The following is a 459,188-nucleotide window of genomic DNA, read 5'->3' as shown; positions in this document are numbered from 1 at the left end:
CTCACGCAGGTCTTCGCCCGCGCCGAAGGTCCCCCACTTGTCGGCTGACACCGCACCCCAGCGTTCTCGGTCGCCCGGGCGCAGACCGGCGCGCAGGTCGTCTTCCTGAGGGTCCAGGCCGAACACGGTGTAGCCGTTGGTGGATCCGAGCACGCGCAGGCGCGGGCCCAGTTGGGGCGCGACGGCACTCATCCACAGCTGTGACCGGGTGCCGTTGGCGTGGGTGAGGGCGACGAAGGCGTCGTCGTCGGTTTGCACGTCGGGGCGGCGGTGATCGAGTTCGGCGTAGACCTCGACGACCGGCCCGAACAGGGTCAGCGCCTGGTCCACGAGGTGACTGCCCAGGTCGAACAGGATGCCCGCCCCGGCCTCGGCCGCACCGACCTCACGCCACCCGCCCTTGGACACCGGGCGCCAGCGCTCGAACCTGGACTCGAACCGCCGCACCGTACCGAGCTCACCCGCTTCCAGCAGCGCGCGCACGGTCAGGAAGTCGTTGTCCCAGCGCCGGTTCTGGAACACACTCAACGGCAGATCAGCCCGCTCGGCCGCCGTGACCACCGCCTCGGCCTCGCCCACCGTCACCGCGAAGGGCTTGTCCACCACCACCGGCAACCCCGCGGCCAGCGCCTGCAACGCCAACTCCGCGTGCGTGCGATTCGGGGTGGCGATCACCGCCAGATCGACGTCCTCGTCCCCGGCGAACATCTCCGCCGCCGACCCCCACACCCGCACCCCCGGATGCTCGGCCCGCGCCTGCGCGGCCCGCTCCGCCGACGAAGTCACCACCGCCGCCACCCGCATCCGCGGCTCCGCGGCGATCAACGGCGCATGAAACACCGACCCCGCCAACCCGTACCCGACAACCGCAACCCCGAGCTCATCCATCGCTACCCCTTCGTTGGTGGTCTCCGCGATCGAGTATCCACCCGGGCCCGGCAGGGGTGGGGATCCTCACCGATCCGGCAGTTTCCGCACCGCCCGGTGCAGGAAGTCCTCGGCCAGGGCGCAGTAGTCGTTGCGGAAGCCGTCGGCGCCCTGCACCTCCACCTCCACCGATTCCTCCGATTGTGGGGTGCGATAGGCGCGCGTGCACTTGGACCTGGAGCTGATGGAATCGGTGTACATTTCGACGCCGTCGACGATGGTGTCCGCCACCTTCGGGTCCGAGGTGTAGAGACTGGTGCGCGCCAGCTTCAAGCTCAGTTGCAGGCGCGCGTCCCACTGACAGGTGTGCGCGTCGGCGATGGTGGGTTCCGGTGGCAGGATGCCGATCTCGGCCGCGACGGTATCCCGGTCGAGCAGCGTGCACGGATCCAGGGCGGCCAGCGACGACTCCCGGTTCTCGGCGCGGGGCGCGGTCGTCAGCGATCGGGCGATGTTGGCGGCCAGGTAATCGACGCCCGCGCAGTTCTCGTCCTTCATGCTGTAGGGCAGCCGGAGTTCGATGGCGATACCCGCCGCCTGCTCCGCGCCCGGGCTGGCGATGGCCCTGAGGCAGCTCACCGTGGTGCCGAAGATGATCGGTACGCCGTCGACAACGGTCCGGTGCGGCGTCAGGTACTTGTTCTCCTGTCCGAGGCTCAACGCGATGGTGTAGTCGTCCGCCTCGGCACGGCAACCCCAGGTCGTGCTCGGTTCCAGCTCCCACCGGTCGGCAGGCAGGGCGACCGGGGCGACCGGGACGGAGTCACCGATGGCCGAGGCGAGCCACGGGCAGGCATCGATCCGTCGTAGCTCGGCGATGGTCAGCCCGGTGACCGGACCGGAATCGTTGTTCGTCCCTGTCGCGAAGTAGGTGATTCCCGACAGGGCCAGCAGGAGCACCACGAGCCCACCGGCCGTGCCGACACGCCTGCGGGGAGTCGCCACGCTCCATCCGCTACGCGCGGATTCGATGACACCCCTGGCGAACTCGGCGCAGGCAGTACCGCGGGCAGCGACGACCTCGGCGAACGACCGTGCCGGAATGGGCTCGGGGTCGACGCCGGCGGGCGAGGCGGCCAGCAATGCCGAGATCTCGTGCTGGAGTCGGCCGATGTCGTCGAGCACCGGGGCGGGCCACGGCGCGGCGCCAGTCGGCTGGGCGCCCAGATAGTCCAGAATCTGGCCGGGGGTCGGCCGGGCAGCCGGATCCTTGCGCAGGCACGCGGCGAGCATCTCGAACAGCGGTTCGGGCACTCGGCTCAGGTCGGGCTCGCGCTGGGCGATGTTGAACAGTGTGTACGGCACCGACGGGGCGGCGAACGGGGCAACACCGGAGGCGGCGAACGCCAGGACCGCACCCAGGGAGAACACATCCGAGGCCGGTGTCAGGGGGTGCCCGAGCGCCTGTTCCGGTGACAGGAAGTCCGGGTTGCCGATGGCGGTCGCGGTACCGGTGGCCGCCGGAGTCGACGCGCGACTGATCCCGATTTCACCGAGACGCCCGCTGTCCCTGGTCAACAGGATGGTGTCGGCGCGCAGACGCTGGTGCACCAAACCCGTGGCGTGGACTTCACGCAGCGCGGTGGCGAGCGCACCGGCGAGGGCGCGCACGGCGGGTACGGGCAACGGGCCGTGTGCGGCGACGGCGGCGTCGAGACGCACACCGGGGACGAACACCGAGGCCAGCCAGGGTTTCTCGGCATCCGCGTCGACGTCGATCACGGTCGTGTTGGTAGCGCCGGATACACGCATCGCGGCAACGGCACTGTGCCGCATCCGGATCCGGAAGTCCGGTTCGTCGAGCAGTTCCGGTTGCGCCTGCTGAACGACGACCAGGCCGTCGTCGGGACCGGCAGCGAGCACCGACCGGAAGCCCGCGGCGGATTCGAGCGCGCCGATCACCCGGTAGCGGCCGAAGGTCGGCGGATCGTCGGGGCGCGGTGGGTGGATGGTCATGAGGTGGGCAACTTCGTCAGGGCGGGGGCGAGCACGGTCGCGGCGGTATCGCAGGCGGCTGGCTTCGGCTCTTCCGAGTAGTAGGTGGCCCGCACCTGCTCAGCGCGATCGTCGACGGTCGGGCGGATCATCGCGATCAAGGTGCAGTCATTGGTACCGCTGCTGTCGATGTGGACCTCGCGGCCGGCGATCATGGTCGTCGACCGCACCTTTCCGGTGGTGAGGTCGTCCGGGCGGACAGCATCGTCGAGCTCGAGCCAGAAGTAGCCTTCGTGCCCTGACTGCACGCAGCCGTGCCGCGATCGCGAGCGGGCCTGGTCCCCGACCGCCGCCCGCGTCACGGATACGTCGAGTAGGTCACAGGCGTCGAGCAGGAAGATGGAGTCGGGGCCGTAGTCCTTCAGTGGCGGATTGACCGCCAGCCTGCCCACCACCGCGGCGAGCGCACGTTCGGCCACGGGGCAGGTATCGCCCTCGGTGGACGTCGCGTCGATCGTCAAAGCCATCGGCAGGCCACTCTGGGTCAGCACCGACCGAGAGCAGTTCCTGGACTCCCGGTGCCTGCCGAACACCGGCATCCAGTTGATGGTGCTACCCACCATCTGGGTCGAGCGCACGTCGTCCACTGAATTCCACGTGGTGAGGTCGAATCGCACTTCCCGTCCGGTGTGCTCGCGATAGGAGATCGAGCAGTCGGCCACCAGACCGGGATCGAGGCCGCTCACCGGTGTGCCCAGTTCGCCGAGCACCTCCGGTCCGACCAGTTCGCACATGTCGAGTTGCCGGACCTCCGCATCGGTCAGGGCCAGCGGCGGGTCCTCCATCGCCACCGCCTTGCCGTCGACACCGACACCCCACACCGCGATCCCGGCGAGCACCAGCGTCGACGCCGCAGCCGCCGCGACAACCAGGCGAGGCAATCGCCGCTTCGGCTTCTCGGCTGCCGGGGCCGCCGCGGTCCCGTCGGCCCAAGCGGCCGCCTCGGCGCGGTAGTCGGCGATCCGCCTGCGGATCCGGACCGGCCAGACAGGTTCGGCGTCGATCCGGCTCGCCGCGTCGAGCAGCTGTTCCGGTGTCGGACGAGCGGCCGGATCCTTGGCCAGGCAAGCCTGCACCAGGGTGCGAATCGGCTCGGGAACACCGGTGGTGTCGGGCGAGCTGTAGAGCACGTTGTAGAGCACCTGCGGCGTCGATGCCGCGGCGAACGGACTGCTGGCGGTGGCCGCCATCGCCAAGATCGCACCGACTCCGAACACATCGGAAGCGGCGGTGAGCGTGGCGCATTCGGCCTGCTCCGGCGACATGTAGGCGGGCGAGCCGATCACCGCACCGGTCGCGGTGAGGGTGACGTCGTCCTCGAGTGCCCGGGCGATGCCGAAGTCGATCACCCGGGGGCCCTCGTTGGTGAGCAAGATATTGCTCGGCTTCAGATCACGATGCACCAGACCGGTGCGGTGGATCTCCAGCAGTGCCATCGCCAGGCCGACGGCGAGCAGTTTCAGTCCGCTCACCGTCAACGGGCCGAACTCGTCGACCATGTCCTGCAATGACGGGCCCGCGATGTATTCCGAAGCCAACCAGGGTGTTTCGGACTCAGCGTCGTGGTCGACCACGCCCGCGGTGTACGCGCCGGTGACCTGCTGGGACGCGAGAACCTCCCGCCGGAACCTGGCCCGGAACTCCGGATTCCCGGTGAACTGCCGGTGGATCTGCTTCACCGCGACCAACCGCCCGTCGGGCCCCTGACCCAACAGCACCTGACCCATGCCACCACGACCGATCACGGCCAACAGCCGGTACCGGCCCAGCTGATCGGGATCTTGCGGACCCAGCGGCTTCATCATCTCGTTCCCCGCACTCACCAGGTACCACCAAGCAGCGCGTACTGCGCGGCCGCCTGCTGCCACAGATCGCTTTCCTGGTTGCCGTACATGCGCACGACGAACTCGTTGTGCCGCACCAGACAGGCGAATCGCCTGGGGGCGTCGACGGTTGTCTTCGGTCTGCCCGCGCGATAGCAGGACACGCCATCGAGCTTCGACACAGCAGCCGAGGTCACGGTGTAGTCGTCGGCCAGCAGTGCCTCTTCTTCGCGCTCGGCGAATGTTCGCGCGGCCGCACTGTCACCCGCGCGATGCAGGAACTTGTCGTAGGACACGGCCACCGCGCTGATCTGGGCCTCCTCGAACTCGCGCAGCCGGTCCGCGGGGCGGTCGAGGAGCAGCGCGAAAGACCGCGCCCCGTAGACCATGAAGTCCCATCGGTCGGGCCAGTGGTCGCCGGTCTTCACCACCTTGGTGAGCAGCGCGTCGGCGTCCATCTGCAAGTTCGCCACCTCGGCCGCCGGGGTGGGCACGAAGGTGTCCAGTTCGGCCAGTTGCGCGCGATAGGTGCGGGTGAGCAGGTCGGTCAACACTTCGGCGCGGGGTTCGAGGACTTTCGCGAAGACGCGGATCACCAAGTTCTTCCACACCAACCAGCTGCCCACGGTCGGCACTCCCGGACGCCAATGGCTCAGTGCGGCAGGGAACTCCGGCACCGGCAGCGGAGCGTTCGCGAGGTTGGCTTCGAAGTCCGCGGCAGCCATCGCGCGGGCGGCGGCATCGGCCTGCGCCTCGTCGGGCAGCGCCACGATCACGATCGACAGATACTTTTCCCGCTGCTCGTCGCCTGACACACCGTTGCTGCCGATAGCACCGAACCCGGCGAGCACATCGAACGGGTCCAACGCCATCCGCTGCGCACCCGAGAGCATGTCGTTGACACCACGCACACCGGCCACCACGCCACCGCCCTCGCTGTGCGTCAGATCCGGGTCGATGCGGTCGGCGTAGACCAGCCGTTCACCGATGCGTACCGACTCCACCGCTATTCCGCGGGCGCGGCTCGGCACCTCGTCGTATTCGCCGGCCACCGGCGTCAGGGCGTAGTCACCGTGATCGAGCGCGGGGTCACCGCAGGCCGCGGCGAGCAGGGTGAGCGACAACAATGCCGCAAGCCAAGGCACCCGATAACGCACGAACATCCCCCTTTGGCCACGGCTTACGCCGGGCCCTCCCGAACTCAGTCGTGAAACTATCACCCGTCCACCGAACACCGCTACCGTGCGGGCAAGCGCCCCACGGCCTGCTTCGCCAGCGTTTCGGCCACCGAGCATCGCTCGTCTTCGCCGAGTTCGGGGTCGATGACGATTGTTTCGAGGATCTCGCGGTAGGTCTGACCGATCTTGCGGAACTCGTGGGCACGCCGACATTCATCGACCGCCCGTGACACATGGCCGGGGGTCTCGACCAGCACGCCGTCACCGAGGTCGACCACTTTCGCCCCCAACTGGGGCAGTTGCTGCTGCGGCCGCGACAGCGTGACCCGCACTGTGGTCGCGCCCGGCCATTCGCAGGAGTGCGCGGACTTCGCGACCCCGGCACCCAGCGGGCCGGCCGCCGTGGACACCGAATCGTCCACAAGCGCACAGGGGTCCACCAAGGCGAGCGATTGCTGAGCGTCGGGTGCGCTCGGCAGCTCACCGAGGGTGGCGGTCAGTCGATCTACCACGTGCTCGGCGAGCAGGCATTCGTCGCGGGTGAAGGTGTCCACAGTGATCCCCAAGCGGCTCGCCCGGTCGCCGCCCTCGATCGCGAAAGCGCAGTCCTCGCCCCGGCGCGCGAGCGCATAGCCGTTGGCGACCTGGCCCTCGGAGTCGAACCGGTCCAGGCCGGCGCCGATCTCGACGGCGATCCGGCCTGCGCCCGAGGTGCCGTCGCAACCCCAGCTCGAAGTCGGCAGCCAGCGCCAGGACGCAACCTCCGGCGAAGCCTTCGCGGCGGCTTCGGCGGGCAGTGTCGGGCCGAGGGCCTGCCGCACCCAGGCGCAAGCGTCGGTGCCGCGCAGTTGGTCGACTTCCTGGAGGGTTTCGGTCGGTACCGTCGGAGTAATGGGCGGCGCCGCAGTCTCGGCGGTGCTGTCCCGCAAGGCAACTACTGCGGTCCCGGCCACGATCACGGTGAGCAGCGCTGCGGCGAGGCTCAGTATGAGCACGGGCCTGCGCTTCTTCACCGGGGCGGCACCCGGGGGTGGTGTTGTCGGAATGTGCGCCGGGATGATCTGTGTTGCTTCGGGATCAGAGGTGAGCGCGATCAGCTCTCGGGTCTGGTCAGCGATTTCGTTGTGCACCGGCGCGGGCCAGGGGTGTGGCTGGACCGGCAGCACACCCAGATAGTCCAGGATCTGCGCCGGCGTCGGCCTGGCTTGCGGGTCCTTGCGCAGACAACCCGCGATCAGCTCCCGCAGCTGCGGCGGGACCAGCTCGAGCTGCGGCTCGCTGTGGACGATGTTGAACAGGGTGTACGGCGCCGAGGACGCCGCGAACGGGCTCTTGCCGATGGCGGCCATACAGAGCAGCGAGCCGAGGGAGAAGACATCGCCGGCCGAGGTCACCGGTTCGCTCATCGCCTGCTCCGGTGACATGTACGCGGGCGAGCCGACCACCGCACCGACCTCGGTGAGCGCTGCGCCGCCGCCGACCGTCTGCGCGATGCCGAAGTCGATCACACGCGGCCCGTCGGCGGCGAGAATCACGTTGGCGGGCTTGAGATCACGGTGCACCAGGCCGGTGCTGTGAATCGAATGCAGGGCCGATGCCAGACCGGAGGCCAGCGTGCGCAACGCCGGCACCGGCAGTGGGCCGAGTTCGCGCACGGCCTTGTCCAATGGCACACCGGCGATGAACACCGAAGCGAGCCAGGGGGTGTCACCGCTGGTATCGAAGTCGACGACCGCGGCGGTGAACGCCCCGGACACTCGAGCGGAGATGGCGACCTCCCGCTCGAAACGGGCCCGGAATTCACGATCGTCGAGCAGATGCGAATGAATCTGTTTGATAGCGACGAACCGGCCGTCTGGTCCCGTCGCCAGCACGACGCGGCCCATTCCGCCGGCACCGAGCACGCCGCGTACTCGATAGCGGCCGATCGTCGGCGATTCCGTCGGCGACAGCGGCTCGATCACTGCGGTCCTCCCCCGTTCCACCCCGCCGCGGCGGGTGAGCCCGCAACGCTCGTCGGGCGAGCGGCTGGTTCGTCAGCAACCTAACATCCGGTCACGATTCACCGCGCTACGACGCCGGTGAGGAGGTCCTCCACCAGGGCGTGTAGGTATTCGGGGGTGGCGGGCTCGCCCAGGGCCAGCAGCCGGATCCAGAGGGCGCCGACAGCCGGGTGGAAGAGGCGCTCCGCCGCAACGGGTTCGGCGAGTTCGCCACGGGCGTGGGCGCGGTCGAGGACGGCCTGTTCGCGGCGCAGCCGGTCAGTGAGGAATTGCCTCGTCACCGCGGTGATCTGGGGGTTGCCGCGGGCGATGGCGCCGGCCACCAGCTGGCGGCCGACTTCGGATTCGAGGATGCGGGCGATTCCGCCCAGCGCCGCCACCAGGTCGCCGCGCAGGGTGCCGGTGTCGGCGTCGGGGAACTCGATGGTGTCGGCTTCGCGCACCGCGGCGCCGAGGAGGGCGTCTTTGCCGGGCCACCAGCGGTAGATGGTGGTCTTGTTGACGCCCGCGGCGGCGGCGATGCCTTCGATCGTCATGGCTTCGTAGCCGTGTTCGGTGAGCTGTTCCAGGGTGGCGGCGTAGATCGCCTGGGCGCGGCGGGGGGCGGGCATCGCGGCTCCTCGGTTGGTGGTGGGTGGGGATCCGTCCGGGTCGGCGACGGTCGAGTCAGCGGGTCGAGCGCTACCTAATATACAACGCAACGGTGCGTTGCATTATTGGGTGATCGCGCTTAGCTTGAAAGGCATGACCCGAGAGCTTGTCGATAGCGGAAGTGTTCTCCGATCGGTTGATCCCGTGTACGGAGCGGAAGTGGCGCGATATCCGGTCGCGACCAGGGATGAGGTCGTCGCGGCGGTCGACGGCGCGCGACGGGGCCGGATCGAATGGGCTGGTTTGCCCGCGACTGAGCGGCGGCGGGAGCTGTTGCGCTGGAAACGGCTGCTGCATACGCGGCGGGCGGAGATACTCGCGCTGCTCACCCGCGAGAACGGCAAGGTCGGTGCCGACGCGGAAATCGAATTGACGCTCACGTTGCACCACCTGGACTGGGCGGCACGCAACGCCGGCCGGGTGCTGCGGTCGCGTCGGGTGTCATCCGGGCTGCTCATGGTCAACCAGGCGAGCCGGATCGAGCGCCAACCGTGCGGGGTGATCGGGGTCATCGGGCCGTGGAACTACCCGATGTACACGCCGATGGGGTCGATCTCGTATGCGCTCGCGGCGGGTAACGCGGTGGTGTTCAAGCCGAGTGAGTACACACCGGCGATCGGGCAGTGGCTGGCCGACACGTTCGTCACCGCCACCGGCCGGGCCGGAGTGTTCACGGTGGTTCACGGGCCAGGTGCGACAGGTGCACAGCTGTGCCGGGCAGGTGTCGACAAGCTCGCGTTCACCGGGTCGGCTCCCACCGGGCGGAAAGTGATGGCGGCATGCGCTGAATCGTTGACGCCGGTGCTGATGGAGCTGGGCGGCAAGGACGCGGCGATCGTGGCCGAAGATGCCGACTTGCAGCGCGCCGCCCGGGCGGTCCTGTGGGGAGCGACGATGAACTCCGGGCAGTCGTGCGCCGGGGTTGAGCGGGTGTACGTCGTGGCGGCTGTGGCCGAGCGGTTCCTCGAGGCACTGGCCGAGGCGGCACGGGCGGTACAGGCCGGCCGGGATTGGGGTCCGGTGACCATGCCTGGTCAGCTCGCGACGATCACGCGGCACATCGAGAGTGCGCTGGCCGACGGCGGTACCGCACTGGTCGGCGGGCCGGAGTCGGTGCGTGCGCCGTATGTGGACGCTGTTGTGCTGGTGGACGTTCCGCAGGACTCGGCGGCGATCCGGGAAGAGACGTTCGGGCCGGTGGTGACGGTGAACCGGGTGCCTGACCTCGACACGGCCATCGCTGCCGCGAACGCCGTCGACTACGGGCTCGGAGCGGTGGTGTTCAGCAAGCGCCACGGTGCGTCGATCGCGCAGCGGCTCGAGGTGGGGATGGTGAGCGTCAACGATGTGATCAGCTACGGCGCCGTGCCCGCGCTACCGTTCGGCGGCCACGGTGGGTCGGGATTCGGGCGGATCCACGGAGAAGCTGGATTGTTCGAGTTCACTACGCCGAAATCCACCACCCACAGAAGGTTTCACTTGCCGGTCGAGATCTCGGCGCACAATCGGCGACGACGCGACGAGTGGGCACTGACCGCGATATCCCGGTTGGTCGGCATGCGTTGAACTGGTCGGTGCAACCGGCACATCCCACCTCCGAGGTCACCATGATCGCGCCGAGGGCCCGCTCGGCGAACATCTCGCACAGAGCGTGGTGATCACGTGCTGTGCGGAGTGGCGCGCGCGACTCGGCGCTGCTGCCGGGATGGCCGTTGTGGGGAGTTCGGAGTCACGCATCGGGCCCGCGCACGGAAGGTTATGGCGGCGGTGGGTTCAGTGCGTGGGCCGGCTTGCCACCAGGACGGCGCACAGGACGACCACGCAGCTGAATGCCGCGGTGGCCGAGAGCTTTCCGTCGACCGCGTCGAGGAACATGGCCGCTACCAGTTGGCCGGCCACCGAGGTGAGGCCGAGGAGCAGGACACCGATCAGGCCGACGGTGACGGCGGCCAGTGCGATGAAAGCGACGCCGATCAGGCCGCCGGTGTAGAGCCACGGGGCGGTGGGGAATTCGGTGGGGAAGCCGGTGGTGGACAGGATGTAGAGGTCGAGCAGGAACAGGGCCGCCAGGCCGACGACGAAGTTGACCAGCGTGGCGGTGAACGGTCCGCCGACCGTGCCGACCCGGCCGTTGACCGCCTGCTGCCAGGCCAGGCCGATGCCCGCGAGCGCCGGCAGGACGATGAGCAGGGCGGGGATATCGGGAACACCGGTGGTGACCGCGATCGGGACGGAACGTCCGCCCGCGGACAGGACGACCCCGGTGACGCCGAGAATCGCCGCGACCACGCGCCACCAGGTGATCGGGGTCCGCCCGTTCGGCGCCAGCCCGAGCCGGTCGACGACGAGACTGCTGAGGAGCTGACCGGCCACCACCGCGACGGTGAACGCGGTGACACCGATCGCGGCAATGGTGAGCCCCTGCGAGGCCACGAAGAACGCCCCGCACACCCCGCCCAGCAACTGCCACGGCCGCAGCCTGCGCTGCGACACCGCGACGCGCACCTTGCCCACGCCCGCCCGCAGCCTCGAACTGCAGGCGAACGCGATCAGGAGTGCGAGCAGTCCGGTACCGAAACTGATGGTGGCCGCCGCGACACCGTCGGCCAGCCGCGCACCCAGGGCACCATTGATCCGCCCCTGCACGGCGACCCCGGCCCCGATACAGAAACCGAACACCAGCCCGATGCCACGGCGCCCACTCACCACTTCACACCCCCTGCCCAGTCGCTGACCCGGTCGAGCCCTGCCCACGCCCACCATCACACCTGGTCACGACCACACGCACCACCCTAGAGGTGGTGGTCCGAGGCCGGCGACGGCTCATCCGGCGCGGTTCGCGCAGGCAACCAGCTCGGCGTCAGAGCACCGGCGAGCAGCAGGACCGCACCGAGCAGGGCGATGGTGGTCGACATCGAGAGCCACAGGGTCGCGGCGGCGACGAAGCCGAAGACGGCGAGGGCGACGACTTCTGCCAGCAGTCCGGATACCGAGGTGACGGTGGCGCGGGCCGGGCCGTCGATGGCGTCCTGAAGGCGCGCGCCGGCCACTACTTCGGCGTTGAAGTCGATGCCGTAGGCGATGGCGATGCCGATGAATCCGGCCCACAGCAGCAGCGGACTCGCCGCGCCGACCGCCAGTGCACCGGCGATGAACAGCAGGCCGGCGACGAACAGGGCGGCCGCCAACGCCTTGGCCGGCACGGTTTCGGTGCGGCCCGCCAGCAGGGAACCGGCCAGTGACCCGGTGGCGGTGACACCGACGAGCAGCGCGGAGGTGGCGGTCGTCGCACCACCGGAGACGGCGAGCAGACCGAAGTACTCGTCGAAGGCCGTGACACCGTAGAGCAACGCGCCGAGCAGCACGCCGCGACGGACTCGCCGAACATGCAGTGCCTCGGCGATACCGGCCCTGAGCATTGCCACATAGCGGCTCGATACGCCATCTGGGGACGGTGGACCGCTCGGCGGGGGCGCCGGTCGCACGCCGTCCGCCGGGTCGCGGTGGGGGGCCGGCTCCGCAGACGGAGCGGAAGCGGTTTCAGCGGATGCTGGAGAGTACGCGGAAGCCGGCGAAGCATCTTGGAGTTCTTCTGCCACGGTGGTTTTCGTCCAGCCGGGCGGGGCATGGGGGCCGATGGTGTCGGGCTCGTCGTCCAGTTCATCGATCGCGGCGGCGGAGATGGCTACCGGCGCGCTGGGCAAGGCGAGGGCGGCGAGGGTGTGCAGGCCGCCGATCGCGACACTGACCCAACCGACCAGCGCGAATCCACCGAGCGCGTACAGCGGCGCGGCCGCGACGATGGCCACCAGCACGGTCGTTTCCTGCGCGCCGCGCGCCCAACCCATGATCCGGGCGTACGCGGACGGTTCCGCGCGGGCGACGAGGTCGTCGTAGATCAGGGCCTCGAAGGTGCCCGATTCCAGGGCACCGGAGATACCCCACAGGATGAATCCGAGCGCGAAACCCAGCAAGGACGGCGCGAGCATCCAGGTCGCGAAGCCCGCGGCTTGCAGTACAGAGGCCAGGACGAGCAGCGCCCGGCGCGACACCGTGTCGGCCCACGCGCCGGAGGGCACCTCGAGCAGGAACGCGGTCACCGACCAGAGGGCGAGCAGCAGTGAGATCTGCGCGGTCGTCAGCCCGTGGTCGGCGAACAGCACGCCGTACAGGGCGTAGATGGGCAGCAGGTCACGCGAACCCTTGAACAGCACCGCGCGCAGCGCCAGGCCACGCACGCCGACCGGTTCACGGGTCAACCGCGCCACCACCGCGGCGCAGCGCTTGTTGAGGCGGGAGGGTCAACAGCCGTAGATGAGCATTCGCATACCGTCGATAATTCCGCACGAGTCCGCTGTCGTCAATCGATTTCGCCGACCCGATCCGGCAGCCGAGACAGCACCCCGGGTTGTCCGGCGAGACATCCCGGAAGGGCTGTGCGGCAAGACCGATGACCGCTCGACAGTCTTCCGGAGACGCTCTGGATCAGCCGAGCGGGATCCAGCCGTTGGCGGCGAGGGAGTCGTCTTCGTCGGCGGGTGGGGTGGTGGGGTTCGACCGGCCTTCGTTGAGGTCGTTGATGAGGTCGGTGACGGGGTGGGAGTCGCTGTAGTGGTAGCCCTGGGCCAGGGCGAAGCCGAGTTCGGTGAGGACCGCGGCCTGGTATTCGGTTTCCACGCCCTCGGCGATCACCTGCAGGTCCAGCGACTTGCTGAGCGCGGCGATGACGCCGAGCAGCGGCGGAGCGGGGGAATCGGATCGGATGGCGGCGACGAAGGACTGGTCGACCTTGAGGATGTCGCTGGGGATGGTGGCCAGGCGGCTCAGCGAGGAGTAGCCGGTGCCGAAGTCGTCGATGGCGATGCGCACGCCACGGTCGCGCAGGGTGTGCAGGTTGGTGATGGCCGTCTGGGATTCGGCGGCCAGTTCGCTCTCGGTGACCTCGAGGACCAGCTGGTCGGCGGGCCAGCCGGTGTCGGACAAGATGGTCGCGACCCGCTCCGCGTAGTCGGTTTCGGCCAGTTCGAGGCCCGAAACGTTGACATTGAGGGTCAGGTTGAGCGAGGCGAAGCTGTCCTGCAGGCGGGCGGCGTCGGCGCAGGCGCGGCGCAGCACCAGTTCGTCCAGGTCGGCGATGAGGTCGTATTCCTCGGCCACCCGGATCAGGCCCTCGGTGCTCACCTCGGGCTGGGCGTTGGACGACCAGCGCAGCAGCGCCTCGACTCCGACGGCTCGGCCGCCGTCCTCGGTGAGGCTGACGATCGGCTGGTAGTGCACGTCGAGGGCGCCGCTGTCGATGGCCTCCCGCAGTTCCACCGCCAGCGGCAGCTGTCGCGAGGATTCGAGGACGGTGCGGTTGCGACCGGCCTGCTTGGCCCGGTACAGACCCACATCGGCGCGGCTGATCAGCAGCGAACCCGACTCGCCGGGCTGCCAGGAGGTGACACCGGCCGAGCAACCCATGGTCACCGCGGCGCGCAGTTGTTCGGTGAGCAGGATCGCGGCCTGCTCGGTGGTGCCCGGCAGCAGCAGTGCGAACACGTCGCCACCGAAGCGGGCCAGCACCTGGTCGGGGGCGAGCAGGTCGAGCCAGCTGTCGGCCACTCGTTGCAGGACGGCGTCGCCGGCGCGGTGGCCGAGGTGGTCGTTGATCTTCTGGAAGCGGTCCAGGTCGACCAGCACCAGCGACAGGCCCTGACCGCCGCGACTGGCCGCATCGATCGCCGGGTTGAGCTGCTTCTCGAAGCCACGCCGGTTCAGCAGACCGGTGAGTACGTCGATATCGGCTTCCGATGCCATCCGGGTGAGGATGCCGACCACCACCCCGGCGCCGAAGGTGACACCGGCCGGGATCAGGCCGGCCCACCAGGGCAGTCCCCGATCGGGCAGCACCCACAGGCACAGCACCATCGCGAAACCGATGTGCGCGGCGGCCTGTGTCCAGGCGAAGAACAGTGCCGCGTCGCAGGCGACGAACACATAGAACGAGGCCAGGGTGATGCCGCCGACCAGGTTCGGGAAGGAATGCACCGCGACGGTGACCAGCACGGTCGCGGTGGCCAGGTAGAGGTGGTGCAGCGTGTGCGGCATCCGCGGACCCCACACCAGCAGGGTCAGGCCGAGGAACAGCGCGACCGCCGCGGCGGTGCCGACCAGCAGCCGGTTGCCGTCATCGCCCGGTGCGATGGCAGTGATCGTCAGGCCGAGGACACCACCGAGAACGTAGAACGCCCCCGTTGTCCTGGCCATGACCTTTGCCGTCGCCAACGCCGATGCCGCCCGCACCCGGGTTCGGGTATCGCCGCGCGCCCCGATTCCTCGCACGAGCACCAGCCTAGATGTTGTTCGGTTCCGATGATTGCCACATCACACAAATGGTCTGCCAGCAAACAGTGAAGTGCTCTACGGTGTCAAAACCTCGGTGCCGACGAACGGGACGAGCGCCTCGGGCACCCGCACCGAACCATCGGCCTGCTGATGGTTCTCCAGGATCGCCACGATCCAGCGGGTGGTCGCCAGCGTGCCGTTCAACGTGGCGGCGACCTGCGCTTTTCCGTTCTCGTCGCGATAGCGGATCGAGAGCCTGCGCGCCTGGAAGGTGGTGCAGTTGGAGGTGGAGGTGAGTTCCCGGTACGCCTGCTGGGTGGGCACCCACGCCTCGCAGTCGAATTTGCGGGCCGCCGAGCTGCCGAGATCACCGGCGGCCACATCGATCACCCGGTAGGGCACCTCGATCGCGGCGAGCATCTCGCGCTCCCAGGCCAGCAACCGCTGATGCTCGGCGTCGGCCTGTTCGGGGGTGGTGTAGACGAACATCTCCACCTTGTCGAACTGGTGCACGCGGATGATGCCGCGGGTGTCCTTGCCGTAGCTGCCGGCCTCGCGGCGGAAGCACGACGACCAACCGGCGTAGCGCTTCGGGCCCGCGCTCAGGTCGAGGATCTCGTCGGAGTGGTAGCCGGCCAACGGCACCTCCGAAGTGCCGACCAGGTAGAGATCGTCTTCTTCGAGGTGGTAGATCTCGGCCGAATGCTGCCCGAGGAAACCCGTGCCCGCCATGATCTCCGGGCGCACCAGCACCGGTGGAATCATCATGGTGAACCCGTTGGCGACCGCCTTCTGCGCGGCCAGCTGCAACAGGCCCAGCTGCAGCATCGCGCCGAAACCGGTGAGGAAGTAGAACCGCGAACCCGACACCTTCGCGCCGCGTTCCATATCGATCAGGCGCAGCGACTCGCCGAGCTCGAGATGATCCTTCGGCTCGAAGTCGAATTCCTTGGGGGTGCCCACGGTTTCGAGCACGACGTAATCGTCCTCGCCACCGGCCGGGGCGCCGTCCTGGATCACGTTCGAGAGGGCGCGGTGAGCGGCGTCGAGATCGGCGTCGGCCGCGTTCTGGGCGAGCTCGGCCTCCTTGACCTTGGCCGACATGTCGGTGGCGGCGGCCAGCAGCGCGGGGCGTTCCTCTTTGCTCGCCTTGCCGATCACCTTGCCCATGGCCTTGTGCTCGGCGCGCAGGGAGTCGGCCGTGGCGACGGCGGAACGGCGCGCGGCATCGGCTTCGAGCAGGGCGTCGACGAGCGCGGGGTCTTCACCGCGGGCCCGCTGCGAGGCACGGACAGCTTCCGGGTTCTCGCGCAGGAATCGGAGGTCGATCATGAGAAAACAGCCTAGTTGTTTCCGCAATCCGTTATCTTCCGGCCTATGCCGAACCGCCCCGGCAGGGGCATAGTTGCAATGTGAGTACCACTTTCGACACCGCAGCCATCGATACCGCGCTCGCTGATCTGACCGAGGGGGTCAAGACCTGGGCCGCGACCGGCCTGGGCCGCCGCCGCGAACTGCTCGACGAGCTACACGCGCTCACCGCCCGCGACGCCGAGGCGTGGGTGGCGGCGGCGCGCACCATCAAGCAGCTCGACGTCGACAGCCCGCTGGTCGGTGAGGAGTGGATGTCGGGCCCGATGACGATGCTGGGCGGCGTGCAGGCACTCAGCGACACGATGGCCGCGCTGGAGCAGGGCGCCAGCCCGCTCGACGGTGTCGACCTCGGTTCCGCGCCCGGCGGCCGGGTCTCGGTGCCGGTGCTGCCGCACGGGATCTTCGACAAGCTGCTACTCAGCGGGTTCAGCGGCGAAGTGTGGTTGCGTCCCGGCGTCGACGCGGCCACCGCGCGCCGCAAGGCCGGTCTGGCCCAGCTCACCCCGGCCGAGACCAACGGGGTGGGCGCGGTGCTCGGCGCGGGCAACATCATGTCGATCGCGCCGCTGGACACCCTCTACGAGCTCTACGCCAACAACCGGGTCGTCGCGCTCAAGCTCAATCCGATCACCGACCCGCTGCTGCCGGTGCTGCAGGCGATTTTCGCTCCGTTCATCGAGCTGGGCGTGGTGCGCATCCTCACCGGCGGCGCGGCCGAGGGCGGCTACCTGGTGAATCATCCACAGGTCGCGCACGTGCACATGACCGGCGGCGCCCCGACCCATGACGCGATCGTCTGGGGCACCGGCGAGGAGGGCGCGCGGCGCAAGCAGGCGGGCGAACCCGCGCTCACCAAGCCGATCACCAGCGAACTCGGCGGTGTGGCGCCGTGCATCGTGATCCCCGGTGAGTGGAGCGCCGCCGATCTGAAGTTCCAAGCCGAGCACGTGGCCACGATGCGCCTGCACAACGGCGGCTACAACTGTGTGGCCGCGCAGACGGTGGTGCTGAGCGCGGACTGGCCGCAGAAGCAGCAGTTCCTCACCGAACTGCGCGCCGCCATCGATGGCGCGCCCGCGCGCAAGGCGTACTACCCCGGCAGCGACAACCGGGTGGCGGGCGCGCTGGACAGCTATCCGGCCGCCGGCCGGGCGAACGGTCGCGTCCTGGTCGAGAACCTGCCCACCGAGGACACCCCGCTGCTGGGGACCGAGTACTTCTCCCCCGTGCTCGGCGTGGTGGAACTGCCGGGCGAGGATTTCCTCGGCAACGCGGTCGAGTTCGCCAACGACAAGCTGATGGGCACGCTCGGGGCCAACATCATCGCCCACCCCGACACCATCAAGGCCCTGGGCGCGCGACTCGACTCCGCGATCGAGGACCTGCGCTACGGCACCGTCGCGCTCAACAGCTGGACCGGTCTGGCCTTCCTCACCCCGCGGGCCAGCTGGGGCGCCTACCCCGGCCACACCATCGACGACGTGCAGAGCGGCATCGGCGTGGTCCACAACGCCTTCCTGCTCGACGACGTGGAACGCACGGTGGTGCGCGGCCCGTTCCGTCCGGCTCCGCGCTCGATCCTGGCCGGTGAATTCTCCACCACCCCCAAACCGCCGTGGTTCGTCGCCAACAAGACCGGCGCCACCACCGGTCGCAGGCTCACCGAGTTCTACGGTGACGCAAAGCTGCGCAGGTTGCCGGGCATCTTCTGGTCGGCGCTGCGCGGCTGAGCCGACTTCACCGGGGCGGCGGCCGGGCCCGGCATACAATCGCTGGCGATGTCCGAGAAGCAGAGTGAACCAGCAGCGGGATCCGAGACCGCCCCGCGGGGCCGCGTCGCCAGTTCGCTGCACGTATCGGCGCCGAAGCTGCGGTGGGGGCTGCTGCTGGGCGCTCTCGGCGCGGTGCTCGCGGCGCTGGTCACGATGACGGTCACCGGCTTCGACACCGACAAGGTCGAAGCCCACCAGCCCGGTACCGCACCCGTGGTCAGGGACAAGGAGTTCAGCAGCGCCGACGTGGGCGACTGCCTGAACTGGACCAGGACCGACCGCAGCGACCTGCTGAAGGTGAACTGCGCCGACGAGCACCTGTTCGAGGTGGCCGGGGTGATAAACCTGGGCGCCTACCCGGGCCGCGAGTTCGGTGAGGGCACCCGCCACCCGGATTCGCTGCGGTTGACCGAGCTGCGCGACGAGCACTGCCTGCCCGCGGTACAGAACTACCTGGGCGGGCGCCTCGACCCGCGCGGCAAGTATCTGGTGAACGTGATGTCGCCGAGCCCGGCGGGCTGGCAGCACGGCGACCGGACGTTGCGCTGCGGTGTGCAGGTGGCCGCCACCGCGGCCAGCCCGCCGTCCACGGGTTCGGTGGTCGGGTCCGACCAGTCCAAGGTGCACCCGGTGGGCACCTGCCTCGGCATCAACCAGAACCTGCCGACCGACCCGGTCGACTGCGCGCAACCGCACGCGGTGGAGATCGTGGGCAACGTGAACCTGGGGGCCGAGTTCACCGGCGGACCGCCCACCGAGGCCCAGCAGGACAAGTTCGTCGAGGCCGAGTGCAACCGCATGTCCACCGAGTACCTCGGCAGCCCCGACGCGATCCGCAACAAGACACTGACGCTGTTCTTCGACTATCTCGAGCCGTCGAGCTGGCTGGCGGGCAGCCGTCGGCTGGACTGCTGGCTCGGAAAGGGTGTCGATCGTGAGGGTTTCGCGCCGATCGTGGGTTCGGCGCGCGGTGAGATCCTGATCGACGGCCAGGCCCCGGTGCCCCCGCCCAACACCGGTCGTTCCACCCCCGCCCCGCTGCCGGGCGCGGCCCCGCTACCTCCGCAGCCGCAACCGCGATGAGGGCGGACGCGATGTCGCCGGATCGGTTCGACGAGCTCGTCGGCGATGCGCTCGACCTGATTCCGCCCGAGCTCACGGGGGCGATCGACAACGTGGTGGTGCTGGTGGAGGCACGCAACGACGAGGAGCCCTCCTTGCTCGGGCTCTACCACGGGATCGCCCTGACCGAACGCGACAGCTACTACGCGGGTTCGCTGCCCGATACCGTAACCATCTATCGAGAGGCTATTCTCGACATCTGTGACACCGACGACGAGGTGATCGAGGAAGTGGCGATCACCGTGATCCATGAAATAGCACACTATTTCGGGATTGACGACGACCGGTTGCATGAGTTGGGATGGGGTTAGCGAAAATTGGGTGGGGGATCTATGGAACCGAACGACCCGCTCTCGCGTCCTATCACTCGTAGGGGGAATTCTCGTGGTTCCCGATAGTCGCCACCAGAAGGAGTCGGGTCATGGTTGGACACGTTCTCGTTACACCTGAAATCGTCCTCGCCGCAGCTGCCGAGCTGGATCTGCTCGCGGAGCGGCTCGCCGCGGCCGCCACGCTGGCCGGCCCCACCACGCACGTGCTGCCCTCCGGTGCCGAGGAGGTCTCGCTGCTCGCGGCGAGCCACTTCAACCGGGCGGCAGGCACCCACGACGGCGCCATCGCCCAGGGGATCCTCGAGCTGCACCACGCGGCCGCGACCCTGCGCTCGCAGTTGGCCACCCACGTCGGCGAAGACCTGGTCCGCGCGGCCACGATCAACGCCGTTCAGGTGTAGCCGCACTCGATCCGCCGACGATCATTCATTCAGGGGAGAAACAAGCATGACCGCAGGGATCACCGGGGTTTTCTGGCTGCCACGTATGGCCGAAGTCAACTCCACCACACTCAACGCGGGCGCCCACGCGGTCCCGATCACCGCCGCCGCCACCTCGTGGGGCACCCTCGCCGCGGCGTGGGGCGACGCCACGTTCACCATCACCCGCGTGATGGCCGAGGTCGGGGTCGGCCTGCAGGGTGTGAACGGTCTCGCCGTGCTCGCCAAGCTCGGGCCCTTCCTCGCCTGGACCGGTCAGCAGAGTGCGATGGCCGCGACGATGAGCGCGAAGACCGCCGCCAACGCCACCGCCTACACCGTGGCCTCGATCGCCATGCCGAGCCTGCCCGAGATCGCCGCCACCAATGCCGCCGTCGCCGCCTCGGCCAACCCGCCCGGCGTCGTGTCCGGCGCGTTCGAGGTGGCCGAGATCGCGCGCCACGCCATGGACATTCGCGCGGCGCTGGTGATGGAGACCTACGAGGCCGCCACCACCGCCACCGTCACCACCCCCGGTGAGTTCTCGATGCCGCCCTCGATCGCCAGCGGCGCGGGCTCGGCCACCCAGGGCGACTTCGGCGGCAACCCGTTGCAGGCCGCGGTCGGCGCGGCCCAGGCCCTCGTCTCCAACCCGGGCGTGGTCAGCGCGGCCACCCAGGCCGCCAATGTCGCGGGCAGCGTCGTCTCCGGCGGTGTCGGCACCGTCGGCAACATCGGCGCCTCCGCGGTGTCGGCCGCCACGGCCACCGTGCCCGCGGGCGCGACACCCGGACCGGCCATGATGGGCGGCGGCGCGGGCATGGCCGCCGCCGGTGGCATGGGCACCGCGTCGGCCAGCGTCGGCGGGGTGTCCCTCGGTGCGGGCGCGCTGAAGTTGCCCGACGGCTGGGGCGCCGCGGCCAGCGCGCCCGCGGCGGCACCGGTCAGCGAGTCGACCGTGGTCCGGACCGAAGGCGCACCCGCGCGCAGCACCGGCGCAGGCGCCAACCCGCTGATGGGCAACCGTGCCGCCAAGGGCGAGGACGACGACGAGCACGACGCCGTGGACTACGGCCGCTCGGATGAGCCCTTCACCGACGGTCGCTACGCCGCCGACGGCGTGATCGGCGCCGACCTCGCCGGATCGGCCAAATGACGGTGCTCGGCACGGGTGGCGGGGGGTCGCTGCTCGAGGCCGTCGTGCTCTCGCTCGACGACATGCAGTTCCTCTTGGAGACACTGCAATTCGACGAGATGCCCGTGGTGCTCGACGCCCTGGGCCGCTACGACGACGTCACCGCGCACGACGCCGCCATGAAGGCGGCTCAGGCCGCCCTCACCGAACGGGAACTGCTCTTCGGTGACGTGGTGGTGCCCGAGCTCGCCGAGCGCCTGCGGGTGCTCTACCGGCCGCAGTGGATCATCGCGCTGCGGTGGGTGGTCGCCGGTCAGGTGAACCGTTTCTGTCTGGCGCAGGGCGACGACCGCGCGGTCGTCGCCCTGCGCGGGCCGGACTCCTACGTCATCGACGACGCGGGCCTGGATCTGCCGGGTGCGGTGCTGCAAGCCCTCGGGCACACCGACGCGCTCGAGCTGTACGGGATGAACGCTCCCACCGAGGAACTCGCGCCGATCTTCGGCGACACCGGTGACGCCGCGGGTACCGCGAAGCGGCTCAGCGAAGTGGGCAAGCCGCCCACTGATGCGCAGACGCTGGCCTCGGCGCTGGTCGACATCCATTCCTACGCCGAGATCGTGGGCGTCGCCTACGGTGACGGCACCCGCGATGTGCAGGACAACCACATCGCGGTGTTCAACACGCGCGCAGGGCGATTCATCATCACCGCCAGCGTCGCCGACGACGGCGTGAAGTGGTCGTCCATCGCCACCGGCACCAACGCCCGGCTGCGCACCGCGCTGGCCGACCTGATCGAATCCCTGCCGGTCCGAACGGAATTCAAAGCAGCTACGCCCGGCGCCTGATCGGCTCCGCGCGCCGGCGGCGCAGGGCGTTCACCCCATGGGGTCGTCGGGGATGGGATCGGCCTTCACCGTGAACGGTGGGGTGAAGCGGCCCCATCGCAGGCATTCCCAACCGCCGTCGTCGGTGGGGAGCAGTTCGATCGTCTCGGTGTTGTCGAGGTGGTTGTTCGTGGTGAACGGCGGGGCCACCCCGCCCAGCGCCTTGCCGATCAAACGCATTGCGGCACCGTGGTTCACGACCACCACGTCGCCCTCGATGTCGTCGGTGAGGTAGCGCTCGCGCAGGTCGGTGAGCACCGGCAGGATGCGGTCGAGGACTTCGCGACCCGATTCGCCGCCGGGTGTCCTGGTGTCGAGATCACCGTGGTGCCAACCGTGGTACACCTGCTGGAACAGTTCGTGGGCGGCGCGGTCGCTGCGCCCGTGCAGCTCGCCGACCTGCACTTCGTAGAGGTTGTCGAGCACCTGGGCGGCGGTGCCCGTGGCATCGCAGATGTGGCCGGCGGTCTGGCGGGCCCGCAGCGCCTCCGAGGTCACCAGCACCCGGGGCGGTCGAATGAGGGTGGAGCCGAACGTTTTCGCCTGTGCCGCTCCACGTTCGGTGAGCGGCAGGCCGGGCACCCGGGTGTCGAGGATTCTCGCCACGTTGCCTTCGGTTTCGCCGTGGCGGACCAGTACCAGTTTCGCGCGGGTTGTCATAGGTCCGCGACCCCCTCTCGCAATTGCGTCAACCATTCCGCGGCGGGTTCGTCGGCCGGTGGTGGTGTGCCGACCGCCGAGGTCGCGGGCCAGGAACCGAGAAACCGGATGTGGGCCGTGCGATGCAGTGCCTTCAGCGTCTCGGCCACCGCCGCGTCATCGATGTGGCCGACACAGTCCAGATAGAAGCGATAGGTGCCCATTCCGGTGCGGGTGGGACGCGACTCGATGCGGGTGAGATCCACGCCTCGGGTAGCGAATTCGGCGAACGCGCGCATCAGGGAGCCGGGCTCGTTGGGCAGTTCGAGCACCACGGAGGTGCGGTCGGCGCCGGTGGGTTTCGGGGCCGGGCCGGGTTTGGTCACCAGGACGAAGCGGGTGATCGCCTGGTCGTGGTCGGCCACGCCGGCGGCCAGGGTCACCAAGCTCAGTCGTTGCCCGGCGAGTTCGGTCGACACCGCGGCGTCGGCGGTGCCCGCGGCCACATCCTCGGCGGCCGCGGCGTTCGACGCCGAGATGTAGGGCCGCGCGCCGGGCAGGTGGCGGGCCACCCATTCCCGGACCTGCGCCGCCGCCACCGGATAGGCCGCCAGCGTGCGCACGTCGGCCAGTTCGGTGCCGGGTCGGGCGACGATCGAGAAGCTCACCTCGAGTTCGGCTTCGGCGATGATCTGTAGCCGGGGGCCGATGGCCAGGGAGTCGAGGGTCGCCGGGATGGATCCTTCGACCGAGCTCTCGAACGGCACCACCGCGCCGTCGACGGCGCCGGAGCGGATCAGCTCCAGCGCCGCGCCCTGACTGGGCGCGGCCACTCGCTCGACCGGGCCGTGGAAGGCCCCCGAGTTCTCGAACTTCACCAACGCCATCTCGGTGAAGGTTCCGGACGGCCCGAAATACGCAATACGCGGCACACAGAAAGATTAGCTGCCGTGGCGCCGGACGTCGGCCGAGCTCAAGCTTCCAGCACTCGCAGGGCGGCGATGATCGCCTGCTCATCAGTGGTTTCTATACCGAGCAGGACGGTGCGGAGGGCCTCGATAGCCGGTGGCTTGAGCCCCTTCAAGAAGGCGAGGTCTGGATCTGCCAGTGCGGTGAGGATGTCTTCGCCGCACAGCGCGGCGACGGTGCCCGCGACGATGGCGACCGCGCGGGGCCCGCTGCCGGTGCGCGCGACGAAACCGCTGTCGGCGTGGGCGATACCGACGAGGACGGCGGCGAGTGCGGTGTCGGGGATGTCGGCGTCAACGAGGCGGGCGGTGTCCGGTGCGCTGCCCACGGGCTGGACCAGGCCGGCGACGAGGCTGCGGCGGGCGGGCGCGGAGAGGCTGACCAGGACTGGTTCCGCGGGGGTCGAGTGGTCGCCGTGCGTCATCAGACCACCGTAGAGGGAAATGTCGCGCCGATTTCTCGCGGTGTCCCTCTTGCGCAGACGGGCTCGGTAACTTAGCTTAGGTTTACCTAATCAATAGTTCGCGGAGGTTGTCATGTCGAGCCCCACCACGATCCTCGCGCCGACGACCGCGGAGCGGGTGCGCAGCGCGTGCACCCACGCGGAGACGGCGGTGCTCGCGCTTCCCGGTATCGACCCGGTCCCGACGACCCTGCATCACCTGCGCCGATGCGGTGACGCGGTGATCGCCGTGCCCGCAGACTCGCTGGCCGCCGCCCTGGCCGCCACTGCCAACGAAACCTCCGCGGTGCTCGAACTCACCGACCACGCGCCGCTGCCGCTGCGCGAACCGGTCCGCGCGCTGGTGTGGTTGCGCGGCTGGGTACGTCAGGTGCCTGCGGGGGCGCAGCGCGCGCTCGCCGTCGAGATCGCCAAGGACTTCCCGCATCCCGGCCTGCTCGATGTGGGCCACGGGGTGACGCTGCTGCGGGTGGTGGTGAACTCGGCGGTTCTGGCCGACACCTCCGGCGCCGAATCCGTCGACCACGCCGACCTGCGCGCGGCCGACACCGACCCGTTCTGCGAACTGGAAGGTCCCTGGTTGCAGCACCTGGTCGAAGACCACGCCGACGTGGTGGCCCAGCTCGCGCGGCACCTGCCCGCCCGGCTGCGCGGCGGCCAGGTGCACCCGCTGGCCATCGACCGCTACGGCATCACCCTCCGCGTCGAAGGTGTCGACAGCGACCACGACGTGCGCTTACCGTTCGCCTCCCCTGCCGACGACATCGAGTCGCTGAGCCGCGCGGTGCGCATCCTCGCCGGCTGCCCCTTCCTGAACGGATTGCGCCGCATCTGAGTTCGCAGGCCGATCCGGCGCCGACAACGAACCGCGGGAGCCGGCACTGCGCTGCCCGTAGCGGCGGGGCACGCACAGCGACCGGTGTGTGCACTCGGCCGCGCCCCGTTCCTGAACGGGTTGCGCCGCATCTGAGTTCGCAAGCCGATCCGGGGGCCGACAACGACATGCGCGACCCGGCACGACCCTGCCCGTACCGGCGGGGCACGCACAGCGACCGGTGTGTGCACTCGGCCGCGCCCCGTTCCTGAACGGTCGCGCCGCCCCTGAACAGCGGCGTGCCGACCGGGGAGCGAAGGGCCGGCGCAACCCTCTTACACTGCGCGACATGCGCGTGGAACCCCCGGACGAACAGCTGAGCGATCGCGAACGGTTCGGCTTGCGGGTCGAGATCAGCGTTGTGCTGCTGGTGACCTTCGGGCTCAGCGGGATCAGTGCCGGGCTGTCGCTGCTGGACTCGGCGTTGTCACCCGGTGGGGTCGGTGGGCGGACGGTGGCGTTGAACGCCTCGCGGTCGAACAGTTCCCTCATCGACCTGCTGTTCCAGCTGGTCGGAGTGGCACGGTTGCTGGCATGGGCGGCGCTGGGGCTGTATCTGTTGTGGCGCAGCGGGATCGGGCCGCGGCTGATCGGGTTGGCCAGGATCGGGCGCGGCGATGTGGTGGCGGGCCTGGTACTGGCCGCGGTGATCGGGGTGCCCGGGCTGGGGTTGTATCTGGTCGCCCACGCATTGGGGGTGAGCGTCACCATCGTCCCGGATTCGCTGTCGGAGCAATGGTGGCGGTTGCCGGTGCTGATCCTGGCGGCCGGTGCGAACTCGGTGGCCGAGGAGGTGCTGGTGGTGGCCTACCTGATCACCCGGTTGCGCAAGCTGGGCTGGTCGGAGAACGGGTCGCTGCTCGCCTCGGCCCTGCTGCGCGGCAGCTACCACCTCTATCAGGGGCTCGGTGGTGGTCTCGGCAACATCGTGATGGGGATCGTCTTCGGCCGGTACTGGCAGCGCACCAACCGGCTGTGGCCGCTGATCCTGGCGCACGCCACCATCGACGCCGTCGCCTACCTCGGCTACACCGCGCTGCGCGGACGGGTCGGCTGGCTACCGTGAGCGGCGTGTCACAGCCGGACTCGCCACCATCGCGCGTGTCACGCTAACGACGGGTATCTCCCGGGGTATCCCATAGTGACCGAACGCGCAGAACCGACCCGCGTACCCCACGATCAGTAGAGTTTGACGGTGATGAACGGCGACGATCCACGCAGACGCCGGGTGCCGCCACCTGGCGGCCACCCCGGTGGACCTGCGGTGCCGCCGCGAGCGCGCCCCGACGGCAGGCCGATTCCACCCGAGCACGATCCGGCCCTGCGGCGCCGCGGAAACCCGCCGCCCCCGCCCGGCGACCCAGCTGGAGGCCGGCGCCCACGGCGGCCCCAGGGCGAACCGCCCGGGCAGCGCGGCGGCAACCCGAGCTCCTTCCGTAACGATCCGGCCGTGCGCGCCGGCCGAAGCCCGCGTCCGCCTCACGACGATTCGCCCGCGCAGCGCGGCGGCGACCCACGTTCACCCCAGAGTGGACGGGCCGCGCGTCGCCGTGGCACCCCGCCGCCACCCGCGGCAGCCGGTCGTCCCGCCCGGCGTTCGGGCCCGCCGGACGGCCCCACGGCCCGGTACGCTCCACCCGGGCACGGGCCAGAGCCCACCCAGGTCATGCACCGCGACGGGCGCGGCGACGGACCCCTCGCCTATTCCCAGGTGCCCGGTGACAAGACCCGGCACGCGCCTCCGCAGCGTCCGGTCCGCGAGCCGGGCGGGCACGCGCCGACCCAGCGCCCGGTCCCGCACGATCCCGCCCCGCCGCGTCGCCGCCCGCCGCCCGCCGGTGGGGGCAGGCAGCCCCGGCCGCCGCGTCGGCGGCGCAGGCGGCATCCGTTCCGGTGGCTGATGGTGATCGTCGTGTTGCTGATCGCCGGGCTGATCGCGGCGGTGGTGCACCTCGACAATTCCCTCACCCGCATTTCCGCGCTGACTTCCTACAGTGATCGTGTGGCCGATACGCCCGGCACGAACTGGCTGCTGGTGGGGTCCGACGGGCGCGCCGATCTGTCCGAGGAGCAGACCCAGCAGCTGGCCACCGGCGGCGATGTGGGGCCCGAGCGCACCGACACGATCATGCTCGTGCACATTCCCGCGTCCGGGCCGACCACCATGGTGAGCCTGCCGCGTGACTCCTACGTGAGCATTCCGGGCCACGGCCGCGACAAGCTCAACGCGTCGTTCGCGTTGGGTGGCGCCGAACTGCTGGTCCAGACGGTGGAGGTGGCGACGGGGCTGCGGATCGACCACTACGGTCAGATCGGTTTCGGTGGTTTCGCCGACGTGGTCGACGCGGTCGGCGGCATCGAAATGTGCCTGGATCAACCGATCTCGGACCCGCTGGCCGGGCTCGACCTGCCCGCGGGTTGCCAGGAACTGTCCGGCCCGCAGGCGCTCGGATTCGTGCGCACCCGGGCCACCCCGAACGCGGATGTGGACCGGATGAATCATCAGCGGATGTTCATGTCGGCGCTGCTGAAGGAGGCGACGAGCATGGGCACCGTGCTCAACCCGTTCGCGCTGTGGCCGATGGCGACGGGGGTGGCCGGATCACTGAAGGTCGACGACGGCGACCACATCTGGAATCTGGCCGCCCTCGGCTGGGCGATGCGCGGTGACACGGTGACCACCACCGTCCCGATCGGCGGCTTCGACAACACCGCGGTGGGCAATGTGCTGCTGTGGGACAAGTCGAAGGCACCGGATTTCTTCGACGCGCTCGCCAACGACCGGCAGATTCCGCAGGACCTGCTCACCCGGTAACGTCGATGGCATGGCCGACGACGAAAATTTCCTCGCACTGGTGCGCGATCAGGTCCGGCACGGGCTCACAACCGCGCAGCAGTATTTGGCCGCCGCCGTCTATTTCGATACCGAGCGCCTCCCCGAGCTGGCCGCGCAGGCGTATGCGCATTCGCACGACAACCACGGTCACGCGATGCGGATGGTGCAGTATCTGCTCGACCGCGACGCACGGGTTTCCATCGGCGGTCTCGACGAGATCCGCTCCGAGTTCGGCTCACCGCGCGATGCGATCGCCTTCCTGCTCGAACGCGAACAGCGCACCGCAGATCAGATCAGCGCGCTGGCCGCCGCGGCCCGGGATTGCGACGATTACCTGGGCGAACAGTTCACCCAGTGGTTCCTCAAAGAGCAGGTGGGCGATATCGCCGAGATGTCCACTTTGCTCGCGGTGCTGGACCGGCAGGGAAACCTCTTCGATGTCGAGGAATTCGTTCGCCGCGAACTCACCCGTGCGGTGTCGGCCGATAACACGGCGCCCCGAATGGCGGGCCAAGTTAGGAAATACTAGGTTAGGGAATACTGTCCTCAATAAGGCTACACTTGGATGACAAGGCGTCTGACCAGCGTTAATGTTGCGCCATGTCGATTCATCCGGAACCCCCCCGCAGCAAATTCCACAGCCTGCTCCAAGACCAGATCCGGCATGAGTTCAACGCCGAACATCAGTACATCGCGATTGCGGTGTGGTTCGACAACAACGACCTGCCGCAGCTCGCCAAGCGCTTCTACGCCCAGTCGGTGGAAGAGCGGAATCACGCGCTGATGATCGTGCAGTATTTCCTCGATCGCGACATCAGTGTGGAAATCGCCGGTATCGACGCGGCGAAGTCGAGCTTCGAATCCGCGCGCGAGCCGATCGAGCTGGCCCTGGCCCAGGAGAAGACGGTCACCGATCAGATCGTGCGCCTGGCCAGCACCGCCCGGGAAGAGGGCGACTACCTCGGCGAACAGTTCATGCAGTGGTTCCTGAAGGAACAGGTCGAAGAAGTCGCCGCCATGACCACGCTGCTCAATATCGCCGAGCGCGCCGGGTCGAACCTGTTCGATCTGGAGGCTTTCATGTGGCGCGAGCTGAGCACCCCGAAGGATGCGTCCGGCGCGCCTTCGGTCGCCGGCGGCAGCGTCTAGTCAGCAAGTACTGAACGGCTTCGGCTCGCGGACAGCGAGCCGAAGCCGTTGGCGTTCGGAGAATTCTCAGCGCAGGGTGATCTGCCGCGACCGCAGACCGTCGCGCGAGCGCCGCTCCGCGGTCGTCATCGGCGCATCCGAGGCGAGGGCCTCGGCCAGCCGCGCACCGAACTCCTGTGCCGGGGCCGCCCACTCGGCCGGATGACGCTCCGGGTCCAGGTCGAAGACCGGCACCAGCAGGCCGTGCGTACGGAACGAACCGGCGAAGCGCGAACCCTCACCCATGTGCAGCCCACCGGTGGCGTGCACCCGGGCCAGCGCCAGCATCAGCGCGTCCTCGTCCTCGGGACGTACCCAGCGCACGTGCGCCTTCTCGCCCGCGTCGACCCACCAGGCCGCGCCGACGCCGTCAGCGCCCAGATCCAGGCGCGCCGAAGGCATGATGGCCTGCTTGGCCTGCTCGATCGTCGCCGCCACCTGCGGGTCGGGCGTGACACCCTCGGGCACCCACCAGTCGAAGTCCTGGTGCACGGTGAGCTCGAGGTCGGCGCCGGGGTCGATCACGTCGCCCAGGCGCGGCCCGCCTTCGACGGAATCGGCACCGGCGAGCGATTCGCCCGGCTCGGCCGACTGGGTCCACAGGATCGCCGCGGCGATGTCGGCCGACGGGTCGCTGCCCTGCTGCTGCACCTGCGTACCGACGAAGCCGACTTCCTCCTCGCCCGCGCGCACCAGCGCGGCCACCGCGCCGGGTAGCACCGTCGCCAGGACGACCTCGCGCTGCGCGGCCACGCCGGGCGCGAGCTTCAGGGTCGCGGTCGCCGACGGCACGAACTCCCGCAGCGCCACCAGATCACATTCGGCAGCAAGACCCTCGAACGGCCGCGTCACGGCCGCAGATGCCTGCTCCTGCGCCGCACGCCGCTCGGCGAGACGCTGAGCCCGATTACTGTCGGGCTTAGGACTGTTCCGCTTGCTTTTACCCACGTACCGGAGTTTATGGGCGCGCACCGGTTCCCGTCCCCGCGCCCCTGCTATCGGCGCGCCACCGGCCCGGTTCACAGGTCGGCGAGCAACGCTTTCGTCCGGCCGGGATGATTGGTGGCCACCCAGCTCACGCCCAGATCAGCGCACAACTTCACGTCGTCGGGGTCGTCGACGGTCCAGCAGTAGGTGGTCCGGCCTGCCGCGGCCGCCTTGTCGACGAGTTCGGGATGTTCGCGCAAGGTTTTCAGCGACGGCCCCACCGCGGTGGCACCCACCGTGGTCGCCGCGCCCCCGCCGAGGAAGCGGGAGGACTCGCCCAGCAGCACCGTGGGCAGCAGTGGCGCGGCCCGGCGCACCCGCCACACCGCCGTCGCCGCGAACGACATCACCACCGCCCGTGAGTGATCCGCCGAAGCGGGCGTGGCGATGCCGAAACGCTGGAGTTCGGCGAGCACCTTGTTCTCCACCAGGGCGCCGTAGCGCACCGGGTGCTTGGTCTCGATGAAGAGCTTGGTCGGGCGGGTACGCCAGTCCAGTACCAGCCCGATCAGGTCGCTGAGCGACAGCACGCCGGCCGGTGCGTCGTCGGTGCCGAAGTTCATGTCGCGCAGTTCGGCCAGGGTCAGTTCGCTTACCAGGCCGGTGGCGTCGGTGGTGCGGTCGACGGTGCGGTCGTGCAGGCACACCAGGTGCCCGTCACGGGTTAGCCGCACATCGCATTCCACACCGTCGGCGCCTTCGGTGAGCGCCAATTCGTAGGCGGCGAGGGTGTGCTCGGGGCGCGCCGCCGACGCGCCCCGGTGCGCGACCACGAACGGCGCGCGATTGCCCTGGCTCACTTGGCACCGACCTCCTCGAGCGAATCCTTGCCCGCATCCGGCGAATCCTTGCCCGCCCCGGGCGATACCTTGCCCGCCGCAGGCGAGGCACTGCCCACCGCAGACGAATCCTTGTCCGGCTCCGGCGAATCCGCGCGTTCGACCTCGCCCTGCTCGGCGCTCGGCCCACCCGGCTCGACCGGCGCGATAACGGTCGCGACGGGATCGGCGGCCATCACCCAGCGTCGCGCCGACCTGGGCGCACCACGCAGATCCCGGCCCTCGATCAGGTGCACCGTCCACAGCGTGAGCACCGCGAACGCCGCCGCGTACAGGTTGGTGAACGCGGTGAACGAGACGCCGTCGGCCTCGGCCTGCAAAGTGGACGCGTTGCGCCACAACGTGGCGGTGACGAACAGCCCTCCGCTGACAGCCCAGGCCGTCCACCAGATCCGCACGGCGCGCAGGGCGCGCGGATCGGGGTGGGGGCCGAGGAGTTCGGTGAGGAAGACACCCGTCCAGATCAGGTTCACACCCGGGACGAGGCAACCCGCCACGAGCGTCCAGCTCCTGCGTGGGTCGCGTTCACCGCGCGCGGTGAACGCCGCACGGCGGGCCTCGATCAGCCAGGCGACCAGTGCGACCGCGGCGGCCAGCGCGAAGATCGGCGCGAGGACGCCGAAAGTGAGCACCGTGGCGTCGGAGATCCACAGCAGCCAGCTGGGGACGAGGCGGGTGCGGTTCTGCAGCAGGACCAGGTAGCGGCCGTATTCGGCGAGGGCGGCGAACAGGAACGCGACGGTGACCAGACCGAGCAGCTGATCACGCCGGGCCGCCATGCCGCCCAGCGGACGCGGCGGGGTGCGCGGAGCCGGCGGCGGCGGGTCGAGCAGTCCCCAGCGGGGGACCTCGGTGTAGCGCGGCGTCGGGCCCAGCGCGGGGCTCGCGGTCGCGGCGGTGGTGCGGCGGGTGCGGTGATCGGGCCTGCGCGCGATCCAGCGATAGTTGCGTTTGGCGGGCGGGGCGTCTACCGCGGCCGGCGACAGCAGCACGCCACGGCAACGCGGGCACCAGTGCATCGGCGCGCCCTGCACGGCCCACCGCGCGCCACAGCGTGCACATGGTTGCACCACCGAACTCACCCGCGCACCCCGTTCCGGACTAGTAGATCTTGGCTTCGTGCTCGCCGTCGGCGACCACCGGTCGGCCGGTCCGCTGCCAGGCGACCATGCCCCCCGCCACATTGCAGGCGTCGTACCCGATGTGGGTCAGATATTTGACCACCTCGATGGAGCGGCCACCCTGCCTGCACACCACGTACAGTTCGGCGTCGATGTCGATCTCGTCGAGCCGGGCGGGCACATCCACCATCGGGATGTGCACGGCGCCCGGTGCGTGGCCGAGGGCCCATTCGTCGGGTTCGCGCACGTCGAGCAGCTGGGCGCCGGGGACCGGGTCCGCACGGTCGAACCCGGCGGGTACCTCGCCCACCGGCACCGTGGGGATATCGGAGCTCGTCACGCCTCGATCCTGCCATGCCGGAAGCGGTGCCGGGCGGCGTGTGCGCCACAACTTGATCCACTGAACTCAGCTATCGGTCAGCACACCATCGTGCGGGTGCGAGCTTTCGGCGGTGGTGGGGCCGGGAGAAGTCGGTCGGGAACGACCGATCCGGGACTCCCCTCCTCGTCATCCCGGAGCGGTCGTTCGCCGCTGACGTCGGGATTGGCAGTTGCAGCGGTCCCGACATCTACTTGGACGCGAGCCGGGCCGTTTCGGTTCCATAAAAACGACAACACTAGTGAAAATCCTAAATCCTGAGATCTGGGCGGCGAGATCGGTAGCCTGAGCGCATGAACGTGAGCAGGGGGCTACTCGACAGTTTCGACATCAACGGCTTGAATACCGCTTTGTCCGAATCCACCTGTCTCGGGGTAGAGGTGGACGCGGCTGCGGGCCGGCTGCAACTCGCATTGGAGGTGCTGACCCTACCGGCCGACGGACCCGCCCCGGTCGACTGCAAAGTGCGGCTCACCTTCACCGGTGTCACCCGGGTCGCGGCGTCGCTACGTATCCAGCGCTGGGACGATGTCGCTCCCCGCGTACTCCCGCTGAGCCTGGAACAACTCGACGACGCCATCGAGAGCTTCGGCGGCGGCGGCCTGCACGGCTGGGAATTCATCGACCTCGACGACAGCGGCTGGAGCCTGTGGAGCGATCTGCTCAGCTTCGACACCGTGCTCGACCAGCGGATCCCGGCCCACGTCATCGAGTTCTCCCAGGAAGAGGGCATCGACCCGCGCGAACTCGACGTGCGCGTGTGGTTCGACAAGATCACCGTCACCGACCTGAGCGGCAGCGAGATCCCGATGGCGGAGTTCATCGAGGGCGGTCGCCGCTGGTGGGCCGCGCACAACGCCGGCGATGCCCGCGCGGCCAAGGCAGATATCGCGCCGCCGCTGTAATTCCGGGCATCGGCGCTCGAGCTGCGCCGGGGAATGTGGGGGCACGGTTCGCGGGTTGCACCGGGCGGGTGTACGAATGATGGTTGGTGTTGTCGTCCGAACTGGGCGCACACAGCCCGACACACGGAAAGGGACATCGTGGCCGTTTACACGCTGCCGGAACTTGATTACGACTTCGGAGCTCTGGAGCCGCACATCTCCGGCCAGATCAACGAGATCCACTACACCAAGCACCACGCCGCCTACGTCGCCGGCGCCAACAAGGCGCTCGAGCAGCTCGAGGAAGCCCGCGAGTCCGGCGACCTCGCCAACATCCTGCTGCTGGAGAAGAACCTCGCGTTCCACCTCGGTGGCCACTACAACCACACCGTCTGGTGGAAGAACCTGTCGCCCAACGGCGGCGACCAGCCGGAAGGCGACCTGGCCGCGGCCATCGCCGACCAGTTCGGTTCGTTCGACAAGTTCCGCGCGCAGTTCACCGCCGCGGCCAACGGTCTGCAGGGCTCCGGCTGGGCCGTCCTGGGTTACGACACCCTGGGCCAGAAGCTGCTGACCTTCCAGCTCTACGACCAGCAGGCCAACATTCCGACCGGCATCATCCCGCTGCTGCAGGTCGACATGTGGGAGCACGCCTTCTACCTGCAGTACAAGAACGTCAAGGCCGACTACGTGACCGCGTTCTGGAACGTCGTCAACTGGGCCGACGTGCAGGATCGCTACTCCCGCGCAGTGTCGCAGGGCAAGGGCCTCATCTTCGGGTAAGACCCACACACGAAAAGACCTCCCAGCACTCGCTGGGAGGTCTTTTTGCGTGTATTGACCGGTTCTGGCACTCGTTGGTACTTGTGTGCCAGAGGGGTTCAGGGCTATTCCTGATCTATAGGGCATAGCGCCCCCGGGACTCGGGAGGCCATCATGATGACGCAGGGTCCGATCGGGATCACGCCGTTTCAGGCGGGCGGTCGACTACAGGGATTCGTGGTGTCGGGGCGGTGGCCGGACACCACCAAGGAGTGGGCGCAGGTGCTGGTGCTGGCCGTACGGGTGGCGTCGCTGCCCGGACTGCTGGTGACCTCCACCGTGTTCGGGGTGCGCGAGGAGCTACCCGACGACCCCGAACCGGACACGGTGGGGCTGGTGCTGGCCGAGGGCCCGGTGCTCGGTGCGGAGGCGATCGAGCCCGGACGCTTCGCCGAACACGTGCCGCCCGCGCTGATCATGTTGCATCCGCCATCGGAGACCCAGCCGTCACTGCCCGAATGCGCCGGTGCGGCGTCGGGCTGCGTGTTGCTGCCGGGGGTGCCGCATCTGGGTTTGGAGCATCGCGCGGCGTGGGCCGAGGCCGAGCTCGACGGGACCGTCACCTCGCTGGTGAGCCGGGTGGGAATGGATCCGATCAGCCATCCCGATACCGCGGTGCTGGCAATGCTGCTGGCGGCCTGAGGCTTTCGCCGCGGCGGGTGAGCGAACCGCCGGCAACGGGTCTGCGGACGGTTCGGATCAGGGCCACCGAACTATTACCACCGCACAGCCAAACTTATTGTGCGCATTGCGATTTCGACTACACAAGGTTGGCATACCCGGAGCTACCGCGCTAGGGTGGACAGCAGCGAAGGGGAGTAGCCCGCAATCGCCCAGTCGACATACTGATCGCCGCCGGAACCCGGCGCGGTCCGGCTGCGTGAACCGGTCACGATCGGTGGGCGAGACCTTCGGCCACGAACCGATCCATTGACCGGTGTGGCTGAAGGCGTACCCGTCTCAGCCACAGGCCGGAGTTGTTTCCTGGGAGCTGAGTCCATGATCGCCACCATCCTGCTGAGTTTCGGCGTGATCTTCCTCGCCGAACTCGGTGACAAATCGCAGCTGATGGCGCTGACATTCTCGTTGCGCTACCGCTGGTGGGTGGTGCTCGCGGGCATCAGCGTGGCCAGTGTGGCCGTGAACCTCATCGCCGCCGGTGTCGGCCACTTCCTCGGCACCGCGCTGCCGGCGAACGCCATCGCCGTCGTCACCGCCCTCACTTTGCTCGCGGTCGGGCTGTGGACGTTGCGGGACGCACTCGGTGGCCCCGGGGACCCCGAGACCACACCCGAACCGCCGAGCACGCGCAATGCCTTTCTCGTGGTGATCTCCGCGTTCATGCTCGCCGAACTGGGCGACCGCACCATGTTCGCCGCCGCCGCGCTGGCCTCGAACAACAGCTGGTGGGCGGTGTGGGCCGGTTCGGTGGCCGGCATGGTCGCCGCCGGCGGGCTGGCCATCGTGGTGGGCAAGATCGCGGGTAAGCACCTGCCCGAACGCGGCATCGCCATCGCCTCCGGCCTGCTGTTCCTGTTCTTCGCCGCCAAGACCCTGCTCGACGCGTTCGGGCCCGGTCTGGCCGTTTGGGCCACGGTGGGCCTGGCGGCGCTCGCACCCGCCGCGGTGGGGGCCGGTATCGGCGCGTGGCGGCTCGCGCGCCCCACACCCGCCGAGCAGCGCGCCGATCAGTCCGCGAAGGCGTTGCCGTAGACCGACCCGGACCGGCGCGCCAGGTCGATCAGCTGGTCCTTGATCTCCCACAGACTGTCCAGGTCGTCGTCGGCGATCTTGGCGGTGACCATGAAACCGATCGCGGCGGCCAGGGTCGAGCACGCGAACTGCTGCTGCGCGGTCTCGGCGCCGAGCATCGCCGCCGCCACCTCCACGAATCGGTGTTGCAGTGCCATCCGCGACCTGATCGCCGACGGACCCGCCGCGTACACCTCCACCAGGAACAACCTGGCCGCGGCCGGATCGTCGGACAGGTGGGTGAAATAGGCGGTGAGGATGCGATCCATCCTGGTGCACGCGTCGGTGTCGGCGGATTCGGTGATCACCTGGTGCAACCGCGCGGCGAAAGCGGCCGAAGCGCGGTCGAACGCGGCCGCGAAGCAGTCCTCCTTGGAGCGGAACAACTCGTAGAAGGTCTCGCGCGACACCCCCGCGCGCTTGAGCACCGCCGCGACGGGGGTGCCGACGTATCCACGTTCGGTCATCGCCTCCCCCATCGCGACGAGGATGCGTTCACGCTGGGAGGCCACCACCTGCTCACGCGAAAGATGATGGCGTCCGCGCGGCAGCTGACGCAGGGTCGAATCGCTCATTGCCGTTCCATTCTGCGGGGTCGGGCGGGTTGGACGGTGGTGAAGGGCACCTCTTCGACGCGGGCGATCTCGACGGCGCGAGCCACCCGGTTGCCCTGTAGCCGCTGCACCACCAGTTGCGCCAGCAGCCGGAACGGACGCACCAGTACCACCCACCACGGCGACACCACGGTCTTGCGCCTGCGGGCGATCGCCACCTCTATCGCGTCGACGGCGGGCCCGACCGGTGAGGCGCCGGTGAGGCTGGTGCCGCCGAGGATCGTGTGCGCGGCACGGGTGTCGAAGCCGCGAACCGTCATCTCGGTGTCGATCCCGGCGAAGTAGCTGACGCCCACTTTCGCTCCGGTGGAACGCAATTCGCTGCGCAGGGTGGCACCGAGGGAGGCTACCGCGGCCGCGGCGGCGGTGTAGGCGCCGCCCAGCGGATACTGCACGGCGGTGGCGACGGAGGACATCATCAGCACATACCCACGCGGGTGGGCCAGGTAACCGCCCGCGGCCTGCACCACGTACGCGACGCCGAGCACGTTGACCGCCAGCGTCTCCTCGAGCACCGACGGATCGCCGCCGATCATCGCCATCTGCTTGGCGATTCCGGCGTTGGCGACGAGCACATCGAGACCGCCCAGTTCGGCGACCAGCGCGGGCACCACCCGTTCCACCTGCGCCCGGTCGGCCACATCGCAGTAGCGCCACGGCACGTCACCGCATTCGGCGGCCACTTCGGCGAGCAGTTCGGGTTCGATCCCGAGCAGGGCCACGTGGGCGCCGTGCGCGGCGAGTTTACGGGCCAGCGCCGCGCCGATACCGCGGGCGGCGCCGGTGATCAGGACCTTGCGGCCGGCCACCGACGGACCGGCGAACGATCTCATGACGGCACGCTACCACCGGAAAACACCCCTGTTCGCGGTGATTTTGCCACCCCCGAGGTAGGGGTGTCCCACACCACACCGCCACGCGTTAAAGTGCCATTGTTGGCAAGCGGCGAATAACCGCGAACCACCATGTTCTCGGCGCGCCCCCGTCGCTGGACTGACCGAAGGGTGCGACGAAGGAGTACCCGTAGGGAGGGAAGCGGCGGGGTCACAGCGCCGAGAACCGCGGCACCAGCCGCCATTCAACACAGAGAGGACCATCCGTGGAGATTTCGGGTTCCGCAGCCATTGTCACCGGAGGCGCTTCCGGCCTCGGTGCCGCCACCGCCAAGCGGCTGGCCGACGCCGGTGCCACCGTCTTCGGTCTGGATATCCCCCAGTCGATCGAGCGCGCCGGGGACAACGTGCCCGCCGGGGTCACCCTGATCGCGGCCGACGTGACCAGCAACGACGAGGTCGCGGCCGCGATCGCCCAGGTCACCGAAGGCCCGGCGCCGCTGCGCATCGTGGTGAACTGCGCCGGTGTCGGCTGGGCGGGACGCATCCTGTCCAAGAACGGCCCGCACGACCTGGAGCTGTTCCGCACCGTCATCACCGTGAACCTGCTCGGCACCTTCAACGTGATGCGCCTGGCCGCCGACGCCATCACCAAGACCGAGCCGGTCGACGAGTACGGCCAGCGCGGCGTGGTGATCAACACCGCGTCAGTGGCCGCGTTCGAGGGCCAGATCGGCCAGATCGCCTACTCCGCGTCCAAGGGTGGCGTGCACGGCATGACCGTCCCGGCCGCGCGTGACCTGGCCCAGTTCGGCATCCGCGTGAACACCATCGCGCCCGGCATCATCGACACCCCGATGCTGGCCGGTGTCACCGAGGAGTACCGCAAGGGCCTCGAGGCGGGCGTGCCGTTCCCGTCGCGTCTGGGCCGGCCCGATGAGTACGCCGAGCTGGTCGAGTACATCGCCAGCCACGACTACCTCAATGGCGAGACCATCCGGATGGACGGCGCGCTGCGCATGGCGCCGCGCTAGAACCGGCGAATTCGTGCGATCGGGGCCCCGAGAATATGTTTCTCCGGGGCCCCGAACACACGTTTACACCGACGTGGTGGCTCACACACCGCGCGAGAACACAATGACTGCCCGTCCCGGCCCGTTGTAGTCGGCGACCGGCCCGGCCACCGCGAACCCGAGGCTGCGATGGAAGTCGATCGAGGTGTAGTTCGACGGTGAAGTGATGGCCGACACCACTTTTCGGCCTTCGGCGCGCATGATCGCGAAGAAGTCGTCGTAGAGACTGCGACCCAGACCGGCCTTTCGCGCGTCGGGGCGAACCGCGACGAAGTGGATATAGGCGGTGTCGGGGTCCGACGGGGAGCCGAAACCGACGAGGAAACCGGATATTCCGTGTTCGTCGGAGGCGATGAGGCTGGTGCGGTGGAAGTGGTCGAGGAACATGCGCGGCAGGTTGTGTACGACCGCGCGGCCCCACCAATCGTCGATGACACCGATGACGGCGTCGTAGTCCGCCGGCCGCGCCCGCCGGATCCGGTGACCCATCATCTGTCCATGGTGCCGGTCGCCGCCCAGCTGAGCATCCAGAATTCAACGCATCCGCCTCCCCGCGACCGGAAAAATCGCGGGGAGGCGGGCCGCGCTACACCGTGCGGGTCAGCCGATCGGTGAGCAGTTGCGCGAAGCGGGCGGGGTCCTTGAGTTCGCCGCCCTCGGCGAGAACCGCGGTGCCGTAGAGCAATTCGGCGGTCTCGGTGAGCTCGGGGACCTTGCCCTCATCGGCGTCGGACTTGCGTGCGTCGTAGGCCTCACGCAGACCCGTCACCAGGGGGTGGGTGGGGTTGAGCTCGAGAATGCGCTTGGACTCGGGCAGTGCCTGGCCCGAGGCGCGGTACATGCGCTCGAGCATCGGGGTGAAGTCGAAGACGTCACCGACCAGGCAGGCCGGTGAGGTGGTGAGCCGGTTGGTCAGGCGCACCTCCTTGGCGACCTCGCCGAGGGTCGTGCCGAGCCAGGTGAGCAGGTCGGCGTAGTCCTTGTCCTGCTGTTCGCGCAGGGCCTCGGTCTCCTTCTTCTCCTCCTCGGACTCCAGGTCGACCTCGCCCTTGGCGATGGACTGGAACTTCTTGCCGTCGAACTCCGGCACCGAGCCGACCCACATCTCGTCGACCGGGTCGGTGAGCACGAGTACCTCACGGCCCTTGGCCTTGAAGGCTTCCAGGTGCGGCGAGTTCTCCACCTGCGCCCGGTTCTCACCGGTCATGTAGTAGATCGCATCCTGGCCCTGCGGCATCCGCTCCACGTACTGCGCGAGCGTGGTGAGCTCGGAATCGGAGGCGGTGGAGGCGAAAGACGAGACGGTGAGCAAGGTTTCGCGGTTGTCGGTGTCGGAGAGCAAGCCCTCCTTGAGTACCCGACCGAACTGCGACCAGAACGTCTGGTACTTGGTCTGGTCCTCGGCGCCCTGCATGTCCTTGATCGTGGACAGCACCTTCTTCACCAGCCGCTTGCGGATCATCTGGATCTGGCGGTCCTGCTGCAGGATCTCGCGCGACACGTTCAGCGAGAGGTCCTGCGCGTCGACGACACCCTTGACGAAGCGCAGATACTCCGGCATCAGCTCTTCGCAGTTGTCCATGATGAACACCCGGCGCACATACAGCTGCACACCGCGCTTGTGCTCACGGGTGAACAGGTCGAACGGCGCGGTCGAGGGCAGGAACAGCAGCGCCTGGTACTCGAAAGTGCCTTCGGCCTTCATCGGGATGATCTCGAGCGGATCGTCCCAGGCGTGGCTGACGTGGTGGTAGAACTCCTTGTACTCCTCGTCGGTGACCTCGCCGCGCGGACGGGTCCACAGCGCCTTCTGCGAGTTGAGGGTCTGGTCCTCGACGATGGTCTTCTCGACCTTGTCCTCGCCCTCACCCTCGGTCACAGTGCGCTCGACCTGCATGCGGATCGGCCAGGCGATGAAGTCGGAGTACTTGCGGACGATCTCGCGCAGCTTCCATTCCTGCGTGTAGTCGAAGAGGTGATCGTCCTCGTCGGCGCTCTTGAGCGCCAGGGTCACCGAGGTGCCCTGCGGCAGGTCGGCGACGGTGTCGATGGAATAGGTGGAGCTGCCCGCGGCCGCCTCCCAGCGGGTGCCTTCGGTCTCGCCCGCCTTGCGGGTGGTGAGGGTGACCCGGTCGGCGACCATGAACGTGGAGTAGAAGCCGATGCCGAACTGGCCGATCAGCTCCTCGGCGGCCGCATCGGACTTGGCTTCGGTGAGCTTGCGGCGCAATTCGGCGGTGCCGGACTTGGCGAGGGTGCCGATCAGGTCGATCACCTCGGCGCGGGACATGCCGATGCCGTTGTCGCGAACCGTCAGGACCCGGTTGTCCCGGTCGACCTCCAGCTCGATATGCAGATCGGCGGTGTCGGCGACGAGGTCCTTGTCCTGGAACGCGGCCAGCTTGAGCTTGTCCAGTGCGTCGGAAGCGTTCGAGATCAGCTCCCGCAGGAACGTGTCTTTGTTGGAGTAGACCGAGTGGATCATCAGCTCGAGGAGCTGGTGGGTCTCGGCCTGGAACTCGAGGGTTTCGACTGCTTCTGTCACGCCCACGATGTTATTACTGCCCACACCGCGGCGCTCCCGGAGGACCCTGCGTGGTTACGCGGCGCTACCGCTGCCGGGCCCACCGCGGGCGAAGTCCTCGAGCGACGGGACCTCGGCCACCGCCCGCCGGGTCATCCAATCGCGCAGCACCTGGGTGGCCCGCACATCGTCTTCGTTGTATTCGAAAAGCCGGGTGCGCTGGGACAGGTCACTGGCGGCGTCGTAGCCGACGGCGCGGCGGTACCAGCCCATCGACGCCTCACCACTGGCCTCGGCGTCGCGCCAGCCGAAACCGGCCACCGGCGCGATCTTCTTCAGCCCCTTGCCGTTGGGGCAGATGAACTGTTCGGTGACGGCCTGGAACATGTCGACCCAGTCGGACGAGTCGACGAACGCGCGGACCTCGTCGTGGGTGGGCACGCCGGGCAGGCCGGCGAAGCGACGGGCCGACTCGTAGAGCCACTTGTCCTCGGCGGTGCGCGAATAGCAATAGGCGGCGAAGGTCTTGCCCGCGGCGTGCGCGTCGGCCCGCACCCGCATCAGCCAGGTCCAGAATTCGCCGAAGGAGCGGCCCTCGTCGGCGGTGGGCAGCGGGTCCCAGGTGTAGAACGGGCGGTACACGTCGTCGAGCAGGGTGCCCCACAGGTAGGCGCCGTCTTCCTGATAGCTCTCCAGGTCGACGTCGACCTCCACGTCGGCGCGGTGCACGCTCACGGTGTCGAAGCGGCGCACCAGCGGGGCGCCCGCGATCCAGGCTCGGGCGGTGACCACGGTCTCGGCGAACGGGCCGTGCTGCCAGTCATCGGGTTCCTCGCCGGTCCAGGCGGCAAGTTCGTCGACGGTCTGCACGCCGTGCAGGCGCAGCACGTCGGCCCGCGAACCGGGCGCCACCAGGCTGACGTCGCGCATCAGCGCAAGCTGGGCCTCACAGCTGGGCTCACCGCGCCCCCACCACGGGCACTGCCTGCATTCGGGCACCTTCGACGGCTGGGTCGGCAGTTCGCCACGAACCACCGCGATGCGGTCGGCGTAGCGCTGGTCGTAGTCGGCGAGCACACCGGTGAGGTCGTGGACGAGGATGCGGTCGAAGGCCAGGCCGATCGTACCGCCGACCAGCGCGGGGCTGGCCATGCCGTGGCGTTGCAACATCCGGTAGAGGTGGGCCAGGCGTTGCTGGTCGCGCGGTTGCGGACGCAGTTTCACGTGCTTGTCGCGGCGCGGCTGCCAGTGGAACAGATCGGAGGTGAGCGGGTGGAAGTCGGCCGGATCGGGGCGGCGCGGGTCGGTGACCTTGTGGTTGACCACGATGATCGGGATGTAACCGCCGCGCTCGACATCGCGCAGCAGGAATTCGACGCCACCGCGGCGGCCGGTATCGGGTTCCTGGGGCAGCAACCCGCCCCAGATCCGGGGCGCGCCCGCGGCCATCGCGGCCATGGTGTCGGCGACGCGTGCACCGGCGCGGCCCTGCGGGTCGATCACCACCCAGTCGGCGGGGGCGGCGGCGACCAGTTCGTCGCGCACCCGGGTGCGGTAGGCGGTGGCGGCCTCGCGACGCTGCTGCACGCCGGGGTCCTCGCGGACCTCGGCGAGCGCACCCGGCCGGGTGGCGTCCAGGCGCAGGCGGTGCCTGCAACCGATCAGCGAGCGCGCGTCCAGGAAGGCGATCCGGGAGCCGGTCGGCTCGGTATCGGCACCTCGATCGAGCGCAGCGGAAGCGGGGGCCGGGCAACGCACCGGCCCGCCGTCGAAGTCGTCCTCGGCTGCACGCACGCAAGCAGTATGGTCCTTCCCCCCGACACATTGCCCAATCGCTACCCTCATCCCACTACGCTACGAAGTACGGCAGGCCGCTCACCGGCGGCACTGCCTCATGACTTGGCGAGCATGACGGAGGGCCTGATCTCATGGGGTTGTTCAGCAAACGGAAGCGGCGGCCCAACCGGCGCGCTGAGGCGAAGGCGCTCAAGCACAAAGCCGCGGTGGAGGCCAAGCTGAGTGCCAAGAACGAGCGCAAGGCCGCGAAGGCGGGCGAGCGCACCAGCAGGCGCGTGGCCAAGGCACAGGCGCGCACCGAGGCGCAGGTGGCCAAGGCGCAGATCGCGACTTTGCAGGCCGAGCAGAAGGCGGCCGACAAACTCGCCGCCAAGGCCGACCGCGACCTGTTCAGCGCGGCGCAGATCCGCAAGTACATCGGGGTGGCCCGGGTGCTGATCCCGGTGCTGGCCCCGCTGGCCTACCGGGGCGCGACCTTCGTGCGTGGTCAGCTCGACGCGCGCAAGGCACAGCAGCTCGGGATCGGGCTCGACCAGCTCGGCGAGTTCAGCGGGCACGGCGCGCGGTTGCAAGCCCGCATCACCAACACCGAGACGGCGCTGGACAAGATCGCGGCCGACGCGCCCGACAACGACACCAAGAAGTTCGTCGAGTCGGCTCGTACCCGGTTGGCCGATTTGAGCGTCGCGGTGCGTACGGCCGAGCAGATGCCCGCCGCGCGCCGCAAGGCCGTACACGACTCGATCTCCACGGAGCTGTCCGTGCTCGAGAACGACGTGCTCGCCCGGCTCGGCGTGCGCTGAGTCCACTGTGACGACGCCGCAGCTCACCTCCCGCTTGCGCGGTGGTGGCTGCGGCGTACTCGTCGGCGCGCTGGCCGTCGCGGCGCACGGGTTCGGTGGTGGCGGCGTGCCGCGGTCATCGGAAGTCGCGCTGCTGTTGCTGGTTTCGCTGGCGGCGGGGGCGTTCGCCCAAGGTGGCGCGCCCGGTGCCGTCCGGCAGTCGCGCCGTGGCGAACCGGCGGTGCGTGCCGGGGCGGCGTTGGTCGGTGGCCAGTGGGCGGGGCATTTCGCGTTGTCGGCGACCCTCGACCATCACGCGGAACTGCTCCATCTGCCGAGCACACCGATGGTCCTCGCGCACCTGTTCGCCGCCTTCGCCTGTGCCGCATTGATACTCGTCGCCGAGCGGCTGTATCTCGTCGCGTCGAGCGTGGTTCGGTCGGTGATCACCACCCCCTCCCCCGTCGTCGCCACGCGCCCGGCCCGCTGGCTGTCCACCGTCGCCGTCGTCCGCACGGCCCGTCCGAAGGGCGCGCGATGTCCGCGCGCTCCGCCCCTGTTCGCCTGATTCACCACCACATCAGAACTCTTCGGACAGAAGGCATTCCATGCACAACATCATTTCCCGCGGCAGCGGGGCCATAGCGCTGGCAGCGGGCCTGGTGCTCGCCGCCGGTGGTTCGGCGGCCGCGCACGTGACCGTCGACGCGCCCGGCGCCGCCCAGGGCAAATACACCGTCGCCACCTTCAAGGTGCCGACCGAATCCGACACCGCGGCCACCACCGCCCTACGCGTCACCGTGCCGAACGTGAAAAGCGTTCGCACCGAACCGATGCCGGGTTGGACCTCGAAGGTCGAACGCAACGACAAGGGCGAGGCCGTGGCCGTGGCCTGGACCGCCGACCCGGGCAACCCCGGCGTGGGACCGGATCAGTTCCAGCGGTTCGTCCTCTCGCTGGGACCGTTGCCCGCCCAGGACACGGTGGACTTCCCCGCCCGGCAGACCTACAGCGACGGCAGAGTCGTCAGCTGGGATCAGCCCAGCACCGATGGCGCCGAACCCGAATACCCGGCCCCCACCCTCACTTTGAGTGACACGGGCGGTTCCGACGGTGGCGAGCACCACGTGGCCTCGACCGACACCACCGAACCCGAGTCCGACAAGGTGTCGCGCTGGCTCGGCGGTGCGGGCCTGGCGCTCGGCCTGTTCGCCGCGGCGCTCGGTCTCGGCCTGGTCTCGCGTTCGAGGAAGCCGTGATGCGCGCGAGCCGGGTGGCCGGCCTGCTCATCGCCGTACTCACCGTGCTCTTCGCCGCCGTGTTCGCCGCGTCCGGGATCGCGAGTGCGCATTCCGGTGCGGTGAGCAGCGTGCCCGAGGACGGTTCGACCGTCGAGGTGGGTCCGGCGCGGGCCGGCATCACCTTCAACGAGGAACTGCAGCAGAACTTCCCGTCGCTGACCGTGGTCGGTCCCGACGGCCGGTTGTGGTCCAAGGGCGAGGTGCTCGTCGAAGGTGACACGGTGAGTGTGGAAGTGGGTGAACTGGGGCCGGTCGGTGAGTACACCATCGCCTTCCGGGTCACCTCGGCCGACGGTCACCCGGTGAGCGGCACCCGCAGTTTCACGCTGAGCAAGGAAGGTACGGGCACACCCGGACCCAAGCCCGGCGAACAGAATGCCGACGGCGACAACGACTCCGGCGGTGTGCCCGTGTGGGTGTTCGTCGCCGGTGGCGTCGTGCTGTTCGCCGCGGGCCTGGCGGTGGCGTTGCTCGGTGGCCGGCGCAAGAAGTAGGCACCGATGACGACCGGTCGCCGGGCACCGGGCACGACGCCGCGGCAGTGGCGGGTCCTGGCGCCGGTCGTCGCGGCCGCGCTGGCGGCGGTGGTGCTCGCCTGGGCCCTGCGGGCCGCCGGCGGTTTTCCGGCCGTGGCGGGCGCGCGGGTGCTCGCCGACGGCGCGGGTGCCACCGTGCTCGGGCTGGCGGCGCTGCCACGGCTCAACGAGCGCCTGGCCGTGGCGTGGCGGCCGATCGCCGTGCTGGCCGGGGTGTGGCTGGCCACGGAGTTCACCTTGCTGGTGTGCGAGGCCGCCGAGATCGTCGGGGTCCCGGTCACCGCACTGGGCGCCGGCGAGTTCGGGATCTTCCTGGGCAGACTCAGTGGCGGTCAGATCGGGATAGCGATCCTGTTCTGCACCGGCGCGATCGCGTGCTACGCGGCGGTGGCGTTTCGCCGGCCCGGGGCGGCCTCGGCCGACCTGGTGCTGGTGTTCGCCGCGGTCGCGCTGGCGCTGCGCCCGATCACCGGGCACATGTCGCAGCAGATGTTCGGTTCGGTGCTGGCCGCGGTGCACACTCTCGCCGCCGCGCTCTGGTGCGGGGCACTGCTGGCGATGGCGCTCACGTTGCGTTCGCGCGGCGACTGGGCCGCCACCCTGCCCCGCTACTCCGGTACCGCCGCGCCGCTGGTGCTGGTGGTGGCGGCCACCGGACTCATCGACGGGCTGGTGCGCATCGGCGGCCTCACACCGCTGGTGACCACCGGATACGGCCGTATCCTGCTGGCCAAACTGGCCGTGCTCGGCGCGCTGGCCGCACTGGGCTGGTGGTGGCGGCGCGGCTGGGTGCCACGCGCGGGCGATCATCGGGTCACCGCCCGGGTTTCGCTGCGCAACGCGGCCGTCGAGGTGACGGTGATGGCGGTGGCCTTCGGGCTGGCCGCCACCCTGGCTGTCACCGCGTAGCCCGACGTGGTTCACGTTGGACAACGTAAGAACCGATTACAGTGGCCGCTATGACCGAAGTGAGGATTGTCGAAGACTGCGCCGCGTCGGCGGACACGGCGTTCGCGTTCGTCAACGACTACCGCAATCTGCCGAAGTTCATGTACGGCATCGAATCCTTCACCCCCGTCACCGAGCAGACCGACGGTGTGGGCGCGAAGTTCGACGGGAAGATGAAGCTGGGCCCGGCTTCGCTCACCTCCCGGATCGAGGTGGTGCGCTGGGAAGAGGGCGCGGTAATCGGCACCAAGTCGATCAAGGGCTTCGAAATCGTGTCGACATTCCTGTTCCAGGCCAAGGGCGCGGAAAAGTGCACCGTCGACGCGGTGATCGACTACTTCGTACCCGGTGGCATGGCGGGCAAGATGCTCGGCAAGACCATCGAACCGTTCGTCAAGATCGCGGTGAAGCACACCGCCGAGGCGCTGGTCCGCGAGATCGAAAAGGCCCACCGCCAGAGCACCTGACACAATCAGCACCATGACCGAATCAGCGAATGTTGTGGCCACCGCCGATCTGGCCGACGAGATCGGCCCCGAAATCCGCAGCTGCGATACTCAGTTCATCCAGTTCGGTGCTCGCGAAACCTTCGCCGGACGGATCACCACGATCCGCTGCTTCCAGGACAACCTGCTGGTCAAGCAGACCCTGAGCGAGCCGGGCGAGGGCAAGGTGCTCGTCGTCGACGGCGGCGCGAGCGTGCACACCGCGCTGGTGGGCGACATCATCGCCGGCCGCGGCGTGGACAACGGCTGGGCCGGCGTGATCGTCAACGGCGCGGTGCGGGACTCGGCGATCCTGCGCACCCTCGAGATCGGGGTGAAGGCGCTGGGCACCAACCCGCGCAAGAGCACCCAGACCGGCAGCGGCGAAAAAGATGTGCCCGTGGAGTTCGGCGGAGTCACCTTCGTCCCCGGCGAAATGCTCTACAGCGACCACGACGGCGTAGTGGTGCGCGCCGAGGATTGAGTGGTCGCCCCACCGGCGCCCCCCGAACCAACCCGCCCGACCCGCCCCTGAGTCGGGTCGCCGCACAACCCCGGTTCACAAACACCACCCCACCCACGTCGTTCGCAGTCAGACCGGACACTGCGATGCGGGCCTCCGTCGAAAAACCAGCCCCGCCCGCCCCGACCTCGAGGAGGGGCCGCCGCGAAGCGGCGGTTCGCGGCCGTCCCGACGATCAGGCGCCGTTGCGTACGCGACGAAGGAGCAAGCAACGGCGCCTGATCGTCGGGACGTGGAGGCCGCGAACCTCGAGCGCGCCAGCGCTCAAACAAACACAGCCCTACATCCCCGTGACGCGAGCCTTGTGCCCCGCCAGCACAACAACGTCGCCCACCTGCAGTTGCCTGCCGCGGCGCAGCTCCACCTCGTCGTTGACGCGGACCAACCCCTGGGCGATCACCGTCTTGGCCTCCGAACCCGAATCGATCAGGTTGGCCAGTTTCAGAAACTGACCGAGGCGGATGACGTCGTCATCGATCGGCACATCCACTGGTTCCGGCATGGACTAATACTTACTCTGTCGCGAAAATGCGGTCACAACCGGCCCGGCGGTGACGAACACGCCGTGTCGAGCGCTGCTCGCATGGCTGCGCTGCACGCACACTGGTTCGGTGACTCCCACGCAGGCCGAGCGACACCGCAGCACCGAGACACCACGCCTGGTCGCGCCGACCCCCGTCCCGCATCGCGCGCACGGCCGGTTGTCGCAGGTGCCGCATGTCACCGCCGTGGTGCTCGCCGGGTTCGCGGTGCTGTGCGCGCTGTGGAGTCTGTCGCCGGGTCTGCGTCATCTCACTCGCGCACCGCGCCATTATGTGGACACCTATTACTTCGACGCGCCCGACACCAGCCTGGTGTGGGCGCTGGTGGTCGGCCTGCTCGCCGGTGCCGTCGCGAGCCGCAAACGGGTGGCCTGGTGGCTGCTGCTCGGGTATCTGGTGTTCTACGCGCTGGCGAACGTCTTCGACTACGCCGCCGACGGCGATGTGCACGCGCTGGCGGCCCTCGTGGTGCATCTGGGCGTGCTGGCGATCTTGATCGCGGCCCGCAAGGAGTTCTACACACGGGTGCGGCCCGGTGCGCTGTGGAAGGCGCTCGGGGTGCTGGTCGCCGGGGTCGGCCTGGGTTCGCTACTCGGTTGGGGGCTGGTCGAGCTGGTTCCCGGTTCGCTGCCCGCGGGCGCGCAACGGCCGCTGTGGGCGGTGTTCCGCGTGACCGCGGCAGTGCTGCTGGACAACGAGTACTTCGACGGCCGCCCGCCCTCCTGGGTGAACTTCCTGCTCGGCGTGCTGGGCGCGATCGCCCTGCTGGCCGCGGTGCTGGTGCTACTGCGCTCCCAGCGCGCCGACAACGCGATGACCGGACTCGACGAATCCGCTATCCGTGGCCTGCTCGCGAGCAGCGACGTGGAGGATTCGCTCGGCTACTTCGCCACCCGCCGCGACAAGGCGGTGGTGTTCGCCCCGAACGGCAAGGCCGCCATCACCTACCGGGTGGAGCTGGGTGTGTGCCTGGCCGGCGGCGACCCGATCGGGCCGAAACAGGCGTGGCCGCAGGCGATCCGGGCCTGGCTCGAGCTGGCCGACCGCTTCGGCTGGGCGCCTGCGGTGATGGGCGCGAGCGAACTGGGTGCCACCGCCTACCGGCGGGCCGGGCTCTCGGCGCTGCGCCTGGGTGACGAGGCGATCCTCGACACCCGCGCGTTCTCGCTGGCCGGGCCGGAGATGAAGCCGGTGCGCCACGCCGCGAACCGGTTGCGCAAGCACGGCATCGAGGTGCGGGTGCGCCGCGCCGGCGACATCCCCGCCACCGAATTCGACGAGGTGATCGCCCGCGCCGACGCCTGGCGCGACACCGAGACCGAGCGCGGCTTCTCGATGGCGCTGGGCCGCCTCGGCGACCCGCTCGACGGCGACTGTCTGTTGGTGGAGGCCGTCGATCACGACGACCGGGTGCACGGCATGCTCTCGTTCGTCCCGTGGGGACGCACCGGAGTGTCGCTGGAGCTGATGCGGCGCGACCCGCACGGCCCCAACGGCGTGATGGAGCTGATGATCTCGCAGCTGGCGCTGAACGCCGACCAGTACGGCATCACCCGGATCTCGTTGAACTTCGCGGTGTTCCGCTCGGTGTTCGAGGAGGGTGGGCGGATCGGCGCCGGGCCGGTGCTGCGCGCCTGGCGCGGCGTGCTGCTGTTCTTTTCGCGCTGGTGGCAGCTCGAAGCGCTGTACCGGTCCAATGTGAAGTACCACCCGCGCTGGGTGCCGCGATTCTTCCTGTTCGAGGACCGCAGGCAGTTGCCGCGGGTGGCGATGGCCAGCGGCCTGGCCGAGGGGTTCCTGCCGCGCCTGAGCAAGCAGCCCGATGCCGGCGAACACACCGGGACCACCCCGTCGGTGCCCGCCACGATCAACGGCCTGCACAGCGACGGCAGCGCACCCGAACCGGCCGACGACCCCGAAGCGCCCCATCGGCCGCGCCGCCCCGAACAGGTGCGGGTGCGCATGACCAAACTCGACCGGCTCACCGCGACGGGCGTGGACGCCTACCCGGTCGCCTATCCACCCACCCACACCATCACCGCGGCCCGCCGCTGCCCGAAGGGCACCACCGTGCGGGTGGCCGGCCGGGTGCTGCGCATCCGCGACTACGGCGGGGTGATATTCGTGGCGGTGCGGGACTGGACCGACGAGATCCAGCTGGTCATCGACCGCGAACGGGTGGGCGCGGACCGCTGCGCCGAATTCGGCGAACATTTCGACCTGGGCGATCTCATCGAGGTGAGCGGGCGGATCGGGGCCAGCCGCAGCGGGGAACTGTCGCTGCTGGCCCAGGACTGGCGGATGAACGGCAAATGCCTGCACCCGCTGCCCGACAAGTGGCGCGGCCTCACCGATTCCGAGGCCAAGGTCCGGCAGCGCTATGTGGACATGGCGATCAACCCGCAGACCCGCGAACTGATGGCCAAGCGCAGCGCCGTGCTGCATTCCCTGCGTGACTCGCTGCACAACTGGGGTTTCCTCGAGGTCGAGACCCCGATCCTGCAGCAGGTACACGGTGGCGCCAACGCGACCCCGTTCCGCACCCACATCAACGCCTACGACCTGGACCTGTACCTGCGCATCGCCCCCGAGCTGTACCTCAAACGCCTCTGCGTGGGTGGTATGGAGAAGGTGTTCGAGGTGGGGCGCACCTTCCGCAACGAGGGTGTCGACTTCAGCCACAACCCCGAGTTCACCATCCTCGAGGCCTACGAGGCGCACAGCGACTACCTGCGGATGATGCAGCTGTGCCGGCGGCTCATCCAGGACGCGGCGCTGGCGGCCAACGGCGCCGAGGTGGCGTTGCGTCCCGACGGCGACGGCGGTTTCGACACCGTCGACATCTCCGGTGAGTGGCGGGTGAAAACGGTGCACGGGGCGGTGTCCGAAGCGATCGGCACCGAGGTCACCGCCCGCACCGACCTCACCCGGCTGCGGCAACTGTGCGACGAAGCCGGCGTGACCTATCAGCACGGGTGGGACGCCGGCCAGGTGGTGCTGGAGATGTATGAGCACCTGGTCGAAGCGCAGACCACCGAACCCACCTTCTACCTGGACTTCCCCACTTCGGTGTCGCCGCTGACCCGTGCGCACCGCAGCATCGACGGCGTGACCGAGCGCTGGGATCTGGTCGCCTGGGGCGTGGAACTGGGCACCGCCTACAGCGAACTCACCGACCCCGTCGAACAGCGGCGCCGGCTCACCGAACAGTCGATGCTGGCCGCCGGTGGCGACCCCGAGGCAATGGAACTCGACGAGGAATTCCTGCAGGCGCTCGAGCACGCCATGCCACCCACCGGTGGGCTGGGGATCGGCGTGGACCGGGTGGTGATGACGATCACCGGGCGCAGCATCCGCGAGACCCTGCCGTTCCCCTTGGTGAAACCACGCTGATTGTGGGTACTGCTTCCCGCGTGCCGGGCCTCGGGAACCGCAGACGTACCGAAACCCGCACCGGCAGCGTTACTCTCAGAGTCCGGCACCGGGAGGATGCCGGACACGACACCTCGGGATGGGAACACATGTATCTGGACCTGCTCAGCACCGCCGCCCTCGTCGACCCACACGTGGTCACCAGCAGCCTCGACACACTCGCGGGCTCGGACACGGCGGGCACCGTGACCGAGCTGGCCGCCAAGAAGAAGAAGCGCGGCGGCGGCCTGCTGATCATCGGCGGCCTGTGCTGCCTGGTGATCGTGGTGCTCATCGTCGGTGTGGTCTACCTGCTCAAGAACAAGAAGAAGGACGACCAGCCGCCGGCCCAGCCGCCTTACGGTCAGCCGCCCTACGGCGGGCCCGGCCAGGGTGGTCAGCCGCCTTACGGTGGCCCCGGCGAAGGTGGTCAGCCCCCGCACGGTGGTCAGCCGCCCTATGGTGGTCAGCCGCCGTTCGGCAAGCCCTGACCTGATCGCCGGCCTCGCGGCGATATCCTCGCCCGATGACGAGGCAATCCCGCGAGTCCTCGGATCAGCACCTGGTCGCCAAGGGCCTGTCCGCGACCGGTGTCGCCGGGTTGTTCCTGCTGCTGCGCCTGTTCGCGGTCACCGACTACAACTGGAACGCCGCGTTCTCGGTGGCGGGCGCGCTCGGCATCGACGACGTGGCCGCCATGGTGATCGGCACGCTGATGGCCAGTCCCGTACTCGGCGGGATCGCGCTGGCCGTGCTGCTGCCCGAGGCGCTGATCCACCAGATCCGGCTCGGCCGCCCGCGCTGGACCAACGCGGGTAACCTGGCCTGGCTGATCGTAGTGCTGCTGTTCACCGTTTCCCTGCTGTGGACGTTCCGGCTGTGGTGGGTGCTCGGGGTCGCCGCCGTGGTGGGGGCGGCGCTGTATCTGCTGTTGCGGGCAGGCAAGAAGGATCCTGAGGGTTCGCGGTTCGCGCACTGGTTCGTCACCAGTTCCGCGCTCATCGTCACCCTCGCCGCCCTGATCCTCGCCGCGACCGTGCAGGTGCCGTGGGTGGCGCTCGAACACATCCACACCGAGCACGGGCTGGTGAAGGGGTATGTGCTGGAGAATCCGCCCGGATATCTGAAGGTGCTGCTCGACGCGGAACGCGAGATCGTCATCATCGACACCGCCGATGTCACCGGCCGCGAGGAGATCGACCCGGAGCCGTGAGCGCCACCGGCGACCGGAATACGGCACAGTGGTGGTCGTGCAGTTGATTCTCGTGCGTCACGCCCAGCCCGAACGTGTCGTCGGTACCACCGTGGCCGCCGATCCCGGTCTCACCGAGATCGGACGCCGCCAAGCCGAACGTGTGCCGGCGGCGCTGGCCGCGCACGCGATCACCCGCGTGGTCACCAGTCCGCAGCGCCGCGCCCGCGACACCGCCGCACCCACCGCGACCGCGCGCGAACTGCCGGTCGAGGTGATCGAAGATCTGGCCGAGTACGACCGCGACCTGCCCGCCTACATCCCCATCGAAGACGCGAAGACCGAATTCGCCGACGCCTACACCCGCATCAAAGCGGGCCTGCTACCCGAGCAGATCGACGGTCCCGCCTTCACCGCGCGGGTGCTCGGCGCCGTCGACGCCCTGGTGGCCGTCACCCCGCCCACCGAAACGGTGGTCGCCTTCGCCCACGGTGGCGTCATCAATGTGCTGCTCGCCGACATCCTCGGCCTGACCCGCCCACTGACCTTCCCGATCGACTACTGCTCGATCACCCGGGTGCTCTACTCCCGCAGTGGTTCCCGCACCGCGGCCACGATCAACGAGAACGGTCACGTCTGGGACCTGCTCCCCCGCAACCTGACCGGCGCTGCCCCGGCACAGTGAAAGGGCCCGGTGCCGCCATCGCGACACCGGGCCCCACTCACCTGATCAGACGGCCCTGGCGATCCAGTTGTGCATCCAGGTGATGGCGGTGTGGCCACCACCCACCGAGTAACTGCCGTACAGGGTGTGCGCCTGGGACTTGTAGAACTCCTCCAAGTCCTTGGCCCGCTTCTGATTCGCGGAGTCCGAGAGCTGCGCCTGCAGGGTCGGGACGCCGCCGTGCGCCATCAGATCGTTCATGATCGCGCCCGCCTCGAGCTGGTAGCGCCACAGGTTGGCCGGATTGGCGTCCGAGCTCTGGGCCAGGAAACCGGCGAAGCGGGTGACGAAATCGTCGGTGGCGGTGGCGCAGTACAGGTCCTCGACCGCGCAGATCGTCCGGGTGCGGTCGTTGAGCCACCCGAAGCCACCGGGACGCGGACCGCCGGCACCCGCGCCGGGGGCGTGCGGTCCGATCTGGATGTCGGTCGGTGACCGGCGCGGATCCGAGATCAGGCCCACTGCGGCCACCCGGTCCTGTGGGATGCGGCTGATGCCGGTGCCGATCTCGGCCGCGAGATCACCTGCGGCGTCGGCGCCCTGGCTGTAACCCACGAGCGCGACCTCGGTGTTGCCGCAGGCGGCCAGCTTCGCGGTGATCAGCCCACGCGCGGAGTTCACGGCTTGCTTCTTGGAAGCGCCGTACACATCGCCTTCCCACGGAAACGCGGTGGCGGCATAGGTGACGTAGTCGACGTCGGTGTTGCCGGGTAGACCATTGGTGACACCGGACAGCATGCCGGGCCCAGGTTCCTTGTCGTGGCCGGTTTCCCAGGTACCCGGGATGGCCACTACGTACAGATCGGGGCAGCCGGGTGCCGCGCTCGCACTTCCGCTGCCGACCAACATTCCGGACATCATCGCCGCGGACGCTCCCAGGGCCGCGACAACTTTCTTCAACTGCATACCGCTCCAGTTCCACCTTTGCTCTGCCGAAGGCCAGAGCAAACCCCGATACATTTGTGATTACCACCGACCTCGCCGGGGATCACAATAGGCGCACCGGTGCGCCGATGCCACACGAGTCGGGACAACATGTCCGATTTCCGACAGTCCCGATACCCCGGCAACGATGAATCGCGCGTAACAACCCGTCCACCTCGGTAGCAGCACCCCACCCGGCCGAATTTCAAGTGAACAGCGCGGGCAAAGCTGTTGTGTCGGAGTTCATCTCACCCGGTCGCAGCATCGGGGCCGGGCTGGACGGCGCCGCACGGAACGCCGTCGTCGCCCCGCGGAACTACACGTCGAGGTCTTCTTCGATGCCACGCAGGCGGTGACGCGCCATCGCGAGGTTGGCCCGGTTGCGATCGAGGGCGAGGTAGAGAAACAGCCCCTTGGACTTGCGGCCGGTCATCGGACGGATCACGTGGTACTGGCTCGACAGGGTGATCAGCATGTCCTCGATCTCCTCGTTGAGACCGAGCTGTTCGATGGTGCGCAGTTTGGCCCGCACCACCTCGGTGTTGCCGGCCGCGGCGACCTGCAGATCCAAAGACTTGGTGCTGCTGAGCATTCCGAGCGCCATGCCGCTGCTGTAGTCGACGACCGCGGCGCCGATCGCGCCCTCGATCACCATCATGTCCTTGAGCGCCAGATCCATATTCGACATTTCGTGCCTTTCGTCAATCAATCCGCGCCTGGTCGATCCCAGGCGATTGCGCCGCCGCCAGCTGTTCGGCGATGGCGCGAGCTACCGGCCGCGACTCCAGATGGAGGCGGCCGACGTTCACTTCCGGGCCCGCGAGCACGGTCAGCGCGGTGAAACCGGCGGCGTAGATCACCACCTGCCCCTCGGTGCCGTGCACCACGACCTCGTTGAACCCACCGCCGTGCGCGGTGGCCGCCAGCCGATACGACAGCGACAGCTGTGCGGCGGCCAGCGCCGCCATCCCGGCCGGCTCGATGTGGGCGGGCAGGTCGTGTTCGATGAGCATGCCGTCGCTGGAGGCCACCACCGCGCCGGTGAGGTGGGGCACCCGGTCGCGCAACGACTTCAGCTCGGCCTGGACAGCGGGGTTGCCGCGCACAGGTGCGGGGCCGTTGACCGGCCCGGGCGCGTCTCCTGCAGCCGGGGCAACCGGCTTCCGTTCGGGCAGCGGCATCTTGGTCAACCTTCCCCTCCAATCCCCGAGTAGCTTCACGACAGCTCCACCAAGGCGTCCCGGAGCCGGACCAGGACCTCGCGGTCGACTTGCTGCCAGCGCGGCGGCTCGTGACCCGTTTGGGTCACCGAGCTCTCATAGGTCTCGGCGCGCACGGTCTCCTTCCGGGCATGCCTGCCGGATGCTGTCGGGCCCGCGCCGGAGGGGACACGGCGCGGAAGGGCGGGCAAGGACCCGGTGGGCGTCGGCGCGAAGTGGCGACCGGTGATCGGTGCCTGCGCCGAGTAGTGGTCAGGTGTGGGCGCCTCGGACGTCGCCTGGTGGCGTCCTGATGCTGCCGCCTCGGCGGGAGCGAGATCGCACCCCGGTACCGGCGCTTCGGCGGGAGCGGCGACGCGCCCCGGTACCGGCGCCTCGGCGGGAGCGGGGCCTCGACGGGGTGTCTCGGCGGGCGCGAGATCACCACCGGGCGTGAGTGCTTCGGCCGCCCTGAGGTGCCGACCTGGTGTGGGCGCTTCGACCGACTCACCGGTCGCGGGGCGGCGCCTCGGAGCCGGCGGTTCGATCAGGTTCGCGGCGGTGAGGTCGCGGACGGCGACGAGGCAACCGTAGGTGGTGCGGCCCAGGTCGCGGGCGATCTCGGCGATGCTGCGCTCGGCGTCGGCGGCGGCGAGGACTTCGGCTTGGCCCGCGGTGAGCACCACCCGTTTGCGTGGGGCCCGGCGCGCGGGGGCCACCGGCGTCGTGGCCACCATGTCGGCCGACCACGGGCTGTCGCCGGGTCGGCTGCGGCGGGCACATTCGCGCACCAGCGCACGGGGCGCCACCCGGCACACCGGCGCCAGCCAATGCTCCTCGGTGGGCAGGAATTCCGGCTCGTCCGATGTTTCCAGCAGGAAGAAGGCGGCGTCGAATACCGAAAGCCGGGCGAGGGCTTCCAACCGTGGCCGATGCAGCAGCGCACCCGGCTCCCCCGCACCCGCGCGGTGCCAATCTTCGGCGGTGGCGACACCGGCTTCCACGGCCAGCCGGTCCAATCCGATGGTGCGCCGACAGCCTGCCGAGGCGATCGCGCCGCGCGCCAGATGGAATTCTCCGTCGCCCACGCGCAGCACGCCGGTGGAGCCCTGGGCCTCGAGCCGATGCAGTTCTTCGGCGAGCGCGGCGCTCATCGGCCCGCCAATTCTTCGAGAGCCGACCGGAGCTGATAGCGCGCCAGGCCGAGATTGGCCGCATCACCGTCGAAGGCGACGTGCACGAACAGGCGGCCGTCGAAGTCGCCGTCGATCAGATGCAGTAGGTGAAAGCCGTTGGTACGGCACACAACCAGCTCGGTTACGTCGTCGTCGGGTCGCGCCCCGGCCAGCGCGGTGCAGCCGAGCACCGCGCGCACCACATCGGTCGTTCCGGCAGCGTCCTCGTGTTCGTCGACCTGGTCGTGCCCGCCCGCGGCCGCCACCGCCAAGCCGCTGGCGCCGTCCACCAGTGTCACGCTGCGCGCACCGGGAATGTCCATGATGCGTTTGAGGCAGCCGTCGAGAGAATTCACCGCGCCCCCCGGGCCGTCATCGAGTGTTTATCGAAACGAGACGTTATACCCACCCGCTAATCCCCGCATCTCGAACGCGGGAAAATTACTACCGCCAAAATGTTTGCTGGCGGTTGCTGGAAAACCGCTCGGTATCAATACTTTTCAGTAACCTGCCGGTCGATTCGCTAGGTCTTCCCGTCCACCGAGATCAAGCCCCATTTCCAAATCTCAGCGACCACCGGGCGAACTTCGAAAATATCCACTTCGCAGAACTCGCCAATCTTCGCATCGGGTCGCACAGCGCGAAACGCACCGCCGGAGTGCGCGCACGCATCACCCCGGTTCGATACGGAGAAGGACAGTTCGGTCAGCCGGCGGCGCGGCGGTACCAGGTTTCGGCCTCGCGGTGTGCGCCTTGGGATTCCAGTAGGTCGGCCAGGTTCGACATGGCACGGGGGTGGCCGAGATCGGCGGCGCGGCGAAAGCAGCGACGGGCCTCGGTGAGCGCGCCGCGGCGACGCAACAGCAGCCCGAGATTGTTGACGGCGTCGATATCGCCTTGGGCGGCGGCCTCGTCGTACCAGGCTTCGGCGGCGTCGAGCCGGTCGTGGTCCTCGAGCAAGCGGGCCAGGTTGTACATCGCGTCGACGTGGCCGGCCATCGCGGCGTGGTGGTACCAGGTCTCGGCTTCGGCGCGGTCACCACACTGGAAGAGCATCGTGGCCAGATTGAACATGGCGTTGCGGTTTCCCCCGGCGGCCGCGCGCCGATACCAGGACTCGGCCTCGTCGAGCGCACCGAACTGATCGAGCAGCACCGCGAGATTGTTCATCGAACGCGTGTGCCCGGCGGCCGCGGCCTGGCGAAACCAGTACTCGGCGGCCTCGTAATCACTGTGGTCGTGGTAGAAGTGGGCGAGGTTGTGCATGGCGGTACCGTCTCCGCGCTCCGCGGCGCGACGCAGGCTCGCCAACGTTCCCGGCGGCAACGGCACAGCTCCCCCTCGGATCTCCCGTACACCTCGACACGGAAAGTCTATGTGCTGCAGGGAAGATCAGCCACGTCGTTACCGAACCATCTGAAACCCGTTGAGCTCCCGCGCGGTTCACGTCAAACGCACACAACCCGCAAACCTCACATCGCACGCTTCTACCTGGAACGCACAGACACCCACACAGTGGGCGATCTACCCAGACACTACGGCCTGGCCACGCTCAGAGTTTGATGTGCATATCGTAGTCACACCCCTTGACTACAAAAAGGTAGTCAAGTATTTTGACTACTAAATCGTAGTCAGTAGGAGGTGTCGTGGCGTATTCCGGGAAGGTCACCAGTGCCGAATCGCTGGGCAGGATTCTTCAGCAGGCACGGTTACTGAGCGGACTGAGTCAACGTGAGCTAGCCGAACGGCTCGGCACGACGCAGCGCTACATCTGGGAGATCGAGGCCGGTAAGCCCTCGATCTACACCGACCGCCTGTTCGCGATGATGCGGGAGACCGGTATGGAGCTGACCGCAACCATCGACCCGAAGGAAAATCGTGGCTGACCTGGTCGTGGAGCTGTACGAAACCCACATCGGCACCATCACCGGCTCGTGGCGTGACTACGATTTCGTCACCGCCCCGAACGCCATCGAAAAGTTCGGAATCGATAGCACCATTCTGTCGGTAGCGATTCCCCTCGCCGCGATAGCGAACCGGTCCCGCAAGGTAAAGCGGCAGAACTTCTTCCGAGAGCTGCTTCCCGAGGGACGGATGCTCGTCCGGATGGCCGACGAGGCGGGGTGCACCGAGCGCGACACCGTCGGGTTACTCCGACAGTACGGCCGGGATGTCGCCGGGGCCGTGCAGATCTGGGACCCGGACGTTCCCGGCGAACCCAGATCCCCCGCCCTCGAGCCGCTGACCACAACCGGCGTCGCTCGCCTGCTCACGAATGTGCAGGCCAATCCCCTCGGAAACAAGCCGACCGGCGGAAAGACCTCGTTGGCCGGGGTGCAAGACAAGATCGTTCTCGCTCGAACGGCGAACGGATGGAATCGGGTGGTCGACGGCTACCCGTCGACCCACATTCTCGAGCCCGCGTCAGCCGAACATCCGACCCACAACGCTGTCCACCGTGCAGACCGAAATCCCCAACACCAAGGCTCATCCGACGATCGCCGAGGACATAACCCGCTTCACCACTAACCTCCTGTCCGGCCGCGCGGCGGGCGACGACTGACGCGTGGTTCTACCTGGAGTCCACGGCCACCCATACCCTCTCAGTAGTGGAATCGCGCCTGTTGGACGACAACAGTGTCGCCGATGATGACGTAGATCAGGCGATGTTCCTGATTGATGCGTCGCGACCAGGCATTGTCGGCGAGATGTTTGAGCCGTTCCGGTTTTCCGACGCCGTCGTACGGGTCGCGGGTGATGTCGCGAATCAACTCGTTGATCCGCTTCACCATCCGCCGGTCGGTCATCGTCCAGTGGGTGTAGTCATCCCAGCCGTCTTCGGTGAACGTGATCTTCACTCGACCAACGCCCGCTCGGTGTACTCACCGCGGCGGGTCGCTTCGAGGCTGCGCAATAGTCGAGCAGCGTTGGCCGGGCTCGACAGTAGATAGGCGGTTTCCACCATGGCGTCGTAGTCCTCCTTGGACAGCAGAACGGCGTTGCCCTTCTTCGACACGATCTCGATGGCGGTGTGGTCCCGGTTGACCTGCTCGATCAGGGGAAACAGGCTTTTTCGGGCATCGGTGGCGGTCAGCGCGGTAGTCATACATTTACAGTACCACTCTGGTACAGGATTAGGTACCAGTGATGTGAGGTTAGCTGACACGCGGGCACAGCCTCAGTGGTGCGACGCAAAGCGCCCGCGAACCGAGGGTTCGCGGGCGCTTCGGGAATGCGGACGACTACCGCTGGGCGACAGCGGTCGGGGCGATCGGGGCCGGCAGCGCCGATTCGCCTTCCAGGAACTTGTCGACGGCCGACGCAGCGGCGCGGCCTTCGGCGATGGCCCACACGATCAGCGACTGGCCACGGCCCATGTCACCGGCGACGAAGACGCCGGGGATGTTGGTGGCCCAGTTCTTGTCGCGCTGCACGTTGCCGCGGCCGTCGTAGCCGACGCCGAGGTCGGTGAGCAGGCCGGGCTTCTGCGGGCCGACGAAGCCCATGGCCAACAGCACCAGGTCGGCTTCGAGGGTGAAGTCGGTGCCCTCGACCTTCTCGAAACGGCCGTTCGACATCTGGACCTCGTGGGCCTCGAGACCGGTCACCTTGCCGTCTTTGCCGACGAAGCGTTCGGTGTTCACCGAGAACACGCGCTCGCCGCCCTCTTCGTGCGCCGAGGAAACCCGGTACATGAGGGGGTAGGTCGGCCACGGGGTGGAGCCGGCGCGCTCCTCCGGCGGACGGGGCATGATCTCGAACTGGTGGACGGTCTCGGCACCGTGGCGGTGCGAGGTGCCCAGGCAGTCGGCGCCGGTGTCGCCACCGCCGATGATGACGACCTTCTTGCCCTTGGCGTGAATCGGCGGCAGGCCGTCCTCGTCGGTGATGTCGTCGCCGAGCTGCACCCGGTTGGACAGCGGCAGGAACTCCATCGCCTGGTGGATGCCGTCGAGCTCGCGGCCCGGGATCGGCAGGTCACGGGCGATGGTGGCGCCACCGGCGAGCACGATCGCGTCGAAACGCTCACGCAGCTGCTCGGCGGTGATGTCGACACCCACATTGACGCCCGGCTTGAAGATGGTGCCTTCGGCTTCCATCTGCGCCAGCCGCCGGTCGATGACCGACTTCTCCATCTTGAATTCCGGGATGCCGTAACGCATCAGGCCACCGATGCGGTCGTCACGCTCGAACACGGTGACGGTGTGACCGGCGCGGGTGAGCTGCTGGGCGGCGGCCAGACCGGCCGGGCCCGAACCGACGACGGCGATCTTCTTGCCGGTCAGGCGGGTGGGGTACACCGGGCTGACCCAGCCCTCGTCGAAGGCGTTCTCGATGAGCTCGACCTCGACCTGCTTGATGGTGACCGGCTGCTGGTTGATGCCGAGCACGCAGGACGCCTCGCACGGTGCGGGGCACAGCCGCCCGGTGAACTCCGGGAAGTTGTTGGTGGCGTGCAGACGGTCGATGCCCTCACGCCAGGCGCCCCGGTACACCAGGTCGTTCCACTCGGGGATCAGGTTCCCCAGCGGACAACCCTGGTGGCAGAAGGGGATACCGCAGTCCATACAGCGGCTGGCCTGCTTCTGCAGGGTGTCATGGGAGAACTTGTCCTCGTAGACCTCTTTCCAGTCGAGCAGTCGCAGATCGACCGGACGACGGGTGGGAAGTTCCCGCGAGGTGTGCTTCAAAAATCCCTGTGGGTCAGCCACGAGCCGCCTCCATAATCGCCTCGTCCACGTCCTTGCCGCTCTTCTCGGCTTCGGAGATGGCGAGCAGAACCTTCTTGTATTCGCGGGGCATGACCTTCACGAAGTGGTTCACCTGCTGGGACCAGTCGCTCAGGATGCGTTCGGCCACAGCCGAACCCGTCTCGTCGCGATGGGTGGTGATGATGTCGCGCAGCCAGGTGAAGTCGTCACCGGAGAGCTGCTCGATGGCGTCGGCCTGCGCCGGGTTGACGCGCTCGGCGAGCGTGGCGTCGGGGTCGTAGACGAACGCGACACCACCCGACATACCGGCACCGAGGTTGCGGCCGGTGCCACCGAGGATGACCACCCGGCCACCGGTCATGTACTCGAGCGCGTGGTCGCCCACACCCTCGACGACCGCGGTGGCGCCGGAGTTGCGTACGGCGAACCGTTCGCCGACCACACCGTTGATCAGGATGCGGCCGCTGGTGGCGCCGAACATGATCACGTTGCCCGCGATGATGTTGTCCTCGGCGACGAAGCCTTCCGGCGCGGTGAGCGACGGCCGGACCACGATGTGACCGCCGGACAGGCCCTTGCCGACGTAGTCGTTGGCGTCACCCTGCACGCGCAGGGTGATACCGGCTGGGACGAACGCGCCGAAGCTGTTGCCCGCCGAACCGTTGAAGGTGATGTCGATGGTGTCGTCGGGCAGGCCGGCGCCACCGTAGAGCTTGGTCACCTCGTGGCCGAGCATGGTGCCGACCGTGCGGTTCACGTTGGTGATCTTGGTTTCGATCTGCACCGCCTGACCACGCTCGAGCGCGGGCGCGGCCTGCGCGATCAGCTCGTTGTCCAGGGCCTTGTCCAGACCGTGGTCCTGGGTGGTGGTGCACCGGGTGTCCTGGTTCATGAACGCCGTCTCCGGCATGTCCAGGATCGGCGACAGGTCCAGCTTGGCGGCCTTGAAGTGCGCCTTGGCCTTGGCGGTGTCGAGCAGGTCGACCCGGCCCACGGCCTCGTCGAGGGTGCGGAAGCCCAGCTCGGCGAGCAGCTCACGCACTTCCTCGGCGATGAACATCATGAAGTTCTCGACGAACTCGGCCTTGCCGGTGAACCGCTCGCGCAGCACCGGGTTCTGGGTGGCGATACCCACCGGGCAGGTGTCGAGGTGGCACACGCGCATCATCACGCAGCCCGAGACCACCAGCGGAGCGGTCGCGAAACCGTACTCCTCGGCGCCGAGCAGCGCGGCGATCATCACGTCGCGGCCGGTCTTCATCTGACCGTCCACCTGGACGACGATGCGGTCACGCAGGCCGTTGAGCAGCAGGGTCTGCTGGGTCTCGGCCAGGCCGAGCTCCCAGGGACCACCCGCGTGCTTGAGCGAGGTGAGCGGGGAGGCACCGGTGCCGCCGTCGTGGCCCGAGATGAGCACCACGTCGGCGTGCGCCTTCGACACACCGGTCGCGACCGTGCCGACACCCGGCTCGGCGACAAGTTTCACGTGAATCCGAGCCTGCGGGTTCGCGTTCTTCAGGTCGTGGATCAGCTGGGCCAGATCCTCGATCGAGTAGATGTCGTGGTGCGGCGGCGGCGAGATCAGGCCGACACCCGGCGTGGAGTGCCGCACCTCGGCGACCCACGGGTACACCTTGTGCGCCGGCAGCTGACCGCCCTCGCCCGGCTTGGCGCCCTGGGCCATCTTGATCTGGATGTCGGTGGCGTTGGTCAGGTAGTGCGCGGTGACGCCGAAGCGACCCGAAGCGACCTGCTTGATCGCCGAACGACGCCAGTCACCGTTGTCCTCCACCTCGAAGCGAGCGGGGCTCTCGCCGCCCTCACCGGAGTTGGAGCGGCCACCCAGGCGGTTCATCGCGATCGCGAGGGTCTCGTGCGCCTCGGCGGAGATGGAGCCGTAGCTCATCGCGCCGGTGGAGAAACGCTTCACGATCTCACTGGCCGGCTCGACCTCGTCGATCGAGATCGACGCGCGCCGGCCCTTCTTGAACTTGAACAGACCACGCAGCGCGGCCAGCCGCTCGGACTGGTCGTCGATCAGCTTGGTGTACTCCTTGAAGATCGAGTACTGACCGGTGCGGGTGGCGTGCTGGAGCTTGAACACCGTGTCCGGGTTGAACAGGTGGTACTCGCCCTCACGCCGCCACTGGTATTCGCCACCGACCTCGAGCTCACGGTGGGCGCGCTCGTTGCGGTTCTCCAGGAACGCGGTGCGGTGCCGGGTGGCCACCTCTTCGGCGATCTCGTCGAGACCGATGCCGCCCAGCGGGGAGCGCAGACCGGTGAAGTACTGGTCGACCAGTTCCTGCGACAGGCCGATGACCTGGTACAGCTGGGCGCCGTTGTAGGAGGCGAGGGTGGAGATGCCCATCTTCGACATCACCTTGAGCACGCCGTTGCTGCCCGCGGTGCAGTAGTTCGACACGGCGGTGCGGAAGTCGGCGGCCCGGTCACCGGTGCTGTCGGGCATCTGCAGCGAACCACGCTCGAGCATGTCCTCGATGGTCTCGAAGGCCATGTAGGGGTTGATCGCGGCGGCGCCGAAGCCGACGAGGGCGGCCATGTGGTGCACCTCGCGGGCGTCACCGGCCTCCACGACCAGGCCGACCATGGTGCGGGTGCGTTCGCGCACCAGGTGGTGGTGCACCGAGGAGGTGAGCAGCAGCGACGGGATCGGTGCCAGCTTCTCGTTGGACTCGCGGTCCGAGAGCACGATGATGCGCGCGCCACCGTCGATGGCGGCCGAGACCTGGGTGTTGATGGCCTCCAGGGCCTTGCGCAGACCCTCGCCGCCCGCGGCGACCGGGTACAGGCCGCGCACGATCACCGAACGCAGGCCGGGATGGCTGCCGTCGTCGTTGATGTGCACGAGCTTGGCCAGCTCGTCGTTGTCCAGGATCGGCTGCTCGAGCGCGATCTGGCGGCACGACTCGGGTCCGGGGTGCAGCAGGTCGGCCTCGGGGCCGAGGTTGCGCTTGAGACTGGTGACGACACGCTCGCGGATGGCGTCCAACGGCGGGTTGGTGACCTGCGCGAACAGCTGCGAGAAGTAGTCGAACAGCAGGCGCGACCGGTTCGACAGCACCGCGATCGGGGTGTCGGTACCCATCGAGCCCAGGGCCTCACCGCCGGTCTTGGCCATCGGTGAGATGAGCAGGTTCAGGTCCTCGGTGGTGTATCCGAAGATCTGCTGGCGGATCAGCACGCGGTCGTGCGACATGTGCACGTGCGGGCGATCGGGCAGGTCGGCCAGGCGGCTCTCGCCGGCGTCGAGCCATTCCTGGTACGGCTGCGCCGCGGCCAGCTCGGACTTGATCTCGGCGTCGGTGACGATGCGGCCCTGCTCGGTGTCGACCAGGAACATCTTGCCCGGCTGCAGGCGGATCTTCTGGACCACGGTGGCGGGGTCGATGTCGAGCACGCCGACCTCGGAGGCCAGCACGACCAGGCCGTCCTCGGTGACCCAGATGCGACCGGGACGCAGACCGTTGCGGTCGAGCACGGCGCCGATCTTCTTGCCGTCGGAGAAGCAGACCGCGGCCGGGCCGTCCCAGGGCTCCATCAGCATCGAGTGGTACTCGTAGAACGCCCGCAGCGCGGGGTCCATGTTCTCGTTTCGCTCCCACGCCTCGGGAATCATCATCATGATGGCGTGGTGCAGGTCGCGACCACCCAGGTGCAGCAGCTCCAGCACCTCGTCGAAGCGCGCGGTGTCGCTGGCGCCCGGGGTGCACACGGGGAAGATCTTGTGCAGGCGATTGTTGCCCGCCTCGTCCTTGCCGAACACGTCCGAACGCAGCAGCGCCTCGCGCGCCCGCATCCAGTTCTCGTTGCCGGTGACGGTGTTGATCTCACCGTTGTGGGCGACCCGGCGGAACGGGTGCGCCAGCGGCCACGAGGGGAAGGTGTTGGTGGAGAAGCGCGAGTGCACGATGCCGATGGCCGACTCGACGCGCTCGTCCTGCAGGTCCAGGTAGAACGCCCGCAGCTGGGGCGTGGTGAACATGCCCTTGTAGATGAAGGTCTCGCCGGACAGGCTCGGGAAGTACACCGACTCCTTGCCGACCGCGCCCTCACCGGGGCCCGCGTTGCCGAGCTCGTGCTCGATGCGCTTGCGGATCACGTAGGCGCGGCGCTCGAGGTCCATGCCCGAGAGCTGCTCGGCCGAGTTCTTCGGCGAGGCGATGAACAGCTGGCGGAAGGTCGGCATCGCGTCGCGGGCCAGGGCGCCGAGGGAGGACTCGTCGATCGGCACCTCGCGCCAGCCGAGCACGCTCATGCCCTCTTCGACGACGATCTTCTCGACGCCGTAGGCGGCGCGCGCGGCTTCGCGGCGAGCCTGCGGCAGGAAGGCGATACCCGTGGCGTAGGAACCGGCCGGGGGCAGTTCGAAGGGCGCGGCGCTCTCGGCCACGATCGCCCGGAAGAACCTGTCCGGAAGCTGGATCAGGATGCCCGCGCCGTCGCCGGAGTTCGGCTCCGCACCCGCGGCACCGCGGTGCTCGAGGTTCAGCAGTGCCGTGATTGCCTTGTCGACGATGTCTCGACTGCGTCGTCCGTGCATATCGGCGACGAACGCGACGCCGCAGGCGTCGTGCTCGAATGCCGGATCGTAGAGTCCGGTGACTCCGGGTGACCTGTGGCCAGGAAGTTGCGTCATGCCTCTGCCTTCAAGAAAGTCGGCTGTCGATGAGATCGGCCGCTCAGCGTGCTGAGTGGGGCCCTTCGTCGTTTCGCCTCCGTCAAGACTGCGTCCGTACTGACCGAAAAACCAGCTGCGATGATGGTTTTACGGCGTGCAGCCACGTCTCCAGTTGTCCACCCGCTTCGTTGACGTAGTGGGTGCTCAGAGGTAACGGGACATTGGCACATCCCTCACCTCCGCGCGGGGTTTCACTAGCTGGTCTCGGCCCGGTTTCACCGGACCCCGAACAGGTGATAGCGCCGAACATGGGTGCGTTCGGCATAAGAGCAAACGATAAGTCAGACCGCAGACCCAACCAACTAAGGTTGTGCTAAGTAACCTCTCTAGCTGGGCTTTGTAGCAGCCGCCTACTTCGTCGCGCGTGTCGTCCAGTGTAAAGCAGAAAAGGGCCTCGATCGATCCCGCATAACCGGGGCCTACCTGCGTGAACACGGTGGACGAGCAGGGTCGGAACGGCCGTCGGCTCGGAACCGAAAGCTGAACTCACCTGCACCGCAGCAGATTTCCCCGGCAAAGCGCAGGTCAAACCTATCGATCCCGCTAACCGAGGTCAGGGTCGGTGAGATATTCCCGACAACGGCCCCGACATGCTTTGGTAGTCAGCCGACCGTACGGTCTGTAGCACTTCGGTTGTGCCACAGCACACAGCTGGCAAACACCCGGCAGTGTCCTTCGACACAAGCGGGGCGCCCGGTCCGGCTCGCCGGAGCCGACACACCGCGTCGACATGCGGATCCGCGCTCGGCGCCGGTGCCACGTCGATGCGTCGATCCACGGCCTGTGAGGCTGACCACAAACACCGCTCCGGCACTCGGTGTGGCGGCGCCCGGCCTGTCACGCTGACAGCACGAATCCATACCCGGGGAGAAGCTATGACCGGCACACTCGCCTGGCTCGGCGGCGGACTCGCCGCGCCCCTGCGTGCCGCGCACGGCGCCGAATCGCTGCGCCGCCAAGAACACGCCGGCTATGTCGTCACCGGTGCCGCCGTGCTGCTGTTCGCCGTGGTCGCCGGCCTCGTCACCGCCGCCGCCCTGGCCACCGCCGCGGGGATCAGCGCGGTCTTCGTCATCGCGGTCGCCGTACTCGTCACGGTCGCGACGGGGGCGCTCGGACGCGCGCTGGCCACCGCCCGACTCGGCGACGCGGACCGGCGCGGCACGGCGGCCCGGATCGGCGTGGGCGTGCTGGCCGGGGCGTTCGTCGCCGAACTGGCCGCCACTGTCCTGCTCGGCGGCACCGTCGACCGGGAGCTGGACGTGCGCGCGCAGGCCGACGCCGAACACGCGCCCGTCGTCGTCGCCGCCCGCGCCGAACTGGACCGGGCCACCGCCGAACGCACCGCCCTCGACGTGCGCATCGCCGAAGCGCAGGCCGACATCGACCACGCGCTGGTGATCGCGCGCTGCGAATACAACCCGACCCCGCAGTGCCCCCAGACCAGGATCACCGGCGTGCCCGGGCGCGGCCCGGAAAGCCGGACCGCCAACGACATGCTCGACGACGCCCGCCGCCAGCTCGCCGCGGCCCAGGCCCGCATCGAAGGGCTCGACCAGCAGGTACGCACCGAGACCGCCGACCTGGCCACGGCCCGCGACACCGCCTTCGCCGCGGGTGACCGCGGCATCGGCGCCCGCTGGCTGGCGATGAACAGCTACACCAGCGACCACATCGGCGCCGCCACGCTGCGCCTGCTGCTGCTCGTCGCCGCCGTGCTGCTGGCCCTGCTGCCTTTGCTGCTGCGCTGGTGGCGCGGCGAAACCGCGCTAGATCGCCGCGTCGGCGCCGACGAAGTCGCCGACCGGGCCGAACGCAGCGCCGACGCCGCCATCGCGGTGAAGCGCGCCGAGGTCCGCACCGAGGCGGCCACGCTGCGCGCCGAGCACGAGCTCACCGCCGCGCAACTGGCCATCGAAGCCGATACCGTGATCGATCGAGAACGTCAGCGCACCAGGATCATCGCCGCGATCGGCGGTTTCGAGCTCGGGTTCACCGAGCCGCATCGAAAGGACGACTCCGTGGCTCTGGAGCCGAACGTGCCATCGCAGCTGCCCGCCGGATACCACCCGCAGGTGCTGCCGCAGGCGAACCGACCGCAGGCGGGCGCCCTGATGCCCGCCCAGCAGCCACCGCAGCAGCCCGCCCCCGCGCAGGCGCCGACCGGTGGTGGTGGCCTCGAGCTGCCGATCATCGGCACCGTGCCGTTCACCGACACCGCCGCACGCTGGATCCGCCCGCTGGTCCCCTCCTTCGTGGCCAACGCGCTCGACTCGGCCACCCACCCGCTGCGGACCGCGAAGCAGGCTTTCGAGGAGGTGGAGGAGGTGACCTTCACGCTGCGCCGCAGTCGCAAGGTCACCGTCGACACCCAGGACTCGCAGCAGCCGCAGCCGGGGTATCAGTTGCCCACGGGTCAGCCGGTGCAGGGCTACCTGCCGGCCGGGCACCCGCAGCAGTACCAGCCCTACGCCCAGCAGCAGTACCAGCCCTACGCGCAGGAACTCGCCTCGAACGTGGTCGACCCGCCCGCGAGCCGCTACCACCCGGACCCGCGCCAATACCAGCCCGCACCGAACTACAGCGCGCTACCCGCGGGCCAGGGCACCGGCCTGCCCGCCGCCGACGGACACGGCGAGCTGACCGGCCGCGACGCCAACGAACTTCCCGGCGGCAACCCACGTCAGCTGCCGCCCGCGCGCTGATCACCCGTCCGAGCCGCACCCGGACGGGCCAGCGCGGTGCCTGCCTGCACGCGGGTTGGGCACCTGCCGCGGCAGCCAGCACGGCGACTGCTGCACCTAGGTTGCGCACCTCCCGCGGCAGCCAGCGCGGTGCCTGCCTGCACCCGGGTTGCGCACCTCCCGCGGCAGCCAGCACGGCGACTGCTGCACCCGGGTTACGCACCTCCCGCGGCAGCCAGCACGGCGACTGCTGCACCCGGGTTACGCACCTCCCGCGGCAGCCAGCGCGGCGACTGCCTGCACCCGGGTTACGCGCCTGCCGCAGCGGCCAGCACGGCGACTACCTGCACCCGGGTTACGCGCCTGCCGCAGCGGCCGGCGCGGTGCCCGCCAGGTTGCGGACCGCACCCGGACGCGCACGGACCTGCCCGTGTTCAGTGGACACCTGTACTCCTGAATCCGAGCCAGGCTCGGCTCCGGTGGCCGATCACAGTCAAAGCCCTGAACTGTGTACTTGACCGCCTGAAAGCAGGTGACCTGGACAACACTGCGTCCAGCCTGCCCGGATCCGGTTTACAGTGCGAGAGTGATCCACAGCGACGGCCGAACGGGCACCCCGAGCACCGCGCCGTGGGGTTCGCCGCTACTCGGCCCGGCCGAGGAGACCTCCACCATCCGACGGGTCCGGGTGCAGTTGCTGCTCACCGTCCCGCTGCTGATCGCGAATCTGATCGGCATCGCGATGACAGTCGTGCTCGCCGGTTTCGTGTTGCCCGGCCCCACCCTGTTCACCGGTCAGCTGCTGTTGCTCAATGCCGTGGTCACGCCGCTGTGTGCCTTCCTGGCCCTGGCCATCGGCACCGTGTGGGGCACGGTGGCCGGGCTGCGCACGATGCGCTGGGCCACCGACCCCGACCATGTGCCGAACGCGACCGAGCAGCGCGTCACCGTGTCGGCGCCGCGCTGGATGGTGTTGCAGCAGGCGGTGCTGTGGTCGCTGGCGCTGGCGGTGCTCACCATCGCCTACGGAGTGGCCGACACCGCGCTCATCCCCAAGATCATGCTGGCGATCGGCGCGGCGGCGATCGTGGTGTGCGCCAACAGTTATCTGATCGTGGAATTCGCGCTGCGCCCGGTGACCGCGCGCGTGCTGCAGGCCGATCCACAGCGCCGCCGCGGCATCGGCGTGTTCGGCCGGACCATGCTGTCGTGGCTGGTCGGCGTCGGCGTGCCGGTGGCCCTGGCGATGACGGTGGCGGTGTGGGCGCTGGCCGATCCCGCCGTGAGCAAGGCCCGGCTCGCGGTGTGCATGCTCAGCCTCGGCGGCTCGGCCCTGCTGTTCGGAATGGTGCTGATGGCCCAGGTGGTGGCCGCCACGGTGGCCCCGATCCGAGGTGTGCGCCAGGCGCTGCGCCAGGTGGAGAACGGCGACCTCGACACCGAGATCACCCTCTACGACGGCACCGAACTGGGCGAACTGCAGAGCGGTTTCAACCGGATGGTGCACGGCCTGCGTGAGCGCGCGCTGATCGAGGACCTGTTCGGCAAGCACGTCGGCCATGACGTGGCGATGGCGGCCATCGCCTCGCGCCCGGTACTCGGCGGCACCGAAACCGAGGCCGCGGCCCTGTTCATCGACATCGTCGGTTCCACCACGATGGCGGCCACCATGCCCGCGCCCGAGATCGTGGGCATCCTCAACCGGTTCTTCGACATCGTCGTCGACGAGGTGGAAAGCCACGGCGGGCTGCTCAACAAATTCGAAGGTGACGCGGCGCTGGCCGTGTTCGGCACCCCGGCGCCGCTGGCAGACGCCGCGGGCGCGGCCCTTTCGTGCGGCCGGGCCATCCAGCGCCGGTTGCGCGCGGCCTCCGATCTCGACGCGGGCATCGGTGTGGCCGCCGGCCGGGTCGTGGCGGGCAATGTGGGCACGCACAACCGCTACGAGTTCACCGTGATCGGTGACGCGGTCAACGAGGCGTCCCGGCTGTGTGACCTGTCCAAGCAGTACGACGAACGCCTGCTCACCTCGGCGACCACCCTCGCCGCCGCGGCCGGCAGCGAGGCCGCGCACTGGGTGCTGGGCGAGACCGTGACACTGCGCGGCAGACTGAAACCGACCCATGTGGCCCTGCCACTGCCCACCGAACAGGCCGACGCCGAGGTTCGGTCGCAGGGCGGATCCGGCGATCTTGGCTAGACTCGGCCGCGTGCGTCCCGTCGTCGAAGCGGTCGGCGCCGTCGGGGCGGGAGTCGATCCGGCACGAGCGCCGACGGTCCCGATCCGGCCCATGCGTTTGCGCGAATTGCTCGACGAGCCGTTCGCCCTGATCCAGGCCCATATCCGCGCGCTCGCCGCGCTCGGCGGAGTGGCGGTGGCCGCCGCGCTCACCGTGGTGCTCGCGGTGACCGGGCTGGTCTCCCATCTCACCGACGGCTCCGACGCGGGCACCGCCTGGGCGGCGGTGCTGTCGAGCGCGGTGTGCCTGTGGGTGCTGCGGCTGGTCCTGCGCGGCACCACCGTGGCCATCGGGCTCGCCGATGTCAACGGTGTCGGATACGGCGCGCTCGCCGGATTGCGGACCGCGGCCGCGCACGCGGGACCGCTGTTCGTCGCGCAGATCATGTTCACGCTCACCGGGATCGGCGTACTGCTGGTGGGCAGCATCCTGATCATCACCTATCCGCTGGCGCTGGTCTGGCTCGCGCAGGTGCGCGCGCGCCGGATCGTCGTGGCACCGGTGATCATCGGCGAATCCGCGAAATCCGGTGCCGCCGTGGCACGGTCGAAGGAACTGACCCAGGGCGCGGAGTGGACCACAGCCGGGTTGTGGCTGCTGCAACGGTTGATCTTCGCCGTGCTCGCGGTACCCGCGTTCGGTATCCCCTACTTCCTGTCGACCTTCTCGGGCACCCACCGCTGGGCGTTCATCGGGCTGCTGGTGGGCGGGGTACTGCTGATGGTGGCGATCAGCGAGATCGTGGAGGCCGGCAGCCGGGTGGTCTGCTACGTCGACCGGCGGTGCGCGCGCGAAGGCATGGACATCCTCGTTCCCGGTGACCGCCGATGAACCAGCCCACCGAAGGCGTACCACCGCGACCCGAACTCGGCGCGGCCGCTGAACACCGTGCCGCCGCCGAAAACGCCGCACGACAGCGCGATTTCGATCGTGCGCTGCGCGAGCGCTTCCGCGCGGTGCTGCGCGGGCTCGAGCAGGGCGGCAGCCTGCCGGTGCGCCGCTCACGTACCGCACGCGAAACCGCCGCCGACGCCACCATTGCCCTGACACCGGAGCAGTCCACCGAATTACATCCGGCGGCAAGCAGTTTCGACGAAGTCGTCTACGGCGGTCGCACGGCCACCGAGGACGAATACCGCAGACTCGAATACGCCGACCGGTACTCCCAGAGCGCCCCACCACCGGTGCCCGAGCCGAACGAACTCGAGATCACCGAACGCGAACCACGGCGCCGCAGGGAACTCCCCCAGCTGCCCGCACTGTTGCGCAACCCCAGGTTCTGGGCCGCCGTGGCCGGCATCCTCGCGACCGCACTGCTGCTCTACGCCTCGCTGCAGTCCTGCGGTGCGCCCAACGCCCCCGCCCCACCACCGGATCTACCGACCCCGAACGAACCACCCGACCCCGATTTCGATCCCGAGATCGGCAGCGGCCAGGACTCGATCTTCAGCCGGATGCCCGGGTGGCTGGCCTTCGGCGGCCTGCAATTGCTCATCGCCTTCGCCGCCCTGCTCTGGTGGCGTGGACGCAGGCGGGGCGCGCTGGTCGCCGAACCGCGACCGGTGGAGGTCGCCGCGAACGAACTGCTCACCGGGCAGGCTGGGCTGTACCGCCGCTCCGGCGACCTCGCCCATGTGGCACGGACCCTGCGCACGGCCACCCTGCGCCGGATCCGGCCGCGACTGGGGACCGGTGAGCTCACCGACGACCAGCTCGTCGAGGTGCTCGCGACCCGGCTCGGTACCCCCGCCCAGCAACTCGGGACCGTCCTGTTCGGCGCGGTACCCGACGAATCCACCCTGTATCACGTTGCCGCACACCTCGAATGGATCGAGACGGAGCTCGGATGACCGACCAGACTGTTCTGCAGAAGACGCCGGACGCGGCGCGCGCGAGTGCGGCGCTGGCCGCGCTGCGCACCGAGATCGGCAAGGCGGTGGTCGGCAACGATCAAGCCGTGCTGTACCTGGTGCTCGCACTGCTGTGCCGTGGCCACGTCCTGCTCGAAGGTGTTCCCGGCGTGGCTAAGACGCTGCTGGTACGCGCACTGGCCACCTCACTGGACCTCGACCACGCCCGCGTGCAGTTCACCCCGGACCTGATGCCCGGTGACGTCACCGGCTCCCAGATCTACGACCCGCACTCGGCCGAGTTCACCTTCCGCCAGGGCCCGGTGTTCACCAACCTGCTGCTGGCCGACGAGATCAACCGCACCCCACCCAAGACCCAGTCCTCGCTGCTGGAATCGATGGAGGAGCGCCAGGTTTCGGTCGACGGGCAACCGCGGGCGCTGCCCGATCCGTTCGTGGTGATCGCCACCCAGAACCCGATCGAGCAGGAGGGCACCTACCCGCTGCCCGAGGCCCAACTCGACCGGTTCCTGTTCAAGGTCGACATCCGGCTGCCCGAACGCGACGACGAATTCCGCATCCTGCAACGCCACGCCAACGGCTTCGACCCGCGCGATCTCGGCGCCGCCGGGTTGCGTCCGGTCGCCGGGCCCGCCGACCTCGCGGCCGCGCGCGCCGCCATCGCCCAGGTGGTGGTGAGCCCGGAGGTACTGGCCTACATCGTCGACCTGTGCCGGGCCACCCGCTCCTCGCCCGCCGTCGCCCACGGCGCCTCCACCCGGGGCGCCACCGCGTTGCTGGCCGCGGCCCGCGCCTTCGCCTGGCTCAACGGACGCGGCTACGTGACACCCGACGACGTGAAGACCGTGGCGACGGCGGTGCTGCGGCACCGGTTGCGGTTGCGGCCCGAGGCCGAGCTCGACGGGGTGAGCGCCGAGGGTGTGCTGTCGTCGTTGCTGGTCTCGGTGCCGGTTCCGGTGTAGCGGTGGTCGTCACAGGCCGGTTCGTCCTGCTCGCCACGGTGGCGGCGGGGGTGGTGATGCTCGTGGTGCCGTCGTGGGTGGGCGTGCTCGCCGCGTGCGCGGTGCTGGCGGCGGTCCTGCTGGTGGATGTCGCGCGCACCCCGCGGGCGGAAACGCTGGCGCTGAACCGAGATCCGTTGACCGTCGTGCGCTCGGGTCGTAGCGCCGAGGTGGAATTGGCGGTGACCAACACCGGGCCGGGCACCGTGCGCGGGCTGCTGTGGGATTCGTGGCCCGACAGTGTTCGTGCCGAACACCGCGCCCAGCCGCTCGACCTCGCACCACGTACCCGGATGCGGTTACGGACGAACCTGACTCCGAGCTATCGCGGTGATCGCGTGGCCGGACCGGTGACGCTGCGATTGTTCGGACCCCTCGGCATGGCCGGACGCCAGACCCGCGTCGATGTCCCGGCCCGGGTACGCGCGCTGCCCGCCTTCCGCAGTGAGCGGCTGCTGCGGTCGAAGGTCCGGCGGCTGCATCATCTCGAGGGCCGCAATGTCGCCGACACCCGCGGCCAGGGCACCGAGTTCGACTCGTTCCGCGAATACGTGGCGGGTGACGACGTGCGCAGCATCGACTGGCGGGCCACCGCCCGCGCCACCGACGTGCTGGTGCGCACCTGGCGACCCGAACGCAACCGGCACATGCTGATGGTGCTCGACACCGGCCGCACCGCCGCGGGTCGCGTGGGCGATGGCACCCGGCTCGACAGTGCGATCGACGCGGCGCTGCTGCTGGGCGGGCTGGCGTCGGCCGCGGGCGACACCGTCGACCTGCTGGCCTACGACCGCACGGTACGCGCGGAAGTGAACGGGGCCGCGGGCCGGGAACTCCCGACCAAACTCATGCACACCCTGGCCGGGGTGACGCCGCGCCTGGTGGACACCGACACCACCGGGCTGGTGCGCACCGTGCTCTCGCGGGTACGCAGGCGCGCGCTCATCGTCTGGTTCACCGGTCTCGACGGGCCGACCGTCACCGAACACCTACTGCCCGTGCTGCCCACCCTCACCCGGCGTCATCGCGTGCTCATCGTGTCGGTCACCGACCCGGAAATCGCCGCCGCCGCCCGTGATCGCAGTAGTACCGACGCCGTCTACACCGCGGCCGCCGCCGAAACGGTGCTGGCCGAACGGGCGCTGGTGCGGGAATCGTTGCGTCGGCGCGGGGTGTCCGTGGTCGCCGCAGCGCCCGATCGGCTGGCCGAAGCCCTCGCCGACGAGTACCTCGAACTGAAGCAATCCGGGTCGCTCTGAATTGTGGACAACGAGAGTTTCCACCGGCACTCACAGTTCATCCACCGATTCACCAACAGGTTGTCCACAGGGTCAGCGCAGGGAAAGCTGCTGCCGGCGAGCGAGAATCGCGCCGATCACGTGATACGGCGGATACCCCGCCGGCACCTGGCACCGCACCGCCGCGCACATCGCCTCGGCCAGCCGCGCACCGAGCTGATGCTGGGCGGCGGGCGTCAAGGTGCGCAACCTGGTGAGGTACTGCCGCGCCGCGCCGCTCAGTTCGTCGGACATACCGCTCGGGTCCACCTGGGCCGCCCAGCCGGCGAGCCACGGCGGCGTGGCGGCCAGCGCGGGCCGGGGCAGGGTCTGGCGGGTGTGCACGACCACGGTCCCGGCCAGCACGTCGCCCACCCGTCGGCCTTCCCGCGAGCACAGTGCCGTGACGACGGCGACCGAGCCGAAGGCACCGAGCATCCAGAAGTCCACGATCGCGCCGGTCAGGCCGCGGGTGAGGGCGTGGCGGAAGTCGGTTGGCCCCGCGTCGGCCCGCACCACGCGCAGACCGAAGGCCATCTTGCCCAGTGAGCGCCCGCGGGTGAGCGTCTCACTGCACACCGGATAGCCGACCAGCACCGTCACCATGGTGACCACGCCGAGCACCGCGAACCAGGCCGAGTCGGCGCCGGCGAAGGCCAGCCCGAGCAGCCCGGCGTAGAACAGGCAGAACGCGAGGGTGAGCTGCATCAGCAGGTCGAGCAGGAAAGCGCCCGCACGGCTGGGGATACGCGCGATCGGAAGTTCGAGCGCCACCGCTTCGCCGGTGGTGAATTCGGCCATGTGGCTAGCATTCCCGATATGGACACCGATGCCTACAGCTGGGCGCATCAACGGTCGTGGTATCGGCTGGATCAGCTGGTGCGCCAGCGAAAATTGTCCGGCGCCGAGGCCGATGAACTGGTCCGGCTCTACCGCACCGCCTCCCAGCAGCTGGCGAAGTTGCAGGGCCACCATGCCGATCCGGATGTGGTGGCCGGCCTGAGCGCGCTGCTGGCGCGGGCTCGGGGGCGGGTGCTGGCGGCCCGTGCACAACCGTGGCGCGAGGTCGCCCGGTTCTTCACCAGAGGTTTTCCCGAGGCTGTGTATCGAGTGTGGCCGTGGTGGGTGGGGACAACTGTGATTTTCCTGGCCGTGTCGGCGGTGATCGGCGCGCTTGTGGACAACTCCGCGGCGGCCCGGCGCGCGCTGGGGATACCCGACGGCGACACCTCGATCATCACCGGACCTGGGGGTTCGTTCGAGTCCTACTACTCCGAACATCCCAACGATGCCTTCGCCGCACAGGTGTGGACTCACAATTCGTGGGTGGCGGCGATCGCGTTGTTCACCGGTGTGCTGATCCTGCCGGCTGTGTACGCATTGTTGATGAATGCGCTGAATCTGGGGATAACCGGTGGATTGATGGCCGACGCCGGGCGCCTCGATTCGTTCTTCGGCTTCATCCTTCCGCACGGCACGCTCGAGCTCACCGCGTTGTTCGTCGCGGGCGGTGTGGGGCTGAAGCTCGGCTGGACACTGGTCGATCCCGGACGGCACAGCCGGGCGACGGCGCTGGCCCGGCAGGGCCGGGCGACCGCGACGGTGGCGCTGGGCCTGGTGGTGGTGCTGCTGGTGTGCGGGCTGCTCGAGGGTTTTGTGACCCCGAGTGGGTTGCCCGCGCCGGTGCGGATCGCGTTCGGCTTCGCGGCCGAGGCGTTGTTCCTCGTGTATGTCTTCGGCATCGGCCGACGGGTGGCCGAGGAGCAGGACGTCGCGACCGCGCCGCCGGAGGCACTACCCGATCCGTCTCGGCGCTGGCTCGCTCCCGCACCGAAGGCGCTGGACCGGGCGTGATCACGCATCTGCACGTGCATTTGCGAAGCAGGCAACTCCGAGCACACGGTGACGGGACGACGCCGGACAACCGGTAGCTACACAAAGTTACGAGAAGGTATCGAACTCCCCCATTTGAGTTCCGCTGGCCGCAGCGAGTCGAGCTCAGCTGCGGCCAGCGTTGGCGCTAACTGTACACAATCGTTATGCCCACGCAACCCCCTTCGCGCAGGTCCGGCGTATGAAGTGTGACCCTGCGAAGGGTTGTGGAGTCAGTGATTTCCACACCTGTAGCTAACTTCTGGCGCTACCGAAATCTCGCTGCGGGCGAACCCGAGAATTCACCTTCGGCAAACCTCGGGGCGCTCCCCACCTGGCATCGAGCCTCGCGTCGCGCGAGATTTCCCGACGGTTACTTGCGCCCAGCCGAAGGCGCCCACATAGCCGATAACCTGCGGATTCGGCAACAGAATTTCGGTTTGCCGCATCTGCCGAACATTAAAAGAGACCTTAAGTTTGTTTACATGCCTGCAAACATGCTCCGCGCCCAGCAATCAGCCCTGAACACTTGACTAGGGCCTTTAACCGGGCTCGTGACCGGTTGCGAACGGGGCGCCCAACGGCGCGAAATCAGCACGAGAACACCCGGAACACCGCACCGAAACGGATGGTGTGATCTTCGACTCATCAACGTGACCGATCGGCTGGACCGGGTAATCCCGCGCCTCGACGGCCGATGTTTCGCGGTGTCGCGCCCGCAGCGGCCCGGACGCCTACGATGACGGGATGACCGGGGTAAAGGACCGCCTGCTCACCGCCATCGCCGGCCAGTTGGGGAATCCACACGGGCCACTCGGCAAGATCGTGGCCTTCCTCCTCAACCGTACGAACAAGCGCGCCATCACCGCCGCGGTGGACGCCGCCGCACCGGCCACGGGCGCCGATGTGGCCGATATCGGATTCGGCGGTGGCGCCGGGCTGGCGCTACTGCTCGAGCGGGTCGGGGCCGACGGCGTGGTCCACGGCGTCGAACCCGCCCCCGACATGCTCGCGCGCGCCCGCAGCACTTTCGCCATGGAAGTCGCCGGCGACCGCCTCGTCCTCGCCGCGGGCGCACTGGGCGCACTGCCCCTGCCCGATGCGAGTCTCGACGCGGCCATCACCGTCAACACCATCTACTTTCTCGAGGACCTGCCCACCGCGTGCTCCGACCTCGCGCGGGTCCTGCGCCCCGGCGGCACGGCGGTCATCGGCATCGGCGATCCGGAGGCGATGGCCAAAATGCCTTTCACCCCTTACGGATTCAGGCTGCGTCCGGTGCCGGAGGTGGTCGCCGCCCTCACCGCGGCGGGCTTCACCGTCGACCACACCACCCTGGCCGATCCGCCGATCCCGCTGCACCTGCTGATCGCGCACAAGGCCTGATGCGCCCGCCGCGCTCGATTCGCCTACCGCGTCCCCGGAAACGACCAAAGGCCCGATCCCGGAGGATCGAGCCTTGGTCTTTGTGGGCGAAGGGGGACTTGAACCCCCACGTCCCTAAGGACACTGGCACCTGAAGCCAGCGCGTCTGCCATTCCGCCACTCGCCCGAGCGACTGGAAAAATCTAACATGCTACGGCACGGAAAATAAAATCGATCCTCTGACCTGTGGCGATGCCGGTGTGATCAGCTCGGGAACCGGGGCGGCTCGCCGGGAGTTACCTGGGTGGAGGATCGTGGATATCATGCAAGGAACGTGGTCGGGTCCGGACACGCCGTGATCTGCGTGCCGGCCCGGGTGGACACGCGCACCGAAGGGAGGGCTGTGATGGGCATCGTGTCGAGATTCGAGCGTCGCTTACAGGGCGCCGTCGGTGACGTGTTCGCGAGGGTGTTCGGCGGCAGCGTCGTTCCCCAAGAGGTGGAGGCCGCGCTGCAGCGCGAAGCCGCAGATCAGATCCAGGATCTGGGCGGCGGGCACCAGCTCGCGCCGAACAATTACGTGATCACGATCAACGAATCCGATCACGGGAAGTTCGACGCCGATCACGAACTGACGACCAAGGCGTTCGCCAAACATCTGCAGGATTACATCCGCGAGCAGGGCTGGCAGACCTACGGCGAAGTACACGTGGCGTTCGAGGCATCACCTACGCTGCACACCGGAATGTTCAGAGCGAGCGGCCGCGTCGACCCCGACGCCGGTCGTGGGAGCGCCCCACCTCGCCCCGGACCGCCACAACGACCCGCACACCCACCAGGAGCTGGCCCCATGACGCACAACTCAGGCTACGAGCCAAGCCGAGAGCCCGCGGAGTCCGATCCACGCAACCGCGGGTACGCACCGCCGCCCGCTCCGCGCGGTGCGGCGCCAGGGGCTTCCTACCCCGACGAGTACGGCCACCCGGGTGGCGGCTACGGCGCACCCGAGGGGCAGCCCGGTTACGGGGACCCGGCCTACGGTCAGCCCGGCGGTGAGTACCAGAACGGCTACGACCCCGGCGCCCAGCCCGGTTACGGCCAGCAGGGTGGCTACGGCGCACCGCCGCCCGCCTACGGTGAGCCCGGCTACGACCAGCAGGGCGGGTACGGCCAGCAGGCCTACAGCCAGCAGGGTGGATACGGTGCCCCGCCGCCCGCTTACGGTGAGCCCGGGTACGAGCAGCAAGGCGGTTACGGCCAGCAGGGTTACGCCGACCCGCAGCAGGGGTACGGGCAGCAGGGCGGTTACGGGCAGCCCGGTTACGCGGAGCCCGGATACGACCAGCAGGGCGGCTACGGCCAGCCCGGATACGCCGACCCGCAACAGGCTTACGGGCAGCAAGGCGGTTACGGGCAGCCCGGTTACGCGGAGCCCGGATACGACCAGCAGGGCGGCTACGGGCAGCCCGGATACGCCGACCCGCAACAGGGCTACGGCCAGCAGGGCGGCTACGGCGCGCCCGCGCAGTCCAGCTACTCGGCCACACTGCAGCTCGACGACGGCAGCGGACGCACCTACCAGCTGCGCGAGGGTTCCAACATCATCGGCCGTGGCCAGGACGCGCACTTCCGGTTGCCCGACACGGGTGTGTCGCGCCGCCATATCGAGGTGCGCTGGGACGGTCAGACCGCGATGCTGTCGGACCTCGGTTCCACCAACGGCACCCTGGTCAACGGGTCGCCGGTGCAGGATTGGCAGCTCGCCGACGGTGACGTGATCCGGGCCGGACATTCCGAGATCCTGATCCGGATCGTCTGATCCCGTAAGCTGCGCGGTGCAGGTCACGAGTCGACGCTGTCGGCTCTATGATGCTGCCATCACACGCACGGCCCCGACCTCGGGGCCCGCAAGCCAGCATGCTGGTGGGGGTTACTCGGCCCGCACCTGCCGTATCGACGTACCCGGGCTGACAGGAGGTGTAACGCCGTGCAGGGATTGATCCTGCAATTGACCCGCGCGGGGTTCCTGCTGCTGCTCTGGTTGTTCGTCTGGGCCGTTCTGCGGACCTTGCGCAGCGATATCTACGCGGCATCCGGCATTCGGATACAGCCCAAGGCCACCACACGTGGATCCATGGGGCTGCCCTCCTTCAGCCGAGGCCAGAAGGGCGCCAAGTATCTAGTGGTGACTCACGGTTCACTAGCCGGCACACGGATCACTCTCGGCACGCAGCCGGTCCTCATCGGACGCGCCGACGATTCGACGCTGGTACTCACCGACGACTATGCCTCGACCAGGCACGCGCGACTCTCTCAGCGTGGTGACGACTGGTATGTGGAAGACCTCGGTTCCACCAATGGCACCTATCTCGACCGCGCGAAAGTCACCACCGCCGTCCGTGTTCCGCTCGGCACTCCTGTCCGGGTCGGCAAAACAGTGATCGAGCTGCGATCGTGACACTTGTTCTGCGCTACACCGCGCGAAGCGACCGCGGACTCGTCCGGGGCAACAACGAGGATTCGGTCTACGCGGGCGCACGCCTGCTGGCCCTGGCCGATGGAATGGGTGGCCACGCCGCCGGTGAAGTCGCCTCCCAGTTGATGATCGCCGCGCTGGCGCATCTCGACGACGACGAACCGGGCGAGGACATCCTCACCAAGCTCGACCGCGCCACCCGCTCCGGCAACGCCGCCATCGCCGACCACGTCGAGGCCGAACCCGAACTCGACGGCATGGGCACCACGCTCACCGCCATCCTGTTCGCGGGCCGCAAGCTGGGCCTGGTGCACATCGGCGATTCCCGCGCCTACCTGCTGCGCGACGGCGAACTCGCCCAGATCACCCGCGACGACACCTTCGTGCAGTCACTGGTCGACGAGGGCCGCATCACCGCGGAGCAGGCGCACACCCACCCGCAGCGTTCGCTGATCATGCGCGCCCTCACGGGCAACGAGATCGAGCCGACGCTGATCATGCGCGAAGCCCGCGCCGGTGACCGCTACCTGCTGTGCTCGGACGGGCTTTCCGATGTGGTGAGCGACGAGACCATCGGCAACACCATGCGCGAGGGCAGCACCGACGAGTGCGCCGACCGGCTCATCGAGCTGGCGTTGCGCAGCGGCGGGCCCGACAACGTCACCGTGGTCGTCGCCGATGTGATCGATCTCGACTACGGCCAGAGCCATCCGATCGTCGCGGGCGCCGCCTCCACCGAGGACGAGGAAGACGCGCCGCCACCGAACACCGCGGCGGGCCGGGCCGCGGCCATGCGCCCGCCGCGCGCGCAACCGCGGCGGGCCGCCACCCCCGCTCCGCCGCCGGAGACCAAGTCGCACAAGCTGCGCTGGGTGCTGCTGTCGGTGGCGTTGATCGCCGCGGTAGCGGTGGGCCTGGTGGTGGGCTACAAGATGATTCGCAGCAACTACTACGTGGGCGCCGACAACGATCAGGTGGTCGTGATGCGCGGGCTGCCCGGTTCGATCCTGGGTTACTCCATTCACGATGTGGAACTCACCGGCTGCGTGAACAGCAAGGGCGAGCTCACCCTCGTCTCGGTGGGCGAGTCCGCGCCGACCGGCTGCAAGAAACTGATGGTGAGCGACCTGCGCCAGACCGGTCGTGATCAGATGCCCCTGCCGGTGGATTCGCTCGACCGGGCGAGCGAGAGCATGCGACGGCTGGCCAACACCGAACTGCTGCCGCCCTGCCCGAAGCAGGAATCCCAGCCCCAGCCCGGCGTGCTGCCCACCGAGGCACCGCCCGCGCCCACCGGTGACGCACCGCCGCCGCCCGGCCCCGATCAGCCCGCGACCCCGCCGACCACCCAGGCCCCGGCCACCACGACACCCGCTCCGACGACATCCCCGCAGACCTCAGGGGAGAACTGCCGGGTGACGGACTGATGTCCGCACCGCCACCACCGTCGGCTGGGGCGTTCCCCAGTCCCCCTGGCGGCTTCGCGCCGGCGCCACCACCGTCGACCCGGCGCAACCAGGAGTTGCTGCTGTTGGCGGGGGCGGCCGGGATCACGACGGTGTCGTTGTTCATCGTCGAGGCGAGCCAGGAACAGTCGATCACCTGGGACATCGCCAAGTACGGCTTGGCGTTCCTCGCGCTGTTCGGGGTCGCGCACCTGGCCGTGCGCCGGTTCGCGCCGTTCGCCGATCCGCTGCTGCTGCCGATCGTGGCGCTGCTCAACGGCTTGGGGCTGGTACTGATCCATCGGCTCGACCTGGCCGACGCGCAGCAGGCGGTGTACGACTCCGAGCCGATCCCCTCCCCCGACGCCAACCAGCAGATCATGTGGACCGGCCTGGGCATCGTGGTGTTCATCGGCCTGCTCATCGTCTTGCGGGACTACCGCACGCTGGCTCGCTACACCTACACCCTAGGCCTGGTCGGGTTGATCGCGCTGGCGATTCCAGCCCTGCTGCCCGCCAAATTCTCCGAAGTCAACGGCGCCAAGATCTGGATCCGGCTGCCCGGATTCAGCATGCAGCCGGGTGAATTCGCGAAGATCCTGCTGATCGTGTTCTTCGCCGGGGTACTGGTCGCCAAGCGCGACCTGTTCACCGCGGCCGGCAAGCACTTCCTCGGCATGGAGTTCCCGCGCCCCCGCGACCTGGGCCCGGTGCTGATCGTGTGGGTCGTGTGCATCGGCGTGCTGGTGCTCGAAAAGGACCTCGGCACTTCGCTGCTGATCTTCGGCACGGTGCTGGTGATGCTCTACATCGCCACCGAACGGGTGGGCTGGCTGCTGATCGGCGGCGGCCTGCTCGCGCTCGGGTTCTTGTTCGCCTATCAGCTCTTCGGGCACGTGCGGGTCCGGGTCGACACCTGGCTGCACCCGTTCGACGACTACAACAACACCGGCTACCAGATCTCGCAGTCGCTGTTCGGTTTCGCCACCGGCGGGCTGGCCGGCACCGGGCTGGGCAGCGGACGACCGCAGCAGGTGCCCTTCGCCAAGACCGACTTCATCGTCACCACGATCGGTGAGGAACTCGGCCTGGTCGGGCTCACCGCGGTGCTGATGCTGTTCCTGATCTTCATCGTGCGTGGGCTGCGGACCGCGCTCGCCGTGCGCGACAGCTTCGGCAAGTTGCTCGCGGCCGGGCTGTCGTTCACCATCGCGATCCAGATCTTCGTGGTGGTCGGCGGTGTCACCAAGCTGATCCCGCTCACCGGCCTGACCACGCCGTTCATCTCCTACGGTGGTTCTTCGCTGCTGGCCAACTACGCGCTGCTCGGGCTGTTGATCAAGATTTCGGACTCCGCGCGGGCACCGGCACCGAGCCGCAAACGCGCACCGGCGCCGCTCGCGGACGCGTCGACGGAGTTGTTGCGTAGGGCGGAAGGCAGGGCGAACGAATGAACACTCCATTACGTCGCGTCGTCGTCGCCGTGATGGTGATGGTCGTCGCGTTGCTGGCGAACGCCACCTATCTGCAGGTGGTCAAGGCCGACGATCTGCGCGCCGATCCACGCAACGTGCGAGTGCTGCTCGACGAGTACTCGCGCCAGCGCGGCCAGATCTCGGCGGGCGGCACCGTGCTCGCCGGTTCGGTGTCCACCGACGACAGGTACAAGTACCTGCGCCAATACCCGAGCACCCCACCGGCTTACGCGCCGGTCACCGGTTTCTACTCGATGCAGTACGGCAAGACCGGGCTGGAGCTGGCCGAGGACCCGCTGCTGTCGGGCAACGACTCGAGCCTGTTCGGGCGCCGGCTGGTCGACATGTTCGCCGGTCGCGACCCGCGCGGCGCCAATGTGCTCACCACGCTGAACCCGGTGATGCAGCAGGTGGCCTACGACGAGATGACGGCCAAGGGCTACACCGGTTCGGTGGTGGCGATCGAGCCGAGTACCGGCAAGATCCTGACCATGGTGTCCACCCCGAGCTACGACCCCAACGAGCTGTCGGGCCACGACGGCGCGGCGGGCCGGGCGGCGTGGGAGCGGCTCAACAGCGACCCGGACCAGCCGATGCTCAATCGCGCCATCTCCCAGACCTACCCGCCGGGCTCGACGTTCAAGGCCGTGGTCACCGCCGCCGCCCTGAGCAACGGCGTCGGTGTCGACGACCAGTTCACCGCCGCCCCCAACATCACCCTGCCGGGTACGGCGACCACGCTGGAGAACTACAACGGCAGCACCTGCGGTGACCAGCCGACCGCCAGCCTCTACGAGGCGTTCCGGCGCTCCTGCAACACCGCGTTCGTCGAACTCGGGGTGAAGGTCGGCGAATCCGAACTCAAGGACCAGGCCGCCGCGTTCGGCATCGGCCCGCATCAGGGCATCCCGCTGCCGGTCGCCGAGTCGACCATCGGCTCGATCCCCGACAATGCGGCGCTCGGCCAGACCAGCATCGGCCAGCGTGACGTGGCGGTGACCCCGCTCGATGTGGCGGTGATCGCGGCGACCATCGCCAACGGTGGTTCCCGGATGCAGCCCTACCTGGTGGATCAGACCCAAGCGCCCGATCTGTCGGAGTTGAGCGAGACCGAGCCGTTCTCGGTCGGCCAAGCCGTGAGCCCGCAGGTAGCGTCGAGCCTGGTGAACCTGATGATTGCCTCGGAAGCCAACACCGCGGGCGGCGGCCGGTCGCCCTACCAGATCGCGTCCAAGACCGGGACCGCCGAACACGGCAGCAATCCCCGCAACACCCCGCCACACGCCTGGTACATGGCCTTCGCGCCGGCGCAGAACCCGAAGATCGCCATCGCGGTGATCGTCGAGAACGGCGGCGACCGGGCGCTGGCGGCGACCGGTGGCTCCGTGGCCGCTCCGATCGCCCGGTCGGTACTGGACGCCGGCCTGGCAGGGGGCTGAACGAAATGAGTGTGCGAGTGACAACACGGGGGCCCCGATGCTGAACAACGGCGCCATGATCGCCGACCGCTACCGCCTGCAGCGGCTCATCGCCACCGGCGGTATGGGTCAGGTGTGGGAAGCGATGGACACCCGGCTCGACCGCCGGGTGGCGGTCAAGGTTCTCAAGACCGAGTTCTCGGCCGACCCGACGTTCCGGCAGCGGTTCCGGGTGGAGGCGCGCACCACCGCGCAACTCAACGCCCCCGGGATCGCGGGCATCTACGACTACGGCGAGACCACCGACCCGTCGGGCGGCGAGACCGCCTATCTGGTGATGGAGCTGGTACAGGGCGAACCGCTCAATGCCGTGCTCAACCGGATGGGCCGGCTCTCGGTCCTGCAAGCGCTGGACATGCTCGAGCAGACCGGTCGCGCACTCGAGGTCGCCCACGCCGCGGGCGTGGTGCACCGTGATGTGAAGCCGGGCAATATCCTCGTGACGCCGACCGGTCAGGTGAAGATCACCGACTTCGGCATCGCCAAGGCCGTGGACGCCTCCCCGGTGACCAAGACCGGCATGGTGATGGGCACCGCCCAGTACATCGCACCTGAGCAGGCCGTCGGCGAAGACGCCACCGCGGCTTCGGACGTGTACTCGCTGGGCATCGTCGGCTACGAAGCCCTGGCCGGGGTACGCCCGTTCACCGGCGAGGGCGCGATCACCGTCGCGATGAAGCACGTGCGCGACGCCCCGCCGCCGCTGCCCGAGGATCTGCCCACCAATGTGCACGATCTGATCGCCATCACGATGGCCAAGGACCCCACGCAGCGCTACAGCAGTGGTGGCGAGTTCGCCGACGCCGTCGCGGCGGTGCGCGCCGGACACATGCCGCCCGTGCCCGGCGGCGCCGGTCAGTCGATGACCGGGGCCACCCGGGTACTGCCGCCCGGCCCGACCGTGGCGATCCCCGCCGCCGCCGCCGCTGCCGCCGCCGACTACGACGGCGCCACCATGCGTTTCGGCCAGCAGCCCGGTGGTCCGGCCGGTCCGCCCCCCGGCGGTTACGGCGGCCCGCCCACCCAGGCCGCGGGCGCCACGCCGCTGCCGGCCGACAACAGCAAGAACAATCAGAAATGGCTGATCGCGCTGGGTATCGGCGCGCTGCTGCTCGGCGGCGGTGTGCTGTGGCTGCTGTTCGGTGGTGAACCGAACCGTGATTCCGGGACTCCGACGACCACCACGGTGCAGACCACGCAGCCCTCGCCGTCGGCGACCACCACCCGCCCGCTGCCGCCGCCGGTCTTCACCCCCGAGGACCCGACGACCACGCAGGAACCGCGCCCGACCACCACCACCGAGGCCCCGACCACCACGCCCGAACCGACCACCACCACCGAGGCGCCGACCACCACGACTGAACCGACCACCACCACGGCGGCCCCGACGACCACGGTGGCGACCACCACCCGGCCCATCGTGGAGACCACCACGGCGCGGCGCCCGACTCTGCCCACCATCGACCTGCCGTTTCCCGAGAATGACGAAGTCGTAGGCCCGAACATAGGACAGCGATGACGACCCCGAAGAATCTCTCCTCGCGGTACGAGCTGGGCGAGATCATCGGGTTCGGCGGCATGTCGGAGGTGCACCGGGCCCGCGATGTGCGGCTCTCGCGCGACGTCGCGATCAAGGTGCTGCGCGCCGACCTCGCCCGCGATCCCACGTTCTACCTGCGCTTCAAGCGGGAAGCGCAGAATGCGGCCGCGCTGAACCACCCGGCGATCGTGGCCGTCTACGACACCGGCGAGGCCACCGTCGACGGCGGTCCGCTGCCCTACATCGTGATGGAGTACGTGGAGGGCGACACCCTGCGCGACATCGTGCGCGGCAAGGGTCCGCTGGCGCCGCGCAAGGCGATGGAGATCGTGGCCGACGTGTGCGCCGCGCTCGATTTCAGCCACAAGGCCGGCATCGTGCACCGCGATATGAAGCCGGCCAACATCATGATCAACCGCGCGGGCGCGGTGAAGGTGATGGATTTCGGCATCGCCCGCGCGCTCGCCGACAGCTCCAACCCGATGACCCAGACCGCCGCGGTGATCGGCACCGCCCAGTACCTCTCACCCGAGCAGGCGCGCGGCGAAACCGTCGACGCCCGTTCGGACGTGTACTCCGTGGGTTGCGTGCTGTTCGAGATCCTCACCGGTCAGCCGCCGTTCATGGGCGACTCGCCGGTGGCGGTCGCCTACCAGCATGTGAAGGAAGACCCGCCGCTGCCGTCGTCGGTGAATCCAGGTGTGCCGCGCGAGCTGGACTCGGTGATCCTCAAGGCGATGGCCAAGAATCCGGCCAACCGGTATCAGAGCGCGGCCGAGATGCGCGCCGATCTGATCCGCGTGCTTGGTGGGCAGAAGCCGAGCGCGCCGATGGTGATGAACGACGAAGATCGCACCACCATCATGGATTACGAGGACGAACCGCCCCCGCGTCGATTTCACGACCAGGCCGAGAACACCTCCGAGCAGGTCGCCGTCGGCCCGCCCGACGAGGGCCGCAACCGCACGGGCCTGATCGCCATCGGTGTCGCCGCCGCGGTGGCCGTCGCATTCGGCATGTTCTGGGTGCTACTCGGTCCCGGCAGCAAATCCGACCAGATCGCGGTGCCCGATCTGTCCGGGCGCCCCGCTCAGCAGGCACAGACGGAACTGGAAGCGGCCGGTTTCCATGTGGCCGTACAGCAGAAACCCGATGGCAAGGTGGCCACCGGAAATGTGATCGCCACCCAGCCGCTGGGCGGTTCGCGCATCGACAAGGGCAGCACCGTCACCCTGCAGGTATCGACCGGTCCCACGCAGGTGCCGGTGCCCCGGCTGGAGATGATGACCCGCGCCGAGGCCGAGCAGGCGCTCAACGCGCTCGGGCTGCAACTGGACCCGAACGTACAGCGCCAGGCGTCGAGCACCGCCGAGACCGACAAGGTGATCGCGCAGGAGCCCAGCGCCGGCGTGCGGGTCGACATCGATCAGCCGATATTTGTCACCATCGGTACCGGGCCCGAGGAGATCCGGGTACCCGACGTGGTGGGCCAGGACATTTCCGTCGCCCAGCCGAACCTCGAGGACAGTGCGGGGTTCACCGTGTCGATCAAAGAGGTGAAGTCACCACAGCCCAAGGGCGAGGTGCTGTCCACCAGCCCCGCCGGCGGCAGTACCGCGGAGAAGGGGTCGACCATCACCGTGCAGGTCTCGGCCGGTGACCGGATCACCGTTCCGGATCTGGGCGGACTCACTCCCACTCAGGCCCAGGAACGGCTGCGTGAGCTCGGCTGGACCGGTCAGCTCAGCCAGACCACGGTGATCACCCTCGACGGCAACGCCTCCGGCAAGGTCGTCGGGCAGAGCCCGTCGGCCGGGGCGTCGGTGCCGATGAACGGCAATGTGGTGCTGCACGTGGGGGCCTCGCCGATTCCACGTTGAGGTCTCGATTGCGTGGAGAACCTACCCCCGGCGTCGACCCGGGCGCAGAATAGGGCTGCTTCATCCCACCCAGCACAGCTGAACGAGGAGGTAGCCCATGACCACGGCCAGGGACATCATGAAACCCGGTGCGCAGTGGATAACCCGCGACGACACCGTGATCACCGCGGCCGCGGCGATGGCCGAGCTCGGTGTCGGCTCGCTCGTCGTCGCCGATGACGACGAGCGGATGTGTGGCATCATCACCGACCGCGACATCGTCGTGAAGTGCATCGCGCGCGGCCTGGTCCCGGAGACGACCACCGCCGCCGAACTGTGCGAGTCGACCCCGCGCTGGGTCAGCGCCGATGCCGATGTGGAAGATGTGCTCGACCAGATGGAGAATCACCGGGTCAAGCGGATGCCGGTGATCGAGAACAAGCGGCTCGTCGGGATGATCAGCGAGGCCGATCTGGCCCGGCACCTCGACGACAATCAGCTCGGCGAGTTCGTGACCGCCATCTACGGACGGCCCTGAGCGCCGTCAGCCCAGATCGAGATGGGTGTTCATCGACCTGGCCGCCGTGGCCAGGTCGGTGAGCTCCACCACCCGCACGCCGTTACGGCGGAGTTTGTCCACACCTTCGCAGGCGGCGACGAACAGGCTCGGCTCTCGCCACGCGATCACCACGGTGGGGATGCCCGCGGCCAGGATCCGGTCGGTGCAGGGCGCGCGGCTCGCGGTGGCGCGGGTGGAGCACGGTTCGAGCGTGCTGTAGATCGTCGCCCGGCGCAGGCGGGGATCGTCGGGTTCGAGCTTGTTCAGGGCCGACTCCTCCGCGTGTACCTTCTCGTCGGTTTCACGCGAATAGCCGGTGGCGATCTCCACCCCGTCGGCGACGATCACCGCACCCACCGAGTAGGCCGTCGAGCTGGGCGGACAGTTCCGGGCGAGCTGGATCGCCCTGTGCATGAAGCGGTGATCGGTGTCTTCTGTGTCCACGTCTGCCCCTGATGGTCGAGAGTTATCCACAGCTTGCGCGTGTTGTGGAATTCGTCATGTTCAGCTGTGTAATGTCCTCGGCGCCGAACTGTGAACAACCACATTTTCCCAGGTACGACGCATAATTTCGGCTACCGCACCGGTTACTCCACAGACTCAGTGCTGGTACCGACCAGGTACTTCAGCACAGCGACATCCCCAAGTTGTTCCACAGCCGCCAATCGCATCCGACGCTGTGCGCCACCGGGGAACTGCGCGGGTCCGACGAACCGCGGGGCGGCCGCTTCGCCCACCAGGATCGGCGCGATGGCGAGCCGGATCTCGTCGGCCAGACCGGCAGCCAGGAAGGCGGTGTGCATCCCAGTTCCGCCCTCGACCATCAGCCGGTGGACATCGCGAGCGCCGAGATCGTCGAGCAGAGCCGGCAGGCAGAGTTCCGCACCGAGAACGACCACCTCGGCCAGGCCGTCGAGCCGGTCACCCAGCCGAGCCGCGCCCGCGGTGGAGGTATAGACGAGCTTCGCGCCACCGGTGTGCCAGAAGCGCAGCTCCGGGTCGAGCGCACCGGACTCGGTGACGGTGATCTTCACCGGATACTCCGACCGCCCCGACGACACCCGAGTGGCCCGGCGCTCGGCGCTGTTGACAAGCAGCCGGGGGTTGTCGGCCCGCAAGGTCTGCGCACCGATCAGGATCGCGTCGGACTCGGCCCGGATCTCGTCCACCCGATCGAAATCGGCACTGTTGGACAGCAGCAGCCGCTGGGCACTGGTGTCGTTGATGTACCCGTCGATGCTGGTCGCCACCGACAACAACACCCAAGGCCGAGACCCTCCGCTTCGGGGTAGCTGCTGCGCCGTACTGCTCCCCACGCGTGACTCCGCGGCATCACGGCCCCCGGCACGAGACGCCGTCGCTTCACCACCCCCAGCATGAGACTCCGTCGTGTCACGACTCCCAGCACGAGACTCCGCATCTCCACGGCTCCGGGCACGTGCCTCCGTCGCTGCACCACCCCCGGCTCGAGACTCCGTCGCGTCACCGCCCCCGGCACGCAACTCCGCATCGCCACCGCATCGGCCGCTGGATTCCACGAACTCCCCGATGCCCGGCTCCACGCCTTCGCGGTCGACCGTGCCCGGTGCTGCGACGTGACGTCGCCGTTGCCTCGCAGCGCTGTTCAGTGGCTTCCCCTTCGCTCGTCCGGGCCGGGGTGGATCGTTATGTGGTGACGAGCGCCGCGACCTCGGCCTCGAGCGCGCACACCAGCGCCTCGGCCGGACGCTGCCCGCACACCTCAAGCCAGTTGGCGAGCATCCGGTGCCCGCCCTGGGTGAGCACCGACTCCGGGTGGAACTGCACACCGTGGATCGGCAGGCTGCGGTGGCGCATCGCCATCACGATTCCGCTTTCGGTGTGGCCGACCACTTCCAGTTCGGCGGGCATCGTCTCGGGCAGCACGGTCAGTGAGTGGTAGCGGGTGGCGGTGAACGGGTCGGGCAGACCGGTCAACACGCCGGCGCCGAGGTGGAAGACGTCGCTGGTCTTGCCGTGCAGCAATTCCGGTGCCCGGTCCACGGTGCCGCCGAACGCCTCGCCGATGGCCTGATGCCCCAGGCACACCCCGAGTAGCGGCGTCTCGTGTTTCGCGGCGGCGTGCACCAGCGGGATGCTCGCGCCCGCCCGGTCGGGGCTGCCGGGCCCGGGGCTCACCAGTACGCCGTCGAACGCGCCACCTTCGTCGCCGCGGGTGAGCAGGGCGTCCAGGTCGGCGAGGCGGGGATCGTCGTTGCGCCAGACCACGGCCTCGGTACCAAGCTGGCCGAGGTACTGCACCAGGTTGAACACGAAGCTGTCGTAGTTGTCGACGACCAATACACGCATGCGTCGAGGGTACGTGCCTACCCCGTAGGTCGTCGCATTCATTACCTGGTGGGATAGCCTGGGGGTTACCTGTACTCCGATTTCGAGGACATCATGCCCAAGTCCAAGGTCCGCAAGAAGGCCGACTACTCCCCCAGCGCCGCCAGCCGCACCCCGGTGAAGGTCAAAGCGGTGGGTCCGTCGCCGGTCTGGTACGTCGCGATCATGCTTGGCTTCATGCTCGCCGGCCTCATCTGGCTGATCGTGTACTACCTGGCTGCCGAGCACATCAGCTGGATGAGTGATCTGAACGCGTGGAACTTCCTGATCGGGTTCGGCCTGATGGTCGTCGGCCTCATCATGACCATGCGATGGCGCTGACCAGCCGATACGCCCAGGATTACACCGGTGTAATTCATGCACACCTGTGGATGAAGCTGTGGACAACTCGAGGATCAATGGGGGAACACGCCGCGTGAACGCAGGACGGACCGCCGACAGCACGTCCTGGACCACCCCGGTTTCCGCGCTGATCGCGGTGGCCGGCGGCGGCCTCGTGCTGGTCGTGGCGGCGATTCTCGCCCAGGACGGGCCTTCACGGTTGCTCGTGGGGCTGGCTGCGGTGGCGGTACTGGCCCTGGCCGTGCTCGCCGTCCGTCAGCGCCCCCGGCTGACGATGGTCCCGGGTCCGTCGCCGCGCCTGATCGTCGGCACCCTCACCGGCCCCAACGAGTACCCGCTGGACCGGATCGATCGAATTCGGATGGTCTCCTACCGGCGGATCGGGCGCAAAACCGCCATGCTCGAGGTCGACGTCCGGCACAACGACACCGAGCGCCTGCTGATCTTCGGCCGCTGGGACCTCGGCGCCAATCCACACGATGTCTACGACGCGCTCGTCGTCAACGGTTTCGCCTCGGTGGCCACCGACTGACGTTGTTTCACGTGAAGCAAGAAGAACTCCCCGTCACGATGTTCGTGGCGGGGAGTTCTGGTCGGTGGGGGGATATTCAGTCGATGCTGACGGAGGAGATGACAACCGGCTCGGTCGGGCGATCGTTGCGATCGATCTTCACCGAGGCGATCGCGTCGACCACCTTGCGTGAATCCGGATCGACCACCTCGCCGAAAATGGTGTGCTTGCGGTTCAGGTGCGGCTGCGCGCCTACGGTGATGAAGAACTGCGACCCGTTGGTGCCCGGCCCCGCGTTGGCCATGGCCAGCAGGTAACCGCGGTCGAAACGCAGGTCGGGATGGAATTCGTCACCGAATTCGTAGCCCGGCCCACCGCGGCCGGTGCCGGTGGGGTCGCCGCCCTGGATCATGAACCCCGGGATCACCCGGTGGAAGACGGCGCCGTCGTAGAACGGGCCAGCTTCCGTGCCACCGGCGTTGGCGGTGGTGTAGGGCGCAGTGCCGTCGGCCAGGCCGACGAAGTTGCGCACCGTTTTGGGTGCGTGGTTACCGAAGAGCGCGATCTTGATATCGCCGTGGTTGGTGTGCAGCGTCGCCACGGCCGTCTGGTTGGGTGAGGTCACGCAGGTATGGTGCCACGCGGCGGCCCGAATCCGTTTGTGCCACAGTGGACGAATGAAGCTTCGTAACCCGCTGCTCGCCTCGCTCGCGCTCGCCGGTGCCGGTGGGCTGGCCTGGCTGGCCCGTAGCAAGCGTCCCCAGTTGCCCGAGCCCGCCGCCGAACCGCCCCGTCTCGGCTACTCCCGCAACGGTTCGGCGCCGGCCCCCATCGCGGAGACCGGCGCGCACTGAACCGTGCCCGCGGCCTCAGCGGCTCACGGACTTCTTGTACTGCTTCTGCGCCAGTGGCACGAACACGACCAGGATCACCACGATCCAGATCAGCGTCGTGAGCACCGGGTGCTGCATCGACCAGGCTTCCGGCGGCGGCGCCATCGGATTGGTGTTGCCGAACAGTTCACGCACGGCCTGGGCGAGCGCCGAGACCGGATTCCATTCCGCGAAAATGCGCAGCGGAGTGGGCAGGGCCTCCAGTGGTACGAACAGGTTCGAGACGAAGGTCAGCGGGAAGATCACCATGAAGCTGGCGTTGTTGAAGACCTCCGGTGCCCGCAGCAACAGGCCGACCACGGCCATCGTCCACGACAGCGCGTAGGCGAACAGCAGCATCAGCGCGTAGGCCAGCACCGCGTCGAGGAACGATCCGCGGATCCGCCAGCCGACCAGCAGACCGGTCAGCGACATCACGACCAGGCTCACGATGTTGATCACCACATCGCTGACCGTGCGCCCCACCAGTACCGCCGAGGGCGCCATCGGCAGGGAGCGGAACCGGTCGATGATGCCCTTCTGCATGTCCTCGGCCAGGCCGGCGCCGGTGAACGTGGCACCGAAGACGACGGTCTGGGCGAAGATGCCCGCGATCAGGAACTCGCGGTAGCCGCCCTCGACGCCCGGGATCTGGATCGCCGAACCAAAGATGTAGGCGAACAGCAACACGAACATGATCGGCGACAGCGTGGTGAAGATCAGCACGTCGGGCACGCGTTTGATCTTGATGACGTTGCGTTTCGCGATGGTCAGGCTGTCGCTGACGACCATCGACATCCGCTCACCGAAACCGGGCTCCCGCACGGCCGGAATCTTGCTCACGGTGGTGCTCATCGGTTCTGTCCTTCCTCGGCACCCACGGCCGGCTCGCCGGCTTCACCGGCGACGAGTTCTTCGGCTTCGTGTCCGGTGAGACTGAGGAACACGTCGTCGAGCGAGGGCCGCCGCAACGCGACGTCGTTGATCTGCACCTTGTGCTCGGTGAGCCGTCCGATGGCGGTGACCAGGTCCTGGGAGCCGTCGGCGACGGGCACCGTGAGCTTGCGCAGGCCGGGCTCGAGATGGATCTCGCCGTCGGCCAGCCCGGTCAGCACCTGTTGGGCCGCGGCCAGCTGATCGACGGCGCCGACGGTGAGTTCGATCCGGTCGCCGCCGACGAGGGCCTTGAGTTCGTCGGCGGTACCGCGCGCGATCACCTTGCCGCGATCGATCACCGCGATGGAATCGGCGAGCCGGTCGGCTTCGTCCATGTACTGGGTGGTGAGCAGCAGGGTGGTGCCACCGGCGACGAGCTCCTCGATGACGTCCCAGAGGTCGAGCCGGGCGCGTGGATCCAGGCCGGTGGTCGGTTCGTCCAGGAACAGCACCGGCGGGTTGGCCACCAGGGCGCCCGCGAGGTCAAGGCGCCTGCGCATGCCGCCGGAGTAGCCCTTCACCGGCCGGTCGGCGGCGTCGCTGAGCCGGAAGCGGTCGAGCAGTTCACGTGCGCGTTCCTTACTGCGCCGGGTGCCGAGGTGGTAGAGCCTGCCCACCATCTCGAGGTTCTCGAAACCGGTGAGGTATTCGTCGACGGCGGAGTACTGCCCGGAGGCACCGATCCGGGAACGCAGGGCCTGGGGATTTTTGAGCACGTCCACACCGGCGACGGTGGCACGGCCTTCGTCCGGGACGAGCAGGGTGGTGAGAACGCGAACAGTCGTGGTCTTCCCCGCGCCGTTGGGGCCGAGTAGCGCGGTCACAGTACCTTCGGGGACGGATAGATCGAGGCCGTCCAGGGCGATCAACTGCCCGTACCGTTTGACCAGACCCTCGGCGACGATTGCGTCGGGCATGATTCTCCTGATGTCGTAGTTCAAACGCTGATGGCCTCAGTATTGCGGCACCCACCGACAAGTTGCATCCCCTTTTGCGGGTGAGATCACCGGCCACACGTACAGTTTTGTTCGACATGCCGAGCGGCTGCGACACGCGGCGAATTCAAGTGTTTTTCCGGTCACTCCGCGCGTCCGAATTCGTGCCGACGTGCGGCAGAACGGTACGGATGTACGAGAACATGTTCACCGTACTTTTCGCGTAAACCCTTGCGTACCAGCAAATTCCGTTCGGTTCGAGCCAACGGCCAAGGGCCACTGCCTGGCAACCACCCCACCGGCGGTGTACGGAGTGAACGGAGCGCCATCGCCGCCACCGAAAAATCTCGCGAATCCGTTCGTTGCGTGTCCCCGAATTCCGCTCGTATCGCGTAGGATCGAACACGTCGGCCCCTCCCCCCCGGGCCGACCCTACGCGGGCCTCGGCTAACTCCCCCCCTTCGCCGAGGCCCGCTCCCCATTTTCCGGCAAGGTTGCAGCTCGGTCCTCCGGCCGACGCGCACCGAGACGCCGAACCGCACCACCCGTCGACGGCCGGGCGATCACCCGGCTACCGGGCCCGCCGGCCTCACTCCACAGTCCGCCACGCGGTGGCCGATCGGGCCGTCCGGGCCTTCCCCGCGACGCCCAACAGCAGTACGTCGCGCTCCCAACGCGCCCGGATCTGCGGGTCAACCCGGGCCCACAAAGGTTCGATCTCGGCGCACAGCCCCGTCAGCCGGTCGAAGACACCGCCCAGCGCGATATGGACGCCCACTGAACCGGGGTCGTCGACACTGATCCCCCGCACGGCCGCAAACAGCGCCAGAAGCTGCTCTACGGCCTCAGCCGGCCATCGGGCTTGCCGGGCCACCCGAACGAGTTGTCCGAGCACAGCGGCGAGCACATGCGCGTCTTCGACGGTGCGGAACGGTTTCAGGTAGTCGGCGTAGCCGTCACCGGGCAGCAGCACACCAGGCGCGGAATCGAAAGCGACGCTCGCGTGCGGAATCTCCGGAGCGAACGGGAGTTCGGGCAGCGGTGTGACGACGCAGCCCTCGCCGACCGGCACGAGCACGGCCCGCAGGTTCGCCCGGCCGTCGGACCGCGTGCCCGCGCGGGCGATCACCACGAAGCAGGTGGCGAAGGTGCCGAGCGTGGCGAAGGTCTTGGTGCCGGTGACCGCCCCGTCGGCGGTCACGGTGGTGGTCATCGAAGCCGGCCGCGCACCGGTCGCCTCGGTGGCGCAGAGGGAGGTGAGTTCGGCGGCACCCAGTTCCGGCACGAGCGCGTGCAGGGCTTCCTGGTAGCCACCGAGAAAAGCGGAACCTGTTCCCACACTGTCGAAACCGGCGATCGCGGCCCGGTCGACGGAACTGTCGAAACCGGAGGATCGGGCACGGTGCTGGGCCCAGTCCGCCGCGAAATCAGCCGAATCGGCGTCGCCGGGGGCGGCGGTGAGCAGAAAATCGAAAACCGAGGAATTCACGGAAGTGGAGCCTAGGGGAATCGAACCCCTAACCCCTGCCTTGCAAAGGCAGTGCTCTGCCAATTGAGCTAAGGCCCCTGGCTGGTTCGCCGAACCAGTTGGCAACCCGAATCAGCGGGTGGTGACCTCACGCCAGAGGTCGGCGTCATCGCGCTTGCGGAATTTGGTGATACCGATGAGAACCGCGATCACAACACCGACCGTGAGGACAACCTTCATGATTCCCACCCTACTGTGATGTTCGGGAGTGGGCCTAGGAGGACTTGAACCTCCGACCTCTTCGTTATCAGCGAAGCGCTCTAACCGCCTGAGCTATAGGCCCGAACTCGTTTTCGATCCCCTGCCGAAGCAGTGAACCGCAACGAGAAACGAGGTTACCTTACCCGGCTGCCGATAACCAAAACGGCCGGTCAGAGCCAGTTTCCTGGTCTGACCGGCCGCTCGGCGAAACGCGGGTCTAGTCCGGGTCGGCCAGGGTCACCTGGATACCACCGACCAGATCGCAGCACTGGTTGTAGATGAACACCCCGACCGTCGCCAGCGCGGTGAACAGCACCACGTTGATCAGGCCGATCACACCGGCATAACCGAACACCGTGCCCGCATCGATCAGGCTCGACGAACTGCCCTCCTGGTTCAGCATCTCGCCCAGGGAGTTGTCCAGGTTGTCCCACACGCCCATGCCGGCCAGCACGATGTAGAGCAGGCCGACGGCCACCATCCACACGAAGAACAGCGCGACACTGATCACCAGGGTGATCTTCAACGTCGACCACGGATCGATCCGGCGCACCTGCACCGTGGCCCGCAGCGGCTCCCCCGCCGACGCGGCGGCGATCGCCACCGGAACAGCGGGCGAGACCGGACCGGCGGGAGCGGCCCGGCCACCGAGACCGGGCTGCGGCGCCATGGGCACCCCGGGCGGGGCCGCCGGCGGCGCCTCGTTACCCGGATGCCGGACGTCGGACAGATCGGGCATGTCCTTGACCAGCTCCGGCCGGGAGATGCTGCGGGTTGGTCCGTCGATACCGACGGACTTCACCATCGCGGCTTCCTTGCGCGCAGCCTTGGCCGCCAGGTCGGCCGTGGTCCGGGCGTTGGACGCGCCACTGCCCTTCAGACCACCACCGCCCCCCGAGCCAGAGGCCGGACGCCCCTGGCTCGGCGACTCACCAGGCCGGTACAGGTTCGACTGAGGTTCCCGCTGCGGCAGCTGGGCCCACCCGTCCTGATACGGCGACTTGCCCTTGCCGTTACCCGGCGCCGGGGGTTGTTCGGTACCCATCCGCACGGTCGACTGGTCGAACGATTCGTCCTTGGCGGCACCGGGTTCGGGCGCCGACTCCTCGGCCGGACCGCCCTGGCGCGGGATCGGGCGCGGCTGGATCGGAGACGAGGCAATCCGCTCGGTGACGCCGTTGGTCGGGTTCCGATCGTCGTTCGACTGATTCGGTGTGGTCAATGGAATCCTCAGATCCGTTCGTTGCCGCCGCTGTTTTGGGTTGTTACTCCGAAGCCGCGCCGCCGAGGAGCTCGTCGGGATCGGGCTCGTCGGCGTTGCGCGCGATTGCTAGCAAGGTATCGCCATCGGCGAGGTTCATCAATCGCACGCCCTTGGTCTGGCGTCCGGCCCGGCGAACCTGCTTGGCCGCGGTACGGATGACGCCACCACTGGACGTGATCGCGTACAACTCGTCCTCGTCGTCGACGATGAGCGCACCCACCAGGCTGCCACGCTTGGGATCGTATTGGATTGTCAATACGCCTTTTCCGCCACGACCCTGTGCGGTGTACTCCTCGATCGCGGTGCGCTTGGCGTACCCGCCCGACGTCGCCACCAGCAGATACGTGCCCTCACGCACCACATTCAGCGAGAGCAGCTCGTCATCGGTGTTGAAGCGCATGCCCTGCACGCCGGAGGTGGCCCGGCCCATCGGACGCAGCGCCTCGTCGGTGGCGGCGAAGCGGATCGACTGTCCCTTCGCCGAGACCAGCAGCAGGTCGTCGTCGGAGGAGCACAGCACCGCGCCGACCAGTTCGTCGTCATCGCGCAGGTTCACCGCGACGATGCCGCCGGAACGGTTGGAGTCGAAATCGGTGAGCTTGGACTTCTTCACCAGGCCCGTACGGGTCGCCAACACCAGGTACGGGGCGTCCTCATAGGTCTTGAGCTGGATGATCTGGGCGATCTTCTCGTCCGGCTGGAAGGCCAGCAGGTTCGCCACGTGCTGGCCACGCGCGGTGCGGTTGGCCTCGGGCAGCTCGTAGGCCTTCACTCGGTAGACGCGGCCCTTGTTGGTGAAGAACAGCAGCCAGTCGTGGGTGGAGGAGACGAAGAAGTGCTTGACGATGTCGTCCTGCTTGAGCCCCGCGCCCATCACGCCCTTGCCGCCGCGTTTCTGCGAACGGTAGAGATCGGTCCTGGTGCGCTTGGCGTAGCCGGTCTCGGTGATCGTCACCACCACGTCCTCGCGGGCGATCAGATCCTCGTCGTTGACGTCACCGTCGGCGGCGATGATCCTGGTGCGGCGGTCGTCGCCGTACTTCTCGACGATCTCGGCCAGCTCGTCGCGCACGATCGCGCGCTGACGTTCCGGCTTGGCCAGAATGTCCTTGTAGTCGGCGATCTCGAGTTCGATCTTGGCCAGGTCGTCGACGATCTTCTGGCGCTCCAGCGCCGAGAGGCGACGCAGCTGCATGTCCAGGATCGCGGTGGACTGGATCTCGTCGATCTCGAGCAGCTGCATCAGGCCGGTGCGCGCGGTGTCGGTGTTGGCCGCGCGGCGGATCAGCGCGATCACCTCGTCGAGCATGTCCAGTGCCTTGACCAGGCCGCGCAGGATGTGAGCCCGCTCCTCGGCCTTGCGCAGCAGGTAGCGGGTGCGCCGGACGATGACCTCGAGCTGGTGATTCACGTAGTAGCGAATCATCTGGTCCAGGCGCAGGGTGCGCGGCACGCCGTCGACGATCGAGAGCATGTTCGCGCCGAAGCTGGTCTGCAACTGGGTGTGCTTGTAGAGGTTGTTCAGCACCACCTTGGCCACCGCGTCACGCTTGACCGTGACCACGATGCGCATGCCGACCCGGTCCGAGGACTCGTCGTGGATATCGGAGATACCCGCGATCTTCGCGTCCTTGACCTGCTCGGCGATGGAGTTGACGAAGTTGTCGGTGTTCACCTGGTACGGCAGCTCGGTGATGACGATCGTGGTGCGACCACGCGCGTCTTCCTCGATCTCGACCACACCGCGCATCCGGATGGAACCGCGACCGGTGGTGTAGGCGTCGTGGATGCCCTGGCTGCCGACGATCAGGCCGTGGGTCGGGAAATCGGGGCCCTTGACCCGCTCCATGCACGCGGCGAGGGTGGATTCCTCGTCGGCCTCGTAGTTGTCCAGGGCCCAGTAGATGGCCTCGGCGAGCTCGTTGAGGTTGTGCGGCGGAATGTTGGTGGCCATACCCACCGCGATGCCGTTGCTGCCGTTCATCAGCAGGGCGGGCACGCGCGCGGGCAGCACCGTCGGCTCCCGCGAGCGACCGTCGTAGTTGGCGACGAAATCGACCGTTTCCTGGTCGATGTCGCGCAGCATCTCCATCGCGAGCGGAGTCAGCCGGCACTCGGTGTAACGCATGGCGGCCGCGCCGTCGTTGCCACGGGAACCGAAGTTGCCCTGACCGTCGACCATCGGGTAGCGCAGCGACCAGGGCTGCGCCATGCGCACGAGGGTGTCGTAGATCGACGAGTCACCGTGCGGGTGGTAGTTGCCCATGGTCTCGGCGACGGGGCGCGCGGACTTCACGTAGCCGCGATCGGGGCGGTAGCCGTTGTCGTACATCGCGTAGAGCACGCGCCGGTGCACCGGCTTGAGGCCGTCGCGCACATCGGGCAGCGCGCGGCCCACGATCACGCTCATCGCGTAATCGATGTAGCTGTTCTGCATTTCGGTCTGGATGTCGACCGGTTCGGTCCGGTCGCCCGCACCGCCGGACGGTGGCAGCGTGGTCTCAGTCATCAAATCTCCTTCGAGGGGCCGATGGGCGAGTGGGCGCGCCGGGCGGCGCAGCGCCGCTTACACATCGAGGAAACGGACGTCCTTGGCATTGCGGGTGATGAAGCTGCGACGTGCCTCCACGTCCTCGCCCATCAGCACGGAGAACAGCTCGTCGGCCGCGGCCGCGTCGTCGAGCGTCACCTGACGAAGCACCCGCACCGACGGATCCATGGTGGTTTCCCACAGTTCCTTGGCGTTCATCTCGCCCAGACCCTTGTAGCGCTGGACGCCGTCGTCCTTGTTGATCTTCTTGCCGGCTGCCAGCCCGGCCTCCATCAGCGCGTCACGTTCGCGGTCGGAGTAGGCGAATTCCGGCTCGGAGCGCTGCCACTTGAGCTTGTACAGCGGCGGCTGGGCCAGGAACACGTGACCCTGCTCCACCAGCGGCCGCATGAAGCGGAACAGCAGGGTGAGCAGCAGCGTCGCGATGTGCTGGCCGTCGACGTCGGCGTCGGCCATCAGGATGATCTTGTTGTAGCGCAGCTTGGCGATATCGAACTCGTCGTGGATACCGGTGCCGAACGCGGTGATGATCGACTGGACCTCGTTGTTCTTGAGGACGCGGTCGATGCGGGCCTTCTCGACATTGATGATCTTGCCGCGCAGCGGAAGGATCGCCTGGTACATCGAGTCGCGGCCGGACTTGGCCGAACCGCCGGCGGAGTCACCCTCCACGATGTAGATCTCGCACTTGGCGGGGTCCTTGGAACGGCAGTCGGCCAGCTTGCCCGGCAGGCCGCCCAGATCGGTCGCCGACTTGCGGCGCACCAGCTCACGCGCCTTGCGCGCGGCCAGGCGGGCCTGCGCCGAGGACACCGCCTTCTGCACGATGGTCTTCGCGTCGGCCGGGTTGGCCTCGAACCAGTGCTGCAGGTGCTCGTTGCAGGCACGCTGCACGAACGACTTCACCTCGGTGTTGCCCAGCTTGGTCTTGGTCTGGCCCTCGAACTGCGGTTCGCCGACCTTCACGCTCACGATGGCGGCCAGGCCCTCGCGGATGTCGTCGCCGGTGAGGTTGCCGTCCTTGTCCTTGAGGAGCTTCTTCTCCTTGGCGTACTTGTTGACCACCGTGGTGAGCGCCGAACGGAAGCCCTCTTCGTGGGTGCCGCCCTCATGGGTGTTGATGGTGTTGGCGAAGGTGTGCACCGACTCGGAGTAACCCGAGTTCCACTGCATGGCGACCTCGAGCTCGTGGCCGGTGCCCTTGGCGGTGTAGCCGACGACCGAGTTGTGGATGGCCGACTTCGTGCGGTTGATGTGGCGGACGAAATCCACCAGGCCGCCCGGGTAGTGATAGGTGCGGGTCTTGACCTTGTGCTCGACCGCTTCCGCGGCGACGACCTCGGCATCCTTGGGCGCCTCGGCGGTCTCGCTGACCACCTCGTCGGTGACCTCGGTGTTGCTGACCCGCTCGTCGGTGAGCTTGATGGTGAGGCCCTTGTTCAGGAAGGCCATCTCCTGCAGGCGCCGCGCCACGGTCTCGAAGTTGTAGTACGTGGTCTCGAAGATGTCGGAGTCGGCCCAGAACCGCACCGTGGTGCCGGTCTTCTTGGTCGGCTCGCCCTGCACCAGCTTGCCGGGCTTGGCGTCCTTGTAGGTCTGGCTCCAGTGGTGGCCGTCGGTGTCGACCTCCACCTCGACCTTGGTCGACAGGGCGTTCACCACCGAGATACCGACACCGTGCAGACCACCGGAGACCGCGTAGGAGTCGGAGTCGAATTTGCCGCCCGCGTGCAACTGGGTCATGACGACCTCGATCGTGGGCACACCCTGGGCGTGCATCGCGACCGGGATGCCGCGACCGTCGTCGATCACCTCGACGCCGCCGTCGGCGAGCAGGGTCACCTCGACCTTGCTGGCGTGGCCGGCCATCGCCTCGTCGACCGAGTTGTCCACAACCTCCCAGATGAGGTGGTGCAGACCGCGTTCACCGGTGGAACCGATGTACATGCCAGGGCGCTTACGCACCGCCTCGAGGCCTTCGAGGACCGTGATGGAGGAGGCACCGTAGCCTGAGGTATTGCCCGATGCGTTGGAGTCGTTGGCAGCCACTTGTCGGTAGCTCTCCTTACTTGCTGATCCCTGGCGCAGCGATCCGGGCAGCACGCGCACGGCTCGTAGGAGAGCCATCAGATATCACGGACTGCACAGCACGCGCCGAGGGTTCGCCGCTGGTTACGTCACCATCCTACTGGTAAGCCCAACTTACAGTGCACCTACGACACCCCTGACGTCTCCGTGAATGCGAGAAATCGGTCCACGCCGAGTCCTTTCCGCCTCTCCGCCGATTTTGCCGGTCGTAGACGCTGCTAGGGATCAGCTGGCGAGTGGCGTGTGACCGGGCTCGCGTCCCAGGCGATTCAGACCCTCGAAGTTATCCACAGGCTTTGTCCACAGGCTCACCAACAAGGGTGTGGAAGCGCCGCCGCCACAATGAAACTCACGCCGGTGACCGTCCGGCTACCCGTAGGTGTCACGCGGCCCGCGACCCTTGACGTGCCGATCGCCCTTGCGCCAACTCGGTGCGGCCGGACCGGTGATCCGCAACTGGGTGACCACCCCGTTGCCCACCGCCGCACTGATCTTGGCCAGGATCTGGCTCTGCAACATCCGCAGCTGGGTGGCCCACGCGGTGGACTCCGCAGCGATCTTGAGCACACCGTTCTCGAGGGTCACCGGCGTGGCGTGTGAGGCGATGTCCTCGCCGACCACACTGGACCACCGACCGAACACCATGCCCTCGGAAACCTTGCCTGACCAGCCACGATTCTTCGCGATCGAGCCGGCCAGCGAGGACAGCAGCTGCGGATCACGCGGATCCGGGCCGGCTCCGGACCACCCGCTGCGCCGCCTGCCGCCCGCGCGCAACTTGCGCACCGGCGAGGCGCGGCCCTGCCCGACGGACTTGCCGTTCGCCTTGGCCGCGGCCCGCGCCTCCTCCAGCGCGCGGCGGGCCAGATCGATCCCGCGCAGTTCCGCTTCCGGTTCGTCCTGCACAGGTTCCTGCCTTTCGATCTCGACGACGGCCCGGCTCTCGACGCCGGTTCGGTGCGCAGGGAAGTCTACGCGGGAATGCCGAATCGACCGGTGTGCGCCGACCGGCATATGTCCAGCATGCCGCCGGTTCTCCACAGGCCCTGTTGATAACTATGGCTGCCTGTGCATATCTTTGGGCGATTCGTCGCTTTCGACGACGATCCGGGAGACGCGCTGGTCGGCTTCCCCGGTGGTGTGCACCAACAGCGGTTCGGCGGCCAGCTCCGCAGGCACGTCCTCGGCCACCGCGGCGGTGATCAACACCTGCTCGGCACCGGCGGCCACCTCGGCCAGTGCGGCGCGTCGGCGCCGATCCAGCTCGGCGAAGACGTCATCGAGCAGCAGCACCGGTTCGGCACCGGTGTCGCGCAACAGTTCGAACGAGGCCAGCCGCAGCGCCAGCGCGAACGACCAGGACTCACCATGGCTGGCGAACCCCTTGGCCGGTGCGCTGCCGAGCAGCAGCTCCAGCTCGTCGCGGTGCGGGCCCACCAGACACACACCGCGGTCGAGTTCCCGATTGCGCGCGGCGGCCAGTTCCCGCAGCACGATCTCGTGCAACCGGGCCACATCGTCGTCGGCGGGTTCCCTGGCCGGGTCGAGCAGTTCCGGCGGCAGGTACCCCGACCGGTAAGCGATTGCGGCCGGACGAGATTCGGGCGCGATCGACCGATAAGACTGTGCCAGATAGGGATACAGGTCATGGACCAGCCGCAGGCGCTGGGCCAGCAGCACCGACGCGTGCTCGGCCAGATGCCCGTCCCACACGTCGAGGGTGCCCAGGTCCGAACGCGAACGCACCTGTCGTCCAGCGGTTTTCAACAGCGCTGAGCGCTGGCGCAGCACCTTGTCGTAGTCGGCGCGCACACCGGCCAGCCTGGGCAACCGGGCTGTGCACAACTCGTCGAGGAACCTGCGCCGCTCCCCCGGGTCGCCGCGCACCAGCGCCAGATCCTCGGGGGCGAACAGCACGGTCTGCAAGATCCCCAGGATCTCACGCGAACGGCGTACCGGTGAACGGTTGATCTGCGCGCGATTGGCCGCACCCTGCTTGAGATCCACATCCACGCGCAGCTCGCGGCCCGCGTTGACCACGGTGGCACCGATCCTGGCCTGCGTCGTGCCCATCCGGATCAGCGGTGCGTCGGCCGAGACCCGATGTGACCCGAGGGTGGCCAGGTAGCCGACCGCTTCGAGCAGGTTGGTCTTACCGTTGCCGTTGGCGCCCAGCAGCACGGTGCGCCCTGGGGACAACTCGAGCTCGGCGTGTTCCCACGACCGGAAATCACGGACCGACAGTGCGCGAATGAACATGCAGGCGCGGGACGAGCCGGCTCAGCCGGGCAGCCGGACCGGCATCAACAGGTAGATGTACTGGCTCTCCAATGCCGCGAACGCCCCGGACTCGAGCACCTTGGGCTCCTCGTCGGAGGCAGGCAGCAGCACCGCCGGGCGGCTGGGGGTGGTGAATCCGAAGGTGACCCGATCGGTGTGCAACGCGGCCAGGCCCTCGGTGAGGTAACCGGGGTTGAACGCGATGGTCAGCGGTTCACCGCGGAAATCGGCTTCCAGCCATTCCTCGGCCCGGCCCGCGTCGTCCCCACCCGCCGACAGCAGCACGCCGTCTGTGGAGAACTCGAGCCGCACCTGGGCACCGCGCTCGGCCACCAGGGCGACACGCTTGATCGCCTCCGAGAGCACCGACACCGGCAACGTGGCGATGGAGGTGTGCTCCTTGGGGAGCAACTGGCGGAACTTGGGGAATTCGGCGTCGAGCAGGCGGGTGGTGGTGCGCCTGCCCGCGTTCACGATGCCGAGCAGACCGTCACCACCGCCGCCGTTGCCCAGCGACAGCTGCACCGGCGCCGACGCGGAACCGAGCGTCTTGGCGGCCTCGGACAACGTGCGCGCGGGAATGAGCACCGCGGTCTCGATGTCGGAGCGGTTGGGCTGCCACTGCAGGTGGCGCACGGCGAGGCGGAAGCGGTCGGTGGCGGCGAGCACCACGTCGTTGCCCTCGATCTCGACCCGGATACCGGTGAGCATCGGCAGCGTGTCGTCGCGGCCGGCGGCGACGGCGACCTGGCCGACCGCCTCGGCGAACACATCGACGCTGAGTTCACCGGTCTGCTGTGGCACCTCGGGCAGTTGGGGATAGTCCTCGACCGGCATGGTCGGCAGGGAGAACTTGGCGCTGCCACAGGCGATGAGCACGCGGGTGCCGTCGACGGAGACATCGACCGGCTTGTTCGACAGCGCCTTGGTGATGTCGGCGAGCAGGCGACCCGAAACGAGCACCTGGCCCGGACCGGCGACCTCGGCCGCCACCCGCATCTGCGCGGAGACCTCGTAGTCGAAGCCGGAGACGGTCAGGCCGTTCTCGTCGGCCACCAGCAGGACGCCACCGAGAACCGGTACCGGCGGCCGGGACGGGAGGCTGCGGGCCACCCAGGCCACCGACTCGGCGAAATCCTCTCGGGCGACCCGAAACTTCATGCTCGCAAGCTCCATCGCCCGATTGTCCTCTCCGAGTTTCGAATCCGTGTGCGGGGGTGTTCAGCGGAGTTGAGGTGCTGTGTCGGCCGCGCACTGAGTCTTGCACAACCTGCCGACAACCAAACGGTACCCGGACATCGCGTGATCTCCGCACCGACCCTCCCTGGCGATTCCCGTGTCCCGGACCGACCCCTGTCCTCCTTGCTGCCTGTTAGTGAACAACCGACCGAGCCGAGCCTGTCCGCACCGACTTTCCACACACCCTGTTTTCAAGAGATCTCTCCAAGAATGAAATCTGAAGTAGTAGTAGGCCCTGTGGAATCTGTGGACTTCCCGTGTTTACGCAGGTCACAGGGCGCGGTGGGTTGGGGATGGCCGTGGAGTGACTCGAGGATGAATCGGCGGTGTCTGTGGACAGCCGAAGTTGTCCCAAATCCATCCTCGAGTTGTCCTCGAGTTGTTCCACCAGATTCACCCAGTTGTTCACATGGTGATCCAGGGTGGTGACGAATCGGTGGATTCCTCGAGGACTCCACAGGAAGTCCTCGAGGAATCCACAGGCCGGTTTCGGCGGCGACGCAGGTCACAGGCACTCACAGGGTGTTGGCGGATCGACCTGTGGACGATGTGGACAACTGCCTGTGAGTAGATGCTCCCCAGCCTGTCCCCAGGGCCTGTGTGTGAACCGGTGCACAAACCTGTGGATTCCTCGAGGAGTCCACAGGAACTCCTCGAGGAATCCACAGGGCAAAAAAGAACACCGCCCCAGGTCAGGGCGGTGTTCGGGGTTGGGGATGAAATCAGCGCGAACGTTGCTTGATTCGGGCTGTGAGTTCTTGCACCTGGTCGTAGACGCGACGGCGCTCCGTCATCTCCTTGCGCACCTTTTTCTCCGCGTACATCACCGTGGTGTGGTCGCGACCGAACGCCTGACCGATCTTGGGCAGCGACAGATCGGTGAGCTCACGGCACAGATACATCGCGATCTGGCGGGCCTGGGCCAGCGGACGCGCCTTACCCGGCCCTGTGAGCTCTTCCAGCGTGGTGTTGAAGTACTCCGCGGTGACAGCCATGATCGTGGCCGCGTTGATCTCGAGTGCCGCCGTGTCGGGCATGAGATCGCGCAGCACCACCTCGGCCAGCGACAGGTCGAGCGGCTGACCGTTGAGCGAGGCGAAGGCCGTCACCCGGATCAGCGCACCCTCGAGCTCACGGATATTGCGCTCCACCCGGCTCGCGATCAGTTCCAGCACGTCGTGGGGCACGTCGAGCCGGTCCATGCGCGCCTTCTTGCGCAGGATGGCGATGCGGGTCTCTAGCTCGGGCGGCTGCACATCGGTGATCAGGCCCCACTCGAAGCGGGTCCGCAGCCGTTCCTCCAGGGTGGCCAGCTGCTTGGGCGGACGATCCGAGGACACCACGATCTGCTTGTTCGCGTTGTGCAGGGTGTTGAAGGTGTGGAAGAACTCTTCCTGGATGCCTTCCTTGCCCTCGATGAACTGGATGTCGTCCACCAGCAGGATGTCGGTCTCGCGGTAGCGCCGCTTGAACGCGACCTTGCGGTCGTCACGCAGGCTGTTGATGAAGTCGTTGGTGAACTCCTCGGTGGACACGTACTTCACCCGCATACCGGGGAACAGGCGCTGGGCGTAGTGACCGGCTGCGTGCAGCAGGTGCGTCTTACCCAAACCCGAGGCGCCCCAGACGAACAGCGGGTTGTAGGCCCGCGCCGGAGCCTCCGCGATAGCGACCGCGGCGGCATGGGCGAACCGGTTCGAGGCACCGATGACGAACGTGTCGAAGGTGTACTTGGCGTTCAGACTTGCCGAGGACGAGGACTGCGGCGGCGCCTCGGGCGACTTGTTGAAATAGGTCGGCCAGTTGTTGCGGTTGTCGACCACCGGCTCGTCATCGACGGGCTGCGCACCGGGCGTGCCGGGACGCGGCGGCTCCGGTGCCGACTCCGCCACCGGTTCCTCGGCCCGCGCGGCCGCCGGTTCCTCCGACTGCGGTGCGCGGCCGCGATGGGGCGCGCGCTGCGGCGGATCGGTGGGAAAAAGCGATTCCTGACCAGGCGCGATGTGCTCGCGTCGCGGCGAGCCCGCCTGCTCACGGCGCGGCGCGGATTCGGCCGGACGCTGATCGGGACGTGCGCCGCGGTACTCGCCACGACCACCGAACTCGCCGCCGGCGTAGTCGGACACGGGGTAGGCCGCGGTCGGCTCGTAATCGGCGCCCGGGAACTCGGCGCGCTCACCCGGATAGTCACCGGCGGCCTGCTGATACTCCGAAGACTGCTGGTATTCGGGCTGTTGGTACTCGGACGGCTGCTGGTACTCCGCGGGCTGCTGCGAGTACTCGGACTCGGCCGAGTACTCCCGATGCGCGGGGTACTCGTTGCGCTCGCCGTACTCGCCGCCCTGCATCGGGTAGTCGCGACCGCCGAAACTGTTGCTGTACTCGGCCGCGGCCGGATAGTCGTTGCCGTAGTCGCCACCCGCGGAGTACTCGTCCGCGCCGTAGCGGGGCCTGCCGTACTCACCGCGCTGGGCGTAATCGGGAACGCTGAAGTCGGGGCCGGGATATCCGGCCGGCGGGCGCACCTGTTCGCGGGGACGCTCGGGCCTGCTCGTCATCCTGGCGTGGCGGGGCGAACTGCCCGCGCGCTCCCCCGCGGCCGGGCTCGGCGCGGCGATGCGCACCCCGAGTCCTTCCACCTGCGGACCGAGCCGCCGTGCCAGCGAACGCAGGATCGGCTCGCGCAGATCCCGCTCGATCGCCTCCTGCGCCAGCGAAGACGGAACCGACAGCAACGCGAAACCCTGGGCGACGGTGAGCGGTTTGACCAGTTTGAGCCAGGCCTGCTGGGCGCGGCTCACCGCGGGAATGGCGCCGTCGGCGGAGCCGGTGGTGAGTTCGGCAACAACCTCCGGCCACACTGTGGCCAGCACGTTCTGCTCGTCGTCCATGCAGCGTCCTCCCCGGACCGGTTTGTTGGGGCCCACGGCCGGGCGCACGCAAGCAACCACCTGCTGAGCAGGTGGAATCCAAGTGTCCTGCGTACAACCGAAGCCGGGTCGAACGCCGTGCGGTCCCAGAATCTCCGACTGCGGCGCGGGCACCGTCGGCCCCACGAATATGCCACTCCGGCCGTCTTTCCACACAATTATCCACAGATGTGGACAAACCTGGGGATAGAGGAATTCTGCCAGCGTGTGGCAGCGTCGGGGGCTGGACCTGCGGTTCTTCAGCAATCCCCCGGCTACAGAGGCTAGCGGGTCACTGCGCACAACGCTAGAGGTGTGGAGGAACTCACGGAAAATCGGCCGGAGGCGCCGCCGAATCCCGGGCGTGTCGTCCCAGCTCGAGGCATCTCGAGCCGACTCGCCCGAGTCCGGTAATCTGGCCGCAGTGCCTGGCGTACGTACCTGGGGGCCGAGTTTGACCCTGCGTAGCGGTATCAGTACCCTCGTACAGTCACCCCTTGGCGCGGTGGCGGCTGCGTGCTGCACACTGATTCGCCAAGGCAATCTGTGTGTAGACCACGGTCCACTGCGCAGACATCCGAATCACCGAAAACTTCGGGTACCTCAACGGTGCCCACCAACTCGAGGAGTGTTGACCGTGGCCAAGGGCAAGCGGACGTTCCAGCCGAACAACCGTCGTCGGGCGCGCGTGCACGGCTTCCGCCTCCGGATGCGGACCCGTGCGGGCCGCGCCATCGTTTCGGCGCGTCGCCGCAAGGGCCGTTCCGAACTGACTGCCTGATCGCGCGTAGTCGGACGCTCGGGTGTTGCCTGAGCCGTATCGGTTGCACCACCGTGCCGAATTCTCCCGCACGGTGCGCCGCGGTCAGCGAATCGGGAGGCGAGATCTGGTCGTACACGCATACGTGCATGTGTACGACGAGTTCGCCGACGGCGATTCCCAGGTCCGCGTAGGCGGTCCTCGGTTCGGACTGATTGTCAGCAAGGCGGTGGGTAACGCGGTGGTTCGCCACCGGGTGGCCCGCCGCCTGCGTCATATGTGCACCCAGGTCGTCGACGAACTGGGCGCCGATACCGATGTCGTGATCCGGGCCTTGCCCGGCGCGGCCACCGCCGACTCCGCCGAGTTGCTGCGCCAGCTGCGCACCGGCTTGCGCAAGCTGGGCTTGCGTCAGGTTCCGGAGCCCGCGCTCGGTCGCACCCCGGTTGGAGAACGGCGATGACGACGCTGACCCGGCTACCCGCGAACGCGCTGATCTTCCTGATCGAGCTCTACCGGACCTATGTCTCCCCTACTCGGATGCCGATCTGCCGGTTCTCCCCCACCTGCAGCGAGTACGCGGTGACCGCCTTGCGTACTCGCGGCCTGGTCGTCGGATCGGTACTGGCAGTCGTTCGCTTGGCCAAATGTGCGCCCTGGCACCCTGGAGGGTGGGATCCCGTGCCAGAGCGCGGGTCGAATGCTCGCATGAGAGGTCAGCGGCCGGAAGCGGAAGCGGAGCATGACCACGTAGGCCGCCCGAGCATGCGCAATGGACACTGCAAAAAGTCATCGCCCGCGTTGATCGGCGATACGAACGACGGGAGTACCTAGAGCCGTGCTCGACATCATCTATTGGCCGGTATCCGCAATTCTGTGGTTCTGGCACAAGGCCTTCGGCTTCGTGTTCGGCGCCGACAGCGGGCTCACCTGGAGCCTTGCCGTGGTGTTCCTGGTCTTCACCCTGCGGCTGGTGCTGTACAAGCCGTTCGTGAAGCAGGTCCGCACCACGCGGCAGATGCAGGAGCTGCAGCCCCAGATCAAGGAACTGCAGAAGAAGTACAAGAACGACCGCGAGACCATGGCGCGGGAGATGCAGAAGCTGCAGAAGGAACACGGCTTCAACCCGCTCATGGGCTGTCTGCCGGTCCTGGTGCAGGTGCCGGTGTTCCTCGGTCTGTTCCACGTGCTGCGCTCGTTCAACCGCACCGGCCACGGCTGGGGTCAGCTCGGATTGTCCCCCGAGGAAAACGCCAGTATCGGCAACTACATCTTCAGCGCTACCGATGTGCAGTCGTTCCTGAGCGCCCGCATCTTCGGTGCGCCGATCGCCGCCTTCATCACGGCCCCCGTCAGTGAGCTGCAGGCCTTCGCGGACTGGGGTGGCACGCCCACCCGCATGAGCATCGCCCTGGTTGCCGTCCCACTGATGGTGATCGCCGGTGTGGCGACCCACTTCAACGCCCGCGCCTCGGTCGCGCGCCAGACGCCGGAAGCTGCCGCCAACCCGCAGGCCGCCATCATGAACAAGCTGTCGCTGTGGGTCTTCCCGCTCGGCGTGATGGTCGGTGGCCCGTTCCTGATGATCGGCATCCTGCTCTACTGGGTGGCCAACAACGTCTGGACCTACGGGCAGCAGCACCTGGTATTCGGCCGGATGGAAAAAGAAGAAGAAGCCAAGAAGCAGCAGAAGCTGGAGCTGCGAGCGCAGAACGCGCCCAAGCCCGGTGCCAAGCCGGTCGACATCCGCAAGAAGCCGGAAGCCACCGACGACGCGCCTTCGGCGAACGGCGCCTCGGCCAACGGCACCGCGGCGAAGCCCGCCGGTGGCACCCCCAAGCAGTCGGCCAAGCAGGGTGGCGGTCAGCGCCGGCCCGGCGGGCAGAAGCGGCCGGGCAACCGCGGCCGCGCGAACCAGAAGCGCAAGCGCTGAGACGCGACCGGATAGAGGGAATCCAATGACTGTTGAGACCGAGACCGACGGAGGGGACGCCACTGTGTCGACGACTGTTGACGTCGTGAACGACGCTGAGGAAGCGTTGATCGAAGAGGGTGAGATCGCCGGCGATTATCTCGAGCAGCTACTGGACGTGCTCGATTTCGACGGCGATATCGACCTCGATGTCGAGGGTGATCGCGCCGTCGTGAGCATCGACGGCGGCCGCGACCTGACCAAGCTCGTCGGACGCAACGGTGAAGTTCTCGACGCGCTGCAGGAGCTGACCCGCCTTGCGGTGCAGCAGACGACCGGCGTGCGCAGCCGGCTGATGCTCGACGTCGCCGGCTGGCGGGCTCAGCGCCGCACCGATCTGAGCGAGCTCGGCGTCGCCGCGGCACAGCGGGTGCTCGAATCGGGCAAGCCCGAGGCGCTGTCGGCGATGACCCCGTTCGAGCGCAAGATCGTGCACGACGCCGTCGCCGACATCGACGGTGTGGCGAGCGAGAGCGAAGGTGTCGAGCCGAATCGTCATGTGGTCGTCGTGCCCGAGTAGGCTGTCACCGCCCGGCGCACGAATGCTGTGATAGGGCCTCCGGTCTCGGACCGGGGGCCTTATTCATGCCGATCCCCACTCGGAAGGAAGTTTCACGTGGAACGAGAACTGGGTGCGCTGTCCGCCGAACTGGAACCACCGGCAGCCGCTGCCCGGGTATTCGGCGACCGCCTGGACCTCGCCCGCCGCTACTGCGCGGCGCTGGCCACCGCAGGCGTAGAACGCGGACTCATCGGCCCCCGTGAAGTTCCCCGCCTATGGGAACGCCACATCCTCAACTGCGCGGTCGTCGGCGAACTGCTCGAGGAGGGTGCCTCGGTCGTCGACGTCGGCAGCGGCGCCGGTCTCCCCGGGATCCCGCTGGCGATCGCCCGCCCCGATCTCCGCATCACCCTCGTCGAGCCACTGCTGCGCCGCACCGTATTCCTCAGCGAATTCATCGAGGAGGCCGGACTCGACGTCACCGTCGTACGCGGGCGCGCGGAACAGTCCGGTGTGATCAAGGAAGCGGGCGGCGCCGATGTCGTCACCTCCCGCGCTGTTGCCCCCCTCGCCAAACTCGCCCACTGGTCGCTCCCCCTACTCCGCGACCACGGCCGAATGCTCGCCCTCAAGGGAACCAGCGCCGCCGAAGAACTCGAACGCGATGGCGCGGAGCTGATCCGCGACGGTGCCACCGATCTCCGCGTAGTCGGCTGCGGCGCCGGCATCGTCGAAATCCCCACCCTCGTCATCAGCGCCGAACTACTCCCCCGCGCCGAACGCCCCACCCGCCGCGCCGGCCGCAAAGCCGCGGGCGCGGAGAAGAAGGCGCGAAAGCGTCGCGAATCCGGTTCCGCCTGACCGGAACGGCAGCGCACTCGGATTCAGCAATTCGTAACGTGACGAAACTGCCCGAGGGTCGATGTTCCTTGCTGAATCGCGGGTAAATTCGCCACTCACGCCGGGTGGCACAACTGCCTCCGCTTCGCAGCCACGCTGAACGCGGTCTCCCGGCTCTCGACGCGTTGGTGAAGCCAACGCTCCCCGCTGCCATCAGCGCAGCCTGCCGCCGCCGCGCGCTCCGTCCCTGATTCTCGCTCCCCGATTCTCGCTCGCTGCTCGCTGCTCGCTGCTCGCTGCTCGCTGCTGCTGCTGCTGCTGCTGCCGCTCGCCGCCGCCACCGCTGCTGCCGCCGCCACCGCTGCTGCCGTCGCTCGCCGCTGCCGCCGCTGCCGCTGCCGCTCCCCCTCGCGCGTTTCCGGGATTCGCTCCGCGCGTTCCCATGTGCCGCGCTATACGTTCCGCGCTACACATAGTTCTCTGCGTTCTCGTGTTCAGGCTTTCCGGTGATCCCGCTCTCTCACTCCTACTCCCGCTCCCGCGTTCCGCTCCTGTCCTCGCTCCCGCTTCCCTGCTCGACTCCTATCTCCGGCTGATGCCGATGCGCCCGGCTGTCGGTGTACCGGTCGATCACTGCGGGTAACTGTCACGCTGGCCACTGCCGCTTCCCCACTGGCTGCGCGTCGAACGCCTTGTGCCTGCAATTCTCAGTCGGGGGCGGTGATCACCGGCGGGGCCAGCGAGTGGACGAGTGGGTTGCTCACCGACGCATCGTCGAGCCCGTGGTCGAGTTGGGCGTAGGGCGACGCAAGCGAAGAATCCTGCGTGGTTCAGTAGTCGAAGCGTGGCAGCTCCCCGGTGCCGAGTCCAGTGGTGCCGAGTCCGGTGGTGGCGAGTCCGGTGGTGGCGAGCCCGATGGTGGCGAGCCCGGTGGTGGCGAGCCCGATGGTGCCGAGTCCGGTGGTGGCGAGCCCCGTGGTGGCGAGCCCGATGGTGACGAGCCCGATGGTGGCGAGCCCGATGGTGCCGAATCCGATGGTGCCGAGCCCGATGGTGGCGAGCCCGATGGTGCCGAGTCCGATGGTGCCGAGCCCCGTGGTGGCGAGCCCGATGGTGCCGAGTCCGATGGTGGCGAGTCCGGTGGTGGCGAGCCCGATGGTGCCGAGTCCGGTGGTGGCGAGTCCGGTGGTGCCGAGTCCGGTGGTGGCGAGCCCGGTGGTGCCGAGTCCGGTGGTGCCGAGTCCGATGGTGGCGAGTCCGGTGGTGGCGAATCCGGCGGTGCCGAGCCCCGTGGTGCCGAGCCCCGTGGTGCCGAATCCGATGGTGCGAGCCCGGCGGTGGCGTGCCCGACGGTGGCCGGCACCATCGGCATCCGGCCGGGATTGACGCGATCCTCGTACTTCACGCTGGAATTTTCCACCAGCGTGTGGCTCGGCCGCTACCAGTCAGTGCGCGGCGCGGCGTCGGATGCTCCCCGTGACGGCTCTCGACGAGCGCGCCTCATGCCCGGTCTCACCAACTGCTGCCCGAACTAGCCCACAGGCAGGTACCAGCTCCCATCGCACCGGAGTGTGTCGCCCACTTGGGTCATGTTTCACGGGAAACAAGGCAGGCCTCCAGTCGCGAGCTGAGCATCCCTTGTCATATTTCGTGCCAGCCGAACTGTTCACTTTGCCCATCGGTATATGTCGCGATCGTTCTACCCGACGCGATCGCAGTCCTGACTCCGAGAGGACGACACCGTCCCCTTCGCCCGGGGTCCACCTTCGCGCTACGCCGAGACCAGTCCTCGGCGCAGTGCCGCGGCCGCCTGCGCGTTACCGCAGGCGCCCACCTCCGCGTTGCCGACGGGGATCACCTTTGCGCTACCTCGGGGCCCCGCGCGTGCGCTACAACGGGGACCGCCTCCGCGTTACGCCGGGACCAGCCCTTGGCGCTAGTGCCGCGGCCGCCTTTGCGTTGCCGACGCGGCCCGCCTCCGCGTAACCGCCGGGCCTGCGTTAGCGTGCCGCCGGGGCCAGTCCTCGTGCTAGTGCCGCGGCCGCCTTCGCGTTGCCGATGGGGATTGCCTTCGCGCTACCGCTACGGCCGGAGCCGCCTTCGTGCTGCCCGCCGGTGACAACTTCGCGCCGTCGCCCGGGGATTGCCTTCGCTCTACGGCGGGGCCCGCCTGTGCGCTACCGCCGGGATCAGTCCTCGCACAAGCGCCGCGACCGGTTTGATGGGGATCGCCTTCGCTACCGCAGGGCCCGCCCGTGCGCTGCGGTGGGGGCCGCCGCTCGCGCTACGGTCGGCCTGTCTTGGCGCTACGATCGTGGCCCGCCTTCGCGCTACCGCCGGGACCAGTTCTCGCGCTAGCGCCGCGGGCCGCATCAGAACAACTGTCCGCGACCTGCCCTCGCGGTGCGAAGGCGGCGTGGCTGCCCCTCCTCCAACCGGGCTGCGGCTCGATGGTCGTGCGATCGCATCGCCTCCCCCCGTTGCGCAATCGCTGCCGCCTATTTTGGTCCGCCTTGTCAGCGGTCGCCGTTCCGCTCTGCCAACCGAACTCGTAGGCGCGTGGGAGTCGGTCAAGCGTATGGAGTCACGCGAAGCTGTGGGGGCACGCATGTTATTGCGGTATCCGTATCCCGGCGCGGGTGTACCCCAGCCTCGGCACGGCGAGTGTGCCTACCCGAACTCGCCTCGGTACGGCCAGAGTGTGCCTACGCGAACTCGCCTCGGTACGGCGAGTGGCCCAAGCGCACTCGCCTCGGTACGGCCAGAGTGTGCCTACGCGTACCCGCCTCGGTACGGCCAGAGTGTGCCTACGCGTACCCGCCTCGGTACGGCCAGAGTGTGCCTACCCGAACTCGCCTCGGCACGGCGAGTTGGGGCGTACACGCATCCGCCTCCCTACAACTCGGCATCCGTCTCGTGGCGTCTGGCGTGCGACTGAGTTCAGGTTGGGGCGCTGGTCAGGCGGCGCAGGGTGAACGGCTCGGCCAGGGTTTTGTCGAGCGCGGCGGCCACCCGTTCGAAGTGCGGGAGGCTGAAGTAATGGTCCAGTGCCTCGGTGTCGGAACGCTTACCCACGAGGATCATTCGGTCCGCACGGATGGGGTCGGTGTATGGGTGGTAGCTCAGGCATCCCGCTTCAGCGAGGGAGGGGCGATCATCGTGGTCAGCTCTTCACACCGGCGTTGGTCCTGTCCCGGCTTCGCGACGAAGCCGGTGGCGATGGACAGGTGTTCGGTATGGGAACCCCTCGTCGGTCGTGGATCGGTGTCGTGTCCGCTCGGCGAACACCGTCCATAATGTCGGCGCGTAGTGGCCGCACCCAGTGCTCCGGCCAACCGGAGGCGTTCCTGCCTGGACCTGGAAGGACCAGGCGGCACAGAGTGGGCGTATGGACACCGGAGGATATGGATCGTGCTCGCCAGCTCAGCGAGTTTCTCAGGAGCCGCCGCGCTCGCCTGAGACCAGAGTTGCCGGGGCGTCGACTTCGGTCGCCAGCGCCGGGTGCATGGTTTGCGCCGTAAAGAACTGGCTCTGTCTGCCGGCGTCAGTGTCGACTACTACACGCGGCTGGAGCAGGGTCGTGCCCGGAATGTTCCCGGGGCCGTGCTCGATGCCGTGGCGCGCCCTGCAACTCGACCCTCACGAACGCGTGCACCTGCAAAATCTGGCCAAGCTCGCCGCGCCCCGCACGCGCCTGGGCCGACCCCAGCAGGTTGGTCCAGAAATGCCGCATTCCCTCCAAACTCTGGCCGCGGTCCTCGCCTGCATCATTGGCGGTCGCCTGGACATCCTTGCGTGGAACGATCTCGCCCGACTCCTCATTGGCGACGTCTCCCGCCCCGCATCGCCGAACGCAACATGGACTGCTTGTCGTCGGACCGCCCGCCGCCTTCCGTCCCTCTCGGCTTCCTGAAGCACTTCCACGACGACTGGTTACGAGGGACGGTCGCGGGCCTCTGCTCGATTGCGAGCTACCCTCGCTCTCTAGGTGACTCCGGCGTCGCATCCGATGCCGGTGGTGCGCCGTAGTCGATCACGTGGCTTCGGTCGCCGGGACACCACTGGTTCCGCTCCAGCCGGAAGTTGGCCGGCGTGTGCGCTTACTGGTTCCGCGACCGCGTGCGCGGATTGGATCCGCAGCGCCGGGCGTTCATGAGAGCTCCCCCGCGAGGTTGCTCCACACCGCCGCTGACGACCTCCGAGCCACACCCTCGCGATCCCCTCGCTTCAGTGGGTGCGGTGTTTCACGTGGAACGGACCGACGCTGGTTTCCCGTGAAACATGATTGTGGGAAAGAAATTCGAGGTAGTTGGGTGTGTCCCGCTCGGCGTGCCGCGATTCAGCTTTCCTAACTGTCGTAGGGCTGGCAAGCTGTTCACAGTCGGGCGGGAGCGAGCCACCCTCCTCGAGTCTTCGAGTTCTCCACCGACGCAGTTTGTTTGTGACGACACGGCGCCGACGTTCGTCGGGGGTACGTGATCTGAAGTTCTCGGGTTAGGAGCAATCTATGTCGAGCGGTCCGGCGAATGTTTCACGGGAAACAGCGTCGCGGGTCCCGGGGATGCTGGATTCCAGCAGCTTCGACGCGGAGACGTTCGGGAATACTCCTTTCGGGCAGATCTCTTCGGCCGAGACCCCGATCGCGGCGGAAGCGCAACGCGCCAGCCAGATTCTGCATCCAGGAAAGGTCACTGTGCCGAAACCCCGCGAGCAACGGATCATCACGATCGCCAACCAGAAGGGCGGCGTCGGTAAGACGACGACGACGGTCAATCTCGCGGCGGCGCTAGCCCATCAGGGGATGACCGTCCTCGTCATCGATCTCGATCCGCAGGGCAACGCGAGTACGGCGCTGGGCGTCGCCCACCACTCCGGGGTGCCGTCGAGCTACGAGCTGTTGATCGGCGAGGTGAACGTCAAGGACGCGATCCAGCAGAGCCCGCACAATGAGCGACTGCTGTGCGTGCCGGCGACGATCGACCTGGCCGGCGCCGAGATCGAGTTGGTCTCGATGGTCGCGCGCGAAGGCCGGTTGAAGACCGCCATTCAGGAAGCCGCCATCGCCGGGTTCGACATCGATTACGTCCTCATCGACTGCCCGCCCTCACTCGGGCTGCTCACCGTCAACGCGCTCGTGGCCGCCAAGGAGGTGTTGATCCCGATCCAGTGTGAGTACTACGCGCTGGAGGGTGTGGGTCAGCTGCTGCGCAATATCGGGTTGGTGCAGGCGCACCTCAACCCGGAACTGCATGTGTCGACCGTGCTGCTGACGATGTACGACGGGCGTACCAAGCTTGCCGACCAGGTCGCCGAAGAGGTGCGCAACCACTTCGGTGATGTGGTGCTCAAGTCGATGATCCCGCGCAGCGTGAAGGTCTCGGAGGCGCCGGGCTACGGGATGACCGTGCTCGATTATGATCCGGGTTCCCGCGGCGCGATGAGCTATATGGACGCCGGACGCGAACTCGCACGCCGTGTCGAGCTGAAGCAAGACGCGTCTTAGTCGTGGGTTGGAACGAGGAAGGGATCGGTAGCCGATGAGTCAGGCGAAAAAGGGCGGTCTCGGTCGCGGTTTGGCCGCGTTGATCCCGACAGGTCCGGCCGTGGCGCCGGGCCTCAGTAGCGCCGCGGCGAGCGTGATCGGGATCAACCCGATCGGGCCGCAGCCTGCCGAAGCGTTCCTGCACCGCGTACCGGAGGCCGAGGCGGAACCGGAGAAGGTATCCGAATCCGAACCGGAGGTGACCGTCGCGGAGGTGGCCGCCGAAGAGCTGGTCTCCCCCGGCGACGCGGTGTACCGCGAAATCCCGGCGGATCAGATCGAACCGAACCCGAAGCAGCCACGCTCGGTCTTCGAAGAAGAAGCTCTCGCCGAGCTGGTGCACTCGATCCGCGAGTTCGGGCTGATGCAGCCGATCGTCGTGCGACGTCTCGAACCGGGTGTCGACAAGTTCCAGTTGGTCATGGGCGAGCGCCGTTGGCGCGCGTGCCAGGAGGCCGGGCTGGCCACCATCCCGGCGATCATCCGCGACACCGCCGATGGCTCGATGCTGCGCGACGCGCTGCTGGAGAACATCCACCGCGTGCAGCTCAATCCACTCGAAGAGGCGGCCGCCTATCAGCAGCTGCTCGAAGAGTTCGACGTGACCCACGAGGAACTGGCCGCGCGCATCGGCCGCTCTCGCCCGGTCGTGACGAACATGATCCGACTACTGAAGCTACCGATCCCCGTGCAGCGCCGGGTAGCCGCCGGCGTGCTCTCGGCCGGACATGCCAGGGCGCTGCTCGGCTTGGACGCCGGCCCCGACGCGCAGGAAGTGCTCGCGGCCCGCATCGTGGCGGAGGGCTTGTCGGTTCGGGCCACCGAGGAAGCGGTGACCCTGGCCAACCGCAACCCGGCGGAGGACGCCGCTCCCCCGGCGCCCAAGCGTAAGCCGATTCAGATGCCGGGGCTGCAGGAAGTGGCCGAGCGGCTGTCGGGTTCCTACGACACCCGGGTTACCGTGAGCCTCGGCAAGCGCAAGGGCAAGATCGTTGTCGAATTCGGCTCCGTCGAAGATCTCGAGCGCATTGTGGCGCTGATGGAGCAAGCCGAGCACGAAACGTCACAGTGACGGGGTTTCCCCGGCCTGTCTACACAATTGAAAGAGGCGGCATTACTGTGAATAGTGATGTGGCGTGAGCGTGGATGAATCGGACAGCTGGAGGCTGAACAGACCAGTGTCGACCAGCGTCACGGCCTTGACTCTCGACGGACTCGATCGCCTTCCGGCGCACACCCGGCGGTGTGTGTTCTGGGAGCTGGATCCGGCCGTCGCCGCCGACTCGCAGGCCTTCAGCGATCCGGTCTTCGAGAAGGAAGCCTGGCTGTCCACCGTCCTGCTCGAGTGGGGATCGTGCGGCCAGGTGGCCCAGGTCGACAACAACATCGCGGGCTGCGCGCTCTACTCTCCCCCGAGCGCGGTCCCGCGCTCCACGCTGTTCCCCACCTCCCCCGTGAGCCCGGATGCCATCCTGCTGACCACGCTGCAGGCTGAATTCCCCTACGACGAGGCCGATGTAGCCCATCGACTGGTCCAGAGCGTGGTGGCCGACCTGGTGCGCCGCGGTGTGCGCGCCTTGGAGGCGTTCGGCATTCGCAACGGTCCGCCGTCGAGCTCGGTGGCCGACCGCGGGCTCGGATCGTCGATGCGGCTGATGGAACGAATCGCCGCGCCGCTACGTGACCAGGCGGCCGCGACGCGCTGCACACCCGAAACCTGCATGATCGACGCCGATTTCCTGGAAGAGGTCGGTTTCGAGGTGGTAGCTCAGCACCATCGGTTCCCGCGTTTGCGGCTCGAGCTGGACTCCGATCACGGCTGGAAAGAAGACGTGGAACGCGCGCTGGATCAACTACTGGCCGCAGCGCAGATCCGCATCCCGGTCACGACAGGTTCGTCGGCCTCCGCCCACCTCTCCGCGGCTTCGAACCGAACTTAGTTCCGGAGAGAGCCCGGGAGGAGCTTGCCGCCTCCCGGGCTCCGCGCACTCGAGTCCGGCCTGAAGTCGCGGAGAGGCGGGGGTGCGTACCTGAACCTGGCCTAAATTCGCGGAGAGGCGGAACTACTACTCCCTGCTTCTGCGGCGGCCAGTTCTTCGGCGAGGAGTTCGGCGAAGGTGTAGGTGCCGGTCGGCTGATCGTCCTGGCCGAGCAGGTACAGCCGCTTCACCGAGATGAGGATCGCTTCGGCGATCACGTCGCGCATGCGCGGGTTGGCGAGCACCGAGGCGTCGTACTCGTTGGTGAGGTAGCCCAGATCCACCTGGACCGTCGGCATCTTGGTGAGCCGCAGCAGATCCCAGGTGCGCTGGTGGGTGCGGCAGTCCTGCACCGCGGCGCGGGCCACCACTTCGCGCTGGATGAAGCCGGCCAGCACCTGGCCGATCATCGAGACCGAACCGTGGGAATTGCCGAAGTAGAACCCGGCCACGCCTTTGGCCGACGGGTTGTCGCTGGTGGCGCAGCGCAGCGAGATCATCAGGTCGGCGTCGAAGGAGTTCGACGTTTCGGCGCGTTCGACATCGCTGGGGTTGGCGCCCCACGGCCGCGACAGGAACGTCTCCATCCCGGTGGCGGCCATCCGGCCCTCGAGGCGAGAAGCCAGATCCCACAGGATTTCCGACTCGAAGACCTCACCGAACTCGGTGGGCACCGCGAAACCTTTGTCGGCGCCACCGAATCCGGGGTCGATGACGATGCGTTTCCCGGTGAGTTGCGGTCCGGCCCGGTGCACCACTTCTTCCTCGGCGATGCGGTGCGGGTTGCCGCCGGTGACGCGGGCGCCGAGCAGGTCGAGTGAGCGCAGGGTGTCGGGTCCGCAGATACCGTCGGCGGACAGGCCGATCTCGCGCTGGAACGCGCTGAGACCCTCATGGGTGTGGGGTCCGAAATAGCCGTCGACCCGGTACACGTAGAAGCCGAGGTCCTGCAGTTTGCGCTGCAGGGTGGCCACATCGTCACCGTAGAGCGGAGCCGACAGCTGATAGATCAGTGTGCGGGCACCCAGGCGGTAGGAAGCTTCCTTCAGCGCACGGTAGGTGGCCGGGCCGACCACCCCGTCGACGAGCAGTCCGCGCTGCTGCTGGAACGCGCGGACCGCCGAGTCGAGTGGGCGGTCGAACACCACATCGGTGTCCTGCCAGTACTGCTTGGCATCGGATCCGTCGCTGGACTCGCCGTGCTGCGGATGCAGGAAACCGAGGCTTGCGAGGGTGCTCCGAACCTCTGCGACGGCTGGTCCTGAATCGCCGTGACGAAGTCGGTGCATGCGTAAGAGCCCTTTCCTTCGGCCGGAGCGACGCCTCGATTGTCTCAGACCCGGGCCGTATTACGGGAATCCCGGGTCCAGGCATCCTACGGCGCGTCGGCCGGTAGGAGATGCTTTTGTCGCCAACGGCGCTCAGATGAGCCCGTCGAGTTCGCGCAGCAGGGCCGCCTTACCCTTGGCGCCGACGATCTGCTTCACGGGCTTGCCGCCCTGGAACAGGATCATGGTGGGCAGGGAAAGGATCTCGTAGTCGCGGGCCGTACCGGGGTTGGCCTCGGTGTCGAGCTTGGCGACGGTGAGCTTGTCGGCGTGGGTGCCCGCGATCTCTTCGAGCACGGGGGCGACCATCTTGCACGGACCGCACCAGTCGGCCCAGAAGTCGACCAGCACCGGCTTTTCGCTGAGCAGGACGTCGTCGGCGAAGGACTGGTCGGTGACGGTGATGGTGTTGGCGCCCATGGTGTTTCTCCTCGTGCTCGAAATCAATTGACCGGCACCGCGGCCGAGCCGTCGGCGTTGGCGAGAGTGTTGGCTTTGATGTCGCCCTGCTCGGCGAGCCAGCGCTCGGCGTCGATCGCCGCGCGGCAGCCGGTGCCCGCCGCGGTGATCGCCTGCCGGTAGGTGTGGTCGACCAGGTCGCCCGCGGCGAACACACCTGCCACGTCGGTGGCGGTGCTCGGATCGGTCACCTGCACATAGCCTTCGGCGTCGAGCGCGACCTGGCCCTTGACCAGTTCGCTGCGCGGGTCGTGGCCGATGGCCACGAACAGGCCGGTGGCGGCCAGCTCGGACTCCTCGCCGGTGCGGGTGTCGCGCAGCGTGAGGCTGGAGACACTCTTGTCGCCGTTGACCTTCGCGATCTCGGCGTTGAGCCGGAACTTGATCTTGTCGTTGGCCTTGGCGCGTTCGAGCATGATCCGGGAGGCGCGGAACTCCTCGCGACGGTGCACGATGGTGACGCTGGCGGCGAACTTGGTGAGGAAGGTCGCTTCCTCCATCGCCGAGTCGCCACCGCCGACCACCACGATGTCCTGGCCCTTGAAGAAGAAGCCGTCGCAGGTGGCGCAGGCGCTCACGCCGCGGCCGAGCAGTTCCTGCTCACCGGGGACGTGCAGGTAGCGGGCGGCCGAACCCATCGCGAGGATGACGGCGTAGGCCTCGAAGGTCTCCTCGCCCACGGTGACCTTCTTGATCGGACCGGACAGGTCGATGGCGTCGACGTCCTCGGTGCGCACGTCGGCGCCGAAACGCTTGGCCTGTTCGCGCATCTGCTCCATCAGGTCCGGTCCCATGATCCCGTCACGGAATCCGGGGAAGTTCTCCACCTCGGTGGTGGTCATCAGGGCGCCACCGAACTGAGTGCCCTCGAAAAGGACAGGCGCCAGTTCGGCGCGAGCGGCGTAGACGGCTGCCGTGTAGCCGGCGGGTCCTGAACCGACGATGATCAGGTCGCGAACTGGCGTGCTCATGAGGCCCTTCCGAAAGACAAGCTGGGGATGTGTCGGTCAACAACAGCCTAAACGGTGTTGTTCCCGGGGTGACGGCGCTGCCCCGCGAGGAGCTGCTCAGCCGATGTCGCGCACGGCGAGTTGGTTGGGTGCGCCGGTGGTGCAGTCGGTGCCGACGACCAGCGCGGTGATGGTGGGAGTCCGGGCGCCGTTGACGAGCACGAGCACGGCCTCGTCACCCCGGAAGGTGATGCTCGACGCACCCAGGACGGTGCGGTCGATGCCGTTGGCTCGCACGCAGCGGGTGAGGGCGGCGTCGTCGGCCAGCGGGCCGCGCACATCGCGTTTGCCCAGTGCGCTGAGCGCGGCGGCGACGGTGAGGTCATCACCCGGGTCGGCCGGGTCCAGGAACGGTGCCGCGGTGGGTGTGCCGTTTTCGGTGGTGTCGAGCGTGGTGAAGACAGCACCCGCGCCCGCGAGCACCGCCACAGTGGCCGCGGCTGCCGCCAGCAGGCGCATCCGGCGCCGGGATCGGTGACGCGCCAGCGAGATCGGCGCCGGCTCGGCTGCGATCCCGGGTTCGGGTGTCGGCGACGGAACGGCGCTGAGGTGCGCTGGCGTGCTGGGGTGCTTCGGCGAGCTGAGGTATTGCGTCGAGCTGAGGTGCTCTGGTGAGTGAGGGCGCTCTGGCGAGTTGAGGTGCTCTGGCGAGCTGAGGTGCTGCGTCGAGCTGAGGTGCCCTGGCGTGCTGAGGCGCTGCGTCGAGCTGAGGTGCCCTGGTGTGCTGGGGTGCTCTGGTGAGCTGAGGTGTTGTGGCGAGCTCGGATGTTCGGTCCGGCTGAGCCGTTCGGTGGGTCCGTCGCCAGCGTCGAGCTCGGCGAGTAGGCCGAACATGCGCTCGGCCACGTCGTCGGGCATGCGGTGCACGACCCGGTCGTCGTCGCCGAGGGCGCGCAGGTGGGTGTTCACCTGGTCGAGTTCGTTCAGGTAGCGCAGCGCGTCTGGGTCGGAGCGGACCATGGGCCACAGTTGCTCGCACAGTTCGGGTGCGAGATTGTCGGCATGCAGATCGGCCAGCAGTTCCGACGGGAACGGAGGCTGCGGTACGGATCGAGCCACCCTCGCACCTCCCCTGTTCTGTCGATAACGGATCGCAGGATTTACATCGCTGACTTGTTCGTCACTGTTAATGACGCATCCCGGCTAGATCCGGTTCCCCGGATCCCGGAAAAATTCCAAACGTTCTTGCAAACGTACGCGCGCTCGGGAGCATCGGCTCTTGATAGTGCCCTCCGCCACGCCGAGCGCCGCGGCGGCTTCGGCCACACTGCGGCCTTCCATCTCGGTCATCACCAGCGCCAGTCGCTGGTCGTCGGGCAGCGTGAACAACGCCTCGCTGACGATCACCGACAGTTCGTAGTCGGCGTAGGCGTCACGGGGCTCCACGGCCTCGGGCATGGTGTCGGGAGTGATCGAGATGGCGCGGCGGGTCTTGTTGCGCCGGATGCGATCCAGGCAGGCGTTGACCACGATGGCGTGCAGCCAGCTGCGCACCTCGGCCTCGGACCGGAACGTCTCGGCGGTGCGATGCGCCGACAGCAACGCGTCCTGCAGGCAGTCGGCGGCGTCCTCGCGGCTGTAGGAGGTGCGCAGCGCGGTCTGCCACAGATGGTCCTTGTGCCTGCGCAGCAGTTCGGCGAACATGTGCGGCTCGCCGCGCACGTGGGCAGCGAGCAACTCCTTGTCACTGCCGTTCTCGAGGAACGAGCGATCGCGATGGGCGACCTGCCGCGTTCTCCCCCCGCGGACCTGCTCGTTGACTTCCGGCGACAACACCTGACCCCTTGGACAGCGCTCATTACGGCGACTTCACGTCGGCGAACGAGGCCGATCCATCACCTGACTACACGCGGCGTCCAGGATCGACGTGGACAGATCCTGGGTAGCTCCCTGCCGAGAGCGCTGGAAGATCATATCGCTGATAACAATTGCGCACCAACCGGACCGCGGTTCGATGACGGTGGTTATGCGATCAGAAAAGAGGCAGCCACCTGCACAGACAGCGGTGGGCGGTGGACGCGGGCGGGTTTACGGCGCGGCGTCGAAAGCGACATCGGCGATGGCGGTCTGGAACTGACCGCCCGAATTCGCGAGTCCGGTGATCCATACGAGCACGAAACGAGCTGCCTGATCGGTCTGCACGGCGACGTCGGTCGCGCCGTCACCGAGTTCGGCCGAACCGATCAGCTGAGTCTGATCGAGCGTGGGGGTCTCGGTGGGCGAGGTGCGGATCTCCACCCGGCTGCCCGCGCTCGGCGAGGTGATCGAGACATTGGTCAGCTTGGCCGGGGTGGGCAACGTGGCCAGCAGGCCCACCCCCTTCTTGAGGGCGGGGAACTGCTGGAAGTACTGATCGGTGCGCCACACCGTCTCCGGGTTCTGATCCAGCACCGCCCCGGCCGTCGCGGCACCGTCGGGCGTGCCCTCCGGGGAGAACACGGTGGCGCCGGTGACCGCCACCGGCACACTCGCCGGCGGTGACGGCTCACCCGTCGGCGGTGCGGCGGCCGCGCTGGGTGGCGGAACACTGGAAGTGAGACCGATGTTGACCTGCTGATCCAGCGGCTTGTCGGAAGCACCCGGGGCGAAGATGCTGACCATCCACCAGATCAGGACGCCGACCACCAGCGCGGCCAGCACGCCCAGCCCGACCATGATCAACAGCATCCGCTTGGAACGTTCCCGCTCGGCCGCGAGCAGCTCCGGATCGGCGAGCGAATCCGGTCCCGCCGCGACCGCGCGCTGCCCCAGCCGCAGCACCGGGATGAAATCGGTCTTCTGATCCACCACCGAGGCCTGCTCGAGCACGTGCTGCACGGTGGCGGCGGTACGCACACCCTTGTTCGATTCCAGCGATCGCACCGCGACCGCCGAGATCTCGAACGGCACTTCGGGCCGGATCTGCCGCGGCTCCACCGGCGTACCGTCGGGTCCGAAATCGGCCAGGCGCAGCCCACCGATGGTGGCCGCGCTGCCGCTCATCCCGCCGACGCGAATCGGCCAGCGCGCGGTGATCAGGGCGTAGAGCATGGCGCCGAGGCCACGCACATCGGACTGGGCGTCGGAATCGCCGAGCGTGCCGGGGAAGGCGAGCACCGCGTCACCGGAGGCACTGATCCGGATCCGGTCGGGATGATCGATCGACAGCGAACCGCCGCCGCGATGGGCCAGTTCGGCCGCCGAAGCGAGCACCCGGATGGCCCGGGCCGCCCCGATCGGCGAGGGCACCGTCTCGGCCATCTCCCGGAGCGAGCGACCCGGTGTCCACTCGGCGACGACGATGCCGCCGGAGCTGCCACGCACCACATCGAGCACCCTGGCCAGGCCAGGTGAGTTGATCCGGCCCAGGCGCAGTGTGCGCGACAGGATGGCCTGCGGCCCGTCGTGGCCGCCCTTCTCGCCCGATGACTGGTCGGCGTCGACGAAGGTCAGCGCGACCTCACGGTCGAGTTTGATGTCGAGTGCCTGCCAGAACTTCAGCCCCCGCGCTCCGCCGTGACCGGCGAGCAGTCGATAACGGCCGCCCGCGACAGAGGCACCCGGCATGAGTTTCGGTCCGCGCTGCGAGCGCTGCGCGTCGGCGGGCACCTGCGGAGGGATCGGCAACATGCCGGTGTCGTGCGTGGGATCGTGGGGCGGCGCCGCGGCGCGCCGAGGGGGCGCGTCGTCGTTGCGCGCTCGCGTGTTCTCATCGTCCGCCTGGTCGTTGACCTGCGGATTGTCGCTATCGTCTGGCACGTCGGCGCGCTCGGACCCCGCCTTGTCTGCCCCTGTGGGCCGGACTTCGGTGGACCTTCCTGCTGCCGCGCGCGCCGCAGAATCAGCGGCCGGGACGCCGCCCACCGCGTCATCGCTCACCCTCGGTCCTCCTTCGGCCTGATCTGGCGTGTCGGTCTGCCGAACAGCGTACGGGAACGGCGCTTGACCGGTGATGTCAATAGCTCCGGGGCGGGCTCCGGGCCGAATTACCGGAAGCACCATGGTCTGGGTGTCCAACGACTGACCGTATGCCGGGAAGGAGTAGGTGTCGGGCCTGCGCAGCACCGTGGTCGCGTAGATGTCCTCCGCCGAAGCGTCTTCGTCGAGTCCGAGATCGGGCGCCGGCGGGGTGATGCCCAGCTTGCGCGAGATGGCGACGGTGATCGCCACGACCTCGGGCACACCGACCAGACGCATCAGCCCGAAAGCCACCGAGAACAGCACCACCGCGTCGACGGTGACGCGCAGCAGGGAAGCGGGACCGCCCGAGACCTGATCGAGCCCGGTCACCGTGTCGATGATCAGCATCACCGCACCACCGGCGATGGAAGCGAGCAGCACCCGCGTGACGGTGCGGCCGACATTGGCCATGCGCAGGTCACCGAGGCTGCGGTGCAGCAGCATGCCGCCGATCACCGCGCCCGCGGTGAAGCCCAGGCCGGTGGCGACACCCAGCATGATCACCACGTCGTCGCTGTCGCGGGCCAGCACGGGCGCCAGCGCCGAGAACACGATCTTGATCGTGGTGATGCCGAGGATGATCCAGGTGGGAGTCCACGCCTGTTCGCGGGCGTAGAACACGCGCAGGTGGATCAGCACCAGCGAATACGGGATCAGCGCGAACGCCGACCAGCTCACCGCGCTGCCGAGGCGTTCGGCGTCGCCGGAGAATCGGGCGTAACCGTAAAGCGCCTCGCCGATCGTCGGGCCGGCCAAGGTCATGAAGGTGACCACCGGGATCAGCGCGATCATCGTGAGCCGGGTCGCCACGGACAGGTCGTCGACCACCGCAGGCGTGTCGTCGTCGGCGGCGTTGCGGCTCAGTCGCGGCATGATCGCGGTGAGCAGCGTGACGCCGATGACGCCGTAGGGCAGTTGCAGCAGTGCCCACGCGTTGGCGAAGATCGCCGGGCCCGCCTCGTCGACCGAGGAGGCGATGTTGTTCGCGACGACCAGGCCGATCTGGCTGATCAGCACGTACAGGATGATCGCGGCACCCATCCGGCCGAACTGCTTGAGCCGCGCGTCCAAACCCCACAGCGGACGCAGATTGATGCCGTGCCTGCGGATCGCGGGCAGCAGGCTGAACGCCTGCGTGGCCACACCAGCCGTGATGCCCAGGCCCAGGACCAGCAGTTTCGGGTCGCTCATGTGCACCGGGTCGAGGGTGATCTCGCCGGGGGTGAGCGCGTAGACCGCCAGCACCACCAGAGCCACCACATTGTTCAGCACCGGCGCCCACGCGCCCGGTTTGAACGCCTGCCTGGTGTTGAGGATCGCGGTGAACAGCGCCGACATGCCGTAGAACAGGATCGCCGGCGCGAGAAGGTAGGTCAGCGCGGTGGTGAGGTCGGTGTTCACCTCGCCGTCGGAATCGACGAGCACCCGGCTGGCCAGGACCGGCGTCGCCGCCAAGGTCAGCACGGTGGCCACGAACAGCACGGTGAAGGCGGCCGTCACCAATCTTCGGATGAAGGCGGCGCCGTTGTCCTGGTCTTCCTGCTCGGCGCGCACCAGCGTGGGCACGACGATCGCCGTCAGCACCGCGCCCAGCACCAGCTCGGCCACCATGTTCGGGATCAGGTTCGCCGAGATGAACGCACTGGCAATAGCCGGGCCGAGCACGGTGAGCAGCAACAACTGCTTGGCGAACCCGGTGATCCGGCTGATCAGGGTCGCGATGGCAATGGAACCGGAATCCTTGAGCAGCTTCGCGTTGGCACTCTGCGGGGCCGCGGTGGCCCCCTTCGGCGCCGGCTTCTCCGTGGAGATCCGCTCAGGACGTGCGATGACCTGAGTCCGCTCCTCGGCTCGTCCCCGGCCGGGATCGCCGAATCCCGCGGCGGCCGCGCGCTCGGGCTGGCGGGACTCGGATTGACCGACCGGTGTGCCCGGCATGCCGGGATAGGCGGGACGAGGCGGGGCAGGGCGATCGGGCGCGGGACGACGATCCGGCCGTTGACCCGAGTCGAATCCGGCTCGATCCGGTCCCGGTCCGCGCTCGTGCCCGAAGCCACGGTCAGAGCCAGGCCCACGATCAGGACTCGTGCCGTCCGAGGGGCTCGGCACACGGTGAGAGCCATGTCCACGGTTGGACCCTGGACCACCCTCGGGACGTGACCCGTGGTTGGGATAGCCCTCAGGTCCGCGGTTGGGACCCGGGCGACCGTCGAAACCTGCCCCGGGGTGCGCACCTGGCCCTCGCTCGGGCCCACCAGGGGGACGTCCGTCGAGTCCAGGCCGTCCCTGGCGCGGAATCGCGCCGGACGGCGGCCCGCCCGGCCCCGGTCGCTGTTGATCGGGGACCGGTCCGTCACCACGTCGAACCGCACCGGGATGCTGAGCGCCGGGCCGGCCTGGCCGTGGCTGCTGCGGGAACTCGCCCGAGCGCGGAGCGGGACCGGGCGGCATCGGGAGGCGCCCGGCCGGGCGCGGTGGGCTGGCGGGCCCCGGGCGCTGTGGGTCGCTCGGGCCGCCGGGCCGCGGCTGGATTCGGGTCGGCTCGTCGTAAGGACCGACAGGGCCGGGGGGCTGCGGAGCCGGGCCGTTCGGGCCGGGGGGCTGCGGAGCTGGACCGTTCGGGCCGGGGGGCTGCGGAGCTGGACCGTTCGGGCCGGGGGGCTGCGGACGGGGACCGTTCGGTGCGGGTGGCTGCCGAGGGAATTCGCCGGAGGGATTCGGACCGGGACGTTGCGGTGGTAGCGGGCGCTGCGGGGGCGCACCGGCCGGCCCGGGGCGCTGCTGTCGAGCGAACTCGCCGGAAGGGTGCCGGGGCTGCGGGCCGGGCCGATGAGGGGGCTGTACACGCGGCAGTTCACCGGATCGACCGGGGCCGGGGGGTTGCCGAGGCGGCAGTCGGTGACCGGTCGGCGGTTGCGGTGCGCCCGGATCGGCCGAAGCGGGCCGGTACCCACCCTGCGGGTCCCGGTGACCGGGGCGCTGCCCGTCGGGCGCACGCGTGCCGGCACCAGGTCCGGGTGCGAAGCGGGGATCGACCGGTTCGCCTTCGGCCGGTCGTACAGGCCGTTCGTCCGGTTCGTGCTCCCGGCCGCTCATTTCACGCTCCCACGGCGCGGCGGCGGCCCTGCGCTGGGTCGCTTCGTCGCGTCGGTCGCGGTCGTGCCGATGAGCGGAATCATCGTCGCCCATCATGCCTCCTGTACCCGGTGCGACCCGCGAATCCCGCCGGTCCGGTGAGCGTTTCGCTCACCCGTGCCACTGTCGTCCCTGTCTGTCATGGTCCCCCGCCCGCCGGTCAGGCGCGGGCGTTCACTGCCGTTGCAATCGCTGGCGGGCCCGCCGCAGCCGACCGGCTCGTTGCACCGTCTCCGGTTCGAACCCTTCGTCGGCGGGGTCGGGGCGGCCGCGGAAACGCCGCCACAGCCGGCGCCCGGCCAACAGCAACAGCAATATCGCGGCACATGCGGTCATTATGGCCAAGGCCTGCCCGTAAGCGTTCGAGCGCACCGAGACCGACGTCGCCTCCCCTAGCGCAACTCCTTCGGGAGTGGTAAGGCCGATCGGAATGACCAGCTTACGGCTGTCGCTCACCTCGGTCGGGATCTGGAACGAGCGGGTACCGAACGGCGGAAGCAGCTGTTCGCCGATATCGGTGATGTTCGTCTCGGCCGGCGCTTCGATGCGGAAGTGCACCCGGATCGCGACCGGCAGTTCGTTGCGCGCCACCAGCAGCAACGGGCTCTGCTCGGAGGCGAGGGTGTACACCCCGCCGGGCGGCAGCACCGTCACCGCGCCGAACAGTGTGTCGAGCTCGCGGGTCACCTGGTCGATGCGGCGCTGGGCGTGCCGGTCGGCGAGGGTGTCGTTGTCGCCACGGCGGTCCGACAGGCTCAGCGCGCGCAACAGGTCTTCGCGGGCCGGGGTCAGGAAGGCGCGCGGGGTCAGTTCCGATTCGGGTAGTTCCACCAGCGCGCGCATCAGCTCGCTCACCCGGGCACCCTGGGCGCTGATCGGTGGGATGAAGTGCTCCGGCGGCGCGTCCTGAGCCGCGCGCGGCAGATACTCGAGCGTGAAGGGCCGCGGGTCGGGTTCCTGGGCGACGAGGTCGCTGAAGCTGCGCGGGGCGGCGAGATTGTTGCGGGCGAGCAGTTCGATCTGCTCGAGCAGCGCCACCCCCTCCTCCCGGTTGGCACCCCACTGCTGCGGCGGCATCAGCAACTGCGAACGTGGCCGGTCCGGCGCCGGGTTCAGCGCGGTCCACGCCATCGCGCCGAGCGCGTCCTGCAAGCGGGCCGCACGCGAGTCGTGTGCGACGTCGAAGCGCACCTTCGACGGCGTGAACGACGGGGTCGGCGGATTGGAACCGACGGCGGCCAGCGCGGTCGCCGACCAGATATCGAAGGTCGTCACCCGCAGCGCGGGATCGGCCGGATCGGCACCGGCCGACGGTTCGACGGTCACCTCCGGCACCCGCACCACATCCGGCGCGGGCTGCTCCCCGCCGACCACCACACCGGGTTCCAAGATGCTCGGCGCGGCGGTGAGCGCGCTGTCGATGTCGCCGGGCGCCCCGTCGGCCGAGACCGCCGAACCGGCGAGGACCGCGGTCCCGTACCCGTGCTCACGCAACAGTTGCCCCGCGGCGTGATCGATGCTGCCGGCGTCGGGCAGGCTCACCCCGCGCAGCGACCGGGTCCCGAGCACGGCGTCGACCACGTCGGCCGGGGCGTGCAGCGCCCGCGCCGACAGCCCTGGATCGTTCACCGCGGCCAGCGCCGACACGTCGACCTGCGCGAACGGCAACGCCACCGTGCACATCGACCCCGCCACCGCACGCAACCGGTCCAGCCAGGCCTGCGCGGCCACGGCACCGGTCCCCTCCCGGGTGGCGCCCTCGGGATCGGACGGACTGGCCAGCACCCGATAGCCACCGGTCATCGTCTGCACCGTCGACACCAGATCCGGATCGACGGCGATACACACCGCGTCGGCCACCCCACGGTCGGCGCCCGGCGCGGGCACGATCGTCTCCAGCGCCGCCACCAACTGTTCGAGCCGCCCGCCCTTGTCGAGCGAAACAGCCAGCTCGTCGTCGAGTAGTTCGGGCTGCCCGTCCACCGAACCCGGAGTGCCCGCGACCATGCGCGGCCGATCCGCCAACGGCCAGATCAGCGTCGTCGCCACCGGTGACGCCTCCGGCGGCGGGCCGACCGGCGCCGGATCGGCGTCCCCCGGCGGCAACCCGAGGACGGGCAGCAGGAAACTGGCGTCGTCGAGCCTGGCCTGCGAACCGTAGGCGGGTTCACCGTTGACATTGAGCAGCAGCGGATACACGCCAGGATCGGTCAACTCCAGCGACGGCTCCGCGCCCCCCGCACGCAACGCGATCCGCACCGAGAACTGCTTACGCTGACCAGGAGTCAGCCGCTGCGCCACATCTTGGAACGGCCCCGTGATCCCGTAATTGATCTGATCGAGCCGCAACGAACTGCGCAACCCGCTCGGCGAATCCACCGCCGCCGCCCGCTGGATGCGCACACTCACATCGTCGACCACCCGGTCACCGATATTGGTGACCGTGCCCGACACCGTCAGCACGTTTTCACTGTCGGTGGTCACCGTCCCCGGCGCCACCGCGTCCAACGTCAACTTGAGAAACTTCGGCGGCTCGTCCTCGGACCCACTCGGCTGCGCATGCGCCGCGGCGGGCAGCAGCGACACCGAAACCAAGAGGGTCAGGACCGCCGTGACCAGCCGGAACAGTCCACCCGTCATCGCTTGCCGGTCTCCATCCGGTCGATCATCCGATTCGCCACCTCGGCCAACCGCCGCTCATCGGCGTAGGCCAAACGGGAATCCAACTCGCTCAGTGGAACCCACGCAACCTGGGTGACCTCGACATCGGCATCGGAGAGTTCACCACCGAGCGAACGCAGCAAAAAATGGTGCACCGTCTTGTGCACCCGTCTGCCCTCGGTGACAAACCAATAGTCGATGTCCCCCAGCTCGGCAACCACCTCACCGATGATGCCGGTCTCCTCGGCGACCTCGCGCATCGCGGTCTGCTCGGAGGTCTCGCCCTCCTCGATATGCCCCTTCGGCAACGACCACAACAACCGCCCCCGGCGATCGGTACGCCCGATCAGCGCGGCGCACCGCAGCTCACGCGGACCATCCAGACCATCGACGACAAGTCCCCCCGCCGAGGTCTCGCGCACGGTCCGCATCCGCGGTTTGCCGCCATTGGCCGCCGCACCGCGCCGCCGCGGCTGGCGGCGTCGACTGTTCGCGCGATCGGCCGGAGGAGACACCAGCCAAGCTTAGCTGTGTTGTTTGAGCGCTGGCGCGCTCGAGGTTCGCGGCCACCACGTCCCGACGATCAGGCGCCGTTGCTTGCTCCTTCGTCGCGTGCGCAACGGCGCCTGATCGTCGGGACGGCCGCGAACCGCCGCTTCGCGGCGGACCCTCCTCGAGGTCGGGTCGTGCGGGGCTGGGAGTGCGGGAGGGTGGCGTACTTGGGGGATGGAGTGTGGGTCGGAGTGCGGTAGGTGGCGGACTTCGGTAGTGCCGGATGGCGAGAGTGCGGTGGGTGGCGTACTTGGGGGATGCGGTGTGGTTGGAGTGCGGTAGGTGGCGGACTTCTTCGGTAGTGCCGGGTGGTTCAGGGTGCGGTGGGTGGCGCACTCGAGCGTTGCTGAGTGGCTGGGAGTACGGGCATGGCGAGCTCGGGGGCTGGGAGCGGCCGAGGGGGTGTCCGGGTCCCGCGGTCGGGTGTCAGTCGACGGTGACCACTGTCGTGTACGTGGCTTGTAGGCCGGCTATGAAGGCTGTGAGGGCCAGTTCGAAGCTGTCGTCATCGATTTCGTCGGCGACGGCGCGCAGCAGGTGGGCCTGGTTCAGGTGGGGGTAGCGGTCGCGGTAGACCTGCACGTCGTCGGCGAAACCGCCGGCGAAGGAACCGACTGTGGAGCCCATCACCAGGTAGCGGGTGGCGGCGCCGATCATGGTGGCGTAGCGCGGTGGCCAGCCGGCGCCGACCAGGCCGCCGTGCACGGTGTCGGCGGCGCGCAGGTTCTCGGCTCGGCGGCCGGGGCCCGCGGCCAGGTACGGCACGAAATTCGGGTGCATGGCCAGGGCGGTGCGGTAGCTGCGGGCCCAGGCGGCCAGGGCCGCGTCCCAGTGGGCGGTGCCGAACGCGGAGGTGTCGACCGGGCTCATGATGCGTGCGGCGATGTCGTCGAGCAGTTCGTCCTTGTTCGGGTAGTGGCCGTAGAGCGAGGCGGCCTGCACCCCGAGTTCGGCGGCCAGCTTGCGCATGGAGACCTCCGCGAGGCCGTCACGGTCGATCAGGGCCAGCGCGGCGTCACGAATGCGGTCGCGGCTCAACAGCGGTACGCGCGGCCTGGCCATGCGCGTCTCCTCTCCTGCGGGTTCTGCTGGGGACTCGAACGGTATCACCGGTTTCGGCGGCGTCCTTGATTTACCGAACGGCGTTAGGTTACGGTGCCCGGGTAAACCTAACAACGTTTGGTTCAGGAGTGGTTCCGTGGATTTCCAACTCTCGCCGGCGCATCGTGAGCTGCGTGACCTCGCTCGCAACTGGGTCGACAAGCGAGTGGTTCCGCATGCGGCGCAGTGGGATCGGGACGAATCCGTCGATCCCGCGATCGTCGGCGAGCTCGGGACGCTGGGCTTTCTCGGGATCGGGATCGAGGAGGAATTCGGCGGCTCCGGCGGTGACATGTTCGCCTACTGTGTGCTGCTCGAGGAGCTGGGCCGGGGCGACAGCGCGGTGCGCGGCATCGTGTCGGTCTCGCTCGGCCTGGTCGCCAAGTCGATCGCGGCCTACGGTGACGAGGCGCAGCAGCGCCGGTTGCTGCCCGCACTGTGCGCGGGCGAACAGCTCGGCTGCTTCGCGCTGACCGAACCCGGCACCGGATCCGATGCCGCCGGTCTCCGCACCCGCGCGACCCGCGAGGGCGAGGACTGGATCCTGTCCGGTACCAAGATCTTCATCACCAACGGCACCTGGGCCGACGTCGCCCTGGTGTTCGCCCGCACCGGCGGCCCCGGCCCGAAGGGGATCACCGCGTTCCTGGTACCCACCGACGCCCCGGGGTTCGGCCGCACCGAGATCAAGGGCAAGCTCGGTCTGCGTGGTCAGCCCACCGCCGAGCTCGTTCTCGACGGTGTTCGAGTGCCCGATGCCAACCGGCTGGGTGAACCGGGCCAGGGATTCGGTATCGCGATGGCCGCGCTGGACAAGGGCCGCGTCGGAGTCGCGGCGGGTTGTGTCGGGGTGGCACGGGCCTGCCTCGAGGCTTCGGTGCGCTACGCGGGGGAGCGCGAACAGTTCGGCAAACCGATCGCCGGCTACCAGCTGGTGCAGGAACTGCTCGCCGATATCGCCGTCGAGACCGACGCCGCCCGGCTGCTCACCTGGCGCGCGGCCGATCTGGTGGACCGGGGCGAGCCGTTCGGCACCGCCGCGTCGATGGCGAAACTGTTCGCCTCCGAGGCCGCGGTGAAGGCGGCGAACAATGCCATCCAGGTGTTCGGCGGTTACGGCTACATCGACGAGTACCCCGTCGCGAAGTATCTGCGCGACTCCCGCGTGCTCACCCTGTACGAGGGCACCACCCAGATCCAGAAACTGCTCATCGGCCGCGCCCTGACGGGCGTGAACGCCATTGTCTGACAGAGGAGTACGACACATGACTCAACGCACCGCTTTCGTGACCGGCGCCGCCCGCGGCATCGGCGCGGCGACCGCGGCCCGCCTGGTCGCCGACGGATTCGCCGTGGCCGTCGTCGACCTCGATCCCGACGCCGCCGCGGCCACCGCCGATACCCTCACCGCGGCGGGCGGTACCGCGATCGGCCTGGGCTGCGACGTGGCCGAGGAAGCCCAGGTCGAAGCCGCGGTGGCGCGCACCGTCGCCGAGCTCGGATCCCTCGACGTGCTGGTGAACAACGCGGGCGTGCTGCGCGACAACCTGCTGTTCAAGATGTCGGTGGACGACTGGGACACCGTCCTGGCGGTACACCTGCGCGGAGCGTTCCTCTGCAGCCGGGCCGCCCAGCGGCACATGGTCGACAACCGGCACGGTGCCATCGTGAACACCTCGAGCGTGTCGGCGCTCGGCAATCGGGGACAGGCCAACTACGCCGCCGCCAAGGCGGGCATCCAGGGGCTCACGCGCACACTGGCCATGGAACTCGGTCCGTTCGGCATTCGCGTCAATGCGGTGGCTCCCGGTTTCATCGCCACCGAGATGACCGCGGCCACCGCCGCCCGGATGGGCGTCGACGCCGAAGACCTACAGGCCAAGACTGCCGAGATCACCCCGCTGCGTCGGGTCGGCACACCCGCCGACATCGCGGGTGTCGTCTCGTTCCTCGCCTCCGACGACGCCGGATTCGTCACCGGCCAAACCCTGTACGTCGACGGCGGACGCCGTCTCTGAGATCACGGAGATCACCTTGCAGCGAACAGTTTTCACCGACGAGCACGAAGCGTTCCGCAAGACCGCCCGCGCGTTCATCGAGTCCCGGGTCGTGCCGGTCTACGAGCAGTGGTACGAGGCGGGCATCGTGCCCCGCGAGTTCTACCGTGAGCTGGCCGAGCTCGGCGTGTTCGGGATCGAGGTACCCGAGGAATTCGGTGGCGCCGGCATCGACTCGTTCAAGTTCCAGGCCGTCCTCATGGAGGAAACCGCCCGCGCCGGTGTGTCTTTCGGTGGATCCGGGGTGCACGTGGGGCTGTGCCTGCCGTACTTGAAGAACCTCGCGACCCAGGAACAGAAGCAGCGCTGGCTACCGGGATTCGTCTCGGGGGAGATCATGTTCGCGATCGCGATGACCGAACCGGGAACGGGTTCCGATCTGGCCGGGATGCGCACCACCGCGCAACTGTCCGAGGACGGCACCCACTACGTGCTCAACGGCGCGAAGACCTTCATCACCGGTGGCGTGCACGCCGACCGGGTCATCGTCTGCGCGCGCACGGCGGCACCGTCGGAAACCGATCGCCGCCACGGCATTTCACTGTTCGTCGTCGACACCACGGCGCCGGGATACGCGGTGGGGCGCAAGCTCGACAAACTGGGCCTGAAGGTGTCCGACACCGCCGAACTGTCGTTCACCGACGTGCGGGTGCCGGTGTCGGACCTGCTGGGCGAACCGCACAAGGGGTTCGGCTACCTGGGACAGAACCTGCCGCAGGAGCGACTCTCGATCGCGGTCGGCGCCTACGCGCAGGCGAAGTCGGCGATCGGTTTCGCGCTCGAATACACCAGGGGGCGGACTGTTTTCGGTCAGCCGGTGGCCCAGTTCCAGAACACCAAGTTCGAGCTGGCCGCCTGCCGGGCCGAAGTCGACGCGGCCGAGGCGGTTGTCGACCGGGCCCTGGACGCCTTGGACCGGGGCGAACTCAGCCCCGCCGACGCCGCGTCGGCCAAGCTGTTCTGCACCGAGGTGGCCTCCCGAGTGATCGACCGCTGCCTGCAATTGCACGGCGGCTACGGCTACATCACCGAGTACCCGGTGGCCCGCTTGTACGCCGACAACCGGGTGAACCGGATCTACGGTGGCACCAGCGAAGTGATGAAGATGATCATCGCCAAGGACATGGGTTTGTGATGGTCACCGCGCAGGCGGCGGTGTCCGGGATCCGCGACGAGCACTACGGTGAGCAGATCACGGCAGGTTTCGTCGCCGAACTGCCGCCCGGCCCGACCCACCCAGTATTCGGGCGCGTACCGCGCCGAGGTTTCGGAGGAGTGCGATGACCACCGATTTCGCCGATTTCGACGCTCTGCGTGCCGCGGTCGGCACCGAACTCGGGCCCAGCGCCTGGATCACGGTCGACCAGCAACGCATCGACCGGTTCGCCGAAGCCACCGGCGACCACCAGTGGATCCATGTCGACCCCGAGCGGGCGGCGGACGGGCCCTACGGCACCACCATCGCCCACGGATTCCTCACGCTGTCACTGATCGTGCCCATCACCGCCGAGGTGATGACGGTCAGCGCCGCGAAGATGGCCATCAACTACGGCCTCGACCGCGTGCGCTTCCTGGCGCCGGTCCCGGTGGGCTCGCGGCTGCGCGGCCGGCTCGCACTCACCGAGGTCACCGACGTGGCCGGTGGGGTCCAGGTGCACCGGCGCGTCACCGTCGAACTCGAGGGCGCCGACCGCCCGGCCTGTGTGGCCGACGCCATCGCCCGATACCTGCGCTGAGCACGACGCCGGGAAGTACTGCTCATCCCGCACTTCCCGGCGCACGGCGAAACCCGTAGCGCGGAGCCGGGTCACTGTGCGACGGTGAGGTCGGGGTCCTCACCACGTCTCAGGAGGTGCGTAGATGAAACTGTCGGCGGTCACCATCGACTGTCCCGATCCGGCGGCACTGGCGCAGTTCTATCAACGAGCCACCGGATTCGGGCACAACCCGGAGTCCGAACCCGACTACATCGAGTTGACCGGGCCGAACGGCGTCTCCCTCGGCTTTCAGCGAGTCGCGGACTACCGGCCACCGCAGTGGCCCGGCCAGCGCACTCCGCAGCAGTGCCACCTCGACTTCGCGGTACCCGACCTCGACGAAGGCGAAGCCCGCCTCCTCGCGGCAGGGGCGATCAAGGCCGACGTCCAGCCCCAACCGGACCAGTGGCGGGTCCTCATCGACCCGGCCGGGCACCCCTTCTGCTTGGTGATCGCGAACGACTAGTCGTTCGCGATCACCGACGTTGGTGGCACGGCCGCCGACGCGATCGTCGCCAGCGCGCTGGTGGTCGTCTGCTTGCCGGACTATGCGGTAGCGCAGTCGGTGCTCGACGCCGACGCGTTGGGAAGTCGCACGTTGGTGAACCTCTGCGGCGGCTCACCACAGCATGCCCGTGCCATGGCGACCTGGGCAGAAGAACGTGGTGTCGACTACATCGATGGCGTGATCGTCGCAACGCCCGAAATCATCGGCAGCCCCGAGGCCGGGCACCAGATGCGAAGCCTCAGCAGCGGGACCGGTCATGGCTGGTGTGTGAACTCGCTTCGGTGGTCGGTGACCCACTGGGCGAAGGTGTGCGCGGGCCGGCCGGTCAGTCGTTCGACGTGATCTGTGATGAGGGTCGACTCGGGGCGGTGCGCCGAGGCTGTGATGAGGGCGTCGACGAGGGGTTTCGGGCGGCCCTCTGTCAGCATGTGGTCGCGTGCGAGGTCTGGTGGAACTGGTTCGAACCGTATGTTGCGGCCGAGTTCGGTGCCGATGAGGTGGGCTTGGTCGGCTCTGGTGAGAAGTTCGGGACCGGTCAACGAGTAGGTGTCGCGGGCGAATTCGTTGTGGCCGAGCATGACCGATACCGCGGCTGCGGCGATGTCGCGTTCGTCCACGACGGCGGTGCGGGCGATGTCCGGTCCGGCCACCACGTCGCCCGATCGCAACTGTGTTCGCCATCCGCGGGTGTTGGATGCCAGTGTGTCGCTGCGCAACACGGTGAGCCGCCGGTGCCGGCTTCGGAGCAGGGCTTCCATGTCTGCGTGGACCTGGACGATGGGGTCGCTTTGGTGATCGGCGTCGTCGTCGATGGCTGTCGAGGACAGATAGATCACATGTGGGGCCGCTGCGCCGAGTTCTGCGATCAGCGGTTGCGCGGGGGCGGCATCCAGTAGCGGCCAGATGAGGAAGACGGTGTCGACGCCGACGAGTGCTGCGCGAAGGGCGGTGGGGTCGGTCAGGTCGCCGACCACCGACTCCGCGTCCGGGACCTGCCGGCGATCGAGACGCCGCACAGACCGCCCCTGGGTGGCCAGATGGGCGACGACCTCGCGGCCGACATTGCCTGTGGCGCCCGTCACCAGGATTGTTCCGGAACGGGCGGCATCTCGTCGAGTGGAATCATGCATGCTCAGGAAGGTAGAGGTTCAGGTCGACCTGAAGGCAAGGAGCGAATGTGCGGATGACGATCGGCGAGGTCGCCCGTCGGCTCGGGATCGAAGCGCATGTGGTGCGCCATTGGGAGCAGGTCGGGGCACTCACCGTGCGGCGAACGGCTACCGCGTATTCGACGACGAAGCCTTGGAGCAGGCGCGAACCGTGCTGAAACTGCGGCGGGTCGGACTCTCGCTGCCCGAGGTCATCGCCGCTATGGCGCCGCGGAAGTCGCAGGCGCAGGAGGTCGTGCGAGCCAAGATCGCCGCGCTGGAAAGCGAGGTGGCCGACAGGCAGCAGGCGATCGTGTTCCTGCAGCACACGGTCGAGTGCCGCCACCGGTACCTCGATGAGTGTCCGGACTGCGCGAACTTCGTCCGTGTGCCCGAATTCTGATCATCTGCCGGCGAGGTAGCGCTCGACCGTTTCGACCTTGCCGGCGATGGGCCGGTGACGCCGTGATCCTCGGGCCGGGCGCAACTGTGCGCCGACGCGCGGGAGACCGGGGCCGACCATTACCCTCTAACGGGTGGCGATATCCAAGGTCGAGCGGCTGATGAATCTGGTCATCGCGCTGCTGTCGACCCGGCAGTTCCTGAGTGCGGAACGTATCCGCACCAGTGTGGCCGGTTACGAGGAATCCGCGACCGACGAGGCGTTCAGCCGGATGTTCGAGCGCGACAAGAACGAATTGCGCGACCTGGGCATCCCGCTCGAGGTCGGTCCGGTGGGGCGGTTCTCGACGCTGGAGGGCTATCGGATCAACCGCGACGCCTACGAGCTGCCCGATATCGACCTGTCCAGCGAGGAAGCGGCCGCGGTCGCCGTCGCGGTGCAGATGTGGGCCTCACCCGAGCTCGCCGGCGCGGCCGAGGGCGCGTTGCTGAAGCTGCGCGCCGCCGGCGTGACGGTCGAAACCGACAATGTCGGTGTGTCGGTGCCCGCGGTACCGGCCCGCACCCGGGGCTCGGAGCCGGTACTGCGCGAACTGCTCGCCGCGATCGATGCCGGGCAGGCGGTGCGCTTCGGCCACCACAGCGCGGTCACCGACCCGTTCGTGACCCGCGACGTGGAACCCTGGGGTGTGGTGACCAGGCACGGCCGGTGGTATCTGGTCGGGCACGACCGCGAACGCGACGCCGTGCGCACCTTCCGGCTCTCGCGCATCGGCGGTGAGGTGCGCCCCTACGGGCCGGTCAACGCGGTGCACAAACCCGACGACGCCGACCTGCGCGCGATCGTGGACCGGGTCACCGGCGCGGCCCCGGTCACCGGGACGGCCACCGTGTGGGTGGCCAAGGGCCGCGGGCGCGAACTGCGCCGCATCGGCACCGAGGTCGACACCCGCGACATCGGCGGCCGCCCGGGTTCGGTACTCGAGCTGCCGGTGCGCTCCCGTGACTGGGTGGCCCGGCTGATCACCGGCCTCGGACCCGACGTACTGGTCCTGGAACCGCCGCAACTGCGCGCCGATGTGATGAACCGGCTACGGTCGGTACTCGACCACACGGAGGTGGCGTTGTGAGTTCGCGCCTGTCCCTGCGCCTTTCGCGCCTGCTGAACATGGTGCCCTACCTGCTCGCGCACCCCGGCATCAGCGCCGCCGAGGCCGCCGCCGAGCTCGGGGTCACGACCAAACAGCTGATGAGCGACCTCAACCAGCTGTGGATGTGCGGGCTGCCCGGCTACGGTCCCGGCGACCTGATCGACCTGTCGTTCTCCGAGGAGAGCATCGAGGTCACCTTCTCCGCCGGAATCGAACGCCCACTGCGCCTGACCTCCACCGAGGCCACCGCCCTGCTGGTGGCGCTGCGCTCGATCGTGGAGATGCCGGGCATGGTCGACCCGACCGCCGCGCACGCCGCCATCGCCAAGATCGAATCGGCCATCGCCAGCAGCGACGCGGTGGTCACCGGCAAACCGGTCGACGTGCCCGTCGAGCAACCCGTCGTGGCCACCGTGCGCAGCGCACTGGCCGAAGCGAAGGCGCTGCGGCTGGTCTACTACTCGGCCAGCCGCGACGAAGTGTCCGAACGCATCGTCGACCCCATCCGGGTGGTGCTGGTCGACAACAACAGCTACCTGCAGGCCTGGTGCAGGCAGGCCGAAGGGGTGCGCCTGTTCCGGTTCGACCGCATCGAAGACGCCACCGAACTCGACGAACCGGCCCGCCCACCCAGCCACGCCGCCGCCGACGCGGCGGCCCTGGACCTGTTCCAGGACGACCCCGACGCGCCGATGGCCCGGCTGCGCATCCGCACCGACTACGCCTGGATGCTCGACCAGTACCCGATGCACCGGGTGCGGTCCACCCCGGACGGCAGCATCGAGGCGGGCATGCGTTTCGCCTCGCCGGATTGGATGGCGCGACTGCTGCTCGGCTTCGGCACCGGGGTGCGCGTACTCGGCCCACCGGAGCTGGTGGCCGCGGTGCGCGAACGTGCCGATGCCGCCCTGGCCGCCTACGCGGCCGCCGGACTGCTGGGGGAGACCGAACCCGCGTGAGCCAGCGAGTACTGGTCCTCGGGGCGGGCAGCGTCGGGGTCTTCGTCGGCGGTCTACTGGCCGCGGCGGGCATGGAAGTCATCTTCGTCGGGCGCCAGCGCGTGCTCGACGACATCGCCGAGCACGGACTGTGCCTGACCGATCTGGACGGTGGTTCCACCGAGGTCAGCCCCGATCGGTTCGGGCTGGCACTGGCACCGGACGAACCGGAACTGGCCGACCTGGTGCTGGTGACCGTGAAGTCACCGGCCACCGCCGCGGCCACCCGCGCCGTGGCCGGTCGGTTGCGCCCGGGCACGCCGGTGGTGAGCCTGCAGAACGGCATCGGCAACGACACCGTGATCAAGGAGATCCTGCCCACCAGCGTCGTGCTGGCGGGCATGGTGCTGTGCAATGTGGTGCACCGCGGCCAAGGCCGCTTCCACCGGGCCAGCGAAGGCGGGCTCGCCGTCCAGGACGACCCGATCGTCGACCGGTTCGCCGAGCACTTCCGCGCGGCGGGCCTGCCGCTGCGCCGCCACCGCGACCTGCGCCCGGTCCAGTGGGCCAAACTGCTGCTCAACCTCAACAACCCGATCAACGCCCTGTCCGGTAGGCCCCTGCGCGAGGAGATCGCCGACCGCGACTACCGCCGCTGCCTCGCGCTGACCCAGTCCGAAGCCCTCGCGGTGATGAACACTGCGCGAATTCGACCGGCCCGGCTGACCCCCGTCCCGCCCGAACTGATGGTCCGTCTGCTGCGCGTGCCCGACCCCGTTTTCCGCCGGCTGTTCGGCCGGGTCCTGGCCATCGACCCGCTGGCCCGCTCGTCGATGGCCGATGACCTGGCACTGGGCCGCCGTACCGAAATCGCGTGGTTGTGCGGGGAAATCGTGCGCCTGGGCGAGATGGTCGGGCAGCCGACACCGGTGAATCGCCGGCTCACCGAGCTGATCAGAATTGCCGAAGCGGGTGACCCGCGGCGGTTCACCGGCAGCCGGTTGTTCGCCGAGCTCACCGCGGCGGCGGCGGCCGTCCGGGGTTGAACGGGTGGCGAACACCGCTGCGGGCGAGCATCCACCGAGGTCCGGATCCAGGTAGCATCGGTGATCACCACAGTCTTTGGAGGTATCTGATAATGGGCACGTTCAGCTGGACGCACCTGCTGATCATCGCGTTGCTGTTCGTCCTGCTCTTCGGCGCGAAGCGACTGCCGGACGCCGCGCGCGGTCTCGGCCGCTCGCTGCGCATCTTCAAGAGTGAGGTCGGGCAGATGCAACAGGAATCCGGCACCCCCGCCACGTCGACCGAGTCTGCCGCCACACCGGCGCCGCCGCAGCAGTTGCCTGCCTCGGCCCCGCAGGCACAGACCCCGGTCGCCGACCCGCAGCACAAAACGGTCTGACCCAGGAGTTCACCCCGGAGCGGTAACCACCGCTCCGGGGCGTAGTGCTGTGTAGTCGAGCACGCGTAGTCGAGCAACCGCCGAACCGAGGGTTAGAGGCCACCACCCACCATGCGCATTCCGTTCGATCCCCGGCGCAGCAAGCGCAGGACGAATCCCGACGGCACCATGTCGTTGGTCGAGCACCTGCAGGAATTGCGCACCCGGCTGTTGCTCGCGCTGGCCGCGATCGCGGTCACCACGCTGCTCGGCTTCTTCTGGTACGCGCAGTCGCTGTTCGGGCTGGAAAGCCTGGGTGAGATCCTGCGCGGCCCCTACTGTGCGCTACCCGAATCGACGCGCGCGAGCCTGACACCCGACGGTGCCTGCCGATTGCTGGCGACCGGTCCGTTCGAACAATTCATGCTGCGGTTGAAGGTCGGCTTCACCGCTGGTGTGGTGATGGCCGCGCCGTTCTGGCTGTATCAGCTGTGGGCGTTCATCACCCCGGGCCTCTACAACAAGGAACGCCGCTACGCGTTCGGCTTCGTGGGGATCGGTTCGGTGCTGTTCGTCACCGGCGCCGTGCTGGCCTACGTGGTGGTGGCACACGCGTTGTCGTTCCTGTTGACCATCGGTGACAACGTCCAGATCACCGCGCTCAGCGGTACCCAGTACTTCAGCTTCATCATCCAGTTGCTGATCATCTTCGGGGTGAGCTTCGAAACCCCGCTGGTGGTCATCGGGCTCAACCTCGTCGGTGTGCTGCCGTACGCGAAGCTCAAGGCGTGGCGGCGCGGCATCGTGTTCGGCTTGTTCTGCTTCGCCGCGGTGGTGACCCCGCAGGATCCGTTCTCGATGCTGGCGCTGGCGATCGCGCTCACGGTGCTGTTCGAGTTGGCCGTGCAGTTCGCCCGGTTCAACGATGCGCGCCGGGCGCGGCGCGAGGCGGCCGAGGGCTTCGGACCGCTCTCCGACGAAGAAGCCTCCCCGCTCGGCACACCGGACCCGGTCGCCCCGGCCGACCCGGTCGCGGACGCGCAGAAAACCGGGCGCCCGGTGTCGGACTACTCCGATACGCTCTGAGATGTGACCGATTCTCCCGCGCGGACCAGTGAGTTGGCGCAGTTCGCCAGCGAGATCTCGTTCGAACTCGACCCCTTCCAGCGCACCGCCTGCGCGGCCCTGGAGGAGGGGCACAGTGTGCTCGTCTGCGCCCCCACCGGCGCGGGCAAGACCATCGTCGGTGAGTTCGCCGTGCACATGGCGCTCGCCTCGGGCGGCAAGTGCTTCTACACCACCCCGATCAAGGCGCTGTCGAACCAGAAGTTCGCCGACCTGACCGCCCGCTACGGCCGCGACAGCGTCGGCCTGCTCACCGGCGACCAGTCGATCAACTCCGACGCGCCGGTGGTCGTGATGACCACCGAGGTGCTGCGCAACATGCTCTACGCGTCCTCGGACTCGCTGCGCGGGCTGTCGTACGTGGTGATGGACGAGGTGCACTACCTGGCCGACCGGTTCCGCGGCGCGGTGTGGGAGGAAGTGATCCTGCACCTGTCGCCGGACGTGCGCCTGGTGAGCCTGTCGGCGACGGTGTCCAACGCCGAGGAGTTCGGCGCCTGGATGGAGACCGTGCGCGGCGACACCGCGGTGGTGGTCGACGAGACCCGGCCGGTGCCGCTGTGGCAGCACGTGATGGTCGGCAAGCGGATGTTCGACCTGTTCGACACCAAGTCCAGCGATCAGAAGGTGCTGGTCGACGAAGACCTGGTCCGGTTCATCCGCCAGCGCGAGAACGCCGACCGGATGCACGGTTACGGCGGTCCACGCGGGCGCGGCGGGCGCGGCAACTTCCGGCCGCTGCCCCGGCCGGAGGTACTGGCCCGGCTCGACGACGAAGGTCTGCTGCCGGCGATCACCTTCATCTTCAGCCGCGCCGGCTGTGACGGCGCGCTGGCCCAGTGCCTGCGGGCGCGCCTGGACCTGAGCAGGTCCGGCGATGCCGCGGCGATCGACGAGATCATCGAGAAGCACACCGGCGACCTGCCGAAGGCCGACCTGGAAGTGCTGGGTTACTGGGAGTGGCGCGAGGCGTTGCACCGGGGGCTGGCCGCCCATCACGCGGGCATGCTGCCCGCGTTCCGCCACACCGTGGAGGAACTGTTCGTCAAGGGCATGGTGCGGGCGGTGTTCGCGACCGAGACGCTGGCGCTCGGGATCAACATGCCCGCGCGCACGGTGGTGCTCGAACGGTTGGTGAAGTTCAACGGTGAATCCCACGCTGAACTCACTCCCGGCGAGTACACCCAGCTCACCGGCCGGGCTGGTAGGCGCGGCATCGATGTCGAGGGCCATGCGGTGGTGCTGTGGCAGCCCGAGGTCGACACCAGCGCCGTCGCCGGTCTGGCCTCGACCCGCACCTATCCGTTGCGCAGTTCCTTCCGGCCCGGCTACAACATGTCGATCAACCTGATCGACCGGATGGGCGCCGAAGAGGCACGCACCCTGCTGGAACGGTCCTTCGCCCAGTTCCAGGCCGACCGCTCGGTGGTCGGGCTGGTGCGCGGCATCGAACGCAACCAGGGCGCGCTGCGCAAACTGGAGAACCAGCTCGGTGGCGTCGACGGTGACTTCATGGAGTACCTGTCGCTGCGCGAGCGGATCAAGCAGCGCGAGCGCGACATCCAGCAGCAGGGGCGCGCCGACCGGCGTGGCGCGGCGGTGCGGGCGCTGATCGAATTGCGCCGCGGTGACGTGGTGGCCATCCCGTCGGGCAAGCGCGCCGGGCTCGCGGTGATCCTGGAACCGGATCAGACACCGGGCGATCCGCGCCCGCTGGTGCTGACCGAGGACCACTGGGCGGGCCGGGTGTCGGCGGCCGACTTCCCGGTGCCCGCCGAGACACTGGGGCACATGCGGTTGCCGCGCCGGGTCGACCATCGCACCGCGCGGTCGCGGCGCGATCTGGCCTCGGCACTGCGCAGCACCGGCATCTCGGCCCCGGGCAGGCGCAGGCGCAGAGACCACACCCGGGCCGGGGAGGACCGTCAGCTCGCGACGTTGCGCCGCAGCCTGCGCGCCCACCCCGCGCACAGCCGCCCCGACCGGGAACAGCTCAGCCGCACCGGAGAGCGCTATGCCCGGCTGGTACGCGAAACCGAGTCGATGCGCCAGAAAGTTGCCGCGACCACGAACTCGCTCGCGCGTACCTTCGACCGGATCGTCGGGTTGCTCGAGGAACGCGGCTTCGTCGAGCGCGGTGAGGTGACCGCGGCGGGCAGGCGACTGGCGCGCATCTACGCCGAGAGCGACCTGGTGGTCGCCGAATGCCTGCGCCAGGGCCTGTGGCGTGGTCTGGGCCCGGCCGAACTTGCCGGCGTGGTCTCGGCGCTGGTCTTCGAGTCGCGGCAGGAGACCGGGCTGCTGATGGCCGCGGGCCCGACCGAGCCGATCCGCCGCGCGCTGGCCGCCACCATCGGGGTGTGGTCGCAGCTGCGTGCCGACGAAGCCCGCCACAAGCTGCCGCCCACCCGCGAACCCGATCTGGGGTTCGTCACCGGCGTCTACAAATGGGCGCGCGGGGACGCATTGGCCGATTCGTTGCTGGCCAGCGGCGACCAGGGCACCACCATGTCGGCCGGCGATTTCGTGCGCTGGTGCAGGCAGGTGATCGACCTGCTCGATCAGATCCACAACACCGCCGACGATCTCGAGATAGCGGGCACCGCGGCCAAAGCCGTGCGCGCGGTGCGGCGGGGTGTCGTCGCGGTGGACGCCGCGTAGTCGATTCGTCTGTGATTTGATTTCTTGGCGTGCCGGATGACGGTGGAGGGGGCGTGAGCCGACGTGCCTGATGGAACTGAGCACGCTTGCGTTGGCTGACCGGCAGGCAACGGCTACCGTATGTACAACGAGGCGAGTGGAGGCGAGTGGATGAGCGGCCCGTATGGACCGAACGGCCCGGGGGAGGGGAGCAACGACCCCACCCAGCACTGGGGGGGACAGCCTGGGACCGGCGGTGCCGGTCCCACGCAGCACTGGGGAGGTGCGGCGCAGCCACCGCAGCAGCCACCGCAGGGCGCCCAGCCCACCCAGCACTGGGGTGATCCGAATGCCCAGCAGCCGCAACCGCAGTGGGGCCAGCCGCCGCAGCAGCCCGCCCAGCCGCCGCAGTGGGGCCAGCAGCCCCAGCAACCGCCGCAGCCGACCGGGCCCCAGCAGCAGTGGGGCCAGACCCAGCCGCCGCCGCAGGACTGGAATGCCCAGGCGGGCAACGCCCAGCAGCCGTGGGGTCAGCAGCAGCCACAGCAGCAGTGGGGCCAGCAACCCCCACAGCAGCAGCCACCGCAGCAGTGGGGCGCGCAGCTGCAGCCGCAGTCCGGGGGCAAGAGCAAGGGTCTGATCATCGGCCTGGTCATCGCCGGTGTACTGGTGGTCGCCGCGCTGATCGGTCTGCTCGTGGTGCTGTTGTCCGCCGACGAGCTGGACCAGTCCGCCGTGCAGAACGGTGTCGCGCAGGTGCTGAAGGATTCCTACGGCATCGCCGACGTGTCGGATGTGTCGTGCCCGTCCGGCCAGAAGGTCGAGGTCGATGCGACCTTCACCTGCGAACTGAAGGTCAGTGGCGAGGCGAAGAACGTCACCGTAACCGTCACCAAGGAAGACGGCACCTACGAGGTCGGCCGTCCGAACTGACGAGTCGCACACCAGCTTCCGGGCCGTCCGCACGAACGCGGGCGGCCCGGTGTCGTCAGTGCCGGGCGTGTGTGGTGGTGAGCGCGGTGACCAGTCGGGTGATCGGGCTCTCGGCGTTGTAGGCCGCGGCGAGGTCGAGCAGGCGTTGCGGGTCGGCCGGGGTGGCGGGCAGGGTGTCGGGGCCCGACAGCACGACGTCCGCGTCGCGCACCACCCGCACCACGGGGGCGGCGACCTTCAGATAGTCCTGTGCCGCGACGAGTTTCGCCCGCACGCCCTTGGCCAGGCCGGAGCCGGGGTCCTCGACGGCGGCCAGGAGCGCATCGAGTGAACCGTAGCGGGTGATCAGTTGCGCGGCGGACTTGTCCCCGATGCCGGTGACACCGGGCAGGCCGTCGGAGGCGTCACCGCGCAGCGTCGCCATGTCGGCGTAGGCGGGGCCCGCATTCTGTTCGGGTACACCGTATTTCGCCGACACCTCGGCCGGTCCGAACAGTTCGGCCTTGGCCAGCCCGCGACCGGCGTAGAGCACTCGCACCGGTGGGGCCGGATCGTCGCGGACGAGTTGCAGCAGATCGCGGTCACCACTGACCACGATCACCGGATCGGTGTCCTCCCGGCTGGCGAGCGTGCCGAGCACGTCGTCGGCCTCGAGGCCGTCGGCGCCGCCCGTGGCGATCCCGGCCGCGGCGAGGACGTCCAGGATCATCTCGACCTGTGGGGTGAGCGTGTCGGGGACCTGCTCGGCGCCGGGTGCGGCGACACCGCTGACATCGAGCCGGTGCGCTTTGTACGAGGGGACCAGCGCCACCCGGAACGGTGGTCGCCAGTCCAGGTCCAGCCCCACCACGAGCCTGCTCGGCCGGTGCTTGGTGATCAGTGCGGCCACCATGTCGGTGAACCCCCGTACCGCGTTCACCGAGCGGCCGTCGGGGCCCCGGAGCTTGTCGGGGATCGCGTAGTAGGCGCGGAACCAGAGGCTGGCGCCGTCGAGGATCAACAGGGGTCCACGGGTGCTCTCGGCAACGGTCACATCGTGATTGTGCCTTGTGCGTCCGACAGGAAGACGCTGCCGCCGTCGATCGGTGCGGTGGCAGGTCGCGCGCATCGGCCCGGCGGGACCGTCCCGCTTCGCGCGGGCGAATCGGCGCGCGCCGCGGCGCGGCGGGTAACGTCGGAAGCTATGAGCGCGCACACGACTGCCAGGTTCGCGGCGGATGTCTACGGTCAGCGATTGGAGCGGGCGGTGGAGCTGATGCGGGCGGCGCATCTGGACGCCCTGCTCATCACCCCCGGCCCCGACCTGCGATATCTCATCGGATCCGACGCGCAATCCTTCGAACGGCTCACCTGCCTGGTGATCCCGGCCGACGGGTCGACACCGTCGGTGGTGATCCCGAAGCTCGAGCTCGCCGCCCTCGCGGGGTCGGCGGCCGGTGAGCTGGGGTTGCGGGTGCTCGACTGGGTCGACGGAGTAGACCCGTACCAACTGGTCCGTTCGATCCTGCACGCCGGTTCGCGCATCGCCGTCGCCGATGCCATGCCCGCCCTGCACCTGATTCCCCTCGCCGAATCGACCACCGGGCTGCCGTCCTCGGCCACTCCGGTGCTGCGCCGGTCGCGCATGATCAAGGACGAGGCCGAGATCGAGGCCCTGCGCCGCGCGGGTGCCGCGATCGACCGCGTGCACGCCCGCATGGGCGAGTTCCTGCGCGCGGGCCGCACCGAGGCCGAGGTGAGCGCCGACATCACCGCCGCGATCGTCGAAGAAGGCCACACCGAGGCCGAGTTCGTCATCGTCGGCAGCGGCCCCAACGGCGCTGTCCCGCACCACAGTTGCTCCGAACGTGTCATCGAGGACGGTGACGTGGTCGTGATCGACATCGGCGGCCCGGTGCCGCCCGGCTACTACTCCGACTCCACCCGCACCTACGTCCTCGGCCAACCGAGCAAGCAGGTCGCCGATCGCATGGCTCTGCTCGAGCAGGCCCAGGCCGCCGCCGTCGCCGCCGTGCGCCCCGGCGCCACCGCCGCATCGATCGACGCCGCAGCCCGCACCGTGCTCACCGACGCCGGTCTGGGCGAGGCGTTCGTCCACCGCACCGGCCACGGGATCGGCCTGTCGGTGCACGAGGAGCCCTACATCATGACGGGCAACGACCTGGTACTCGAGCCGGGCATGGCGTTCAGCATCGAGCCGGGGATCTACTTTCCCGGCCAGTGGGGTGCGCGGATCGAGGACATCGTGGTGGTCACCGACGACGGTGCGGAGCCGATGAACCAGCGTCCGCACGGCCTCACGGTGCTGTAGTCGTGGTGTCCTGGGCGGCATCAGTCCCGTAGCTGTTTGCGGACCAGGCCGCGTGGCGGCTACTTCAGGGCGCTGGAAGACAGCACGCGGCGCACCTGAACGGCGACGACCACGCGGGTCGGGTTCGCCCGTGGCACCCGGTATCGCTCGGTGTAGCGGCGCTCCGCCTCGGCGACATCGTCGGGATCGGCGAGCACGGTGGCCGGGCCCTCGAGGGTGAGCCAGCGTGCCCCGTCGACCTGGCTGACCGCCGCGTACCCGCCCCGCCCGGCATTGCGGGCCTTCACCGACGCGCCATCGGTGATCACCCGGGCGATCCCGCTGTCGGGGTCCCAGGTGAAGCCCACTGCCACCACGTGCGGGGTGCCGTCGGCGCGCAGCGTCGTGAGCGTGGCGAGGTGCCGCTCGGTGACGAAGTCGAGGGCGGCGGGGGACAGCTGTGTGGTCGCGGTCGGCATGTCGACCACGCTAGTCCTGCTCGGCGGCCGGCCGCTTCGCGGGCACACCGGCACAGTGGCCCTCTACCGGGACCTTCCACCGGCTGCGCGGCCGATGCGAACAGGAAGCACGGAGTACGGGAATACGGGGGTGGATGACAGACTGAGCGCATGGGAAAGCAGCAGACGAGCGACGGACCGGTGCTGGTCCTGGGCGGGCGCAGCGAGATCGGCCTCGAAGTGGCGCGCAGGCTCGCGCCGGGACGGGTGGTGATCCTGGCCGCCCGCCGGGCCGACGCTCTGGCCGAGGAGGTGGAGCAGGTGCGCGCCGCGGGCGCGAGCGCGGTGCACACGGTCGAATTCGATGCCGACGAGACCGCGACCCACGCCGCGCTGCTGGAGAAGATCGCCGCCGAACACGGCGGTATCGCGACCGCGGTGCTGGCCTTCGGCGTACTGGGTGACCAGGCCCGCGCCGAACGTGACCCCGCGCATGCGGTGGCCGTGGTGCACACCGACTACCTCGCCCAGGTGAGCGTTCTCACGACGCTGGCGACCCTGCTGCGCGCCCAGGACACCGGCCAGATCGTGGTGTTCAGTTCTATAGCCGGCGTGCGGGTGCGGCGCGCTAACTATGTGTACGGCTCGGCCAAGGCGGGTCTGGACGGATTCGCGAGCGGCCTCGGTGACGCTCTGCACGGCACCAAAGTCCAACTGCTGCTGGTGCGATCGGGTTTCGTGATCGGCCGGATGACGACCGGCATGGACCCGGCCCCCATGTCCAGCACTCCCGACCAGGTCGCCGACGCCGTCGTCCGCGCCCTGGGCAAGGGCGCGACCCGCGTCGCGGTCCCCGGTCGACTCGCCCTGGCCTTCTTCGTCATGCGGCTCCTGCCGCAGTCGGTCTGGCGCCGGATGCCCCGGTGACCGCCTTCCCCACCGTGATCGCCGTCTCGACGCCGGCAGGACTGGTGACCGGTTTGCGTGCCCCGGCCGTGCGGTCGAAGGCCGCCGAATCGGTGACCGCCGTCCGTGCGCCGGTCGGCGCGAAGTCCCCGGAAGCAGTGACCGGTTCCCGTGTCCCGAACGCGGCCGCGAAGCCCGCAGGCTCGGAGGTCGCCCGCTGTGCACCGGTCGTGGCTTCGGTGGCAACGGGCCGTCCCCACCGCGGCTGCTCGGCCGAGACGGTCTCCAAGGCCAAGGCCAAGGCCAAGGCCACGGCTACGGCTACGGCTACGGCTACGGCTACGGCCACGGCCACGGCCACGGCCACGGCTACGGCCAAAGCCACGGCCACGGAAACGGCGTCGGCCACGGAAACGGCGTCAGCAGTCGCGGGAAGTGCTTGGACGGGGGTCCGATGAGCGCGGTGGAATGGACAGGCGTCCCGATCCAGGTGGTCGGGATCGGAGCCGACGGCTGGGCCGGGCTGGGGGAGCGGGCCAAGGTCGCGGTCGAGGGGTGCGAGGTGGTGTTCGGTTCCGCGCGGCAACTCGCGTTGCTGCCTTCCGGCACGGCCGAGCGGATCGCGTGGCCGACTCCGCTGCTGCCCGCGATCGCGGAGTTACTCACCCGTCACGCCGATCGGTGCATCGGTGTGCTCGCCAGCGGTGACCCCATGTTCTACGGTATCGGCGCCACCCTGGCCCGGCTCGTCGGACCGCAGGGCCTACAGGTGTACCCGCAACCGTCGTCGGCCTCATTGGCCTGTGCCCGGCTCGGTTGGCCGCTGGCCGAGACCCCCGTGGTGAGCGTGGTGGCCCGTCCGCTGCCGACGGTGTTGCCGGAACTGGCCGACCGTCGTCGCCTGCTCGTCCTGAGCGAGAACGAAACCACCCCCGCAGCCCTAGCGAAACTGCTGTGCGACAACGGTTTCGGTGGTTCCACGCTCACCGTGCTGGAACAGCTCGGCGGCGAGTCCGAACGCACGGTCACCGCCACCGCGGTGGACTGGTCGCACCCGCCCGGTGATCCGCTCAACCTCTGCGCCGTCGAATGTGTCGCCGACCCGGCCCACCCGCGGCGCACGCGTATGCCCGGCCTGCGCGACGACGCGTTCACCGGCGACGGGCAGCTCACCAAAGCCGAGATCCGGGCGCTCACCGTCACCGCGCTGGCGCCCGCACCCGGCGAGTTGCTGTGGGATGTCGGCGGCGGTTCGGGCACCATCGCCATCGAATGGTGCCGGACCCACCCGTCGTGTCGCGCGGTCACCTTCGAGCGGTTGCCCGCCCGCCGTGACCAGATCGCGGGCAACGCGCGCGCCCTCGGCGTGCCCGGCATCGTGGTGCGCGGTGAGCTGCGCGCCGAACTCGCCGAGGACGCGACGCCGGCCCCGGACGCGATCTTCCTCGGCGGCGGCCTGACCCAGGACGGCCTCTTCGACGACTGCTGGCGCCGCCTTCGCCCCGGCGGGCGCCTGGTCGCCAACGCGGTCACCGCCGAATCGGAGGCGCGGTTGCTGTCGTGGTCGCACCGCTACGGCGGCACGCTGCGCAAATTCCAGATCTATCGCGGGGAGGCGCTGGGCGGCTTCACCGCGTGGCGGCCGCAGCTGCCGGTGGCGCAGTGGACGGTGACCGCGCCTCGTTGAGGCCGGTCCCACGACCGACGGCGAATCGGGGAGAATTCGCTGTCGGTCGACTTTTCATCGGCGTGCGGAAAATAACGCTGCTGTTGACCGGTGTGCCCGGAGTTTGCCGGTTTCGCCAGTCTGCGGCGAAAGCAGACCTTTTAGTCTGGGTAGATATTCGGAATTTCCGTCGGCTCGCCCGGCCTGTGGTGCTCGTCCCCGACTCGGCAGTGACGTTCGTACGGAATGGCACAGTGTCCCCGCCGGACTCGATGACAACCTCGGCCGGGTGTCCAAGAATTTTTCGCCGTCCGTTCGGGGTCGGTGCCGCTCGAATCCAGGTATCGGACCCGTGGCCCGGGCCCGCGCGTCGGGCACAATGGTGCTGGTCAATCGTCCAATTGGAAACCTACGTGATCACGGCCAGATCACGGGGAAATTACGACGCGTCTGCACGTGCATCGGCAATCTCACCCCGAAAGTAGCGATCCGGAGGTGTAACACTTCCGCGCCGGGGGTAAGGTCGGGCGCGGCCCGGGCAAATCCCGGACCGATTTTTCCGTTGATGGGGAGATACATGAAGTACTCGAAGTGCACCACCCCCGCGCTGCCGACACCCTTCGTGACCGGCATCGCTGACTGGGCCTACGTCGGCGGGCAGCCCTGAGGATCCTGATCCTCGGCGGCACGGGCGAAGCCCGGGAGCTGGCCCGGATCGCGTCCGGGGAACGAGGATTCGACATCGTGTCCTCCCTCGCCGGACGAGTGGCCAATCCGCGGTTACCCGTCGGCCCGGTGCGCATCGGCGGGTTCGGTGGCGTCGAGGGCCTGCGAACCTGGCTGCGCGAGAATCGCATCAATGCTGTCGTGGACGCCACCCATCCCTTCGCGACCCAGGTCAGCGCCCACGCCGCGACCGCCGCTGCGGATCTCGACCTGCCCGCGGTACACCTGTGCCGCCCCGAATGGGTGCAGCGCCGCGGCGACCTGTGGACACGCGTACCCGACCTGGCCGCGGCCGCGGCCGCCCTGTCGCAGCACGGCGAACGAGTCCTGCTCACCATCGGCCGCCAAGGAGTCGGCGCGTTCGCCGACTGCGTGCGGCACCGCTTCGTTATCCGCGCCATCGACGCACCCCAGACCCCGCTGCCGCAACGCTACGAATTGCTGCTGGCGCGTGGGCCGTTCACCTTCGACGAGGAACTGGTGCTGATGTCGCGCCACCGCATCGACGTGCTGGTCACCAAGAACAGCGGAGGTGCGCAGACCGAGGCGAAGATCGACGCCGCCCGCACGGCGGGAGTGCCGGTCGTGATGATCGATCGGCCACCGCTGCCCGCCGGAGCCGTCGCGGTCGACGATGTGTCGGCCGCTGTCGACTGGTTGCGGACCGTCGGCTCACACAGCGTGCACTGAGCTCAGCGCACGCTGTGTGAGCTCGCGAAGATGTGGGGTAGCTGGTCGAACCACGCCAGGACGGCGCGCTCGTAGGCGATCCCGAACTGGAGGGTGGCGCGCTGGTGTGGTGCCAGGGCGTCCTGGTCCTCGTCGAGGTAGCGGTCGAGCCGGTCTTGGTGAATGTCCCTGTTGGCGGCGATGATCCGATCGCGGTGCGCGGGCTCGAGGTGTTCGCCGAAGGACAGCGTGAGCAGCAGCGGTACCCGGATGGTCTCGGCGCCGGGATCGCGGGCGATCCATTCGGCGAAGACCTCCCGGCCGGCTTCGGTGATGCGGTACGGAATGCGTTCTCTGGCACCGCGTTCGCCCTTGGTCACCAGCCCCGCCGCGTCCATGGTGGACAGTTCGCGGTAGACCTGGCTCTGGGTGATGGTCCAGAAGTCACCGATGCGTTGCTGGGCCTGGGTGGCCAGGTCCCACCCCGACTTCGGGCCCTCGTGCAGGAAGCCCAGTAGTGAGGCCGCTGTCGAGTTCAGTGGGCGGCGTCGAGTCGCGGTGTCGGTCAACGGACAACTCCCTTCGAACTACATTCCTAAGTGGAATGTTACGCCAGGGTGTGCGGCGCACCAACAGTACGGGAGGGGTGTGTTCGCGGGGAGTGCGGCGGTGGCGCCCGGAACAATGCGTGCCGAACGCCACCGCCACGTCGGTGAACCGGTCAGCTCTGGACCGGTTCGAGATTCACGACGGCACCGTCGGACAGTTCGTAGGACGCCACTGTCTTCGAATCCTCCAGCGGAGCACCGTCCTCGGCGACGAGTTCCTGCTCGGCGACCGGAACTCCGGTCTCCGCCTCGACCGCCGCCTTCAGGTCCGCGACCGTGGCCGTGCTCTCGACGCTCACCGTGAAGGGTTCTCCCTGGACCAGCACGGTGATGCTGATCGCGGTGGCATCGTCTTGCTCGGGTGCAACGGGCGCCGCCGGATCGGGCTCACCCGGGTTGACCGGGTCCGCGGAATCGCCCGGTGCCGCGAGCACCCCGGGTGACGCGCCGGCGGGTGCCGTGCCGCCAGGAGCTGTTTCGCCAGGCGCCGCGGATTCGGCGGGAGCCGGCGGCGCGACCGGTGGTTCGGCCGACGCGGTGGCCGGCACGGCGATTCCGGCCGCGGCGGCTCCCAGCGCGACGGCGGTCAGACCGACCGCCAGACCGTGCCGGATCTCGGAACCGAGTGTGCGACGTGCGTGGTGCTGAACTCTCATCGTGGTGAGTCCTTTCATCGTCCTCGTGGGACGCGTTGGGGAATCGAACCAGGAAACGAGATGTCACGCTGTGTACTCACGGGCAAGCCCGCGCAACCAGTGTGCCACCGCACGCGGCGATCGCCGAGATCTACCGGACGTGGATCGCGCTATGTCGAGCCGTACCGGCGTGCGGTGAACACGCGGGTCCCCGCGGGTGTGTCGAAGGCGGTGGTCGTCGAGGAACCGATGATCAGCAGGGTGCGCATGTCCACCTCGTCGGGGTCGAGTTCGCCCAGGGTGCTCACCCGGACGGTCTCGGTGGGCCCGCCGACGTCGCGGCCCAGCACCACCGGTGTGTCCGGCTTCCGGTGCGCCAGCAGCACATCGCGCATGGCGCCGACCTGCCAGCGTCGCTGCGAGGAGGCCGGGTTGTAGACGGCGATGGCCATGTCGGCCGCGGCGACCGCCGCGAGCCGCTGCGCTACGACCTCCCACGGCTTGAGCCGATCCGACAGCGAGATCATCGCGTAGTCGTGTCCGAGGGGCGCACCGACCCGGCTCGCGACGGCATTGGCTGCGGTGAGCCCCGGCAGCACCCGCACCGCAACATCCTCGAACTGCGGGTCGGCGGATACCTCCAGCACGGCCGCGGCCATGGCGAACACCCCCGGATCACCCGAGGAGACCACGGCCACGCGAGCGCCCCGCTTGGCCAGATCCAGCGCCATCGCGGCCCGCTCGGATTCGACCTTGTTGTCGCTGGCGTGCCTGCGCTGTCCGGCGCGCTCGGGGACACGATTGATGTAGGTGGTGTAGCCGACGAGGTCGGTCGCCTCGGCCAGGGCCGCGGTGACCTGTGGGGTCGTCCACTCGGTGTCGCCGGGGCCGAGCCCCACGACGACGACTTCACCCGGGGTGCTCGTTGATTCGCCGGGGAGCCGCTGTGGTGCGGGCGCGTCCGCGCGTCGCACGGCGGGGTCGGCCGGTGTCGCCGAGGAGGTCGACTCCGCCGCGCCCGCGTTGTTCGGCGGGGTGGTGGTACCGGCAGGGGCGGCGGCCGGGAGAGCCGAATCGTTCGGTGTGGTCGCAGCGTGCGACCCGGGGGAGAGCAGGGTCGCTGTACCGGGTGCGACTCGATCGCTGCCGGTCGGGATCGGGGTGGTCGGAGCCGGGCCCGGGACCAGCGTGATCGAGAAGTACGGCACGTCGGCGTCGTTCACGTCCGCGACCGCCAGCACCCGCTGGCGGGTGCTGCTCGCGCGCTCGACATAGTAGGCGTCGTCGAGTCGGCCGGAGTCCGAAAGAGCGCGGCGCACACCGGGAAAGGTGCGCCCCAGCTTCATGATCGCCGCGGCGTCGGTGTCGCGCAGGCGCTGGGTGAGCTCGTCGACGGGCATGGTGCCGGGCAGCACCGTGAGCACCTGCTCGCCCTCGACCAGCGGGGTACCCAGCGCGGCCGACGCGGCACTCACCGAGGTGATGCCGGGAACGATCTCGGTGTCGAAGCGGTCGGCGAGGCGGCGGTGCATGTGCATGTAGGAGCTGTAGAACAGCGGGTCGCCCGCGGCGAGCAGCGCGACGGTGCGCCCGGCGGCGAGGTGTACCGCGAGCCGGGCGGCGGCCTGCTCGTAGAACTCGTCGATCGCACCCTGGTACCCGCCGGGATGATCGGTGGTTTCGGTGGTCACGGGGTAGACGAGGTGCTCCTCGATCTGGTCCGCGCGCAGATAGGGCTCGGCGATGGCGCGCGAGATGCTGCGCCCGTGCCGGGCGCTGTGGAAGGCGACGACATCGGCTTCGGCGATGAGCCTGGCCGCTTTCACCGTCACCAGTTCGGGGTCGCCCGGACCGAGCCCGATGCCCCACAGTTTACCGGTGCTTTCGCTCATTCTTGTTCGCTCGCAATCGCGTTCAGTGCCGACGCGGTGATCGCGCTGCCGCCTCGCCTGCCCCGGACGGTGAGGTATTCGATACCGCCGAACTCGATCAGCGCCTGCTTGGATTCGGCGGCGCCGATGAAGCCGACCGGGATGCCGATGATCGCGGCCGGGCGCGGCGCGCCCGCATCGAGCATGTCGAGCAGGTGGAACAGGGCGGTCGGGGCGTTGCCGATCGCCACCACCGCGCCGTCGAGTTGTTCGGCCAGCAGCTCCAGCGCGGCCACCGACCGGGTGTTGCCCAGGCGCGCGGCCAGTTCCGGCACCCGCGGGTCGGTCAGGTTGCACAACACGGCGTTGTCGGCGGGCAGACGCTTGCGGGTCACCCCGGCCGCGACCATGTTCGCGTCGCAGATGATCGGTTTGCCCGCGCGCAGGGCGGTGCGGGCGGCGGCGACCACATCGGGGGTGTAAGCGATGTCGCCGGCGAGATCGACCTGCCCGCACCCGTGGATCATGCGCACCGCCACTCGCTCGACGTCGGCGGGGAAACCGGCGAGATCGGCTTCGGCGCGGATCGTCGCGAACGAGCGCCGGTAGATCTCGGCGCCGTCGGTGAGGTAGCTGGTACGCACATCGGACATGCGGACAACCCTAGAACCTGGCTCCGACGTGGTGTTCGGCGCGGTCGGCTCCGGAGCGCGGTCGGCTGAATCCCCTCGTGTGGTCGCTGGTCTTTGTGCGACGACTGCCGCGGTTTCGTTGGTGCTCTCGCTAGCGGGAGTTCGTCACGGCGTGTGGGTGGCCTCGATGCGGTAGCCGTGTTCGGTGGCGACGACATCGGTGACGGGGCCCGTGGGCCGCCCGCAGCGACGATCGCAACCCGACCAGTGCTGACGGCCAAGCACCGCCACGTCCGCCGCGTCGAACAAGGGTGCCGAATCGTCGGACGCAGCGGGATCGGTGGTGCGTGGTTGTGCGCCGAAGGTGGTGTCGGCAGGCGGTATGCGACCGGATTCGACGGCCGCACTCAGGTCGGCGCGGACGTCGGTGCGCGATTTGGCGCACCCGGGGCGACCCGCACACGCACTGGCCTGTAACCACGGCGACTTCGCGTCGAAGATCAGGCCCATCGGGGCGAGCACCCGCACCACGGTCTCGGCCGGGCCCTCGTCGAGATCGGTGATCACCAGGCTGCGCCACGGGGTGACGAAGACGGGCCGTTCGATGGCGGCGAGGAACTCGGCGGTCCGCGCGGGCAGGGTGCCCAGTGGCACGCCCGCGCCGAGCGTGACCAGGCCGTTGTCCTGGTCGAGCCAGCCGATCGGAACGTCATGGGTCGCACCGAGTTCCAGTGCTGCGCCGGTGGGGGAGCGGTCCAGCGTTTCGGTGACTGTTTCGGCACCACCCGGGATCTCGTGGAGGCGCCACTGCCCGATCTCACCCGCACCGCGCAGGTCGAGGAACCCGTGCGCGGCGTCGAGCATCACCCCGACCGCTTCGCTCGCGGTGACGCGCACCCCGATGCCGGCCCCGGCGAGCACCAGCGCGAACTCGTCCTCGCCGAGGGCGTGGATGCCGATGTCGCCGCGCAGCGAGCTCACGTCGCCGCGACCGTCGTCAAGGGTGAACAGGACGCGACCAGGAAGCTCCGCCAACCGGGCGTCGGCCTGCAACCCCGCGTCCAGGCGCGCCGCCAATCCGTGCACATCAGCGAACCCACCGACCCGCCCGGACAGCGGGGAGGCGACGATATTGCGCACCCGCTCATGGGTTCGGCTGGGCAGCAGGCCCGCCGCGTCCAGGCGCACCGCGAGCGCGGCGGCATCGCTGACCTGGCGCAACTGCACATTGCCCCGCGAGGTGAGTTCGAGCGCACCGTTACCCAGCTCGTGCGCCGCCTCGGCCAGCGCCTGCAGCTGCGCGGGTTCGAGTCGACCGCCGGGCACACGGATCCGCGCCAGCGGGCCGTCGGCGGCCTGATGCAACCGCAGAACCCCTGGACAAGAATCGGGAGTACTCCTGCTCATGATCTGTCCAGCCTACGACCCTGTTCACGCACGGCGGTGGCGCGGCAATGGCCGACCGGGTGATGGCGGCGTTGCGGTGCTGCCCGGCCAGGTGATCGACCGCGTTGGGGCCCGGTGCTGTGGGCCCAGCGGTGGGTCGCTGGCAGGGCGGTGGGGTGCTGGCGGGGTCCAGCGGTCGGGCGCTGGCAGGGCGGTGGGGTGCTGGGCTCGGTGGTGGGGTGCCTGCTCGGCTCGGTGGTGGGGTGCCTGCTCGGCTCGGTGGTGGAGTGCTGCTGGGCTCGGTGGTGGCCGGTGTTGCCGTTGAGCCCGGTGGTGCGCACGGGCTGCCCGGCCCGGTTCGTGCGCACGGTGGGTGACCTGGCCCGCGAGAGTGGAACTCGCTGTGACGAGGCCGACTCGCTTGACCGGGCGGTCCGGGGTACTCGCCTAGGGTGAGTGGCGGATCTTTCGCCAGAAGAACGCTGACAGGAGAGCCCACCGTATGTTGCGTGAATTCGTGGACAAGCGCGTTGTTCCCGCCCTCGACAGGCTCGCGCACGCGCAAGCGCCGGTGGTGCACCGCTACGTGGACTGGCTCGGCACCAGGCACCCGCAGGATTCGCCGGTGCAGATCGTGCAGCGCCTGTCCCGCCAGTACCTGGTGGTGGTCACGGCCAGTGGCGTGACGGTGGGTCTCACCGCCGCGGTGCCCGGGATCGGCACGTTGATCGGTCTGGCCGCCACCGGTGTGGACACGGTCGTGTTCGTCGAGGCGTCGTCGGTGTTCTCCGTCGGTGCCGCCGCGGCCTACGGCCTCGACCCCGCCGATCCGCGGCAGGAGAAGCTGGTGTCGAAGGTGGTGCTCGGCGAGGAGGGCACCAAGGTGCTCGATCAGACGGCCGGACACACGAAGGGCCAGTGGCTCTCGGTGGTCACCGACCACATCCCCGGCCTGAACAGCATGCCCGACTCCCCGGCCAAACGGTTCATCGTCAACTACGTGGTCAGGCGCGGGCTGCTGGTGTTCGGCACCCTCATCCCGGCCGGAATCGGCGCCGTCATCGGCGGCTACGGCAACAACACCCTCGGGCAACTGGTGATCGCCAACGTCTACCGCCACCTGGGCACGGGCTCCCCGGACATGGTCGCGGCAGGTACCACCGAAACGCGGTCTTGACCTTCGACTCGGTCGAACCCCGAGGATGAATCGGTGCCCGACAACGACCTGATCACCATCGGATCCTTCGCCCAGGCGCTGACTCTCACCGCCACGGACCGCTACCGGCTGACCACGAGAACACTGCGACCCACCGCCGCATCCGCCGCGGCATGGACGGTCACCGTCGATGCCGGCGATCTCCGTTCGTCGCTGTCCTGGCTACGTCGCCGGCACAGCGTCGAGATCCGGCCGAGCGCGTCGCACATCGAGTTCCGTGCCGTCACACCGGATCCCGCACCCCACGCGGTACCGGGATCGACGAAATCGGCTCTTTCAGATGTGCCGCACCCCGCGCCCGAGGTCCGACGTTGTCGTCGCTCGCCCGAGGACTTCCCCGACTACCGTGCCATGCTGACCGCCCTGCCACCGGTGCGTACCCGGGTCGTGTTCGCTCGCACCACCCTGCTCGACGCGCTGGAGAGCAGCCCCTCGCCGGCAGTCTCGCTGCGAGTGGATCCCACGGGCAGTGTGACCATCACGTCCTGCGAGCTGGTCCCCTCCGACGACCTCCATCGCTCTCGGTCAGTGGCGGCCGGCGGCCAGCCCTCGCCGGCGCGCGACCCCTGGCGATCAGCGGCTGCCGACGATCCACGACCATCTGGGGCGACGAGCAGTGTTGCGCCGGCGGCGGTTGCTGACGATTCGCGATCATCTGGGGCGACGAGCAGTGTTGCGCCGGCGGCGGTTGCTGACGATTCGCGATCATCCGGGGCGACGAGCAGTGTTGCGCCGGCGGCGGCTGCTGACGACCCGCGATCATCCGGGGCGACGAGCAGTGTTGCGCCAGCGGCGGTTGCTGACGATTCGCGATCATCCTGGTCGACCGGCAGTGTCGCCCCGTCCACGGCAGGCGGTGACCGGTCGAACTGCCACGGAACATCGCCCACGGTGTTCACCTACCCGCCGCACTCTCTATCGGCGACCGTCAGCGGCCCGGCGACGACGAGCCACTTCATCGTCACCACCCTGTACCCGGCGGTGGCGAGCGCGATCGGTCCCGACGTGATGCTCGACCTCACCGCTCCCGACCTGCCCGTCCGGATCCGGTCCGCCGACGACGGCGACCTCCTGACCCTGGCCATGCCGTGCGAACCCACCCCTGCCCCGGACCGCCCGAGCTGAGATCACCGTCGACGCTCCGGCGCCGCACCCACTGATCAAGATCATCAGGCTGCTGTGCAGAAACGCTCTCGGGCGATGGTTACGCCAGCGCCTGATGGTCGGTTGTCCAGGTGTGGGAGCGGGCTGGAAAGTTGTGGGTGGGGTGGGGCCAGTACGATCGGCTTGCTCGGCGGGTGACGAGGAAACCGGTGGAAATCCGGTGCGGTCGCGCCACTGTGAACAGCCAGACCCTCTCCGGCGAGCACCGCAACCCCCGATGGGCGCGTCAACCCGAGGAAGGTCTCACCCTGTGATCCTGCTGCTGTCCACCTCCGACACCGATCTGCTGAGCGCGCGCGCGAGCGGCGCCGAGTACCGGTGGGGCAACCCCGCCCGGCTGCTGGTCGAGGATCTCGCGGAGCTGCTCGACGGCGCTGACCTGGTGATCGTGCGCATCCTCGGCGGCAAGCGGGCCTGGGAAGATGGCCTGGACGCGGTACGGGCCAGTGGGGTGCCGATGGTGGCGCTGGGCGGGGAGATCGCGCCCGACGCCGAACTGATGGAGTGTTCCACCGTGCCGGTCGGCGTCGCCGCCGACGCGCACAACTATCTGGCCGCCGGTGGCGCCGACAACCTGCGCCAGCTCTACAACTTCCTCTCCGACACGGTGCTGCTCACCGGCCACGGTTTCGAACCGCCCGTGCAACTGCCCACCTGGGGCGAGCTCGAGCGGTCGGCGCGCATCCTGGAACCGCACGCCCCGACCGTCGCCGTCGTCTACTACCGCGCCCAGCATCTGGCGGGCAACACCGGCTACGTCGACGCCCTGTGTACCGCGATCGAAGCCAAGGGCGCGCGCGCCCTGCCGGTCTACGCGGCGTCGCTGCGCACCGCCGAGCCCGAACTGCTCACCCTGCTGGGACGCGCCGACGCCTTGGTCGTGACGGTGCTCGCCGCGGGCGGCAGCAAGCCCGCCACCGCCTCGGCCGGTGGCGACGACGAAGCCTGGGACGTGGCCGCCCTGGCCGCCCTGGACGTGCCGATCCTGCAGGGCCTGTGCCTGACCAGCGGTCGCGCGCAGTGGGAGGCCAACGACGACGGCCTCTCGCCCCTCGATGTCGCCACCCAGGTGGCGGTGCCGGAGTTCGACGGCCGCATCATCACCGTGCCGTTCTCGTTCAAGGAATTCGACGAGGACGGCCTGTCCACCTACGTTCCCGATCCCGAACGCGCCGCCCGTGTCGCCGGGATCGCGGTGCGCCACGCCCGCCTGCGCCACATCCCGAACGCCGACAAGCGGATCGCGCTCATGCTCTCGGCCTACCCGACCAAGCACGCCCGGATCGGCAACGCCGTCGGCCTCGACACCCCAGCCAGCGCCATCCGCCTGCTCACCGAACTACACACCGCCGGTTACGATCTCGGCGATCTCGACGAGATCCCCGGCCTGGTCGCACGCGACGGTGACGCCTTGATCCACGCCTTGATCGCCGCGGGCGGCCAAGACCCCGACTGGTTGAGCGCCGAACAGTTGGAGGGCAATCCGATCCGCATCGGCGCCGTCACCTACACGCGCTGGTTCGATTCCCTGCCCGCCGACCTGCGCGAGGCCGTGATCAAGGCGTGGGGCCCGCCGCCGGGCGAACTCTACGTCGACCGCTCCGCCGACCCGAAGGGCGAGATCGTCATCGCCGCCCTGCGTTTCGGCAATGTGGTGCTCATGGTGCAGCCGCCGCGCGGGTTCGGGGAGAATCCGGTCGCCATCTACCACGACCCCGACCTGCCGCCGAGCCATCACTACCTGGCCGCCTACCGCTGGCTGGCGGCGCCGGACGGCTTCGGTGCCGACGCGATGGTGCACCTCGGCAAGCACGGCAACCTGGAATGGCTGCCCGGAAAGACCCTCGGTATGTCGGCGTCGTGCGGCACCGACGCCGCTCTCGGTGACCTGCCGCTGATCTACCCGTTCCTGGTCAACGACCCGGGCGAGGGCACTCAGGCCAAGCGCCGCGCCCACGCCACCCTCGTCGACCACCTGATCCCGCCGATGGCGCGCGCCGAAACCTACGGCGACATCTCCCGCCTCGAGCAGTTGCTCGACGAGCACGCCAACATCTCCGCCCTCGACCCCGCCAAGCTGCCCGCCATCCGCCAGCAGATCTGGACCCTGATGCGCGCGGCCAAGATGGACCACGACCTGGGTCTGGCCGAACGCCCCGACGAAGACGTCTTCGACGACATGCTCCTGCACGTCGACGGCTGGCTCTGCGAGATCAAGGACGTCCAGATCCGCGACGGCCTGCACATCCTCGGCCAAGCACCCGAGGGCGAGATGGAACTCGACTTGGTGCTGGCCATGCTGCGCGCCCGCCAGCTGTGGGGCGGCGAACAGAACGTGCCCGGTCTGCGCGAAGCCTTGGGGCTCAGCGAAGCGGGCGACGAGGCGCGGGTGCGCGTCGACGTGGTGGAAGCCCGTGCACGCGAACTGCTCGGTGCCCTGCAGGCGACGGACTGGTCGGTGGACGCGGTCGACGCCCTGGTCGACGACTACGCCACCGCCATTCTCGCCGGGGAAGTGGACGATTCCGCCGCCGCAGTGTTCGCTGCTGAGAGCGTGACGGCCGGCGCCGCTGAGAACGTGACGGCTGCCGCTGCCGAGAATGCGCCGAGCGACGCTGCCACGAATTCGATGACCCCCGCCGCTCCGGCCGTCCCCGGCAGCACCGCGGCGACGGACCGTGTTTCCGTGAGCGGGCGCCTCGATGCGGTGAAGGCGGTCCTGCGGTTCGCCGCGACCGAGGTCGTCCCGCGCCTGCGCGAGACCGGCATCGAGACCACCCGGGTCCTGCACGCGCTCAACGGCGGTTTCATCCCCGCGGGCCCGAGCGGCTCACCATTGCGTGGGCTGATCAACGTGCTGCCGACGGGCCGCAACTTCTACTCCGTCGATCCCAAGGCCGTCCCGTCGAGGCTGGCCTGGGAAACGGGTCAGGCGATGGCGGAGTCGCTGCTCGCGCGGTATCTGGCCGATCACGGCGAGTACCCGAAGTCGGTCGGCCTGTCGGTGTGGGGCACCTCGGCCATGCGGACCTCCGGCGACGACATCGCCGAGGTCTTCGCGCTGCTGGGCGTGCGGCCGGTGTGGGACGAGGCGAGCCGCCGCGTCACCGCCCTCGAGGTGATCTCCCTCGACGAACTCGCCCGTCCCCGCATCGACGTCACGGTTCGCATCTCGGGTTTCTTCCGCGACGCCTTCCCACACGTGCTGGCCCTGCTCGACGACGCGGTCCGCCTCGTCGCCGGTCTGGACGAGCCCGCCGAGTCCAACTACGTTCGCGCCCACGCCCAGTCGGACCTCGCCGAACACGGCGACGACCGCCGCGCCACCACCCGCATCTTCGGTTCCAAGCCGGGTACCTACGGTGCGGGTCTGCTCCAGCTGATCGATTCCAAGAGCTGGCGCACCGATGACGACCTCGCACAGGTGTACACCACCTGGGGTGGTTACGCCTACGGTCGCGATCTCGACGGCGCCCCCGCCGCCGACGACATGCGTACCGCCTACAAGCGCATCGCGGTGGCGGCCAAGAACACCGACACCCGCGAGCACGACATCGCCGACTCCGACGACTACTTCCAGTACCACGGTGGCATGGTCGCCACCGTCCGCGCGCTGACCGGCAAGAACCCCGAGGCCTACATCGGCGACTCCACCCGCCCCGACGCCGTGCGTACCCGCACCCTGTCGGAGGAGACCGCGCGGGTGTTCCGTGCCCGCGTGGTGAATCCGCGCTGGCTCGAGGCGATGCGCCGCCACGGCTACAAGGGCGCCTTCGAGATGGCCGCCACCGTCGACTACCTGTTCGGTTACGACGCCACCACCAATGTGGTCGCCGACTGGATGTACGAAAAGCTCTCCGAGAGTTACGTGTTCGACGACGTGAACCGCAAGTTCATGGAGCAGTCCAACCCCTGGGCTCTGCACGGCATCGCCGAACGTCTGCTGGAAGCGGCCGAACGCGAACTGTGGGAACACCCCGAGCAGGAGATCCTCGACAAGCTGCGCCAGATCTACCTCGAGACCGAGGGTGAACTCGAGTAGCTTGCCCACCGACTGGAAACACGTTCTACTGTGAGGATGTTGTTACAGCGTAAGAAGAGGTGGAGATGAGTACTTCCCCGGCGTATTTCACCCAGGTCGACGGTGTTTTCCGCCCGACGAGGTTCTCGATGAGCCTCTGGGCGCGCAACACCCTGTCCGGCCCACCGGTGTGCGGGCTGATCGCGCGGGAAGTGGAAGCGCACTACTGCACCGACGAGTTCGTCCCGGCGCGGCTCACCGTCGACCTGCATCGGGCCGTCCCCGCCGTGCCGATCACCGTCACCAGTGAACGGATCCGCGACGGCAAACGGGTCCGCTCGGTCGCGATCACGCTGCGCGCCGACGACACGGTGCTCGCCCGCGGCAGCGCGCTGCTGCTGAAGCGCTCCACTCAACCGCCGGGTGAGCTGTGGCGTTCCGACCGCGACCGGCCGGTGCCGCCGCCGAGCGCGCTGGCCGTACTCGACGACGCGCTGCACCTGTTCGGCAGCGACGGCCACGCCGACGGCTGGTCGGTGAAGATGACCGAACACCAGAACGACACCCGCAAACGCAAATGGGTGCGCAACATCCCCGTCGTCGACGGCGAACCGGCCTCTGCGTTCTGCTACGCCGCCATGACCGGCGAGCAGACCAGCCTGGTCACCAACTGGGGCACCGAGGGCATCGGTTTCATCAACACCGATGTCTCGATCACCTTCTCCCGGATGCCGATCGGGACCGACATGGGCCTCGAGGCCGACGCCCACCTCAGTGACGACGGCATCGCCGCGGGCGCGGCCGTCCTCTACGACGAACAGGGCGCCTTCGGTATCTGCACGACCACCGCGCTGGCCAACGAACACCGGCAGATCCGCGGCACGGTGATCGACGAACTCTCCGACGCGTTCACCGGGAGCCTCACGCCGGATCGAGGCCGGTGAACGCCAGCGCGACCGTCATCGCGCAGAGCAGGGCACCCGCCGCCGAGGCGCTGAGCAGGTAACCCACGGCGATCAGCCGGGCCGCCGGCACACACGCCAGCAGCGGTGCGGGTGTCAACAGCGCGGCCAGGGTCAACGCCCAGCTGAGCCAGTACGAGGTGGCGACCGGTTCGATCTCGGCGAAGGAGATCGCCCGGGGCACCGGCACCGACCAGGCGTTCTGCACCGCGAAGGTCGCCGGCACCAGGACGAAGACGGCGACGAACAACCCGGCCGCCACACCCCAGCCCGACCGCCACCTGACCTGCTCCGGCATCACACCGCTCACCAGCTCGCCCCTTCCGGCCACGCCCCTGCGGCGCTGTCGCCGCGACCCATGCTGCCTCGAGAAGTGCCCGGTTTCCGGTCAGGTGGGAGTCCGCGCCCCCGGTGTCGTCGCGAACGGCCTCGTCAGCGCAACGCCGCGCGCGGCCGCAACGTCATGCCGACGCCAGCGTGACGATCAATTCGTCGGCGATCGTTTCCGCTTTCACGAGCGAGTCGCCGAGGTAGAGCGTGGCCGCGCGGGGACGGCCGTCGGGCAACGGCACCACCGAGACCGCGTCGACCCGGCGCCCGGCGAGTGCGTTGTAAGGCGATTCCCCGGTCACGTCGAAAGCGGTGTACTTGCCCGACGCGGCGACATATTCGATGTTCACCGGATCGACCAGCGGTTCGAAGGGATCACGCCACGGCCTCGCCACGATCCGCAGGTCCGCTCCGTCCACCCCGGAATCGAGGAGCAGGGTGGAGCCGTTGTGAAAGGTGAACTCGATCGGGCCCTCGGAACGGTCCACCTCGTCACCCAGGACATAGAACATTCGGCGAACGGAGACGATGGCTCCGTCGACCGCGCCGTTGAGCGCGGCCCGGCCGTGCTCGTCGTTGTCGGACATAAGGCAATATCATGTCCTCGCGTCCCCACCCTGGCAACTCCGGGCGCGTTCACCCGGTCGGGGCCGCGGTGCTCGCACTCGTACCATGAATTCATGGAGGATCCCGCTGCGGCCGCGGTGCACCGCGCGGCCGAGCTGCTGGCCGGTCGCCGTATCGTGGCGATCACCGGGGCCGGTCTCAGCACCGACAGCGGCATCCCCGACTACCGCGGTCCCGACTCGCCGCCGCGCACCCCGATGACCTATCAGCAGTTCGTGGGCGACCCCGAGTTCCGGCAGCGCTACTGGGCGCGCAACCACATCGGTTGGCGGCGGATGGACGCCGCGCGACCCAACCGAGGTCATCGCGCGCTGGCCCGGCTCGAACACGCGGGCATCGTGTCCGGTGTGATCACCCAGAACGTGGACCTGCTGCACACCAAGGCCGGGGCGCGCCGGGTGATCGACCTGCACGGGACCTATGCGCGCGTGTGCTGCCTGCGGTGCACCGCGATGATCTCGCGCATGACCTTGGCCCAGCGGCTCGAATCCGCGAATCCCGGTTTCACCGACCAGATCTCGGGCAGCACGGGTATCGAGGTCGCCCCTGATGCCGACGCGGTGGTGGCCGATACCGCACGATTCCGGATGCTGGACTGCGCCAGGTGCGGCGGCATGCTCAAACCCGACATCGTCTATTTCGGTGAGTCCGTGCCCGCGAACCGGGTGGCCGCCGCCTTCGAACTGGTCGACCACGCGCAGGCCCTGCTGGTGGCCGGGTCGTCGCTGACGGTGATGTCGGGTCGGCGATTCGTGCGGCGGGCCGCGAAGAACGGTGTGCCGGTGGTGATCGTGAATCGCGGCCCCACCCGGGCCGACGACGTCGCCACCGTGCGCATCGGCGCCGGCTGTTCGGACACACTGTGCGCGATCGCCGATCGGCTCACCGTTTCAGCGCGAAACGAGCGGTAACTTGATCCCTCGGTGACGGCGGCGGATCCGACGTGAGTAAGCTCTGGCCACCAGTGCATGAAGAGTTCGACCCGCGGCGCAAAGTTTTCCTCGCAGCGGGGTTGTCGGCCCTCGTGTGGGCCGAATGATCGCCCCACCAGCCAGCCGATCAGAACCAGGGCTTCTCCATGACCGATACCGCTGTTGCCGAATCACGCCTCACGCACCGCCAGACGCTCACCATTCTGTCCGGCCTGCTACTCGGTGTGTTCCTCGCCGCGCTCGACCAGAACATCGTCAGCGTGGCGATCGTGCGGATCTCCAACAGCCTCGACGGTTTCGACGAACAGGCCTGGGCGACAACGGCATACCTGATCACCGCCACCGTCACCACACCGCTCTACGGCAAGCTCGCCGACATCTACGGGCGCAAACCGTTCTACCTGCTGGCGATCGCCCTGTTCGTCATCGGCTCGGCGGCCTGCTGTTTCGCCACCACCATGTACCAGCTCGCGGGGTGCCGCGCGTTCCAGGGGCTGGGTGCGGGTGGGTTGATGTCGCTGGCGTTCACCATCGTCGGCGACATCGTGCCCGCCCGCCAACGAGTCCGCTACCAGGGGTATTTCCTCATGGTCTTCGGGATCGCGACGGTGCTGGGCCCGGTGGTCGGCGGTTTCCTGTCCGATTACGAGAGCCTCGGCGGCATCGAGGGCTGGCGCTGGGTGTTCCTGGTGAACGTGCCGGTCGGGGTACTCGCGTTCCTCGTGGTGGCGAAGGTGCTCAACGTGGCGCCCACCCTGCAGCGCAGCCGGATCGACTGGTTCGGTGCGCTGGCCCTGGTGATCGGGGTGGTGCCGTTGCTGGTCGTGGCCGAGCAGGGCCGGGTGTGGGGTTGGACCACGCCGAAATCGCTGATCTGCTACGGCATCTGCGCGGCGGGGCTGGTGCTGTTCGTGCTCGTCGAATTCCTGATGAAGGACGCGGCGTTGATCCCGCTGCGGCTGTTCCGCAGTTCCACCTTCAGCATCGCCATTCTCGGCGGGTTCCTCATCGGCGTGGCGATGTTCGGCGCGATCACGATGGTGCCGCAGTACCTGCAGGTGGTGCGGGGATTCTCGCCGACCCAGGCCGGTTTGCTGATGCTGCCGCTGGTGCTGGGCATCATGGTCGGCGCCCAACTGTCGGGCCTGATCACCAAGGCCAGTGGCCGCTACAAGGTGCTGCCCGTGCTGGGTGCGCTGATCCTGGCGATCGGCTGCGCCCTGTTCGCCAGGATCAGCTACGACGGCCCGCTGTGGCAACCCCTCGCCTACAGCGCGATCATGGGTTTCGGGCTCGGCGGCTGCATGCAGACCCTGATCATCGCGGCGCAGAACGCGGTGGGCCGCACCGAGATGGGTGTGTCCACCGCGGCGGCGACCTTCTTCCGTCAGCTCGGTGGCACCCTCGGTGTGGCGGTGTTCCTCACCGTGCTGTTCGACCAGCTGTCCGGGTCCATCCTGGAAGCCTTCGGCGGCACGCTGCCGCCCGGATTCGATGCCGAGCAGCTCGCGGCGCTGCAGAGCGACACCAGTGGCATCGCCGCCCTGCCCGATGAACTGCGGATCCCGATCCTCGAGGGCTTCACCGACGCGATGCACAGCGTGTTCATGCTCGCCGCCGACCTCGCCATCGTCGCGTGCCTGGTGCTGGTGTTCATGAAAGAGATTCCGCTACAGGACGACCCGGTGCCCGAGGAACCGGTCGACGGTGACCTGCTGCGCGATGTGAGCCTGCACGACGCGCACGAGATGGCCGACAAGTTGCGTCCCGTCGCCACCGGCCGGGTGATCGCGGGCCTGCTGCGCCGCGACGACGCACGACCGGTGCCCTCGGCCACCCTCACCCTGATCGACCAGCACGGCCACCAGGTGGCGCGCGGCAACGGTGATGCCCACGGCGCCTATGTGATCGCGGCGCCCCAACCGGGCAACTATGTGCTCATCGCCGCCGCGGCGGGCCACCAGCCCGAGGCGGTGAGCGTGTCGATCGGGGATCGCGCCCAGCACGTCGACCTGACGCTGACCGGTGCGGGGGAGCTCACCGGCACCGTGCGCTCGGCTCGGCGCGGTGACCCGCTGTGGGGAGCCACCGTGACCCTGACCGATCCCGAAGGTGAAGTGGTGGGCGCCGCGATCACCGGCGAGGACGGCACCTACGTGTGCCGCGATGTCGTGAGCGGCACCTACACCCTGGTCGCGGTCGCCGACCACATGCGCCCCACCGCGGTCGCGCTCACCGTGCCCGAGACGGGCTCACTGCACCACGACATCGATCTGGAACCGATGGCGATCCTGGTCGGCTCCGCCCGGGTCGACGGTGACCGTCCCGTGGGCGACATCGAGATCACCGTCCTCGACGCCGGCGGTGATCCCGCCGCGACCACTCGCACCGATGAGCAGGGCCGCTACCTGGTGGCCGATCTGCCGGAAGGGGAGTACACGGTGGTCGCGCGTGGCTATCCGCCGGTGGCCAGCCAGGTGGCGGTGACGCGGGGTGAGATCGAGCACGACGTGACACTGGGCTACGACAACGACAACGAGGAGTCGGCGCACCGGCGCTGAGCCGTTCGCACCGCCACGTCCTCGCCGCCGGGCCCACGGATTCGACAATGCCCGCCGCTTCGTGGGCGACCGACGACGGCCAGGGCGGCGGGGAGCCGGAATCAGGCGGACTCGGCGACCTGTTCGGTGCGGTACGCCTCGGCCAACTCGGTGAGCGGGATCATCAGCGTCTCGGCCAGTCCGACGACGGTGCCGAAGGCGGGCGAGGGCAGGCGGCCCGACTCGATCTTGCGCAAGGTCTCCGGGGAGATCCCCGCGCCGTGCGCGACCTCGGTGAGTTCGCGGTCGCCGCGCGCCGCGCGGATCCGGCGACCCAGGCGACGGCCGGCTTCGACCTGCGCGGGACTGAGCGGGAGACGGACCATGCGACCGATGGTATGCGGTCGGCCGCCCGCCCGGCAACGGCCGCCCGCCCGGCAACGGCCGCCCGCCCGGCAACAGCCGCCCGCCCGGCAACAGCCGTGCGGGCGGCCGACGTGGTCAGGCCGGGGTGGTTTCGCGTTGGAGTTCCAGCGCGATGTCGATGAGCTGGTCTTCTTGCCCACCGACGAGTTTGCGTTCGCCCGCGCGCACGAGCATCTGCGCGGCGGAGACACCGTAGCGTTCGGCTTGGCGCTCGGCGTGTTTGAGGAAGCTGGAGTAGACCCCGGCGTAACCCATCATCAACGACTGCCGGTCGAGTAGGCATTCCTGGGGCATCACCGGACGGACGACGTCTTCGGCGGCATCGGCGATAGCGAAGAAATCGATGCCGGTACTGATGTCGAGTTTGTCGCAGACCCCGACCAACGCTTCGACCGGGGTGTTACCCGCCCCGGCACCGAAGCGGCGGGTGGACCCATCGATCTGGGTGGCCCCGGCCCGGATGGCGTAGATGCTGTTGGCGACGGCGAGGTCGAGGTTCTCGTGGCCGTGGAACCCGACCTGAGCATCGGTGCCCAACTCGGTGACGAGGGCGGCGACACGGTCGGAGACCTGCTCGAGGACCAGCGCACCGGCCGAATCGACGATGTAGACGCATTGGCACCCCGCGTCGGCCATGATCCGGGCTTGTTTGGCGAGGTTTTCGGGGGGTTGGGTGTGCGACATCATGAGGAACCCGACGGTTTCCAGGCCGAGGTCGCGGGCGTAGCCGAAGTGCTGGATCGAGACGTCGGCTTCGGTGCAGTGGGTCGCGATCCGGCAGATCGAGGCCCCGTTGGCTTGGGAGATCGCGATGTCTTCTTTGACCCCGACCCCGGGCAGCATCAGGAACGCGATCTTCGCGGTCTTCGCGGTTTCGGCGGCGATGGTGATGAGTTGTTGTTCGGGGGTTTTGGAGAATCCGTAGTTGAACGAGGACCCACCCAGGCCGTCGCCGTGGGTGACTTCGATGACCGGGACCCCGGAGTTGTCCAGGGCGGTGACGATGTCACGGACTTCGGTGGTGGTGAACTGGTGGCGTTTGTGGTGGGAGCCGTCACGCAGGGAGGTGTCGGTGACACGAATGTCGAGGTCAGCGGAATAGGTCATCAAATTTTCCTAACGTGCGGGGTGTTCACACGCGGGCGGTGTGGATCTGGTCGGCGATGACTTCGCCGACCTTGGTCGCTGCGGCGGTCATGATGTCGAGGTTGCCCGCGTAGGGCGGTAGGAAATCGCCGGCGCCTTCGACCTCGACGAACACCGAGACCTTCGCCAACCCACCCGAGACGACCGAGGGCGGGTCGAACTGGGGTTCGTTGAGTAGCCGGTAGCCGGGCACGTATTGCTGGATGTCGGCGACCATGCGGTGGATCGAGGTGGTGATCGCGTCGTGGTCGGCGTCTTCGCTGATGGCGCAGAAGATGGTGTCGCGCATGATCATCGGGGGTTCGGCGGGGTTGAGGATGATGATCGCTTTGCCGCGGGTGGCGCCGCCGATGGTTTCCACGCCGCGGCTGGTGGTCTTGGTGAACTCGTCGATGTTGGCGCGGGTGCCGGGTCCGGCCGAGACCGAGGACACCGAGGCCACGATCTCGGCGTAGGCGACCTCGACCACGCGGGAGACCGCGGCCACGATCGGGATGGTGGCCTGTCCGCCGCAGGTGATCATGTTGACGTTGGGGGCATCGAGCAGTGCGGCCAGGTTGACCGGGGGCACGACCGCGGGTCCGACCGCGGCGGGAGTGAGGTCCACGGCGCGGATGCCGAGTTCGGCGTAGCGGGGTGCGGCGGCGCGGTGGACGTAGGCCGAGGTCGCTTCGAACACGATGTCGGGTTTGTCTGGTTGGTTCAGGAGCCAGTCCACACCGTCGGCGGAGGTCTGCAGGCCGAGTTTGCGGGCGCGGGCGAGTCCTTCGCTGTCGGGGTCGATCCCGATCATCCATCGGGGTTCGATGGTGTTCGAGCGCAGGAGTTTGTAGAGCAGGTCGGTGCTGATGTTGCCGGATCCGACGATCGCGGCGGTGACGGTGCCGTGGGACACGGTGCCTCCTGGAGGGGGTTGATCAGCTCATCTGAATTGACTGGGGGCGGAACAGGATCCGCGGTGGGTGGGCCGAGGATGTAGCAGCTGGGGCAGACACCGCGGTCACGGGCGGATACCGTTGTCATCGACGCCGCTGTGACCGGGGTGGACGCTGTTCATCGGAACTGCAGATCCACCGTGCCCAGCCCGGTGAACTCGGCGTGGAAGTCATCGCCGGGGCGGGCATCGATGGCGCGGGTACACGAACCCGGCAACACGATGTCACCGGCTCGCAACCGCACCCCGAAGGTGGCGACCTTGCGCGCCAACCACGCCACCGCGATCACCGGGTCACCCAGTACCGCGTCGCTGCGGCCTTGCGCGATGACCTCACCGTTGCGGGTCAGGACCGCATCGATAGCGGTGATATCGATATCAGCCGGGGCGACGCGTTGCTTGCCGAGGACGTAACCGGCCGAGGAGGCGTTGTCGGAGATGGTGTCGGCCAACCCGATCTGCCAATCGGTGATCCGTGAATCGATCAACTCGATCGCGGGGGCGTAGGCCACGGTCGCGGCGAGGACGTCGGCTTCGGTGCAGTCCTGGCCGGGCAGGTCTTTGCCCAGGACGAACCCGACCTCGACCTCGACGCGGGGCAGCAGGTACCGGGAGGTGTCGACGGGGACGTCTTCGAAGACTTCCATCTCGGCGAGCAGGTGCCCGTAGTCGGGTTCGTCGACACCCATCATCTGCTGCATCGCTTTCGACGACAGCCCGACTTTGTGCCCGACGACCTTCGACCCGGCGCGCAACCTGCGTTGGATGTTGAGCAGTTGGATCTCGTAGGCGTCGACGACGTCGATGCCGGGGTAGCGGGCGACCAGCGGTGGCACCGCCACCCGATCGGTTTCGGCGCGCGCCAGTTCATCCGCGAGCTCGGTGCGCGCGAGGGGGCTCAGCATGCTGGCTCCGTCCTTGATGTCGTGATGACCAGAAGCGTGCGGTGTAGGCAACCGGCCGCACGCACCCCATGGTTGTCGGCACCGGACGGACCGGGCGGGCAGCCTCCCGCTGGCCGGAAAGGAATTCCGCGGGCTGTCCCAGCATTCGGGAGCGCGGTGGTCACGGATCGACGGTCTCGGCGCGCCGGGGCATGACCGTGCAGGCCAGGACCAGCACGACCGTCATCGCGGCACTGGCCACGAACACCAGATGCACTGCTGCGGAAAGTGTCGAGGACGACGGCGGGCCCGCGTCGCCGATCCGGGCGTTGACGATCGCACCGAACACCGCCACACCCACCGCGCTGCCCAGCGAACGCGAGAACATCACAGCGGAGGTGACCACGCCGCGTTCCGACCACGCCGCCCCGGTCTGTGCGGCGATCAGCGTGGGAGTCGCCACCAGGCCCATCCCGGCACCGACCACGAAGCACGACAGGGCGACCTGCCACAGCGGCGAGTGTTCGCCGATCAGCAGCGCCGAGGCCGCACCGAGCGCGGCGACGAGCCCACCGCTCACCGCGCACACCCGGAAACCCCAGCGCAGGTAGATCCGGCCGGCTTGGGAGGCCGCCAACGGCCACCCCAGTGTGAGCGCGCCCGTGACGAGCCCGGCGACCACCGCGCCGGTGCCGAGCACCCCCTGGTTGAACATCGGCACATACGTGGTGAACCCGAACAGCAACGCACCGCCCAGCATCGCGACGACACTGCTCGCGACGACCACCGGCCGGGTGAAGACCCACAGCGGCAGAATGGGCTGCGCCGCACGGGTTTCGACGAAGCAGAAGGCCGCGAGCAGCACGGTGCCGCCCACGAACACGCCGATGCCGATCGGGGAGTCCCAGGCCCAGGACCGGCCGCCCTCGAGCAGCCCGAGCACGAATGCGCCGGCGCCGACGGTGAGCAACGCCGCGCCGGTGTAGTCGATGCGCCTGCGTCCGCGTGGTGCCGTCTCGTGCAGACCGCGCGCCAGCATCCAGGCGGCCAGCGCCGCCAGCGGCAGGTTCACCAGGAAGATCCAGCGCCAGCCCAGATAGTCGGCGAAGATGCCGCCGAGCAGGGGCCCGGTCACCGACGCCACTGCCCACACTCCGGCCAGATAGCCCTGGATGGTGGCGCGTTCGGCGAGGTTGTAGAGATCGCTCGCGATCACCATGGTGGTGGGCTGGATCGCACCCGCGCCCAGTCCTTGCACGGCGCGGAACACCACCAGCGCGCCCATACTGGTCGCCAGTCCGCACAGCAGCGAACCGAGCGCGAACACCGCGATTCCGAACAGCATGACCGGTTTTCGGCCGAAAGTGTCGGCGAGGGCGCCGTAGACCGGGACGGTGACGGCCTGAGCTAGCAGATAACTGGAGAACAGCCACGGGAACAGGGCGAAGTCGCCCAGGCTCTCGGTGATGGCGAGCACCGCGGTGGCCAGGATCGTCGCGTCCAGTGCGACGAGCCCGGTGGCGAGCATCAAGGAGACCAGCACGGGCCCGCGCTCGGATCCGAACCCGACCGCTGTGTGCGCGGTATCGGTTGCCACAGCACCCCTTCCGGGTCAGAAGCGGATGCGGACGGTATCAGACTTCGGCCGGGCCTGACAGGCCAGCGCATAGCCGGCGGCGATGTCGTCGTCGTCGAGCAGGCCGCTCTCGCCCCTGGTGACCTCGCCGTCGACGACGGTGCAGGCACAGGACCCGCATTCGCCGGCCCGGCACGAATACGGGACGTCCAGGCCGCCGGCGAGCATCACGTCGACCAGGGTCCGCTCGCGCGGCCAGCGCAGCGCGTGCACCGTGCCGTCGAGCTCCACATCCACCTCGGCGGTATCGGCGTCGGCATCGTCCACGATCGGGTCGGGGTCGGCGAACGGGTCACCGGACAGTGAGACGAACACTTCGGTGGTGACCCGCTCGCGCGGCCGGTCGGCCAGGGCCTCGGTCACCGCTGCCATGAACGGGCCGGGCCCGCAGAGATAGGAGTGGTGGTCGGCGTACGGTGCCGCGAACTCGGTGAGCTGGTCCACGGTGGGCACACCCTCCCGTGACTGCAGCCAGTGCGTCACGGTGAGCCGCTCGGGATACCGCTGCGCGAGTTCGTCGAGTATCCGGTCGAAGATCACCGAGTCGCGATCACGGTTGGCGTAGAACAGCACCACCTTGCCCCGCCCGCGCACCAGTGCCGAGACCAGGATCGACAGCACGGGCGTGATCCCGCTGCCGCCTGCCCACAGCAGCAGATCCTCGTCGAGGGAGGCGGGGGTGAAGGTGCCCGCCGGTGGCAGGACATCGATACTGTCACCGACAGAAATGTTGTCGCACAACCAGTTCGACGCGTAACCACCCTCGGTGCGTTTGACCGTCACCTTCGGTGGTTCGCCCGTGCACGGTGAGCTGGCCAGCGAATAGCACCGCGCCACGGGTGGCTCGCCCGGGATGCGCAGGGTGAGGAACTGGCCGGGCCGGTAGGCGAACCGGTCCGCGGCGTGCTCGGGAACCTCGAACACCAGCGAACGCGCGGTGGCGGTCTCCTCGATCACCGCCGCCACCCGCAGCGTCACCACCCGCGCACCACGCGGCGCCTCGACTGTCGCCCTCGTCACTGGTGTCCTCCTCCGCTCACGAATCCGATCGTGCAGACCGTCTCAGCTACGCGCGGCGATGACGGCCACGGCTCCCGGTGGCCGGGAGGATCAGCGGCATTGCCCGCTGACCGGGAGAGCGCGCCGAACCGGGTGGGCGATGACCCTAGCGTCTGCCGGGTGGACACTCGATCAATCAGGAGCGCCCGATGAATCGCATGCAGAACACGGTCGCGCTGGTCACCGGCGCGGCCAGGGGGATGGGCCGGGCCCATTGCCTCCGGCTGGCCGAGGAGGGCGCCGACGTCGTCGCCCTCGACATCGCGGCCGCCGCGACGGAACTGGCGGCGACCAGGGCAGCGGTCGAGGCGGTGGGCCGGCGCTGCGTCACCGCCACCGCCGATGTGCGCGACCAGGACGCGCTCGACGCGGCGGTGGCGCAGGGCGCCGGTGAGTTCGGCCGCCTCGATGTGATCGTCGCCAATGCCGGCATCTACGCCGATCTCGCGCCGTCGTGGGAACTGTCGGATCAGGCTTGGCAGCGCACCATCGATATCAATCTGACCGGCGCCTGGCACACGGTGCGGGCCGGTGCCCCGCTGCTGGCCGACGGGGGGTCGATCGTGATCGTCAGCTCCGTGAACGGCCTCGTCGGGGCCGCTTCGGCCGCGCACTACGCGGCGAGCAAACACGCGGTGGTCGGGTTGGCCCGCACCCTGGCCAACGAACTCGGTGCCCGGGGTGTCCGGGTGAACACGGTGCACCCGGGCTCGGTGGCCACGCCGATGATCCTCAACGACGAGATCTACGCGAAACTGCGCCCCGATCTGCCGAATCCGACTCGACAGGATGCGGCCGAGGCACTGGCCCAGCGCACCCTGCTTCCGGTGCCGTGGGTGGAACCGGTCGACGTCAGCAATGCCGTGCTCTTCCTCGCATCCGACGAGTCCCGTTTCGTGACGGGAACCCAGCTCGTGGTGGATGCCGGACTGACTCAGAAGGTGTGACATGGGACGGGTTTCGGGCAAAGTAGCGATCGTGACCGGCGCCGCGCGCGGCATCGGCCGCGCCCAGGCGATCCGGCTGGCCGAGGAGGGCGCCGACATCATCGCCGTCGACCTCTGCGCGCCGGTCGAGACCGTGGTGACGCCACCGGCGATCATCGACGATCTCGATGAGACCGCGCGCGCCGTCGAGGCGGCGGGAGCAAGGGTCGTGACCGCCGTCGTCGACGTGCGCGACGGTGCGGCGCTGCGTGCGGCGGTCGACGCCGGTGCCGCCGAACTCGGCGGGCTCGACATCGTGTGCGCCACAGCGGGAATCAGCTCGAGCGGGGCCGCGCTCGAGCTGACCGAACAGCAGTGGCAGACGATGATCGACATCAACCTCACCGGTGTGTGGCAGACCTGCAAGGCGGCCACGCCGCACCTCATCGAGCGCGGCAGCGGATCGATGATCCTGACCAGCTCGATCGCCGGATTGCGCGGTCTGGTCGGCGTGGCGCACTACGTCGCGGCCAAACACGGGGTGGTCGGCTTGATGCGCTCGCTGGCGAAAGAACTGGCACCACACAGCATCCGGGTGAACACCGTGCACCCGACCAACGTGGACACCCCCATGATCCAGAACGACATGGTGCGCAAGGTCTTCCGGCCCGACCGGGAGAATCCGACCCGCGAGGAGTTCGCCGAGGCGGCCGTGACGATGAACATGCTGCCCATCCCGTGGGTGGAACCGGTCGACATCGCCAATGCCGCGCTGTTCCTGGCCTCCGACGAGGCGCGCTACATCACCGCGGTGACGCTGCCGGTGGACGCCGGCAGCACCCAGCGATAGACCCGATCGCCGCGCGCGGGGCCGCAGTGCACCCGCGCGCGGCGAGTCGTACCCCGGGCCGCTCGGGGCACCGAGATGTCTGCCGCGCTGACTACGGTCGCGCGGGCACGGATGCCGGCCGCGCGGCGAGACCGGTCAGTGCCTGCGGCAGCGGGTCGTGGTGAACGACGCCGAGACGCTGGGTCGCCCGGGTGAGTGCCACATACAGTTCGGCCGCACCGCGTGGTCCTTCGGCCAGGATCCTGCCCGGGTCGACGACGAGGACGGCGTCGAACTCGAGTCCCTTGGTCGCCGCGGCGGGCACCGTGCCGGGTACTCCGGGCGGACCGATCACCACACTGGTCCCCTCTCGACCGGCCTCGTCCCGGACGAATTCTTCGATCGCGGTGGACAACTCGGTCGCCTCTACCCGGCGCGACCACGGCTGCACGCCGCACGCGCGCACCGATTCGGGCGGGCGGACATCCGGGGCGAACTCGGTCAGTACCGCGGCGGCGACGGCCATGATCTCGGCGGGCGTGCGGTAGTTCACCGTCAACGACCGGTACAGCCAGCGACCGGGCACATACGGTTCCATCATCGTGTCCCACGAAGTCGCACCGGCCGGCGAGCGGCGCTGAGCGAGATCGCCGACCACGGTGAACGAGCGGCTCGGGCAGCGGCGCATCAGCACCCGCCAGTCCATCTCGGACAGCTCCTGCGCTTCGTCGACCACCACGTGCCCATAGGTCCACTCCCGGTCGGCGGCCGCGCGTTCGGCGAGTTCGCGGGTATCGCGTTCGAGGAATCGCTCGGCCAGGTCCTCGCCGTAGAGCATGTCCTGGGCGAGCAGATGATCCTCGTCGTCCATCAGATCCTCGCGGCTGATCAGGGTGTCCAGCACCCCGGCGGCGTAAGCGGCCTCGGCTTCGCGGGTGCGTTCGGCGCTGTCGTCGGCGGGCTTGTCGCGGCCCAGCAGGTCGACCAGTTCGTCGAGCAACGCGACGTCCGACACCGTCCACGCGGCACCGTCGGCCCGCCACAGCGCCTGATCAGCGCCCGCCGCGCGCAACCGGTCCGGCGACGAATACAGCTGTGACAGCAAGGTTTCCGGCGTCAGGATCGGCCAGCACTCGTCCAGGACGGCGGTGAACCCGGCATTGTCGGCCAGGTCGGCGACCAAATCGGCGCGCAGCTGCTCCCAGGCTTCGCGGTCGGCGCGCGTCAGCCATCCCTTGCCGATCCGGGCGATCGCGCGTTCGGTGAGTACATAGGTGATGATCTCGGCGAACACCGCGCGGGCATCGTTGTGCGGGCGTCCGCTCGCCCGCGCCTCCTCCCGCGCCCACTCCACCGTTGCCGCGTCGACGCGCACCGTCACATCGGCCAGTTCGATCGTGCGTGGTGTCTCGGGGAGGCGTTGGCGGTCGGCGATCGCCGCGGCGAGCACGTCGAGAATGCGCAGCGAACCCTTCAGCCGGGCCGCCGCCGGTGCGTCCTCGGCGGGGGCGTGCAGGCCCGGCAGGAGATCCGCGGTGGTGGCGAACACGACGTTCGTCTCGCCGAGCGAGGGGAGCACGTGCGCGATGTGGTTCAGGAACGCCGGGTTCGGCCCGACCACCAGCACGCCCTGGCGTTCCATCCGCCTGCGCTGGGTGTAGAGCAGGTAGGCCACCCGGTGCAGGGCCACCACGGTCTTTCCCGTGCCGGGACCACCTTCGATCACCGTCACGCCGGGGTGGGCGAGCCGGATGATCTCGTCCTGTTCGGCCTGGATCGTCGCCACGATGTCGCGCATGCCGTCTCCCCGCGGCGCGTTGACGGCTGCGAGCAGCGCCGCGTCGCCGCTACCGCCCTCGCCCCCGTCGGGGCGGCCGAGGAGTTCGTCGGTGAAGCCGAGCACCCGGCGGCCGCGCGTGTGGAACTGGCGACGTCGGCGCATGCCCTCGGGGTGGGCGGCGGTCGCGACGTAGAACGCGCGCGCGGCGGGTGCGCGCCAATCGAGCAGCAGCGGCTCGAACTCGTCGTCGGGGTCGAACAGGCCGATCCGGCCGATGTAGGACCGCACACCCGACACCGCGTCGAGCCGGCCGAAGCACAAGCCGTTGTCGGCCACATCGAGGCGCCGCACCTCTTTGCCGAGAGCGCGCACCTCGTCGTCGCGTTCCATGGGTGACCCGCCGGTGCCGCGCAGGGCGGCGCTGTAGCGGCCTTTCACCCGTGCGCGCTCGGCATCGAGCCGCGCGTACAGCCCCGCCACGTACGCACGCTCGGACCGCAATTGTTCGTCGTACCGCTGAGCTGACACAAGCCCTCACTTCCGCCATTTCCGCAGGTGAATTGCTGCGGCCGACGATTATGCGCCACAAAGGGGGCCTTGTGGCAAGGCCCCCTTTACGCTATATATTGAAAGTGGAGAGGCGCGCGGCTAGCGGGTGAGGAACGCCAGCACCGCCGATTCGAATTCTTCCTTCCGCTCGATCATCGCCCAGTGCCCGCAATTCGGGAACACGTGCAGTTCGGCGCGCGGGATCGTGCGCATCGGGATCAGCGCCATGTCCAGCGGGCTCACCCGGTCGTCGCGGCCCCAGGTGATGAGCGTCGGCGCGGCCACCTTGTGCAGCATGGCCCAGGGCGGGGCGGCGTCGGAGGCTTCCATCGCCCGCACCATCGCGGTGAACGCGGCCTTGCTGTACATCCGCCGCGCACTGTCCAAAGTCGCGGGGTCGGTGGCCTGGGCCCAACGTTGCTCGATGAGTTCCTCGGTGACCAGAGCGGGGTCGAACACCATCGAATGCAGCCACTGCACCAGGCGTTCCCTGGTCGGATCCTCGGTGAACTCCTGCAGCAACTTGATGCCCTCGCCCGGTCCGGGACTGAACAGGTTGCGTCCGATCCCGCCGATCGTCACCACCTTGCCGACCCGATCCGGTTGCGCGATGGCGTAATTGAGCGCCACGCCGCCGCCCATCGAATTGCCGATGACGTCGACTCGATCCAGACCGAGCGCGTCGACGAAACGGGTCACCGCGTCCAGCGCGGTCACCATCGGATGCCCGCCGAAGTCGTCGCTCACCCCGAAACCGGGAAACTCGAGGACCAGACAGCGGAACCGCTCGGCGAAGGTGGCCAGGTTGCCCCCGAAATTGCGCCAGCCGGTCACGCCCGGCCCGGAGCCGTGCAGCAACAACAGGGGTGGGCCGTCGCCGGCCTCGTGGTAGCGCAGCACCCCCGCGTCGGTGCGCACTTCGCGCAGTGTGTCGTCATGGGTGAGAGTCATCAGGCGTGGGTTCCCCCGTCGATACGGATCTCGGTGCCGGTGATGAACGAGCCGTCCTCCGACACCAGCATGGCGATCACGCCGGCCACCGCGTCCGGGTCGCCCATGCCCGCGCCACCGGAGGTCAGATCCGTCGGCAGCACGGGGGAGAGCTTGGCGAACAGCGACCAGTCGGTATCGGCGGGCAGATAGCCGCCGGTGGCCTCGGTGATACCGGACTTGATGCTGCCCGGCGCCACCGACACCGCGCGCAGCCCCTTGCCACCGAACTCGAGCGCCAGGGAGTGGGTGAAGGACTGGATACCGCCCTTGCTCGCCGCGTAGGCGGCCATGTACGGGTGCGCGAAAGCCGCCGAGGTGGAGCTGAAGTTCACGATGGTCGAGCGCGGGTTGGCCAGCAGCGCCGGCAGCGCCTCGCGGACCACCAGGAAGGTGCCGGTGAGGTTCACGGTGATGATCTGGTTCCACTGTTCCAGCGTGGTCTGCTCGGTGTGCGAGGCGCGCAGCATGCCCGCCGCGTTCACCAGCGAATCGAGCCCGCCCAGGGTGTCGGTGGCCGAGCCGATGCCCTCGCGCACCGATTCCTCGTTGCCGATGTCGATGGTCAAGGTGGTGAAACGGTCGGCGGTGCCGCGTTCGCCCGCCTGCTCGGCGGTGCTCGCGAGGCCGTCGGCCGACACATCGGCGCCCACCACCTTCGCGCCCTCGTCGAGCAGGCGCAGTGCGGTCGCCCGGCCGATGCCGGAACCGGCGCCGGTGACCAGTGTCCGATGGCCGTCGAGTCTGTGCATGGTCTTCTCCTTGGTTTCTCGGTCGCCGGCCGGCTCAGCCGAGGCGGCCGGGGACGGGTTCGTGGCGGAGCTCATCGGTGGCCAGTTCGCCCGCGGCGACGGCTCGTTCGATCGAATCACGCAGTGCCGGACAGGTGGGGATCCAGCTGCTCGGCTCGCCGAGGGCCGCCCTGCGGGCGAATTCGGGGCAGGCGGATTCGGCGTCGTCGAGCCACTGGATGCTGGTGTGGCTCGGGCTGAACTTCTCGGCGAGGACTCGGTTTCCGCAGCTGCCGCAGTGGATCGGTTGCACAGGTCGTTCCCGTCTCTCAGCGTGTGGCCGCGGCGTGGTGGGCGGCGACGTAGCCGAACACCATGGCGGGGCCGATCGTGGCGCCCGCGCCCGCGTAGTCGTTGCCCATCACCGCGGCCGAGGTGTTGCCGGTGGCGTAGAGCCCATCGATGACCGATCCGTCGGCGCGCAGCACCTGGGCGTCTTCGTTGTAGACCAGCCCGCCCTTGGTGCCGAGGTCACCGATCCGGATGCGCAGCGCGTAGTAGGGCCCGTGGTCGAGCTCATCGAGGGCGGGCTGGGGCAGGGTCGGATCGCCGTAGTAGTTGTCGTAGGCACTGACACCACGATCGAAGTCGCCGTCGTGGCCGGCCCGGGCGAAACCGTTGAAACGATTGACCGTCTCGCGCAGCGCGGTGGCGGGCACATCGATGGCCGCGGCGAGTTCGCCGATTCCGGCGCCGGTGCGCACCAGCCCGCTGTCGAGCCAGGAGGCGGGGAACTTCTGCCCGGGCAGCAGCCCCCCGATGGGGTAGCGGCTCTTGGCTTTCGCGTCGAAGATCAACCATGCCGGGTCGTGCGCGCCCGCCAGCTGGGCGTGGACGAAACTCACATACGGCGCCGACTCGTTGGTGAAACGGGCCCCGGTGCTGTCGACGATGATCGAGCGCGGGATGGAGCGCTCCGACACCAGCACCTGGTTGCCGCCGTCGGGGCGCTGGAACGAGGGCATCCACCAGGCGTCGTCCATCAGGTCGACCGCGGCACCGACGCGCTCACCCGCGACGATGCCGTCGCCGGTGTTGTCGGCCGAACCCGCGCTGAAATTGTCGCGCCCGCCGTCGGGCAGGTGCTGCTTACGCATCAGCTCGTTGTGTTCGAACCCGCCGGTGGCGAGCAGGACTCCGCCGCGCGCCCGGATACGGATCTCGCGACCGTCGCGTTCGGCGAGCACACCCACGACCGCGCCGGTGTCGTCGGTGATCAGCGACCGCAGTGGGGTGTCGAGCCACAGCGGCACCCCCGCATCGCGCAACGCCAGGCGCAACCGGGCGATCAACGCGCGGCCGAGGGTGTCCATGTGCCTGCGCAACACGATCGCCTTGATCGCACGCAACCCGGTGAGCAGCGCGGTCCAGCGTGCCTTCCAGGTGCGGGTCACCATGTTGAGCTGGACGAAGTCCTTGGAGGTGATGAACAGTCCGGGTGGGGTGGCCAGGGCGGCCGGGCGCAGCAGGTCCTCGTCGGGGCCGAGCTGTTTCAGATCCACGGGCAGCGGTTCGATCGACCGGCCCGCCGGCCGCCCGCCCGGCGCCTCCGGGTGGTAGTCGGAGTAGCCGGTGCACCACTGGAACCGCAGGTGCGGGCTGGTTTCGAGAAACTCCAGCATCTGCGGACCGGCGTCGATGAAGCGATCGAGATTGCGCGTCGGCACCCGGTCGCCCACCACCGCGTCGAGGTAGGCGCGCACGTCGGCGCGGTCGTCACGCAGCCCCTCGCGCAGCAGGGTCGGATTGTTGGGCACCCAGACGCCGCCGCCCGAGAGCGCGGTACTGCCGCCGTAAAAAGAAGCTTTCTCGATGACGAGGGTGTCGAGGCCACGTTCGGCGGCGGCGAGCGCGCCGGTGAGACCGCCCGCGCCGCTGCCGACGACGAGGAAGCCGACTTCGTGGTCCCAGTGCTGTTGGTTCGCAGTCATTGTCGTCTCTCTCAGCCGGTGACCATGTCGTCCTGCGACCAGAACGCGCGCATGCTGCTGATGCGCCCGTCCTCGTCGAAGGTCATCACATCGATCGGGTCGAGGGTGAAGGTCTGCTCGCCGAACCGGGTGACCACCCGGAAGCTGAACGCCGCGCTGTTGCCCGCGACGCGGATGCTGAACAGTTCGGTCGAGCGGTCGAGCGGCTCGATGGCCGCGTAGAACTCGGTGATCGCGGCGTGGCCGACGTGTGGTTCGGTACCGACCGGGTCTTCCACCGTCGCGTCTTCGCGGTAGAGGGCGACGATGTCGGCGGCCGTACCGGCGCCGACGGTCTCCACGTATTTGCGCACCGTCGCGCGAATGTCGTCCGCTGAAGCCATCGTGTTGCTCCTGAAAAGTCTGGGAAGGGGTGATGTGAACCGAACCACATTCGCGGCCCGGCGGGCGCCGGTCACTCCCGGTGACCGGGAGACCGGCGCGGCGTCATTCGCCGAGGATGTCGCGCACGGCGAGGTGGCTGAACAACATCGAGGCGCCGATCGGGTTGCCGCCGCCGGGGTAGACCTCGCCGCTGACGGCGGCCATGGTGTTGCCCGCGGCGTAGAGACCGGGGATCGGCTGCCCGTCGCGGCCGAGTACGCGCGCGGCGCTGTCGGTGCGCAGGCCGCCCTTGGTGCCGAGATCGGAGATGCCGAACGCGGCCGCGTGGAACGGGCCCTTCTCGATGCTGACCAGCGGCGGCTCACCGTTGGAGAACGCGCGATCGTAGGCTTCGTCGCCGCGCCCGAAATCGGTGTCGACCCCGGCGGCGACCATTCCGTTGAACCGTTCGACGGTCGCTTCGAGGTTCGCCGCGGGCACCCCGATCTTCGCGGCCAGCTCGGCCAGTGTGTCGGCGGTGTGCCACAGGCCCGCGTCGACGTACTGCTGGGTCTCGACCATGGACACGTTGGTGGCCTTGATCGGCGGCACCTCGCCTTCGGTGTCGTCGTAGATCATCCAGTACGGCAGGGTCAGCGAATCCTGGGCCATCCGGCGGATGACCTCCCGGCCGAGCCGGTCGTAGGGGGCGGACTCGTTGACGAATCGCTGACCGTCCTGGTCGACGAAGATGCCGCCGGTGAACCACAGCGCGAACGCCGAGCGCCCATCGGGATGGGTCAGCCCGGGCGACCACCACGCCTGGTCCATCAGATCGGTGTCGGCGCCCGCCGAGATCCCGGCCTGATGGGCCAGACCTCGGTTGCCCCAGGGCCCCATGGTGTCTCGCGCCTCGCCCGGCACACCGTAGTGCGCGCGCAACTGCTGGTTCTGCTCGAAACCACCGGCCGCGAGCACCACGCCGCGGCGGGCCCGGATCGCGGTGCGCTGACCGTCGCGCTCGATGATCGCACCGGTCACCACCCCGTCCTCCACGACCAGCTCGACCAGCGGTGCCGACAGGTGCAACTGAACGTGCGGGTAGGTCGACAGGGCGCGCAGGAACCGTCCGATCAGCGCCTGCCCGCCGATCAGCAGCTCGGGCAGGGGCGCGCCGAGCCGGTCGGTGTCGAGCGGCCCGCGCAGCGACGTACGCAGCGGCCCCAGCTCGGCGGCCGGTAGAGGTGTCGGCATGATGTGGCGCTGTCCGTCGAGCCGGGCTTTGGGCGCCTTGCCGAAGTAGTCCGGCCACGGCAGCATCTGGAAGTCGAAATGCTCGTCGGCCTCGAGGTACTCGATCAGGTCGCGGCCGCGCCGGACGTAGGTCTGCTGGAGGTGTTCGGGCGTGCGATCGCCGACGACGGCGCGGTAGTAGGTGAGCGCGTCGTCGAGGGTGTCGTCGGTGCCCGCGCGCTCGAGTACCGGATTGCAGGGGAACCAGACCCCGCCGCCACCCGAGTACGCCGTCGTGCCGCCGAACTTGTCGGTCGCCTCGACGACCGCGACACTGAGCCCCTCGCGGGCGGCGGTGTACGCACCCGCCAGGCCGCCACCGGAGCCCGCGACCAGCACGTCCACCTCGTCGTTCCAGTCCACCACTGTTCCTCCTGATACCACCTCGAGTTGGCTCGACGGTAGGCCCGCCACCGGCCGCAGTGCTGCGGATCGTCCCGATCACCGGGAGGCGACAACGATTCGGCGAATGTGCCGGTCAGCGGGAAGACCACCTGCTCGAACGGTCCGCCGGTCCCTACCGTCGCGGCGGAGAACCGGTCTCCATCGAAAGGTAGGCACAGTGAAGACCCCATCGTCACCAGGGAAGGGCCCAGCCGAGGTCGACGTGGTCGTCGTCGGCGCGGGCATCGCCGGGCTCTACGCCCTGCACAAGTTCCGCGGGCAAGGCCTCACCGTGCGCGTATTCGAGGCCGCCGACGGCGTGGGCGGTGTCTGGTACTGGAACCGGTACCCGGGCGCGCGCTGTGATGTCGAGAGCGTCGACTACTCGTACTCCTTCGACGAGGACCTGCAACAGGACTGGGACTGGAGCGAGAAGTACGCCACCCAGCCCGAGATCCTGGCCTACCTCGAACACGTCGCCGACCGCTTCGACCTGCGCCGCGACATCGAGTTCGGCACTCGCGTCACCGACATCGTGCTGGACGAGCCGACCTTGCGCTGGCAGGTAGGCACCGACACCGGTCGCGCGGTGTCGGCGCGGTTCGTCGTGCTGGCCACCGGCCCGCTGTCGAACGCGAACACCCCGGCGATCCCGGGCCTGGACACCTTCGCGGGCCAGATCCTGCACACGTCGCACTGGCCGCACGACGGCGTCGACCTGGCCGGGCAGCGGGTCGGGGTGATCGGCACGGGTTCCTCCGGCATCCAGACGATCCCGTGCCTGGCCGAGACGGCCGCGCGCCTGCACGTGTTCCAGCGCACCCCCAATTACAGTGTGCCCGCGGGCAATACGCCGCTCACCGAGGAGGATCGGCGGGCGCACAAGGCGGACTATGCCGAACGCAGGCGCCTGTCGATGGCCAGCGGCGGCGGCTCACCGCATCAGCCGTACCCGAAGCCGGCGCTCGAGGCGACCGAGCAGGAACGCCGCGAGGCCTACCAGCGCCGATGGGAACTGGGCGGGGTGCTGTTCAGCAAGACCTTCCCCGATCAGCTGATCACCCGCGAGGCCAACGACACCGCCCGGCTGTTCTGGGAGGACAAGGTGCGCGCGGTCATCGAGGACCCGGGGGTGGCCGAGGTGCTGATTCCGCGCGATCACCCGATCGGCGCCAAACGGATCTGCACCGACACCAACTACTACCAGACCTACAACCGCGACAATGTCGAGCTCGTCGACCTGCGCGCCACCCCGATCACCGGTATCGACGCCGAGGGCGTACACACCACCGAGACCCACTACGGGCTCGACACCCTCGTGCTGGCCACCGGCTTCGACGCGATGACCGGGTCGGTGTCGCGGATGAACATCGTCGGCCGCGGCGGCACCACCCTCAACGCGGCATGGGCCGAAGGACCGAAAACCTATCTCGGACTGGGCATGACGGGCTTTCCGAACCTGTTCAACCTCACCGGGCCGGGTAGTCCCTCGGTGCTTGCCAATATGGTGCTGCACTCGGAACTGCACGTCGACTGGGTGTCGGCGGCCATCGGGTACCTCGAGGCCAGGGGAGCGGTGGCGTTGGAAGCGCGGCCGGACGCGGTCACGGCGTGGGTGGACGAATGCGCGAACCGGGCGGCGGGAACGCTGATGCTGGAAGCGAATTCGTGGTACCTGGGCGCCAATATCGAGGGCAAGCCGAGGGTGTTCATGCCCTTCGTCGGCGGCCTCGGCGTCTACGGGCAGATCATCGCCGAGGTGGCCGCCGCCGGCTACAAGGGATTCGACGTACTGCAGGCGTGAACCGAACAACGGGGTGGTCGTCTCCGGACGGCCACCCCGTTGTCGTTCACCCGGCGAAGCCGCCGAATCCGCCCCGGTAGTACAGCAGCGGCCGCGCACCCTCGGTGGCCCGCAGGCCACTGATCCGGGCCAGCACCACCGTGTGATCGCCCGCGTCGTGCTCCACCGCCACCGACGCCTCGATCTGGGCCAGTGCGCCGTGCAGCGCGGGCGCGCCGTTGGCGCCCGGGCTCCACTCGACGCCGGCGAATTTGTCGCCGCCGCTCACCGCGAACCGCCCGCACACCTCGCGCTGGTCCTCGGCGAGGATGTTGATGCACAGCGTGCCCGTCCGGCGCAGCAGCGGCCAGCTCGTCGAGCTCTTGGCCGGACAGAACGACACATACGGCGGATCCAGCGACACCGAGACCACCGACTGACAGGTGAATCCCATCGGCCGCGTGCCGTCGTGGGCGGCGATCACCGCGACGCCGGTCGCGAAGTGCCCGAGTACCGCGCGCAGGTCGGCCGGGCTGGGGATACCTGCGTCGATGACGACGTTGTCTGCATTCATAGGGGCTCCTCCGAACGGATCGTGTCGACCCCCAGGATCGGGGTCGGGCGGTGTCGCGCTCAAGATGTCTTCCCGGTGAGTGGTTGCCGGCACGGCCGAGGTGAGTGTGCCGATTGGTAACATGCGCCGGTGCCGAACATCGACGAGGACTCCGGCGTGCCCAACCTGCCGCCGACCAGCTGGGCGGTCCTGGCGATGCTCTCGTTCGAAGAGGAGATCTCGGGATACGACCTGAAGAAGTGGGCCGACTGGAGTGTGCGCTACTTCTATTGGACCCCGTCCTACAGCCAGATCTACGCGGAACTGAAGAAGCTCGAACAGCACGGCTACGCCTCCTCTCGCCTCGACAGCGACAACGCGATGCGCGGGCGCAGGCTGTACCAGATCACCGAATCCGGCCGTGCCGCCGTCACCCTCTGGTGGAACAAGGCGCCGGTCGACCCGCCGGTGCTCAAACACCATGTGCTGCTGCGGGTGATGTTCGGCCATCTGGGGACCCCGGACCGGCTCAAGCAGATCATGCACGACCACATCGAGCAGGTCGACGGGCTCGCCCAGCGGGCCGCGATCGACGCCGAGGCCGCCAAATCCGAACCGGGGTGGGCTTATTCGCAGATCGTGCTGCAGTGGGCCCAACGGCACTACGCGGCCGAACGCGAACTCGCCCAGCAACTGATCGACGAGATCGACCAGGCCGCGACGGTGCTGGCCGGTGCCGAACACGACGAGCGCGCCGAGTACCCGCATCCCACGCCGGGGCGTTGGCGTGAGATCGAAGAGCGGGTGCGCGAGGCCGGGCGCCACCCCGACGCGACCGACCGACGAGGCAGCGCCCCGCCGGTCGATCCGTCGGCGGACTAGGCGGCGCCGAGCGTCTCGCGGATCATCGACCAGATCTGCGCCCGTGCGGTCCGGGTGGCCGCCAGCGCCGGGATCGTGAGAAAGCCGTGGAACAGGCCCGCGTAGCGGCGGTGCCGCACGGTGACGCCGTCGGCCGCCAGGCGCGCGGCGTAGGCGTCGCCCGCCGAACACGGCGGGTCCAGCTCGGCGGTGATCACCACCGCGGGCGGCAGCCCGGCCAGCGTCGCGGCGCGGGTGGGAACCAGCCGGACGTCGTCGGTGCCGTGCGGGGCGTACTGCTGCCAGTACCACCGCATCGCCCGGGTGGTGTTGTAGTGGCCCGTGCCGAAGCGCCGGTAGGACTCGGTGTCGAAGTTGTCGTCGATCACCGGGTAGATCAGGATCTGCGCCGCGACGGCCGGTCCGCCGCTGTCACGCACCGCGACGGCCACCGTGGCGGCGAGGTTGCCGCCCGCGCTGTCGCCGGCCAGCGCGATCCGTGCCGGGTCACCACCGTGCGCGCCGATGTGCTCGGCGCTCCAGCGCAACGCGGCGAGCATGTCCTCGTGCGCGGCGGGCGCGCGGTGTTCCGGGGCCAGCCGGTAGTCCACGGCGACCACCACCGCCCCGACGCCCGCGGCCATCGACCGGCAGAACTCGTCGTGGCTGTCGAGATCGCAGAAGACGAACCCGCCGCCGTGCGCGAACACGATCACCGGCAGGGCGCCACCCTCGTGGTGCGGCCGGTAGATGCGCAGGGGCAGGTCACCGCCCGGGCCGGCGATGGTCAGGTCCTCGGCCGCGCGCATGTCGGGAAGCCGTTGCGGTGCGGTGCGTCTGGCGCTGATCGCCGCCCGCACCTCGGCCGCGTCCATCGCGGCGACATCGGGAAATCCGGCGTCGAGCGCGGCGAGCACGGCCGCCACTTCGGGATCCGGCACCGCACCCGGTCCGGTGGTGGGATATTCGCGGACAGTCACTGACCCTCCTGCACAGCTGGAGACATGCTCGACGGTCGAGCGCGTCGTCCGGTCACCGTAGAGCGGGGTAGGGCGCGCGCGAACCCGGTTCTCCCGCTGGGCGGAACCATCGGGCCGGCGCACCGCGACGGGTGCCTACCGTCGGTCCATGGACACCGCGAAGGTCTATGTGATCGACACCGTTGTGACGCGACCCGGCCGGGCGAAGGAATTCGTCGACGCGTATCTGCACGGGTACGTGCCCGGCGCGCGCGCTCGCGGCATGACCCTCGAGCATCTGGTGGTGAGCCCACCGATCTGGTTCCCCGACGAGCCGAACACCGTGATCGCCACCTGGGTGCTCGACGGCGCGCCGGGCTGGTGGGCGATGACCTGGCAGGGCCGACCCGACGAGGCGGTGCGCCGGTGGTGGGCCGAGACCGAGCATCTGGTTCTCGAACGCACCCGCTCGACCGGCGCGGCGGCCGCCGACGTGGAAAGGCTCGGCAATGTTTGATGTCGTCGCTCTGCTGCACCGCTCGGCCGGGTCCGACACCGATCGGCTGATCGGCGAGCTGCGCACGGACGCGCTCGCGTCCGGGGCGCGCGAGGTTCTGGTCCAGCCGACCCTGCCCGGGGTCCGCAACGGCGGAGACATCCTGGTGCGCCTGCGATTCGACGACGCCGCCGCCTGGCGGGCGAGCAGGTGGTCCTGGGCGGCGGTGACCGGCAGGGCTGACATCGGCCACGTCGACGGTGTCGAGTACCGCGACGGTGTGGGTGGCACCGCCGAGCCGGCCACCGGATCGGTGTATCGCGTGCTGCTCCTGCGGGTCGCGCCGGGCACCCCCACCGCGACGATCGAGCGCTTCGAAGCCGACCTGCTCCGCATGCCGCACTACATCTCGACCATCCGGTCCTGGCGGCTGAGCCGGGTGGCCGGCGCCGTCGGGTCCTCGCCGTGGACGCATGTGTGGGAGCAGGAGTTCAGCGACCTCGACGGGCTCAACGGCCCCTACCTCATGCACCCCGTGCACTGGGCGCTGGTGGACCGCTGGTTCGATCCCGAACACCCGGACGTGATCGTCCGCGACCGCATCTGCCACAGCTTCTGCGTGAACGAGCCGCTGCGCGGGTAGTGCCGGAGCCCGGCCGACGGCACCGCGTCGGCCGGGCACCGGGACCGGTCAGGCGTAGTGGCGGGCTCGCTGGTCGGCCAGTGTGCGGCCGGTGGGGCCCGCGTTCAACGGCCGCGCGTGCTGCTGCAAGGTCGGGCGCACCCGTACCTGCCCGTCGTCGACGTGGCGCCAGATGTTGAGCGCCGTCGTGCGCACCGGCGCGCTGAGGCGGTGGTCGAACAGCATGCGGTCCAGCGGCCCGCACACCGACACCGCGGCCACCGCCGCCTGACCGATGTCACCGATCGGGGCGGCGATGCAGCCGAAGCCGGGCAACGACTCCTCCCGTTCCACCGCGACGCCGTGCGCGCGCACCTTGGTGAGCTCGGCGTCGAGCTGGGCCTTGGTGCTGATCGAGTACCGGGTCCGCGAACCGGCCTGTGCGGTGAGCACCTCGTCGAGGCGCTGTTCGCCGGCGTAGGCCAGGATCGCCTTGCCGACCGCCGTACAGTGCGCCGGGCGCCGTCCGCCGACCCGGGTGGGTATCGCCGCGGCCAGATCGCCGCCGATCTTGTCCAGGTACACCACGTCCGAGCCGTCGAGCACGGCCAGGTGTACGACGAATCCGGTCGCACGGTGCAGTTCGTGCAGGAACGGCAGAGCGGCGCGATGCAGCCGGTCCTGGTGTACCGCGAGCGAGCCCAGTTCCATCAGCCGGATGCCCAGCTCGTAGTCACGGCCTTCCCGGCGTAGCCAGCGCAACTGGACCAGCCGTTCCAGCATGCGGTGCGCCGAGGACCGGGGTAGGCCGGTGCGCCGCACGATCTGGGCGAGAGTGAGCCTGCCCGGCCCGTCGAAGGCGTCGAGCAGCAGGGACGCGCGGTCGAGAATCGCGCTGGGGGTGGTGGCCTCGGCCTGGATGACCATGAGCTCTCCATTCGGATCTACGAGCTGATGCCCACTCGCATATTTCGATTAGGCATATGCCTATTTATATCACCTGCTGTGGTCGCTGTCACATGAAACTTCCGAACACATCGCGAACACGCGAAAGCCCCCGGTCCGAGCGAGGCTCGGGCCGGGGGCCGAATGGTGCGGGGTGCCGGGTTACATCGCCGCGAGCGGCTCACTACCGGACCAGTCGTGGCCCCAGTAGCTGTCAGCGGTGATCTCCTCGGCGGTGTAGTACCGCTCGTCGACCCGCATGCCTTCGGTGCCGAACTCGATGTCCCACCCGCCGGGCGCGCGCACGTAGAACGACACCATCTTGTCGTTGGTGTGCCTGCCCAGGGTCGAGGACACCGAGAAGCCGTCCTTGCTCACCCGGTCCAGCGCTTGCCCGACCGCGTCGAGGCTGTCGACCTCGACCATGATGTGGATCAGGCCCGGCGCTCCATCGTGCGGTGCGGGGCACAGCGCGAGGCTGTGGTGGCGCTCGTTGACGCCGAGGAACCGGATCCGCACCGGCCCGAACTCCGGCGGCGCCGGGATACGGAACGCGCCGCGCGGCAGGAATCCGAGCACCTCGGTGTAGAACTCGAACGCACCGCCCAGATCCATCGTCGGCAGCACGACGTGGCCCAGGCCCTGCGCGCCGGTGACGAACTTCGCGCCGAACGGGGTCACCACGGGACTGTGGTCGAGCAGCGCGCCGTGGAACACCTCGACGGTGGTGCCGGTGGGGTCCTGGAAGGTGATGACCTCCTCGACGCGCCGCGCGTCGGCCTCCTCGGCCGACAGCGGCTTCACCGCGACACCCGCCGCGCTCACGGCCTCCTGCACCCGGACCAGGGCCGCGTGGTCGCGCACCTCCCAGCCGACGGTGACCACCGCGTCGGACTCACCGGGCACGATGACCATCCGCGCGGCGCGCTCGTCCATCCGCAGGTACAGCGCGTTCTCGTCCGGACCGCTGCCCTGCGCGAAACCGAGGACCTCGAAGGCGAACCGGCGCCAGCGTTCCATGTCGGCGGTCTGGATCTTGACGTAGCCGAGGCTCTTGATATCTGTCATTTCCGTTGTCCTTCTTCGGTGTCCGGTCAGATCATCGAGCGCAGGTTCGCGGGGGGCTCGAGGCCGAGCGAACTCAGCGCCGAGGCGTGATACACCGTGCTCGGAACGTGAATGGCGTGGTTGAGGCCGGCGTGCGCGTCCCGCCAGAATCGCTGCAACGGCTTGTCCATGCGCAGCGCGTTGCCACCGGAGCGGGCGAAGATCTGATCCACGGCCATCACCGCCCGCCACGCCGCGCGCACCTGGGTGCGCCTGCCCGCCGCGCGATCGGCGAAATCGACCTCCTTGCCCGCGTCCACCAGGTCCCAGACCCGGTCGACGTTGGCCAGCAGTTCCTGGCGGGCGGCGTTGATGTCGGCCGCGGCCTCACTGATCGCGAACAACACATACGGGTCGTCCTTGATCGCGGTGCCCTGCGCGCCGACCCGCTCGCGCTGATAATCCAGGTGCGCGGCCAGCGCGCCCTCGGCGATGCCGATCACCGCGGCGCTGATACCCAGCGGGAACATCGTCGACCACGGCATCTTGTACAGCGTCTCGGTGGCGCCGTACTCGCGTTGCGCGGTTCCGTCGATCACGTGATCGCCGTTCATCACCCGGTAGGCGGGCACGAACGCGTCCTTGACGATGATGTCCTTGGAACCGGTGCCCTTGAGGCCCACCACGTTCCAGGAATCCTCGACGATCTCGTAGTCCGAGCGGGGCAGGATCATGTGCAGCATGGTCGGCGGCAGGGCCATCTTGCCCTCGGCGTCGCCGAGCATGGCGCCCAGGAAGATCCAGTCACAGTGGTCGGTGCCGGAACTGAACTGCCAACGGCCGTTGAAGATGTAGCCGCCCTCCACCGGTCGCGCGATGCCGGTCGGCGCGTAGGGCGAGGCCATCCAGGTGTCGTTGTCAGCGCCCCACACCTCTTGCTGCACCTTCGGATCGGCGAAGGCGAGCTGCCACGGATGCACCCCGACGATGCCGCAGATCCAGCCGGTGGCCGGATCCAGCGAGGCCGCGGCCATCACCGTCTCGGCGAATTCGCGCGGGTGCGCCTCGAACCCGCCGTACTTCTTGGGCTGGAGCAGCCGGATCGGGCCCGCCGCCTTCAGCATCTTCGCGGTGGCGTCGGGCAGCTGACCGAGGCGCTCGGCCTCGGGGCTCTGATCGCGCAGTCGGTCGGCGATCGTCATGATGTTGTCGAGCACGTTGGTCATCGGTGGTGCTTTCTGTTCGGAGGGGCCGCGCCGGTCAGGCGGTGGTGTCGAGAATCTGGCCGCGGGCGATGTTGTCGGCCACTTCGGCCTCCCAGCTGTTGACGGCTCGTTCGGTGTCGATCTCGAATTCGAAACGCGTGGTCATGTCCTCGGTGACCTCGTCGACGTCGACGTAGAACTGCTTGTACCAGCGTCGCAGCTGATACACCGGCCCGTCCTCCTCCGACAGCAGCGGATTGTCGATGGGCGCCTTGTTCTGCCAGATCGCCACGTCCTGTTCGAAGCCCACTTCCACGCCGCGGGCGAACTGCGCGGCCATCGCCTCGGCGTCCTCGTCGGACATGCCCTGGGGCTTCTTCACCATCGCGCCGTACTGCAGCACGAACGAGTTCTCGCTCACCGGGTAGTGGCAGTTGATCAGGACCGTCTCGATCGTCATGCCATTGGCCTCGCTCCACAACCAGTCGATCATGTAGGACGGGCCGAAATACGACGCGTCCGAACGCAGGCTGGAGTTCGGGTCGTCGTAGCTGGTACCCACCTCGATGTCGTGGCGGGGGGTCGAGCGCATGTACTGAGTGGCGACGTGGCCCTCGAAGACGTTCTTGAAGTAGCGCGGGAATGCGTAGTGCACGTAGAAGAAGTGCGCCATGTCGACCACGTTGTCGACGATCTCACGACAGTGTGAGCCTTCGATGAGCATCGAGTTCCAGGTCCAGTCGGTCCACTCCGGGCTGCCGTAACCCTCGATTTCGGGAATGGTCACCTCGTCGGTGGGCTTGTTGCCCTGCGGGTCGTGCCACACATAGAGCTGACCGTTGCGTTCCAGCGTCGGCCACGACCGGGTCTTGGCCAGCGGCGGAACACGGCGGGCGTAGGGAATGGCGGTGCACTTGCCGTTGCCGCCCCAGCGCCAGTCGTGGAAGGGACAGGCGATCGAATCGCCCTTGATCGTGCCGTGGGCCAGATTGCCGCCCATGTGCCGGCAGAAGCCGTCGAGTACGTGCAACGCACCATCGGATTCGGCGGCGAACACCACCAGGGTGGTGCCGAACGCCTTCACCTCGTGGGGCTCGCCGTCACGGAACGACGAGAGCAGCCCGAGGCAGTGCCAGCCGCGGGCGAAACGGGTCGGTGCGGCGGCGGCCTCGATCTGCCGGTATTCGGGTGTGGCGGGCTGGGTTCGGCCGTTCGGCGAGTTCTCCGGCATCGAAACCTCCATGGTCGGACGGAGCGGGGGATGAGCTGCGCCGATGGTGTGCCCCGCGAGCGCCGGTGTGGGGCCCGCGTCCCGGTCAGCGGACATGTTTTCGGTGTCGGCACCGCGCCGTCCCGATCAGCGGGAGAGGTGCCGGTCACTACCGGCGCCCGCGGCCTAGTTTGGCTGCTCAGGCACACCGACGACAGGAGTGATCGTGAGTGACATCGCGGTGGCGCGAACACCGGTACACATCGAGCTCGACACCGACGACATCCGGGTGTTCGCCGCGGCGGCCCAGTCGCTGAACCCGGCCTACCGGTTGGCCGAGCACCCGGTGGTGCCCCCGACCTTCCTGCCCGCCGGCGGGCGCATCGCGGCCTGGCGGACCGAGACCGATCACCGCTTCTTCGGCCCACCCCCGCGTGCGGGCGACCGGTTGACCGCCATCCGGACCCTCGACCGCGACGGTGCCGGACCCGACGGGCCGACCTCGGAGTCGCTCACCCAGTACTTCGATCGCACCGGTGGGCTGATCGCCGAATCCTGGTCGAGCACCGCCGGGGCGCCCGAACCGGTGGCCGACCAGGCGGCGCCGCGCGCGGTGGCCCTGCTGGCCACCTACGCCACCGACTGGCTCGGGGCCGAGAACATCCGCCGGTTCCGCACCAGAGTCCTGCGGCCGCTGCCGCCGGCGGCCACCGTGAGCTGTGTCGGACACATCACCCAGCACTACGTCCAGGACGGTGAGGCGCGGGTGGACGTCACCCTCGCCGGGGCGGACGCGGCCGGCGAGGTCGTCGTTCGTGGCTGGGCCAGTTTCGCCCGCGACTGACCTCCGGTCCGGCACCACACACTCGCCGGTACGCGCCGATTGCTGAGCGGCGCGGCGATTTCGCATCGCGCGGCGGTCGGGAGTGGTGAAGTGTTCATCATGCACAACGAGGTTCGGAGGTCGGATATGGCACGGCGGTTCGAGGGCAAGGTCGTTTTCGTGACGGGCGCGGCGCGCGGGCAGGGCAGGGCGGAGGCGGTGCGCTTCGCCGAGGAAGGCGCCGATGTCATCGCGATCGACGCGTGCGCGGAATTCGCCAGCACGAGCTACCCGGGCGCCACCGAGGACGACTTGGCCGAGACCGTGAAGCTGGTCGAGGCCACCGGCCGCCGGATCCGCGCGAGCAAGGTCGACGTCCGCGACTTCGCCGCGTTGTCGGCGGCGCTGGCGGCCGGAATCGAGGAGTTCGGCAGGCTCGATGTGGTGGTCGCGAACGCGGGCATCTGTTCGGCGGCGTTGTCCTGGGAGATCACCGCCGAGCAGTGGCAGGAGACCATCGATGTCAATCTCACCGGCGTGTTCCATACCGCCAAGGCCGCGGTGCCGCATCTGATCGCGCAGGGCACCGGCGGGGCGATGGTGTTCATCAGCTCGGTCGGCGGGCTGAAGGGCATTCCGTTCACCGGGCACTATGTCGCCACCAAACACGCCATCACCGGCTTGGCCAAGACCATGGCCAATGAGCTCGGCGGACACCGGATCCGGGTCAACACCGTGCATCCCGCGGGCGTCGCGTCGGGGATGAACATGTCGGAGATGGCGCCGTTGTTCGAAGAGCACGCGGCCACGCTGGCCCCGATCTTCATGAACGCGCTGCCCAGCTACATCTGCGAGCCGGAGGAGATCGCGGCCGCGGTGGCGTGGTTGTGTTCGGACGAGGCGGCACAGGTCACCGGGGCGCAGATCCCGGTGGACATGGGCAACCTGAACCGCTGACCGCTTCGTTGGTATTTTTATACCGCCACCGTTAAGGTCGGTATAAAAATACCAACTGGAGGCGTTGAATGGTGGAGTTGAAGACACCCGCGGAGATCGAGCGCATGCGGGTGACCGGCCGGTTCGTGGCCGATGTACTGGCCGGCGTGCGGGAGCGGGCGCAGGTCGGCGTGAACCTGCTGGAGCTGGAAAAGTATGTGCGGGAAAGGATCCGGGAACGCGGCGCGGTGTCGTGCTATTGGGACTACTCGCCTTCGTTCGGCCGCGGGCCGTTCCGCAACACCGTGTGCCTGGCGGTCAACGACGCCGTCCTGCACGGGCTTCCGCACGACTATCGGCTACGCGACGGCGATCTGCTCACCGCCGACCTGGCGGTCTCGATCGACGGCTGGGTCGCCGACTCGGCCCTGTCGGTCGTCGTGGGCACCCCGGCCGCCGATGATCAGCGGCTGGTGCGAGCCACCGAGGAAGCCCTGGCCGCCGGGATCGCCGCCGCGCAACCCGGCAACCGCGTCGGCGACATCTCCGCCGCCATCGCGCATGTCGCCCGCGACTACGGATACCCGGTGAACACCGAATTCGGCGGCCACGGCCTCGGCCGCACCATGCACGAGGACCCGCACGTCTCCAACAGCGGCCGACCGGGCCGCGGCTTCCCCCTGCGACCCGGCCTCACCCTGGCCATCGAACCCTGGTTCGCCGCCACCACCGCACAGGTCTACACCGACCCCGACGGCTGGACCATCCGCTCCGCCGACGGCTCCCGCTGCGCACACAGCGAACACACGATCGCCGTCACCGCCGACGGCCCGAGCATCCTCACCTTGCGCGACTGAACAGGAAGATCAGGCGTGCCGATCGGTGAACGCGCCGTCGACCAGGACCGGGACGGTGCTGTCGGCGTCCAGTTCGGCGGCGATCGTCACATCCGCGGCGAATCCGCCGTAGCGGAGCTCGCGACCGGACACGCAGTTGTCGAGAGATTCGGCGAGATCCGGCATCGCACGGAATGCGGCCGGCGGTGACGTCGTGTCCGGGCGCATTCGACCCTACGAACGATTCCGTCGTCCTGCCATGGTCTTTCGCGCACCGCTAGGGTGGGGCCATGACCAACCGGCTGGGCGAACTGGCGACCGCGAATTACGTACTGCTCACTACCTTCCGCAAGGACGGCACCCCGGTGGGGACGCCGGTGTGGGCGGTCAGCCGGGACGACAAGCTCTACGTCTGGACGGTCACCGACAGCTGGAAAGTGAAGCGTATTCGACGCAATCCGGAGGTGACGCTGCAACCGTGCAGTGCGCGCGGGGCCGCACACGGTGCCGTTGTCGCCGGTACCGCGCGTGTGCTCGATGCCGCCGAAACCGAGCAGGTTCGGGCAGCGTTGCGCCGCAAGTACTGGCTGACCGGCCCGCTGGTGATCCTGGCCAGCAACCTGCGCCGTGGGAAGACGGGCACGATCGGCATCGAGATCACCCCGGCCTGACGGGCTGCGCCGAACCGGTACCCAGTACCGATGGTATCGGATACTGTGGGGGTCCAGTGGACCATCCGAAGGGACCCCCATGGCCGAGAACCGCCGCCGCGCCGTCGTCGTCGCGGGTGCCCGCACCCCGTTCGTGCGCGCGTTCACCGACTTCACCCGCCTCGACAGCATCGCTCTCGCCGATGCTGCCGTGCGTGGCCTGATCGAGCGCACCGGTATCGCACCGGCCGCGATCGAATCCATCGTGTGGGGCGGCGTCGTGCTGCCCAGTCACGCACCCAACATCGCGCGCGAGATCGCCCTCGACCTCGGGCTGGACTACGGATGTGAGGGGTACACGGTCACGCGGGCGTGCGCGTCGGGCCTGCAGGCGGTGACCTCCGCGGCCGCGGCGATCGAACGCGGCGAATACGACATCATGATCGCCGGTGGCAGCGATTCCACCAGCAACGCCGAGATCAAGCTGCCGCAGAAGGTCGTGCACGCGGTGGCGCCGGTCGCGCTGGGCAAGCCGAAACCCAAGGACTACCTCGACGTGGTCCGCCAGCTGGCGCCGTTCACCGACATCCTGCCGCGCCAGCCCAAGATCTCCGAGCGCACCACCGGTGAGGTGATGGGCGAGTCCGCGGAGAAGATGGCCCGTATCAACGGCATCTCGCGCGCCGATCAAGACGCCTTCGCCGCCCGTTCGCACCAGCGTGCCGCCGCCGCGATCGCCTCGGGACGTTTCGACGACGAGGTCGTGCCGGTCACCACGCCGTCGGGCCGGCGAATCGACACCGACGGACTCGTCCGCGCGAACACCGGTGTCGAGAAACTCGCCACGCTGAATCCGGTCTTCGCGAAGAACGGCACCGTCACCGCCGGCAATGCCAGCCCGCTCACCGACGGCGCGTCGGCGGTGTTGCTGATGAGCGAGGAAAAGGCGCGTGCCCTCGGGTTCACCCCGCAGGCCGCCTTCCGGTCGTGGAGTTTCGTCAGTGTCGACCCCGCCGACCAGGTCCTCATCGGACCGGCGATCTCCATGCCGCGCGCACTGGACAAGGCCGGTCTGACCCTGGCCGATATCGACCTCGTCGACATCCACGAAGCCTTTGCCGCCCAGACCCTTTCGGTCCTGCGGATGCTGGAGAGCGCGGAGTGGGCCAAAACCCGCCTCGACCGCGACGAAGCCGTCGGGTCGGTCGACATCGACAGTCTCAACGTGCACGGCGGCTCGATCTCGCTGGGGCATCCGTTCGGGGCCACCGGTGCCCGGATGGTCACCACCATGGCCGGTGAGCTCGCGCGCACCGGCAAACAGACCGCGCTGCTGGGCATCTGCGCGGCCGGTGGCATCGGCGCGTCGGCGGTGCTCGAACGCGTGTGAGCGTCTCGGGCGCACCGCGGCGGGGACGGTGCGCCCGGAGCGCTCGACCGTCAGTGGCGCAGGATCGCCCGGTACCGGCTCAGTGCGGCGGCGGCGTCGAGCATGGAGACGCCCCGGTCGGTCAGCTTGCCCTGCCACCGGTCGAGGGCGGTCGCCAGCGCCTCGGTGCTGCCGGCGGCGCGGATCTGCGCTGTCACGGCGGCGATGTGGTCGAGGCGGTAGTGGCCGCGGCGCAGCAGATGGGCCAGTTCGGCGTCGCGGACCTCGGCCGGACCGTACCGGCGGTATCCGGTGGTCCGGTCGCGCTCCGGGGTGAGGATCCCGGCGTCCTCCCAGGCGCGCAGGGTCGCCGAGGTGACCTTCAGATGGTGGGCGAGTTCGCCGATGGTTCTGGTTTCCTCCGCGAGGGCCGAGCGGTAACCGGATTCGTCCGTCAGATGGTCGACGGCCCGGCGCACCGACGCGAGGGTTTCACGATCCCGCAGTAGCTGACTGTGCCCGCGATCGATGATCACGAGGGCCTTGTCGAGATCATCGTCGTGCAGCGCCCGCATGATGGTGCCCGCGCCGGCGTGGCCGAACGCGGGAATCAGGCTGAGGTAGGTGCGCAGCGCGCTCGCGTGCAGTTCGGTGTAGATGCGGTACCCGCTGGCGGTGCGCTCGGCGGGCGGCAGGCAACCGTCGCGCTCGTAGTTGCGCACGGCCTGGGTCGAGATCGCGTGCTCATGGGCCAGATCAGCGGGGCGCAGAGTTTTCACTGGTTTGAGACTTTACGACACGTACAGGCAGAAGTCCGAGGTGAAGTCTCCACCGTTGTTTCAACGATACGATTGATACACATGAGTCAGAAAATTCGCGACTTCGTCCCGATGTCCTGTGAACTGCTCGCGTTCGGGGAACCGACGCACAAAGAGCCCGGATTCGCCGCGATCCGCAACGAACTGTTCGGGCAACTGGTGGAAAGCGGGTTCCGGTCGATCGCGCTGGAAACGGACCGGGTCGCCGCCCTGACCGTGGACGAATTCGTACGCGGCGGCGAGGGCACGCTCGACGAGGTGATGCGCACCGGCTTCTCGCACGACTTCGGCGAACTCGCCGGCAACCGTGAGTTGGTCGCCTGGCTGCGTGATCACAACACCGGCCGCCCACCCGCGGAACAGGTCGGCTTCCACGGCTTCGACGGTGCGATGGAAACGATGAGCGCGCCCAGCCCGCGGCCCTACCTCGAGTACGCCCGCGACTACCTGGGTCTCGACCTCGACATCAGTGGCCCGGCCGGCAGCGACGAACGCTGGAACCGCACCGAAGCGGTCCTGGACCCCGAGGTGTCACCCGGCCTGACCCGCGAGGCCGAACAGTTGCGCGTGCTGGCCGATGACATGCTGACCGCCCTCTACACCCGCGCCCCGGAACGCGTCGCGGCCACCTCACCGGCCGAATGGCGCAGGGCCGAAATCAATCTCACCACCGGCCTGGGCCTGCTCCGCTATCACCGGCAGGCAGCGCAACCGGCCGCCGACGAGGTGCGCTGGAACAGTCTGGCCGCCACCCGGGACGCACTCATGGCCCAGAACCTGCTCGACATCCGCTCCGTCGAAGCCCGCCGCGGGCCGACCCTGGTGCACTCGCACAACCTGCACCTGCGGCGCAGCTCGAGCATCATGCGGATGGGACCGTTGGAGCTGGTGTGGTCCGGGGCGGGCGCGATCGTCGCCGCACTGCTGGGGGAGCACTACCGGGTGATCCTGGGCAGTCTGGGCCGCAGCGACGGCCTCGACCTCGGCGAACCCGCACCGGGCACCTATGAGAGCGCCCTCCAGAACCGGATCGGCACATGGAGTCTCATCGCGTCGGCAGATGTCGAGCCCGGGCGCACTCGCACCGATATCACCCGGGAACAGGGGTACTTCCCGTTGGACCCCGACACGGTGGCCGACGCGGACACGATCCTGCACCTCAGTGTGGGACGGGCACCGACCTCGGTCAGCTAGCGTCGCCGCGCCACGGCGCGCGCACCAGTTTTTCCAGGTACGCGGCGACGCCGTCCGCGTCGTTGGGTGGCAGCACCCGGTCGGCGAGGGCGATGACCTCGGGTACCGCGTTGGCCGGCGCCAGCGCGGTACCCGCCCACGTCAGCATCGCGACATCGTTGAGCGCGTCGCCCGCGGCCGCCACCTGCGACGGGTCGATGCCGTCGAGTGCGCACAACCGGGCCAGCGCACTGGCTTTCGACACTCCTTCGGCGGCCATCTCCACGTACGCGGCACCGGAGTGGGTGAGCTCCACACCGGTGATCCCGACCGCCACCGCCGTGCGGTACAGCTCGGCGCCGGGCAGTTCCGGATGCCGCGCCACGATCTTCACCATCGCCTCCGGACCGGTCGGCAAGGTCGGCGACACGTCCATCTCGTGCGGGTGCCGGTGATGATCGGCGAACTCGCACAGCGCGGCATAAGCGGGTTCGGCGACGAACCGGGTGGCGCCGACATTGGCGAACACGACGCCGGGGATCAGCTCGCGGATCTGCGCCATCGCGGCCATCGCCCGAGCCGGCTCGATCGACACCGTGTCGATGATCTCGGCGGAGCCGTCGGCGAGGTCGAGCAGCACCGCGCCGTTGGCGCCCACCGCTTTACCGCGGAACCCACACGACCGGGCCAGCTCCTGCACCGAGTGCCGGGCTCGCGCCGTCGCCCACACGACCTCGATACCCGCCGCCCGCGCGCTCGCCATCGCCGCGGCGGTGCGCGCCGACACGGTGCGGTCCGAACGCAGCAAGGTGCCGTCGAGGTCGGTGGCGAACAGTCGAACAGCACTCATCCCGTCATGCTGTCATGTGCCGCCGGGCCGGTGGACCGTGCGGTGCCGCACCGGCGAACAGGCCGGGCCGGACGTACCGTCAGGTCGCCCGGCTCACCGAGGACATGTGGAAGTCGGGGATCCGCAGCGGTGGCATGGCGGTGCGGGTGAACCAGTCCTTCCATTCACGCGGCAGGGTGATCTCGGTGGCGCCGGCCTCCGCGACCCGGCGCAGCAGATCGAGGGGGCTCTCGTTGAAGCGGAAATTGTTGACCGCGCCGGTCACCGCACCGTCCTCGACCAGGTACACACCATCGCGGGTCAACCCGGTGAGCAGCAGGGTGGCCGGGTCCACCTCGCGGATGTACCACAGGCAGGTGAGCAGCAGTCCGCGCTCGGTGCGCGCGATCATGTCCGCCAGCGATGCTGTGCTGCCGCCGGTGAGCAGCAGGTTCTCCCCGGGCACGGTGGCGGTCGCGCCGAACTCGGCGGCGGTGGCACGCGGATAGACCAGCGACTCGATCACCCCGTCACCGATCCAGTCGACCCGTCGGGCCGGCAATCCGTTGTCGAACACCGACAGCGACTCCGATGACGACGGGGTGGCCACGAACGGCCGGTACTCGAGGCCGCTCGCGCTCGGGTCGGAGTAGAGGGTGAGCGGAATATCGGTGAGCCGCTCCCCGATGCGCGTTCCGCCCGCCCGGGAGAACGCACTGTGTCCTTCGTGGGCGCCACGACCGCCCATGCTCCACGCCAGGTAGATCATCAGATCGGCGACCGCGGACGGCGGCAGCAGCGTTTCGTAACGGCCGGCGGGCAACTCGACGCGGCGCCGGGCCCAGTCGAGCCGCTGTGACAGCGTGGCGAGCAGACCGGGGGTGTCCACGTCGGTGAAATCGGCGGTACCGACACCGGCCCACGCGCTCGCCAGGTCTGCGCCCGCGCCACGCTTGGCGTTGATCTCCACCGAACCCGTCGGCTGGCTGAACCGCCGCCGGATACCGGTGGAGGTGCCCAGCCAGGTGGTGTGCACCTGGTGGTGGGCGAAGCCGTAGAGGCGGTCGGCGCCGTCGAAACCGGTCGACAGGTCGCTCGCGAGCCCGGCGAACACCTCGATCTCGGTGGCGCCGGGCGCCCGGTCCCAGGTGGTGGTGTCGTCGTCGGTGGGCTCGAGCAGCGGCATCGCGTCGCGGGCGGGGGTCGCCGTGCGGGCGGCGTCCTCACCGGCGCGCACCACCGCCTCGATATCGGCGGGGTCGACGCTGGTGGAACTGACGCTGCCCACCCGTGCGGCATTCGGGCCGTCCCGGAACACCGAGACCACCGCCCACTCCCGCGAGACCGAGGAACCGTTGGTGGTCATCGAATTACCGGCCCAGCGCAACGACGCCTCGTGCGCGTCGGTGACGATCACGATCGCCTCGTCGGCCCGCGACGCCGCCAGCGCCCGCTCGACCACCGCGCCCGCCGGGAACACTGCCTCGCTCACTGACCGCCCTCCGTCCGGGTGTTGAGAATGTCGACGCCGCGCACCAGCACCGACGGGCAGCCGTGGCTCACCGCCGCCACCTGTCCGGGCTGGGCCTTGCCGCAGTTGAACGCGCCACCGAGCTGCCAGGTACTCGGCCCGCCGACCGCCTCCATCGAACCCCAGAAATCGGTGGTCGTCGCCTGGTAGGCCACATCACGCAGCTGCCCGGCGAGCTCCCCGTTGCGGATTCGGAAGAAGCGCTGGCCGGTGAACTGGAAGTTGTAGCGCTGCATGTCGATCGACCACGACTTGTCGCCGACGATGTAGATGCCGTCCTCGACGCGCGAGATCAGCTCGGCGGTACTCGTGTCGTGGTGCGGGTCCGGCTGTAGCGACACGTTCGCCATTCGCTGGATCGGCACATGGTGGGCCGAATCGGCGTAGGAGCACCCGTTGGAGCGGTCCAGGCCCAGCCGGGGTGCGAACGCCCGGTCGAGCTGGTAGCCGACCAGAACTCCGTCGCGCACCAGATCCCACCGCTGACCGGCGACCCCTTCGTCGTCGTAACCGACGGTGGCCAGACCGTGGCGCTGGACGCGGTCGCCGGTGACGTGCATGATCGGGGTGCCGTAGCGCAGGGTGCCGAGCTGATCAGGGGTGGCGAACGAGGTTCCCGCATAGGCGGATTCGTAGCCGATCGCCCGATCGTATTCGGTGGCGTGCCCGATGGACTCGTGGATGGTCAGCCACAGATTCGTCGGGTCGATCACCAGATCGGTGGCCCCGGCGACGACGCTGGGCGCGCCCACCTTCTCGGCGAGCCAGTCCGGGATCTGCGCGAGTTCGGCTGCCCAGTCCCAGGTTCGGTCGGCGCCGGTGACGTATTCCCAGCCGCGGCCCACCGGCGGAGCCAGCGTGCGCATGGTCTCGAACACCCCGGCCTCGGTGTCCACGGTGACCGCTTCCAGTTGCGGATGCAGCCGCACCCGCTGCTGGGTGATCGCGGAACCGGCGGTGTCGGCGTAGTAGGTCTGCTCCTTGACCTGCAGCACCGAGGCGGTCACATGGTCGACACCGGCGGCCGCCGACAGTTGCGCCGAATAGTCTTGCAGTAGCGCCACTTTGTCGGTGGTCGGTATCGCGAAGGGGTCCAGGTCGTAGGCCGACACCCAGGACGCGTCGTCGTAGCGCGGTTCGTCGGCGAGTTCCACGCGCTCACGGTTGAGCGCGCGCAGCGTGGTCGCGACGGTCACCGCGCGGCGTGCCACCGCGGCGGCGGTCTCGGGGGTGAGCGCGGCATGGGAGGCGAATCCCCAGGTGCCGTCGACGAGCACGCGCACCGCCAGTCCCAGCTCGGTGGCATCGGTGACCGCTTCGACCCGCGTGTCGCGCAACCGGATCGACTGGGTCACCAGCCGGTGCACCCGCAGATCGGCATGCTCGGCACCCGCGGCGCGGGCGGCCGAGAGCGCGGCCTCGGCCAGTGCGCCGAGCCCGAGCGCGCGGAACTGTTCGTCCACATCTCTGGATGTCGCGGTACTCACCTCGACCACGCTAGCCGGTGGCCCCGACATCCGGCGCTCGCGCGCGCGAAAACCGGGTTCCGGCAGCGAAAACCGTGACGCGCGGACGCCGAGCGTCCCGCCGGGGCCCGTACCGATGCCGTAGGGTGCCCGCCGTGCCGCCATCTGCCCTGCGAGATCGAAAAAGGGAACGAACCCGTCGTGCGATCCTGTTGGCCGCCGTCGAATTGTTCGAGGCCAACGGTTACGAGGAAACCACCGTGGCCGAGATCGCGGCCGTGGCCGAGGTCGGCACCCGCACCTTCTTCAACTACTTCGCCAGCAAAGAAGAACTGCTCTTTCCCGAACCCGACGAACGGGTGCGCGCGGCCGTCGCCGCCATCGCCACCCGGCGCCCGGGGGAGCGCCCCGTCGAAGTCCTGCTGCGGGCGTTACGCGCGGCGGGTGACAACCCCGGCGAACACCTCGTCGACGATCTGGGCGCCCGGGTGACCGCACTGCGCGCGCGGGTTTCGCGGACCGTGCCCGCGGTGAGCGGTCGCGCCGCCCACGCCCAGCTCGTCGCCCAGCGCGAGATCGCGCGCCAGCTGCATCACGCCTTCGCCCACGAGCTCGACGAGGTCGGCGCGGCCGCACTGGTCGGCGCCGTGGTGGGGGCGGTCTCGGGCGCGCTGACGGTGCTGTTCCAGCAACCTCAGCACACCGTCGACGACGGTGAACGCCTGCACCGCAAGATCCATGAGACCACCTCCCGGGTGCTGCAACCCTGGCTCGCCACCCCGGCGGAACCGGCGCGCTAGCCGAACTGCTGCCAGCCCAGGCTCACCACCATCACCATCACCACGACCAGCAACACCACCCGCACGAACCCCGCGCCCCTGACCAGCGCCATGCGCGAACCGACCAGCGCGCCCGCCACATTCGCCACCGCCATCGCCGCACCCAGCGCCCACAGAATGTGCCCAGTGGCGCCGAGGAACAGCAGCGCGCCCACATTCGACCCGCAGTTGATCACCTTGGCCATCGCCGCCGCCCGCACGAACTCGGTGCCCAGCAGCGTGGCGAAGGCGATGATCAGGAAGGTGCCGGTACCCGGCCCGAGCAGACCGTCGTAGAGGCCGATCAGTCCCGCGGCCAGGGCGACCACCAGGATCACCCGGCGCCGGGTCGGCGGGTGGGTGGCCATCGTCAGACCCACCGCCGGGCGCAGGGTGACGAACACCGCCACCCCGACCAGCACCACCATCACCAGCGGGATGAACAGCGCGCGATCGATCAGTGACACCGCCGCCGCACCGCAGGCGGCGGTGATCGCGGCGATGACCGCTCCGGGCAGCAGGGCCCGCCACTGCATCGGGACCTTGCGGGCGAAGGTGATGACGGCCGTCGTCGTGCCGGCGAGGGCGGCCAGCTTGTTCGTGCCGAGCGCGGTCTGCGGGGCGATGCCGGGGGCGACCAGGAACAGCGTCGGCAAGATGATCAGCCCGCCACCGCCGACCACCGCGTCGACCCAGCCCGCTGCCGCCGCGGCCACCAGCAGGACCGCCCAATCTCCGAGTTGCACCCGCTCAGGCAACCAAGATCACGGCCGCATTGCCAGCCGGGGCCTACGCTGGGCCGGTGCGCCGGTTCAGCCTTTGGCTACGCGGACGGCCCGTCGTGGCCGACTCCCTACTCGCGGTTTCGCTGCTGATCTTCGACGTGTTCGGCGTCGGGGACGAAGCCGACAAGCTCGTCTACCTGACCTTCTCGGTGCTGTTGCCGCTGCCGCTGGTCCTGCGCCGGGTCTACCCGCGCGCGATGGCCGCGGCGATGCTGGTGCTGTCGCTGGTGAACACCCTGGTGGGCTATCTGGTCGCCCCGGGCAGCACCGATCACGTGGCGCTGATCGGGGTGGGAGTGATGCTCTACACCCTGGTGGCCTACGTCGGGCGGCGCGACGCGTTGATCTATGTCGGGTTCATCGTGCTGGATCTGGTGCTGACGATCGTACTGCTGCACGAACCGCGCGGCGGTGATCTGGCGCTGCTCGTGGTGATCTACGCGCTGTGCTGGACCCTGGCCGAGTTCAACGGCGCCCGCCACGCCTACGACGCCGAGGTCGCCGCCCGCCTGGCCGTCGCCGACTACGACAAGGAACGCCGCGCCCACGACGCCGTCGCCGCCGAACGCACCCGCATCGCCCGTGAACTCCACGATGTGGTGGCACACGCGGTGAGCGTCATCATCGTCCAGGCCGACGGCGCCAAGTACGCCCTGCGCCACGACCCGGACACCGCCGAACGCGCGCTGGCCGCCATCGCGGGCACCGGACGCGACGCGTTGCGCGAACTACGCCGGACTGTCACCCTGCTGCGTACCGAGCACGCACCGGAACTGCTGCCCCAGCACGGCAGCGCGGGCATCGCGGCACTGGCGCAGATGATGCGCGAAGCCGGGGTTGCCGTCGACCTGGAGCTCACGGGTGAACTCGACGACATCACCACCGAGGTGAGTCTCGGTGTGCACCGCATCGTGCAGGAATCACTCACCAACACCCTGCGTCACGCGGGGACCAGCCCCAAAGCGGTGGTGCGGGTGCACCGCCGCGACGACGAAGTGTTCGTGGAGGTGACCGACAGCGGCGGTGTACCGGCCCAGGTCAATCCGGGCACCGCGATGGCCGGCACGGGGATGGGACTGGTCGGCATGCGCGAGCGGGTCGCGGTCCTCGGCGGCATCCTGAGCGCCGGCCGCCTCGACGACGGCCGCTGGCAGGTGCGCGCGACGCTTCCGCTGCGCGGCGACACCGACTGAGCCGCCACTAGGGTGAGCCGATGCCGATCAGTGTGCTCGTAGTCGACGATCAGGAACTCATGCGGATGGGCCTGAAGATGGTGCTGGGGGCCCACCCGGACCTCGAGGTGGTCGGCGAAGCCGGTAACGGCGACGAAGCCGTGCGCCGCGCGGGTGAGCTGCGCCCCGATGTGGTCCTCATGGATGTGCGCATGCCCGTGGTCGACGGCGTCACCGCAACCGCCCGGATCGTCGCCGCGGGCGACGGGGTGCGCGTGCTGGTCATGACCACCTTCGACCTCGACGAGCACGCCCTCGGCGCGCTGCGCGCGGGCGCGAGCGGATTCCTGCTCAAGGACACCCCACCCGAGGACCTCATCTCGGCCATCCGCAGCGTCGCCGCCGGTGACGCGGTGGTCTCGCCGAAAGTCACCAAACGCCTGCTCGACCGGCTCGTCGCCGCGGACCCGACCGAACTGCGCGACCCGGGCGTCCTCGATGTGCTCACCACCCGTGAACGTGAGGTGCTCGAACAGATCGCCGCCGGTCGCAGCAACGCCGAGATCGCCGCCGCGCTGTTCCTGTCCGAAGCCACGATCAAGACCCATGTCGGCCGGGTGCTGACCAAACTCGGGCTGCGCGACCGGGTGCAGGCGGTGGTCCTGGCCTATGAGACCGGTCTGGTACGACCGGGTGGCTGAGGGCCCGGGAGAAAAATCGCCCGCTCGTACGTTGGACGAACAGATCGTCCGAAAGGATCGCCATGACCGCCCTGCTGTTCGTGCTCTACCTCGTCGTCGAGATCGCCGCCCTCGTCGGTCTCGCCCAGCTGATCGGCGTCGGCTGGGCGCTACTGGCACTCGTGGCGGTGTCCGGGGTGGGTCTGCTGCTGCTCGGCGCCCAGGGCAGACGCGTGTTCGACCGGTTCCGGCGGGCCGCGCGCGGTGAGGTGAGCGCCGAGAGCGCCGTTGCCGACGGGGTGCTCGTCGCCACCGGTTCGGTGCTGCTGTTCGTGCCCGGCCTGGTCACCGGACTGATCGGCCTGCTGACCCTGTTCCCGCCGACGCGGGCGTTGCTGCGGCCGGTGCTGGAGAAGCTCGGCACCCGGCGCTTCGGTCCGTTGCCGTCCTTCGCGCCCGCGCCGTATCGCGGGATGGTCGTCGACGCCGACGGCGATGTGGTCGACGGTGCGGTGGTCGGGCAGTGGTACGACGACGGCCACCCCGGTGGCCCGCGGGCACTCGGCCCGGCCTGAGCCCGCGCCGGGACCCGACGGCCTGCCGAGGAGACGATTCGCCGATACGGCAGACTGGGGCACCGTGAGTACCCAGTTGCTGATCGGCGGCCGTTTCTACAGTTCCAGCTCCCCGGACGCGACCGCGATGGCGGTCACCGACGGCACCGTGGTGTGGCTGGGCGCCGAAGCTCCCGGACGGGCCCTGCACCCCGATGCCGAGATCATCGACCTCGACGGCGCGTTCGTCGCGCCCGCGTTCGTCGACCCGCACGTGCACGTCACCGCGCTGGGGCTGCAACTGACCGGTCTCGACCTCAGCGGTGCCACCTCGCCGTCCGCCGTGCTCGATCGGGTGCGCGCGCATGCGGCGGCCCACCCCACCGGCATCATCATCGGCGAGGGCTGGGACGACACCGTCTGGCCCGAGCAGCGCCCGCCGACAGTCGCCGAACTCGACGAGGCGGCGGGCCCGGGCCGGCTCGTCTACCTCGCCCGCGTCGACGCGCACTCGGCCGTGGCCTCCTCGGCGCTGCTCGACGCGGCCGGTGACCTGGGTGACGGTCACCTGCGCGGCGCGCCGTTGCGTGGCGACGCCCACCACCGGGTGCGCACCGTCGCGCTCGCCGAACTCGATCGCGCCCAGCGCGACTCGGCCCGCGCCGCCGCCCTCGACGCGGCCGCCGCGCAGGGCATCGTGGCCGTGCACGAATGCGCTGGCCCCGACATCTCCGGTCGCGACGACGTGCGCGAACTGCTCGCCTTCGACCACGGTGTGCAGGTGCGCGCCTACTGGGGCCAGGCCGTGCGCACCGCCGACGAAGCGCGCGCCCTGGTCGGCGAACTCGGTGTACACGCCCTCGGCGGCGACCTGTTCGTCGACGGTTCACTGGGTTCGCACACCGCGCTGCTGCGCGACCCGTACACCGACGTCGCCGGCTGCGGCAAGAGCTTCCTCGACGTGGACGCCGTCACCGCTCATTTGCGCGCCTGCACCGAAGCCGGCATCCAGGCCGGTTTCCACGCCATCGGCGATGCCGCCGTGGACGTGGTGGTCGCCGGTTTCACCCGGGTCGCCGCCGAACTGGGCGGACCGGCCGTAGCCGCGCGCGGGCACCGCGTGGAACATGCGGAGATGGCCGACACCACCGCCATCACCCAGCTGGCGACCCTCGGGGTGATCCTGTCCGTGCAGCCCGGTTTCGACGCCGCCTGGGGCGGGCCCGAAGGCATGTACGCGACCCGCCTGGGCGCCGAACGCGCCACGGGCCTCAACCCGTTCTCGGCGATGGCGGCCGCGGGCATCTCCCTGGCCATCGGTTCCGACGCACCCGTCACCGCCATGAACCCGTGGGAGCAGGTCCGCGCGGCGGTGCAGCACCGCACCGCCGGGCACGGTCTGTCCCCGCGTGCCGCGTTCGCCGCCGCCACCCGCGGCGCCTGGCGCGCCGGTGGTGTCCGTGACGGCATGGCGGGCACGCTGGTGCCCGGCGCCCCGGCCTCCTACGCCGTGTGGGATGCCGGTGACCTGGTGGTCGCCGCGGCCGCCGACACCGTGCAGCGCTGGTCCACCGACCCGCGTTCGCGCGTCCCCGGGCTCCCGTCTCTCGCTCCGGGCGCCGACCTGCCGACCTGCCTGCGCACCGTGCACAACGGCACCACGATCTACACGGCCTGACCGCACGCGTCAGCATCGAATGACGGAGCCCGCCACCATGATCGACCCCGCCATCGACCACCGCTCGGAATCGTCCGACGCGGACGACTCCTGGCCGGCGACCCGCGCAGTGCCGGCCCGGATGCTGGCGGCGATCGCGGGCGGACTGCTGTTGTTCGGCAGTTTCCCGCCGCGCCCGTTCTGGTTCCTCGCGCCGGTGGCCATCGCCCTGCTCACCCTGGCGGTGCGCGGGCCGGGCAGGCTGCGCGCCGGGTTCGGCTACGGCCTGCTCGGTGGACTCGCGTTCTTCGTGCCGTTGCTGCCGTGGACCGGGATCTATGTGGGGCCGGTGCCGTGGCTGGCGCTGTCCACCGCGTGCGCGGTGTTCTTCGGACTGTGGGGTGTGCTCGCCCGGTGGCTCGGCGCGCTGCCGGGGTGGCCGTTGTGGGTCGCGCTGGCGTGGACGGCGACCGAGTGGGCGAGATCGAACGTGCCGTTCGGCGGATTTCCCTGGGGGCGCATCGCTTTCGGTCAAGCCGACGGCTGGTATCTGCCGCTGGCCGCCTACGGTGGCGCACCGCTGATCGGTTTCGCGGTCGCCCTGACCGGCACCGCGCTGGCCGCACTCGTCCTGCGTGCGATCGCGTGGACGCGCACCCCGGCGCCTCGGCGCACCACGCGTGCGGTGGTTGCCGGATTGGTCGGCGCGACAGCGGCCGTGGCCGTGCTGCCGTTGGCCGGGTTGCTGCTGCGGCCGACCCTGCCCGCCCCGGATGCGGGGGAGCGGACGGTCACCGTGGCCGCCATCCAGGGCAGCGTGCCGCGATTGGGCCTGGACTTCAACGCCCAGCGCCGTGCTGTGCTCGACAATCATGTCCGGCGCACCGTGGAACTGGCCGACGATGTCGCCGCCGGCCGAGTCGCCCGGCCCGACGTCGTGATCTGGCCGGAGAACTCCTCCGATATCGACCCGCTGCGCAATGCCGACGCCGCCGCCGAGATCACCAGGGCCTCGGCGCGGATCGGCGCGCCGATCCTGGTGGGCGCGGTCCTGGTGAACGGCGACCGCACCACCACCAACTCGGTGATCGTGTGGAACGGGGCGCAGGGGCCGGCCGATCGTCATGACAAGAAGATCATCCAACCTTTCGGCGAGTACCTGCCGATGCGTAGTTTCTTCCGTTTGTTCTCTTCCTATGCCGACCGCGCGGGATATTTCGTGCCGGGCGATGGTGACGGAACGGTCACGGCCGCCGGTGTGCCGATCGGCGTGGCCACCTGTTATGAAGTCGCCTTCGATCGGGCATTTCGGGAATCGCTGGCCGCGGGCGCGCAACTGCTCACCGTGCCGACCAACAATGCGACCTTCGGTACGAGTGAAATGACGTACCAGCAACTGGCGATGTCGCGGGTGCGCGCGGTCGAACACGGCCGGGCGTTGGTGGTCGCAGCAACCACCGGAGTCAGCGCGATCATCACCGCCGACGGCGAGCTCGCGCAACAGAGTGCCCAGTTGGTCCCCGCGGCGCTGGTCGCCCAGCTACCATTGCGCGACACGACGACGATCGCGACCGGGATCGGCGCGGCGCCCGAACTGGCGTCCGTTATCCTGTCCGCGATCGGCGTCGGGCTGGTGTATTACCGGCGCCGCCGAACGAATCAGGCGCGGACTTTGCGCAGTTCGGACAATTCTGAATAAGCGGTTTGTTTCAGCCCGGGGGAAGCGGCCGAAAGTTGCTGCTGCAGGGGTGTAATCCGTTGAGCGGAAAATAAATCAAGATGGCAGCCATCCGGCTGCCGCGGTACTCCGAATCAATGGGCGTGGATAGCCACGCCCTGGGCCGTCGTGCGCCCGGGCGCTGCTCGGGGAGTTGTGACACAAGGCAGAACGGAGTGCTTGATGAGTTCATTGGCCACCGACCGCGTCAACTCATGCGTCACCGACGGGGACTCGGGCCAACCGTTCGCTCTCTCGCCCGGCCAGACGGCGCTGTGGTACGCGCAACGGATTCGGCCCGACATCCCCCTCACCATCGCCCACTACGTCGAACTGCACGGCGATCTCGACCCGGGGCGGCTGCTGTACGCGATCGAGCGATTCGGCGCGGAAACTCAGGTGGGCAACGTGCGCGTCCGCGAGATCGACGGTGTGCCCCAGCAGCAGGTCGACCCCTCCTGGCGCCCGGGCTGGGCCCGGATCGACCTACGCGGTGAACCGGATCCGCGCGCGGCCGCGCTGCGCTGGATGACCGAGCACGCCAGCACCCCGATCGACATGGACCACGAACCGCTCACCATCAACGTGGTGCTGCGCATCGGCGATCGTGTCTGGTTCTGGTACGAACGCGGACACCACATCGTTATCGACGGTTACGGTGCGATGAACGCCCTCGCCCGCACCGCCGAGATCTACACCGCCATCGGCGAACAGCGCGAACCGTCGGCCTCGCGCGCCGCCGCCCTCGTCGACCTCTACGCCGACGAATCGCGCTACCGCGAGTCGAGCCGCTTCCGCGCCGACCGCGAATACTGGATGCAACAGCTCGACGGCGTCGGCGAGCCGATGACGCTGTCCTCGGTCACCGCCGCGGGCGACACCACCGATCCGGGCCGCCATCGCGCCAGCGCGGTGCTCGACCCCGACCTCGACACCCTGCTCGCCGACGCGATCGCCACCCACGGTTCGGCCAACTCCGCGCTCATCGTCGCGGCCCTGGCCGCCTATGTCCGTTCGGTCACCGGTAACCCGGATGTCGTACTGAGCCTGCCGGTCTCGGCCCGGACCACCGTCGCGCTGCGCCGCTCGGCCGGTGTGGTGTCGAACGTGGTACCGCTGCGGGTGCGTTTCGACGAGCGCACCACCGTGGCCGATGTGGTGCGCCAGACCGAACTGCAGATCACCGGCGCACTGCGCCACCAGCGCTACCGCTCCGACGACATCCGCCGCGACTGCGGCTACTCCCGCGACGCGCGCGGATTCTTCGGTCCGATGGTCAACATCATGCTGTTCCACGACGAACTCAACTTCGGCGACATCACCGGCCGGCTGCACGTGCTGGCCACCGGGCCCGTGGAAGACCTGTCGGTGAACATCTACAACGGTGACGGCGGGCGCATCCAGCTCGACTTCGAAGCCAACCCGAGGCTCTACGGTGAGGTCGAAGTCGCCGCCCACCACGATCGCTACCTCGACTTCCTCGCCCGCTTCCTGGCCGCCGAACCGGCCACCCCCGCGCACACCCTCACCGCGATCACCGCCGCCGAGCACACCAGGGTGCTGCGGGACTGGAACGCCACCGAGATGCCGGTCCCCGTGGCGACGCTGACGTCCCTGTTCACCGACCAGGTGCGCCGCACGCCGCACGCACTTGCCCTCGAATTCGGTTCCCACGCACTGAGTTACGCCGAACTCGACCGCCGGGTGAACCAGCTCGCCCGCGAGCTCGTCGCCCGCGGCGCCGGTCCCGAGACCACGGTCGGTCTGTGTCTGCACCGCAGTGTGGACCTGGTCGTCGGCATGTACGCCGTGCTCGCCACCGGCGCCGCCTACCTTCCACTCGATCCCGAACATCCGATCGACCGCATCGAAGCGGTAGTGGCACAGGCTCGTCCGGTGTGCGTGCTGACCGCCGCCAGGGATGCCCTGCGACTGCCGGGCAACGTGATGCGCGTGGACCTGGACACCCTCGACGTGACCGGCCGCGACACCACCCCGCTCACCGACGCCGATCGACCGGCCCCACTGCGGCCCGAGCAGCTGGCCTATGTCATCTTCACCTCCGGCTCCACCGGCAAGCCCAAGGGTGTGGGCATCACCCACGCCGCCATCGTGAACCGGTTGCGCTGGATGCAGGCCGAATACCCGCTCGACCAGACCGACGCGGTCCTGCAGAAGACCCCGGCCACCTTCGACGTGTCGGTGTGGGAGTTCTTCTGGCCCCTCCAGGTCGGCGCACGCCTGGTGGTCGCGGCGCCCGACGGGCATCGTGATCCGGGCTACCTGGCTCGGATCATCGCCGAGAAGTCGGTGACCACAGCCCACTTCGTGCCGTCGATGCTGTCGTTGTTCGTCACCGACCCCGGCGTACGCGGCGGTGCGAGCCTGCGCCGGGTGTTCTGCAGTGGTGAGGCACTGCCCGGGGCCCTGGTGACCGACTTCCACGCCGCCCTGCACGGGCCGGCGGGCGGACCGGAACTGCACAATCTCTACGGCCCCACCGAAGCCGCCGTCGACGTGACCTACTGGCCGTGCCCACGCGCGGTGAGTACGGTGCCGATCGGTTCGCCGGTGTGGAACACCCAGACCTATGTGCTCGATCCGGAACTGCGGCCCGTGCCGCCCGGTGTGGTGGGGGAGTTGTACCTGGCGGGCGCGCAGCTGGCCCGCGGCTACCTGGGCAGGCCGGACCTGACGGCCGACCGGTTCGTGGCCAACCCCTTCACCCGTGGTCAGCGTATGTACCGCACCGGTGACCTGGCCCGCTGGCAGATCGACGACGGTGTGCTGGAATACCTGGGGCGCACCGACTTCCAGGTGAAGGTCCGCGGCCTGCGGATCGAACTCGGTGAGATCGAGTCCGCGCTGCTCGCCCAGGACGGCATCGCCCGCGCGGTCTGTGTGGCCCGGCGCGGTCGCACCGGTGACGACGACCTGTTCGCCTATGTGGTCGCCGCGCCCGGTGCCGCCGTCCCCGACACCGCCGCCCTGCTCGCGCGGCTGCGCCGGGCCCTGCCCTCCTACATGGTGCCCTCGGCGCTGGTGGTGCTCGACGAACTGCCGCTCAGCGCCAACGGCAAGGTCGACCGCCGAGCGCTGCCCGAGCCCGCCGCCGAAGTGCGGGTGAGCACCGGCGCCGCGGCGCCGCAGACCGAGCTGGAATGCGCGCTCGCCGAGATCTTCACCGAGGTCCTGGCCCTGGACGCCACCACCATCGGGGTGGAGGACAACTTCTTCGATCTCGGCGGCAACTCGCTGGTCGCCGCGCGCGCGGTCGCCAGGATCAACACCACCCTCGAGGCGAACCTCACCATCCGCGAGCTCTTCGAGACCTCGACCATCGCCGCGCTGGCCGCCTACCTCGCCACCCACCGGACCGAAGCCTCCACCCCGAAGCTGGTCCCGGTCGCCCGGCCGGAACGGGTACCGCTGTCGCTGGCCCAGCAACGGCTGTGGATCCTCAACCGGTTCGCCGAACACGCCGCCGCCTACAACATGCCCCTGGCGCTGCGCCTGACCGGGCAACTCGATCTCACCGCCCTGCGTGCGGGCCTGCTCGACGTGCTCGATCGGCACGAGAGCCTGCGTACCAGCTTCCCCGACGGCCCGGACGGGCCCTACCAGCTGATCCACCCGGCCGCCGCGGTCGAACCCGAACTCGTCGCGATCGACGCGGACACCGCCGAGATCGCCGAGCTGGTCACCGAGGTGGCCGGGCGCGGATTCGACCTGCGCACCGAAACCCCGCTGCGGGTGGCGCTGTACCGGATCGGTGCGGACGAGCACCTGCTGGTGGTGGTGCTGCACCACATCTGTGGTGACGGCTGGTCGGTCGCACCGCTGGCCAGAGACCTGATGGTGGCCGTTGCCGCCCGGGCCGGGGGCACGGCGCCACAGTGGACTCCGTTGCCCGTGCAGTACGCCGATTTCGCGCTGTGGCAGCGGGAACTGCTCGGCGAGGAAACCGACGACGAAGCGCCGCTGGGCAAACAGCTCGGACACTGGCGCACCGCGCTGGCCGGCCTGCCCGACCAGCTCGACCTGCCGCTGGACCGGCCGCGTCCGCTGCGCCGCACCACCGGCGGCGACACCGTGGCGTTCACCATCGACGCCGAGACCCGCCGCGCGGCGGCCGAACTCGCCAGCAGCCGCGGGGTCAGCATGTTCATGGTGCTGCACGCCACGCTGGCCACCCTGCTGGCCCGGCTGTGCGCGAGCACCGATGTCACCATCGGCACGCCGATCGCCGGCCGCTCCGACCCGGCGCTCGACGAACTGGTCGGCATGTTCGTCAACACGCTGGTGCTGCGCACCGAGATCGAGTTCGGGGCCGGCTTCGACCGGATGCTCGACCGGGTCCGCGAAACCGATCTCGACGCCTTCGCCAACCCCGATGTGCCGTTCGAACGCCTCGTCGAACTGGTCAACCCGGATCGCTCGACCGCGCGGCACCCGCTGTTCCAGGTGATGCTGTCCTACGACCGCACTCCCGAGCTGAACATCGAATTGCCCGGTGTCGCCGCCGAACTCGTGCCCGTGGAGACCGGTGTCGCCAAGTTCGACCTGCAACTCGAGGTCCGCGACAACCACGACAACGGTCCACTGCTGGCCGAATTCGGTTTCGCCACCGACGTCTTCGATCGCCGCACGGTCGAGGCCATCGCCCGGCGCTTCACCGCGCTGCTGGCCGCCGCCGTCGCCACGCCACAGGTGGCGATCGGTGACCTGGAACTGCTCGACCGGCGTGAGGTCGCCCGGCTGGTGCCGGTCTCGGGTGCGCCCGCCGAACCCGCCGGGACGCTGGCACAACTGCTCGGCGCCACCGCGCAGCGCCTGCCCGAGGCGGTGGCCGTGCGCTACCTCGGTTTCGACACCACCTACCGGGAACTCGACGAACGCTCGAACCGGCTGGCGCGCAGTCTCATCGCCCACGGCGCCGGCCCCGAATCGGTGGTCGCCGTGGCCCTGCCGCGCAGCCTCGAATCCATCATCGCCATCTGGGCCGTCGCCAAGTCCGGCGCCGCCTATGTGCCCGTCGACCCGGCCTACCCGGCCGACCGCATCGCGCACATGATCGGCGATTCCGGCGCGGTCCTCGGGCTCACGCTGCCCGAACACCTCGCCGCGCTGCCCACCACCACCGGCAAACACCACCGGGCGCCGCAGTGGCTGGTGTTCGGTTCCGCCGACTTCGAGGCCGACTGCGCCGCCCGCTCGGTCGCGCCGGTGCGCGATGGCGAGCGCAGGCACCCGATGCGACCCGGGCAGCCCGCCTATCTCATCTACACCTCCGGGTCCACCGGCACGCCCAAAGCCGTGGTCGTCACCCATGCCGGCATCGCCTCGCTGGCCAGCGAGCAGACCCAGCTGTTCAAGGTGACCGACACCGCGCGCACCATGCACTTCTCCTCACCGAGTTTCGACGCCTCGGTACTGGAACTCCTGCTCGGCTTCGCCGCGGGCGCCACGATCGTCATCGCGCCCGCCGACCTGTACGGCGGGGCTGAACTGGCCGGATTCCTGCGCTCGGAACGGATCACGCACGCCTTCATCACCCCGGCGGCACTGGCCACCGTGCCCGCGGGGGACTTCCCGGAACTGGGCACCGTCATCGTCGGCGGCGAGGCCTGCTCCGACGAACTCGTCAGCACCTGGGCCGACCGGCACCGCATGCACAACATGTACGGTCCGTCGGAGGCGACCGTCGCGGTCACCGCCAGCGCGGCCATGGTGGCCGGCGATCCGGTGCCGTTGGGTACGCCGGTGCGCGGCATGCGGTTGTTCGTGCTCGACTCCCGGCTGCACCCCGTGCCGCCGGGGACACCGGGCGAACTGTACGTCTCCGGGCCGGGTCTGGCCCGTGGGTATCTCGGTAAGCTCGCGCTCACCGCGCAGCGATTCGTCGCCAACCCGCACGGCCGCATCGGCGAGCGGATGTACCGCACCGGTGACCTGGTAGTCGTCGACAGCGGCGGCGGGCTGCGCTTCCTCGGGCGCGCCGACGACCAGATCAAGATCCGCGGGTTCCGGATCGAACTGCGCGAGATCGACCACGTGCTGCGCGAGCATCCGGGCGTGCGCTCGGCGGTGACCGTCGTCCACGTCGACGAGCAGGGCCAGCAGCGGCTGGCGTCCTACGTCAGCACCGACGACCCGGTCGATCCGGCCGCCGTGCTCGAGACCGCACGCGGTCGGCTGCCCGGTTACATGGTGCCCGCCGCGCTGGCGGTGCTCGACCGCATGCCGGTGACGCCCGCGGGCAAACTCGATCGAAAGGCGCTGCCCGCACCCGAATTCGCGGCGGGCGGCGGCTCCCGGGCGCCTCGCACCCATCTGGAGATGCGGGTGGCCGCGGTGTTCACCGAGATCCTGGGCCGACCGGTCCCGGGCGCGGAGGACAGCTTCTTCGACATCGGCGGCAATTCGTTGCTGGCCACCCGCCTGGCCGCGGCCCTGCACGCGGACTTCGCGGTGGACCTGCCGGTCCGGCGCATCTTCGAGGCGCCGACCGTGGCCGGTATCGCCGGGCTGATCACGGAAGCGCCCCGGACGCAGCGGGCGGCGCTGGCGGTACACACCCCGCGCCCGGGACGCATACCACTGTCGCTGCCGCAGCAGCGGCTGTGGTTCCTCAATCGATTGTCACCCGAATCCAGCGCCTACAACATCGCGTTCGTCTTGCGAATCGGCGGAGATCTGGACGTGACCGCCCTGCGGGCCGCGCTCACCGACCTGGTGGAGCGGCACGAGGTGCTGCGCACGGTGTTCCCCGAAGACCTCTCCGGCCCCCAGCAGGTGGTGCTGCCACTGGCCCAGGCGGTCCCGGTGGTCCAGGCCGTCGACGCCGATCCCGAACAGGCCCGCGAAGCGCTGACCGAGCTGGCACGCGAGGGCTTCGATCTCACCGGCCAGACCCCGCTGCGGATCTCGTTGCAGCGCACCGGTCCCACCGAGCACCTGCTCGGTGTGGTCGTGCACCACATCGCCGCCGACGGGTGGTCGCTCGGCCCGCTCACCAGGGACCTGGCGCTGGCCTATGTGGCCCGCACCCGGGGCTCGGCGCCGGTGCGTGAACCGCTGCCGGTGCAGTACGCCGACTTCAGCCTCTGGCAACGCGCGATGCTCGGCGCCGAGGACGACCCGGACAGCATCGCCGCCACGCAGCTCGCCTTCTGGCGCGCGGCGCTCGCGGAGCTGCCCGACGAGCTGCCGCTGCCGTTCGACCGGCCGCGCCCGGCGGAGCCGACCGGGGTGGCGGGCACGGTGGTCTGCCCGGTCTCGGCGCCGCTGCAGAGCGCCATGGACGAGCTCGCACGCGACACCGGGGTGAGCCTGTTCATGGTGGTTCGCTCGGCGCTGGCGGTGCTGCTGCGCACCGTCACCGGCGGTCGCGACATCCCCGTGGGCACCGCCGTGGCCGGACGCACCGACATCCAGCTCGACGACCTCGTCGGCATGTTCGTCAACACCCTGGTCCTGCGCTCCGACGTGGACCCGGCCCGCAGTTTCACCGAACTGCTGCACGCCGACCGCGATTCCGAGCTGGCCGCGCTGGCCCACGCCGACCTGCCGTTCGAGCGGGTGGTCGACGCGCTGGGCCGTGACAGCCGGGCCAACAACCGGCACCCGCTGTTCCAGGTGGCGCTGAGCATGCAGGACGACCGCACACCGGAGCTGGAACTGCCCGGCCTGCGGCTCGCGGCCGAAGAGCTCGACATCGCCCGCGCCAAGTTCGACCTCGAACTGCGGGTCGCGCCGGGCGCGGACGGCACGCACCGCTTCGAATTCGTCTACTCCGCCGAACTGTTCGACGCCGCCACCGTCGAAACCATGGCCACCCGTCTCGTGCGGATCCTCACCCAGGTGACCGCCGACCCGCGGCAGTTGGTGAGCGAGCTCGACCCGCTCACCGTGGCCGAACACCGCGCGCTGGTGCCCGCGCAGGGGCCCGCCGTCGTTACGCCCGTCGTCCTGTCCGACATCATCGACGGGTCAGCGGCCCGGTTCCCGCACCGCCCCGCGCTGCGCTGGTACGCCGGGGGCAGCGCCGCCGGCGAGGTCGGCGAGCTCGACTACGCCGAGGTAGCGGCCCGCGCCCACCGGCTGGGCCGGGCGCTGATCGCGCGCGGGATCGGCACCGGCGACCGGGTGGCCGTCGGTCTGACCCGCTCGCTGGAGTGCGCACTGGCCATCTTCGGTGTCGCGGCCAGCGGTGCCGCGTTCGTCCCGGTCGATCCGCGCTATCCGGCCGACCGGGTGCGGCACATGCTCACCGACTCCGGGGCCCGTGCGGTCCTGACCACCCGCGCCGACGAGGCCGCGCTGCGTGCAGCGGCGGGCCCGCTCGACACCCGGTGGCTGCTGATGGACGACCCCGATCTGCACGCCGAACTGGCCGGCTACGACGAGGCCCCGATCTCCGACGCCGAGCGGGTACGTCCGGTACGGACCGCCGACCTGGCGTATCAGATCTACACCTCCGGCTCCACCGGTCTGCCCAAGGGCGTGACGGTCACCCACGGTGGCCTGGTGAGTCTGGCGCTGGACCTGCGTGAGCGCATGGGCCTGGACCGGTTCTCCCGGACGTTCTTCTTCTCCACCCCGAGCTTCGACGTCTCGGTGCTCGACATGCTGCTCGCGGTGTACTCCGGCGCCGAGATGGTGATCGGCCCGATCGACATCTACGGCGGCGACGAGTTGGGCGAGCTGCTCACCCGCGAACAGGTCACCCACACCTTCCTCACCCCTGCCGTGCTCGCTTCGGTGGACGCCGAACGCTGGCCGCTGCCGCAACTGCGCGGCCTGATGGCCGGTGGCGAGGCGGTGCCGCCGGACCTGGTGCAGAGCTGGGCACCGGGCCGCCGGTTCGTCAACGCCTACGGGCCCACCGAGTTCACCGTCATCGCCGCGATGTCGGAGCTGCGGGTGGGTGTCCCGGTGACCATCGGCACCCCCGTGCGCGGTGCCCGTGCGCTGGTACTCGACGACCGGTTGCGTCCCGTGGTGACCGGTGTGCCGGGTGAGCTCTACATCGGTGGGGCGGGCATTGCCCAGGGCTACCACCAGCGATTCGGCCTGACCGCGGGCCGCTTCGTCGCCGACCCGTCCGGGCCGGCGGGCAGCCGGATGTATCGCACCGGTGACGTCGTCCGCTGGACGGCCACCGGCGAACTCGACTATCTCGGCCGCAGCGACCACCAGGTGAAGGTGCGTGGATTCCGGATCGAACTCGGCGAGATCAGTGCCGTGCTCGGTGGCCACCCCGAGGTGCGTTTCGCCCACACCGAGGTGCGCCGGATCGCCGGTGACGACCGGATCGTGGCCTGGGTGCAGCTGGCCGAGGGCACCGATCCGACGCAGTTGGCCGAGGTCCGCAACCACGCGGCGCAGCGGCTGGCCGGGCACATGGTGCCCGCTTCGCTGAACCTGCTGGACCGGGTGCCGCTCACACCGGTCGGCAAGCTCGACCGGTCGGCCCTGCCCGAACCGGAGTTCACCGCCACGGCCGGGCGGGCGCCGCGGACCGAAGCCGAGCGTCTCGTCGCCCGGGTGTTCGCGGAACTGGTCGGCACCGACGAAGTGGCGGCGACCGACAGTTTCTTCGACATCGGTGGCAACTCGCTGCTGGCCACCCAGTTGGTGGCGCGGCTGGCCGCGGCCAGCAATGTGCGTCTGGAAGTGCGCACCGTGTTCGCCTCACCGACCGTGGCCGAGCTCGCGGCCCTGCTCGACTCGGGGCCCTCCGGCGACGACGACCGCCCCGCGCTGCTGCCCGGGCAACGGCCCGAGCGGATTCCGCTGTCGGCCGCACAGCGCCGGTTGTGGTTCCTCAACCGGTTCAACGTCGGCGGTGAGGGCCCGGATCAATCGGCCGGGGCCTACAACATCCCGGTGGTGCTGCGTCTGCACGGTTCGATCGACCTCGATGCACTCATTGCCTCCTTGCACACTGTGCAACGTCGGCACGAGACGCTGCGCACGGTGTTCCCGGAAACCGCGGGCGAGCCCGAGCAGCTGGTGCTCGACCCCGAGGTCGCCGCCGTCACCCTGTTCCACGCGACCGCCGCACCGCACGAGGTCGACACGGCGGTGTCACGGTTCTGCGCGCCCGGTTTCGACCTGTCGACGTCGGTGCCGATGCGCGCGGCGCTGATCACCGTCGACCGGACCGGCCTGCCGGTGCCCGCCCAGGCCGCACTCGCTGTGGCGGGGTCGAAGGAACACGTGCTGGTGCTCGTCGTGCACCACATCGCGATGGACGGCTGGTCGCTGGAACCGCTGGCCGCCGAAGTCGCGGCCGCCTACCGCGGTATCCGGGCCGGGGAACCGCTGGGTGAGCAGATCCCCGAGATCCAGTACGCCGACTACACGCTGTGGCAGCGTGCGGTCCTGGGCGCCGAGGACGACCCGGACTCGCTGATCAGCAAGCAACTCGGCCACTGGCGCGACACCCTCGACGGGCTGCCCGAGCTGCTGGCCGTGCCCGCCGACCGTCCGCGCCCGCCGGTGCCCTCCTACCGTGGCGGCACCGTGGACTGCGCGGTCGACGCCGCCACCCACCGGGCGTTGCGCGGCCTCGCCACCGCCAACAACGTCAGCATGTTCATGGTGCTGCACGCGGCGCTGGCCGTGCTGCTGCACCGGGTGACCGGCACCGACGACATCGTCGTCGGCACCGCCAGCGCGGGCCGCGGCCATCCCGAGCTCGACGCGATGATCGGCATGTTCGTCAACACCCTGGTGCTGCGCACCGAGGTCACCGACGAACGCGCCTTCATCGACCTGCTGCACACCGTCCGCGATCGCGACCTCGACGCCTTCGCCCACGCCGATCTTCCCTTCGAACAGCTCGTCGAGGTGCTCAACCCGGCGCGCTCGCAGGCGCATCACCCGCTGTTCCAGGTGATGCTGTCGGTGCGCAACAACCCCGTGCGGATGCTGGAACTGCCGGGCCTGCGGATCGAAGCGGTCGAGGCCGACGCCGGCATCGCCAAGTTCGACCTGCAGTTCACCTTCACCGAGACCCAGACCGGCGACCGGGTCGGCGACGGCATCGACCTGGCCGTGAACTACGCGGCCGACCTGTTCGACGAGGTCACCGCGCGCCGGCTCGGCGACCGGCTGGTCCGGTTGCTCACCGCGGTCGCCGCCGACCCGAACACCGCCGTCGGTGATCTGGCTTTGCTCGACGCCGTCGAGTGGACCGCGCTGGCCCCGGTGCACGGTGCCCGGGCCGAACCTCCGGTCACCCTGCCCGCGGTTTTCGCGGCCGCGGTGGCCCGGGCCGGGGACGGGGTCGCGCTCAGCGCGGGCGACACCGTGGTCACCTACGACGCCCTCGATCGCTGGACCAACCGGCTGGCCCGGGTGCTCATCGGTCGGGGCATCGGTCCGGAGAGCCTGGTGGCCCTGGGGATCCCGCGTTCGGTGGAATCGGTGGCGACCATGCTCGCGGTCGCCAAGGCCGGTGCGGCGTTCGTGCCGGTGGACCCGAACTACCCGGCACAGCGGATCAGCCACATGCTCACCGACTCCGGCGCGGTCATCGGGCTGACCCTGCTCGCGCACCGTGACCGGCTGCCCGGCGACACCCATTGGCTCGTCCTGGACGACCCGCACACCCGCGCCACCGTGCTCGGTGCCGACGACACGCCGATCACCGACGCCGACCGGATCCGTCCGCTGCGCTTGGGTAACCCGGCGTACGTGGTCTACACCTCCGGGTCCACCGGTACACCCAAGGGCGTGGTCGTCACCCACGGTGGGCTGTCGAACTTCGCCGGGGAGACCGCCGACCGGTTCGACGTGCGCCCGGGCAGCCGGGTCCTGCACTTCGCCACCCCGAGCTTCGACGCCGCGCAGCTCGACATCCTGTTCGCGCTCGGCGGCGCGGCGACGCTGGTGATCTCGCCGGCCGGGGTGGTCGGTGGCGAGGAGCTGCGGCAGGTGTTCATCCGCGAGCGGATCACGCACGCGTTCATCACCACCGCCGCCCTCGGCACCGTCGACCCCACGGGCATCCGGACCCTGGCCCACGTCCTCACCGGCGGTGAGGCGCTGCCACCGGAGCTGCTGGCCCGCTGGGCGCCGGGGCGCAACTTCTACAACGTCTACGGCCCCACCGAGACGACCATCGTCACGTTGATGCCGCAGCCGATGACCCCGCAGGGGCCGATCACCATCGGCGGTCCCATTCGTGGTGTCGCGGCCACCGTGCTCGACCGGCGGCTGCATCCCACCCCGATCGGTGTCACCGGCGAACTCCAGCTCGCCGGATCGGCACTGGCCCGCGGCTACCACAACCGGCCGGGACTCACCGCGCAGCGTTTCGTCGCCAATCCCTACGGGGCGCCGGGGGAGCGGATGTACCGCACCGGTGACCTGGTGCGCTGGCGTGACGGTGCCAAGTCCGCGTTGGATGTGGAGTACGTGGGCCGCACCGACCACCAGGTCAAGGTGCGCGGGTTCCGGATCGAACTCGGCGAGATCGACGTCGCGTTCTCCCGCCATCCCGAGGTCGAGCTCGCGCTCACCATCGGGCACACCACCCAGGCCGGGGTCACCGCGCTGGTGTCGTATGTGAAGGCCCGCGCGGGCACGACCCCGTCGGTGGCCGGGCTGCTCGAACACGTGCGCTCACAGGTGCCCAACTACATGGTCCCGCAGTCGGTGATGCTGCTCGACGAGGTGCCGCTGAGCCCGGTCGGCAAGCTCGACCGGTCGCGTCTGCCCGAACCGGTGTTCACCTCGTCCGGGGGTTACCGTGCTCCGGCGACGCCCACCGAGGTGGCGCTGTGCACGGTGTTCGCCGAGGTGCTCGGGGTCGAGCGCATCGGTGCCGACGACGGCTTCTTCGAACTCGGCGGCAACTCGCTGCTGGCCACCAAAGTGGTTGCCGCACTGCGTGAACAGGGCTACGAGATGCCGGTGCAGATGATGTTCGGTGATGCCAGCCCGGCCGGTATCGCCGCGCGGCTCGACGGCGCCGACCCGGGGGCGGCGATGGCCGCGGCACTGGACCCCGTGCTGGCGATCCGGCCGTCCACCGGTCCGCACGACACCCCGCTGTTCTGCGTGCACCCGGCCATCGGCCTGTCCTGGTGCTACGCCGGGCTGCTCGCGCACCTGGCACCCTCGCGCCCGGTGTACGGGTTGCAGGCGCCGCACGTGTCCGGTGAGGAAGGGTTCACCTCGATCCCCGAAGCCGCCGGTCACTACGTCGCCCACATCAAGGCGATCCAGCCGCACGGCCCCTACCATCTGCTCGGGTGGTCACTGGGCGGTCTGATCGCGCAGGAGGTGGCGGTCCAGCTGCAGGAGACCGGGGAGGACGTCGCCGTGCTGGCCATGCTGGACAGCTATCAGCTCGGCGACCGCTGGGCCGACACCGCGTTGCCCAGCGTCGCCGACATCCTCGGCGAGTTCGGCGCCGACCTCGTCGACGGTGCGGCGCTACCCGCCGACCTCGACCTGCACGAAGCGGCGGATCTGCTGCGGGCCCAGCCGGGCCCGTTCGCCGCGCTGTCGGTGGAGAACCTGCAACGGCTCTACACCGGCTACGCCGACGGCACCGTGATGGCCAACCGTTTCCGGCCACGCACCTTCGACGGCGACCTGCTGTTCTTCACTGCCGCGGCCGACGAGATCAACGCCGCCGACCCGGCACGGCGCGCCGAAGCCTGGCAGCCGTTCGTCACCGGCAACATCCACAACCACGACCTGCCCTGCAGGCACGCGGCGATGACCACGCCCGAAGCGCTGGCGGTGATCGGCCCCGTGCTGCATCGCCACCTCGACGCGGTGGGCGACATCACCCTGTGCGGCGGCGCCCAGAAGGAGATGCGTCCGTGAGTTTGGCGGTAGAAGTACGCGGCCTCGCCAAGAGTTTCGGCAAGGTCCACGTGCTCAAGGAGATCGACCTCGAGATTCCGGCGGGCACCGTACTGGGCCTGCTCGGACCCAACGGGGCGGGCAAGACGACCACCGTCCGGATCGTCACCACCCTGCTGCGTCCCGACGCGGGCTCGGTGCGGGTGGCCGGGGTCGACGTGCTGGCCGACCCGGCCGCCGCGCGCACCCGCCTCGGATTGTCCGGTCAGTACGCGGCGGTCGACGCGAACCTCACCGGTTACGAGAACCTGCGGATGGTGGCCCGCCTGTACGGCATGTCCCGAAAGCAGGCCGCCGAGCGTGCCGAGCAGCTGCTCACGGCGCTGGGCCTCGATCACGCGGCGAGCCGCCGGGCCGGCACCTACTCCGGTGGGATGGCGCGGCGCCTGGACCTGGCCGGGTCGCTGGTGGCGCGGCCGCCGGTGGTGGTGCTCGACGAACCCACCACCGGTCTGGACCCGCGCGGGCGCCTGGACATGTGGAAGGTGATCGGTGACCTCGTCGACGACGGCACCACCGTACTGCTCACCACCCAGTACCTGGAGGAAGCCGACCTGCTCGCCGACCGGATCACCGTGATCGACAAGGGCACCGTCATCGCCCGCGGCTCCGCCGACGAACTGAAGACCTCCATCGGCGGCGACCGGCTCACCGTCACCCTGGCCGCCGGGCAGAGCCCGGGCCTGGCGGTGTCGGTCCTGGGGCAGGTGGGCATCGGCGAGCCGATCCACGAACCCGGCACCGACGAGGTGTCGGTGGTGGTGGGCAACGGGTCACGCACCATGGTGGAAGCCTTGCGCAGGCTCGACGATGCCGGTGTCTGTGTGCTCGACGCGGTGGTGGTGCGCCCGACCCTCGACGACGTGTTCCTGTCGCTCACCGGTACCCCGGCCGAACCGGTCACCGAACCCGAAACCGACGATGTGCCTGAGGAGATCCTGTCGTGAGTGTGTCCCCCGACGTCGCGCTGGAACACGACACCCGCGAAATGCCGATTCCGGCGGCGACGCCGCGCCCCGCGGCCCCCGCGCAGATGCAGCCGCGCGCCCGGTTCCTGCGCGACAGTGCGATCGTGGCCCACCGCAACCTGCTGACCATCCTGCGAGTGCCCACACTGCTGGTCACCGCCACCATCCAGCCGCTGATGTTCGTGTTCCTGTTCGCCTACATCTTCGGTGCCTCGCTCGGCGGCGACCAGTACCGCGAGTTCCTGCTCGCCGGCATCTTCACCCAGACGGTGGCGTTCAACGCCGCGTTCACCACCGTCGGCCTGGCCGGTGACCTGCAGAAGGGCATCATCGACCGGATGCGGACACTGCCGATGTCGCGGCTGGCGGTGCTGATGGGACGCACCTTGTCAGACCTGGTCGTCAACATCCTGAGCCTGGGCGTGATGGTGATCTGCGGTTACATCGTGGGCTGGCGTATCCACGGCAGCGTCGCCGACGCCGCCCTCGCCTTCGCCATCATCCTGTTGTTCGCGTTCGCGATGTCGTGGGTCGGCGCGCTCACCGGGCTGATCTCACCGACCGTCGAGGTGGCCCAGAGCGCGGGCCTGATCTGGATGTTCCCGCTGTCGTTCATCTCCTCGGCGTTCATCTCCGCCGAGACCCTGCCCGGTCCGCTGCGCACCATCGCCGAGTGGAATCCGATCACCGCGGTGTCGGCAGCCGGGCGAAAACTCTTCGACAACGACGCCCCGCCGTCGTTCGCCCCGGCCACCGGATGGGCCGCCGACAACTGCATCCTCTACGCCGTCATCTGCTCGTTGGTGATCTTGTCGATCGCCATGCCCGCAGCGCTGTTGCAGTACCGCAAAGTCGCCAGTCACTGAGCTGGAAACGGCGAAGGCCGCCTACCCGAGTGGGAGGCGGCCTTCGCCGTGTGCTGGTCTCGCTCAACCGCGCCGGCGGGCCTTGAGCAGGTCGAGGCGCTCCTTGAGCAGTTCCTCGAGCTCTTCCTTGCTGCGGCGTTCGAGCAGCATGTCCCAGTGGGTGCGCGGCGGCTTGACCTTCTTGGTCTCGACCGAGGTGCCCTCCATGAGCTGACCCTCCTGGCCGTTACGGCACAGCCAGGTGGGCGGGATCTCCGCGTCGTCGGCGAACGGGACGTCGAATTCCTCACCGCTGTCGGTGCGGTAGCGGGCGATCCGGCGCGGGGCCAGGTCGTGGTCGCGATCGGTCTCGTAGCTCACCGCTCCGAGCCGACTGCCCCGGAGTACGCGATCTGCCATGTGTGCTCCCTGTGATTTGGCGGCTGGTGCCGCGAGTCCGCGAACTGGTCGTGGTCCTACCGTTAACGCGCGGGACGTCGTAACTGTTCCATTGTAATCGCATGCTCGCGGGGCACCGGAGACGGTGATGTCGGAGCTGGTGCCCGCTCAGCGAGACCTGGGCCGCCGGTGGCGCCGCCGGACCGATAGGGTTTCGCAGCATGTCGCGCAGTCGCCTGCTGTCCTGCTCGTGGTGTGGGCGGGAGATCGTGGATTCCGAGTCGGGTCGCCGTCGCCGCTATTGCCGCCAATCGTGTCGGCAACGTGCCTACGAGCACCGCACCAGCCTCAAGGGGACCGGGATTCCGGAGGACGCGGTGGTGTTGTCCGCCCAGGAAGCCTCCGATCTCGCCGATCGGTGGTTCGCGGCGCGCTGTGCGGCCGAGGACGTGGCCACCGCGGTCGACGAGGGGGCCGGTCCCGCTGAGCTGGCGCAGCTGAGTGCCACGCTGCTGCAGCTCACCCGTGAAGCCGAGCGTTTGCGCTGAAACCCTGTGCGCGCCAGCGGGAGTGGTCTCACTTGTGGCCCTGGGGTCAGGGGTTCGCGACCGTGGTCGGCGCTTCCCTGGAGCGTCGGTACACCGCCGTGATCGCGCCGGCGACGAACACCGCGAGCACGCTCGTCGCGCCCGCGGTCGCGAGGTCGGGGCCGGTGAGCGGCTGACCGCGCAGCGCCTGCCAGAGCACCAGCGTCAGCAACCCGCAGTAGCCGAGGGCGGCCACCCCGAGCAGGGCCGCGCGGGTGCGCTCGGTGCGCAGCCAGTGGTAGCGGGTTCCCAGTGTGGCCAGGGCGACGGCGAGTACCAGCAACACCTGGATGCCGTGCAGCCCGATGAAATGGGGTACGCGCAGGTCGCCCGCTGTGGTGCTCCAGTGCGTGATCGGCATGGCCGAACCGGCCCCGTCACGTGCGGCATCGGCGGGCGCACCCGGGCGCACGGTGTGACCGGCCATGAGGCCCACCACGGTGCCGTCGGACTGACGCACGAGCTGAGCTCCGGTGTAGCCCATCAGATATCCGAGCAGCATGCCGGTCAGCGCCAGCCACAGCCCGGCCTTCAACGCGATCCGGGTCGGACGGTCGGTGAGCCGCTGCCACGAGATGATCAGCGCCAGCACCAGATTGGCGAAGAACAGGGCGGGCACCCCGGAAGTGAACACCTGCTGGCCGAGTTGATTGATCGGGTCGGTGGCGGTGTTGAAATGACCGAAGGTGCCGCGCGCGGCCTGCACGGCGATGAACGCGACATCGGCGATGCCGGCGACTGCGAAGACGGTGCCCAGCCACCAGGTGGCGCGCCGCCCGCGATGCGGTAGCCGCAGCATCCAGGCCAGCGTGACCCCGTAGAGCGCGAACCCGAACCCGAACTCGGCGGGCTCGAGCCACACCGATTCGCCGAGCAACTCCCGGTCGTCGACCAGCATGGCGAGCACCGACACCACGACCAACGCAGCCATCAGCCCGGCATTGATCAGCAGCGGACCGTGCCACGGTGGCCGCTGCCCGCTCGCGCCCAGCGGCACGGCGCGGAACCGGATGCGGGACAAGGTGTGGTCGAGATCGAGCGTCGCCATGCACCGAAGGTAGAAATACGGTGTGCCACCGCACGTCCCGCTGCGGAACGGTTACCACCCCCTACCGGCGTACCGTCCCCGATCCCACCCCTGATCCGGACGGGTGATGCCCCTCAGATCCCCAGGCGCCAGATCATCGCGTCGACGGCGCGAGGTGAGACGGTGGCGATGGTCTGCAGGACGCGGGTGTAGCGGGGATAGAGTTCGACCGGCCGGGTCCGGATCGCGATGCGAATCCATTCGGCGGCCTGTTCGGCGGTCAGTGCGGCCGCCTCGTCGTAGGCACCGGTGGGTGCGATCATCTCGGTGCGCACCAGCGGGAAGCCGACGGTGCTCACGTGTACGCCCTGCGAGCGTGTCTCGGCGCCGAGGCTGCGTCCGAACGCGCCGAGCGCTGCCTTGGACGCGTGATAGGCGGTGAACTTGGGCATCGATCCGGCCGCGACACCCCAGGTGGCGACATTGACGATGTGCCCGGTGCCCGCGTCGAGCATGGCCGGGAGCAGGCCCATGGTGAGCCGGGCCGCTCCGAAGTAGTTCAGTGCCATGGTGCGCTCGTAGTCGTGGAAGCGGTCGGTGGCATCGGCGGCGCGGCGGCGGATGGAGCGCCCGGCGTTGTTCACCAGCACATCGACGGTGCCGAACCGTTCCAGTACCGTCGCGGTCAGGGCCTCGGTGTCCTCGGCATCGGCGAGGTCGCAGGTCAACGCCTCGGCCGTGCCACCATCGGCCAGCACCGCGTCGCGCACCTCGGCCAGCGGCTCGGCCTTGCGGGCGACCAGGATCAGCCGGGCGCCGTCGCGGCCCAGCGCGTACGCCGCGGCCTTGCCGACACCGGACGACGCGCCCGTGAGCAGGACGGTCTTCCCGGCGATCTCGTGCCGCTCGCCGAGCACCGCCCGAGCCAGCAGCCGGGGGAGTGCGGGCGGATTGAGGACCGCGGACTGCACGATACGGGCGAGCACGACGACTCCTGTCATGGGAATTGGCTCAATGGTAGGGAAGGGCCCGCGCCGCGCTGTCTCCGCCCACCGTCGCACCGGGCTCGGGGAGAAGTTCGGCCAGCGATGCCGACCATTCGTACCGGCGTTCGGGGAAGCAGCGGTCCAGCAGCTCGCGCATGATCGACGGCGCGATCGACGCACCGGGCGAAGCGCCGAGCAGCCCGGCGATGGACCCGTCCGCGCCGGTCACCAGTTCGGTGCCGAACTGCAGCACGCCGCCGAACCGGCCGTCGGGCTTCACCAGCTGGGCGCGCTGCCCGGCCTGGATCAGTTCCCAGTCGGCCGCGTCGGCGGTGGGGTAGAAGCGCTGCAGCTGCGCGAACTTGGCGCGCCGCGAGGCCGTCAGCTGGCTGAGCAGATACCGCACCAGGTTCAGGTTCCGCAGGCCGGCGGCCACCAGCGGCACGATGTTGTGCGGGCGCAGGGTGGTGAACAGGTCGGTGAGCTTGCCGTGGCGCAGCAGCCGGGTGCTGAAGGTGGCGTACGGCCCGAACAGCAGCGAGGTGGCGCCCGCGACCTCGCGCCGATCCAGATGCGGCACCGACATCGGTGGGGCGCCGACGTCGGCCTGGCTGTAGACCTTGGCGTGGTGTTCGGCGACCACCTCGAGGTTGTCGGTGCGCAGGAACTGCGCCCCGAGCGGGAACACCCCGTAGCCACGCACCTCGGGCAGCCGCGCCCGTTGCAGCAACCGCAGCGCGTACCCGCCGGCACCGACGAACACGAAGCGGGTGCGCACCCGGAATTCCCGGCCGGAGTCGAGGTCGCGCCCGCGCACCGTCCACAGTCCGTCACGGTCGCGGGTGAGCCCGGTGATCTCGCGATGCAGCCGCACCGCGTTGCCGGCCTCGGCCATCGTGGCCAGCAACGACCTGGTGAGCGCACCGAAGTCGACGTCGGTGCCCGCGGTGTGCCGGGTGGCGGCCATCGGCTCGTGGTCGGCTCGACCGCGCACGAGCAGTGGTGCCCATGCGGCGATCACCGCACGGTCCTCGGTGTACTCCATGGAGCTGAACGCGGGCAGCTCGCGCAGTGTCGCGAAGCGTTGCCGCAGGTAGGCGATGTCGCGTTCGCCGAAGACCGCGGTCACATGCGGTGTCGAGGTGACGAAGGTGTCCGGTTCGGCGAGCGACCCGCGCCCGGCCAGCGCCGACCAGAAGTGGCGCGAGAGCGCGAACTGCTCGGCGATGCCGGCCGCGGTGCTGCCGTCGGCCGGATCGGGCATGTAGTTGAGTTCACACATCCCGGAATGCCCGGTGCCCGCGTTGTTCCAGGGGTGGCTGCTCTCGGCGGCCGGTTCGCCGAGCCGTTCGAACAGCGCGATCGACCAGTCCGGTGCCAGCGTGCTCAGCAGTGCGCCGAGCGTGGCCGACATGATGCCACCCCCGATCAGGACCGCATCGAGAACATCGTCGCCGCAACCGGATTCGCGTCGGGTGGGTGTGGTGTCGGACATGATCGGACCTCCCGTGAGCTGTGTACCGCCATCGTCGCGCCGATCGGAGTGATCCGTCCAATACCGAACCAGCGAAGTTATGATCCGGATATGGATGAGTCCGACGATGTGGGCGCGCGGGCACTGGCTCCGTTGCTCGCCGCCTTCGACGCGGCGGCCGAGGAGGGGCACTTCACCAGGGCCGCGCAGCGACTGGGCGTATCGCAGTCCTCGCTGAGCCGGCGCATCAAGACGATGGAGCACACGCTCGGGGTGGCGTTGTTCCAGCCGATCGGCCGGGGCGTGGCGTTGACACCGCAGGGGCGTGACCTCTACGAACACACCCGCGGGCTGGTGCGCGCCCTCGATGACGCGGTCCGCCGGGTGCGCGCCGACGCCGACCCCGACAGCGGCCTGGTCCGCTTCGGTTTTCCGCTCACCCTGGGACCGGTGAGCATCCCGGCCCTGCTGGCGCAGTTCCACACCCGCGCGCCGCGCATCCGGCTGCACCTGGTGCAGGCGCACGGTGAGGCACTGGCCGAGCAGGTGCGCGAGGGCCGGCTCGATCTCGCGGTGATGATCCCGCCCCCGGCTGACCTGCCGACCGTCGCGCTCGGCAGCCAGCGCATCGCCCTGCACGTGGCGCGCACACATCCGCTGGCGGGGCGGACCCACGTCGAACTCGCCGAACTGGCCGGGGAGCCGTTCATCGCGAATCCGCCGAGCTACCAGTTGCGCTCACTGCTCGACCACTGGTGTGGGGCGGCCGGGTTCCGCCCGCGTGTGCTGTTCGAGATCACCGAGTTCGAAACTCTGCGGGCGCTGGTGGCGCTCGGTCTCGGGGTGGCGTTGCTGCCCGCGGCCGAGACACCGCACCCGGATCTGGCGGTGGTGGGCATCGATGGCGAACGCGACCGCGAGATCGGCCTGGTCTCGGGAGACCATGGGTCGACGCTCGCGGTCGCGCGGCTTCGGGATTTCCTGATCGCCCGGCGTGCGGAGATCAGTGGGTGGTGAGGGTCAGGCCTGCGGAGCGCCGACGTCGACACCACGCGCGGCGAGCCACGGGTGCGGGTCGATCGGAGCGCCGTAGAGCGAGCCGTCCGGCACGTGCACCTCGTAGTGCAGGTGGGGGCCGGTGGACTGGCCACGGTTGCCGACGGTGGCGATGACATCACCGGCGTTGACGTGCTGACCGGGCTGCACGAGGATCTCGTTGACGTGACCGAACACGCCGATGGTGCCGTCGTCCTGCTGCATGCGCACCCACAGGCCGAAGCCCGAGGCCGGGCCGGTCTCGATGACGGTACCGTCGGTGACGGCGAAAACCGGCGCGCCGATCGGGTCACCGAAGTCGATGCCGTTGTGCGCGGCGCCCCAGCGGGGGCCGTAGTAGGAGGTCAGCCGGCCGTTGACCGGGCGTACGGTCTGCGGGCGCGGCGGCGGGGGCGGTGCGATGAACGGCATGGGCGGCATCGGCGGCAGTTCGAGCGCGACCGCCTCACGGTGCTCTTCCCAGGCGACCGGGGTCGCGGTGGGGCTCTGGTCCTGCGCGGCCGGGGCGTCGGCGGTGTGCGCGGTGAAGCGGTAGGGCGACTGCCCGGCGCCGATGGCGTCGGCGGCGTCGGCGGCAACCACGGCGGATACGGGGCTCTCGGGCTCACTGAATGCGGCAGCAGAGGTTCCCACGAGTGCGGACAAAGCCACCGCACCCGCGACAACGCCTCCCCAACGGCCGGCAAAGGCGTCGGAGACTCGAGCAGATAACGGGTTGGTCACGAACATGTTTCGAACGTAGCTAAGCCGTGACCTGTGCGGTTAATCCTGTGGCTGTGATCACGAGCGGCTATAACCGCAGTTGATCTATAACAATACTCTAACGAAACCGGCACTTTCGCTGGGCGACCGGGGCGAATATCCGGGACGCAAGATCATTGCCGGGCCCGGCTATCGGGAGCACACTGGTTCAGTGGACGCTAACGGAGTTCGAGCGATCATGGCGTTGTCGGACCCCACCCGGCGCGCGATCTACGAGTCGTTGCCGCAGGGGCCACGCTCGGTGTCCGAGCTGGCCGCGAGCACCGGCATCACCAGCTCGGCGGTCTCCCAGCATCTGCGGGTGCTGCGCGAAGCCCACCTGGTGAGCATGCGCCGCGATGGCAACCGTCACCTGTACTCACTGGACCCGCGCGGCCTCAACGACGCCCGCGACTACCTCGACCAGTTCTGGCCCAGTGCGCTGGCCGCCCACGCTGCGGCGCTGCGCGCCGCCGCCGATCCCGGTACTCAGCCCACCCGGCGATAACGCGAACGGCTCGACTCGGCCCAGTCCTGCTTGTCCAGCTGACCGTCCACGGCCGCGACCACCTCGGGCACGCCGATGCGCAGCAGCCCCGCGTCCGGGGCGCGGCCCTCCGGGTCCCCGACCTGACCGGCCCACAGCACGGCGTGCCGGCCGAGCAGATGCGCGGGCGGCCCGCCCCGGCGCGGCGGCGTGGGTCCGAACAGCAGCACCGTGCGGGTACCGAACGCGGTGGCCAGATGGGCGACGCCGGTGTCACCGCTGATCACCAGCGCGGCTCCGGCGACCGTCGCGGCCAGATCGGTGAGGTTCTGCCTGCCCGCCAGCACGCGGTCGTCGGGCAGGCCGGCCTGTGCGGCCACCTGCATCGCGATCTCACGTTCGAAGGGGTCGCCGGTGAGTACCACGTCGCGCCCGAGTACCAGCAGGTGCCGCACGACCGCGGCGAAGCGCTCCGGCGGCCAGCGTCGCGCGGGGGCGCCCGCGCCGATGTGCACGACCACACAGTCGCGGCGGCTGATCGAGGCCACCGGTGGCACCAGCCCGAGGTTGCGGCGGTCGGCGGTGATGCCCTCGCCTTCGAGCAGCTGGCACCACCGGTCGGCCACGTGGGCGTCGGGGTCCCAGCGGGGGCCGGCGAGCTTGGGCAGGGCGGGGGTGCGGTGCCCGATGATCCGCTTGGCCCCGGTATCGGCGAGCGCGCGCGCACTCGCGGCGTCGGGGCCGTGCAGGTTCACCGCCAACTCGGGGGCGGGCCCGTCCCAGATCAGGGCGGCCGGATCAGCGGTGGCGACCAGCTCGTCGACCGAGGAGATCAGATCGACGATCTGCTCGAGGCGATGGGGCGCGGCCAGCACGATCCGGCTCTGCGGTTCGGCCCGGCGTAGAGCACGCAGAGCCGGGACCGCGGCGAGGAGATCACCGAGGCCCCGAGCTTGCAGCACGAGTACAACCGACACTCCCTTCTCCTACCCGGCGCCGGAACGCGCCAAACGTTTGTCGAGGCAATGACGTGTCGCGCGCCACCGACCACGGCCCGGCGCCCGGTCAGCGCGATGGGCCGGGCAGCGACACGATTACAGCTCCAGCTAATTTCCAGAAAATGAGAGCACCCGGGCATAACATCTCGTCATGACGACAAATACCGTGCTGGAGAGCCCAATAGCGGCTCTTGCCAAGAAAACCTGGCAAACAATGCTGGTCACCGGCCTCCTCGCGGTGATTCTCGGCATCATCGTGCTCGTGTGGCCGGGCGCTTCGCTGCTCGTGGCGGGAGTGCTGTTCGGTATCTATATGGTGGCCAGCGGCGTCTTTCAGCTGATCGCCGCGTTCACGCATCTGCCGAGCACCAGCTTTCGGGTGCTGGCCTTCATCAGCGGTGTGCTCTCGCTGATCATCGGCATCTTCTGCTTCCGGGACGACCTCACCTCGATCGTGCTGCTGGGCTTGTGGATCGGCATCAGCTGGCTGTTCCGTGGCATCGCCCTGCTGTTCGCCGCGCTGTCGGAGTCGAATGTGCCCGGGCGCGGCTGGCAGACCTTCTACGGCATCGTCAGTGCCCTGGCCGGTGTCGTGCTGATCGTGTGGCCGATCAGTTCGGTCGCGACCCTGGTGTGGGTCGTCGGCATCTTCCTGATCGTCATCGGCATCATGGAGATCTTCACCTCGTTCGGCGTCCGAAAGGACGCGCACATGCTGGATCAACCGGCGCACTGACCACAGCGAGAACCCGGTGAGAAACGGCCGCTGCCTTCGGGTACCGGCCGTTTTCCGGTTCTACTACGCTCGCTGTTCATGGAGTTCGTTTACAACCTGGTGGTACTCACTCATCTGCTCGGCATGGCCGCGGTCGTCGGCGGCTATGTCGCCGCGCGGCCGGTGGTCTCGGAGCTGATGGTGTGGGGCGCGCGCGCCCAGCTGATCACCGGCGTGATCCTGGCCGGTATGGCCTCGGGGATCGATTCGCTCGACAAGGAACCCGACACCACCAAGCTGGCCGTGAAACTCGTCATCGCCGTGGCCGTGGCCGCCTTCGCCGAGATCGGGCGCGGCGATGCCAAGCGGGGCAAGCAGATCGACTGGATGACCGACGCCGCCGGTGGCCTCGCCATTGTGAACGTCTTCGTCGCCACCCTCTGGGTCTGAGATGGTCGGCTTCCTCGGTGTCCACCACGTCGCGATCATCGCCACCGATTACGTCCGCTCCAAGCGGTTCTACACCGAGACCCTCGGCGGCAGCGTCGTGGCCGAGCACTATCGGGCCGAGCGCGATTCCTGGAAGCTCGACATCGCGCTGCCCGGTGGTTGTCGCGTAGAACTGTTCTCGTTCCCCGACCCGCCACCGCGCCCGACCCGCCCGGAGGCGGCGGGCCTGCGTCACCTCGCCTTCGTGGTCGACGACGTCGCGGCCACGCTCACCGAGTTGCGCGCGCGTGGCGTGCGGACCGAGGAACTGCGCATCGACGAGTACACGGGCAAGCGCATGGCGTTCTTCTTCGATCCCGACGAGCTGCCGCTGGAGCTCTACGAGGCCTGATCGGCCGCGGCACGGGCCCGGCGCGCCAATTCGACGGTGGCCGCCCGCAATTCGGCGACCTCGGCGATCGGTGCGGCATAACCGACCCGGGTGCGTGCCACCCCGCGCGGTGACTCGACCCGCAGTTCGAGCCCGTAGCGGTCGGCGCGTTCGCAGCTCGCGGTGGTGGCGTCGGGGAACCCGCCGAGGCGGCGGGCCATCGCCAGCAGGGCCGCGGCGTGGTCGGCGTTGAGGTGGGCGATACCGGGTGCGGCGTGCGGCACGATCGGATCCGGCTGGGCGGCAAGGTAGTCCGCCGCCGAGGCCGAATCCATCCGTCCGTACCCGCCGACCCAGCGCACCCGCTCCACCCGCAACACCCACAGCGTGAAATCGCTGTAGTCGATGTAGTGCCTGGCTGCCGGGATCGCCGCCAGATGCGCCGCCCGCGCCGCCTCGGCCTCGCTGCCGGTCGGTCGCTCGACGTGCCCGGCCAGGGTGATCCGGGTACCGGCCAGCGGATCGGCCGGGATGTCGGGTGTCACGATCGCGATGCTGGCGCGCGGATCGGCGGCCAGATTGCGCCCGTGCTCGGCCAGGCGCGACACACTCAGCACCGGGGCGCCGTCGAGCAGCCCATAGGTGATGAACGACGCCCACGGTGCGCCGTCGGCCGTCAGGCTCGCGAGGGTGCCCGTATTGGTCGCGGCCGCAATCGTTCTGGCTTCTTCGGCCGCCGAAGGGCGCGCGTCGTTGGCCAGGGGAGTGGTCGGCAGCGGGATGGCCGGTGCGTCGCCGGGGTCGCCGTGGTCGAGAGTCATGGAACCAGGGTATCCACCTGGACCGGGTGGCGGGGCCGACCCGACAACCAACCGCGCAACGCGGCATACACGGCTTCGTGGTTGAGCAGGCTGAAATGATTGGCGCCGGGCACGTGCAACCCGTTGCCGGCCTCGAAGCCGATCCGGCGGGTGCGTCCGACGCCCGAACCGCTGCCGGTGAGCACCATGCCGTCGCCGATGACCAGGCCCAGCGGGTGCTTCGGGCTGTGGGTGACCGTGGCGGTGACGAAATAGTGCTCGGCGCCCGGGATCAGCGGGACCTCCCGCACCGCGCGGGCCCGCAGGGCGTCGACGTCGAGATCGCGCCAGTCCTCGTCCACGAGCGAACCCTGCCGCAGATCACGGATGCCCGCGCTGCGCCTGCGCAACAGCTTGCTCAGCGGCCGCGTCTCCGGCAATCGGTCCAGCGCGGCCGCGGCGTAGTGGACGAACTGCTCGAGCGGCGCACCCAGGTGCGGCGAGCCGAGGCAGACCACCTGCCGCACCGAGCGCACCCAGGCGTGGTCGGCCTCGTCGGCGAGGTGGCAGGCCGCGCGGGCCACGAGCCCGCCCATCGAATGGCCGACCAGGCAGATCTCGTGGACCGGCAGCGGCCAGTTCGTGACGAGCCGGGTGAGCAGCTCGTCGAGTTGGGCCGCGTTCTCGGAGATGTGCAGGCCGGTGTTGTAGCGGAGGAAGACCGGGGTGTAGCCGAGATCGTTTTCCAGGCGTTCGCCGTAGGTGGGGCGCCCGCCCAGGCGCCAGTGGTGTTCGGTCTCGACCAGTCCGTGTAGCTGGACGACCAGCCGGGTGGTCGGCACGGCGACGTGGGCGGCCAGTAGTTCGGGCGGGATCGGTTCGCCGTCGAGGCGGATGGTCATGGGGGAGGCCAGGATCGGGGTGTCGTCCTGGAGGGCGTCACCGATGAGGCCCTGCAGGGTGGCCAGCACGCCCGCGCCCCACACGGTGCGCGAGGGTGCGGTGGCACCGGGTAGTTGTACCGCGCTCGCCACCTCACCCACGACATAGCCGGTCCCGCCGACCACGGCGTAGACGCTGTCGGTGATCGCGTCGTGCACCGCCTTGACCGGGTCCGCGGCCGGGCCGACGCCCAGCCGCACCGCCGCGAACACCCGGTCGGAGAGGGCCCGATGGATGTTCGCGATGCCGTCGACCGCGCCGACGAACTCGTCGCCGGCCAGTCGTGTGAGCGCCTGTACTTCGGCGTGGCGTTGGGGGAGCTGCTCGGTCACACGGCTGAGAGTACAACTGTGCACTCAAATGTTGGGCCGGAGGGACGGGTTCGGGACATATGTCGAGCTTTTGCTCCCGTGGCGGTGGCGCCGCACAAACCATTGTCATACTCGGATATGCGCATTTATATATGTAAATGCTCCATGGCGATCTCTTGGAAAAGACCGGCTCAGGACGGCGGGGGAGTGCCCGCCGTCCTGATGACAGCCCGAAGTCACGGCAACTGGGTGATCGCGTACCAGAGCCCGGCCATCGCGCCGAGCACGAACAGCGGTGAGAGCACCCAGGTCTCGACCCGGTTGCCGGTGCGCTCGATCACGGGCACTCGTGTGCGCATCGGCAACGGCCACAGCAGTGGGCAACCGCGCTCGGTGAGGCAGTCGCCGATCAAATGGGCCAGGCAGCCCAGGCCCACGCAGATCGGCAACCAGGCCGGCCGATCCACGATCCAGTGGTCGACGGCGAAGGTGCCCGCCCCCGCGAGGACGACGACGGTGCCGTAGGTGCGCACGCTCTTGCCGGGCGGGCACAGATGCAGCGACCGCACGGCCAGCGCGAGCAGGAAGAACACCACGCTCAGGGTGAACGGTCTGCCCAGCCAGTGTTCACCCGCCCAGGTCGTGGCCACCGCGGCCACCACGAACAGCAGTGAATGGGTGCCGTGGCGATGTCCACCCGAAACCCAGGAGATGAACCGGCACAAATGGTGGGTGACCGGTCCGAGCACATGTGAAATGGTTCCGTGGGGATGGTCCGCGTCCGGCAGCAGCGCGGCGCCCGCGGTGAGCAGCGCGCCCATGATCAGTTCCGCGACTCCGAATCGCGGTGCGTCGTCGGCGAACAGGGGGAAAGCGGCGACGGTGAGCGGTAACGCCGCGGCGGTGCCCGCCCAGGCGAGCGCTCCGCTCGTCGCATGAGAATGTCCTAGCACCCCGTAAAGTTAGTGGAACAAACGACTTTGACGCATATGCGGAGGCGAGGCCCGGAGCGCGCGGTCTACGGGAGTCCGGTGACGACCCACCCGATCGGTGCCCGTGGGCTGTGAAGTGTGCCATGGTCTACCCGGTGAGTGAGCGCGTCGGCTACCCTGCCGGAAGTCCGTTCCCCGAACGAAGGTGATCCATAGTGACTTCCGTGGTCGATGCCCCTGATACCGCGTCCAAGGTAGGGCACTACTACCGGGTGGAGGAGGTCTACGAGGTCGGCCGCGAGAAGGTGCGTGAGTACGCACGGGCCGTCCAGGACTTCCACCCCGCGCACTGGGAGGACGAGGCGGCCGCCGCGCTCGGGTACTCCGGCCTGGTGGCCCCGCTGACCTTCGTCTCCATTCCGGCGATGGCGGCCAACCGGCACCTGTTCGAGGCGGTGGTCATCGGCTACGACATGTTCGTGCAGACCGAGCAGGTCTTCGAGCAGCACAAGCCGATCGTCGCCGGTGACCGGCTGCGCGTCGACGTGGAGCTGTCCTCGGTGCGCCGGATCGCGGGCAAGGACCTGATCACCGTCACCAACACCTTCGCCGACGAATCCGGCGAGACGGTGCACATCATGCACACCACGGTCGTCGGGATCACCGGCGACGACGGCGTGGACCCCGAGATCACCCGCGCGGTGGAGAACGTGATGGTCCACGGCGTGAAGGTGTTCGGCCGCGACAAGGACGAGACGCCTGCGGCCGAGACCGAGAAGCCGGTGCGCCCGGAAGGTCGGATCCAGCTCTCGGCCGCCGGTGCCGCGCGGGTACCGGGCACCACGATGTCGTTCGACGACCTGACCGTCGGCGACGAACTGCCGCTGCGCGATGCCCGAGTGTCACGCGGTGACCTGGTGAACTACGCGGGAGTGTCCGGCGACAGCAACCCGATCCACTGGGACGAGCGCATCGCCGAGCTCGCCGGCCTGCCCGACATCATCGCCCACGGCATGCTCACCATGGGCCTGGGCGCGGGTTTCCTGTCCACCTGGTCGGGTGATCCGGGCGCGGTCACCCGCTACGGTGTGCGGCTGTCGAACTACACGATCGTCGACCGTGAGGGCGGCCAGATCGAATACACCGGGCGCGTGAAGTCCCTCGACCCGGCCACCCGCACCGCCGTGATCGCCATCGTGGCCAAATCCGGTGGTCGCAAGATCTTCGGTCTGGCGACCGCGGATCTGCGCTTCCGCTGATCCGGCCGCGAGCTGCCCAAGGCACCGCCGGGTCCGCCGTTCCCGCCCCGGGGTTCACCGGGGTGTGGCGGTGACCTCGGGTTTCCGTCCCGAGGCCGGGTCCTCGCCCGCGCTCGGGCGTACCCGCACCCAGGTGTTGTTGACGGCCGAGGTCCCCGACAGCGGGTCGGTGCGAGCCGGGTCGTGCAGCAGGTTGACATTTCGCCCCGGCAGCGCGGCGGCGACGGTCCACCCGACGCCGGGCTCGCGGTGGCCCCATCCGTGCGGGACGGCGACCACGCCGACGCGGATGTCATCGCGGATCTCGACCGGCACCACGATCGCGCCGACCGCGGACTCGACGCTTGCCGGGTCGCCCTCGGCCAGGCCACGCGCGGCGGCGTCGTCGGGGTGCATGAGTACTGTGCAGCGGTCGCGGCCCTTCACCATCGCCGGGATGTTGTGCAGCCACGAGTTGTTGCTGCGAAGATGACGTCGGCCGATGAGTTGCAAGTCGTAGCCGGGTTCGGTCGGCGTGGCCGCGTCGTCCAGGACGGTGCGCACCGCGGCCAGGAAGTCCGTGGGCGCCAACTGGACCTTCCGATCGTCGGTGCCGATGAGTTCGGGCAGCCGTGGGCGCAGCGGACCGAGATCCACGCCGCCCGCGGTGTCGCGGATCTTGCCGAGCGTCAAGCCCTTTCGGCCGCGGCGAAGCACGCCGTAGGGCCCGGCCGCGATGGCCGCCGCGGTCAATCGAAGTGGACTGAGCTGGGCGAACACGGCGTTGAGCGCGCGGCCGGTGAGGGTGCGTGCCGGCAGCGGAACTACCTCGGTCACCAAGCGCGCCAAGATCTGCCAGTCCTCGAGCCCGTCGGCGGGCGGCTCGAAGACCCTGGCGTCGTAGCGGGCGTTGTTGCGGACGCTGAAGATCGGGAACAACAGATTGAGTTCCTCGCGTTCCAGCGCCGAGATCGGCGGCAGGATGATGTCGGCGTGGCGGGTCGTCTCGGTGACGTACATGTCGACGGCCACATAGAACTCGAGCGATGCCAACGCGGCGTCGAGGGTACCGGCTTGCGGGGTGGACAGCACCGGGTTGCCCGCGTAGGTGATCATCGCCTTGATCTGACCGGGTCCGGGAGCGTTGATGTCGGCGGCGAGCGCCGCGACCGGTAGTTCGGTGCGGAACGACTTGTGCGTGCCGGATCGATCGGTCCACGCGCCGTGCCCCATCGGCAGATACTTCGCGTAGCGGGCGGCATCGACCACCGGCGTGGCGAACATCTGCCCGCCCGCGCGATCGAGGTTGCCGGTGGTCGCGTTGATCGTGTTCACCAGCCAGTGCGTGAGCGTGCCCGTCACCTGCTGGCACACGCCGATCCGTGCGTAGATCACCGCCGACGGCGCGGCCGCGTGCTCGCGGGCCAGCCGCCGGATGGTGCCGGCGTCGACGCCGGCCAGTGGGGCCATCCGATCGGGTGTCGTCGTGGCGACCAGGGCGGTGATCTCGTCCCAGCCCGCGCACTGCGCTCGCACGGCCCGCTCGTCGCACAGCGCCTCGCTGACGAGCACATGCAGCATGGCCAAGAGCAGAAACACGTCACCGCCGGGCCGCACCGCCACATGTTCGTCGGCCAGCCGGGCGGTTTCGGTGCGCCGTGGATCGATCACGACCACCGTGCCGCCGCGCTTGCCGACCTCGCGGATGCGCAGTTTCGCGCCGGGCATGGTGGTGATCGACCCGTTGGACACCGCGGGATTGGCGCCGAGCACCACCAGTCGGTCGGTGCGGTCGATGTCGGTGACCGGCATGAGCACGTTGGAACCGAACATCCGCCAGGCGGCGAATTCCTGCGGGAACTGATCGATCGAGGACGCGGTGAAGAAGTTGCGGGTCAGCAGCGCGGCGCGGAGCAGTGCGCCGTACATGACCGAGGAACTGTGCGCGGCCGGATTACCCAGGTACATCCCGATCGCGCTGGGTCCGTGCGCGGATCGGATCGCCCGCAATCGCTGCCCGATTTCGCGGAAGGCCGCGTCCCAGCTGATCGGTTCGAACGCGTCGCCGACGCGGCGCACCGGGGTGCGTAGCCGGTCCGGGTCGTGGTGCAGGCCACCCATGGCCGTCGCTTTGGGGCAGATGTAGCCCTTGGACAGTACGTCGTCGGGGTTGCCCTCGATGCGGGTGACCTCCGAGTCCCGCACTGTCACCAGGATTCCGCAGTGCGCCTCGCACAGGGTGCATTGTCGTGCGATGGTCTTGTCCATGGCTTTCCCGCCTTCTGCTGAACCGGCTCCCTCACGCTAGCCCGATCGCGTCGCGCGCGGACCCGTCCACGGGCGGATCTTCTCCCGCGAGGTCACTTTCGGGGCGCGGCCGATCCGGGCCGGTTGGCTCGCAGTCCGCGCAGCGCGTATTCCACGACGTGATCGGCGAATTCGGCGGTGAGCGGGCCGGTGCGCAGCAGCCATCGGTCCACGAGCGGGCCCCAGATCATCGCGATCGCGACGTCGAGGTCGAGGTCTTCGGCCAGTTCGCCCGCTGCCTGCGCGGCGGCGAGCCTGCGGCGTTTGAGGTCGTCGACGGGGCCCTGTAACCGTTGCACGTACGCTTCGGCCAGCACTTGATCGTGCATGATGGCGCTGGTCAGGCCGCGCAGTGGGAGATCGAAGCGGGGATCGGCGAGTTCGGCCACCGTGGCGCGCAGGACGAGCTTCAGGTCGGCTTCGAGGTCGCCGGTGTCGGGCAGGGCCGCCTCTTCGTCGTCCGCTTCGCTGAGCATCAGGAACGCGTCGAGCAGGACCGCGCCCTTGGACGGCCACCATCGGTAGATCGTCTGCTTGCCGACGCCCGCGCGGGCGGCGATCGCTTCGATGGTGAGCTTGGCGTAGCCGGTCTCGCCCGCCAGTTCGAAGGCCCCGCGCAGGATCGCGCGGCGGGAGTCTTCGTTGCGCCGGGTAGCGTCCGCCGACTGCCGGGCCGTAGGTTTCGCCTGCTCGCTCATGACCCGCATGCTACCAAGAAGAGACGAGACGTTGCGTCTTGACAAGTCGGCGGAGCGGAGGCATCTTTGTAGGCACAAGACGAGACGTCGCGTCTCGTCTGGACAAGGAGGACCGCTATGAACACCGCCGGCAACACCACCCCCCGCATCTGGTTCATCACCGGCGCCAGCCGCGGCCTCGGCCGGGCTTTCGCCGAAGCGGCGCTGGCGGCCGGCGACCGGGTCGCGGCTGCGGCACGCACCCGATCCGCGCTGGACGAGCTCGCCGCCGCCCACCCGGGCCGGGTACTGCCGCTCACACTCGATGTCACCGACCGCGCCGCGGTCGTGACCGCGGTGGACGCCGCGGTCACGCACTTCGGTCGCCTCGACATCGTGGTCAACAACGCGGGCACCCTGTCGATGGGCATGATCGAGGAATTCACCGAAGCCGAAGCCCGTGCCCAGCTGGAGGTGAACTTCTTCGGCGCGCTGTGGGTGAGTCAAGCGGTGCTGCCGCACCTGCGTGCCCAACGGTCCGGACACCTCGTGCAGGTCTCGAGCATCGGCGGGCTCGCCGGGTTCCCGCTGTCGGGCATGTACGCGGCGAGCAAATTCGCCCTCGAGGGCATGAGTGAGGCCCTGGCACTGGAAGCCGCCGAATTCGGTGTGCGGGTCAGTATTTTGCAGCCGGGCGGGTACTGGACCGAGCTCTACTCCGCGATGCACAACACCACACCGGTCGACGCCTACGCGCCGTTGCGCGCCCAGCTCGAAGCACAGTGGGCCGAGGGCTCGGTCGACAGCGAACCCGCACTCGCGGCCGAAGCGCTGCTGCGGCTCGTCGACGCCGAGGAACCGCCACGGCGGCTGCTGCTCGGCGACATGGTCTACGACCTGGCTTTCGACCTCACCCGGGCCAAGATGGCCACCTGGTCGGCCTGGGAGCAGACGAGCCGAGCCGCGGAACGGGCGGTGGCCGCGCCGGGCTCGGCGTAGCGCACCGCCCGATCTCAGGTGGTGACGGGGGTGCGGGTGGCGCGATCGATCAGGTACTCCACCAGATGGGTCAGCACCGCCTTGGCCGAGGGGCGATCGCGCGCGTCGCACAGGATCACCGGGGTGTTCGGACCCAGGTCGAGTGCGTCGCGCACCTCTTCGACGGTGTAGCGCGGCGCGCCGTCGAAGCAGTTCACCGCGATCAGGAACGGCAGCGCGCGACGTTCGAAGAAGTCCACGGCGGCAAAGGAATTGCTCAACCGGCGGGTGTCGGCGAGCACGATCGCGCCGAGGGCGCCACGGCACAGTTCGTCCCACAGGAACCAGAACCGGTCCTGGCCGGGCGTACCGAACAGGTACAGCACCAGGTCGTTGTCGATGGTGATGCGGCCGAAGTCCAGGGCCACGGTGGTCGTGGACTTCTGCTCCACCCCCGACAGGTCGTCGACGCCGGAGCTGACCTCGGTGATCAGCTCCTCGGTGCGCAGCGGCGCGATCTCACTGATCGAGGAGACCATGGTGGTCTTGCCGACACCGAAGCCGCCGGCGATGAGGATCTTGACCGAGGCCGCCAGATGCTGGCCGCCCACGGACGTCGGGTCAAAGTTTTCGGATGCCATCCAGAACCGCTCGCAATATGTTGAGGTCACCGGCACCGGCCTCGGCCGCTACCGGAGCCCGGAAGATGAGATGACCCTCGCCGATGAGATCACCGACGAGGATCTTGGTCACCGCCAGAGGGAGTTTCAGCACGGCCGAGACTTCGGCCACCGACTGCGGACTCTTGCACAGTCGTGCGATCGTCGCATATTCGGGTTCCGGACGACGCAGGGTGGGGGCGGGGTGTACGGCCACCACCACCGTGAGCATGTCCAGGTCGTGCGCCGCACCCATGGTGCGGCCGCGGGTCACCGCGTACGGCCGGACCAGGGGTCCGGCCGCGTCGTCGAACCACGGATCACCGAGTCGAGTCATGTTGACGCTTCCTATAGCTCCGCAAGTCCGTGCCGCGGTTCGGTCGACAGATAGCTGCCGACCCGCTGCACGGTGAGATTCATTTCGTAGGCGACCATGCCGAGATTGGCCGACTCGTTGGCCTGCAGTGCCAGGCAGGCGTTCTCGCCCGCCGAGGTGACGAACAGCACGGCACGATCGAGCTCGATCACGGCCTGGCGCACGCCACCGCCGTCGAAACGGCTGCCCGCACTGCGCGCCAGACCGTAGAGGGTCGACGACATGGCGGCGAAGTGCTCGGCGTCCTCGCGCTTCATCTGCGAGGAGCGTCCGAGCAGCAATCCGTCGGTGGACAAAACGACCGCGTAGCGTACCCCGGCCAACCGCTCGACGAGATCGTCGAGCAGCCAGTTGAGATCACCTGTCTGGGGAGAGTTCACCTCAGCCTTCCTGTTCGTCCTGATGCGTTGTGTTGTGGGGCTTTCGGCCCTGCCTGGTGCCGTTCTCGATCGCGGACATGATGTCGCGCGCCTGCTCCGGCGAGCGCGGGCGCTCGGGCGCCGCGGGCGTTTCGTCGACGGGTTCGGCGAGTTCGGGCGCGAGGTTGGCCTGCCGGTTGCGGCGCGGCAGCGCGGGCCGCTCGTCACCCTCGTAGGTCGGCGCAGGGCGGTTCTCCTGGGCCGGCGCCGGGCGCGTCGGCGGCTCGGCGACCAGCGTCGCCACGGGGGCGGCCGAGTCTTGCGCAGCCGTCGCGGGGTCGCTGTCCTGGGGTGCGGGCAGGCCGCGGCGCAGCGGGCCGGTCATCGCGGGCGGCAGGGTCGCCGTGTCGGGCGCACCGGCGAGCAGCTGCTGCGGGATCAGCACGATCGCCCGGATGCCGCCGTAATCGGATTCGCTCAGGCGCACCGAGACGCCGTGCGCGGTGGACAGGCGAGCCACCACGAACAGGCCGAGGCGCGAGTCCGACGACAGCGTGCCGACACCGAAGTCCGGTGGGTCGGACAGCATGTCGTTGTAGCGGGCGAGGTCCTCGTCGCTCATACCCATGCCCTGGTCGGTGATCTCGACGACCACGCCCTTGCCGACGATGTTGCCGCCGGCCTCGACCCGCGACTGCGGCGGGGAGAAGGCGGTGGCGTTGTCGACGAGTTCGGCGAGCAGATGCACGAGGTCGGCCACGACGGTGCCCACGACACTGACCTCGGGCAGCTTGGTCACCCGCACACGGGCGTAGTCGAGCGTTTCGCCGATGGCACTGCGCACCACGTCCATCACCGGAATCGGGTTGCGCCACTGGCGTCCCGGCCGGCCGCCGCCGAGGATGATCAGATTCTCGGCGTTGCGGCGTTCGCGCGTGGCCAGGTGATCGAGCCGGAACAGGGTTTCGAGCAGGGCCGGGTCTTCTTGGCGGCGTTCGGCTTCGTCGAGGATCTCGAGCTGGCGGTGCACCACGATCTGGCTGCGGTGGGCGATGTTGAGGAACACCGCGCGCACGCCTTCCCTGGTGCGAGCCTCGTCGACCGCCGCACGCAGCGCGGCCGAGGCGGCGTGCTCGAACGCCTTGGCGACCTGGCCGATCTCGTCGTGCCCGAAGTCGAGCTTGGGGGCGGTGTCGGCCGGGTCGACCTCGCCGCCCTCGCGCAGGGTGCGCATGGTGGCGGGCAACTGTTCGTCGGCCAGTTTCATCGTCTCGGTGCGCAGGCGGCGCAGGCGGCGGATGATCCGATTGGCCAGCACCAGCGCCACGAGGAAGACGAGCAGGCTGAGCGCGATCACGCCGCCACCGGCGGCCGCGGCAGTGGCCTCGGCCCGCTTGGCGGAGTCCTCGGCGATCTTCTGCACATGCCGGTTGTGCGCGGTGTAGGTGTCGAGCAGGCCGCGGCTGACCTCGGTGGCCGCGTGCTGCCATTCGGCAGTGGCCAGCGGCAGCTCGGGCGTGCTGGTCTGCCTGCTGCTGGACCCGGTGCCGGTCGTTTCGGTGTCGGCCCGCGCGAAGCGCTGCACCAGCGCCGACTCCATCGCGCTGAGCTGCTGCCAGCTCGTCGAGGCGGTGAGCGCTTCGATCTCGGTGCGCTGGGCTTCGTCGAGTTCGGCGGTGACGTTGGCGATTTCGTTGTGATAGAAGCCGGCCTGGCGGGTGAATTCGTCCAGCCCGATGGCGGTGGGACCGTCGGCGGCGACCATCGCCATCGCGAGAGCGTTGCTGCGCGACATCGCCTCGGCGGCATTGAGCACGCGCATGCCCTCGGCGACACCGGAGGCCACCATCGCGTCGGGTGCGGCGCGTTCGGCGACCTTGGTGCCCTCACTGAACACATCGAGGAGCCGGTTGTAGAACATGTAGGCGTCGGGTGCGGGCAGCATGCCGGCGTTGGCACCGTCGCGGACGCCGGCCAGATGCGTTCCGAGGGTGGCGAAGCCGCCCTTGTCGTCACCGATATCGGTGTCGTCGACCGCGCGGATACCTTCCGAGATCTCCATCAGGCCGAGAAATGCCGCGTCCAGGCGGGTGCGGGCGGGACCGAGCGCGCCCATCGCGGTCTCGTCACCGGCCAGATGCGCCAGCGTGAGCTGACGCTCGGACTGGACCGCTTCGATCAACTCTCGGGTGTAGGGCACGGCCGCCTGCATCTGCGACGCCCACTCCTTGGCCTTGTTGCTCTCTTCGACCAGGTAGCCCGCCGTCCCGACGCCGACCACCGCCAGGGCCAGACTGGGTATGAGAGCGATCGCCAGAATCCGGGTGCGAACACCGAGTCTCGCTAAGAACATCGCCATAACGTAACGGAATCGTTGCAGTGTTGTCGTGTCTGTCTCGCTGAGCGAGACCGGATTTGGAGATCAGCGAGCTCGCCCCGCCGGCTGAGCCACAATGGGCCTAGTCGGCGGGGGCTCGCCGTGGCCTGGTCGTGCCGGGAAGGGTCGGCCAGGTCAGGTCTGGGTGGCGCCGCTACAGCGTGCGGTCGGCGCCGGTTCGTGGGGGCGGTGCGGCGGCCAGCGCCGCGTTCTCCGCCTCGGTCAACTGCCTGGCGCGCAAGACGAATCGCAACCCGTGCCCCGCCTCGAGCGACTGCTCGACCGCTTGGCCGCGCACCACGTCGACGGTGAAGTGAGTGTTCTTCCAGGATTCGAATTGTTCCGGGGTGACCCAGAACTCGGTGTGCCAGCTGAGTCGCCCGAGCAGCACGTCGGCCTTCTCGATCGGGAACTGTTTGGCGGACAGGCACACCGGTGCGCTGTCGTACTCGCCGGCCTGCCGGAACAAGACCGGGCCGTTGTCCTCGATCAGGCGGCGCAGCAGGGTCTGGGCGCGTTCGGTGATCTCCACACGGTGGATCCGGTTCTGCATCAGAACATCCCGAGTTTCGTCGTCGAATAGCCCACCAGCAGGTTCTTGGTCTGCTGATGATGCTCGAGCGTCATGCCATGGTGCGTGGGGTGGCCGGGACAGCAGTTGGTCCAGACCCGGCGCGCGCGCACCGCGCGGCCGATCCGGTAGGCGGTGTTCGTCTCGCGGGTCCACACGCCCGCACCGAGGCCGTGACCGGTGTCGTCAGTGATGCGGACCGCCTCGGCGACGGTGTCGAAGCGGGTCACCGCGACAACCGGTCCCAGCAGCTCGGACCGGAAGATCCGCATCGTGTCGTCACCGGAGAAGACGGTGGGTTCGATGTAGTACCCACCCGGCAGTCCGTCGACCTTGCGTGCTTCCCCTCCAGTGAGCACGCGGGCGCCTTCGGCTCTGCCGATGTCCAACAAGGACAAGATCTTCTCGTACTGGTCGTTGCCGACCTGCGCGCCGATCATCGTCTCGGTGTCGAGTGGATGACCGGACACGACGGCCTCGGTACGGGCGATGCATCGGGCGAGGAACTCGTCGTGGATCGACGAGTGGATCAGTGCCCGTGCCGGGCACGTACACACCTCGCCCTGGTTCAGGGCGAACATCACGAACCCCTCGACGGCCTTGTCGAGGAACTCGTCATCGGCCGCGAGTACGTCGGGCAGGAAGATGTTGCAGCTCTTGGCGCTCACGTCCAGCGACACCGGGACGAGGTGCTCGCTCGCGTATCGCATGATCAATCCGGCGGTGGCGGCGTCGCCGGTGTAGGTGAGTCCGTTCACCCGCGGGCTCGACGCCAGTGGCTCGTCGATCTCGGCACCGAACCCGTTGACCACGTTGAGCACTCCGGCCGGCAGCAGGTCGGCGATCAACTCGACGACCAGCAGCAGGGAGGCCGGTGTCTGCTCGGCCGGTCTGAGCACCACGCAGTTGCCCGCCGCCAGCGCCGGTGCGAGATGGCAGGCGGCGGTCAGGATGGGGAAATCCCATCCGATGAGCTGGCCGAGGACGCCGAGCGGTTCGTGGAAATGGTAGGCGACCGTGTCGGCGTCGAGCTGGGAGATGCCACTTTGCTGGGCGCGCAGCACCCCGGCGAAGTAGCGGAACCGGTCGATGGCCAGTGGCAGGTCCGTGCTCAGTGTCTCGCGAACCGGTTTGCCGTTGTCCCAGGTTTCGGCGACGGCCAGCGGTTCGAGGCTGTTCTCGATCCGGTCGGCGATGGTGAGCAGGATCTCGGCCCGCTGCGCGACCGAGGTGGCCGCCCAGTCCGGGCGGGCCCGGTGGGCCGCCTCGAGAGCCATGTCGATGTCGGCGGCGGTGGAGCGGGCCACCGCACAGAACGTCTCGCCGTCGACCGGCGAGGTGTTGTCGAAATAGCGCCCCTCGATGGGCGCGACCCAGTCACCTCCGATGAAGTTGTCGTATCGGGCGGCATAGCTCACTATGCCGGTGTCCGATCCGGGTTTGCCGTAGATCATGCGCCTCGTTCCTCGCGACCAGTGCGTGGTGGCACACACTATGGTCGGCCAAGGTTGGTACGAGGTTGGTGACGGTGTTCGCCCAGGTCAGCCCTGGCGCGCGGTGTACAGACGGGCGGTGACCACCGCGCGGCGGACGTCGTCGCGGGGTAGCAGGCGCAGGGCGTGCTCGTGCACGGCCACATCACCGGGGCAGCGCTGCCCGAACGCGACGGCGTGCTCGGGCCGGTCGCTGCCCAGCACCGCGTTGCGGATGCCGACATCGAGGTGGGCGCGCCACTGGTGCACGCCGGGCAGATCCGAGCCGGGCAGCAGTGGCCCCCGATACAGCCACAGTGCCGAGGTCAGGTCGCCACCCTCGACGGCGGCCAGTAACTCCACCGCATCGCAGGACACGGGCCCGGTGAGCATGTAGCGGCGGTTGGCGATGTCGCCGCGGGTCGCCCGGCGCAGATGCGAGACATCGGCTTTGAGGGTGTTCAGCGACACTGCCCGGTCGCCGTAGACAGCGGCGTGCAGTTGTTCGGGGGTGTACCCCTCGGGCTCGAGGGCGAGCAGGGCCAGGATCTCGAGTTGGCGCGGCGGCAGCGGCACGGGTCGACCGTCGCGCAACAGCCGGGCCGCACCGAGACATTCGAGTCGCACGCCCGGCGCGGGTTTGGGGGCTTCGGCGCGCAGCATGGTCTCCACCGCTGTCACCAGCGCCCGCACCGAGGTCATCACCATCGGATGTGACCGTTCCCACGACGAGGACAGATCCAGCACGCCCACTTGCCTGCCGTCGGGGCCGTGGATGGGTGCGGAGTAGCAGACCCAGCCGTGCAGGGCGGCGACGAGGTGTTCGGCGGAGAACACGGTGCAGGCCCGGTCGTCGTGCAGGGCCAGCGACAGACCGTTGGTGCCCATGTGGCTTTCGTCCCACACCCCGCCGGGCGCGAAGTTCACCTGCTCACCTTGGCGGCGCAGCTTGCGGTCGCCCGCGGTCCACAGGATGGTGCCCGATTCGTCACTGACGACAGCGAGGTATCCGGAATCCTCGGCGATGCCGCGCAATTGGCCGGCCAGCTCGGTGATCGGCCTGCGCAACGGGGATTCCGACCAGCGGTCGCTGATGTCATTGAAACCCGGGGCCACGGTCTGGCCGGGGTCGACGGTGTGCAGGGACCGCTGCCAGGACCGGGCGACTTCCCGGCGCACCGGCCCGGTGTCGCCGGGGACCTGCACCAGGCGGGACGGCGTGGTGAGGCGATTCCACTGCTTCTCGATCGCGCCGCGATAGTCGGCGAGGCGGTCGGGCGGCGCGGGCGGTTCGGCGATCGGGTCGTCGTGTGCGCCCACGGTCCACTCCCTGCTCGTCGGTGACGCACCGGCTCGCACGCGAATCCGGTGTGGCGCTTCCTGTTTATCAGGTGCGCGACCGTCGTGTGCGCTGTTTGCCCGCGACCGCCGGGTCGGCGCACCGTGGGCTGTCGCGCCGACTTGACGTGCGGTCGGTTACTTGTTCAGGAACAGCCCGGCGATGTCGGCGTTCTTGATCGGGGTGTCGATGTTGCGCTGACCCGCGCACAGCAGGTCCACCTGGAAGATCATCGCATCGACCTGGGTGCCCGAGGGCTCGTTGTCGGTGGCCGTGCGCTCCTTGATGGCCTTGGTGATCGTGATCCGCTTGGTGTCGGGTTCCTGGTTCACGTAGTCGCGGCACGGTGTGTCACCACCCTGATTGAGCAGCCGCTCCACATCGGTGCAGCCGCTCACGAGTGCCGCCAGCACCGCGAAGCCCACCGCGACGGCGCCGGTTCTGGTGTTGGCGTGCATGGTTCCTCCTGAAAGTCTCGCTCGGCGCGTCGACGCACCGAGTCGGCTACAGACTAGGGGGTGGGTCCTCAGCCACAGTGAACGCGCAGCGGTACGAGCAGTTCGGCCGCGGTGAGCGAGCCGTGATGACCGGCCATCATCGATTGCAACGGTTCGGCACCGCTGCGCACGACACCCCCGTCACCGCAGGCCAGGACGACGAGGTCACCGATCCGGGCGAGGGCATCGGGAGTTACCCGCGGCCCGAACCAGCCCGCCCCGACGGCCTGATCCCGCGTCCGCACCACGAACTCGTCGCCGAGCACCTCGGCCCAGATGCTCGCGACGGCATCGGCGGCACCGTCGGCGGTGTAGACGTGGCGGGCGCGCGGTTCGCCGCCGAGCGCGACCACACCCTCGGACAGGCGCGGGTGGGTGTCGAAGTCGATGCGGGTGACCAGTTCGACCATCCCGTGGTCGGCGGTGACCAGCAGCGCCGAACGCGGCGGCAGCCGCGTCGCGAGTTCGGCGGCGATCCGGTCGACGTTGGCCAGCTCGAACCGCCAGGCCCGCGAATTCGGCCCGCGCACGTGCCCGGTGGTGTCGAGCTCCGAATGATAGGTGTAGACCAGCGTTCTCGGTGCCGAGGTGAGGGCGTTCAGCACACCGTCGACGAGATCGCCGACCGAATACGTCGGGCGGAAACCGCCCCCACGCCACCCGGCTCTGGTCAGCCCCGAACCGTCCTGATAGCTCGGCGCCACCTGCATCGCGGTGATCCCGGCGGCGGTGGCGCGTTCGAAGACGGTGCGCTGGGGCTGGATTCGCTCGGGCGGGAAGGCGGTGAGCGCGTCGACCGCCGGGCCCTGCCCGGTCAGTTGCCAGCGCAGGGTGTTGAACAGGCGTTCCTGTTCGGGCAGGCGCAGCAGATAGCCGAGGATGCCGTGTTCGCCCGGCGGCGTGCCGGTACCGAGGGTGGTCAGGCTCGTCGCCGTGGTGCTCGGGAAGCCGGCGGTGAGCGTGGTGGGGGCCGAGCTCGACAGGAACGGTGCCGCAGCGGCTTCGGCGGCCAGCGCGGTGGCGCCGAGACCGTCGACGAGCAGCACGCAGACGTGATCGACATCCAGCGCGAGCCCGAGCCGGTCGGTCTCGCCGGGTACACCCAGACAGCCCAGGACCGAGGGCAGCAGATCGGCGAGCGAACCGTCGCCGTAGCGCGGGGTGAGTAGTTCGCCGCTCACGCCTGCCCGGTCTCGAATCGGCTGATCAGCCCGTTGTCGACGACGAAGCGCCAGGTGGTGGGCAGCGAACCGCCACGGCTGTTGGTGAAGTCGGCGGCGAAGGCCAGTCCGTCCTGCTCCACCGTGTCCACCTCCAGATGCCCGTTGCTACTGAAGATCTCGGCATCGGCCCAGGGCGCGATATTGTGTTCCACGCCGTTGTCGGACATCGTCGCGTCCTCGGCCAGCACGCCGTAGAACCGGTCGGCGTCCTGGGCGTTGAGCGCGTCGACGAACACTTCGACCACAGGATCGAGTTTCGCGGTGGCAGACATCGGGTCTCCTGCTCGAGTCGGGCACGCATCGGTAAGTCAGTGTTACCCACTGTAGGTGAGCTGTATCACCCACTGTGGTTTCGATCGTGGTCAATGCCATTCCTGACGCTGCAGGTTCAGGATCACCGGGTGCATCATCGTGGAGACCGGCGGGTCGGCCGCGCGGCGGTCGGGGGCGAACACGGTGGCGGCGTCGAGAGTGCGCGCGTCGAGGGAACGCAGCGGGTGTGGTGGCCGCAAGGCGGGCACGGGCGGCCGTGCTGGGGCGGCCAGCAGGAAACCCCAGTCACCGAAACTCGGCACGTCGACGTGGTAGGGCGTCGTCTGCAGGCCACCGGCGCGCACCGTGGCGTCGATGGTCCAGAACGAGCGCGGCGCGAAGAACGGGGAACCGGCCTGCACGACCATGCGGGCGCCGGGTGCCAGCACATTGGCGGCCATCGCGTAGAACTCCTGGGAGTACAACTTGGCGACCGAAGTCTGGTCGGGGTCGGGCAGATCGACGATCACCGCGTCGAAAAGCCCGGGCGCACCGCGCAGCCAGCTGAACGCGTCGGCGGTGACCACCTGTACCCGGGGGTCGTCGAAGGCGTGCCGGTTGAGGCCGGTCAGCCGCTCGTGGGTGCGGGCCAGCTCGATCATCGCCGGGTCGAGCTCGACCAGCGTCACCCGCTCGACGTCGGGGTAACGCAGGATCTCGCGTAGCGCGAGCCCGTCACCACCGCCGAGCACCAGCACCGAGCCACGCGATCCGGCCAGCACCGGATGCACCAGCGCCTCGTGGTAGCGGTACTCGTCCACCGAGGAGAACTGCAATCCACCGTTGAGGAACAGCCGGGTGTCGGTGGTGCCGAACGGCGAGAACGACTCGGTGAGCACGATCTGCTGATACGGCGTGCGCGATTGCCACACGATCGGATGCGCGAACAGCGCCTGCTGCGCGGTGGCCTCGAAGCGGTCGGCCAGGACGTAGGCGCCCGAGAGCCCGCACGCGACCACGGTGGTGGTGGCGACCAGCAGATGCCGTACGGTGCGCGTCATCCGGTCGCGAAAGAAGAAGAACGCCAACGCCAGACCGGCGACGGCATTGACCACACCCACCACCAGCGAGCCGCGGATCTGCCCGAACACCGGCAACAGCAGGAACGGGAACGCGAGACCACCCAGCAGCGCACCGACGTAGTCGGCGGCGAACAGGTCGGCGACCGCGCTGCTGGCCGCCTGCTTACGTACCTGCTGCAACAACTCCATCAGCAGCGGGATCTCGGCGCCGACCAGCATCCCGATCACCGCGGCCGCCAGCACCAGCGCGGCGGTGTAGATGTTGAGCCAGGCATAACTGGCGTACAACGCCGCGACGGACAACCCGCCGACCACCGCCAGCGCCAGCTCCACCGCCACGAACGCCGCCGCGGCATGCGGCCGCAGCGGCTTGGCCACCAGCGCGCCCACACCCATCGAACACACCATCACGCTCAGGGTGATCGAGGCCTGCGCCGCGGTGTCGCCGATCAGATAACTGCCGAGGGTGACCAGTGACAGTTCGTACACCAGACCGCAGGCGGCGCAGACGAACACCGTCGCCAACAGCGCCGCCCTGGCCAGGCGGTGCGGTGGCATCAGGTCAGGCTCGCGGCCACCACCAGCGCGACCGCGATGTGCGCCGCCGCGGTGACCCACACCGCGGGATGCGGTTCGGGATCGGCGACCACGGCCCGGAAGTCACCCGGGGTGAGCGCGTCGAGCAGCACGAACGCCAGCGCCATCGCGGCCAGGCCGATCACCCCGTAGATCGCGCTGGCCAGCAGGGCCTGGGCGATCTTGCCCTCGGAGGTCCAGATGGCGGTGGCCACGATGATCCCCACGCCGAACAGGTTCGACGCGAGCAGGATCGCGGCATTGCGGTTGCGCTCGAGCCAGATCTGGGCGCGCAGATCGCCGGGCGTGAGCAGGTCGACGAGGCCGAAACCGACGGCCATCAAAACGATTCCCACCAGGGAATAGGCGAATGCGGCGCCCGCGTCCGCTGCCAGGTCGGCGAGCATGAGTGTCCTCCTGTGCTGTGGGGGCTGTGCTGTGTGGGCTGTGCCGTTCGGCGCGAACGCCCCGGAACGATCTACTTACCGCCGCTGTCGCTGCCGCCGCCGCGGTAGTCGCCCGCCGCTGAACCGCTGGTCCAGCCGTAGCCGCTGACGTGCTTGTGATTGCGGCGCGACCCGTTGGCCCAGCTGTCGACCAGCACGAGGGCACCACCGGCGTGCGGGGACACCGCGATGAGGTCGTCGTCGAAACGCAGGTAGTGGAAGTCACCGGTGGAGCGGCGGTCCCGCGGATCGGTGGCCTCGGCGATCGTGGCGGCGACGACGGCCGGTGCGGCGGTGGCGGTGTAGGCGAGCCCGTCGTTGGCCTGATCGAGCTGGCGGGCACGCAGATAGCGCTCGGCCACGAACTCGCGCGGGTCGTCGTCACGCAGCGCGACGAACACCGCGACCGAGACGATCACGAGGAAGACAGCGGCGAAGGCGCCGTACACGATCCATTTGGTCCGGCTCGTTGTCACCGTGGCTCCCCGAACCCGATGCGCCGCAGAACCGTCGGCAGTGCGTTGATGAGACTTCCCTCCCCGTCGAAAAACTGGCCGGACTGTATCACTGGAATGTTGGCTCCCCGCACCGGGATTCGGCTCGGTGCGATTCACATCACAATGCGGGCAGCCAGTCGCGGCCGGGGTCGTGTTCGAGCCACCGGCGCTCGCCCGCCGCGTGCGCCAGAGCCGTGAGCAGCGCGTCGAGCTGGGGTGTGCGGTGCTGCGTGCGCCAGAGCAAAGACCACGCGTAGAGCGGAGTCGGGTCGATCAGCGGCACCGCGCGCACACCCGGCACCTCGGGGAAAACGATGTCGGCGGGCACCAGAGTGCAGCCACGCGGATCGGTGACGAGCCCGGCGAGCAGCGGGGGCAGGCCCAGATTGGGCGCGGTGCGGTGCTCGGACAGCTGGAACCGTTCGGCGAAGCGGGCCAGAAAATCGAGTCGTTCCAGCGGGGCGGGAGTGTGCAACACGCTGTCGCGCAGCTGGTCGGGCCGCAGTGCGGTGGCACCGGCCAGCGGGTGCGCGGCGCTCAGGACCACGTCGACCGGTTCCAAGCGGATCAGGCGGTGGGTCAGCGCGGCGGGCAGCGGCGGATGGACCCGGCCGAACCCGGCGTCGACATCGCCGCGGACCAGCGCGGCCGCCACCGTGGGCAGGTCGCGGCCGTGGCCGGTTTGCAGCGTCACCGCCGGTGCGTCGGCCACCTGGGCGAGAGTGCGCAGCGGGGCGTAGAGATGACCCCATACGTCGACGCGCACCGGCCGCCGGCGCGGGTTCAGGGCCGCGACGGCCCGATCCGCGCTTGCCAACGTTTCGTGGGCGCCGGGGAGGAACCGGGTGCCGGCCTCGGTGAGCCGCACGCCGTCGGGGCCGCGGTCGAGCAAGCGGGCACCGAGCGTGGACTCCAACCGGGCCAACCGCTTGGACAACGCTTGCTGAGTGATTCCGAGCGCGGCGGCCGCGCGACCGAAATGGCGTTCTTCGGTGGCCAGGACGAACGCGCGCACAGCCGCCAGGTCGAGATCCACGTCCGCACCGTAACCCGCTGCTCCGATGACCGCGCCGACCGGCCACGACAACCGGGTGTTGTCGATCCCGGCGTCCGGTTGTTGGCCCGATGCCGCCGCGCGGCGGTTGTATCGCGGCATGCACTCTTCTAGACAGACCGTGGGTGGTGCGTGATGGGCACCGAACTGGTCGAAGCGATGTTCAGCCGGGCCACCGGCGCCGGGATCGACCCGCACGACTATCACCGGGCACTGGCCGGTGTCGCCGCACCGGGCGACTGGGCACCCGCCTGCGCGGCGGCCGCCGACCGGCACCGCGACGCCCCGGCGGGTTCGGCGATCACCCGCGGGGACCACCTCGTGCTGTCGGCCCGCTGGTCGCATCTGGCCACGCTCGTGCCCGACGCGCACCACCTCGACCACGCACGCGCCGCCGATCTCACCAGCGAGCAAGGGTTTTCGCTGCTGAGTGCGGGCGTGCGCCGAATCGATGGCCGCGACTTCACCGGCATCCTGCGCGAGCCGAACGGGCCCGCAGTGGGAACGGTGATCGTGGTACCGGGGCTCGACTCGAGCAAGGAGGAATTCCATGTGCTCGCCGACGCACTGATACGGCGCGGCGCGGCGGTCTTCGCGATGGACGGTCCGGGGCAGGGCACGCGGTTGGCGACGACGACGCTTTCGGCCGCCTATCCCGACGTGATCAGCGCGGTCATCGACGAGCTGGGGATCGAACGAGCCGGAGTCGTCGGACTGAGCTTGGGCGGCTACTACGGCGCCGCCGCGGCCGCCGCTGACCCGCGAATCACCGTGGCCGCCAGCGTGAGCGGACCCTCCCGGCTGGACTGGGCGCACCTGCCCGGCCCGGTGCGCGAGCTGATGGCCCGCCGTGCCGGGTCGTTGCGGGCCGCGGCTGCCTTCGCGGCAACGGTGGACCTGTCGGATTCGGCGGCCCACGTGCGGTGCCGGCTGCTCGTCGTCGACGGCGGCGCCGATGTCGTTCCCGGCGTCACCGACGGAGCGCTGCTCGCCCAGCGCGCGCCCCGGGGCCGCTACCTCCGCATTCCCGGCGGTGACCATCTCGTGGGCAACGACCAGCAGGCGTGGCTGCCCGCGGTGGCCGATCACCTCACCGGCGGACTCCGGTGACAGGTCAGGGCACGGGGCCTGCGAACGTTCCCGGCGCGCGGTGCTTTTCGGTCGATCAGCCGCGGGTGCGTAGGTAGCCGGAGAGCCAGTCGGCGAACTGGGTGAGGTCGTCGAGGACGACGTCGGCTCCCGCGTCGCGCAGGCCGTCGGCATCGTAGGGGCCGGTCGTCACCCCGACGGCCAGGGCGCCGGCGGCTCGGGCGCCGCGCATGTCGCCCGCGTGGTCGCCGACGAAGACCTGGGCGGATTCGCTGCGCAGCACCTCGGCCTTCCCGGTGGCCCACAGGTCGCCGGCCACCCGGTCGACCTGCCAGCCGAGGTGGTCTACGTGCAGGCGCGCGTGCGGCTCGAACTTGCCGGTGACCACCAGGGTGCGCCCGCCGCCGGACCGGACCACGTCGAGGGCCTCGTCCGCACCGGGCAGTGCGGGGATGCTCGCGATCACCGCGGGGTAGAGCTCGCGATACCGGCTGACCAGGTGCGGAACGAGATCGTCGGGCGCGCCCGCCGCGCCGAGCAGGGTCGCCAGTGGCGGTCCCAGACGCTCGGCGAAATGCGCGCCGACCATCGGCAGATCGAATTCGCGAGCCAGCGTATCGATGGCCACCGACACTCCGGGACGTGAGTCGATCAGCGTCATGTCCAGATCGAATCCGATGGTGAGGGGCACCCGCCGAGCGTATCGGGGGCGGGTCGCGTGGCCGCCGCGTGAGGGTGAGAAGCGCTGGTAGAGGCATGATTCACGTGGAACCCCGGGTGCATCCGGTGCCGAAATCGGCTGGGCCCCAGCGACGCTGACTGCGAGTGTGCACCGGGTGCATGTCTGGTCGCCGCGCAGATTCCCAGGTCATCGCATGATCGCGGTGCTCCCGCGGCACAGATTGCGCAGTTGCATCGACTGCCGACAGGATGTGTGATCCTTATGGCGGGCGTCACGATGTCCCGGGCCTCCCGACACGCCACCGGGCACCCGGATAACTAGACGTAACCATGCGAAACACGTAACCTCGAAGAGAGGCTCGGGCGACGGTGCTCGAGTGGCGACCCTACGAAACGAGTTTCCTCAATGACGCGGCATGTCGACGTACTGATCATCGGCGCTGGCCTGTCCGGAATCGGCACGGCCTGTCACCTCACTCGCGAGCAGACCGGACGCACCTACGCGATCCTCGAGCGCCGCGAGAACATCGGTGGCACCTGGGATCTGTTCAAGTACCCCGGTATCCGCTCCGACTCCGACATGCTCACCTTCGGCTTCGGTTTCCGCCCGTGGATCGGCACCAAGGTGCTCGCCGACGGTGCCAGCATCCGCCAGTACGTCGAGGACACCGCCAAGGAATACGGCGTCACCGACCACATCAACTTCGGTCGTAAGGTCGTCGGCGCCGACTTCGATCGCTCGAGTGCGCTGTGGACCGTGACCGCCGTCGTCGAGGCCACCGGCGAGACCGAGACCTGGACCGCCAACTTCCTCGTCGGCGCCAGCGGCTACTACGACTACGACAAGGGATACCAGCCCGAATTCCCCGGTCAGGGCGACTTCAAGGGCCAGATCGTGCACCCGCAGCACTGGCCCGAGGATCTGGACTACGCCGGCAAGAAGGTTGTCGTCATCGGCTCGGGCGCCACCGCGATCACACTGATCCCGTCGATGGCCGACACTGCCGCCCACGTCACCATGCTGCAGCGTTCGCCCACCTGGATCCAGGCGCTGCCCTCGGACGACCCGGTCGCCATCGGTTTCAAGAAGACGCGCGTGCCCGACCAGATCGCCTACAAGATCGGCCGCGCCCGCAACATCGCCCTGCAGCGCGCCAGCTTCCAGCTCTCGCGTACCAACCCGGAGCTGGCCAAGAAGCTGATGCTGGCCCAGGTGCGCCTGCAGCTCGGCAAGAAGGTGGACCTGCGCCACTTCACCCCCAGCTACAACCCATGGGACCAGCGCCTGTGCGTGGTCCCCAACGGCGACCTGTTCAAGGTACTCAAGAGCGGCAAGGCCGACATCGTCACCGACCGCATCGCCAAGTTCACCGAGAAGGGCATTCTGACCGAGTCGGGGCAGGAGCTCGAGGCCGACATCATCGTCACCGCGACCGGTCTCAACGTGCAGATGCTCGGTGGAATCAAGCTGTCCGTCGATGACGAGCCGGTGAAGTTCAACGAGACCGTCGCCTACAAGAGCGTGCTGTACTCCGACATCCCGAACTTCCTGATGATCATCGGCTACACCAACGCGTCCTGGACGCTGAAGGCCGACCTGGCCGCGGCGTACCTGTGCCGGGTCCTCAACATCATGCGCGACCGCGGCTACACCACCTTCGAGGTGCACGCCAACCCCGAGGACTACGCCGACGAGTCGCTCATGGGTGGTGCCCTGACCTCGGGCTACATTCAGCGCGGCAACGACGAGATGCCCCGCCAGGGCGCGCGCGGCGCCTGGAAACTGGTCAACAACTACTACCGAGACCGCACGCTGATGCACAAGGCACCGGTCGAGGACGGCGTCCTGCGGTTCAGCAAGGTCGGCACCGCCGTCGAGCCCGGCGCGAAGGTCGCAGGCGCCTGAGTCGACGATCGAAGGGCCCGTCACACCACGGTGTGACGGGCCCTTCGCGCCTGCGGGCACATCGGCCCGCCCTGCCGTAGGATCGGCGATCGAAGACACCGCCGGGGGAGAAGAAGGAGGACGGTGTGCGATCTCGCCAGCCATCGGCCAGGGGCGCCACGCGGACGTCGGCGGAAATCTCGTCGGCACCTCGCGGCCCGGCCGACCACGGCCCCGCTCGGCCGCGTGCGGCGGGCCGGCGGGGTCCGGCCGCACGCACAAGCGCTGCCCGAGTGCGCATGTCGGCCGCTCCGCCGACGCGGAATCGGATCCGGTCGGGACAGTGTGAGGGTGCACCAGGCAAGCTGTGGGACGTGGATTTCACCGAACAGGGAGTGCGGACGGGGTTGGAACGATGCTTGCGGACATCGGCGCACGAGGCCGACCAGATGGGGAACCGCACCGGGTCGGTGCATCAGTCGAACACGCTGTCTCCCAGGACGACTCGGTGACCGCCCCCGGTCACCCGGACGGTGGGTCGGCCGCGCCGGACGGGCAGGCGCCCGCGGTGCGCAGAACAGCTGTGCCGGTCCATGATCCGGTCGCCACCGCGCAGTGCTCCACCTGCGGGGAGCGGCGGTACGAGGCCGGTTCCTGCGTGCAGTGCGGCAGCCCTGAACCGGCACCGGACCGTTTCGAGGACGACCTGGGCTCGATCTGTGTCGTGACCGACCGCGGAATCTCCCACTCGCGCAACGAGGATGCGGTCGCGGCCGCGGTCCGCGAGGACGACGGGACCCGGGTGATCGTCGTCAGCGACGGGGTGTCGACCTCCCAGGACCCCCAGGCCGCCTCGGGCACCGCGGCTCGCACCGGCGTCGACGCGGTACTGGCCGCGCTCGCCGACGGACTCAGCGCACCCGACGCCGCGATGGCGGGCGTGGCCACCGCGACCGCCGCCGTGCGCGCGATGTCGCGCACCCCCGAATACGCGCCGTCGTGCACCTACGTGTCGGCGGTTCTGCGTGAGACCGCCGAGGGCACCGAGATCACCGTCGTCAATGTCGGTGACAGCCGCGCGTTCTGGCTCGCCGCGGGCAACCCGACGGCCTCGCGCCGGCTCAGTGTCGACGACTCCTGGGCGCAGGCTCTCGTCGACGCGGGCGCCCTCGACGAGGAGGCCGCGATGCGCGATCCCCGCGCGCACACCCTGCTGCGCTGGCTCGGTGCCGACGGTGGGGAAGCGCCGTGGTCGGCGCAGTGCCTGCAGCGCATGGTCGCCACCGAGCCGGGCACGCTGCTGCTGTGCAGCGACGGGTTGTGGAACTACCTGCCCGATCCCGTCGCCCTGGCCGGGTTCACCGTGGAGACCTCCCCGCAGGCCGCGGCCCGTGCGCTGGCCGACTTCGCGGTGAACAGCGGCGGCAGCGACAACATCACCGTCGCGCTCGCCCCGGTGCCCGCGCCCGGTGTGGTGCCGCCGGACCCGGCAGAATCGTAGACGTAGTTGTTCACCAAACCGTAGGGTCGGGACCATGACGAAGTTCGACGGGAAGACCTGCTTGATCACCGGCGCCGCCAGCGGGCTCGGCCGTGCCACCGCGTTCGCGGCCGCCGCCAAGGGCGCCGGTCTCGTCCTCACCGACATCAGTGCCGACGCGCTCGCGGCCACCGCCGGGGAACTGCGCGCCGCCGGCGCGACGGTGCATCTGGCCCACGCCGCCGACGTCAGCGATCATTCCGCCGTGGTCGGCCTGGCCGCCCACACCTTCGATGCCGTCAGCCACGTCGACGTCGTGATGAACGTGGCCGGCATCGCCACCTGGGGCACCGTCGACCGGCTCACCCACCAGCAGTGGCGGCGCACCGTCGACATCAACCTGATGGGCCCGATCCACGTCATCGAGGAGTTCGTGCCGCCGATGATCGCCGCGGGCCGCGGCGGGCACCTGGTGAACGTGTCCTCGGCGGCCGGGCTGTTCGGATTGCCCTGGCACGCGCCCTACAGCGCCACCAAGTTCGGTCTGCGTGGTGTCTCGGAGGTGCTGCGCTTCGATCTGCGCCGGCACAAGATCGGGGTGAGTCTGGTGTGCCCGGGCGCGATGGCCACCCCGATGGTCGACACCGTCGACATCGCCGGCGTCGACCGTGACAACGCGGCGCTGCGCAAGGCCATCGGCCTGTTCATGCGGCACGCGGTGACACCCGAGCAGGCGGCCGCCGCGGTGATCCGTGGTGTCGAACGCAACAGGTACTGGGTCTACACCTCCCACGACATCCGCCTGGCCCACTGGGGCCAGCGCTACTTCCCCTTCGGCTACAACCTGGCCATGCGCGGGCTCAACTCCGCGATGACCGGCTACGCCACCAAGAACGCCCTGGTCCGCTGACCCGCCCTCACCCCAGATCCCCGGGGTCGGTGTTGGCTCCGCACAGGATCACACACACTCGTTCCCCCGGCTCGGGCCGGTAAGCCGCGCCCGAACCGGTGTCGAGCAGCGCGGCCATGGCTGTGGCCGCCCCGTATTCGACGACGATGCGGTGTGCGTTCCACAGGTGCGCGCGTGCGGCACGGATCGTGTCGTCCTCGACCAGCACGGTGCGCACGGTGTCGTGCTGCGCGGCGGCCAGGGCCATGGCCGACACGTTCGGCGCACCGAGCGAATCGGCGGCGATCGAGTCCACCGGTACCTCCACCGGCCGTCCCGCCGCCAACGCGGCGTCGAGGGAGCGGCAGTGCACCGGCTCCACCGCCACCGTGCGCACCCCGAGGTGCTGCGCGGCGACAGCGGTCCCGGTGAACAGCCCCCCGCCGCCGACCGCGACCAGCACGGTGTCGATCTGCGGCAGACGTGCGTGGATCTCGCGCATCAAGGTGCCCGCCCCCGCGGCGATGAGCGGGTGATCGTAGGCGTGCGCGGCCAGCGCGCCACTGGTGGCGGCGAACTCCTGGCAGGCCGCCAGCGCCTCCCGATACTGCGGACCGATCAGTCGTACATCGGCGCCGTGTTCACGAAGTCGACGGATTTTCACCGGGGGAGCGGATTCGGGCAGGAACACTGTCGCCGGCACGCCCGCCGAGCGCGCCGCCCACGCGCAAGCCAGGCCGGCGTTGCCCCCTGAGGCGATCGTCACACCGGCGTCGGGCAGGGTCCCCGCCGCGGCGTGCGCGCGCACGAAATTCTGTGCGCCCCGCGCCTTGAAAGAACCGGTGAACTGCAAGAACTCCAGGGCGAAGAAAAGTTGCTCAGCCCCAGGTCCGGCGGGGGTAACGGTGACCGGGCGGACCGATCCGGCGATGCGGTCCGCGGCCGCGATGATGTCGTCGAAGGTGGGTTTCACAGTCCGACTATGACACCGGATCGTGCGCCTCGCGCCGGGCTCCCGGCGGTCCGGACGGGCGCTGAATTGTTACGACGGGTTTACGCGTCCGGCAAACTGGGTACATAACAAACCGGTAACAAGCTCGAAGGCGGGATGTCGTGTCGGACTGGGGACGCGAATTCCCCAGGTGTACCGGCGCACGCACCGGCGTGTCAGCAAAGGATGTGCACATGAGCGCGAACCTGATGATCGTGGACGACGACGTCCAGATGCGTGGCGACCTGCGCCGCGCCATGGAGGACGAAGGCTACGCGGTGGCCGAGGCAGGCGTGCCCGAAGACGCCCTCGACCGCCTGCGCAGCGACGGACCACCCGATCTGATGATCGTAGACCTCATGCGCGGAGCCACCGACGGCTTCGACTGCATCCGCGAGATCCGCCGCGACCACGACGTGCCGATCATCGTGATCAGCACCCGCTACGACACCCACGACGTGGTGGCGGCCCTGGAGGCCGGTGCCGACGACTTCGTCAGCAAACCGTTCGAGATCAAGGAGATCACCGCCCGGATGCGCGCCCTGCGTCGCCGTGCGCGCATCACCGCCGATCGCGACTCCACCCCCGAGGCCGTCCTCGACGCCGACCCGGACAGGCCCCTGATCCTGGCCGCCGACGCGGGCGCGGTTCGCCGGGGTACCGAGGAGATTCATCTCACTGTGACCGAATTCCGACTGCTCTGTGAGCTCGCCGAGACACCGGGGCGCGTACTGAGTCGTTCGGTACTGCTCGAAAGGGTCTGGGATCAAGGATTTTTCGGCGACGAGCGAATCGTCGACGTCCATGTCCGCCGGTTGCGCACCAAGATCGAGCGCGATCCGTCCGATCCGCGCATTGTGGTTACGGTGCGTGGGCTCGGGTACCGCCTCGATGTGCAGCCGCAGTAAACGATTCGTCATACAACCGCAATGAGCTCGACACATAGACCGCAAAGTCGGTTCGCCACTGTGGAATGTATGCCGAATCCGACTATGTCCAACGAGCCGGCCGCCACTGCGGCGGCAAACGGTTCGGAACCGATTCTCCGCCACCCACGTTCGGGTGACGGGGCCCAATTGTGGCGCATCGTCCGAGATTCGCAGGTGCTCGACGTGAATTCGAGCTACGCGTATCTCCTGTGGTGCCGCGACTTCGCCGCGACCTCCCTGGTCGCCGAAAGCGACGGGCAAGTAGTAGGATTTGTCATCGGATATGTTCGCCCGGAAGCGCCGGAGACGTTGTTCGTCTGGCAGATCGCGGTGGACACAGAGTTCCGAGGGCGCGGTATGGCCGCGAAAATCCTGCACGGCCTGCTCGATTCGGTGGCCGATGCGGGTGTCACCACCTTGGAAACCACGATCTCGCCCGGAAACACCGCCTCCCAGGCGTTGTTCTCCGCGGTGGCACGCGAGCGTGGCGCTGAATTGCGCACCGTCTCATTGTTCGAAGCGAACGATTTTCCAGATTCCCACGAAGCCGAGCAGCTGTACGTTATTTCACCAGCTCAGCGCCAGGAGGCATGACAATGATCACGACCACCGATACCAGCATTTTCGAGGCGATGGAATCGAATGTGCGCGGATACTGCCGTGACTGGCCGTCCGTGTTCAACACCGCCGAAGGTGCCTGGATCCGCGATGAGCAGGGGCGCGACTACCTCGACTTCTTCGCCGGCGCAGGTGCGCTGAACTACGGTCACAACAACCCGGTGCTCAAGGCCGCGCTGCTGGACTACATCGGCAGCAACGGCATCACCCACGGCCTGGACATGTCCACCGTGGCCAAGCGCGAACTGCTCGAGACCGTCCGCGACACCCTGCTGACGCCGCGTGGCTTCGACTACAAGGTGCAGTTCCCTGGGCCCACCGGCGCCAACGCCGTCGAGGCCGCGCTCAAGCTCGCCCGCAAGGTGACCGGTCGCAAGACCATCCTCAGCTTCACCAACGCCTTCCACGGCATGACCCTGGGCGCGCTGGCGGTCACCGGCAACGCGACCAAGCGTGCGGGGGCCGGCGTGCCGCTCGAGCACTCCACCCCCATGCCCTACGACGGCTACTTCGACAACACCATCGAAGACTTCGGCTGGATGCAGCGGGTACTCGACGACAGCTCCTCGGGCTTCGACCGCCCCGCCGCGGTGATCGTGGAGACCGTGCAGGGTGAAGGTGGCGTCAACCTGGCGCGCGCCGAGTGGCTGCGTCACCTGGCCGACCTGTGCGCCGCGCGCGACATCCTGCTGATCGTCGACGACGTGCAGATGGGCTGTGGCCGTACCGGCCCGTTCTTCTCCTTCGAGATCGCCGGCATCACCCCCGACATCGTCACCCTGTCGAAGTCGATCAGTGGCTACGGACTGCCGCTGGCCCTGGTGCTGATCAAGCCCGAGCTCGACCAGTGGGCCCCCGGTGAGCACAACGGCACCTTCCGTGGCAACAACCCCGCCTTCATCACCGCCAGCGCCGCCCTGCGCGAGTACTGGTCCGACGACAAGCTGGCCAAGCAGACCGCGGCCAACGGCGAACACCTCAACAAGACCCTGTCCGCTGTGGCCGACCGCCACAACGGTGTCAGCACCCGTGGCCGCGGCATGGTGCACGGCATCGTCTTCGACGACCCGTCACAGGCCGGCAAGGTGTGCCGCACCGCGTTCGAGCAGGGCCTGCTGGTGGAGACCTCGGGTTCGATGGACGAGGTCGTGAAGCTGCTGCCGCCGCTCACCCTGGGTCGCGACGAGCTCGACCGTGGTCTGTCGGTGCTCACCAACTCGATCGACACCGTCTGTGGTGGTGCCGCATGATCGTGCGCACCACCTCCGAGATCACCGATACCGAGCGCGATGTGGCCGGCCCCGGCTGGCGCAGCAAGCGGATCGTGCTGGCCGGTGACAAGGTCGGGTTCTCGTTCCACGAGACGACGATCGAGGCGGGAACCGTCCACGAGTTCCACTACCAGAATCACATCGAGGCCGTGTGGTTGGTCGAGGGCGAAGGCACCTTGACCGACCACGACAACGGGACCGTCTACGAGCTGGCGCCGGGTTCGATGTACCTGCTCAACGGTCACGAGCGTCATCAGGTGAGCGCACGCACCAGGCTGCGCATGTTGTGTGTGTTCAATCCGCCGGTTACCGGCCGCGAGGTACACGACGAGAACGGGGTGTATCCGCTGATTATCGAGGAGGATGCCAGTGTCTGACCGGTTCGACCGCTATCCGACCCGGTTGAGTGAGCCCGCTCCGCACATCGAACGCACCGATCCGACGGTGTGGGGCAAGGTCACTTCGCCGGAGCTGGAGGGCTTCGAGGCGAACGGTTTCGCCACGATTCCCGACCTGCTGAGTCCGGATGAGGTCGCAGCCTTCGGTGCAGAAGTCGGCCACCTCGCCGCCGACCCGGTGCTCTACGGTGACGAACGCGTCGTCGTGGAGCCGGTGGCCGGGCAGGTGCGGTCGGTGTTCCAGGTCCACAAGTTGAGCAAGCCGATCGCCGGGCTGCTGGCGGAGTCGCGGATCGTCGGTCTGGCCGAGCAGATCCTCGGTTCGCCGGTGTATCTGCACCAGAGCCGGGTGAACTACATGCCCGGTTTCGGCGGCAGTGGTTTCGGTTGGCACTCCGATTTCGAGACCTGGCATGCCGAGGACGGAATGCCGGCCCCGCGTGCGGTGAGCCTGTCGATCGCGTTGACCGACAACTACCCGTTCAACGGCTCGCTGATGCTGATGCCCGGTTCGCACCGCACCTTCGTGCCGTGCATGGGGGAGACCCCGACCGCGCATTACCGCGAGTCGTTGCGTGAGCAGCGGATCGGTATCCCGAATGCCGACGACATCACCTTCCTCGCGGCGCGGTACGGCATCACGCAGTTCACCGGCAAAGCCGGCTCGGCACTGCTGTTCGATTCCAACGTGATGCACGGCTCGTCGAACAACATCACACCGTTCCCGCGTTCGAACATCTTCCTGGTGTTCAACAGCGTGGAGAACGCGCTGGCGGAGCCGTTCGCGGCACCGCAGCGGCGCCCGGAACACATCGCGGCGCGTGAGTTCACCCCGGTGCGAGAAGTACCGGCCGCCGAATACGCCGATCAGGTGCGCTGAGCGCGCTGAGGTAGTTCGGTGAGCAAGGCCGCGGCCCGCGGATCATCGTGGGCCGCGGCCTGCCACCATTTCTGGGCAGTGACGGTGTCGCCCGCGCGCAGCGCCGCCAGGCCGAGGTTGTAGGCGGCACCGCTGTGTCCGGCCGCGGCGGCCCTAGTCCAGAGGCTGCGCGCGGAATCGTGTTCGCCGCGCGTGTGCATCACGGTGCCCAGTTCGTGCAGTGCCCGCCCGATGTCCTCGGCGCTGTGCCCCGGCGCTCCTACGGTGGTTAGTTCGACGACGAGTTCGTTGAAGTCCGGCGCACCCGGCCCGGTGCTGCACCACAACGTGGCCCCCTCGGGCAGCAGGTCCACGACCATGCCGTAGTTGCCCGTCCACGACTGGTACGCGCCCGACCCCGCCACCCACACCGGGGTCAGGGTGAACAGCGCTTCGGGAGATTCGGCGGTCACCGTGAGGTCGACCCCGGTGCCGAGCGCATCGGCCCAGATGTCGACCCCGCCGAGTGCGCGTCCGCCCAGATCGACGTGCCCCGCCGTGACGGTGAGTCCCAGGCCGAGCCCGGACACTTCCGGTGGCGCCAGCACCGACAGCGCACGCAGGTGCAGCGCGGTGGTGCCGACCGGTAGCGCCTCGGAGTACATCGGATACACCGCGGCGCCGCACCAGTCGATCGGATCCGCGCCGGTGTACCGCTGGTCGAGCCGAACGTGTTCGCCGGGATCATCCATCGGTGCAGCCCACCCTTTCCGCCGTTCGATCCCTTGCGCGACCGGCCGTCCCCTCGGTTGCGCGCGCTACACCGTACTCGCCGCTACGCGGCATCGCGGCCGATTCACGACAACGCCCCGGCATCCTCGCCGACCTGCTCCGGATGTCGCATTCCGGGTGGTCGCGGCGGGATTCGCCGGGGCGGTGCCGTAGGTGGAAAGCCGGCTCAGACCGCGACCGATTCGCCGATCTCCTCCTCGATCGCGTCGCGCTCGACCGGTGCGGGAGTGTTGCGTGCTTCGTAGTTGCCCGCCACGAGGATCAGGATCACGCCGGCGAGCAGCCAGCCGAACAACGAGAGCAGCCGGAAGCCGAATCCGGCGCCGCCGTCGAAGTAGAGCAGGCTGCGCAGCCCCTCGACGAAGCCCGCGCCGTTCCAGAACGAATGCAGGGCACCGAAGAAGCCGTTCTGCAATTCGGGCCCGTAGACGCCGCCGGAGGTGGTGAAGTTCAGCATCACGAACAGGGTGATCAACGCGAGGGTGGTCCAGCGTTTGAGGAACGTGTGCAGGCCGATGCCGATCAGGATGATGCCCGAGCTGTAGAGCCAGGCGATGCCGAACACGCTCATCAGGTCGCTGTCGATCACACCGAACACCGGGCCGGCCACGAGCACGCCGATGAGGCTGACCACCAGCGCGGTCACCACGCCGATCGCGGCACGCACCCGCATCCGCAGCGTCGCACCGGCCGCACCGATCACCGCGACGCTGCCGTAGGCGCCGACGCTCAACGCCACCAGCAGGAAGAACACGCCCTGACCGGTCGGGTCACCATGTGCCTTGCCGGTGACGTCGGTGACCACCAGCGGCACGCCTTGATGGTCCGACACCGACCGGAAGGCCACCTCCGCGGCTATCGCGCTGGTATCCGAGCTAGCGGTCGCCACGAGCAGTTCGGGCCTGGTCGCGTCTGGCACGTAGGCGCCGACGAGTGCACGCTCGTGCAGCGCGTCGACCGCGGCGTCGCGGGTGGGCACGGTGATGACGTCGAGGCCGGCGCCGCCCTTGTCCTTCATCGTCTGGGCCAGCACCATCGCCTGCGGTGTATCGCCGACCACCGCGAGCTGCATGTTGTTCGGTTCCGGTTGGTGGAACGCGCCGAGATAGGCGAAAGCCATGCCCAGGCACATCAGCAGGGGAGTGAGCAGATGCCCGGCGATGTGCCGGAACTCGGTGCGAGTCATCGAGGCGGATCTCCAAACGGTTGGTAATTGCAACTATTATCGTTGTAGGATACAACCATGCCTGATCCAGACGCAAGAACCGAGGCAGTGCGCACGATCCAGCGCGAGCTCACCGCCTTCTCCCGGCGCGCCCGCGGCCGCGCCGCCGAACTGCACCCCGGGCTCAGCCTGGTCGCCTACAGCATCCTCGACCTGATCCTGGAACGAGACGGCTGCCAAGCCGCCGACCTGGCCGAACAGTTCCTGCTCGACAAGTCGACGATCAGCAGGCAGGTCGGGGCGCTGGAAAAGCTCGGCTATCTCGAACGGGAAGTGGACCCCGGCAACCGGCGCAACCACATCCTGCGCGCCACCGATACCGGCCGCAGCGTCGCGCTCGAGGCCGAACGCAGGCGCCGTGAAGCGTTCGACACCCGATTCGCCGACTGGTCCGACACCGACGTGCGCGCCCTGGCCGGCTATCTCGTCCGCTACAACCGCAGTGCCTGAGCCGCCCCGCCGCGCTATCGCGCACGTCACTGCCACCGGCGGGCGATACCGCAGTGGGTGCGGCGAGTCGGTATAGTCGCCGCGGATGAGTAGTGATACCACCCACCCCGTGCAGCAGAGCTCCCCGCGCCCCACCCATCGGGCGTGGTGGCTGGTACTGGTGCTGCTCGCCGTCGGCTCGCTCGTCTACTACTGGACGCCGCTGTGGCCGTTCGACCGCTATTCCGGCGGCTTCATCGACCTACAGGTCTACCGGCTCGGCATCGAGGCGATGCGCGACGGTGGCGACCTGTACGGCGAGCTCCCCAAGACCTCCGCCGGGATCGGGTTGCCCTTCATCTACCCACCCTTCGCCGCGATCGCGCTGGCCCCGTTCGCGCTGCTGCCGTGGGGCCTCGCGAAAATCCTCTACGTGGCGGTGTCGATCGCCGCGGTGGCCTGGACCCTGTATCTGGTCGCCCTGCGCTACCACCTGCAGAGAAAGCACGCCGCGATGCTGGTGGCCGCCTGCGCCCTGCCGGTGGCGATGCTGCTCGAACCGGTGCGTTCCACCATCGACTTCGGTCAGGTGAACCTCCTTCTGATGGTGCTGGTCGCCACCGACTGCCTGCTCCCCAAGACCCGCTACCCCCGCGGCATGCTCATCGGCCTGGCCGCCGCGATCAAACTGACCCCCGCCGCGTTCGTCCTGTTCTTCCTCGTACGCAAGGACTACAAGTCCGCCGCCACCGCCGCGGCCACCGGCGCGATCGCCACCCTCGTCTCCTTCGCCCTGCTGCCCACCGAATCCGTCCGCTACTGGTTCGGCGGCCTCGGCAACGTCTCGGGCCTGAGCGGCTCGGCCTTCCACACCAACCAGTCCATCCAGGCCGTCCTGGCCCGCCTGCACATCACCGGCCTCCCGTTCGACGCCCTGTGGCTGATCTTCGGCGCCCTGCTGCTCGCGCTCGTCGTGGCCGCCATGCGCAAAGCCGTCGACGCCCCCGCCATCGCCCTGTCCCTCAACGCCGTGTTCACCCTGCTGCTGTCGCCGATCTCCTGGTCGCACCACTGGGTCTGGATCGCCCCCGCCCTGCTCGCCATCGCCTGCCACGCCCGCACCCTGCCCGCGCGCGCCGCCGCCGGCTGGTACACCACCGCCGCAGTGGTCACCGCCGTCTTCGTCATCGCCCCCCACGACTTCCTCCCCGACGGCGAACGCCGCGAGACCGCCTGGTCCTGGTGGCAACACTTCGTCGGCGACACCTACGTATGGCTGGCCGTCGTCCTCGTCGTCCTGTACATGGTCACCGGCCGCCGCCGCACCCCACCCGCCGCCACCTCCACCGAAAAACCCGACCAGGAAGCCATCCCCGCCTGACCGGCAACCCTCAACAAAACAGCAGGTCAGGCAGGCGATTTGGATTACTACGCAACGTCAGATAATCTTTCAGCACACCAGCAAGTCCGGGTGGCGGAATGGCAGACGCGCTAGCTTGAGGTGCTAGTGCCCGTATTAGGGCGTGGGGGTTCAAGTCCCCCTCCGGACACCAGTGCTAAACACAACTATGTGTGCACATATATGACTCGATGCTCCAGGGGCGAATACCGCACCTGGAGCATCAGTGTTTCGTAGAGTTCCTTCTTATGCACTGGCGCACCGTTGGCCAGCACGAGCCGAACATCGCCAAGTGATCCGATGAGCTTGCGGATCTCGGTCTCGGTCAACCGTTCGGTCTTGGGCAGATTGTTAATCTCCACCTCGGCCGATGCCTTCTCCGCTTGCGCGGTGTTGAGAGCGTCGACGACGACCTTGGGGTCCACGCCCGCTTCGATCGCGGTGAGATGCCGTGTGATCTTGGTTTGAGCCTGCTGAATCTTGTATCGCAGCGCTGCGCGTTGGGTGTCGGCACTGTCGTCGTTGTTCGCCGCGAGCAGCGCGGCGACAGTGGTGTCGAGGTGTTCGCGATCGAATAGGGTAGCCAGCCACTCGTCGACGGGTTCGACAATCTGGTCTTCGCGCAGGTTCACTGTCCGTGGGTGCTGTTCGAGTTTCGGACTACCGGGTGCGAGAGTCGCAGCGCGGCACCGGTAATACACGGCTCCCCGCACGAGCTCGCCTTGCATCTTGCGGCTGCACAGATCACAGCGGACACGACTGCGAAATAGGTAGGGGGCGCTCGAGTGGGTAGAGCGGGTCCGCTCGAGTCGGCTGCGGGTCTGGTTACTCATTCCGGCGCGCTCGTGGCGTTTGAGGGTTGCTTCGGTGAAGGTCTCTACGGAAACGATCGCTGGATGAGCGGGTCGCCGGGATCTTACGATCCGTTGAGTGGGGGAGCGTTTGAAGCGGACGACGTGGCCGGCTGCGACGTCGTCGGGGTCGAGGAGTTGTTCGTGTTTGGTCCATCGTCCGAAGAATGCGTAGCCGGTGTAGCGCGGGTTCTGCAGGATCGCGGCAATCGTGGAGGCTTGCCACCCATCGCCGGAGCGGTGGCGGTTCTGTTCGGGCCGATGCGCCGACGGACACGGGATTGCTTCCCGGTTGAGTTCCATCGCGATCGCCTTGTCGCCGCGGCCTTCGATGTATGCGCGGAAGATCCGCTGAACCACCGGTGCCGCAGCGGCATCGAGGGACAGGATGCGCAGCTTGAGATTGTCTGCGGCCCGATGGGGGTTGGGGTGTGGTGGTCCGTCGACGACGAGGTAGCCGTAGGGCGGCCGTCCGCCCTGGTGGCGTCCCTCGTTGAGGACCTGGGCATCCATGCTGGCGCGGGTGCGCTGCTGAACATGTTGGCGTTCGGACTCACTGAGCCCACCGAGCATGCTCATCATCATCATCATCGAGTGAGTGACGTTGTTCGGGTCGAACCTGCCGCCGAGCTCGGGAACCCAGATGGAGACGCCGTAGGCGTGGATGCGGGGAGCGACGAGGCTGAACTGGTTCCCGAACCAGCATCGAGTTCCTTCCCCGACAAGAACCCCACGGCCTCGCGGCGGTCACGACGATCCTGTAGAACCCGCAGGTGTGGTACTACTGCGCGGTCTACACCTGCATGATGATCGGCTTCTACTGGGGTGACCACTGCCTCCCGCAGATAACCAAGCACAAGATGGACATAGACAACGTTCAGGCAGGTTTGCTTTCAGCGATTCCATGGGTCGTCGCGACGATCGCGCTCGGTGTCGAATCCAGGTACACATCTCGCCACGGCAAGCGTGGTCCGGTGCTGACAATCTTCCTGCTGGTCAGTGCCGCAGGCATGCTGATCTCCTCGCTGGTCGGCGCACCGGTCATCGCACTTATCGGCCTCTGCCTCGGCGCATGTATCCAGGCAGCGGTTCCGCTGCTGTACTCCTTTCCATCACAGCACTTCCCGGGAGCGATGGGCGCCGTCGCACTGGCCATGGTCAACTCCGCCGGCAACATCGGAGGCTTCTCTGGCCCTACATGCTCGGCTGGCTGCGCGAAGGCACTGGTACGGACACCGCCGGTCTATTGGTGCTGACCTCGGCGTTCGTTGTTGCTGGTGTTCTCTCGACCGGCCTGCCACGCCAGCTCCGCAAGTCTGATGCCTACCAGCCGACACGGCTCCGTTGTGTGCTCCGTTGTTCCATTCGCACAGCGCTGACCGAACTACTAGAAGCGACCGGTGTCACAGACGCTGCCGGAAAACCGTTGTACTTCCAAACGCACGACCTGCGCCGCATTTTCACTACCGAAGCGATCATGAACGGGATAGCGCCGCACATCGCGCAACTGTTGTTGGGCCACAAGGACATCAACACCACCATGGGCTACAAGGCGATCTATCCGCAGGAAGCGATCGAAGGCCATCGTAGCTTCATCGCCCGCCGCCGCGCGCTGCGCCCGGGAGAGGAGTATCGCACTCCAACCGACCTCGAGTGGGACGAATTCCTCGGCCACTTCGAACGCTGCAAACTCGCTTTGGGCGATTGCGGCCGCGCTTACGGCACCAGTTGCCAGCACGAACACAGCTGTGTCCGGTGCCCGGTACTGCGGGTCGACCCCGCCCAACGGCACCGGCTCGCCGAAATCCGCGACAACCTCACCATTCGGATCACCGAGGCGAAACAGGCCGGCTGGGTCGGCGAAGCCGATGGGCTGGCGGTGAGTTTGGCCGCCGCCGAAGACAAGCTCGCCCAGATCGATGCGCGTGCCGCGCGTGCCGCTACGGTACATCTGAGCCTGCCGAGCTTTCCCGACATTGCCGCTCGGTCAGCCGCACTACCCATCCGCCCGGACTGAACCGGGCGGATGGCCAGCATCGGGCTGCGGCGACGCAGCGAGGCGGCACAAAGCCCCGACCCACTGTCTCCTGGGCGCCTTCTACGGCACCAATCGTGTCATCAACCAGGACCCGTTCCTCGTGCAAGCTCAAGGAGGTTCGTTGCCACCAGCACCGTGACGCGCCATCAACAGGGGCTAGAATCTTGGGCACCCGACTGGCTAGAAGTCAACGTGCGGAAGAAAGTAGTCGGCGCCAATGTGCTAGGCGCGATAGCTGTGGCTGGCGCCGTTCTCGGCATCGCACGTTCAGGGGATCACGGCATCCCCACAACACCGATCACAGGACAGGACGTGAGTACGGTGACCAATGAACCCGAACCCGTTGACGACGACGAGGACGATTACGACGTCAACCTGGAGGAACCAGTGATCGAGCCGGGCAAACCCACCAACTTGGAGGAGTTCGCCCGAGACTCGCAAGAGGGAGTAACGCCCGGATACACCGAGGACGGCGCGCAAGGGGTTGAAGGCGAGTGGGGACCTGAGGGACTGACCTTCCGGTCCCAGTCAAACCCCTGACGGGCGAGGGGCTCAGACCGTGGGAATGGCCTGAGCCCCAACGGCCACGCGTAGGCCTGAGCTAACAGCAGGGTTCGTCCACCCCGGCGGTGCGGGTGGTCGGGGTTGTTTCAGCACCCGGTGGGCTAAACACAACGTGGCCCGCCACACCAGAGGACACAAGCCCATCCACCACCCCGCCGTCGGGACGACGGTCCTCGCCTACAACGACTTCGCCCTGCCCGGCGATCCTCACATCGCGATCACCACCTACACCGCAGACCCCAGTACCCCAGCGCTGACGCTCTCACACTCTCATCGCGACCTGGGCAGAAACGCAGAAGCAGCACCAGACCGTCAGCGACGACGCGCTCCATCCCCGCCACCGGTAGCTGTTCGGTCCGCTCTGCCTGCCCTTCCAAGGCCCGTGGTCTACGACGACAGCACGGCTTGAAGCTGCACTCGCTGTGTGGGAGACGGCCTGCGACGGCCCGCCGTCAGTCACCAAGTTGGGATCTCGGCCCGCCCACTCGGGATGTGGTAGTTCAGAGAAGGGCGTACGAGCTCAAGCACGATGGGATCAGGGCACTCGCCTATGTCGATGATCAATTGCGGTTGGAATCGCGCAACGGCAACGACATCACCCCGGCCTGGCCTGAACTGGCCGGGCTCGCCCCAGCCGCACCCTGCTTCGTCGTCGACGGTGAGATCGTCGTCGAAGTCGCCGGCCGGTCCTCGTTCCGGGCATTGGCCCCGCGGATGCACCAACGTAACCCCGCCACCATCCGCGCATTGGCCGAAACCTCACCGGCAATGTTCATGGTCTTCGATCTACTCCACATCGGGGACCGATCTTTGACCGAGCTGCCCTACACCCAACGCCGTGAACTGCTCGAACTCACCGCACTGATCGGACCGCACTGGCGTATCCCCGGCCTGCTTCCCGGCCCCGCCACAGACGCCCTGGCGGCGTCGAAAACGCTGGGGGCCGAGGGGATCATCTGTAAACGGCGCGACAGCTGGTATCTGTCCGGGCAACGCAGCCCTGCCTGGACGAAAGTCAAAAACGTGACCCACCAGGAGGTCGTGGTCATCGGGTGGAAAACAGGGACGGGCCGACGGGCAGGGATGATCGGATCACTGCTGGTCGCCGTCCCCGACGACCGAGGCGCCCTGGAATACGCGGGCAGTGTCGGTACCGGGTTTACCAGCGGGATGCTCGCGGATCTGTACGAACGTTTGGCGCCGCTGCAACGCCCGGACCCACCGGTGCCTGGAGTCGGGTCGACCCCGGCTGGGGTGGTGTGGCTCGAACCTCGCGTGGTGGGAGAAGTAGCGTTCACTGAATGGACCGGCGACGGTCGGTTCCGGCACCCGAGCTGGAGAGGGCTGCGACTGGACAAAGATCTCGACGACATCGAAACCCCGGTCGGACGCCCGTAAGGCTGTCCGGAGACCCTACTTTTCCGCAGTGAGTGCATTCCCGGTTCCACTTGGTCACCTGCCAAAGTTTCGTCGGTGGCCGACCGTCGCTCGACACCGCGAACGATGCCGGTGGTGCGGTGCGGGCGGTCGGGCCGGCACAACAGCTATCGACGACGCCGATGGTCAGTAGGGCTGGTCATTCCAGTAGTCGAGCGGTGGGGGCCGGCTTTCCGCGCCCGCGAGCAGGTCACGCGTGCGGTTCAGCACGGCTGCCGATGATTCGCCGGGCGTGCATCCGACGTGCGGCATCGTGAGGAGGTCGAGCACAGCGCGCACGTCCGAAGGCTCGGTGGGGTGGACAAGTCCGCGACCAAGCGACGGTGCACGTTTCGGCGGTGATGTCGGTATCGGGCTCGATCTGATCGATCACCAACGCAACGATCGCTGCCTGCTCAGCGGGGATCGGATTGCCATCATCGGGGACCGCAGTGATCAGGGTTGTCCGACACATGGCATCGGTACGGTCGCCGCGGTCCGGGGTTCAGTCGTCGACGGTCACCATCAACGTCGTCGAGGCTGGCCACGGGTATGTGCCCGGGGTGTCGTCGACGGCATCGACGAGTACCTGTTCGGGATCGCCCTGGTAGTCGACTTCGAGCACCTTGAACACCGTTGCGCCATTGGGGTGTAATCGCATCCGCGCGCCAGCCTCGAACCTTATGGGGACAAGCTAACCGGATCGGTGGGCAAGTTAATCCGCCGCATACTCCTCGGTCCGTTTCGGCCGGTGGAAGTGATGGTTATCGGGCTCTTCGCAGTTGAGGGTGTAGTCCGGTCGGCGCGTCGGTGGCCGGGTAGGGGTCGAGGTCTCCCGAGGATGGGGGTGACATGATCTCGGGCTCGAAGTGCTCGGGCAGCGATTGGAGCCCGATCGGGCGATTCTCCGGTGCCGGGTTGTCGAGCCCGACAAATGGTGTCGTCGCTGCGGATGCCAGGGCGCGGCCAGGGACACCGTGGTCCGGCGGTTGGCGCACGAGCCGTTCGGGTGGCGGCCCACAATTTTGGCGGTCAGCCTCCGCCGATACCGTTGTAACGCCGCCTCCGACGACCCGGAACACGGACCGACGACGCGCCGCGAGCCGTCAGTCGCCGACGCTGCCGTCGATCATCTCGCGCAGGATGTCCGCGTGGCCCGCGTGCCGGGCGGTCTCCACGATCACGTGCAGGTACATCCACGTCAGCTCCCTGCCCCGCGGTGTGGTGACGGCGTAGTCGAGGCTGTGCTGGGCGGCGATCTCGCGGGAGCGGTCGCACTCCGCCTGGTAGGCGGCGATGACGTCGTCGAGCTTCTCGTTCGGCTCCAGCCGCAGGTCGGCCTCCGGGTCTGCGTCGGTCCACGGCGGCGTGGGCAGCTCCGCGGCGGGGATCTGCCCGATCTGCTGGGCGAACCCGCCCAGTTCCACCCACCGCAGGTGTTTGATCAGGCCGCCGAGGTTGGTGCCGGTCGGCACCGGGCTGCGCCGGGCGTCCTCCTCCGACACCCCGCGGGCCTTGCGCACGACGGCGTCGCGCAGATAATCCAGGAACGTCTCGAGCTGCTCGCGCTCGCTGGCGGCGACCACGCTGCCGAGGATCTCACCGGGTCTAGTCATGGCCGGAACATAGCACGCGGGCCGACCCTCGCACCGGGGCTATTTTTGGGCTCTTCGCAGTCGCAGTTGAGGGTGTAGTCCGGTCGGCGCGTCGGTGGCCGGGTAGGGGTCGAGGTCCCGAGGATGGAGGTGACTATGCCGTCCATCTGGAAGACCTCGACGTGTCTGACGCTACCTTCGCCCGCCCTGACCTGACCACGTTCGTTCGTCTTGATGATCTCTGGCTCGAAGTGCTCGGGCAGCGGTTGGAGCCCGATCGGGCGATTCCCCGGTGCCGGGTTGTCGAGCCCGACAAACGGTGTCGTCGCTGCGGATGCCAGGGCGCGGCCAGGGACACGGTGGTCCGGCGGTTGGCGCACGAGCCGTTCGGGTGGCGGCCCACGGTTTTGGAGGTCAGCCTCCGCCGATACCGGTGCACCGGATGCGGTCACGTGTGGCGCCAGGACACGTCGCGGGCCGCCGAGCCGCGGGCGAAGGTGTCGCGACGTGGCCTGTGGTGGGCGCTGGAAGCCCTGGTGTGCCAACACCTGAGTGTCGCCCGCGTCGCCGACGCTCTGGGGGTCTCGTGGAACACCGCCAACGACGCGGTCCTGGCCGAGGGCCGCCGGGTCCTGATCGACGATCCGCACCGCCTCGACGACGTGCAGGTCATCGGCTTGGACGAGCACGTCTGGCGGCACACCCGGCGTGGCGACAAGTACGTGACCGTGATCATCGACCTGACGCCGATCCGCGACGGCACCGGGCTGGCGCGGCTTCTGGACATGGTCGCCGGCCGCTCCAAACAGGCGTTCAAGGCCTGGCTCGCCGAACGGGACTAGTCCTGGCGCGACAATATCGAGGTCGTCGCGATGGACGGGTTCACCGGGTTCAAGACCGCCACCGCCGAAGATCTACCCGACGCTGTGTCGGTGCTGGACCCCTTCCACGTCGTCCGTCTGGCAGGCGACGCCCTGGATCAGTGCCGGCGCCGGGTCCAGCAAGCCACCCACGGGCACCGAGGCCGCACCGGCGATCCACTATATGCCGCGCGACGCCCCCGCGCACCGGCGCCGACCTGCTCACCGAGACCCAGCAGCACCGGCTGACGGAGCTGTTCGCGGCCGACCCCCACGTCGAGGTCGAAGCCACCTGGGGCATCTACCAGCGGATGATCGCCGCCTACCGTGAGCCCGACCGAACCCGGGGCCGCGAGCTGATGAGGCAGTTGATCGAGTCGATCAGCCGAGGCGTCCCCAGCCCGTTCAGCGAGATCATCACGCTCGGCCGCACCCTGACCAAGCGCGCCGCCGACGTGCTCGCCTACTTCGACCGGCCCGGCACCACCGAAGCGATCAAACGGCCGCCTCGAACACCTCCGCGGCTCCGCCCTCGGGTTCCGCAACCTGACGAACTACATCGCCAGATCACTACTCGAGACTGGCGGCTTCCGACCCCAACTACACCCTCGACTGTGAAGAGCCGGTTATCGGTCGAACGGTGAGGTGGCTGAGCTGAAATCGATGGAGTAGGTGCCGCCGGGAATCACGGTCAGGATCAGGATCGCGCCGCGAGCGGCGTGGTGGCGGATCAGCTCGATCAAGGTGATGCCGTCGTGCTCTTCGGTGAGGGAGATGTGTTCGGCGAAGTCGTCGCCGCCGACCGCGGTGTCGGTGAAGTTGAAGTAGCTGTCGTAGCCGACCGCGTACACCACCTGTGAGGAGCCGTCGGGTTTGGCGGGGTCGGCCAGCAGGCGCGGTACTCCGTTCGACAGCAGGTAGGTGCCCTGGTCTTTGGCCCACACCAAAGCTGGCGGGACCGGGTCGGGTTTGTCGTCGTCCCAGGTGGGCCAGGAATGCTCGGTCGCGGCCATCGCGTGTTCGGCGATCGTGCTGACCTGGCTCAGCGGGAACCACAACTCGAATTCGCCGATGCGTATGCCCATGATCGTCCCTTCTGTCGGTGGATGATTGAAGTACGTAGTGGCGGGTTGGGATACGCCCGCCGGAGCCGCCATTGCGCCGGCAAACTCCGTCGATGCCCAAGGCGTGCTCGACGGACACGGGACCAAGGTGCGCGATGGCGGGCCTTGGATGTGGTGCAGGACCAGCCCGGCCGGTTCGCCGAGACCGGGCAGATCGACTTGCTCGGTGCTGCTGACCCGCAGATTCTGAGATGACCGAGATCGACTGGCCGCGCGATCTCGCGGTGCCGTTGCTCATCGTCCCGATCGCAGGACGGCGGTCCCGGTTATGAAGGGGGACTATCGCTCCTGCCCGATCGGACCTTTGGAAAATCAGGCCGTGTCATCGAACCCACATCACCGAGCTGCCGCAGATCAGCAATCCCGCTGAGTCGCTGCCGGTTCGACGTCGCGGCTCCTCCGCGGGTGCGTGCCCGTCGTCCTACGTGCGGGTCCGATCAGTGTCGCGAAGACGCCGATGGGTTCTGCGGGGACAGTGCGTGCTGGGGGCACCACTGTTCGACCGGGAGACGCCCCTGACCGTTCCCGGTGGGCATGGTAAAGGCCACAAGCCCGAGCCACGTCCCGTCAGAGACTCGCGCCCAGGCGTGCAGGAGCCCCGGGGTGGTGTCGGCCAATCGGAGTCCTCCTTGGCGGACCCGAAGTTGTATCGCATCGGCCCGGAAGTGGGCTGGTCGGTAGTGATGGCGACGTTGAGGTCCACGGTGACCTGTTGCGGTGGATTCGCCACCATCCGCATCGGCGGGGAGAACTGCTCGGGCCAGGAGTCGAACGCCGACGCCGTCATCGCCCCTCCCGCTGCCGGTAGCTCTGGCAACCGATCCGCGACCGGGGTTGCAGGCGCGGCGGCGACAACCGGGCACCGCGCTGTCACCGAGCCTGGCCTGCAGTTGGGCGGTCAGGCGCGCCACGAGGGTGTCGACCTCGGCGTGGCTCACGTTCACACCGAACGCGGTCGCGTCGAGTAGTTGCCGGCGGACCGCGACCAAGACGGTCGCGGTCCAGTCCGGTTGGGCCAGCATGTCGTAGTTTGTCACCAGGCGTAGCCACTGACCACAGCATTCGATCACCGGCGCAGGCGATAGTTGTCACCGATATCAGATTGCTTCTGTCACTACCCCGGGGCAAGGGCGAAGCGAGTTGTCGCCGTCGCTTCGAACGTCCGGAAATGCCGTTTTCCGAGTGTCTGTTGTGCACAATCTCGGGCCCGTGGCGGTGTGGTTCTCAGAATGAGAGCGCTGCTGCCGTAGCGTCGATGGTCGCTGCCGGGTATCGAGCCGAAGGAGAGTTCGAATGTCAGATCATCTCGCTGGAGCTTCATTCACCACCCAGGACCTCACCGACGCCTACATCTATATCCTGGGCCGATTCCTGGTCATCCGGCAGGAAAGCATCGACCTGGCCGAGGACGGAATCGACTACAACGTCCTCAAGCACAATCAAGCCGTCGGCGAGGCGATGGCCCAGGGTTCGGCCCCGACGTTCGTGAATCCGAATCTCGACACGATCTACTCCGAAGCATGGATCGCCGTCGACGAACACACCCCGGCACTGCTGACCATCCCGGCAGTTCCTGCGGGCCTTTACTACACCGCCCAGATAGTCGACGAGTGGGCCGAGATCACCCACAACATCAACGAACGCAACTTCCCCGACCACCCTCACGGCCTCTTCGCGATATGCCTGACGGGTTCGAACCCCGACATCCCCGTGGATGCGCTGCGGATCGATATTCCCTCCACAAAAGCAAAAATGCTGACCCGTGTGCAGATCGCCGACGACGCCGCGCGGGCGAGGCAGTTGCAGCACAGCTTCGCGCTGACCTCGGCCGGGGTGCCAGAGACGCGCGTAGCGATCCCCGAGTTCACCAACAGCGCACTGCCCGGCGCGGAGATCTTCGATCAGCCCACCCTCGACCACGCGCTGACTGCCACCGACGTGTGTCCCGAAGCCACGCGGATGCACCCACTGCTGCGCCGAATCGGTGAGTACGTCGCCGCCGCCCCCGCTCAGCGCGGCGCGGTGGAGGACGTCGTCCGGTCGCAGGCAATTCCGGCGTTGAACGAGTTCATGTCGACATTCGGATACCACACCAACGGGTGGAGCTCGACCGCCCAATACGACCGCTTCGGTGCCGACTACTACTTCCGCACCACCGCCAACCTCGGTGGTATCTGGTGGAATTCGGCCAAAGAGGCGGTCTACATCATGGCCCACGTGGGCACCGACGGCGCACCATTGACCGGCGAGAACGCCTACGCGGTGAGCTTCGCGGCCGACGCGTTGCCCGATAGCGCGCAGCACTGTTTCTGGTCACTGACGGTGCTGAGCAAACCCGACTACATGCTGGTCGCCAATCCGGCACACAAATACGCGGTCAACAGCTACACCGACCTGCAGCACAACCCCGACGGGTCACTCACCCTGTACCTCGCGGCCGAACGACCACCGCAGGCGCCGGAAGCGAACTGGCTACCCGTGCCCGCAGGCGCAGAGTTCACCGCCACCTTGCGGCTGTATCTGCCGACCGAGGCCGTCCGCCGAGGAACGTGGAGTCCAGGACCGCTGACCCTGCTGTCCTGATGCTCCCTCAGGACAGGTTGAGCACGCCGACAACCTATCTCGTGTAGGCGCACGCTCATGCCGCTGGGCGTGCGTTCCGTCCGGTGACGTTGCCGCCTGCATGTGACAACTACGACCCGTCGTCACACCGGTCGCGACATCTGGGCCATGTTAGGAACCCTACAGTCATTTGAACATATTCGGGACTGCTGGCTGTGGTCCGCGCTGCACCGAGTCACCAACCCTGACCCACTCGCTGCCGCGATCGGCGCCGCACACACCGCTGTGGGCCACGCAAGCGCCGACTTCTTCGCCGAAGCTCGCGCTGTGCTCACCGATTCAGAACTCGACGTCGACACGACTCCCGGGAGCCCCACCGCTCGTAATCTGTTGCACCTGAGGTTGTTTGAATGAGCCCGATCTCGCGTAGGCTGATTGTCTCCACGAAGACGGAGCGTCTAGCGTGAGGGCGTGAGCGTGTATCGGGATCCCGTGGACGGCAGCGAGTACCGCTTGGATGAACCCCGGTGGCGGTCTGCGGCGGGGCGTCCGCTGTGGATCGACCCGGGATCGGGACTCGACCGGTCTGATATCGACGTCGCCGCACGGTCACTGTGGCGGTACCGAGCAGCACTACCGGTCGTCTTCTCGGATCCGATCTCGCTGGGCGAGGGCTCGACGCCGCTGCTGGAGCGCGAATGGGAACGCGGCGGGCGACCGCTGTTCAAGCTGGACTTCCTCAATCCGACCGGCAGTTTCAAGGACCGCGGCACGAGCGTGATGCTGTCCTATCTGCGCGATCGCGGCATCCGGTCGGTGCTGGAGGACAGCTCTGGCAACGGGGGCTCCTCGGTCGCGGGCTACGGGGCTGCGGGCGGTCTGCGGGTGAAAATCTTCGCGCCCGCCTCGACGTCGTCGGCGAAGATCGCACAGGTTCGAGCCTTCGGCGCGGAGTTACAGCTGGTGGAGGGCCTGCGGGAGGAGTCGGAGAACGAGGCGATCCGCCAGGCCCAGGGCGACGCGTTCTACGCCAGCCACAACTGGCAGGCGTTCTTCCTGCAAGGCACCAAGACTCTGGCCTACGAGCTGTGGGAGGACCTCGGGTTTCGCGTACCCGACAATGTGATCGTCCCGGTCGGCGCGGGCAGCAGCCTGCTGGGATGCTGGCTCGGGTTCCGCGAACTGCTCGGCGCGGGGCAGATTCAGCGGATGCCGCGCCTGTTCGCCGCCCAGCCGCTGAACTGCTCTCCCGTGGACGCGAGCTTCACCGCAGGCACGGACGATCCGGTCGAGCGCCCGGTGTCGCCGACCATTGCGCAAGGCACGTCGATCGCCCGTCCGCTGCGTCTGACGCAGATGATCGCGGCGCTGCACGACAGCGGTGGGTCGACGGTCGCGATCCCCGAGGAAGACATCGTGCATGCGTTGGACCTGCTGTGCTCGAACGGTCTGTTCGTCGAGCCGACCAGCGCGTCCGCCGCCGCAGCTTATTCGGCCCTGTTGACGGCGGGGCGCATTACGCGAGCGGAAGAAACCGTGGTCCTCCTCACCGGTTCGGGGTTGAAGGCCGCACCCACGGTGGCCGACTTGGTGGACGGGATACTCCGATGAGCGGCATCGGGAGCGGTTGTCACATTGACAGGGGCCGCCGATCGCGTCGAGGCGTTGCTCGGCGTCTTCCCGCAGTCGCGGGCCTCCGATGTAAGCCCAGACCTCCGGGCCGGTCTGCAGCTCGATCAGCCCTTCTCGATCAGCGTCGCGAGCCTTCCGCAACAACACCCGCTCCGCTCTGATCTGAACGACGGACAGCATCGGCACCCTCGGGAGCGGAATTCCCTCTCGACTCTTCAGGTCGGCACACTTGCACTACGCCTTCCCAACTGAAGTCACGAATTCCGTCAGCCACTGCTCGAATGACGGTGCCAGAAATTCCGGCTCTTGATGTTCGTCAAGCTCATGATCTCACAGGACTGTGCTCGCATTCCCGCGACCTTTCACCACTGACTCCACGTCAAATGATATGAGATTTCCCGCGCCATCGTTCATGATGCAAACAAATGTCGGAGGAAGAGGTACGGCTGGTTCGGACCTCTCGCAGATCGTCATTTCCACAACATCGCGATACTTCGGGATACCGCAGCCAAGCCCATACACTTCCCAACAACCGAAGGTCAACCATCCGAACTCCGAAAGGAAATACTTGTAGTCGGCAGGCAGGGGCCCCAGCGCATCCTCCGCTCTCCCGATGTCAACGGCCGACACTCCACCTCCGGACTCCCAGCTGTGATGTGCGAGCTTGTCCCTGAGATCCGGGAAATATGTATGGAGCATTGCACAGTCCTACCTGCCACATGTCGGACACGGCGGATGGTTATTCCGGTAGTTTTCTCCGAGCCGATGGTCAGTGCGATCCATGAAGGCAAGATTACTCGGATCATTCGTGCCGCCTTGCGATAGCTCGGCCGGCGCCGATCTCACTGGCACGGTCTTGATCGGCGTCGACCTCACTATCGCCCGCGGCTGCACGGAGAGCCAGGTGGCCGCCGCAGTAGCCACCGCGACTCCGCACTGAGCGCCATGTCATCGAAACCGGCACCGACTCCTACCGGCTTGCGCGCACCGCGCCCAAGCCAAAGCTGCTGCCAGTGGGTGATGTCGATATTCACCGATAGTTCCCCGGTCAGAACCCAGAAATCGCCAACACGGGTCGGACCGGGAATTGAGTTACGTCATGTCGAACCCGCCAAAAGCGAGTAGGCAGCATCCAAAACGTCAACTTCGGCGAATAACCGCAGCTCAGACCGTCCTTCCTAGCCGCGGGTGCGGCGCAGAACGCGAGTTGCGTCGGCCACTCGCTCGATCAATTCTTGAGGTGTGGAACACATCGGATACGAGGAAACAGTGACACAGGCTGAACGAGCCTCGGCTGAACGTCGTGTGCTCGCCGCGATCGGCATCGCGCGGATCGTATGGGGCGTAACCACCGCATTCGGCTCGGCACGTGTCCACCGCGTTGGTGGCGTCGAGTACCCAGGGCCCGACGGAGGCGTCTGGATCAAAGCCTTCGGCGTTCGCGATGTCATTCTCGGGGCAGGCGCGCTGCATTCCGACGAAACAGTCCGGCGCGCGACGCTGAAAGCGGGAATCGCGATGGACCTCTTCGATGCCGGAGCCGTGCTCTTCGCCGCCAGGCAAGGAATGCCCCGCCGTGCCGCGCGCATCGGTGTACTGATGGCCGGTGGTACGGCCGTCTTCGCAACCGCCGGGCCGAGGCTGCTCCGCCTGATCGAGAACCAACGGTCCGATCGAATCCAGCCGCCTATTGCAAAGTGACTGTACGACAACCGGTCCGCCCATCCACGACACAAGGAGACCTGGCGATGCCTACCGCTACCCGGATCGTCCATCCGCCAGAGTGATCTCGGGGGTGAGTCTCTGCACGAGCTCCATAACCTGTTCGGCAGTGATCGGGTCTCGAGTAGGCACCCGATGGATCTGCGCATCGACGACATGGACCAGTGTCCGCGCCGTCAGGGCCGCATCGTCGCCACCACGGCCACATCGTTGCAGGTGATATCCGATTTCATCGACGAGATAGTCTTCGAAGGCACGCAATGCCGCGAGCTCTCCGGGCAGCCGTGCGGCGACACGATGCATGAGGGCGTGTAGCGCGGGCCGGTCGCTGTGCAGGTCGATGATGACGTCGACAATCGCGCGCATGGTCTCCTCGAACGGCGGCTCGGTCTCCCGGAGTCTGATGAACACCTGACCGAGTTGCTCACCGCCCCCGAGAAGATGCCGCACGGCCAACTCCTGGAGTATCGCGTGCTTATTCGGGAAGTACTGGTAGAGCGTTCCGATCGAGACTCCGGCACGCTCGGCGATCCGGTTGGTCGTTGTTGCCAACCCCTCACGGCTGAACATCTGCGCGGCCGCTTCCAACATCACGTCCACTGTGTCCTTGGACCGCTGCTGCCTTGGGCGTTTGCGGATGGCATCGCTCATCGATCGCCCCTTTGTGTCGTCCCCACGCCAGTCACGCTACCGGCGTCGAGCCAGGTGCAGGGAAGACGAATCGGCCGATGACACCGCTGGCCGGTCCTCCGGCCTACCCGGGAGGCCCGCCTGGTGGCGTCAGAATTCGCCGATCGGATCGGGCCGGGTCGATTCGAGGTTGAGAGCCGGAGACATTAACCGATAAACGACGTCAGAATTCGCTGGCACAACCAAATGCGCTATACGCAGCTAACCTGCGCTTATTCTTTGAACACATCAGAGCCGCGCAGCGCACCCGCAATGTCGATCCGAGGACAGGACGTGAGTACGGTGACTAATGGATCCGAAGCCGGTGACGGCGAGGACGATTACGACGTCAATCTGGAAGAGCCGGTGGTTGACCCGGGCAGACCGACGACCCTGGATGAGTTCGCCCGGGACTCGCAAGATGGGGTAATGCCCGGATATACCGAGGACGGACCGGTGGCGGTTGAAGGCGCGCAAGGACCAGAGGGACTAACCTTTCGGTCCCAGACAACCCACTGACGGGCCGCGCAGAATAGTCGGTCGAACAGGGCGCTTAGTCGAAGAGAGCCGGACAAGAACGAGTCAACCCCCTACCCGTCTGCACAGGTAGGGGGTTGTTCTTGGTGCTCCCCATCGGACTCGAACCGTCGTACTTCACGATTCGTAACCCACTCGAGGCTGCGGCTTCGGTACCGCTCTGACCCACTCGGTGCCCAGAAGATCAGTCTGTCTTTAGGGCAGTGTTCTGATTGGCGGTGAGCATCCAGGCGCCGTCTTCTTTGGTCATCACATACATCGGCGTCCCCTGGCCCCACAACTCGCCGTCGAGCGTGAAACCGCTCTGCCGGACCTTCACCGCGGCGACATCCGGCCGCAGGAACAACACGTGCTCGACCTCATAGGTCGCCCGGCCTCGTGCGCTGGCACCGGGCAATACCTGGGCGGTGAACTCGGCGATGGCCGGGCGGCCGAACAGGCGGCGGCCGTCGCCGGTGGTCCAGATCGCATCGGCGCGGAAAAGCGCACTGAATTCGGTGACCAGTTCGTTGGCCTGGGCGTGCTCGACGGACGCGACGACGGCGCGGATGGCGGCGAGTTCTGTGTCGAGATCGTCGGGGGTCTGTCCGGTCACGGCGGCTGTGTCATTGCTCATGACGCCACTCTGCAACCTCGACTTGGCTTCAGGTCAATGGCTGGTGATGCACCACACATGATTGCCGTGGCCCAGAAAACAATTGGTCGCCTTCGGTATGCGCCTGCGGCGCGCACGCGCCACCGCAGGCGCCTTGACCGGACAGCGCCCGAATAGGTTCTTTCGCGGCGATGGTGTGAGGTCGATTGCCGCCGCGACTGCTGAGAGGATTCGGGGAGTCTGGCACGAAGGCGTAGTAGTAAACCACAGTGCCGAGGAGCTTCATGCTGGTTAGCAGCGTCGACTCGCGCCGCCGGATCGGTCACCGCTGCGAGGTACTGATCTGTCATCGGATTTCGTCTCCGACATTGATCGAGACCTACCGGTGGCGACCAAGCCCGTGGTACCTGAAGTTTGGACCCACTTCACTTGTGGGGCAGTGCCATTCCGCGCACGATCGCCTACACTGCTGTCGTGCCATTGAGGGGGGTGTCGTGAACGACTTCGCCGTGCAGGTTGGCGTTCTCGATGGATTTGGGTTGGATCTGCAGGAGGTGGGGGCGAACTTCTCGTCGAACGCCTCACGAATGCTGTCGGGGCTCTCGGTTCCCAGCGGCTCAGCTGGGCTGCTCGCCTCGCTGAGTACGCCGTTCGAGAATTTCAAGGCGACGCTGTCCGCGGCGCATCAACAAGATCTGACGACCCTGGCGTCGTGCCAACCAACCTTGCCACTGCTTCCCGCAAGTTTCAGGGAACGGATCACGACTCCGCGCAAGTGATTTCGACCTTATCGGCAAGTGCGCCGAATGACCTCGCCGTAGCGGGGACCAACCTTGTCAGTGGAGGCGTGACCCGGTTCACCGGACTTCAGTTGCCGACGCTGCCCCTGTTCGAAGACGAGCAGTTCACAGTGCGAAGTAGCGGAAGAACGTCCGTTTCGAGATCACCGTGGTCGGTCACCTGTTCGCGCACAGTTCCACCCTCTCCGTGTGTCTCGGAGCCCATTGCTGATGTGCGTCTACCTCGGTGCTACGGCGTGGGCTGCGGTGCGTATGCGGCAAGCAGGGTGGTCGTGATGAGTGTCGCCGCGTTTCGGTCGGTCAGTCGGCCCGCGCTGATTTCGGTGGCCGCGGTGTGTGTGACGCTGTGATATACCGCGACCATCCACGACACGGGTAGGTCGTCGCGGAAAACGCCTGCGGAACGGCCATTTTCGATGATCCGTCGTACGCGTCGCAGGGGGCGGTCGTGGGCGGCGCGAATCCGTTCGCTCGGAATGTGGTTCTGCGCCGCGAGGAGCAGCGCGCGGAACTGGTCGATGATCTTCCACGATGCGGCGACGAGGCGACCCAGTGCCTGCCCGGGATCGCCGTCGATGTCGACCGCGTCGAGAATGTGGTCGCTCTCGGTGACCGCGCGAGTGAAGACCGCATCGATCAGGTCGGCGCGCGAAGGGAAGTGCCCGTACAGGGTGACTCGGCCGACGCCCGCCCGCTTGGCGATCTCGGAGATGTTCGCGTCGGGATCGGCGACCAGGCACTCCTGTGCGGCGTCGAGAATCGCGGCGATATTGCGCCGGGCGTCGGCCCGCTTGCGGCCGGGCGGCTCGGTATCCGCTGACGTTGTCACTTCACACCTCATTTCGAACATGGCCGTACGGGTTGTGTCGTCAATATATCGCGAGCCGGCCGGTTGGGAGGTGAGTGGCGCGACCCCTGTGCAGGTCTTCTCGAACACGTGTGTTCAGGTTATGGTGGGACATAACTCGAACACTAGCGTTCAACTTAGGAGGCTGTCATGCAACCGCATGCGCCCGCTCACCACTCCGACGACTTCACCCACACCGCCGACCCACGCAGGTGGTGGGCCTTGGCTGTCCTCGCCGTCGCCCAATTCATGCTCATTCTCGACATCACGGTGGTGACGGTCGCACTGCCCGACATCGGCCGCGATCTCGAACTGAGTCGCGCCGCGACGACATGGGTCGTCACGGCCTACACCCTGCTGTTCGGTGGGCTGATGATCCTCGGTGGCCGCGCGGCGGATCTGTTCGGTGCTCGTCGCATGGTGGCACTCGGCCTGATGGTGTTCACCGGCTCGTCCCTGGTCGCCGGGTTGGCATCGAACGCGCCGATGCTGGTGACCGGCCGGATCGGGCAGGGGATCGGCGCGGCGTTGCTGTCGCCGGCGGCACTGTCGATCCTGACCATGATTTTCCGAGGGGCGGAACGCAATAAGGCGCTCGGCGTGTGGGGCGCGCTCGGCGGCACCGGAGCGGCGGCCGGGGTGCTGGCAGGCGGGCTGCTCACCGCCGGACCGGGATGGCCGTGGATCTTCTTCGTCAACGTACCGGTCGGCATCGCGCTGTTGGCTGCGATTCCGCGCGTGGTCCCTCTGCGTCCGGCGCAGCCCGGGCATCGACTCGACGGAGTGGGCGCGGTTCTCGCCACGGCTGTCGTCGGCGCGGCGATCTACGGCCTGATCACCGCGGGAGACGAGGGGTGGGCCGACCCGCGCACGCTGGGCTCGCTGGCGGCGGCCGTGGTCCTCGCGGTGGTCTTCGTCGTGTTCGAGCGCTGGACGACCGAGCCGCTACTCGACCCGGGTCTGCTGACGCAGCGCCCGATCGCCGCCGGTGCGGTGCTGATGCTCGTGGCGACCGGTTTGCTGATCACCGGGTTCTTTCTCGGATCGTTCTATCTGCAGCAGGGACAAGGTAATTCGGCGCTCGTAACCGGCTTGTTGTTCATTCCGATCGCGCTGGGCACCATCATCGGCGCACACAACGCGGGCCACTTCATCGGCCGCTTCGGCTATCGCCCGGTCGGTGTGGCAGGTCTGGCCATCGCGGCAGCGGGCGCGGCCGTGCCCGCGATCTGGGACGGCACCCCCGCATTGATCCTCGGCCTCACCGTGGCAGCCGTCGGACAGGGCGCGGTCATCGTCACCGCGACGACGACCGCACTGGCCGAAGTCGATCACGCCCACGCCGGGGTGACGTCCGGGCTGGTGACCACTTTCCACGAAATCGGCTCGGCCCTCGGCGTTGCCGTCATCTCCACCGTCGCGGCCGTGAGTCTGCGGACCGGCGGCGCCGAACTCGGCGGATTCACGAATGCCTTCACCTTCTGCGCGATTCTCGCGCTGATCGTCGCGGCGGCCGCCGCGGTGTTCGTCCCGGCGGGTAAGCCGCCCGTCGGCATGCGCGTCAGCGCCCACTGAGCGCACAGCTGCCGTCGGACCGAAGGGAGTAATGACATGGTGCAACTGAACGAGGTGCAGGACAGCGACACGGTCGTGCCGAGTCGGCTGCGGCGCAACCTGATCCTGGTGGTGATGTGTTCGGCGCTGGTGGCCGTGATGGGCATAATGGCCTCGCTCATGGTCGCAGTGCCCGAGATGGCCGCGGATCTGCGGGCGACGGAGTCGCAGTTGCTGTGGATTCTCAACGCCTACGGCATCGCCTTCGCCGGCCTGCTCATGGTCGCCGGAGCGCTCGGAGATCGCTATGGGCGCAAGGCAATGCTGGTCGTCGGACTGGTGATCTTCGGCGCATCGTCGGCGGCGGTGCTGATATTCGACGATATCGACACGATCATCGGGTTGCGTGCCTTGGCCGGCGTCGGTGCCGCGGCGGTGATGCCGACGACGCTGTCGATCATCACGCACGTGTTCCCACCCGACGAGCGCGGCCGAGCTGTGGGTGTCTGGTCCGGCGTCGCCGTCGGCGGCGCACTGATCGGACTGCTCACCGCGGGCGGGCTCCTCGAATGGTTCTCCTGGCGCTCGATATTCGCCTTCAATGTGGCGCTGACCGTGGTGACGCTCGTCGCCACCGTGCTGGTGCCACGCCAATCGAAGTCGGGTCGTGAGCGCGTCGATGTCGGTGGTGGATTGCTGTCGGTGCTGGCGGTGGCCGCACTGGTGTTCGGGATGATCGAGGGGCCGGAGCGGGGCTGGAGTTCGGTGCCGGTGGTCTCGGCATTCGTGCTCGCCGTGATCGGGACGGCCGGATTCATCGGCTGGGAATTGCGACACCCTCGGCCGCTGCTGGATCCGCGGCTTTTCCGGCAGCCCGGCCTGGCCTCCGGGTCCATCGTCATCACCGCCGAATCCCTGGCGATGTTCGGGTTCTTCATCGTCGGCCTGCAGTACCTGCAGATCGTCAAGGGCTACTCGCCGCTCGAGGCCGCATTGTCGATGCTGCCGCTGGCCCTTGCCGCGATGGTGTTCTCGCCGCTGGTTCCCGTCCTGCACCGCAAGTGGGGGTACTGGCCTGTGGTGATTCTCGGAATGTCGTTTATCGCGACCGGTTTGGCGATCATGAGCGTCGCTGGTGCCGAATCCTCCTACCTGCCGATCGGATTCGGAGTGTTCTTGCTCGGCAGCGGTATCGCGTTCGCGGCGACACCGGCCACCGAGGCCCTTATGGCGGCACTGCCGCCGGAGAAGCACGGCGTCGCCTCGGCACTCAACGACGTCACCCGTGAACTGGGGGCCGTGCTCGGGATCGCTGTGCTGGGCACGGTATTCAGCAGTGTCTACCGCGACAGTGTCGCCGACTCGGCCGCGCAGTTGCCCAGCGACATCGCCCACCGTGTCGAGGCTTCCGTGGCGGAGGGTGTTGCCATCGGATCAGCGCCCGGCGCACCACCCGGACTGCTGGACAGCGTGTACGACAGCTTCCGCACCGGCATGTCCGCCGCCCTCATCTCGGGCATCGTGGTCGTCGCGCTCGGCACCGTGGCGGCGTGGGTGTCCGGTCGTGGGCGAGCAGTTCGCAGCACCGAGTCACCGGGAGGCACTGTCACCTAGAGATTTTGCCCAGAAGGTGTGCCGACGTTCGCCGGAGAGCCGCCGGGAACGCGCCGGCGGTGGTGAATCCGACGGTGTGCGACCCGGAAGACCGGCTGTCGCGGCCCGGAAACCAGATCCGAAAAGGGCGACCTGGGATCGCCGCCGCACGCCGATACTTCGACGGGCGGCGGCGGTCCCAGTCGAGGACGACGGCCTACGGCGCGTAGCCGCTGGGCATCGGCTAGTTCCCTCCTGGGCGGGGTCGGCGATCCAGTGGGTGCAGGTGATCGCGTGTCAGGCGCGATCGCGGTTCTGTGGCGGGTCGACGAAGATGTCGAATTCCAGATCGCCCGCACCACCGTAGGGCGAGAGATCGGTGATGCCTTCGGCGCGTAGGACGTCGACGTCGAGGAACGTGTTTCCGGTGACTGTGCGCGCGTCCTTGCGCAGGACCGCGACGGCGGCATCGGCCACGATCTGCGGGGTGCGGGCTTTGGCGATCGCGTCGTCGCCGCCGAGGAGGTTCTGTACCGCGGCGGTGGCGATCAGGGTTTCGGGCCACAGGCAGTTGGCCGCGACGCCGTGTTCGGCGTATTCGCCGGCCCAGCCCAGGGTGAGCAATGACATCCCATACTTGGCGAGCATGTAGGCGGGGTGGGCGCCGAGCCATTCGGGTGCGAGATTCAGCGGCGGGGACAGGCTCAGGATGTGGGCGTTGTCGCTGCGGCGCAGGTGCGGCAGGCATGCGCTGGAGAGCAGGTAGGTGCCGCGCAGCTGGATCTGCTGCATCAGGTCGAATCGCTTGATCGGCAGTTCCTCGGTGGGGCCGAGGGCGATCGCGGAGGCGTTGTTCACGCAGTAGTCGATGCCGCCGAAACGCTCGACCGCGCGGGCCACCGCACCGGCTACCGATGCTTCGTCGCGCACGTCACCCACCACGGCAAGCGCCTGCCCGCCGGCGGCTTCGATCTCGGCGGCGGCGGTGTGGATGGTGCCCGGCAACCGGGGGTCCGGCTTATCGGTCTTGGCGAGCAGCACGATATTGGCACCTTCGCGGGCGGCGGCGACGGCGATCGCCAGCCCGATGCCGCGGCTGCCGCCGGACATGATCATGGTGCGCCCGGCCAGCGGGAACGAGGAGGTCGTGGATGTGCTCGTGGTCATGACATGAGACGTTACATTTGTAAGACAGTCGCGGCAATAGTGAAATATGTAGACTCGATCCCGTGAAATCCGCTGTTACCGGCTTCGACATGCGGGTTCGTCCGGTGTCGGCCCGGTCGGCGGTGCTCCGGATTCTGATCGCGGCTGATTCGCCGACGATGACCTCGAGCGAAATCTGCGCCGCGGCCACCGCGGTCGGCTATCCGGAAACGACGGTGCGTGTCGCGGTGTCACGGATGGTGGCCGCGGGCGAGCTCGAACGCGAACATCGCGCCTACACGCTCGACCCGGCTTTGCGTGCGCGTCGGGCCGAGCTCGCCGCGCCGCCCGTTCGGCCCTGGGACGGCGACTGGGAGCAGGTCGTTATCACTGCCGCCGGCCGACCGTCGGCCGAGCGCGCGGCCCTGCGCCTCCGGCTGCTCTCGCTTCGTCTGGCCGAGCTTCGCGAGGGAGTCTGGCTGCGGCCGGCCAACCTCCTGCGCACGGAGTCGGCCGACCTCCTCGCCACCACGCTCCGATTTCGATTGCGGCCAGTTGCGGACCCCGCCGACCTCGCCGCCGAGCTCTGGCCACTGTCCGATTGGTCGTCACGCGCTCGTGTCCTGCTCGATGCCATCGAAACCCCTGAGCCGACAGCACGATTCGCCGCCGTGAGTGCCGCGCTGGACCTACTCACCACCGATCCGGCACTGCCCGAGGTGTTGCAACCCGAGAACTGGCCGGTCGATGATCTGCGTGCAAAGACCTCGGCCTATCTCGCCTGGCTCCGGAGCCTCGGCCGGTAGTCCGACGGATCGTGGACGCGCCGACCGTTATGCCGCGGGTGCGGTTCGCAGTCGGGTTGGTGTAGCGGTTGATGTGACACCCGAGATTGTGGGCGCATTCGTTGACGGCGGGTGGTGAATATCAGGACTGGCGTGCTCTTCTGCGATTCCTTGACGAGTATCTTTCTCGTCAGGACCCAGTCGTCAAGAACATCATCTATGCGTCCTTCTTGCTGCAGCTGCCATCGGTCGGAGAGCGCGGCCATGGGCTGATATTCGAGTTGCCGTCCGAGTTGCGCGAGGCATTCGAGGTGGTCAGCCCAGGTTGCCGCGATTCGGGCGGACACGCTGTCGCTGCTGCGCCGCGCCGATATCGCTGCGGTGAAAGCCCGAGCTCTCGGCGTCCAAGGCAACCACCGCGAATGTGTTCGCGCGCTCACCGAAGCGGAGTCGCTGTTCAACGAAGCTGGCGACGAAGACCACCCCGACCTGGCGCACGAAGGATTCGCCACCTACTACAGCGAGAAGCTGCTCGCTTTCGACCTCACGCATGGACTGTTCACTCTGTCCTTCAGCGAGGACTCGAAGTCGGCCCGACTATGACCAAGCTGGAGTCCGCGCGAAACCTGTCCGACGCGCACGCACGGTCCCGACTGCGCAGCACCGCGCAACTGGCCGCCCTGCATCTGCGCCATGGCGAAGCCGAACACGGTGTACGCCTTGCTCGCGAGGCCATCGCCGACGCACGCGGCACTACCTCGGCGCGAGCGGTCCACGACATTTGCCGCATTCACCGGCTCACCACAGAACCTCGGATCAAAACCAGCGGCCCTGTCGCCGAACTCCGCGAGGAAACCTCTGCGCTGCTGGATAGTCTCTGATTCACATGTCGGCATCTAACAGGAGGAACAACTGTGCTCGCAGCATTTTCAATCACCCCAGTCGGTGCCGGTGAAGATGTCGGCGCTCACGTCGCGGCCGCGGTCCGGGTAATCCGTGACAGCGGGCTGCCGCACCGGACAGCGGCGAGCTTCACCGAGATCGAAGGCGACTGGGACGAAGTCATGGCCGTCATCAAAGCCGCCACCGACGCCGTCATGCAGACCGCCGGACGCGCCAGCATCATCATCAAAGCCGACCTGCGCCCCGGGCATACCGATACGCTCAACACCAAGATCCAATCGGTCGAACGGCATCTTTCTGAATAGCGAGGTATCTGGGCGAAACGGTCCGCCAACCTTTCGCTGCTCTAGCTGGGTGACCGAACGTGCGCTGCATTCAGCTGGTGAGGGCCCCGAACAGTTCAAGGGCACGGCCCGAGAGGTGCTCGTGGCGGGTTTTCGTGGGCTTTTGGATGCCTGCTGTTCGGCGTGCCGCTTTGCAGCCAGCTTCTCGGCAGGCGATTTCGGCTGGATCCGCAGCGCCTGATACTGCGCCTGGAAACGAGCCTCCCGCTCTGCCGCCAACGCTTGGTCGAGTGGGATCGAACCTTTGCGGTACTTCGGCGCCTGACCTCACACACCCGGACCCCGCCTTGGACAGCGCTGACCATGCCAGCGTCGATACCGGTGACGACCCGCCGACATGCGCCGCATCTGCCGGTTTGAGCCGGTTGTTGCGGTGGACGCTGGAGGCCTGGGTGATCCGTTTCTGTGTGGCATCGGCGACGTTCATGTTCAACGAGCCGCTATCAGGGCGGATGTGCTCGTCGATTTTGTGTACGAGCTGCCAGTCGCCGAAAAGGACCATGGCGAGGATGAGGATCTTCGGCGTAGATCGAGTCGCTGCGGAGGACAAGGCAGATGATGAAGTCGATCATCGTCAGCGCGAAGCTGTCGGCCGCCTGCGCGGTGAAGGTGGTGATCTCGTCGATTACACAGCTGTGCGCCAAGTGTGTTTTCCCATGTAGGAGCCGATCGCGAAGCTGATCAACCCGCTCAAGAACAGGCAGAACAGGATTACGCGTCAGACGATGGTGATGACGGCCAACGTCAGCAGCATGACCGCGACCATAATCCTGCCGATCAGCGAGGAGCCGGCCTGGATGAGGCGCTGAAGGCCGTTGCCACCGGTGTAGGCGTACTGGGCTGACACGTAGCGCGACAGCCATACCTGAATCCAATAATTGCTTCGGGTGGGACATGCTGATGGATGAGTACTTCGGGAATGCTGCACGATCGGGTCGCAGCGGCCCTGCCGCCGCGTCAGTCGTGGCAGAGTTGCAGTCGCCGGGGATGTCGCGACCAAATTGTCGGTCAAAGCCGTGAGAGCGTCCGAGCTCGGCCGGCTGAGCTGAGCTGTTCTGCGCAGGCTTCGATGTGGCGCAATCGGGGCTGTGGTGGGGGAGGGAACTCACGTCGTGTACGACCTGAAATCTAGCCTCAGGGCAGGCCGGTCACCAGGACGTTGGCGGCCTCCAGTGCGCGGGTGCACGGATCGGGTGGGTTGTGTGCCGCAGGGCTGTCGGAGGCTCGGATGTAGACCGAGCCGGTACCGGCAGGAAGGAGGATCTCGCATTCTCGGTCGGCCGTGCGGTCCTGAATCCCGGTGCGCCCGCCCACCGTGGTCTCGGTGGCTGAGGGTTTGGCCTTCCTGATGGCCTCGAGTGGGAAACTCGTGGAGAGAATGCCGAGGTGGTAGGCCCAAACCGCTTTGGAGTCCTGCCAGGTGCAGTACTTCCAGTCGGGTTTCTCGGTTGTGGTGGAGGTCTTGGTGTCTGCGTCGATACCCATCTGTCGCAAGTGGTCTGGCGCGATCTCTGTACAGGGGTTCCACAGGGCAGTGGCAGCGGATGTGGTGGATTCGTCGGGCTGGTCGGATGTCGATGTACATGCGCCGAGAGCAAGGGCCAGCGCTGCGATGAGTACTGGTGCTGTCGTTGATTGCACGTACGGTCCTTCTGCGGGTGCGGTGACGTGGGGCGAGGGCTGATCCGGTGCGCGTGCCGACTATCCGGCTCTAGTCGGCCGGTTTCGCCAGTGCTTGGTGGCTTGCTTGCACGTGTAGGGGTCGCGCGCGGTCCGCGTCGGCTGTCGTTGCCGACGCGGACTCGCAACTATCCGCTCAGCGCAGCGCCTCCGCCGCGGCGACGAGGTTGCGCAGGGATGCTTCCACCTCGACCGGTCCGCGGGTCTTCAGGCCGCAGTCGGGATTGACCCACAGGCGTTCGGCGGGAACAGCTTTCAACGCCGCGTTCAGTGAGGTCGTGATTTCCTCGACGGAAGGTACGCGCGGGGAATGGATGTCGTAGACACCCGGCCCCACGCCGAGATCGAAACCCGCGGCGTTGAGGTCGTCGAGAACCTCCATATGCGAGCGAGCCGCCTCGATGGAGGTGACGTCGGCATCGAGTCCGGCGATCGCGCCGATGACTTCACCGAACTCCGAATAGCAGAGGTGGGTGTGGATCTGGGTGGTGTCGGCGACGCCGGCGGTGGCCAGGCGGAACGAGTCCACCGACCAGGCGAGGTAGGCGGGTTGTTCGGCCGTCCGGAGCGGGAGCAGTTCGCGCAGTGCGGGTTCGTCGACCTGGATGATGCGTGCGCCGTTGCGTTCGAGATCGGTGACCTCGTCGCGGATGGCGAGCGCGACTTGGCGGGCGCTGTCGGCGAGCGGCTGGTCGTCGCGGACGAAGGACCAGGCCAGGATGGTGACGGGTCCGGTGAGCATGCCCTTGACCGGTTTGGTGGTGCGGGACTGGGCGTAGCCGATCCAGTCGGTGGTCATCGGGGTCGGCCGGGTGACGTCGCCGAACAGGATCGGGGGGCGCACGCAGCGGGTGCCGTAGGACTGGACCCACCCGTTGTCGGTCACCGCGAAACCGTCGAGAAGTTCGGCGAAGTACTGGACCATGTCGTTGCGTTCGGGTTCGCCGTGAACGAGCACGTCGAGGCCGAGTCGTTCTTGGAGGGCGATCACGTCGTCGATCTCGGCGCGCATGCGGGCGACGTATTCGGTCTGGTCGATCTCGCCCTTGCGCAACGCCGCACGGGCCAGCCGGATCGCGGAGGTCTGCGGATAGGAGCCGATGGTCGTGGTCGGCAGCAGCGGCAGCTCCAGGTGTGCTCGCTGCTCGATCCGGCGCTGGTCGGCAGGGGCGCGTTTGATGTCGGCCGGGGTGAGGGCCGCCAGCCGTGCGCGGACGGTGTCGTGGTGCAGACGGGGGTCGGTGCGGCGCGACTGTGCTGCGTCGTGGGCGGTCCGCAGTTCGGCGGCGACGGCAGCGGTGCCCTGGGTGAGTGCCGTTGCCAGAACGCGGATTTCGTCGACCTTCTCGGCGCCGAAGGCCAGCCAGGACCGCAGCCGGTCGTCCAGTGTTGTTTCCGGGGTCAGCGAATAGGGGACGTGCAGCAGCGAGCAGGAGCTCGACACCGCAACTCGGGTCGCGCTGCCCAGCAGTGCGCCGAGGGTGCTCAGCGCGGCTCCGAGGTCGGTGCGCCAGATGTTGCGCCCGTCGACCATTCCGGCGACCAGCAGTTTGCGCGACAGGGCCGGAACCGAGGCGACTGCGTCGACGGTGGTTCCCGCGGTGAAGTCGAGTGCGACCGCTTCGACCGGGGTGGCGGCGATCTCGGCGAGGGCCGCGTCGGTGTGGCCGAAGTAGGTGGCGAGAAGGATCGCGGGCCGGTCGGCGGGCGAGGCGAGCTCGGTGTAGGTGGCACGGACGGCGGCCAGCTCGGTGTCGCTGAGGTCGGTGACCAGGATCGGTTCGTCGATCTGGACCCATTCCGCTCCGGCGGCCGCGAGCCGGGTGAGCAGGTCGCGGTAGAGCGGGACGAGCTCGGCGAGGCGGTCCAGTGGCGCACCGACGGCGTGCTTGGCCAGCTTCAGGAAAGTGAGCGGTCCGATGACCACGGGCCGGGCGGGGATGCCGAGGGCCTCGGCTTCGGCAAGCTCGGCAAACAACTTGGCCGGGTTCAGGGAAAACTGTGTCGCCGCATCGACTTCGGGGACGAGGTAGTGGTAGTTGGTGTCGAACCACTTGGTCATCTCGAGCGGGGCGATCGTGTCGGTGCCGCGCGCGGCGGCGAAATAACGGTCGAGCGGGTCCGCGATATCGGCGACTCGCGCGGGTAGGGCGCCCAGCAGCACGGCGGTGTCGAGCACTTGGTCGTAGTAGGAGAAGGTGCCCACAGGAATCGAGTCCAGCCCGGCGGCGGCGAGCGCACTCAGATGGGTGTGACGCAGCTCGGCGGCGACGCTGTGTAGGTGGTCTGCGTCGGCTCTGCCGGCCCAGTAGGCCTCGGTGGCGCGCTTGAGTTCGCGGTTCGGCCCTACTCGGGGCAGCCCGAGAACGGTGGCGGTGAAGGGGGTGGGCGAAATGGACATGATCATCGTCTCCGGTGCAGATGCGGATAGCCATCGCCTGTCGCGGGAAGCACCGACCGCCGACCACGCGAACGCGCAGCTGTGCCCGCGTTCGTTCCGGACCGAGTCCGGTGGGTCGACGAGTTGTCGGTCCGTGCGCCCAATCCTCGAGGCGGAGGCCGCCGGACACGGCGTGTCCGGCACAGCGGGCAGGTCTTCGGACTTGTGGGCACCGGCCTGATTCGGCCGACCTAGTGGCCGTCGCTTCCCAGGCGGATGCCCAGTGCTCGATGACGGCGGTCGTTCCCACTCACCGCTGCGGGACAGTCCCGGATTCTCACCGGGTTCCCTCTCGCCGGATACCGGTATCCCGGTGTCCGGTTCGACACGATCACTGAAGTTCGGGGCTCCGACTCTGCACGGTGAACGTGAACCAGCTGCGTCTGCCATCCTAGTCCAGGAGCTCCACCCGCCGGTGGGCTCCCATCAGATGACGCTCGTCGTCAGCGAAGGTGGTGTCGTACTCCGTCGGTGCGATAGCCCGCAGCCGCCCCGCGGGGGCGGACCGGCCCGCGGTCACCGCTGAACCGGCGAGGACTGCGGATCTCCTTGGTGGTGAGCGTGGCGGGCCGGCGAGACGGTGGTGGCGACTACTTCGCGGGCGCTGGAACCGCCAAATTCTCGCAGTAGGCGCCGGGCACGGCGCGAGGATCGTCGAGAAGTACTGGTAGGCCGAGACCGGCGCGAGCGGGCCACCGACGGTGATGAGGCCGCCCAGTGCGCCGAGCGTGGCTGCGCTGAGCACGCACCCGGCCACCGTGGCACCGACCCACGGCCCAGCAGCATGATCACCGGGCTGGCGATCGCTGCGCCCGCGGCTCCACCTACCTGTGTGCAGTCTCCAACTCTGTCCAGCGGTAGGGGGAGTAGGGGACAAGCGTGATTCGAACCGGACCCGCTGTCGCGAAATCGGGGTCTGTTGCTGATCACTCACCCGCGCAGCAGGTCGGCCATACCGAACGGGTGGCGCCGGGCCGGGTTCGTGAGCCTTCGCGCCCCCGCCGCACAGTTTGAATTGAGTTCAGAAAGCTATTGACCGGCTTCGCTGAGACCCCTACTCTCAACATTACTGAATCTGATTCAAGAACTGGGAGGTGTGATGGTCAGCAACCGGCGTGGCGAGGCCTCGCGGGCGGCACTGCTGGCGGCGGGCAAGGTCGCGTTCAGCAGTGACCGCTACGAAGAGGTCTCGATCGTTGACCTGGCACGTTCGCTCGGGGTGGCCGCGGGGTCGATCAGTTACCACTTCGGCGGGAAGCGGGGCTTCTACCTGGCCGTTATCGAACAGGCGGCCGAGGAATTCTGGGGCAGCCTGCTTGCCATGCGCGGACCCGCGCTGGAGCGGTTGACCCGGGGCATCGACCTCCTTCTCGATGAAGCCGAGCGGCAGCCGCGGGCCTTCGAAGCGCTGTTCGCCGATGTGGCCGACGCCGAAGTGCGCCAGATCCGCGACCGGCACCGAACCCGACTGACCGACGCCCTGGTCATCGAGGTGACCGGTTCGGATGCCTCACCGGTATTGCGTGCCGCGATGAACGGCTTCGCGTCGTTCATCGAGGGGCTGGTTCTGCACTGGATGCATACCCGTGACATCAGCCGCGAGCAGGTCAAGGACCTGGTCGTCGGCAACGTGTTCGGCACGATCCTGGCCGCACTGCGTACCGACCCGAATATCGAACTGACCCAGCGGGCCGTCGACGCCGCGCTCTCGGATCCTCAAGCCGTGGCCTTCCTCGGTTCCTTGTCCACCATGTCGAAGACGACGGAGTGATCATTGATGTCTGCAGTTCTGCCCACCGGTCCCGCGCGGATCGTCGAGACACCGTTCGCCCGAGCGGTCGCGTGGGTCATCGGTCCCCGGGGGTTGCGCAGCCGAGCCGCGTTGCGGCGCGAGGTCGAGGGCAAGGTGGTCGTGATCACCGGTGCGTCGTTCGGTGTCGGCGAGGCGACCGCGCGCTGGTTCGCCGCCGCCGGGGCCCGGGTGGTGATCGCCGCCCGAACCATGGATCGACTGCTTGAGGTGGCCGAGGAGATCAATGCCGCCGGCGGCGAAGCATTTCCGTACCGACTCGATCTCACCGATGAGCAGTCGGTGGCCGAGTTCGCCGAGGCGGTGCGGTTCGACCTGGGGGAAGTCGATGTGCTGATCCACAACGCGGGTAAGTCCCTGCGTCGTTCGATTCATCTTTCCTATGACCGGCCCAAGGACATCACCGCGACAACGGGCGCGAACTATCTCGGTCCGATGCGGCTCACGCTGGCGTTGTTGCCCGGGATGCGGGCTCGCGGCAGTGGTCACATCGTGAATGTCTCCACGGTCGGGATCATGTTCCCCAACGCCCCGAAGTGGGGTTTCTACCTGTCGTCGAAGCTGGCCTTCGACTGGTGGTTGCGTGCGGTCGGAATGGAAGCGCGCGCGGACGGGGTCACGTTGACCACGTTCTACGGTGGGTTGCTGCACACCCGCATGAGCGCGCCGAGTCGTTGGATGCGGGTGCTGCCGGGCCAGACCCCCGACGATGCGGCGAAGGTTCTGGCGAAGGCGGTAGTGAAGAAGCCGCGCACTATGACGCCGCTGTACGGGTACCCGTCGGCGATTTTCGCGACAGTGTTCCGGTGGCCGCTGGAATTGCTTGTCGAGCGGATCTTCCGCAACTTGGGCGACACCGAGGTCTCGCTGTCGCGGTTGAAGCCACCGGCCCCGGCGGCATCAACGCCGCCGCTGGCGGTGGTCACCGATCCCCTCGGCAACGGGCAGGTGAGCGCCGATGTCCGCTGATCTGTCCCACAGTGTGCGCCAGTGGGGTTCGGCAGTACCCGCGGTACTCGCTTCGGGAATGTTGGCTCCGGTCGGCCCGCGCAAGGCAGCGGCGTTGGCGCGAAGTTTCCACCGTTACGGTCCGACTCCGGCGATGCTGTTGGCTGCCACTGCGATTCGGCACCCGGACAAGATCGCGATCATCGACGACTCTGGGCAGCTGACCTATCGACGGCTGCAGCAACGTGCCGAAGCGATCGCCGCGGCACTGTATGCCGCGTGCCCGACGCCACCGAAGTCGGTTGGCATCATCTGCCGCAACCATCGCGGGTTCGCCGAGGCGATGGCCGCCGGCGCGCAACTGGGCGCGGAGCTGATCTTCGTCAACACCGAACTGCCCGCCCCACAACTGCAGGCCATCCTGGCCCGGCACAACCCCGATGTACTGATCTACGACGACGAATACGCCACCACCGTCGAGCAGGCGAACTTCGCCGGCCTGCGCGTGCTGGCCTGGCACGAACGCAATGCCGACCCCGCCGGCCCGCCGACACTGGACGACCTCGCCACCCGAAACCACCCGAAACCACCGCGGGTACGGCACGCGGTGAAGATCACCTTGCTGACGTCGGGCACCACCGGCTTGGCCAAGGGTGTACCGCGTGCGATCAAGCCCACCGCGATCGTGTTGCTGACATTGACCGCTATGGCGATCCTGCGCCTACGGGGCACCGACCGGGTGCTGGTCGCGCCGCCGATGTTCCACGGTTTCGGGCTGCTGTCGCTGCTGGGTCCGCTGGCCTTGGGCGGGACAGCGATCTGCCGGCGCCGGTTCGACGCGGCGACCGCGCTCGACGACATCGCCCGCCATCAGGTCACCGTGGTGATGGCAGTTCCGGTGATGCTGCAACGCTTACTCGCTGTGCCCGGTCTGGCCGAGGGCCGGTCGTCGCGGTCGTCGCTGCGGGTCGTGGTGACCGGAGCGGCACCGATTTCGCCGACCACGGTTTCGAAGTTGATCGAGGCCTTCGGTCCGATTCTGGTCAACGGGTACGGCTCGACCGAGGCCGGTCTGGTCACGATCGCCACACCGGCCGATCTCGTCGTCGCGCCGGACACGATCGGACGTGCCGCGCTCGGGGTTTCGGTGCGGATCCTGCGCGCCGACCGCACCGAGACCGCCGCGGGGGAGATCGGGGAGATCTTCGTGCGTAGCGGTCTCGAATACACCGGCTACACCCCGGATCCCGCGGCGAAGGTCTCGTCCAAAGAGGTGATCGACGGGCACGTTTCCACCGGGGACATGGGGCATTTCGATGCCGAACGAAGACTGTTCATCGATGGTCGCGCCGACGACATGATCGTCTCCGGCGGGGAGAACGTCTTCCCCGGCGAGGTCGAAGACCGCCTAGCCACCCACCCCGACATCACCGACGCCGTCGTGATCGGCGTCCCCGATGCCGAGTTCGGGCAAGTCCTCAACGCCTTTGTCGTGCTCGCACCGGATGCTGCCGCGCCGGGGGAGGAGGCACTCAAACAGCATGTGCGCGACGGCCTCGAGCGCTACAAGGTGCCCAAACGGTTCATCGTGCTCGACGAGATTCCCCGCAACGCCAGCGGCAAGGTCCTGCGGGCGAAACTGCACGCCCCGACTGGTTCCTGATCCGGCACCCTGCTCGAAAGGCGAAAACTGATGGCAACGAAGCTCATTCGTGCGCCGAAGATCATCATCATCGGTGCCGGTGTCGCCGGGATCGCCGCGGCGGTCACGTTCAAGAAGGCCGGTTTCGACGATTTCGTGATCCTCGAAAAGGGGGCTGATGTCGGTGGGGTGTGGTTCTGGAACCGCTACCCGGGGTTGACCTGTGATGTGCCCTCGCAGCTCTACCAATTCGGCTTCGCGCCCAAACCCGATTGGAGCCGGGTCTGGGCCACCGGCCCGGAGATCCAGCGTTACCACGCCGAGGTCGTGGACAAGTTCGGGTTACGCGAGCACGTGCGCCTGAACAGTGAAGTCACCGACGCGGTCTTCGACGGCCGCGGCTGGGTGGTCACCGTCGCCGACGGCACCGAGTTGACGGCCGATTTCGTGATCGCCGCGACCGGGGTCCTGCACCACCCGTTCACTCCGGACCTGCCGGGGCTCGACAGTTTCGAGGGGTCTGTCGTGCACACCGCCCGCTGGGACGATTCGATCGGCACCGCGGGCAAGCGGATCGCCGTGGTCGGTTCGGGTTCGACCGGGGTACAGGTGGTTTCGGCGCTGCAACCCGATGCTGTCAAGCTGACCCAGTTCGCCCGCACGCCGCAATGGGTGCTGTGGGCACCGATGGGGGCGGGCCAATCCCCGGTACTGGCAAAGCTTCTGGCGGCCTCGCCGGAGTTGCACGGTCGGGTGTACGCGGTGTCGCTGTGGGCTTCGGGAATCCTGGCTGATGTGGCTTTGCGCCCGACCTGGCGTCGGCGAGCACTGCAACGGCTGGCGAAGTTGTCGCTGCGTGCCCAGGTTCGCAACAAGAGCCTTCGAGAAGCCTTGACACCGGACTACCAGCCATTGTGTAAACGGCAGGTCATCTCCGGTACGTACTACCAGGCCATCCAGGCCGACAATGCCGAGCTGGTGACCGACAAGATCACCGAGGTCACCCCGACCGGCATCCGCACTGCCGACGGTCGCGACCACGACATCGACGTCATCGTCTTCGCGACGGGTTTCCACCCGCACAATTACATGCGCCCGATGAACCTGCGCGGCCGCGACGGACTCACCATCGACGAGGCCTGGGCGAAAGGCCCACGCGCCTACCGTATGACGGCGATCCCCGGGTTCCCGAATCTGTTCACCGTGCTCGGCCCCAACTCGCCCACAGGTTCGATCTCACTGCAGTACTCGGCCGAACTGACCGCCCGCTACATCACCCAGTGGCTGCACCGGTACGCCGCGGGCGAGGTCGACACCGTCGAAGTCACCGAGCAAGCAACGGCCCGGTTCAACGACGCCGTCGCCGAGGCGATGGGTCCGACGGTGTGGAACACCGGCTGTAACTCCTGGTACTTCACCGACCAGAACACCATCGACCTGTGGCCCTTCGACCGCAAGACGACGACGGCCATGCTCACCGAGCCAGACGACCGCGACTTCCTCATCGGCTCGCCCGCACGATGTGGCGCCGTAGCGGAGTCGACCACCGTCTGAAAACCGAACCAGGACAAGGACAACGATGTCTCACCATTCCCGAATCGACCTCAACGGTGCTGTCGTCGTGATCACCGGCGGCGGTCGCGGCATCGGTGCCGCCACCGCACAAGCGTTCAGCGCCGCAGGCGCCCGCGTGTGGATCGGCGACATCGACACCGATGTCGCCGCGGCCACCGCCGCCTCGATCCCGCACTGCCACAATGCGCGCTTGGACGTCACCAGCGTGGAGTCGTGGCGTGGATTCCTCACCGAGGTCATCTCCGCCGAAGGGCGTCTCGACGTCCTGGTCAACAATGCCGGGGTCATGCCGCTGGGCAGCTTCACCGAAGAAACCGAAGCGACCACAGACTTGATCCTCGACGTCAACGTGCGCGGGGTCATCAACGGCATGCGCGCGGTATTGCCCGGCATGGTCGAGGCCGGGCGCGGCCACATCGTCAATGTCGCCTCCATGGCCGGGATGATCCCGATCCCGGGCATGGTGACCTACAACGGTTCCAAGTTTGCCGCGCTCGGGTTGTCGCTGGCCGCGCGCCGCGAATACGCGGGCACCAGTGTCACCGTCACGGCGGTACTGCCCTCGGCGGTGCGCACCGAACTGTCGTCGGGGGCGACCCTGGGCAAAGGGATGCCCACCGTGGATCCCGAAGATGTCGCCCGAGCCGTCGTCGACAGCGTGCGCCGCACACCGGACACCGTTTCTGTCCCCGGCTGGTTGGCGCCGGGCTGGTCTGCCGTGCAGGCCCTGGTACCCAGTTTCGTCGAAAACGGTGTGCGCCGGCTCGTCGACGACCGCCGGGCGTTGACCGGTCTCGACGTCGAAGGCCGTCGCGCCTACACCGAGCGCATCGAACGCCACGCCAACGAACACACCATCACCGCATCGTCGACGCCGCCGAAACGGGGCCGCAAGGCCGGTTCCCGATGACCTCGCGCGCACTGGTGATCGGCTGCGGCGGCACGATCGGTGCCACCTGGATCGGCCGGCAATAACTCGACCACCCCGCAGCCCGGACGGTCGCACCTTTATCGATGGTGGTGCGGCCTCGACCGCCCTCACCACCTGAAGCGGAACTCGCCTGGTTCGCCGGGCGCAGCGGTGACCAGCGTGGCGCTCAGCTGTGCTCGCCCAGGACTTTCAGGATTTTGCGGGTCTTGTCGTCGCGGACCTGTTCGCGGCGTTGATAGGGCTGTTCGCCGGTTCCGTAGGCGGCCTCGACCTGCTCGATCACCGCCGGGATACCCGCGGGGTCGGGTGCGCCGATCTCGAAAGTCATCTGCGATCCGACGTTGTCGAGCAGGTGCGCGATACCGCCGGGCCCGCCGCCGAGGTTCATCCCCTCGAACGGGCCGACCGTGGCCCAACGCAACCCGAGCGACGCGGTGACCAGGTCGTCGAGGTCCTTGGCCTCGATCACGCCCTGCTGCACCAGATACATCGCTTGGTCGTTGAAAACTTTCTGCAGCCGGTTGCCGACGAATCCCGGAATCTCGCGTTTGAGCCTGATCGGGGTCTTACCCAGATCACGGTAAACCTGCATCGCTCGGTCGGTCGCGGTGGAGGTTGTGCGGGCGCCGGGCACCACCTCGATCAACGGCATGAGCTCAACCGGGGTGAACGGGTGCCCGATCAGGATGCGCCCCGCCGCAGGGATGGCTTCGGCGATCTGGGTCGGAAGCAGCGACGACGAGGACGAAGCGAGCACGACATCATCATCGGTGGCCTCGGCGAGCTCGGCGAACAACTTGTGCTTGAACTCGATCCGCTCTGGACCCGCCTCCTGGACGTAGGCGGCGCCTTCGGCTGCCTGGCCGGCGTCGGTGTAGGCCTTCACCGCCAGTCCGTGCAGTTCCGTGTCGATGATCTGGTCGAGGTCGGGGCGCGGATCTGCCAACGCGACAGTCCACCCGCCCGCGGCGAACAGCTTCGCCCACCCGATCCCGATCACACCTGCGCCTACGACGGCAACTCTGGACATGATCGTCTCCCATGATCGGACTTCGTGTCTCTGGGTCGAACGAGAGGCTACGACGCGGCGGCACCGCCTCGACCAGGACACGCCGCCGCGCCGAGGTGATCGCGATCGTGCCTCGGTCTCGGCCCGCTCGACACCCAGGGTGGCCACGAGCCGTCGATGCAGCTCTCGAGTAGATGTGACCGTTGACACTCGTCTACTTGCATGGGAATCTGAATCGGATTCATATTGAATTCAGTTCAAATAAGGGGAGCCGATGTCCACAGACACGATGAGGTCGACGCGAATGCGAGCTCACAGCTGGCACAGAAGGTCGCTGGCGATGCTCGGTGCGGTGATCCTGGGTGCCACGGCCGTGCTGACCGTCGGCGCCGGACCAGCCACTGCGGCACCGGGCACCGGTTCAGCCTCGGGTTCGTCGCAGGGCGGAGACTTCTATCTGCCGCCCACACCGCTACCGGACGGCGAGCCAGGCCAGATTCTGCGCAGCGAGCCGTATTCGCTGGCCTGGGCCATCCCAGGCCAGGCCGGCCAGGTACCCGCCAACGCCACCCGCATCATGTACCTCAGCGCCAACACCCACGGCGAACCTGCCGCAGTCACCGGCACCTACCTCGAGCCCACCCTGCCGTGGAACGGCCCCGGGCCCCGCCCACTGATCGCGGTCGCGCCGGGCACCCAGGGCCAAGGCGACCAGTGCGCACCGTCGAAAACCTTGGCCGAGCTCGTCCACTACACCTTCCCCCTCGACATCTGGGTCAGCTACGAGATGATCACCGCTTACGCGCTGCTCGCGCGCGGCATGGCCGTGGTGATGACCGACTACCACGGCTTGGGCACCCCCGCCGTGCACGACTACGTCAACCGGGCCGCCGAAGCCCACGCCGTTCTCGACTCCATCCGTGCCGCCGAAGCGCTGACCGGAATCTCACGTCCCAGTGGCATTTTCGGCTACTCCCAAGGCGGCGGAGCCGCAGCCGCGGCCGCCGAACTGCAGGGCGAGTACGCTCGCGAACTGGACCTGCGTGGTACGTACGCCGGAGCTCCGCCCGCAGATCTGCGCGATCTCATGCTCAGCGCCCCTGCCATCAACGGGATCATCCCCGGTGTGATCGGCGGTTTCGGAACGGGATTGCTGGGCTATGTGCTCAACGGAATCGTCGCCAACCATCCCGAAACAGCCCCGATCATCGACGCCGCCACCAACCCCGCCGGCAAGCAGATGATGGCTGAGCTGGCCAACGCCTGCGTCGCCGAAGCCGTTCTTCGCACCATGCTGCGGCCTGCCACCTGGTACACCACCGGCGGACGCACACCCGCCCAGATCATCGACAGCTCACCGGAACTGTCGGCCATTGTCGACGAGCAGCGCATCGGCCGCCGCAAGCCCGTCGCACCGGTCCTGATCGCCGCCGGCACCAACGATGATGTCCTGACCTACCCACAGGTCCGCCAACTCGCCGTCGACTGGTGCGCGCACGGTGCGACCGTTCACCTGGACACGACCGCCTGGCTGCCACCACTGTTCCCCAGCACCGCGATCGGTCACCTGTTGGCGTACCTACCCGCCACCTTCGCCGCCCACGACTGGCTCACCCAACGCCTCGCCGGTGAACCCGCCCCGAGCAACTGCTCGGCACTGCCCTGAGACACGTGGACGGCAGCCAGCTGCCGAGACGCGACTTGACGACGAGGGTCCATCAGGCCGTCGAGGCGGCCGGACTCGGCGAGCTCGTCGACGATTGAACCGCACCCGCTGGGGGTACGCGCGTCGTGGCGACACGAGAGATTCCGAGCGTGACCGACTTGGAGGCGCAATCATGTCCCAGCCTGCCCAACAGCAAACCCCTCCCGGTGTCACCGGTGAGATGAACCCGAAACCCGACCACGGCGAACACAGTTCCCGCGGCTCTGGCCGGTTGAACGGGAAAGTCGCGGTCATCACCGGCGGCGACAGCGGCATCGGACGGGCGGTGGCCATCGCCTACGCCCGCGAAGGTGCCGACGTTCTGATCGCCTATCTCGACGAACACGAGGACGCGGCCGAAACCGAGCGGTGGGTGGTCGACGCGGGCCGCAAGTGCGTGCTGATGTCCGGTGATCTGGCCGATCCGCAGCATTGCCGGGCAGTCGTCGACAAGGCCGTGCAGGAATTCGGCCGGATCGACGTGCTGGTGAGCAACGCTGCCTACCAGATGACCCGCGATTCGATCACCGACATTCCCGACGAGGAATGGGACCACACCCTGGCAGTCAACCTCAGCGCCTTCTTTCACCTGACCAAGGCGGCGGTACCGCACATGCGGTCCGGCTCGTCGATCATCGGATCCACGTCGGTGAACTCCGATGTGCCCCCGCCGACGCTGTTGCCCTACAACGCCACCAAGGCGGGTATCGCCAATATGGTCGCCTCGCTGGCCCAGATGCTGGGTGACCAGGGCATTCGGGCCAACAGTGTGGCGCCCGGACCGATCTGGACGCCGCTGATCCCGGCAACCATGCCGACCGAGCAGGTGGAAAGTTTCGGTTCACAGGTACCGCTCGGGCGGCCGGGTCAACCCGCCGAACTCGCACCGGTGTACGTCTTGCTCGCCTCCGACGAAGGCAGCTACGTTTCCGGTGCCCGGGTCGCGGTCACCGGCGGCCAACCGATCCTGTGACCGGCCGCGGCGAGGCCGCGCTGTATCCGCTGCGGCTCAGTATCACCACCAAGCCATTGGTGTTCGGTGGGCACGCGATCAGCCGCCGCCTCGGCAAGCCCGGGATCCCGGACTGGAGTATTGCTGAGACGTGGGAATGCAGCGATGTCGACGGTGAAGGCGCACAGGCGACCAACGGTCCGCTGGCGGGATACTCGCTGCGCCGCTTGATCAGCGAGTATCCCGAAGAGCTGATGGGCGTGGGATGGTCCGGCGACTACTTTCCGGTCCTGACCAAGTTCATCGACGCGGCCGGAACCCTGCCGGTGCACCTGCACGCCGACGACGCAACAGCGCGACGGGTGGAGGGTCAGCGCAACGGCAAGACCGAGGCCTGGCACATTCTGGCCGCGGCCCCGGGCGCCACCGCCCTGTGCGGGGTTGTCGACGGTGTCGATCGCGAGCAATTGCGCCGTGCGCTGCGTGCTCAGGATTTCGACGCGGTCCTGCGCCGGCTGCCGGTGAGCGCGGGCCAGACGATTTACGTTCCAGGCGGTACTCTGCACAGTTTCGGGCCGGACACCCTGATCTATGAGATCGAGCAGACCTCCGATATCCAGCAACACGCCATGCACTGGAACATGGAGGACGGCTCGCCTGTGAGCGACGAGCAGTTCGACACCAATATCGATCTGCTCATGCAGGAGGTCTGTCTCGAGCACCGGCCCGATTTCGAGCCGGGCTTGAAGATCGCTGTCGACGACGGGGTGCAGCGAAGGTTTCTCTGTGCCGGACCGTATTTCGCGCTCGAGCGGTGGCAGGCCGGCACCGTGCGGCCGGTGCGGCACACCTTCACCACCGCGCAGATCCTGACCAATGTCGGCGCACCGGTGCGGGTGCGAACCGGTGATTTCGACGAGGAACTCACCAGTGCGCAATCACTGCTCCTGCCGGCGATATGCGGGCAGGTCGAGATCGCCGGGCCCGCCGATGTCCTGTTCGGTTATCTGCCCGATCTCGCACGCGACGTGGACACCCCGTTGCGTACGGCGGGCTATTCGCAGGCCCTGATCGCCTCCCTCGGTGCGGGCCGCCCCGAGACCCCATGAGCGGAGCCAGGTATGAGTTCGATGCCGCTCGACTATTCGGTGAACCAATTCACCACCACCCCATGGACCTTCGAGCAAGACGTGGCGCACTATACCGAGGCCGGAATCGGAGTGATCGAGGTTTGCCAGGACAAATTGGACGCCTACCGTGGTTCGTCACCAATACCGGGCCCGCACCGGGCGGTGACATGGTCGAAGCCATTGCCCGGACTGTGTCGGGACATCGCGAATTGGCTGCCATTGCTGCCGATCACGGGGTTCGGATCGCGTTGGAGCCGCTCAACCCGATCTCGCTGAACCAGGAGAGCGCGATCTGGACGCTGCGACAAGGCCTCGACATCGTCGACGAGATCGACCGCGACAACGTCGGAATCTGTTTCGACACCTGGAATCTCTGGCAGGACGGCAACGTGCTCGACAGCCTGGATGCCGCGGGGGACCGGATCTTTCTGTTGCAGGTCAGCGACTGGCGCACCCCCCGCTCCGGTGCGGACCGTCGCAGCGTCGGGACTGGTGAGATTCCGACCGGCCAGCTGTTGCACGCGGTATACGACATCGGCTACCGGGGCCCCTGTGTGCTCGAGATCCTGTCCGAGGATGTGCCCGACTCCGTCTACGACACCGACCTCGATGAACTTCTCCACGCCAACCGCGCCGCTCTGGACAAGAGCTGGCTCAACGATTGAGAGCCGCGATGGGATTTGCGCGAGCTAATGACGGAACACGGTTGCATTACGAGGAATCCGGGTCGGGCCCACCGCTGGTGATGATCCACGGGTGGACATTCAGCGGCCGGTTCTTCGACCGCAACGTCCCCGCCCTGGCCGAACACGCCAGGGTGATCACCATGGACCTGCGCGGCCACGGCGACTCCGGCAAACCCGGGCACGGCTACCGCATCGCCCGTCTGGCCAAGGACCTGCACGACCTGCTGGCAGTACTGGAGCTGCACGAGACTACGGTGCTCGGTTGCTCGCTGGGCTGCCCGGTGATCTGGAGCTACCTGGAAATGTTCGCCTCCGACCGGCTCGCGGGTGCGGTGTTCGTCGAGCAGACGCCGCGCCAGTACTACGCGGTGGACTGGAAATACGCCCACAATGCCTGCTTCGATGACGCCGCCCTGGCCGCGTTGCAGGCCCAGGTCAGCGCAGACTCCGCAGCCCAGGACCGCCAACAGCTGGCCACCATCATGCTCACCGAACCCACCGCGGACGAGCACGCGATGTTCCTGACGGAGATGGCCAAATGCCGACCACCGGCCCGCAACGCCGTCATGGCCGATCACACCCGTGCCGACTGGCGCGACCTGCTACCGACCCTCGACCTGCCGACCCTGGTGTTGGTCGCCCGAAAGGACCAGGTCTTCGATTGGCGCGGTCCGGCCTGGGTCGGTGAGCACGTACCCGGCGCTCAGACTGTGTTCTTCGAACACAGCAGTCACGCACTCTTCTTGGACGAACCGGAAAAGTTCAACCAGGTCGTCGCCGACTTCGTAGCCCACCAGCGCGCGTAGCCCGGCGTCACGGCGCCCATCTGTCGGCCGGCGAGTAGGCAGGACTGCCGGTTCGCTCTCGCGAATCAGGTGCGGGCAGACGGTCGCGACACTGGTGGTCGACCTGCATGCCCGCACCCTGGTTCGGTATCTATTTTGTGGGGGCGGGCTGGTTGATGGTCGTGAAGTACTGGACTGCGGCCATGATCGCGACCGGTGCGGTCACCAGCAGTTGGCCGGCGACTGTTCCCAGCGCGCCGACTGCGACGATACCGCCGAGGCATTCGATGGCGGCGGCGGGAATGAACGGGCCGAACAGCCCGATGATCGAAGCTGCTGCCACGGTCGCACCGGCGATACCCCCGAGCACGCAACCTACCGCAGCGCCGCCGAGGCCGCCGACGAGCGCGCCGACCGTGCCCCCCATTCCGATCGTGCTGGTGAGCCGGCTCCATGCGGCCTGCTCGCGCTCGTACTCGCTCTTCCACGGCGCCTGGTTCTCGTACGGCAGGGCGACGGGCCGGTCCACCGCCTTCTGCAGGTCGAGCTGCGGGGTCAACACAGCCCGGTTCTCGGCAACTTCGGCAGCGATCGGGAAGACGAAATCGTCGACTCGGAACAACAATTCGGTCCCGCCCAGTACTGGTCCGCCGTTGCGTGGTCGGATCGTCAGCGCACCGTTTTCGGCCGCGATTGTTCCCGCGGAGTCGATTTCGATGACAGCCGAGGTCTGTGTCAGTGACACGTTGTAGCCGACGGGGGTGGCCTCGCCTGTGGGATCGGCGGTGGCTGTTGCGCAGCTGGCACCGATGGCGGCGGCAACCTGTATGCCTCGCTCAACGCCGGGTAGGTCGCGGCGTGGTTTCACCAAGAGGAGGTTCTCGAGGGCGACACCCGTTTCGACAATTTCGTCAGCGGCGAAGCGGCGGCATGGTCATCGCCTGCGGTCGCACTCGACCCCTTCGACGACATCTCCGGACACCACGCCGGAGCTGCATATCCACCGTGCGCCGTCGTCGGGGCGTGTCACCACGAATTCGCCGTCGATAGCGCGGCGAGCTGGGCATTCAGGGGCGACACGCGCGCGCTCAGCCGACCACCAGATCCGCGGTCGGCCGTAGACCCGCGACACTGCCGGCGGCGATCACGGCGAGGTCGTATGTGTGCCCGGCCGGGAGCTGCCACTGCCCACCGGCCAGCGGCACGACCGCGACGCCGGGCACCGGTCCCGAGGTCCAGTCCAGTCGGCCAGCCATGGACTGGATATTGGTGCGGTGCAGTGCTTTTGCGATTGCGTCCGGGTCGGTGGGGTCGTCGGCGGCGCGCAGCGCGTGGACGGCGACCTCGAACAGTGCGTAGGCCAGGCCGAGGGGCTGCAACCACGGCCGTCCGGTGCGCTGGGTGTAGGCGTCGGCGAGTTCGGCGGCGGTGGTGCCGTCGAGGGAGGACCGGTAGGGGTGCACAGGCGTCCAGTAGACCAGGGTGCCCACGTTGTCCTGGCCTTCCTGGCTGTCGGAGCAGGTGGCGGTGGGTGGGTAGGCGAGCCAACGGGAGCAGGTGATCAGGCGCGGGTGCCAACCGAATTCGGCTGCCCTGCTTCGGAACAGCGTGAGGTCGCGCGTGGTGGCCGCGCTGGTCACCAGCTCGGCGCCGCTGTCCCGGAAGGCGCGCAGGTGGGTGTCGAAGTCGGTGGCGGGCTCGTGATAGCCCGTCGGGTCCACGAGTCGGTGACCACGTCCTCGTGCGACGGGGGCGAAACCGTGGATGTGGTGGCGGGACCAGTTGCCCTGGGGGCCGTCGTTCCACAGGCAGCCGACCGCCGGGCCGTCGGGCGCTGCGCGCTCCCAGAGGTCTGCGAACACCTCGGCGATGTCGTCGAGACCCCAGCAGAAATGGAACGCCCGGTTCAATGGCCGATCGCCTCGGCCGTAGTAGTACACCTGCCAGGGGAAGGTGCTGGAGATGCAGACGCTGCCGAGACTGTCGCACGTGTCGGCGACCACCGGCAGCACCTGGGTTCCGGCCAGGGTGAGCACGATGCGCGCCCGCTCGTCCCGGACGAGTTCGGTGACCGCCTGCCGCGCACCGTCGGCGGTCGACTTGCTGTCGCGGCCGGCGATCCGCAGTCGGGTGCCGCGGGGAGCCAGACGGTGCAGGTGTGGGGCGAGCTCCGCGAGGGCGAAGTCGAGTGGGTCGCCCAGGCTGGAAAGGCGGCCCGAGCGTGCGACGACGACACCGATGGTGAGAACCGTTCGGCCTGCTTCGATCTGGGGGAGAGGTGCCTCGCTGCTGGCGGTAGTGCCTGCGTCCATGACATCTCCTGTCGATGGCGGGGCGGGTGGGATGGACCGTACGAGCAATGCGACGCCACGGGAGCACGTCGGTGTTCGCGCCCGTTTCCGACCGGGGCGTACGGATCTGCCCGGCAGCTACTGACAGTTGCGTTCGTCGGTTCCGTCGCCACAGTCGTCGTCGCCGTCACACAACCACTGCTTCTGAACGCATCTGTCGTTGTCGCACTTGAATTCGTTCGGTTCACACAGCGATCGCCCGCTGTGACACTCACTGCGGGCGGTGCCGGGGCCGAAGTCGAATGCCACCAGCGCCTGCGTTTTCGCGGGCGAGGCGGATTCGGCCGTCGCAGGTGCAGAAGGCAGGGTCATCATTATAACGCTGGCCCCCAGTGCTGTTACGAGGGTGGAAACGATGCGCATGAAACCTCCCAAGTAGACCAGTCTTGTCGCGAATGGACCTTGAACTTCAGAGATCGGTCGACCGCTCGTACCTGCAAAGGATCGCATACCGACTCGAAGAATCAGCGCAGCCGACCTGGGTGTCCTCGACCGTCACCAACGTGTCGGTGCATAGACCCCGGTAACGCAAGCGACTCGGGAATTGCCCTGGTCGATTGATTGTCGAAGCGGACGGCCAGTGCAGCGGTTAGGCCCCCGCACCGTGGTGGACGTCGCCGAGACGACCCCCAGACCTGGCCGCCCCAACGCAACAATGCGCGGTCGATCGCGAGTGCACGCTCAGTCAGTCCGTGAGAGCCTCGCTGCCCGGCTGTGCTGGTCGGGGACCGCGGCCACCTACACGCCGAGGTGCACGCCCGACGGACGCGCCGCAGCTGAGCTCAGTGGCGCATTCTGACGATGGTGAGGACATTCGCCGCGTGACGGAAGCTGTGTGGGGTGATGTCCTCGGCGAGGCCCAGTGCTCGGAACACCTACTCTTGGCTAACACCGCCAGTTTCGAGTGTCGCTTCGAGCGGACACCGGGTCCGACGGCAGCGCTGGAAGGGCTTCGAACACGCGGGACTGCGCGATGGCGGAGATGCACACTGGATCGCCGCCAACGTAGGTGCACGGGAAGTCATCTGGGGTCGCGACAACCCAGGCGCGGTCTTGTGGCCACCACAGGGCCGGTGAGAGACCATGGAAAGTGCTGCTAGCTCTGCTTACAGGACCCTTCAAGATGAAGTACCGCATCCCCTGGACGGTCAGCTTCGGAGTTCCGGGTGCGATCTCGTCGAAGGCGGTGTTGCCCTCCCAGAAAGCGAAGTAGCACTCGTCGGGCGTACTCGTGTGTCGTCTCGCGATGGAGGCGAGCTCAGAAACCTGACTATCCCACGATCCTGCTGGTTCCCGTCGTCCGGGCGGATCGGCTCGCAGGTCCAGGCCGGATGAGCGCGAAAGGATAGCCACGAGTTGCATCTGGCGATGCGCTCGGGCTCCGAGCGCATGCGCAGCGTCCGACCATCGGAGCCAGACCTCATCGCCTGCGGCGTCTGTGCATGACAGTGGGTGCAGCAACCGGACGTAGGAAGCGAACCCGAGCGGAACCAAACTGCTCACGTGAGCGGGATATTCGGAGCTCATCGCGGTGGCCACCCACTCGAGCTGCTCGAGACCACTGTCGAGGATGTCCTGCTCTTCCCACGGCATCAGGCCATTCTCCTCGCCTCACGGCACGAATGGAACGCGCTGCGCGTGCCGGTTGAGCCTTTTCCCGAGGTACTCGGCGACATGTCCGGCGGGCTACCCGGTCGAGGATCAGCGATGGATCAGCCCGACCGGCGTCGAACAGCTGTTCCAGAACACGACCCCCATGCATGGCCGCGGCGAGTATCGGACGTGGCTGCTGCAAGGGGTGTCAGCGGCGAGGGATCCGCGCGCGGATGTGGATACGTTCGCCGTGTCGTCCGAACAGGCTGAGGAGTTCGACGCTGCCGCGGCCCGCTGCGCCGAACCAGTGCGGGAGCTGACAGTCGAACTCGGCTGCCTCGCCCGCGTACATGACGAAATCGTGCTCGCCGAGCCGGACGCGAAGGCGCCCGCGCAGCACGTAGAGCCACTCATTGCCCTCGTGGGTTCGCAGGTAGGGCTCTGCATCGTGGGCGGGGATGATCATCTTGTAGGCGCGGAGATCGCCCTGGTGCCGGGACAGCGGGACCAGTACGCGGCCGTCGTTCTCGGTGGGTTCCTGTGGCACACGAGGATCGACGATTCGGGGTGCGGCGACGATCTCGTCGAGCGGGATGCCGAGCGCAACCGTGATCGGGAGGAGCAGTTCGAGGCTGGGTTTGCGCTGCCCGGATTCGAGCCGGGACAGCGTGCTGGTCGACAGGCCGGTGGCTCGGGCGAGACCGGCCAAACTGAGTTTCCGATGTTCGCGGGCACGCCGCAAGCGTGGAGCGACCTGCTCGATGACGGCACCCACGGTCGGCTGATCATCCATCTGGCCAGTCAAACCAATCCATCCCGGTATCGGCAAGGTTGTTTGCCGATGCCGCAAAGGCACACCGATGCTCGTCTCGGAGGTGCTCACAAATGAACGAGACAGTGCATACGACAGGCGGCCAGGTGATGGTGCTGGATGCGATCGTGATCGGAAGCGGCGCGGCGGGACTGGTGGCCGGAAACGTAGTCGATCCCCGAGGCCAAGTGGTCACCGCGGCCGGTGCGGGTTCGGACGCCGACATCACCATGACCGGTTGGCAACTGGAACAGGAACTTTCGTACGCGGTCGCGCGGGACGGAGGTGATCGTCGATGACCGTCACCACACAGCCCACGGGCCGCCGCAGCGACCGCTTGCCGGCTGGGGTGTACGTGCTGGGCTTCAGCCTGTTCGCGATGGGCAGCGCCGAGTTCCTGCTCGCAGGGGTGCTTCCCGAGGTGGCCACCGACCTCGATGTACCGCTGTCGTCGGCCGGGATGCTCATCACCGCCTTCGCGCTGGGTGTCGTATTCGGTGGACCACCGTTCGCCGTGCTCAGCCTGCGGCTACCGCGCCGCACCGCACTGCTGGCCACACAGGTCGTCTTCGCCCTGAGCATCGCAGTCGGCCTGTTCGGCAGCTATCCGGTATTGCTGGCCTCCAGAGTCGTGGCCGGTATCGCCTATGCCGGATTCTTCGCGATCGCATCGGTAACCGCGATCGGTCTGGTCACCCCCGACCGCAACGCTCGCGCGGCCGGTGTGGTGGTGAGCGGCCTCAGCGTCGCAATGGTTGCCGGCGGACCCCTGGGCACACTACTGAGCCATTTCAGTGGGTGGCGGGGCGGATTCTGGGCTGTGGTGGCCTTGACGCTGGTCGGGATCGCCGGTTGCATTCTCGGGATTCCCGCTACCGCGACGGATGCCCGGCCAGGCACCGGATCGGTCGTGATGCGCGAATTCGCCACGATGCGCAAGCCGGGGCTCTGGGTGATCTACGCGATCACCATCGCGACCACGGCGGCGTACATGATCACGTTCAACTACCTGGCCGCCATGCTGGCCGAGATCACCGATATCGCCGAGGTCTGGATCCCGGCGGTCCTCGCGCTGTTCGGCATCGGAGCCTTCGCCGGCCTGACGATCGGCGGCCGGATCTCCGATCGGCGCCCACATCTGGCACTGGGCACCGGAACCGGCGCGATCGTGGTTCTGTCCGTGGGGCTCGCGGTGTCGATGCGCCAGGTCTGGATCGTCGTACCTGCCGTATTCCTGCTGGGTGTGGCGGCTTTTGTACTCAACCCCGCCCTGTACGGCCGGGTGTTCACCATCGCCGGCAACGCGCCGACCCTCGCGGGCGCCACCACGGTATCGGCCTTCCAATTGGGTATCAGCTCCACGCCGGTGCTGGCGGCCGTGATCCTCACGCGCGAGATGGCTCTTACCTCGGTTTGCCTGCTCGGAGCCGTTCTCGCAGTGTTGGCCGGGCCCCTGATCTGGCTCGACAAGTCACGACCGGCACCCTGAACCGCCGCTCAACGTGCCGGCGCGGCTCGGTCTCCGAGACTCGCGTCGGCACCCCGCAGCATCGAGATCAACCACAACGTCGCGTCCAGCCCCGCCGACACACCGGCCGCGGTGACGACATTGTCGGAACGCACGATGCGGGAGTCGGTGCGCACCGGATCCGCCGAGATCGCGACGAACTGCTTCGTCAGATTCGGTACGCAATTCATCAGGTCATATGGCCCGGCGGCGTCCAGGGCGGTCATGCCGTCGTAGCGCACGATGGCGACTTCGATGGGCTCGGATGGTTCGAAGGGCGGGGGAGCCGTACCGTGTTCTTCGATGTGCGATGTGGCATCGGGCGACGAGCACCCGAACATCGTGACCGGAAGCGCGATGAGTCCAGCCATCCACTGGCGATCGCGGTGCGGCGGGACGGCTTCACAGTTACGTCGATCCTCTTTCCGAACGAAACAATTCTGGCGTGCCATTGCACCAGGCCGGGGCGGTCTGAGACATCCATCGAAGGATGTACGCGTGTTGCCCCGGTCGGCTGGCCGCAAGGTCAGTCGTCCGGCTGACGACTTACCCAGCCGAAGAACGCAACATTGGTGAGTCAGAACCTGTATGTCGACGTGAGCAAGCACGACTGGGGTCCTTGTGGCGACCTTCCAGTACCGCTGGGCCGGTCCGCGTTTCAGCACGGGCGGGCGATCGGCTTCGCTGCTCACCCTGATGCTGGGACTGGCGAGAAGGCGCTGCCGGACGAAAGGAACCTCGAAGATGCGCATCGCAATTGAGATTGCTGGAATCATCGTGCTGATCAACGGGATCGGCGGCCTGGTCAAGGATGACTTCGGCCTTCTTGCGCGCGTGGCCGACGGAGGCGCACCCACCTGGCTCAGCATGTCCGCCGTCTTGGTCGGTGCGGCCTTGGTCGGCGCGAGCTTGCTGAGCCGCAATCCGGGAAGGCGCCGGACGCGTAGTGACTCGTGAGCCGTCGGGTCCGCGTCGTTCAGTAGGCCAGGCGCCGGCCTTGGTAAGGAAGGCAGTTGGATGCAATTTCAGAATCCGACGGGTCGGATCGCGGAATACAGTGAACAACAACGCCATTCAGGGAGGCGCTCGCGTATCACCGTAGCCGTTCTATGGCTGGTCTCCACGGTGCAGTTCTTTGTGGCACAACTCGTGGTGGGGGCTGCCTGGGATACGCGATACAGCTGGGCCGACAACAACATCAGCGATCTTGCCGAGACCACGTGCCGTCACGCACCCGAAGGTGGTCGATGGATCTGTTCTCCACTGCATCCGATAATGAACGCCTCCTTCGTGTTGACCTGCGTTCTCCTCGCCCTCGGCGCCGTCTTGTTCATGAAAGTGCTGAACGGCAACCTGATGTCGCGGGTGGCGCTTTCGGCGCTGATCGTCACCGGGGCTGCCTGGGTGATGGTGGGGGTGTACCCGGCCGACGTCGACGAGAACATGCATGTCTTGGGGGCGATCATCATCTTCGTTGTCGGCAATATCGCGCTGGTGTTGTACGGATGGGGTGCACATCCGATGCCGAGAATGGTGCGAGTTGTCTCGATTGCCCTGGGCTGTAGTGGTTTTGCCGCAGCATTCCTTCACCTGGGTGGGATCTGTCTCGGCCTCGGCCGGGGAGGCATGGAGCGGGTGACCGCGTTGACGGTACCCATCTGGATGTTGATCATCGCTTCCCTGTTGCCGGCAGCGGAGCGGCGGCGGATGGTTGTGGATATGCCCGAGTGCCGCCATCCGGATGTCGAAAGGTGAGGACGGCTGTCGCGTAGCGTCGAGTGCCGTAGCGCCATCTTCGTCGAGGGTTCGATGACCGCCGACGACGTCGGCACTCAGCTGCTCGAGGTCCGCTCACCCTCGACGTCACGGACGTCGAGGGTGAGCGGTTCGCCGGTCTTGTCGACCACCAGTAGCTTGCGGCTGCCGCCGGCGGTGACGAACGCCTGTGGGTATCACGGCAGCTCGCAAATCCGCAATGTGTTCTGGAACGGATCGATGAGTTCCATCGTGGGTCCACCCGGGGCTGATCGGTCGATGCCCGGACGCAACGAACTCTTGTGATCGCGTGAGCGCAACTCGCGATGCCACGCCTGCAGGCCGACCGCGCCGATCCACACCACACTGCCCGGGGTTCCATCACCGTGATGTTCGCTGAGATCCAGCTCGACCTCTCCACGGCCTACTCGCATATACAGGGGCAGATCCGGAGCGAACCGATGCTCGAAGATCACCTCGCAGCCCAGATACTCGCAGTAGAACTGCCGAGCCAGTACCGAGTCGAAGACGCGCAGGACAGGTACCGCAAGCGCCGGGCGGGGCTGGTCGAGTGCGGCACTGTACGTATTCCAGTCACGGTGCCCCGCAGTATGGGCCAGGGTTTCCAGGGATTCGGCGTGGGTCAAGTCAGCTCGCCCAGCCTGTGAGAGCGACTCACGTAACGCCCGAGCGGCTCGCTCGGCATCATCGACGGTCAGCGGAATCATTTTCGGTCTCCTTGGTCGAGGCGTCGAACCACAACCTCGCCGGGCAGATTCCACGTCGCGGTTGTGCTGGCCATCCAGTCTGCTCGCAACTGATCCTGAAAGCCCGGCCGGCCCGCAGGGGTGTGCCGAGTAGAAAAGTGGCCGAAGGCTCCCGTCCACCGGGAAAGTATCCGGGGAGTGTGTCGAACCGCTCTTAGTGTGACTCCGACCACTGGGGCGCTCCAGTGTGACGCAATCGATATCCACTAGGGAGTCCCTATGAATCTGATGAAGTCTCGTCTGTTCGCGATGATCGCCGCGGTCATCGCGGCGGTGGCGCTGATGACAGCCGGCGCGGGTGGCGCGGTGGCGGCGCCGAAGACCGGCGAAATGTTCCTCACCTTTGTCCGCCACGGCGAGTCGGCCGGTAATAGTTCGGGTCTGATCGATACTTCTGTCCCGGGACCCGAGCTGACCGAGAAGGGGCGGGTGCAAGCCATTGCGGTGTCCCAGCTGCTGGGTGATTGCAAATTCGATGGCGTGTACGCGTCGACGATGGTCCGGACCCAGCAAACGGCGGAGCCGACTTCGCAGCTGTGCGGTCTTTCGACGATCGTCGAAGAGGGACTGCACGAGATCGAGGCGGGCATCTATGAGGGTGAGCCGGAGGCGGACGCGCGTGCGGGCTACTTGACCGCACCGATCCAGTGGCTACAGGGCAACCTGGATGCCCGGATCCCCGGCTCGATCAACGGCCACGAATTCAAGAAGCGCATGGACGAATCCATCCAGGACATCCAGGACCGCGGCAGCAAGCGCGCGGTGATCTTCTCCCATGGTGGTGCCATCATGTTCTGGACACTCATGTCCGTCTCGAATCCTGATATGAGCAAGCTGCAGAACGATCCGGTGCACAACACCGGGCGTGTGGTCGTGAAGGGCACCCCGGCAAAGGGCTGGAAGCTCATGTCGTGGGATGGCCATTCCGCCGCCTGACGTGCCACCTCGTTGCGCGCGACATGGTCCGCTGCCGGCAGTGCCGACAGCGGACCATGTCGTGACGACGCCACTGCGAATCGGTTCAGTTGGTGACTTCCCAGACCGACGGCCAATCGCGTCCCCGGAACGCCGCGTCGACGCCTCCGTCGACGAACACCACCGACCCGACGAAATAGCTGGATTCCGGTCCGAGCAGGAACGCGACCAGCGCGGCGACTTCCTGCGCGGTGCCGCCCCGCCCGGCCGGCACTGTGGCCAGGAACCCTTCCATGGCCGCGCCGATGAGCGGGTCCTTGCGGCCTTCCTGTGTCATCGGGGTGTCGATGAGCCCCGGTGCGACCGCGTTGAGACGAATACCGTCTCTGATGTAGTCCGCCGACTGTGTCCGCGCGTAGTAGGCCAGCGCCGCCTTGGTGGCGGGGTATGTCTGGATGGCTGCGATCTCACCGAATGACGCGGCGATCTCGTTCGCTCTCGCCTCGTCGTGATCGAGACAGGCGTCGGCGAGCGCGACAGGCCAATTCGGTTGTGTGGTTGCCGAATTGGAACTGACCAACACGACCGAGGGATTCTCGCCGGCAGCGAGCAACGGCCGTAGACCTTCCAGGAGGTCGATGGCGCCGAAGTAGTTGACCCCGATCATTTGCGAAGCGGACCTGCCGGTTGTGGCGGCGAGACCGGCGAAGGGGACGAAGCCGTCGAGGCTGCCGTCGAGCAGGGCGGTGGCCTGTGATATCGCCTCGGCCCGGCCCTCGGCGGTGCTCAGATCGACCGTGATGTCGGCTTCGCGTAGGTCGACACCGATCACGCGGTGGCCGTCGGCCTCGAGGCGCGCCTTCGTGGCGGCGCCGATACCGGATGCTGCGCCGGTGATGACATAGGTGCTCAACAGATTCCTCTCGGAGGTGGGGTCTAAAGGCCGCCAGGCTATCAACGCGCAGCCCCCGGCACCGGCGATTCATCCCGCTGGCAGGGAGGGAGTCCGTGACCGTGCTCGGACCGATGACACCACCGTCGCGCGGCTGTCACATTTTCCAGAACACTGAGAAACTTGACGGTTCATTTGCTTGACAAGCAAAGCTGTCCACCGCATGTTCGGGCCGAATCGTGCCCATAAATGGAAATCAAGATGCCACTGGATCAGGTCAGAACGTGTCTGCGGATCGACAGCCACGCTGGTACGGTAAATCGTCGGCACATGAAGCAATTCGGCTGTTTCCCGTATGTGACCACCCTGACCAGTTCGATGAGTCGTTGATCGGTTTCTCCACCGTTGGCGATGCCGCCACCGGTCCGAGGATTTGTATCGATGCGAGTGCGCCGGGTTTGCGCCGCTTCATTTGTGTGGAGTCATGGATTCGGCGTTCTCGGTGTCTGTATTGCAGATGATGCCCGGAAACCACGACCACAGGAGCCCCGACACATGCTGCCTTCCATGTCCCGCAATGAGCGCGAAAGGTTCCTCGCCGCAGCCCGTGTGGGCGTTCTCTCTGTTTCCGACACCAGGGACGGCGTCCGTGCACCCCTGGCCCTACCGGTCTGGTACGGCTATGAACCCGGCGGTGAGATCGTCGTCGAGACGGGCCGGGCATCGATCAAGGCCCAGTTACTGCGTGCCGCCGGGCGGTTCAGCCTCTGCGTGCAGGACGAGCGGCAGCCGTACCGATACGTCAGTGTCGAAGGGCCGGTCATCGCCGTCGAGGATCCGATCGACCCGGCCGTGCGAACAGCGCTGGCCGAGCGCTATCTGCCCACGGAGGAAGCGCGCGCCTACCTGGCAGCGACCATCGACCAACTCGAGCACGACGTCGCCTTCCGTATGCGCCCGCACCGCTGGCGCACGGCCGACTTCGCCGAGTTCGCCGCCGAACTGACCGATGTCGGCGCCGACGTGGGTAGCGACCGCCACACCGCCTGAACAACACACCGCATGCACCGAGCAACAAGCCGTAGGACGGAGAACGACTTGGTGACCTACATCGGCGGTTCGGCACACCCGGGCTCGGTATCGACCGGGACGCCCACACCCGGCTACCCCCGCGCCGCGTGCATACCGGAGCTGTTCCTGGCCCAGGCCGCGTTCCGGCCGGACGCACTGGCAGCCCGCCACGGCGACCGCACCCTGACCTACGGGCAGCTCGCCGCCCGAGCCGAGGCGTTGGCGGCACGGTTGCTCGCCCGTGGCGTAGTGCCGGGCGAACTGGTCGGCGTGTGCGGGAGCCGCTCGCTGGAGGCGCTGGTTGCGCTGCTGGGCATCCTCGAGGCGGGCTGCGCGTACGTGCCACTCGATGAGGACCTGCCACCGGCCCGCTTGCGGGCCATGGCCGAGGACGCCGGTCTGCGGGCCGCCGTCACCCTTCCCGGTAGCACCTGCCGCGTGCGTGGATTGCGCGTGCGCGTCGGGCTCACCGACGACGCGACGGACTGCGAGCTCCCAGTCCCACAGCGCGACCCCGCTGCCGCCGGCGACTGCGCCTACGTCGTGTTCACCTCGGGCACGAGCGGTCGACCCAAACCGGTGGCCATTCCACACCGTGGCGTGGTTCGGCTCGTACTGTCCGACCACCGGCTGCCCCCGCCCGGGCCGGGCGATCGGGTCCTCCATGCCTACGGTTTGTCCTCCGACGCCTCGACGATCGAGATCTGGGGCGCGTTGCTCACCGGCGCGTGCCTGGTTGTCGCGGACCGCGAGGAACTGCTCTCGCCCACCGCCCTGGCGGCGTTGTTGCGCACGCGCCACGTGACTATGGCGTACCTGACGACGAGCGTGTTCCACCTCATCGCCCGCACTCGCCCGGAAACGCTGGCCGGGCTGCGGTTCGTCTCGGCCGGCGGTGAGGCGATGGATCCGCCCTTGGCCAACGCGGTCCTGGCGGCCTGCCCCGACACCACAGTCGTCAACTTCTACGGTCCGACGGAGAATTCGGTGGTCTCCACTGCCCACGTGCTGAGCCCCCTGCCTGCCGAGGCTACGCACGTTCCTCTCGGGCGTCCCTTCGGCGAGTCCACCTGCCACGTAGTCCGGGCCGACGGTTCGGTCGCCGCGCCTGGTGAAGAGGGCGAGCTCTACGTCGGCGGGGACGGGCTGGCCCTGGGCTACCTCGGCGACCCCGCGCTGACCGCCGAGCGGTTCGTGCGACTGCCCGCCGTGCAACCGGACGAATTGCTGTACCGGACCGGCGATCGGGCGGTATGGATCGACGGTCTGCTGGAGTTCCGCGGCCGACTGGATCGCCAGGTGAAGGTGCGCGGCGCGCGCATCGAACTCGACGAGGTGGAGACCCGGTTGCGGGCGCACCCGGCGATCGGCGAAGCCGTGGTGGAGGCCGCGGACGGCGCATTGACCGCCTACGTCACCGCCACGCGGCCGGGCCGCCCGCTACCGTTGCCGGAACTGCGAGCTCATTGCGCGCAGTGGCTGCCACCACAGGCCGTCCCGGTGTTGGTGCCGCTGGATCATCTCCCGGTGACCAGCGGCGGCAAGGTGAACCGCGCCCGACTGCCCGCGGCCGCCACCGAGGCGCAGACCGTGGAGCCGACCTCTGTCGACGGACTGCTCGGCATCCTCACCCAGGTGTGGCAGCAGGTGCTGCGCGTGCGCCCCGCGCCGTCGGACGACTTCTTCCTCCTCGGTGGTGACTCCCTGCTCGTCTCCGAGGCTGTCACCCGCACCCTCGCTGTTCTCGACCTCGACGCCGCCCATGGCTCCGGCTTGATCAGAGCGCTGCTGAACGCACCCACCCTGGCGAACTTCGTGACTGCCGTGGACCGGGCGTGCGCAGGCGCGCCGCAGACGGCGGAACAGGTCGTCGACTTCGAGAAGGAGACCGAGCTCGGCTTCGAGCTACCGACGGCGCAGAAGCCGCCACCGCGCCCGCTCGCACCGCGGCAGGTACTGCTCACGGGCGCCTCAGGATTCGTTGGCGCCTTTCTCCTGGACCGGCTCTTGCGCTCGACGGCGGCGCGCATCCACTGTCCGGTGCGAGCGGCGAGCCGGTCGCGCGCCGAGCAGCGGGTGCGCACGGCACTGGCGCGCTTCGGGCTGTGCCCGGACGAGGATGCGTGGCACCGGGTGAAGTGCTTCCCCGGCGACCTGACCGAGCCACGGCTGGGCCTGTCACGGGCACACGCGGAGGAGTTGGCTCGTACCTTGGATCTGGTGGTGCACAACGGCGCCCACGTCAACTTTCTCTATCCCTATGAGCAGTTGCGCGCGGCGAATGTGGAGGGTACCCGAGAGATCGTCCGGATCGCGGCGCCGCGTCGGGTGCCGGTGCATTTCATCTCGACGATTGCCGTCGTCGCCGGTTTCGGCACGGCCGGGGTCGGCGAAGTGGCCGAGGATCTGCCGCTGGCGCACGCGGACGGGCTCACCATGGGCTACGCGGAGAGCAAATGGGTCGCCGAGGGCGTGCTGCGGCACGCGTCGGAACAAGGTCTGCCGGTCACCGTGTACCGGCCGTACGAGGTGACGGGCGACCGGACGCGCGGCGTGTGCAATACCGAGACGGCGATCTGCTCGCTGGTCAAGACGATCGCCGAGACCGGGCTCGCCCCCGACATACCACTGCCCATGGACTTCGTGCCCGTGGACCACCTCGCCGAGTCCATCGTCTACATCGCCACCCATCGGCCGGCGCAGGGCCGCGTCCATCACCTCACCAACCCCCGCCCGGCCATGCTGTCCGACGTCCTCGACCGAATGCGCGCGGCCGGTTTCGTGCTGCGGACACTGCCGTACGCGCAGTGGGTCGGCGAGCTGGTGCGCCATGTCGCCGAGCACCCGGCATGCGCGACAGCCCCGTTCGTGTCCCTGTGCGTCGACCGCAGCCACACCGCGGATATGTCGGTCAAGGAGATGTACCTCGCGGACACGTTCCCCAGGCTGGGACGGACCAATACCGAGGTGGCACTGTCCGGCAGCGGATTGCGATGCCCACCGGTCGATGCGGCCCTGATCGACCGCTACCTGGAATACCTTCTCGCTTGCGGCTACCTCTCCCGACCCGCCGAGCTCTCGGTGACCAACACATGAGCGACCTGAACGGCGTCGTCGAAGTTCCGGCAGTCACCCCTGGAACCGCTGGACCGCCGTGCGCCTACGCCCGGCTGCGCGACGAAAAGCCTGTTCTCCGAGCACAATTGCCCAACGGCGAGATGGCCTGGCTGATCAGCCGCTATGCCGACGTCCGTGCCGCGTTCAGCGATCCGCGGCTGGAACGGCCGCTGCTGTCGGCCTGGCCGCGCAGCGACGGGGACGACGCGCCGCCGCCGTGCCCACCGACGTTTCTGGAGATGACCGGGGAGCATCACGCGCGGGTGCGGCGTACGGTCGCGCCTTTGTTCGGTCGGCGGCGGCTCGTGTTCATGGTGCCGCGGATCCGTGCCATGGCGGAGGAACTGATCGATACGATGGTGGCCGGCGCCGCGGACGGCACTGCCGATCTCGTCGCTTCCTACGTCGAGCCGCTGCCACTGCGGGTGCTGTGCGAGACCACCGGACTGCCGTACGAGGACCGCGACACCTACCTACCGCACACCCTCGCCCTCCTCGGAGCGGCCGGACTGACGAAGACACAGGTGCTGGACGCACTGAACGCACTGCAGGACTACGCGTCTGCGCTGGTCGCGGGCAAGGATCAGGCGGCCGAGGACTACGTCGGGCTACTCCTAACTGAAAGCCGTTGTCCCGAAAGCGATTTGACCCGCGACGACGTCGTCAGCTTCATCGTCACGATGCTCATGGCCGGCTACAAGACCAATACGCAGCACACCGGCAACGCCCTGCTCGCTTTGCTCACCCACCCCGACGAACTGCGGCGACTGCGCGAGAAACCGTCCGAAATCGGTCCAGCGGTGGAGGAGTTGCTGCGGTACGTCCCGCTGATGAACGCGATCAACATCCTCGTCGCGAAGGAAGACTTCACCCTGCACGACCAGCACATCCGGGCCGGTGACGCGGTCGTCCCCGTGCCGGCGTCGGCCAATCGCGATCCCGGGGCGTTCACCGAGCCCGACCGTCTCGACCTGACCCGCTCGCCCAACGCGCATGTCGCGTTCGGACACGGCCCGCACATGTGCATCGGCGGGCACCTGACGAGGCTCCAGCTCGCCACCACGATCCAGGTGCTGCTCGAGCGGCTGCCCGGCATCGAGCTCACGGTGCCGGGCGATGCGATCGTCTGGGACGAATCGACCCCGCTGCGCGCCCCCGCGCGGCTGCCCGTGCGCTGGTGATCGATCAACCGCCGACGACTTCAGGAAAGAGAGGTCCGCACGTCGTGACCGCACCCGACCGAGAACGCCCGCCGCAGAGCACCGACTTCCACTATCCGTTCAGTACCAAGGGCGACCGTCTCGCCCCTGAACTCACAGACCTGCAGAGCCGCTGTCCAGTGGCCAGGGTCGGTACCAACTCCGGCGGCGAGGCGTGGCTGGTCACCAGCTACGAACTGACCAAGCACGTGTTGCGCGACCGGGCCTTCGCCCGCTCCGTGCTCGCCGAGGCCGACAGCCCGGCGCAGGATGCCCCGATCCTGGCAGCCGAGCTGCTCGATGCCATGCACCACCTCCAGCGGGCCGGGCTGCGCGCAGAGGTCTTGCGGGCACTGGGGCGCGACCAGCCCGACCTGCCGACCGACTGGGTAGCCGAGATCACCAGGGCGGGTTTGGATGCCATGACCGGCGACGGCGCACCCGGCGATCTGCAACGCCACTTCGCGGAGTGGGTCGCGGCGCAGTGCCTGTGCCGACTGCTCGGGCTGCCCTTCGAGGACCACCGGTGGCTGACCACGCGAGCCGATGTCGACCTGACGATGGTGACGTATTCCGAGGACGATCTCGCCCGCAACTGGGAGGAGATCCGTACCTATATGCAGGAACACATGGCCGCTCGCCACGCGGGTCGCCCGCGTGGTCTGGCGGATCGCCTGGCTGATCTCAATGCCCAGCAGCACGGGCTGGCGGATCGCCAGTTGTCCAACATCGTCGCAGTCCTGTTCGTCAGCGGGTACGAGGATTTCGCGAGTTTCCTCGGCGTAGCGGCACTCAACCTCCTGCGACGGCCCGAGGTTGTCGATGCGGTTCGGGACCGGCCGGAGACGATGCCCCAGTGCGTGGAGGAGTTGCTGCGATGCAGCGTGGTCCTGGGCAATGCGATCCCGCGATTCGTCACCCGGGACTCGGCGCTGGGTTCGGTAATCGTGTCGAAGGGCGACCTGGTCTTGGTGTCGCTGGACGCGGTGAACTTCGACCCGGCCGCGTTCACCGATCCCGATAGATTCGACCCGGCCCGTTCTCCCAACCCGCACCTGCGCTTCGGCCACGGCCGCCACCATTGTCCCGGTGCGCATCTGGTCCGCCGTCAGTCCGCCACGGCGTTTCGGGCCCTGCTCGACCACCTGCCCGGGATCGGGCTGACGGTGCCGGTAGCGGAAGTGCCCTGGCATCCTCACCGGATGGCGATCATGCCGGCGGCGATCCCTGTCGAGTGGTGAGTTGTTCGGCTGAGTTTCGGTCACGGGGTCGGTTTTCGCGACATAAATGGTGTCGCGCCGACGGCAGGATTCTATTGTCCATTTCGTTATGCCTGTGCAGTCGAGAATTCATGACAAGTGGAGTTGACGGCATTCGGTGCCGTGTTAAAGTTTGTGCTGCAAGTACGCAGGTCTCCGCGAGTTAGTACACGACTACGAATTTGAGGAGCATTCCATGCGATTCGTCAAGACAAGCGCGTTAGCACTTGCCTTTGCCGCTGTGTCGGTTTTCGGAGCGGGAATGGCGCAGGCCGCTTCCGTCGAAGTGAGCGAAGACCTCATCGGGTGCGCTCTGGCCGCCGATGCGAGTGGCGAAACGCTAGCGGAATTGCATGAAGGTTTCGGCGAGACCATCGAATTGTCAGCGACGGCAGCAGCTGATCTCGAAGCAGGTGGCTGCCTCTAGCGGTTTCGGTTTGCGCAGTCGGTCCGGCTACCGGAGGACGGTAGCCGGACCGACCTGTTTTCGCCTGTCCAGTCTGTCGCTAACTGGCTGCCTGGTAGCGAGTCGGCAAGCAGGGGTCCGGAAGGGCCGACATCGTGGCCAGGTCGCAGATGCCGCTGGTCAGCATGTGCAGTGGGGTGAGGCCCACGACCACGAGTAGACCGATGACGTCCCCCTGTTCGATGAAGTGGACAGCCGACTGGGCCCCTGCCGAAGCGGAGTCCGCTGCCGACGAGCCGGTTGCGGATTCGGTGGCGATCGGCGCGGTCGTCGGCTCGGATCCGGGTTGCGCGATCGCGGGTGCGGCGCCGACAAGCGCCGTTGCGGCAAGCGTGGCTGCGGTGAAATTCAGAGTGTTACGCATCTTGGTCCTTCGTTGTCGGCCTTGCCCGGTGATGAGCCGTGCGAATCAGCGGTGTCACCAGCTGGTTTCGCATGGTTCAGCGCGGTGGTCGGCTCATGTCGCGGTTCATCGTCGGCAGTTCGATGCTGATGGGCATGCGCAGGTCGGACAGGTAGATCAGCGCAGCTTTGCGAAGGAATTCGTCGAGGAGCCAGTAGGGCTCGGCCGCGATCGGTGCCGCGCTGAGCAAGCCCTCACGGACGGCGATGAACGGTCCCCAGCTGAGTCGGAGCAGTGGATCCCACACCGGCTCTCGTGGGATGGCGAGTCCGTCTGCGATCTTGTCACCGAGCAGGAAGCGGGTGAACGATCCGAGGACCGGTTTGCTCAGGATGGCGAAGTCGATGTTGGCGCCGAGGCCGAGGAGCCGGTCGGCGAGTTTCGCTCCTTCGGGTGTCGGTGCGATGATCGGGTCGAGAACCTGTGCCGCTTGGGAATTGGCTTGCGGCCACGAGTTGGGGATGTATTCGTCGCGAACGCCGAGCAGGTGCGCGGCGACCTGCCAGGAATGCAGGAATGCTGCTGATTCGTGGGCCGGAATCGGCACCTGCCATGCGGTGAGGTGCTTCATGACGGTTGTGGGCAGGCTGTGCCAGGTGACCATGATGTCGTTCTGGCTGATCGGAATGCTTTCCTCGGCCGAATGTACCCAGTGCGGCGATTGCGGCAACAGATGTCGCACCGCTGCGTGGACGAGCCGAGTTTTGACGCAGGTTACGATCATTTCCCCGTCGTCGGTATAGGCACCGGCGCTACCGATGTCGTAGCCGAGTTTGGCGGTCTTGGAAATGCGGTCCTTGAGGTCGTGGCCGCCTTTGGAGTAGTACACCGCCTTGGCTTCCTTCGGGATGACAGTGCTCATCATCCCGCTGGCGAACCCGTAGAGGACGCCGAGATACAGCCCGCGCTTCTTGTTGAACTCGATGGCGGTGTGCAACTTGGCATGATCGGTCCACTGTGGCAGCCGTCGGGCGTACTCCATGAAATCCCGCAGGCCGGAAGGCAACCCGTCCGGCAGGGCTTGACCGTTGCGGGTCCATGTCCGCAGCAACTCGTTGACCCGGGGTACTTCGCCGCGCTCGATCAGCCCGGCGACCAGTTCGTCGGCCTCGGGATCCCACACGGTCATCGGGTCGGCACCGGACCCGGATCCGGCGACCGAGCCGTGCGGTGACCAGGTCCACGGTTGCGCTCGCGCGGGCCCGATGATCGCGAAGGCGCCCAGGGCGCCCGCGATACCACCGGCTTTCAACGCGTTACGTCTGTTGAGTCCATCCATGACGTCACTCCCCATCGAGTACGAGGTCACCCCTACGCGCGGAGAGCTGTCGAAGCCCAAGCGCTGTGGGGCAGAATGGATATTAACTTAGCAAGCGGTTGGCGTAGTTGTTCGCGCTTTGGCCGAATCGGTGTGGCGCCGCCGATCGGCTGTCGAGATCGGGCCTACCGGGTGCGTTGCGCCATACCAGGGTGATCCCGGCAGGGGTGGCGACCGCTGACTCGGGAGGGTGCCGGCGTGTGCAGGGGAGCGCGCAGCAGCGCTGGAATCGATAGTAACTTACCGTTGTCGGCGTCGCGGCCGGGCGATGGGCGAGCTCGGCGTTCACCACCAGGCGCCGTGCCAACAGCCGGGCACTACGCGTCTGCACGGCCCGTTTTGCGTCTCATCGCTCGTCGAGTGGGTGCTCTCGCCATCCGGTCTGGTGATGATCGCCCATATGCCAGTGCGCGACTTCGGATGCCGGTGTCTGTGGCAGTTCTTCGAGCCAGTGGGCGATGACGGCGAGCATCGCACCGGCGAGGGCTACGCCGGCACGGTCAGCGCCCGCACGATCGATCGCACATTCTGGAGATTGCGGCCGTAGTCGACGGTCGTGATCCGAAGGCGCGGACGGCTGGAGACCTCCACCATGCTGCCCTCGGGCCGTTCGGCCACCACGACGTGCAGGTTCTCGCCCCAGCTCATCCAGGACACCTTCGTGCGCGCGGTGAGTACCCCAGCGGCGGGATCGCGCTGTGTGATGGTCGCCGGTACCTCGGCCAGTACCCGTTCGGCCGCCGCGAACGCCTCTCCGGCGGGCCGCCCCACCTCGAGGGAAACCTGCTGGTGCATATCGGCTCCGAGGTCGTGGACGGTGCCATCGCTGCGAGCCCGCACAATCGAAAACCCGGTGATGATCGCACCGAACAGCAGCCCGCCGATCACTCCGGCGATCACCCCACCTCGCACGGAGCCGAAGATCAATCCCAGGTAGAGCGCCATGACAATGCCGAAAACCACGCCGCTGCGCAGAAAGATCCGGGTTGCCCCGCGCCAGAGAGGACTCATGGTCGGCAGCCTAGTGAGCTCGTGGAGGCCGTATCGCCCCGCTCTCCCGGCGTGACCAGCGCCGTACCGGCCGGGCACTGCGCCGATGCCCGGCAGCGATCGGCTGCCGGGCATCGTGATCAGCGGCAATACTCATGCCGCGGCGTGACTATTGCGGATCCAGCATCCACTGCTGTGTGAGCTCGTGCATGATCAGGTGATCAGCGACGACCTCGGTGCCGGCCGACGTCTCCCCGCCCTGACCTTGAACGCAGACCTTCGGGTCGTAAGGCATCAAGTGCTCGTAGTTGTAAGCCCAGAGCTGGTTGAGGCTGTCGGGCTGCTCCCGCTTGTCGGCCTGGGCCAGTGCGGATCCGGGCCGGATGTTTCCGCCGCCTTCGAAGCCCGGCACTTCCAGGACGAGTCCGCTGTTGACGTTGACGATGAACCCGTTGTCGTACTTCCATAGTTGAGAGTTGGCCGTACCGCTGGTATTGCGGTCCTCGAGCACGATCCCAGCTCCCGGCTGTGTGCTGGCGCCCTTGACGTCGAGCATCAGATCGCTGGCTACGTTCCTGATGAAGAAGCTGCCCTCGGGAAAGTCCATGGTGAATCCCCTTGTCTGCGCATTTGTCAGATCGGACGAGCTACGAAACCCGCTGTCCCGCAACAGTTCCCCTGCGGTAATCGATCATCGGGCCAGGGAAAGCATAAAGCCCCGACAGCATCGAGAGTTCTGGATTGTTGCGAACAAGTCCGGGGGGATGTTTCGAGGGTGCGAACCGACCACACGCTGCGGATATGCGTAGCTATCCGGGGTCCTGCCCGACCGTAGTGCCATCTGTGATGTCACGCATCGGTGGATCCGGACGTCGGCCGGCATCGGGAGATGTTCGTATCGGCGAATGATCGGTGAGACTGGTCGATCTCACCTTCAGTGATCCGCGTCGGCTGCTGCGAGTTCATCGGGTTACGCCAGGAGAACCATCGGGGAAAACCGGTGACCAGTTCGGGTTCTCCGGCGAGCCGGAGTCGATCGGAGCCGGTGGCGATTTCGATGGTCGATGTTCCGGCGACCAGCCGGTGCAGCTCCCGCAGATCACCGGTGACCCAGAGATCGGTGTCGTATCCGGGATGTTGCCTGCACGCGCTGACCTCCTCCGGGGTGAGCACGAGCCACCCGCGTTCTTCGGTCGTACTGTGCACAATGAACTCGATCGTCACCCGGCGCGCGGGCAGGTGGTCGCGGCAGACGAACTGCCGTAGGCGCCACAGTGCTGAGCCGGCATCGAGTTGCTCGTCCTCGGGGTCACCGAACGTCCACCGGCGGGCCCAATCACCGAGTTGCCACACCAGATCCTGCAGGGCGGCACCGGCGGGGGTCAGCCGATACTCGGGACGGTCCTGATCATCGAGTACTCGGATCACCACGCCGTGCAGTTGCAGCCGGCGTAGCCGTGCCGACAGCAAGGTCCGGCTGATTCCCGGCAGGCCGCGATGGATGTCGTTGAACCGGTACGAGCCGAGCAAGAGTTCGCGGACCAGGAGTAGCGTCCACCGGTCGCCGACCACCTCGACTCCCGCCGCCACCGGGCAGTATTCGATTCCGCGTGCCATGTGTACCCCAGTCCAGAATTTGTACCGGACTTCGACGCTACTCGTCCGCCGGACAGCTGACCCAATTCTCACCTGCTTTCCCGAGAACACCGACGGTGTCGATTACGCCTCTGAACTCTCCTGCCCCTGTGTCGCCCTGCAGAGTTCGGCTGCGATACGGAACAGTCGAATGCGTTCGGACGGCCGGTTCTCATACTCGTCGTGGCTGTCGAGTGCGCGACGGTAGATCGACCGCATTGCGCGGTCGGTGGCATCGGCCGATCCGAGCATGAGGTGGCAGAACAGCCGCAACTCTGCGTGCAGCGTGGCATCGTGACGGTCGATGTTCGTCGGTTCGGACATGCCGTTGCCCGGTCAGAGCCCGAACAGCGGAAACAGTTCGGTTCCGTGGAATGCGACGATCCTGCTGACGCCGTCGGCGTTGATCGTCAGTACGTGCAGGGCGTGCGGACGGGGTACACCGTCGTGGTCGCGGGCGTACACCGCGAAGGCGGGTTGCCCATTGGCGGAGGTGGCGCGGAGTTCGGCAGGCCCGATCATCCGCATCTGTGCGGTGAGGAAGGCGAGGATGGTCTCACGGCCCTCGAACCACGTGGTGATCGGCGGCATTTCCCATCTCGCGTCCTCGGTCAACACAGCGACGAGTTGATCGACGTCGGCGGTTTCGAAGGCGGTGACATATCGGTCGAGCAGGGCTCGCTGCCGTGGTTCGGCGGGTTCGGTCACGCCGTCCTCGCTGAGCGGAACCTGATCCCGCGCCCGCTGTAGCGCGCTGTTGACGGCCGCAGTCGTCATCTCCAGCAGTTCCGCGACTTCGGTGGTCCGCCACTGCAGCACGTCACGAAGAATCAGCACCACGCGTTGTCGCGGTGGTAATTGTTGGAGTGCCCCGATCAGCGCCAGTCGCATGGTCTGTCGTTGCACCACCACGGTTGCCGGGTCGGTCGGTGCGGCCGTGAACAGGAAGTCGGGTATGGGCTGCAGCCATGGTGTCTCCCTGGATCGCTTGACCAGCCTGGTGTCCAGGTTCGTCTCGGGAGCGCTGAGATCGGCCGGCAGCGGCCTGCGTCTGTTCTTCTCCAGCGCTTTGAAACACGCCCGGGTCGCGATGCGGTAGAGCCAGGTCCGCAACGACGACCGGCCCTCGAACCCGCCGTATGCCCGCCAGGCGTCGAGATAGACCTCCTGAACCACTTCTTCGGCCTCATGGGCCGAGCCGAGCATGCGATAGCAGTAGGCCAGCAGCTCGCGCCGGAACGGTTCGCTCAACCGCCCGAAATCCTCGTCGCTGGACTCGGTCTCAGTCACAGTGTGCATGATCCGCCGATCCGGTAGCTGATGTCTCGGTGGGGCCGTATTCGTCGTGTCGGTCGAGCCACGAGAATCGCGGCGCCTGGGGGTAGCCGGTCGGCGAGTCTTCCGAGTCTTCCTGGCGTCCGAGTGCGGTGAAGTCGAGGGAACTCAACGTCGCACCCATCGGCTCGTGCTCGCGGTCGTTGACGAAGTAGGTGCGGTAGACGCTGTCGCCGGCGCGAATGAAGGCGTTGGTGCCGTACCAATCGGCCACACCGAAGTCGGTGTCGAAGCTATCGGTGATCGTGTACCACGGTATGGACCAGCCCATCCGCGCCTGCACCCGCTCGATATCGGGTTGGGGCGCGCGTGAGGCGAACGCCAGGGTGGTGTCGCGGGCATTGAGATGGGCCAGATGGGCGACCTGGTCGGCCATCAGCGAGCAGCCGACACATGCGTGGTCGGGCCAGCCGGACACGCCGGGCTCGAAAAAGGCACGGTAGAGCAGCAACTGGCGACGGCCCCCGAACAGATCGGGCAGGTGGGCTGTTCCGTCGGGCCCGTCGAAGATGTAGTCCTGGTCGATCCTCAACCACGGCCTTCGCCTCCGGTCGGCGGCCACCGCGTCTCGGGCGCGAGTCAGTTCTTGCTCCTTAGTCAACAGCTGTAAGCGCGCGGTTTCCCATTCCGCAGCGGTGACCGCCTTGACCGGGTGGGTGCTGTTCATGGTGAGGTCCTTGTACGGGAGGAGTTTCGGATCAGCGAATGGTGATGTCGGCCATGTCGATGGCGACCAGGACGATCCGGTCATCGCCCATCGGGGCGTAGGCCCGTCTGGTAGCTGGGATGATGATGCCGTCGACGTCGTGGTAGTCAGCGGCATACAGGTGTGATTCGGTGGTCGGGTCGACGATGTCGATGGTGAAGTCGTGGCGGCGCAGCAGCCCGTCCGGACCGAAGCAGAACACCTGCTCGCGGGTGTGGCTTTTGATGTGGTCGGGAAAGCTCACGCGCAACCGCCGCCAAGTTTCACCGTCGGCCTCGACGGGCGCGATCTCCTCGCAGACGAACCCCGGCCAGGTCAACAGGAACGGCGTGTTCAAATACGTCCACAGGGCTTCCCCGGTGAAGTACGCGAGATGCAAATCGTCCCACGGTGTGTGGAACTCGTGACCGGCGAACGACCGCTCCGGGTTGTCGCGTGCGTCGACAACTGTGCCGTCGGATTTCTGCAGAACCACCCGGTCCGGCTGGAACAGTGAGCGTCGATCTTGACTGACGTAGTCCATCGTCAACTGTTGCCGTGTGGTGTCCACCTCGAGGCGAACGTCGCTCATGGCGTCCGCCTTTCCCTTGATCTGCCAGAAGGCCCCGCTGATGGCGGCATTGACGTTGATCGTCTTGATCCGGTTCCACCGGTCCAGACCGCCGTGCGCGGCGACCGCGGTCGCGAGTAGATCGTTCATCGGCTTGCTCCTTGAATCGAGGGTGGTGCCCAGGCCACGAGGGGAGTGGCAGCCGGGAGCTGTTGTGATCAGTCGACGATGATTCCGCCGGTCAGGTTGGCAACGGTTCCGGTCATCGCGGAGGCTTGGTCGGAGGCGAGGAATACCGCGACCGAGACGAGTTCGGCCAGTGCGGTGGGGCGTTTGCGGTGTGTCATCGAGGTGACCATGGCGGTGAATTGGTCTCGGGGGATGCCCATCGCGGCGGAGTGCAGCCCATAAACGACCTCGACGGTCGGTGTTTCGACCAGACCTGTCGTGCGCAGGCAGATCGAGCGGACACCGTGCTGTGCCCATTCGGCCGACAACGCGCGGTTGAGGGCCTCCATCGCCGCCCAACCCACGCTCATGCCCCCCACCAGCGGCAGACTCACGCGGGCGGGTTCGGGTGTGTGCATCAGGATCACGCCAGATCGTTGGGGAATCATGTGCCGTGCAGCCGATTTCGCGGTAACGAAGTGAGCTCGCGCGTATGTCGTGATCGGTCGCATGAAGTTGTCGACCGGCAGATCGGTGAACGGGATTCCTTGCAGCCCCCGCGGGGAGATTCCGATCGCGTTGAACGACACGTCGATACGACCGGCGTCGGCGATGAGGGCGCCGAGGTGTTCGGTGACGGATTTCTCGTCCAAGGCGTCGACCACGGCTCTTTCGGCGGTTCCGCCCGCGTCGGCGATTTCCTTTGCGACGGCCTCGACATTGTCGCGATTTCGCCCAGTCAGGAAGACCCGAGCACCTTCGTCGGCAAATCCACGGGCGACTGCCCTACCGACCGCTCCACCCGCGCCGTAGACGACCACGTTCTTTTTCTCCAGCAACATCTGCTTCTCTTTTTCTTGTTTGTTCACGTCAGCGCGTGAAGTCCGTGACCGATGAGCTCGTGTACCCAGCTCACCGTTTCCCCGCACAGGTGGCGTGATCGCGCGGGCTCGGTCCCGGACAAAGAACGGTTCGGCCATGGTGACCACCTCCTACCAATACGGAGGCGATCGCAGCGCGAAAGTAATCGGTACTTCGTCCGACCGCGTGAGGAGTCCGCCGAGAAGTGCCGCGGCCATCTCGTCGCGTTCTGTTCTCAGGGTCTCGGTGAAGGTCGCGCCCTGTTCGGTGAGGGGTCACCAGCGTGGCGCGGCGGTCGCTCGGGTGCGGTCGTCGTTCGACGTAGCCATCGGTGGCGAGTCGGTCGAGCAGGCCGGTGACACTGCGGGGAGTGACGTCGAGGAGATCGGCGAGGGCGCGTTGGGTGAGTGCTCCGTGGTGATCCCGTCACCGGTTTCCGTTCCCGGCGGCTGAGCACGTGCTCGGTGCCGCGACCGTGTCCGATCGCCGGCCGTCATGAACCGCCCCGCACCCCGCTGGGCTCGGAAACCGGACTCGATGCTGCGGTGTTCTCGGTGCGGCCGCTGACGCGGACGATCGGCAAGCTCAGCGGGTCTGCCGGTTGCTCGTCGGATATCAGGCAGGCGCCGCGGCGAAGGGTAGTTCGGCCAGGCGCCATTCGAGCATGCCGTCGTGGAGGCGGATCGCGCGACGGCCGTGGTCGGTGAGCAGCCGAACGGCGTCGTAGGCCAGCACGCAGTACTCGCCACGGCAGTAGACGACGATCTCGCTCTCGGCGGGGAGCTCGGCGATCCGGTCGACGAGCTGGTCGACGGGGATGTTGACCGCAGCGGGTATATGGGCGGCCTGGTACTCCGGTGCCGGGCGCACATCCAGGACCAATATTTCCCCGGATTCGGCACGGGCCAGCAGTTCCTCGCGGGTCATCTCCGGCCCGTCGGCGGCGCCCAGGTACGAGTCGCGCGCCGGCGCCACGGCGGGCTGGTGGGCTTCGGCGACCTTGCGCAGCAAGGCGAACAGCTGTGCCACGTCGTCACCGGCGAGGCGGTAGTGGATCCGCACGCCCTCGCGTCGGGTCGCGACGAAACCGGCCTGCTTGAGCGTCTGCAAGTGCGCCGAGGCGGTCGTGAGGTTCAGTCCGGCGGCAGTAGCGAGCGATTCGACGGTCCGCTCACCCTGGGCGAGTAGATCGAGCAACTCGAGACGCTTGCCGCTGGCGAGAGCTTTGCCGCTGGCAGCGAATGCCTCATACAGGGCCGACTTCGCGGCAGGTCGGTCTTCCCTCACCACTCCTCCAATCATCTGTGGAATAGCGTACCCGCCTGCGGGACAGTGGGCGCGTGTCGCGGCATCGCGTTTGGTGCGACCTCGGCTACGTCGTCGGCGCCGTCCTCGGTGGCATCGTCTGTTCGCCAAGACCGCAGAGTCACAGTTTCGACCCGTGGCGTCCGGCCAGCGCGGCGGCGGGCACCACGGCCAGTGCGAGCACCCCACCGGCGAGTGCGAGGATCGGATAACTCGTCGCCGCGACCATCAACCCCGACCCCATGCCACCGGTCGCACCGGCGACAGCGATGGAAACATCCACTGTTCCCTGGGTTTTGGCCCGAGTGGCCAACGGCACCGTATCGGTGATGATCGCGGTACCGGCAACCAACCCCAGATTCCAGCCCAGCCCCAGCAAGGCCAACGCCGCCGCCAGTAACACCACCGAATCCGAGGGCGCGAGCGCGGCCAGCAACCCGGCCGCGAGCAAGGTGACCCCGGAAGCGCCCGCGACCGGCAACCGACCGAAACGGTCCACCAGCCAACCTGTCAGTGGCGAGGGTAGATACATCGCACCGACGTGAACGGCGATCACCATGCCCGCGGCCGCTGTGCCGTGACCGTGGGCGAGCATGTGCACCGGCGTCATCGTCATGATCGCCACCATCACCAACTGCGTCAGGGCCATCACGAACCCGCCCACCGCGATTCCACGCCCAGCGTCCACGACGGGTGCAGTCTCGAGCGCCGAGGACGATTGGATGGGTTCTTGGACTTCGGCGGCCAGGTGGCGGGCCAGCAGCAGGGGATCGGGCCGCAGCCAGATCGCCAGCACCACCGCAGCCAACCCGTAGGCCAACGCGGCGAGCAGAAATGGACCTGCCAAGTACGGGATGCCGAACACCTCAGCGAGCTCACCGGTCGGCGCGGCGAGATTGGGGCCGACGACACCACCCAGCGTGGTCGCGACCAGCACCGTCGATACCGCCCGGCCCCGGTGCGAAACAGTGGCCAGATCCGCTCCGGCGTACCGGGCCTGCAAGTTGGTGGCTGTACCCGCGCCGTAGACGAACAACGCAACGAACAACAGTCCCGGATTGTCCAACACCGCAGCGACGATCACACCGACACTGCCGAGCGCACCGGCGAAGTATCCTGCCGCCAACCCAGGCCGACGACCATGCGATTGAGACAACCGCCCTACGCCGACCGCGGCCAGGGCCGACCCCGCTGTGAACAAGGCGCTCGGGAGCCCGGCCAGACTCGTCGAGTGGAGCATGTCCTGAGCCAGTAGTGCACCCACGGTGATTCCCGCGGCCAACCCCGCGCCGCTGAGGATCTGAGCCGAAACCAAAACTCCGAGAGTGCGACGCTGGACGTGGGCGGAGATGGCTGGATCGGAGTCGGAACTGTGGTGGGTAGGGGTGTGGGGCACGACGGACTCTTCCTCTAGGGAGATGGACCGGGCAGCTGGCGCTACCGAGTTCTTAATCCAGTATTGAGTAGAATAATGGATTAAGGTGTCCGTTGGTGTCCTTGGGCTGAGAGCGGAAGGTTCGGGATGGCACTGAGTGGCCTTGCTGCTGCCGAGAAACAGCACCGGCTGAAATTCGAATCCTGTGAGTCGACGGCGGCGCCCCACCCAGCCAGGCTCGCGGCTGCGATGGGCTTATGACCGCTACATCGATCATAAGCAGTCCATGTACTCCGGACCGAGCGGCCACCTCGTGACAGACCGTGTCGGGCCCGCCGATCACGTACCGAAAATAGTACTGTCCCTCGCGGGTGATCAGGAGGTGCGGCGATGCTCAATCTGCTCGTGGTCCTTGCCGTGGCGGCGGCGTCGATCGCTGTGGTGTACGCGGCAGCCCGGGCTGGACGGTCGGGACCGGTCGCGGTCGATACCGGACCGTTCCTGTCCGGCGCGGCCGCCACCGAGCACGCGGTATCTCGCTATCACGTCCGCTGGTACACGATCACGATGATCTTCCTGGCATTCGATATGGAGATGGTGTTCATGTACCCGTGGTCGGTCGTGGTCGCCGATCTCGGGGTCATGGCGGTCGCCGAGATGTTCGGATTCCTCGCCGTTCTGATGATCGCGGTCCTGTATGCCTGGCGAGAGGGTGCGCTGCGATGGGTCTGAGTACCTGGCTGCGGGGACGAGTCGCCGTTGTGCCCTTCGTCGTCACCGCCCCGGGCGGCACCGCCGCACGAGTGGCTGTCGAACGTGAGATCCGTGAGCACGGCTGGCGCCAGGTCGACAGTCCGGCCGCGGCCGATCTGCTGGTCATCGCGGGCGCCGCGGAGCACGAGTTCGGCTCTTCGGCCGACCGGGTCTTCGAGAGCATGTCCATGCCGAGAGCTCGCGCTCGGATCACCGCACCCGAAGCCGCCGCAGCAGAACTCGATGCGGCGGTTTCCCGACTGCACGCGGGCACCGATACCGACGCCGACCAGCACGAGACTGCCGAACACGAGCATCCGCCGGCGTCCGAGCAGCACCCCGCTGCACACGAACATGCGCACGAGCCCATGCAACACACTTCGGGCGGCGCGGGTCATGGGGGACACGAGCACGATATGGGCACGATGACGCCGGGCGGGTTGGCGATGGCCGATCGGGCCGATGATCGGGACGGCCTGAAACTGGACGTGCTGACGGTGCCTTTGGGTCCGATACTCGCATGGTGGCCTGCCGGTCTGGTCATCGATACCCAGTGGCAGGGGGATGTCGTCGGCAATGCGAAAGCGACCGTGCTGTCATCTCCTTCGGACACCGCGCCGTTCTGGTTGGCGCCCTGGTTGCGCGCGGCCCCGGCCGACGCGGGTGAACGCGGGCGGTGGCGAGCGGCCCGGGCGCTGGACTCGGCATCGACGCTGCTGACAGTGGCCGGATGGCCGGATGCGGCGACGACCGCGCGGCGGGTGCGCGACGAGATGCTGGTCGGTGATCTGTCTCGTTCGGGCGAGGCACGGCGGCGCCGCTGGGTGCGTCGAGTCGCGGGTTCGCGGGTGCTGAGATGGTCACTGCGCGGCGTCGGACGAATTCCGGCGGGGCCGGACGTGCCCTCGGGTGTGGTCGGCGACGCGCATGATCGGCTACTGCGCTGGACAGCCGACTCGGCCCCGGCACGCTCAGAGGATGAGATCGCGAAGCCGAACGTGTTCGTCGCCGACGAGATCCGTCGTTGCCAGTGGATCGTCGCCGCATTGCCGGAATTGCTGGCCGGTGCCGAACTCGCGGAGGCTCGGTTGATCGTGGCCGGGCTCGATCCTGACATCGAGGTGCTGACCTTGTCCGAGCGGGAGTCGGCGCATGGTTGAGCCGGCTCTGTGGTGGCAAGCCGCGCTGCTGCCGGTCGTCGTGGTGACCCTCGCCCTCGCCGCCGAGGTGTGCCGAGCCGTGCTGAGTGCACGGGTTTCCGGTGCTTCCCCGGCGGTAGCGATGTCCGCGCCGTTGCGGTCTGTCGCACTGCTGCTCACCCAGCAGCGCCGTAGCATCGTGGGCGCTGATGTATTGCTCTGGCGCACAGCGGGTTTGATCCTCTTCGCGGCCGGTGTGGTGGCGGCGGCGCTGGTGCCGGTCGATAATCGCGTCGTCATCGGTGGCGGTGTGTCGCTGGTCTGGTTCAACGCGGTCGAAATCCTTGCCTGGGCGGCGGTGTGGTCGGCCGGGTGGGGCGCCGATTCAGCCTTCTCCCTGGTCGGTGGCTACCGTTTCGTAGCCCAGGGCTTGGCGTACGAACTACCGCATATGTTCGCGCTGATCTGTGCCGCGGTGGCGGCCGGCTCACTCGACATCTCCGAGATCGTCGCCGCGCAACAGGACCGGTGGTTCGTCGTCATCATGCCGGTGGCTTTCCTGATCTATCTGCTTTCGGTGCCCGCGATGTCCTTCACCGCGCCCTTCGATGCCCCGGTGGGCGCGGATATCGCCGGTGGTGCCTTCGCTGAGGTGTCCGGTGTCGATCGCCTTGTTCTGTCCGTGGGCCGCCGCGTGCTGTTCGTTGCGGCCGCGGCCATGGCGGTGCCACTGTTTCTCGGCGGTGGCGCCGGCCCGTGGTTGCCCGGCTGGCTGTGGTCGCTGGTGAAGACCCTGGCCGTGCTCGCGGCACTGATCTGGCTGGGGCGGCGCTGGCCGACCATCAGAATGTCGCGGTACATGGAGATCGCGTGGATCGTGCTGTTGCCGGTGATCCTGCTGCAGGCATTGGTTGTTTCGGTCGTGACGATTCGTTGAGGAGGAGCCGACGATGTGGACGCACGTGGTCTTCTGGGTGTGTGCGGTCGGGGCTGTCGCGACCGGGGTCGCGGTCTTCCGTGTCGATTCCATGGCACGCGCGACTTTCGCGTTGCTGCTGTCGTTCCTGTTCGTCGCGGGCACTGTGTTCCTGGTCGAACTGGCCTATCTCGGAGTCCTCGTCGTCCTGATGATGATCATGGAGATGGTCATCATGGTGGTGTTCATGATCATGTACATGATGAACCCGGCGGGGTTGATGCCGATGTCGATGGTGCACAACCGGAAAGCGTCGCTGGGGATCTCGGTAGCGGTGTTCCTCGCGTTGGCAAGTGTCGTGTTGCTCGTCGACTGGCCGGAACGGGTGCAGCCGCTCGCAGCCGAGCCGACCGTCCAGCTCGGTGAGTCCATCATGGGATCGAAGATGCTGGTGATGATCATCGTCGGCCTCGTGCTGTTCACCACGATCGTGTCGACGGTGGTGCTGGCCACTCACCGAGGTCGCTACGACCGCTACGGCGACCGGCTCGAACGGCGCATTCCCGATGACCCTGTCGAGGGCGGAGTGAGCCGATGAGTCTGCCTGCATTCTTGCTGCTGGCGGCCGCTTTGTTCAGCGTCGGGCTGTACGGGGTGCTGTCGCAGCAATCCATCGTGATGATCATGATGGGGGTGGAGTTGATGATCAACGCGGTGATCGTGGCAGCGGCCGCGTTCTGGTATTTCGCCTGGCCGACCGGCGATCCTCAGGTGCTCGTGCTGGTCGCGATGACAGCGATGGCGGTGGAGATGGCAGCTGGATTCGCCGTCACGACCGCGATCTTCCGGGCCCGCGACATCGACATGGTCGATATGGCCGACGACCTGAAGGGCTGATCTCATGCTCTGGTCACTGATCGCGCTACCCGGGCTGGTCGGCGTGACGCTGCTGGTGTGTGGCCGTCGCGCCGATCACCTCGCGCCGGCGCTCGGCGTCGGGGTCGCGGGGGTCAGCACGGTCTTGGCCGTGCTGACCGCCGTCGATCGACCGACCGGCTCGGCTCCGTTGATGGCGGGCATTCCCTTCGCGATCGGCGTGGACGGCTTGTCGGCGGTCATGGTGGTCACGGTCGCCGCCGTGACCACCGCCGTACTCGTGTTCGCGGTCGGTGATCTGGGTCGCGGTCAGCCGCAAGCCCGGTTCCACGGCCTCATGCTCGTATTCGCCGCGGCGATGCTCGTCACGGTGGTGGCGCAGAACGTCGTCACCTTGCTGATGGCGTGGGAGATCATGGGCGCCGCGTCCTACGCGCTGATCGGTTTTCACTGGCGCGACGACTCTCGCGTGTCCTCCGGTCTGGTCGCTTTCCTGACCACTCGTACCGGTGATGTCGGCCTCTATCTCGCCGCGGGCGCACTGCTGGCGGCCGGGGGTGGCGCGCTCGCACTGGATTCCGCCGCCGACCTCGACGGTCGCTGGCGTGATGTCGTCGCGGCTGGGGTGTTGCTGGCCGCGCTCGGCAAATCCGCGCAGTTGCCCTTCAGCTTCTGGCTCTCGCGGGCCATGTCGGGCCCCAGTCCGGTGTCGGCGCTGTTGCATTCGGCCACGATGGTCGCCGCGGGTGCCTACCTGCTGTTGCGAATGCACCCCCTGCTGGCTGCCACCTCGTGGGCGGGCCCGGCGACTGCCTGGATCGGCGTCGCCACCGCGATCGCGCTCGGTGCCGTCGCGGTGTGCCAGGCCGACCTGAAACAACTACTCGCCGCCTCCACCTGTGCCCAAGTGGGCTTCATCGTCCTGGCCGCGGGCGTCGGCGGGATCGCGGCTGGTACAGGACAACTGGTCGCACATGCGGTGACCAAGAGCCTGCTGTTCCTCGGGGCAGGCGCCTGGTTGGCGGCGCTGGGAACCAAACACCTCACGGGTCTGCGCGGGGCAGCGCGCGCCTATCCCGTGGTCGGCGTGACCTTCACCATCGGTGCGCTCAGCCTGGCGGGCGTGCCGCCGTTCGCGCTGTGGCCCAGCAAGGACGCGGTGCTCGCGGTGGCCAGAGCGGACTCGATCGCCCTGTATCTGGCCGGGCTGGTCGCCGCGGTCCTCAGCGCGGTGTACGCGGGGCGAGCGCTCGTGCTCGTCTGGTCCCGGCCCGACGGTGGCACCCAAAGGTACTGGGACACAGAGGAACACGGAACCCGCCGGGTGAAGGTTGCCGAGCGGGTGTCCCTCGCCGTGCTGGCCGTCGCCACCGTGGCGGGGAGTGCCGCCGCGCTGGCGCCGGTTCGCGAGGAGTTCACCGCGCTGGTCGAAGGGGCAGCGGCGGTGGAAGCCACCTGGTGGGAACTCGGGCTGTCGGGTCTGCTCGCGGTGCTGACGATCCTGGTCGTAGGCGCGGTAATCCACCGGCGCGGCGATCTTCCCGCACCGGCACCGGTCGCGGACTGGCTCGGGTTGGAGAAGATCTTCCGCTCTTCGGTGGTCGTGCCGACGTTCGCGCTGGCGCGGTGGTTGGCGAGTTTCGATGATCGGGTGCTCAACAGGGGCGTATGTGCCACGGCCACCGCGACCGTGACCCTCGCTCACCGTATCGACGAGCACGTGGAGAAATCGGTCGACAGGGGCGTATATGCCACGGCCACCGCGACCGTGACCCTCGCTCACCGTGTCAACGAGCACGTGGAGAAATCGGTCGATTCGGCGGTGAAAGACGTGTCCGCCGCGGCGCGCGTTCTGGGTCGGTGGGCGCGTCACCCAGAGACAGGGCAGGTGCATCAATACTTCGCCCAAGCGTTCGTAGGTCTGGTGTTGCTGGCCGTGATCGTCCTGACACTGCGATGAATATCGCTGTCACAGTCGGATTCGCGATGAACAGAGTGAGGTGACCGTGCTCAGCATTCTGGTTTTCCTGCCGATGGTTGTGGCCGCTGTGCTGATGGCCGTGCCACGAATCGGCGATCACCTGGCCCGATGGACGTGGGTGGTGGTCAGCGCGGTCGAAGTCGTGCTGGTCGTGGGATTGTGGATCGGCTACCGCCGGACCCCGCCGGTCGATGGTGGGTTCGCGTTCGAGCAACGTCATTCCTGGATACCTACTGTCGGATCCAGCTATCACGTGGGCGTCGACGGATTCAGCCTGCCGCTCGTCGCACTGACCACGGTGTTGTTCCTCGCCTGCGCGGTCTACTCACTGCGCGAAACACGCCGGGTTCGGTTCTATGCGGCGCTGTTCCTGTTCCTCGAAAGCGTCTGCCTGGGCGTGTTCGTGTCGCTGGACCTGGTGCTGTTCTTCGTGTTCTTCGACCTGTCGATCGTCGGCATGTACTTCGTGATCAACGGGTGGGGTCACGGGCAGGCGCGGCGGGCGGCGCTGCAGTTCTTTCTCTACACCTTCATCGGCTCGCTGGCCTTGCTGCTCGGTTTCATCATCTTGTACTTGTCGGCAGCACCACACACCTTCGATATGGTCGAGTTGACCGAGGCCGATCCATTGGCAGGAAATGTCGCTCGCGGCACGGTGGCATTGGCTGCCATCGTGATCGGCCTGGCGGTCAAGACACCGACGGTTCCTTTCCATACCTGGCTACCGCCCGCGCACACCGAGGCTCCTGCCGCCGGATCGGCCATCTTGGCCGGTGTGCTGCTCAAACTCGGCACCTACGGTTTCGTGCGGATCGCCATGCCGATGCTGCCCGACCAGTGGCGGCGCTACGCGCTGGTGATCCTGATCGTCGGCGTGATCAGCGTGCTCTACGGCGCCCTGGTCGCTCTGGCCCAGACCGACTTCAAGCGCATGATCGCCTACACCTCGGTCAATCACATGGGTTACGTCGTCCTCGCGGTCGGTGCTGCCGGGCTGATCGCGGGCAACACCGAACAGGCACGCACACTGGCGATCACGGGTGCGGTGACCCAGATGGTCAGCCATGGGCTGATCACGGGTGCGCTGTTTCTGATCGCGGGGGTGCTCTACGAGCGTCGGCATACCTATGACATCGACGCCTACGGCGGGTTGGCGGGCCGAGCCCCTGTTCTCACCGCGGTCACCGCCGCTGCGATGTTCGCCTCGCTCGGCCTACCGGGTTTCTCCGGCTTCATTGCCGAGTTCCAGATCTTCACCGGATCGTTCGCCCCCGCACCGGTGTTCACCGCATTGGCGGTGCTGGGCATTCTGATCACCGCGGCTCTGCTGTTGCGCGCCTTTCAGCGGATGTTCCTCGGTGAACCGACAGGTGCGGCGTTCCCGGATGTGACCGGCCGCGAAGCAGGCTCGATCATTCCGCTGATGGTGGCAGCGGTGGTGATCGGGGTCTTCCCGCGCTTCCTGCTCGACGTCATCGAGCCCGCCGCGCTGATGCTCGGTGCGCTGGTGGTGCGCTGAGATGGGGGAGACGGGCCGGATGTCCGACGACATGATGGTGGCAGACCTGCTCGCGCTCGCACCGGAAGCAGCGCTCGCGGTGGCCGCCGTCGTGGGGTTGCTCCTCGGCTCCTTCCTGCCACGCGCCGGGCAGTGGCCGGTGCGTGTTCTCGCGGCGGCCGGCGCGGTCACCACCATCGCCATGACGGTGCGGGTGTGGCAACGCGACGCCCACACCCTGTTCGACGGTAGCTACGGAATCGACACCGCGACCAACACCGTGCGCATCACCGTTGCCCTGTCGATCCTGTTGTTGCTCGCGATGTCGCAACCCGAAACCCGAAGCCATCCCCGGGAATCGGAGTTCGTGGTGCTGCTGGTGCTGGGCGGACTCGGTGCGGTGCTGCTCGCCGGGGCCAACGATCTGCTGGTGCTGCTCACCGGCTATCTACTCGCCAGCATCCCCCTGTACGCGTTGACCGCATTCGGCAAGGACGCCCGCGGCACCGAGGCAGCGCTGAAGTACTACCTGATGGGGGCGCTGTTCGGCGCCGTCATGCTCTTCGGCGCGACGCTGATTCTCGGCGTGGGAGGTGGCACCGCCTACCCACTGCTGGCGACGACGACTCACGACGCGCCGCGTGTCGTGCTCGCGATCGGTGCCATCGCGGTGTTGAGCGGACTGTTGTTCAAAGCGGGCGCTGTGCCCGTGCACTTCTGGGTACCCGATGTGACGCAGGGCGCCCGCCCCGCGGTCGCCGCCGTCATCACTACCGTGCCGAAACTCGGCGCGGTAGTGGCCATCTACCGCCTCTGCGACATCGTGCTCGAGCCGAGCGGGCTGAACTGGCGGCTGCTGATCGCCATCGTCGCCGCCTTGTCGATGACCTTGGGCAACTTCGCGGCCTTCTTCCAGGCGGATGTGCGCCGGCTGCTGGGTTATTCGACCATCAGCCAGGTCGGCTACCTGCTGGTCGGCGTCATCGCCGCCGACCGCAGTACCCTCGCGATGCCCGCCGTGCTGCTGTATCTGGCGGCATACGCGCTCACCAATCTGGGCGTATTCGCGGTCGTCTGCGCACTGCCTCGATCGCGCACCATCTCCGACTACACCGGCCTGATCCGCCGTAGACCCGCGCTGGTCATCGCGCTGGTCGTGTGCCTGCTCGGTCTCGTCGGGACCCCGCCCACGGGCATCTTCGTGGGCAAACTGATGGTCTTCACCGCCGCCTTCGATGCTGGGTTCGCCTGGCTGGTCGTGCTGGCATTGCTCAACACGGTGGCAAGTGTCTTCTACTATCTGCGATGGATTGTTCCGGCCGTGAGCGGCAAGGACTCCGGCACAGCGCAGGCTCATGACGGAAGAGAGTCTCCCGGATCCTTGGCGGTCTGTCGGGTGGTCGCCTGTTCCGCCGCCGCAGGATCAATCCTGATCGGTGTATTCGCCGGTCCGATCCTGAACGCGATGCAGGGTTGAATTGATCACGACGGCGTAGGGGAGTTGCGCAATGGATTCACCACTGTGCGGATTGCCTCCAGCCCGGTGACGCTGTCGCCCAGTCGTTGCGCGGGCTCGGCGCCGGCCAGTCCGGCGGTATTCCCAGGATGGCGCCCACCTGGCGGATCGCCGACATCATGGCGTGCACGCCATCTATTCCCTGGGCGAAGGCTTCGGTGCGATCGTCGATGCGGAAGGGACACAGATAGGTCTGCGGATACGGACGTTCGGGGTCCAAGCGGGGACGTCCGATCGTGATCACTACTGGACCTGTGCCTGTGATGACCGCCCGTGCGCCCAGCGGTGGACCGAACTCGCGCGCGGCTGCCGTGTACCCGGTCGAGTCACCGATATCCAGGCGAGCCGGCGCGGGCTCGCTGAATCGGCCTGAGTCTGTCGAGCGGCCTGCTGGGTCCGCCCGTGCTGCCGTGTGTGGAATGTCGAGCAGTGCGGCGTAGATGGCGGACAGCCTGTCCGGGCCGTGGGCCATTCGAGTACGGGTACCCTCGACGCGGTAGGTGCACTGCCAGTGATTCGTCGTGTGGTCCTGTTGGGGCTCGGCGATTTCGGCGCACAGGGTGCATGCGCCGACTCTGATCGTGCTAGCTATGGCTACCTCTTCGGCGTTCACTGGATCCTCCTCGTGCCGCTTGTCGCGGTTGTCGGTCGAATACGACGCGCGAGCGCACGGAGTTCGCGGGGCTCGCCCGCACGGATGGGTCCTCGTCACGGAATACCGGCGGTGAACACTGGAGAAATCTCCGCGAGCGGCCGATCGTCGATCCAATCCAGGACTTGTTCGCGTCGCAAGAATCGCCAGCTACCGTCCTGGTGGACGTACACATCGTGGTAGCGCGAATGCATCACCGCGTCATGAAGACCGGATGCCGTCCGATAGAGGTGATGGGCTTCGCTGTAGACCTCGCCACGGATACCGCCATCGACCACGGCGAGGGTCTGCTGGAACATCAGATGTCTGGTCGTTTCGAACATCGCGGTCAAGTTCGGGACGACAGTGGTGAAGTCGCGCAGTTCGCGATTGCCTGTGCTGCGGGCGACGGCTTCCGGAACCAGAATTACCGCGTCCTCGCTGAACAGGCTTTCCAGGGCCGGCGAATCGCGGGAGTCGATGGCTTGGGCGTAGCGATCGACAAGATCTCGCAATGCGAGCCGGGTCTGCATATCAACGGTGTCCATCAGAGTCCTCACCTCGGCTGCGCCGGCGTGGTTGGGGCTGCGCCGGCGTGTGCATCGATGATGCGACCGGCAAAATGGACCAGCAAGTCCATTCTGTGTAGAAAGTAGGTATGACCCAGCGACCGGCCACAATCAAAGGCGAGGCGACCAAGGCGCGCATCGTGTCCGCTTATGCCGCGCTGATCGTGAGCCGCGGCCTGGCGGCGACCACTTTGGATGACATCCGTGCCGCGACCGGAACCAGCAAAAGCCAACTCTTCCACTATTTTCCCGGCGGTAAGGAGGAGCTTCTGATGGCGGTAGCCCGATTCGAGGCGGACCGAGCCATGGATCAGATGCGCGCTCGCGTTCCCAGCCTGAGTAGCTGGGCGGGTTGGTCGCAGTGGCGCGAACAGCTCCTCGGCGAGTACGACCGTCACGGCCGGGATTGCCCACTGGGAATACTCATCATCGAGATCGACCGGGCAAGCTCCGGTGCCCGGGCCCTCGTCACCGAGCTGACCGAGCAGCTTCAGCGCATGATCCAGACCGGAATCGAGAACATGCAGGCCGACGGTTCGGTCCGGGCGGATCTCGATGCCCGCCGATGCGCGAGGTCGCTGAGCGCCGGCATTCACGGCGCGAGCGCGTTGATGCTCACCACCGGATCCACCGCCTACCTGGCCGACGTTATCGACACGGCAGTCGAACATCTGCGGTCCGGTATCCCGCTCAGCGCCGATCTGTAGAGCAGGCGCGCGCCGCACGAACGACAGCTGGATGCGCGCCGGGCGGGGACACGCGGCCCGGCATGCTCGTCGAGCCCGCCGGCTCGGACGAGCCTACTTGTGCAAGATATCCGTTTCGGCAGTGCGGCCGGTGCTCTCGTCACATCCGGCGGGCAGTGGCGTGCACCATGTCTCGTGGGAGTAGCGGACGGCAACGAGACCTGCCGCGGCGGCACCGGCCATGAGTACCAGCGCCCAACCCCAACCGGATCCACTGTCCACCACCAGACCGAACAGGGGCTGCAGTGCCGCCGACGCGGCGAAGACGCCGGCATTGAGCACCGCGAGAGCCGTCGCCGCGACATGGGTGGGCACCGATTCCTTCAATGCCGCGAACGACACTGTCACCTGGGAAGCGGCGGCGCCCACGAGGACGTACAGGCCCATGCCCTGCCACCCGGGTGACCACGGCAGCGCGGCCAGGCCGACCCACCCGGCCACGGCCATCGCGCTGGTGGCCAGCAGGAACGGTTTGCGTCTTCCTACCCGGTCCGACCACACGCCGATGGCCAGGCAACCCACGCCGTACACCACCAATGCGACCGTGTTGTATACCGTCGCAACGGTATTGGACAGGCCATGGGCTTCGGTGAGCAACGGAACGCCCCACAGCCCGGCGAAGGCGTAGAAGGTGCCATTGGTGCCGACCGTAGCCAACAGCAACGGCCACAGCTCGCGCCGGCGCAACGCGCCGCGCAGGCTCGCTCGCGCTCCACCGCTGAAGGCGGCCCCTGGAGCGGGGTCGCGCGGCGGTCGGTTACGCACCACGACGGCTACCGCGACCGACAGCACGACCCCGGCGACCGCCGCCACCGCAAACACTTCCCGCCAGCTGTAGTGCTCGAGTAGCCACGCGGTAGGTGAGCCGGCGAGGATGGCCCCACAGGTGGCCAGCAGCATCGTCACGCCGGTGACCAGCCCATAGCTTTCAGGTCGAAACCACGCCGCGTTGTACTTCATGATGCCGACGAACACCACGGACAGACCGGCACCGGTCAGCACCGGTCCCACCGAGGCCACCACCACGCTCGGCGCGCCCGCGAGAGCGAAGGACCCGGCGCCGGTCATCAGTGCGCCGACCGCGACACAGCGCCGGGTGCCGTAGCGGTCGACCAGCATCCCCGCCGGGATCTGCGCCACGGTGTACATCCAGAAGTGCCATGCGGCCAGGGCGCCGAGGGCGGCCCCGTCGGCACCCAGGTCGGCGGAGAGCGCTTCGGCCGAAGTCGCGGGGGCGAACCGGTGGAAGAACCCGAGCAGGAAACAACCGGCGAGTACCGACCACCCGACCAGTCTGCGTGCGCGGGGGTCAGGCACCGAGAACCTGATCCAGAATCCAGTTGTCGAGTCGGTGCACGACATGTTCCTCGGGTAGGTAGCTGCCGGGTGCGGAGCGGTGCAGGCCCTGCTGCTGATGCTCGGTGATCCAGTCGTCCTCCTCGATCACCTGGTCGAGACGTTGGAAATAGCGTTCGGATACCTCATCGAAGTCCGGCCGTTCGATCGTCGAGGCGGGGAAGCAGTAGCCGACACGGACTCTGGTGCGGGTGGGGGAGTCCGGGATCTTGTGGATCCACCACATCACGCCTCTTCCGGACTGTAGGTCCAGGAGTGGTAGGGGCAGCGCAAGCCGCGGTGACGGCAGGAGTTGCGGAACACCCCGCACCTGCTGGTCGTCCCCGCGAACGATCAGCAGCGGCTCGTCCAGCAGGCGCAAGGTGCGGAAGTCGCCCGAATCGGGGATGGACGAGGCGAGCCCGGCGAAGTGCCAAGCGGGGCGGAACACTGTCTCCATCTCGCGTTCGAACCACGCCTGGTCGGTGTACACCGGGTACGGAAGCGTTTCGGCTTGCTCCCTGGGCAATCGCGTTGCCGCGTACAGAGCCGGATCGAAAATGTCTGTCGCGGTGTGCATTCTGGCATTCCCCCGTGTCGCATCCTTGGTCAACTGCCCAACCTAGTGACGATCCCGATCGCTGGTCAAGGCCGTTGGGATCGACGAATAATGTTCTGCTGCAGGCTTATTAGTGAACGTTTGGGGATCGCGCTCTGCGGTGTAGAAGATTCGTCATCGGCCAGGGGGAGTGAGGCGCTCCAAGCGAATGCCTGGGGCTGGACCAGCGCAAGAGCGAATGCGGCACCAGTCGACCGGTAGCCGGGTCGCGGGAGGTTCAGTGCTGGATCAGACCGCCGACCGGCGTGGACGTGACGTGGCCGGTCGCCGGGAGATTCTGTGCCAGAGCCAGACCGGTATCGACAAGCGAGGATCGGCGCAGGTACGTCACTTCGGACATCGGAGTCCAGGTCGGCTCGACAGTCGCTCCGCTCAGTTCGGCCCTGAGCCGGCCGCCGGTGACGCGGACGAGATAAAAGACCCCGATGTTCTGGTGCTCCACGCCCGCGTGGGCGACAAGTGCCGGAATGACCCTTGAATCCACTCCGAGCAGTCGTTCGACCACGCCGTCCGATCCGGTCTCCTCCGAAAGCTCGCGGGTTACCGCGTCGACGGGGTCCTCTCCTTGTTCGACCCCACCACCCGGAAGCGTCCAGGTGGTTTCGCCGCTTTCGGCCAGATGGCGAACAAGCAGCACCCGATCATGGTCGAGGCAGACGCCGTACGCCGCGACCCGGAAAGTCACTTGCTGAACTATATCTCGGCACGCGAACCGAATCAGTTCGCCAAGAACTCACCGACCAGGCGGCGAAGTTCAGGGACCTGAGCTCCGTTCAGCTGATCGGTCTCGGTATCCGCTCGCTGGGCTATGCGCCGTGCCCTGTCCAGCAGTTCGACGTGATCCGACCAGTGGGCACGGCGAAGCCGCCGTGGCGACCAAGAGATCTCCCGGGTAGAAGTCACCCGCAGACAGCGGATTCTCCTCCAGCAGGTCAAGTACGCGAGGTAGGACCGCGACGGTTCCGACGCTCTGCGACACCATAATTCGTAGGTCTTCTATGCTCAGTTCCCCAACTGGAACCCGACGCAACTGGTGGATTCTCCGGACCACGTAGGTGGCATCTGATGCCGGCTCAGGCCAAGCCTCACCCTCGATTTGTTCTACGGATTGCTGGTCCGACGGGTTGGCAGGCATGCGGCCCACTGTATCCAACTCCAGCGCTTCTGCATGCTGTGCACGGTCATCGGCAGAAGTGGGTGTTCGTGGCCGCAATGGCTCGCGCAAAGACCACGCAGGCACGCTCGAGCCGATCGACGCAGCACAGGGTGGCTACCTCGAGGTTGTCGGCCCGAAGCTGAATTCCGAGGGTTGGAGTATGACGAACCCCGCGCCGAGGAATCGCACCTGCGCCACCTCGCCGGAGCCGCCGCGCAGCATGGATCCGACACTCTGGGTGCGCACGATGGACGTCTGCAAGCCCGAGGACCAGCCGATCAGGGCATCGGAGTCGGCGAACACCGGCTGCTGCTGGCTGACGGGGATGACAATCGGCTGACCGTGGCTCGTGATCGCCAGCCGACCTTGCCCCTGGAACACGCAGTTGAACAAACCACCGCCGACGAACGCGCCGGCGCCGGAAACCATCTGGATGTCGTATCCGAGGGTGGGCTCGTAGACGAGGATGTGTTTGCCATTGATGGAGAGCGAATCCCCGGGATCGAGATCGATCAGAAAGCAATCCGCGGAATGATGTGCGAACCAGACCTCGCCCTGCCCGCGGCAGCTCATCAGCGGCACCCCCTCACCCGTTGCGAACCGCTTGACCAGGTTGCCCAGACCCTGGCTCTTGGCCTCGAACGCGAACTGCCCGCGGTAGCCGATCATGACGCCTTGGCGGGCCAACACCTCGCCGTTGACGCATGCCTTCACACACCTGGAGTGCTGCAGCGTGATGCCGAGCTGGGTGGCCTGCTGAGCCGTATTGTTCGCGTGGAAAATGTCGCTGCGCATGCGCGTCGGTGCTCCTGAACGATTCCGGGTGGCGCCCTGTTCGGCCCCAGGGGGCGAGCGCTTACCCCACGATACCGAGCCTCCCGGATGTGTGCCCACCACACGGTATTCGGCATCGCAGCACATTGTCGATTCCGAGATGCTCTCAGCCTGTTGATCTTCGGGTGTGCCTCAGGGCCGAGCGCGCGCTTCGCCTTCGCTGAGCTGCGAAGAGGATCGAAAGGTCCCGACCGCACCCAAACAGATGGCTACGGCCACCTGACAGCCGTAGCGGGTGCCTACTGTCTGATCGATCTGAAAGGGGGTGGTCGCGGCATACCGGATGTTCGCTGTGAAGACGATCGGCGTGTAGGCGCCCATCGGGGGATCCTTCCGCAGCCCATTCCACGCCCCGGCCTGAGGAGTGCGAGAGGACGGGGCGAAGACTCGTCGAGCATCGCAAGTCAGATGCGGGTCAGTGCTTGCTGAAGCGTCGGCAACGTTGGGCACTCGCCGTTCGGCGCCGAGAGGCCCACGTAGGTTCCTCGAGCATGGCAGCGAGTTGAGTTGCGAATACCTCGACACACTCCTTCGAGATCTAGCCGCGGGGGACGCCGACGCGAGGCAACAACTCCGTCGCCGGCATTCGCTCGCTCGCGCAGTTCGTCGATGCGTCCCGCACGCCAGCCGCTTCGCGGACGTCGAGCGAGCAGGCCATCGGTTTGCACGTCGATCATTGTGCCGTGCAAGCCGATAACGCGGGCAACGACCTCATGTCCGTAGCAGACATCGGCTCCGCCGAATCAGCTGCGGAGCGGCTGTGCCGAACGCGCCGCCTCGACGCGGTTCGGGCACGTCCGACGATTATCGGACCCACCCTCCGTCAGTGCCGCCGACACATTCCGTCACCAGCTTGACCTTAACTTAAGTTAAGGTTGCATGGTTCTGTGCATGGATGATGACATCGAGGTGATCCGGGAACTGTTCGATCGATATACCGAGCTCTGGATTCGGCATGAGATGCGGGAATGGGGAGAGTTGTTCACCGAGGACTGCGACTTCATCACACACCGGGGTGTGTGGTGGCAGTCGCGGGAGGAGAATGTGCGTGGGCACGAGCATGTACCCGAATCGGTTCTGGCACAGAAGAAGAACTACAGCCAGACAGTCGTCGAGGTTCAGCCTCTTGGTCCTGGTGTGATGCTGGTGCATACCGAATGGGTATGGCCCGATCACGTCTTACCCGGCGCTGCTGTGGGCGAGGACCGTCGTGGCCTCGTCACCGCGGTTCTCGTGCAACGCTCTGGGCGTTGGTGGATCCGGGCGGCGCAGAACACACGACTCAACGGGCTCGATGACTTCGCGCCGCGGCATGTAACGCCGGTTGACGAAGCCTGACAACTGAGCGCAATCCGGGACGTAGGTGAACACTCACACATCGGCATGAGTGGACGTTGGGAACGGCCCGGCGGGTTCGGTGCCCAGCCGCGCCCAGCGCTGTTTTCAGCCGGCGCTGCGGCCCTGAACGTCCAGGTCGGATTGGTGGCATTGCGGAGTACCTGTTCGGCTTCGGTGCAGTGCCCGGGGCAGGGTGAGTGCGACTGCCACTGTCACTGCGATACCGCTGCCGCCCGCCGCGATGAGTGTGGTTGGCGCATCCGTGATGTCCAGGAGCAGGCCGCCTCCGACGTACGATGCTGCGGCGGCGATACCGATGGCGCCGTAGAGGTTTCCGAATACGCGACCGAGCATTCCCGGTGCCACGATGCGTTGGAGCAAGGTGCTCGACGCGATATCCATTGCCGCGATGCCGATGCCGCGCACGGCTTGCACGGAGAAGGCCGCGGCCACCGACCAGGCGAGACCGGTGAGCAGGTTGCCCGCGCTGCTGACGAAGAAGCCGCCGACCAGCAGCACGGTCAGTGACAGCCGGGTGCCGACGCGTCCGACCAGCGCGTAACCGATCAACAGGCCGACGCCTACCGCGCCGAGCAGCAGACCGACCGCTGAATCATCGGAGTGCAGTGTGTCTTTCGCCAGCAGGACCAGGGCGACGTCGTCGACACCGTTACACGCGACGACCGCGCAGAAGCCCAGGCAGATGATCCGGAGGGCGGGGACGCGCCCTATATATCCGAGCCCCGCCTTCGCCTGGGTGAGCAGCGATTCCTGGTCGCCTTCAGCGCGTTCCGGTGGCATCGGTCGAATCGCGAGCAATACCGCTGCGGACAGCAGAAACGATGCGGCGTCGATGAAGAGCACGCCGCGGATACCGACGAAAGGCAGCATGGCGGCCGCGAGCAGCGGGCCGAAGGCTTCGGCGGCGTTTGCGCCGAAGCCGATCGCCGAATTGGCCACCGGGAGTTCTTTGTCGGCGACCAGCGCCGGGACCGCGGAGCGTGAGGCTGGCATGAAGATGTTCGCTGCGATGGCTCGCGCGGCGACCAGTACGAGCAGCAATGGCAGTGGCGGCAGTGACAGTGCGATGAGCAGGACGAGTGCACCCTGGATCAGTTCGCAGCTGATCATCACCCGGCGCCGGTCGAAGCGGTCGCTGACGGCGCCGGCGATCGGGCTCAGCAGTGACGGCACGAAGTCACCCACCAGTAGCAACAGTGCGACCGCGAGAGCCTGGCCGGTGGTGTTCGCGACGTGCAGCATGAGCGCTACCAGGCTCAGCGAGTCGCCGGCGTAGGACACGATCCTCGCGGTGAACAGCGCGCTGAGCTGACGGTTGGACCGCAGCAGACCCAGTGCCCCCGCGGTGCGTTCGTCGTTTGCCGAGGAAGTCGGCATGGTCAGATTCCACCTCGGCCGCACGGGATCGCGCTGGACCGGTCTGTCCAGTGCGCAGGCGGCTCATCGTGCCGAAGCGGCCGTATCCGCGCAACTGAAATACCGAGCGGGGTGGGGCAATCGGAGATCCCGGGTCAGCAGTCTTTGTCGAGCTGATAAGGCACCGTCGGGTCGGCTAAGTTGGCAAGGATCTAAGGAGACGTCGATGGCCAGAGAACCGAGGCCGAACTTACGGGCCCGTTTCCGGGCGCGGCGCCAGGGGGAGCAGGACGCGGGGGTACTGGAAGCGCTGCGCGAGGCCGGCCGAGCTGCGTATCAGGAGCAACTACGCGCCGACGAGGTGCGCGCGCAGGTACTGGTCGGCGGCCGCACGGTTTGGACGGCGTCCTCGGCGATTCAGACCCGATTACTCTGTGCATGGTCGGCAACCGCGTGGCAGGTGCTGGGTGAGACTTTGCTCGACGCTGTCTACGCGGTCGACCCGCGCACCGCGGGATATGTGCCACCGGAAACCTACGATCAGGCATGGCAGTGGCTGACCGAGGTCGAGCAGTGGCTTCAGCGTGCCAGGTCCGCCGAGACCGACCAGGCCTTCGACCTCACTGCTGTTGTCAAGGTACCGACACCCTTGCGAACCGGGCCTGTCGCCATAGACGTGGCGCGCCCACACCGGCATGCTATGGATCGCGCTGTTGCCGCACTCCGGCAGCTAGCCGAATCCGCGCTCTACACCCTGGGTCTCGACACACCCGATGAGTGCGTAGCGGACCTGAACCGGATCCGCCGGTTGGCCGGGCAGGCTGCAGTCACCTCGGACTACCTTGCCGGGTTGCGGCCGGCGCTCGACGAGGAGTCGTTGCACGATCTGATCGATGACCGAGTGCGCGGTGCCCTCGACCTGTGGATCACGGTCGGGCAGTTGGCGGCGATGCCCGCGCTGATTCCGGTGGTGCTGGATCGGCCCGCCCCACCGTCAGAATCCGGCAATGTCACGCCGCCGGACCAGACGGCGACCGACCACACACCGGCGGTACCGTCGGCGACCGGCCACACCACAGCCGCTGAACCTTTCGCGGTCGGCCAGGCAGCGCCGTCGCCGCGCACATTCGATGGTTCGCTGATGATTTCTCCCTCACCAGCTGCCGTGGCAGGCACTACCACCTGCAGCCTCGATCAGGACGTCACCGGTACCGGGTCAGCGATGGTGCCGCTCGAATTGTCGTCCTGGCTCCGGCATCTGGTGACCATCAGCACCGACGGCCACACATCATTCACGGTGTCGGCAGTGGCTGCCGATGGCACCGAACTGGACCGCCTGGCCGAACATGCTGGTGACTATCGTGGCATCCGCCCGCTCGACCTGATCGACACCCCGGCGACGCTGCAGATCGACGCATCGACGCACATGACCTGGCGCATCAGTATCGACATGGTGCACGAGGCCCCGAAATGGCGCGGGGCGATGTCGGACACCGGCCCGACCGTGCTCCGGGTCCCGTGGCGATACAGCACCGGCCGTGTTCGAGCCCGGATCCGGCATCAAGGCACCGGCGCTATCCGGGTCCATGCGTATGGGAACCGGCGCCAGTTGCTGCTCCACGAAGTCGGCGAGTACTGCGCCGAGGTGCAGATTCCCATCAGCACCAGCTTTCTGGATATAGACACTGCCGCCACTTGGGAAATCGAGCCGGTCTGATGAGGGCGGTATCGAGTCGAAAACTGTTGCGGAGCAGCAAATCTTGGCGGTGATACCGTGACGGGTGGTCGTGCGCGGGATCGTCCTCACGGTCTAGCGCGTGGTCGTCTTCGTTGTCGTGCGCTGGACGGTGGACGTGGACGAGGACTGGGACGTGGACGTCTTCGTGGTGGTGCGCGCGACCGCCTTGGTGGACGAGCGCGTGGTCGTAACCGCAGTTTCGGGTTCGTCGAGTTCGGCCGGGGGTTCGGGCGACCTTATCGGCTTCGCGGGCGGTTTCGCCAGCGGCAGCAACTGCGGCGCCTGCTGCTCGGATTCGGGGTTGTTCGCGATTGCCGGAGTGGGGGCGGTGGCGGACAACGCCGCTCCCAGCACCCCCGCGGCGATAATCGCACCGATGATGGCACGAGGAATCATGGAAGTCCTCTCGATGTGGAGGGCACTACCGATCGATTCAGCGTAGACGCGGGTCGAGCACCGTGCTCGGCATTCTCGATCACTGCGGCGAGTTCGCGGACGCCGACAGACTGAGAACTACGCGCTGCTCGCGGCAGTGTGAACAAGCGCAGCGGTATCGGTTTCGTCGAGCTCGATATCGAAGACCTCGGTCAATATTTTCGGTAGCTCCGAGCGTTCCAGGTCCCTGGTCTCACCGGCGCCGTCGGGATAGTTGGTGAGCAGGGTGAGCCCGTCGAGCATGTAGTGCACGTCGGGGTGGAAACGTTGCAGGACGGGGCGCGTGGTGAACGGTGAATGCGTGGAAGTCGACACGTAGTGGTTGCCGACCACATTGTCGATCCGGTATTGCGGGTTCATCGCGACGGTGCGGCGCATAGACCAACCGTCGCGGTTGAAGTGGTGCAGTGTCCACAGGTCGCCGCCGAGTTCGTCGGTATCGCGCTCGAGCCGGAATCGCCAGTTGCCCGCGGTGAATTCACCGCCGCTGGGGGTCAGTTCGATCGGCGCCATCGGGCCGCTGCCGAATCCGACATCGCACAGCCAGACGCGGTCGTTGTCGGCGGTGGTCACACGCAGCATCGCGTGGGTCGCGGCGAGAAGTTTGTCGTCGGTTCCCATGAAGATTCGGGCGGACAGCCCGGTGACACCGAAACCGAGGCGTTCCAGGACCGCCGCGAACAGGCCGGAATGTTCGAAGCAGTAACCGCCACGACGATGCCGAACCATCTTGTCCTGCAAAGCTTCCACGTCCAGCGGGATCGGGCGGCCGAGGATGATCTCGAGATTCTCGAACGGGAAGGTCGTGGTGTGCCGACGGACCAGGGTGCGCAGCGTCGCGACGGTGGGTGCGAGCTCGCCGTCGAAGCCGATGCGAGCCAGATAGGCCTCGAGGTCGACTTCGTCGCCGCCCCATCGGTATGACGGATCCGGTGATGTGCTCATGGTGTCCTCGATTCGTTTCGGGTACGAACCAAGACCGTAGGACCTCAACTTCTCTTCAGGTCAAGCCTCACCTCATCGCGCTCGGGAGATGAGCGAACGGATGGCGGAGGGTTCGGGCGCGGTGTGGCGGCGGGCTCGCCGGGAAGACGATGGCAGCGAAGGCCGGCGTCGAGGGCGACGGTCGAACCGGTCGAGGATTCCTCGGCGGCCTACGCAGGGCGGATGCGCACCACTTCGAACACATCGATGACAGGAAGTTCGATGATGGAAGCTGTTCGGTCCTGTCGGGATTCGAGGTCGTGACCGGCGACCAATGCGGTGGCCCGGTACGACATGTCGGTGCCGTGGAGGACAAGGCGGCCGCCGGAGACCGGAATGTGCGGGCCGAACGAATGGCGCTGTGCTCCGGTCTGATTGAGGAGATGGACCACGTACCCCTCATCGTCGCGGCCGAGGATCAGCTCGACTCGGTCGGTGATCTCCGCGCTGACGACGACTTCGGCGAGTGGTTCGAGCACACGCAGCAGGTGATCGCGTACCTCGGTCTTGCCGAACTCGCGGTAGGTGCGGCCGATGGTCCAGGTGATCATGGCCGACACACCCGAGCCGTACTGGAGCGAGGCGACCGCTGGCTCACCGCCGGCGGTGTGTCCGTAGCTCACTTCCGGCGGTCCCCAAGGGGCTTGGGTCAGTATCGATCCAGTTCTGTCGGCATTCGGCTTCCAGACGAAGCGGGCGTTGGTGCCGAATATCGGAACGATCGAGCCGTCGTAGCGGAATTCGTCGAGGTGATGCTGGTCGTCGAGCGTGGCATAGGTGGACCACACGTCCTTGTCCGACAGTTCGGCGCCGGACCGGCGCAGGGCCGGGCTGCAGGCGAGTTCCACGGCCCCGTCCGTGGTGACCCCGCTGTCACCGGTGGTGAGCAGATGGCCGCCGCCCGCCACGAACTCGTCGAGTGCCTCGGCCGCGGCCCAGCCAAGGGCTCCCACACCGGGCAGAACCACGAGGCGGAAGCGATCCAGGCCGCCGGCCGCCGCCATGTCTGCCAGCTCATCATCGGCCAGAACGTCGAAGGCCAGATGCCGTTGTTGCAATGCGCTGTACACGCCACGGAACTCTTCGAGACTCCGGAGATGGGCCGCATAGCCGGCCCGGCCGAGCCCTGGACGCACCAGGCCGATCGTCGCCGCCGGGCGCAGTCGCGCGTAGAGATCGTGATGATCGCGATGGAACCGTGTGACCCTCTGCGCGAGTGAAACACTCGCCATCGGCAGCCGGCCCGGAGCACCGAGGATGTAGGTGGACGGGTTTGCGCCGCGGGCGATCGCCTGCAGGAGGTACTGCGCGACATGTTCGGGCTGTTCGGCTCCCAACCGGTATTTCGCGTCGATATGGGCGACCGCGTTCAGCATCAGCGGCACATCCGGCCGGGCGCAGATATGGGCGCTCACGGCCTCGGCGGTCGCGTGCGGCCAGAAATCCTTGCCGGGCATGTGCAGAAAGGCGTTGTTGCCCTCGTGATAGACGATCGGGGCGCCCTTGCGGAGCACGAGGCCCAGATCTCGGCCGCGGGGTGCCACATGGTCGGAGTACGTCCGCGCGAGGGTCGCGATGGTGGAGTCCGTGTAGCGCCGCCAGATCGGGAAGTCGCCGGAGTGCTGGTTCTCGGGCAGGGCGCGCCCACCGCTGAATTCCGCGAAGCGCTGTGCGCAGCAAGCGCAGTGGCAGATCCCGTGTACGACCTCGCTGTAGTCGCGCTCGTTGAAGTTGAACCAGTTGAAGAAGAATCCGTCGACCGGGTAGCGGTCGAGGATCTCGTCGAGGATCTCGACGGCGTGCCGCTGATAGAACGCACCGGAGAGGCAGGTGCTGTACAACCCGTTGTAGATCTGGGGCTCCCCGGTGACCGAGGCGAACAGCCAGTCGGGATGCTCGGTGGCCACCCGAGCCGAGACCTTGGACAGATCGAGACGAGCGATCACCCGCAGCCCGCGCCGTTTCGCCGCCGTGACGGCGTCACCCAGGAAATCACCCGACGGGCGATCGGTGAGAAACGGGTTGCGGGTGTGGAACGGCAGGTCGGTCGGGTAGAACGCGCAGATCCCACCCGCGTTGACCAACCATGTGTCGGCACCGTGGGTTTCGATGACATCGAGTGCCGCTTCCACGTCCATCGTGGCATCGACTTCCTGAAGGTTGGTCTGGAAGACGGTGAACGGTTCCTGCCATCGGCTGTGCGCGGTGCGAACGGACATGTGGGCGATCTCCTTCGGGAACTGATTCTCGCGTGGTGCCGATTGGTCTCGGTGGCGAGGCCGGGATCGGCTCGGCCGCAATCCGCGAGCGCCGTCTCGCCAGTCAAGCACCCGTAGGGCCGTATCGGCAATCGGGCAGAGGCTGGTTGGACAGGTGCGATCAGTGCCCTGAACACTCGATTTGTCAGTTGAGTACCGGCTGCGGACTACCAGCCCGGCGGCAACCCCCGGCAACCGATTGACCGCACTGTTCGGCTGTGCGACTGTGGGCATCGTGCCAGGCCGAGGGCCAGGCAAACCCTGAGCGAACTCGCCCCGCGGGGGCATATCGGTGTCCCCTGAGTACCTCCGAGGAGCTGGACCATGTCTGATGACCGACCGCCGCGGGAAATCCGCCGGGTGCTGGCGACGGTCCTGTTCGAGCCACCCGAAATCGAACAGTTGCGGCAGGCTTTCGCGCCGGCGGAGTTCGTTCACGTCCACCCGGGCGACGCCGCGGGGATCGCGCGCGCCCTGGAACACGTGGACGTCGCGGTGATCGCCGGCGACCTGGACGAACGGTTCACCGCCGCGCCCCGGCTGGCGTGGGTGCACTGTGGCCACGCCGGGCTCACCCGGTCGGCGGTGCCCGAGGTATTCGACCGCGGCCTCATCGTCACCGGGTCCGCAGGCCGCTCCGCACCGGCGCTCGCCCAGCACGGCTTCTACTTCGCGCTCGCTCTCACCTTCGACGCGCGGCGGTTGTTCGAGCAGCAGGCCGCACACACCTGGGGTGGCATCGAGGGTTACGAGAAGCGTTTCGCGTTGTGGGGCCAGACGTTGGGCATCGTCGGCTTCGGCCACACCGCGAAAGAGATGGCGCGCCTGGGTAGGGCGTTCGGCATGCGCGTGCTCGTCTACCGACGTGGTCCGGTGGAATCGTCACCGGATGTGGACGTCATGTTGTCGGCGGACGAGGGCGACACCGTGGATCAACTACTCGCCGAAGCGGACGTGGTCATGCTGGCCGCCCAACTGACCGATGCCACTCATCACATGCTCACCGCCGAGCAGTTCGCCGGTATGAAGGACACCGCCTACCTGGTCAACATGGGCCGCGGTGCACTCATCGATCAGGACGCTCTCGTCGCGGCACTGCACGCCGGGGAGATCGCGGGCGCGGGACTCGATGTCACCGACCCCGAACCGCTGCCCGCGGATTCGGCGCTGTGGGACGCGCCCAATGTCATCATCACTCCCCATACGACCCCGCGGCTGCCGGATCGAACCCAGCGCACGATCGACATCGTCGTCGAGAATGTCCGTCGCTACCGCGCCGGTGAACCCATGCTGAACGAGTTGACCGAACGCGATATCTATACGCGTAACCAGCGAATCTGAACCGCCGTCCGGTCAGGCCCGAGCGGGCGGTCACCCGCACCGTGGAATTCCTTGCCAGAGCAGTCGAAAGGTGGGTTCGCAGTCCGATGCATGGTCATTCAGTAGCCGAGGGCGCCGTGGTCGATCGCGCGAACAGGCCGGGGCGCGCGTCCGGAACTGTCGCGCTGCTGAACTCACTCGGCACCACCCTCTCGATGTGGGACGAGGTCACCGCACTGCTGCGGGAATCGTTCGATGTGGTCCGTTTCGACCAGCGTGGGCACGGGGATGCCGTGTTGGCAGCAGGGCCGGCGAGCATCGACGACCTGGTCGACGACTTCATCTCCGTCCTGGACCGGCTCGGCCTCGAACGCGTACACGTCGCCGGAGTCTCGATCGGTGGGATGGTCGCCATCCGCGCCGCGAGTCGCAGGCCGGACCGCGTTTCCTCGCTCGCCGTGCTGTGCAGTGCGGCGGTCTATGAACCGCAGGGCTGGATCGAGCGCGCGGCGGCGGCCCGTGAACACGGTCTGGAACCGATGGTTCCACTGATCATGGATCGCTGGTTCTCCCGCGAGTTCCGGTACCGTCGGCCCGAGGTCGTGCGGGATTACGCGAAAATGCTCGGGGCGCTCGACCCGGCGGGGTACGCGGCCGGGTGCGATGTCCTCGCCACCGCGGACCTCCGCGATGATCTGCCGAAGGTGACCGTTGCGACATTGGTCGTGGGCGGCGCCGAAGACCCGGCGACACCTCCGCGCGAACAGCGCCGCATTGCCCGGTCCATTCCGCACTCCCGCTTCGAAATCCTGCCCGGGGTAGCTCATCTCGCGCCCGTCGCGGCCCCTGTCGAGGTTGCGAATCTGGTGTCGGCCAATGCCCTCGATCAGTGGAAGTGACGGCCGGACCCGCGGGTGCAACTCGGCGCAAGACGTTGCGGTGTCGCGCGGCGGCTGTTTGCGTGAGGTCGACGGCATGGGCCGGCGACGGAATGGAAGGACACGACAATGACGAAGATCGGTTTCATCGGTCTGGGCATCATGGGCGGGCCGATGGCGGCGAATCTGGTCGAGGCCGGCTTCGAGGTCACCGGATACAACCGCGGGCGCGCCAAGGTCGACCGACTGGTGGCGGCGGGCGGCAAGGGCGCCGACAGCGTCGCCGAGGCGGTCCGCGACGCCGACGTGGTGATGACCATGCTGCCGGACTCGCCGGACGTGCGGGCGATAGTCCTCGGGCCCGACGGTGTGCTCGCCCATGCCTCGCCCGATGCGCTGCTCATCGATTGCAGCACGATCCGCCCCGATGTCTCCCGTGAGATCGCCATGCGGACAAGAGCGTTGGACGCACCGGTCTCGGGCGGGGAGCAGGGTGCGATCGAGGGCACCCTGTCGATCATGGTGGGTGGCGCGGCGGGGGATTTCGCTGTCGCCGAACCGGTTCTGAACGCTGTCGGCAGCACTGTCGTGCACGTCGGCGCGGCAGGTGCCGGGCAGACGGTGAAAGCGGCCAATCAGCTGATCGTCGCGGGCACCATCGAGCTGGTCGCCGAGGCCCTGGTCCTTCTCGAGGCGCACGACGTCGACACGACGGCCGCGATCGCGGTGCTGGCCGGAGGACTCGCGGGCAATCGGATTCTCGACCGCAAGGCCGCGGCGATGGTCGATCGCGCGTTCACACCGGGATTCCGCGTCGAGTTGCACCACAAGGACCTCGGCATCGTGCAGGCCGCGGCACGAGAGGCTGGGGTGACGATTCCGCTCGGCGCGCTGGTCACGCAGCTCATGGGCTCGCTCGTCGCCCAGGGTGACGGTGGGCTCGACCACGGTGCGCTGATCAAGTTGGTGACGCAGCTGTCCGGACGCGAGTGACAGCGGCAGCGATGTCGCGAGATTCGCGCCGGGTCGTCGTCGCTCCGGACAAGTTCAAAGGCTCGCTCAGCGCGGCGCAGGTCGCGGCGGCGCTCGCGCGCGGCATCGGACGCGCCGCGCCGGACACCGAGATCCGGCAGCTGCCGGTGGCCGATGGCGGCGAGGGCACGGTGGAGGCCTTCCTCGCGGCCGGATGGCGGCGCGTGGCGCTGTGTGCGCCGGGGCCGACCGGGGTTCCGGTCGACACCGCGTACGCGGTGTCGGGCCGCGCGGCCGTCATCGAACTCGCCGATGTGGACGGGTTGGCGAAACTGCCCGAGGGGCGACCCGATCCCTTGCGTGCCGGGACCGAAGGGCTCGGCGTGGTCATCTCGCACGCGCTGGATCACGGTGCGCGCGATCTCGTGGTGGGTCTCGGAGGTAGTGCCACCACTGATGGCGGCGCCGGAATGCTCCGCGCGCTCGGACTGCGTGTGCTCGATGCCGGGGGTACCGAGCTGCCGCGCGGGGGAGCGGCGCTCGTCGATGCCAGGAGCATCGACCGCAGCGGCCTGCACCCGGCGCTGGCCGACGCCCGCATCACGCTCGCCAGCGACGTGGACAACCCGCTCCTCGGACCGGCTGGGGCCGTGCAGACCTACAGCCCGCAAAAAGGTGCCGGGCCACGTGAACTGGCCGTCCTCACGACGGCTCTGGAGAATTGGGCGGCTCTGCTGCAACCTGGGCCATCGGCGTTCTACGCTGACCTGCCCGGTGCCGGTGCCGCCGGTGGCGCGGGGTTCGGCGCGATGGCGGTGCTCGCAGCGACGGCTCGACCGGGTATCGACCTGGTGCTCGAGCTGATCGACTTTCCTGCTCGAATCGCTGACGTGGACCTGGTGATCACCGGGGAGGGCTCGCTCGACGCACAGAGCCTACGCGGCAAGGCCCCGCTCGGCGTCCGGTCCGCCGCCGCGGCGGCGGGTGTGCCGGTCGCAGTGGTCGCGGGGCGGATCCTGCTCGGCGACGACGAACTGCGCGCCGCGGGCTTCGGCGCCGCGTACGCGCTGTCCGACCTCGAGGCCGATACCGTGCGCTCGATGACCAACGCCGCCGATCTGCTCGAGTCGGTCGGTGAGCGGATCGGCGTGGCCATGACATCTGCGCCGGTAGAGCGGCCTAGTCGTAGCGGACGGTGACCGTCGGCGTATCGGGAACCGCCTGGCAAGTGAGCACGTAGCCTTCGGCGACCTCCTGCGGAGTCAAGGCTTCATTGACGGCCATCGTCGCCGTGCCTTCGGTCAACTGGGCCATGCAGGTCGCGCAGCTGCCCTGCTCGCAGGAGTACGGGGGGTCGAGCTTGGCCCGGCGTGCGGCTTGCAGGATTGTCTCGCCGGCGCGCTGGGGGACGGTGGCCTTCTTGCGGCCGACACGTATGGTGACGGTTGCTTGATCCCCGGGCTGGGATGTCGCGGTCGGCGGCTGGGCGGACGTCGCGGACTCGGTCGGCGCGATCGTGCTGGGAGTCGGTGCTCCGAAGCGCTCGCTGAATGTGGAAACCGTTGCGGGCAAGGCAAGTTCGACCATCTCCATGAAGGCTTCCGGTCCGCACACATACGAGTCGGCATGCCCGTCGCCGCCGACGAACGCGGAGATCTCGGCGGGAGTGAGGAATCCACCGTCGTCGTCGAGGTGGCGCACCACGTCGAGTCGGCCCGGATATCGTGCCACCAGGTCGGACAGCACTGCCTCGAAGATCATCGACGACCGGTCCCGGTCGGCGCAGAGCAGGCGGACGCGCCGATCGGTGGTCGCCAGCGCGGTCTTGGTCAGCGACAGAATCGGGGTGATGCCGCTGCCGCCGCTGAAGCCGAGTAGTGGTGCCTCGCTCTCGCGGAGGCAGAATTTCCCTGCTGCTCGCGAGATTTCGACCGTGTCGCCCTCGGCGATATTGTCGTGCAGCCAGTTCGACACGATGCCGCCTGGTACCCGTTTGACCGTAGTCGTCAGTTCGCTGTCGGTCTCCGGCGCGCTCGACATCGAATAGGACCGGAACAGGTCCTTGCCGTCCACTCGGATCCGGAACGAGCAGAACTGGCCCGCGCGATAGCTGACAGGCTCGTCGTGCGGTGACAGCACGAAGGTGCGAGAGTCCGCGCTCTCCTTGATGATCCGGGTCACGGTCGCCCGCTGGAACATGGGTCGTGCCATGAGCCATCTCCTCCGATGTCTAGTTTCTGGGATCTCAGTACTCGTCGGGCAGGGTGATGACCGTGGTGATCCGGTGCAGCCGCTCGGGATTCGAGTCGCCGAGATGGTCCTCGTTGGGGACGAGGACCATCTCGGCGTTGGCGCGTCGCGCCTGGGCGATTAGCCGGTCCATCGGATGGTCGGTTCGCCCGCTGAAGGTGATGATCTTGGCGAGGTTGTAGCCGAGACGTCCCGCCAGGCTGCGCATGCGAATCTCGTCCCAGGACTGCCGGGCCCCGGAGACATCTGTGCGGAGGTACCCGATCGCGGTTGGACGCAACGTCATCAGCTGCTCCTGACCGGCTAGTGGAGTTGCGCCAGCCGCGGCGCGTGGCCGGCGGTCCGGATATGGGCGCCGGCCGCGCGGGTGAGTTCGGTGGTACTGCCGAGCAATCCGTCGAGCACCAGAGTGCGGCGGAGGTGTCGGTGCAGATCGTGTTCCGCGGTGAAGCCGACGCCGCCGAGCACCTGCTGACAGTGCCTGGCAGCGGTACGCGCCGCTTGCCCGGCGCTCGCTTTTGCCAGCAGCGCCCCGAGTTCGTCGTCGGCGACACCGAGGGTGGCCTCGGCGCCTTCGATGGCCACCAGGGTCTCGGCGAGGCGATGGCGTACCGCCTGGAACGAGGAGATCGGCCGACCGAACTGTATGCGATCCAGGGCATGTCGACGCGCCAGCGCGAGCATGGCGCGACTGGACCCCACCAGCCACCACGCCAGTGCGCACCGACCGGCGGCCAGCGGGATCTCGGCTCCGGCCCGGGTGGGGTGCAGTGGTAGTTCGGCGTCGACCGTGGTGCCGGGCCGATCATCGCGTTCCCAGACCACCCATGCCCCGCCCGTGAACGGCAGCGCGACCGTGCCGGACAGCGGCATGCCCGCGGCGTGGGCGATGACGTCGTTGACCAGTGGGGCGTGGCAACCTGTTTCGCCGAGCAGCCGGAAGACCAGCGGCACCGCGATATCCGGTATGTCGGTCAGCATCTCGTGCCACCCGAGGTCGACGAGTGCGTGGTCGAGCTCGCGGCCGGTAGCGGTTGTCATGGTCTTGCGCAGGCTCTGCTCGAGTAGTCCGAGCTCATCGCCGGCGGTGTCGATTTGGGCCACGGCGTCAGTCCTTTCCGAGGTCGAGCAGGCGGCGCGCGATGATGTTGCGCTGAATCTCGGCGGTGCCGCCGTAGATCGTCGCGGCGCGCGAATACAGGTACTCGGTGCGCCATTCGTCATCGGTCAGTTCCAGCACGCCGGGGAGCAGATCGCGTGCGGTGTCGAACAGTTGCTGTTCGGCGGTCGCGAGCAGCACCTTGTCGATGGAAGTCTCCGCGCCGAGGGTCGCGCCGCCGGCCAGGCGTTGCTGGGTGCGGTGCGAACGGCAGCGCGCCGTGTGCAGCGCCAGATACGCCGACCCGAGCGCGGTGTCGTCGTCGATCGTGGTCTGCGCCAGGATCCGGTCCAATCGGGTGAACAGGTAGGCGATCCGGTGCCAGAAACAGGTGGACCTCTCGTGCGGCAGCAGATCCATGGCCACCCGCCAGCCGTCACCGGGCCTGCCGAGCATGCGCTCTCCGGGAACCACCACATCGTCGAAATAGACCTCGGCGAACTCGTCGACACCGTGCATCGTGCGCAACGGCCGGACGGTGATGCCCGGGGTGTCCATGTCGACGAAGAAGGCGGTGATGCCGTCGTGGCCCGGAGCGGTGCGGGTGAGCAGGACACAGCGGGAAGCGAACTGCGCCAGGCTGGTCCACACCTTCTGGCCGTTGATCACCCAGTCGCCGCCCCGGGCGGCGGCCTTGGTGGTCAGCGAGGCGAGGTCGCTGCCGGAACCCGGCTCGGAGAAGCCCTGGCACCACTGCTCGCGTCCGGACAGCAGCAGCGGCACCATCTGTTCGGCCAGTTCGGGGCGCGCGTAGGAGATCATGGTCGGGGCCAGCACCTCGATCATCGAGTAGATGCCGGGTTCGGCGAGATCGCGGGTAGCGACCTCCTCACCGAGGACGGCGCGCAGGACGGCCGGCCCGCCGAGGCCGCCCGTCTCGGCGGGCCAGCCGTAGCGCATCCAGCCCGCGTCGTACAGCGCACGACGGACTCGGGCCAGTTGCGCGACCTGCCCATCCAGGCCGAGGCCGGGTTCGGCGGACAGGTCGTTCGTGTCGAGCCATTCGCGCAGGCCCGTTCGAAACTCGCTGACGTTCATCGCTGTCGCACCACTCAGGCCCGCGACTGCTCGAACGCGTGCGGGATACCGGAGTCGTGCGTGCCGCTGCGGCGGATGAAGGTCATCCGGCGGGACTTGATCCGCCACCCGTCCTCGGTGCGGACGAGGGCGTCGGTGTAGTACCCGATGCGCATGTCGTGGGTGCTGTGGTCGATGAAGCACAGCGGCTGGGTGCCGTCCGCGGTGTCGCCGTCGATGTCGAGAACCGGGGTGCCGGTGAGGAACAGGCCCTTCGGTGCGGCCGCGACGAGTTCGGGGAAGAGGTCGAGGGTGTAGGTGTCGCCGAAGGCGCTGTAGGTGCCGTCGGGGGTGAATGCGGTCAGCATGCCCTCGATGTCGCCCTTGGTGATGGTGACCGCGTAGCGGGCGAGTACCTGCTGGATCTCCAGGAGATCCTCAACTCTGGACATAGACCTTTCCGCCTTTCATGACGAAGCGAACGTTCTGCGTGACCGTGATGTCCTGCAACGGATCTCCTGGTACGCCGATGATGTCGGCGAGCAGTCCTTCCGCCAGCCGGCCACGGTCGTCGGCGTCGATGAGTTCGGCGGCGTTGATCGTCGCGGCGCGCAGGGCGTCCAGTGGCGTGATTCCGCGCTCGACGAGGGCTACGATCTCGTCGGCGTTGCGGCCGTGCGGGATGGCCGGTGCGTCGGTGCCGACGGCGATCCGGACGCCCGCCTCGTAGGCGGCGCGGACCGAGGAGCGCGCTTTCGGGAACATCTCGGCCGCCTTGGCCTGGAGCGCGGGTGCGGCCTTGGAGACGTCCATGGCATCGGCGAGCCGGGTGGTCGGCACCAGCCAGGTGCCCGCCGCGACCATGAGTTCGATGGTCTCGTCGTCGATCAGGAACCCGTGTTCGATGCAATCGATCCCGGCGTCGACGGCGTGCTTGACCGCCTCGGCGCCATGGGTGTGCGCCGCCACTTTCAGCCCGCGCCGATGCGCCTCGTCGACGATGGCGCGCAGTTCCTCGTCCGAATAGTGCTGTGCGCCCGGAGCGCCGGTCAGCGACATGACGCCGCCGGACACACAGATCTTGATGACCTGCGCGCCGTGTTTGATCTGGTAGCGCACCGCCTTGCGAACCTCGTCCACGCCGTTGGCGATGCCCTCCTCGAGGGTCAGCTTCAGCACGTCGGGAGCGAAGGCGGAGAACATCGTCGGATCGAGATGCCCGCCCGTCGGGGTGATGGCATGGCCCGCGGGAACGATCCGTGGCCCGTCGATCCAGCCCGCGTCGATCGCCTTGCCGAGCGCGACATCGAGCAGATAGCCGCCGGTCTTCACGAACAGGCCGAGGTTGCGCACCGTGGTGAATCCGGCCCGCAGTGTGCGGCGGGAATTGCCGACCGCGCGCAGCACGCGCAGCGGTGGATCGTCGGTGACGCTGGAGCTGAGCCCGGTCTCGCCGCGCCCGCCCATGAGGAGGTTGACCTCCATGTCCATCAGGCCGGGCAGCAGGATCAGATCGCCGAGGTCGAGCACCTCGCCGACGGGATCGCCACCGATGCCGACGATGCGCTCGTTCTCGATCCGCACGATGCCCGGCCGGATGATCTCACCGGTGACGACATCGAGCAGACCGGCGGCGCGCAGGGTGCGCGCGGGCGGAATTCCCTTCGGTGGTGTCATTGCGACTCCGATTCCTCGACGATGTGCGGAGAATTGTATTCTCACTATTGGTATATGAGGTTTCCATATGGGCGCGGTTGAGTCAACGCGCTGCGCGCTCGAGCCGTTATCCGGGTCGGGCGTCGGCGAATCTGCGCAGCTCACGCGCAATATCGGACCCCGTGGGGGTGTAGACGATCTCCCGGAACCCGGCCGCCGCCATGCGCCCCAACTGTCGTTGCAAGCGCTCCTCGTCGCCGACAAGAGTCTTGACGTCGATGTGGTCGAGCAGCGGCCGGTCCCGCTCGGTCAGGTGGGTGACGTGACCCTCGAAAACCGAGAGGTGGTGTTCGTTCGCCGGGCCGAGGGCGGTGAGCTCGGTGCGCCACCGTTTACCGCCGGGCATGGCGTCGACGGCCTCGGCGCCGCCGGTGGCGAAGGCATTGTGCCAGTCCACGACTCGCCACGGACCGATCGCCTCGCGCACGCGGGCAGAGTCCGGCCGCTCGCCCGGGTCGAGCACGGTACCGGACATGATCATCGCGGCGGGCAGGGTGGGATGGACCGGCCCGATGATGCCGTCGGCGATCCGCGCGGCGAGTTCGGCGCCGCGCGGACCGAACGCGCTGAGCCAGATCGGGACGTTGATCGGCCTGCTCAGGGCGAGGCCGTCGGCGTGCAGCATGCGGACCGGTGTGTCGCCGAGGGTGATCGGCTCACCGGCCAGCAGTGCGCGCACGGCCCGCACCTGTTCGCCGAGAGCCCGCAGGGTCAGCGGTCGCTGCCCGACCGACACACGGGCGGTGAACCCGGTGCCGAAGCAGGCACGGAACCGGCCGGGAGCGAGCCTGGCGATGGTGGCGATCGCGGTGGCCATCGCCATCACCGATCGCTGCTCTGGCACGAGAACCGCTGTGCTCAAACCGATTCGGGTCGTGCGTTGCGCGGCCAGCGCCAGGTGCACGAACGGGTCCTCCCACAGCGGCGCCGAATCGAAGATCCAGACCCGGTCGTAGCCGAGTTCCTCGGCAAGCACGGCCAGGTCGGCGAAATCGGGTCCGGGCGGCAGCCCACAGGACAGTTCGAGCGCGGTCATGAACCGGGCTTCGACCGCGGCTTCGGCATCTCGAAGCCGGTCAGCAGCACGGCCTTGCAGTCGGCCGCCGCCTGACGCAGCGGCTTGGCCTTTGCGTACTCCTCGGAGTCGTACCAGTCCTGGGCCGCCTCGACGGAATCGAATTCGACGAGCACGGTACGAGTTCCGTGCCATTCGCCTTCGAGGGTGGTCGGCGCGCTGTCCACGGCCAGGATTCGCGCACCCGCCGCGATCATGGTCGGTGCGGCTTTGCGCTCGTAGGCGGCGATGCCTGCGTCATCTGTGATCGCCTCGGTGACTAGGACGTAACCTTTGGGCATTGTGGCTCCTGGAGGTCGGAGTGATGTCGGTCAGTAGTCGGGATCGCTGACGCGGGTGATCACCGCGTCGGCGCCGTCGACCACTTCGGGCTGATGCCAGATCTCGACGCACATCGCCACCATGATCAGCGAATGCACCAGATGCAGCAGGTGGCGCGCGTCCTCGGGCAACTCGTCGAGCGGAAACTTGTCGCAGTAGGCGAGCGCGTCCTGGATGAGGGGAAAACCGGCGTCGTAGAACTCCTGCATGGCGGTCATGTCGCTGGCCATGCGCTGGTCCCAGCGCTGCGATTCGGTGTCCAGACACCAGGTTCGGGCGAAGGGCTCCAGCGTGCTGAACTGCTCGGGCAACAGGGCCTGGGTGATCCGGGTCATCGGCCTACACCCCCGTCTTCGTACGTTCGTAGTCGGCGACCCGATCGGCCACCGCCTTGTGGAAGTGCCGCACCAGTATTTCCTGGTCGTTGAGCGGGAAATTGTGGCCGACGGCGCGGGCTTCGAGCCCCTGCTGGGTTCCGGTCAGGGTGCCCGCGTCCTGGAGCGCGAACTCCTTGAACATCACCACGGCGCATTCCTGCGCGGCACGGTCGCTCGCGGTGCGAGCGGGCGGGAAGTACAACCTGCCCTCGAACCGGTGAGTGTTGTGCGAGGTGGGCCAGTAGGTGTAGGTGAGGTACCAGCCGCTGGCCCACATCAGGATCTCCGTGTTCGGGAAGATCTGGTAGTTGTCCATGCCCCACTTGTCGACCCCGCCCGGGTTCACCGGCAGGTCGGGCCCCAGCTCGGGCTCGTTCCATGGACCGAAAAGGCCACTGCGCGTGGCGATCTCGATCGGATACTGGAACTCCGCCGGCCAGGTCCGCCGCGGCGCGCCATTGGTGGTCACCATGCGGTGCGGCCCATCGATCTGATAGTGCGGCGCCTCGAAACCCTTGATCTTGGGCCGGGCCGCGGGAGTCGCCTCCTGCGAGTGCAGCACCGGGACGTGGTAGTACTCCTGGAACGCGTCCAGGAACACCTTCCAGTTGCAGTCGACGTTCGCGCTGAAGACATACTGGTCTGTCATCCGCTCGAAGGGGTAGCCCTCCAGCGGAGTGATCATGGGGCCGAGGTAGTCGCGCAACGATTGCTCGGGTTCCTCGGCCAGGTTGACGAAGACGAACCCCGCCCACACCTCGCAATGCACGGGCATCAGGCCGTAATCGGCCTTGTCCAGGTCGAAGAACTCGTCCTCCTGCTGGACGAAGGCGAGCGACCCGTCGAGGTCGTAGCGCCACGCGTGGTATTTGCAGGTGAACTGGCGGCAGGTGCCGGAGGTCTCCTCGCGCGGGAAGTCGTTCCATACGAGTTTGTTGCCGCGGTGACGGCACACATTGTGGAAGGCGCGCACACGGCCTTCCCGGTCGCGCACGACGATGATCGAGGTGCGCGCGACCTCGAGTTCCTTGGTGAAGTAGCTGCCGGTGCGGGCGAGATCTTCGACCCGGCCCACATTCAGCCAGGCGCGCCGGAAGATCGCCTCCTGTTCGGCGCTGTAGAACTCGGGGGAAACGCAGTCGTCGTAGGAGATTCCCGCTGTGCCGAGTTCTGCGTAGTGCTCGGTCCAGCTGCCGGGTGCGGGTTTGGGAAAGTGTGGCATCGCTCGGTGCTCCGTGGGTTCGTTAGGGCGAGCTCGACGATCACGGGGAGCGCGGCCCGCCGGCCACGCTCCCCATATCAACTGTCAGACAACAGGCTCCCGGATGAGTTCGGCCCAGGCCGCGCCGCTGTCGGGTACTCGTGGCTGGCTCCAGACCTCGACCGGGAACGACACCATGACCAGCGACTGCATCAGATGGAACAGCGACCGCGCGTCCTCGGGCAGGTCGTCCCACTCGAATTTGTCGCAGTAGGCGATCGCGTCCTCGATGCGGGGGAAAGCGGCATCGTAGAGCGCCTGCATCTCGTCCATGGAGCAGGCGAGCCGCTTGGCGTAGCGCTCCGGCTCGGTGGCCAGGCACCAGTCCGCCGCGAACGGCTCGAGATCGTCGAATTCAGCGGGCAGCATTGGCATCTCGATACTCCTTGACCTTCTTCTGGGCGTGCACGTGCAGGTGCCGGATGAGGACTTCCTGGTCCATGATCGGGAAGTGGGTGACCACGCCGGACTCGAGCATGGTCTGGGTTGCCTCGAGGGTGTTCGCGTCCTGCAGGGCGTATTCCTTGAACGTGACGGCGGCCAGTTCCTGGGCGAGGCGTTCGCGCGCGTTCTTCGCGGGGGCGAAGTACAGATTCGCCTCGAACAGGTGCTTGTTCACCGCGACGGGCCAGTAGTGGTAGGTGATGTACCAGCCCGGTTCCCAGCACAGCAGCGAGAAGTTCGGGAAGATCTCGAATTCGTCGATGCCCCAGGCCTTGTGGCGGGCCGGGTTGAGCCCGGGCGGTAGCGCGTCGAGACCCTCGATGTCGGGCTTGTCCCAGGGGCCGAACAGTCCCGAGCGCAGCGCACGCTCGATCGGCTTGACCATGCTGGGATCCTTCGGCGGGGCCATGCCGCCCCATGAGGAGATCATCGAGTGCGGTGCGTCGATCTCGTAGTGCAGGGCCTCGTAGCCGTAACCGGCCAGCTTGTCGGCCTCGCCCTTGACGGCCTGCTTCATGTGCAGGATCGGCGCGTGATAGAACTCGGCGAACGCGTCGACGAACAGCTTCCAGTTGCTGCCGATCTCGGCGCGGTAGCTGTAGACCTCGGTCATCTCGTCGAAGGGGTAGCCCTCGACGCCCTTGAGCATGGTGCCCAGGTAGTCGGCCAGCGGCTGCGCGTCGGGATCGAGATTGACGAAAATGAAGCCCTGCCACACCTCGCAGCGCACCGTGGCCAGCCCGTATTCGGCCTTCTCCAGGTCGAAGAACTCGCCCTCCTGCTGAACGAAGGTGAGCTCACCTTCGAGGCTGTAGCGCCAGGCGTGGTACTTGCAGGTGAATTGGCGGCAGGTGCCTTCGGTCTCGTCACCGGGGTAGTCGTTCCACACGAGCTTGTTGCCGCGGTGACGGCACACGTTGTGGAAGGCGCGGATCTCTTCGTCGGTGCCGCGCGAGAGGATCAGCGAGGTGTTGAGGCCGGTCAATTCCTTGGTGAAATAGCTGCCCTTGCGGGGAAGCCGTTCCACGCGCCCGACGTTGAGCCAGGTCTTCTTGAAGATCGCATTGAGCTCGTCGGCATAGAAGGCCGGATCGGTCGAGTCGGTGAAATCGACGGGACCGGTGCCGAGCTCGGGATAATGCTCGGTCCAGCTGCCGGCCGCGGGCTTGTTGAAATGAGCCACCGGGTTACCTTTCGTGTTCTGGCGTGACGCCGAAGGTGTTGAATGCCATGGCGAGCAGGTTGTAGCCGCCGATGGTGAAGACCAGGTCCATGCGCTGTTGCTCGGTGAGGTGTTCGCTCAAGATCGCCCAGGTCGGATCGGACAGGTCTGATTTCTCGAGCAGCTCGTCGACCGCGGTGACGACAGTGCGATCGAATTCGTCTGCGGGCGTGCCGTTCCGGATCGCGGCGATGTCGTCCTCGGTGAATCCCTGCGTCGCCGCGAAGCCGACGTGGTGTGTCCACTCGTAGGCGCAGTTCGTCCGGTGCGCGACCCGCAGGATCGCCAGTTCGCGCACGCGGGGCGGCAGGCTGGAGCGGAACAGCAGGTAGACGCTGAACCCGAGAAACGCCTCGGTGAGATCCGGATGACGGACCAGCGTCGACATCGCCGGACCCGCACCCTCCGGATTGCGCCGCGCCCTCGGCAGCAGCGGCCGAAGCGCGTCGCGTGTCCGGTCATCCCAGTGGGCGGCGGGCAGCGGGGGCAGGCGCATTCATCTCCTCCTTTCATGAGAATGAGATTCTCATATCTGTACTAGTAGGTTTCCATGAGTGGGCCGGTTAGTCAACGCCGGGGGTGGTTCAGCCCTGAAACGCCTGGCGGCGGCCCGGCCGAAGCCGGTGCCGCCGCCGCTGGTGTGCGAGTGATCGCGTGCTAGGCCCAAGCCTCCTCGCCCGCGATGGTGGTGCGGTGCATGGTCCGTTTGGACGCCGGGTCATACGGCAGCGCGCGATGCAGCATGCCGGTGTTGTCCCAGATCACGACGTCGCCGACCGCCCATTCGTGGGTGTAGCGGAAGCGTTCCTGGGTGCTCCAGTCGCGCAGTTCGTCCAGGAGTGTGCGGCTCTCCTCCGGTGACACACCGACGATGTGGTCGGCGGTCGCCCCGATGACCATCGAGCGGCGGCCGTCGTGGCGCTGCCAGACCAAGGAGGTCTCGTGCGTCGGCAGGGAGCGCCAGGCCTGGATCTGCTGTTCGGTGGGGTCCGGGTGGGTGAGCCGCTGTGCGGCTTCGAAGCTGTGGACGACCCGCAGCTGCTCGTATCGCTTCTGGTCCTCGGCGGGCAACGCCTCGAAAGCCGCGTAGGTACTGGCGAATTCGGTGCCGCCGCCGACCATGGCGACATGGCGTGCGGTCAGCATGGTGGCCTTGGCGGGGACATCGCTCGTGGTGTCGTCGATGTGCCAGTGGAAGGTCGCCCTGAGGTAGTCGGCCGACGGGTTGACCGACGGGTCGAGCGATACCTTGAAGATCTCCTTCCCGCCCGGCGCGAGCACCGTGCCCAATTCCCGGCTGAACGCGAGCTGTGCCTCGTCGTCGAGGTTCAGCCCGCGAATGAGCAGCACCCCGCGCCACTTGAGTGCCTCCAGGCACCGGCTGACCACCTGTGGGTGCAGTAGGTCGGTGACGCCGGTTACCTCAACGCCCAGTGCTGGACTGAGCGCCCTGGTCTCGATCATAAGAATCTCCCTTCCGATTGAAGAGAACAATACTCTCGTCGTGACGTCGCACTCAAGGGCAGGCGAGGGCGGACAGGAAGTGTGTCCTTCCGCGTGCCTGCATCACTCGGTCAGTCGGTGGTGGCACCAGGGCCGTCGAGCCGAGCCGAAGGCCATCGATCGGCTGCCACGGCCGCACGGACCTGCCCGACCAGTTCGGAGGCCACCACCCTGGCGGCGGCCGACATCCTCGGATCGCGTGGCACGCCCAACACGACTTGGCGCCACACTTCGGGTTCGCACAGGGGAGCCGCGGTCAGCACGCCGCGGGCGACGTCGTCGGCGATCCCGACGCCCGGCAGAATGGTCGGGCCGTGGCCGCCCTGCACCAGAAGCTTCTGCAGGCGCATCGAATTCGTCTGCGCCGCGATCCGCAAGCTGACCCCCGCCTGTGCGGCCGCGGCGTCGATCAGGGCGCGCAGCCCGTGTCCCGGCGCGGGCATCACCAGGGGTCGGGTCGCGACGTCCGCGAGGGCGACCGGCCGGTCGGCGCGCAGGGCGTCGGCGGGCCGCCCGACAACCCACAATCGTTCGCGCGCCAGTGGTTCGACATTGAGCGACGGGGTGCTGGTGAGGTTGTAGAGCAGGCTCAGGTCGAGGTCGCCGTCATCGAGCCAGCGTTGCAGGTAACCGGAATACCCACTGACGATGCGCAATTCGATGCCGGGGTGATTGCGGGCGAGAGCGCTCACCAGCGGTTCGGCGAGCAAGTCGGCGGCACTGTCGAGCAGGCCGACGGTGACGACGCCGGTGAGTACGCCCGGCATCGGCCGGACCTCGGCCCGCGCGCGCTCGAGTTCGTGGAGCGCCCGCCGAGCGCGCGCGACCAGCAGCGCACCCGCCTCGGTGGGCCGCATGCCCTGGCGCGTGCGTTCGAACAGGCGCACCCCGAGTTCTTGTTCCAGCGTCCGGATCTGCCGGGTGACAGCGGGCTGAACCAGATGCAGCAAGTGCGCGGCCTTGGTGACGCTGCCGACCTCGGCGACGGTCACGACCGCCGTGAGCTGTTTGATATCCATCGCACCCGCCTGACATCTCGAATCGGCATGTAGGTATCAGACATCGGTATTTCCCTTATCAAGTTATTACCTCACATGATGATGGTGCCGGGGTCCCGGTGCACGTGTATCGGGAGGAGGAACCGTGGTGGACGAGCTTGCCGACGAGGAGGCCGCACTGGTCGCGGTGGTGCGTGATTTCGTCGATCGCGACGTCAGGCCGGTGGCATCCGAGCTCGAGCACGCCAACACCTATCCGGCGAAGCTGATCGAGCAGATGAAACGGATCGGGATTTTCGGGCTCGCCGTGCCGGAACCCTGGGGCGACGGCAGCGTGTCGACGTCCTGCTACGCGGCGGTCACCGAGGAGTTGTCGCGCGGATGGATGAGTTTGGCCGGCGCTATGGGCGGACACACCGTGGTCGCCAAATTGCTGCTGGACTACGGCACCGACGCACAGCGCGACCGTTATCTGCCGCGGCTGTCCACCGGTGAACTGCGGGCCACCATGGCGTTGACCGAGCCGGGTGGCGGGTCGGATCTGCAGGCGCTGCGGACCACCGCCCGCCGCGACAACGACCACTACGTGGTCGACGGCTCGAAGACCTGGATCAGCAACGCGCGTCGGTCGGGACTGGTCGCGCTGCTGTGCAAGACCGATCCGGGCGCCGTGCCCGCCCATCGCGGTATGAGCATTCTGCTGGTGGAGCCGGGGCCTGGTTTCGCCGTCTCGCGCGACCTGCCCAAACTCGGTTACAAGGGTGTGGAGAGCTGCGAGCTCGTCTTCGACGGCATGCGGGTGCCGAGGTCTTCGCTCCTCGGTGGGGTCGAGGGGAAGGGGTTCGGGCAGATGATGCGCGGCCTGGAGATCGGGCGCATCCAGGTGGCCTCCCGAGCGCTCGGTGTCGGACGTGCCGCGCTCGAGGATTCGATCCGGTACGCACAGCAACGGGAGAGTTTCGGCAAGCCGATCTGGGAGCACCAGGCCGTCGGTCACTACCTGGCCGATATGGCGACCACGCTGAGCGCCGCCCGTCAGCTCGTGCACTATGCCGCCCGGCGCTACGACTCCGGACAGCGCGCCGACATGGAAGCCGGGATGGCGAAGTTGTTCGCCTCCGAGACCGCGATGCAGATCGCGTTGAACGCGATGCGTATCCACGGTGGCCACGGGTATTCGACCGAGTTCGATGTGGAGCGCTACTTTCGCGATGCACCCCTGATGATCGTCGGAGAGGGCACGAACGAGATCCAGCGCAACGTCATCGCCCGCCAGCTCATCGGCCGGAATCCCGCGTGAGCGCCGTGCACCGTCCGCTGGCGGGAATCACGGTCGTCGCGGTGGAGCAGGCCGTGGCCGCGCCGTTCGCGACCAGACAGCTCGCGGATCTGGGCGCCCGCGTGATCAAGATCGAGCGTCCCGACGGCGGCGACTTCGCCCGTGGGTACGACGACACGGTGCACGGCCAGTCGAGCTATTTCGTCTGGCTCAATCGCGGAAAGGAGAGCGTCGCACTCGATATCAAACAGCCCGGCGATCGTCAGCTGCTGGACGCCATGATCGAACACTGCGACGTCTTCGTCCAGAATCTCGCACCCGGTGCGGCCGAACGGCTCGCCCTCGACGCCGCCACCCTGCGCGCGGACCGCCCGGAGCTGATCCACTGCTCCATTTCCGGCTACGGGACGGAGGGACCGTACCGGTCGAAGAAGGCCTACGATCTGCTGCTCCAGTGCGAGACCGGGCTCGTGATGTCCACGGGCACCCCGGAAGTCCCCGCGAAAGCCGGATTCTCGATCGCCGATATCGCGACGGGGATGTACGCCTACAGTGGCATCCTCACCGCGCTGTACCAGCGTGCGCACACCGGTGTCGGGGCCGGCCTGCACGTCGCCATGATCGATGCGCTGGGCGAGTGGATGAGCCAACCCGCCTACTTCGGCCGCTACGGTGACGAGCCGCCGCGTCGGACCGCGGCCAGGCATCCGTCCATCTCGCCCTACGGTCCCTACCGTACGGCCGACGGCACGGTCTTCCTCGCTGTTCAGCACGACCGCGAGTGGCAGGCGTTGTGCGACAAGGTATTACATCGGACGGAGTTGAAGTACGACAGCCGTTTCGTCACCAACACTGCTCGCGTGCACCACGACGCCGAGCTGACCGTCCTACTGGAAGCGGCGTTCGCGCGGGCCGACTGCGGTCGTGTCATGGAATGGCTGGACGCGGCCGGTGTCGCCGGTGCCCGGATTCGCACGCCGGCGGAACTCACCCGGCATCCGCAGTTGGCGGCCCGTGATCGGTGGCGACCGGTGAGTACTCCCGGCGGGATGATCTCGGCACTGCTGCCACCGGTCGAAACGACCGCGGGGGAACCGGTGATGGGCGCGATACCGGAACTCGGTCAGCACACGGATGACATCAGAACCGAATTCGGCGCGCCGCGGTCGAGTACTGAGGAGTCTGCGCCATGACCACGATCGTCGAACGCAGCGAGCGGCTGGTAGCGGGGCCCGCGGAGGCGCTCGCGGGACTACTCGGTGTCCCGATGCCCGATCTCGATCGGGGATTGCCGATGCTGTGGCACTGGGTGTATCTGCTCGACCGCCCCGCCCAGGCCGATCTCGGCCCGGACGGTCACCCGATCCGGAACGCGGTCCCGGAGCCACCGGAACCAGGTCTGCGGCGCATGTGGGCCGGGGGACAGGTGCGGGTCCGTGGCGTGCTGCGTTGCGGCGAGCGCGTCACCAGGCAGACGAGAGTGCTTGGAACACAACGGAAAACGGGCCGCACCGGTCCGCTGACTTTCGTCACCGTCGGGCATCGGATCCTGCAGCGCGATCGGATCCTCGTCGAGGAACGGCAAGACCTCGTCTATCGCGCGGCCTCCGCCGCCGACGCGCGGGCCCACGCACAGCCGGAGCCGCTGGTGGTCGCCCCGCGGCCGGAGGAATGGTCCATCGACACCTCCGCGGCGCTGTTGTTCCGGTTCTCGGCGCTCACCTACAACGCCCACCGCATCCACTACGACCGCGACTACGCCCGCGCGGTCGAAGGCTATCCGGGCCTGCTCGTGCACGGGCCGCTGCAGGCGCTCGCCATGGCCGAAGCCGTACGTGCCAGGGGCTGCACCGGTGCGCAGGTCTTCGACTATCGGCTGCTGTCTCCGTTGTTCGACCATCAGGGGTTGGTGGTGAGCGCTGCCGCCGACGCGGGTGCGCTCACCACCGTGGCCCGTGACCGATACGGGCGTCGGACCGCCACCGGCAGTATGCGTCCGGTCGACGACACTCTCGCCGCTCGATGGTGAGCCGGGCTCGACGGTCAGCGCACCACCACGCGCACCCGGGCGAGGTTGGGCACCCGCTCGAACGCTGAATTCGGATCACGTTGCGAGGTCACGCGCACCGCCGCGAAGTAGGTGCCGGGCCGGTCATAGGCGAAGGTTTGGCCGACCCGGACCGTGCCGTGCTCCTTGGCATCGAACGGCCGGTCCACGAAGTCGCCGGAGCCGGTGAAGTCCCACTCTGTCGCGGTGATCTGGCCGGTGCCGGGCGGGATCTGAATCGTGGCTCTGAAGTCGACCGGTTGCCCCGCGGAGACCTCGATGCGGTCGTTGTCACCGATCTCCCACTCGACCACCGGTTGAATACCCTTGCGTGCCGCGGCCTTGTTCGGCACCGTGATCTGACCGTCCCGCACGTCGTAAACGGTGGACTTCGGTGGCCGCCGGCCCGTTTCGGCCCACGCGGCCACATCGCGCAGCGCCTGCTGTAGAACGCCGAAGTAGCCGACGAGTCTGCTGGTCCGCGCTCCGATGTGGTCGGCGTTGTCGTTGTAGAGGAGCCGGAAGGAATCAGCGTTGCCCGCGGCTCGGACCTGCTCGGAGTACCAGTCGCAGTCCCACGGGAAGGCGTCGGCGTCGAGCAGGTTGCACACCGCGATGACCTTGCCGTTGATCTTGCCGTTCCAGGTGCCGCCACCGGTGACACTCCGGGAGATCGCCGGGCCGATCTCCATGGGCCGTTGTGGGTAGCGCGGGGTTCCGTCCGCGTTGCGGTACTGGTCGAAGGCATACAAGCCTGCCCTGGCAGGCACCTGGTGGCGAGGGTAGGAAGGCAGGGCCAACCACCATCGGTTGTCGATCCGGATCTTCCCGCCGACCTCGAGGGCGGCGAGCACCTCGGGTGGGTTGCCGTCGGCGAGGACGATGGAATTGCTCGCTGCGTCGAGTGTGCCGTTCAGCGTGCTCTCGCCAGTGGCACCCTCTGCGGTATGGACGGTGAAGTCCAGCGCTGTGCCCGCCGGATTGTGCGGAACGTCGTCGATTGTCACGCCTGTCACGGTGCCCTCGCCATCGCGGAGGACCTGTGTGATGCCGACCTCCCGGTCCACCTTCTTCGAGCGGAGAAGATCGCCGAGGGGCGATTGCTCGGTGCCCAGATATCCCGGCTCGCTCCAGAACTCGTCGGCGTAGTTCGGATCCATGAGTCTGACCTGGGTGCCGAAGCCGAGCAGACCGGCCGGGCCGGCCGGGGTTCCGCTGGCGCCGAGACCGAGCAGGTACTCGTAATCCTCCCAAGCGCGCAGCGGCACACCGAGTTTCGTCATCTCGGTCAGAACGGTTCGTTGTGCGTCGTCCAGGCCCGCGGAGGGGTCACCGCTGCCACCCGGGGCGACGGCGTCCGCGATCGCGGGAGCCACATCCGCGAGAACAAGTGATCCGAGTGCGCGGATGAAGAAGTAGTTCGGGATGGCCTGCGGATTGCCGAGGATGAACGGCACACCGCCGTCCCATACGCCCGTGGTGTTCTCCATCGCGCCGGTGGTCTGGAAGGAGCCGCCGCTGCCGCCCCAGACGTAGCCGTAGATGCTTCCGGTGTGCCCGTAGTATTGCGCGGCAACGGTTTTCGCGAACTTGGACGCCGCGGCGTCGACGCGATAGCCGCCGCCGCCATTGGTCTGGACGGTGTAGGCGCCCGCGGCCGCGCCGAAGGCGAGCACCGGTTCCCCGGTGATGTTGTTCTCGACGTTCTCGTCGTCGAGCGGATACACGCTGTGGTAAAAGCGGCCCTGCCACTGATCCTTGGGTGGCAGGTAGATGGCGAACCGCTTGTCGGTGCCCTCGAAGTGGCCGGTGACCTTGCGGTGGGTGATCGGCGTTGTCAGGTCGACTTCGTTGTCGATCACCGGTTTCGCGTAATCCGGGTCGACGCACTCGGCGGTGACCCATATCGGGCCGCCGGCAGTCGCCGGTGCGCACTCGGGCGCGGATTGCGCCGACGTGGTCGCCGGCAGAACAGCGAGCACGGTGCCGGCGACCACGACTGCGGGCAACCAAGTTCTCACGGGCTTGCTGCGGATCATCGGTGATCTTCCTCGGTGGCGCTACGGAGCAGCGGGCGTTGGTAGGACAGGTCGGAGGTGTCGCGCGCACCGGCCGGATAGCCCTGGCTCGCGAAGAACGGGGAGGCCAGAACCGAGGCGTCGGCGGTGAACATGATCTCGACCGTGGAGCGGCGCAGCGCGATTCGCCACTGGCCGTCGCGTCGTTCGAGCCGATCCACATAGCGGCCACTGACGAACTGCGCGGTCGTTCCGTCGTTGCCGAGGAGGACGACGATCGAATAGCTCTCCGCGTGGGCGGTGTCGCCCTGGATCTCGCAGGTGTGGGTGGTGATGTTGTGGGTGTGTACGCGCGCGGTCGCGGCATGGGCGGCGTTCGCCCACTGTGCGTAGTCGGTGCCGGTATTGGTCGCCTTGCCGTGCTCGTCGATCGCGTCGGGGTGATAGGCGCCGGTGATCAGGTCGGTGTCGTGCCGGTCGCAGCCACGGGCATGGTTGGCGACGCAGTCCAGGATCGCGGTGCGGTCGAGGAGATATCGCAGGTCTCGTCGCAGAGATTCCAGATCGGGTGTCGTCATCGCTGCCTCATATTGGTGATGCGTACAAGAATAGGGTTACCATACTCGCAAATGAGACTTTTGACCGAGGAAAGTAGTGTGCCGTGGAGAGTGAGCCACCGCTGGTGAGATCACGCGGAGTCGGCGCGCGGGGTTCACGCACTCGCGCCGAAATCATCTGTGCCACAGCCGAACTGACACTGGAACAGGGATACGCGGCCGTCACCTATCGCAGCGTGGCGAGCCGGGCCGGGGTGACCGCGAGCCTGGTTCAGTACTACTTCCCGGACATGGACGACCTGTTCATCGCGGTCCTCATCGACAGCACCGACGAGCTGGTGGTCCGCCTGTCGCGCGTGGGCGAATCCGCGCATCCGCTGCGCGCGGTGTGGGCCTATGCCAACGATCCGGCCGGAACGAAGCTCCTGCTGGAATTCATGGCGCTGGCCAATCACCGCAAGCGGGTCGGACAGGTCATCGGTTCGGGCGGGGAACGCGTCCGCAAGGCGCTGCTCGCCGCGGTGACGCCCACCTTGCGGAAGTACGGCTTGCCGGAGGACGAATTCCCAGCCGCCGCAGTCGTTTTCCTGATGTCGGCCGTGCCCCGGATGATCCACTTCGAGCAGATGTTCGGCGCCTCCACCGGACACGCCGAGATGGTCGAACGGATAGAAGCCTTTCTCGATCGAGTGGAGCCGACGATGAGAACGGTGAGCCAGGACGCGTTCGGCGGTCCCGAGGTGTTGCGGACCATCGAGGCACCGCGACCGGTTCTCCTGGCAGGGGAGGTGTTGATCCGGATGGCCGCGACCTCGGTGAACCCCGTCGACACGAAGGCCCGGTCGGGTGCGGTGCGGTACCTGGGCGAGCCGCCCTTCACCCTCGGATTCGACGTGGCGGGCACGATCGTCGAAGTCGGCGCCGAGGTCGACGCGTTCGCACCCGGCGACGAGGTTTTCGGCATGGTCGCCAGTCGCACCGGCACCTACAGCGAATACGTCGTGGCCGGCACCGATACCATCGCGCCGCGACCGCACCGGGTGAGCGCACTGCAGGCCGCGGCATTGCCCACCGCCGGTTCGACCGCCTGGCAGGCGCTGCGGCTGGCGGGGCTGAGCGATGGCGAGCGCATCCTGATCCACGCCGGTGCGGGTGGGGTAGGCCATCTCGCCGTGCAACTGGCCACACTGCGCGGCGCCCATGTGGCGGCGACCGCACGCGCCGCCAATCACGCCTTCCTGCGTGAGCTCGGCGCCGCAGAGGTCATCGACTACCAGAGCGTCGATTTCGAGAAGGTCGTCACCGACGTCGACGTGGTGCTCGACCTGGTCGGCGGTGGCTACGGCAGCCGATCGCTGCGAGTCCTTCGCCCCGGCGGCCGCTACGTCACCGCGCAGGGTTCCGACGCGGCCGACGATCCGCGCTGCCGACGTGTCACCGGCCGCCCGTCCATCGATGACCTGTCCGCACTCGCAGACCTGGTCGGCGACGGCCGACTGCGGGTCCACATCGATCGGGTCATGTCACTGACCGAGATCGCCGAGGCCCACCGCCTCAGCGAATCCGGCCGCACCAGAGGAAAGATCGTGCTCGTGCCGTGGCGCTAGGCCACCGGCTCAGCCGACGTCCGATACCCAGCGGGCGATCTCGGTCTGATCGGCGTCCGGGCCGAGATCGGCGGCGGCCCGGGCCCAGACCTCGACGCCGCGTTCGCCGAGGCCCGCCGGAACGTCGAGGGTCGCGGCCAATTCGGTGGCGACGCGCATGTCCTTGATCATCAGGCGCATCGCGAAACCGGAATCGTAGGTGCCGGGCAGGACGAAGCGGGGGAGTTTGGTCGCGGTGGCCTCGCTGCGGCCGCTGGCCCGGTCGATCACCGACAGCATGAGTTCCGGGTCGAGCCCGAACCGTTTCCCGATGGCCAAGCCCTCCGCCGCGGCGAGCAGGTGCACGCCCGCGAGGAGATTGTTGATCGCCTTGAGCGCGTGACCCGCGCCGCTCGCGCCCACCCAGGTGGGTGTGCCGAGCTCGCGCAGCAGCGGTTCGACGGCGGCCACCGCGCCCGCCTCGCCGCCGCACATGATCGTGAGTGTGCCCGCGGCGGCGCCGGACACGCCGCCCGAAACCGGTGCGTCGACGAAAGCTACTCCACGCGAGCCAAGTTCGGCGGCCAGGCGCCGCGTCGACAGGGGCTCGGAGGAACTCATATCGACGACGATCGTGCCGGGCCGCAAGGCGCCGACGACGGCGGGATCGCCGAGCACCGCCTCCACGACCGCGGAAGCGGGCAGCATCAGAACGACGGTGCCCGCGCCCGCCACCGCGGCGGACGCGGTGTCGGCGACCCGGCCACCCACCGCGGCGAGGGTGGCGCGCGCACTCTCCTGCGGATCGAACCCGGCCACATCGACCGCGCCCCGGCCGACCAGGCGCCGCGCCATGGGGGCTCCCATATTGCCTAGGCCGAGAAAGCCGACAGTGCCGCCGTCACTCATCGGTGTACTCCTCGATGATCGGTCCGGCGACCCGGAACGCTTCCACAGCGGCGGGCACACCCGCGTACACCATGGTCTGCAGCAGCACTTCCCGGATTTCCTCGGTCGTCGCGCCATTGGTGAGCGCGCCGCGCACATGTGTGGCGAGTTCGTGGGGACGGTTGAGGGCCACCAGCATGGCGAGGGTGAGCAGCGATCGGGTGCGCCGATCCAGGCCGGGGCGGGTCCACACCGCGCCCCAGCAGTACTCGGTCACCAGATCTTGTAGCGGGCCGGTGAATTCGTTGGTCCCGGCCAGGGCTCGGGCCACGTACTCCGCACCGACCACCTCCCGGCGGACACCGAGTCCGGCGTCGTAGAGCTCGCGGCGCGTGCCATCGGATGTCATGGCGCCTCAGTCCAGGAACATGTCGCGGATCGGGTTCTCGCCGCCGCCGTAGCGGGTGAGATCGTCGTGTCCGGATTCGATGAGTACCTGGCCGTCGAGGAAGCACTGCCCCGTGACATGTGCCGCTGGGCGCGACAGGATTTCGGCAGCCGCGTCGCCCATGATCTCGGGGCTGCGCGAGCGCGCGAGCAGGCTGCCTTCCTGCAGGTTCGCCACCGCTGAGGTGGCGATATAGGTCTGCGGCCACAGGCAGTTGACAGCGATGCCGTCCTTCGCGAATTCCGTTGCCCAGCCGAGTGACAGCAGTGTCATCCCGTACTTGGACAGCGTGTAGGACGGGTGCGCGCCCAGCCAGCGGGGGCTCGTGTTCAGTGGCGGCGAGATGGTGAGCACGTGCGGATTCGTCCCGGTCCGCAGGTGCGGCAGGCACGCGCGGGTCAGCAGGAAAGTGCCACGAATATTGATCTCCTGCATAAGATCGAACTGCTTGACCGGCAGTTCGCCGGTCGGCTGGGTGGCGATGGCACTGGCGTTGTTGACGCAGATGTCGATGCCGCCGAATCGCTGCACCGCGGTGTCGACGGCGCGCTGCACATCCTCTGCCCGGCGCACATCGCCGACGACGGCGACGGCCTTGCCGCCCGCCGCCTCGATCTCGGCCACTGCCGTGTGCACCGTGCCGGGGAGTTTCGGATGGGGTTCGGCGGTCTTGGCCAGCACGACGACATTGGCCCCCTGTCGGGCGGCGGCGAGCGCGACGGCCAGTCCGATCCCGCGGCTGGCGCCGGAGATGACCAAGGTGCGATCGGTGAGCGGGTGCTGGCTGGACATCGTTCTCCTGAGGGTGTGGTGGTCGGGTGAGGAGGGGGTCGGCGCCTAGGCGACGTCGTCGAGCAGGCTCGCCGGGAAGTCCGCTGGTCCGCGCCAGCCGCAGGGCAGCCCGCAGGACGCGGTGACTTCCCGCTCGAGACCGCCGTCGGGCAAGCGCCGCAGGGTCTCCGACGCCACGGCCGGGTAGCCGCAGCGCGGGCACTTGCCGAAGTAGTCGAGTACGTCTCGGACGCTCATGTAGCCGGGGTTGTTCTTCATGGCCCTCCTCGGCACAACCGTTGGATTCTCCTCACATGGTATTGGCATTCTCATTTTCTGCAAGTAACGTATTCAAGGATGAACGACCAGACGCACACCTCCGCCGGAATCCCGCTCCAAGCGGCATACGGCCCGGACGACCGGCGCGCGGAACCTCCCGCCGCCGGCCAGTTCCCCTTCACCCGCGGCAACTTCGCCTCCGGCTACCGGGGGCGGCTGTGGACGTTTCGCCAGTACTCCGGTTTCGGTACTGCCGAGGAGTCCAACCGCCGCTACCGCTATCTGCTCGAGCAGGGCGGCACCGGACTCTCGGTGGCGCTGGACCTGCCGACCCAGTGCGGTTACGACTCCGACGATCCCGAGGTGACCGAGGAGGTCGGCCGGGTCGGCGTTGCCGTCGACACGCTCGCCGACGCCGAAGTGCTGTTCGCCGACATCCCGCTGGACAAGATCTCGACCAGCTTCACCATCAACGGCACCGCCGCGATTCTGCTGGCGATGTACGTGGCGGCGGCCGAGAAGTCGGGGGTGTCACGTGACAAGTTGACCGGCACCATCCAGAACGACATTCTCAAGGAATACGCCTCGCGCGGTACCTGGATCTGGCCGCCGGAGCCCTCGCTGCGCCTGATCGCCGACACCATCGAGTTCTGTGCCGCGGAGGTACCGCGCTTCAACGCCATCTCGGTGGCGGGTGCGCACTTCCGCGATGCCGGTGCGAACGCGGTGCAGGAGATGGCGTTCACCCTCGCCGACGGAGTGACCTACTGCGACACCGTGGTCGAACGCGGGCGCATGACCATCGAGCAGTTCGCACCGCAGATCTCGTTCTTCTTCTACACCCACGGTGACTTCTTCGAGGAGGTCGCCAAGTACCGGGCGGGACGGCGACGGTGGGCCACCCTCGTGCGCGAGCGATACGGCGCCCAGTCCGACAAGGCGTCGATGTTCCGGTTCGGGTGTGTGGCGGGCGGTGCCTCGCTGTACGCGCCACAGGCGCAGAACAACCTGGTCCGGGTCGCCTACGAAGCCATGGCCGCCGTGTTCGGCGGGGTGCAGTCGATGTTCACGGCCGCGTGGGACGAACCCTTCGCGCTGCCGAGTGAGGAGTCGGCGACCATGGCGTTGCGCACCCAGCAGATCCTCGCCTACGAAACCGGGGTCACCCGGGTGCCGGATCCGCTCGGCGGGTCCTACTTCGTCGAGGCGCTCACCGATGCCACCGAGGAACGAATCATCGAGATCATGGCCGACCTGGAGCGCCACGGCGGGATGGTCCGCTGTATCGAGGACGGCTATCTGCAGGGACTCATCGCCGACGAGGCGTACCGGTCCCATCAGGATGTCGAGTCGGGTACCCGGCCGGTGGTCGGCGTCAACCGATTCGTCTCCGACGAGGCACCACCGGAGATCGCCACCTACGAACTCGATGCCGAAGGGCGTGACCTGCAGTTGAAGCGGCTCGCCCGGGTCAAAGCCGAACGCGATTCCGCGGCCGTTCGCGCCAGCCTGGCCGCTCTGTCGCGTGCCGCGGAGGGAACAGAGAACCTCATGCACCCACTCATCGACTGTGTCAACGCCTACTGCACGGTGGGGGAGATGACCGCCGCGCTCAAGGACGTCTGGGGCGAGTTCCAGCAGCCGGTGGTCTTCTGATGCCCGCCCGTATTCTCGTCGCCAAGCCCGGTCTCGACGGGCACGACCGTGGTGCCAAGATCGTCGCTCGCGCCCTGCGTGACGCCGGTTTCGAGGTCATCTACACCGGGATCAGGCAACGCATCGAGGACATCGTCTCGATCGCCTTGCAGGAAGACGTGGCGGTGGTCGGGCTGAGCATTCTGTCCGGCGCGCACGTGGCGATGACCCAGCGCACCGTCGATGCCCTGCGCGCCGCGGGCGCCGGGGACATCGACGTCATCGTCGGCGGAACCATCCCCGGCAGCGATGTCGCGCGGCTGCTGGAATCCGGTGCCGCCGCGGTCTTCCCGACCGGGACCGCGCTCGAGGAACTGGTGCGCGCGGTGCGTGAGCTGACCGAAACCCCCACCCCGGCATGACATCTCATCGGTGTTCGGGACCAACGACTGTGGAGAAGTGAAGCAATGGTGCGCATAGGTGTGATGATCGGGCCCGAACGCGGCGATACCGCACGCAAGGTGACCCGCATGCTCGACGACATCGAGTGGGCCGAATCGGCGGGCCTGGACACCGCGTGGATTCCGCAGATCCCCACCGATTTCGACGCGTTGCTCACCGTGGCGCTCATGGGAACTCGCACGACGCGGATCGAACTGGGCACCGCCGTGGTGCCGTTGCAGGCCCAGCACCCGATCGCCCTGGCCCGGCTGGCGCTGTCGGCGCACGCCGCGACGGGCGGTCGGCTGGCGCTGGGCGTCGGGCCCTCGCACCACTGGATCGTGCAGGACATGCTCGGGCTGCCGTACGAGAAACCCGCCGCCTACAGCCGCGACTACCTCGAGGTGCTGACCACAGCGCTGAGCGGGCCGGGACCGGTCGACGTGGACAACGACACCTTCACGGTGCACAACCCGCTCGACATCGGGCCGGTCGCGCCCCTGCCGGTGCTGATCGCCGCCCTCGGCCCGGTCATGTTGCGGATCGCGGGCGAGCAGGCCGACGGCACCATCCTGTGGATGGCCGACGAGCGCGCTGTCGCCGAACATGTCACCCCGCGCATCAGCGCGGCCGCGGCGGCCGCCGGTCGCGCGGCCCCGCGCATCGTGGCGGGTCTGCCGGTGTGCCTGTGCCGGCCTTCGGAGGTCGACGCCGCGCGGGAGCGCGCGAATCGCATTCTGGCCGAGGCGGAAACTTCGCCGAACTACCAGCGCCTGCTCGATCGCGGTTCCGCGACCAGCGTCGGCGACATCTGTGTGGCGGGCGACGAGGACGCCATCGCCGCCGGGCTGCGTCGCTACGCCGAGGCGGGCGCCACCGATCTGTCGGTGCGATTGCTCCCGATCGGCGACTCCCTCGACGATCTGCGTGCCTCCAAGCGGCGCACGCGCGAGATGATCGCCTCGCTCGCAAAGGAATTGTGATGACCGCGCCGCTGGCGGGTATCCGCGTGCTCGAGGTCGGCACCATGCTCGCCGGCCCGTACGCGAGCATGATGCTCGCCGACCTCGGCGCCGAGGTGACCAAGATCGAGCCGCCGGCCGGGGACATCTCCCGCCAGGTCGGCGACGCGTATTTCGCCAGCCTCAATCGCGGCAAGCGCAGTATCCGCCTCGACCTGGACTCGACGGACGGACAAGCCCGGCTCGGGGAACTGGTCACGACCTCGCACGCGCTGCTGGTGAACCTGAAACCCTCGGCGATCCGGCGGTACGGGCTCACCTACGACTCGCTGCGCCGGTGGAACGAGCGCATCGTCTGCGTCGCGCTCACCGGGTACGGGATGGACGCCGGGGACGATCCCGCCTTCGACTACGTCATCCAGGCCGTCGCGGGGGTGGCCGCATTGACCGGCGATCCGGCGGGCCCACCCACGTTGCCCGGGTACTCGGCGGCGGACAATTCGGCAGGACTGACCGCCGCCCTCGGCCTGCTCGCACAGATCGTGTCGGGACGCGGCGGCCAGGTGGAGGTGTCGCTACGCGATGTGATGCTGTCTCAGCTGAACTACCACGCGGCCGCCTACCTCAACGACGGTCGCGCGCCGCAGCGACGGCCGTTCGGGGCACACTCGTATTATGTTCCGGCGCAGCTGTTTCCGGCGTCCGAGGGCTACCTCGCGCTCTTCGTGACGCACGACGGATTCTGGAAGTCGTTCGCGAGTGAGGCCGGTATCGACGGCTTCGCGACCATGTCCGAACGCGCCGACCGGCGCGAAGAGGTACTCGCCGCGGTCACGTCCGCGCTGGCCGCCGACACCGCCGTCGGGTGGGAATCCCGGCTCCGGCCCCTCGGCGTTCCGGCCGCCGCCGTCAAGAACCTGCCCGAGGCGCTCGACGCCACCCCCGAGGTGATCGTCGACGCGGGGGACTTCCGACTGGTCGGCTGCCCCGTTCGGGTGCGCGGGTATCAGCCCCGGTACAGTGCGCCGCCCCTGCTCGGTGAGCACGACGATCTGAGCCCGGCCCCATGAGGGCCGGTGCGCGGGCCGGCCGGGAGCGGATCGGCGCGCATGACTGAGGCGGTACCCGTGGCCGGGGTCGGCGCTCTCGACGCGTCGGCGACCCTGGCCTTCGAGGGCGGGGAGTACAGCGGGGCCGACATCGACGCGTTGGTGGCCGGACTGGCCGAGACCCTGGCCGCGCGCGGTGTGCGCGACGGAGCGCGGGTCGCGCTGATGTCGTCGAACCGCCCCGAGTTCGTCCTCGCGGTGCGTGCGATCTGGCAGCTGTGCGCGGCGGTGGTGCTGATCAGTCCGGCGTGGAAGCGCGACGAAGTGGCGCACGCGCTGGCGGTGACCGCACCGACCCACGCGCTCGGTGACCAGAGCGTGCTGGCCGAGCTGATGCCCATGCTGTCGCTGGACGAGCCGATCGAGCCCGCCCGCGGACACCGCCGACCACTCGCCCCCGACGCGGATGCCCTGCTGGTGTTCAGTTCCGGCACCACGGGCCTGCCCAAAGCTGTCCGCCACACCCACGGTTCCTTCACCGCGGCCGTCGAACACTGGCGCCGGGCGCTGGATTTCACCGCCGCCGACCGCATACAGGTGCTCACCCCGCCCTCGCACATCCTGGGTTTGCTCAATATCGAACTCGCGCTGCGCAGCGGTGCGTGGGTGCGGTTGCACCCCCGGTTCGAGCTGGAGCGGATGCTGCGGTGCATCGAGGCCGATCGGATCACTGTCGAGATGGCCGTCGCCCCCATCGCGTTGGCGCTGGCGGCCCACCCCGCACTGGAAACCTACGACCTGTCCTCCCTGCGTTACATCATGTGGGGCGCGACCCCGGTAGCGGTCGGCGTGGCCGAAACAGTCACGCGCCGAACGGGAATCGGCTGGATGCCGGCCTATGGGGCCAGTGAGGTGCCGGTCATCGCCTGTAATCCGGTCTGCGGCGCGCGCCTGGACAGCGTCGGCAGACCCGTGCCCGGCGTCGACGTACGGATCGTGTCCCTGGAGTCCGGCATGCCGGTGGAAACGGGCCACACCGGCGAGATCGAAGTGCGTTCGGCCTCCAGAATGGCCGGATACCTGCCCGCTGCCGCCACCGAGGACGCGATACGCGACGGGTGGTACCGGACCGGTGACGTCGGATACCTCGACCCCGACGGTTGGCTGTTCGTCACCGACCGGGCCAAGGAAATGATCAAGGTGCGCGGCTTCCAAGTCGCGCCCGCCGAAATCGAAGCGGTACTGCACGGTCACCCGCTGGTCGCCGACTGCGCGGTCTTCGGCGTGCCCGATCCGGCCGATGGAGAAGCGGTCGTCGCGGCTGTCGCCACGACCGCTCCGGTGACCACGACCGAACTCACCACCCTGGTCGCCGACCGGCTGGCCACCTACAAACGAGTGCGCCGAGTCGTGTTCGTTGACCAGATTCCGCGCCTGCCATCCGGCAAGGTGCTGCGCCGACGTCTCGAGGAGCGCTATGGACGTACGTCTGACGAGTGAACAACGGCAGCTGCGCGACGCGGCCGCCAAATTGGCCGGCGAACTGGGACCGGGGTCGGTCCAGGATTTGGCGGACACCGCTCGGATCACCCGGCTGGAAAAGGCCGTCGACACCACGGGCTGGCGCGCGCTGCGCTCCGACGGCGCCTCGGGTGTCGAAGTCGCGCTCGTGGCCGAGGAATTCGGCCGCGGTCTGGTCGATGTGCCGTTTCTCGGACCGGTGCTGGCCGACGACCTGTACGGCCGCGTGCGCGGTGAGGCCGAGTACTGGACGATCGCCGTCGAGGGCCGGACCGTGGACAGCCGCGGCTGCGAACGCGTCCTGATGATCGACGGCCGCCGGATCGTGGCCGGTACGGTCGCGGCCACGCTGGACACCGTGGACCTGACCCGTGAGGAAGCCGAGGTGAGCGGCCCCTGGGAGCCGCTGGGTGAACTGTCGGCCGAACAGGCCGATCACTGGTACGCGCTCGCGCTCGTCGCCACCACGGCGGATCTGCTCGGCGCGGCGCGCGGCGCGCACGCCCTGGCCGTCGACTACGCGAAAGTCCGTGAGCAGTACGGGCATTCGATCGGCTCCTACCAGGCCGTCGCGCACCTGCTCGCCGAAGGGCTGGCGCTGATCGAAGGATCGATCAGCGTGCTGCGCCACGCCGCCTGGGCGGTCGACGAACTCGAACCCGACCAGGCCGTGCGGGCCGCGCGCATCGCGAAGGTGTATTGCGCGCGGGCCGCCCGCACCGTGTGCGAGACCGCGATCCAGGTCCACGGCGGCATCGGCAACACCTGGGAGTGCCTTGCCCACGTCTATCTGAGGCGCGCGCTCACATCCATCGAATTGTTCCCCGTGACCCTGGAGGAGACCGACAGTGGACTTTCGTGATTCACCGGCGGAGGCCGCGTTCCGGGACCGGTTGCGCGCGTGGCTGTCCGAACACGCGGGCAGGTTCCCCACCTCCGGCGACGAATACTGGGCCAAACAGGGCGAATGGCATCAGGCGCTGCACAGTGCCGGGTTCTTCGGCATTTCCTGGCCGAAGAAGTTCGGTGGTCAGGAACTGGCGCCGGTCTACGACGTGATCCTGGACGAGGAACTGGCGCGCGCGGGCGCACCGCCACGACCGAGCTTGGGTTACCTGATCCAGGGGCTCGGCAGGCACGGCAGCGAAGAACTGCAGCAGCGCTTCCTGCCGGGCATGATCGACGGCACCGAGCGCTGGTGCCAGGGCTTCAGCGAACCCGACGCCGGCTCGGACCTGGCCTCGCTGAAGACCACGGCCGTCCGCGACGGTGACGACTACGTGATCCACGGCCACAAGATCTGGACCAGCTATTCCGATGTCGCCGACTGGTGTCTGCTGCTGGCCCGCACCGACCCGAAAGCGCCCCGGCACAAGGGAATCTCGGCCTTCGTCATCGCCATGCGACAGCCGGGCGTCGAGCAGCGCCCGCTGCGGATGATCAGCGGTGTCACCAGGGAGTTCGGGCAGGTGACCTTCGACGGGGCCCGGGTACCCGCCGCGCAGATGGTCGGCGCGCCGGGGGAGGGCTGGAAGCTCGCGATGACCGTGGTCGGGCACGAGCGCGAGCCCGCCACGCTCGGCTACTCGGCCCGGTACGGAAAGCTGGTGCGGCAGTTGGCCGTTCGCACCGGTGACGATCCGCCGCGGGAACTGCGCTGGGCCGCGGTCGAAGCCGAGATGCTGCGCCTGCACGTACGCCGACGGCTTTCCGAACAGCTCGACGGCGTCTCGCACGGCCCGGAGGGCTCGGTCGACAAACTGCTCATGACCTGGGTGGACCAGGCCGTCGGGCACGCCGCCCTCGCCGTCGGTGGCACCCGCGACCCCGAGTTGTTCGGGACCTACCTCTACAGCCGCGCGCAGAGCGTGATGGGCGGCACCTCGCAGATTCAGAAGAACATCATCGCCTCGCGCATTCTCGGATTGGAAGCCTGATATGTACGACCTGCCAGCGGAAATCGACGTCCGGGCCGAGGGCTCGCTGCGGATCATCACCCTGAACCGCCCCGACAACCTCAACGCCGTCAACGACGCCCTGCACACCGGGCTGGCGAAGCTGTGGCCGCAACTGAACGACGACCTCGACGCCCGTGCCGCCGTACTCACCGGGGCGGGCAAAGCCTTCTCGGCGGGCGGCGACTTCACCTACCTCGCCGAGCTGGCCCGCGACGACGACCTGCGGAAGAAGACGATCGCGCACGGACGCGACATCGTGCTCGGCATGACCCGGTGCCGGGTACCGGTGGTGGCGGCCGTCAACGGCCCGGCGGTCGGCCTCGGCTGCAGCCTGGTGGCGTTGAGCGACATCGTCTACATCGCCGAGGACGCCTACCTGGCCGACCCGCACGTCCAGGTGGGACTGGTCGCCGCCGATGGCGGCCCGCTCACCTGGCCCCTGCAGATCAGTCTGTTGCTGGCCAAGGAGTACGCGCTCACCGGCACCCGGATCACCGCTGAGCGCGCGCGTGAACTGGGCCTGGTCAATCATGTGGTGGCCGACCCCTACGGCGAGGCGCTCACCTGCGCGAAGCGGATCGCCGAGCAACCACGTCAAGCGGTGGAGGCGACCAAACGGATGTTGAACATCCACCTCGAGCGGGCCGTGCTGGCCAGCATCGACTATGCGACCCAGGCCGAGTACCAGTCCTTCCAGACCGAGGACTTCCAGCGCAACATCGCCCGGCTGACAGCAAGCAAGAAAGCCTGACCACGTACAACTGAACGGCGAGAACATGATTCGGGCCCCGAAGCTCGGCTTCGGGGCCCGAATACGTCAGCGGGATCGCCGCTGTGCCTGCGCGGCGAACGAGGCTATTTCGGCGGGAAGCGCAGGGCGCCGTCGAGCCGGATCACCTCACCGTTGAGGTACTCGTTCTCGACGATCGCCTGGGCCAGCTGCGCGTACTCGGTGGACCGGCCCATGCGCTTGGGGTGCGGGACCTGCTTGCCCCAGTACTCCTCGAGCTGATCGGCGGCCTTACCGTAGGCGGGCGTGTTGACGGTACCCGGCGCGATGGTGACCACCCGGATACCCAGCGGTGACAGATCGCGCGCGGCGACCAGCGTCATGCCGACCACGCCACCCTTGGCCGCGGCATAGGGCAGCTGACCGATCTGTCCCTCGTAGGCGGCGATCGAGGCGGTATTGACGATGACACCGCGCGAGCCATCCGCCAGCGGTTCGGTCTTGGCGATCGACTCGGCCGCGAGTCGCATCACATTGAAGACCGCGGTCAAGTAGAACTCGACGGTGGTTCGGAAGCCGTCGAGCGCCAGCGGGCTGCCGTCCTTGCCGATCAGCCGTCCACCGGAGGCTGGCCCGCCGTGCGTGTCGACCGAAATGCGCAGCGGACCAAGAGATTCCGCCTCGGCGATGGCGGCCCGCACGGAGTCCTCGTCGGTCGCATCGGTGTGTACGTAGCGGATGCCGAGCTCGTCGGCCAGTTGCTTGCCCTTGTCGTCGGCGACGTCGGCGACCACCACTTTCGCGCCCGCCGCGAGCAGACGGCGCACCGTGGCCTCGCCGAGTCCGCCCGTTCCGCCCACGACAAGGGCGACGCTCCCGCTGATATCCATTCCGTATCCTCTCTTGCAATTAACACTCTCTGATGTAGAGAATAGCATTCTCATGAACATCAGCATGATTCTCGATATGGCCGCTTCGGCGGAGGAGCGCGCGGTGGTGACGGCCGGGGGCCGGTCGCTGTCGGCCACGGAACTGGCCGCGGCGGCGCGGCGTGCGGCGGGGAGGTTCCGGCGTCATTCGGCGGTGCTCTACCTCGGCGCCAACCACCTCGCCTATCCCGTCGCCCTGTTCGGCGCGGCGCTGGCCGGTGTGCCGTTCGTGCCGCTGAACTACCGTCTCGGCGCGCGACAACTCGACGCGCTGCTGGCTCGCCATCCGGGCGCGGTGGTCCTGCGGCCCGGCGATCTGGACGCGCTCGTGGCAGCCGATGACGATCCGGGCCCGCCGGGTGAGGTGCCCTGGGACGGCGACGCCGTCGCGGTGATCATCTACACCAGCGGCACCACCGCCGAGCCCAAGGCCGCGCTGCTGCGGCACCGCCACCTCATGGCCTATCTGCTCAACACCCAGGAGTTCGGCAGCGCGGGAGGCGAGGCCACGCTGGTCTCGGTGCCGCCGTATCACATCGCCGGTCTGACGAATCTGCTGTCGAACTTCTACAGCGGTCGGCGCGTGGTCTACCTGTCCGCCTTCGGCCCCGCCGAGTGGCTGGAAACCGTTCGACGCGAAGACATCACCCACGCGATGCTGGTGCCGACCATGCTCGCCAGGATCGTCGACGCGGTGCCCGGTGCGGACGCTGCGGTGCCGAAGCTGCGCAGCCTCGCCTACGGCGGTGCACGCACCCCGCGCCCGGTGCTCGAGCGCGCGCTGCGGGTCTTCCCGCACACCGGGTTCGTGAACGCCTACGGACTCACCGAAACCGCCTCCTCCATCGCGGTACTCGGGCCCGACGACCACCGCACGGCTCTGGCCTCCGATCAGCCCGCGACCCGCGACCGGCTCGGTTCGGTGGGTCGGGCGCTACCCGGGATCGAGATCGAGATCCGCAGCGAGGAAGGTCGGCCTGTCGCCGCGGGGGAGACCGGGCTGGTCTTCGTGCGAGGCGAGCAGATCTCCGGCGAATACGGTGGCCGCAGCGCCCTGGACGCCGACGGCTGGTTCCCGACCCGCGACCTGGGGCACCTCGACGCCGACGGTTATCTCTACATCGAGGGCAGGGCAGACGACACAATCATCCGTGGCGGCGAGAACATCGCACCCGCCGAGATCGAGGATGTGCTGCTCGCCCACCCCGATGTCCGGGAGGCCGCCGTGATCGGTGTGCCCGACCCGGAATGGGGGCAGCGGCTGGTCGCCGTCCTCGTGGGCGCGGGGGACCCGGGCGAGATCAAGCGATGGGTGAAGGAGCGACTGCGCTCGTCCAAAACGCCGGACACCATCGTCTTCCGCGATGAACTGCCACGAACCGAAACCGGAAAACTGTTGCGCCGCAATTTGATCACCGAATTGGAGAACACCGATGCCTGATCCCGAAGCCGTAATCGTCGCGGCCCTGCGCACGCCTATCGGTACCGCCGGGAAGGGGACACTGCGCGACACCGACGCGTTCCTCCTGGCCGACCACGTGATCGCCGCCGCGGCGGCACGTGTCGACGCCGATCGCATCGACGACGTGATCCTCGGTGAGGGGCGCTACGGCGGCGGGGTGATCGCCCGCCACGCCGCCGTCACCGCGGGGCTCACCACCATTCCCGGACTCGCCCACAACCGCCACTGCGCGGCGGGGATGTCAGCGGTGCAGACCGCTGCCGCCGGAATCCGGGCCGGAATGGACGAGCTCGTGCTCGCCGGCGGCGTGAACTCCGACTCCACCGCACCCAAAGCCCGCTTCCGGGTCGATACCGACGAGTGGGTCGATCCCTGGGTCTCGCCCTCCCACCCGAACCGGCCGGACGCGCCGAATCTGGACATGTCCATCACCGTCGGCTGGAACGCCGCCGTGAAATACGGTCTGACCCGCGAGGAGATGGATGCCTGGGCGCTGCGCTCACATCGCAACGCCATCGCCGCCATCGACGCGGGCCGCTTCGCCGACGAGATCGTCCCCATCGAGACCCCGCACGGCACCTTCGCCGTCGACGAGCATCCGCGGCGCGGCACGAGCATGGAGAAGCTGGCCTCGCTCAAACCCCTGCACCCGGAAATCGACGGATTCGGTATCACTGCGGGCAATGCCAGTGGCGCCAACGACGGCGCGGCGGTACTCGCGTTGGCCTCTGGGCGCCTCGGCCTGCCCGCGCTGGCGACTGTGCGCGCGTGGGCCTCGGTGGGGGTGGACCCGGCCGTGACGGGCCTGGCTCCCATCGGGGCGATTCGCAAGACACTGCACCGAGCGGGACTCTCGATCGCCGATATCGACCTGTTCGAGATCAACGAGGCGTTCGCGTCGGTGCCGCTGGCGACCATGCGGGAACTCGACATCGATCCCGAGCGCGTCAATGTCAACGGCAGTGGATGTTCGCTCGGCCATCCCGTCGCCGCCAGTGGCGCCCGGATGATCGTGACCATGGTCCACGAATTGCGCCGTCGCGGTGGCGGGTTCGGGATGCTCGCCATGTGCGCCGGCGGTGGCATGGGCTCGGCCACCCTCATCGAGGTAGCCGCTCCATGACGGCGGTGCACCGGTGACCATCGACGAACTGGTCGCGGCGGCGCGCGGTGGCAGTATGCGTGCCGCGGGACGGCTGCTGAGCCTGGTCGAAAGCCCGCGCCGCGCCGAGGTGCTCGCGGTCCTCGACCACACCCCGATCAGGGTGATCGGTTTGACCGGTCCGCCGGGGGCGGGCAAATCCACCACGATCGCCGTGCTCACCACCGCTTACCGGGCGCGGGGGTTACGGGTGGCGGTGCTCGCCGTCGATCCGTCCTCGCCCTACAGCGGTGGCGCGCTGCTCGGTGACCGCATCCGGATGGCGGCCCATATCAACGATCCCGATGTGCTCATCCGGTCGGTCGCCACGCGCGGTCACCTCGGCGGGCTCGCCGCCGCGGTGCCGGCGGCCATCCGGGTGCTCGCGGGGCTGGCTTACGACCTGGTGCTGCTCGAGAGCGTCGGTGTCGGCCAGTCGGAGATCGAGATCGCGGCGGTGGCCGATCCCACCTTGGTGATCATGAATCCCGGTGCGGGCGACGCGATTCAGGCGGCCAAGGCCGGTCTGCTCGAGATCGCCGACATTCTGGTCGTCAACAAGGCCGATCGTGACGGCGCCGAGCAGGCGGTACGCGACCTGCACGCCGAGACTCACCTGCCCGTGCTCACCCTGGTCGCGTCCCATGGCACCGGTCTGGACGAGCTGGTCGAGGCCGTCGAGGCCCATCATCGGGCCGACACCGGTGACCGTCGCGCCGCTCGCGCGCGCACGCAGATCCTGTCGCTGGCCCAGACCCGGCTCCGCACCCACCCCGAGTTGGATCGGCTGGCGCGCGGTGTCGCCCACGGGCTGCTCGACCCGTATTCGGCGGCGGAATCGCTGCTGCGCCCGCAGGCGAGCCCCGCGGTGTCGACGGCCGATGATCCGGCGTTCTGCGACGTCGCCACCACCGGGCCCGAAGCTCCGGATTGGTGATTGTAAAGTGACCGACTCCGTGCGAGAGTAGAATTCTCAGCAACGGAGAGTTGTAATCTCACACCCGAGGGGACCGTGCCACCGCCCCGGCCCGAGGCGGCAGCCCGCGCAGAGCCCCAGTGATGACGGAGGATGCACGTGAAGATCGACGACATGATCCTGGTGAGCATCGACGACCATGTGGTCGAGCCGCTGGATATGTTCAAAGGACGCGTTCCACGCAAGTGGGCCGAACAGACCCCCACCGTGGTGGTCGACGACAAGGGCGTCGACCGGTGGGTCTACCGCGGCAGACCGACCGGGGTGGCGGGGCTCAACGCCGTGGTGTCCTGGCCCGCCGAGGAGTGGGCGCGCGACCCGGCGGGCTACGCCGAGATGCGGCCCGCGGTGTACGACATCCACGAGCGCGTCAAGGACATGGACGCCAACGGCATCCTCGCCTCGATGTGTTTCCCGACCTTCCCCGGTTTCAGCGCCGGGCACCTGTCGTACTTCAAGGACGAGATCACGGTCGGGATGATCCAGGCCTACAACGACTGGCACATCGAGGACTGGGCCGGCGCCTATCCCGGCCGGTTCATCCCGTGCGGCATTCTGCCGCTGTGGGATCCGGCGCTGGCAGTGGCCGAGATCGCGCGGCTGGCGAGCAAGGGATGCCACTCGGTGACGATGGCCGAACTGCCCCACATCGACGGACTGCCCTCCTATCACGACATCGAGTACTGGGCGCCGGTGTTCGAGGCGCTGTGCGAGCACGACACGGTCATGAACCTGCACATCGGGCAGGGTTTCGGGGCTCTGCGGCTGGCGCCGGACGCGCCGATCGACAATCTGATGGTGCTCGCGCCGAGCATTTCCCAGCTCGCGGCACAGGATCTGCTGTGGGGGCCGGCCTTCCGCACCTACCCGAAGCTGAAGGTGGCCCTGTCCGAAGGTGGCATCGGCTGGATTCCGTTCTTCCTCGACCGTTCCGACCGGCACTACACCAACCAGCGTTGGCTGCGCCGCGACTTCGGCGGCAAACTGCCCAGCGAGGTGTTCCGCGAGCACGTGCTCGCCTGCTATGTCACCGACAAGACCGCGCTCAAGCACCGTCACGACGTCGGCATCGACAACATCGCCTGGGAGTGCGACTACCCGCACTCGGATTCGCTGTGGCCGGACGCGCCGGAATTCGTGCACAACGAACTCGAGGCGGCCGGCGCCGACGACGCCGATATCAACAAGATCACCTGGCAGAACGCCTGCCGGTTCTTCGGCATCGACCCGTTCGCCCACATCCCCAAGGAGCAGGCGACGGTCGGGGCGCTGCGTCTTCGCGCCAAGGATGTCGATACCTCGACCACTTCACGCAAGGAGTACGCCGCGCTCTATGCCGCGCGCGTGAGCTGACAGACCACTGATCGCGCGGCCGGATCCAGCGATCCGGCCGCGCGACGTGTCGGGTGGTGATTCAGGCGAGAGCGGCGCCGAAGGGCGGCAATTCGGTGGTCGTCCGAATGCCGGTGGGCGCGGCGCACACCGCCGCGACAGCGTTCACCGCACGATGGGCCGTGTACGCGGGAAAGGTCGACGCCATCCGTTCGACCGGTACCGGGAAGCGGATGTCGACATCGAGGGGCGCGTCCCCGTCGACCTCGATGTGCCAGCCGGTGTCGCGCAGTTCCCAGTCGGCTTCCAGGTCTCGCGTGCAGTACCAGGTGGCGCGGAAACTCAGCAGGGTCTCACCGTCGCGGCGTCCGGCGACGGTAACGCGTTGCGCGCCGACGGTTCCAGCTGTCACCGTGCCTGCCGCGATCTCCGTCGTTCGACGGGCGACCGCGATCTCGCCGTGGGCGGTCACCGAGTCGAGCGGCGTACCCATCTCCTCGGCCAGCAAGCGCAGCGAAGGACCGAAACCGGCACCGAGGTGTGCGGCGCGCTCGGTCGGGAAGTCGGCCGGATCCCGGCCGAAGCCCATCACGTCGAAGAGCATCGCCGGGGAATCGCGGTGTGTCAGATCAGCGTACTCGTCGATGCTCAGCAGCCCGAGCCGCCGTTGCAGGGAAAGTAGCGCGAGGGGGACGGCCTCGGTGATGAAACCAGGACTGCTCCCCGTGCTGTAGAGGGAAGCACCGCCTGCCCAGCACGCCGCCTCCACCCGCGCGCACAGTTCGCGATCCATGCTCGGCGGATGATGGAACGCGGTGCTCGTGGTCACGATGTTGGTGCCCGAGGCCAGGATTCGGCACACCGCGGCGGCGTCGAGCGCGCGGGGCATGTACAGCACGCAGTCGGCGCCGAGGCTCAGGACTTCGTCGATGTCGTCGGTCGCGCGCACGGTGGTGGCGTCGTCGTGCCCGCAGAGTTCACCGGCGGCGCGTCCCACCTTGCCGGGTGTGTGCACGTAGAGGCCGCTCAGGGTCAGCCGTGGGTGATCGATCACCGCACGCAAGGATTGGGAGCCGATGTTCCCGGTGGCCCACTGCACGACCCGGAGGGCGCGGGGCGACGGCGGATGAATTTTCACGAGTGCCTCCACTGGTAGGTGTCACGGCCGGAAGCGCAGCAACGCTTCCTGGGCGAAGGACGCGACGAGGTCGCCGTCCTCGGTGAACACATCGCCGCGGCCGAAACAGCGGCCGTGCGCGAGGATGGGACTGTGGTGGCGCAGCAACAGCCACTCGTCGGCGCGGAACGGGCGATGGAACCAGACCGTGTGCGAGGTCGTCGCGGAGGTGAAGCTGGTGCCGTTGCCCCGCTGGCCGACGCCGTCCACCACCCGCAGCGCGGTCCCGATGAGATTGAGATCGGTCGCGTAGGCCACGAGGGGTGCGGCCATGTCCTGGCCTACCGCGGGGGTGCGCATCCACAGGTCGTACGCGGCCGGCCCGGTCGCTGTGTCGTCCAGATCGGCGACAGCCCTTGTCTCCCAAGGGATCAGGTCGAGGTGTACCCGACGCTCAGGCGGCAGCAGCGGTGCGTCGGCGGCGAGCGTCTGGTGCGCGAAACCCTCCTCCACCGCGTGCATGGAAACGGCGGCGGTGCCGATCACCTCGCCCTTCTGCCTGGCGGTGACAGTCACGGCGGCGAAGGATCGGCCCTGGTGCTGGCTGTGCACGATGTAGTAGACGGGAGCGTCGCTCTTGCCCTCGCGCGCGAACAGCACGTGGACCGATTTGACGGCCTTGTCGGGGCAGGCGGCGGTCGCGGCCCGCACGAATTGCGCGAGCAGTTGCCCGCCGAAGAGGCGGTGGTAGTCGAGGTGCTGGTTGGTGCCTTCGAATACCGAGAGCGGCGCCGCGCGATTGGTGTTGTCGCGTCGCGGGACGTCGCTCTCGGCGGTCGGGCTGTCCTGCTGTGGCCGCAGGTCGAGGCAGCGGAGAAGGTCGGTCCAGAGGTCGGGCATACGACCAGTGTAAGTGATGCTCTACAGAATTGAGAATGCGATTCTCATTATCGGGCGGCGAACCCTTGTGAGCAGAAGTCCCAGACTTCCTCGGCGCCGATGGGTTTGGTGGTGGCGTCATCGGCGGAACTCGACGACTGCGCGATGAACATGACGGTCTGCATCGTCATGGCGCCGATGCGGCGGGTGTTGACGCCGGACCGGAGCTTGCCCTCCGCCGCGGCCTTCTCCATCAATTCGGTGAACAGGGCGAGCAACGGTGCGTGCGCGGTCTTGACCTCCACTGGATGGGAAATCAGCAGCTGTGGTGCGAAGTCGGTGAACAGGGGCCGGGCGGCGCTGGGGTCGGGCCGGGACAGTTCGTAGAGCAATTCCACCGCGACGCGCAGTTGGTCGAGTGGGTCCGACTGGCCGTCGGCGGCGGCGCGGATCTGGTCGGCGGCACGGCCGAGCGCGTCCTCGAAGAGGGCGAGCAGGAGCTCGTGCTTGCCGTCGAACTGCAAATAGAAACTGCGCAACGACTGTTTGGAGCGATCGACGACCTGTTGGACCGTGAAGTCTGTGCTGCCCTTTTCGGTGATGATCGCCTGGGCGGCGTCCAGGAAACGCTGAACCCGCTGTTCGGCGCGCAACTTCGCGGTCTTGAGCGAGCGTTCGACCGCACGTTGCTTCCATGCCGGCTCTTCGATGGGGGTCGTCACTGGGTGATCAGTCCTCTGCTGTCGGGGGAGAACATGGTTGCACCTTACCCGAGAGTACGGTCCTCCTCTTATCCCACCTCGGTGTGTCGATCCACCATATGAAGAGTATGACTTTCATGGGGAGAGAATGGTATTCTCCAAGGCAAGTAGTTGACGTTAGCGCTGATAAGGGAGGTAGGCCGGAATGATCTTCGAGTTCGACCGCGATCAACGGCTGTGGCGGGACACCGTCCGTGGCGTCGTGGCCAAACAATGCCCGCCGAGACTGATCCGGTCGATCGTGGACGCCGCGGCGGACCCGGCTCCGCTGTGGCAGACCTACGTCGAGCTCGGCTGGACCGAACTGACCGATCCGGATGTGGCCGTCGAACTCGCCATCGTGCTCGAGGAGCTCGGCCGGTGTGTGGATCCCACGCCCTACCTCGCGACCATGACGCAATTCGCGCCGCTGGCACCGGGATTCGGCCACCTCGAACGCCCGGGCGCCGCGGTGCTGGACGGTGTGAGCGCCACCCGTGACGGTTCCGGGTGGCTGCTGCACGGCACCGGCCGGCACGTGCTGGACGCGGATCGCGCCGAGTGGCTGGCGGTGGCGACCGAGGCGGGGGTGTTCCTCGTTCCCGCTGCGGCCGCGATCATCACGCGCACACCGGTTCTCGATCCGGGGCTGCACATCGCCGAGGCGTCTTTTCCCGGCGTGCGAGTGGGCAACGATGATCGCGCGGCCGTGGATACCCGGCGGGCGCGCGACCTGTCGCTCACGGGCATCGCGCTCACCACTGTCGGGGCTTGTCAGCGCGTTCTGGAACTGGTCCTCGAACACGTCGGCGGCCGAAAACAGTTCGACACCGTGATCGGTTCGTTCCAGGCGGTGCAGCACAAGGCCGCCGATATGCATGTGGCCATCGAACGAGCCCGTGCCCTGTCCTATTTCGCCGCACTCGCCATCGCGGCCGACGACCCGCGCCGGCGCCTGGCCGCCGCCATGGCCAAGGCCGCGGCGGGGGAGTGCCAGGCGTTGGTGTTCCGCCACGGCCTGCAGCTGTTCGGGGCCATGGGGTTCACCTGGGAGAACGACCTGCAATTCGCGCTCAAGCGGGCCCAAGCCGGCGAGCTGATGCTCGGCGGCGCCGACGAACACCGAGCGCTCATCGCCGAGGAGTACCGTGCAGCTCACCTTTGATGCCGACGTCGAGGCCTTCCGGGCCGAGTTCGCGGCCTTTCTCACCGAACATCTGCCCGCCGAGGAGCAGACGGCCCAGCGGGCGCGCTCCAGTGCCGATATCCCCGAATGGGCGCGGCGCTTCCAACGACTGCTGTTCGACAACGGCTGGCTGCTGCCGGGTAATCCGCCGGAGTTCGGCGGCCGCGACGCCACGCTGCTGCAGCAGTACGTGCACCTGGAGGAGTTGTCGAAGCGGCGGATCTATCACAGCTTCAATCCGCAGGGCTTGGGCATCATCGCCGCCTCACTGCTGTCGTTCGGCACCGACGAGCAGAAGAAGCGCTGGGCCGCACCGATTCTGCGGGCCGAACTCACCGCCGCGCTCGGTATGAGCGAGCCGGGTGCGGGCTCGGATCTGGCCTCGCTGCGCACGCGCGCGGTGCTCGACGGCGGCCACTTCGTGGTGAACGGGCAGAAGGTGTGGACATCGGGTGCGAACGACGCCGACGTGCTGCTCACCTTCGTGCGCACCGATCCGGACGCGCCCAAACACAAGGGCATCAGTGTGCTGCTGATCCCTACCGATACCCCCGGCGTGACCCGCCGCCCGTTCCCCTCGGTGTGCTCGGCCGATGACCTCGACTTCAACGAGGTCTTCTTCGAGGACGTCCGGGTGCCCGCCGAGAACCTGGTCGGCGAACTGCACAAGGGCTGGCAGGTGGCCACCGGTTCGCTCGGGCACGAGCGCACCCTGTTGTGGCTGAGCTTCGCCGATCGGCTCGAGGACCTGCTCGTCGACTTCCGCCCGCGCACGGCGCTGGACCGGGACCGCTACGCGACGCTCGTGATGGACGCGCACGCGCTGCGGCTGCTCGGGTCGGCGGCGCTGGCCCGGGAGGCTCGCGGCGAGCAGGACGTGGCCGCGCTGTCGGTACTGAAGTTGCTCGGCTCGGAATCGGTGCAGCGTGCCTCGGAGCACGCGTTGCTCGCGGCCGGTGCCGACGGACTGGTGCATCCGGGAATGACCGGGCCCTACATGCCACTGAACAACGACAACTTCTCCGCGAGCTGGTTCGAACGCTACGTGCGCAGCTTCGCGGGCACCATCGCGGGCGGCACCTCGGAGATCCAGCGCAACATCATCGCCGAGCGGGTGCTCGGCATGCCCCGGGGGCGATGAGCCGATGTACATCCGGTACGAAGTAGCCGACAAGATCGCCACGATCACCCTGGATCGCCCGGAGGTCGCCAACGTCCAGAACCCGGCCCTGCTCGAGGAGCTGGATGCCGCGTGGACTGCCGCCGCGGCCGACGATGAGGTGGTCGTGATCGTGCTGCGGGCCGAGGGCAGGCACTTCTCGGCGGGGCACGATCTCAAGGGTGGCCTCGGACAGTCCGGCGACAAGACCACTCTGGAGACGATCTACGCGGCCGAGAGCCGCCGGTACCTGGAGTATTCGCTGCGCTGGCGGAACACGCCGAAACCCAGTATCGCAGCGGTGCAGGGCCGCTGCATCGCCGGTGGGCTGCTGCTGTGCTGGCCGTGTGATCTCATCGTTGCCGCCGAGGACGCCCTGTTCTCCGACCCGGTGGTGCTGATGGGCATCGGTGGCGTCGAATACCACGGGCACACCTGGGAACTCGGTGCCCGAAAAGCCAAGGAGATCCTCTTCACCGGCCGTCCGCTCACCGCCGAGGAGGCCGAGCGGACGGGCATGGTGAACCTGGTGGTGCCACGCAACGAATTGGACTCGCGCACAAGGGAATGGGCGAGCCGGATCGCGGAGATGCCACCGTTCGGGCTGCGTCAGGCCAAGCGCGCGGTCAACCAGACCCTCGATGTGCAGGGCTTCTACGCCGCGATCCAGTCGGTCTTCGACATCCACCAGACCGGGCACGGAAACGCGTTGAGCGTGAACGGATACCCGGTGCTGGTCGGCCTGGACGAGATGAAGAACAAGATCGAATAGCCCCGATCCTCAGCACAGCGGAACGCGTGGCCGCATCCCGGCGGCCAGGTAGGTGTCGTCGATCAACCGCATGGACTCGGCGGCGTCGGCGGCCCCGGTGACCACCGGGGCGCCGCCGCCGATGGCGTCGCGGAACGCCTGCAGCTGATATGAGTACGTGGAGCGTGGATCGCAGGTCTCGATCCGCGATCCGGCCGCGGTGAGGATCGTGATCTGTCCGGCGAAATGCGGATGATACGGCGAGCGTAGGTGCACGGTTCCCGACGTGCCGGTGACGTGGAGTTCGGCGCCGACCTGGTCGTGCGCTCGCATACTCGCCACCGCCTCGGCGGTGATACCGCCGGGGAAGACGAACTCCACGGTCATCGCGGAGTCGACGCCGAGCGTGTGTTCGGCGACGGCCGAACGGATCTCCGGTGTGCCGAACAGGTAGCGCAGCAACCGCACCGGATACACGCCGAGGTCCATGAGCGCTCCACCCCCGAGGGCGAGCTGCCATCGAATGTCGGTGGGATCCTTGTGCGGGACAACGAAACGCGCGCTCGCCCGGCGGACCTCACCGATCACCCCGGATGCCAGCAGCCGCGACAGGGTGGCCCAGCTCGGGTGGTACAGCGAGTGGAACGCCTCCATCACCACCAGTGGCGTGCCCGCGGTGTGCTCGGCGATCGCCAGAGCTTCGGCCGCGTTGGCGGTGAAGGGCTTCTCGCACAGCACGTGCTTGCCCGCGTCGACCGCTCGGCGGATCCAATAGCCGTGCAGCGCGGCCGGTGTCGGCACGTAGATGGCGGTGATGCGGGGATCGTCGACGAGCTGGTCGTAGTCGCGCAGTACGTGCGGAATCGCGTGCTCCGCAGCGAAGGCGGCCGCACGGGCGGGAGCACGGGCGGCGACGGCCGCCACCTCGATCCCGTCGAGTTCGCGGGCCGGATGGACGAGCGCGAGCGGTGCGATCCGCGCCGCTCCGAGAATGCCGACGGTCACTGTCATGAGAGCCCTTTCGCCAGCGGCCTTCGGGCAATGACCGACTGCCATGGATGATCAGCGAGTTTCCGGCGGGTACGGCCGAATCCTCAAGCGGTGCCGGCTTGTTCGGCGAGCCGACGACGTTCGGCGCGGCGGCGCCGCTGCTCGACCGGATCGGAAACCGGGGCGGCGAGCAGCAGACGCTGGGTGTAGGGATGCGCGGGTGAGCTGGTCACCTCCGGTGCGGCGCCGGTCTCGACGATGTCGCCGCGGTACAGCACCGTGACCCGGTGGCTGACATGCCGGATGACGGCGAGGTCGTGGGAGATGAACAGGTAGGCCACCCCGGTGCGACGCTGGATGTCGATGAACAGGTCGAGCACGCGGGCCTGAGTCGACAGGTCGAGCGCGGAGACCGGTTCGTCGCAGACGATGAGCTTCGGCTCGGGCGCCAACGCGCGCGCGATGGCGACGCGCTGCCGCTGCCCACCACTGAACTCACGCGGCAGGCGCGCCGCGGCGTCGCCGGGCAGGCCGACCTGATCGAGCAGTTCGGTGATGCGAGCGCGCGCGGCCGACGGGCTGACCCCTTGCACGACCAGCGGCTCGCTGAGGATGTCGCCGATGGTGAGCGACGGGTTGAGCGAGCCGTAGGGGTCCTGGAAGACGACCTGGATGTCGCGAGCCAACGCCCGCCTGGCGGCGCCGCCGAGGTGGGTGATGTCGGTGCCGTCGAAGCGGATGCGGCCACCGCCCGGTTCCACCAAACCGAGGACAGCTCGGCCGATGGTGGTCTTTCCGGAGCCGGATTCGCCGACCAGACCGAGGGTTTCGCCGGTGGCGACACTCAGCGAGACCCCGTGCAGTACCTCGGTGGGTCGGGCACGGAAGCCGCGACCGGGGAAGGCGACGCGCAGGTCGTCCACTTCGAGCAGTGCGGTCATGACGCGGCCTCCACAACTGTTGGTGCCGGGGCGGGCTCGTCGGTGTCCCCGGCGGTGGGCGGATCGGTGCGCACGATGCTGTCGTCGAGGATGGAGCTCAGCAGCATGCGGGTGTACTCGTGTTCGGGCTGTTCGAAGATGCCGACCGTGGTTCCGGTTTCGACGATCTCGCCGCGGCGCATCACCGCGACCCGGTCGCACAGGTCCGCCACGACACCGAAGTTGTGGGTGACGAGCAGCACCGCCATATCCAATTCCTGTTGCAGATCGCGGAGCAGATCGAGGATCTCGGCCTGGACCGTCACATCGAGCGCGGTGGTCGGCTCGTCGGCGATGAGCACCCGCGGCCGGGACGCGACCGCGCCGGCGATCAGGACGCGTTGGGCCATACCACCGGAGATCTGGTGGGGGTAGGACGAGAACGTGCGCTGGGGATCGGGGATACCCACCTTGTCGAGCAACGCGAGCACCCGCGCGCGGGCTTCGCGCCGGGACATGGGCTTGGCCGCCCGCACACCTTCGACCAGCTGGGAACCGACCGTCACCGAGGGATCGAGGTTGGTCATGGGTTCCTGCGGTACGTAGGCGATATCGCGCCCGCGGATGGCGCGGAGCTGTTTTTCCCCGCACCCGAGCAGTTCGTCGCCGGCCAGGGTGATCGACCCACTGGTGACCATCGCCTCGGGTGGCAGGACGCCGAGGACGGCGAACGCGGTTTGGGTTTTGCCGGAGCCGGATTCGCCGACCAGACCCAGGGTTTCGCCCGAATCGACGTGGAAGGAGACACCGCTCACCACTTCCTTCAGCTCGCCCGAGGGTGAGGGGTAGGAGATGGTGAGATCTCGCACCGTCAGCAACGTGGTCGGTGTGGGGGTGTTTTCGCTGTCGGTGACCGGTTGGGGTGCCGTGGCGGCAATTTTCACCGGCTTGCGGCGGCTCTCACTCGCCAGGGTGTCGCGCAGGGCGTTGCCGAAGAGCACCAGGGACGCGGTGATGAAGCCGAGCATCAGACTGGGCCAGACGAAATGCAGCGGATCGACGTAGAGGTTGATGAACCCGTCGGCGATCATGGCGCCGAAGCTCGGCACCGAGCTGGAACCGACACCCAGGAAGGCCAGGCCGGCCTGGACGCCGATGGCGGATCCGGCCAGGAACGCGGTGGCGATGATGATCGGGCCCCGCACCACGAACAGCACGTGCCGGGCCAGAATGCGCCGGTCCGGCAGCCCGGCGACCCGGGCGGCGTCGACGAACAGTTCGTTCTTCACGCCGAGCACCTGGTTGCGGGTGATGCGGTAGACGGTGGGCGAGAGCAGGACGCCGAAGATCGCCATCGTGACCCGGTAGTCGCCGTGGGTCACCGGCATGAGCACGATCAGGAGCAACAGGCCGGGAAAGGTCATGATGAGGTTGAAGATCCACTCGGTGACCGCGCGGGTGCGGGTGCCGAAGTAGCCACCGACGAGCCCGGCGGTGACACCGACTGCCAGGGCCAGGCTCGTGCCGATCAGCGCCGACACCACACTGGTATTGATCGAGTACAGCAGCCGGGAGAAGATGTCGCGGCCGTTCTGATCGCCACCGAGTAGATAGCCGGTGGTACCGATCTCGGCGTTGACGGCATCGAGGGAGGAGACGTTGGGGTCGTGGTCGGCCAGCAGCGGAGCCGCCAGCCCGAGCACCACGATGAGGACCAGGATCCCGGCGGTGACAACGGCCTGTGGTTCGCGCAGCAGACGGCGCACCGTCCCGGTGCGGACCGCAGGTCCGGCGTCGACGCCCTGGGTGGGAGATGTCGCGTTCAATGAATTCTCGCCTTCGGGTTGAGCCAGCCGTTCACCAGATCCACGGTCAGATTGACCCCGACCACCAGCGCCACCGCGAACAGCGTGATGCCCATGATGACCGGCACGTCGCCCTGCAGCGCCGCGGTGAAGGCAAAGGAGCCGAAACCTGGGAGAGCGAACACGTTTTCGATGATGAGCGCGCCACCGAACATGGCGATGAATTCCATCGACAACACCGTCAGCGCTGGGCCCGCGGCATTGCGCAGGGCATGACGCAGCACCACCGAGCGGGTGGAGATGCCGCGGGTGCGCAGGGTGCGGATGTAGTCCTTGCGCAGCTCGTCGATCATCGCGCCGCGCACCTGGGCGGTGAGATTGGCGATGCCATGGATTACCAGGACGATTACCGGGATGGTGATGGCGGCCGCCCAGCGGCCCGGATCCTCACTGAACTGCGTGTAACCGGTGGCGGGCAGCAGTTTCAGTTCGATGGCGAGCACGAAGACCAGCCCGATCGCCAGCAGCAGGTTCGGTACGAGCGTTCCGGTCAGCGAAAACGCCTGGGCGAACCGGTCGATCGGACCGCTGTGGGTGGCCGCCAGCACGCCAAGAGCCACACTCACCAGCGCGGTGGTGAGCAACGCGACGATCACGATGGACATGGTCACGCTGAGACGGCTAGACACCGCCTGACCGACCGGTTCGCTGGTGAAGTACGAGACCCCGAATTCGCCGCGCACCGCGTGCGCGAGCCAATCGAGGTACTGCACGAGAATCGGCCGGTCCAAACCCATGTCAGCTGTACGCTCCGCGATCGTCTCCGGGCTGGCTGCCGGACCGACGATCCCGTGCACGATACTGCCGAACGAACTGCTCAACAGTAGATAGACGATCAGAGTGACCAGTACCGCGAGCACCAAGCCCGTTCCCAGTCTTCGGAGCGCGTACAGAATCATGGGTTGTGCCTCACTTCGCGATATCGAACTGACGTACGGAATTCAGGACGCGTGGCCCGGTCGACACGATCTTGACGCCGTCCTTGGTCACCCAGTTGGTCGTGACGAAGAACATCGGCGCGTCCCAGGCGTAGCGCACGGTGAACGCGTTGATCTTCTCGGCCAATTCGTCCGCGCGCTCCGGGTCGAGTTCCCGGTTGTACTGGTCGATCAACGCGGTGAGTTCCGGCTCGGCGGTGTGGAAAGGGTTGCGCGCGTGGTCGGGCGCGAAACCCTGCAGCTCACGCGGGAACGGACCGGTGCCGTCGACGGCGAGCGTCATCGGGAACCGCTGCGAGGCGATCGCGGCGTTGGCCTGCTGCATCGGCACCGGCTCCCAGGTCGCCGCGATGCCGATGGCCGCGAGCGACTGGGTGACAGTCGGTGCGAACGTCTTGGCGTACACGGTTTCGGGCAGGTTCACCGCGAACCCGTCCGGGTAGCCCGCCTCGGCGAGGAGTCGCTTGGCTCCCTCCACATCGAACCGGTATTCATTCGCGAGCGCGGGGTCGTAGGCAGGGCCCATGGGGTTGAATGTCTGTACCGTCGGCGTGCCGGCACCGTGGGTGATCTGTTCGACGATCTTCGTGCGGTCGAAGGCCATATTGATCGCCTTGCGCACGCGCGGATCGGCCAGCGCGGGGGTCCGTTCGCCCTTGCGGTCGGCGATCACCAGGCTCACCAGTGAGCCGCCTTCGACCGGAGTGATCTCGAAGCCACTCGCCTTCATCCGATCCAGGTGGGTGGCCTCGACGCTGCCCGCGTTGAGTTCGCCGGCCTGCAGCGCGTTCAGCGTGGCCGTACGATCGGGGATCACCCGGATTTTCACCGTACGGAACGGGTATGCCTCCACATTCCAGTGGTCGTCGCGCCGGTTCAGCACATACGACGTACCGTTCACCGTTTCCGCTGTATTGAGTGTGTACGGCCCGGAGCCGACGGGATTCAGGGCGGTGCGGGCCTCGCTCATGGTCGCGGGGTCGCCGATGACGCCCGGCCCCATGGCCAGGGACGGGAGCAGTCCGGCATCGGGCCGGGCGAGTTCCAGTACGACGGTGTGGTCGTCGGGCGTGCGGATGGCGTTCACCGAGCGCAGCCAGTTCTGCATCGTGCCCGCAGTGGACTTCGTACGGTCCATGGTCGCCTTCACCGCGGCCGCGTTCACGGGCGCGCCGGAGCTGAAGGTCATACCGGACCGCAAACGCAGGGTCACGGTCTTCGCGTCGTCGCTGATCTGCCAACTTTCGGCAGCGTTCGGCTGTAGTTTCCCGTCGTTGTCGAGGTACAGCAGGGTGTCGAAGATGCCGGCCCACACGTACGCCTGCTGGCCTTCGAGTAGTTGGGCGGGGTCGAAGGAGTTCGGCGTGCCCTGGATCGCGACGGACAGTGTGCCGTCGCTTGATCCCGAGGGTCCCGAGGACTGGTCTGTCCCGCAGGCCGTTGCCGTGGACAGGGTGACGACGGTGACCAGTGCGGTGAAAAGTCCCGTGCGCACCCGCGAGCGGAGCGATTTAGACAACATATAGAGAACTTCCTTGTCCTGTGATGTGCGTCAATTACGCGGGCTGGCCCCCATGACTCACAAGCGGTTGCCACGTGTTGTCACCGCCCCGGCCCCTCGTTGCCTCTGAGTCGCCTGATCGGTCGTAGCGGACTCCTACCGGCGTATTTATCAATAATGGAACATTGATTCTCGCTACATGAGAAGGTAGTTTCCCATTGGAGAGAGCGCAACGGGCTGCTCTGCATGCACGACTCATCGAAGAGCTGGACGCAACGCCGTCCGCTGCTCGGCGGGCGGCATGGAGCCCGGTAGAGGAGGAAGACCTTGAAACCGCAACGAAAAGTCGTCGCCCTGTTGGCGATGGCCCTGCTCGTCGCCTCGTGCGGTGGACGCAGCGGCACGGGCACCGAGGAAACGTCGAGTCGGCCGGCGGCGTCCACCGCATTCGGTGACCTGAGCGCGGTGTGCGGACCGGGTGATCCGAGCAGTGCGCCCACCCAGGGCGTGACGGCGAAGGAAATCAAGGTCGGGGTCTTCACCGACGTGGGCTTCACCAAGAAGACCGAAGTGGTCGACGCGGCAAAGGTTTTCACCGACTGGTGCAACGCCGCCGGTGGCATCAACGGTCGCCGGGTGGTCGCCGAAACCCGCGATACGAAGATGATGGAGGTCCGCCAGCGCATGCTCGACGCCTGTCGCGAGGACTTCGTGCTGGTCGGCGGTGCGGCTTCGCTGGACGGGCTGGGTGTGAAGGACCGGCTGTCGTGCCTGCTGCCCGAATTCTCCGCTCAGATCAGTCAGCCCGAGAACATCGGGTCCGATCTGCAGATCAGCGCCTCACCCTCCACGTACGCGAAGTACGAGCCCTACTTCGGGCTTCGGCAGTGGCTGTTCAACGAGGCCTACCCGCAGTCGGCAGGCGCGGTCGGCATCATCAACGGCGACTCGCCCGTCACCAAGGTGCTCGGCACCAAAGCGGTGGAGAGCATCACCGCTGCGGGCGGCACGGTCACCTACAACGAGCTCTACCCGGCCGTCGGCGTCAGCGATTGGACACCGTACGCGCAGGCGATCAAGAGCAAAGGCGTGCGCGGGCTGCTCTTCTTCGGCAGCTACCCGCAGCTGGCGAAGCTCGAGGACGTTCTGACCGGCATGGACTACAAGCTCGACTGGATCGACGCCAACAACAACGCCTACAACGCCTCGTTCATCGAGTTGCTCGGACGTTCGGCCGACTACCAGAACAATCTTGTCGACCTCGGTGGTGTGGTGCCGTTCGAGAACCAGAATGTGCCGGCGATGCGGCAACTACACGAGCTGTACGAGACCTACGCCCCGGACGCGGAGATCACGATGCCCGCGCTTCGTGCCTTCTCGTCGTGGTTGCTGTTCGCCAAGGCGGCGTCGAGCTGCGGTGACGCGCTGACCCGCAAGTGTGTGGTCGAGGCGGCCACCAAGGAAACCGCGTGGACCGGCGGTGGTTTGCACACTGCCAACGACCTGGCCACCGACGATCCGGCGCCGCGGTGCTTCACTGTCCTGCGGGCGAGCTCACAGGGCTGGAAGCCCGCGGACTTCGCGCCCAACCAGGACGGATTCCGTTGTGGGGGAGAGAAATACCGTTACACCGGCAACTACCCGGCACCGATGACGCTGGCCGATGTCGGCAAGAGCACGAGTGATCTGAAGTAGATGGAGCAGTTTCTCGCCTTCGGAATCGTCGGGCTCAGCACCGCGGCCATCTACGCGGTGATCGGCAGTGGGCTGGTGCTCACCTACACCACCACCGGCATCTTCAACTTCGCGCACGGGGCCGCAGGCATGATGGCCGCGTTCTCGTACTGGCAGCTGACGGTCGGTTGGGGTGTGCCGGTTCCGATCGCCCTGGCCGTGGTGCTGCTGTTGCTGGCTCCGCTGACCGGCCTGCTGGTCGAGCGGGCGCTGCGGTCGGTGCAGGGGCTCGGCGAGGCCGAGCGGTTGGTGATGACCGTCGCGATGCTCAGCGGGCTCATCGCCACCGCCCAGTGGATCTGGAGCCCGAGCAAGGCGCGGTCGCTGCCGAACTTCTTCGCCGAGCGGCCGCCGTTCCACCTCGGATCGGCGACCGTCACCTGGCATCAGGCGCTGACCATGGTGGTCGCGGTAGCGGTCGCGATCGGACTCCGAATCCTGCTGTACCGCACCCGAACCGGTGTGGAGATGCGGGCCACGGTCGACGACCGGGCACTGGCGGGCCTCACCGGCTCCGACCCGCTGCGGGCGAATCGGGTGGCCTGGGTGCTCGGCATAGAATTGGCCGCCATCGGTGGCATTCTCATCGCACCGATGGTCGCTCTCGATGCCGCGCAGCTGTCGCTGTTGATCGTCAGCGCCTATACCGCGGCCATTTTCGGCAGGCTGCGGAATCTGCCGATGGTCTTCCTCGGCGCGGTGGTGGTCGGCTGCCTGGAGAGTTACCTGGCCGGTTACCTGCCGCAGAACGACTATCTGCCCGGCCTGCGGCTGGCCGCGCCCGCGCTGCTGTTGTTCCTCGCGCTCCTGCTGTTCCCACACGGGCAGCTACGCGGCCGGGACCGGCAATTGAGCCGGGTTCCGATGCCGACCCTGCGCGGCGCCGCGGGCTTCGCCGCGGTGATCGTGATGGTCGGCGTGATGCTGGCGAGCGTGCTGGGTGAAGGTGACCTGATCACCTACGGGCAGATCTTCGCGTTCGGGCTGATCGGGCTGTCGTTCGTGCCGCTGGCCGGTTATGCGGGCCAGATCTCGCTGTGCCAGTTGAGCATGGCGGGTATCGGGGCCGTCGCCTACGGCCACCTCGCTCCGGGTGGGCAGATATGGGGACTGCTCGCGGCGGTGCTCGTCGCCGCGGCGGCGGGCGCGTTGATCGCGGTGCCCGCGATGCGTTTGTCGGGGGTGTATCTGGCCCTCGGTACGGCGGCTTTCGCCGTGGTCCTCGACCGCTGGATCTTCACCCTGCCGTCCTTCGACGTGCTCGGTGTCCAGATCAAGCTGTTCGACCAGGGCTCGGTCGACCTCGTCGGGCCACGCGTATTCGGCTTCGCCGTGGACACCACCGCGGAGATCACCGTCTTCGCGGCGGTCTGCCTCGCGCTGGCGACCATCGGCGTCGCCCTGTTGCGGCGCGCTCGATTCGGGCGGCGGCTCATCGCCCTGCGCGACAGTGAGGCGGCCTACTCCACGCTCGGCGGCAACCTGCTGCCCGCCAAGGTGGCGGTCTTCGCGCTCAGCGCGGGCATCGCCGGACTCGGTGGCGCGCTGTACGGCATGCAGTTGCGGGCGGTCACCGCCGAACAGTTCAACTTCGTCGCGGGACTGCCGATCTTCCTGGTCGCGGTGTTCGCCGGACTCGGCGCGGTGGGGGTCGGCATGTTCGTCGGCACCGCGCTCGCCGGGCCACTGCCGGCGCTCTCGGTGATCTGGCCGTCCATGCAGAACCTGGTGCACGTGATTCCGGCGCTGGCCGGTGTCGCCTCCGGTTCCGTCGTGCGCGAGGGCGCCATCGCCCACCTACGCGAGGGCTGGAACGCCGCGTTGCGGGATCCGCTGACCAGATCACTGCTGATCGGGGTGCCCGTGCTGCTGTGGTTGCTGCGGTTGGCCGACGTGATCGACGGCTGGGCGCTGTTCTTCGGATCCCTGTTGTCCACCTTCGCCATTCGCTACTGGGCGCAGGCGCGCGCCCGGCCACCCGTTCCTGCCGAGATACCCGTCGAGTGGTGGGGCGTGCGTCGCCCCTGGCAAGCCGAGGACAAGGAGGTGATCGACCGTGCCCTCCTTGCTGCGCGTTGACGATGTCACCGTCGCCTTCGGCGGCCGCAAGGCCCTCGACGGTGCCGGACTTCTCGCCGAACGCGGACAGGTCACCGGTTTGATCGGGCCCAACGGCGCGGGCAAGAGCACCCTGTTCGACGTCGTCTGCGGGCTACGCCGCCCACAGTCGGGACAGGTGCTGCTCGACGGGCGCGACGTGACCCGGTCGAGTCCGACCCGCCGCGCCCGGTACGGCCTCGCCCGGACCTTCCAGCGGCTGGAACTGTTCGGGCGCTTGAGCGTTCGCGACAATCTGCTGGTCGGTGCGGAACTCGGGTCGGGACGTCGTCGTGCAGGTCAGATCGCCGACGAACTGCTCGAACGGCTCGAGCTGACCGGGGTCGCCGGCGACGTCGCCGACACCCTGCCCACCGGGTCTGCCCGGCTGGTCGAGGTGGGCCGGGCGCTGGCCGCCCAGCCCGCCCTGCTGCTGCTGGACGAACCCGCGGCCGGACAGGACAGCGAGGAGACCGAGCGATTCGCCTCGCTGCTGCGGGCAGTGGCCGCCGAAGGCACCGCCGTGGTGCTGGTGGAACACGACATGAGCCTGGTCATGAGCGTCTGTGACCAGGTGTATGTGCTCGACCTCGGCAAGATCATCTCGTCCGGGCCGCCGGATGTCATCCGCCGGGACGAGACCGTCCTGGCCGCCTATCTGGGGGAAGCGTGACGACCCTGCTGGAACTGCGTGATGTCCACGCCGCCTACGACCCCATCGCCGTGCTGCACGGGGTGGACCTCAGCGTCGCGGGCGGGCAGGTGGTCGCCTTGCTCGGGCCCAACGGTGCGGGAAAGTCGACCACCCTGCGGGTCGCGGCGGGCGCGCACCCGATCACCGACGGCGAGCTGCTGCTCGGCGGGCGCGTGGTGACCGGGGCCCGCACCCGCGAACTGGCCAGAGCCGGGGTGTGCCTGATTCCCGAAGGCCGCGGGGTGTTCCCCAACCTGACGGTCCGCGAGAACCTGCGGATGATGACGTTCACCGGACGGTCGCGTCAGGACATCGAGAGCATCGCCTTCGCGCGGTTTCCGATTCTCGCCCAACGGGCTTCGCAGCTGGCAGGCACCATGTCCGGCGGTGAGCAGCAGATGCTGGCCCTGGCTCGCGGGCTGGCCACCGACCCGGCGGTGCTGCTGCTCGACGAACTGTCGATGGGCCTGGCTCCGCTGATCGTCGGCCGGCTCTACGAGCAGGTCGCCGAAATCGCCCGCGACGGCGTCGCGGTCCTGGTGGTGGAGCAGTTCGCCGCCGCTGTTCTCGATATCGCCGACCACGCCGCGGTGATGGTTCGCGGCCGGGTCGAGCACGCGGGCCGCCCCGATGACGGACTGCGCAACGAATTGGCCTCGCTCTATCTAGGAAGTGCGTCATGACCGAAACCCGTGCGGACCGTTTCGTCCGCGAACTGGCCGAGTTGAAGATTCCCGATCCGGCCGCCGGCCGCGGCAATCTCTGGCAGCGAGCGGGCACCACCTTCATGGTGCTCGGCCCGCTCCTGCCGCTGCTGGCCTATTTCCTCTCGCACAACACCTCCGACCCGCTGGTCCAACGTGACGCGGTGATCATCGCCCTCGGCGGAATCGCCCTGAGTGTCGTCGGCGCGGCGCTGTTCCTGCGCTACGCGCTGACCGGGGTGTTGCGGTTCTGGATGGCCCGCCAGTCCTTCGACCTCGCACAGCTCTCGGACCACGTGTCCGGAAAGGAGAACAACGATGACAGCGTCGCAGTTACATCCCGGTGAGCAGCTGGCCAGCACGGTCTGCAGCACCAAGGTGGTGGTCGTTCGCGCCCCCGCCGACCGGGCGCCCGCCCTCGCGTGTGGGGGAGCCGAACTGGTGCCCGCTGCCGGAGCACCGGCGGTGCCGTCCGGCGGTGCGGTGGTGACACTCATCGGCAAGCGGTATGTGAACGCCGATGAGTCGGTGGAACTGCTTTGCACCGCACCGGGTTCCGGGCAACTGACCTGTGATGGCGAGCCCATGACGATCAAGGCCGCCAAGGCACTGCCCGCCTCGGACTGATGGCGCCGGTGGCCGAATACGTGTGGGTGTGTGACCGAGTGGAGGAGTGCGGGTGTCCGCGGGAATGAGTTTCGAGCTGTCCGAGGATCAGCAGCTGATCCGCAAATCGGTCGCCGAACTGATGAAGAGATTCGACGACAACTATTGGCTGGAGAAGGACCAGGCGCACGAATTCCCGACCGAGTTCTACGACGCCATCGCCAAGGGCGGTTGGCTGGGTATCACCATGCCTGAGGAATACGGCGGCCATGGCCTCGGCATCACCGAGGCCACCCTCCTGCTCGAGGAGGTGGCCCGCTCCGGCGGTGGGATGAACGCCGCGAGCGCCATCCACCTGTCGATCTTCGGCATGCACCCGGTGGTCGTGCACGGTTCCGCGGAACTCAAGCGGCGCACCCTGCCCCGCATCGTCAACGGTGACCTGCACGTCTGCTTCGGCGTCACCGAGCCCGGTGCGGGACTGGACACCACGCGCATCACCACCTTCGCCCGCCGCGAGGGCGACCACTATGTGGTGAGCGGGCGCAAGGTGTGGATCTCCAAGGCCATGGAGTCGGAGAAGATCCTGCTGCTCACCCGGACACAGCGCTACGACGACGTCGAGAAGAAGACCGACGGTCTGACCCTGTTCCTCACCGACCTCGACCGTGACCGGGTCGACATCCGGCCGATCGCCAAGATGGGCCGCAATGCGGTGACCTCCAACGAACTGTTCATCGACGAGTTGCGCATTCCGGTGGAGGATCGGGTCGGTGAAGAGGGGAAGGGATTCAGCTACCTGCTCGACGGACTGAACCCCGAGCGGATGCTCATCGCCGCAGAGGCCCTGGGCATCGGGCGGGTGGCGCTGGACCGGGCGGTGCGCTACGCCAACGAGCGGGTGGTGTTCGGTCGTCCCATCGGCATGAACCAGGGGATTCAGTTCCCCCTCGCCGATTCGTTGGCGCAGCTGGACGCGGCCGAACTCGTCCTGCGCAAGGCGACGTGGTTGTACGACGCCGGAAAGCCGTGCGGCAGGGAAGCCAATACCGCGAAATATCTGTGCGCGGACGCCGGATTCAACGCCGCCGACCGCGCGCTGCAAACCCACGGCGGCATGGGCTACGCCGAGGAATACAACGTCGCCCGGTATTTCCGGGAGGCGCGCGTCATGCGTATCGCCCCGGTCAGTCAGGAAATGATCCTGAACTACCTGGGATCGCACACTTTGGGATTGCCGAGGAGCTATTGATGAGTAACGCAAAATTCGATCTCACCGGGCGTGCGGCGCTGGTCACCGGTGCGGCGGGCGGGATCGGTGCGGCCGTGGCGTCGGCGCTGGCCGAGGCGGGCGCCGCGGTTCTGGTCACCGACCTCAACGGTGAAGCCGCCGCCGCCGTCGCCGAGAAGATCACCGGGAACGGTGGCACGGCACAGAGTTTCGCCTTCGACGTGTCAGACCGCGCCGCGGCCGACATCGCTGCCGAACGGGCTGCCGCGCTCGCCGACGGCACGCTGCACATCGTCGTGAACAACGCGGGTATCACCGCGCCCGCCATGTTCGCCGACACCACGGTCGATTCGGTGAAGCAGCTTTTCGACATCCACGCGATGGGCACCTTCAATTGCGCCCAGGCGGCACTGCCGTACCTGGCCACCGACGGCACCGGCCGGATCATCAATGTCACGTCCTCGGCGGGAATCGTCGGCACCCTCGGCCAGGTGAATTACTCGGCCGCCAAGGCCGCGATCATCGGCATGACGAAATCCTTGGCACGGGAATTGGCGCGCAAGAACATCTGCGTGAATGCCCTCGCGCCGCTGGCCGCCACCCCGATGACGTCCACCATCCGCACCGACGAGAAGTTCGCCGCCCAGATGCTGGCGCGAATCCCGTTGCGCCGCTGGGCCGAGCCGGCGGAAGTGGCGCCCGCCTTCGTGTTCCTCGCCTCCGACGCCGCCTCCTTCGTGACCGGACAGGTGCTGCCGGTAGACGGCGGCATGGTGATCTGATGGCGCCCCTGGCCGGGGTCACCGTGGTGACGCTCGAACAGGCCGTGTCCGCGCCGATGTGTACGCGCACGCTCGCCGATTTCGGCGCCCGCGTGATCAAGATCGAGAACCCGGACGGCGGTGACTTCGCCCGCCACTACGACGATGTGGTGCACGGGCAGGCGGCGCACTTCGTCTGGGTGAACCGCGGCAAGGAATCGGTGGCCCTCGACCTGAAGACGCCCGACGGTCTGGCACTGCTGCACCGTCTGCTGGTGCGGGCCGACGTGCTGGTCTCCAATCTCGCGCCCGGCGCGACCGCGCGGTTGGGGATCACCCCGGCCGAACTGGCGGTGAGTCACCCACATCTGATCGCCGTGGAGATCGACGGGTTCGGCGCGGGCGGCCCGCTGTCGCACAAGCGCGCCTATGACCTGCTCGTGCAGGCGGAAGCCGGCGTGTGCGCGGTGACGGGCCGAGCGGGTGAGCCGGCCAAGCCGGGACCGCCGGTGGCCGACGTGACCACCGGACTGTATGCCGCGCTGGCGATCATGGCCTCGCTGTGCGAACGGATGCGCGGTGGTCCGGGGCCCGGTACGTCGATCACGGTGAGTCTGTTCGACGCCATGGCGGAGCTGATGGGGTACCACCTCACCCACAGTCGCTACTCCGGCGCCGACCAGCAACCGCTGGGCATGAGTTCGCCCGCGGTGGCACCCTATGGCGCCTATCGCACCGCCGACGAGCGGACCGTCGTGCTCGGTACCACCAACGACCGGGAATGGCAGCGGCTCGCCCGCGAGGTCCTGCAACGCCCGGATCTGGCCGACGACGAGCGCTTTCGCACCAACTCCGACCGGGTACGCAACCGGGCGCCGCTCGACGCGGCCATCGGCGCGTGGTGTGCGCGCCACGAGCTGGCGGTGGTGCAGAAGGCCGCCGACGACGCGGGCATCGGCAATTCCCGTTACAACACCCCGAGCGAAGTGCTCGACCATCCACAACTGCTCGACCGCGATCGCTGGCGCACCGTCGACTCGCCCGGCGGGCCCATCACCGCTCTGCTTCCCCCGCCGATCATTGCGGGGTTCGACCCACCCATGGGTGCGGTACCGGCCCTCGGTGCGCACACCGAAGCCGTGCTCGCCGAGCTGGGTGTGGCCGAAGCGGAGATCGACCGCTTGTCCACGCACGGAGCGATCGGACCGCGGTCGGTCATGACCTGGGAGACACCGTGACCGAAGAGCCTGTGCTGCTCACCGCCGACTCCGGCGGTGTCCGCACCATCACCTTGAATCGGCCGCACCGCAAGAACGCGATCACCTGGGCGATGTGGGCACAACTGCGCGATCTGCTGCGCGAGGCCGCCCACGATCGCAGCGTGCGCGCCCTGGTGATCACCGGTGCGGGCGGAGCGTTCTGCTCGGGGGCGGATGTCTCCTCGATCGCCGACGGTCATCCCGCCCACAAGATGCGCCTGCTCACCGAGGTGGCCCTGGAACTGCACGAACTTCCGAAGCCGACGATCGCCAAGGTGACCGGCGTCGCGGTCGGCGCGGGCTGGAACCTCGCCCTCGGCTGCGACCTGGTGGTGGCCACCCCGCAGACGCGGTTCTGCCAGATCTTCTCCGCCCGTGGCCTTTCGGTCGACCTCGGCGGGTCCTGGCTGCTGCCGAAACTGGTCGGGTTGCAGCAGGCCAAGCGATTGACTCTGCTGGCCGAGATGATCGACGCCGAGCAGGCGCGGGAATTGAACCTGGTGACCTATCTCGTCTCCGGTGGCGAGATCGACGCCTTCGTCGACGAGCTGGCCGCCCGGCTGGCGGCCGGACCGCCGATCGCGCTGGCCCAGACCAAGGCGTTGCTGAACGAGGGCGCCGACCGTTCGTTGCGCGACGCCCTGGCGGGCGAAGCCCGTGCCCAAGGCGTCAATTTCGCGGGAGCCGATGCGCCCGAAGCTTTCTCGGCATTCGCCGAAAAGCGCGATGCCCAGTTCACCGGCGGGTGGCTGCCCGCCGAGAGAGAGACGACACATGCGTGAAGTAGTAATCGCCGCGGCACTGCGCACTCCGGTGGGCAAACGCAACGGTGGCCTGTCCGGGGTGCACCCGGCCGATCTGTCGGCGGGGGTGCTCACTGCCCTGGTGGAGCGCACCGGCATCGACCCGGCCGAGATCGACGATGTGGTGTGGGGCTGTGTCTCCCAGGTGGGTGACCAGGCCACCAATATCGGCCGCTACGCGGTGCTGGCCGCCGGCTGGCCGGAGAGCGTGCCGGGCACCACGGTCAACCGGGCGTGCGGCTCGAGTCAGCAGGCCTTGGACTTCGCCGCGCAGGCCGTCATGTCGGGCCAGCAGGACATGGTGGTGGCGGGCGGGGTCGAGGTGATGAGCCGGGTGCCACTCGGTGCGGCCAAAGCCGGTGGGCATCCCTACGGGCCGCGGGCGCTGGCCAGATATGAGGACTTCACCTTCAATCAGGGTGTTTCGGCCGAATTGATCGCCCGCAAATGGGGATTGGATCGCGCCCGGGTGGACGAGTATTCGGCCGTCTCGCACGAACGCGCGGCGGCGGCGCAGGATGCCGGCGCGTTCACCGGGCAGATCGTGTCCGTCACCACCGATGCCGGTGTCGTCAGCATCGATGAGGGGATCCGGCGCGGTACCACCGCGCAGAAACTCGCGGGGCTGAAGACCTCTTTCCAGGAGGACGGCGTGATCCACGCGGGCAACTCCTCACAGATCTCCGATGGTGCCGCCGCTCTGCTGGTGACCACACCGGAGAAGGCGCGCGCACTCGGGTTGACCCCGCTGGTGCGCTACCGGGCCGGCGCGGTCGCGGGTTCCGATCCGGTCCTCATGCTGACCGGCCCCATTCCCGCCACCGAGAAGGTGCTGCGCAAGGCGGGCATCGACCTGCCGGAGGTGGGCGTGTTCGAGGTGAACGAGGCGTTCGCCCCCGTGCCGCTGGCCTGGCTCGCCGAAACCGGTGCCGACCCGGCGAAGACGAATCCGCTCGGCGGCGCCATCGCGCTCGGTCATCCGCTCGGTGCCTCCGGTGCGGTACTGATGACCCGCATGATCCATCACATGCGGGACAACGGGATTCGCTACGGCCTGCAAACCATGTGCGAGGGCGGCGGCACCGCCAACGCCACCGTCGTCGAACTCGTGTCCTGAGAAGGAGCCAGCTGTGCGCCGAGATATCTTCACCCCTGATCACGAGTCCTTCCGGGAGCTGGCACGCACGTTCATCGACAAGGCGGTCGTGCCCAATTACGCGCAGTGGGAGAAGGCCGGGCGCATGCCACGGGAAGTCTTCCGCGCGCTCGGTGAGCTCGGGCTGCTCGGTACCGCGATCCCCGAGGAGTACGGGGGAGCGGGGCTGCGCGACTACCGCTACAACATGGTCCTGCAGGAGGAGGCGCAGCGCGCGTTGGTCACGCTCAGTACCGTGCGCACCCAGATCGACGTCATCCTGCCGTACTTCCTCGAATACGCCGACGAACAACAGCGGCAACGGTGGTTCCCCGGTCTCGCGTCCGGCGAGTTGCTCACCGCCGTCGCCATGACCGAACCCGGCACCGGCTCCGACCTGGCGGGAATGCGCAGCACCGCCGTGCGTGACGGGGACGAGTACATCCTCAACGGCGCCAAGACGTTCATCACCGGGGGTCTGCTCGCCGATCTGGTCGTGGTCGTCGCGCGCACCTTCACCGATCCCGACGATCGGCGCGCCGGGCTCACCTTGCTGGTGGTCGAGGACGGGATGCCCGGCTTCGAGAAGGGCAGGGTACTCGAGAAGATGGGGTGCAAGGTGCAGGACACCGTCGAGCTGTCGTTCGACGATGTCCGGGTGCCGGTGGCCAATCGGCTGGGCGAGGAGGGCAAGGCGTTCGGCTACCTCGGCCACAACCTGGCCCAGGAGCGCATGACGGTGGCGGTCGGTTCGGTCGCCCAAGCGCGCGCCGCGCTCACCGCGACCGTGGAATATGTCAAGGAGCGCAAGGCTTTCGGCACACCGGTCGCCTCGTTCCAGAACACCAAGTTCGAGCTGGCCGCGATGTCCACCGAGATCGAGGCCGCCCAGACCATGGTCGACAAGGCCGTGATGGAACTGGTGCGGGGTGAGCTGTCGGGCGCCGACGCCGCACGCACGAAGCTGTTCGCCACCGAGGTGCAGGCGCGCGTGGTCGACCGCTGTCTGCAGCTGTTCGGTGGATACGGCTACATGATGGAGTATCCGATCGCCCGCCTCTACACCGATGCGCGCGTCGCCAGGATCTACGCGGGCACCAGTGAAGTGATGAAGGTGATCATCGCGAAATCGCTCGGTCTGTAACGGTCACCGACAACGGGACCCGCCGCCATCAGGCGACGGGTCCCGTTCTCGTTCTGCCGGATCAGAGCGAAAGGATCGACGCCGCGGCCGTTCCCGGCGCGCCGTAGACCTGTGCGTAACCGACCTTGGGCTTGCCGGGCACCTGGCGATCGCCCGCCTGCCCCCGCAACTGCAGGGTGAGCTCGTACACTTGGCGGATGCCGGACGCGCCGATGGGCTCGCCGTTGGCGATGAGACCACCGTCGGTGTTGACCGGCAGCCGCCCGCCGATCTCGGTAGCGCCCTCGGCCACCAGCTTCTCCTGGTCACCGTCGGCGCAGAACCCGTTCTCGGCCATGTGGATCACCTCGGCGCCCGCGTCGGTGTCCTGCAACTGAACGACATTCACGTCCTCCGGACCGATCCCGGCGGCCTCGAACGCGGCCCGCGAGGCGTACACGGTGGGCGAGACATCCTCGTCGACGGCCGCCCAGGTGCTGTGCACCTCGTACGCGCCGTAGCGGCGGGTACGAATCGCCGAGGACCGCAGGTACACCGGTGTGTTCGTGTAGCGCTTGGCGAGATCGCCGCGGCACATGATCACCGCGGCCGCACCCTCGTCGGGCGAGCAGAACATGTAGTGCGTGAGCGGATAGTTCAGCATGGGCGAAGCGAGGATTTCCTCTTCGCTCATCGCCTTGCGCCGGAACGCATTCGGGTTGTGCACACCGTTGCGGTAGTTCTTGGCCGCCACCTTGGCCAGCGTCTGGTGTGAGATGCCGTGATCGAGGCAATAGCGGTTGGCCTTGATGCCGAAGAACTGGGTGGTGACGAACTGTCCGTTCTCCGCGTACCAGCCGGGCAGACCCAGCTTCGCCGGATCGTCGGTGAACGCACCGCGCGGGTGCTTGTCCATGCCGACGGCGATGCCGATGTCGTAGCGGCCGGACCGGATAGCCTCCGCGGTCTGTTCGATCGAACTGGCCGCGGTGGCGCAGGCGTTGAACACGTTGGTGAACGGAATCCCGGTCAGCCCGACCAGCCGGGTGACCGCGTCCGGGTTGCTCACCTCGTAGCTACCGCCGAAGCCGAATTGGATGTCCTTCCATTGGATTCCGGCGTCGGTCAGGGCGGACTGGATCGCGTCGGCGCCCATTTCGATCGCCGACTTCGGGAAACGCCCGAACGGATGGATACCGATGCCGATGATGGCGACGTCGTTCATCTTCAAACTCCTGTACTCGCGGATACCGTCAGGCGGGCGCGAACGCGCACGTCATGACATCGGTGCCGTCATCGGCGGTGTAGAGCGGGACGAAGACCAGTTCGACGGCCATGCCGGAGCGCAGTCGAGCCGGATCGGCCACCGTCAGCCTCGCCTCGACGCGAACATCGTCGCCGAGTTGAACCAGACCGATGCCGAAAGGCTCGAAACCGTCGCCGGTGGTCTTGCCCGCGTACGGCAGCTTCGGCACGAAACCCTGTGTCGTCCAGGCGATCAGCTCTCCCTCGCGGGACAGCAGCTGGTCGGTCATCTCCGCGCTGCTGCATCGCGGGCAGCGCGACTGCCGCGGCCAGGTGACCGCCGCGCAATCGCCGCATCGGCTGCCGATGAGTTGGGGGTTGTCCGCGGGCCATGTCGAGACATCGGGCGCGAGCGCCATTGCCATGTGTTGTCCTCCGTGTTGATCCGATCGCCCACCAGTAGGGTGACAATCAGAAATGAGAATTACATTCTCAAGCAATGTATACGAGACTCGCGGGTAGCGTAAGTATGCTGGTCGGCTCAGGTTGGCGACGGCTCGTGGTCAACTGGCAAATCCGTTCACTGAGACCCTTGTCACACCGGGAAAAACGACCTACTGTGCATTCAGTAGGTTGATTGAACGGAGGAGTTCGATGCTCGATCGGCAGTCTTCGGCACCGCCTGCCACGCGGCCGTACGAGAAGCTTCTCGTGAAAGGGGAGCGGCGCAAGCTGCGCATCCTCGCGGCCGCACAGCAGCTCCTGGTCCGCGGTGGCTGGCGGACCACATCGCTCGCGCAGATCGCCAAGCTCGCCGGTGTCACGCCGGCGGGTCTGCTGCACCACTTCGAGTCCAAGCAGCAATTGCTGGACGCGGTCCTCGAAGCGCGTGACATCGACGACGATCTCCACTCCCACCGGGCGGGAGATCTCATCGAGGAGCTCGAGCGGGTGGCCGAAAGATTCGAGCGCGCACCGGACCTGGTGGCGATGTTCGTCGTGTTGCTGGTCGAGAATCTGCAACCCGACGCTCCCCTCCACGATCGCCTACACGCGCGGTACCACGTGGCGGTCGAGACCGTTGCCGATCTCATTCGGCAAGGTCAGAGCGCTGGAAAGTACCGCACGGACATAGACGCGGCCGTCAAAGCCGTGGAAATCGTCGCCTTTCTCAACGGAATGGAAACCTCATGGCTGCTCGAACCCTCGATTCCGGTGGCGCAAGTGTTCAGCGAGTACACCTGCGCACTAGCTCAACATCTCGCAGTCGAGAGGACTCGTTGAGACCGCATCTGGTGGCGCTGGCGCCGACCGCCGCCGCGCTCGTCCGGGGCGCGGGTGGGTGGCTGTTCGACCGGGTGATGGCCGGGTGGGAGGTGACGGCCCTGGTCGCCGACCACACCGACACGAGGCCGCTGCGCATTCTCGGCGTCCGCGTCGCCGACCTGACATCCTGTTTGACTACCAACCATCGTGGACCGAGGCCGCAGGCGATCGCCGTCGACACCGAACTGTGCTCGATGGACGTGCATGTGCGTGACCGCCTCTCGCGAGTGCTCGAACAGGGACAGCACGAGGAAGTCACCCTCTGGGGTGACGGCTCGGCCGCGGATTTCGGTCGTCCCGTCGACCCGGTGCTGCATCACCTGAGCTACGCCGCGCGGGCGTTCAAGTCGCAGGCGCTGGCCGCTGTCGCGGCGCCGGTGTCGGTGCACCCGGACGAGATGTTCCGCAGCTACGAGCTGCTTCCCAGCTGTCGCGCCATTCGCGACCTCGTTCCGATGTCCTGACCGGATGGGTGCCCCGACAGTGCCCGACGAGCCGTGGCGCAGCGCGGCGGGCCGCGTCGATCCGGACTTCGCCACCCGGTCGTCGACCGGACCGAAGACCTGCCGACACCGGTGCCGCACCGCAAGGTGTCGGGCCACTTCGAGGGCACCGACAAGCGGTTCGCGTTCTACTTCCCGGCCGGGAACGGGTTCGACGGCAGGTTCTTCCAGCTGGTGTATCCGTTGAACGACGAGAATGTCGATGCGGCGATCGGGCCACCGCCTGCGCAGGTCATCGGCTTCGCCGCCGACAGCGGTGCCTACGCCGTGCAGACCAATGGTGGCGGCGGCTACCGGGTGGACGCGGCGGCCGCCGAGTTCTCTCGCGTGGTCGCCGCCGAGCACTACGGGTACACCGGTCGGATCCGCGGATATCTCTGGGGTGGTAGCGGCGGGTCGTTCCAGACCATCGCGGCGATGGAGAACAGTGACGGCATCTGGGACGGTGCCGTGGCCTATATCCCCGGTGTGCCCACCTCCATCCCGGACAACTTCTTCGTCCGCGCTTTCGCGCGTATTGTGCTGGGTGGCAAGGCGAGCCGGATCGGCGATGCGGTCGCCCCCGGTGGTGACGACCCGTATCAGGACCTGGACGACACCGAACGGGCGGTGCTCACCGAGGTGACCAGGTTCGGCATCCCGCTGCGAGCATGGGAGGACTACGAGTATCTGCTCGGGTTGAACGAGGGCAACGATCTGTTCGGGTTCGTCGGCATGGTGAAGAGTATGGACCCGGCGTATGCCGACGACTTCTGGAGCGAGCCGGGCTATTCGGGCACCGAGCAGTCCGCGCTGGGCGATCTTCTGCGCGCCGCCCGGATCGATCACATCACCACTGTCACGGAAGTGGAGCGAGACACCAGGGGCACACCCACCGGGCTGGTCCTCGGGCAAGTCCCCGCGAATCCGAAGGGCATCGGGCTCGACGTCACCCTCGTCGCGCAGGACGGTGTCGGCCACACCCTGCACGGCACACTGGCGGCTGCCACCAGTTCGTTGCGGCTGAGCGAGGGGAATCCTCCGGAGGTGCTCGACGCCGCGGAGCCCGGGGCGAGGATCCGCATCGACAACCGTTGGTACATCGCGGCATCGACCTACCACCGTCACCAGGTTCCGTCGCGGCCCAGCTTCCACGTCTTCGACCGGTATCGCGACGCGGACGGGCTACCGAAGTATCCGCAGCGGCCGCTCGAACTCGGGCCGGTGATCTCGCGCGGCGTCGGCGGCGGCGGTGCGCATACGGGCAAGATCACCGGGAAGATGATCGTGGTCGCCAACCTGCTGGACGCCGATGCCTTTCCCTGGCACGGGGATTGGTATGCCGAGCAGGTGGGGCGAGCCCTCGGCAGTTCCCGCGACGACAGCTTCCGGCTCTGGTACAACGACAACGCCGACCATATCGAGGGCGCAAGGACGCAACGGCTCATCGACTACGTGGGCATCCTGCACCAGGCCCTGCGCGATGTGAGCGCGTGGGCCGAGCGCGGTGAACCGCCGCCGCTCGGCACCCGATACGAGGTGACCGACGGCCAGGTTCGGGTACCCGGCGGGGCGGACGCCCGGCGTGGGGTGCAGCCGGTCGTGGAGCTGACCGTCGAGGGCGGCGAGCGTGCCGAGATCGGCGTCGGCGAGGCGGTCACCGTGCACGCGGTCGTTCAGGTTCCACCCGGAGGCGGGGTCGTCGTCGCAGTCGAATGGAATTCGACCGGCAGCGCGGGCTTCACCCCGGACCCGGTATTCGAGACGAGCGGCGGGGTTGTCCGCGCGCAGCGAACCTTCACCTACGACAGGCCGGGCGTGCATTTTCCCGCGCTCCGCGCCACCACCCAGCGCGGAGGCGACGCGAGCACCCCGCATGCCAGGGTTCAGAACCTCGGGCGGGTACGCGTCGTAGTCGATTAGCGCCGTGTGTGTTCGGTCGGAATCGCCGACCGGGTGCTCCCGGCTGGAACATCTGGAGAAAAATGACAACGGACTACGCGTTCCTGCACGGCGGCGGCAACGGCAGCTGGGTATGGAATGAGACGATCGAGGCGTTGACCCGGCAGACCGTCGGCGACTTCGGTCGAGCTGCGGCCCGATCTGTTCCGCCGACTGGTCTTCGTCTCGTGCTCGTCGCCGCTGGCCGGTCAGACCGTGCAAGAGATGCTGGGCGATGGCCTGCACGGCGAGAACCCCGACAAAGTCGGATGGCCGATGGACCCCCGAACACACCATCGCGCAGTGGTTCCGGTGCGAGCGAACCGTTCGCATCGACGCGGGCCACTACGCGATGAGGACCCGCCCGGAGGGTTTCGCCGAGATCCTCCGGCACGAAGCGGCCACACCCTGAATCACGAGCCGACCCGGTACCGCGTGGGATTCGCGGTACCGGGTCGGCCTGGAGTGGGTGACCGGAACAGACCGGTCAGCTCGCGGTGTCCGGTGTGGTCGGCTTGCGGTTGCCGATGCGGTGCCAGCGGGCGCGCAAGGCGTGGGCGGCGTTCTTGGGGTGGCGTTCGCGGGTGAACACGCCCTTTTTGTTGCCGTCGACCCGGTGGACGCCGTTCGTGGTGCGGAAGTCGGCGAAGTTCCAGACGTGCTCGCCGATCATCGCCTCGTGCCGGTCGAAGACCCGGTGGTGCATGTCGAGGAACGCGGTCTGGTACTCCTCGGTCCAGGCGATGTCCCAGATCGAGTGCAGACCCGGCATGGTGTCGGCGCCGTACTCCATCATGATGATGGGCTTGTCGTACTTCTTCTCCCAGCCGGTGAGTTCGGCGTCGAGCATGATCTCGGCGGTCGCCAAGTCACCGTTGGCCACATACCAGCCGTGGTAGCGGTTGATACCGAGCACATCGAAAAGGTCGGCGATGCGGTCGTTGTCGGGGGTGACGAACATGAAGCTGGCATAGGTCACCGGGCGGGTGGGATCGAGTTCCCTGGTCAGCTGGACCAGCGGCTCGAAATATTCGCGAGCGCCCTCCTCGTGGGACGACGGTTCATTGGCCACACACCACATGACCACGCTCGGATGGTTCTTGTCGCGCGCGATCAGTTCCCGCAACGCCTGCGCGTGCGCCTCCCTGGTCTGGTCGTTCATCGTCTCGGGGGAGAAGGTGGGGCGCTTGTCCGGGCGCCCGACACCACCTTCGATGAAGAGATTGAGCCCCACGGCGGCCGTCTCGTCGATGACGACCACCCCGTGCCGATCGGCGAAGTCCATCACCTCCTCGGCATACGGGTAGTGCGAGGTGCGGAACGAGTTGGCGCCGATCCACTCCATGAGCTGGAAGTCGTGCACCAGAAACGCGTTGTCGTGCCCCTTGCCCCGCACGGGCGTGTCTTCGTGCTTGCCGAAACCGGTGAAGTAGAACGGCTCCCCGTTGATCAGGAACTGGGTACCCCGCACCTCGATGGTGCGCACTCCCACTGCCAGCGGGTAGCTGTCGAGCACTGTCTCGCCGTCGACGATCTCGGCCACCAGCTCGTACAGATAGGCCTTGCCCGGCTGCCACAGGGTGACCTCCGGAACACGGAGTGACCCGTTCGCGCCCGTACCACCGGCGACCTCGGTGCCCGTCGCGTCGAACAGCCGGACCCGCACGTCAGCGGTCCCGGTGGCTTCGACACGGTAGTCGACGATCCCCTCCGAACCGTCGACGTCGGTCACCACGGTGATATCGGAAATCCGCACGCGCGGAGCACAATACAGCCAGACCGAGCGGGCGAGACCGGCGTAGTTGTAGAAGTCGTGCAGGTATTTCTGCTGATGGCGACCATCTGCGGTGACGGTGATGCTGCCGGGCGGAATCGTGGTGTTGGTCAGCTCGTTGCTCACGCCGATGGTGAGCCGGAATTCCCCACCGGCAGTGACCGCGTCGGTGATATCCGCGTCGAACGGTGTGTATCCGCCGACGTGTTCGGCGACGAGCTGATCGTCGACGTACACCTTGCCGGTATGAGTCGCGGCCTCCACTCGCACGAAGATCCGCTCGCCCGCCCAGCCGCGCGGAACCCGGACCGTGCGCTGATACCAGACCCACCCCACATGGTCGCGGATGGCCGGGTCGGCGAACAGGTCGTTGTAGCTGGCGGGGACCGCGGCTTCCAGCGTGCCGTCGAGCGGCCCGCGCCACGGTTCACCGTCCGTCGAGCCGACGGCGAACCTCCAGACTCCGTCGAGTGATGTCAGTTCACGAGTGGCTGTGGCTTTGGGCTTCAGCATGGGTTCCTCCTTGAATGGCGGCGTCGTCAGGACAGCGGTGCTGTGATCCGAGAGGTAGGGGATATCCCGGCAGCATCGATGAGTGGGGATCTACAGCACCGCTCCCGGGTTGAGGATGCCGTTCGGGTCGAGAGCGTCCTTGATACGTCGGGTCAGGTCCATCACCTCAGGGCCGACCTGGTCGGGCAGCCACGCCTTCTTCAACCGGCCGACGCCGTGTTCACCGGTAATGGTGCCGCCGAGGCCGATCGCGAGGTCCATGATCTCGCCGAAAGCCTGGTGGGCGCGTGCGGTTTCGTCGGGGTCGTTCGGGTCGTGGACGATGAGCGGGTGGGTGTTGCCGTCACCGGCGTGCGCGATGACCGAGACGAGTACCCGGCGGCGGTCGGCGATGGCCGCGATGCCGGTGACGAGATCGCCCAAGCGCGGCAGCGGGACGCCGACGTCCTCGAGCAGTAGTGGGCCTTTGCGTTCCACCGCGGGGATGGCGTATCTCCTCGCGGCACAGAAGGCTTCACCCTCGTCGGGGTCGTCGGTGCGGAACGCCTCGGTGGCGCCGGCTCGTTCGCAGGCGTCCAGCATGAGGTCGGCTTCGTATCCGGCGTGTTCGCCGGGGGCGTCGGAGCGAGCGACCAGGAGTCCGGCGGCATCGCGATCCAGGCCCATTCGCAGTTCGTCCTCGACGGCATTGATGGCGACGCCGTCCATGAATTCGAGCATGGACGGCCGCAACGCCCCGGTGATGGCGAGGATGGCCGCGGTGGCGGTGGGCAGAGTGGAGAAGGTGGCGACCACCGTGGACTGCGGTGGCTGCGCGGGCAGCAGCCGCAGGGTGAGTTCGGTGATGATGCCGAGGGTACCTTCGCTACCGACGAAGAGTTTGGTCAGCGACAGGCCAGCGGCGTCCTTCAGTCGTGGTCCGCCCAGCCGTGCCACAGTGCCGTCGGCGAGGACGACCTCCATGCCGAGCACATAGTCGGTGGTGACGCCGTACTTCACACAGCACAGCCCGCCCGCGTTGGTGGCGGCGTTGCCACCGATGGAGCAGATCTCGAACGAGGACGGGTCCGGTGGATACCACAGTCCCCGCTCGGCCACGGCGCGCTTGACTTCGGCGTTGAGCAGCCCCGGCTGCACGACCGCGGTCCGGGTGACCGGATCGACGGTGATCTCGCGCATGCGCTCGGTGCCCAACAGCAGTGCCCCGTGCTGCGCGGTCGCGCCGCCGGAGAGCCCGGTGCCGGCTCCGCGCGGCACCACCGGCACCCGATGCCGGTGCGCCCACTGCAGCACTGTGGCGACCTGTTCGGTCGTGGTCGGTCGGACGAGTGCGAGCGCGACGCCCGCGGCGGGGTCCGACGCGCGGTCCTGCCGGTAGCCGGCCAGTACGTCGGGATCGGTCACCACCATCCCGTCGGGCAGTTGGGTGCGCAACGAGTCGAGCTTCAAAACGGCACTCCTTCATAGTCTTACGAGGTCGAGATGCCGGCGGCGATCACGAAATACGGCTGATTCGCGAGAGACTCGTCGAAACCGGGCACGATCCAGGCCGCGCGCTCGTCGCGATCACGGGCGAGCAGATAGAACTGGATGTCGTACGGGCCGTCGGTGAATTGCGCCGGTACTTGCGCTGTGTGCTGGTCACGGGCGACCGCCCGCATGGGAATCTCCCGGTACTGTTCGGCCTGATCGAGATGACGAACGTGGACGGTGAGTTCGATACTCGCCGGAGCGTAGGCCTCGATGGCCAGTGGTCTGCCAGGAGTGAAGTGCGGCGAGGGAGTACACCGGATCCGGGCGGTCGGTACCTGCGGTGTGTGCCGGGACGGGTGGAATCGCACGGTGCGGTCGTGCTCTTGCGCCGTCGACACTTCGCGCGTCAGCTCGGCGAGATCGTCGTCGACCTGGCGTAGGCGATCGGACCAATGGCCGTGCTCGGTCGGGCGTTTGCCGAACGCCAGATCCGAGACATAGACCTCACGAGTGATCGCGACCAGGTCGGCCAGCGCCGAGCGCCCCCGGCGATATCGGTCGATGCCGTCGAGTAGGTGCTGTGGGTCATCGGTCAGCTGGAACAACGCGTATCCGACACCGGCGCTGAACTTCCCGGCGAAGAATCTGCCGAGCAGCGACTGTGCCCGCACGTCCACCTCGACCCGTCGGAATGCGGGCGCGTCAGGATCCGGTGCGGTGTCGCGCGCGGCCTCGATCGCGGCCTCGGCTCGATCGGCGAGCCGATGTAGCCAGGACACGACCTGGTCGGGGGTGTAACGCCCACTGGGGTGACCGTCGATCAGTCCCCGCGCGTAGTCGTCGGCGCACTCGAACAGTGCGGGGTCGAGCGGGCTGATGGTGCCCCACGTTCGTGGCGGAACGAGATCCCACGCGTACGCCTTCGACATCGCCCCGTGCGCGATCGGGTGGTCGGTGAACACTTCGGGCCAGAAGAAGTTGTTGGACGCGCTGGCCGGCCCGGTGACGGTGACCAGCGGCAGAATCTTCCCCGCGGCGCTGAGTGCCTGCTCGACGTGCTCGGCCGCGGTACCGAAATGCGCGCGCAGATACCGCAGCCAGGATTCGCGTTCGGCATCCGGATCGAAGAGCAGCCGCCCCCACAGCCGATACGCGTAGGCGTACTTCTCCCAATCGGCACGCCCGAGGGTGAGCCGGGGATCGGCGTAGAGGTCCCTGGCCTCACCGGTGCGGCCACTGTCCTTGCGTCCGCGAAAGGTCAGCGGTTCACACAACTCCACACCGGTGGCGCCGCCGATCGTACTCATCCGCCCGTAGCCCGCGAAGAGCTCGGGGTCGGCCCACAACAGGAACCGCTGGGTGCCGGGCCAGACCCGGAACAGCACGTCGAATTCACGGTCGCCCCGCAGGAAGTCGGCATACCCGTAGCGGGTGAACCTGCGGGCGTTCTGGGTGACCCCGCGCAATTCGTCACCGGCGTCGTCGCGCACGGTTTCGTGTGGCCGGATCGCGGCCTGGTGGTAGGGCAGACCCTGGTGCTCGGCCCAATACTTCGCCGAGAGGATGACGCGCCCACCGGTGCCCGCAGCCGTCTCGATCAGGTCCCGGTCGACGCCTTTGGCGTGCAGATCGATGTCGAGTTCGCGGTCGACATCGCGCAGACCGCCCATCACAGTGCGCCAGAAGGCAACTCGCCCCGCCTCGGGGATTCCGCCCTCGTAGTGGACACGAAAGGTCAGGCCCGCGATCGCGGGACACTCCCTCAGCAGCACGCCGAGCGCCGCCGCGCTGTATTCGGCGATGTCCTGGTCGGCCAATCCCGTGATGGGGTACCGCAGGTCGGGGCTGTCGGCGAGTTCCGGGCGCACGGCGTGGTTCCAGAGGCCGAGCTGGAAATGGATGCCGCGGCGCGCCGCTTCCTCGGCGGCGAATCGCAGCGCCGCGAGATTGTGCGCTCGTTCCGCGTCGGAAAGACCTGTGACACCGACGTTCTGCCACTGCGGGACCTCGACGAGAAAGGGGTAGGCGAAGCACAGGTAGTTGTCACGCACATCGGTGTCGTGCGAGAAGTTGTACTGCATGCCGAACGCGAGGTGCAGGCGGTTGATCCGGTGGGTGGCCAATTCGTCGAGGTAGGTGGTCCAGAAATCGCGGTCGAGCAGCCACGGGAGATCGAGGACATCGCTCGAGAAGGAGCGCAGCACACCTCGCATCGGCACCGCGGGAGACCGCACCTCGGCGCGGGCGGTGCGGATCGTGTCGATCGGATCGCCGCCGTACCGGACCCGGTCGGCGAGTTCGGACAATCCGTACGCCACACCGCGCGCGTCGGCACCGCGGACCATCACCTCCCGCGTGGTTCTGCCGGGCTCGATCAGGAAGGTCTCGGCACCGCCGAGCGCGTCGTCGATCCGCAGACGAACGACGACCGTTTCGGACGAGTTCGCGTCGACGACTCCGGTACCGGCGCCTACGCCGCGCAGTTGAAGCTGCTGCGTCAATTTCGAGATCGCCCAGGGTACGGGGTGTCCGAAATACTCCGGGAGATCTATGAATACGGTGCGCGTGGGATTGGACATGTGTTCCGTTCCTGCTGTGTGCGAGCGGTGCGCCCGGCCGTCATGGCGCGTGATCGCCCAGCAGCGGTGTCAGGTGGCCGAGGTCGGCGTCGAGTTCGGCGAGTACCTCGCGAACCACCGCGACATCCTTGGTGAGGAAGTCGTCGACCGCGGCCACGAACGCGGTGACCGATCCACGGGCGGCCGCGCCGGTGAGTGCCCGGCTGGTCGCGCTGCCGTGCGGTAGCGCGCGCAACAGGGTGGATTCGTCGATACCCAATCGGCCCGCCAGCCGTACGATTTCGGTGAGAACACCTATCTGCGCCGCGAAGGCGGCGTTGTTGAGCAACTTCACCCGCCGGCCGTTACCCAGCGAACCGACGGGCAGAATCGGATCGGCGTAGGTGGCGAGTACCGGCCGAACGCGAGCGACCGCCGCATCGGCTCCGCCGACGAAGAGGGTGAGGCGACCGTCCGCGATATCGTGCGGGCCGCCGCTGACCGCGGCGTCGACGACGTCGACACCACGACGAGCCGCGTGCTCGGCAACGGCTTCGACGGTCCGGGGGCTGCCGGTGGTGTGGACCACGAGGGTGGCGCCCGGCGACATCGCCGGTATCAGGTAGGTCCCGAGGCACACCCGGCGGACCTGCTCGTCGGTGAACACACACACGATCACGACATCGGCGCCGACACCGATCTCGGCGATGCCCGCACTCGGGTGGGCGCCGGTTTCTGCCAGTTCGCGGCGCTTGTCCGCGGTTCTTCCGACCGCGTGGACCCGATGGCCCGCGGCGACCAACCGCCGGACCATGGGACCGCCCATGCGACCGGCGCCGATGAAGCCGATATTGCTCGGATGGTTCATTTCTCGAGCAGCCGATCGATGGTGGCCAGGGTGGTCACGGCGGCATCGAAGACCACGCCGTCGGCCGCGTCCACCTGGTGAGCGAGGTCGGCGGCGAGGTGGACATCCTTACGCAGGAGGTCACCGGCGTGGGTGGCGATACTGCGCAGCGTGCCTCCCGCGGCGACCATCCGGCCGAGAGCGAAACTGGCTGCGCTGCCGCTGTTGAGCAACTCCGCGAGGCGAACCGAATCCAATCCGAGCTCTCGACCGAGGCCCAGGACGCTGTCGGCGGTGGCGAGATTCGCCGTGAACAGCAGGTTGTTGAGGATCTTGGCGACCTGACCCGACCCGACCGGGCCGAGGTGGAACACCTGGGCGGCATAGGTATCGAACACCGGCCGGCAACGTCGCAAGGTCGGTGCCGAACCGCCCGTGAGCACGGTCAGGTGCCCGGCCGCAGCCGCCGGCCCGCCACCGGTGACCGGTGCGTCCACCAGCGAAATCCCTCGGTGGTCGAGCTCATCGGCCAGCTCTCGACACGTGCGGGGATGAACGGTGCTGTGTACGGCGACGATTCCGCCCGGCCGCAGCCCGGCCAGGACGCCGTCGAACCGGGTGAGCACCTCCCGTACATCGGCATCGGAGACCACGCACAGGCACACCAGGTCGCTGACGGCGGCGAGCTCGGCTGGGGAGTCGGCGAATACCGCGCCGGTGCCGGCGAATTCCCGCAACGTTTCGGGGCGGCGTGCCCACAGGGTCGTGGGGAAACCGGCGGCCGCGATCCGACGTGCCATCGGAGCGCCCTGGATACCGAGCCCGATGAAACCCACCCGCATCAGTCGACCTCCGCCTGCTCGCGATCCTGTCGATGCGGCTCGCGCTGCAGGCACACCGCGAGCAGCAGTCCCGTGCAGACCACGGCGACGATCAGAGCTGTCGCGCCACCGGCCCATCCGGTGACCGTGATGCCCGCCGCATGGTCGATCGAGAGCGTTCCTGGGCCGAGGACGGCCGAGGCGAGCGCCACCGCCGCGAGTACCAGGACGTACTCGTAGCCGTCCCGGAAGACGAAGAATCCGTTGGGCCGGTGCGCGAGCAGCGCGGCGACCAGCATGATCGAGATCACCGCCGCGCACGCCAGTGGTGTGAACAGCCCGAGGACCAGCGCGATTCCGGCCCCGATCTCGGTGACCACGCTGGCCCACGCCTGGACAGTGGGGAAGCGCAGACCCAATCCCGCGAACCAACGGGCCGTTCCCGCGATCTTGCCACCCCCGACCCAGTGGTTCACCCCGTGCGCGATCATGGTGCCGCCGATGACGACGCGTATCAGCAGCAGTGCGATGTCTGTGTCGTGCATTGCCTCACCTCCTGTGCCGGACCGGCGCTCGGCCGTCCGATTGTTTTGCCAGAGAACGGGATTGCGCATGGGTGCGGGCGATGACGCATTCTTCGGCGAAGGCGAGCACGCGCAGGTGGTAGGCCGCGGCGGAGTGCCCGATGCTGAGCCCGTGCCCGCCGGCGGGTAGTTGTTCGGCGAGCACGCGTGGCGCCGCGGTGAACAGTGCGGCGACCTCGGCCAGTGACTCCGTGTCGTTGCGCCACACGTTCTCGTATTCGCCCGCGCTGAAGTGCACCGGAATGCGCACCCGGGCGGCGAGATCAGGGAAGTCGCGGTCCGGCCAGCGGCGCAACACAGCTCCTTCGTAGCGCGGGGTCTTGGCCGCGATCGGGTTGCCGCCGAGCATCTCCGGTGGGTAGAGCCACGACGGTTGCCACAGCAGTTCGCGCACGGCGTCGGCGTCGGCACGTTCGTGGGTGCCGAGCACCGCCGCGGCAGTGGCATGGTGTTCTCGCCCGGTGCCGGCCAGCTCCAGACCCAGCAGTGCCGCACCTCGTTCGTCGGCAGCGAACCGGACGGCGTGTGGGGAGCCCGCCGAATGTGCCATCAGGAACACGCCCGCACCGCGCTCGAGCCCCGCCATATGCGCATCGAGCGCCTGATGGATCAGGTCGACGATCCGGTCGGGGTCGGTCAGCTCGCTCGCGCGGTGGTGGGAAGCGCCGTAACCGGGGCGGTCGAGTGCGAGGACGGTGAAACCGAATCGTGGTGCGGTGCGCAGCAGCGACAGCCGGGGATGACCGGGACAGTCGAAGTATGCCGACGTGGTCGCGCCGCCGTGCAGCGCGAGGATGACCGCGCGCGGTCGCGGCGCTTCGGCGAGGCGCGCCGAGATCGGGAATCCGTCCACGTCGGCGACGAGTTCGCTGACTCGCGGTCCGGCGGCGGATGAGTTCGCCATGGCGAAGTCGAGTTCGGTGATGGTCATGAATCGGTCCTCAGGAGTAACGCCCCGCTGGGAGTGAGCCCGCCACTGGTGGCGACGGCGACACGGGCGTCGGGGATCTGGCGAGCTCCGGCCTCGCCACGCAACTGGACGATGGCCTCGTGGAGCAGCCCCATGCCGTGGGTGCGTCCGTGCGACAGCTGACCGCCATGGGTGTTGAGCGGGAGGAGCCCGGCGCGGGCGATGTTGTGGCCGCCGTCGAGGAAGTCCTTGGCCTCGCCGATCCCGCAGAAGCCCAGCCCCTCCAGCCAGGACAAGCAGTTGAAGGTGAATCCGTCGTAGAGCTGCGCCAGGTCGACATCGCTGGGCCGCAGGGTAGTGCGCGACCACAAGTGGGCGGATTGTCCCAGTACCTGGGGTTCATGGGTGAGGGTGCTCTGATCCCACTCGATGCGCTCCAGAATCTGGGTGCCCACCGCCTCGACCCGGATCGGCGGTTTGGCGAGATCGTGTGCGGTGTCGAGTGCGGAGACGATCACGGCTACCGCGCCGTCGCAGGGGACGTCACAGTCGTAGAGCCCGAACGGGGTGGTGATCGGCCGCGCGGACAGGTAGTCGTCCATGGTCAGTGGCTCGCGGTAGATGGCCGTCGGGGTCAGCGCGGCATTGGCCCGCTGGTTCAGCGCGATCCAGCCGAGTGTCTCGCGCGTGGTGCCGTAGCGGTGGAAGTGCCGCTGGGTGTTCTGCGCCAGCGTGTGCGCCGCCGACACAGCACCGAAGGGCGTCATCCAGCTCGCGGTGCGGCCACCGGGCGCGGCGATGCGGCCTTGTTTGAGCAGTTCGTTGTAGGTGGATTCCCATACGGTGCGGTAGCACAGCACATGACGAGCCAAGCCACCCGCGACCGCGAGCATCGCGGCGATGACCGACCCGCCGGGACCGAAGGTCTCGATTCCGCCGTTGTGCCACGTGGGCCGCAGGCCCAGGGCCGCTTCCACCGCGGAGACACCGCCGCCTTCGCCGAATCCACCCACATTGCCCGCGCCCGGATAGCTGGACAGGCCGTCGATGTCGGCGGCGGTGAGTCCGGCGTCGGCGATGGCGCGTTCACACGCCTCAATTGTCAGCGAGGCCGGTGACCTCATCAATCGGCGGCCCAGATCCGACGCTCCGATGCCGGTGAGCGCGACCCGGTCTTCGAACTTCTCCACGGTGGCCATCGGGCGCACGTGCCGGTGATAGTCGGTGGGGCCGATCTCATCGGTGGGCAACGGCTCGGGCTCGGGCTGGTCGGCGGTGGGCCGGAACAGCGGCAGCCAGACGTCGTCGAGCTGCTCGAACACGACCTCGACGCGCATTCCGAGCGTCAGGTCGCCAGGGTCGCAGTCGACGATGTTGGTGGTCAACCGGATTCGCTGGTCTTCGGCCAGCGCCACCTGCCCCACCACATACGGAGCGGGCAACCCCGGCAGTCCGAATCGGTGGTTGACGGTGAACCCGATGAGGGTGGCGACGCCGGATACGACCCGGGACCCCAGTTGCCGGCCGTGGCAGTAGCGGCAGACCGGTTGCGGGGGGTGGATCAGCGCCAGGCAGGCCGTGCACTCCTGGACACGCAGCCGCCCCTCGGCGCCCGAGGTCCAGAAGAATTCATTGTCCGGGGTGACCATCGGCAGGGGACGGCCCGGTACTTCAGCCACATCGCCTCCTCGTTCGACACGGAACTGCGCGCGGCCGCTCGTCGCGAACGGCCGCGCGCAGCAATTGGGTGGGTTCGACTGCTCAGTCGTCGATTCGTGCCGCTTGCTTGTGGACCGTGACCGGTTCGGCGAGCCGCTGTTCGTCGCAGATCCGCTGGAGCTTGTCCAGCGTCTCGTTCAGCCCGGCGCCCAGCCGAGGTCCCGGCGCGAATGTCGCCGGCAGATGACGCATGCCCTGAATGACGCCGATCGAGTCGTAGTGCACCGTCCCCTCGGGGTCGCACCGGTAGTCCGGCATGCGGTCGAGCACCGCGAGCAGCATGCGCTTGAACACCATCCGCGCCATGTTCGAGCCGATGCAACGGTGAATTCCGAGCCCGAAGCTGAAGTGGCGGTTGCCCTTACGGTCCAGCACGACCGAATCCGGATCGGTGAAGACCTGCGGGTCCCGATTCGCCATCGCCCAGGACAGCCACAATCGGTCGCCCTCCTCGAACTGCGCGCCGACGGTTTCATTGTCCTCGGAGATGGTCCGGCCGTCGCCCGGTGCGGGGGTGAAATAGCGCAGGAATTCCTCGGTGGCCGCGTTCAGCAGCAGATCGCGTTCGGCGCTCAGGGTTTCGCGCTCGCCGGGATTCTGTGCCAGCCACTCGAGCGAATGCGCTGTGAGCGCGGTGGTGGTGTCGAAACCGCCACCGATGAGCAGGCTGAGAATACCGAGTAGTTCCAGGTCGCCGACCTTCTCGCCCTCGTACTCGAGGTCGGCCACGGCATTGATCAGGCCCGGGCGTGGATGCTCGCGGATTTCGGCGAGATTGGTCAGCAGATCCAGGCCCATCGCCCGGTGCAGTTCCCCGACACGTTTGATGTCGGGGGAATCCGGCGGCGTGTACACGGCGGCGTGTACAGGCTCGTTGTAGATCTCCCATTTCGTGACCGGAATGCCGAGCATCGCCAGGGTGAGTACCGCGGGGACGATATTGGCGAGCTCGTCGACGAAGTCGATGCGGCCGCTTTCGATCTTCTCGTCGAGACAGGCGCGCACCACCTCGTCGACGAAGGGGATCCATCGGTTCACCGCGGCGGGGGACAGGTAGGGATTGAGGACACCGCGGAAGAAGCGGTGCTCGGGTTCGTCCATCTCGAGGATGCCGCCGCGGATACCCGGTGCCCGCTGCGCGGTGGGGACACTGATGCCCTTGTATCCCTTGCGGGTACCGCTGACATCGTGGTCGTTGGAGACGTGCGGGCACCGGGAGAGCGTGAAGACTTCGTTGGCCCCGGCGGCGACCCAGTGCCCGCCGTGGGTATCGGTCCACGCGATCGGGCACTTCTCGTGCATCTCGTGGGTGATCGACTCGAACTGTTCGCGGTATTGCGGTGCGTGACGGTCGAAATGGAAATTGGGTTGCTTGCGCTCGTCCGTCTCGACGTTGTCGGCGCTCATGGATTCCCTGTCGGTCGGGCGGTCAAAGGATGGTGATGGCACGTTCCGGGCAGGAGTGCGCCGCTTCGCGGACCTGCTCCTGGTATTCGGCGGGCACGTCCTCGTCGACCGGTGCGGAGTGGCCGTCGATGTCGCTCAATTCGAACGAGTTCGGCGCGATCATTGCGCAGAGCGTGTGACCCTGGCAGCGTTGTGCGTCAACCTGGACCTTCACTGTCGATATCTCCCTGTCACGGTGGCGTTTTCGGTGATTCAGATCTTGAAGTCGTACCACTTGAGATAGCCGCCGCCGTCGATGCGCAGCTGCGTCCCGGTGATGTAGCGGGACTCGTCGGAAGCGAGGAAGAGCACGGCGTTGCTGATATCGAGCGGATCGACGAACGGGATCGGCATCGCTTGCTGCACCGAGAACGCCGGCTCGGCGTCGGCGCGGGTCGGCCTTTCCAGATCCGGCCGGAACGAGCGATACATCGGCTCGCTCTGCAACATGTCGGTGTCGCAGTTGGTGGGGTGGACGACATTGGCGCGGATACTGCGCGGCGCGATATGAGTCGCGAGAAAGTGAATGTATTGAGAAAGTGCGCGTTTGGCGAAGACGTAGGCGACGCCACCGAGGTCTTTGCCCGGTGTGACGTCGACCTTCTCCAGGTTCATCAGCGCCGCGGTGGAGCCGGTCGCGATGATGGAGGCACCCTCACTCAGATGCGGCAGCGCGGCTTGCACCGTATTGATCACACCGACCAGATTGGTGTCGACCACATCGCTCCACGCCTGCAGCGCCGGCTCGCCTTTCATGCCCGCGATCCCGGCATTGGCGACGACGATGTCGAGGCGGCCCAACTGTTCGATGCCGCGCTCGAGCGCGGTGCGTAGCGCGGCGCCGTCGCGCACGTCGGCCTGGGCGGTGACGATGCGCCGTCCGGTCTTCTCGACCAGTCGCGCGGTCTCATCGAGATCGGCGGCACTACTCATCGGGTAGCCGATCGAGGCGATGTCCTCGCACAGGTCGACGGCGATGATGTCAGCGCCCTCCTCGGCCAGACGTACCGCGTGGCTGCGGCCCTGACCGCGCGCCGCACCGGTGATGAAGGCGACTTTGCCTTGCACACGTCCCATAACGTTGTCCTGCTTTCTGTTCTGTGTTGCTGTGCTCGTCCGCGGTGCGGAACTAGGTGTTGCGCCCACCGTTGACCCCGATGACCTGGCCGGTGATGTAGCCCGCCTCCTCGGAAATGAGGAATGCGCACATGGCGGCGATGTCCTCGGGGCGGCCGACTCGACGCACCGGGGTGCGCTGGATGTGTTCCTCGACCGTGCCGCCGAGGCGCCGCTTGGTCTCCGCGGTGCGCAGCATGGGGGTGTCGATGAACCCCGGCGGCACCGCGTTGACGGTGACCCCGTTCGGGCCCAGTTCCAGGGCAAGGGCTTTGGTCAAGCCGTTGACCGCGGATTTGGCCGCGACATAGTGCGCCATGAACGGCTGACCGGAGTGCGCGCTGGAGGAGGAGATATTGACAATGCGGCCCCATCCGGCGTCGAGCATCCCGGGTAGTACCGCCTGGACGCAGTGATAGATGCCGTGCAGGTTGACGTCGATGACCTTGCGCCACTCGTCGAAGTCGATATTGATGAATCGCTTGAAGCCGTCGAGTCCGGCGGCGTTCACCAGAATGGTTGCCGGGCCCATCTTCTCGCGAATATCGGCCAGGGCCGTCGCGATCTGGAGCGGGTCGGTGACATCGGCGGCGTAGGTGTCCTCGGCGTCGCCGGGACGCAGATCGAGGGCGGCGACGCGGTATCCGTCGGCGCGCAGCCGGTCCACCACGGCTTTGCCGATACCGGATCCGCCACCGGTCACTACAGCGGTCTTCACGTCCACGTCTCCTCGGTGCTGGGTGGTGTGGTGCGTTGGATCAACCGGGCTGGGGTCGACCACTCGCGACTCACTCACAAGAATCTCCCTTCCTGCTTGAGAGAACCGTACTCTCGGTGTGGTGCTACGGCAAGGGCTTCTCAGCTGCCGCAGGCGGGAGCGTGGTTTCCCGGCGGAAACGCGGTGTCGACTTGGGGTGATTGCGGGGGTCGTCCCGGGTGAATTCCTGATACAGTTCGCCTTGAACGGGTATATGATTCTCGTTGGGGGAGAATCATATTTTCATCTCGACGAGGAGACACGATGCAATCTCAGGGCCAAGCGTCGACGGATGCGGACGCCGGTACCAGCCCGGCGGACCGGAAGCTGCTGATCGACGGGCAGCTGGTCGCCACGGAAGCAAGCTTCCCTTCGGTGAATCCGGCGACCACCGCCGTCATCGGTCACGCACCCGACGCGACCGTGGCCGACGCGAACGCCGCCGTCGCCGCCGCCCGCCGCGCCTTCGACTCCAGCGACTGGTCGACGAATGTGGAGCTGCGCGTGCGCTGCCTCGAGCAACTGCACCGGGCACTCGACGAGCACCGGGAAGAACTGCGCGAGCTCACCATCGCCGAGGTGGGCGCCACCAGAATGCTCACCCACGGCAATCAGCTCGATATCCCGATCGGCATCGTGGCCTACTACGCCGACCTGCTGAAGAACTACTCGCTCACCGAGGAACTGCCGGAGATCGAATCCCGTGGCCAGCGGCACCGCCGCTGGATCGACAAGGAACCCGCCGGTGTCGTCGCCGCCATCGTCGCCTACAACTACCCGCATCAGCTCGCGCTGGCCAAGATCGCGCCTGCCCTGGCCGCGGGCTGCACCGTCGTACTCAAGGGTGCGCCGGACACGCCGCTGGTCACCCAGGCGCTCGGCGAGTTGATCGCCGAGCACACCGATATTCCCGCCGGCGTGGTGAATGTGCTGTCCTCGACGCAGGTGGCCGTCGGCGAGGTGCTGAGCACCCATCCCGACGTCGACGTCATCACCTTCACCGGTTCCACCGTGGTCGGGCGCCGCATCATGGCCGCCGCCAGCGACAGCCTCAAGCGGGTGTTCCTCGAGCTCGGCGGCAAATCCGCGATGATTCTGCTCGACGACACCGACTTCGCCACCGGGGCCATGTTCGCCGCCTTCAGCATCTGCACCCATGCCGGGCAGGGCTGCGCCCTGACCTCGCGGCTGCTGGTGCCGCGCGCACACCATGACGAGATCGTGGAGCAGGTGGCGGCCAATATGGCGCGCGTGAGCTTCGGCGACCCCGGCGACCCCAAAACCTATATGGGACCGCTCATCAGCGAACGCCAGCGCGAGAAGGTCGACGGTATGGTGCAGCGCGCGGTCGCGGCCGGGGCGACACTGGTCACCGGCGGCGAGAAGGTCGATCCCGGCTTCTTCTACCGGCCCACCCTGCTCGCGAACGTCGCACCCGACAGCGAGATCGCCCAGGAAGAAGTATTCGGTCCCGTCCTCGCCGTGATCCCCTTCGATGACGACGACGACGCGGTGCGCATCGCGAACAACTCGATCTACGGACTGTCGGGCGGCGTGTTCAGCGCCACCGAGGAGCGTGCGCTCGCCGTGGCCCGACGCATCCGCACCGGGACCATGAGCATCAACGGCGGCAACTACTTCGCCGCGGACGCGCCGTTCGGCGGGTACAAACAATCCGGCATCGGACGTGAATCCGGAGTGGCCGGTCTCGAGGAGTTCCTCGAGCACAAGACCTACGCCGCGGTGATCTCGTGAGGCCGCTGGAGGGAATCCGGGTACTCGAGGTCGCCATGTACGGTTTCGTGCCCTCGGCGGGCGCGGTGCTCGGCGACTGGGGTGCGGATGTGGTCAAGGTGGAGCACGCCGTCACCGGTGATCCGCAGCGCGGGCTTCGCCAGACCGGCACCTTCAAGGTCGAGGGCGATCCGAATCCGAATGTGGAGCACGCGAATCGGGGCAAACGCAGCATCGGGCTCGACATGTCCACCCCCGAGGGCCGGGAAGTGCTCTACGACCTCGTCCGGCGAGCCGATGTCTTCCTGACCAGCTTCCTGCCTTCGGCGCGCACGAAATTCGGCATCGACGTCGACGATATCCGCGCGATCAACCCCGCGATCGTCTATGCCCGTGGCAGCGCGCTCGGCCCCCGCGGCCAGGAAGCAGGCAAGGGCGGCTACGACATGACCGCGTTCTGGGCGCGTGCCGGGATCGCCGCCACCCTCACCCCGGCCGGGGTGGAGGGCATGGTCAGCCCGCCGGGGCCGGCCTTCGGCGACACGATCTCGGGTACCAATCTGGCCGGCGGCATCGCGGCGGCGCTGCTCAAACGTGAACGCACGGGCGAACCTTCGGTCGTCGACGTCTCCCTGCTGGGCAGCGGACTGTGGTCGATGGGACACACCGTGGCGCTGTCGCTGCACCTGGACAAGCCGATGCTCGCGGGCCCGGCCGGCGCCCACGGCTCGCCGAGCAACCCGCTGTCGGGGCTGTACGCCACCGCCGACAGCCGCTACCTGGCCTTCGTCATGTTGCAGCCGGGGAAGTTCTGGGCCGATGTGTGCCGCCACATCGACCGGCCGGAGCTGGCCGATGATCCCCGCTTCGCCACCGGCGAACTGATCGCCGCAAATACCGCCGCGGCCGTGGAGATCCTGCAACAGACGCTGGCCACCCGGACCCTGGCCGAGTGGACCCGGCGTTTCGCCACCCTCGCCGGCCCGTGGGCGCCGGTGCAGGACTCGCGTCAGGCGGGCGACGACCCACAGATCCGGGCCAACGAGTACGTGGTGCGCGCGGGGGAACTGGAATTGGTCGCCAACCCGGTGCAATTCGATGTCGCCGCACCGCAGTTGCAAGCGGCGCCCGAGTTCGCCGCGCAAACCGAGGAGATCCTGCTCGAGCTCGGACTGGACTGGGACCGCATCATCGCGCTCAAGTCCGCGGGCGCGATCACCTAGCTCGAAAGGAGCGCCAGATGCCCTATATCGCCACGATCGGCACCTACCTGCCCTGTTGGGGCAGCGCCGAACGCCGGGTGATCGGCAGTGACGAGGACGCCATCACCCTCGCCGTCGAAGCCGGTCGCGCGGCACTGAGCACCGGCGTCTCCGTGGAGTACGTGACCCTGGTCAGCCGGGACCTACCCTTGCTCGAGGGCGGCAATGCCGCGGTGCTGCTGGCCGGGCTCGGGCTCGACCCCGAAGTCGAAGTGGTCGAGCGGCTCGGCGGTGCCCCCGCGGCGCTGGACGCGCTGAGTTCGGCGCGGCCGCGGGCATTGATCATCGGCGTTGATCTCGAGCCGGCCGGGGCGGCCGCCGTCGTCACCGGGGTGAGCGGGCTGCAGGTGCGCACCGCGGCCCGGGTGACGCGCAGTTTGCCCGTACGCACCCGCAGCGCTACCGGCGAAGTGCACGACTACGGCGATCCCCGGCTGCTGCGTGACCGCGGCGTGCTCGCCTCGCTGGCGGCAGCCTGGGTGGACAACCCGGTCGCGGTCGCCGGCGTCGACGACGAGCGGGTGGCCGAGCTCTGTGCGGGCACCCCGCCGCGCTTGCCTACACTCGGCGCCAGTTCGGCCCTGTTCGCGCTCGGCGCACTCGCGGAAACGGGGCGCACCGGGCGGATCATCGGGATGGAACAGGCGAGCCTGTCCGGGATCACCGTGGCCGAGGGCAGCGCAACCGTCGTGCGGTGTGAACTCCCCGCGCACGCGCCGGTGGCGCACACGCTGCCGACGGGTACCGAGATCCCGATCTCGCTGGCGGCCTACGAGCGCGCCTTCGAAGCCAAAGTGCGCTGGGAGGCCGGGCGATTCCCCGATTCGCCGGAACTGGATTTCCCGCCGCGTTACCGCGTGGCCGAGGACGGAACACTGAGCACGGCCTACGAACTCGTGCCGCTGCCACGCACCGGCACCGTCTACACCGAGACCACCGTGCACCTCCCGGTGCCCGGGCTCGAGACACCGTACTCACTGGTCATCGTGCAACTCGACGACGTCGGAGTACGGGCGCTCGCACGAGTGACCGGCGCCGATCCCGGCGCGGCACGTATCGGCGTCCGCGGCCGGATGGCGCTGCGCCGGATCGCTGTTCGTTCCGGGGTGCCGGACTACGGCTACGCATTCGAACCGGAAATGGAGGACGCGGTATGAGAAGGGTTGCCATCGTCGGGGCCGGGATGACCCCGTTCGCCGAACACTTCGCGCTCGGCATCAAGGATCTGCTGCCCATGGCGTACGCCGATTGCGCGCGCAGCGTCGACAAGGGTTTGCCGAAAGCGGACCTGCAAGCCGCGTGGTTCGGCGAGCTCGGCACCACCGACGGATTCCCCTCCGGCATTCTCGCCGACGCGCTCGGGCTGACCGATGTGCCGGTGACGCGCGTCGAGAACGCCTGTGCCGCGGGACACGACGCGATTCGCAACGCGCTGTACGCGATCGCCTCCGGGGCGATCGACGTGGCGCTGGTGGTCGGTGCGGACAAGCTGCGCGAGTCCGCGTCCAAGGGCATGGTGTGGGAATGGGAGGCGATGACCCGGGACATGGCCTGGGACTATCCGCTCGGACTCGTCGCGCCCGCGGGCTTCGCCCTGCACGTCGCCCGATATCTGCACGAATCTCCGGCCACCCGCGAGCACATGGCCATGGTCGCGGTGAAGAACCACCGGAACGGGGTGGCCAATCCCAAGGCGCGCCTGCGGTTCCCGATCACCCTCGAGCAGGCACTCGACGCGCCGACCGTGGTCACGCCCTTCGGTCTCTACGACTGTGCCCCGCAGAGCGACGGCGCGGCGGCCGTCGTGCTCGCCGCCGAAGAGGTGGTGGACCGCTACACGGATCGGCCGGTCTGGATTCGGGGCATCGGCCTCGGTCTGGATTCGGTGATGCATCAGCACAAACGGGACATGACCACTTTTCCGGCCACCGTCCGCGCCGCCGAACAAGCTTTCGGCATGGCTGGTCTGACACCAGGCGAGGTGGATGTGGCCGAGGTGTACGACTTCTTCACCGGTGTGGAGCTGATCAGCTACGAGGATCTCGGCTTCGCCGAACGGTTCCAGGCGCACAAACTCGTCGAAGCCGAGATGACCAGCATCGGCGGCGCGCTACCGGTGAATCCGAGCGGCGGCCTGAAATCCAAGGGGCACCCACCGGGTGCGACCGGTGTCGCGCAGTGCGTGGAGTTGTTCGAGCAGTTGCGCGGCAGTGCCGCGAACCAGGTGGACGGCGCCCGAATAGGGTTGGCGCACGTCGTCGGCGGCCCGACCGCGGTCGCGGCGGTGACACTGCTGGAAGGCCCGGACCGATAGCCCGTCACTCTTCTGACAGTTCTCGGGTCCGCGGTGCGGACGGAGACCGGCAAGGAACGAATATGGCAGTCATCGTTGTGATGGGCGTGTCCGGTTCGGGTAAGACCACCGTCGGCGGCCTGCTGGCCGCGCAGCTCGGATGGGCGTACGCCGAGGCGGATTCCTTTCACCCGCGGACCAATATCGACAAGATGGCCGCGGGCACGCCACTCGACGACACCGATCGAACGCCGTGGCTGCGCGCCATAGCGACCTGGATCGGAGCGCACGCCGCCGGTGGCGGTGTGGTGTCGTCGTCCGCGCTCGCGCACCGCTACCGGGACATCTTGCGGACCGGCGGACCGGTCTGGTTCCTGCACCTGCACGGAACACCCGAGCTCATCGCCACCAGAATGGCTGCGCGTCCAGGCCACTTCATGCCCACATCGCTTCTCGACTCTCAATTCGCGGCACTGGAACCGCTGTCCGGTGCAGAAGCCGGTCTGGTGGCCGAGGTGACCGAATCCGCGGAACGGATCGTCGATGCGGCGGTACGTGCCTAC

Annotated in this window: 428 protein-coding genes, 4 tRNA genes, 7 pseudogenes and 1 riboswitch (2 of these 440 running past the window's edge); of the genes and pseudogenes, 220 read left to right on the top strand and 219 right to left on the bottom strand. The window is 68.0% G+C overall.

Translation table 11 applies throughout. The features are described from left to right. The 6 genes from ACFO5K_RS21180 to ACFO5K_RS21155 form a co-directional block, all read right to left on the bottom strand. Window positions 1–888, bottom strand: the 5' portion of a protein-coding gene (locus ACFO5K_RS21180) for a Gfo/Idh/MocA family protein (RefSeq protein WP_378565664.1). The gene continues 156 nt to the left of window position 1, outside the view; only the first 888 of its 1,044 coding nucleotides appear in the window; it begins with the start codon at window positions 886–888; the stop codon falls past the left edge of the window. Between the two features lie 66 nt (window positions 889–954). After that, entirely contained in the window at window positions 955–2,883 is a 1,929-nt protein-coding gene (locus ACFO5K_RS21175) for a serine/threonine protein kinase (protein ID WP_378565661.1), read from the bottom strand. Next, on the bottom strand, window positions 2,880–4,745 hold the full coding sequence (locus ACFO5K_RS21170) for a serine/threonine-protein kinase (protein WP_378565658.1): 1,866 nt from the start codon (window positions 4,743–4,745) through the stop codon (window positions 2,880–2,882). Before ACFO5K_RS21170 ends, ACFO5K_RS21175 begins: the two co-directional genes overlap by 4 nt. Next, window positions 4,742–5,902 carry a DUF7373 family lipoprotein gene (locus ACFO5K_RS21165; RefSeq protein WP_378565655.1) on the bottom strand — a complete coding sequence of 387 codons (1,161 nt, stop codon included), beginning with the start codon at window positions 5,900–5,902 and terminating at the stop codon, window positions 4,742–4,744. The genes ACFO5K_RS21170 and ACFO5K_RS21165 overlap by 4 nt, the downstream gene beginning before the upstream one ends. An 80-nt stretch (window positions 5,903–5,982) precedes the next feature. Then, window positions 5,983–7,887, bottom strand: coding sequence for a serine/threonine-protein kinase (locus ACFO5K_RS21160; RefSeq protein WP_378565652.1), 1,905 nt, complete (start codon window positions 7,885–7,887; stop codon window positions 5,983–5,985). Window positions 7,888–7,985: 98 nt separating this feature from the next. After that, entirely contained in the window at window positions 7,986–8,537 is a 552-nt protein-coding gene (locus ACFO5K_RS21155) for a TetR/AcrR family transcriptional regulator (protein ID WP_378565649.1), read from the bottom strand. Window positions 8,538–8,670: 133 nt separating this feature from the next. Here ACFO5K_RS21155 and ACFO5K_RS21150 point away from each other — a divergent pair, with 133 nt between their 5' ends. Then, a complete protein-coding gene (locus ACFO5K_RS21150; protein WP_378565646.1) occupies window positions 8,671–10,143 on the top strand; it encodes an aldehyde dehydrogenase family protein in 1,473 nt (490 codons plus the stop codon). Window positions 10,144–10,350: 207 nt separating this feature from the next. Here the strand turns inward: ACFO5K_RS21150 and ACFO5K_RS21145 are convergent, their stop codons facing one another. From ACFO5K_RS21145 to serS, 4 genes are all read right to left on the bottom strand, one after another. Then, window positions 10,351–11,283, bottom strand: a complete 933-nt coding sequence (locus ACFO5K_RS21145) for a DMT family transporter (RefSeq protein ID WP_378565643.1) — start codon at window positions 11,281–11,283, stop codon at window positions 10,351–10,353. An 86-nt stretch (window positions 11,284–11,369) separates the two neighbouring features. After that, window positions 11,370–12,845 (bottom strand): MFS transporter, encoded by a 1,476-nt coding sequence (locus ACFO5K_RS21140; protein ID WP_378565640.1) that lies wholly within the window; start codon window positions 12,843–12,845, stop codon window positions 11,370–11,372. Between the two features lie 217 nt (window positions 12,846–13,062). Beyond that, window positions 13,063–14,901 carry a putative bifunctional diguanylate cyclase/phosphodiesterase gene (locus ACFO5K_RS21135; protein ID WP_378565637.1) on the bottom strand — a complete coding sequence of 613 codons (1,839 nt, stop codon included), beginning with the start codon at window positions 14,899–14,901 and terminating at the stop codon, window positions 13,063–13,065. Between the two features lie 78 nt (window positions 14,902–14,979). Beyond that, the gene (gene serS, locus ACFO5K_RS21130; RefSeq protein ID WP_378565634.1) at window positions 14,980–16,236 is read right to left on the bottom strand and encodes a serine--tRNA ligase; all 1,257 of its coding nucleotides are present in this window, start codon (window positions 16,234–16,236) and stop codon (window positions 14,980–14,982) included. A gap of 80 nt (window positions 16,237–16,316) precedes the next feature. On the opposite strand from serS, the gene ACFO5K_RS21125 reads away from it, so the two are divergent. From ACFO5K_RS21125 to ACFO5K_RS21100, 6 genes are all read left to right on the top strand, one after another. Beyond that, window positions 16,317–18,008, top strand: coding sequence for an aldehyde dehydrogenase family protein (locus tag ACFO5K_RS21125; protein WP_378565631.1), 1,692 nt, complete (start codon window positions 16,317–16,319; stop codon window positions 18,006–18,008). Window positions 18,009–18,056: 48 nt separating this feature from the next. Next, on the top strand, window positions 18,057–19,133 hold the full coding sequence (locus ACFO5K_RS21120) for a septum formation family protein (protein ID WP_378565628.1): 1,077 nt from the start codon (window positions 18,057–18,059) through the stop codon (window positions 19,131–19,133). 11 nt (window positions 19,134–19,144) lie between these two features. After that, on the top strand, window positions 19,145–19,483 hold the full coding sequence (locus ACFO5K_RS21115) for a metallopeptidase family protein (RefSeq protein WP_378565625.1): 339 nt from the start codon (window positions 19,145–19,147) through the stop codon (window positions 19,481–19,483). A gap of 110 nt (window positions 19,484–19,593) precedes the next feature. Continuing rightward, window positions 19,594–19,905 carry a PE family protein gene (locus ACFO5K_RS21110; protein ID WP_378565622.1) on the top strand — a complete coding sequence of 104 codons (312 nt, stop codon included), beginning with the start codon at window positions 19,594–19,596 and terminating at the stop codon, window positions 19,903–19,905. 46 nt (window positions 19,906–19,951) lie between these two features. Beyond that, window positions 19,952–21,079, top strand: a complete 1,128-nt coding sequence (locus ACFO5K_RS21105) for a PPE family protein (protein WP_378565619.1) — start codon at window positions 19,952–19,954, stop codon at window positions 21,077–21,079. After that, a complete protein-coding gene (locus ACFO5K_RS21100; protein ID WP_378565616.1) occupies window positions 21,076–21,906 on the top strand; it encodes an ESX secretion-associated protein EspG in 831 nt (276 codons plus the stop codon). Before ACFO5K_RS21105 ends, ACFO5K_RS21100 begins: the two co-directional genes overlap by 4 nt. Before the next feature lie 30 nt (window positions 21,907–21,936). On the opposite strand, the gene ACFO5K_RS21095 is transcribed toward ACFO5K_RS21100, so the two are convergent. Genes ACFO5K_RS21095 through ACFO5K_RS21085 form a run of 3 tightly spaced genes read right to left on the bottom strand, consistent with a single transcriptional unit; the run spans window position 21,937 to window position 23,977 of the window. Continuing rightward, window positions 21,937–22,605 carry a histidine phosphatase family protein gene (locus ACFO5K_RS21095; RefSeq protein WP_378565613.1) on the bottom strand — a complete coding sequence of 223 codons (669 nt, stop codon included), beginning with the start codon at window positions 22,603–22,605 and terminating at the stop codon, window positions 21,937–21,939. Then, window positions 22,602–23,516: a prephenate dehydratase gene (gene pheA / locus ACFO5K_RS21090; RefSeq protein WP_378565610.1), complete on the bottom strand. Its 915-nt coding sequence runs from the start codon at window positions 23,514–23,516 to the stop codon at window positions 22,602–22,604. Before pheA ends, ACFO5K_RS21095 begins: the two co-directional genes overlap by 4 nt. Before the next feature lie 41 nt (window positions 23,517–23,557). Further along, the gene (locus ACFO5K_RS21085) at window positions 23,558–23,977 is read right to left on the bottom strand and encodes a hypothetical protein (RefSeq protein ID WP_378565607.1); all 420 of its coding nucleotides are present in this window, start codon (window positions 23,975–23,977) and stop codon (window positions 23,558–23,560) included. A 112-nt stretch (window positions 23,978–24,089) separates the two neighbouring features. Between ACFO5K_RS21085 and ACFO5K_RS21080 the strand changes: the two genes are divergently transcribed. The 5 genes from ACFO5K_RS21080 (at window position 24,090) to ACFO5K_RS21060 (ending at window position 28,875) form a co-directional block, all read left to right on the top strand. Beyond that, window positions 24,090–24,851: a DUF2470 domain-containing protein gene (locus ACFO5K_RS21080; RefSeq protein WP_378565604.1), complete on the top strand. Its 762-nt coding sequence runs from the start codon at window positions 24,090–24,092 to the stop codon at window positions 24,849–24,851. Between the two features lie 328 nt (window positions 24,852–25,179). Beyond that, the gene (locus tag ACFO5K_RS21075; protein ID WP_378565602.1) at window positions 25,180–25,956 is read left to right on the top strand and encodes a CPBP family intramembrane glutamic endopeptidase; all 777 of its coding nucleotides are present in this window, start codon (window positions 25,180–25,182) and stop codon (window positions 25,954–25,956) included. A gap of 600 nt (window positions 25,957–26,556) precedes the next feature. Then, a complete protein-coding gene (locus tag ACFO5K_RS21070) occupies window positions 26,557–27,705 on the top strand; it encodes an LCP family protein (RefSeq protein WP_378565600.1) in 1,149 nt (382 codons plus the stop codon). A gap of 10 nt (window positions 27,706–27,715) precedes the next feature. Further along, on the top strand, window positions 27,716–28,255 hold the full coding sequence (locus ACFO5K_RS21065) for a ferritin (protein WP_378565598.1): 540 nt from the start codon (window positions 27,716–27,718) through the stop codon (window positions 28,253–28,255). Between the two features lie 71 nt (window positions 28,256–28,326). Further along, entirely contained in the window at window positions 28,327–28,875 is a 549-nt protein-coding gene (locus ACFO5K_RS21060) for a ferritin (RefSeq protein ID WP_378565596.1), read from the top strand. A gap of 66 nt (window positions 28,876–28,941) precedes the next feature. Here the strand turns inward: ACFO5K_RS21060 and ACFO5K_RS21055 are convergent, their stop codons facing one another. From ACFO5K_RS21055 to ACFO5K_RS21040, 4 genes are all read right to left on the bottom strand, one after another. Continuing rightward, a complete protein-coding gene (locus ACFO5K_RS21055) occupies window positions 28,942–29,862 on the bottom strand; it encodes a DUF5926 family protein (protein WP_378565594.1) in 921 nt (306 codons plus the stop codon). Window positions 29,863–29,933: 71 nt separating this feature from the next. Then, complete coding sequence (locus tag ACFO5K_RS21050) at window positions 29,934–30,701, bottom strand: glycerophosphodiester phosphodiesterase (RefSeq protein WP_378565592.1); 768 nt, start codon at window positions 30,699–30,701, stop codon at window positions 29,934–29,936. Next, window positions 30,698–31,732: a DUF4328 domain-containing protein gene (locus tag ACFO5K_RS21045; RefSeq protein WP_378565590.1), complete on the bottom strand. Its 1,035-nt coding sequence runs from the start codon at window positions 31,730–31,732 to the stop codon at window positions 30,698–30,700. The genes ACFO5K_RS21050 and ACFO5K_RS21045 overlap by 4 nt, the downstream gene beginning before the upstream one ends. Before the next feature lie 109 nt (window positions 31,733–31,841). After that, window positions 31,842–32,201 (bottom strand): rhodanese-like domain-containing protein, encoded by a 360-nt coding sequence (locus ACFO5K_RS21040; protein ID WP_378565588.1) that lies wholly within the window; start codon window positions 32,199–32,201, stop codon window positions 31,842–31,844. Between the two features lie 332 nt (window positions 32,202–32,533). On the opposite strand from ACFO5K_RS21040, the gene ACFO5K_RS21035 reads away from it, so the two are divergent. The 4 genes from ACFO5K_RS21035 (at window position 32,534) to ACFO5K_RS21020 (ending at window position 35,659) form a co-directional block, all read left to right on the top strand. Next, entirely contained in the window at window positions 32,534–33,145 is a 612-nt protein-coding gene (locus tag ACFO5K_RS21035; protein WP_378565586.1) for a hypothetical protein, read from the top strand. A gap of 138 nt (window positions 33,146–33,283) precedes the next feature. Then, window positions 33,284–33,907, top strand: a complete 624-nt coding sequence (locus tag ACFO5K_RS21030; protein WP_378565583.1) for a superoxide dismutase — start codon at window positions 33,284–33,286, stop codon at window positions 33,905–33,907. A gap of 153 nt (window positions 33,908–34,060) precedes the next feature. Continuing rightward, a complete protein-coding gene (locus tag ACFO5K_RS21025; RefSeq protein WP_378565580.1) occupies window positions 34,061–34,588 on the top strand; it encodes a peptidase in 528 nt (175 codons plus the stop codon). Between the two features lie 357 nt (window positions 34,589–34,945). After that, window positions 34,946–35,659 carry a TMEM165/GDT1 family protein gene (locus ACFO5K_RS21020; RefSeq protein WP_378565577.1) on the top strand — a complete coding sequence of 238 codons (714 nt, stop codon included), beginning with the start codon at window positions 34,946–34,948 and terminating at the stop codon, window positions 35,657–35,659. Here the strand turns inward: ACFO5K_RS21020 and ACFO5K_RS21015 are convergent. After that, window positions 35,635–36,273: a TetR/AcrR family transcriptional regulator gene (locus ACFO5K_RS21015; protein ID WP_378565574.1), complete on the bottom strand. Its 639-nt coding sequence runs from the start codon at window positions 36,271–36,273 to the stop codon at window positions 35,635–35,637. The two genes, ACFO5K_RS21020 and ACFO5K_RS21015, sit on opposite strands and share 25 nt — an antisense overlap. Beyond that, complete coding sequence (locus ACFO5K_RS21010; protein WP_378565571.1) at window positions 36,270–37,145, bottom strand: SDR family NAD(P)-dependent oxidoreductase; 876 nt, start codon at window positions 37,143–37,145, stop codon at window positions 36,270–36,272. The genes ACFO5K_RS21015 and ACFO5K_RS21010 overlap by 4 nt, the downstream gene beginning before the upstream one ends. A gap of 266 nt (window positions 37,146–37,411) precedes the next feature. On the opposite strand from ACFO5K_RS21010, the gene ACFO5K_RS21005 reads away from it, so the two are divergent. Continuing rightward, window positions 37,412–38,179 carry an SDR family NAD(P)-dependent oxidoreductase gene (locus tag ACFO5K_RS21005; RefSeq protein ID WP_378565568.1) on the top strand — a complete coding sequence of 256 codons (768 nt, stop codon included), beginning with the start codon at window positions 37,412–37,414 and terminating at the stop codon, window positions 38,177–38,179. A gap of 81 nt (window positions 38,180–38,260) precedes the next feature. Here ACFO5K_RS21005 and ACFO5K_RS21000 read toward each other — a convergent pair whose 3' ends face one another. The 3 genes from ACFO5K_RS21000 to ACFO5K_RS20990 form a co-directional block, all read right to left on the bottom strand. Further along, the gene (locus ACFO5K_RS21000; RefSeq protein ID WP_378565565.1) at window positions 38,261–38,710 is read right to left on the bottom strand and encodes a GNAT family N-acetyltransferase; all 450 of its coding nucleotides are present in this window, start codon (window positions 38,708–38,710) and stop codon (window positions 38,261–38,263) included. Window positions 38,711–38,804: 94 nt separating this feature from the next. Next, entirely contained in the window at window positions 38,805–40,763 is a 1,959-nt protein-coding gene (gene htpG / locus ACFO5K_RS20995; RefSeq protein ID WP_378565562.1) for a molecular chaperone HtpG, read from the bottom strand. A gap of 54 nt (window positions 40,764–40,817) precedes the next feature. Continuing rightward, complete coding sequence (locus ACFO5K_RS20990; protein WP_378566235.1) at window positions 40,818–42,431, bottom strand: TM0106 family RecB-like putative nuclease; 1,614 nt, start codon at window positions 42,429–42,431, stop codon at window positions 40,818–40,820. A gap of 239 nt (window positions 42,432–42,670) precedes the next feature. Between ACFO5K_RS20990 and ACFO5K_RS20985 the strand changes: the two genes are divergently transcribed. Genes ACFO5K_RS20985 through rraA form a run of 7 tightly spaced genes read left to right on the top strand, consistent with a single transcriptional unit; the run spans window position 42,671 to window position 47,075 of the window. Beyond that, window positions 42,671–43,342: a DUF6474 family protein gene (locus tag ACFO5K_RS20985; protein WP_378565559.1), complete on the top strand. Its 672-nt coding sequence runs from the start codon at window positions 42,671–42,673 to the stop codon at window positions 43,340–43,342. Window positions 43,343–43,349: 7 nt separating this feature from the next. Then, a complete protein-coding gene (locus ACFO5K_RS20980) occupies window positions 43,350–43,889 on the top strand; it encodes a hypothetical protein (protein WP_378565556.1) in 540 nt (179 codons plus the stop codon). A 40-nt stretch (window positions 43,890–43,929) separates the two neighbouring features. Further along, on the top strand, window positions 43,930–44,580 hold the full coding sequence (locus ACFO5K_RS20975; RefSeq protein ID WP_378565553.1) for a YcnI family copper-binding membrane protein: 651 nt from the start codon (window positions 43,930–43,932) through the stop codon (window positions 44,578–44,580). Next, the gene (locus ACFO5K_RS20970) at window positions 44,580–45,116 is read left to right on the top strand and encodes a copper resistance CopC family protein (protein ID WP_378565550.1); all 537 of its coding nucleotides are present in this window, start codon (window positions 44,580–44,582) and stop codon (window positions 45,114–45,116) included. Before ACFO5K_RS20975 ends, ACFO5K_RS20970 begins: the two co-directional genes overlap by 1 nt. Window positions 45,117–45,122: 6 nt before the next feature. Then, on the top strand, window positions 45,123–46,067 hold the full coding sequence (locus tag ACFO5K_RS20965; RefSeq protein ID WP_378565547.1) for a CopD family protein: 945 nt from the start codon (window positions 45,123–45,125) through the stop codon (window positions 46,065–46,067). A 50-nt stretch (window positions 46,068–46,117) separates the two neighbouring features. Beyond that, a complete protein-coding gene (locus ACFO5K_RS20960; RefSeq protein WP_378565544.1) occupies window positions 46,118–46,573 on the top strand; it encodes an SRPBCC family protein in 456 nt (151 codons plus the stop codon). A 13-nt stretch (window positions 46,574–46,586) separates the two neighbouring features. Next, a complete protein-coding gene (gene rraA / locus ACFO5K_RS20955; protein WP_378565541.1) occupies window positions 46,587–47,075 on the top strand; it encodes a ribonuclease E activity regulator RraA in 489 nt (162 codons plus the stop codon). Between the two features lie 319 nt (window positions 47,076–47,394). On the opposite strand, the gene ACFO5K_RS20950 is transcribed toward rraA, so the two are convergent. Then, the gene (locus ACFO5K_RS20950) at window positions 47,395–47,616 is read right to left on the bottom strand and encodes an RNA-binding S4 domain-containing protein (protein ID WP_378565538.1); all 222 of its coding nucleotides are present in this window, start codon (window positions 47,614–47,616) and stop codon (window positions 47,395–47,397) included. Window positions 47,617–47,725: 109 nt separating this feature from the next. Here ACFO5K_RS20950 and lysX point away from each other — a divergent pair, with 109 nt between their 5' ends. From lysX to ACFO5K_RS20930, 4 genes are all read left to right on the top strand, one after another. Continuing rightward, on the top strand, window positions 47,726–51,049 hold the full coding sequence (lysX, locus tag ACFO5K_RS20945) for a bifunctional lysylphosphatidylglycerol synthetase/lysine--tRNA ligase LysX (RefSeq protein ID WP_378565535.1): 3,324 nt from the start codon (window positions 47,726–47,728) through the stop codon (window positions 51,047–51,049). 128 nt (window positions 51,050–51,177) lie between these two features. After that, on the top strand, window positions 51,178–51,558 hold the full coding sequence (locus ACFO5K_RS20940; RefSeq protein ID WP_378565532.1) for a hypothetical protein: 381 nt from the start codon (window positions 51,178–51,180) through the stop codon (window positions 51,556–51,558). Between the two features lie 35 nt (window positions 51,559–51,593). After that, entirely contained in the window at window positions 51,594–52,280 is a 687-nt protein-coding gene (locus tag ACFO5K_RS20935) for a hypothetical protein (protein ID WP_378565529.1), read from the top strand. Window positions 52,281–52,317: 37 nt separating this feature from the next. After that, window positions 52,318–52,944, top strand: a complete 627-nt coding sequence (locus tag ACFO5K_RS20930) for a histidine phosphatase family protein (protein ID WP_378565526.1) — start codon at window positions 52,318–52,320, stop codon at window positions 52,942–52,944. A gap of 45 nt (window positions 52,945–52,989) precedes the next feature. Here ACFO5K_RS20930 and ACFO5K_RS20925 read toward each other — a convergent pair whose 3' ends face one another. The 6 genes from ACFO5K_RS20925 to ACFO5K_RS20900 form a co-directional block, all read right to left on the bottom strand. After that, a complete protein-coding gene (locus ACFO5K_RS20925) occupies window positions 52,990–53,889 on the bottom strand; it encodes a cutinase family protein (RefSeq protein ID WP_378565523.1) in 900 nt (299 codons plus the stop codon). Window positions 53,890–54,223: 334 nt separating this feature from the next. Further along, on the bottom strand, window positions 54,224–54,595 hold the full coding sequence (locus tag ACFO5K_RS20920) for a hypothetical protein (protein ID WP_378565520.1): 372 nt from the start codon (window positions 54,593–54,595) through the stop codon (window positions 54,224–54,226). A gap of 13 nt (window positions 54,596–54,608) precedes the next feature. Then, complete coding sequence (locus ACFO5K_RS20915; protein ID WP_378565517.1) at window positions 54,609–55,088, bottom strand: roadblock/LC7 domain-containing protein; 480 nt, start codon at window positions 55,086–55,088, stop codon at window positions 54,609–54,611. Window positions 55,089–55,123: 35 nt separating this feature from the next. Then, on the bottom strand, window positions 55,124–56,260 hold the full coding sequence (locus tag ACFO5K_RS20910) for a hypothetical protein (protein WP_378565514.1): 1,137 nt from the start codon (window positions 56,258–56,260) through the stop codon (window positions 55,124–55,126). Next, window positions 56,257–56,637, bottom strand: a complete 381-nt coding sequence (locus ACFO5K_RS20905; protein ID WP_378565511.1) for a hypothetical protein — start codon at window positions 56,635–56,637, stop codon at window positions 56,257–56,259. Before ACFO5K_RS20905 ends, ACFO5K_RS20910 begins: the two co-directional genes overlap by 4 nt. A 349-nt stretch (window positions 56,638–56,986) precedes the next feature. Further along, on the bottom strand, window positions 56,987–57,613 hold the full coding sequence (locus ACFO5K_RS20900) for a tetratricopeptide repeat protein (protein ID WP_378565508.1): 627 nt from the start codon (window positions 57,611–57,613) through the stop codon (window positions 56,987–56,989). Between the two features lie 314 nt (window positions 57,614–57,927). Between ACFO5K_RS20900 and ACFO5K_RS20895 the strand changes: the two genes are divergently transcribed. Together ACFO5K_RS20895 and ACFO5K_RS20890 are read left to right on the top strand one after the other, a co-directional pair. Further along, the gene (locus ACFO5K_RS20895; RefSeq protein WP_378565505.1) at window positions 57,928–58,167 is read left to right on the top strand and encodes a helix-turn-helix domain-containing protein; all 240 of its coding nucleotides are present in this window, start codon (window positions 57,928–57,930) and stop codon (window positions 58,165–58,167) included. Continuing rightward, window positions 58,160–58,810 carry a HipA N-terminal domain-containing protein gene (locus ACFO5K_RS20890; protein ID WP_378565502.1) on the top strand — a complete coding sequence of 217 codons (651 nt, stop codon included), beginning with the start codon at window positions 58,160–58,162 and terminating at the stop codon, window positions 58,808–58,810. Before ACFO5K_RS20895 ends, ACFO5K_RS20890 begins: the two co-directional genes overlap by 8 nt. Window positions 58,811–58,884: 74 nt before the next feature. On the opposite strand, the gene ACFO5K_RS20885 is transcribed toward ACFO5K_RS20890, so the two are convergent. The 4 genes from ACFO5K_RS20885 to gltB all read right to left on the bottom strand — a co-directional run bounded on the left by ACFO5K_RS20885 (window position 58,885) and on the right by gltB (window position 65,653). Further along, window positions 58,885–59,139: a Txe/YoeB family addiction module toxin gene (locus ACFO5K_RS20885; RefSeq protein ID WP_378565499.1), complete on the bottom strand. Its 255-nt coding sequence runs from the start codon at window positions 59,137–59,139 to the stop codon at window positions 58,885–58,887. Then, window positions 59,136–59,387 (bottom strand): type II toxin-antitoxin system Phd/YefM family antitoxin, encoded by a 252-nt coding sequence (locus ACFO5K_RS20880; protein WP_378565496.1) that lies wholly within the window; start codon window positions 59,385–59,387, stop codon window positions 59,136–59,138. The genes ACFO5K_RS20885 and ACFO5K_RS20880 overlap by 4 nt, the downstream gene beginning before the upstream one ends. A gap of 136 nt (window positions 59,388–59,523) precedes the next feature. Next, on the bottom strand, window positions 59,524–60,993 hold the full coding sequence (locus ACFO5K_RS20875) for a glutamate synthase subunit beta (protein ID WP_378565493.1): 1,470 nt from the start codon (window positions 60,991–60,993) through the stop codon (window positions 59,524–59,526). Then, on the bottom strand, window positions 60,986–65,653 hold the full coding sequence (gene gltB / locus ACFO5K_RS20870) for a glutamate synthase large subunit (RefSeq protein WP_378565490.1): 4,668 nt from the start codon (window positions 65,651–65,653) through the stop codon (window positions 60,986–60,988). The genes ACFO5K_RS20875 and gltB overlap by 8 nt, the downstream gene beginning before the upstream one ends. Before the next feature lie 917 nt (window positions 65,654–66,570). On the opposite strand from gltB, the gene ACFO5K_RS20865 reads away from it, so the two are divergent. The 6 genes from ACFO5K_RS20865 to ACFO5K_RS20840 all read left to right on the top strand — a co-directional run bounded on the left by ACFO5K_RS20865 (window position 66,571) and on the right by ACFO5K_RS20840 (window position 74,750). Beyond that, a complete protein-coding gene (locus ACFO5K_RS20865; protein WP_378565487.1) occupies window positions 66,571–68,400 on the top strand; it encodes a DUF4407 domain-containing protein in 1,830 nt (609 codons plus the stop codon). Between the two features lie 565 nt (window positions 68,401–68,965). Then, a complete protein-coding gene (locus tag ACFO5K_RS20860; protein WP_378565484.1) occupies window positions 68,966–70,579 on the top strand; it encodes an adenylate/guanylate cyclase domain-containing protein in 1,614 nt (537 codons plus the stop codon). 10 nt (window positions 70,580–70,589) lie between these two features. Beyond that, window positions 70,590–71,450, top strand: a complete 861-nt coding sequence (locus ACFO5K_RS20855) for a hypothetical protein (RefSeq protein WP_378565481.1) — start codon at window positions 70,590–70,592, stop codon at window positions 71,448–71,450. Then, a complete protein-coding gene (locus ACFO5K_RS20850; RefSeq protein WP_378565478.1) occupies window positions 71,447–72,469 on the top strand; it encodes a DUF4129 domain-containing protein in 1,023 nt (340 codons plus the stop codon). The genes ACFO5K_RS20855 and ACFO5K_RS20850 overlap by 4 nt, the downstream gene beginning before the upstream one ends. Continuing rightward, a complete protein-coding gene (locus tag ACFO5K_RS20845; RefSeq protein ID WP_378565476.1) occupies window positions 72,466–73,452 on the top strand; it encodes an AAA family ATPase in 987 nt (328 codons plus the stop codon). The genes ACFO5K_RS20850 and ACFO5K_RS20845 overlap by 4 nt, the downstream gene beginning before the upstream one ends. Before the next feature lie 2 nt (window positions 73,453–73,454). Then, window positions 73,455–74,750, top strand: a complete 1,296-nt coding sequence (locus ACFO5K_RS20840) for a DUF58 domain-containing protein (RefSeq protein WP_378565473.1) — start codon at window positions 73,455–73,457, stop codon at window positions 74,748–74,750. 72 nt (window positions 74,751–74,822) lie between these two features. Here ACFO5K_RS20840 and ACFO5K_RS20835 read toward each other — a convergent pair whose 3' ends face one another. Continuing rightward, window positions 74,823–75,569, bottom strand: coding sequence for an RDD family protein (locus ACFO5K_RS20835; RefSeq protein ID WP_378565470.1), 747 nt, complete (start codon window positions 75,567–75,569; stop codon window positions 74,823–74,825). Between the two features lie 18 nt (window positions 75,570–75,587). Here ACFO5K_RS20835 and ACFO5K_RS20830 point away from each other — a divergent pair, with 18 nt between their 5' ends. Then, window positions 75,588–76,622: a stage II sporulation protein M gene (locus ACFO5K_RS20830; RefSeq protein ID WP_378565467.1), complete on the top strand. Its 1,035-nt coding sequence runs from the start codon at window positions 75,588–75,590 to the stop codon at window positions 76,620–76,622. 765 nt (window positions 76,623–77,387) lie between these two features. Next, window positions 77,388–78,026: a methyltransferase domain-containing protein gene (locus tag ACFO5K_RS20825; RefSeq protein ID WP_378565464.1), complete on the top strand. Its 639-nt coding sequence runs from the start codon at window positions 77,388–77,390 to the stop codon at window positions 78,024–78,026. An 83-nt stretch (window positions 78,027–78,109) separates the two neighbouring features. Here the strand turns inward: ACFO5K_RS20825 and ACFO5K_RS20820 are convergent. Further along, window positions 78,110–78,192: transfer RNA gene (locus ACFO5K_RS20820), tRNA-Leu, on the bottom strand. Window positions 78,193–78,411: 219 nt separating this feature from the next. Between ACFO5K_RS20820 and ACFO5K_RS20815 the strand changes: the two genes are divergently transcribed. The 8 genes from ACFO5K_RS20815 (at window position 78,412) to ACFO5K_RS20780 (ending at window position 88,816) form a co-directional block, all read left to right on the top strand. Continuing rightward, window positions 78,412–79,824, top strand: a complete 1,413-nt coding sequence (locus ACFO5K_RS20815; RefSeq protein WP_378565461.1) for a DUF3662 and FHA domain-containing protein — start codon at window positions 78,412–78,414, stop codon at window positions 79,822–79,824. A 168-nt stretch (window positions 79,825–79,992) separates the two neighbouring features. Beyond that, window positions 79,993–80,463, top strand: a complete 471-nt coding sequence (locus ACFO5K_RS20810) for an FHA domain-containing protein FhaB/FipA (protein ID WP_378565458.1) — start codon at window positions 79,993–79,995, stop codon at window positions 80,461–80,463. Beyond that, window positions 80,460–81,908: a PP2C family protein-serine/threonine phosphatase gene (locus ACFO5K_RS20805; protein ID WP_378565455.1), complete on the top strand. Its 1,449-nt coding sequence runs from the start codon at window positions 80,460–80,462 to the stop codon at window positions 81,906–81,908. Before ACFO5K_RS20810 ends, ACFO5K_RS20805 begins: the two co-directional genes overlap by 4 nt. Next, window positions 81,908–83,380 carry an FtsW/RodA/SpoVE family cell cycle protein gene (locus ACFO5K_RS20800; protein WP_378565452.1) on the top strand — a complete coding sequence of 491 codons (1,473 nt, stop codon included), beginning with the start codon at window positions 81,908–81,910 and terminating at the stop codon, window positions 83,378–83,380. The genes ACFO5K_RS20805 and ACFO5K_RS20800 overlap by 1 nt, the downstream gene beginning before the upstream one ends. Beyond that, entirely contained in the window at window positions 83,377–84,840 is a 1,464-nt protein-coding gene (locus ACFO5K_RS20795) for a peptidoglycan D,D-transpeptidase FtsI family protein (protein WP_378565449.1), read from the top strand. Before ACFO5K_RS20800 ends, ACFO5K_RS20795 begins: the two co-directional genes overlap by 4 nt. A gap of 37 nt (window positions 84,841–84,877) precedes the next feature. Then, entirely contained in the window at window positions 84,878–86,398 is a 1,521-nt protein-coding gene (locus ACFO5K_RS20790) for a protein kinase domain-containing protein (protein ID WP_378565446.1), read from the top strand. Then, window positions 86,395–88,299, top strand: a complete 1,905-nt coding sequence (pknB, locus tag ACFO5K_RS20785; RefSeq protein ID WP_378565443.1) for a Stk1 family PASTA domain-containing Ser/Thr kinase — start codon at window positions 86,395–86,397, stop codon at window positions 88,297–88,299. Before ACFO5K_RS20790 ends, pknB begins: the two co-directional genes overlap by 4 nt. A gap of 97 nt (window positions 88,300–88,396) precedes the next feature. Further along, entirely contained in the window at window positions 88,397–88,816 is a 420-nt protein-coding gene (locus ACFO5K_RS20780) for a CBS domain-containing protein (RefSeq protein ID WP_378565440.1), read from the top strand. Window positions 88,817–88,822: 6 nt separating this feature from the next. Here ACFO5K_RS20780 and ACFO5K_RS20775 read toward each other — a convergent pair whose 3' ends face one another. From ACFO5K_RS20775 to ACFO5K_RS20765, 3 genes are all read right to left on the bottom strand, one after another. After that, window positions 88,823–89,281, bottom strand: coding sequence for a deaminase (locus tag ACFO5K_RS20775; protein WP_378565437.1), 459 nt, complete (start codon window positions 89,279–89,281; stop codon window positions 88,823–88,825). 143 nt (window positions 89,282–89,424) lie between these two features. Continuing rightward, window positions 89,425–90,087, bottom strand: a complete 663-nt coding sequence (locus ACFO5K_RS20770; RefSeq protein ID WP_378565434.1) for a RibD family protein — start codon at window positions 90,085–90,087, stop codon at window positions 89,425–89,427. 415 nt (window positions 90,088–90,502) lie between these two features. Then, on the bottom strand, window positions 90,503–91,165 hold the full coding sequence (locus ACFO5K_RS20765; protein ID WP_378565431.1) for an aminodeoxychorismate/anthranilate synthase component II: 663 nt from the start codon (window positions 91,163–91,165) through the stop codon (window positions 90,503–90,505). A 93-nt stretch (window positions 91,166–91,258) separates the two neighbouring features. Between ACFO5K_RS20765 and crgA the strand changes: the two genes are divergently transcribed. Both crgA and ACFO5K_RS20755 read left to right on the top strand, forming a co-directional pair. Further along, window positions 91,259–91,525 carry a cell division protein CrgA gene (gene crgA, locus ACFO5K_RS20760; protein ID WP_378565428.1) on the top strand — a complete coding sequence of 89 codons (267 nt, stop codon included), beginning with the start codon at window positions 91,259–91,261 and terminating at the stop codon, window positions 91,523–91,525. A gap of 94 nt (window positions 91,526–91,619) precedes the next feature. Next, window positions 91,620–92,078, top strand: a complete 459-nt coding sequence (locus ACFO5K_RS20755) for a PH domain-containing protein (protein ID WP_378565425.1) — start codon at window positions 91,620–91,622, stop codon at window positions 92,076–92,078. Between the two features lie 76 nt (window positions 92,079–92,154). Here the strand turns inward: ACFO5K_RS20755 and ACFO5K_RS20750 are convergent, their stop codons facing one another. Further along, window positions 92,155–92,682, bottom strand: coding sequence for a peptidylprolyl isomerase (locus ACFO5K_RS20750; RefSeq protein ID WP_378565422.1), 528 nt, complete (start codon window positions 92,680–92,682; stop codon window positions 92,155–92,157). Between the two features lie 52 nt (window positions 92,683–92,734). On the opposite strand from ACFO5K_RS20750, the gene ACFO5K_RS20745 reads away from it, so the two are divergent. Next, window positions 92,735–92,911, top strand: a complete 177-nt coding sequence (locus tag ACFO5K_RS20745; RefSeq protein WP_378565419.1) for a hypothetical protein — start codon at window positions 92,735–92,737, stop codon at window positions 92,909–92,911. A 15-nt stretch (window positions 92,912–92,926) separates the two neighbouring features. Here ACFO5K_RS20745 and ACFO5K_RS20740 read toward each other — a convergent pair whose 3' ends face one another. From ACFO5K_RS20740 to dnaA, 12 genes are all read right to left on the bottom strand, one after another. Next, window positions 92,927–93,727 (bottom strand): ABC transporter permease, encoded by an 801-nt coding sequence (locus ACFO5K_RS20740; RefSeq protein WP_378566232.1) that lies wholly within the window; start codon window positions 93,725–93,727, stop codon window positions 92,927–92,929. Between the two features lie 53 nt (window positions 93,728–93,780). After that, entirely contained in the window at window positions 93,781–94,782 is a 1,002-nt protein-coding gene (locus tag ACFO5K_RS20735) for an ATP-binding cassette domain-containing protein (RefSeq protein ID WP_378565416.1), read from the bottom strand. 607 nt (window positions 94,783–95,389) lie between these two features. Then, window positions 95,390–96,289, bottom strand: coding sequence for an acyl-CoA dehydrogenase (locus tag ACFO5K_RS20730; RefSeq protein ID WP_378565413.1), 900 nt, complete (start codon window positions 96,287–96,289; stop codon window positions 95,390–95,392). A 5-nt stretch (window positions 96,290–96,294) separates the two neighbouring features. Further along, a tRNA-Ala gene (locus tag ACFO5K_RS20725) sits at window positions 96,295–96,367 on the bottom strand. A 170-nt stretch (window positions 96,368–96,537) separates the two neighbouring features. Beyond that, a tRNA-Ile gene (locus ACFO5K_RS20720) sits at window positions 96,538–96,611 on the bottom strand. A gap of 135 nt (window positions 96,612–96,746) precedes the next feature. Further along, the gene (locus ACFO5K_RS20715; RefSeq protein ID WP_378565410.1) at window positions 96,747–97,751 is read right to left on the bottom strand and encodes a DUF3566 domain-containing protein; all 1,005 of its coding nucleotides are present in this window, start codon (window positions 97,749–97,751) and stop codon (window positions 96,747–96,749) included. 43 nt (window positions 97,752–97,794) lie between these two features. Continuing rightward, window positions 97,795–100,302 carry a DNA gyrase subunit A gene (gene gyrA, locus ACFO5K_RS20710; RefSeq protein ID WP_378565406.1) on the bottom strand — a complete coding sequence of 836 codons (2,508 nt, stop codon included), beginning with the start codon at window positions 100,300–100,302 and terminating at the stop codon, window positions 97,795–97,797. A 57-nt stretch (window positions 100,303–100,359) separates the two neighbouring features. After that, entirely contained in the window at window positions 100,360–102,393 is a 2,034-nt protein-coding gene (gene gyrB / locus ACFO5K_RS20705) for a DNA topoisomerase (ATP-hydrolyzing) subunit B (protein ID WP_378565403.1), read from the bottom strand. Between the two features lie 408 nt (window positions 102,394–102,801). Further along, entirely contained in the window at window positions 102,802–103,446 is a 645-nt protein-coding gene (locus ACFO5K_RS20700) for a DUF721 family protein (protein ID WP_378565400.1), read from the bottom strand. A gap of 42 nt (window positions 103,447–103,488) precedes the next feature. Further along, a complete protein-coding gene (gene recF / locus ACFO5K_RS20695; protein WP_378565397.1) occupies window positions 103,489–104,691 on the bottom strand; it encodes a DNA replication/repair protein RecF in 1,203 nt (400 codons plus the stop codon). A 21-nt stretch (window positions 104,692–104,712) separates the two neighbouring features. Next, window positions 104,713–105,888 (bottom strand): DNA polymerase III subunit beta, encoded by a 1,176-nt coding sequence (gene dnaN / locus ACFO5K_RS20690; RefSeq protein WP_378565393.1) that lies wholly within the window; start codon window positions 105,886–105,888, stop codon window positions 104,713–104,715. Window positions 105,889–106,673: 785 nt separating this feature from the next. Then, window positions 106,674–108,842: a chromosomal replication initiator protein DnaA gene (gene dnaA, locus ACFO5K_RS20685; protein WP_378565390.1), complete on the bottom strand. Its 2,169-nt coding sequence runs from the start codon at window positions 108,840–108,842 to the stop codon at window positions 106,674–106,676. Between the two features lie 655 nt (window positions 108,843–109,497). Here dnaA and rpmH point away from each other — a divergent pair. The 7 genes from rpmH to ACFO5K_RS20650 all read left to right on the top strand — a co-directional run bounded on the left by rpmH (window position 109,498) and on the right by ACFO5K_RS20650 (window position 114,469). Then, entirely contained in the window at window positions 109,498–109,641 is a 144-nt protein-coding gene (gene rpmH / locus ACFO5K_RS20680; protein ID WP_071932098.1) for a 50S ribosomal protein L34, read from the top strand. Between the two features lie 22 nt (window positions 109,642–109,663). Continuing rightward, on the top strand, window positions 109,664–110,083 hold the full coding sequence (rnpA, locus tag ACFO5K_RS20675) for a ribonuclease P protein component (RefSeq protein WP_378565386.1): 420 nt from the start codon (window positions 109,664–109,666) through the stop codon (window positions 110,081–110,083). Next, a complete protein-coding gene (gene yidD / locus ACFO5K_RS20670; RefSeq protein ID WP_378565383.1) occupies window positions 110,080–110,454 on the top strand; it encodes a membrane protein insertion efficiency factor YidD in 375 nt (124 codons plus the stop codon). Before rnpA ends, yidD begins: the two co-directional genes overlap by 4 nt. Before the next feature lie 4 nt (window positions 110,455–110,458). Then, window positions 110,459–111,553, top strand: coding sequence for a membrane protein insertase YidC (yidC, locus tag ACFO5K_RS20665; protein ID WP_378565380.1), 1,095 nt, complete (start codon window positions 110,459–110,461; stop codon window positions 111,551–111,553). Window positions 111,554–111,578: 25 nt separating this feature from the next. Then, window positions 111,579–112,112: a Jag family protein gene (locus ACFO5K_RS20660; RefSeq protein WP_378565377.1), complete on the top strand. Its 534-nt coding sequence runs from the start codon at window positions 111,579–111,581 to the stop codon at window positions 112,110–112,112. Between the two features lie 96 nt (window positions 112,113–112,208). Then, window positions 112,209–112,955 (top strand): 16S rRNA (guanine(527)-N(7))-methyltransferase RsmG, encoded by a 747-nt coding sequence (gene rsmG / locus ACFO5K_RS20655; RefSeq protein ID WP_378565375.1) that lies wholly within the window; start codon window positions 112,209–112,211, stop codon window positions 112,953–112,955. 761 nt (window positions 112,956–113,716) lie between these two features. Further along, window positions 113,717–114,469: a hypothetical protein gene (locus ACFO5K_RS20650; protein ID WP_378565373.1), complete on the top strand. Its 753-nt coding sequence runs from the start codon at window positions 113,717–113,719 to the stop codon at window positions 114,467–114,469. A 1,405-nt stretch (window positions 114,470–115,874) separates the two neighbouring features. Here ACFO5K_RS20650 and ACFO5K_RS20645 read toward each other — a convergent pair. After that, entirely contained in the window at window positions 115,875–116,009 is a 135-nt protein-coding gene (locus ACFO5K_RS20645) for a hypothetical protein (RefSeq protein ID WP_378565370.1), read from the bottom strand. A gap of 313 nt (window positions 116,010–116,322) precedes the next feature. Between ACFO5K_RS20645 and ACFO5K_RS20640 the strand changes: the two genes are divergently transcribed. The 4 genes from ACFO5K_RS20640 (at window position 116,323) to ACFO5K_RS20625 (ending at window position 120,416) form a co-directional block, all read left to right on the top strand. Next, window positions 116,323–116,847 carry an MmyB family transcriptional regulator gene (locus ACFO5K_RS20640; RefSeq protein WP_378565367.1) on the top strand — a complete coding sequence of 175 codons (525 nt, stop codon included), beginning with the start codon at window positions 116,323–116,325 and terminating at the stop codon, window positions 116,845–116,847. A gap of 594 nt (window positions 116,848–117,441) precedes the next feature. Next, entirely contained in the window at window positions 117,442–118,437 is a 996-nt protein-coding gene (locus ACFO5K_RS20635; RefSeq protein WP_378565364.1) for a ParA family protein, read from the top strand. 34 nt (window positions 118,438–118,471) lie between these two features. Next, window positions 118,472–119,548, top strand: coding sequence for a ParB/RepB/Spo0J family partition protein (locus tag ACFO5K_RS20630; protein WP_378565361.1), 1,077 nt, complete (start codon window positions 118,472–118,474; stop codon window positions 119,546–119,548). Window positions 119,549–119,654: 106 nt separating this feature from the next. After that, entirely contained in the window at window positions 119,655–120,416 is a 762-nt protein-coding gene (locus ACFO5K_RS20625; protein WP_378565358.1) for a GNAT family N-acetyltransferase, read from the top strand. 101 nt (window positions 120,417–120,517) lie between these two features. Here ACFO5K_RS20625 and ACFO5K_RS20620 read toward each other — a convergent pair whose 3' ends face one another. The 9 genes from ACFO5K_RS20620 to ACFO5K_RS20580 all read right to left on the bottom strand — a co-directional run bounded on the left by ACFO5K_RS20620 (window position 120,518) and on the right by ACFO5K_RS20580 (window position 134,601). Next, a complete protein-coding gene (locus tag ACFO5K_RS20620; protein WP_378565355.1) occupies window positions 120,518–121,744 on the bottom strand; it encodes an N-acetylmuramoyl-L-alanine amidase in 1,227 nt (408 codons plus the stop codon). Window positions 121,745–121,876: 132 nt separating this feature from the next. Then, window positions 121,877–122,203 carry a thioredoxin gene (trxA, locus tag ACFO5K_RS20615; protein WP_378565352.1) on the bottom strand — a complete coding sequence of 109 codons (327 nt, stop codon included), beginning with the start codon at window positions 122,201–122,203 and terminating at the stop codon, window positions 121,877–121,879. Window positions 122,204–122,226: 23 nt separating this feature from the next. After that, a complete protein-coding gene (trxB, locus tag ACFO5K_RS20610) occupies window positions 122,227–123,213 on the bottom strand; it encodes a thioredoxin-disulfide reductase (RefSeq protein ID WP_378565349.1) in 987 nt (328 codons plus the stop codon). A gap of 96 nt (window positions 123,214–123,309) precedes the next feature. After that, window positions 123,310–124,311, bottom strand: coding sequence for a hypothetical protein (locus ACFO5K_RS20605; RefSeq protein WP_378565346.1), 1,002 nt, complete (start codon window positions 124,309–124,311; stop codon window positions 123,310–123,312). An 84-nt stretch (window positions 124,312–124,395) separates the two neighbouring features. Beyond that, window positions 124,396–124,896: an RNA polymerase sigma factor SigM gene (gene sigM / locus ACFO5K_RS20600; RefSeq protein ID WP_378566229.1), complete on the bottom strand. Its 501-nt coding sequence runs from the start codon at window positions 124,894–124,896 to the stop codon at window positions 124,396–124,398. A 384-nt stretch (window positions 124,897–125,280) separates the two neighbouring features. After that, the gene (locus ACFO5K_RS20595; RefSeq protein ID WP_378565343.1) at window positions 125,281–129,129 is read right to left on the bottom strand and encodes a murein biosynthesis integral membrane protein MurJ; all 3,849 of its coding nucleotides are present in this window, start codon (window positions 129,127–129,129) and stop codon (window positions 125,281–125,283) included. 1,371 nt (window positions 129,130–130,500) lie between these two features. Then, entirely contained in the window at window positions 130,501–132,966 is a 2,466-nt protein-coding gene (locus ACFO5K_RS20590) for a DUF6049 family protein (protein WP_378565340.1), read from the bottom strand. Then, entirely contained in the window at window positions 132,963–133,418 is a 456-nt protein-coding gene (locus tag ACFO5K_RS20585) for an NUDIX hydrolase (protein ID WP_378566226.1), read from the bottom strand. Before ACFO5K_RS20585 ends, ACFO5K_RS20590 begins: the two co-directional genes overlap by 4 nt. Before the next feature lie 547 nt (window positions 133,419–133,965). Continuing rightward, window positions 133,966–134,601, bottom strand: coding sequence for a TetR/AcrR family transcriptional regulator (locus ACFO5K_RS20580; protein ID WP_378565337.1), 636 nt, complete (start codon window positions 134,599–134,601; stop codon window positions 133,966–133,968). A gap of 136 nt (window positions 134,602–134,737) precedes the next feature. On the opposite strand from ACFO5K_RS20580, the gene ACFO5K_RS20575 reads away from it, so the two are divergent. The 6 genes from ACFO5K_RS20575 to ACFO5K_RS20550 all read left to right on the top strand — a co-directional run bounded on the left by ACFO5K_RS20575 (window position 134,738) and on the right by ACFO5K_RS20550 (window position 138,920). Continuing rightward, window positions 134,738–135,889, top strand: a complete 1,152-nt coding sequence (locus ACFO5K_RS20575; protein WP_378565334.1) for an acyl-CoA dehydrogenase family protein — start codon at window positions 134,738–134,740, stop codon at window positions 135,887–135,889. A gap of 16 nt (window positions 135,890–135,905) precedes the next feature. Then, window positions 135,906–136,658, top strand: coding sequence for a 3-oxoacyl-ACP reductase FabG (gene fabG / locus ACFO5K_RS20570; RefSeq protein WP_378565331.1), 753 nt, complete (start codon window positions 135,906–135,908; stop codon window positions 136,656–136,658). A 16-nt stretch (window positions 136,659–136,674) separates the two neighbouring features. Further along, the gene (locus tag ACFO5K_RS20565; protein ID WP_378565328.1) at window positions 136,675–137,832 is read left to right on the top strand and encodes an acyl-CoA dehydrogenase family protein; all 1,158 of its coding nucleotides are present in this window, start codon (window positions 136,675–136,677) and stop codon (window positions 137,830–137,832) included. Next, window positions 137,832–137,981, top strand: a complete 150-nt coding sequence (locus ACFO5K_RS20560) for a hypothetical protein (RefSeq protein WP_378565325.1) — start codon at window positions 137,832–137,834, stop codon at window positions 137,979–137,981. The genes ACFO5K_RS20565 and ACFO5K_RS20560 overlap by 1 nt, the downstream gene beginning before the upstream one ends. Next, entirely contained in the window at window positions 137,978–138,433 is a 456-nt protein-coding gene (locus ACFO5K_RS20555; protein WP_378565322.1) for a MaoC family dehydratase, read from the top strand. The genes ACFO5K_RS20560 and ACFO5K_RS20555 overlap by 4 nt, the downstream gene beginning before the upstream one ends. Window positions 138,434–138,557: 124 nt before the next feature. Beyond that, on the top strand, window positions 138,558–138,920 hold the full coding sequence (locus tag ACFO5K_RS20550) for a VOC family protein (protein ID WP_378565318.1): 363 nt from the start codon (window positions 138,558–138,560) through the stop codon (window positions 138,918–138,920). Window positions 138,921–139,073: 153 nt separating this feature from the next. Here ACFO5K_RS20550 and ACFO5K_RS20545 read toward each other — a convergent pair whose 3' ends face one another. Both ACFO5K_RS20545 and ACFO5K_RS20540 read right to left on the bottom strand, forming a co-directional pair. Continuing rightward, the gene (locus tag ACFO5K_RS20545; protein ID WP_378565315.1) at window positions 139,074–139,220 is read right to left on the bottom strand and encodes a hypothetical protein; all 147 of its coding nucleotides are present in this window, start codon (window positions 139,218–139,220) and stop codon (window positions 139,074–139,076) included. Then, window positions 139,217–140,092, bottom strand: coding sequence for an NmrA family NAD(P)-binding protein (locus ACFO5K_RS20540; RefSeq protein WP_378565312.1), 876 nt, complete (start codon window positions 140,090–140,092; stop codon window positions 139,217–139,219). The genes ACFO5K_RS20545 and ACFO5K_RS20540 overlap by 4 nt, the downstream gene beginning before the upstream one ends. Before the next feature lie 53 nt (window positions 140,093–140,145). Between ACFO5K_RS20540 and ACFO5K_RS20535 the strand changes: the two are divergent. The 9 genes and pseudogenes from ACFO5K_RS20535 to ACFO5K_RS20495 form a co-directional block, all read left to right on the top strand. Continuing rightward, window positions 140,146–140,202: pseudogene (locus ACFO5K_RS20535) on the top strand (hypothetical protein); the annotation flags it as partial. Then, window positions 140,202–140,513: a MerR family transcriptional regulator gene (locus tag ACFO5K_RS20530; RefSeq protein WP_378566271.1), complete on the top strand. Its 312-nt coding sequence runs from the start codon at window positions 140,202–140,204 to the stop codon at window positions 140,511–140,513. The pseudogene ACFO5K_RS20535 and the gene ACFO5K_RS20530, both read left to right, overlap by 1 nt. A gap of 133 nt (window positions 140,514–140,646) precedes the next feature. Then, a complete protein-coding gene (locus ACFO5K_RS20525) occupies window positions 140,647–141,642 on the top strand; it encodes a helix-turn-helix transcriptional regulator (RefSeq protein ID WP_378565310.1) in 996 nt (331 codons plus the stop codon). Beyond that, window positions 141,639–142,622, top strand: a complete 984-nt coding sequence (locus tag ACFO5K_RS20520; RefSeq protein ID WP_378565307.1) for a helix-turn-helix transcriptional regulator — start codon at window positions 141,639–141,641, stop codon at window positions 142,620–142,622. Before ACFO5K_RS20525 ends, ACFO5K_RS20520 begins: the two co-directional genes overlap by 4 nt. After that, the gene (locus ACFO5K_RS20515; protein WP_378565304.1) at window positions 142,619–143,647 is read left to right on the top strand and encodes a 2-dehydropantoate 2-reductase; all 1,029 of its coding nucleotides are present in this window, start codon (window positions 142,619–142,621) and stop codon (window positions 143,645–143,647) included. The genes ACFO5K_RS20520 and ACFO5K_RS20515 overlap by 4 nt, the downstream gene beginning before the upstream one ends. Before the next feature lie 92 nt (window positions 143,648–143,739). Further along, window positions 143,740–144,006, top strand: coding sequence for a Sec-independent protein translocase subunit TatA (gene tatA / locus ACFO5K_RS20510; RefSeq protein ID WP_378565301.1), 267 nt, complete (start codon window positions 143,740–143,742; stop codon window positions 144,004–144,006). 111 nt (window positions 144,007–144,117) lie between these two features. Beyond that, entirely contained in the window at window positions 144,118–145,071 is a 954-nt protein-coding gene (gene tatC, locus ACFO5K_RS20505) for a twin-arginine translocase subunit TatC (protein ID WP_378565298.1), read from the top strand. A gap of 3 nt (window positions 145,072–145,074) precedes the next feature. Continuing rightward, window positions 145,075–147,771 (top strand): DEAD/DEAH box helicase, encoded by a 2,697-nt coding sequence (locus tag ACFO5K_RS20500; RefSeq protein WP_378565295.1) that lies wholly within the window; start codon window positions 145,075–145,077, stop codon window positions 147,769–147,771. A gap of 150 nt (window positions 147,772–147,921) precedes the next feature. Then, entirely contained in the window at window positions 147,922–148,683 is a 762-nt protein-coding gene (locus ACFO5K_RS20495; RefSeq protein ID WP_378565292.1) for a DUF4333 domain-containing protein, read from the top strand. 55 nt (window positions 148,684–148,738) lie between these two features. Here ACFO5K_RS20495 and ACFO5K_RS20490 read toward each other — a convergent pair whose 3' ends face one another. Further along, window positions 148,739–149,716, bottom strand: coding sequence for a 5'-3' exonuclease (locus ACFO5K_RS20490; protein WP_378565289.1), 978 nt, complete (start codon window positions 149,714–149,716; stop codon window positions 148,739–148,741). A gap of 150 nt (window positions 149,717–149,866) precedes the next feature. On the opposite strand from ACFO5K_RS20490, the gene ACFO5K_RS20485 reads away from it, so the two are divergent. After that, the gene (locus tag ACFO5K_RS20485; protein ID WP_378565286.1) at window positions 149,867–150,994 is read left to right on the top strand and encodes a M24 family metallopeptidase; all 1,128 of its coding nucleotides are present in this window, start codon (window positions 149,867–149,869) and stop codon (window positions 150,992–150,994) included. Between the two features lie 59 nt (window positions 150,995–151,053). On the opposite strand, the gene ACFO5K_RS20480 is transcribed toward ACFO5K_RS20485, so the two are convergent. After that, window positions 151,054–151,452 carry a TIGR03618 family F420-dependent PPOX class oxidoreductase gene (locus ACFO5K_RS20480; protein WP_378565283.1) on the bottom strand — a complete coding sequence of 133 codons (399 nt, stop codon included), beginning with the start codon at window positions 151,450–151,452 and terminating at the stop codon, window positions 151,054–151,056. A gap of 150 nt (window positions 151,453–151,602) precedes the next feature. Between ACFO5K_RS20480 and ACFO5K_RS20475 the strand changes: the two genes are divergently transcribed. After that, complete coding sequence (locus ACFO5K_RS20475; RefSeq protein WP_378565280.1) at window positions 151,603–152,358, top strand: SDR family NAD(P)-dependent oxidoreductase; 756 nt, start codon at window positions 151,603–151,605, stop codon at window positions 152,356–152,358. Here ACFO5K_RS20475 and ACFO5K_RS20470 read toward each other — a convergent pair. Beyond that, window positions 152,312–152,746, bottom strand: coding sequence for a hypothetical protein (locus ACFO5K_RS20470; protein ID WP_378565277.1), 435 nt, complete (start codon window positions 152,744–152,746; stop codon window positions 152,312–152,314). The genes ACFO5K_RS20475 and ACFO5K_RS20470 overlap by 47 nt on opposite strands. 45 nt (window positions 152,747–152,791) lie before the next feature. Between ACFO5K_RS20470 and cbiE the strand changes: the two genes are divergently transcribed. Beyond that, window positions 152,792–154,024: a precorrin-6y C5,15-methyltransferase (decarboxylating) subunit CbiE gene (cbiE, locus tag ACFO5K_RS20465; protein ID WP_378565274.1), complete on the top strand. Its 1,233-nt coding sequence runs from the start codon at window positions 152,792–152,794 to the stop codon at window positions 154,022–154,024. Between the two features lie 642 nt (window positions 154,025–154,666). Further along, window positions 154,667–155,419, top strand: a complete 753-nt coding sequence (locus tag ACFO5K_RS20460) for a cobalt-precorrin-6A reductase (RefSeq protein ID WP_378566223.1) — start codon at window positions 154,667–154,669, stop codon at window positions 155,417–155,419. 2 nt (window positions 155,420–155,421) lie between these two features. Here ACFO5K_RS20460 and ACFO5K_RS20455 read toward each other — a convergent pair whose 3' ends face one another. The 6 genes from ACFO5K_RS20455 to ACFO5K_RS20430 all read right to left on the bottom strand — a co-directional run bounded on the left by ACFO5K_RS20455 (window position 155,422) and on the right by ACFO5K_RS20430 (window position 160,898). Continuing rightward, a complete protein-coding gene (locus tag ACFO5K_RS20455; RefSeq protein WP_378565271.1) occupies window positions 155,422–155,967 on the bottom strand; it encodes a PadR family transcriptional regulator in 546 nt (181 codons plus the stop codon). Between the two features lie 152 nt (window positions 155,968–156,119). Continuing rightward, the gene (locus tag ACFO5K_RS20450) at window positions 156,120–156,662 is read right to left on the bottom strand and encodes a ubiquitin-like domain-containing protein (RefSeq protein ID WP_378565268.1); all 543 of its coding nucleotides are present in this window, start codon (window positions 156,660–156,662) and stop codon (window positions 156,120–156,122) included. A 149-nt stretch (window positions 156,663–156,811) separates the two neighbouring features. Next, window positions 156,812–158,533 carry a precorrin-2 C(20)-methyltransferase gene (locus ACFO5K_RS20445; RefSeq protein ID WP_378565265.1) on the bottom strand — a complete coding sequence of 574 codons (1,722 nt, stop codon included), beginning with the start codon at window positions 158,531–158,533 and terminating at the stop codon, window positions 156,812–156,814. Continuing rightward, the gene (locus tag ACFO5K_RS20440; RefSeq protein ID WP_378565262.1) at window positions 158,530–159,165 is read right to left on the bottom strand and encodes a precorrin-8X methylmutase; all 636 of its coding nucleotides are present in this window, start codon (window positions 159,163–159,165) and stop codon (window positions 158,530–158,532) included. The genes ACFO5K_RS20445 and ACFO5K_RS20440 overlap by 4 nt, the downstream gene beginning before the upstream one ends. A gap of 144 nt (window positions 159,166–159,309) precedes the next feature. Then, entirely contained in the window at window positions 159,310–160,551 is a 1,242-nt protein-coding gene (cobG, locus tag ACFO5K_RS20435) for a precorrin-3B synthase (RefSeq protein ID WP_378565260.1), read from the bottom strand. Further along, window positions 160,548–160,898, bottom strand: a complete 351-nt coding sequence (locus tag ACFO5K_RS20430; protein WP_378565257.1) for a hypothetical protein — start codon at window positions 160,896–160,898, stop codon at window positions 160,548–160,550. The genes cobG and ACFO5K_RS20430 overlap by 4 nt, the downstream gene beginning before the upstream one ends. A gap of 134 nt (window positions 160,899–161,032) precedes the next feature. On the opposite strand from ACFO5K_RS20430, the gene ACFO5K_RS20425 reads away from it, so the two are divergent. The 4 genes from ACFO5K_RS20425 to ACFO5K_RS20410 all read left to right on the top strand — a co-directional run bounded on the left by ACFO5K_RS20425 (window position 161,033) and on the right by ACFO5K_RS20410 (window position 167,875). Beyond that, entirely contained in the window at window positions 161,033–161,707 is a 675-nt protein-coding gene (locus ACFO5K_RS20425) for a hypothetical protein (protein WP_378565254.1), read from the top strand. 930 nt (window positions 161,708–162,637) lie between these two features. Next, complete coding sequence (locus ACFO5K_RS20420) at window positions 162,638–162,871, top strand: hypothetical protein (RefSeq protein ID WP_378565251.1); 234 nt, start codon at window positions 162,638–162,640, stop codon at window positions 162,869–162,871. 289 nt (window positions 162,872–163,160) lie between these two features. Continuing rightward, window positions 163,161–166,952 (top strand): cobaltochelatase subunit CobN, encoded by a 3,792-nt coding sequence (gene cobN, locus ACFO5K_RS20415; protein ID WP_378565248.1) that lies wholly within the window; start codon window positions 163,161–163,163, stop codon window positions 166,950–166,952. 65 nt (window positions 166,953–167,017) lie between these two features. After that, window positions 167,018–167,875 carry an acyl-CoA thioesterase domain-containing protein gene (locus ACFO5K_RS20410; protein WP_378565245.1) on the top strand — a complete coding sequence of 286 codons (858 nt, stop codon included), beginning with the start codon at window positions 167,018–167,020 and terminating at the stop codon, window positions 167,873–167,875. Here the strand turns inward: ACFO5K_RS20410 and ACFO5K_RS20405 are convergent. Beyond that, entirely contained in the window at window positions 167,853–168,203 is a 351-nt protein-coding gene (locus ACFO5K_RS20405) for a hypothetical protein (RefSeq protein WP_378565242.1), read from the bottom strand. The two genes, ACFO5K_RS20410 and ACFO5K_RS20405, sit on opposite strands and share 23 nt — an antisense overlap. Window positions 168,204–168,354: 151 nt before the next feature. Then, a complete protein-coding gene (locus ACFO5K_RS20400) occupies window positions 168,355–168,810 on the bottom strand; it encodes a hypothetical protein (protein ID WP_378565239.1) in 456 nt (151 codons plus the stop codon). A gap of 93 nt (window positions 168,811–168,903) precedes the next feature. Between ACFO5K_RS20400 and ACFO5K_RS20395 the strand changes: the two genes are divergently transcribed. Next, a complete protein-coding gene (locus ACFO5K_RS20395; protein ID WP_378565236.1) occupies window positions 168,904–169,761 on the top strand; it encodes a Sir2 family NAD-dependent protein deacetylase in 858 nt (285 codons plus the stop codon). 167 nt (window positions 169,762–169,928) lie between these two features. Continuing rightward, complete coding sequence (locus ACFO5K_RS20390) at window positions 169,929–172,343, top strand: MFS transporter (RefSeq protein WP_378565233.1); 2,415 nt, start codon at window positions 169,929–169,931, stop codon at window positions 172,341–172,343. Window positions 172,344–172,444: 101 nt separating this feature from the next. Here the strand turns inward: ACFO5K_RS20390 and ACFO5K_RS20385 are convergent, their stop codons facing one another. From ACFO5K_RS20385 to ACFO5K_RS20360, 6 genes are all read right to left on the bottom strand, one after another. Then, a complete protein-coding gene (locus ACFO5K_RS20385; protein ID WP_378565230.1) occupies window positions 172,445–172,708 on the bottom strand; it encodes a helix-turn-helix domain-containing protein in 264 nt (87 codons plus the stop codon). A 115-nt stretch (window positions 172,709–172,823) separates the two neighbouring features. Then, entirely contained in the window at window positions 172,824–173,855 is a 1,032-nt protein-coding gene (gene dmpG, locus ACFO5K_RS20380) for a 4-hydroxy-2-oxovalerate aldolase (protein WP_378565227.1), read from the bottom strand. 25 nt (window positions 173,856–173,880) lie between these two features. Further along, on the bottom strand, window positions 173,881–174,789 hold the full coding sequence (locus ACFO5K_RS20375) for an acetaldehyde dehydrogenase (acetylating) (RefSeq protein WP_378565224.1): 909 nt from the start codon (window positions 174,787–174,789) through the stop codon (window positions 173,881–173,883). A 158-nt stretch (window positions 174,790–174,947) separates the two neighbouring features. Beyond that, entirely contained in the window at window positions 174,948–175,733 is a 786-nt protein-coding gene (locus tag ACFO5K_RS20370) for a 2-keto-4-pentenoate hydratase (RefSeq protein WP_378565221.1), read from the bottom strand. 160 nt (window positions 175,734–175,893) lie between these two features. Next, window positions 175,894–177,309, bottom strand: coding sequence for an MFS transporter (locus ACFO5K_RS20365; RefSeq protein WP_378565218.1), 1,416 nt, complete (start codon window positions 177,307–177,309; stop codon window positions 175,894–175,896). Between the two features lie 15 nt (window positions 177,310–177,324). Continuing rightward, entirely contained in the window at window positions 177,325–178,368 is a 1,044-nt protein-coding gene (locus ACFO5K_RS20360) for a 2Fe-2S iron-sulfur cluster-binding protein (RefSeq protein ID WP_378565215.1), read from the bottom strand. Window positions 178,369–178,556: 188 nt separating this feature from the next. On the opposite strand from ACFO5K_RS20360, the gene ACFO5K_RS20355 reads away from it, so the two are divergent. Next, the gene (locus tag ACFO5K_RS20355) at window positions 178,557–179,354 is read left to right on the top strand and encodes a mycofactocin-coupled SDR family oxidoreductase (protein ID WP_378565212.1); all 798 of its coding nucleotides are present in this window, start codon (window positions 178,557–178,559) and stop codon (window positions 179,352–179,354) included. A gap of 1 nt (window position 179,355) precedes the next feature. Then, window positions 179,356–180,183, top strand: a complete 828-nt coding sequence (locus tag ACFO5K_RS20350) for a mycofactocin-coupled SDR family oxidoreductase (RefSeq protein ID WP_378565209.1) — start codon at window positions 179,356–179,358, stop codon at window positions 180,181–180,183. 91 nt (window positions 180,184–180,274) lie between these two features. On the opposite strand, the gene helR is transcribed toward ACFO5K_RS20350, so the two are convergent. From helR to ACFO5K_RS20315, 7 genes are all read right to left on the bottom strand, one after another. Further along, entirely contained in the window at window positions 180,275–182,470 is a 2,196-nt protein-coding gene (gene helR / locus ACFO5K_RS20345) for an RNA polymerase recycling motor ATPase HelR (protein WP_378565206.1), read from the bottom strand. 120 nt (window positions 182,471–182,590) lie between these two features. Beyond that, the gene (locus ACFO5K_RS20340; RefSeq protein WP_378565203.1) at window positions 182,591–183,442 is read right to left on the bottom strand and encodes an alpha/beta fold hydrolase; all 852 of its coding nucleotides are present in this window, start codon (window positions 183,440–183,442) and stop codon (window positions 182,591–182,593) included. Next, on the bottom strand, window positions 183,442–184,233 hold the full coding sequence (locus tag ACFO5K_RS20335; protein ID WP_378565201.1) for an SDR family NAD(P)-dependent oxidoreductase: 792 nt from the start codon (window positions 184,231–184,233) through the stop codon (window positions 183,442–183,444). The genes ACFO5K_RS20340 and ACFO5K_RS20335 overlap by 1 nt, the downstream gene beginning before the upstream one ends. A gap of 34 nt (window positions 184,234–184,267) precedes the next feature. Further along, on the bottom strand, window positions 184,268–184,525 hold the full coding sequence (locus ACFO5K_RS20330) for a hypothetical protein (protein WP_378565198.1): 258 nt from the start codon (window positions 184,523–184,525) through the stop codon (window positions 184,268–184,270). A gap of 16 nt (window positions 184,526–184,541) precedes the next feature. Next, window positions 184,542–186,203 (bottom strand): FAD-binding protein, encoded by a 1,662-nt coding sequence (locus tag ACFO5K_RS20325; protein WP_378565195.1) that lies wholly within the window; start codon window positions 186,201–186,203, stop codon window positions 184,542–184,544. Between the two features lie 11 nt (window positions 186,204–186,214). Continuing rightward, window positions 186,215–186,586: a nuclear transport factor 2 family protein gene (locus ACFO5K_RS20320; protein ID WP_378565192.1), complete on the bottom strand. Its 372-nt coding sequence runs from the start codon at window positions 186,584–186,586 to the stop codon at window positions 186,215–186,217. A 103-nt stretch (window positions 186,587–186,689) separates the two neighbouring features. Then, window positions 186,690–188,225, bottom strand: coding sequence for an FAD-binding protein (locus ACFO5K_RS20315; RefSeq protein ID WP_378565189.1), 1,536 nt, complete (start codon window positions 188,223–188,225; stop codon window positions 186,690–186,692). Window positions 188,226–188,421: 196 nt separating this feature from the next. On the opposite strand from ACFO5K_RS20315, the gene ACFO5K_RS20310 reads away from it, so the two are divergent. Further along, window positions 188,422–190,047, top strand: a complete 1,626-nt coding sequence (locus ACFO5K_RS20310) for a flavin-containing monooxygenase (protein ID WP_378565186.1) — start codon at window positions 188,422–188,424, stop codon at window positions 190,045–190,047. A 46-nt stretch (window positions 190,048–190,093) separates the two neighbouring features. Here ACFO5K_RS20310 and ACFO5K_RS20305 read toward each other — a convergent pair whose 3' ends face one another. Continuing rightward, window positions 190,094–190,600: a flavin reductase family protein gene (locus ACFO5K_RS20305; RefSeq protein ID WP_378565183.1), complete on the bottom strand. Its 507-nt coding sequence runs from the start codon at window positions 190,598–190,600 to the stop codon at window positions 190,094–190,096. 195 nt (window positions 190,601–190,795) lie between these two features. Between ACFO5K_RS20305 and ACFO5K_RS20300 the strand changes: the two genes are divergently transcribed. Then, a complete protein-coding gene (locus tag ACFO5K_RS20300) occupies window positions 190,796–191,461 on the top strand; it encodes a PadR family transcriptional regulator (protein WP_378566220.1) in 666 nt (221 codons plus the stop codon). Here ACFO5K_RS20300 and ACFO5K_RS20295 read toward each other — a convergent pair. Beyond that, window positions 191,458–192,420: an alpha/beta hydrolase gene (locus ACFO5K_RS20295; RefSeq protein ID WP_378565180.1), complete on the bottom strand. Its 963-nt coding sequence runs from the start codon at window positions 192,418–192,420 to the stop codon at window positions 191,458–191,460. The two genes, ACFO5K_RS20300 and ACFO5K_RS20295, sit on opposite strands and share 4 nt — an antisense overlap. Window positions 192,421–192,568: 148 nt before the next feature. Between ACFO5K_RS20295 and ACFO5K_RS20290 the strand changes: the two genes are divergently transcribed. Both ACFO5K_RS20290 and ACFO5K_RS20285 read left to right on the top strand, forming a co-directional pair. Next, window positions 192,569–192,916, top strand: coding sequence for a hypothetical protein (locus ACFO5K_RS20290; protein ID WP_378565178.1), 348 nt, complete (start codon window positions 192,569–192,571; stop codon window positions 192,914–192,916). Continuing rightward, window positions 192,909–193,538 (top strand): Dabb family protein, encoded by a 630-nt coding sequence (locus ACFO5K_RS20285; protein ID WP_378565175.1) that lies wholly within the window; start codon window positions 192,909–192,911, stop codon window positions 193,536–193,538. Before ACFO5K_RS20290 ends, ACFO5K_RS20285 begins: the two co-directional genes overlap by 8 nt. A 48-nt stretch (window positions 193,539–193,586) precedes the next feature. On the opposite strand, the gene ACFO5K_RS20280 is transcribed toward ACFO5K_RS20285, so the two are convergent. From ACFO5K_RS20280 to ACFO5K_RS20265, 4 genes are all read right to left on the bottom strand, one after another. Further along, entirely contained in the window at window positions 193,587–194,444 is an 858-nt protein-coding gene (locus ACFO5K_RS20280) for an IclR family transcriptional regulator (protein ID WP_378565172.1), read from the bottom strand. Window positions 194,445–194,624: 180 nt separating this feature from the next. Next, a complete protein-coding gene (bphC, locus tag ACFO5K_RS20275; protein WP_378565169.1) occupies window positions 194,625–195,530 on the bottom strand; it encodes a biphenyl-2,3-diol 1,2-dioxygenase in 906 nt (301 codons plus the stop codon). Between the two features lie 26 nt (window positions 195,531–195,556). After that, entirely contained in the window at window positions 195,557–196,735 is a 1,179-nt protein-coding gene (locus ACFO5K_RS20270) for an acyl-CoA dehydrogenase family protein (protein WP_378565166.1), read from the bottom strand. A gap of 34 nt (window positions 196,736–196,769) precedes the next feature. Next, on the bottom strand, window positions 196,770–197,945 hold the full coding sequence (locus ACFO5K_RS20265; protein ID WP_449289690.1) for a Rieske 2Fe-2S domain-containing protein: 1,176 nt from the start codon (window positions 197,943–197,945) through the stop codon (window positions 196,770–196,772). Window positions 197,946–198,150: 205 nt separating this feature from the next. On the opposite strand from ACFO5K_RS20265, the gene ACFO5K_RS20260 reads away from it, so the two are divergent. The 3 genes from ACFO5K_RS20260 (at window position 198,151) to map (ending at window position 200,540) form a co-directional block, all read left to right on the top strand. Next, window positions 198,151–198,768, top strand: coding sequence for a hypothetical protein (locus ACFO5K_RS20260; RefSeq protein WP_378565163.1), 618 nt, complete (start codon window positions 198,151–198,153; stop codon window positions 198,766–198,768). 126 nt (window positions 198,769–198,894) lie between these two features. Continuing rightward, window positions 198,895–199,704: a mycofactocin-coupled SDR family oxidoreductase gene (locus ACFO5K_RS20255; protein WP_378565160.1), complete on the top strand. Its 810-nt coding sequence runs from the start codon at window positions 198,895–198,897 to the stop codon at window positions 199,702–199,704. A gap of 68 nt (window positions 199,705–199,772) precedes the next feature. Then, window positions 199,773–200,540 carry a type I methionyl aminopeptidase gene (gene map, locus ACFO5K_RS20250; protein WP_378565157.1) on the top strand — a complete coding sequence of 256 codons (768 nt, stop codon included), beginning with the start codon at window positions 199,773–199,775 and terminating at the stop codon, window positions 200,538–200,540. 9 nt (window positions 200,541–200,549) lie between these two features. Here the strand turns inward: map and ACFO5K_RS20245 are convergent, their stop codons facing one another. Further along, window positions 200,550–200,705 (bottom strand): hypothetical protein, encoded by a 156-nt coding sequence (locus ACFO5K_RS20245; RefSeq protein WP_378565154.1) that lies wholly within the window; start codon window positions 200,703–200,705, stop codon window positions 200,550–200,552. A 104-nt stretch (window positions 200,706–200,809) separates the two neighbouring features. Here ACFO5K_RS20245 and ACFO5K_RS20240 point away from each other — a divergent pair, with 104 nt between their 5' ends. Together ACFO5K_RS20240 and ACFO5K_RS20235 are read left to right on the top strand one after the other, a co-directional pair. Continuing rightward, on the top strand, window positions 200,810–201,190 hold the full coding sequence (locus ACFO5K_RS20240) for a PPOX class F420-dependent oxidoreductase (protein WP_378565151.1): 381 nt from the start codon (window positions 200,810–200,812) through the stop codon (window positions 201,188–201,190). A 79-nt stretch (window positions 201,191–201,269) separates the two neighbouring features. Next, on the top strand, window positions 201,270–202,559 hold the full coding sequence (locus ACFO5K_RS20235) for an acetyl-CoA C-acyltransferase (protein WP_378565148.1): 1,290 nt from the start codon (window positions 201,270–201,272) through the stop codon (window positions 202,557–202,559). Window positions 202,560–202,609: 50 nt separating this feature from the next. Here the strand turns inward: ACFO5K_RS20235 and ACFO5K_RS20230 are convergent, their stop codons facing one another. After that, window positions 202,610–203,317, bottom strand: coding sequence for a TioE family transcriptional regulator (locus ACFO5K_RS20230; RefSeq protein ID WP_378565145.1), 708 nt, complete (start codon window positions 203,315–203,317; stop codon window positions 202,610–202,612). 81 nt (window positions 203,318–203,398) lie between these two features. On the opposite strand from ACFO5K_RS20230, the gene ACFO5K_RS20225 reads away from it, so the two are divergent. Next, window positions 203,399–204,550 carry an erythromycin esterase family protein gene (locus tag ACFO5K_RS20225; RefSeq protein WP_378565142.1) on the top strand — a complete coding sequence of 384 codons (1,152 nt, stop codon included), beginning with the start codon at window positions 203,399–203,401 and terminating at the stop codon, window positions 204,548–204,550. Here the strand turns inward: ACFO5K_RS20225 and ACFO5K_RS20220 are convergent. The 3 genes from ACFO5K_RS20220 to ACFO5K_RS20210 form a co-directional block, all read right to left on the bottom strand. Then, window positions 204,543–205,379 carry an HAD family hydrolase gene (locus ACFO5K_RS20220; protein ID WP_378565139.1) on the bottom strand — a complete coding sequence of 279 codons (837 nt, stop codon included), beginning with the start codon at window positions 205,377–205,379 and terminating at the stop codon, window positions 204,543–204,545. The genes ACFO5K_RS20225 and ACFO5K_RS20220 overlap by 8 nt on opposite strands. Window positions 205,380–205,458: 79 nt before the next feature. Further along, window positions 205,459–206,838: a metallopeptidase TldD-related protein gene (locus tag ACFO5K_RS20215; RefSeq protein WP_378566214.1), complete on the bottom strand. Its 1,380-nt coding sequence runs from the start codon at window positions 206,836–206,838 to the stop codon at window positions 205,459–205,461. A gap of 8 nt (window positions 206,839–206,846) precedes the next feature. After that, complete coding sequence (locus ACFO5K_RS20210) at window positions 206,847–208,406, bottom strand: TldD/PmbA family protein (RefSeq protein WP_378566211.1); 1,560 nt, start codon at window positions 208,404–208,406, stop codon at window positions 206,847–206,849. 104 nt (window positions 208,407–208,510) lie between these two features. On the opposite strand from ACFO5K_RS20210, the gene ACFO5K_RS20205 reads away from it, so the two are divergent. Further along, window positions 208,511–209,155 (top strand): TetR/AcrR family transcriptional regulator, encoded by a 645-nt coding sequence (locus ACFO5K_RS20205; RefSeq protein WP_378565136.1) that lies wholly within the window; start codon window positions 208,511–208,513, stop codon window positions 209,153–209,155. Here the strand turns inward: ACFO5K_RS20205 and ACFO5K_RS20200 are convergent. Next, window positions 209,152–209,919: a TSUP family transporter gene (locus ACFO5K_RS20200; protein WP_378565133.1), complete on the bottom strand. Its 768-nt coding sequence runs from the start codon at window positions 209,917–209,919 to the stop codon at window positions 209,152–209,154. The genes ACFO5K_RS20205 and ACFO5K_RS20200 overlap by 4 nt on opposite strands. 56 nt (window positions 209,920–209,975) lie before the next feature. Between ACFO5K_RS20200 and ACFO5K_RS20195 the strand changes: the two genes are divergently transcribed. The 8 genes from ACFO5K_RS20195 to ACFO5K_RS20160 all read left to right on the top strand — a co-directional run bounded on the left by ACFO5K_RS20195 (window position 209,976) and on the right by ACFO5K_RS20160 (window position 231,462). Beyond that, window positions 209,976–211,151 carry a sensor histidine kinase gene (locus tag ACFO5K_RS20195; RefSeq protein ID WP_378565130.1) on the top strand — a complete coding sequence of 392 codons (1,176 nt, stop codon included), beginning with the start codon at window positions 209,976–209,978 and terminating at the stop codon, window positions 211,149–211,151. 20 nt (window positions 211,152–211,171) lie between these two features. Then, window positions 211,172–211,831, top strand: coding sequence for a response regulator (locus ACFO5K_RS20190; protein ID WP_378565126.1), 660 nt, complete (start codon window positions 211,172–211,174; stop codon window positions 211,829–211,831). 62 nt (window positions 211,832–211,893) lie between these two features. Beyond that, entirely contained in the window at window positions 211,894–212,385 is a 492-nt protein-coding gene (locus ACFO5K_RS20185; RefSeq protein WP_378565123.1) for an FxsA family protein, read from the top strand. Window positions 212,386–212,449: 64 nt separating this feature from the next. After that, window positions 212,450–214,042: an amidohydrolase gene (locus tag ACFO5K_RS20180; protein ID WP_378565120.1), complete on the top strand. Its 1,593-nt coding sequence runs from the start codon at window positions 212,450–212,452 to the stop codon at window positions 214,040–214,042. Between the two features lie 121 nt (window positions 214,043–214,163). Beyond that, on the top strand, window positions 214,164–215,720 hold the full coding sequence (gene lnt, locus ACFO5K_RS20175; RefSeq protein ID WP_378566208.1) for an apolipoprotein N-acyltransferase: 1,557 nt from the start codon (window positions 214,164–214,166) through the stop codon (window positions 215,718–215,720). A 201-nt stretch (window positions 215,721–215,921) separates the two neighbouring features. Next, window positions 215,922–229,589, top strand: a complete 13,668-nt coding sequence (locus tag ACFO5K_RS20170) for a non-ribosomal peptide synthetase (RefSeq protein WP_378565117.1) — start codon at window positions 215,922–215,924, stop codon at window positions 229,587–229,589. Then, the gene (locus tag ACFO5K_RS20165; protein ID WP_378565114.1) at window positions 229,586–230,575 is read left to right on the top strand and encodes an ATP-binding cassette domain-containing protein; all 990 of its coding nucleotides are present in this window, start codon (window positions 229,586–229,588) and stop codon (window positions 230,573–230,575) included. Before ACFO5K_RS20170 ends, ACFO5K_RS20165 begins: the two co-directional genes overlap by 4 nt. An 86-nt stretch (window positions 230,576–230,661) precedes the next feature. After that, entirely contained in the window at window positions 230,662–231,462 is an 801-nt protein-coding gene (locus ACFO5K_RS20160; protein ID WP_378566205.1) for an ABC transporter permease, read from the top strand. 63 nt (window positions 231,463–231,525) lie between these two features. Here ACFO5K_RS20160 and ACFO5K_RS20155 read toward each other — a convergent pair whose 3' ends face one another. Further along, the gene (locus ACFO5K_RS20155; RefSeq protein WP_378565111.1) at window positions 231,526–231,861 is read right to left on the bottom strand and encodes an RNA polymerase-binding protein RbpA; all 336 of its coding nucleotides are present in this window, start codon (window positions 231,859–231,861) and stop codon (window positions 231,526–231,528) included. 200 nt (window positions 231,862–232,061) lie between these two features. On the opposite strand from ACFO5K_RS20155, the gene ACFO5K_RS20150 reads away from it, so the two are divergent. Further along, window positions 232,062–232,388 (top strand): hypothetical protein, encoded by a 327-nt coding sequence (locus ACFO5K_RS20150; RefSeq protein ID WP_378565108.1) that lies wholly within the window; start codon window positions 232,062–232,064, stop codon window positions 232,386–232,388. A 46-nt stretch (window positions 232,389–232,434) separates the two neighbouring features. Here the strand turns inward: ACFO5K_RS20150 and ACFO5K_RS20145 are convergent, their stop codons facing one another. The 3 genes from ACFO5K_RS20145 to mqo form a co-directional block, all read right to left on the bottom strand. After that, window positions 232,435–233,475 carry a hypothetical protein gene (locus ACFO5K_RS20145; protein ID WP_378565105.1) on the bottom strand — a complete coding sequence of 347 codons (1,041 nt, stop codon included), beginning with the start codon at window positions 233,473–233,475 and terminating at the stop codon, window positions 232,435–232,437. Between the two features lie 113 nt (window positions 233,476–233,588). Continuing rightward, window positions 233,589–234,455: an SDR family oxidoreductase gene (locus ACFO5K_RS20140; protein WP_378565102.1), complete on the bottom strand. Its 867-nt coding sequence runs from the start codon at window positions 234,453–234,455 to the stop codon at window positions 233,589–233,591. Between the two features lie 10 nt (window positions 234,456–234,465). Beyond that, window positions 234,466–235,935, bottom strand: coding sequence for a malate dehydrogenase (quinone) (mqo, locus tag ACFO5K_RS20135; protein ID WP_378565099.1), 1,470 nt, complete (start codon window positions 235,933–235,935; stop codon window positions 234,466–234,468). A 90-nt stretch (window positions 235,936–236,025) separates the two neighbouring features. Between mqo and ACFO5K_RS20130 the strand changes: the two genes are divergently transcribed. Then, window positions 236,026–236,931 (top strand): LysR family transcriptional regulator, encoded by a 906-nt coding sequence (locus ACFO5K_RS20130; protein WP_378565096.1) that lies wholly within the window; start codon window positions 236,026–236,028, stop codon window positions 236,929–236,931. A gap of 3 nt (window positions 236,932–236,934) precedes the next feature. Here the strand turns inward: ACFO5K_RS20130 and ACFO5K_RS20125 are convergent, their stop codons facing one another. Next, window positions 236,935–237,603 (bottom strand): M23 family metallopeptidase, encoded by a 669-nt coding sequence (locus ACFO5K_RS20125; protein WP_378565093.1) that lies wholly within the window; start codon window positions 237,601–237,603, stop codon window positions 236,935–236,937. Between the two features lie 280 nt (window positions 237,604–237,883). Between ACFO5K_RS20125 and ACFO5K_RS20120 the strand changes: the two genes are divergently transcribed. Next, the gene (locus tag ACFO5K_RS20120; protein WP_378565090.1) at window positions 237,884–238,219 is read left to right on the top strand and encodes an ArsR/SmtB family transcription factor; all 336 of its coding nucleotides are present in this window, start codon (window positions 237,884–237,886) and stop codon (window positions 238,217–238,219) included. On the opposite strand, the gene ACFO5K_RS20115 is transcribed toward ACFO5K_RS20120, so the two are convergent. Then, window positions 238,201–239,175, bottom strand: coding sequence for a glycosyltransferase family 9 protein (locus tag ACFO5K_RS20115; protein ID WP_378565087.1), 975 nt, complete (start codon window positions 239,173–239,175; stop codon window positions 238,201–238,203). The two genes, ACFO5K_RS20120 and ACFO5K_RS20115, sit on opposite strands and share 19 nt — an antisense overlap. Window positions 239,176–239,347: 172 nt before the next feature. Here ACFO5K_RS20115 and ACFO5K_RS20110 point away from each other — a divergent pair, with 172 nt between their 5' ends. The 3 genes from ACFO5K_RS20110 to gloA2 all read left to right on the top strand — a co-directional run bounded on the left by ACFO5K_RS20110 (window position 239,348) and on the right by gloA2 (window position 240,752). Continuing rightward, on the top strand, window positions 239,348–239,932 hold the full coding sequence (locus ACFO5K_RS20110; protein WP_378565084.1) for an HdeD family acid-resistance protein: 585 nt from the start codon (window positions 239,348–239,350) through the stop codon (window positions 239,930–239,932). A gap of 78 nt (window positions 239,933–240,010) precedes the next feature. Beyond that, window positions 240,011–240,361 (top strand): hypothetical protein, encoded by a 351-nt coding sequence (locus tag ACFO5K_RS20105; protein ID WP_378565081.1) that lies wholly within the window; start codon window positions 240,011–240,013, stop codon window positions 240,359–240,361. A 1-nt stretch (window position 240,362) separates the two neighbouring features. Then, window positions 240,363–240,752: an SMU1112c/YaeR family gloxylase I-like metalloprotein gene (gloA2, locus tag ACFO5K_RS20100; RefSeq protein WP_378565079.1), complete on the top strand. Its 390-nt coding sequence runs from the start codon at window positions 240,363–240,365 to the stop codon at window positions 240,750–240,752. Here the strand turns inward: gloA2 and ACFO5K_RS20095 are convergent. From ACFO5K_RS20095 to ACFO5K_RS20085, 3 genes are all read right to left on the bottom strand, one after another. Beyond that, window positions 240,740–241,552 (bottom strand): HugZ family pyridoxamine 5'-phosphate oxidase, encoded by an 813-nt coding sequence (locus tag ACFO5K_RS20095; protein ID WP_378565076.1) that lies wholly within the window; start codon window positions 241,550–241,552, stop codon window positions 240,740–240,742. The two genes, gloA2 and ACFO5K_RS20095, sit on opposite strands and share 13 nt — an antisense overlap. Continuing rightward, the gene (locus ACFO5K_RS20090; RefSeq protein WP_378565073.1) at window positions 241,549–242,805 is read right to left on the bottom strand and encodes a lipase family alpha/beta hydrolase; all 1,257 of its coding nucleotides are present in this window, start codon (window positions 242,803–242,805) and stop codon (window positions 241,549–241,551) included. Before ACFO5K_RS20090 ends, ACFO5K_RS20095 begins: the two co-directional genes overlap by 4 nt. 215 nt (window positions 242,806–243,020) lie before the next feature. Continuing rightward, complete coding sequence (locus ACFO5K_RS20085) at window positions 243,021–243,737, bottom strand: metal-dependent hydrolase (protein WP_378565070.1); 717 nt, start codon at window positions 243,735–243,737, stop codon at window positions 243,021–243,023. Window positions 243,738–243,931: 194 nt separating this feature from the next. Here ACFO5K_RS20085 and ACFO5K_RS20080 point away from each other — a divergent pair, with 194 nt between their 5' ends. Next, a complete protein-coding gene (locus tag ACFO5K_RS20080) occupies window positions 243,932–244,975 on the top strand; it encodes a fused (3R)-hydroxyacyl-ACP dehydratase subunits HadA/HadB (protein ID WP_378565067.1) in 1,044 nt (347 codons plus the stop codon). Window positions 244,976–245,029: 54 nt separating this feature from the next. Here the strand turns inward: ACFO5K_RS20080 and ACFO5K_RS20075 are convergent, their stop codons facing one another. Continuing rightward, window positions 245,030–247,222, bottom strand: coding sequence for a molybdopterin oxidoreductase family protein (locus ACFO5K_RS20075; protein ID WP_378565064.1), 2,193 nt, complete (start codon window positions 247,220–247,222; stop codon window positions 245,030–245,032). Between the two features lie 92 nt (window positions 247,223–247,314). Next, window positions 247,315–247,959 carry a TetR/AcrR family transcriptional regulator gene (locus ACFO5K_RS20070; protein WP_378565061.1) on the bottom strand — a complete coding sequence of 215 codons (645 nt, stop codon included), beginning with the start codon at window positions 247,957–247,959 and terminating at the stop codon, window positions 247,315–247,317. Between the two features lie 117 nt (window positions 247,960–248,076). Here ACFO5K_RS20070 and ACFO5K_RS20065 point away from each other — a divergent pair, with 117 nt between their 5' ends. Beyond that, on the top strand, window positions 248,077–248,937 hold the full coding sequence (locus ACFO5K_RS20065) for an SDR family NAD(P)-dependent oxidoreductase (protein ID WP_378565058.1): 861 nt from the start codon (window positions 248,077–248,079) through the stop codon (window positions 248,935–248,937). A gap of 14 nt (window positions 248,938–248,951) precedes the next feature. Here the strand turns inward: ACFO5K_RS20065 and ACFO5K_RS20060 are convergent, their stop codons facing one another. The 14 genes from ACFO5K_RS20060 to ACFO5K_RS19995 form a co-directional block, all read right to left on the bottom strand. Next, window positions 248,952–249,557, bottom strand: a complete 606-nt coding sequence (locus ACFO5K_RS20060) for a GTP-binding protein (RefSeq protein WP_378565055.1) — start codon at window positions 249,555–249,557, stop codon at window positions 248,952–248,954. After that, window positions 249,538–249,912 carry a DUF742 domain-containing protein gene (locus ACFO5K_RS20055; protein ID WP_378565052.1) on the bottom strand — a complete coding sequence of 125 codons (375 nt, stop codon included), beginning with the start codon at window positions 249,910–249,912 and terminating at the stop codon, window positions 249,538–249,540. The genes ACFO5K_RS20060 and ACFO5K_RS20055 overlap by 20 nt, the downstream gene beginning before the upstream one ends. Window positions 249,913–249,923: 11 nt before the next feature. Further along, entirely contained in the window at window positions 249,924–250,331 is a 408-nt protein-coding gene (locus ACFO5K_RS20050; protein WP_378565049.1) for a roadblock/LC7 domain-containing protein, read from the bottom strand. 1 nt (window position 250,332) lies between these two features. Next, window positions 250,333–252,663: a sensor histidine kinase gene (locus ACFO5K_RS20045; RefSeq protein ID WP_378565047.1), complete on the bottom strand. Its 2,331-nt coding sequence runs from the start codon at window positions 252,661–252,663 to the stop codon at window positions 250,333–250,335. A gap of 178 nt (window positions 252,664–252,841) precedes the next feature. Then, on the bottom strand, window positions 252,842–253,240 hold the full coding sequence (locus tag ACFO5K_RS20040) for a DUF779 domain-containing protein (protein WP_378565044.1): 399 nt from the start codon (window positions 253,238–253,240) through the stop codon (window positions 252,842–252,844). After that, window positions 253,240–254,712 carry an aldehyde dehydrogenase family protein gene (locus ACFO5K_RS20035; protein WP_378565042.1) on the bottom strand — a complete coding sequence of 491 codons (1,473 nt, stop codon included), beginning with the start codon at window positions 254,710–254,712 and terminating at the stop codon, window positions 253,240–253,242. Before ACFO5K_RS20035 ends, ACFO5K_RS20040 begins: the two co-directional genes overlap by 1 nt. An 87-nt stretch (window positions 254,713–254,799) precedes the next feature. Beyond that, complete coding sequence (locus tag ACFO5K_RS20030) at window positions 254,800–256,050, bottom strand: transcriptional regulator (protein WP_378565039.1); 1,251 nt, start codon at window positions 256,048–256,050, stop codon at window positions 254,800–254,802. Between the two features lie 156 nt (window positions 256,051–256,206). Then, window positions 256,207–256,527, bottom strand: a complete 321-nt coding sequence (locus tag ACFO5K_RS20025) for a hypothetical protein (protein ID WP_378565036.1) — start codon at window positions 256,525–256,527, stop codon at window positions 256,207–256,209. A gap of 68 nt (window positions 256,528–256,595) precedes the next feature. Continuing rightward, window positions 256,596–257,747, bottom strand: a complete 1,152-nt coding sequence (locus tag ACFO5K_RS20020; protein WP_378565034.1) for an alkaline phosphatase family protein — start codon at window positions 257,745–257,747, stop codon at window positions 256,596–256,598. Beyond that, window positions 257,744–258,061: a nuclear transport factor 2 family protein gene (locus ACFO5K_RS20015; protein WP_378565031.1), complete on the bottom strand. Its 318-nt coding sequence runs from the start codon at window positions 258,059–258,061 to the stop codon at window positions 257,744–257,746. Before ACFO5K_RS20015 ends, ACFO5K_RS20020 begins: the two co-directional genes overlap by 4 nt. A 90-nt stretch (window positions 258,062–258,151) precedes the next feature. Further along, on the bottom strand, window positions 258,152–259,681 hold the full coding sequence (locus tag ACFO5K_RS20010; protein WP_378565028.1) for a polyamine aminopropyltransferase: 1,530 nt from the start codon (window positions 259,679–259,681) through the stop codon (window positions 258,152–258,154). Continuing rightward, window positions 259,681–260,106: a DUF350 domain-containing protein gene (locus tag ACFO5K_RS20005; protein ID WP_378565025.1), complete on the bottom strand. Its 426-nt coding sequence runs from the start codon at window positions 260,104–260,106 to the stop codon at window positions 259,681–259,683. The genes ACFO5K_RS20010 and ACFO5K_RS20005 overlap by 1 nt, the downstream gene beginning before the upstream one ends. Before the next feature lie 71 nt (window positions 260,107–260,177). Then, complete coding sequence (locus ACFO5K_RS20000; RefSeq protein ID WP_378565022.1) at window positions 260,178–260,621, bottom strand: DUF4247 domain-containing protein; 444 nt, start codon at window positions 260,619–260,621, stop codon at window positions 260,178–260,180. 139 nt (window positions 260,622–260,760) lie between these two features. After that, the gene (locus ACFO5K_RS19995; RefSeq protein WP_378565019.1) at window positions 260,761–261,798 is read right to left on the bottom strand and encodes a LysR family transcriptional regulator; all 1,038 of its coding nucleotides are present in this window, start codon (window positions 261,796–261,798) and stop codon (window positions 260,761–260,763) included. Between the two features lie 33 nt (window positions 261,799–261,831). Between ACFO5K_RS19995 and ACFO5K_RS19990 the strand changes: the two genes are divergently transcribed. After that, entirely contained in the window at window positions 261,832–262,806 is a 975-nt protein-coding gene (locus tag ACFO5K_RS19990) for an alpha/beta hydrolase family protein (protein ID WP_378565016.1), read from the top strand. 55 nt (window positions 262,807–262,861) lie between these two features. Here the strand turns inward: ACFO5K_RS19990 and ACFO5K_RS19985 are convergent, their stop codons facing one another. Continuing rightward, window positions 262,862–263,476, bottom strand: a complete 615-nt coding sequence (locus tag ACFO5K_RS19985; RefSeq protein ID WP_378565013.1) for an HAD family hydrolase — start codon at window positions 263,474–263,476, stop codon at window positions 262,862–262,864. Window positions 263,477–263,872: 396 nt separating this feature from the next. Here ACFO5K_RS19985 and ACFO5K_RS19980 point away from each other — a divergent pair, with 396 nt between their 5' ends. The 4 genes from ACFO5K_RS19980 to ACFO5K_RS19965 all read left to right on the top strand — a co-directional run bounded on the left by ACFO5K_RS19980 (window position 263,873) and on the right by ACFO5K_RS19965 (window position 267,741). Further along, window positions 263,873–265,372, top strand: a complete 1,500-nt coding sequence (locus ACFO5K_RS19980; protein WP_378565010.1) for a flavin-containing monooxygenase — start codon at window positions 263,873–263,875, stop codon at window positions 265,370–265,372. Between the two features lie 278 nt (window positions 265,373–265,650). Then, window positions 265,651–265,863 carry a tetratricopeptide repeat protein gene (locus ACFO5K_RS19975; RefSeq protein WP_378565007.1) on the top strand — a complete coding sequence of 71 codons (213 nt, stop codon included), beginning with the start codon at window positions 265,651–265,653 and terminating at the stop codon, window positions 265,861–265,863. Continuing rightward, window positions 265,860–266,852, top strand: coding sequence for a PP2C family protein-serine/threonine phosphatase (locus tag ACFO5K_RS19970; protein WP_378565005.1), 993 nt, complete (start codon window positions 265,860–265,862; stop codon window positions 266,850–266,852). Before ACFO5K_RS19975 ends, ACFO5K_RS19970 begins: the two co-directional genes overlap by 4 nt. Before the next feature lie 34 nt (window positions 266,853–266,886). After that, window positions 266,887–267,741: an SDR family oxidoreductase gene (locus tag ACFO5K_RS19965; protein WP_378565003.1), complete on the top strand. Its 855-nt coding sequence runs from the start codon at window positions 266,887–266,889 to the stop codon at window positions 267,739–267,741. A gap of 7 nt (window positions 267,742–267,748) precedes the next feature. Here the strand turns inward: ACFO5K_RS19965 and ACFO5K_RS19960 are convergent, their stop codons facing one another. Beyond that, on the bottom strand, window positions 267,749–268,693 hold the full coding sequence (locus ACFO5K_RS19960; protein ID WP_378565001.1) for a threonine/serine dehydratase: 945 nt from the start codon (window positions 268,691–268,693) through the stop codon (window positions 267,749–267,751). Between the two features lie 212 nt (window positions 268,694–268,905). Between ACFO5K_RS19960 and ACFO5K_RS19955 the strand changes: the two genes are divergently transcribed. The 5 genes from ACFO5K_RS19955 (at window position 268,906) to thpD (ending at window position 272,807) form a co-directional block, all read left to right on the top strand. Next, on the top strand, window positions 268,906–269,619 hold the full coding sequence (locus ACFO5K_RS19955; protein WP_378564998.1) for a response regulator transcription factor: 714 nt from the start codon (window positions 268,906–268,908) through the stop codon (window positions 269,617–269,619). A gap of 84 nt (window positions 269,620–269,703) precedes the next feature. Beyond that, window positions 269,704–270,234, top strand: a complete 531-nt coding sequence (gene ectA / locus ACFO5K_RS19950; RefSeq protein WP_378564995.1) for a diaminobutyrate acetyltransferase — start codon at window positions 269,704–269,706, stop codon at window positions 270,232–270,234. A 5-nt stretch (window positions 270,235–270,239) separates the two neighbouring features. Next, entirely contained in the window at window positions 270,240–271,508 is a 1,269-nt protein-coding gene (ectB, locus tag ACFO5K_RS19945) for a diaminobutyrate--2-oxoglutarate transaminase (RefSeq protein WP_378566202.1), read from the top strand. Beyond that, entirely contained in the window at window positions 271,505–271,906 is a 402-nt protein-coding gene (locus ACFO5K_RS19940; protein ID WP_378564992.1) for an ectoine synthase, read from the top strand. Before ectB ends, ACFO5K_RS19940 begins: the two co-directional genes overlap by 4 nt. Continuing rightward, window positions 271,893–272,807, top strand: a complete 915-nt coding sequence (thpD, locus tag ACFO5K_RS19935; protein ID WP_378564989.1) for an ectoine hydroxylase — start codon at window positions 271,893–271,895, stop codon at window positions 272,805–272,807. Before ACFO5K_RS19940 ends, thpD begins: the two co-directional genes overlap by 14 nt. Here thpD and ACFO5K_RS19930 read toward each other — a convergent pair. Together ACFO5K_RS19930 and ACFO5K_RS19925 are read right to left on the bottom strand one after the other, a co-directional pair. After that, window positions 272,795–273,538 carry a tetratricopeptide repeat protein gene (locus ACFO5K_RS19930; protein WP_378564986.1) on the bottom strand — a complete coding sequence of 248 codons (744 nt, stop codon included), beginning with the start codon at window positions 273,536–273,538 and terminating at the stop codon, window positions 272,795–272,797. The two genes, thpD and ACFO5K_RS19930, sit on opposite strands and share 13 nt — an antisense overlap. Before the next feature lie 206 nt (window positions 273,539–273,744). Continuing rightward, complete coding sequence (locus tag ACFO5K_RS19925; protein WP_378564983.1) at window positions 273,745–274,764, bottom strand: hypothetical protein; 1,020 nt, start codon at window positions 274,762–274,764, stop codon at window positions 273,745–273,747. Between the two features lie 57 nt (window positions 274,765–274,821). Between ACFO5K_RS19925 and ACFO5K_RS19920 the strand changes: the two genes are divergently transcribed. The 3 genes from ACFO5K_RS19920 to ACFO5K_RS19910 all read left to right on the top strand — a co-directional run bounded on the left by ACFO5K_RS19920 (window position 274,822) and on the right by ACFO5K_RS19910 (window position 276,785). After that, window positions 274,822–275,253: a MarR family winged helix-turn-helix transcriptional regulator gene (locus ACFO5K_RS19920; protein ID WP_378564980.1), complete on the top strand. Its 432-nt coding sequence runs from the start codon at window positions 274,822–274,824 to the stop codon at window positions 275,251–275,253. A gap of 85 nt (window positions 275,254–275,338) precedes the next feature. Next, window positions 275,339–276,613 (top strand): glycosyltransferase 87 family protein, encoded by a 1,275-nt coding sequence (locus tag ACFO5K_RS19915; protein WP_378564977.1) that lies wholly within the window; start codon window positions 275,339–275,341, stop codon window positions 276,611–276,613. A gap of 84 nt (window positions 276,614–276,697) precedes the next feature. Next, a tRNA-Leu gene (locus ACFO5K_RS19910) sits at window positions 276,698–276,785 on the top strand. A gap of 13 nt (window positions 276,786–276,798) precedes the next feature. On the opposite strand, the gene ACFO5K_RS19905 is transcribed toward ACFO5K_RS19910, so the two are convergent. Next, window positions 276,799–278,073, bottom strand: a complete 1,275-nt coding sequence (locus tag ACFO5K_RS19905; protein WP_378564974.1) for a recombinase family protein — start codon at window positions 278,071–278,073, stop codon at window positions 276,799–276,801. A gap of 182 nt (window positions 278,074–278,255) precedes the next feature. Between ACFO5K_RS19905 and ACFO5K_RS19900 the strand changes: the two genes are divergently transcribed. The 5 genes and pseudogenes from ACFO5K_RS19900 (at window position 278,256) to ligD (ending at window position 281,482) form a co-directional block, all read left to right on the top strand. Then, a complete protein-coding gene (locus tag ACFO5K_RS19900) occupies window positions 278,256–278,738 on the top strand; it encodes an MFS transporter (RefSeq protein ID WP_378564971.1) in 483 nt (160 codons plus the stop codon). Further along, window positions 278,681–279,499, top strand: a complete 819-nt coding sequence (locus ACFO5K_RS19895) for a site-specific integrase (protein ID WP_378564968.1) — start codon at window positions 278,681–278,683, stop codon at window positions 279,497–279,499. Before ACFO5K_RS19900 ends, ACFO5K_RS19895 begins: the two co-directional genes overlap by 58 nt. 213 nt (window positions 279,500–279,712) lie before the next feature. Then, entirely contained in the window at window positions 279,713–280,060 is a 348-nt protein-coding gene (locus ACFO5K_RS19890) for a hypothetical protein (protein ID WP_378564965.1), read from the top strand. Window positions 280,061–280,181: 121 nt separating this feature from the next. Next, window positions 280,182–280,493, top strand: a pseudogene (locus tag ACFO5K_RS19885) (MmyB family transcriptional regulator); the annotation flags it as partial. Between the two features lie 83 nt (window positions 280,494–280,576). Next, window positions 280,577–281,482, top strand: a complete 906-nt coding sequence (ligD, locus tag ACFO5K_RS19880; RefSeq protein ID WP_378564962.1) for a non-homologous end-joining DNA ligase — start codon at window positions 280,577–280,579, stop codon at window positions 281,480–281,482. A 165-nt stretch (window positions 281,483–281,647) separates the two neighbouring features. Here the strand turns inward: ligD and ACFO5K_RS19875 are convergent, their stop codons facing one another. Together ACFO5K_RS19875 and ACFO5K_RS19870 are read right to left on the bottom strand one after the other, a co-directional pair. After that, window positions 281,648–281,800 (bottom strand): hypothetical protein, encoded by a 153-nt coding sequence (locus tag ACFO5K_RS19875; RefSeq protein ID WP_378564959.1) that lies wholly within the window; start codon window positions 281,798–281,800, stop codon window positions 281,648–281,650. A 205-nt stretch (window positions 281,801–282,005) separates the two neighbouring features. After that, the gene (locus tag ACFO5K_RS19870; RefSeq protein WP_378564956.1) at window positions 282,006–282,161 is read right to left on the bottom strand and encodes a hypothetical protein; all 156 of its coding nucleotides are present in this window, start codon (window positions 282,159–282,161) and stop codon (window positions 282,006–282,008) included. 193 nt (window positions 282,162–282,354) lie between these two features. On the opposite strand from ACFO5K_RS19870, the pseudogene ACFO5K_RS19865 reads away from it, so the two are divergent. Then, window positions 282,355–282,555 (top strand): annotated as a pseudogene (locus ACFO5K_RS19865) (ISL3 family transposase); the annotation flags it as partial. 51 nt (window positions 282,556–282,606) lie between these two features. Here the strand turns inward: ACFO5K_RS19865 and ACFO5K_RS19860 are convergent. Further along, on the bottom strand, window positions 282,607–283,116 hold the full coding sequence (locus ACFO5K_RS19860) for a DinB family protein (protein WP_378564953.1): 510 nt from the start codon (window positions 283,114–283,116) through the stop codon (window positions 282,607–282,609). Between the two features lie 161 nt (window positions 283,117–283,277). Here ACFO5K_RS19860 and ACFO5K_RS19855 point away from each other — a divergent pair. Further along, window positions 283,278–284,573 (top strand): annotated as a pseudogene (locus tag ACFO5K_RS19855) (ISL3 family transposase). Between the two features lie 8 nt (window positions 284,574–284,581). Here the strand turns inward: ACFO5K_RS19855 and ACFO5K_RS19850 are convergent. Then, window positions 284,582–285,040 carry a DUF3085 domain-containing protein gene (locus ACFO5K_RS19850; protein WP_378564950.1) on the bottom strand — a complete coding sequence of 153 codons (459 nt, stop codon included), beginning with the start codon at window positions 285,038–285,040 and terminating at the stop codon, window positions 284,582–284,584. A gap of 1,332 nt (window positions 285,041–286,372) precedes the next feature. On the opposite strand from ACFO5K_RS19850, the gene ACFO5K_RS19845 reads away from it, so the two are divergent. Then, window positions 286,373–287,662, top strand: coding sequence for a DUF1214 domain-containing protein (locus tag ACFO5K_RS19845; protein WP_378564947.1), 1,290 nt, complete (start codon window positions 286,373–286,375; stop codon window positions 287,660–287,662). 450 nt (window positions 287,663–288,112) lie between these two features. Continuing rightward, window positions 288,113–289,252, top strand: a complete 1,140-nt coding sequence (locus ACFO5K_RS19840; protein WP_378564944.1) for a threonine synthase — start codon at window positions 288,113–288,115, stop codon at window positions 289,250–289,252. Between the two features lie 351 nt (window positions 289,253–289,603). Here the strand turns inward: ACFO5K_RS19840 and ACFO5K_RS19835 are convergent, their stop codons facing one another. After that, on the bottom strand, window positions 289,604–289,972 hold the full coding sequence (locus tag ACFO5K_RS19835) for an SMI1/KNR4 family protein (protein WP_378564941.1): 369 nt from the start codon (window positions 289,970–289,972) through the stop codon (window positions 289,604–289,606). Between the two features lie 543 nt (window positions 289,973–290,515). Here ACFO5K_RS19835 and ACFO5K_RS19830 point away from each other — a divergent pair. Beyond that, window positions 290,516–290,974 (top strand): hypothetical protein, encoded by a 459-nt coding sequence (locus tag ACFO5K_RS19830; protein ID WP_378564938.1) that lies wholly within the window; start codon window positions 290,516–290,518, stop codon window positions 290,972–290,974. A gap of 57 nt (window positions 290,975–291,031) precedes the next feature. On the opposite strand, the gene ACFO5K_RS19825 is transcribed toward ACFO5K_RS19830, so the two are convergent. Together ACFO5K_RS19825 and ACFO5K_RS19820 are read right to left on the bottom strand one after the other, a co-directional pair. Further along, window positions 291,032–291,646 carry a TetR/AcrR family transcriptional regulator gene (locus tag ACFO5K_RS19825; protein WP_378564935.1) on the bottom strand — a complete coding sequence of 205 codons (615 nt, stop codon included), beginning with the start codon at window positions 291,644–291,646 and terminating at the stop codon, window positions 291,032–291,034. Window positions 291,647–292,385: 739 nt separating this feature from the next. Then, the gene (locus ACFO5K_RS19820; RefSeq protein ID WP_378564932.1) at window positions 292,386–292,817 is read right to left on the bottom strand and encodes an SgcJ/EcaC family oxidoreductase; all 432 of its coding nucleotides are present in this window, start codon (window positions 292,815–292,817) and stop codon (window positions 292,386–292,388) included. A 473-nt stretch (window positions 292,818–293,290) separates the two neighbouring features. On the opposite strand from ACFO5K_RS19820, the gene ACFO5K_RS19815 reads away from it, so the two are divergent. Then, complete coding sequence (locus ACFO5K_RS19815; protein WP_378564929.1) at window positions 293,291–293,575, top strand: hypothetical protein; 285 nt, start codon at window positions 293,291–293,293, stop codon at window positions 293,573–293,575. A 250-nt stretch (window positions 293,576–293,825) separates the two neighbouring features. Here ACFO5K_RS19815 and ACFO5K_RS19810 read toward each other — a convergent pair whose 3' ends face one another. Then, window positions 293,826–294,425, bottom strand: a complete 600-nt coding sequence (locus ACFO5K_RS19810; protein ID WP_378564926.1) for a TetR/AcrR family transcriptional regulator — start codon at window positions 294,423–294,425, stop codon at window positions 293,826–293,828. A 168-nt stretch (window positions 294,426–294,593) separates the two neighbouring features. On the opposite strand from ACFO5K_RS19810, the gene ACFO5K_RS19805 reads away from it, so the two are divergent. Together ACFO5K_RS19805 and ACFO5K_RS19800 are read left to right on the top strand one after the other, a co-directional pair. Then, window positions 294,594–296,018 carry an MFS transporter gene (locus ACFO5K_RS19805; RefSeq protein ID WP_378564923.1) on the top strand — a complete coding sequence of 475 codons (1,425 nt, stop codon included), beginning with the start codon at window positions 294,594–294,596 and terminating at the stop codon, window positions 296,016–296,018. Between the two features lie 36 nt (window positions 296,019–296,054). Beyond that, window positions 296,055–297,611 (top strand): MFS transporter, encoded by a 1,557-nt coding sequence (locus tag ACFO5K_RS19800; RefSeq protein ID WP_378564919.1) that lies wholly within the window; start codon window positions 296,055–296,057, stop codon window positions 297,609–297,611. Window positions 297,612–297,887: 276 nt separating this feature from the next. Here the strand turns inward: ACFO5K_RS19800 and ACFO5K_RS19795 are convergent, their stop codons facing one another. Further along, on the bottom strand, window positions 297,888–298,757 hold the full coding sequence (locus tag ACFO5K_RS19795) for an SDR family oxidoreductase (protein WP_378564916.1): 870 nt from the start codon (window positions 298,755–298,757) through the stop codon (window positions 297,888–297,890). A 62-nt stretch (window positions 298,758–298,819) separates the two neighbouring features. On the opposite strand from ACFO5K_RS19795, the gene ACFO5K_RS19790 reads away from it, so the two are divergent. Further along, the gene (locus ACFO5K_RS19790; protein ID WP_378564914.1) at window positions 298,820–299,542 is read left to right on the top strand and encodes a PaaX domain-containing protein, C- domain protein; all 723 of its coding nucleotides are present in this window, start codon (window positions 298,820–298,822) and stop codon (window positions 299,540–299,542) included. 294 nt (window positions 299,543–299,836) lie between these two features. On the opposite strand, the gene ACFO5K_RS19785 is transcribed toward ACFO5K_RS19790, so the two are convergent. Then, the gene (locus ACFO5K_RS19785) at window positions 299,837–300,073 is read right to left on the bottom strand and encodes a hypothetical protein (RefSeq protein WP_378564911.1); all 237 of its coding nucleotides are present in this window, start codon (window positions 300,071–300,073) and stop codon (window positions 299,837–299,839) included. A gap of 47 nt (window positions 300,074–300,120) precedes the next feature. On the opposite strand from ACFO5K_RS19785, the gene ACFO5K_RS19780 reads away from it, so the two are divergent. The 4 genes from ACFO5K_RS19780 (at window position 300,121) to ACFO5K_RS19765 (ending at window position 301,430) form a co-directional block, all read left to right on the top strand. Beyond that, window positions 300,121–300,402, top strand: coding sequence for a hypothetical protein (locus tag ACFO5K_RS19780; RefSeq protein WP_378564908.1), 282 nt, complete (start codon window positions 300,121–300,123; stop codon window positions 300,400–300,402). Window positions 300,403–300,435: 33 nt separating this feature from the next. Next, the gene (locus tag ACFO5K_RS19775) at window positions 300,436–300,729 is read left to right on the top strand and encodes an MTH1187 family thiamine-binding protein (protein WP_378564905.1); all 294 of its coding nucleotides are present in this window, start codon (window positions 300,436–300,438) and stop codon (window positions 300,727–300,729) included. 49 nt (window positions 300,730–300,778) lie between these two features. Continuing rightward, entirely contained in the window at window positions 300,779–300,949 is a 171-nt protein-coding gene (locus tag ACFO5K_RS19770; protein WP_378564902.1) for a hypothetical protein, read from the top strand. 106 nt (window positions 300,950–301,055) lie between these two features. Beyond that, a complete protein-coding gene (locus ACFO5K_RS19765; protein WP_378564899.1) occupies window positions 301,056–301,430 on the top strand; it encodes a hypothetical protein in 375 nt (124 codons plus the stop codon). Window positions 301,431–301,486: 56 nt separating this feature from the next. On the opposite strand, the gene ACFO5K_RS19760 is transcribed toward ACFO5K_RS19765, so the two are convergent. The 4 genes from ACFO5K_RS19760 to ACFO5K_RS19745 form a co-directional block, all read right to left on the bottom strand. Next, window positions 301,487–301,780: a hypothetical protein gene (locus tag ACFO5K_RS19760; protein WP_378564896.1), complete on the bottom strand. Its 294-nt coding sequence runs from the start codon at window positions 301,778–301,780 to the stop codon at window positions 301,487–301,489. Window positions 301,781–301,902: 122 nt separating this feature from the next. Further along, window positions 301,903–302,409, bottom strand: coding sequence for a DUF3558 domain-containing protein (locus ACFO5K_RS19755; RefSeq protein ID WP_378564893.1), 507 nt, complete (start codon window positions 302,407–302,409; stop codon window positions 301,903–301,905). 175 nt (window positions 302,410–302,584) lie between these two features. Then, window positions 302,585–304,855, bottom strand: coding sequence for a 5-methyltetrahydropteroyltriglutamate--homocysteine S-methyltransferase (gene metE / locus ACFO5K_RS19750; protein ID WP_378564890.1), 2,271 nt, complete (start codon window positions 304,853–304,855; stop codon window positions 302,585–302,587). A 164-nt stretch (window positions 304,856–305,019) separates the two neighbouring features. Further along, window positions 305,020–305,224, bottom strand: a riboswitch (cobalamin riboswitch). Between the two features lie 55 nt (window positions 305,225–305,279). Continuing rightward, window positions 305,280–305,633 carry a hypothetical protein gene (locus tag ACFO5K_RS19745; RefSeq protein WP_378564887.1) on the bottom strand — a complete coding sequence of 118 codons (354 nt, stop codon included), beginning with the start codon at window positions 305,631–305,633 and terminating at the stop codon, window positions 305,280–305,282. A gap of 354 nt (window positions 305,634–305,987) precedes the next feature. On the opposite strand from ACFO5K_RS19745, the gene ACFO5K_RS19740 reads away from it, so the two are divergent. From ACFO5K_RS19740 to ACFO5K_RS19720, 5 genes are read left to right on the top strand one after another with little or no spacing between them, the layout of a single operon-like run. Continuing rightward, a complete protein-coding gene (locus ACFO5K_RS19740; protein WP_378564884.1) occupies window positions 305,988–306,659 on the top strand; it encodes a TetR/AcrR family transcriptional regulator in 672 nt (223 codons plus the stop codon). Window positions 306,660–306,665: 6 nt separating this feature from the next. Continuing rightward, window positions 306,666–307,667: an SDR family NAD(P)-dependent oxidoreductase gene (locus ACFO5K_RS19735; RefSeq protein WP_378564881.1), complete on the top strand. Its 1,002-nt coding sequence runs from the start codon at window positions 306,666–306,668 to the stop codon at window positions 307,665–307,667. After that, complete coding sequence (locus tag ACFO5K_RS19730; protein ID WP_378564878.1) at window positions 307,657–309,309, top strand: AMP-binding protein; 1,653 nt, start codon at window positions 307,657–307,659, stop codon at window positions 309,307–309,309. Before ACFO5K_RS19735 ends, ACFO5K_RS19730 begins: the two co-directional genes overlap by 11 nt. Window positions 309,310–309,339: 30 nt before the next feature. Then, window positions 309,340–310,842 carry a flavin-containing monooxygenase gene (locus tag ACFO5K_RS19725; protein ID WP_378564875.1) on the top strand — a complete coding sequence of 501 codons (1,503 nt, stop codon included), beginning with the start codon at window positions 309,340–309,342 and terminating at the stop codon, window positions 310,840–310,842. Between the two features lie 25 nt (window positions 310,843–310,867). After that, window positions 310,868–311,773 carry an SDR family oxidoreductase gene (locus tag ACFO5K_RS19720; RefSeq protein ID WP_378564872.1) on the top strand — a complete coding sequence of 302 codons (906 nt, stop codon included), beginning with the start codon at window positions 310,868–310,870 and terminating at the stop codon, window positions 311,771–311,773. A gap of 187 nt (window positions 311,774–311,960) precedes the next feature. Here the strand turns inward: ACFO5K_RS19720 and ACFO5K_RS19715 are convergent, their stop codons facing one another. Then, entirely contained in the window at window positions 311,961–312,824 is an 864-nt protein-coding gene (locus ACFO5K_RS19715; RefSeq protein WP_378564869.1) for a 3-hydroxyacyl-CoA dehydrogenase NAD-binding domain-containing protein, read from the bottom strand. A gap of 283 nt (window positions 312,825–313,107) precedes the next feature. On the opposite strand from ACFO5K_RS19715, the gene ACFO5K_RS19710 reads away from it, so the two are divergent. From ACFO5K_RS19710 to ACFO5K_RS19690, 5 genes are all read left to right on the top strand, one after another. Further along, complete coding sequence (locus tag ACFO5K_RS19710; RefSeq protein ID WP_378564866.1) at window positions 313,108–314,469, top strand: lipase family protein; 1,362 nt, start codon at window positions 313,108–313,110, stop codon at window positions 314,467–314,469. A 172-nt stretch (window positions 314,470–314,641) separates the two neighbouring features. Then, window positions 314,642–315,481: an SDR family oxidoreductase gene (locus ACFO5K_RS19705; protein WP_378564863.1), complete on the top strand. Its 840-nt coding sequence runs from the start codon at window positions 314,642–314,644 to the stop codon at window positions 315,479–315,481. Further along, the gene (locus ACFO5K_RS19700) at window positions 315,478–316,569 is read left to right on the top strand and encodes a class I mannose-6-phosphate isomerase (protein WP_378564860.1); all 1,092 of its coding nucleotides are present in this window, start codon (window positions 315,478–315,480) and stop codon (window positions 316,567–316,569) included. Before ACFO5K_RS19705 ends, ACFO5K_RS19700 begins: the two co-directional genes overlap by 4 nt. A 122-nt stretch (window positions 316,570–316,691) precedes the next feature. Then, the gene (locus ACFO5K_RS19695) at window positions 316,692–317,255 is read left to right on the top strand and encodes a sugar phosphate isomerase/epimerase family protein (protein WP_378564857.1); all 564 of its coding nucleotides are present in this window, start codon (window positions 316,692–316,694) and stop codon (window positions 317,253–317,255) included. A 41-nt stretch (window positions 317,256–317,296) separates the two neighbouring features. After that, window positions 317,297–318,082: an alpha/beta fold hydrolase gene (locus ACFO5K_RS19690; RefSeq protein WP_378564854.1), complete on the top strand. Its 786-nt coding sequence runs from the start codon at window positions 317,297–317,299 to the stop codon at window positions 318,080–318,082. Window positions 318,083–318,212: 130 nt separating this feature from the next. Here the strand turns inward: ACFO5K_RS19690 and ACFO5K_RS19685 are convergent, their stop codons facing one another. The 4 genes from ACFO5K_RS19685 to ACFO5K_RS19670 all read right to left on the bottom strand — a co-directional run bounded on the left by ACFO5K_RS19685 (window position 318,213) and on the right by ACFO5K_RS19670 (window position 322,798). Continuing rightward, complete coding sequence (locus ACFO5K_RS19685) at window positions 318,213–318,620, bottom strand: hypothetical protein (RefSeq protein WP_378564851.1); 408 nt, start codon at window positions 318,618–318,620, stop codon at window positions 318,213–318,215. Between the two features lie 529 nt (window positions 318,621–319,149). Further along, on the bottom strand, window positions 319,150–320,373 hold the full coding sequence (locus ACFO5K_RS19680; RefSeq protein ID WP_378564848.1) for an ABC transporter substrate-binding protein: 1,224 nt from the start codon (window positions 320,371–320,373) through the stop codon (window positions 319,150–319,152). Window positions 320,374–320,490: 117 nt separating this feature from the next. Continuing rightward, entirely contained in the window at window positions 320,491–320,775 is a 285-nt protein-coding gene (locus ACFO5K_RS19675) for a hypothetical protein (protein WP_378564845.1), read from the bottom strand. 1,438 nt (window positions 320,776–322,213) lie between these two features. Continuing rightward, the gene (locus tag ACFO5K_RS19670) at window positions 322,214–322,798 is read right to left on the bottom strand and encodes a helix-turn-helix domain-containing protein (protein ID WP_378564842.1); all 585 of its coding nucleotides are present in this window, start codon (window positions 322,796–322,798) and stop codon (window positions 322,214–322,216) included. Between the two features lie 92 nt (window positions 322,799–322,890). Here ACFO5K_RS19670 and ACFO5K_RS19665 point away from each other — a divergent pair, with 92 nt between their 5' ends. Further along, window positions 322,891–323,115 (top strand): hypothetical protein, encoded by a 225-nt coding sequence (locus ACFO5K_RS19665; protein WP_378564839.1) that lies wholly within the window; start codon window positions 322,891–322,893, stop codon window positions 323,113–323,115. After that, entirely contained in the window at window positions 323,112–324,305 is a 1,194-nt protein-coding gene (locus ACFO5K_RS19660; RefSeq protein ID WP_378564836.1) for an MFS transporter, read from the top strand. Before ACFO5K_RS19665 ends, ACFO5K_RS19660 begins: the two co-directional genes overlap by 4 nt. A 50-nt stretch (window positions 324,306–324,355) precedes the next feature. Here the strand turns inward: ACFO5K_RS19660 and ACFO5K_RS19655 are convergent. Then, window positions 324,356–324,469 (bottom strand): annotated as a pseudogene (locus ACFO5K_RS19655) (DJ-1/PfpI family protein); the annotation flags it as partial. A gap of 598 nt (window positions 324,470–325,067) precedes the next feature. Here ACFO5K_RS19655 and ACFO5K_RS19650 point away from each other — a divergent pair. Next, window positions 325,068–325,280 (top strand): hypothetical protein, encoded by a 213-nt coding sequence (locus ACFO5K_RS19650; protein ID WP_378564833.1) that lies wholly within the window; start codon window positions 325,068–325,070, stop codon window positions 325,278–325,280. Between the two features lie 60 nt (window positions 325,281–325,340). Further along, on the top strand, window positions 325,341–326,078 hold the full coding sequence (locus ACFO5K_RS19645; protein ID WP_378564831.1) for a DUF998 domain-containing protein: 738 nt from the start codon (window positions 325,341–325,343) through the stop codon (window positions 326,076–326,078). Between the two features lie 197 nt (window positions 326,079–326,275). Here ACFO5K_RS19645 and ACFO5K_RS19640 read toward each other — a convergent pair whose 3' ends face one another. Continuing rightward, window positions 326,276–326,806 (bottom strand): glyoxalase superfamily protein, encoded by a 531-nt coding sequence (locus ACFO5K_RS19640; RefSeq protein WP_378564828.1) that lies wholly within the window; start codon window positions 326,804–326,806, stop codon window positions 326,276–326,278. A 258-nt stretch (window positions 326,807–327,064) separates the two neighbouring features. Here ACFO5K_RS19640 and ACFO5K_RS19635 point away from each other — a divergent pair, with 258 nt between their 5' ends. Further along, window positions 327,065–327,781: a histidine phosphatase family protein gene (locus ACFO5K_RS19635; protein ID WP_378564825.1), complete on the top strand. Its 717-nt coding sequence runs from the start codon at window positions 327,065–327,067 to the stop codon at window positions 327,779–327,781. An 85-nt stretch (window positions 327,782–327,866) separates the two neighbouring features. Here ACFO5K_RS19635 and ACFO5K_RS19630 read toward each other — a convergent pair whose 3' ends face one another. Further along, on the bottom strand, window positions 327,867–328,673 hold the full coding sequence (locus ACFO5K_RS19630) for an SDR family oxidoreductase (RefSeq protein ID WP_378564822.1): 807 nt from the start codon (window positions 328,671–328,673) through the stop codon (window positions 327,867–327,869). A 546-nt stretch (window positions 328,674–329,219) separates the two neighbouring features. Here ACFO5K_RS19630 and ACFO5K_RS19625 point away from each other — a divergent pair. The 5 genes from ACFO5K_RS19625 to ACFO5K_RS19605 all read left to right on the top strand — a co-directional run bounded on the left by ACFO5K_RS19625 (window position 329,220) and on the right by ACFO5K_RS19605 (window position 335,725). Beyond that, window positions 329,220–329,702 (top strand): pyridoxamine 5'-phosphate oxidase family protein, encoded by a 483-nt coding sequence (locus ACFO5K_RS19625; protein ID WP_378564819.1) that lies wholly within the window; start codon window positions 329,220–329,222, stop codon window positions 329,700–329,702. Between the two features lie 51 nt (window positions 329,703–329,753). Further along, window positions 329,754–332,819, top strand: a complete 3,066-nt coding sequence (locus ACFO5K_RS19620) for an amino acid adenylation domain-containing protein (RefSeq protein ID WP_378564816.1) — start codon at window positions 329,754–329,756, stop codon at window positions 332,817–332,819. Continuing rightward, window positions 332,816–334,021 carry a cytochrome P450 family protein gene (locus ACFO5K_RS19615; RefSeq protein ID WP_378564813.1) on the top strand — a complete coding sequence of 402 codons (1,206 nt, stop codon included), beginning with the start codon at window positions 332,816–332,818 and terminating at the stop codon, window positions 334,019–334,021. The genes ACFO5K_RS19620 and ACFO5K_RS19615 overlap by 4 nt, the downstream gene beginning before the upstream one ends. 44 nt (window positions 334,022–334,065) lie before the next feature. Then, on the top strand, window positions 334,066–335,280 hold the full coding sequence (locus ACFO5K_RS19610) for a cytochrome P450 (RefSeq protein ID WP_378564810.1): 1,215 nt from the start codon (window positions 334,066–334,068) through the stop codon (window positions 335,278–335,280). Window positions 335,281–335,494: 214 nt separating this feature from the next. Then, window positions 335,495–335,725, top strand: coding sequence for a hypothetical protein (locus ACFO5K_RS19605; protein WP_378564807.1), 231 nt, complete (start codon window positions 335,495–335,497; stop codon window positions 335,723–335,725). Between the two features lie 79 nt (window positions 335,726–335,804). On the opposite strand, the gene ACFO5K_RS19600 is transcribed toward ACFO5K_RS19605, so the two are convergent. The 13 genes and pseudogenes from ACFO5K_RS19600 to ACFO5K_RS19540 form a co-directional block, all read right to left on the bottom strand. Further along, a complete protein-coding gene (locus ACFO5K_RS19600) occupies window positions 335,805–336,128 on the bottom strand; it encodes a hypothetical protein (protein WP_378564804.1) in 324 nt (107 codons plus the stop codon). 76 nt (window positions 336,129–336,204) lie between these two features. Next, window positions 336,205–337,446 carry an oxygenase MpaB family protein gene (locus ACFO5K_RS19595; RefSeq protein WP_378564801.1) on the bottom strand — a complete coding sequence of 414 codons (1,242 nt, stop codon included), beginning with the start codon at window positions 337,444–337,446 and terminating at the stop codon, window positions 336,205–336,207. A gap of 525 nt (window positions 337,447–337,971) precedes the next feature. Beyond that, a complete protein-coding gene (locus ACFO5K_RS19590) occupies window positions 337,972–338,496 on the bottom strand; it encodes a hypothetical protein (RefSeq protein ID WP_378564798.1) in 525 nt (174 codons plus the stop codon). Between the two features lie 148 nt (window positions 338,497–338,644). Beyond that, window positions 338,645–339,082 (bottom strand): RICIN domain-containing protein, encoded by a 438-nt coding sequence (locus ACFO5K_RS19585; RefSeq protein ID WP_378564795.1) that lies wholly within the window; start codon window positions 339,080–339,082, stop codon window positions 338,645–338,647. A gap of 242 nt (window positions 339,083–339,324) precedes the next feature. Continuing rightward, entirely contained in the window at window positions 339,325–340,092 is a 768-nt protein-coding gene (locus ACFO5K_RS19580; protein ID WP_378564792.1) for a winged helix-turn-helix transcriptional regulator, read from the bottom strand. Between the two features lie 102 nt (window positions 340,093–340,194). Beyond that, complete coding sequence (locus ACFO5K_RS19575) at window positions 340,195–340,434, bottom strand: hypothetical protein (protein ID WP_378564789.1); 240 nt, start codon at window positions 340,432–340,434, stop codon at window positions 340,195–340,197. Between the two features lie 12 nt (window positions 340,435–340,446). Further along, complete coding sequence (locus ACFO5K_RS19570) at window positions 340,447–341,409, bottom strand: sigma-70 family RNA polymerase sigma factor (RefSeq protein ID WP_378564786.1); 963 nt, start codon at window positions 341,407–341,409, stop codon at window positions 340,447–340,449. After that, on the bottom strand, window positions 341,393–342,112 hold the full coding sequence (locus ACFO5K_RS19565; RefSeq protein WP_378564783.1) for a DUF899 domain-containing protein: 720 nt from the start codon (window positions 342,110–342,112) through the stop codon (window positions 341,393–341,395). The genes ACFO5K_RS19570 and ACFO5K_RS19565 overlap by 17 nt, the downstream gene beginning before the upstream one ends. Window positions 342,113–342,143: 31 nt before the next feature. Beyond that, window positions 342,144–342,851 carry a hypothetical protein gene (locus tag ACFO5K_RS19560; RefSeq protein WP_378564780.1) on the bottom strand — a complete coding sequence of 236 codons (708 nt, stop codon included), beginning with the start codon at window positions 342,849–342,851 and terminating at the stop codon, window positions 342,144–342,146. A 68-nt stretch (window positions 342,852–342,919) separates the two neighbouring features. Next, entirely contained in the window at window positions 342,920–343,711 is a 792-nt protein-coding gene (locus ACFO5K_RS19555) for an SDR family NAD(P)-dependent oxidoreductase (protein ID WP_378564777.1), read from the bottom strand. 70 nt (window positions 343,712–343,781) lie between these two features. Continuing rightward, window positions 343,782–344,090: pseudogene (locus ACFO5K_RS19550) on the bottom strand (MarR family transcriptional regulator); the annotation flags it as partial. A gap of 255 nt (window positions 344,091–344,345) precedes the next feature. After that, the gene (locus ACFO5K_RS19545) at window positions 344,346–345,017 is read right to left on the bottom strand and encodes an ArsR/SmtB family transcription factor (protein WP_378564774.1); all 672 of its coding nucleotides are present in this window, start codon (window positions 345,015–345,017) and stop codon (window positions 344,346–344,348) included. A gap of 139 nt (window positions 345,018–345,156) precedes the next feature. Continuing rightward, the gene (locus ACFO5K_RS19540; protein WP_378566199.1) at window positions 345,157–346,386 is read right to left on the bottom strand and encodes an MFS transporter; all 1,230 of its coding nucleotides are present in this window, start codon (window positions 346,384–346,386) and stop codon (window positions 345,157–345,159) included. Between the two features lie 414 nt (window positions 346,387–346,800). Between ACFO5K_RS19540 and ACFO5K_RS19535 the strand changes: the two genes are divergently transcribed. From ACFO5K_RS19535 to ACFO5K_RS19500, 8 genes are read left to right on the top strand one after another with little or no spacing between them, the layout of a single operon-like run. Beyond that, window positions 346,801–347,142 (top strand): NADH-quinone oxidoreductase subunit A, encoded by a 342-nt coding sequence (locus tag ACFO5K_RS19535; protein WP_378564771.1) that lies wholly within the window; start codon window positions 346,801–346,803, stop codon window positions 347,140–347,142. Next, complete coding sequence (locus ACFO5K_RS19530) at window positions 347,133–348,323, top strand: hypothetical protein (RefSeq protein ID WP_378564768.1); 1,191 nt, start codon at window positions 347,133–347,135, stop codon at window positions 348,321–348,323. Before ACFO5K_RS19535 ends, ACFO5K_RS19530 begins: the two co-directional genes overlap by 10 nt. After that, complete coding sequence (locus ACFO5K_RS19525) at window positions 348,316–349,239, top strand: complex I subunit 1 family protein (RefSeq protein ID WP_378564765.1); 924 nt, start codon at window positions 348,316–348,318, stop codon at window positions 349,237–349,239. Before ACFO5K_RS19530 ends, ACFO5K_RS19525 begins: the two co-directional genes overlap by 8 nt. 13 nt (window positions 349,240–349,252) lie before the next feature. Then, window positions 349,253–349,816: an NADH-quinone oxidoreductase subunit J gene (locus ACFO5K_RS19520; RefSeq protein WP_378564762.1), complete on the top strand. Its 564-nt coding sequence runs from the start codon at window positions 349,253–349,255 to the stop codon at window positions 349,814–349,816. Then, window positions 349,813–350,115 (top strand): NADH-quinone oxidoreductase subunit NuoK, encoded by a 303-nt coding sequence (nuoK, locus tag ACFO5K_RS19515; protein WP_378564759.1) that lies wholly within the window; start codon window positions 349,813–349,815, stop codon window positions 350,113–350,115. The genes ACFO5K_RS19520 and nuoK overlap by 4 nt, the downstream gene beginning before the upstream one ends. A 4-nt stretch (window positions 350,116–350,119) precedes the next feature. Next, a complete protein-coding gene (locus ACFO5K_RS19510; RefSeq protein ID WP_378564756.1) occupies window positions 350,120–352,054 on the top strand; it encodes an NADH-quinone oxidoreductase subunit 5 family protein in 1,935 nt (644 codons plus the stop codon). A gap of 46 nt (window positions 352,055–352,100) precedes the next feature. Next, complete coding sequence (locus tag ACFO5K_RS19505) at window positions 352,101–353,594, top strand: complex I subunit 4 family protein (protein WP_378566196.1); 1,494 nt, start codon at window positions 352,101–352,103, stop codon at window positions 353,592–353,594. 19 nt (window positions 353,595–353,613) lie between these two features. Further along, a complete protein-coding gene (locus ACFO5K_RS19500) occupies window positions 353,614–355,050 on the top strand; it encodes an NADH-quinone oxidoreductase subunit N (RefSeq protein WP_378564753.1) in 1,437 nt (478 codons plus the stop codon). 37 nt (window positions 355,051–355,087) lie between these two features. Here ACFO5K_RS19500 and ACFO5K_RS19495 read toward each other — a convergent pair whose 3' ends face one another. Together ACFO5K_RS19495 and ACFO5K_RS19490 are read right to left on the bottom strand one after the other, a co-directional pair. Continuing rightward, window positions 355,088–355,333: a hypothetical protein gene (locus tag ACFO5K_RS19495; protein WP_378564750.1), complete on the bottom strand. Its 246-nt coding sequence runs from the start codon at window positions 355,331–355,333 to the stop codon at window positions 355,088–355,090. A gap of 464 nt (window positions 355,334–355,797) precedes the next feature. After that, window positions 355,798–356,253: a nuclear transport factor 2 family protein gene (locus ACFO5K_RS19490; protein ID WP_378564747.1), complete on the bottom strand. Its 456-nt coding sequence runs from the start codon at window positions 356,251–356,253 to the stop codon at window positions 355,798–355,800. Window positions 356,254–356,378: 125 nt separating this feature from the next. On the opposite strand from ACFO5K_RS19490, the gene ACFO5K_RS19485 reads away from it, so the two are divergent. Further along, window positions 356,379–356,996 carry a TetR/AcrR family transcriptional regulator gene (locus tag ACFO5K_RS19485; RefSeq protein ID WP_378564744.1) on the top strand — a complete coding sequence of 206 codons (618 nt, stop codon included), beginning with the start codon at window positions 356,379–356,381 and terminating at the stop codon, window positions 356,994–356,996. Between the two features lie 93 nt (window positions 356,997–357,089). Here the strand turns inward: ACFO5K_RS19485 and ACFO5K_RS19480 are convergent, their stop codons facing one another. The 6 genes from ACFO5K_RS19480 to ACFO5K_RS19455 form a co-directional block, all read right to left on the bottom strand. After that, window positions 357,090–358,352 carry an MFS transporter gene (locus tag ACFO5K_RS19480; protein WP_378564741.1) on the bottom strand — a complete coding sequence of 421 codons (1,263 nt, stop codon included), beginning with the start codon at window positions 358,350–358,352 and terminating at the stop codon, window positions 357,090–357,092. Next, on the bottom strand, window positions 358,345–358,950 hold the full coding sequence (locus ACFO5K_RS19475) for an SRPBCC family protein (protein WP_378564738.1): 606 nt from the start codon (window positions 358,948–358,950) through the stop codon (window positions 358,345–358,347). Before ACFO5K_RS19475 ends, ACFO5K_RS19480 begins: the two co-directional genes overlap by 8 nt. Before the next feature lie 256 nt (window positions 358,951–359,206). After that, window positions 359,207–359,674, bottom strand: coding sequence for an NUDIX hydrolase (locus ACFO5K_RS19470; RefSeq protein WP_378564735.1), 468 nt, complete (start codon window positions 359,672–359,674; stop codon window positions 359,207–359,209). A gap of 69 nt (window positions 359,675–359,743) precedes the next feature. Continuing rightward, window positions 359,744–360,124 (bottom strand): contact-dependent growth inhibition system immunity protein, encoded by a 381-nt coding sequence (locus ACFO5K_RS19465; RefSeq protein ID WP_378564733.1) that lies wholly within the window; start codon window positions 360,122–360,124, stop codon window positions 359,744–359,746. Between the two features lie 135 nt (window positions 360,125–360,259). Beyond that, window positions 360,260–360,940, bottom strand: a complete 681-nt coding sequence (locus ACFO5K_RS19460; protein ID WP_378564730.1) for an AIM24 family protein — start codon at window positions 360,938–360,940, stop codon at window positions 360,260–360,262. Between the two features lie 171 nt (window positions 360,941–361,111). Further along, entirely contained in the window at window positions 361,112–361,300 is a 189-nt protein-coding gene (locus ACFO5K_RS19455; RefSeq protein ID WP_378564727.1) for a hypothetical protein, read from the bottom strand. 570 nt (window positions 361,301–361,870) lie between these two features. Between ACFO5K_RS19455 and ACFO5K_RS19450 the strand changes: the two genes are divergently transcribed. Next, window positions 361,871–362,317 (top strand): SgcJ/EcaC family oxidoreductase, encoded by a 447-nt coding sequence (locus ACFO5K_RS19450; protein WP_378564724.1) that lies wholly within the window; start codon window positions 361,871–361,873, stop codon window positions 362,315–362,317. Window positions 362,318–362,422: 105 nt separating this feature from the next. On the opposite strand, the gene ACFO5K_RS19445 is transcribed toward ACFO5K_RS19450, so the two are convergent. Beyond that, window positions 362,423–363,715: an MFS transporter gene (locus ACFO5K_RS19445; RefSeq protein WP_378564721.1), complete on the bottom strand. Its 1,293-nt coding sequence runs from the start codon at window positions 363,713–363,715 to the stop codon at window positions 362,423–362,425. Here ACFO5K_RS19445 and ACFO5K_RS19440 point away from each other — a divergent pair. Then, a complete protein-coding gene (locus ACFO5K_RS19440) occupies window positions 363,714–365,411 on the top strand; it encodes a hypothetical protein (protein WP_378564718.1) in 1,698 nt (565 codons plus the stop codon). The genes ACFO5K_RS19445 and ACFO5K_RS19440 overlap by 2 nt on opposite strands. Window positions 365,412–365,511: 100 nt before the next feature. After that, entirely contained in the window at window positions 365,512–365,874 is a 363-nt protein-coding gene (locus ACFO5K_RS19435; RefSeq protein ID WP_378564715.1) for a hypothetical protein, read from the top strand. Between the two features lie 71 nt (window positions 365,875–365,945). Here ACFO5K_RS19435 and ACFO5K_RS19430 read toward each other — a convergent pair whose 3' ends face one another. Further along, a complete protein-coding gene (locus tag ACFO5K_RS19430) occupies window positions 365,946–366,812 on the bottom strand; it encodes an arylamine N-acetyltransferase family protein (RefSeq protein WP_378564712.1) in 867 nt (288 codons plus the stop codon). 209 nt (window positions 366,813–367,021) lie between these two features. Next, window positions 367,022–369,070, bottom strand: a complete 2,049-nt coding sequence (locus ACFO5K_RS19425; RefSeq protein WP_378564709.1) for an alpha-amylase family protein — start codon at window positions 369,068–369,070, stop codon at window positions 367,022–367,024. Between the two features lie 363 nt (window positions 369,071–369,433). Between ACFO5K_RS19425 and ACFO5K_RS19420 the strand changes: the two genes are divergently transcribed. From ACFO5K_RS19420 to ACFO5K_RS19405, 4 genes and pseudogenes are all read left to right on the top strand, one after another. Continuing rightward, entirely contained in the window at window positions 369,434–370,450 is a 1,017-nt protein-coding gene (locus ACFO5K_RS19420; RefSeq protein ID WP_378564706.1) for a D-2-hydroxyacid dehydrogenase, read from the top strand. Window positions 370,451–370,536: 86 nt separating this feature from the next. Continuing rightward, on the top strand, window positions 370,537–371,328 hold the full coding sequence (locus ACFO5K_RS19415; RefSeq protein ID WP_378564703.1) for an alpha/beta fold hydrolase: 792 nt from the start codon (window positions 370,537–370,539) through the stop codon (window positions 371,326–371,328). 105 nt (window positions 371,329–371,433) lie between these two features. Continuing rightward, window positions 371,434–372,300 (top strand): annotated as a pseudogene (locus tag ACFO5K_RS19410) (NAD(P)-dependent oxidoreductase); the annotation flags it as partial. A gap of 11 nt (window positions 372,301–372,311) precedes the next feature. Further along, window positions 372,312–373,478: a glycerate kinase gene (locus tag ACFO5K_RS19405; RefSeq protein WP_378564700.1), complete on the top strand. Its 1,167-nt coding sequence runs from the start codon at window positions 372,312–372,314 to the stop codon at window positions 373,476–373,478. Here ACFO5K_RS19405 and ACFO5K_RS19400 read toward each other — a convergent pair. From ACFO5K_RS19400 to ACFO5K_RS19330, 15 genes are all read right to left on the bottom strand, one after another. Further along, a complete protein-coding gene (locus ACFO5K_RS19400; RefSeq protein WP_378564697.1) occupies window positions 373,459–374,490 on the bottom strand; it encodes a 2Fe-2S iron-sulfur cluster-binding protein in 1,032 nt (343 codons plus the stop codon). The genes ACFO5K_RS19405 and ACFO5K_RS19400 overlap by 20 nt on opposite strands. 34 nt (window positions 374,491–374,524) lie before the next feature. Then, window positions 374,525–374,815, bottom strand: coding sequence for a recombinase family protein (locus tag ACFO5K_RS19395; protein ID WP_378564694.1), 291 nt, complete (start codon window positions 374,813–374,815; stop codon window positions 374,525–374,527). A 17-nt stretch (window positions 374,816–374,832) separates the two neighbouring features. Further along, the gene (locus ACFO5K_RS19390; protein ID WP_378566193.1) at window positions 374,833–375,570 is read right to left on the bottom strand and encodes an acyl-CoA dehydrogenase family protein; all 738 of its coding nucleotides are present in this window, start codon (window positions 375,568–375,570) and stop codon (window positions 374,833–374,835) included. A gap of 67 nt (window positions 375,571–375,637) precedes the next feature. After that, entirely contained in the window at window positions 375,638–376,726 is a 1,089-nt protein-coding gene (locus tag ACFO5K_RS19385) for an acyl-CoA dehydrogenase family protein (RefSeq protein WP_378564691.1), read from the bottom strand. 14 nt (window positions 376,727–376,740) lie between these two features. Further along, the gene (locus ACFO5K_RS19380; RefSeq protein ID WP_378564688.1) at window positions 376,741–377,157 is read right to left on the bottom strand and encodes a nuclear transport factor 2 family protein; all 417 of its coding nucleotides are present in this window, start codon (window positions 377,155–377,157) and stop codon (window positions 376,741–376,743) included. Continuing rightward, a complete protein-coding gene (locus ACFO5K_RS19375; RefSeq protein WP_378564685.1) occupies window positions 377,144–378,382 on the bottom strand; it encodes a metal-dependent hydrolase family protein in 1,239 nt (412 codons plus the stop codon). The genes ACFO5K_RS19380 and ACFO5K_RS19375 overlap by 14 nt, the downstream gene beginning before the upstream one ends. Before the next feature lie 106 nt (window positions 378,383–378,488). Next, window positions 378,489–379,457 (bottom strand): LLM class flavin-dependent oxidoreductase, encoded by a 969-nt coding sequence (locus ACFO5K_RS19370; RefSeq protein WP_378564682.1) that lies wholly within the window; start codon window positions 379,455–379,457, stop codon window positions 378,489–378,491. Next, on the bottom strand, window positions 379,454–379,777 hold the full coding sequence (locus ACFO5K_RS19365) for a DUF1330 domain-containing protein (protein ID WP_378564679.1): 324 nt from the start codon (window positions 379,775–379,777) through the stop codon (window positions 379,454–379,456). The genes ACFO5K_RS19370 and ACFO5K_RS19365 overlap by 4 nt, the downstream gene beginning before the upstream one ends. A 30-nt stretch (window positions 379,778–379,807) precedes the next feature. Further along, the gene (locus ACFO5K_RS19360) at window positions 379,808–380,143 is read right to left on the bottom strand and encodes a hypothetical protein (protein ID WP_378566190.1); all 336 of its coding nucleotides are present in this window, start codon (window positions 380,141–380,143) and stop codon (window positions 379,808–379,810) included. 13 nt (window positions 380,144–380,156) lie between these two features. Further along, a complete protein-coding gene (locus ACFO5K_RS19355; RefSeq protein WP_378564676.1) occupies window positions 380,157–381,416 on the bottom strand; it encodes an aromatic ring-hydroxylating oxygenase subunit alpha in 1,260 nt (419 codons plus the stop codon). 84 nt (window positions 381,417–381,500) lie between these two features. Then, on the bottom strand, window positions 381,501–381,830 hold the full coding sequence (locus ACFO5K_RS19350; protein ID WP_378564673.1) for a hypothetical protein: 330 nt from the start codon (window positions 381,828–381,830) through the stop codon (window positions 381,501–381,503). Then, window positions 381,811–383,082 carry an aromatic ring-hydroxylating oxygenase subunit alpha gene (locus tag ACFO5K_RS19345; RefSeq protein ID WP_378564670.1) on the bottom strand — a complete coding sequence of 424 codons (1,272 nt, stop codon included), beginning with the start codon at window positions 383,080–383,082 and terminating at the stop codon, window positions 381,811–381,813. Before ACFO5K_RS19345 ends, ACFO5K_RS19350 begins: the two co-directional genes overlap by 20 nt. Before the next feature lie 4 nt (window positions 383,083–383,086). After that, window positions 383,087–383,617, bottom strand: coding sequence for a carboxymuconolactone decarboxylase family protein (locus ACFO5K_RS19340; RefSeq protein WP_378564667.1), 531 nt, complete (start codon window positions 383,615–383,617; stop codon window positions 383,087–383,089). A gap of 161 nt (window positions 383,618–383,778) precedes the next feature. Beyond that, window positions 383,779–384,585 carry a TauD/TfdA dioxygenase family protein gene (locus ACFO5K_RS19335; RefSeq protein WP_378564664.1) on the bottom strand — a complete coding sequence of 269 codons (807 nt, stop codon included), beginning with the start codon at window positions 384,583–384,585 and terminating at the stop codon, window positions 383,779–383,781. A 110-nt stretch (window positions 384,586–384,695) separates the two neighbouring features. Continuing rightward, window positions 384,696–385,643 (bottom strand): LysR family transcriptional regulator, encoded by a 948-nt coding sequence (locus tag ACFO5K_RS19330; protein ID WP_378564661.1) that lies wholly within the window; start codon window positions 385,641–385,643, stop codon window positions 384,696–384,698. Between the two features lie 124 nt (window positions 385,644–385,767). Here ACFO5K_RS19330 and ACFO5K_RS19325 point away from each other — a divergent pair, with 124 nt between their 5' ends. From ACFO5K_RS19325 to ACFO5K_RS19315, 3 genes are read left to right on the top strand one after another with little or no spacing between them, the layout of a single operon-like run. Then, window positions 385,768–386,922: an acyl-CoA dehydrogenase family protein gene (locus ACFO5K_RS19325; RefSeq protein WP_378564659.1), complete on the top strand. Its 1,155-nt coding sequence runs from the start codon at window positions 385,768–385,770 to the stop codon at window positions 386,920–386,922. Continuing rightward, on the top strand, window positions 386,919–388,094 hold the full coding sequence (locus ACFO5K_RS19320; RefSeq protein ID WP_378564656.1) for a CaiB/BaiF CoA transferase family protein: 1,176 nt from the start codon (window positions 386,919–386,921) through the stop codon (window positions 388,092–388,094). The genes ACFO5K_RS19325 and ACFO5K_RS19320 overlap by 4 nt, the downstream gene beginning before the upstream one ends. Then, complete coding sequence (locus tag ACFO5K_RS19315) at window positions 388,091–388,930, top strand: FAS1-like dehydratase domain-containing protein (RefSeq protein WP_378564653.1); 840 nt, start codon at window positions 388,091–388,093, stop codon at window positions 388,928–388,930. The genes ACFO5K_RS19320 and ACFO5K_RS19315 overlap by 4 nt, the downstream gene beginning before the upstream one ends. Before the next feature lie 14 nt (window positions 388,931–388,944). Here the strand turns inward: ACFO5K_RS19315 and ACFO5K_RS19310 are convergent, their stop codons facing one another. Both ACFO5K_RS19310 and ACFO5K_RS19305 read right to left on the bottom strand, forming a co-directional pair. Next, window positions 388,945–390,987, bottom strand: a complete 2,043-nt coding sequence (locus tag ACFO5K_RS19310) for a hypothetical protein (RefSeq protein ID WP_378564650.1) — start codon at window positions 390,985–390,987, stop codon at window positions 388,945–388,947. Next, entirely contained in the window at window positions 390,984–391,544 is a 561-nt protein-coding gene (locus tag ACFO5K_RS19305; protein ID WP_378564647.1) for a nuclear transport factor 2 family protein, read from the bottom strand. The genes ACFO5K_RS19310 and ACFO5K_RS19305 overlap by 4 nt, the downstream gene beginning before the upstream one ends. 104 nt (window positions 391,545–391,648) lie before the next feature. On the opposite strand from ACFO5K_RS19305, the gene ACFO5K_RS19300 reads away from it, so the two are divergent. Then, window positions 391,649–393,130, top strand: coding sequence for a zinc-binding dehydrogenase (locus ACFO5K_RS19300; protein ID WP_378564644.1), 1,482 nt, complete (start codon window positions 391,649–391,651; stop codon window positions 393,128–393,130). Between the two features lie 9 nt (window positions 393,131–393,139). Here ACFO5K_RS19300 and ACFO5K_RS19295 read toward each other — a convergent pair whose 3' ends face one another. From ACFO5K_RS19295 to ACFO5K_RS19280, 4 genes are read right to left on the bottom strand one after another with little or no spacing between them, the layout of a single operon-like run. Next, the gene (locus tag ACFO5K_RS19295; protein ID WP_378564641.1) at window positions 393,140–394,018 is read right to left on the bottom strand and encodes an NAD(P)-dependent oxidoreductase; all 879 of its coding nucleotides are present in this window, start codon (window positions 394,016–394,018) and stop codon (window positions 393,140–393,142) included. Continuing rightward, window positions 394,011–394,406 (bottom strand): carboxymuconolactone decarboxylase family protein, encoded by a 396-nt coding sequence (locus ACFO5K_RS19290; RefSeq protein WP_378564638.1) that lies wholly within the window; start codon window positions 394,404–394,406, stop codon window positions 394,011–394,013. The genes ACFO5K_RS19295 and ACFO5K_RS19290 overlap by 8 nt, the downstream gene beginning before the upstream one ends. 6 nt (window positions 394,407–394,412) lie before the next feature. After that, complete coding sequence (locus tag ACFO5K_RS19285; protein WP_378564635.1) at window positions 394,413–395,237, bottom strand: SDR family oxidoreductase; 825 nt, start codon at window positions 395,235–395,237, stop codon at window positions 394,413–394,415. A 45-nt stretch (window positions 395,238–395,282) separates the two neighbouring features. Further along, complete coding sequence (locus ACFO5K_RS19280) at window positions 395,283–395,495, bottom strand: hypothetical protein (protein WP_378564632.1); 213 nt, start codon at window positions 395,493–395,495, stop codon at window positions 395,283–395,285. 78 nt (window positions 395,496–395,573) lie between these two features. Here ACFO5K_RS19280 and ACFO5K_RS19275 point away from each other — a divergent pair, with 78 nt between their 5' ends. From ACFO5K_RS19275 to ACFO5K_RS19240, 8 genes are read left to right on the top strand one after another with little or no spacing between them, the layout of a single operon-like run. Further along, window positions 395,574–397,151 carry a methylmalonyl-CoA mutase family protein gene (locus ACFO5K_RS19275; RefSeq protein ID WP_378564629.1) on the top strand — a complete coding sequence of 526 codons (1,578 nt, stop codon included), beginning with the start codon at window positions 395,574–395,576 and terminating at the stop codon, window positions 397,149–397,151. Beyond that, window positions 397,151–397,552 (top strand): cobalamin B12-binding domain-containing protein, encoded by a 402-nt coding sequence (locus ACFO5K_RS19270; RefSeq protein WP_378564626.1) that lies wholly within the window; start codon window positions 397,151–397,153, stop codon window positions 397,550–397,552. The genes ACFO5K_RS19275 and ACFO5K_RS19270 overlap by 1 nt, the downstream gene beginning before the upstream one ends. Before the next feature lie 48 nt (window positions 397,553–397,600). Further along, window positions 397,601–398,554, top strand: coding sequence for a TIGR03564 family F420-dependent LLM class oxidoreductase (locus ACFO5K_RS19265; protein WP_378566187.1), 954 nt, complete (start codon window positions 397,601–397,603; stop codon window positions 398,552–398,554). Then, window positions 398,554–399,603, top strand: a complete 1,050-nt coding sequence (locus ACFO5K_RS19260) for a CaiB/BaiF CoA transferase family protein (protein ID WP_378564623.1) — start codon at window positions 398,554–398,556, stop codon at window positions 399,601–399,603. Before ACFO5K_RS19265 ends, ACFO5K_RS19260 begins: the two co-directional genes overlap by 1 nt. Before the next feature lie 39 nt (window positions 399,604–399,642). Further along, window positions 399,643–401,082 carry a class I adenylate-forming enzyme family protein gene (locus ACFO5K_RS19255; RefSeq protein ID WP_378564620.1) on the top strand — a complete coding sequence of 480 codons (1,440 nt, stop codon included), beginning with the start codon at window positions 399,643–399,645 and terminating at the stop codon, window positions 401,080–401,082. Then, a complete protein-coding gene (locus ACFO5K_RS19250) occupies window positions 401,060–401,965 on the top strand; it encodes an acyl-CoA dehydrogenase family protein (protein ID WP_378564617.1) in 906 nt (301 codons plus the stop codon). Before ACFO5K_RS19255 ends, ACFO5K_RS19250 begins: the two co-directional genes overlap by 23 nt. Then, window positions 401,952–403,040 (top strand): acyl-CoA dehydrogenase family protein, encoded by a 1,089-nt coding sequence (locus ACFO5K_RS19245; RefSeq protein WP_378564614.1) that lies wholly within the window; start codon window positions 401,952–401,954, stop codon window positions 403,038–403,040. Before ACFO5K_RS19250 ends, ACFO5K_RS19245 begins: the two co-directional genes overlap by 14 nt. 1 nt (window position 403,041) lies before the next feature. Continuing rightward, complete coding sequence (locus ACFO5K_RS19240; RefSeq protein WP_378564611.1) at window positions 403,042–403,812, top strand: enoyl-CoA hydratase/isomerase family protein; 771 nt, start codon at window positions 403,042–403,044, stop codon at window positions 403,810–403,812. 104 nt (window positions 403,813–403,916) lie between these two features. Here ACFO5K_RS19240 and ACFO5K_RS19235 read toward each other — a convergent pair whose 3' ends face one another. Beyond that, complete coding sequence (locus ACFO5K_RS19235) at window positions 403,917–404,681, bottom strand: SDR family NAD(P)-dependent oxidoreductase (protein WP_378564608.1); 765 nt, start codon at window positions 404,679–404,681, stop codon at window positions 403,917–403,919. Between the two features lie 52 nt (window positions 404,682–404,733). Between ACFO5K_RS19235 and ACFO5K_RS19230 the strand changes: the two genes are divergently transcribed. From ACFO5K_RS19230 to ACFO5K_RS19215, 4 genes are all read left to right on the top strand, one after another. Continuing rightward, window positions 404,734–406,161, top strand: coding sequence for a class I adenylate-forming enzyme family protein (locus tag ACFO5K_RS19230; RefSeq protein ID WP_378564605.1), 1,428 nt, complete (start codon window positions 404,734–404,736; stop codon window positions 406,159–406,161). Further along, complete coding sequence (locus ACFO5K_RS19225; RefSeq protein WP_378564602.1) at window positions 406,154–407,305, top strand: thiolase family protein; 1,152 nt, start codon at window positions 406,154–406,156, stop codon at window positions 407,303–407,305. The genes ACFO5K_RS19230 and ACFO5K_RS19225 overlap by 8 nt, the downstream gene beginning before the upstream one ends. Window positions 407,306–407,360: 55 nt before the next feature. Next, the gene (locus ACFO5K_RS19220; RefSeq protein WP_378566185.1) at window positions 407,361–408,260 is read left to right on the top strand and encodes an ArgK/MeaB family GTPase; all 900 of its coding nucleotides are present in this window, start codon (window positions 407,361–407,363) and stop codon (window positions 408,258–408,260) included. Between the two features lie 138 nt (window positions 408,261–408,398). Next, the gene (locus ACFO5K_RS19215) at window positions 408,399–409,652 is read left to right on the top strand and encodes an amidohydrolase family protein (RefSeq protein ID WP_378564599.1); all 1,254 of its coding nucleotides are present in this window, start codon (window positions 408,399–408,401) and stop codon (window positions 409,650–409,652) included. A gap of 61 nt (window positions 409,653–409,713) precedes the next feature. Here ACFO5K_RS19215 and ACFO5K_RS19210 read toward each other — a convergent pair whose 3' ends face one another. The 3 genes from ACFO5K_RS19210 to ACFO5K_RS19200 are packed head-to-tail and all read right to left on the bottom strand — an operon-like array spanning window position 409,714 to window position 412,349. Next, on the bottom strand, window positions 409,714–410,769 hold the full coding sequence (locus ACFO5K_RS19210; RefSeq protein WP_378564596.1) for an NAD(P)H-dependent amine dehydrogenase family protein: 1,056 nt from the start codon (window positions 410,767–410,769) through the stop codon (window positions 409,714–409,716). Between the two features lie 21 nt (window positions 410,770–410,790). Further along, complete coding sequence (locus tag ACFO5K_RS19205; protein ID WP_378564593.1) at window positions 410,791–411,648, bottom strand: acyl-CoA thioesterase; 858 nt, start codon at window positions 411,646–411,648, stop codon at window positions 410,791–410,793. Window positions 411,649–411,695: 47 nt separating this feature from the next. Next, window positions 411,696–412,349, bottom strand: coding sequence for a TetR/AcrR family transcriptional regulator (locus ACFO5K_RS19200; RefSeq protein ID WP_378564591.1), 654 nt, complete (start codon window positions 412,347–412,349; stop codon window positions 411,696–411,698). Between the two features lie 184 nt (window positions 412,350–412,533). On the opposite strand from ACFO5K_RS19200, the gene ACFO5K_RS19195 reads away from it, so the two are divergent. From ACFO5K_RS19195 to ACFO5K_RS19185, 3 genes are read left to right on the top strand one after another with little or no spacing between them, the layout of a single operon-like run. After that, entirely contained in the window at window positions 412,534–413,532 is a 999-nt protein-coding gene (locus tag ACFO5K_RS19195) for an acyl-CoA dehydrogenase family protein (RefSeq protein WP_378564588.1), read from the top strand. Further along, window positions 413,516–414,694, top strand: a complete 1,179-nt coding sequence (locus ACFO5K_RS19190; protein WP_378564585.1) for an acyl-CoA dehydrogenase family protein — start codon at window positions 413,516–413,518, stop codon at window positions 414,692–414,694. The genes ACFO5K_RS19195 and ACFO5K_RS19190 overlap by 17 nt, the downstream gene beginning before the upstream one ends. A 4-nt stretch (window positions 414,695–414,698) precedes the next feature. Beyond that, a complete protein-coding gene (locus ACFO5K_RS19185; RefSeq protein ID WP_378564582.1) occupies window positions 414,699–415,484 on the top strand; it encodes an enoyl-CoA hydratase in 786 nt (261 codons plus the stop codon). A gap of 9 nt (window positions 415,485–415,493) precedes the next feature. Here ACFO5K_RS19185 and ACFO5K_RS19180 read toward each other — a convergent pair whose 3' ends face one another. The 5 genes from ACFO5K_RS19180 to ACFO5K_RS19160 all read right to left on the bottom strand — a co-directional run bounded on the left by ACFO5K_RS19180 (window position 415,494) and on the right by ACFO5K_RS19160 (window position 421,698). Continuing rightward, entirely contained in the window at window positions 415,494–416,474 is a 981-nt protein-coding gene (locus ACFO5K_RS19180) for a Gfo/Idh/MocA family protein (RefSeq protein ID WP_378564579.1), read from the bottom strand. Between the two features lie 83 nt (window positions 416,475–416,557). After that, a complete protein-coding gene (locus ACFO5K_RS19175) occupies window positions 416,558–417,394 on the bottom strand; it encodes an ATP-binding cassette domain-containing protein (protein WP_378564576.1) in 837 nt (278 codons plus the stop codon). Further along, window positions 417,391–419,199, bottom strand: a complete 1,809-nt coding sequence (locus tag ACFO5K_RS19170) for an ATP-binding cassette domain-containing protein (protein ID WP_378564572.1) — start codon at window positions 419,197–419,199, stop codon at window positions 417,391–417,393. Before ACFO5K_RS19170 ends, ACFO5K_RS19175 begins: the two co-directional genes overlap by 4 nt. Further along, a complete protein-coding gene (locus ACFO5K_RS19165; RefSeq protein WP_378564569.1) occupies window positions 419,196–420,137 on the bottom strand; it encodes an ABC transporter permease in 942 nt (313 codons plus the stop codon). The genes ACFO5K_RS19170 and ACFO5K_RS19165 overlap by 4 nt, the downstream gene beginning before the upstream one ends. Window positions 420,138–420,147: 10 nt before the next feature. Continuing rightward, window positions 420,148–421,698: an ABC transporter substrate-binding protein gene (locus ACFO5K_RS19160; RefSeq protein WP_378564566.1), complete on the bottom strand. Its 1,551-nt coding sequence runs from the start codon at window positions 421,696–421,698 to the stop codon at window positions 420,148–420,150. A 342-nt stretch (window positions 421,699–422,040) separates the two neighbouring features. Here ACFO5K_RS19160 and ACFO5K_RS19155 point away from each other — a divergent pair, with 342 nt between their 5' ends. From ACFO5K_RS19155 to ACFO5K_RS19100, 12 genes are all read left to right on the top strand, one after another. Next, entirely contained in the window at window positions 422,041–423,372 is a 1,332-nt protein-coding gene (locus tag ACFO5K_RS19155; protein WP_378566183.1) for an ABC transporter substrate-binding protein, read from the top strand. Next, window positions 423,373–425,490, top strand: a complete 2,118-nt coding sequence (locus ACFO5K_RS19150; protein WP_378564563.1) for a branched-chain amino acid ABC transporter permease — start codon at window positions 423,373–423,375, stop codon at window positions 425,488–425,490. Continuing rightward, the gene (locus tag ACFO5K_RS19145) at window positions 425,468–426,181 is read left to right on the top strand and encodes an ABC transporter ATP-binding protein (RefSeq protein WP_378564561.1); all 714 of its coding nucleotides are present in this window, start codon (window positions 425,468–425,470) and stop codon (window positions 426,179–426,181) included. Before ACFO5K_RS19150 ends, ACFO5K_RS19145 begins: the two co-directional genes overlap by 23 nt. Further along, entirely contained in the window at window positions 426,178–426,885 is a 708-nt protein-coding gene (locus tag ACFO5K_RS19140; protein WP_378564559.1) for an ABC transporter ATP-binding protein, read from the top strand. Before ACFO5K_RS19145 ends, ACFO5K_RS19140 begins: the two co-directional genes overlap by 4 nt. Next, entirely contained in the window at window positions 426,882–427,253 is a 372-nt protein-coding gene (locus ACFO5K_RS19135; RefSeq protein ID WP_378564557.1) for a hypothetical protein, read from the top strand. Before ACFO5K_RS19140 ends, ACFO5K_RS19135 begins: the two co-directional genes overlap by 4 nt. Beyond that, entirely contained in the window at window positions 427,225–427,533 is a 309-nt protein-coding gene (locus ACFO5K_RS19130) for a hypothetical protein (protein ID WP_378564554.1), read from the top strand. The genes ACFO5K_RS19135 and ACFO5K_RS19130 overlap by 29 nt, the downstream gene beginning before the upstream one ends. A gap of 64 nt (window positions 427,534–427,597) precedes the next feature. After that, window positions 427,598–428,764 carry an acyl-CoA dehydrogenase family protein gene (locus ACFO5K_RS19125; protein ID WP_378566180.1) on the top strand — a complete coding sequence of 389 codons (1,167 nt, stop codon included), beginning with the start codon at window positions 427,598–427,600 and terminating at the stop codon, window positions 428,762–428,764. Continuing rightward, window positions 428,764–429,525: an SDR family NAD(P)-dependent oxidoreductase gene (locus ACFO5K_RS19120; protein WP_378564551.1), complete on the top strand. Its 762-nt coding sequence runs from the start codon at window positions 428,764–428,766 to the stop codon at window positions 429,523–429,525. Before ACFO5K_RS19125 ends, ACFO5K_RS19120 begins: the two co-directional genes overlap by 1 nt. Next, a complete protein-coding gene (locus ACFO5K_RS19115; RefSeq protein ID WP_378564548.1) occupies window positions 429,525–430,742 on the top strand; it encodes a CaiB/BaiF CoA transferase family protein in 1,218 nt (405 codons plus the stop codon). Before ACFO5K_RS19120 ends, ACFO5K_RS19115 begins: the two co-directional genes overlap by 1 nt. Next, entirely contained in the window at window positions 430,739–431,545 is an 807-nt protein-coding gene (locus ACFO5K_RS19110; protein WP_378564545.1) for an enoyl-CoA hydratase/isomerase family protein, read from the top strand. Before ACFO5K_RS19115 ends, ACFO5K_RS19110 begins: the two co-directional genes overlap by 4 nt. After that, entirely contained in the window at window positions 431,538–432,683 is a 1,146-nt protein-coding gene (locus ACFO5K_RS19105) for a thiolase family protein (RefSeq protein WP_378564542.1), read from the top strand. The genes ACFO5K_RS19110 and ACFO5K_RS19105 overlap by 8 nt, the downstream gene beginning before the upstream one ends. A 13-nt stretch (window positions 432,684–432,696) precedes the next feature. Beyond that, on the top strand, window positions 432,697–433,845 hold the full coding sequence (locus ACFO5K_RS19100) for an acyl-CoA dehydrogenase family protein (protein WP_378564539.1): 1,149 nt from the start codon (window positions 432,697–432,699) through the stop codon (window positions 433,843–433,845). A gap of 61 nt (window positions 433,846–433,906) precedes the next feature. Here the strand turns inward: ACFO5K_RS19100 and ACFO5K_RS19095 are convergent, their stop codons facing one another. Further along, window positions 433,907–435,049 carry a thiolase family protein gene (locus ACFO5K_RS19095; RefSeq protein WP_378564536.1) on the bottom strand — a complete coding sequence of 381 codons (1,143 nt, stop codon included), beginning with the start codon at window positions 435,047–435,049 and terminating at the stop codon, window positions 433,907–433,909. A gap of 28 nt (window positions 435,050–435,077) precedes the next feature. Beyond that, on the bottom strand, window positions 435,078–435,494 hold the full coding sequence (locus ACFO5K_RS19090) for a Zn-ribbon domain-containing OB-fold protein (protein ID WP_378564533.1): 417 nt from the start codon (window positions 435,492–435,494) through the stop codon (window positions 435,078–435,080). A 229-nt stretch (window positions 435,495–435,723) separates the two neighbouring features. On the opposite strand from ACFO5K_RS19090, the gene ACFO5K_RS19085 reads away from it, so the two are divergent. Genes ACFO5K_RS19085 through ACFO5K_RS19075 form a run of 3 tightly spaced genes read left to right on the top strand, consistent with a single transcriptional unit; the run spans window position 435,724 to window position 438,800 of the window. Next, complete coding sequence (locus tag ACFO5K_RS19085; RefSeq protein WP_378564530.1) at window positions 435,724–436,353, top strand: TetR/AcrR family transcriptional regulator; 630 nt, start codon at window positions 435,724–435,726, stop codon at window positions 436,351–436,353. Beyond that, a complete protein-coding gene (locus tag ACFO5K_RS19080; RefSeq protein ID WP_378564527.1) occupies window positions 436,350–436,859 on the top strand; it encodes a hypothetical protein in 510 nt (169 codons plus the stop codon). Before ACFO5K_RS19085 ends, ACFO5K_RS19080 begins: the two co-directional genes overlap by 4 nt. A 33-nt stretch (window positions 436,860–436,892) precedes the next feature. Then, complete coding sequence (locus ACFO5K_RS19075; protein WP_378564524.1) at window positions 436,893–438,800, top strand: hypothetical protein; 1,908 nt, start codon at window positions 436,893–436,895, stop codon at window positions 438,798–438,800. 505 nt (window positions 438,801–439,305) lie between these two features. Here the strand turns inward: ACFO5K_RS19075 and uidA are convergent. The 12 genes from uidA to ACFO5K_RS19015 form a co-directional block, all read right to left on the bottom strand. Beyond that, window positions 439,306–441,105, bottom strand: coding sequence for a beta-glucuronidase (gene uidA, locus ACFO5K_RS19070; protein WP_378564521.1), 1,800 nt, complete (start codon window positions 441,103–441,105; stop codon window positions 439,306–439,308). A gap of 90 nt (window positions 441,106–441,195) precedes the next feature. Beyond that, window positions 441,196–442,515 (bottom strand): FAD-binding oxidoreductase, encoded by a 1,320-nt coding sequence (locus ACFO5K_RS19065; protein WP_378566177.1) that lies wholly within the window; start codon window positions 442,513–442,515, stop codon window positions 441,196–441,198. Window positions 442,516–442,574: 59 nt separating this feature from the next. Then, entirely contained in the window at window positions 442,575–445,079 is a 2,505-nt protein-coding gene (locus tag ACFO5K_RS19060; RefSeq protein ID WP_378564518.1) for a hypothetical protein, read from the bottom strand. Between the two features lie 118 nt (window positions 445,080–445,197). Then, the gene (locus ACFO5K_RS19055) at window positions 445,198–446,004 is read right to left on the bottom strand and encodes an NAD(P)-dependent oxidoreductase (RefSeq protein WP_378564515.1); all 807 of its coding nucleotides are present in this window, start codon (window positions 446,002–446,004) and stop codon (window positions 445,198–445,200) included. Next, window positions 446,001–446,825 carry an NAD(P)-dependent oxidoreductase gene (locus tag ACFO5K_RS19050; protein ID WP_378564512.1) on the bottom strand — a complete coding sequence of 275 codons (825 nt, stop codon included), beginning with the start codon at window positions 446,823–446,825 and terminating at the stop codon, window positions 446,001–446,003. Before ACFO5K_RS19050 ends, ACFO5K_RS19055 begins: the two co-directional genes overlap by 4 nt. Continuing rightward, window positions 446,825–447,349 carry a DoxX family protein gene (locus ACFO5K_RS19045; protein WP_378564510.1) on the bottom strand — a complete coding sequence of 175 codons (525 nt, stop codon included), beginning with the start codon at window positions 447,347–447,349 and terminating at the stop codon, window positions 446,825–446,827. The genes ACFO5K_RS19050 and ACFO5K_RS19045 overlap by 1 nt, the downstream gene beginning before the upstream one ends. Before the next feature lie 4 nt (window positions 447,350–447,353). Beyond that, window positions 447,354–448,319, bottom strand: a complete 966-nt coding sequence (locus ACFO5K_RS19040; protein WP_378564507.1) for an alpha/beta hydrolase — start codon at window positions 448,317–448,319, stop codon at window positions 447,354–447,356. Continuing rightward, the gene (locus ACFO5K_RS19035; RefSeq protein ID WP_378566174.1) at window positions 448,316–449,947 is read right to left on the bottom strand and encodes a thiolase C-terminal domain-containing protein; all 1,632 of its coding nucleotides are present in this window, start codon (window positions 449,945–449,947) and stop codon (window positions 448,316–448,318) included. Before ACFO5K_RS19035 ends, ACFO5K_RS19040 begins: the two co-directional genes overlap by 4 nt. Window positions 449,948–450,059: 112 nt before the next feature. Further along, entirely contained in the window at window positions 450,060–451,424 is a 1,365-nt protein-coding gene (locus ACFO5K_RS19030; RefSeq protein WP_378564504.1) for a cytochrome P450, read from the bottom strand. A 22-nt stretch (window positions 451,425–451,446) separates the two neighbouring features. After that, the gene (locus ACFO5K_RS19025; RefSeq protein WP_378564501.1) at window positions 451,447–451,638 is read right to left on the bottom strand and encodes a ferredoxin; all 192 of its coding nucleotides are present in this window, start codon (window positions 451,636–451,638) and stop codon (window positions 451,447–451,449) included. Window positions 451,639–451,676: 38 nt separating this feature from the next. Continuing rightward, the gene (locus tag ACFO5K_RS19020; protein ID WP_378564498.1) at window positions 451,677–452,540 is read right to left on the bottom strand and encodes a mycofactocin-coupled SDR family oxidoreductase; all 864 of its coding nucleotides are present in this window, start codon (window positions 452,538–452,540) and stop codon (window positions 451,677–451,679) included. Window positions 452,541–452,592: 52 nt separating this feature from the next. Next, on the bottom strand, window positions 452,593–453,297 hold the full coding sequence (locus tag ACFO5K_RS19015; protein ID WP_378564495.1) for an SDR family NAD(P)-dependent oxidoreductase: 705 nt from the start codon (window positions 453,295–453,297) through the stop codon (window positions 452,593–452,595). A 303-nt stretch (window positions 453,298–453,600) separates the two neighbouring features. Between ACFO5K_RS19015 and ACFO5K_RS19010 the strand changes: the two genes are divergently transcribed. The 5 genes from ACFO5K_RS19010 to ACFO5K_RS18990 form a co-directional block, all read left to right on the top strand. Beyond that, complete coding sequence (locus ACFO5K_RS19010; RefSeq protein WP_378564492.1) at window positions 453,601–455,091, top strand: aldehyde dehydrogenase family protein; 1,491 nt, start codon at window positions 453,601–453,603, stop codon at window positions 455,089–455,091. Beyond that, window positions 455,088–456,293: a CaiB/BaiF CoA transferase family protein gene (locus tag ACFO5K_RS19005; protein WP_378564489.1), complete on the top strand. Its 1,206-nt coding sequence runs from the start codon at window positions 455,088–455,090 to the stop codon at window positions 456,291–456,293. The genes ACFO5K_RS19010 and ACFO5K_RS19005 overlap by 4 nt, the downstream gene beginning before the upstream one ends. Window positions 456,294–456,310: 17 nt before the next feature. Next, on the top strand, window positions 456,311–457,489 hold the full coding sequence (locus ACFO5K_RS19000; protein WP_378564486.1) for a Zn-ribbon domain-containing OB-fold protein: 1,179 nt from the start codon (window positions 456,311–456,313) through the stop codon (window positions 457,487–457,489). Continuing rightward, a complete protein-coding gene (locus ACFO5K_RS18995) occupies window positions 457,486–458,646 on the top strand; it encodes a thiolase C-terminal domain-containing protein (protein WP_378564483.1) in 1,161 nt (386 codons plus the stop codon). Before ACFO5K_RS19000 ends, ACFO5K_RS18995 begins: the two co-directional genes overlap by 4 nt. 62 nt (window positions 458,647–458,708) lie before the next feature. Further along, window positions 458,709–459,188: the 5' portion of a gluconokinase gene (locus ACFO5K_RS18990; RefSeq protein ID WP_378564480.1), read on the top strand. The gene runs 30 nt beyond the window's last position; only the first 480 of its 510 coding nucleotides appear in the window; its start codon is at window positions 458,709–458,711; its stop codon lies off the right edge, out of view.

This window comes from Nocardia halotolerans (assembly GCF_042650145.1).
GTDB lineage: Bacteria > Actinomycetota > Actinomycetes > Mycobacteriales > Mycobacteriaceae > Nocardia > Nocardia halotolerans.
This window is presented reverse-complemented; position numbering and strand designations above follow the sequence as displayed.

Bases quoted from the DNA above. Each gene is read 5' to 3' on its own strand.
- ACFO5K_RS21175 (WP_378565661.1), bottom strand. From the start codon at position 2,883: ATGACCATCCACCCACCGCGCCCCGACGATCCGCCGACCTTCGGCCGC.
- ACFO5K_RS21155 (WP_378565649.1), bottom strand. From the start codon at position 8,537: ATGCCCGCCCCCCGCCGCGCCCAGGCGATCTACGCCGCCACCCTGGAA.
- ACFO5K_RS21150 (WP_378565646.1), top strand. From the start codon at position 8,671: ATGACCCGAGAGCTTGTCGATAGCGGAAGTGTTCTCCGATCGGTTGAT.
- serS (WP_378565634.1), bottom strand. From the start codon at position 16,236: ATGATCGACCTCCGATTCCTGCGCGAGAACCCGGAAGCTGTCCGTGCC.
- ACFO5K_RS21120 (WP_378565628.1), top strand. From the start codon at position 18,057: ATGTCCGAGAAGCAGAGTGAACCAGCAGCGGGATCCGAGACCGCCCCG.
- ACFO5K_RS21115 (WP_378565625.1), top strand. From the start codon at position 19,145: ATGTCGCCGGATCGGTTCGACGAGCTCGTCGGCGATGCGCTCGACCTG.
- ACFO5K_RS21110 (WP_378565622.1), top strand. From the start codon at position 19,594: ATGGTTGGACACGTTCTCGTTACACCTGAAATCGTCCTCGCCGCAGCT.
- ACFO5K_RS21105 (WP_378565619.1), top strand. From the start codon at position 19,952: ATGACCGCAGGGATCACCGGGGTTTTCTGGCTGCCACGTATGGCCGAA.
- ACFO5K_RS21100 (WP_378565616.1), top strand. From the start codon at position 21,076: ATGACGGTGCTCGGCACGGGTGGCGGGGGGTCGCTGCTCGAGGCCGTC.
- ACFO5K_RS21095 (WP_378565613.1), bottom strand. From the start codon at position 22,605: ATGACAACCCGCGCGAAACTGGTACTGGTCCGCCACGGCGAAACCGAA.
- ACFO5K_RS21085 (WP_378565607.1), bottom strand. From the start codon at position 23,977: ATGACGCACGGCGACCACTCGACCCCCGCGGAACCAGTCCTGGTCAGC.
- ACFO5K_RS21080 (WP_378565604.1), top strand. From the start codon at position 24,090: ATGTCGAGCCCCACCACGATCCTCGCGCCGACGACCGCGGAGCGGGTG.
- ACFO5K_RS21075 (WP_378565602.1), top strand. From the start codon at position 25,180: ATGCGCGTGGAACCCCCGGACGAACAGCTGAGCGATCGCGAACGGTTC.
- ACFO5K_RS21070 (WP_378565600.1), top strand. From the start codon at position 26,557: ATGCACCGCGACGGGCGCGGCGACGGACCCCTCGCCTATTCCCAGGTG.
- ACFO5K_RS21065 (WP_378565598.1), top strand. From the start codon at position 27,716: ATGGCCGACGACGAAAATTTCCTCGCACTGGTGCGCGATCAGGTCCGG.
- ACFO5K_RS21060 (WP_378565596.1), top strand. From the start codon at position 28,327: ATGTCGATTCATCCGGAACCCCCCCGCAGCAAATTCCACAGCCTGCTC.
- ACFO5K_RS21035 (WP_378565586.1), top strand. From the start codon at position 32,534: ATGAACGTGAGCAGGGGGCTACTCGACAGTTTCGACATCAACGGCTTG.
- ACFO5K_RS21025 (WP_378565580.1), top strand. From the start codon at position 34,061: ATGATGACGCAGGGTCCGATCGGGATCACGCCGTTTCAGGCGGGCGGT.
- ACFO5K_RS21020 (WP_378565577.1), top strand. From the start codon at position 34,946: ATGATCGCCACCATCCTGCTGAGTTTCGGCGTGATCTTCCTCGCCGAA.
- ACFO5K_RS21015 (WP_378565574.1), bottom strand. From the start codon at position 36,273: ATGAGCGATTCGACCCTGCGTCAGCTGCCGCGCGGACGCCATCATCTT.
- ACFO5K_RS21010 (WP_378565571.1), bottom strand. From the start codon at position 37,145: ATGAGATCGTTCGCCGGTCCGTCGGTGGCCGGCCGCAAGGTCCTGATC.
- ACFO5K_RS21000 (WP_378565565.1), bottom strand. From the start codon at position 38,710: ATGATGGGTCACCGGATCCGGCGGGCGCGGCCGGCGGACTACGACGCC.
- ACFO5K_RS20985 (WP_378565559.1), top strand. From the start codon at position 42,671: ATGGGGTTGTTCAGCAAACGGAAGCGGCGGCCCAACCGGCGCGCTGAG.
- ACFO5K_RS20975 (WP_378565553.1), top strand. From the start codon at position 43,930: ATGCACAACATCATTTCCCGCGGCAGCGGGGCCATAGCGCTGGCAGCG.
- ACFO5K_RS20970 (WP_378565550.1), top strand. From the start codon at position 44,580: ATGCGCGCGAGCCGGGTGGCCGGCCTGCTCATCGCCGTACTCACCGTG.
- ACFO5K_RS20965 (WP_378565547.1), top strand. From the start codon at position 45,123: ATGACGACCGGTCGCCGGGCACCGGGCACGACGCCGCGGCAGTGGCGG.
- ACFO5K_RS20960 (WP_378565544.1), top strand. From the start codon at position 46,118: ATGACCGAAGTGAGGATTGTCGAAGACTGCGCCGCGTCGGCGGACACG.
- rraA (WP_378565541.1), top strand. From the start codon at position 46,587: ATGACCGAATCAGCGAATGTTGTGGCCACCGCCGATCTGGCCGACGAG.
- ACFO5K_RS20950 (WP_378565538.1), bottom strand. From the start codon at position 47,616: ATGCCGGAACCAGTGGATGTGCCGATCGATGACGACGTCATCCGCCTC.
- ACFO5K_RS20940 (WP_378565532.1), top strand. From the start codon at position 51,178: ATGTATCTGGACCTGCTCAGCACCGCCGCCCTCGTCGACCCACACGTG.
- ACFO5K_RS20935 (WP_378565529.1), top strand. From the start codon at position 51,594: ATGACGAGGCAATCCCGCGAGTCCTCGGATCAGCACCTGGTCGCCAAG.
- ACFO5K_RS20925 (WP_378565523.1), bottom strand. From the start codon at position 53,889: ATGCAGTTGAAGAAAGTTGTCGCGGCCCTGGGAGCGTCCGCGGCGATG.
- ACFO5K_RS20920 (WP_378565520.1), bottom strand. From the start codon at position 54,595: ATGTCGAATATGGATCTGGCGCTCAAGGACATGATGGTGATCGAGGGC.
- ACFO5K_RS20915 (WP_378565517.1), bottom strand. From the start codon at position 55,088: ATGCCGCTGCCCGAACGGAAGCCGGTTGCCCCGGCTGCAGGAGACGCG.
- ACFO5K_RS20910 (WP_378565514.1), bottom strand. From the start codon at position 56,260: ATGAGCGCCGCGCTCGCCGAAGAACTGCATCGGCTCGAGGCCCAGGGC.
- ACFO5K_RS20880 (WP_378565496.1), bottom strand. From the start codon at position 59,387: ATGACTACCGCGCTGACCGCCACCGATGCCCGAAAAAGCCTGTTTCCC.
- gltB (WP_378565490.1), bottom strand. From the start codon at position 65,653: ATGACGCAACTTCCTGGCCACAGGTCACCCGGAGTCACCGGACTCTAC.
- ACFO5K_RS20865 (WP_378565487.1), top strand. From the start codon at position 66,571: ATGACCGGCACACTCGCCTGGCTCGGCGGCGGACTCGCCGCGCCCCTG.
- ACFO5K_RS20850 (WP_378565478.1), top strand. From the start codon at position 71,447: ATGAACCAGCCCACCGAAGGCGTACCACCGCGACCCGAACTCGGCGCG.
- ACFO5K_RS20845 (WP_378565476.1), top strand. From the start codon at position 72,466: ATGACCGACCAGACTGTTCTGCAGAAGACGCCGGACGCGGCGCGCGCG.
- ACFO5K_RS20835 (WP_378565470.1), bottom strand. From the start codon at position 75,569: ATGGCCGAATTCACCACCGGCGAAGCGGTGGCGCTCGAACTTCCGATC.
- ACFO5K_RS20830 (WP_378565467.1), top strand. From the start codon at position 75,588: ATGGACACCGATGCCTACAGCTGGGCGCATCAACGGTCGTGGTATCGG.
- ACFO5K_RS20825 (WP_378565464.1), top strand. From the start codon at position 77,388: ATGACCGGGGTAAAGGACCGCCTGCTCACCGCCATCGCCGGCCAGTTG.
- ACFO5K_RS20815 (WP_378565461.1), top strand. From the start codon at position 78,412: ATGGGCATCGTGTCGAGATTCGAGCGTCGCTTACAGGGCGCCGTCGGT.
- ACFO5K_RS20800 (WP_378565452.1), top strand. From the start codon at position 81,908: ATGTCCGCACCGCCACCACCGTCGGCTGGGGCGTTCCCCAGTCCCCCT.
- ACFO5K_RS20795 (WP_378565449.1), top strand. From the start codon at position 83,377: ATGAACACTCCATTACGTCGCGTCGTCGTCGCCGTGATGGTGATGGTC.
- ACFO5K_RS20790 (WP_378565446.1), top strand. From the start codon at position 84,878: ATGCTGAACAACGGCGCCATGATCGCCGACCGCTACCGCCTGCAGCGG.
- pknB (WP_378565443.1), top strand. From the start codon at position 86,395: ATGACGACCCCGAAGAATCTCTCCTCGCGGTACGAGCTGGGCGAGATC.
- ACFO5K_RS20780 (WP_378565440.1), top strand. From the start codon at position 88,397: ATGACCACGGCCAGGGACATCATGAAACCCGGTGCGCAGTGGATAACC.
- ACFO5K_RS20765 (WP_378565431.1), bottom strand. From the start codon at position 91,165: ATGCGTGTATTGGTCGTCGACAACTACGACAGCTTCGTGTTCAACCTG.
- crgA (WP_378565428.1), top strand. From the start codon at position 91,259: ATGCCCAAGTCCAAGGTCCGCAAGAAGGCCGACTACTCCCCCAGCGCC.
- ACFO5K_RS20745 (WP_378565419.1), top strand. From the start codon at position 92,735: ATGAAGCTTCGTAACCCGCTGCTCGCCTCGCTCGCGCTCGCCGGTGCC.
- ACFO5K_RS20740 (WP_378566232.1), bottom strand. From the start codon at position 93,727: ATGTCGATGGTCGTCAGCGACAGCCTGACCATCGCGAAACGCAACGTC.
- ACFO5K_RS20735 (WP_378565416.1), bottom strand. From the start codon at position 94,782: ATGCCCGACGCAATCGTCGCCGAGGGTCTGGTCAAACGGTACGGGCAG.
- gyrA (WP_378565406.1), bottom strand. From the start codon at position 100,302: ATGACTGAGACCACGCTGCCACCGTCCGGCGGTGCGGGCGACCGGACC.
- ACFO5K_RS20700 (WP_378565400.1), bottom strand. From the start codon at position 103,446: ATGCCGGTCGGCGCACACCGGTCGATTCGGCATTCCCGCGTAGACTTC.
- recF (WP_378565397.1), bottom strand. From the start codon at position 104,691: ATGTTCATTCGCGCACTGTCGGTCCGTGATTTCCGGTCGTGGGAACAC.
- dnaN (WP_378565393.1), bottom strand. From the start codon at position 105,888: ATGGAGCTTGCGAGCATGAAGTTTCGGGTCGCCCGAGAGGATTTCGCC.
- dnaA (WP_378565390.1), bottom strand. From the start codon at position 108,842: ATGGACGACGAGCAGAACGTGCTGGCCACAGTGTGGCCGGAGGTTGTT.
- yidD (WP_378565383.1), top strand. From the start codon at position 110,080: ATGACGACGCTGACCCGGCTACCCGCGAACGCGCTGATCTTCCTGATC.
- ACFO5K_RS20660 (WP_378565377.1), top strand. From the start codon at position 111,579: ATGACTGTTGAGACCGAGACCGACGGAGGGGACGCCACTGTGTCGACG.
- ACFO5K_RS20640 (WP_378565367.1), top strand. From the start codon at position 116,323: ATGGACACCGGAGGATATGGATCGTGCTCGCCAGCTCAGCGAGTTTCT.
- ACFO5K_RS20635 (WP_378565364.1), top strand. From the start codon at position 117,442: ATGTCGAGCGGTCCGGCGAATGTTTCACGGGAAACAGCGTCGCGGGTC.
- ACFO5K_RS20630 (WP_378565361.1), top strand. From the start codon at position 118,472: ATGAGTCAGGCGAAAAAGGGCGGTCTCGGTCGCGGTTTGGCCGCGTTG.
- ACFO5K_RS20620 (WP_378565355.1), bottom strand. From the start codon at position 121,744: ATGCACCGACTTCGTCACGGCGATTCAGGACCAGCCGTCGCAGAGGTT.
- trxA (WP_378565352.1), bottom strand. From the start codon at position 122,203: ATGGGCGCCAACACCATCACCGTCACCGACCAGTCCTTCGCCGACGAC.
- trxB (WP_378565349.1), bottom strand. From the start codon at position 123,213: ATGAGCACGCCAGTTCGCGACCTGATCATCGTCGGTTCAGGACCCGCC.
- sigM (WP_378566229.1), bottom strand. From the start codon at position 124,896: ATGTTCGCCGAACTGCTGCGCAGGCACAAGGACCATCTGTGGCAGACC.
- ACFO5K_RS20595 (WP_378565343.1), bottom strand. From the start codon at position 129,129: ATGCCGGGCACACCGGTCGGTCAATCCGAGTCCCGCCAGCCCGAGCGC.
- ACFO5K_RS20590 (WP_378565340.1), bottom strand. From the start codon at position 132,966: ATGACGGGTGGACTGTTCCGGCTGGTCACGGCGGTCCTGACCCTCTTG.
- ACFO5K_RS20585 (WP_378566226.1), bottom strand. From the start codon at position 133,418: ATGCGGACCGTGCGCGAGACCTCGGCGGGGGGACTTGTCGTCGATGGT.
- ACFO5K_RS20580 (WP_378565337.1), bottom strand. From the start codon at position 134,601: ATGGCCAGGCCGCGCGTACCGCTGTTGAGCCGCGACCGCATTCGTGAC.
- fabG (WP_378565331.1), top strand. From the start codon at position 135,906: ATGACTCAACGCACCGCTTTCGTGACCGGCGCCGCCCGCGGCATCGGC.
- ACFO5K_RS20560 (WP_378565325.1), top strand. From the start codon at position 137,832: ATGGTCACCGCGCAGGCGGCGGTGTCCGGGATCCGCGACGAGCACTAC.
- ACFO5K_RS20555 (WP_378565322.1), top strand. From the start codon at position 137,978: ATGACCACCGATTTCGCCGATTTCGACGCTCTGCGTGCCGCGGTCGGC.
- ACFO5K_RS20550 (WP_378565318.1), top strand. From the start codon at position 138,558: ATGAAACTGTCGGCGGTCACCATCGACTGTCCCGATCCGGCGGCACTG.
- ACFO5K_RS20545 (WP_378565315.1), bottom strand. From the start codon at position 139,220: ATGACCGGTCCCGCTGCTGAGGCTTCGCATCTGGTGCCCGGCCTCGGG.
- ACFO5K_RS20540 (WP_378565312.1), bottom strand. From the start codon at position 140,092: ATGCATGATTCCACTCGACGAGATGCCGCCCGTTCCGGAACAATCCTG.
- tatA (WP_378565301.1), top strand. From the start codon at position 143,740: ATGGGCACGTTCAGCTGGACGCACCTGCTGATCATCGCGTTGCTGTTC.
- tatC (WP_378565298.1), top strand. From the start codon at position 144,118: ATGCGCATTCCGTTCGATCCCCGGCGCAGCAAGCGCAGGACGAATCCC.
- ACFO5K_RS20495 (WP_378565292.1), top strand. From the start codon at position 147,922: ATGAGCGGCCCGTATGGACCGAACGGCCCGGGGGAGGGGAGCAACGAC.
- ACFO5K_RS20485 (WP_378565286.1), top strand. From the start codon at position 149,867: ATGAGCGCGCACACGACTGCCAGGTTCGCGGCGGATGTCTACGGTCAG.
- ACFO5K_RS20480 (WP_378565283.1), bottom strand. From the start codon at position 151,452: ATGCCGACCGCGACCACACAGCTGTCCCCCGCCGCCCTCGACTTCGTC.
- ACFO5K_RS20475 (WP_378565280.1), top strand. From the start codon at position 151,603: ATGGGAAAGCAGCAGACGAGCGACGGACCGGTGCTGGTCCTGGGCGGG.
- cbiE (WP_378565274.1), top strand. From the start codon at position 152,792: ATGAGCGCGGTGGAATGGACAGGCGTCCCGATCCAGGTGGTCGGGATC.
- ACFO5K_RS20450 (WP_378565268.1), bottom strand. From the start codon at position 156,662: ATGAGAGTTCAGCACCACGCACGTCGCACACTCGGTTCCGAGATCCGG.
- ACFO5K_RS20445 (WP_378565265.1), bottom strand. From the start codon at position 158,533: ATGAGCGAAAGCACCGGTAAACTGTGGGGCATCGGGCTCGGTCCGGGC.
- ACFO5K_RS20440 (WP_378565262.1), bottom strand. From the start codon at position 159,165: ATGTCCGATGTGCGTACCAGCTACCTCACCGACGGCGCCGAGATCTAC.
- cobG (WP_378565260.1), bottom strand. From the start codon at position 160,551: ATGAGCAGGAGTACTCCCGATTCTTGTCCAGGGGTTCTGCGGTTGCAT.
- ACFO5K_RS20425 (WP_378565254.1), top strand. From the start codon at position 161,033: ATGTTGCGTGAATTCGTGGACAAGCGCGTTGTTCCCGCCCTCGACAGG.
- ACFO5K_RS20410 (WP_378565245.1), top strand. From the start codon at position 167,018: ATGAGTACTTCCCCGGCGTATTTCACCCAGGTCGACGGTGTTTTCCGC.
- ACFO5K_RS20400 (WP_378565239.1), bottom strand. From the start codon at position 168,810: ATGTCCGACAACGACGAGCACGGCCGGGCCGCGCTCAACGGCGCGGTC.
- ACFO5K_RS20395 (WP_378565236.1), top strand. From the start codon at position 168,904: ATGGAGGATCCCGCTGCGGCCGCGGTGCACCGCGCGGCCGAGCTGCTG.
- ACFO5K_RS20390 (WP_378565233.1), top strand. From the start codon at position 169,929: ATGACCGATACCGCTGTTGCCGAATCACGCCTCACGCACCGCCAGACG.
- ACFO5K_RS20385 (WP_378565230.1), bottom strand. From the start codon at position 172,708: ATGGTCCGTCTCCCGCTCAGTCCCGCGCAGGTCGAAGCCGGCCGTCGC.
- dmpG (WP_378565227.1), bottom strand. From the start codon at position 173,855: ATGACCTATTCCGCTGACCTCGACATTCGTGTCACCGACACCTCCCTG.
- ACFO5K_RS20370 (WP_378565221.1), bottom strand. From the start codon at position 175,733: ATGCTGAGCCCCCTCGCGCGCACCGAGCTCGCGGATGAACTGGCGCGC.
- ACFO5K_RS20355 (WP_378565212.1), top strand. From the start codon at position 178,557: ATGAATCGCATGCAGAACACGGTCGCGCTGGTCACCGGCGCGGCCAGG.
- ACFO5K_RS20350 (WP_378565209.1), top strand. From the start codon at position 179,356: ATGGGACGGGTTTCGGGCAAAGTAGCGATCGTGACCGGCGCCGCGCGC.
- ACFO5K_RS20340 (WP_378565203.1), bottom strand. From the start codon at position 183,442: ATGACTCTCACCCATGACGACACACTGCGCGAAGTGCGCACCGACGCG.
- ACFO5K_RS20335 (WP_378565201.1), bottom strand. From the start codon at position 184,233: ATGCACAGACTCGACGGCCATCGGACACTGGTCACCGGCGCCGGTTCC.
- ACFO5K_RS20325 (WP_378565195.1), bottom strand. From the start codon at position 186,203: ATGACTGCGAACCAACAGCACTGGGACCACGAAGTCGGCTTCCTCGTC.
- ACFO5K_RS20320 (WP_378565192.1), bottom strand. From the start codon at position 186,586: ATGGCTTCAGCGGACGACATTCGCGCGACGGTGCGCAAATACGTGGAG.
- ACFO5K_RS20305 (WP_378565183.1), bottom strand. From the start codon at position 190,600: ATGAATGCAGACAACGTCGTCATCGACGCAGGTATCCCCAGCCCGGCC.
- ACFO5K_RS20300 (WP_378566220.1), top strand. From the start codon at position 190,796: ATGCTCTCGTTCGAAGAGGAGATCTCGGGATACGACCTGAAGAAGTGG.
- ACFO5K_RS20290 (WP_378565178.1), top strand. From the start codon at position 192,569: ATGGACACCGCGAAGGTCTATGTGATCGACACCGTTGTGACGCGACCC.
- ACFO5K_RS20285 (WP_378565175.1), top strand. From the start codon at position 192,909: ATGTTTGATGTCGTCGCTCTGCTGCACCGCTCGGCCGGGTCCGACACC.
- ACFO5K_RS20280 (WP_378565172.1), bottom strand. From the start codon at position 194,444: ATGGTCATCCAGGCCGAGGCCACCACCCCCAGCGCGATTCTCGACCGC.
- bphC (WP_378565169.1), bottom strand. From the start codon at position 195,530: ATGACAGATATCAAGAGCCTCGGCTACGTCAAGATCCAGACCGCCGAC.
- ACFO5K_RS20270 (WP_378565166.1), bottom strand. From the start codon at position 196,735: ATGACCAACGTGCTCGACAACATCATGACGATCGCCGACCGACTGCGC.
- ACFO5K_RS20265 (WP_449289690.1), bottom strand. From the start codon at position 197,945: ATGCCGGAGAACTCGCCGAACGGCCGAACCCAGCCCGCCACACCCGAA.
- ACFO5K_RS20255 (WP_378565160.1), top strand. From the start codon at position 198,895: ATGGCACGGCGGTTCGAGGGCAAGGTCGTTTTCGTGACGGGCGCGGCG.
- map (WP_378565157.1), top strand. From the start codon at position 199,773: ATGGTGGAGTTGAAGACACCCGCGGAGATCGAGCGCATGCGGGTGACC.
- ACFO5K_RS20245 (WP_378565154.1), bottom strand. From the start codon at position 200,705: ATGCCGGATCTCGCCGAATCTCTCGACAACTGCGTGTCCGGTCGCGAG.
- ACFO5K_RS20240 (WP_378565151.1), top strand. From the start codon at position 200,810: ATGACCAACCGGCTGGGCGAACTGGCGACCGCGAATTACGTACTGCTC.
- ACFO5K_RS20235 (WP_378565148.1), top strand. From the start codon at position 201,270: ATGGCCGAGAACCGCCGCCGCGCCGTCGTCGTCGCGGGTGCCCGCACC.
- ACFO5K_RS20225 (WP_378565142.1), top strand. From the start codon at position 203,399: ATGAGTCAGAAAATTCGCGACTTCGTCCCGATGTCCTGTGAACTGCTC.
- ACFO5K_RS20220 (WP_378565139.1), bottom strand. From the start codon at position 205,379: ATGAGTGCTGTTCGACTGTTCGCCACCGACCTCGACGGCACCTTGCTG.
- ACFO5K_RS20210 (WP_378566211.1), bottom strand. From the start codon at position 208,406: ATGTCGGGGCCACCGGCTAGCGTGGTCGAGGTGAGTACCGCGACATCC.
- ACFO5K_RS20190 (WP_378565126.1), top strand. From the start codon at position 211,172: ATGCCGATCAGTGTGCTCGTAGTCGACGATCAGGAACTCATGCGGATG.
- ACFO5K_RS20185 (WP_378565123.1), top strand. From the start codon at position 211,894: ATGACCGCCCTGCTGTTCGTGCTCTACCTCGTCGTCGAGATCGCCGCC.
- lnt (WP_378566208.1), top strand. From the start codon at position 214,164: ATGCTGGCGGCGATCGCGGGCGGACTGCTGTTGTTCGGCAGTTTCCCG.
- ACFO5K_RS20170 (WP_378565117.1), top strand. From the start codon at position 215,922: ATGAGTTCATTGGCCACCGACCGCGTCAACTCATGCGTCACCGACGGG.
- ACFO5K_RS20160 (WP_378566205.1), top strand. From the start codon at position 230,662: ATGCAGCCGCGCGCCCGGTTCCTGCGCGACAGTGCGATCGTGGCCCAC.
- ACFO5K_RS20155 (WP_378565111.1), bottom strand. From the start codon at position 231,861: ATGGCAGATCGCGTACTCCGGGGCAGTCGGCTCGGAGCGGTGAGCTAC.
- ACFO5K_RS20150 (WP_378565108.1), top strand. From the start codon at position 232,062: ATGTCGCGCAGTCGCCTGCTGTCCTGCTCGTGGTGTGGGCGGGAGATC.
- ACFO5K_RS20145 (WP_378565105.1), bottom strand. From the start codon at position 233,475: ATGGCGACGCTCGATCTCGACCACACCTTGTCCCGCATCCGGTTCCGC.
- ACFO5K_RS20140 (WP_378565102.1), bottom strand. From the start codon at position 234,455: ATGACAGGAGTCGTCGTGCTCGCCCGTATCGTGCAGTCCGCGGTCCTC.
- mqo (WP_378565099.1), bottom strand. From the start codon at position 235,935: ATGTCCGACACCACACCCACCCGACGCGAATCCGGTTGCGGCGACGAT.
- ACFO5K_RS20130 (WP_378565096.1), top strand. From the start codon at position 236,026: ATGGATGAGTCCGACGATGTGGGCGCGCGGGCACTGGCTCCGTTGCTC.
- ACFO5K_RS20110 (WP_378565084.1), top strand. From the start codon at position 239,348: ATGACGACAAATACCGTGCTGGAGAGCCCAATAGCGGCTCTTGCCAAG.
- ACFO5K_RS20105 (WP_378565081.1), top strand. From the start codon at position 240,011: ATGGAGTTCGTTTACAACCTGGTGGTACTCACTCATCTGCTCGGCATG.
- gloA2 (WP_378565079.1), top strand. From the start codon at position 240,363: ATGGTCGGCTTCCTCGGTGTCCACCACGTCGCGATCATCGCCACCGAT.
- ACFO5K_RS20095 (WP_378565076.1), bottom strand. From the start codon at position 241,552: ATGACTCTCGACCACGGCGACCCCGGCGACGCACCGGCCATCCCGCTG.
- ACFO5K_RS20075 (WP_378565064.1), bottom strand. From the start codon at position 247,222: ATGGACAAGACCATCGCACGACAATGCACCCTGTGCGAGGCGCACTGC.
- ACFO5K_RS20070 (WP_378565061.1), bottom strand. From the start codon at position 247,959: ATGAGCGAGCAGGCGAAACCTACGGCCCGGCAGTCGGCGGACGCTACC.
- ACFO5K_RS20065 (WP_378565058.1), top strand. From the start codon at position 248,077: ATGAACACCGCCGGCAACACCACCCCCCGCATCTGGTTCATCACCGGC.
- ACFO5K_RS20060 (WP_378565055.1), bottom strand. From the start codon at position 249,557: ATGGCATCCGAAAACTTTGACCCGACGTCCGTGGGCGGCCAGCATCTG.
- ACFO5K_RS20055 (WP_378565052.1), bottom strand. From the start codon at position 249,912: ATGACTCGACTCGGTGATCCGTGGTTCGACGACGCGGCCGGACCCCTG.
- ACFO5K_RS20045 (WP_378565047.1), bottom strand. From the start codon at position 252,663: ATGTTCTTAGCGAGACTCGGTGTTCGCACCCGGATTCTGGCGATCGCT.
- ACFO5K_RS20040 (WP_378565044.1), bottom strand. From the start codon at position 253,240: ATGCAGAACCGGATCCACCGTGTGGAGATCACCGAACGCGCCCAGACC.
- ACFO5K_RS20035 (WP_378565042.1), bottom strand. From the start codon at position 254,712: ATGATCTACGGCAAACCCGGATCGGACACCGGCATAGTGAGCTATGCC.
- ACFO5K_RS20025 (WP_378565036.1), bottom strand. From the start codon at position 256,527: ATGCACGCCAACACCAGAACCGGCGCCGTCGCGGTGGGCTTCGCGGTG.
- ACFO5K_RS20015 (WP_378565031.1), bottom strand. From the start codon at position 258,061: ATGTCTGCCACCGCGAAACTCGATCCTGTGGTCGAAGTGTTCGTCGAC.
- ACFO5K_RS20010 (WP_378565028.1), bottom strand. From the start codon at position 259,681: ATGCCACCGCACCGCCTGGCCAGGGCGGCGCTGTTGGCGACGGTGTTC.
- ACFO5K_RS20005 (WP_378565025.1), bottom strand. From the start codon at position 260,106: ATGCTCGCCGACCTGGCAGCGGACGCGGGCGCCGCATTCGCCTATTCC.
- ACFO5K_RS19995 (WP_378565019.1), bottom strand. From the start codon at position 261,798: ATGCCGCGATACAACCGCCGCGCGGCGGCATCGGGCCAACAACCGGAC.
- ACFO5K_RS19990 (WP_378565016.1), top strand. From the start codon at position 261,832: ATGGGCACCGAACTGGTCGAAGCGATGTTCAGCCGGGCCACCGGCGCC.
- ACFO5K_RS19980 (WP_378565010.1), top strand. From the start codon at position 263,873: ATGACGCGGCATGTCGACGTACTGATCATCGGCGCTGGCCTGTCCGGA.
- ACFO5K_RS19975 (WP_378565007.1), top strand. From the start codon at position 265,651: ATGTCGGCCGCTCCGCCGACGCGGAATCGGATCCGGTCGGGACAGTGT.
- ACFO5K_RS19965 (WP_378565003.1), top strand. From the start codon at position 266,887: ATGACGAAGTTCGACGGGAAGACCTGCTTGATCACCGGCGCCGCCAGC.
- ACFO5K_RS19955 (WP_378564998.1), top strand. From the start codon at position 268,906: ATGAGCGCGAACCTGATGATCGTGGACGACGACGTCCAGATGCGTGGC.
- ectA (WP_378564995.1), top strand. From the start codon at position 269,704: ATGTCCAACGAGCCGGCCGCCACTGCGGCGGCAAACGGTTCGGAACCG.
- ACFO5K_RS19940 (WP_378564992.1), top strand. From the start codon at position 271,505: ATGATCGTGCGCACCACCTCCGAGATCACCGATACCGAGCGCGATGTG.
- thpD (WP_378564989.1), top strand. From the start codon at position 271,893: ATGCCAGTGTCTGACCGGTTCGACCGCTATCCGACCCGGTTGAGTGAG.
- ACFO5K_RS19930 (WP_378564986.1), bottom strand. From the start codon at position 273,538: ATGGATGATCCCGGCGAACACGTTCGGCTCGACCAGCGGTACACCGGC.
- ACFO5K_RS19925 (WP_378564983.1), bottom strand. From the start codon at position 274,764: ATGACTCGCACCGAGTTCCGGCACATCGCCGGGCATCTGCTCACTCCC.
- ACFO5K_RS19920 (WP_378564980.1), top strand. From the start codon at position 274,822: ATGCCTGATCCAGACGCAAGAACCGAGGCAGTGCGCACGATCCAGCGC.
- ACFO5K_RS19915 (WP_378564977.1), top strand. From the start codon at position 275,339: ATGAGTAGTGATACCACCCACCCCGTGCAGCAGAGCTCCCCGCGCCCC.
- ACFO5K_RS19905 (WP_378564974.1), bottom strand. From the start codon at position 278,073: ATGATGATGATGATGAGCATGCTCGGTGGGCTCAGTGAGTCCGAACGC.
- ACFO5K_RS19895 (WP_378564968.1), top strand. From the start codon at position 278,681: ATGCTCGGCTGGCTGCGCGAAGGCACTGGTACGGACACCGCCGGTCTA.
- ACFO5K_RS19870 (WP_378564956.1), bottom strand. From the start codon at position 282,161: ATGCGATTACACCCCAATGGCGCAACGGTGTTCAAGGTGCTCGAAGTC.
- ACFO5K_RS19860 (WP_378564953.1), bottom strand. From the start codon at position 283,116: ATGACTAGACCCGGTGAGATCCTCGGCAGCGTGGTCGCCGCCAGCGAG.
- ACFO5K_RS19850 (WP_378564950.1), bottom strand. From the start codon at position 285,040: ATGGGCATACGCATCGGCGAATTCGAGTTGTGGTTCCCGCTGAGCCAG.
- ACFO5K_RS19845 (WP_378564947.1), top strand. From the start codon at position 286,373: ATGTCAGATCATCTCGCTGGAGCTTCATTCACCACCCAGGACCTCACC.
- ACFO5K_RS19835 (WP_378564941.1), bottom strand. From the start codon at position 289,972: ATGCTCCATACATATTTCCCGGATCTCAGGGACAAGCTCGCACATCAC.
- ACFO5K_RS19825 (WP_378564935.1), bottom strand. From the start codon at position 291,646: ATGAGCGATGCCATCCGCAAACGCCCAAGGCAGCAGCGGTCCAAGGAC.
- ACFO5K_RS19820 (WP_378564932.1), bottom strand. From the start codon at position 292,817: ATGAGCAATGACACAGCCGCCGTGACCGGACAGACCCCCGACGATCTC.
- ACFO5K_RS19805 (WP_378564923.1), top strand. From the start codon at position 294,594: ATGCAACCGCATGCGCCCGCTCACCACTCCGACGACTTCACCCACACC.
- ACFO5K_RS19800 (WP_378564919.1), top strand. From the start codon at position 296,055: ATGGTGCAACTGAACGAGGTGCAGGACAGCGACACGGTCGTGCCGAGT.
- ACFO5K_RS19795 (WP_378564916.1), bottom strand. From the start codon at position 298,757: ATGACCACGAGCACATCCACGACCTCCTCGTTCCCGCTGGCCGGGCGC.
- ACFO5K_RS19785 (WP_378564911.1), bottom strand. From the start codon at position 300,073: ATGCGTGAGGTCGAAAGCGAGCAGCTTCTCGCTGTAGTAGGTGGCGAA.
- ACFO5K_RS19780 (WP_378564908.1), top strand. From the start codon at position 300,121: ATGACCAAGCTGGAGTCCGCGCGAAACCTGTCCGACGCGCACGCACGG.
- metE (WP_378564890.1), bottom strand. From the start codon at position 304,855: ATGATCATGTCCATTTCGCCCACCCCCTTCACCGCCACCGTTCTCGGG.
- ACFO5K_RS19740 (WP_378564884.1), top strand. From the start codon at position 305,988: ATGGTCAGCAACCGGCGTGGCGAGGCCTCGCGGGCGGCACTGCTGGCG.
- ACFO5K_RS19735 (WP_378564881.1), top strand. From the start codon at position 306,666: ATGTCTGCAGTTCTGCCCACCGGTCCCGCGCGGATCGTCGAGACACCG.
- ACFO5K_RS19730 (WP_378564878.1), top strand. From the start codon at position 307,657: ATGTCCGCTGATCTGTCCCACAGTGTGCGCCAGTGGGGTTCGGCAGTA.
- ACFO5K_RS19725 (WP_378564875.1), top strand. From the start codon at position 309,340: ATGGCAACGAAGCTCATTCGTGCGCCGAAGATCATCATCATCGGTGCC.
- ACFO5K_RS19720 (WP_378564872.1), top strand. From the start codon at position 310,868: ATGTCTCACCATTCCCGAATCGACCTCAACGGTGCTGTCGTCGTGATC.
- ACFO5K_RS19715 (WP_378564869.1), bottom strand. From the start codon at position 312,824: ATGTCCAGAGTTGCCGTCGTAGGCGCAGGTGTGATCGGGATCGGGTGG.
- ACFO5K_RS19710 (WP_378564866.1), top strand. From the start codon at position 313,108: ATGCGAGCTCACAGCTGGCACAGAAGGTCGCTGGCGATGCTCGGTGCG.
- ACFO5K_RS19705 (WP_378564863.1), top strand. From the start codon at position 314,642: ATGTCCCAGCCTGCCCAACAGCAAACCCCTCCCGGTGTCACCGGTGAG.
- ACFO5K_RS19680 (WP_378564848.1), bottom strand. From the start codon at position 320,373: ATGGACGCAGGCACTACCGCCAGCAGCGAGGCACCTCTCCCCCAGATC.
- ACFO5K_RS19675 (WP_378564845.1), bottom strand. From the start codon at position 320,775: ATGCGCATCGTTTCCACCCTCGTAACAGCACTGGGGGCCAGCGTTATA.
- ACFO5K_RS19670 (WP_378564842.1), bottom strand. From the start codon at position 322,798: ATGGATGATCAGCCGACCGTGGGTGCCGTCATCGAGCAGGTCGCTCCA.
- ACFO5K_RS19665 (WP_378564839.1), top strand. From the start codon at position 322,891: ATGAACGAGACAGTGCATACGACAGGCGGCCAGGTGATGGTGCTGGAT.
- ACFO5K_RS19660 (WP_378564836.1), top strand. From the start codon at position 323,112: ATGACCGTCACCACACAGCCCACGGGCCGCCGCAGCGACCGCTTGCCG.
- ACFO5K_RS19650 (WP_378564833.1), top strand. From the start codon at position 325,068: ATGCGCATCGCAATTGAGATTGCTGGAATCATCGTGCTGATCAACGGG.
- ACFO5K_RS19645 (WP_378564831.1), top strand. From the start codon at position 325,341: ATGCAATTTCAGAATCCGACGGGTCGGATCGCGGAATACAGTGAACAA.
- ACFO5K_RS19640 (WP_378564828.1), bottom strand. From the start codon at position 326,806: ATGATTCCGCTGACCGTCGATGATGCCGAGCGAGCCGCTCGGGCGTTA.
- ACFO5K_RS19635 (WP_378564825.1), top strand. From the start codon at position 327,065: ATGAATCTGATGAAGTCTCGTCTGTTCGCGATGATCGCCGCGGTCATC.
- ACFO5K_RS19625 (WP_378564819.1), top strand. From the start codon at position 329,220: ATGTCCCGCAATGAGCGCGAAAGGTTCCTCGCCGCAGCCCGTGTGGGC.
- ACFO5K_RS19615 (WP_378564813.1), top strand. From the start codon at position 332,816: ATGAGCGACCTGAACGGCGTCGTCGAAGTTCCGGCAGTCACCCCTGGA.
- ACFO5K_RS19605 (WP_378564807.1), top strand. From the start codon at position 335,495: ATGCGATTCGTCAAGACAAGCGCGTTAGCACTTGCCTTTGCCGCTGTG.
- ACFO5K_RS19600 (WP_378564804.1), bottom strand. From the start codon at position 336,128: ATGCGTAACACTCTGAATTTCACCGCAGCCACGCTTGCCGCAACGGCG.
- ACFO5K_RS19595 (WP_378564801.1), bottom strand. From the start codon at position 337,446: ATGGATGGACTCAACAGACGTAACGCGTTGAAAGCCGGTGGTATCGCG.
- ACFO5K_RS19590 (WP_378564798.1), bottom strand. From the start codon at position 338,496: ATGAGTCCTCTCTGGCGCGGGGCAACCCGGATCTTTCTGCGCAGCGGC.
- ACFO5K_RS19585 (WP_378564795.1), bottom strand. From the start codon at position 339,082: ATGGACTTTCCCGAGGGCAGCTTCTTCATCAGGAACGTAGCCAGCGAT.
- ACFO5K_RS19580 (WP_378564792.1), bottom strand. From the start codon at position 340,092: ATGGCACGCGGAATCGAATACTGCCCGGTGGCGGCGGGAGTCGAGGTG.
- ACFO5K_RS19575 (WP_378564789.1), bottom strand. From the start codon at position 340,434: ATGTCCGAACCGACGAACATCGACCGTCACGATGCCACGCTGCACGCA.
- ACFO5K_RS19570 (WP_378564786.1), bottom strand. From the start codon at position 341,409: ATGCACACTGTGACTGAGACCGAGTCCAGCGACGAGGATTTCGGGCGG.
- ACFO5K_RS19565 (WP_378564783.1), bottom strand. From the start codon at position 342,112: ATGAACAGCACCCACCCGGTCAAGGCGGTCACCGCTGCGGAATGGGAA.
- ACFO5K_RS19560 (WP_378564780.1), bottom strand. From the start codon at position 342,851: ATGAACGATCTACTCGCGACCGCGGTCGCCGCGCACGGCGGTCTGGAC.
- ACFO5K_RS19555 (WP_378564777.1), bottom strand. From the start codon at position 343,711: ATGTTGCTGGAGAAAAAGAACGTGGTCGTCTACGGCGCGGGTGGAGCG.
- ACFO5K_RS19535 (WP_378564771.1), top strand. From the start codon at position 346,801: ATGCTCAATCTGCTCGTGGTCCTTGCCGTGGCGGCGGCGTCGATCGCT.
- ACFO5K_RS19530 (WP_378564768.1), top strand. From the start codon at position 347,133: ATGGGTCTGAGTACCTGGCTGCGGGGACGAGTCGCCGTTGTGCCCTTC.
- ACFO5K_RS19525 (WP_378564765.1), top strand. From the start codon at position 348,316: ATGGTTGAGCCGGCTCTGTGGTGGCAAGCCGCGCTGCTGCCGGTCGTC.
- ACFO5K_RS19520 (WP_378564762.1), top strand. From the start codon at position 349,253: ATGTGGACGCACGTGGTCTTCTGGGTGTGTGCGGTCGGGGCTGTCGCG.
- nuoK (WP_378564759.1), top strand. From the start codon at position 349,813: ATGAGTCTGCCTGCATTCTTGCTGCTGGCGGCCGCTTTGTTCAGCGTC.
- ACFO5K_RS19510 (WP_378564756.1), top strand. From the start codon at position 350,120: ATGCTCTGGTCACTGATCGCGCTACCCGGGCTGGTCGGCGTGACGCTG.
- ACFO5K_RS19500 (WP_378564753.1), top strand. From the start codon at position 353,614: ATGTCCGACGACATGATGGTGGCAGACCTGCTCGCGCTCGCACCGGAA.
- ACFO5K_RS19490 (WP_378564747.1), bottom strand. From the start codon at position 356,253: ATGCAGACCCGGCTCGCATTGCGAGATCTTGTCGATCGCTACGCCCAA.
- ACFO5K_RS19485 (WP_378564744.1), top strand. From the start codon at position 356,379: ATGACCCAGCGACCGGCCACAATCAAAGGCGAGGCGACCAAGGCGCGC.
- ACFO5K_RS19475 (WP_378564738.1), bottom strand. From the start codon at position 358,950: ATGCACACCGCGACAGACATTTTCGATCCGGCTCTGTACGCGGCAACG.
- ACFO5K_RS19465 (WP_378564733.1), bottom strand. From the start codon at position 360,124: ATGCCTGCCAACCCGTCGGACCAGCAATCCGTAGAACAAATCGAGGGT.
- ACFO5K_RS19460 (WP_378564730.1), bottom strand. From the start codon at position 360,940: ATGCGCAGCGACATTTTCCACGCGAACAATACGGCTCAGCAGGCCACC.
- ACFO5K_RS19455 (WP_378564727.1), bottom strand. From the start codon at position 361,300: ATGGGCGCCTACACGCCGATCGTCTTCACAGCGAACATCCGGTATGCC.
- ACFO5K_RS19450 (WP_378564724.1), top strand. From the start codon at position 361,871: ATGGATGATGACATCGAGGTGATCCGGGAACTGTTCGATCGATATACC.
- ACFO5K_RS19440 (WP_378564718.1), top strand. From the start codon at position 363,714: ATGGTCAGATTCCACCTCGGCCGCACGGGATCGCGCTGGACCGGTCTG.
- ACFO5K_RS19445 (WP_378564721.1), bottom strand. From the start codon at position 363,715: ATGCCGACTTCCTCGGCAAACGACGAACGCACCGCGGGGGCACTGGGT.
- ACFO5K_RS19430 (WP_378564712.1), bottom strand. From the start codon at position 366,812: ATGAGCACATCACCGGATCCGTCATACCGATGGGGCGGCGACGAAGTC.
- ACFO5K_RS19425 (WP_378564709.1), bottom strand. From the start codon at position 369,070: ATGTCCGTTCGCACCGCGCACAGCCGATGGCAGGAACCGTTCACCGTC.
- ACFO5K_RS19420 (WP_378564706.1), top strand. From the start codon at position 369,434: ATGTCTGATGACCGACCGCCGCGGGAAATCCGCCGGGTGCTGGCGACG.
- ACFO5K_RS19415 (WP_378564703.1), top strand. From the start codon at position 370,537: ATGCATGGTCATTCAGTAGCCGAGGGCGCCGTGGTCGATCGCGCGAAC.
- ACFO5K_RS19405 (WP_378564700.1), top strand. From the start codon at position 372,312: ATGTCGCGAGATTCGCGCCGGGTCGTCGTCGCTCCGGACAAGTTCAAA.
- ACFO5K_RS19400 (WP_378564697.1), bottom strand. From the start codon at position 374,490: ATGGCACGACCCATGTTCCAGCGGGCGACCGTGACCCGGATCATCAAG.
- ACFO5K_RS19395 (WP_378564694.1), bottom strand. From the start codon at position 374,815: ATGACGTTGCGTCCAACCGCGATCGGGTACCTCCGCACAGATGTCTCC.
- ACFO5K_RS19390 (WP_378566193.1), bottom strand. From the start codon at position 375,570: ATGACAACCGCTACCGGCCGCGAGCTCGACCACGCACTCGTCGACCTC.
- ACFO5K_RS19385 (WP_378564691.1), bottom strand. From the start codon at position 376,726: ATGAACGTCAGCGAGTTTCGAACGGGCCTGCGCGAATGGCTCGACACG.
- ACFO5K_RS19380 (WP_378564688.1), bottom strand. From the start codon at position 377,157: ATGTCCAGAGTTGAGGATCTCCTGGAGATCCAGCAGGTACTCGCCCGC.
- ACFO5K_RS19375 (WP_378564685.1), bottom strand. From the start codon at position 378,382: ATGACACCACCGAAGGGAATTCCGCCCGCGCGCACCCTGCGCGCCGCC.
- ACFO5K_RS19370 (WP_378564682.1), bottom strand. From the start codon at position 379,457: ATGACCGCGCTCGAACTGTCCTGTGGGCTGCCGCCCGGACCCGATTTC.
- ACFO5K_RS19365 (WP_378564679.1), bottom strand. From the start codon at position 379,777: ATGCCCAAAGGTTACGTCCTAGTCACCGAGGCGATCACAGATGACGCA.
- ACFO5K_RS19355 (WP_378564676.1), bottom strand. From the start codon at position 381,416: ATGCCACACTTTCCCAAACCCGCACCCGGCAGCTGGACCGAGCACTAC.
- ACFO5K_RS19350 (WP_378564673.1), bottom strand. From the start codon at position 381,830: ATGCCAATGCTGCCCGCTGAATTCGACGATCTCGAGCCGTTCGCGGCG.
- ACFO5K_RS19340 (WP_378564667.1), bottom strand. From the start codon at position 383,617: ATGCGCCTGCCCCCGCTGCCCGCCGCCCACTGGGATGACCGGACACGC.
- ACFO5K_RS19335 (WP_378564664.1), bottom strand. From the start codon at position 384,585: ATGATCGAGACCAGGGCGCTCAGTCCAGCACTGGGCGTTGAGGTAACC.
- ACFO5K_RS19330 (WP_378564661.1), bottom strand. From the start codon at position 385,643: ATGGATATCAAACAGCTCACGGCGGTCGTGACCGTCGCCGAGGTCGGC.
- ACFO5K_RS19315 (WP_378564653.1), top strand. From the start codon at position 388,091: ATGACCACGATCGTCGAACGCAGCGAGCGGCTGGTAGCGGGGCCCGCG.
- ACFO5K_RS19310 (WP_378564650.1), bottom strand. From the start codon at position 390,987: ATGATCCGCAGCAAGCCCGTGAGAACTTGGTTGCCCGCAGTCGTGGTC.
- ACFO5K_RS19305 (WP_378564647.1), bottom strand. From the start codon at position 391,544: ATGACGACACCCGATCTGGAATCTCTGCGACGAGACCTGCGATATCTC.
- ACFO5K_RS19295 (WP_378564641.1), bottom strand. From the start codon at position 394,018: ATGAGTGACGGCGGCACTGTCGGCTTTCTCGGCCTAGGCAATATGGGA.
- ACFO5K_RS19290 (WP_378564638.1), bottom strand. From the start codon at position 394,406: ATGACATCCGATGGCACGCGCCGCGAGCTCTACGACGCCGGACTCGGT.
- ACFO5K_RS19285 (WP_378564635.1), bottom strand. From the start codon at position 395,237: ATGTCCAGCCAGCACCCGCTCACCGATCGCACCTTGGTCATCTCCGGC.
- ACFO5K_RS19280 (WP_378564632.1), bottom strand. From the start codon at position 395,495: ATGAAGAACAACCCCGGCTACATGAGCGTCCGAGACGTACTCGACTAC.
- ACFO5K_RS19275 (WP_378564629.1), top strand. From the start codon at position 395,574: ATGAACGACCAGACGCACACCTCCGCCGGAATCCCGCTCCAAGCGGCA.
- ACFO5K_RS19270 (WP_378564626.1), top strand. From the start codon at position 397,151: ATGCCCGCCCGTATTCTCGTCGCCAAGCCCGGTCTCGACGGGCACGAC.
- ACFO5K_RS19260 (WP_378564623.1), top strand. From the start codon at position 398,554: ATGACCGCGCCGCTGGCGGGTATCCGCGTGCTCGAGGTCGGCACCATG.
- ACFO5K_RS19255 (WP_378564620.1), top strand. From the start codon at position 399,643: ATGACTGAGGCGGTACCCGTGGCCGGGGTCGGCGCTCTCGACGCGTCG.
- ACFO5K_RS19250 (WP_378564617.1), top strand. From the start codon at position 401,060: ATGGACGTACGTCTGACGAGTGAACAACGGCAGCTGCGCGACGCGGCC.
- ACFO5K_RS19240 (WP_378564611.1), top strand. From the start codon at position 403,042: ATGTACGACCTGCCAGCGGAAATCGACGTCCGGGCCGAGGGCTCGCTG.
- ACFO5K_RS19235 (WP_378564608.1), bottom strand. From the start codon at position 404,681: ATGGATATCAGCGGGAGCGTCGCCCTTGTCGTGGGCGGAACGGGCGGA.
- ACFO5K_RS19230 (WP_378564605.1), top strand. From the start codon at position 404,734: ATGAACATCAGCATGATTCTCGATATGGCCGCTTCGGCGGAGGAGCGC.
- ACFO5K_RS19225 (WP_378564602.1), top strand. From the start codon at position 406,154: ATGCCTGATCCCGAAGCCGTAATCGTCGCGGCCCTGCGCACGCCTATC.
- ACFO5K_RS19220 (WP_378566185.1), top strand. From the start codon at position 407,361: ATGCGTGCCGCGGGACGGCTGCTGAGCCTGGTCGAAAGCCCGCGCCGC.
- ACFO5K_RS19205 (WP_378564593.1), bottom strand. From the start codon at position 411,648: ATGCCCGACCTCTGGACCGACCTTCTCCGCTGCCTCGACCTGCGGCCA.
- ACFO5K_RS19195 (WP_378564588.1), top strand. From the start codon at position 412,534: ATGATCTTCGAGTTCGACCGCGATCAACGGCTGTGGCGGGACACCGTC.
- ACFO5K_RS19185 (WP_378564582.1), top strand. From the start codon at position 414,699: ATGTACATCCGGTACGAAGTAGCCGACAAGATCGCCACGATCACCCTG.
- ACFO5K_RS19180 (WP_378564579.1), bottom strand. From the start codon at position 416,474: ATGACAGTGACCGTCGGCATTCTCGGAGCGGCGCGGATCGCACCGCTC.
- ACFO5K_RS19175 (WP_378564576.1), bottom strand. From the start codon at position 417,394: ATGACCGCACTGCTCGAAGTGGACGACCTGCGCGTCGCCTTCCCCGGT.
- ACFO5K_RS19165 (WP_378564569.1), bottom strand. From the start codon at position 420,137: ATGATTCTGTACGCGCTCCGAAGACTGGGAACGGGCTTGGTGCTCGCG.
- ACFO5K_RS19160 (WP_378564566.1), bottom strand. From the start codon at position 421,698: ATGTTGTCTAAATCGCTCCGCTCGCGGGTGCGCACGGGACTTTTCACC.
- ACFO5K_RS19155 (WP_378566183.1), top strand. From the start codon at position 422,041: ATGGCCCTGCTCGTCGCCTCGTGCGGTGGACGCAGCGGCACGGGCACC.
- ACFO5K_RS19150 (WP_378564563.1), top strand. From the start codon at position 423,373: ATGGAGCAGTTTCTCGCCTTCGGAATCGTCGGGCTCAGCACCGCGGCC.
- ACFO5K_RS19135 (WP_378564557.1), top strand. From the start codon at position 426,882: ATGACCGAAACCCGTGCGGACCGTTTCGTCCGCGAACTGGCCGAGTTG.
- ACFO5K_RS19130 (WP_378564554.1), top strand. From the start codon at position 427,225: ATGACAGCGTCGCAGTTACATCCCGGTGAGCAGCTGGCCAGCACGGTC.
- ACFO5K_RS19125 (WP_378566180.1), top strand. From the start codon at position 427,598: ATGAGTTTCGAGCTGTCCGAGGATCAGCAGCTGATCCGCAAATCGGTC.
- ACFO5K_RS19120 (WP_378564551.1), top strand. From the start codon at position 428,764: ATGAGTAACGCAAAATTCGATCTCACCGGGCGTGCGGCGCTGGTCACC.
- ACFO5K_RS19115 (WP_378564548.1), top strand. From the start codon at position 429,525: ATGGCGCCCCTGGCCGGGGTCACCGTGGTGACGCTCGAACAGGCCGTG.
- ACFO5K_RS19105 (WP_378564542.1), top strand. From the start codon at position 431,538: ATGCGTGAAGTAGTAATCGCCGCGGCACTGCGCACTCCGGTGGGCAAA.
- ACFO5K_RS19095 (WP_378564536.1), bottom strand. From the start codon at position 435,049: ATGAACGACGTCGCCATCATCGGCATCGGTATCCATCCGTTCGGGCGT.
- ACFO5K_RS19090 (WP_378564533.1), bottom strand. From the start codon at position 435,494: ATGGCAATGGCGCTCGCGCCCGATGTCTCGACATGGCCCGCGGACAAC.
- ACFO5K_RS19085 (WP_378564530.1), top strand. From the start codon at position 435,724: ATGCTCGATCGGCAGTCTTCGGCACCGCCTGCCACGCGGCCGTACGAG.
- uidA (WP_378564521.1), bottom strand. From the start codon at position 441,105: ATGCTGAAGCCCAAAGCCACAGCCACTCGTGAACTGACATCACTCGAC.
- ACFO5K_RS19065 (WP_378566177.1), bottom strand. From the start codon at position 442,515: ATGGTGGTGACCGATCCCGACGTACTGGCCGGCTACCGGCAGGACCGC.
- ACFO5K_RS19055 (WP_378564515.1), bottom strand. From the start codon at position 446,004: ATGAACCATCCGAGCAATATCGGCTTCATCGGCGCCGGTCGCATGGGC.
- ACFO5K_RS19050 (WP_378564512.1), bottom strand. From the start codon at position 446,825: ATGCGGGTGGGTTTCATCGGGCTCGGTATCCAGGGCGCTCCGATGGCA.
- ACFO5K_RS19045 (WP_378564510.1), bottom strand. From the start codon at position 447,349: ATGCACGACACAGACATCGCACTGCTGCTGATACGCGTCGTCATCGGC.
- ACFO5K_RS19040 (WP_378564507.1), bottom strand. From the start codon at position 448,319: ATGACCATCACCGAACTCGACTTCGCCATGGCGAACTCATCCGCCGCC.
- ACFO5K_RS19035 (WP_378566174.1), bottom strand. From the start codon at position 449,947: ATGGTCACCCCGGACAATGAATTCTTCTGGACCTCGGGCGCCGAGGGG.
- ACFO5K_RS19030 (WP_378564504.1), bottom strand. From the start codon at position 451,424: ATGAGCGCCGACAACGTCGAGACGGACGAGCGCAAGCAACCCAATTTC.
- ACFO5K_RS19020 (WP_378564498.1), bottom strand. From the start codon at position 452,540: ATGGGACGTGTGCAAGGCAAAGTCGCCTTCATCACCGGTGCGGCGCGC.
- ACFO5K_RS19010 (WP_378564492.1), top strand. From the start codon at position 453,601: ATGCAATCTCAGGGCCAAGCGTCGACGGATGCGGACGCCGGTACCAGC.
- ACFO5K_RS19000 (WP_378564486.1), top strand. From the start codon at position 456,311: ATGCCCTATATCGCCACGATCGGCACCTACCTGCCCTGTTGGGGCAGC.
- ACFO5K_RS18995 (WP_378564483.1), top strand. From the start codon at position 457,486: ATGAGAAGGGTTGCCATCGTCGGGGCCGGGATGACCCCGTTCGCCGAA.